The sequence below is a fragment of the Priestia sp. J2 genome (assembly GCF_020790095.1).
In the GTDB taxonomy this organism is placed as follows: Bacteria; Bacillota; Bacilli; order Bacillales; family Bacillaceae_H; genus Priestia; species Priestia zanthoxyli.
In genome coordinates this window covers 3323372-3784744 of sequence record NZ_CP086208.1, presented here as the reverse complement: position 1 = coordinate 3784744, position 461373 = coordinate 3323372, and the positions used below count along the sequence as shown (strand labels likewise).

The window sequence follows — 461373 nt, the reverse complement described above, 5'->3', positions numbered from 1 at the left end:
TTTTCTGTTAATTCCAACGGACCGCTTTTTTCGCGAAACGATTGGTAGGCTAAAAAGAGCAGGTACAGAACACCTACAACCTTTAGAATCGTAAAGGCAATAATTGATTTTTGAAAGATAATAGATAGCCCCACTGCGGCTAAAAGAGTATGTACAAATGTTCCCGTAATGGATCCCAGTACGGTTTTGATGCCTGCTTTGACGCCTGAAGCAATACTTTGTGTCATTACAAAAATCATGTCTTGTCCTGGTATTAAGACAATGATAAGTGACACGGCTATGTAAGGTATAAGCCAAGAAAATGTCATGATAATTCCCTCCCAACAGAATTTTAACCATTTCGACAAAAAGTTCTCAAGAGTGTGTGCTAATGAATTAATAGATTAATGGAGTAAAGCTAAGAGGATATAAGGGCGTAAAAAGAGGTTATTCTCCTTAATAAAAATCAATAAAAGGTGTAGGAAAAAAATAGGTGGTGTTGTATAATAATTCGATATACTTAATTTTTATAGAAAGAAGGTAAAATTTATGAACTACTGTTTAGCACAGCCGGAGGACGCTGCTACAGTTCACGATCTTATGCTGCAAGCCTTCTCCGTCTATCGCGATTCTGTCCCACCTTCCAGTGCTCTTGATGAAACAACGGAATCTATTATGCAATCGTTAAAGCATGGAAAAGAAGCTGTCATTTTATACGTCGAAAATAAGCCCGTAGCGATGGCGCGTTTTACGCTAGAAGAAACGAGCTTATATTTTTACCGTCTGTCTGTTATTCCTGCTTTTCAAGGAAAAGGACTGGCTAAACGGCTTATTCAATGGTTAGAAACATACGCCAAAGAGTGTGGTAAGGAAAGTTTATCATGCAAGGTGAGAATGAGTGTTTCTCGTAATATAGCTTTGTATGAATCAATCGGCTTTTACATAGAGAAAAAAGAAATCGTACATAGAGGGGGAGTGAATATTCCCGTAGTAAATATGAAAAAAGAGATTCTAAAAGGAGCAATGGCATGAATAAATCAACTCTTCCTTTACCGCCTCCTGTCTTTCTTTTAATCGGTGTATTAGCCGTTTCCTTTTCTTCTATTTTAATTAAATGGTCGGATGCGCCTGCTTCTATTTTAGGAATGTATAGACTGCTGTTTACCGTCCTTTTATTTTTACCGTTTTTACCATGGAGAAAAATGAAAATTCTTTTTAAAAACAGCACGGTAAAAGAATGGCTAATGCTAGCTGTATCAGGCGTGTTTTTAGGGCTTCACTTTCTGTTTTGGATGGAATCTTTTTCACATACAACAGTTGCTAGCGCTATGATTTTGACTGCGCTCGAGCCGGTCTTCGTAGTGATTGGAGCTTATTTTTTATTTAAAGAAAAAACAAGCAAAGTAGGAGTCATCAGTATTTTAATGGCTGTTAGCGGCTCGGTGATTATCGCATCGGGCGATATCGGAGTATCTAAAACGGCTCTTTACGGAGACTTACTTTCTGTTTTAGGTACAGTGGCCGTTTCTGTTCATATGCTGGCGGGGCAAGATCTATGCAGGAAAATGCCTCCAATCATCTATAGCTTCGCCGTTTTTTTAATCGGTGGACTGGTTCTATTTGTTTACAATATTTGTACAAACGTATCGCTGACTCAGTATGACACAAAGGATTGGTGGATCTTTTTGCTTTTAGCGCTTATTCCTAATATTTTTGGTCACGCCTTATTTAACTGGCTGTTAAAGTATGTAGGTGCTACAACGATTTCGATGGCTATTTTAGGCGAGCCAATTGGTGCCATCATTCTCGCCTATTTCTTGCTTGGAGAAATGACAACCATTTCTCAGCTAGCGGGAGGAATGATTGTGATGATTAGTGTGATGATCTTCTTAAAGTACAAAGCAGCAGAGCCCGAAAAAGTTATAGCTTTTCAAGAAAAGTCGAATATCAGCTAATGGGATAGGCAAGCAGCACCGAGTATGATACAGTTTATTTATCATTATTTACCATTTAGTAAAGAGGTTTTTATTAAACTACATAAAGCAGGTGTAAATATGCTGAAAAAACTAACGGACCACGTTTATTACTTTCCTCATTCTGAAGAAACGGATCGGCCGGTGCTCGGGCTTATATGCGGGGAGAAGTATAGTTTCCTCGTAGATGCTGGGAATTCTCCTGCGCATGCATCATCATTTTTAGAAGAAGTGGAAAAAATGGGAGCCCCTCCAATCAAAGGAGTAGCTATTACGCATTGGCACTGGGATCATACATTTGGCATTCATGCAATGAACAAATATACAATCAGCCATCATTTGACGAAGAAAAAGCTGGCCTATTTAAAGACACTGCGCTGGGACGATGATTCCTTGGATAAACGCGTCCAGGAAGGGGAGGAAATCGAATTTTGCCGGGATATGATAAAGAAAGAAATGCCGTGTCGAGAGACGTTAATTTTACGGGAGCCGGACGTAACGTTTCATCATCATATGGAAGTTGACCTAGGTGGAATCACTTGTTGCATTCAGCATATTGGAGGGGTACACGCGCAGGACTCGTCCGTTGTCTACGTCCCCAAAGAAAAAGTACTGTTTTTAGGTGATTGTCTATGTCCAGATTTTTATAGCGGTGACTGGAGTTATGATAAAGAAGACCTTGAGCGGATTCAGAGAGAACTTAAAAAATATGATGCGCAGTATTATCTTTCATCTCATTTTGACCCTGAAACTTCTGAGGAACTTTGGAGAGATTTAAACCAATTGAGTGCGATTGGAGAAATTGTAGGAAATGAAGTCGATTTAGAAAAAGCATGTTTTCAGTTTGAATGTGAAACGTATAAGAAGCCAACAAATGAGCAAAAAGAGAGAATACAGTATTTTGTTAATGGAAATGTCAAACGTAAAAGCAGAGAACTGTTTTAATAGTTTATGCATAGCATAATGGTAAATAAGCCCGCCTGTTCATACTATATTATGAGCAGGCGGGCTTATTTAATTGGTTATGCTGTGATATGAGTTTTAAGTTATGATACTAAAATAAATAACTTGACGAAACAAAGTTATAAAAATATAATAAGTTACATAAAGTAAGTTAATTAAAAAATGATCTATTTAAAAGGAGAAATAATCATGAACTTTCACCGTGCACCCCATGTATTTGTTGGGAAAGTAAATTTAAAAGTAGAAAATTTAGAGCGTTCACTTGCTTTTTATCAGCAAATAATCGGGTTTAAACTTTTAGGGAGAAAAGAGAACAAAGCCTTGTTAACAGCTGATGGACGCACGGCGCTTTTATCGATTGAACAGCCGGAAAACGTTACAGCAAAACAGCCTCGTACAACAGGCTTATATCATTTTGCTCTATTGTTGCCGACTCGTTCTGATTTAGGAAGTATTCTGCAGCATCTGTTAAATAGCGGTTATCCGCTTCAAGGGGCGTCTGATCATCTAGTGAGCGAAGCGCTGTACTTGGCAGATCCAGATGGAAACGGCATAGAGATTTATCGAGATCGTCCGTCAAGTACATGGGAATGGAATGACAGTGAAGTAGTAATGGCTACAAAACCTTTAGATGCAGAAGCGATATTAGCTGAAGGGAACGGTAAACCATGGACAGGATTACCTTCAGCTACCTTAATGGGACATATTCACCTTCACGTTTCTGAATTAAAGCAAACGGAAACCTTTTATCGAAATGGATTAGGTTTTGAGGTTGTGAGCAATTACCATAATCAAGCCTTGTTTATTTCAACTGGGCGCTATCATCATCACATCGGACTAAACGTTTGGAATGGAATTGGAGCGCCTAGTCCTCTTGAAAGCAGCGTTGGTTTGGACTCATTTACACTTGTTTTTCCAGCTGAAGAAGCAAGGGAACAGGCAATAAATCAGCTTCGTGAAATCGGAGCAGCTGTGTCTAAAGAAAACCAAGATTTCATCACAAAAGATCCATCAGGAAATATAATTAGATTAGTCCTTTAACATAAAAGCTGCCGCAGTTGGCAGCTTTTATTTATCGCAATGTTCGTCAAAATAGGCAAGAAATGTACACTTTTTTCTCAAATAGTAAGATGATAATGGCGAAAATAGTGTTATTTTCAGGGAAATAAACGAAGAGTCTTATGCTTAAAAAAGTTTGTAAACAAGCGTGCGTGGGAATAAAATACATATCAAGCATCGTTTCTTATCGTTATTGAATCTTTATATAAAGTCTTTTCATATAAAACCTTGAAGGAAGGGAGCGGAAACCTGTGAGATATAAAGTGAAACATTGGCTTAGATTAACTTCAGACGAGCGCTATCTTGTATTGTTTGCTACTGCTGCTTTGCAAAAAGAAAAGCGATAAAAGAGTTGTTAATAGTAAGGAAAGTAGCTTTATATGCTAACGAAAAGGTAATAAAAGGCCTGAAAATAATATATTTATTTTCAGGCCTTTTATTGTTTTCAAACCTTGTTCAAGTCAACTGTTGAGAGATAGCTTCGGCCGTTTGTTTGCCGTTTGTTATACACGCTGCAATGCCTACTCCATAGTAAGAACAGCCGGCTAATGTAATAGCGGGGTGCTTGTCATGCAATTTTCGAGTCAAGCTGCGTACGAGTTCACCGTGCTTAAGGTGATAGGTAGGCATCAATTTATCCCAATTTGTTACGTCGCTTTCAATGGGCTGCTCTTTGATCCCTAAGCTGTTTTTAATGTCCTTTTGTGCCACTGCTAGCAGCTCTTCTTTTGACATCGTCCGCAGGCTGTCAAAGTGGTGACTTGTGCTTTTATAGAACAGGCGAACTAACAAATTCCCTCGCTTAGAAGTGTGAGCCCATTTTTTGCTCGTCCACGTGCAGGCATTGGCAATTAAGTTGCTTGATTGAGAGGTAATAAACCCGGTGCCTTCAGCGGGAAGGTATTCGTCTGGAACGTCATAGCCGATGTACACGCTAATGAGAGAAGAATCTTTTAACTGCTCAAAGTCTTCGTTTAGTTCGGGATCGTTCAACAGATGCTGAGCAGCCGTGTGCGGTGTAGCTAACACCACGTAATCCGCTGAATAGGCTTGCCCCGGCGTAGTGATTTGATAGCGCTCATCGTACTGTTTTATGCTGGTGGTTGGCGTATCTTTTAAAATCGTTACATCAGAAAGCTCTTCTTCTAAGCGGTGAATAATCGTTGATAAACCTTGTTTAAACGAAATGAATTTTTTATTTCCTGCCGTTTTAAATTTTTTTTCATTGGCGCCCATTCCTTTGATGATGCTGCCGTACGTGTTTTTGTAGTCGAGCAGATACGGGAGAGTCGAAGAAATCGTGAGCTTGTCTAAATCGCCAGAGTAGACGCCCGATAAAATAGGTGCAATTTGCTTTTCTACTAGCTCTTCTCCTAAAAAATGTTTTAAAAAGAGTCCAATCGAGCTGTCTTTCGTAAACGTTGTATTTTTAGTAATTAAGTCTTTTAAAGCTGTAATTTTAGCTTTTGAAGAAATCAGCTCGCTTTTAAAAAGAGATTCCACGCTTGTTGGAATACCAAACATGGTATCTTCAGGAATTGGAAGCAGCTCATTAGCAGAGTAAATAAATGATTTGCCCGTTTCGTTATAGACTAAATCGTTTGTTAAGTACAGCTCTTCTAGCAGAGGCATAACGTTTTCTTTTCGAGCCACAATAGAATCCGCCCCTGTTTCCATAATAAATTCCCCAGCTTCACGCGTATTGATTTTCCCTCCTAGATGGGGATGTTTCTCTAGTAATAATAATTTAAGCGGAAGATTACGTTCTCGTTTTAGTTTCTGCAAATAGTACAGAGTGGTTAAGCCCGTAATTCCTCCTCCAATAACAGCGACCGTTTTCAAAATATTCACTCCTACATTTTCAACAATTAGTCTGTAATATACGAAAATCATACCACTATGACTAGGAAAAGTGTAATGAATTGATTGTGAACATAGTGTATGCAAACACGAAAAGAAATATTGAAACTATACGATTAGATATTTTGAAATTACATAAAATAAAAGCTCATACACGTAGAGAAAATGACTGAGACGCAGCAGTGAAGGAAGGAGGAAGCATCATGCTCGGCGGTTTTATGGAAACGCTGAAAAAAGACTGGCTCGCTTTAGTATTAATAAGTGTTCTTATATGCGGGATTACCTTAAATGTACGAGCTGAAGAGAAGAGCGGACGAAGCGGATACATCGAACCAAAGCTAGTTTTTCCTGTGATCAGTGATGTTCACATTAAGGAAACAGGAACGCTTGATTTGCGTACTTTTCAACATGCATTAACGCAATTAAATGAACAGGCACCGAAACAAGATGCATTCGTAGTCGTAGGAGATTTGGCCGACACAGGCGCGTTAAAAGAATACGATCGCTTTTTTTCTATTTATAATCAAAATAAACAGTCGCAGGCCGTGTCTCTTTTTACAATTGGCAACCATGAATACCGGGACAGTGTAACCAATCAGCAAGCGCAGCAGCGTTTTTTATCTAAAACCAAAATGAAGTCTCTTTACTTTCATCAAGTGATAAAAGGATATCATTTTATCATGCTTGGAACAGAAAGCCGTCTGACCGCCGGTGATTATTCAATCAAACAAATTAACTGGCTTGCTGAACAGTTGAAGATAGCAAAGCGAGACGATCCTAAAAAACCGATTTTTGTCTTTATTCATCAGCCTATTAACAATACATTGTACGGGAAAAACAGATGGGGGATAGAAGTGAATGAACAGCTTCTTTACAATACGTTAAAACCTTATCCGCAGGTCATTACGTTTTCTGGTCATACCCACCATCCGTTGGACGACCCTCGTACTATTTTTCAAAGAGATTTCACCTCTCTTGCAACGTCTTCTGTTCGGTATATATGGCCTGGTGCTGGATATTTACAAGGTGAACTTCCTCCTGGCTACCGAGATGTGAGTCAAGGTCTTCTTGTAGAGGTTTATAATCGAAAAGTAGTCGTTAAAAGGCGGGATTTTCACGCCAATAAGTGGACGGGAGAAGCGTGGGAAATTGACACACCTGCAGATACAAAAAAATTTCACTACACGAATGAGCGAGATTTAGTAAAACCGATTTTTCTTCCAAGCTCTACTATTTCTGTTATACAAGAAAAAGCTTCAGCAAATCAGCTTTATATCCAGTTTACGCAAGCGGTGGATAATCTGATGGTTCATTCTTATCGCATTACCGTCAAAAATAAAGAAACTGGAAAAGTGGTCAAAACATATAATGCATTTTCTCAATATTACAGCGATCCTGTTCCGGATGTTTTAAGTCTTCCGTTATCCGGTTTGCAGCCTCATACTGCGTATCAAATAGAAGTAGCGGCAGTGGATGCGTTTGATAATCAAAGCGATCAAAAATTAATGATTGAAGGCTCTACTAAATAGCTGAAAGAATCCTAATTTTTATTGATTCTTTTAGCTTTTTTTCATCTGTTTTTAATGTTATTTTCATTAGATTTTTAAGTGGAGTTGCTACACTGAAACTGTATTTAAAGTCATAATATGTAATTTTTATGAAAGTATCAAAATCAAAAGGAGTTTATATGAAAGGATCTTTTGTACGTTTTTTAGTAGTGGGACTGGTCAATACAGCAGTAGGTCTCTCCATTATGTATGTGCTGCTTCATATCTTTCATCATTACTGGATAGCGACGTTCGTCGGCAATGCAGCGGGGGCAGTCGTCAGCTACGTGTTAAATCGAATATTTACGTTTAAAAGCGGAGTTCATTTATCAAAAAGCATACTGCGTTTTATTTTAGTTATTGGCATTTGCTACGGCTTGTCTTACTATATTGGACTGCAGTTCTCCAGCTGGTTATTGCATCAACTTCCTGTTGCGGTGCGTCCGTTCAAAAAAGACGTCGGTATATTAATTGGAACAGGTCTGTATACGCTTTTAAATTATACGGGTCAAAAATACTTTGTATTTAATACAAAAAAAGAAGCAGTCGTCCAAGATTAGCTTTTAGTCATTATGAAATGGAAATAGGTGTTAACAGATGAAGAAAGAAACAGCTATGAATAAAGAAAAAACATTGCTTATTATCGCTTTCCTTTTGCTGCTTGCGTATGTATCTCCTATGTTTTTGCTTGGGGAAAATTCACATATACGCGTGCATGATAATTTAGACTCAAATATTACGTGGTATAAAGTTCTGCATCGAAGCGGAGAGCTGTTTGGCTCCAGTCATGCCGTATTACCTCAAATTATTAACGGATTGCCGAGGAATACGTTTGGAACAGAATTTAGCGGTATCCAGTGGCTATATGGTGTATTCCCGACCATGCTTGCATACAGCCTGAGTCAAACGATCACGCGCGTATTTGCTTTAATTGGAATGTATTTATTATTAAAAAAGCATTTTATTAAAAGCAAGGATGCGTATGCGATTCGAGTGCTTGTATCGCTTGCTTTTGCACTTACGCCATTTTGGCCTTCGGGCATGCTGAGTACATTAGGACAGCCGCTGGCGCTGTGGGCGTTTTTAACCATTCGAAACCGCGAAGGAACGTGGAAGGAATGGCTTACACTTTTACTGCTCCCGTTTTACGCGAGCTTTGTGCTCGGGTTTTTCTTCTTTTTAGCAGCGATGGGGCTGCTATGGCTAAGAGACGTAGTAAAAAAACGAGCGTGGAATATTCCTTTTTTAAGCAGTATTGCAGCGATGACTGCTGTCTTTCTGCTCATTGAATACCGACTTGTTGATTCGCTTTTATTTCCGGAGGCCCCGACGAGTCGAAATGAATTTTTAAGCTCTACTCTAAGCTTTGGACATTCCGTTCGCCTTGCTTTGAAGAACTATACGCTCGGGCATACGCATGTAATGACGCTTCATACTTTTGTCATTTTACCGCTTTCTTTTGTCGTATTGTGGTTTGTTGCTCGAAATCGCAAGGAAAAGCTTGAAAAAACGTTTTTGCAGTTATTTATTCTTAATCTACTACTGTCGATTTGGTATGCGTTTTGGTTTTATAAAGGTTGGGAGCCGCTAAAAGAAAAATATCAGCTTTTTAATACGTTCAACTTTGCTAGATTTCACTTTTTACGCCCGCTCATTATTTATTTGATGTTTGCCGTTGGCGGCTATGTTTTGTGGAAAAGGAGCAAGGCGTGGAAAAAGTTTGTGTGGGTATGTTTGATTTTACAGCTGCTTTTGTTATTTATAGCAAATCCTGAACTTTACTATCGCTACAATCACGAGCCTTCAGTCAAAGAATTTTATGCTGTGCATCAATTTGATGAAATAAGCAGATATATTGGAAAACCTAAATCATCTTATCGCGTAGCGAGCATAGGGCTTCATCCATCAATTGCTCAGTATAACGGCTTTTATACGCTAGATACGTATAACAACTTCTATCCGTTAACATATAAACATGAGTTTCGCAAAATTATTGCCAAAGAGCTTGATAAAAATAAAAAACTAGAAAGCTACTATGATCATTGGGGCAATCGCTGCTATTTGTTTGTTAGCGAGCTAGGGAAAAAATATGATTACCGAAAAGACTCAACGAAAAAAATCCGTCATTTGCAGCTTAATATCAGCCAATTTAAGAAAATGGGCGGTCGCTATATTTTTTCAGCTGTGCCAATTGAAAATGCTGAAAGCGACGGTTTGCACTTTTTAAAAGCATTTAACGATAAACAGTCCGCTTGGAAAGTGTATGTATATGAAGCAAAGTAAGGGGGCAATAACATGAACAGACCTATTTTAACGATCGTGGTTCCATGCTACAACGAAGAAGAAGTATTCACAGAGACGTCTTTTCAATTAACTACTGTAGTAAAAGAACTGATTAATGAACGACTTGTATCAAGTGAAAGCACTATTTTATTTGTAGACGATGGAAGTAAAGACAGCACGTGGTCGCTTATTGAAAAAGAAAGCTGCAGCAATTTGTTTGTAAAAGGGTTAAAGTTAGCGCGAAATGTAGGACATCAAAATGCTTTGCTTGCAGGATTAGAAGTAGCTCATAAGCAATCTGACTGCGTCATTTCCATTGACGCGGATTTGCAAGATGATATCAGCGTCATTCGTACTTTTGTAGAGAAATATTGGCTCGGGTATGAAGTTGTATATGGCGTTCGAGACAGCAGAGAAACCGATACATTTTTCAAACGAACCACGGCAGTAGGGTTTTATCGTTTTATGAACAAGCTAGGAATTCAGCTCATTCAAAATCACGCTGATTTTCGCCTTATGAGCAAACGTGCTCTTGGTGAACTCATGAAATATAAAGAAGGAAACGTCTTTTTGCGGGGCCTTGTACCATTAGTAGGATTTCGCTCCACGGAAGTCACATATGACCGCAAAGAACGGACGGCGGGTGAGTCAAAATATCCGCTAAAGAAAATGCTCGCTTTTGCATTTGACGGGATTACGTCTTTTAGCGTAGCACCTATACGCTTACTGACGCTGCTTGGAGGAGCTTCGTTTCTCTTTAGTATTTTGTTTGGCATTTATGCGCTGATTCAAAAATATTTAGATCATACGCAAATTGGCTGGACGTCTCTTATTTTATCAATTTGGCTTGTAGGCGGCCTGCAGCTAATGGGAATAGGTCTTGTCGGAGAATACATTGGCAAGATTTTCAACGAAGTGAAACAGCGTCCTAAATATGCGATTGAAAGAGATTTATATACAAAACACTCGTTAGACAAACAAAAAGATTTGCTGATGCATTAATTAAGAAGCTTCTCCTGAATGGAGAGGCTTTTTTGTTAAAGTGTTTATCATAATTTTTAAGGTAATAGGAGATGCTACTACTAAAATTTCTAAGGAGATCAAAATCTATGAAAAGACTACTTTATACAGTCAGCACTTTTTGTTTTGTTTGGCTTGCTTTTGCAACCATTCATGTCAGCGCTCTTTCGATTGAGAAACTTCCAATGAAGAAATCATCTGAACAATGGTCGGTCGAACTGACAAAAGCGAGCATGACGGGAGATAATCAGCTAAAGTGGAAAAATAACGTCTATCATACATATGGATTAACCGTTGAAAACATTGGAAAAGACGTAGAGCGTGTGCAGGTCCAAGCTTTTAGGCACGAAGGAAAAAATAAGGCGAAATACAGCTTGTTTTCTCCTATTGAAAGGTCTAACTTAAGCAAAAGCGGTCAGCGTTTTCGCTATGCCAATTTTGCTGTTCCTGGAAAAGCGGCAGGCTTAGACATCATGATTAACTGGACGGATGAACAAGGCAACCATCAAGAACATTTTGAATTTAAATAAAAGTCTTCGCTTAGGCGAAGACTTTTTTTTGCAGGAATTTATCTCTGTATGTGGAAAACGAACACGAAAGGAGAGATTGTGATGATTGCAAAAGCTACTGAAGAAGAAATACAGGAAATTCGGACGAAATCTGCTGATGCGCTGTTTGAAGGAACAACGCATCAGTTTCAACCGTCAACTGAACGCGTAAATGAACTAATTGATAATGCCCTTGAAAAAGGGTGTTATTATTTAGTATCTAGACAAGAAAATAAACTTGCAGGCTGGGTTTTTGTCGGTCCATCTGCCGACTTCTTTTCAAAAGCAGAAATTGGCTTTATCTACGAGTTATATGTTTTACCAGAATACCGCGGGCAAGGTCTAGCCAAGCCGTTAATGCAAAAAGCAATTGATGAATTGTCTATCAAAGGATACCCTGAAATCAGACTCAGCGTTCATGCTGGGAATTTTGCACAGCATGTGTACCGTGAACTTGGATTTGTAGATAAACAAATATCAATGAGCCTACAGGTGGCAAAACGTCCGTAATGTTGGTGAATGTCAGCGAGTCCATAAAACATAAGATGTTATACATGCGATGAGGTTCGGTAATGAAAGTAAAAGCAAATAAGTAGCCCAAACGGTGCTTTTATCCAGTGATTCAACAGCTCCGGCACCTGTATTACCTGAGGAGGGGGGATCTTCAAGCGCGTTCATAACTAAAGCCGCCGCTGCTAAAATAATCCCTCCAATGCTTCCGGTTGTTTTGACAATTGCAACGTGGAAAGTAGATGAAAAAGCAATGCTAAGAAGCAGCAGCAAGCTTCCCAAAAAAGCAGATAACATATATCGTTTCATGTGCTCACCATCCTTTATAAAATCATACCATATTTTACTTCTTTTTTCTTTTTATTGAAAAGCTATTGACGTAACCTATAAAACATATTAGAATAGTCAGAAATAATTTAAAAGCGAAATATTCTTATCTAGAGAGGTGGAGGGACTGGCCCTTTGAAGCCTCAGCAACCACAATCATTGAATGGTGCTAATTCCAGCATAGCCTAGCTCTGACAGATAAGAAGAGGAATCTTTTTCTATGATGAAATCCTCTTCTTAGGAAGAAACATTTCGTATAGAAAAGGTGATGACATTGAAAAATACACAACAGGCGCTAAGCGTTGATGATTATTTAGATCTATACTTGTTAGCAAAAGAACTAAAAGACGAAACGTGGCAGCAGGAAATTTTAGCCGCGCTAAAAACGAAGCAAAATCGTTCATTTGAAGACAAACAATCCGCACTCGTTCAAGAAATATGGGAAGATTTTAAACAGTTAAATGAAGATATTTCTTTTACGTATCGCTTAATTCAAGAAGAGCCAACTAATGAACAGTTTCAAGTTAAATTAAGGAACTTGAGAGAACGGCGGATCACGCTGAGTCGTGAATTATATTTAGCTAAAAAACAGTATGTTGAACACACGCAGTAAAAGGATCCGCTTGATAAACAAGCGGTTTTTTTGCATGTAAATGTTAGAAGCGTTCTATTTCGGGTAGTAAATAGATAAGACAAAAAAAGGAGGGATAACAGTGGCCCAAGGTGTATTATGTGAAGTGAATGAGTGCATGTATTGGAAATCGGGAAATAAATGCAGTGCAGAGTCCATTTACGTTGTGAGTCCTGAAAGTAGTCACCATGTTTCTGAAACGGAAGAACCTGGCTGTAAAACTTTTGAACCCGCGAGATAAATGCTAGTTTTATAAAAAAGCATAAAATGAACGATGCGCTGACGGAGTTGAGTCGGCGTTTTTCTATTTTTTGAAAAATACTATTACTTAGGTGCGATAATAAATACATAGTAAAAAAGCAGTGTCTACGTCTAATTGTGCGTTTAAACAAAATGATACGATAATTTTTTTGTTTTTCGACAAAAGAAAAGCGAGAGAAAGGTGATAGAATACAAATATACAGCCTAGCTGACTTTTAGCATAAATTTATATGAAAGCGCTAACAAAAAGCTGTATTCATCTCGTTTTGACAGATTGGAAAAAGGGGAGACGTTTATGCAGGGGAAAACTCAGGGGAAAGAATTGAAACGCGGGTTAGAAGAAAGACATGTGACGCTGATGTCCTTAGGAGCAGCCATAGGGGTAGGGCTGTTTCTTGGATCTGCATCTGCTATTAAATTAGCAGGGCCGGGAATATTATTGGCGTACGGATTTAGCGGAATGATTATGTTTTTTATTATGAGAGCACTTGGAGAAATGGCGATTCAAAAACCTGTTGCAGGTTCATTCAGCAAGTACGCGCGTGACTATTTAGGGCCCCTTGCTGGTTATCTAACAGGTTGGAACTACTGGTTTTTATGGGTTGTAACATGTATGGCTGAAATTACAGCCGTTGGTATTTATATGGGATATTGGTATCCGGATGTACCAAACTGGATTTGGGCGTTATCGGCGCTTGTCATCATGACAACAGTTAACTTCTTAGCTGTTAAGGCATATGGTGAACTGGAATTTTGGTTTGCACTTATTAAAATTTTAGCGATTGTGTTAATGATTGCCGTTGGATTATTAATGATTGTGTTTGGAATCGGGAACGGCGGCGTTGCGACGGGTATTAAAAACTTATGGGACAACGGCGGGCTGTTCCCGAACGGATTCAAAGGTATTTTACTGTCGCTGCAAATGGTTATGTTTGCATATTTAGGAATTGAAATGATCGGCGTTACCGCGGGAGAAGTGAAAAATCCAGAAAAATCTCTAGCAAGAGCGATTGATTCGGTCTTTTGGCGTATTCTTATTTTCTACGTTGGTGCATTATTTGTCATTATGTCGATTTATCCTTGGCAAGAAATTGGTTCACAGGGAAGCCCGTTTGTATTAACATTTGAAAAAATCGGGATTCCAGCAGCGGCAGGCATTATTAACTTTGTGGTGCTAACAGCAGCTCTTTCTTCTTGTAACAGCGGTATTTTTAGTACAGGCCGTATGCTGTTTAACTTAGCAGAGCACGGAGAAGCTCCAAAAGGATACGGTCAGCTGACAAAAGGCGGCGTACCTGGAAAAGCTGTTTTAGCATCAGCGGGTGCGTTATTAGTCGGAGTAGCGTTAAACTACATTGTGCCTGCCAAAGTATTTACGTGGGTAACAAGCATTGCAACATTCGGTGCGATTTGGACATGGGGAATTATTTTGCTTTCTCAAATTAAGTATCGCAAAACGCTAAAAAAAGGTGAAGAGGCAAAGTTAAAATACAAAATGCCTTTATTTCCGTTAACGTCTTATGTGTCACTTGCGTTCCTAGCGCTGGTGGTTGTTCTTATGGCGTACAATCCAGATACAAGAATTGCAGTTGTTATCTGACCACTATGGTTTATCGGTCTTATTATCGCGTACTACGCAAAAGGATTTCATAAACGAAGTCAAGGTTCAGCTGGGACTGAGCAAAAGCTAGTGAAATAAACGAAAAGACCTCTTTCTTGGAAAGAGGTCTTTTTTCATTAGTTTATGTGCGAATGATTAGTTTTTTTGAAGGGATTATTGATACGTATGAATAATGTAGAAAATATTCTATTTATTCTGTACTATTTAGTTAGAGAATTCATTAATGATTAAATGGTAATTGGAAGTGGATAAGTATGGTAGTTTTACGTTTTTTAACGCCACACAGTGCATCGAAAAGTTGGGAGGAAATAGGCAGAAATGATAGAAAGATTTAGTGAAAAAGACATAAAGGGTTTGCTAGTGCTATCTAAGTTGGAAAAATGGGATTATAGCGAAGCGGATTTACATACGATTTTTTCAACTGGAGACGTATTTGGACATAGAAATGAGAAAGGTGACATTGTATCAAGCGTAGCAGTAGTTTTATATGAAAATCAGTCAGCTTTTATAGGAATGGTAATTGTGAGAAAAGATTATCGAAAACAAGGGTTAGCCGGGCAGCTCATGAAGCACTGTTTGCAAATTCTTTCTCCTGAGGTGAATGCCTACTTAATTGCGACAAAAGAAGGTGAGCACTTATATAAAAAAGCAGGGTTCAAAACCGTGGACTATGTAAGTAAATATATAAGCAGTGAATACATACCAAGAGCATTTAAAGCTTCAGGGTTTTATACACGATTCTTAACGAGAAGGGACTTCAAAGGGGTTTTAAAGCTTGATGAAGCAGCATTTGGAGATAATAGAAAGCTATTTTTAAAAAGTAGAATTCAGCAAGCTGAAAAAGCAGTTGTCTTACAAAACAAACAAAATAAAATGATGGGTTATGGTTTAGCGGTTCGTACCCCGAGCAATATCGTGATTGGTCCCGTAGTTGCTCCACACGCTGAAGCAGCAATGCTAGTCATTGATGAATTAGCGAAGAGTTACAAAGAAAAGCTGAGAATTGACCTGTCTTCTCATGAGGAAACGTTAAAGAAACTTGTGAAAAATCACGGATTTCAGCTTCAAAATGAGCCTCCTGTTATGGCGTATGGCGTCAAGCCCCTATCTGCTAGACAGGGCAATCTTTTTGCTATAGCAGCTCAGGCGTTTGGATAAAAAGAAAGGAGAAGCTCCTTTCTTCGCGTCTATCGAATTCTCCCAATTTTAAACCCATTATCAATCTGATGAAAGCCGACTTTTGGATAGTAGTTCATAGCAGAAGGAGCGGAAAGTAAAATGAGCGCGGCTTCTTCACCGATTTCTGATTGAACGTGCTTGATGAGCTGTGTGCCGATTCCTTGATTTTGATAGTCTTTTACGACAGCTAAATCCGATAAATAGCAGCAGTAGCTAAAATCTGTTAACGCTCTGGCTATGCCAATGAGTTCGCTGTCTTTCCAAGCGGTAACAGTAAGGGAAGCATGATCAAGCATTCTTTGAATCCGATCAAGATCTTGTGCCGGACGTTTAATACCTGAATGTACAAACACTTCAGCAGCTTGTTCGGCACGGATTGAGACGTTGGTTTTGTAAGTAATGGTCATTGTGTCATCTCCTTGATTTATAAGATATAGTCCAGTATATGAAGAATCTGAACTGAGAATAAGTGTCAGAAACAGTAAATTTAATAGGGTCAGTTAGAAAGGAAAGAACATCATGTTAGAGTTAATGCCTTTGCTCGATAAAAGAAAAGCAGATCCCTTATACATGCAGCTTTATACTTACATAAAAAAACAAATTCAAAAAGGCACCATTCCGCCTCATGAAAAACTGCCTTCTAAACGAAAGTTAGCTCTTCATTTAAGCATTAGCCAAAATACGGTTGAAGCGGCTTATGTACAGTTAGAAGCTGAAGGCTATATCGAGATACTAGCCAGGAAAGGAGCATTTGTAAAAGAGATAAAAAATGAAGTCGTGCTTCAAAAACAGCCTCCCGCCTATGTCTCTTTACCGGAAGAAGAAGGGAAATCAACTGTCATTGACTTTAGCCATGGAAAGGTAGACGTAGAAAAATTTCCGTATAACACGTGGAAAAAGCTAACGGTTCAAACTATTTATCATGATGAAAGCCAGCTTTTTTATAGCGGACATCCACAGGGCGAACTGCTTCTTCGTCAAGAAATTGCAGCGTATCTTTATCATTCAAGAGGAGTGCGCTGCACAGCGGAGCAAATTGTGATAGGTGCAGGTACACAGTACCTCATGTGGCTGCTTTCTGTCATTCTAGGAAAAGAAAAGATAATTGGGTTCGAAAACCCAGGCTTTCACCGAACGAGGCACGTTTTTCAAGAACAAGGCATGTCGGTCGTCCCTATTTCTCTTGATAGTTCTGGCTTGAAAGTGAAGGAACTGAAAGAAGGCGGAGCGGATGCGGTGTACATTACGCCGTCTCATCAATTTCCTGTTGGGATGGTCATGCCGATAGCAAGAAGACTTGAACTATTAGAGTGGGCGGCAGAAACGAATGGCTATATCATAGAGGATGACTATGACGGAGAATTTCGCTATAAAGGAAAACCGATTCCGGCCCTTCAAGGATTAGATCAAGACGATCGCGTTATTTATACGGGTACGTTTTCAAAATCGTTGATGCCTTCTCTTCGAATAAGTTATGCCGTGCTGCCACACCGGCTTCTTACAAGTTATATGAAACACTGTGGACTTTTTAAACAGCCTGTTTCAAGGCTTCATCAGCATACGCTTTTTCTGTTTATGAAAGAAGGGCACTGGGAACGTCACTTGAATAAAATGAGAACAGCATACCGTAAAAAACAAGCGCTGCTGCTAGATTGTTTGACTACTATTATGGGAGAACGTGTAGATGTTATTGGAGAACATTCTGGCTTGCATATTCTTCTTAAGGTAAAAAACGGAATGAGTGAACAGAAACTAATTGAAGCAGCTGCCAAACAAGGGGTAACGATTTATCCAACATCTATTTATTATCATAGTGCGGGTGAAAACAACACGCCCTATGTATTGCTTGGATTTGCAGGACTGTCTGATGGAGAAATAAAAACAGGTGTAAACCTGCTGTTTAAAGCTTGGTTTGAACAGAAGGATTGAGAGGTATGCTGGGGGGATTTCTATGAAAGTAAAGCGGAAATTGTTTGGTTTATGGACAGGAGAGCTTACGGCAGCTTTACTGTTTGCTGCGCTGTGGATAGGGTACTTAAATGAGTTTTCTCATCTGGCTTTTTATTTAACAACGTTTTCAAGTGTGTATGCTTTTATTATACTTGAGTTTATCCTGTTTCAAGGAAGCTTGTACTGGTTTATGAAATGGAGGCGAGTGAGCCGAAAAGAAGATTCTCATTTGCCCTCCAGCTACATTCAGTTGTTTCTGCTTTTTAAAAAAATGAATAAAATTCTTCTTACGTTAGGTTTAGGTGTACTCATTTACCACTATATGCAGTTAGGGGTTAAGGGACTTGCTTTTTTTCTAGGCCTTTACGCGTTTGCTTGGATTGAATATATTAACTACTATGTGATTAGACTTTCTTATCAAAGTCCAAGTGAAATCAAAGAATTTTTTGGGCAAAAAGGCTTTAAACGATCTATTTTAGCGAGAGAAATAGATAAAAACCAGCGCGTTTGATTACACAGACTGCGCTGGTTTTTTTGTCTGGAAATCGAGAATTTTTGAAAATTAGTGGATCTGTAGGTAAAGGAAAGTTTGATAGGAAGAGGATGCTTCTTGTAAGGAAGATACGAATGTATAAAAAAGAGGTGTTACATTCATGCGGTTGTTTCTTGACCAGTCATGGTTTGCGAAAAATGATTTTCTTAGTTCGGCTGTGAGTTCAAGCTGCACGCCGGCTTTTAACAGGTTATCGTTCACAATATTTTGTTCGCTTGTTCCCGCTATGTTAGAAGGAGCGTCACGGACGGTAAAGCCGTTTTTGCGCAGTGATTGCTTCATCAGCTCTTTATAAAGCTGATTTTTTCCACCTATATACATGATAGGCTGACTGCCGCTGTAGCCGTGAATCGTCAAAACGGACATGCTTTGCTGAGCCATTCCTCTAGCAATCGGTTCGTCAAAGTTTTCTGAGGTTATGTGCAGAACTCCATTGTTAGTGGACTTGATGCCTTCGAATAAATAATAAGAAGCAGAAAAGCGATCAGCGAGTTCTTTGGCAACTTCTGATGTACCTGGTTCAATTCCGCCGCCGTGAATGGCCATAATGGATAAATAGCTAAAGCGCTGCTCGTAGCGAATGTCGTAGTCTTGGTGAAGAATTTCGTGCTGCTGCAGTTCTGCATAAGAGGAGTAATAGTCACCGCTTGCATAAGAGGGAGGGAAAATCAAAAAGCAGTACATCAGAGACAACAAAATGCTTGTACTCCATTTGAATACACGGTTCATTAATAATCACCTCTATTTATTCTATGACAAATAGAGGTGATTATTAATTTTTTCGCTTTTTGATAAAATGCCAGTTTACTTGAAACTCAATAGGCTCGCGTTCTAATCTCCCCCACTCACCAAATCTGCTGTAATAATCGATAACTTTATCCACTTTGATTAGCCTCCACTTTAAAAATTAGTTATAGTAAATTATAACAAAAATAGAAATAGTTAATAGGTACATTTGTGAAAAAGTGAAGAGAAAGGAGGAGAAAGAATGACCGCAGCTTTTATTAGTCGTCTAGCCCTATCAGGTTTGTTAGGAGCTTTGGTTGGTTTAGAAAGAGAGTTTAGAGCTAAAGAAGCAGGGTTTCGCACTCATTTTTTAGTTGCTGTCGGTAGCACGCTGATTATGCTAATTTCGAAATATGGCTTTTCAGATGTGCTTCATCAAGATCATACGGCTCTTGATCCGAGCCGGGTGGCCGCACAAGTAGTAAGCGGTATTGGTTTTTTAGGAGCAGGTATGATTATTATTCAAAAGCAGCATATTAGAGGGCTCACAACAGCCGCAGGCGTATGGGCAACGTCGGGAATTGGTTTAACCATTGGGGCGGGTATGTATACAGTCGGCATTAGCGCAACTATATTAGTGCTGATTGGCTTAGAAATATTGAACGTAATGTTTACATCTCTTTCTACTCATTCCCTTTTAATTAAGTTTGGTGCAGCAAATCAAGAGAATATTTATGAGCTGCTTGACAAGATTGAAAAAGAAAATATTATGATTTCATCCTATGAAATTCACCAAGATCATCATCAAGGAGAACTGCTTTATTTCGTTGAAATAAAAGGAAAGGCAAAAAAGAAACGAAATAAAATAGAATTGATTAAATCGATTCACTCTATGGCTCACGTGTTATTTATTGAAATTGAATAAGCACTTATTTATTTTTTCAAAAGAAACTGGAAGAAACGTATTTTAGTTGAAGGAAGAGCAGGGCCGAACGATGAATGGAGGACGTAGATTTCGTGTATGTAGGTGCTTCTAGCGGTTGATTGGAGGGTAAGGCGAAGACTCCTGCGGGAAAAGCGGAACAGGTGAGACCCCACAGGAGCATAAGCGACGAGGAGGCTCAGCAGCCGCCTGCGGAAAGCGAAGCCTTGCACGGAAATCAACCGCGGTGTTAAAAGTAATCCATACTAACTCATTTATCCAATTTGTTCTCTCTATCTTGCTTAAACCGTTTTGCTGTGTTTTATCATAGCAAAAAAAGGCTATTACCTAAATATAGAGAATTTTACTGGAGGTTATAAAATGAAAATTGGAGTTGTAGGTGCTACAGGAAAAGCAGGAAGTTTTATCGTGAAAGAAGCCTTAAATCGCGGGCATGACGTGACGGCAATTGTACGTGATGCGGGCAAAGTAGAAGAAAAGGATGTTCGTACACTGGAAAAGGACATCTTCGATATTACGGCAAACGATATTGAAGGTTTCGATGCGGTAGTGAATGCGTTTGGAGCTCCTGAAGGAAAGGAACATCTGCATGTAGAAGCGGGGCAATCGTTAATTCATGTATTTAAACAAGCTCCGGACGTTCGTCTTCTTGTTGTAGGAGGAGCAGGAAGTTTGTTTGTAGATGAAGAGAAAACGACGCGTCTAGCAGATACGCCTGATTTTCCAAAAGAGTACAAAGCGACAGCTGACAACCAAGCCCAAAATTTAAAAGACTTAGAAAGTACAAGCGATATTAATTGGACGTTCATTAGCCCAGCAGCATTTTTTAATCCTTCAGGAAAACGAACGGATGCTTATAAAACAGGGAAAGATCATGTTATTTTAAACTCAGAAGGAAACAGCCATGTCAGCTATGCGGATTACGCCATTGCAGTTATTGATGAAATTGAGCGAGGAGAGCATGTAAACGAACGCTTTACCGTTGTATCCGACGCTAGATAAAGGAAAAGCCGCTTTATGCGGCTTTTTTTGTGCATGTTATACTATGGAAAAAGAAAAGGAGTCCAGCAGAAAATGGAGAATAAAGAAAACGTAGCCTTAACGTTTTATAGTGAAGCCTACGAGTCATCTATACATAGCTATACGCTGCCTGAAGAGCAGCTCATTTACACGGCACTTCCCGCTGAAGCTATAGCTAAGTGTAAGCAGGAAAGAGATAGAACGCCCGTTTTGATTTTGGCAGAAAACAAACTAGCCGGCTTTTTCGTGCTCGACGCAGGGGAAGCCGTTAAAGAATATACCGAGGGATCCGGCGCGCTTTTAATACGGTCTTATTCCATTCATCCTGATTATCAAGGAAAGGGAGTTGGCAAAAAGTCATTGAAACTTCTTCCTTCTTTTATCAACCATCACTTTCGCACTAAAAATAAAGTGGTGCTAGGCGTGAACCATAAAAACACGGCGGCGCAGCACCTATACAAACGATGCGGCTTTGTCGATACAGACCGGCATGTTTTTGGAAGCCAAGGAAAGCAGTTTGTTTATCAGATGAACATAAAAAAAGCTTGAACAAGAGTTCAAGCTTTTTTCTTATATAACAAGGAGAAAGCTAGAGCAAATAGGCAGCGCTACAAGGGACGTTTTTAATACGGGAGCAGGTACACGATTTGTAAATTTTGCTCCAATATATGAACCGACCATTGTGCCGACAACTACTTGAATCAACAGCGGGATATCTAAAAAGCCCTGCTGATAATAGCCCATTCCTCCGCCAATTGCAATCGGAATAATAACGAGCATCGTCGTTCCGGCGGACTGGCGAATAGACAAGCCTAACACCATCATAAGGCCAAGCTGGATAAATGGAGTTGAGCCAATTCCAAACATTCCGGACAGAGCGCCCGTAATTAAGCCGATTAGTAAAGAGTAGACGACAAATTTAGCTCCTGTTGGAACAGTACGTTCTTTTTGCTGACGGGAAAATAAAAACATTCGCAGCCAAAGTAAAACACCAGATAATAAAAGCATGCCGGCTGTGAGCCATTTTAGCTCACCTTCTGGGATAAAGGATGAAAGGTTAGACCCAATCCAAGCGCCTAATGCACCGAGGATACCAACAGAGATACCAGATTTTAAAGATACGTTACCTTCGCGGTAATGACTGACGGCACCAGATAAAGAAGAGAAAATCATTGCGGTAAGAGCCGTTGCGAGTGCAACGTGTACAGATACGCCGTACAGCAGCGTTAAAATTGAAATAATAAAACCTGATCCGCCTGCTCCGACAAATCCTAAGATCAGTCCGACGGCTAACATTGTTAAAATAATTGAAACATCCATAAACGAATTCCTTCTTTCAACACTTATTCTATGCAGACACATAACATTTTCGGCAAGTGCTACGTTCTTCATTTAAACATGAATTTTTTATGACGTCCAATGTATAATTTATATGAAATCGATAGTATTATGTAATAAGTAAAGGATGTGAAAAAAATGGAATGGCAGCAGCTCGAATATTTTAATGTTGTAGCTCAAACGGAACATTTCACAAAGGCAGCGGAACAATTATCAATTGCGCAGCCTACGCTCAGCCGCTCAATTTCTAAATTAGAATCAGAGCTTGGCGTACCGCTATTTGAACGAAAAGGAAGGCAAGTTATTTTAAATCGATACGGAAGGCTTTTTTATGAACGAACGGCTAAAGTATTAAACGAAATGGAAGAAGCGAAACGTGAGCTTTCAGATTTGATTCATCCTCATCGCGGCAGCATTTCGTTTGCTTTTTTAAAATCATTAGGCGCTTCGTCCGTCCCGAAACTAGTTCATGCTTTTTTACAAGAGTATCCGAACGTTCAATTTCAAATTTTTGAGAACGCGACGAACATCATGCTCGATCAGCTTCAAACGGGAGAAATTGATTTTTGTATGTCTTCCGTAACGGAATCTAGGGCAGGAATTCAGTGGGAATATTTATGGAAAGACGAGCTGTACGCGTATGTCCCTGATACGCATTCTTTTACCTCAAGACAAGTGCTTTCGATTTCAGAGTTGGCTCATGAATCGTTTATCGCGTTAAAAAAAGGATACGGAAGCCGAACAATTTTTGATCAGCTGTTCGAAGAAGCTGAAATTGTCCCAAATATTACGTTTGAAGGAGAAGAATTTTTGACGGTGATTGGTTTTGTAGCGGCTCATTTAGGGGTTGCCTTGCTTCCTGAAATAAAGGGAGTGGACTTGCGAGGCATTAAAAAAATAAAGCTCAAAGAAGACACAGCTTCAAGGGTAATTGGGATTGCGTGGAACAAGGATAAATACTTAACTCCTGTTGCGAAAAAGTTCCAGGAATTTTTAATTCAGTATTTCAAAGACCATCATACAGGAGGAAAACGATGAAGAAAATTGCTTGCCTGCACGCTCATCATTCGAACATCTCTTATATAGAAAAAGCGCTGCCGTTTGCGAGCTGTATGCATTTCGTAGACCCTGGACTTGTACATCGGGTAAAAACCGATCCTAAATTTGCAGCGGAGTCAGCAGGTGCAAAAGTAGAGAAGCAGTTAAAGTGGATGGAAGAATGTTCAGCGGATGCCATTTTACTTACGTGTACGAATTACATTGCTCTTTTACCAGAAGCATTTACAAGTGATGTTCCAATTATTAAAATCGATGAGCCTTATTTTCGCCGAATATGTGAAATAGAAGAACCGCAGCTTATCGTGTTTACAAATCCGGAGACCGTAGAAGGAACGATGAAGCGTCTAGACGAATTTGCATTTTATCAAAATGTAAAGATAAAAGTTCACCCTGTTGTGATAGAAGGTGCTTTTGAACTAGTAATGACTGGAAACCTAGAGAAGTATAAACAGAAGGTGAAACATGTCTTAGATGAGCTAATAAAAGAGCATAACACTGTTGTTTCAGTGGCGCAGCTCTCGATGGTAGAAGCGGCGGAGGAGGTAAGCGACCGTATTATTACGCCTCTTCAACCGTTAGCGGAAGAAGTAAGAAAAACAATTATTAGGTCATAAGAAATGAAAATAAGGAAAAATAAATGGTAAAATATTCACTTTATTTTGACAAAAATTTCATTTACTTATATGATAAGTAGTGTTATAGAAACCACTTATTATATAGGGGAGGCATCGTTTTGTGAAGAAAGCAAATGCACGCGATAAGATTTTAGAAACAGCATCGCGGCTTTTTCAGCTGCAAGGCTATCATGCAACGGGATTAAATCAAATTATTAAAGAGAGCGGGTCGCCAAAAGGGTCTCTTTATTATTATTTTCCAAAAGGGAAAGAAGAACTGGCGATTCACGCTGTTCAATATACGAATAAATACGTCCAAGTTCAAATTAAAGAAAGTTTAAATAAATCTTCTGACGCGGCACAGGCTATTCAGTATTTTATTGAAGAATTGTCCAAGCAGTTTGAACACGAAGAAAGTATTGCTGGTATGCCTGTTGGACTGATGGCTGGAGAAACGGCGCTTATTAATGAACCGCTGCGCGAAGTCTGCTATGTGGCTTTTCAAGATTGGGAAAAACTTTTTAGAGAAAAAATGATAGAGAGCGGATTTCAAGAGAAGCAAGCAGGAGAGCTTGCAGTTGTAATCAACTGTCTGATAGAAGGCGGTATTTTGCGTTCGTTAACAGAAAAAACGAGCGCTCCTTTGCAGCAGATTCAGCAGCAGATTCCGGTTCTGATTCGCAAATAAAAAAAAGCTTTCCACTTTTAGAGTGGAAAGCTTTTTTTTATGGATTGACGGAATTTGGCATATATTGATAAAATTTAAAGGTATATTTTCTGAAAATTATATTTCTTTAAAAAGAAAGAAAGGAGTAGCTCATGATTTTTACTATTATTCAAGCTGATGATACGTGGGCACTATGGGGAATTCTAGCGATTTGGGCTTCTGTTAGTATTTTTCTCGAACAAAAGTATAAGTGGGCTTCTTTTCTGTCAGGAGCTATTATTGCGCTAGCAGGAGCGCTTATCCTATCAAATTTAAAAATTATTCCAACAGAGTCTCCAGTCTATGATGCGGTTTGGGCGTATCTAGTACCGCTTGCCATTCCATTATTGTTATTTCAAGTCAATATGAAAGAATTATTTCAAGAAAGCCGGAAACTGCTTTTTATTTTCTTAATCTGTGCAGTAGGAACGGTCATAGGGAGCACAGCAGGCTTCTTGTTGTTAAAAGATTATATTCCTGAACTAGCAAAAATTGCAGCTGCTATTGGCGCTTCTTATGTAGGTGGAGGGGTTAACTTTGCTACCGTTACGGCCAAATTTGAACCATCAAGTCAAATGGTTTCCGCGACGGTGGTTGCTGATAATATGGTCATGGCTTTACTGTTTGCCGTGTATATGTTTGTTCCTTCTATGAAGTTTTTTAGGAAACATTTTAAGACACCTCATATTCAAGAAGTAGAGGCCAGGCAATATGGAGAAAATGATCGTCATACGCTTGCAGAAAAATATTGGGCAAAAAAAGAAATTTCGTTAAAAGACGTGGCGGCTTCCATTGGTACATCATTTTTTCTAGTGGTTGTATCTTTTAAATTAGCCGAATGGTTTGGAACAATCATTCCAGCCGGTCCAAATGCTTCCGTAGTTCAAACGTTATTACATACTATTTTGAGCGAAAAATACTTATTGCTTTCCACACTTACGTTTCTTGTCATTTATCTGTTTCCTTCTTATTTTAAAAACATTAGCGGAAGCCAAGAAATCGGCACATACTTCATTTATATTTTCTTTGTTGTCATTGGAGTGCCGGCGTCCATTCCATTAATTGTTGAAAAAGCACCTCTTTTGATTCTATTTGTGCTCATTGTGGGGATGAGTAATTTAATAGTGGGGCTGCTTTTAGGAAAAGTATTTAAAATTGAGTTAGAACATATTTTACTGGCGAGCAATGCAACGGTAGGGGGACCTACGACAGCAAGCGCGATGGCGATTGCTAAAGGATGGGGAAGTTTGGTTGGTCCTATCTTGGTAGTAGGAACGCTTGGCTATATTATTGGTAACTATATCGGCTTTGCACTTGGCTATTGGTACTTAACATTTTAAATAAAAAAATGCCTCCTCTGATGACTCAAAGGAGGCGTTTTTTTATTTAGCGTGCTTGACTGCTGAAGATTGATAAAAACGACCTTTAAAGATATACGTAGCTGTAATAAATAAATAGATAGCTAATGTAATAGTCGTAATAACAACGGATGTTGTGCAGATAACACCAATTAAAATAGCGCTTAGTGCAATAAGGGCAGCCCACGTTGTATAAGGAAACCATTTAACAGAGTAGCTGCTCGATGCTTCTGGCTGAACTTTGCGGGACTTTAAGTGTGCAATCGCAATAATCAACCAAATAAACAATACCGTATACCCTAAAGATCCCATCAAATAATCAAATGTCTTACTTCCTGCAAATAAGGAAATCAACACGCCCACATAAAGGGATGATGTACACATTAAGATTGCATAGACAGGAACTTTGTTAACAGAAAGTTTCGAAAATATCTTCGGCACTCGACCGTCTACTGCTTGCGTATACAAAATACGTGATGAACCGTAAAGTCCTGAGTTCATAGAAGAAATAACGGCTAACAAGATCACGGCATTCATAATATGATCTGCTCCGGGAATGCCAATCATTTTAAATACCATTACAAAAGGACTTTGAGAAACGCCGTTCACTTCATTCCAAGGAATCAAGCTCACGATGATAAAAAACGGGAACAGATAAAAAGCAATGATACGCGTTAATGTACTGCGCACAGCCTTAGGTACTACTTTTTCAGGGTTTTTTGTTTCAGCTAGCGTTACTCCGATGATTTCAGTTCCACCGTATGAGTAGATGACAACTAACATCGCCGTAATTAGCCCGGTTGGTCCCTTTGGGAAAAAACCGCCGTGATCGCTTAAATTTGAAAAACCCGCTGCGGTATGATGACCGAATGATACAAACAATAATAAAAGTCCAGCGATAATAAAGATCACAATGACCGTGATTTTAATTAAAGCTAACCAGTATTCCGTTTCAGCAAATGCTTTAACTGAAAGCAAGTTAATGGCTGTAACAATAACGGATACGCCTAAAGCAAGCATCCAAATTGGGTAATCAGGAAGCCAGTACTGAATAAAAATAGCGGCTACAACGGCTTCAGCTGCAATGTTTAACACCCACATTTTCCAGTAAATCCAGTCCAAAAAGTAAGCGGGATAGCTTCCTAAAATCGACTGAACTAAATCACGAAACGTTCGTGCTTCACTATTTCGAACCGCCATTTCAGCAAGACCTTGCATGATGAATAGTAAAATAATTCCGCCAATTAAATAGGCAATAATAACTGATGGTCCTGCCATATCAATAGCCGAGCTGCTTCCTTTAAATAAACCAGCGCCAATTGCTCCACCTAGCGCCATCATCATAATGTGACGTGAAGTCATTGTTCGCTGCAAACCTTGGTTGTCCTTCTTCATGACTTTTCCCTCCACTTTTTTATAAAATAAAAAAAGCTTATCGTCTCCTACCTCATTATCAAATGAGAGAAGAGACGATAAGCTTTAGCTAACCGCGGTACCACTCTTGTTGGCTCTTAAAGAACCCTGCTTAAAACCTGATAACGAAGGTTAGACGTTAAAACTTAGAGAACACTTCTGCATTCTTTCTGAATTACCACTCCTGGGCGAGTTCAAAGTATTATTGGACTACGTCACACCAACCCGTAGCTCTCTTGACCGAATAATAAGCTTTTACTACTCCCAATCGCTGTGTTTTTGATTAAAATCTGAAAGTTCTTGATGAATAACCATTACTATACGTGCTTCTTTTTTCTTTGTCAACAGCTATTTTCGAAAAAGTAAAAATGATTCCATTCTACTTTTATAGAACTCAGGACTGGTTATTTTGGTAAAAAAATCAGTCGTTTCACCTAATTTTCACCAACTCTGCTTACATTAAGAAATATAAAAAAGGAGTTGTTTTGACAAATACATAGGTGAGGAGAATGAATAGAGTGAAAAAGATGATGTACGTCCGGTTTGGACTGGATCTTTTAATGGCCGTTACGTTTGTTTTGTTTTTTAACAAGCAAGTATTGGGAGGGTTAACATTTCATGAAATTGCGGGGTTGGCGATTGCCGTCGCCTTTTTTACCCACTTGCTGCTAAACTGGCAGTGGGTAAAGAAAGTTACGGTTAAATTATTTGACCGCAGGCTTCCGCGCAGAACAAAGTTCGGTTACTTTTTAAATATCATGCTGTTGATTACGATGTCATTTATTATGATTAGCGGTATTTTTATTTCAAGAGTAGTATTTCCAAATATTAATGTTGGGAACGAACAGTGGTTTAAGGTTTCGCATATTTCCGTATCATTTTTAGTGTTAATTTTAGTAGCCGCTCACATAGGTCTTCATTGGCAATGGGTTATAAATGTATGTAAAAATATGACGAAATTCAAAAAGTCAAAGAAAAGCTTGAGCATAGCAGCTAAGCTAACAACCGCTGCGCTGTTAGTCATTGGCATATACGAAATAAATGAAACGGGTTTTCTTGGAAAACTTGGAGGAGTAGCGAGAGTACTGAATGTAAGTTCCTCAGATATGCCGCAAAAAGGCGGTGGGAAGCCGAATTTTGATCGCCATTCATTTAGCGAGAACAAATCTTCTGCGACGGCATCTGCTGGTCACGAACGTCCAAACTTTGATCACGATGGCGGAGGTCCGGAAAGAGGAATGAAAGGAAAAGAAAGCGGCTTTGAAAGTCCAAATCCTTTTGTTGTAATCGGTACTTATTTTGCTATTATGTCAGTTTTTATTATTGTTATTTATTATATTGAAAAAATATTAGCAGGTGTGAAGAGACGTAAAAAAATAACGGGTCCTGCTGCGGAAATTTAAAATGAAAAAGCTTTCTATTTCACCGTTTTTTCATCGTATAGAAGTAAAATCATTTATGTAAAAGCGAATGCTTTGCAAAATTAAAATGAGAGAACCTTAGGTGGTGGAAATCGTGAAACAACATACACAGCCTGAAATGGAACATAAGAAAAATTGGTTTATTAATGCGCTATTGAATTTTGGTATTTATAAAAAAGGAAATCGGCATCTATACGAACTGACACTTCAAGAGTTAGAAGCTCAATATGTAAAAGTAAAATCATTTATGTATAATCAGGAACCTCTTTCGCAATGATAAAAAAGCACTCAGTATATGAGTGCTTTTTTGTGTTAGAAAGTCTTATTCTTTGACAGGCAAAACTGTACAGATTAAAATCACAGTATATTTTAAAGTTACAGTTTTAAATGACACATATTATAGGAAAGAAAACAGTCTCTACCTATAATATGCCACTATTTTTGACCGTATCATTTTTGGAGGGAAATAAAATGACAAATAAAAAGTATGAGCCGCTTTTACAGCCATTTACTTTTTCAAATGGCATCAAATTAGATAACCGCGTTATTCTTGCTCCTATGACAAATTTTTCATCAAATGAAGATGGGACAGTATCAAATGCAGAAGTAGACTACTACGTACGACGTTCAAAAGGTGTTAGCATGGTCATTACAGCATGTACATACGGAACGGCGAACGGAAAAGGATTTCACGGAGAGTTTGCTGCAGACAGCGATGAAATGATTCCTAGCCTGCGTCGATTAGCAACAGCCATTAAAGATCAAGGAGCAAAAGCAGTTCTTCAAATTTTTCACGGAGGCCGCATGTGTCCGCCTGAGCTTGTTCCAAATGGAGAGGTTGTTAGCGCAAGTGCTGTTGCTGCAGAACAAGAAGGAGCTCCGGTACCTCGAGAGTTAACAAATGAAGAAATTGAAGGCATTATTCACGATTTTGGTGAAATGACGCGCCGTGCCATTGAAGCAGGATTTGACGGAGTTGAAATTCACGGAGCAAATAACTATTTAATTCAGCAGTTCTTTTCTCCGCATTCTAATCGCCGCGAAGATAAATGGGGCGGCAGCGTAGAAAAACGCTTAACATTCCCGCTTGCAATCGTAGACAAAGTAAAGCAAGCCGTTTCTAAGCATGCAAAAGAATCATTTTTAGTAGGCTATCGCTTCTCGCCAGAAGAGCCTGAAACGCCAGGAATTACAATGGCTGATACGTTGAAGTTAGTCGATGCACTAGCAGAAAAAGACCTTGATTACCTTCACGTATCGCTAATGGAATTCTGGTCAAAACCGCGCCGAGGCGTGGAAGATACTCGTTCACGTATTGAAATTATTCAAGAGCGAGTAGGAAGCCGTGTACCTGTAATGGGCGTAGGTTCTATTCATACAGCAGCCGAAGCAGCAGCCGCTCTTGAAACGGGCATTCCACTGCTTGCGATTGGCCGCGAATTAATTATGGATCCAGACTGGGTTCAAAAAGTAAAAGAAGGCCGTGAAAATGAAATTGTGACAACATTAAGCAAAAAAGATCAGGAAAAGCTTGTGATTCCTGACCCGCTGTGGCAAGCCGTTATTAACACACCAGGCTGGTTCCCGGTTGAAGATTAAAAGAAAGACAGAAAAGCGCAAAGACGATGGGACTGATCCCGTGTCTTTGCGCTTTTTGCTTTTTCATGGAATAGCGCTTTTGAACCATTAATTTACAAATGGGCTTCTTTATGTTTGAATAGTAATAGTTTTCTGAAAGTGAGGTGAGAGAATGAAAGCAGAGCCAATGGTGAAAATGATGATTTCAATGAGTATTTTTGGTTCGATTGGCTTTTTCTCCACACAAACTGGACTGCCTTCTTTTGACTTAGTATTTGTTCGCTGTATTTGTGCAACACTTTTTCTCGGAATGTGCTGGTTCGTAACGGGTGAATATAAAAGGGAAAAATGGAATGCTAAAGAAATAAAGCAGATTTTACTGTGTGGGATATTTCTTGTGTTTAACTGGGTGTTTCTATTTAAAGCATTTGAAATGATGTCCGTTACGGTTGCTATTTCTATTTATCATCTTGCACCCGTTTTAGTATTGCTTCTGGGGAGCTTTATGTTTAAGGAGAAATTAACGGTTCTTGGCGTGATGTCTATCTTCATTTGTTTTGGAGGAACACTTCTAATTATTGGAGTGGAGCAACTTACGATTGACGGCTTCATGTCTTCAGGAATACTCTGGGCGCTTTTAGCCGCTTTGTTTTATGCATGCACGACGCTGCTTGGTAAAGGCATTATTCATACGAGTGCTTATGCTGTTACATTTCTTCAGACTTTTTTAGGAATTTTTCTATTATTGCCGTTTGTTCATTTTACTGATTTTCATTTCCTAACAACGGCCAACTGGACATCTATTTTAGTAACAGGCTTTGTACATACTGGTTTAGTGTATTATTTGTTTTTCGACAGCCTGCGCTATTTAAAAACTCAGGTGATTTCGGTTCTGGTGTTTTTAGATCCAGCCGTTGCCATTTTATTAGATACAGCATTCACGGGATTTCGCCCTACGCTTTTGCAGCTTGCAGGCATTGTTTTGATCTTTTTAGGAATGCTTTTTACTTTGAAGCCAAAACCTTCATCTGAAAAAAATATTTCCAATAGCAGGATAAAAAAGATCACATAGAATTTCTATTTCATCTGCAGGTGTTCATTTATTAGAAAAAGGGGAGCTAGTCATGAAAGTTAGTAAGCAAAACGCAGAACACTACGTGTGGGGAGGAAAATGCGATGGGTGGCACCTAGTGAAAAATAAAGACGTAAGTATTATTCATGAGCGCATGCCCCCTTATACGGAAGAGGTAAGGCATTATCACTTGAAAGCACATCAATTTTTCTTTGTACTAAAAGGAACAGCTGCTCTAGAAATAGACGGAGTTATTTACGATGTAAAAGCACACGAAGGAGTAGAAGTATTTCCTTCGATTCTTCATCAAATGATGAATCGTTCGAGTGAGGAGATTGAGTTTCTTGTGATTTCACAGCCTTTTGCACAAGGAGACCGCATAGCTGTTGATGAAGATAAAGACTAAGCATAGATAAGTCTATTTTTACTAGTCCTAACAGTAAGCGAAGAATACCGTCCAGTACAATAGTACCTTTTCATTCAGCAAGTGAAATATTATGCCTAATAAAATAAAAATACTTTTATTGCAGAGCAGAAATGTGGTAAATTAATATGTATGCAATATAGGGAGAACAAAATTTACAAATTAACAATTGTGTAATATTAACATCACGATAAAAAATAAGAGATTACAAGTTAAAATGTAAATTTTGTAGATGACTAAAAAAAGAGATGAAGATGATATTGTTTGACAAATTGAATCATTTTCAGGTAATCTTTTGCAGGACTTAACCGTTACGATTTAATGTAGGGGACTTTCCTGAGGTTAGCTGAACATGAAATCTCTACTTTTTAGTGAAAGGAATTTGAAAATGAAAAAACTATTTTCAAAGCCGTTGTTTTACTTTTTTATAGCGGTTTTATTCATGTGGATCAAGTCTTACATGTCTTACAAAGTGGAGTTCAACTTAGATATAAGTGACTCAATGCAAAAAACGTTATTGTTTATTAATCCAATTAGTTCAACTTTGATCTTTTTAGGGTTAGCATTGTTTGCAAAAGGAAAAAGAGCCATCGTTTGGACGCTTATCCTTAGTACAATCATGACGGTCATTTTGTACAGCAATATTTTATATTATCGATTCTTCAATGACTTTGTGACATTGCCTACTTTAACGCAAACAAGCAATGTGGGTCATTTAGGAGGCAGTATCGCTGATTTAGTAAAAGCTCACGATATTTTTTACTTTGTAGATATCATTTTACTGATTGCGCTATTGTTTGTTAGAAAAATCGAATGGCCAAAAGCACGTCTTAAATTCCGCTATACGTTCATGGTGTTAGCGGCAGGAGCTGTCGCATTTGCAATTAACTTGCACTATGCTGAAAAAGATCGCCCTGAATTATTAACAAGAACATTTGATCGCAACTACCTAGTGAAATATTTAGGAGCATACAACTACACGGTGTATGATGCAGTTCAAACGTTTCAAAACTCAAAGCAACGAGCATTCGCAAGCAGTGATGACTTAACAACAGTGAAAAACTTCAGTACAAGTCACTATGCAGCTCCGAATATTGAGTATGCGGGTAAAGCAAAAGGAAAAAATATTATTAAAATTCATCTAGAATCATTTCAGTCATTCCTAATTAATTACAAGTTAAATGGACAAGAAGTAACGCCGTTTTTAAATTCATTAGCAAATGGAAATGAATTTATGTATTTTGATAACTTCTTCCATCAAACAGGACAAGGTAAAACAGCTGATGCAGAGCTTATGATGGATACGTCATTATATGGCTTGCCTCAAGGATCAGCATTTAGCTTAAAAGGCCGCAACACGTACCAAGCAGCACCAGCAATCTTAGATCAAGAGGGCGGCTATACAAGTGCTGTGTTACACGGAGATTATAAAACGTTCTGGAACCGTAATGAAATTTACAAACAGTTCGGTGTGGATAAATTCTTTGATGCAAGTTATTACAATATGACTGGTGATAACAAAGTAAACTATGGATTAAAAGATAAGCCATTCTTCAAAGAATCTATGCCAATGCTACAGTCATTGAAGCAGCCGTTCTATGCGCATATGATTACATTAACAAACCATTTCCCATTCGTTCTTGATAAAGGTGATGCTAGCATTGAACCGGCGAACACAGGAGATGGAACGGTAGACCGTTATTTCCAAACGGCTCGTTATTTGGATGAATCACTGCAAGAATTCTTTACAGAGCTAAAAGCTTCAGGTTTATATGACAACTCAGTTATTATGATTTACGGTGACCACTACGGTATTTCTGAAAATCATAACAAAGCAATGGAAAAAGTTCTTGGCGAGAAAATCACGCCATATAAAAACGCTCAGCTTCAACGCGTACCGTTCTTCCTTCACGTACCAGGTGTAAAAGGTGGAGTAAACCATACGTACGGCGGTGAAATTGACGTAGTGCCTACGCTTCTTCACCTAGTGGGAATTGATAGTAAAGAGTATGTTCAATTCGGTACAGATTTATTATCAAAAGACCATGATCAGGTAGTAGCATTTAGAAACGGTGATTATGTTTCTCCGAAATACACGTCAATTGACGGCAAGTATTACGATACAAACACAGGAGAAAGAATCACAGCAACAGACGAAGCGAAAGCTTATAAAAAGAAAGTTGGAAGAGAGCTAGAACTTTCTGATAAAGTGTTATACGGTGATTTATTACGATTTAATAAATTAGATGACTTTAAACCGGTCGATCCATCAAAATACATGTATGGAAAAGACCAAGAAACAGAAAAATAATGTAAGCTTTCACACCATACAATCCAAACAAGCAAGTAGAGGAGCTTTTTAAAAGCTTAGCTACTTGCTTGTTTTATGAGAACTTCATTGAAAAAGAAAGCTGGTGACAGAAACGTGGAGCGAACAAGACGCAAAAGAAGAAGAAGAGTTCGATGGGGCAGAGTGTTCTTTGCTTTGTTGTTCCTTTTTATTATCGTTGGGGGCATATACAGCTATTTCCAATATAAGCAAGGGCTATCGATAGCAAGCGATGGTAAATTTGCGGATGACGGCACGACATTTGAACAGTTTCAAGGCAGTCTCCCGAATAACGGAGAAGTAAATATGCTGCTGTTAGGAAGTGACTCGCGCGGGGAAAAGCATTCTCGTACAGACTCTATTTTAATTGCTCACTACGATTCTAAAAGCAAACACCCGAAAATTGTTTCTCTTATGAGGGATATGTACGTGGATATTCCAGGACACGGCAAGCAAAAGCTGAATGCTGCTTACGCGTTCGGAGGTCCTGAGCTGCTGCGTCAAACGATCAAACAAAATTTTGATATTGATATTAACTATTATGCAGTTGTGGACTTCGAAGGATTTTCAAAAATTGTAGATACGATTGCGCCTGATGGCATTGAAGTAACCGTGCCTCACGATATGTCTTCGGGAATTGGTATGACGCTTCACAAAGGTACCCAAGTTTTACACGGTGAACAGTTGCTTGGCTACGTACGTTTTCGCCATGATAACATGAGTGATTTTGGACGCGTTCAGCGCCAGCAAGAAGTCGTTTTAAAGCTCAAAGATGAAGTAGCAAGCCTAAACAGCGTGTTTAAAATACCGAAGCTTCTCGGCGTAATGGATCCTTACATCGATACAAATTTAGATACAAAAAGCATGATGCTTCTAGCTAAAGATGTGGTAACAGGAAACATGAAAGACGTTCAAAGCCTACGACTGCCTTTAGACGGATCATTTGAAAACAAAACGTATAGCGGCGTTGGTATGGTGCTTGATATTGATTTAGATAAAAATAAAGAAGCGCTGCAAGAATTCTTAAATGACAAATAAAGAAAAGCCTCGAGACGCATGTCTCGAGGCTTTTTCCTTATACATAGACGATGATGCGTTTGAATGACGTAATTAAACTGGTCACTATACCAGAGCATACAACAATGAATAATGAATAAATAGCTGTATCGTTTTGAAGCAGTAAAATACCTGAAATAATAATAGATGCGTCAATCACTAAAATGATGATGCCGGGGTTTAAAGATAACCATTTTGCAAGTATCAGAGAAAATAAGTCGACCCCGCCTTGACTTGCGTGCTGCCGGAGCATGATGCCAGTTCCAATTCCGTTAAAAACGCCTCCAAGGCAAGCGCTTAAGATAATGGGAAGGTGAAAAATTCCGTGAAGCGGAAACAGCAAATCAATCATAACGGCTGAGAGAACCATGCCATAGATAGCATTTAAAAAATAAGAGCGGTTAAAACCTAGAGCGAGAAGGTAAATCGGCAAGTTTAAGCAAAAAATCATCACGCCTACTTTATAGCCAAGTAAATAATTAATGATTAAGCTAATTCCCGTAATGCCTCCTGTTACAAGCTGAAGCGGAAGAATAAAAACGTTAATTCCAATACTAACAAACACACTGCCAATTCCAATTGCAATTAATTTTTTGTACATGCTGTCTCATCCTTGTCTATGAATCTCTTTATATGTATATGAAGACAAGCAGAGTTTCAGCACAAAGACTGCTTTAGAAACCATAATGCACGGATTAAATATATGCAAAGGAAGCTGTTTCGCAATGCAAATGTGTTGCATAAACATTCTTCACCATAGACAATAAGAATTAACGAAGAAGGTAAATGGAGGAGAAAAAATTGATCGTTCGAAAAGCTAGAGAAGAAGAAACATCATCTATTGAAACAGTAACGCTTGCTGCTTATGAGCAATATGCAGCTGTAAAATCGGAAGCACACTGGAAAAGATATCGAAAGGGAATTTTACATACCCTGAGTGAAGAAAAAAAATTTGAATGCATGGTAGCTGAAATCGATGGAGAAATGGCAGGAAGCGTTTTGTTTTATCCGCCGAATACGGATGTATATGGAGGGTTATTAAAACCATTTCCATGGGCTGAAATTCGTCTGCTGGCAGTTGCTCCATCTCATCGCCGAAAAGGAGTCGCCAATGCGCTTCTTGAAGCGTGTGAAAAAAAATCTCGGGAGCTAGGATGTTCTTATTTAGGTTTACATACAGATCATTCAATGGAACATGCCATTAAGCTGTACACTAAAAGAGGTTACGTCCGCTTTCCTGATAACGATTTTTATCCGGTAAAAGATTTGCATGTCATGGCATTTAGAAAATCAGTTTAATAAAAAAGCCTTTGAAATCATTGATTTCAAAGGCTTTTTTGAGATTCTGAATTTAAAATGACAAAAGCGAGAAAAAGAATAGCAGAAGCTAGCCAAATTGCTTTTGTTCCGAGGGTGAAAGTAGAAATAGAGCCTAACAATGCACCACTTAAAAAAGAGAGGATAATGGCCGTAAAACGAAGGCACTGATAAGCAGCATTTTCGTCGCGTTTGAATATAGCATAGTATGCTGCTTGAGAAGCAGTACGAAGGTTTCCAGTTGTCATTGTTGTATTATATGACCATTTTATCAAAGTTCTAAATGAAGAAACTTGAAGAGCAGCAACAAATGAAATTGTTACTGTAACCAACATATTAGGAACACTAGGTGGTAAAAACCCAACAATAATGAGTACGACAATTTCTAAAAGCAATACAATACGAGAAGTATCAGGGAGTACAGATACAAATCGCGGCTGCTTAAATGTTTCGGTTACAGCAACGCCTAGGATAAAGGCTAAAATAGGCGGAATATGAAGAAAAGCTTCTGTCCATTGACCTTGTGCTGCCTTTACACCTAATAAAACGATATTTCCACTTTGTGCATTTGCAAATACTCCGTTTCTGCTTATATACGTATAAGCATCAAGAAAACCTCCCACAATAGCTAACAAAATTCCAAGGATAACTGAATTTGCCGTTGCAGCTTTTTTGAATCGTTTCGTTAATTGTAAAAAGTAAGATGATTTGTTTGTGAGCATGTCTTCCTTTTGCCTCCTGAAAATCTAAGGTGCATTATCTAGTATAAGCAAAAAATCGGCTTTTCTTCAATTGCTGTGACTCCATGTAAAAAAGATAGGGAAGATCCCTATCTTTTTTGTCATTTATATAACGTGACGATTCCAGTGGCGGTGAGCTGAAACAGCTTCAACAAATTCATCTGTAAAACGTGTAGAATCTCCAGTTACGACACCGGGACTACTATCTAAGCCAGCAGCTTTTAGCCACTTAACACCTTCATCTGTGGCGCCAATTGGTTTAAAATGCTCGAATGCTTCTTGAGCAAACGTCAGTGCTTCTTTACGAAACTTCTCATCAGCTGACGAACTTCCGACAACATAAACCGCATCGAATAAGACAGAATCACTTGTTAAGAACGTGTGCTGTACTTCAAGTTCTGACCCGTCTGTTCCTTTTACGTTTTGGAGGGTTGTGCTTACAATTTCAGGCTGAATGCCCTGTTGTTTTAAACTGTTTAACACTTGTGGTAGGTCACCGCTAAAGTCATTAGCTACAATGACAGCTACTTTACGCGTATTCGGCTTTTTAATCGTCTGTTCCTGACTAAGAGCCGGAGACGACTTGGTCACTGGCGCGTCTTCTCCTGATGGAGGCGTTGCACCAATCGCTTGTGCCACTTGTTTAGCTAGCACTGTACTGACGTTGGCAAACATATCAACAACCTGTTGCTGAACAGACTTGCTTTTCACTTTTCCAAGCTCAAAGCTGAAAGCACTGATAATATGCTCTTTTTCAGGGTCGCTCATGCTATTCCAAAATAGCGTTGCCTGTGAAAAGTGGTCTTTAAAACTTTCGCTTCGGCTTCGAACTTTTCTTCCTTCCACTTTTTCCTGATAGTGAGAATAACCGCCCTCTGACTCTGGTACAGGAGCCGGCGTATTGGCTGCAAGAGAGTTTCTGTGATAGCTGACAGGCCCTTTGTTAATCGTTTGACGTCCGTAACCGTCGCGTTGATTGTTATGAAACGGGCACACTGGACGGTTGATTGGAAGTTCGTGAAAATTCGGGCCGCCAAGACGAATAAGCTGGGTATCCGTGTATGAAAACAATCTTCCTTGTAAGAGAGGATCATTGGAAAAATCAATTCCCGGTACTACATGCCCCGGATGGAATGCGACTTGTTCCGTTTCGGCAAATACGTTGTCTACATTTCGATTTAAGGTCATTTTTCCAACCAATTTGACGGGAATGTCTTCTTCTGGCCAAAGCTTAGTTGGATCGAGAATGTCAAAGTCGAATTTAAATTCATCTTCCTCAGCTATGATTTGAAGCCCTAGCTCATATTCAGGATAGTCTCCGTTTTCAATTGACTCCCATAAATCGCGGCGATGAAAATCAGGGTCTTTCCCAGAAATGGTTTGAGCTTCGTCCCAAACAAGGGAATGCGTGCCGAGCACAGGCTTCCAGTGGAATTTGACAAAATGAGCTTTTCCTTCCGCATTAACTAAGCGAAAAGTATGTACGCCGAAGCCTTCCATCATACGCAAGCTGCGAGGAATTGCACGGTCTGACATTGTCCACATGACCATGTGGGCAGACTCTTGGTTATTAGCGACAAAATCCCAAAACGTATCATGTGCTGAAGCCGCCTGAGGCATTTCGTTGTGTGGCTCAGGCTTAACAGCGTGAATTAAATCCGGGAATTTAATCGCATCTTGGATAAAGAACACGGGAATGTTATTTCCAACTAAGTCATAGTTTCCTTCTTCTGTATAAAATTTTGTTGCAAAACCACGTGCGTCGCGAACCGTTTCAGCTGAACCTTTAGAACCTGCTACAGTAGAAAAACGGACAAATACAGGTGTTTTTACAGACGGATTCTGTAAAAATTTAGCTTTTGTATATTCACTGAGCGAGTCATACAGCTCAAATTCTCCGTGAGCAGCGAAGCCTCGTGCATGAACGATGCGTTCAGGAATGCGCTCGTGGTCAAAATGCGTCATTTTTTCACGGAAATGAAAGTCTTCCATAAGGGTTGGACCACGTTCGCCTGCTTTTAAAGAAAATTCATCTTCGGAAAGCTTTAACCCTTGATTGGTTGTGAGCGCTTGGTTTCGATCGTCTGTTTTAAACTGCTCGAGCTGTTCTTGCTTGCTTTTTTCATTTACAGGGTGCTTTTTTGTCATGCTTGTCTTCCTCCTTGATCTTCAGTTAATAATCATTACAAAATGTGTACCCTATCAAAAGTTGAAGCAAACAGAAATGTTGGAATTTTTTCGTAGGAAATCCGTTATTTTCTTGTTATGATTATGAATAAGTATTCATAAATACAAAAATAAAAGGAGAGGGGATACATAGATGAAAACACGGGTAACAGATTTATTAGGAATTCAATATCCAATTGTACAAGGAGGTCTTGCGTATCTAGCGTACGCAGAACTTGCGGCTGCTGTCTCAAATGCAGGCGGGCTTGGACAAATTACAGCTATGACGCTCCGAACACCTGAGAAACTTCGAGCTGAAATTAAGAAAGTACGTTCTTTAACTGAGCGTCCTTTTGGCGTTAATTTTGCTGTTGGAGGTCAAACAGAAGGTTCTTATAAAGAACTTCTCGACGCAGCAGTAGAAGAAGGTGTTCCGGTTATTTCCATAACAGGAGCAAATCCCACACCTATTTTTGAAAGATTAAAAGGAACGGGAATTAAAACGCTCGTGCTGGTAGCCAACGTACGTCAAGCTCAAAAAGCTGAGAAGCTAGGAGCAGATGCTGTCATGGCAGTAGGGCAAGAAGCCGGAGGACATATCGGACGTGAGGATCTAGGCACAATGGTATTAATTCCTCGAGTAGCTGCGGCTGTGTCAATTCCGGTCTTGGCAAGCGGAGGGATTGGAAACGGACAAGGATTATTGGCAGCGTTATCATTAGGCGCTGAAGGGATAGAAATGGGAACACGTTTTATCGCGACAAAAGAATGTGTAGATGCCCATGATGCGTATAAACAAGCTATTGTGGAAGCGAAAGAAACCGATACTGTGGTTATTAAACGTTCGTTCGGGGCACCTGGACGCGTATTGAAGTCCCACTACACTCTTGACATTATTGAGCGTGAACAGCAAGGAGAGAGATACGAAGAGTTAAAAGACGTCATTAGCGGAGGGGCAAACTGCCGGTATATTTATGAAAATAAAATCGATGAAGGCTATGGATGGGCAGGCCAAGTCGTTGGACTGATTGATAGTATTCCAACGGTGCAAGAGCTGTTTAACAGTATGATAGAAGAAGTGCACGCCGGTTCTAAACGACTGTTGAGTATAGTAGAAAAGAAGTAGAGATACAAGCCGTCATACTGTAGCAATTGTTCGCATATTTATAATCTATATCTCTAAATGAGGTGAGAGAATGAAAAGAATGCGAGCATTTGCTATCATGACGTTTTTAATAGTAGGTTCAGGATATGCAGTTTTTATTAAAAAAGAAGAAGTTTCCAAGACTCAGCAAGCACAAGTGTACGAAGAAGCAAAGCCTGTTATTAAACAAATGGACAAACTGGATATTTGGCATAAAATCAGCAGCGGTTTAACTGAAGCGGGCTATGAATCAAGGGGTGTGAATTCTTCCCTTTATTCAAAAGACAGAGTAGAGCTGGATGTGTATATGGAGCCTTCCGTTTCAGCTGATGCCAAAACGCAAGAAACGATTAAACAAATGGTATATAAAATACTGGAAGAAAATAAATTTCAGCAAAAGGCCTTTCATGTAACAATTAAATTCCTGCCCGAAAAACAAGCAAAATAGACTTGTCTCGGCCAGGAATTTTTTTTATTAAAATGCTTTTTCATTGGCTGCTGGAATACTCTCAGGGAGAGAAATTTCAGCATTTTTGGGCTGATACGTAATTTTTCCGTCCAGCACATCATTGGCTTTTTGTAGGTCTAATAAATTTTCCCATCGTGCGATAATAAAAGCGGCTACCGCATAACCAATAATATTAACTGTGGTTCGGTAATTACCCATAAAGCGATCAGGAGCAAGCATCAGAGCAACGGCAGCTACCGGAATGGATCCGGTTGCTGCTGCGGTAGCAGAAAGAGCAACAAAAGCTGATCCTGGAATGCCAGCCATTCCTTTAGACGTAAGAAGAAGAACACCAAGCATTAAAAGCTGATCAGTGAGGCTCAAGTCCACGCCCGTTGCTTGTGCTAAAAAGACGAGAGCAAGAGACAGGTAGATAGAAGCACCGTCTAGGTTAAACGAATAGCCCGTAGGCACAACAAGGCCAACGACTGCTTTGTTGCATCCTGCTTGTTCAAATTTATCCATGAGCTGCGGCATAACGGCTTCAGTAGAACCCGTAGCAAATGCCAGCATAATTTCTTCTCGTATATATAGAATAACTTTCCACAAGCTTAATTTTAAATAGGTTCGTAAAATAACAGCTAAAACAAGAACAAATGCTAGACAAGCAATTGTCATAGCGATAAATAGCTTTCCAAATGCAGCAAGTGTTCCAAGACCGTACTGACTAACCGCAAATGCCATGGCGCTAAACGTGGCAAGAGCCGTTAACTTCATGATGTATCCCATAATTTTAAATAACACATCATTTACTTTTTCTAATACGTGTAGAAGGGTCTCCGCTGTTTTTCCACCTATATGGACAAGAGCGATTCCGAACAAACACGAAATTAAAAGCACTTGAAGCATGGAGTTGTTTGAAAAAGCACCAACTGCACTGTCTGGAATCATATTAAGAAAAAAATCACCTTCGCTCGGAAGTTCGGAGCCGTTTGTCTTCGCGTCCACTTCAGTTGTGCTTAAGCTTGAAGGATCAACATTCATACCGGCGCCGGGGTTCATTACGTTTGCTACTAATAGACCGATAAGTAGAGCGAATGTTGTGACAATTTCGAAGTAAAGAATGGTTTTTCCACCAATACGCCCAACTGTTTTAATGTTTCCAACCTTGGCAATTCCGACAACGACTACCCCAAAGATAAGAGGAGCAATCAGCATTTTGATGAGCTTAATAAAACCGTCTCCAATCGGTTTCACAGCATTTCCAAAGCTTGGCCATAGATATCCTACGGCTACGCCAAGTACAATTGCCATCATAATTTGAAAGAAAAGACCTTTATAAAAAGGTTTTTGCTTACTTTTTGCCGCTGTTTGTGTCATGTGTTCTCCCTTCGTCGTACAATTTTTTTGATGTTACAATAGATGTTATGTTTTTTTACATTTTAACGTAAGGTTATTTGAGGTGTCATTGGTCTCTTTGACTAAAATTCAATAAAAATATTAGTTGAAGTGTATAAGAAGGGAAGAGAGTGGTTTAAAACATTATTATTTTTAATGTAGATCTTTAAAAAAACTAATAAAAAGCACATGCAAAGGCATGTGCTTTTTATTTATTAAATTAGTTTAATTCCGCTAATTAAAATGATGGTCGCCATAATGGCTTGAAGCGGTCTTGAAGGCACTTTCGTTGATAAACGGCTTCCGAGTAACACACCCGGAATAGATCCAGTTAATAGGTTAGCAGTCAACATATAATCAACGCTTCCAAAGCTTGCATTTAAAATACCAGCCACCGTAACGAGAAGAAACGCATGTGCAATATCAGTACCAACCAGCTCAGATGTTTTTAACTTAAATAAGTACAGCATTGCAATGGCAAATAATGAGCCAGAACCAATCGATGTTAGTCCGACAATGAACCCAAAGACTACGCCAATTCCGATTGTTAATCCTTTTTTCTGATTTAAGTCCATTTCCTGAAACCGATTTGGGCGAATTAATTTATCAAAAAAGACGCGAAAGATAATTGAGATGGCAACCAGCGTCATGACGTACCCGAGAGCGTGCTTAATAATCGTTTCTTGATGCTCGTGAAAAGATGGGAATGCATGAAGTGTGACAATAGCCAGCACAGCGCTCGGAATACTTCCGAAAGCTAAATATTTTGCTAATTTAAAGTTAATGGTTCGCTGTTTGTAGTGCTGAGCGACTCCGAATAATTTTGTGATAGAATTGTAGACAAGATCTGTTCCTACGGCAATGGAAGGGTTAATGCCGAGTACAATCAGTAAAGGTGTTAATAAAGCGGCACCTCCAACCCCCGTTAAGCCTACAAGGGTTCCAACGAATAATCCCATTAAGGTAATTGATAGTTCCATATTTTGTCCTCCTACTCTCAAAACCAAGTACATTGATCTGATTATAGAGCATTGTAACCCGTATGTAAATAAAATTCTGAATATTTTTAGTGAAGTTGAAAAGGTTTTCTTAGTCTTCACTATTTTAGGGAACGGACGATAAAGTCATAGGAAGTTATAAAAAAGTAAATAGAATACGTTTATTTATCTATGATTACGCTCTAATTTGTGTTACAAATGTAAATGCAATAAAAGAGTTTATTTTTATCTCATTTGAAAGACCGGTGAATGCATGAGTTTTGTTACGAAAGATTTGTTAATTAATTTTTTATTTATTTTATTGGCGCTGTTTTTAGTGCAGATGTTTTATTTGATCAAGTATGCTAAAAAAGTTCATTGGTGGAAAGATCACTATATCGCGGTATTTCCGATTTTAGCTATTACCTTTTGCCTTTTGTTTCCGGTTAACGGAGCTTATGTCCCGGATGACTATCGAATGGATTTACGAAGAATTCCTTATATTTTAGGAACGTTATATGGAGGCTGGCCGCTAGGAAGCTTGCTTTTTGTCTTTATTTTACTGCTGCGCTTGCTAATTGGCGGGTACGATGTAGGATTTTTATCAACATTAATTGCTCTTCCGATTTTATCCATTCCTTTATTTTTCATAACAAAATACTTTTTACATTTCTCATTAAAAAATAGAATTATCGTGAGCACCTGTCTTAGTGTAATTGGTTCTTTATTAGCTATGCTTGTATCTATTTTCGTCTTACACGTAACAAGCATTCCTATTAGCGTGTGGGTTCAGTTCGCTGTTTTAGATGTGGCAGGCATGTTTGTGATTACCATACTGTGGGAAGCGATACGGGCAAATTTATTAGTGCTGCAGCGCCTGATGAAAGCAGAAAAGCTAGAAATTGTCAGTCATTTAGCCGCCAGCATCTCTCATGAGGTGCGAAATCCTCTAACTGCAAGCAGAGGATTTATGCAAATGCTGCAAGAAGATGAAAAAGAACCTGCTAAAAAACGCTACATTTCGATTGCGATTAATGAACTAGACCGCGCAAAAGAAATCATTGATGATTACTTGCTATTTGCCAATTCCGCTCCAGAACGAAATGAAAAAATGAATATGTCAGAAGAAATTCATCACGTCACCCATATTATGACGCCTCTTGCCAATATGAACGGAGTCGCGATTGATTTTACATTCGATGAAGAAGTGAAGTTCTTCGTAATGGGAGAAAGAAGAAAGCTTCAGCAGTGTCTAATCAACTTATTTAAAAATAGTATTGAAGCCATGCAAAACGGAGGCACGTTAACTATTAAAGTAGGAAAAGAAGGCGGAGTTGTGATCGTTGATATTATGGATACAGGCTGCGGTATGACGCAAGAACAAGTCAACCGGTTAGGCGAACCGTATTTTACAACAAAAGAAAAAGGTACGGGGCTTGGAACGATGGTATCTTTCAGTATTATTCATTATATGAAGGGAAAAGTAAGTGTGTCTAGCGTAAAAGGAAAAGAAACGTGCTTTTCACTTCAATTTCCTCTTTGTGAGTAAAGAGCAGCTTTAGGGCTGCTTTTTTTATATGCAAAAATTTTAAAAATAGATAAAAGTAAACTGATTATTAAAAAAGTATTGAATTTAAGAAATGAAAGCGTTACAATCTATTTAAAGTTATCCGAAACGTTTTGGAGGAATTTTGATTGACAACGATTAAAGATATAGCGCGAGTTGCCGGCGTATCTGTAACAACGGTGTCTCGGGCTTTAAATGGTTATTCAGATGTAAATGAAAAAACAAGGCAAAAGATTGCAGCCGTAGCAAGAGAGCTGGACTATAGCCCCAATACGTTAGCTCGAGGATTGGTTATGCAAAAGTCAAAGACAATTGGACTACTAGTTTCAGGCATCAGCAGAGAGAGCGTAAAAGATAATTTCACGTTTGAAGTATTGTGCGGTGTAAATGAGCGTGCATCTACTTTGGGGTATGACTTGATTTTATTTAATACAAACACGATGATGCAGCGAGAAAAAACGTATACTCAGCTTTGTCGAGAGCGAAGAGTGGACGGGGCAATTATTCAGGGCATCAAAAAAGAAGATCCTTATTTAAAAGAAGTAGTAGAAAGCGATATTCCTTGTGTTTTAGTTGATATTCCCGTCCATTCTAGTTCAGTAGGCTATGTCACCACCGATAATGCCTTGGGAGCTAAAAAAGCGGTTGAACATTTAGCGAGTCTTGGCCATCAGCATATTGGGATGATTAACGGACATGAAGACGCATTTGTCAGCCAAGAACGTCTCAACGGATACAGACAAGCCCTCAAAGAATGCGGTTTGTCGTTTCGGTCTGAATGGGTTGTAAGCGGAAAGTTTGAAGAAAAGAAAGCAGAGAAAGCTGCCAGTGAGCTTTTAAATAAGTATGAAGAGCTCACCGCTATTTTTTGTGCAAGTGATTTAATGGCACTGGGAGCATTAAAAGCATGCAAAGAACTTGGCCTTGATGTACCAAAAGACGTTTCGATTGTCGGATATGATAATATTGTTCTTGCTTCTTACTCGTCTCCAAATTTGACGACTGTAGGGCAGGAAGTATATCAGATTGGCTATGAAGCTGCAGATTTACTAATTGAGATGCTAGAAGGAAAAGAAACAAATATGAAGCGTTATCTTGATACACAGCTGATTATTCGAGAATCAACAGCTAAAAACCACGGCTAGTGGTTTTTATATAATGTAAAAACCGAAACGTTTCGGTTTTGTGTTTCGTTTTTCCAAAACGTTTCGGTGAAATTTAGGGGGATGGAAATGGATTACCGTGTGATTAAAGAAAATGACTTATTTTTACTAACAGATCAAGCAGGAAATATCATTGAAAACCATCAGTATGGTTTAGGGCTATATATGAAAGATACGCGTTTTTTGAGCAAATTTCATTTGAAAATTAACGGTACAGATCCTGTGTTATTGTCCTCAAGTGCCGACGAAAACCTGTTAGCCACAATTCTTCTTACTAATCCGCATATGGAAAAAGAAGGAGAACTATCGCTGTGGCGAGAGTCTGTAGAAATAGAAAGAAAGCGCTTTATATATGAGGGTGTTTTCTATGAAAAAATAAAATTGAAAAGTTATTTTCCTAAAAAAATTGCTTTTACATTAAGTATCCAAGCAGATGTCGATTTTAACGATATGTTTATCGTAAGAGGTTTTCAAACTGGAAATGTCGGAAAACGAACAGGGCAAATAAAAGGGGAAAGCAGTTTAATATATACATACGAAGGATCAGATGATATCAAGCGTTCGACACGGATTTCTTGGGATAAAAAAGCCTCACACGTGTATGAACAAGGAGAGGTTATGTTTTCTTTCGAACTGAACCATCAGGAAGAAGAAGAAATTACATTAATGGTTCAGCCGCAAATAGGCGAAGACATCAATGAAAATATTTTATCAGCTGGTGAAGCATTTAGTTTACTAACGCAGTCATATAAAAAGTGGGAAAAATCTTCTACAAAAGTGACAACCGATCATCCGACAATGCAGCGCCTTATTACAAGAGGACTTAACGACCTGCGCGTACTGCTAACGGATGTAGGATTCGGTGCTTTTCCTGTAGCTGGATTGCCTTGGTTTGGTGTGCCATTTGGAAGGGATAGTCTAATTGCAGCGCTTCAAATGCTGGCTTTTAATCCGGAAGTAGCAAAAGGAACGCTACGTACTATGGCAGCATATCAAGGAACGGCAAATGATCCATGGCGTGATGAACAGCCGGGTAAAATTATGCATGAAATACGTTACGGAGAACTAGCCAACACAAATCAAATACCTTTTACTCCATATTACGGAACAGTTGACGCGACACCATTATTTTTAATTTTGTTAACGGAATATGTGAAGTGGACGGGAGACTTCGAGTTTGTAAAAGAAATGCAAATGACTGTCGATGGAGCTTTGACATGGATCAATGAATATGGAGATCGAGACGGTGATTTATTTCTTGAATACCATCAAGAATCAAGTAAAGGAATTGCTAACCAAGGATGGAAAGACTCAGGGGATTCTGTTGTCCATCGCAGCGGTGAATATGCAAAAACTCCTATTGCTTTAGTGGAAGTACAAGGCTACGTATATCAAGCGAAAATGGGTATTGCTTCTTTATATGATCAGTTAAACAAAACAAATGAAGCAAATAGTTTACGTGAAGAAGCTGAGCTGCTGCGTAAAAAGTTCAATGAAGCCTTTTGGATGGAAGACGTGTCATTCTATGCCATTGCACTTGATGAACATAAACATCAAGTAGGAACGATTACGTCAAATCCAGGTCATGTACTTTTAGCCGAGATGATGGATGAGGAGAAGCTGAACAAAGTAGCGGAAAGGCTAGTATCAGAATCTATGTTTTCGGGATATGGAATTCGTACAATGGCAGAAGGAGAAGCGGGTTATAATCCAATGAGTTATCATGACGGGAGCATTTGGCCGCACGATAATAGTTTAATTGTTCTCGGTTTGAGTAAAGCGAACAAGCAAACAGAAGTCAATAAAGTGATAAAAGGGCTGGTTGATGCAGCTGAGCATTTTGAATACGACCGTCTTCCAGAGCTATTCTGCGGCTATTCAAGTAACCTTGGCAAGCCTGTCAAATATCCCGTTGCCTGCTCACCTCAAGCTTGGGCAGCCGGCACGCCTTTAGCTTTCGTACAGGCGATGCTGAGACTGTTTCCTGATAGTACAGCAGGTACTATACAGATAAATCCTTTGCTCATAGACGATATGAATGAAATCTCTGTAGAAAACCTTGTGATTGGCAGTGGGAAACTTTCATTAACGGTTAAAAAAGAAGAAAGCGAAACTATTATTTACGTGAAAGAAAATACGACAAAATACGAGCTTCTATCTCAATGTAAGGTAAGAAATTATGTAGGTTAATGTTACTTCGACCGCGGTTTATTAAGCGTCAATTAATAAGCCGCAGGTCAATGAAATGAAAGGAGACAGCTAATGAAGAAGTGGATACTCGCTTTAAGTTTGGTTCTGGCAGTGGCTGGAGCAGCTTTAACTGGATGTTCAAATGTACAAGAAGTTTCCGGGGAAAATGGTCAAGTCGAAATTGTATTAGCCGGCTGGGGAGGCAACCCAACAGAGACGAAGCTGCTTAATCAAACTATTCAAGACTTTGAAAAACTCCATCCATCAATTCATGTGAAGCATGAAGTAATCACTGATCAATACATGGATATTTTAAAAACGCGTTTAATAGGTGGAAATGGTCCAGATGTTTTTTATCTTGATGCACTTGAAGCGCCGGGTCTTATTAATACAGGGGTTTTAGAACCTTTAAATTCTTATGTAAAATCTGATTTTGATGTTCAGGATTTTGAGAAACCATTATTGAAAGCGTTTCAAAAAAATGGAGAGACTTATGGTTTTCCGAAAGATTACTCCACATTAGGCTTATTTTACAACAAAAAGCTATTTAAAGAAGCAGGAGTAGAAGTACCAAAAACATGGGATGAGTTTAAAGAAGTTTCAAAAGTATTTAAAAAGAAAGGGATTCAAGCGTTTGGTGTCACGCCGGAATTAGCGCGTATCTTCTACATGGCGCAGGCAAACGGAGGAGACGTTGTAAAGAACAATAAGGCAAACTTTGCTACGAAAGAAGTCGTGGATTCTCTTCAGCCGCTCATCGATCAGCATTTAAAAGATAAAACGTCTGTACAGCCCTCTGATGTAGGCGCAAACTCAGGTACGGACATGTTTGCACAACAAAAAGTAGCTATGGTGATTGAAGGGAATTGGATGATTCCATTTTTACAGGAGTCCTTCCCAAAACTTGATTACGGTACAGCGGAAGTTCCGACAATAAACGGTCACAAAAATACGATGGCATTTACGGTCGCGTATGTAATGAATGCTGACTCAAAAAAGAAAAAAGCATCTTGGGAGCTCATTCAGTACTTAACCGGGAAAGAAGGAATGGAAACTTGGACAAGCAAGGGTTATGCATTGCCAACAAGAAAATCCGTAGCGGATAAGCTTGGTTTTGCTGAAGACGAAAAACGAGGTCCATTAGTAAAAGGAGCTGCTTATGCAACTGTCTGGCAAGATGGTCCGTATTTGCCTATTATCATGAATAACTTTAATAACCAGTTTTTAAGCGCCTTTTTGGGACAAAGTGATTTAGAAACAGCTTTGAAAAAAGCACAAAAGCAGGCAAATCAAGAGATTAGTATTTATGAATAAGGCTTGGCGGGGGAGTGGAGGAAATGAAAGACGGAAAAATACGAACGTACAAACCTCGTGATGTAGGGCAAGGATATGCTTTTATGACACCTACACTGTTTGTACTATTGCTGTTTGTTATTGCACCTATTTTTTATGCCATCTTTTTGTCTTTACATAAAGTTCAATTGCTGGGAGGAACTGAGTTTCATTTTCGAGGGCTTGAGAACTACATGAAGGTTCTTGAAGATGACAAAGCTAAAATTGCTCTTTGGAATACGGTGAAGTATGTAGTAATTGTTGTACCGGTACAAACCGCATTGGCACTTATACTGGCGGCCACATTAAATGCAGGGCTAAAAGCAGAAAAAGTTTTTCGCATTATTTATTTTTTACCTACACTTACATCATCGGCTGTATTAACGCTTATTTTTATGTGGATGTACAATCAAAATGGAATTGTGAACGAGTTTTTAAAGTTTGTTGGTCTTCCAACTTACAATTGGCTTGGAGATCCTCAGGTCGCTTTGATTGCCATTATGATTATGAACATCTGGGCAACAGCTCCATTTTTTATGGTTATTTATTTGGCAGCTTTGCAAGACGTACCAGATTCGCTTTATGAAGCAGCTCAGTTAGATGGGGCTAATGTGTTTCAACGGTTTTGGCATATTACAGTTCCGAATCTGCGACCGGTTACATCATTCGTAGTGATCATGGGACTGATTGGTACGTTTCAGTTATTTGATCAATCGTTTATTTTCTCAGGAGGTTCAGGAGGTCCTAATAACTCGACTCTGACTGTTGTTCTGCTTATTTATCAATATGCATTTAAAAATTTAGGTACTATGGGGTATGCTGCAGCACTAGCCTTTATGCTGGCGCTCGTGATTTTGGTGGCAACGGTTATTCAGAGAAAGTTTTCAAAAGAAGAAAGTATGTACTAAGGGGGGGAAGAAAAAGATGAAGAAAAAAACAGGAGTCCTCATTTTATATACGATTTTAAGCATATACGCGCTGATTACTCTGATTCCATTTATTTGGGCGCTGTCCGCTTCTTTTAAAACGCTAGAAGAAATTGTGTCAGGTACGGTGAACTTTATTCCGAAACACTTTACGCTAGACAATTATAAACAAATTTTTGTGGAACAAAAGCTGTTCCCTCGCTGGATGTTTAATAGCTTATTCATTGCCGTAGTAGGAACAGCTCTGAATTTGCTATTTAACTCAATGGCTGGTTATGCCCTTGCACGCCTCAGTTTCCCGGGAAAGAAAAGTTTATTTATTATTATTTTAGCGGTGCTTATGATTCCTGGACAAGTAACGATGATTCCTAATTTTTTAATTTTAAAAGAGTTAGGCTGGTTAAATACCTATCAGGGAATGATTGTACCGGGAATGGTAAATGCGACTTTTATATTTATGATGCGTCAATTTTTTATTAATTTCCCAAAAGAGCTTGAAGAAGCAGCGGAGTTGGATGGGTTATCGAAGTTTGGAACATTCTTCAAAATAGTCCTTCCACTTGCAAAACCTGCCTTAGCAGCACAAACGATTTTTGTATTTATGGGGTTTTGGAATGATTTTATGAAGCCTTTAATTGTGATGTCTGATGAAAATATGTTCACGTTGACTTTAGGCCTTAACACATTTAAAGGTCAGTATATCAGTTATTGGAACTATATTATGGCAGCTTCCATGGTTTTTACACTTCCAATTTTGCTCATTTATGCGTTTTTTAACAAATATTTCATTAAAGGAATTTCGTTTACTGGAGGAAAATAAAAAAGAGGCTGGGATAAAAGTATTTTAGTTGGAATTACAAACGAACGATTAATTAAAAAATCATAATCGTTCGTTTTTTGTTGTTATGGTGAGCGTGAATTTCATATGTTTAGTTGCTTCTAGCTGTTGATTGAAGTTCACTCACATACTGATCAATCATCGTTTGCAGTTCCTCTAGGTTCGTTTTACGGTTGTTAACAGGCAGCTGCTTTAATGAATGAAGGGCACTATCCACAACAAACTTGCGTGGATTCGATTGTTTAAACATCTCTTCTTCAATAAAACTAATAAGCTCTGTGCATTTTTGACGTTCGAATTCATCCGTAAATTGTTTGTGAGCTTGCTTTTTTAAATCGATAAGTGCTGCGGAAATGTCCTGTTCTATTTGATTTTTAGTATTTGGGCAAGATGGAAGCCATTCTTTGATCGTTTGCGGATCGAGCAAAATGTCTCCTGAACTTGCTACTTCGTCTACAAGAGGAAGCAGACGCTTAACGCTGTAAGTTATAATCTCATGGGGATCAGTATTTGTACCGTTGACCATAAAATTATAGTGAAAGTTGCGGTGAAGCATGCCAAGAAACATAATTGCACAATCTAGCAGATAAGGTTTCTTTTCTTGTCCAAATAAATCAATAAACCGTTTGTAGAACCAGTTTACTTCAATGAACTGGGTTTTTTTTATGTATGCTTTTAAATCAGGATCATTAGAAACAAATACTTCTTCAAGTAACGTAAAAAATTTATGTTTGTGATGGTTTTTCATCTGCGCATCGATCTGTTTAATAAATACATCTACATCGGTCAGACTTTTACCAACCAGCAGCTGATTGCGCTCTTGTTCAATGGTCGTATGAAGCCATGTAAAAACAGCGATTAATAATTCATTTTTTGAAGAAAAATAGTTGTAGAATGTTCCTTTTGAAATGCCGCTATAATCAATGATGTCTTGAATAGAAGTAGCTTGAAATCCTTTTTCAACGAAGAGATGGTGTGCATTTTTTACAACTTGCTGTTTTCGATTATTCATTATTATCACCTAAATGTAAAATTAGACTCATGGTCCAACTTTATGATACATGATTTAAAGCGTTTACACAAATGTTCTTTTCAGAAAACTGAACGATATCACGACAATATATTGGTATAAAAGGATTATAGGACTAAAAAAGTTGAGAAAATAAAGAACGTGAACGTAAGATTTTTCACTTGCATAAATTGAACTCACAGTATAATATACTCTATGTAGAACACGTGTCTAAAAAAATGAACCTAAAGTATAAGGAGGTACAATAATGAGTCGATCGATAAATCAAATGGAAAAGCCGCCTTATGGCATAATTGCTATTTTGTTAATTGGCGCTTTTATCTCATTATTGAATGAAACGTTATTAAATGTGGCGCTGCCGTCTATTATGAAAGACTTAGATGTGACAACGTCAACTGTCCAGTGGCTTTCTACTGGTTATATGTTAGTGAATGGTATTATGATTCCAACTACCGCTTTTTTAATTCAGCGCTATTCTGTCAGAGGCTTATTTTTAACGGCGATGACTTTATTTACAGCAGGAACAATACTTGCAGGTGCTTCGCCAGTATTTTCTGTGTTGTTAACCGCTCGTATTATTCAAGCGTCAGGCGCAGCTATTATGATGCCGCTTTTAATGAACGTATTGCTCACAAGTTTTCCATTAGAAAAACGCGGAGCTGCGATGGGGATTTTCGGTTTAGTTATGATTTTTGCTCCGGCAATTGGTCCTACATTATCAGGATGGCTAATTGAACACTATGAGTGGAGAATGCTGTTCCACCTTGTTACGCCAATCGCAGCCATTGTATTAATAGGCGCTTTCTTCCTATTAAAAGACAAAAAAGAAAAAGTGGAAATCAATTTGGATTTTTTATCCCTTTTGCTATCTACAATTGGATTTGGCGGACTTCTATACGGGTTTAGCTCAGCAGGGGATAAAGGCTGGGATTCTGTGGAAGTATACGGTACCATTATCGTAGGAGCTGTGGCTCTGATTTTATTTATTACGCGTCAGTTCAAGCTTAAAACACCGATGCTTGAATTCCGCATTTTTAAATATCCAATGTTTGCTTTATCATCAACGATTTCGATGGTAATTACAATGGCATTATTCTCAGCCATGCTGCTAATGCCAATTTATGTTCAAACGGTACGAGGCATCTCTCCGCTTCATTCAGGATTACTAATGCTTCCAGGTGCGCTGCTAATGGGTGTGATGTCACCGATTACCGGAAAATTATTTGATAAATTCGGAGCGCGTGCATTGGCTGTAACGGGTCTAACGATTACAGCCGTTACGACGTATTTCTTCAGTAACTTAGAGCTTGATACGACCTATACAACGCTCATTACGCTTTACACGCTTCGTATGTTCGGAATGTCTATGGTGATGATGCCGGTTATGACAAACGGATTAAATCAGCTTCCGCAGCGTTTTAATCCGCATGGTACTGCGATGAACAATACGCTTCAACAAGTATCGGGAGCTATTGGTTCGGCTCTTTTAGTAACGGTGATGTCAAACCGTACAGCTACTCATGCAAAAGAGCTCGCTCAAGATGCAATGAGCGGAGCAGGAGCAGCTAATGCAACCGCAGCCGGGGCAGCTCAAATGAAAGAACAGATTGGGATGCAGGCAATGGTACAAGGGATTAACGATGCGTTTGCTGTCTCAGTAGTCCTAGTGGTGGTTGCCTTAATTCTTTCATTCTTCATGAAACGCGCAACGCCGGCAAGTGAAGATGAAGTGATAAAGGAAAAAGCAGCACGCGAGCAGTTTGCTAAATAAAAAAAATCCCCGCTGAGACAGCGGGGATTTTTTTAGCTTGTATATCTAAAGCTTAAGCCCATTTTCTTTAATAATTTCCGGTAACCGATGGACGTTTGATCAGCCATAATATGCGCTTCCATCTGCAGGTCTAAAGGCAAGTCTTCAGGTTTTTGGTTTTCCACCATTTCACGGTCTTCGTCAAAGACGCGAAGGTTAAAGTCATACACACCTTCAACGGGAGAATCTTTGTCAAAGTTTCGAGCGATTGGCGCGAATAAACGTGTTTCGCGGGCTGAAATAGGAGAGACTGCATTCATAATCCACAGCTCTGCGCCTTCTGGGAAGTATACTTTTAGCGTAGCTGTAAACGGGGGATAAACATCAAAGACGCGAAGCCATTTAAAATCAGGTGGATTTAAATGCTGCTGTTCTTTGGAATAATTGCTCACGGTGCTCGTATATTCTACATGAAGCCCATAGTCTGTATCGCTTACTTTATATTTAGGCACAAAGGCGTTGTTTCGATCACCAAATGTGTCTGTGTGAACCCAAGCAAAATGAGCTACGTCTAAAAAGCCTTCCATTTGACGACCGGCTGAACCCATGATATCAAAGCTCGGACAAACAATTTGCTGAAAATCAGGGTCCTCCCACGCATCGAAATAAGGCAGGTTATCTTGTTCTCCTGTCAGGGACGTCCACACTAATCCATATCGTTCAATAACTGGATAGACGGCCATACAGAGACGGGGAGAAATGTTGGCGTCAGGGTGAGCTGGAATTGACGTGCATGCGCCGTCCGTTGCGTAGCGGAAGCCGTGGTAAGGACAGACAATTTCATCATCTTCCACCCAGCCCATGCTAAGCGGGGTGCCTCGGTGAACGCATAAATCACGTGCCGCTACAACTTTGTGTGTGGTGCGGTATAAAACTAGATTTACATCTAGTAATTTTACGGACGTTGGTTTTTCTGTTACATCACTGCAGCGTGCGACGGGGTACCAATACTTAGCAAGCGTCGTCCAATCTTCCAGGCTGAACGTGCAGTCTCTTGGGTAGGGAGTTGCCGTTTTTGATTTTGTCATGGTTGGTTGTTGTTCCATCTATTTTCTTCCCTTCTTTTGTAAGTTCTTTTACTAAGGGTAATATAAAAAAAGAAAATTCACACAATTTATGTAAGAAGTTCTAACATGAAATATGGAACTTTGTAGAAAGTGCGAATTTCAGAAGACGCAAATTAGAGAATATACCAATAAAAAAATTTAAAAAAGCGCTTCCTAAATAAATTTAAACGTGATATAATTTTCCAAGACGCTGGTGTAGCTCAGTAGGTAGAGCACTTGCATGGTAAGCAAGAGGTCGCAGGTTCGATCCCTGTCGCTAGCATACTCAAAAACCTTCTTTCTTGTTGAAAGAAGGTTTTTTTATTTGGATTGGCTTTAAATTTATTCTCCGAATTATTCTTCCCCGCCTTGTGAAAACTTTAACAGTTTGATAGCCTTATTAGGAGGCTGTTAGAAAACATGTGTATCTTTTCCACTATGTCTTATGAATCATATTTAGAAATATTCTTAAAAGAATGTTTATTGCCTCTAAGTATTGGGTACACGAAACTAGGGGTTAAATTTCAACAGGGAGTGTGAACGATAATTTGATTACGTTTAAGAATGTGTCAAAGCAATATCCAGACGGTACGACCGCCGTGAAAAATATTAATCTAGAAATAAAAGAAGGAGAGTTTTTCGTTTTAATTGGTCCGAGTGGATGTGGGAAAACAACCACCTTAAAAATGATTAACCGTCTTCATGATATTACCGAAGGAGAACTATACATAAAAGATAAGCTCGTATCGGACCACAACATACATGAGCTACGCTGGAACATTGGTTATGTGCTACAGCAGATTGCTCTTTTTCCTCATATGACCATTGCTGAGAATATAGCCATTGTACCGGAGATGAAGCATTGGAAGAAAAACAAAATCAAAACGCGTATTGATGAACTGCTTACCTTGGTAGGACTAGACCCAAAGCAATATCGAAACCGAAAGCCGTCTGAGCTCTCAGGTGGCCAGCAGCAACGTGTAGGTGTAGCACGTGCCCTCGCAGCTGATCCCCCCGTTATTTTAATGGACGAACCCTTTAGTGCCCTCGATCCGTTAAGCCGCGAACAGCTTCAACAAGATGTTATTAGCTTAAAAGAAAAAATCAAAAAAACATTTGTGTTTGTTACGCATGATATGAGCGAAGCCATGACGCTTGGAGATCGTATCTGCCTGATGAAAGATGGGGAAATTGTTCAAGTTGGCACCCCGGAGGAATTCATTCAAAAGCCTAAAAATGAGTTTGTAAAAACATTTATTGGAAATCAAGGAAATGCTTTATTTGAGACATTGGATATGTTTGTCAAAGAAAGTGAACAGCCAGACGTAGAACCTACTGAAGAGCTAGCTTCAACCGCCACTGTTCAGCAGGCAATGGACGCCCTTTACGACCATGAAGCAATAGCTGTGAAAAAAGGGAGCAAACGCATTGGCGTTGTAACGCGCAAAACTCTATTAGCGTTTCTTTCTGATAAAACGAAAGAAGGAGGAACGCTGTAATGAATGCACTAAGCGCATTATTAGATCAACGAGGAGATGCCCTGTTTCAAGCTCTTCTTGAACACATTCAAATTTCAGTACTGGCTCTTGTAATCGCCGTATTAATTTCAGTGCCGCTTGGACTGTACTTAACGAGGCATGACCGCATTGCTGAACCGATCATTGGCGTAACAGCCGTACTGCAAACCATTCCTTCACTCGCTTTATTAGGATTACTGATTCCTCTTGTCGGAATTGGAACCTTTCCCGCGGTTATTGCACTGTTTTTATATTCGCTTCTTCCTATTGTACGAAATACATATACCGGAATTAAAGAAGTGGACCCATCTTTAATTGAAGCATCCAAAGCCATGGGGATGAACTCGTGGAGACGATTAATCAAAGTAGAACTTCCTCTAGCGCTTCCTGTCATTATGGCCGGAATTCGCACAGCGATGGTACTCATTATTGGTACAGCGACAATCGTGGCTCTTATCGGAGCAGGCGGACTCGGAAGCTTAATTTTGCTTGGTATTGACCGAAGCGATAATAGTTTGATTTTATTAGGAGCCGTTCCAGCAGCATTATTAGCGCTTATTTTTGATGGAATTCTGCGAACGATTGAACACTCTGCTAAAAAAGGGTCCAAAAAACGCTCGTTCATCATGATCATCGTATTAGTACTTATTCTTGTTTCTCCGTTTGCAGCGATGAGCGCAACAAAACCAGACCTTGTTATCGGAGGGAAAATTGGCGCAGAACAAGATATTTTAATCAATATGTACAAAGAATTAATTGAAGATCAAACCGATATGAAAGTAAACCTTCGTTCGTCGCTTGGGAAAACGGTATTTGTATTTGAGGCTCTGCGTAACAAGGAAATTGATTTGTACCCTGAATATACGGGGACAGCCATTGTGACGCATCTAAAGGAACAGCCGGACAGCAAAGATGAAACACAGGTGTACAAGCAGGCAAAAGAAGGATTTAAAAAGAAATTCGGGCTTGTCTATTTAGATCCAATGAAGTTTAATAATACGTACACATTGACCGTGACAAAAGAATTTGCCAAAGAAAATAATCTAACGACCATTTCAGATTTGGCAAATGCAACAGATAAAGTAAAAGCAGGATTTACGCTTGAGTTTAAAGATCGTGAAGACGGCTACGTAGGCATTCAAAAAGAATATGGCCTTACTTTCCCGAATATTAAAACGATGGAGCCGAAGCTTCGCTATCGCGCTGTTGAAAAAGGCGATATTAACATGCTTGATGCTTACGCAACGGATCCTGAAATCAAACAGTTTGGTTTAAAAGTCTTAAAAGACGACCAGCAGTTCTTCCCTCCGTATCAAGGAGCGCCTGTACTTCGTGAAGATACGCTAAAAGAGCACCCTGAACTGAAAAAAATCTTAAATCAACTGGGTGGTAAAATCAGTGACGACGAAATGCGTGAAATGAACTATCAAGTAAATGCAAAAGGAAAAACGGCTGAAGAAGTCGCTCATCAATTCTTAGTAAAAAAAGGATTAATTAAAAAATAAAAATGAAGACAAAACGATCCGTACAAAAGTATTTTAGCTAAAAGAAGACCCGAACGATAAATCGTTCGGATCTTTTTATTGGCATGGTGGACGTAGCTTTCATATATGTAGGTGCTTCTAGCAATTGATTGGAGCGCAAGAGGCAATTCATACTCGATCATTTACCCCATTTGTTCTTCTTTATATTGGCGTGATTTCGTTATGTTTCAATCTCTTTTTGCTGTGAGAGAAGCATTAATGAAAATACGATTTTATGAACAAGCTAAAGGTACCAAATTTGTTTTTTGATGGAGAGGAGGCGCCGTTATGAATTCATTTTTTGCGTGTCATCCTGTACAACATTCTTTTCAGCTTTTTTCAGTTGAACACCTTGTAACTTTAGCCATTATCGTGATCATAGGAACAGTTATTATTTTGTGTCGAAAGCAGCTGCGAAAAAAGAGGTTTGTGTTCGTTTTGCTTTCACTCGTTCTAATTGCTTCAGAAACGGCCTACCAGGCTTGGGAAATCGGATGTCATCAGTGGTCCGTTGAAACTTCTTTGCCTCTTCAGCTGAGTGATATAGTCGTGCTGCTGGCTGCTGTTATGCTGATAACCAAAAGCAGATTTCTTTTTTATTTTGTGTACTTCGCAGGAATCAGCAGCTCTGTTCAAGCGATGATTACCCCAGACCTTGGCGGCTATGCGTATGCCCAGTTTCGCTATGTGCAGTTCTATGTATCGCATGGCGGTGTGGTACTTGCTTGCTGTATGCTAATTGCTGCCTGCAGATATGAGCCGACGTTTCGTTCTTTATGGGTAAGCGTAGTATTTGTTAATCTGTACGGAGGTTTTATCTATGTCATGAATCGTTTACTGGGTGCGAATTATTTATACATGATGAAAAAGCCAGAGCACGCTTCCTTGCTGGATGTTCTTGGACCTCATCCTTGGTATTTAGTATGGATTGAAGGAATCATGATTCTTAGTTTTCTTGTCCTTTATCTTCCGTTTTGGGTACATAAAAAAATTAAAGGTGATAAAAGCAAAGTCAATTTTATTGAAGCAGAATGATAATACTGGTAATTTATAAGTGTAAACGAACTCGGATTTCCTGAAGGAAAAGGAAAGAATGAGTGAACAAGCCGTGAGAGGCAAGCGTAAAAAATAGAAAAGAAAAAAGCAAGCACAGACATCAGAAGGAGAGTATCAAAATGAAAACACTGGTTATTTTAGCGCATCCAAATCTAGCATCTTCTCGTATTAATAAAGCGTGGGCAGAGCGAGTAAAAAAAGAGGAGGATGTGTACGTTCATGATTTATACGCAAACTATCCCGATTTCAAAATTGATGTAGAAAAAGAGCAGGAGTTAGCTGTTCAATTCGATCGTATTGTTTTTCAATTTCCATTTTACTGGTACAGCTCACCAGCACTCTTAAAAGAGTGGCAAGATGTTGTTTTAACATACGGATGGGCTTATGGAAGCAAAGGTACTAAACTTCAGGGAAAAGAGTTTGTCGTAGCTACTTCGACAGGAGGCCCTGCAGAAGCTTATCAAGAAGGGGGATACAACCGTTACCCAATGAATCATCTGCTTCTTCCTTTCCAAGCTATGGCAAATTTAACAGGTATGAAGTTCCAAACTCCATTTTTATTTCAAGGAGCAGGCGGTGACCTGAGTGACAAAGTTATTCAAGATAGCGCAGAAAACTACGCTCAATTACTAAGATAATAAAAAAAGCCGCGTCAAAGCGGCTTTTTAATTTGCGTTTGTTCGTGAGAAAGAAGTAAGCAGCTTTTGAGGAGCAATATCTAATCCTTCAATCAGTAGTCCTGTCATAGCCGTTAGACTCCCGACTTCAAAAGATTCCCCAGCTCTCCAAAATGCTGATTCACCTTGTTTGATATAAATTTTCAGTCCGTTATCGCCAGCTACCCAGCCTTCCCCGTGAACGACTAAAAGAAGCTGTGGAATCGTAGCTTCTTGACGGGGGGTATAATCATTTTCTTGAAAAGATAAAAAGCTGATTTTGACATCTCCAGTATGAGAAAGTAATGGGTTTACTTTATAGGTAGAATGAAGAAAGGAACGCTCTTCTTCAGATTGAAAACCATATAATTTCATCATTTCATCTCCTTGACTAAAAAATATAAAAAAGAAGTCCTTCTCTTTTCATATACGCATACAGGAGAAAAAATAGAACTCCAAAGAAACAGCTGTTTTCTAGAAAACAACTCCATTTTATCTCCATTTTTTGTCGAAGCTGAAAATTTTTTGAAGGATAGGGAGGAAAAACAGAAGTTTTTTTGAATAGTATAAAAAAAGGTGTCCTCTAATGGACACCTTTTCCTAATTTAAAAATGACTGTAACGCTTGTTTGTTTTCTTCAAGGTCGATGCTTAAAACAGCACCAATACCGGATATTCGTTCATTTGAATAGGAACCTTCAACCGGTAAACGAAGAGATTTTAAATCTGGCTGATTTCCAACTAAAAAATCTTTTCCTATCACAATAAATGTTTTTGGCGGAATATTTGTATCCACATATGGATCAATGACACCCCATAGCTTAGGAGCTTTCGCCAGTGTCTTTACTTGAAGAGCTTCATCCATTAATTTACCAATCACTTCTTGTTGACGCTTCACGCGCCCGAAATCACTTTGGCTATCATGGCGGAATCGCACGTATCCTAGTAATTTATCTCCGTGAAGAGTTTGTTTTCCAGGTTTTAGCGTCATGCCAATTCCTGACGACATTTCATGTGGCACGGTAACCGTAATTCCCTCAGGGGCAATCGTATCGGCAACTTTAGAAAAACCTTTAAAATCAACAACAGCATAATAGTTTACATCTACGCCGAAATTTTCTTTAATTGTCTTACGCATTAATTCGGGCCCGCCAAATGCATAGGCTGAATTTAATTTGTTTTTGCCATGTCCAGGAATATCCACATATGAATCACGCATCAAAGAAACAATTTTAGGCTGATTGCTGTCTTTGTCATAATGAGCAATCATGATTGTATCGGCACGCGAATGTTCTTCACCGCGAGAGTCAATTCCGAGAAGCAGCACATTCATGCTATCTAAATTGGCACTTGCACCATTAAAATCAAACTGTCCATCTTTCCCAAAAGCTCCGTCTGCTTCTGCTAATCCTTGTTGGTATTGATAATACACATATGCACCAGCGGCGATTACAAGAATGAGAAAGAAAAGAAGTAGCTTTCTAAAGCGTTTCTTTTTTCTTTGCTTTTTTCTTTTATGTTGTTTACGTTCTGTACGTTCTTCCAAATGTCTCACCATCGCATTCAAAAATATTAATACTTTTTTGTTTAAAACCAATTATGCAAAAAATTATAAAACGACATAATAAAATTAACACTAAGGAATTAGATTAGCAAGTACGTTCACTAGTAAATCTGCGAAGACAGCTAAAATAAGAGAAGTGTACAAATAGAAGAAAGAGGAAATAAAGGTTATTTTTTTCGAGGATATTTGTTATAATCTATCATAGTTAGGGAAAAAGTTCTGTCTTTTAAGAAGGGTATAAGAGAAAAGTCTCTGTTTGTTGAGAATTAAATATAGGTCTAAGTGTAGAAAAAAGGAGTGAAGCGAATGAGTATATATGTGTCATCTTCGAACCTTGTGCTGATTCCAGAAGCGGCGTTAAGTCATTGGAAACCTTATGGCGCGGGGGAATTGACCGGAGCTATTATTTCAGGTAAGGATAGTGCTGAAATAATTAGAGAGCTTAATCAATCGTCTATTCTGCCTTTTACAAGTTTTTTCTATCGAAAGCATTTTGTTATTCTATTTGATAAAGAACAAGTGAAAAATCATTTTGAACAGCTGCTTTTATTATATAAATCTCAGGGCTATATTTTTTATTCTTCTACTTTATACGATGATCATTGGTCCCAGGTCCTTGAAGGAACCAAGCAGCTGCTAACGGTAAATGGACAAGTGGTACCGGTGCTTGAGCTTGAACAAAACGGTGAATTTGACGTTGTGCGTGATGAAGGTGGTCTTCACATTGTGATAGATGATGACGAAGACGAAGAGAAGCAGCTAGAAAAAAAAGTTCATGAGCTCCCGCTTGAAGAAGGTAGCTATTTTATTGGCGATCCGGGATTTGTTGAAAACCGAGACATGCTGGTAAAAGAATATTTTCCTAAAGGTACGTACGAATTTATTTATAGATACGGAGAAAATGGCTGGCTGATGAAAGTAAGTATTCAGCGAAAAGCGATTAAAGAGCAGCTTACTACTCTTCACGCGGCTTTGTCTTAACCTCTATTCATTGTACAATATTGCTAAATAACTATGTTATAATAGTAATATTGCACAATGAAAGGGGTTTTTTTAATGGAAGCACGTTTGCAAAAAGTCGTATCATGGCTGAAGGAAAAGAATGTAGAAACGGCCTTTATTTCGTCAACTGAAAACGTATTTTATTTAACTGGATTTCACACGGATCCGCATGAGCGTCTGCTTGGTTTATTTTTATTTAATGAAGCGGAGCCGATGCTTGTTTGTCCATCAATGGAAGTGGGTCAAGCAAAAGAAGCCGGCTGGAAATTTGATGTGATCGGATATGAAGACCATCAAAATCCTTGGGAACTTATTAAAGAAGCTTTACATAAACGAAACGTAATGGATGTGAAAAAAGTTGCTGTAGAGAAAGAGCAGCTGCTGTATGCGAGAGCTGAAGAACTGCTTAAGTTATATCCAAATGCTGAGCTAGTCGGAGCAGAAGAGAAATTAAATCAGCTGCGTTTAATTAAAGATGAGCGTGAAGTTGAGATTCTGCAAAAGGCAGCTGCATTAGCTGATTTTGGCGTAGAAGTAGGCGTAGCTGCCTTAAAAGAAGGCGTTACGGAAATGGATGTTCTGGCTAAAATTGAATACGAGCTAAAGCGAAAAGGAATTCGTGAGATGTCGTTTTCAACGATGGTGTTATTTGGTGAAAAAACGGGAGAAGCGCACGGGAACCCAGGTCTTCGCACGTTAAAGCCAGGAGATATGGTTCTCTTCGATTTAGGTGTAGTGCTAGATGGATACTGTTCAGATATTACGCGTACAGTCGCGTACAAGTCGATTAATGATAAGCAAAAAGAAATCTATGAAACGGTACAGCGCGCCGAGCAGGCAGCTCTTGAAGCTTCCAAGCCTGGCACTCGCATTGGCGACTTGGATATGGTAGCACGCAATATTATTACAGAAGCAGGGTATGGAGAGTATTTCTTGCATCGTCTTGGTCATGGCCTTGGTATCAGCGTGCATGAGTTTCCTTCAATGAGCCGCAACAATGATGATGTGCTTCAAGAAGGCATGGTGTATACGATTGAACCGGGTATCTATATTCCAGGACTCGGAGGCGTGCGTATTGAAGATGATGTAATCATCACAAAAGATGGATACGAAACGTTAACGAAGTACCCAAAAGAATTACAAATTATTTCATAATAATGTCATAAAAAATAGAGGCTGCCATGGTGCAGGCTCTATTTTTTTATGGGAAAAGAAAAAATTGGTTAAGGTTTCTTGTTTGCTTCTTGAGACAATTTCATAGTATGTTACGAAACGATAACATTTCTATCACATTTTCTAAAAACTATATCGTAAGCGAGTGCGGTAGTATATGCTGTACAGTAGGGGACTTTTTAAGGTCGCAAGCAAGGAGGTTTTTTATGAGTAATTTTACAAAAGATGAAGAATTAATTATACATAAAGCAATAGATGTATTTGGTCAAAAGGACCGAATTGAAGATTATTCAGATGAACGAAAAAAGCATGGTATTCACGTTGTGGCATGTGAAAATCATCCGCGTCAAGACGTAACCGCGTATGCAACGCTCGGTGGACATCAATGTCCGACAGGTTATACAGTTGGAGGGATCCCGCTTCGAATTGAAATTGTTGGGGCTTGTCATGAGGAGTTCGGTATTTATTCTGCTATTTTAGCAAACTGTATTTTCCATATGATGAAATCTCATGTCTCCATTTTCCCAGGAGCTATTTATAAAGACGTTATTGCAGTCCTTGATGACAGCTTTCATATGCAGCACATTTTGCTGATTCCGCCGTTTTTATGGGATAATTTTTCAACGATTGAACTATCTGATAAAAAAGTAACGTTCCTGCAGGCCGTTCCGATTTCAGAAAATGAACGTGCTTTTGCACTTGAGTACGGAGTAGATTCGTTGCTAAGCCGCTTTGATGCTGAGCAGGTTAATGTCTTCAATTTAGAAAGAAGATCTGTTGTATAAACAAAAAGAGCGCCGACTGAGACGCTCTTTTTTGTTATTGATTAGTAGGTCAATTCTTTTTGAGGTATAGCTTTTTTATGACTCGTTTGGTAGCTGTGAAGCACCATGCCTGCTACGATAACTCCCATTCCAACCCAAGAAAGAATCGATGGCAAAGGACTTGATAGAAGGAAGACCTCTCCTAGCAGGGCAAATAAAACTTCCATCGATTGTGTAGCTTCAACTGCACCTAACTTGTGAGAATCTTTTTTCACAAGGTCAGTTGCCGCAAAAAATAAAATCGTTGCACACACTCCTGAAAGTAAAGCAACTAAACTGCTTTGATACATCTGAGTTGGTTTTGGTAGTCCATCGGTCAAGTAGGCATAGACAGAAAGAATAATCCAAAACGGCAGGCTTGAAAGCGTCATTCCAAGCACGCGCTGAAACGTATTAAGCGACGACAGCTCCATCATCTTACGGTTGCCAAGCGGATACGCAAAAGACGCAATTAAAATGGGAATCGTACAAAGCAAGGCAGTAGCCGCCGACAGTTCAGTCGCATGCTCAAGCTGCATGAGCACAACTCCTATTAAAATAATAAACGAAAAACCTAGCTGCTTGAAAGGAATGGCTCCTCGCTTTTTTCCTTCCTTGTAAAACAAAGGAGCTAGGAGAGACCCCGATAAAATCGTGATTTGCCAAGTTCCTGCAATAAGCCAGCCGGGACCGTAGGCGGAAGCAAAACAAAGAGGAGCGTAAAATAAGCCAAATCCGACCGTGCTCCATAGCAGCCATTTTTGCGGCTGGGCTTTTATTTCTGCCACCACAGGTTTGATGCCACCCCAAAAATAAACAAGCATAAGCAAAAGAGGTACCATAAAAAAATAGCGTAGAGATGCGCTCCACGCCCAGCTGCCTCCAGATAAATCCATCGCTCGATTTAAAACGAATGTAAAAGCAAAAAAGAATGATGCAGCAACGCCTAATAAAAGAGGCTTCACTTTGCTTCCTCCTCACTTGTCAGCGCTTCACCTAGCGTCAGCCAGTTTGTTTCGACAAGCTGTGATGTCAGTGCGGAATCTTTTTGACGGCAAGCATTTATGATTTCTTTGTGCTGATCAACGGAAGCAAGGCTAGCAAGAGAAGAAAAGCGAGCGATTTCCAGACGTTGAATTTTGGCGCTTGTTTGTTTTACAACACGTTCTAGCTCTAAATTATTCGCCCGGTTTAAAAAAACGGAATGAAATGCTTCATCCGCTTCGATCGCTTTCAGTACATTTCTTGTTTTGATTGCATGTTCTAGAGATTGATTATGTTTGATTAGTTCGCCCATATCTTCTTCTTGTAACGAAGTACAAGCCAGCTTAGCAGCAAGTGCATGAAGAGCTGCGACGACAATAAAGGATTGTTTTGCCTCCTCAAGGTTTAATGGAGCCACTTTTGTAGAAGAACCAGGTGTCGTTTGTACAAGGCCTTCATCTTCGAGCCTTTTTAATGCTTCTCGAACAGGAGTGCGGCTAACTCCAAATTGCTCAGCCAGTTCTTTATCCTGAAGCTTTTGTTCCGGCTGAAATTCAAGCATAACGATATTGTGTTTAAGTGTTTGATAGACTTCCTCCCGTAGGGAAAGTCGTTTGAGAGGTTGAATGTTATTTTTCATAAAACCAATATATCGCATATCACATTAAATAACAATGTGAAAATTAAAAAACTTCGTCTAAAAAGCAGACAGCTGCTTTTTAGATGAAGAGCTTAATTACTGCTGCGCAAAGATTTAGATAAGATGCGCGCAATTGCTTTGCTGTGCTCAACCTGCGTTTTTTTGGACTCTTTTCGTTCAAGAGCTACTTTTTGAAGGCTTTTTTCTTCTTCAGTTTGAGCAATAATTTGAGGAACGGGAGCAGGCTTCCCATTTTCTAATGCGACGAAGGTAAGAAAAGAAGTAGCAGCAATACGTTTAATGCCCGTTAACAAATTTTCGGCAATGACTTTAACAAAAATAATCATGGAACTTTTTCCTGTGACAACAACGAATGCCTCATATGAAATAAAATCTTCTTCTGTGACGGGCTCGATAAAGTCAACATGATCAATGGAAGCTGTAACACACGACTTTCTGGAATGTTTAGCTGCTGAAAGAGAAGCCGTCATGTCCATGTCAGCGACAATTTTGCCGCCAAAAAGGGTGTGGTGATTGTTTAGGTCATTTGGAAAAATGTGCTGTGATTTGACTACTCGTGAGACGCTGCAAAGTACTGCTTTTTCACTCATTGAAAACACTCCTTCAAACTGTTTATATGGTTTAATGTATGTTGACTACTTGTTCTTATGTATACAAGTTATAGAAAGCCCTTTCGTAAAAAGCTCTTCAAAAGCTTCTATATGGTAAAATAGAACAAATATGAAAGAGAGGATGAGAGCATGAACTTAACGCAATTTTTTAGAAGAAAATATACGGATTCCCCTACACCTTTAGAAAAGCTATCGGTTTTATCTCAGCAGTTAAACGGACCTTCAATTTATATGAAGCGCGATGATATGCTTGGACTGACAGGGGGCGGAAATAAGACGCGTAAGCTTGAATATCTAGTAGCTGATGCAAAAGCACAAGGGGCAGACGTGCTTGTAACGTGCGGTGCGATACAATCCAATCACTGTCGTTTGACGCTTGCTGCTGCCGTAAAAGAGCAAATGAAATGCGTGCTCGTATTAGAAGAAGGGGAAAATAAAGCAAGTGATCAGCCGACGGGAAACTATTTTCTTTATCATTTATTAGGGGCTCATGACATGCGGTTTGTCGCTGAAGGTTCGGATTTGACAGCGGAAATGGAAAAAGTAGCGCGCGAGCTAAGTGAAAAAGGTCATAAGCCGTACCTAATCCCCGTAGGAGGTTCAAATGTTATCGGTGCAACAGGCTACGCTGCCTGCGCACAGGAGCTGCTTATGCAAAGCTATGAGCAACAAATAAAGCTTAGCCACGTAGTTTGCACAAGCGGAAGCGGAGGCATGCACGCAGGGCTAGTGGCAGGCTTTCAAGGCCTTCAAAGCGGGGTGTCTGTTATTGGAATGAATGTGAGTCGTGCTAAAGAAGAGCAAGAAATGAAAGTTGCCAAGCTGACGAGTGAACTTTATGATCATTTACATAGCAAAACGCCTTTTAAAAAAGAAGATATTGTTTGTATGGATGAATATGTCGGTCCAGGCTATGCTGTTCCAACAGAAGAGATGGTGGAAGCAGTCAAACTTGTGGCCGGTACGGAAGGAATTTTATTGGATCCTGTGTATACGGGAAAAGCGATGGCCGGCCTGATTGATTTAATTCGAAAAGGTTATTTTAAAAAAGATGAGAATGTGGTGTTCATTCACTCCGGGGGTTCACCAGCTCTTTATGCATATACATCGGTTTTTTCATAAAAAAGCAAGGGAGTCGACTCCCTTGCCTTTTTAGTTTATATAGGAATAGTAAGTGAAAACGTCACTCCGGCGTCTGTGTTTTCAGCCGTAATGGCTGCATCGTGCATCGTAACAATACGCTTTACGATACTTAGGCCAATACCGAATTCACCGTTTGCTCCTTTTTTAAACGGTTCAAACAAGTGTTGAAGCACGCTTTGATCAATCGGCGGACCATCGTTGCTGATGGTACATTGAACGTTCGTTTGGTGTTTAGTAAGTGAAAGTGAAACCTTCGTATCAGCATAGCGCAGCTGATTGTCGAGTACATTTTCAAGGACTTTTGTCCACAGCTCTTTGTCTCCTTTAATCGTTGCATTTACGTCGTCAAATTCCCACTGTATTTCAGGGCGCCTCCACCGCAAGCGATCCACTACTTCATGAAGAAGTGCAGTAAAATCAAAGTCGTCTTGTGCAAGCTGGTGAGTGGACATATAGTCAAGCTTGGTTAAGTAAAGCAAATCGCGGATTTTTTTCTCAAGATTTTTGGATTCATCTTCAATGACTTTTACCGTTTGGGATAAATCACCTTTTGGATAAATGCCGTCTTGAATCGACTGAGCGTAGCTTTGAATAACCATTACCGGTGTTTTTAAATCATGTGAAATATTTTGAAGCAGCGTTTGCTGTGCTTCATCTTTAGATACGAGCCTTTTGCGCATTTGCTCGATGGACGCGCCTAGCTTGCCGATTTCATCGGAACGGTTGACTGTAACAGGTTCATGCCAATTTTGTTCGGCGATTTTTTTTACATCTTTTTCAAGCGATACAAGCGGCTTGCTTAAGTATCTTGATAGCCAAATAGATGGAAGCCAGCTGAATAGAAATACAATTGAAATGACAAGAAGCAGCTGTTTAAAAAGAGTAGAAGTGAGCGCGTTGCGATACGTATCCCACGAAAATGAAAGTAAAAAAGCAGCCTGTCCGTTTACGCTTACTTTTCGAATCACATAAAAAAGCGTCCGGTTGCCGAGATCTTTTTCATAGCGAGCGACGATTTTTCGCTGACTGATTGCATCTTCCTGTGCTTTTCTCAAAAAGTCTTGAGGCAACACCCGTGATGAAAAATAAGAGATATCCGCATGTTCAGGCAATAAAATATGATCCACGGTTCGATTGCCAAGCGTTGGTTCACTGTCTTCATTGCTAAAGTAGTATTCACCTGAGCGGCTTGGCAGGCCGTATTCTTTTAAAATATGCTGTTCATTTTCAATAGTGGTATAAATTTCATTCGTGAAGAACTGCCTGAGCGTCGTTGGGAATAAAATAGCGAGCAAAATTGAAATGAGCAGTAAAATACCCGAGATGACGAGCCAAATTTGAAATGCAAGCGACTTGTTTTTCATGCTTTCATCATCCGGTATCCGTATCCGTAAATCGTTTCAATTCGTGCTTGCGGCATTTTTTTACGCACGCGCCTCACTAAATCATCCACCACTCGGTCTGTGCCGAAATAATCTTCTCCCCAAATGAGATTCAACAGCTGCTCCCTTGAAAAAGCCTGTCCAAGGTCTTTTGAGATAGTGACAAGAAAATCAAATTCTTTAGACGTCAAATCAATCGGCTTTCCATTTTCACTGACTGTACGCGTACGTAAATCGATTTCATAAGGAGTCAGCGTAATGGTATCGGTTTTCTTTTGATTGGAACCATATACGAGGTTTAGCAGTTTGTTTGCTCGAATAACTAGTTCACGAGGCAAAAAAGGCTTTGATAAATAGTCGTCGCTGCCCATTTCAAGTCCAAGAACCCGGTCAATATCGGCATCGCGTGCTGAAATGAAAATAACAGGCACATGTGGCGTTTGCTGCTTGATTTCGCGAATGAGCTGATACCCGTCAATATCAGGCAGCATAATATCTAAAATCCACAGGTGCGGAGGAGTTGCAATCATTTCTTTTGCGTCCGTGCCGTTAAAAAATGAGCGAACGTCCCAGCCTTCTTTTTGAAGGTAAAGGGTTAAAACTTCGTTTAAATTTTGTTCATCCTCTACTAAATATAGTGTAAAGCTCAAATTTGACACCTTCCTCTGAATATATGAAAATTAAGGTAAATAAAGCATATTACGCCATCTATGCGCGTTTCTTTAAAGGTTTATGTACCCGCTATTATACTACGTGTTTGCTGTTATAAAGAAATTTTTCACAATTTCACATATTGTTTTGATACTTATCCCAAACTTTTATTTTATAGTATAGATAACATAAAATTTGCTACGTTAAAAGGAGTGATTTTCATGGATCCACGTGATTATGAAAGAGAGGAAGAACGAAAAGAAGAATATGAAAACCGCCAGCGGCGCTATGATCAGTATCAGCCTGCGTCATCATCACAGCCTCCAAAAAGACGCTTATTTCCAGTGATCGCATCTTCCATCGCGGGAGCAGTGCTAGGGGGAGGAATTGTGCTATACGGCGCTCCGCAGCTAGGGTTAATGGATTCAGCGGATACGCATACAGTGAATCAAACAACGCAGACTCAAACCGCAACAACAACGAGCACAACGCCTCGAACAGTAAGCACCACCGTGAATCAGTCAGATCTTGTTTCAGTTGTAAATAAAGTATCAGCCGCTGTTGTAGGCGTGAACAACATCCAGCAGCAAACAAATCCATTTTCTGGAGATACCCAAACGCAAGAAGCAGGAACGGGTTCCGGTGTTATTTTCAAAAAAGAAAATGGAAAAGCATACGTTGTAACAAATAACCACGTTATCGATGGCGCAAGCGAAGTAGAAGTGTCACTTTCAAACGGGCAAAAAGAAAAAGCTAAAATTGTGGGAGCTGATGCGCTAACGGATTTAGCGGTGCTTGAAATGTCCGACAAAAATGTTGAACAAGTGGCGAAGTTCGGAAAATCATCAGATTTAGTGGCGGGTGAAACGGTTCTTGCAATCGGAAACCCTCTTGGTGAACAATTTTCTCGTACGGTCACACAAGGTATCGTGAGCGCAGCAAAACGCTCTGTCCCTATTTCAGAGAATTGGAACGTAGATGCAATTCAAACGGATGCGGCGATTAATCCAGGAAACAGCGGCGGTGCCTTGATCAATTCTTCCGGTGAAGTAGTTGGTATCAACAGTATGAAAATTTCAGAAGACAATGTAGAAGGAATCGGCTTTGCTCTTCCAAGTGATGAAGTGCAGCCAACAATTGAACAGCTGATGAAAAACGGAAAAATAACGCGTCCATATATGGGGGTAGGTCTTCAAGATGTAGGTCAGCTTTCAGCTGCAACAAAACAAGATCAGCTAGGCCTAACAAGCGATACGTCTGAAGGAGTTGTCGTAACGACGGTTGAACCATTCTCTTCTGCTTCTGATGCTGGTTTACAATCAAAAGACGTGATTGTTGCCATCGATGGAAATGAAGTCAAAACATCCAGTGATTTACGTCAATATCTATACACAAAACGCAAAGTAGGAGACACGGTAAAATTAGACGTGTACCGAAATGGAAAAAAACAAACTATTTCTCTGAAGCTTTCAGAGCAGCAGGATAACAATGGATGAGTTCAGCACCGTTAAAGCTGCTGCTAGCAGTATTAACAGCGTTAGGATTTTTAACAGGCTGCGGAGGGAAGCATTCAAACACGATGTTTCCTTCTGTAGAAATTAGTCAGCTATCTTCTGCCAAAGAAGTGGCAGCGTATGAAGGAGGAAAGGTGACAGGAGCTGAATTCAATCGTTTTTTAGCCGTTGAAGGGTTCTTAAATCCCGATGCTCCGCTAAATGATACAAGCTACCGCAAAGAGTTGTTGCGGCAGCTTGTCATGCAAAAAATCTTAATTTCGCATCTAAAGACAAGTGACAGGGTACAGAAAAAAGTCGAGGATATGTGGAAACAAATCAAACGTTCATATGACGAAGATACAAGAAAACAAGGCTATGAAGTCTTGCACATTCGTTCTAGCGATGTAACTAAACAGCTAATAAATCAGTTTAAATTAGAAGAATATTTCCGTAAACAAATTACGTCTGATGAACTAGACGCTTACTATACACGTATTGAGAATGATGTAACGCGCGTATCTTTTTCGCAGCTAACTTTTACAACTTTACATGATGCCGAGACCGTTGCGGCTGAGCTGCAAAAAGGAACATCGCTTCAAGACGTTCAAAAAAAATATGCTGATGTCCAGACCATCAGCAAAATAGAGAATGATGATAATCTAAAGCTTTCGAATCTATCTCCCTCTTTTATAGATGTTTTAAAAAAACAGCACATCGGAGAGTGTAGTAAGCCCATTAAAATGGGTAAAGTCTATTATATTCTTATTTTAAAACAAAAAGATAAAAAAACGGAATCAGAAGTCAAAGAAGAAATGATGAAAGAACTTGTTTTGAATCATATCAACCGGTATATCCAGGATCAACTGCCAAGGTTTCACGTGACTTTCAACCTTAGGTAGTTCCCTTTTATATAGATTGATTGTTTTCAAAAAACAAGCAGGTAAAAGAGCTTTCTATTAATAGAGAGCTCTTTTACATTTTTAAGTAGACAGAAATGTCGGTACCTGATAGAATGAAGTTGTAAAACTTTCATTATTCGGAAAATTTATACCCTCCAGCTTTGGAGGGTTATTTTTTATGCTTTTGGACGAATAAAAGAGGCTAGGACAGAAGTAGTTTAGTGGAAAGAAGATCCGAACGATGAATCGTTCGGATCTTTTCGTTAGTACGGTGAACGTATGTTTCAATCACTTTTCATCTTTTAAATGACTCAATAATGCAGAAGACATCTCCACGTGAGAAAGGGCGATGTGTGAAATCGTTTTGGCATAAGGTGTAATTTCGTTAATAAATTGCTCGAGTACGTGCAGGTGAGGAAGCTGAAGCTTTGTAATGAAGCAAGCCTGTCCGGCGATGCGTTCACAGAATAAAGCATAGGGATACTGAGAAATAAATCTTTTAAAACGCTCGTGCTCTCCGTTTTTCATGGTTACTTCAATAAAACACGAGACGGGCAACTGCAGCTTTTCATAATCAATATCGATTGTATATCCTTTTATAATACCAAAGCTCTCTAGCTGTCTTACTCGCTCTGCCACTGAAGGAGGAGACAGGTTAATTTGTTTTCCTAGCTCTCTTAAGGAAAGACGGCTGTTTTGCTGCAGTGCCTGCAAAATCGATAAATCAATTTCATCAATTTTCAATTGAAAACCTTCTTTCATATTAATGTTTCATTTGATTAGTAATAGCAGATAATATGTTTTATTTGTTATCTGAAATCTCCATTTTTCTTACTATAATAATTAAAAAGGAGTGAGTAAAAAATGGCAAGAGTTTTGTTAACAAACGAAGAGGGAACAAATTTTGAAAAAGCACTGAATTTAATTCCAGATGTAAAAAGGTTGTATGATGAGCTATACGACAAGCTTTGGAACAGTGATATAGTAAAAAGAGAGACTAAGGAAAAAATCAGGCTTTATCTAGCAGGTGTTAACGGCTGTGAGACGTGTATGAGCATGTCATATGTAGGCGATAAGACGCTTAATCAAAAAGTGTTAAGAGAAAAAGAGCTGGAAGAAAAAGATCGACTGCTGTTTCGATTTATAGATGTATACCGAGTGCGTCCAAGGGATTTGACGGATGCTGATATGGATCAATTAAAGAAATTTTACAGTGATACGCAGCTATTAGAGCTTTTGGCTGTTATTAATTTGTTTGATCAATTTCACAAACTGATTGTCAGTTTAGATTTATATGATTTTTGCAGTTTGCAGCGCAAGTGATGTCTTCCCTAAAAATATCTTGACAGACAAAATCCACAGGAGTAAGATAGCTTTCGTGAAGTGAAACGTATCATGAATCGAATCGATTATTCTAAAAAATAGATCATAGACATTTGAATAAAAATCGCTTAATCCATTACGGAGCGGAGGACCCATTATTTACGCACATATTGTGCTCCGGGGTGAATCCTTAAAAAGGTAGGGTTACTCTTAAAACCCGAACCCGACAGCTAACTTCGCAAGCGTTTTGAGGGGGAAGAGTGTGAAAAAACACAGGAGCCTTCCTGTGTTTTTTTGCGCTTTTTTTAAGAAAAACATGTAATTTTTTAGAAAAAGTATAAGCTAAGAGAACACACAGCAGTTGAAGAAAGGAATAAATACATTATGAAAAAACAGTTTGCTGTATTGGGATTAGGTCGTTTTGGAGGCAGTTTGGTTGAAGAGTTTGCTAATTTGGATGTGGATGTGCTCGCTATTGACCGCAATCAGGAGGTAGTAAAGAAATATAGCAACTCAGCTACATATGTCGTGCAAGCGAACGCAATTGATGAAGCTAGCTTAAAAGGGCTAGGCATTCGTAACGTTGATCATGCTCTTATTTCGTTTGGAGACGATATCGAAGCAAGCGTGCTTGCAACGATGCTTTTAAAAGATATGGGCGTTAAGCAAGTATGGGTAAAAGCGGTGAATATGTATCATCAAAAAGTGCTGGAGAAAATAGGAGCGGACAAAGTCATTCATCCTGAGCGCGATATTGCGAAGCGGATTGCTCATCACGTGGTGTCAGAAAAAATTATTGACTATATTGAACTGTCTAAAGACTATAGTATTGTTGAAATTGTCGCTTCTAAGAAACTTCATAATAAAACGCTGTTTGATTTAAATATTCGTGCAAAGTACGGCTGTAATATTATCGGTTTTCAGCGAAAAGACGGGGAAATGGTGATTTCGCCTACGGCGCATGAAACAATTGAACAAGGAGATATGCTTATTGTTATCGGACATAATCGCGATTTAAACCGTTTTGAAGAAGAAGGAGTTTAACTTATGAAAAAAAAAATTGTTAGGCTTACGCCGCCGCAGCTGCTTGTCTCCATTTTTGGCGGAGGAATTATTATTGGTGCTCTTTTATTAATGATGCCTTTTTCTACTACTGAGCCAATCCGGTGGGTAGACGCCCTTTTTACATCTACTTCCGCTATGACAGTGACCGGCTTAGCCGTCGTAGATACAGGTACGCGTTTTACCGTCATCGGTCAAACGATTATTATGCTGTTAATTCAAATAGGCGGTCTTGGCATTATGTCATTTGCCGTGCTGATTTTTATGATGCTAGGTAAAAAAATTGGATTTAAAGAGCGTATGCTCGTTCAGCAGGCATTAAATCAAACGAGCGTCGGCGGAGTTGTCCTGCTAGTTAAAAGGCTGTTTATCTTTTCATTTTTAATTGAGTTTGTTGCACTTATCTTTTTAGCGATACGCTGGGTTCCGGAATTCGGATGGTCTAAGGGGCTATTCTTTAGCTTGTTTCATTCAATTTCAGCTTTTAATAACGCAGGGTTCGGACTATTATCTGACAGCTTAGTTCAGTATGTAGGAGATCCCGTTATTAACATAACGATTTCCTTTTTGTTTATTATTGGTGGGTTAGGATTTACCGTTCTTGCTGATATGTGGGTAAAAAAATCGTATAAAAAACTAACGCTGCATTCAAAAATTATGATTATCAGCACGTTTGCCATTAACGTGATTGCCATGCTTTTTATTTTTTTCTTAGAGTACGGCAATTCACATACACTTGGAAGTTTGTCATTAGGAGACAAAGTGTGGGCGTCTTATTTTCAAGCGGTAACAACACGCACAGCAGGTTTTAATAGTATCGATATAGGAAGTCTACATGATTCCACCATATTTTTAATGGTTATGTTAATGTTCATAGGTGCAGGGAGTGCGTCAACAGGAGGAGGTATTAAACTAACAACGTTTGTGGTGATTGTCTTTTCTGTATGGGCATTTTTACGAAGCAGGGAAGATATTGTGCTGTTAAAGAGACGGCTTCTTCCTCTTCATGTGTTTAAGGCACTAGCCATTACGATGATTTCGATTATGTTTGTGTTTGGGGCCATTTTTCTATTAAATATCTCAGAAAACCTGCCGTTTATAAAAATTATGTTTGAAGTGGTTTCTGCGTTTGGAACAGTGGGGTTATCGATGGGAGCAACTCCTGAGCTTTCATACTTTGGACGCGTGATTATTATCTTTATCATGTTTTTAGGAAAAGTGGGGCCATTAACCCTTGCGTTTTCATTATCTAAGCAAAAGCGTGAAGCCGTTCGCTATCCAAACGAAGATATAATGCTAGGATAGAAAAATCGCCTTCGATGAGGCGATTTTTTTATATTATTTATACGTTCAAGACATATAAGAGGTTACGCACAAAACAGTTGCGATGAATAAAAAGAAGGCAAAAACAAGAACAATGGGCAATTTGGAATGTCGGCGCATTAAAGCCCCTCCTTTTTTATAGTAAAAAAATCTCTTACTATATATAACGAAAGAAACAAAAATATGATTCACTTTTTTTGGCGAAATTTGAAGGTTTTTCTCATTGGAAAAATCCGCACCCCTGTCCTAAACATTTTGCCAAGCTGTTGCATACACTAAAAGCAGATAACAGGAAGTGAGGGATGGTACGTGGGAAAACAAAATTTTGCGTTAATCGTTGTGTTATTTGTTTTACTTGTTATTGTAGGTGCGTCTGGCTTTCGCTTTTAAACGTTAACTTTATTTGCGCATAGTCCCCTTCAAAAAAGGCATACTAGGCGGAAGTAAAAACCAAAAATTTCTTCAATATTGCCGAACAATGAGTTCCTCTACTCATTCATCTAATCGGTATGTAGCCATGCGAAAGCATGGTTTTTTTGAAATAGGAGAGGATGAATGATGTTCATCCTCTCTAGAAATTAGTAGTAGCAAGAACACCCTACGATTACTAATAGGATAAATAAAACAACGATAAATGAAAAACCAAAACCGCCTTTTGCGCCCATATGTGTAACCTCCTTTAATAAAAGTCTCTATATCCTATGTACTAATTGGGTTAAGTGATTGAGAAATTTGCCTATTTTTTAATGGTAACGTTTTTTGTGAAGAATGAAGAACACTTACTTTTTTCATTTGCGCAGAAATCCTTTATGATAAAGAGGAAAAGGAGGGCAAACAGGTGGGAATACATGCACAATACGTCATGAATCAGCTAGAAGAGGGAAAGTGGAAAGAGATCAAGCGCGAAATTCAACAAGAAATGAAGAAAAAACCTCAAGCATCTGATTTGTACTGTTACTTAGCCGTTTGTTTAGCAAAGCAAATCGAAGAATCAATTATCTTTGAAAAAATGGTATTGAACTTAGAAATGGACCGGGCTCTTCATCAGGCATTAACATTAAATCCATCTTCAAGCTTGGCGCACTTCGTTCGAGGAATAAAATATCGGGAAACTCCGCTTATGTTTGGAGGGAATTACGAAAAATCGCTGTTTTATTTGCAGAAGGCGCAAGATCTTGGTTTTGAAGGGATTATGCTGCCGCTCGAACTCGCCAAAACCTATATTCAATTAAAAGAAATGGAAAAAGCGAAAGAACAAATCGCCTATGCTCGGGAAATCAATCCTACGCACGCGGACATTAAAAAAGTCGAAAACATGCTCCAAACAGGACGATGAATCTAAAGTCCTGTTTTATTTTTGATTTTCAGAAAACGTATGCTGATTTTCATAAAGGATTGCTTTTTATATAACAATAAGAATATTTATAAAAAATTTAAGAAGTGCATGTAAGTCGAACGACTTCTTAACTGCTAGATTTTCTACATTATTAGAGCGTTCAGTCTACATAGTTCCAAAAATAGTAAGAAACTATCAGCCTATGGATAAATTGTTAGAAAATATAGATAATTGTAAATGAATAGAGAGAAAAGTTAAACATGCGATTAACTAAAAAAGCAAAGGTATGATTTACTTTGCTTTTTATTTATACGCATATGTAAAAAATATCATAATAAACCAATTTATTCTTCGTGAAATCCATCGTCTCAGGCGATGTGAAATAATGTATTTGAAGGAGGAGACCCAGATGAAGGTTATGAAGATGTTGGCTATTACGTTATTTAGTTTATGTTTAGTTGTCACACCAGCTGCTGCTGAAGTTCCGGGTGTCGACCATTCAATGAAACGGGGTGCTACACAAGGAATTGTAGCGGCATCTCACCCGCTGGCTGCTGAAGCGGGGAGGAAAGTGTTAGCTGAAGGCGGAAACGCTGTAGATGCGGCAGCGGCCATTCAACTATCTCTAAACGTTGTGGAACCGATGATGTCTGGTATCGGCGGCGGCGGTTTTATGATGATTTATGAAAAAAAGAAAGATAAAATTACGATGCTAGACAGCCGTGAAATGGCACCGGCTGATGTCACGCCTAAGCTGTTTTTAGATTCAAAAGGAAAAGTCATTCCTTTCAGTAAGCGTCACATAACAGGAAAAGCAGTTGGAGTTCCTGGTACGTTAAAAGGAGTAGAAACAGCCCTTGAAGATTATGGAACCATGGACTTATCAGATGTTATTAAACCTGCTATTACTCAAGCGGAACAAGGAATTAAAGTGAATTGGTCGATGGCTCAGTATATCGATGAAAATGCGGACAAGCTTGAAAGATACCAAACGGCCGGTAATGTATTTGTACCGAATGGCAAGCCGTTAAAAGAAGGAGATAAGCTTGTTCAGCCTGATCTTGCGAAAACATTAAAGCTTATTCAAAAAGAAGGGTCAGACGCTCTTTATAAAGGAGAAATTGGAAAAGCGCTTGTTAAAGAAGTTCAAAAACGCGATGGAAGCATGACCATGGATGATTTAAAAAATTATGTTGTAAAAGAACGCGAGCCGGTCAAAACAACTTATCGAGGCTACGATGTGGTTAGTGCGGCTCCTCCTAGCTCCGGCGGATTAACCGTGCAGCAAATTTTAAAGCTAATGGAAGGTTATGATGTAGAAAAAATGGGTTCCAATACGCCACAGTATTTTCAGCATTTAACGGAAGCGATGCACTTAGCTTTTGCGGACCGCGCGGCGTATATGGCAGATGAAGACTTTTACGAAGTGCCGAAAAAAGGCCTGTTAGATGAAGATTATATTAAAGAACGTCGTAAATTAATTAATCCAAATAAAGCAACGCCTAATGTTAAAGAAGGAGACCCTTGGAAATATGAAGGAAAAGAAAATCCAAATAAAGCAACGGTAACGGAAGAAAATCCAATCGGCCAAACGACTCATTTCTCTGTTGTAGACAAATGGGGAAACATGGTTTCTTACACGACTACCATTGAACAAGTTTTTGGTTCAGGAATTATGGTTCCTGACTACGGATTTATGCTCAACAATGAAATGACGGATTTTGATGCCACTCCGGGAGGCGTGAACCAGGTTGAGCCTAAAAAACGCCCTCGAAGCAGCATGTCTCCAACGATGCTGTTAAAAGACGGAAATCCGTTCATGGCAATTGGTTCACCGGGAGGCCCAACCATTATTGCGTCTGTAGCAGAAACGATTATGAATGTTATTGACCATAAGATGCCGATTCAAAAAGCGATTTTAACCCCTCGTATTTATTCAAGCGGCTATCCAACCGTAAGATGGGAACCTGGTTTTAGCCAAGATACACTCCTTGAAATGATGGCTAAAGGACATGCGTTTGAAGAAAAGCCAGAGCATATTGGAAATGTCCAAGCGGTTATCTATGACTATGAAACGGGGAAAATGTACGGAGGTGCTGATAATACGCGCCAAGGCACGGTATTAGGAGTAGACGCAATTAAATATGTATCCAAACAGCCAAAACCAATTAAAGAAGAGAAAAAAGGAGAGTTTACGGTCGAAGTCAACCGTGCCGTGTATCCATTTACTGATAAGCAAGTAAAACTGATTGATGGAAAGCCTTACGTTCAGTCCGACCGCCTGCTGCTAGGATTAGGCGTCATTGATTCGAGTGATTTAAAGCTGTATAAGCCAAATCACCACTCCTATTTATCGGTTATCAAAGTAGCCAAATCACTTGGCTACAAAGTGAAATGGGATGAAGAAAAGAAAGTAGTCTCATTAGAAAAAGATCCTGGTGAAAACGATACCGGCGATGATGAAGACGGAGACGTTATTACAAATTAAATGGGATAAAAGTAGCTTAGTTGAAGGAAGATCCGAACGCGTTTGATTCTTGATAGAGAATCTAAAGCGTTCGGATTTTTTATTGCGATGGTAAACGTAGGTTTCATTTATATATTGGCTCACTCCTTTTTAAGTAAGCAAATAAAATTGGCGATTTTAAACCAAACGACAAAAAAATTTGCGTAGTTTGCCAAAAAGTTGTAGAAATCGACAGTTTTTTTGGCACGTGTAAGAAAAACTGTGATAAAAAGACTGATAGAATGCTACAAACAAAGTTGGCATCATTTTTGCATAAGAAATAGATGAGGGGCTGTATCAATGAAAAAATACATAGTTAAATAAACGCCTATGTTTACTTCACACAGACTAACATGCAACGGAGGTATAGAAAATGAAAAAAGAAATTTCAATTATCGGTGTACCAATGGATTACGGGCAAACAAGAAGGGGCGTAGACATGGGGCCGAGCGCAATCCGCTATGCGGGCATGAATACACGCTTAGAAGCTCTTGGCTATACCGTACATGATGAAGGCGATATTAAAGTAGAGATTAAAGAACGGGCAGACGTGGATAAAAATACGAATTTGAAAAACTTAGCGGCTGTAGCCAGCGGAAATGAACAGCTTGCTGCAAGAGTTGAAGAAGTGAAAGAGCAAGACCGCTTTCCGTTAATATTAGGCGGAGATCACAGTATTGCAATTGGAACGCTTGCAGGAGTGGCGAAAGGTTCAGAAAATTTAGGCGTTATTTGGTATGATGCTCATGGTGATTTAAACACCGCTGAAACATCTCCATCAGGGAATATTCACGGCATGCCGTTAGCGGTGAGCCTGGGTATTGGACATCCGGTACTTTTAAATATTGGAGGGTATACACCAAAAATTAAACCTGAAAATCTAGTTATTGTCGGTGCACGCTCACTAGATGATGGTGAAAAAGAGTTAATTAAAGAAAAAGGAATTAAAGTGTATACGATGCATGAAATTGATCGTTTAGGTATGACGCAAGTGATGAAAGAAACGATTGATTATTTAAGCGGTACAGACGGTGTGCACCTGTCGCTGGACTTAGACGGCTTAGATCCAGATGATGCACCAGGCGTAGGTACACCTGTAAAAGGCGGCATCAGCTACCGAGAAAGTCATTTAGCAATGGAAATGCTAGCGGAAGCAGACATGGTGACATCTGCTGAATTTGTAGAAGTGAACCCCATTTTAGATCAGCATAACAAAACTGCAGAAGTAGCGGTTGCGTTAATGAGTTCATTGTTTGGCGATAAGCTTTTATAGGAAAAAGCTACTTACAGGTATCGTGTGGAGAAAATCTGTTGTGATCCAAGAAACGGTCATGCAGGACTAAGCGGCTGCCATCTTCGTTACGGGGGTGGCGCCATTTGAAAATCATCCGGCACCAATTGACTTCAGTCAGGAAGAGCTGCCTAATAAGCGGCTATAAAAACAAAATAAACCTAAAAAAATGAAAGCGATTTCATTTTTGTGCAGCAAAGGGAGGAAATGGGATGAATATTCCACAGGGACAGCCAGGAGAATTAAAAAGAACGATGAAAACAAGGCATCTTTTTATGATATCACTAGGAGGATGTATTGGTACCGGTTTTTTTCTTGGTTCAGGTTATACCATCAATGAAGCAGGTCCGATGGGAGCAATGATTTCCTACTTAGTAGGAGGGATCATTATGTATCTAACGATGCTGTGTCTTGGAGAATTATCCGTTGCTATGCCAGTTGCAGGATCGTTTCAAACGTACTCCACTAAATTTATCGGCCCTGCAACAGGTTTTGCGATTGGATGGCTGTACTGGCTAGGATGGGCAGTAACGGTGGCACTTGAGTTTTTAGCTGCCGGACAATTAATGCAAAGATGGTTCCCAGGCTCGCCCGTTTGGTTATGGTGCGCCATTTTTGGAGCGTTAATTTTTTCACTAAATGCACTTTCAGCCAAAGCATTTGGTGAAACAGAATTTTGGTTTTCAAGCGTTAAAATTTTCGCCATCATTATGTTTATTGTGGTAGGCGGAGCGGCAATGTTTGGACTTATTGATATGAAAAGCGGACAGGAAGCACCGCTTCTATCAAACTTCTTTGCCGAAGGGCTGTTTCCAAACGGTGTAACGGCTTTACTGATTACAATGATTACGGTGAACTTTTCGTTTCAAGGAACAGAATTGATTGGAATTGCGGCGGGAGAAAGTGAAAATCCGGAAAAAACAATTCCAAAAGCGATCAAGCAAACGGTTTGGCGTACGCTTTTCTTTTTCGTCTTATCCGTGTTTGTCTTAGCAAGCATGATTCCTCGTGAAAAAGCAGGCGTTGTAGAAAGCCCGTTTGTTGTTGTGTTAGATAGTGTAGGTGTACCTTACGCGGCGGATATTATGAACTTTATCATTTTAACAGCTCTTCTTTCAGTCGCAAACTCTGGGTTTTACGCGGCTACACGTATGCTTTATTCTCTTTCAAGAGAAGGAATGGCAAGTCCTGCGCTTGGAAAAGTCAACAAAAGAGGTGTACCGTTTAATGCACTATTAATTACGCTTGTGATTTCATGCTTTTCGCTGCTTTCAAGCGTAGTGGCAGCTAAAACCGTTTTCGTATGGCTGATTTCACTCGCTGGACTTGGCGCTCAAATTGGCTGGATTGCGATTACAGCTTCACTGCTTGCATTCCGTCGTGCTTACGTGGCTAAAGGTGGAAAAGTAGAAGATCTGAAATTTAGAACACCTCTTTATCCGGTTCTGCCTATCGTAGCGCTTATTACGAACTGTATTGTTATGATCAGTCTTGCGTTTGATCCTGAGCAGCGAATGGCGTTATACTGCGGAGGTATCTTCTTTATAGGCTGTTATGTTTATTATTATTTGAAAATTCGAAAACAAAATCAGTCAAAACAGGAGCAAGAAGTTCAGCTTGCGGAAAATAAACGAATGATTATTTAACATAAAAACCCGAAAAATCATGATTTTTCGGGTTTTTTATGTACTTGTCTTTAGCTATCTAGTGTTGTATCTTCATTTTTACGGCGGCGAAGTCTCCATAGCGTGATAAGGGCAAGCAGTGTAAGAACGATACCGCTGCCGAGCAGGATATGACTCACTGTTTTATCCTGCTTTTTTTGGCCTTGTTCAAAATATTTCTTGTACATCGCCACCGCAGCTTTATTTTGCTTGTATTTTTTCGGAACGCTCATTTCTTTTCCTAGTTTCCAGCCGTCTTTATAAGCTTTTTGCTGTAAAGATTTCACATCTTTATTCGAATAAAAACCTGCTTTGTACCATTTTTCTAGTTGAGGCTTGTCCTGAAGACTTTTAGGCGCTCTATAGGTCTGATAAGTGAAAGCTGAGTCGTATCCATCTGCTTTTACGTCTTTTTGTTTTTGTTTCTGTCCTTTTTCATATCCTTGTTCAAAGGCTGTTTGCAATTCGCCCTCTGCTTCTGCAGGTACTTCGAGTGGAAGGTCGTGATAGCCTTGTACGTAGCCTTGCTTTTCAAACTGCTTTTTTTGCTGATTCAGTACTTCGGCTTGAGCGGTTTCAAAGCCTTCTGTAAAAGCCTGACGTGTGACATCCTCATCATCATACATGCTGGGAACACTCATCGAATCATTTTCAAGACCTTGTTCATAGCCTTCTTTTTTTGCTTTAACAGATAGGTCCATTAAAGAAATAGCTTTTTTGTAGCCTTGAACATAACCTTTATTCCAGTCGGATGACTTAGAAGGGAAAGGGTCGATTTCCGATTGAATAGTAGCATGTTTGTAATCAAGGACGCCTTGCTGATAGCCTTCCTCTTCGCCGGCAGCCATTTCATTTTCTTGTTCAGTCTTGAGTTCTTCCTCTTTTTGCTGCTGTCCTTTTTTATATCCTACCGTATACCCCATCATAAACCACGTGAATTCTTCAGAAGATTTGTCCAGTCCTGTTGTTTGATCGAACTGCTCGAATTTTTTCTGTGCGTATCCATCTTCTTCTCCGAGCGAATAGCCTTCTTGATAGAGAGAGTCAAAAATAGCTTTTACATCTTCAGTTGTATCCACGTCCGTTGACTGGTCCAAAACATCGGAAGAGGAATCCGGGGAATCAGGAGTAGCATAAGAAGAGATGGGGTCACTTGCAAGAATAAGTAAGCAAGCTGTACTAATAACGGCTAATTTTTTTTTCATCATTTCTTCACCTTTTAGTTCAAAGTTAATATTTATTTTGTAGTTTAAGCGTACAGCTTTCCATGAAGAAAGGCGTGTAAAAGTTTCTCCAATTATGAAAATTATAACATTTAAATGGAAAGGAGAATAGGTGGTAAAAAGGAGAAATATGTGTTTTTTACGGAGTTTTATTTTTGCTGCTGTTTTGCTTTTTTTACTTTGAATGAGCGGTAAAATACTTCAACTACAAAACAGAACAAAAGGAAAAAAAGGACAAATAATTCAGCAAACTCCATAACACGAAACGGACTGTAGGCATTTTGCAAGGCCATGGAAAAACTAAATCCTTGCATCATATCCACACCGATAGAAAATCCCATTAAGCATCCTAACAGCAAAGCTGATATCCAAACGATTTTCATATGTCTCACTCTCCGTTTTTATTTTTTTCTTAAAAACATTCTACTGATAGTTTTTGTTATTTTTTTGGTCTTACGCTTTGATTGTTCTATTAAAAATTGCATACAAAGCATTTATTTGGAAAAAGCTAAAAAAAAGAAAAGAAAGGTGTTTTTAATCGTGCCTTCTTTATTTAAAAATAAAAAAAGCAAAGACAATAAAAAGGAAACAGAAGGTTCGCTACCAGAGGAACAAGAACTGCTGATGCAGTCGCTTGAAGGTAATATAGCTAACATAAAAAAGCGAACGGGGAACAGCTCGGATATGGTGATCCGCTATATAAAAATTGGGGAAAGGGCAGCCATTCAAGCCGCTGTTATCTATATAGACGGAATTGTAGACAATCAGTCTATCCAAGAGCTTTTAGTAGACACCATGATGAAAGATGACGTGTTTTCTGAACCAATAACACCTCAAAATGCTTTTACGTTATTAAAAGAAGATGTAGTAGGAATTGGAGACATTGCGATTTTACATACGTGGAGTGAAGTGTTTCCCGCCTTGATGTCAGGAGACACGCTTATCTTGATAGATGGAAACAACCATGCGATGAGTGCAGGTACGAAAGGCGGGGAGTGGCGTTCCATTCAAGAACCGACTACACAGCTTGTCGTTCGGGGTTCTAAGGAAGGGTTTACGGAATCGATTGCTAAAAACATGCCCATGGTCAGGCGAATTATCAAATCGCCTGACTTATGGGTAGAAACGATGAAGATTGGGAAAGTAACGCAGACAGACGTTTCAATGATGTACATTAATGGGATTGCCAATGACAAAATCGTAAAAGAAGTAAAGAAGCGTCTTAACCAAATTAATATCGATAGCATTTTAGAATCAGGCTATGTAGAGCAGCTTATTGAAGACCAAACGTACACTACTTTTCCTACAATGTATCACACGGAGCGTCCCGATATCGTTGCAGGAAATCTCTTAGAAGGGCGTATTGCGATTTTTGTAGACGGAACGCCATTCGTGCTGATTGCACCTGCTGTCTTCATTCAGTTTTTTCAGTCTCCTGAAGATTATTATTCGCGCTTTGATATTGCCACGTCGATTCGTTTTTTACGCATTCTTATTTTTTTTATTTCACTGATTGCACCGGCTACGTATGTAGCGATCACAACTTTTCATCAAGAAATGGTTCCGACGAAGCTGCTCATCGCCATTGCTGCACAGCGGGAAGATGTTCCGTTTCCTTCCTTGGTTGAAGCGCTCATTATGGAAGTCACATTTGAAATTTTGCGAGAAGCTGGTATTCGACTTCCAAGGGCGATCGGTTCTGCAGTTTCAATTGTAGGAGCGCTCGTGATTGGGCAAGCATCGGTTCAAGCAGGGATTGTATCTCCAGCGATGGTTATTGTTGTAGCGATGACGGCGATTGCAAGCTTTGCGACGCCTTCATTTGCCATTGCGATTTCTGCTCGGCTCATTCGCTTTGTTTTTATGATTGCAGCGGCTACTTTCGGGTTTTATGGCATTATCCTGTGCTTTTTAATGATGATTGTTCATCTCTGCAGTCTTCGTTCATTCGGTGTTCCATACATGACGCCTCTTGCTCCATTTATTCCGAGCAATTCAGGTGATACCATTGTTCGCATGCCATGGTGGACGCTTAGACAAAGACCAAGGCTCATCAGTAGTGGAAATATGGTGAGAGAAGGAGACAACCAGCGCCCAATGCCTCCTAAAAGCCGGGGAATGGCAAACACTACGGTGAAAGAAGGCGATCAAAGTGATGCGTAAAGGGCTTTTATGTACAGTTATGGCATTTTCGATTTGCATCCTTTCAAGCTGCTGGAGCAGTAAGGAATTAACCGATTTAGCGATTGTCGCAGCGATGGGAATTGATAAAACAAAAGATGGTCAGTATCAAATCACGCTACAAATTATTAATCCAGGTAACGTAGCCGGCGGTCTTCAAGGCGGCGGGGGTGGTACCCAAAGTCCGTCTGTTTCCGTATACGGAGCAAAAGGCGCAAACTTAGTAGAAGCAAGCAGAAGAGCATCGAGCACGGTATCAAGAAGACTGTACTACGCTCATACAAACTTAATTGTGATCGGAGAAAGCTTAGCGAGAACGGAGGGCATTGATGTTATTATTGATGGCATTGACCGAGATCCGGAATTTCGAATTACATCTGATATGGTCATTGCAAACGGCGTAAAAGCTTCCAGTTTTGTAAAATCTCTTACGCCAATTGATAAAATTCCAGCTAATAAAGTCCTTAAAACGCTGGAACTCACCGAACAAAAGTGGGGAGAACATATGAAAGTATCGGCTCAAGAAGTTATGAAAAACCTTGAATCCCCGGGAAGTCAAGCGCTGATGTCAGGGTTTGGAATAAGAGGTAGCGCTCAAAAAGCCCAAACGCTGCAAAATCTTCAGCAAACTGCTCCTGAATCGACTCTTCGTGCAGAAGGACTCGGCATGTTTAAAGATGGGAAGTTGATTACATTTTTATATGGAAAAAAAGCGCGAGGCGTGATGTGGCTGCGGGATAAAGTGCAGGGAACAGATGTGAATATTTCATGGAAAGATAAAAAGAAAGCCATTGCTTATCAAGTCGTCCGTCAGCGAACAAACGTGAGTGCAAATATGGTAAACGGCAAACCAAAGATGATTGTACGAACTAGAGTAGAAGGAGATATTGGTGAAATGGAAGTACCTATAGATATTAAAAATCCATTTGTGATTCTTGATATTGAAAAAAAAATAGAAGCAGCGATTGAAAACGAAATAAAAGAAGCGTTTGCTTTTGCTCAAAAAAAACAGACGGATGTTGTGGGATTTGGAGAAGTCGTGCACGAAAATTATCCGAGGCAGTGGAAAAGGCTTCAGCATGAGTGGAGCGATGTGTATTTTCCTGAAGTGGAGATGGATGTGAAAGTAGAAGCGTATGTAAGACGAGCAGGTTTGCGAAACAAGTCGTTTATGTCTGATGCGGTAAAACAACGCCAGTAAACAGGAGGGAGCAATGAGTGGAAAAAGTGAAAATTAGCTCTGTGCAGTTTTTTATTTTAATCGTCCTTTTTGAACATGGAAGCGCATTGCTCATTCCGCTTGCAATGGATGCAAAACAAGACGCCTGGCTTGCTATTTTACTCGGTATGTTTGGGAGCTTATTGCTTTACCTCATTTACTACCGGCTGTATAGGTACTATCCTAACATGCTGCCGACAGAATACATGCAAAAGCTGCTAGGGAAAGTCTTGGGATCTGCACTTGCTTTTTTATATTTGCTTCATTTTTCATATGCTGCCGCTCGCGTACTTCGTGATTTTGGAGAAATGCTGCTGACATTTGGCTACCCCGACAGCCCTTTGTTTGTCGTGAACGCGATGCTGATGCTGTTGATTATTTATACTGTGCACAAAGGACTTGAAGTAGTGGCTCGGGCAGGAGAGCTCATGTTTATTTTGATGTATATCTTGGCTGTAGCAGGATTTGTGCTTATTTTTGTTTCAGGATTAATTGATTTTACTTCTTTAAAACCGATACTTGGAGATGGGATTTGGCCGGTTTTAAAAACAGTCGCCACTCAGACTCTGTATATTCCGTATGGAGAAGCTGTTGTGTTTACGATGATTTTTCCATATGTAAAAGATCCTAAAAAAGTAAAGCTTGTAGGCCTTTGCGGCATTGTACTAAGCGGCATTAATTTAGCAATTACAATGGCGATCAACGTGAGTGTATTAGGGATAGGGTTGACTAACAGGTCGGTCTTTCCGCTTTTAAGTACGGTAGAGAGCATTAGAGTAGCTGATTTTTTAGAGCGGCTAGACGTGTTTTTTATGATTGCGTTAGTCATTGGAGGGTTTGTTAAAATCAGCGTCTTTTTTTACGCGGTAATTGTGGGGCTTTCCACGCTGTTTAAGGTAAAACGACCTTCTGCGCTGACATATCCTGTTGGCACGGTGATTTTATTTTTTTCTCTGACGATTGCAAGTAATTTTCAAGAGCATTTAAAAGAAGGCTTAACGATTATGCCGGTGCTACTTTTTATCCCTTTTCACGTAGTGATTCCGCTTACGCTGCTCTGTATAGCCTTTATTAAACATCGCATAAAAAAAACAAAAGCGCTGCAGCCATCCTAATGGCTGCAGCGCATTCGTCTGCGATCTTCTACTGCAAGTGCAGCTGTTCCCGCTCTTTTTTTACTTGTTCTAGCTGTGAAATCGTAACAAGCTGATATCCTTGTGCGTGAAGCTGCTTCATAATTTCAACCGCTGCTTCGGCACTTGTTTGATAAATATCATGCATTAAAATAACTTTTCCGTCTCCGACTTGGCTCATAACTGCTTGAACGGAGTGAGGAACGTTTCGATATTTCCAGTCTTCAGGATCGATATCCCATAGAGTCACGCCAACATTTCCGACATAACGTCTTACATTTGCATTCACAGCTCCATAAGGAGGACGTACATGCAGTGGTTCATAGCCGCTCACTTGTTTAATAAGGGCTTGGGTATCGCCTATTTGGTGTTTGACCTGCGCTTCATTTAAACGTGTGAGCTGAGGGTGGTCCCAAGAGTGATTTCCGACTTCGTTGCCTTCCTTCACCATACGTTCGATTGTTTCAGGATAATATTGAACGCGGCTTCCTAACACAAAAAAGGTAGCGTGTCCGTTCACTTCTTTTAATCCATCTAAAATCACATTGGTAGATGCAGGGTTAGGTCCATCATCAAAGGTCATCGCAACGACTTTTTTAGTTGGATCAATAGGCGCTCCTTGCTGCGGTATTTCGTTAACGATATGTTTTGGAGGCGTTTCTTTGACTTTATTTTTATTTGCTGCTTCGTCTTTGTAAGCATCGCTCAGCATGTCTTTAAATAAATCTTTTTGGATAGCGATTGTTTTGGTTTTCGTTTGTTCAGCACCTAGCTGATAAGGCTTAAAGTAGATCACAATACTGTTTTCAAGCAGCGCAAACTGACTGAAATTTTGATTGGCTGCCTGAGTTCCTTTTTGAAGGCCCGGGTCAAAATCAGCTTTTTTCATTTGTTTTTTTAATTCAGCATATGAAATAGCCGAAAGGCGATCTAAATAGTTTGCATTCTCGTTAAATAAATCCTTTAACGTCATTTGTTTTTGAGCAGGCAGGTCAAATGTAAAGGTTTTGAGAGAAGACGTTCCTTTCTCTCCATTTATAGATTCATATTCATCAAAGACAACACTTAGCGTTTGCTTGCTGTAATGGACGATTTTATATGTAATCGTTAATTCAGATTTTTTCTTTTTTGACTGCTTCTTCAGCTTTTTTTCATAGTGTGCCACTTGATCTATTACGTAAGCTTGAATGGATTGATCAATTTCTTTTTTACCAAAGGAAGGGTAGCTAATGGCATAGCCTCCGTCGGTAAGGTCCTTAACTAGCGTTTGAATTTCAACGTCTGGATAGGTTTGATCTGTTTGAATACTTGCCGTTTTTTTCTCTGTACTGTTTGCTTTGACGATATACCCTGCTGTACCAAGAAACAAAATACAGCATCCAAGCAGTGTCAAAATACGTTTGTAGCCCATGGTTTTCATGTAGTAATATTCCCCTTTTTGTATATATCTACCTAATAGACGCATGAGACCATCATTTAGTTTTACTTTTTTTAAAAAAAAACCAAACTATTTTTCTACTCATTCCGTCTACCTTATAGATGTACTTCAGCAAGAGAAAATAGAAGGGGTATGAAAGACAATGAAAAAACACGATGCACATCAGATGCTCGTAGCATGCATAACCGAGCACAAAGCAGATTTTTACCGGCTTGCTTTTAGCTATGTAAAAAATCAAGAAGATGCGCTTGATATTGTGCAAGAATCGATTAAAAAAGCACTCATTTCAATAGACAGTATCAAAGATATTCAATCGATTAAAAGCTGGCTTTATAAAATTGTTGTACGAACGGCAATCGATTTCCTGCGTAAGCATAAACGTTTAACGCTTATGGGCGATGAAGAGCTTGAGTATCTGAGCAGCGGACGTGAAGATCAGTATGAAGATATTGATTTAAAGCAAGCAATGGATCAGCTGCCGGTTAAATATAAGACCATTATTATTCTGCGGTTTTTCGAAGATTTAAAAATGGACGAAATTGCGGAAATCATTGAGGAAAATTTAAATACAGTAAAGACAAGGCTATACAGAGCGTTGAACCTGTTGCGGATTACGATGACGGAGGAGGACTTAGAACAATGAATGAAAAAATAGAAAAGTTAAAGAAGCAGTATCATGACATTCCTATTCCAGACGAATTAGATGGTGTTGTTGCACAGGCACTTTTTTCACACCCTCGTAAAAAGAAATTCTATATTTGGCCGAGCTCGATTGCGGCAGCAGCGATGATTTTTATCACAACGGTGAATGTAAGTCCAGATGCGGCAAATGCAATGGCAAAAATTCCTGTACTGGGAAAAGTAGTAGAAGTAATTACATTTGAGGAACTAAAACAAGAAGAAAAGCATTCTCGTATTGACGTGAAAACACCATCGATTTCAGGCTTGGAAAACAAAGGTCTTCAAACAAACTTAAATGAAAAGTATATAAAAGAAAATGAACAGCTGTATGAACAGTTTAAAAAAGAGATGAAAACATTACGAAAAGAAGAGAAAGGAAACGTGGCTGTCAGCAGCGGCTATGATATTATGACGGATACTGATGATTTGCTTGTGGTTCATCGATATGTGGAAGAATCGAGAGCTTCAACGTCGAGCGTTAATCAGTACGACACGATTGATAAAAAACACGAAGTGCTCGTTACGCTTCCAAGTTTGTTCAAAGATAAAAGCTATATAAAGGTCATTAGTGAAAATATTAAACAGCAAATGAAAGATCAAATGAAGCATGAAGAAGGCAAAATCTATTGGCTGACTGAAGAAGATATGGATCCTTTTAAAGAGATTGCTGAAAATCAAAGCTTCTACATTACAAAAGATCACAAGCTTAGAATTGTATTTGATAAATACAAAGTCGCTCCAGGATATATGGGAAACATTGAGTTTGAAATTCCAACGGACGTTATTTCAAACCTTCTAGTTGGTAAACGGTATATTCATTAAAAACCAGGCGTGAACACTGAACGTTCACGCCTGGTTTTTACATAAAGAAACGTTTAAATTTATTTTTATGCAAAATAAGTTGAAATATATAAGCAATCATGTATAATATTCTGTATATATTTTCATTCTTTTTATTTATAAAGTCTTAGGGACAAATGATGTGAACGGTTGCATTTCTAGAGAGGAAGTGAAGAGGTGAAACGCACGTTAAATCAAGATACGATTAAAGATGCCATGCTGTTTAATCAGCTTGTGATGCAAGTAAGCAAAGCTCTTTGGAAGTCTACTGAAAAGGATTGGGAACAGTGGGTTAAGCCGTACGATCTGAGCATTAATGAGCATCACATTTTAGGGATTGCTTATCAGCTGGAAATTGCGTCGATGACCGACATTTCAAAGCTAGGCGTCATGCATTTATCCACAGCTTTTAACTTTGCAAAAAAATTGCACCTGCGGGGCTATCTTACCCTTTCTAAAAATGAGAAAGATAAGCGGAATACATACGTGCAGCTCACAGAAGAAGGAAAAAAGATGTTTTTAAAAACGATCGAGGATTATAACCCTCTTGAAAATCCTTTGTTTCAAGGAGCGATGCCGCTGCGAGATGTTTATGGAGAGCTGCCTGACTTTGTTGAGCTGACGGCTCTGATTCGAAGCATATACGGAGATGATTTTGTCCAGTTCATCGAACGTTCTTCTCAAGAGCCCGCTAGCTTGAAAAAATAAAAAAGCCTTCTTGTGCAAGCTGAGAAGGCTTTTTTGCATATCAACTTTTTTCAGTTAACCGTTCAAGTTCTTCTGAGGAATGGGCCATCTTCTCAATCCGCAGAGATAGCTGCTTCATTGCGTCAGCGATTTTATCAAGCTCTTTTTTTGTTAGAACGGTTTGCTGTTTGTTCTCGGTTGTTATGCTAAGGACGTTCGTGAAAAAAGAAGTAATGTTGTTCATATTGTCAGCTGTATCTTTTGTTAATGTAGCGACTTCTCCACCTAACGCCGAAACGCTTTCGATTTGTTTTTGAATGTCTCCGATAAAAGTAGAAATATTAGAAATCGATTTCTTCGTTTCTTCTGCAAGCTTCCGTACTTCCTGTGCCACCACTGCAAATCCTTTTCCATGCTCACCTGCTCGAGCAGACTCAATCGAAGCGTTTAATGCCAATAAATTCGTTTGCTCCGCAATAGAAGTAACAATGGAAACAATTTGATGAATTTGCTGTGATGTATGTTCGAGCGTTTTCATTTTGTTTTGAATGAGCGACGTATTTTTTTGTATGCTTCCAAGCATGTTTTGTTCTTCTTTTAATTTTGCTTGACTCGTAACGGATTCCTTCTCAATGACTTCTGCTAGTTCAGAGCTTTTGTTTGCATAAGAAACGACGTCAGAAGACTGACTGTGCATTTGATTCATAAATTTCTTCGTTTCTTCAGATAACGAAGAAAGGATAGATGATGTACGAGAGATTTCTAGCTGAATTTTCTCTTTTTGAGTCTGAAGTCCAGCGCGCTGCTCGTCATATTCAAGCTCATAGGCTTTTAACACAATTTGCTGTTCTAGACTAATAAGTTTTGTCATACTTGCGATAAAAGCTAGACATTCTTCTTTTGATTCCATCGTACGTTCACATACTGAAAGAAGCGACGTAAATAAATTTTGGAATGCGCACAAATACCAGTTTGGCTCAAGTCCAATTTTAACGTGCATCTTGGAAATTTTTTGACGTTTTACCACAAAAGCGTCGTCTATTTGTCCATCAAACATTTCTAAGATGTGCTGTTTTAACGTTTGTTTTAATGCATGGACGCTGCTGTGCTTTTCGATAATCGCAACCAAATGAGCCTGTTCGCCAATAGCTTTATAAAAATCATTCACGATTTCTTCGATGGCGTTCAGCGCGTGAACTTGAAATCTGGCAATTCGTTCGAGATCCTCTGCTGTTAAGGAAATCATGTTAATCTGCTTTTTTATCATCGGATCCGATACATGAAGCTTTACAGTGATGGATTCGACAGCCGCGGCTTCGGCGTGCACGTTGTTTCGTTTAAACCAATTCATGTTTATCACCTTTATTTGCTAGAATAGTTGTTTTTCTCTTCTTCTTATATTTCGGCGTTTTACGTCCAAGAGTTGAGGCTGTTTAAAAAGATTGTTATCAAATTGTTATCTTCTATTAATTGAATTGTTATCCGCAGATGGTATGGTTGTACGGTGCTTAAAACATGATTCGGGGAGGAAACGAAATGAAAAAAATGCTATCGGCGCTTCTTGTAGGAGGAGCTTTATTTGCAAGTCCGGCAATGGGACATGCTGCGTTTGGCGACATGGTTTTAAAACAAGGGATGACAAATGATGATGTTGAACAAGTTAAAACGGTGTTAAAAGATAAAGGATTTTTAAAAGGCGAAGTATCGCGTTATTTTAATTATGAAACAAAAAAAGCGGTTATGGCTTTTCAAGAGAAACATAACCTAGAAGCAGATGGAATTGTTGGAGAGAATACATACAATGCATTAGGTAAAGGCGGCGTTGTAGAAGGCGAATCAGAAGTGAATACGGATAAAGTAATCAGCAAAGCAAAATCCTTAATGGGCACGCCGTACAAATGGGGCGGCACTACACCTTCAGGATTTGACTGCAGCGGATATCTTCAGTATGTATATAAAGAAAGCGTAGGCGTTGATATTCCAAGAACGGTTGAAGATATCTATAAAGCAGGTGAAAATGTAAGTGAACCGCAGGTAGGAGATCTTGTGTTCTTTGAAACGTACAAAGAAGGTCCTTCTCATGCAGGTATTTATCTTGGAGACGGAAAGTTTATTAACGCATCGTCTTCTAAAGGCGTTACAATTAGCGATAAAAATTCAAGCTATTGGAAAGAGCGCTATATAGGAGCAAAGCGTATTGCAGCCAACTGATTCTTCATTTAATAGATAAGAAAAGACAAAGCTTAGGAGCTTTGTCTTTTTTTGTTTGGGTTTCAATAGGTAGGAGGAAGTAGGGAATAATCCTATGCAAAACGGGCTGGTCATGTGCGTATTTGTATAACAATGTGATAAAAGTTCTGTCACCTTTATGATAAAGCTTGTATATATTGGTAAAGTAATCTCTTAAGTTACGTCAATGGTTGTAGGTAATTTGAAGGGAGAACCGTATAAAAAGGAGGAACAAAATTTATGTTTTTTTGTTGTTACCGTCGCTATGTAGAAAAGATAAAACACCTGTTGTTTTCAAATCGATTTGCTGAATTTATTCAGGAAAACACAAAGAAAGCGGTAGAAGAAGTCGTTTATTCTGACACGTTCAAAGAATACGTAATAAATATTATTAAAGAATCTCAAGAATCACCTTTTAAAGAAATTGCCGAGCAGTATATTGGAAAAGAAGTTGTGATTGAAACAACGGCTGGTCCACTAGAAGGTGTTGTGATATTTGTAGGAGATGATTATTTAGAATTAGTAGAGTCTCCAACATCAACAGTATTACTTCCATTTACAAGCATTGTTACTATTCAAAGCGCTTAAACGAAAGGAGAGAAAAGTATGTTTCAAGATGCATTAAGAGAAAATGTGGGTTCATTTGTGCAAATCATCACAGCTATCGACGTTATTAATGGAACACTGCTTGCTGTTACGGACGCAGCGGCTGTTGTGCGTACATCAAGCTCATATGGTGAGCCCACGGACGTAACCATCCCACTAGTAGCCATCACGTATGTTCGAATTTTCAGCGGAGTTGAGTGAGATTGAAAGTATCAGTCATTATTCCAGTCTGTAACGAAGAAGATTCATTATTACCTGTGCTTAAAGAAGCTCAAAAAATAAAGCCGTTAGAAATTATTGTCGTAGTAAATGGATCTAGTGATGCAACTAAGGCAATAGCCGAGGGTGCAGGGTGCCGCGTCATTTACTATGAAGAAGCTCTAGGTATTAATATTGGAAGAGCCATTGGGGCTAAAAAAGCAAAAGGAGATATTTTGCTTTTTTTGGACGGAGATATAGCGGTTTCTCATGAGGAGCTGATGAAATATACTCAAGCTATAGAAACCGGTCATGATATCGCTTTAAATAATCTAACATGGATTATGAAACGAAAGGTGCGTCCTCATCCTGTTTCTGTTGCCAAATATATGCTGAACTTGTGCTTACAGCGTGAAGATTTATCTGTTCAAGCCTTAACAGCTATTCCTCATGCCATCAAAAAAACATCAGCAGCTAAAATCGGATACGAAAACTTAGCTCATCCACCCCTCGCTCATACGATTGCTCTTTTAAAAGGAATGTCAATTGTTGCACCGTGTTCTTCAGACGTTATTTATACAAACAAGATTCGAAACACTCATAAAACCATTCCTACCAATTCCCCTTTTCCTATTTCCACTAACTATATCATTGGAGATCACATTAAAGCGTTAGCTCATCTTATTGAAGAAAAAGGAATAAGAGGCGGACTAACAGACGGCAATCGAAACCGAGAAGTTGTTTCCGCTTATACACCAAGCGTGAAGCGGAAAGCAGGCGTTAAGTACAGTGCCGTTATTCCAGTAGGTGAAGAAAAAGAAACGATTGCAAGCGTGATCCAAGAAGTGAAAAAAGCAGGAGTGGAAGAAATCATCGTGGTTGCTAACGGAGCCGATGAAGTGACGGTTAAGCGAGCAATTGAAGCGGGTGCTACTGTTCTTCATTACAAGCAGCGGCTTGGACATAATGTACCTCGAGCAATCGGTGCCATGTACAGCAGCGGTGAAGTTTGCTTGTTCGTAGATGGGGATATCGTCATTTCTGCAGAAAATTTACGTCCGTATCTAGAAGCAGCTGATCAAGGAATTGATGTAGCGCTTAATAATTTAGAGTGTCTGCTGGATGAAGTGCATCCTATTCACTCTGTAAGTGCGGCGAAATATTTTCTTAATATCATTTGCAAACGTCCCGATTTGACAATCAATACAACGACGGCGATTCCGCATGCAATTAAACGGGATGTAATGGAGAAAGTTGGCTACGAATCTCTTATTATTCCACCTTTATTTCAATTAAAAAGTATTATGTACGGCTTTATGGTTCAGCCCGTTCATTTTGTTGATGTGGCGCGAACGAACCGGATTCGAAAGGAGCACATGAAAGTCAAAGGTTTGGCGGCATCAACGCAGCGCATTCTAGGAGATTATGTTGAGGCCCTTGCATACTATATTAGCCAAACAAGTGAAAGAGGCGAGTTTCTTCCGGACATACGAAGACATGATATCTTGTTTGAGGTGTTGAAGAATGAATAAAAAAGTTGCTGTTATTGGTCTTGGCTATGTTGGATTGCCGCTTGCTCTTTTATTTGCAAAGAAAAACTATAGCGTCGTTGGTCTTGATATTGACGCACGAAAAATTGAGGCGCTAAAACAAGGGAAAAGCTATATTCCAGATGTGCATAGTGATGTGATTCAAAGCGAGAAAAATTTTGAAGCATATGAGTTACAAAAAGGTATCTCTGCATTTCAAGCATGCGATTATGTAGTTGTGACCGTGCCAACTCCTATTACAGAAAATCATAACCCCGATCTAGGACCAGTCATTAGCGCATCTGCATTCTTAAAAGAACAGATGGTAAAAGGGCAAACCGTTATTTATGAAAGCTCTACTTACCCAGGCACGCTTGAAGAAGTTGTGTTGCCTATTTTGAAAGATTCCAACTTACAGGCAGGTAAAGATTTTTATCTAGCTTATTCTCCAGAACGAGTTGATCCGGCAAACAAATCATACGATATTGAGCATATTCCAAAAGTAATTAGCGGCTACAGCAAAGACTGCCTTCATCACGTGCAGACGTTTTATGAAAGTATTTTTCAACAGGTGGTGCCTGTTTCTTCTCCAAAAGTAGCAGAAATGTGCAAACTGTTTGAAAACATTCAGCGCCTGGTCAATATTTCGTTGGTGAACGAAACAAACGAGCTGTGTGAGGAATTAGGAATAGACTTTTATGAGGTCTTACAAGCTGCATCTACTAAGCCATTTGGATTCACTCCTTATTATCCAGGTCCTGGAATTGGAGGACACTGCATACCCGTTGATCCGCTTTATTTCCTATGGAAACTAAAGCAAAATGGCTTAACGAGCGAACTTATTGAAGCCGCTCATCATATTAATGAAGAAATGCCAAATAAAGTGATTAGACGTGTTGAAAAGCAGCTGGCAGCAAATGAGAAACGAGTGTTTGTTGTAGGCATGGCGTATAAAAAAGATGTAAATGATATGCGTGAATCGCCGGCGCTGACGGTATGTGAAGGTCTTTTAGCAAAAGGATATGAGCTGACGTATCATGACCCTTATATTGACTCCGCTATATTAAATAAGCAAACGTATTTTTCTGTACCGCTGACAAAAGAAGAAGTTGAAAAAAGCGATATTGTACTTGTATTAACCGATCACAGTCAAATCGATTGGTCAATTGTAAAATACGCAAAAAAAGTTGTGGATACAAGAGGTATTTTAAATGAATGAAACCGCTGAATTGTTCAGTGGTTCTTTTTTTAGGGGGGATATCAATGAAAACTCTTTCTGTCGTTCTGCCCGTTTACAATGAAGAAGAAATGTTAAAAAACGTGCTTAAACAAATTAAAAAAGTGAACGTGCTTGAGATTATCGTAGTTGCAAACGGCTGTACCGATGCTTCAGTTAAAATAGCGAAAGAAGAGGGATGTACGGTAAAAGTAGTAGAAAAACGCCTTTCTCCACATGAAGCGAGAATGGAAGGGGCAAAGGCTGCTAAAGGAGATGCCGTCTTATTTGTAGACGGCGATATTATTCTTTCGGCTTCCGAGCTTGAGCGTTTTGTTCAGCCGCTGTTATTTGAACATAGCGATGTGGTGCTAAACAAGTGGGAAAAAACAAAGATGAATGCTTTTAACCGCAGCGAGCTGACGTGGAGTACGGTTCTGCATCATGCACTTGGAAAGCCTCATCGTGCCAACGCTTGTTTAAAAGCGCCTTACGGTGTGCTAGTAAGCGTATTAAAGAACCACTGGGAGTTGCCGCCTCTTTCTTTATTTGTGACGTTCTTAACACAGTATCGTGTAAGCTCGCATATTACGATCGAAACGCAGGGAAAGGGAAGCTTTCGTCCGTTTGATCGGCCGCTGCGTAGCAGAGAACGAATTCAATCCTACCAGCAGCTTCTTCAAACATACTATACGCTTGCGTCAAATCGTAAAAGGCGAGTGGATATGCTCGCACAGCCTCTTCCAGTTGTGGAGCACGGCTGGGGGAAATTATCTTCTTTTTATGGAGGCAAACAGCTGTCTGTTATTGTTCCGGTTTGCAACGAAGAAGGAACAATCAAACAAGTGATTGCAGAAGCAAGAAAACTTGAACCGTTAGAAATTATTGTTGTGATTAACGGCTCTACGGATCAGTCGGAGAAGTATGCCAAAGAACAGGGTGTTAAAACTATTGTTTACGATGAGCGGTTAGGGCATGATTGCGGAAGAGCTGCAGGAGCACTTGCAGCAACGGGAGATATTCTTCTCTTCATAGACGGGGACTTTGTTCTTTCAGCTCAGGAGTTGTATCCGTTTGCTGCAGCGGTAGCGAGCGGTGTCGATGTAGCTTTAAACATATGTGAAGATGAAGAAAAGCTCACGCATGTGGTCCAGGGGTGGAAGTACGTGTTGAACGAGACAATAGGAAGAAAAGATTTATTAATGAGCTCCATGACAGCTGTTCCTCATGCCATAAGCAGAGAGTGCCTCGAGAAAATTGAGCCCGAATCTCTTGCTGTACCGCCTTTTGCCCAAGTAAAAGCCATAGTAGGGGGTTTCCATGTGCAGGCCGTTCACCATGTTGATGTAAATAAATTTAACAGATTTCGATATTCTGAACACTTATCATTAAAGAGCCATTCTGCTACGGCAGAACTCATTATTCAGGATCATATTTTTGCATTTCTATCGTATCTTCAGCGTGACTGAGCAGGAAGCATGGTCTTATTTTCAAAAAAAATGTTTAAAATGAGGTAAAGAAATTTGCTGATATCTTGTTTTTCTGTTCTAACCTCTTGAATTTGTTCACAGTTGTAACTAAAATTGTTACATGTGCAGACAAAAGTAAAAAAGGAGGAAAAGAAATGAAAAGCTATCAGCTTGGAACGTTTTTACTTCGTCTTATGTTAGGACTAACGTTTTTTATTCATGGACTTGGCAAATTTCAAAGCGGTATTGATAATACGGTCGGTTTTTTCCACAGCATGGGGATTCCCGCGTTTTTCGCTTACGCAGTTGCTGTTATTGAATTCGTAGGAGGAGCTGCTATGATTCTTGGGTTTCAAACGCGCTTAATAGGTGTTCTGTTTGCGATCGTGATGATTGGCGCTATTTTTACAGCGAAAAGCGGTGCTGGTTTTACAGGCGGCTATGAGCTTGAGATTGCCCTTTTTGTCGTTTCGCTTCATGTGATTCTAGCAGGAAGCGGCGCGTACGCGTTAGACAACCGATTACAAAAGCCAGAAGAACATTATTCTTAAAAAGGGTAGGCGCTATGCGCCTACCCTTTTTTGTAAAATATATCCTTCTATCGATTCATTTTTACTAAAATATACAGCTATCATTTTTAAGGAAATTCGTATATATGGTACTATTTGGTCATAGATGACTACATAGTCAGTCTATTTGAACGATACGGGGAGGTTTTAACATGAAAACCGAAAGAGAAAACGGAATTGTCCGTCAAGTGAATACGATTCAATCAAAAGAAGAGCGCTTTAATCCTTTTTCATGGTATGAAGAGATGAGAAACAGCGCGCCTGTGCAATGGGACGAAGAAAGGCAGGTATGGGATGTTTTTCACTATGCTGGAGTCAAAGAAGTGCTAGAACAAAAGAATATTTTTTCTTCTGATCGAAGACCTCCACAAAACCAAAGACAAACTGCTCTAGGAACGAGCCTAATTAATATTGATCCGCCTAAGCATGCTGAAATGAGAGCGCTTGTTAATAAAGCTTTTACGCCTAAAGCAATGAAAGCATGGGAGCCTAAAATTGCGCGTATTACACACGAATTATTACAAGAAGTTGAGCATCTTGAAGATATTGATATAGTCGAGCATCTTTCCTATCCGCTTCCGGTTATGGTAATTGCCGATATTTTAGGCGTGCCGATAGAAGATCAGCGTCAGTTTAAAGATTGGTCGGATATTATCGTAGCGGGTCCGTCGAATAATGAACGCGAAACGCTCGAAAAATTGCAGCAAGATAAAATGAAAGCAAATGATGAGCTCGAAACTTATTTTTATAAAATCATTGAAGAAAAACGCACGCATCCAGGGGATGATATTATCTCCGTGCTTCTTCAGGCAAAAGAAGAAGGGAAGCAGCTAACGGATGAAGAAATCGTCGGGTTTTCCATTTTGCTGCTGATTGCAGGCAACGAAACAACCACGAACTTAATTTCAAATACGATTTATTGTTTAATGGAAGATAAAGCTTCTTTTGAACGACTCAAACGAGAAAAAGAACTTTTACCTTCTGCGATTGAAGAAGTTCTTCGCTATCGTTCACCCGTTCAGGCTCTTCACCGAATCGTAAAAAAAGATGTGGTTCTTGCAGGGAAGAAATTAAAAGCGGGCGAACACGTCGTTCCATGGATGGGATCCGCGCACCGAGATGCGCAGTATTTTGAAGACCCGGATGTATTTCAAATCGATCGAAAGCCAAATATCCATATGGCATTTGGAAGAGGGATTCATTTTTGCTTAGGAGCACCGCTTGCTCGAATAGAAGCAAAAGTTATGCTGGCTGAACTGATTGACCGCTATCCGCATATGGACTGGAGCCCGGCATTTGAGTTAAAGCCGATTGAAAGCACGTTTGTGTACGGGTTAGAAGAATTATTGATTCGTAAACATGTATAAAAAAAGCACGCTTTGCGTGCTTTTTACTCTTTCTCTGCCTGAATTCTCGCTTCAGCAATTTTATCCGTATGATCATATCCCCATTTAAACATCAGCTCGATAATAGGAATGAGAGTTTCTCCAAAAGGCGTTAAATAATATTCTACTTTAGGCGGAACTTGTTTGTAGACTTCGCGGTGGATAATTCCGTCGCGCTCAAGTTCGCGAAGCTGCAGCGTGAGCATTCGCTGCGTCACGCCTGGAATGAGTCTGCGCAGTTCATTAAAGCGCCGGCGTTCCTTCGATAATTGATATAAAATGACGCTTTTCCATTTGCCTCCGACTACATCAACGGCTGCTTCCACAGGGCAAGAATAGCCGTGAGGCTCCCATTTTGTTAAGTCGTATTTCATAGTGATTACTCCTTTTATCCGTGAGTCCAGCTGAATTTGTGCTGTCTATACTATAGCACGTCTTATTTGATAAAAACATGGAAATGATTCATGGAATTATTGACGGAAAATTAAAAAAGTAATGGAAATAATTATGAGTTTGTTGTATGATGAAACTATGAAAATAACTTTTCTATTAAAAAGCGAAATATTTTGAAAGCGCTTTATTTATAAAGGACGACAGGGGAAAGGGCGGAGGAACGATGAAAAGATTTATCAAAGTAGAAAAAAGAAATCACGTGGCGGTTGTACGAATGAATCAGTCGATGCTTAATCGTTTGAACAGTGAAGTTATGTATGAGCTGCAAGAAACGATGAATGAGCTGCAGCACGATGCGTCGGTTGGATCTATTGTATTTATGGGAGAGTACTATAAAATGAACGGCGATCATAGAACAACTTCTTTCCTGCGTGAAGAAACAGGAAGGCTTTATCAGCCGATTCATGCAGTAACAGCTCGAGCGATTTTTCAGCGCATTTCATGCAGCTCCAAACAAACGATTGCGCTTCTTACAAACTTTACGTTTGGCGGAGGGTATGAGTTAGCTTTAGCATGCGACGTACGAATTGCAGAAGAACCTGTGCAGCTGAAGTTAACAAACGGTATGACCGTTAGTGCGCAAGAAGCATGCAACATGGGTAAAGTGCAGCATATTGTGCAAAAAGGGAAAGGATTAGAATATTCACTTGCGCTCAATGCATTAGAAAAGGAAGCTTAAAAAGCGCTTTCACTTTATTTCCTATAAAGTGAAAGCGTTTTTATTTTATTTCATTGGCAAAATGGTATTGAAAATTCTGAAAAAAGGAGTAGAATGATAACAAATCTACTTATTTTAAATAAGCAAAGGAGCTGGTATCAATGCCATTCATTTTTAAAGAAGCGGTAGTCGGATTGTTTACAGCGGCAGCAGCAGGTTTACTGGCGTTTCAAGGAGTAGAAGTGGTGACAGCCATCATTCATATGCTAACTTTTTGGAAACAGTAATAGCTAATAAGTAGAGGAACAACTTATAAAGATAAGGGGCTTGAGACTTTCTCAGCCCTTTTTGTTGTGGAGCTCATTATTTTTCAGTATACTAACGGTGGAAATTAAGACATAATATGGTTACATAGCAGGGATTTACGAACTTAGTAGGGAAGTATGTAGACTCTGAAAAAATAAACAATGATCGCTTTTACCCGGTAACAAGTTTTGTTATCGGGTAACGTGTGTAAGGGGTGTGGATAAGTGAAAGATAAAAATTTAACAGAAGAACAGCAGCGAGTTGATTGGGTAGTCGAAGAAATCAGCCAAAAAGCTGAAAAAATAGGCAAAAGCGTAGGAAGCGTAAAAGGCGAAATTGTCGATTTGCGAAGCACGTTTTGGGACGATGTCACGGTTAATATGGATGAGCCGGATGACGTGATTGAGACATTTACGAGCATTAAGCAGCAGGCAGAACTTTTAGCTGAACGTGAAATTACCCATAGACAAGCGTATGATCAATTAAAAACATTAAAAAAGCTAACGCAATCCCCTTATTTTGGACGTTTTGATTTTATAGAGAATGGTGAAAAAGAAGCGGAAGCTATTTATGTGGGCGTGGGCTCTTTAATGGATCAAAAAGATGAAGAGTTTTTAATTTATGATTGGCGTGCGCCTATTTCGAGTCTTTATTATGATTATTCACCGGGAAAAGCGCAGTACGAAACGCCAGGTGAAGCGATAAAAGGCGAGATGAAGCTAAAGCGTCAGTTTATTATCGAAAATAGCGTAATTAAAAGCATGTTTGATACAGGAATTACCATTCGAGACGAGCTGCTTCAAGAAGTGCTCGGACACAACGCAAGCAGTCAAATGAAAAGTATTGTAGCGACCATTCAAAAAGAACAAAACCAAATTATTCGAAATGAAAAAAATAAAGTGCTGATCGTCCAAGGAGTAGCAGGGAGCGGTAAAACGTCTGCAGCTCTTCAGCGGGTGGCTTATCTTCTCTATCATCACCGAAAGCAGCTGACTGCAGAAAACATGATGCTGTTTTCGCCAAATCCGCTTTTTAACAGCTACGTCTCAACTGTTCTTCCGGAGCTTGGAGAAGACAATATGAAACAAACAACGTTTCAGCAATATGCCGACGGACGGTTAGGAAACGAGTTTGACGTGGAGGATTTGTTCGTTCAAATTGAATATTTATTAACGGAAAAAGATGCTGCGGTAAAAAAACAAAAAATGCAGGAAATCCGCTACAAAGCAAGCCGTGAATTTAAAAAGCAGGTAGATGCGTATATCGAAGAGCTGTCTACTAAAGACATCATTTTTAAAAATATTAAGTTTCGCGGCGAAATCGTGTTATCTGCTCGGCGTTTGTTATCTTATTTCTATTCGCTTGATACGGGAATTTCCATTCCTAACAGAATGCAGCTCGTAGCCGAGTGGGCGCTTAAGCTCATCAACCAGCTTGAAAAACTTGAACGTAAAAAAGATTGGGTTCAAGAAGAAATTCAGCTTTTAGAAAAAGAAGATTATGTCGAGGCCTATCAGCATCTGCAGAAAAAGGAAGGCTATACGGAAAGTTCATTTGATGACTTTGACCGTGAACAAGCGTATTTAGCTAAAGCCGTTGTAGCTAAGAAAATGAAATTTATTAAGCAGGCCATCAAACAGCTTAAATTTATCGATATTCGCCGTATCTATATGCAGCTGTTTGAAAGACATCACCTTTTTTCCCACGTAGAAGGGTGGGACGAAACAGCTAAAAACACGGTGGAAAGAGTTATGAACATGAAGCTGTCTTATGAAGATGTAACGCCTTACTTGTATATAAAAGATCAAATTGAAGGGCGAAAAGCCAATCCTGTCATTCGCTATTTGTTTATTGATGAAGCACAAGATTATTCACCGTTTCAGCTAGCGTTTTTAAAAGAGCTGTTTCCGCATGCTAGAATGACGCTGCTTGGAGACTTGAATCAAGCGATTTATGCGCACGCCTTGAACGCACCGACCATTCTTTCAAGCGAACTGTACGAAGAGAAAGAAGCAGAAACGCTGACTCTTACAAGAAGCTATCGATCAACGCGTCAAATTGTCGAGTTTTCAAGGGATATGGTGGCAAACGGCCATTTAATCGATCCGTTTAATCGAGACGGAGCGAAGCCGACTGTGACGGCTGCAGGTAACGTCAAAGATCTGCATGAGGCAATTATACACAAAATTAATGAATTGAAGCAGCAAAACTATAAAACAATTGCTGTGATTGCCAAAACTGCTGAAGAAAGCCGAGAAGCATTCCAAGCACTGCCTGATTCGATGTCTGCAAGGCTGCTGACAAAAGAAACAAGTTCATTTGAAAAAGGCATGCTTGTCCTGCCAGCCTACTTAGCAAAAGGAATTGAGTTTGATGCAGTCATCATTTACAATGCCTCGAGTGAATGTTATCAGGATAAATATGAGAGAAATTTATTTTATACAGCATGCACAAGAGCGATGCATGAGCTCCACCTGTTCTCACTTGGTGAAATTAGCCCGTTTATATCAAATAAAGAAACTTATGAATACAACGGTAAATAAACAGAGAACGGTCAGTGTCTTGAGTGTCTGAAATAGTAGTACGAAAAACCGAGGGTGAAATCGCAAAGGTTTTACCCTCGATTTTTTATTTATATGGATTCAGCTCCTGTTCATTGCCAAAATAAAAATTGTTTGATTAAGTTTCCACTACTATAAAACGAATTAGAAAGACAGTGAAAGGAGGATTTTTATATCCAATATTTACGAATAAATGTATTACTCACCTCTTTGATAAGTTTATTTTTCTCGGGTATTATTCTTTTTTCTTATAAGTTATTTGCTGCAGGAATGTTGCCCATCATAGGCTTGCTTTTTATCTACGCTTTAACCTCTAAATATCGTTCAACTGTTTCTCTGTTTCTATTCTTTTTAGTAGGGACATGTATGTTTCAAGTAGGAAGCAATTATTTCATTGAATGGGATCTATCTAAAGAGATGAAAATCATTGTAAACAGAGTTTTACTTTTGTTTATCATAGGTGGACTATTGCTTTCAATTTTATTGTCCAAGCAAAAGGTATTTCTTTTTGCATCATTACCAGACTGGCAGAAACGTATAGTGATGCCACATCATTCAATTAAGCTAACGTATTTTTTACTGTTTGGTCTAATTGGTTCGGCTACAATTTTTGTACCTTTACTATTCGCTGAAGATATAAGCTATACAAAATCATTCGTCATATACGGTATAGTATTCTCAATCATAAACGCTATTTTAGAAGAGGTGCTTTGGAGAGGGATCATGTTGTCTCAATTAAAAAGTAATCTATCGACTTTTTACGCTGTTTTTATTACGAGTATTGGATTTGGTCTCTTGCACATATCAATAGGAATTCCTGTGGTAACAAGTTTACTTTTTTCTTTTGGTGGACTTTTCTATGCATTTGTCGTTTTAAAGACGAAAAGCATATACCCAGCCGTAGTTTTTCATTTTATTATTAATTTAGGCATGGTCTTTAACGGATGGATATTTTAGTATCTTGCACCAAAAAGCTCAGAGCTATATATCGCTCTGAGCTTTTTATGAGTTATTAGTGTTGTATATTACCTGAACTGTCTACAGTAGGTCGTCTTTTTTTATTGACTTTCAAAATGCAGCAAATACTTCACTAAATAAAGGCCTGAGTTTGTTTTTTCTTGAAGAGGAATGGTCAGGCATGTAACGTAATAATATCCTTTTGGAATATCATAGCTTAAAGTTTCAGATAGGACGCTTTTGATTTCAATCCCATCGCTTTCGACGTGAAAAGGAAGGCGAGTGGTCTTTTCAGCCTTTGATGCGTCTGGAGTTTCGTTTACCCACACTTCGACAATGGCTTTTGTGTTCGACACGGCTTCAAATGAAATAGCTTTATCGTCTGCGACATATCCTTTTTGAATATCTTCATCACTCCAGTCGTGATGGGGCTTTGGCTGTCCTTTTTGAAACAGCGTAAACTGATGATATGACATTGTTAGCTCTTGTTCTTTCCATTTTGTTTTCATGATTTCACCTCTTCAAAGTAAAGCTTGTTCAGCTATTATTGCACGATAAATTGTACGCGCGTACCATCTGGGTACTGTTCTAACTGATTTCCAACCCATGAGCCGGCTCCGCGGTTATCAGAAGGTGAAATATAGCGAATATCAGCTCCTGCTCCGCCTTCTTCGCACATAGCCATTGGCCATTCATCACGGTCATAGCCTGTTTTTGTTGGGTATCCTTTCAGCGATTCTTCTCGGTTTGCTTCAGCACCATCGCGATCAATTGTGCAAACGGAAGAGTGACCAGCAGTAATTGCGTCGCGAATATGATCGCCGGTTTCAGGATATCGGTCCAGTGGAAAATAAAGCGTTGCATCATAGTTTGCTTCGGCTTCCGTTTTTTCAGGAGCTAAAAACGCCGCATGTCCTATAAACCCTAAAACGCATGCAATGATAATGAATAGACTTGCCATTAATTTTTTCCCGTATGTACTCATCTCAAACCTCCAGTGTAGTCGTTTTTACAGCTTAACTATACTCTCAGATTGCTAAGTTTAGATTACAGGACAATAAATACGGTGTAAACAAGTATTAACAATTATGTAAAAATGATCATTTTGTCTTATCTGTAAGATTCAAAAGGCCTCAGAATATTCTAGGAGTTATACTTTACGGTGTGTACCTTACTTACGATTCAGTTTAAATGGAGTGTGAAGTGTCTAATTGTATGTCTATGGGTCCTAGGTGAAAAAAAAGAGTCAACTTCCTTTACTTGACATCATACCCTAATAGGTATAAAGTTGTGTGTACATTTACTTCTTGTGTAAGCTTAAAAGCAACAAACGCAATCATGCATGAGCGGAGGTAGTAGTATGATGGAATATGATAAGCAAGTTAAAAATCGGTTGAAACGTATTGAAGGTCAGTTAAAAGGCGTCTTAAATATGATGGAACAAGGAAAAGACTGCCGTGACATTGTGACACAGCTCTCAGCAGCCAGAAGCGCAATTGATCGCACGATGGGTGTTATTGTCAGCACAAACCTTGAACAATGCGTAAGAGAAAGCATTGAAAAAGGCGAGAACACGGAAAACTTAGTAAAAGAAGCAGTAGAGTTGTTAGTAAAAAGCAGATGAGACATTCGTTTCATCTGCTTTTTGTTTTTTCTGTACGCTGCTTAAAAGGATAAAAAGCGCTGTTCCTAAACACAATACGGATAGGAACAGCGGTTTTTTAGGTTTATCTCGTTTTAAGAACAGGAAAGATATATGAAGAGAAAGGAGGAGGGCAAGGTGAATGATGACAAAAAGTCACCAACATATAATCATACGGAAATTCATCATAAAATTGAGGCTTCTCCAAAAGCGCCGGGAATCAAAGCTGCTTTTCGCTTTAACCACGCTTCTTCTCCGTGGGTAAGAGGAATCAGCTCGGGCTTGTCTTCAAGTTTGCCGATTTTAATAGGAATTTTGTTTGATCATTTGCAGTACGGACTCATTGCAAGTATTGGCGGCTTTACATATTTGTATACAAAAGATGAACCTTACGCGCAGCGTGCCGTTAAGTTATTTTTAGCTTTGCTTGGCGTTACGCTGTGCTTTACGCTAGGCTCGTTATTTGCTGACGTGGAGTGGATGAAAACTATTTTATTTGGTGTGATTGGAGCCGTATCGGTTTATATCTTCGGAGCTTTAAAAATTCCGGGACCTTCCGCGATGTTTTTTGTCCTTTCATTTGCAGTGAGTACAAGCATTCCAGCTCCGAATTTACAGGCAGTTTTTTTGCATGCAGGTCTCGTTTTTTTAGGAGGAGCACTATCTTGGTGTATTAGCATGAGCGGCTGGCTTATTAATCCGCGCGGGCCTGAAACGGCCGCTGTGGCGAAAGCTTATAGGCAGCTAGCTTCATTTGTTGGATCACTTGGCACGGAATCGTTTCACGCTGAGCAGCACAAAACGGTTGTAGAGCTTCGAGCAGCGGAAACAGCAATGAAACAAGCGAAAATTAATCGGAAAAAATCATCGTTTTCTCACCGCCTGTTTTTATTAAACCAAAAAGCTGAAGGGCTGTTTATTTTTGTGATGGCCGCTGCGAATGATTTTAATCCGGCTGTTTCGAAAAAAGCACAAGCGGTAATTGAAACGTTCGCATCCGAAATGGCCACGTTAAAAAAACATAAAAAAATTCGAGACGTGCGAGAAGAAATTGAAGAGCTGTCCATCAAAGAAGAGCTGCGCACATTATTACTAGATGTAAACGACGTTCTTCAAATGAAGGAATTAAAAGAAACGGAGTATATTCAATTTTCACAAGGCAGCGTAAAAGCACGGTTAAAAGCTGCTTTTCACAAACGTTCGTATGTACTTAAAAACGCTTTGCGCTACGGAATTATTATGATTATCGCCGCAGCTGTTGCCTACACGACAGACATTCCAAGGTCTTACTGGATTCCTCTCACGTGTGCAGGAGTGATGCTTGGGGCAACCGTTCGTGCAACGGTTCAGCGAGGTATTCAACGCTCTGTCGGAACCATTTTAGGTATTTTAATTGGAACCGGGATTCTCATGCTTGAACCAACGGGAATTGTCATTGCGCTCATTGTCTTTGTGCTTCAGTCAACGATTGAAATTGTGATTGTTAAAAACTACGCGCTCGGTACGCTTTTTATCACACCGAATGCTCTTTTAATTGCTGAAAGCGGTCATCCGGACAAAGCGATTAGCTATTTTACGTCCGCTCGGGTGATTGATATTGTTATTGGTTCTGTTATTGGAGTGGTCGGTACGGTATTAGTTTTTAAACGAGCTTCTTCGCTTCGTCTGCCGTATTTACTTGGAGATGTCATTCGAAAAGAAGGACAATTTTTAGAAATGCTAAGCACTGAACAAGATGAAGAAAGAATTAAACAAGAAAGAAATAAGCTTCAAGGGGAACTAGTTAATCTTCGGGCGCTTTATGATAATGTGATTGGAGAATATTCTCAAACGGCCGTCAAGCTTGAAGGACTGTGGCCGGCAGTTGTCGCTACGCAGCAGTTAGGTTATATGCTTCTTGCGTCGTATGAAGGATATGAGCTGTCAGAAACGGAAAAGCGAGAGCTTCAAGAAACGTTTGCTCAGCTAGCCGCAGCAGCAGAGCAAAAGCGAGCGCCAAAGCTTTCAAGTGTTCCGACCCTGAAACGCTACCCCATTATTCAAGGGGAAATCACTGCTTTATATGAAAGTCTGCAGGTAGAAATATAAAAAGCACGGAACCAATGGGCTCCGTGCTTTTGCTTTTACATATCCACAACTTCACTTACCGTTTTATTTACATCGTCACGCGTCATTTTTTCTTTTCCTTTCATTAAGGCGTTTAACGTTCCATCGGCAAGCGCTAACGGAATTTTACAGAAATGAAGAATCGGAAGCGATTTGACATCTTCTAAATATTTCTTTCCTAGTGACAGATTGCGGCGAGCATAGGCAAACATATCTTCTCTGCTCCAGTTGTTAGGGAAGAAGCTGACTCCACGCTCTGAATCTTCCGAGGTATTGCGCAGAATATTTACAGACTGCAAGCCGCGTCCAAATGCAATGGCTAATTCTTTGTCTGTATCCGTGCCGTCATACCATTTCCAAATGTCGTTAAGCATCACGCCTACTAGACCAGCTACATAGAACGTATAGTCATCTAAATCCGCTTCATTTTGAATATGCCAGTCTTTTTCTACCCAATCGGCCATTCCTTTGGCCATAATAGAAGTTGCATCTAATACTTGATCTGCAACTCCAGTCGGACAAAGCGCAATCCAGTTGCCGAGCTGAAGCGTTACGTCAGGTAAATCAGCTTGATAAGGACCTACTAATGCCATGTAGTCGTCTTCGTTAAAAGACTTTTTTAACAGGTCACTAATGGCGTAAAGCAAGCGGCTTTTTACACCGGCTTCTAGCTCAGGGTGATCTTCAATTTCATCAATTGCCCTCATACATAAGTAAGCAGATCCTACTGCATCTTGCAATTCTGCCGGCAAGTGGCTAATTGGAATAAAAAATGTTCGGCTTGTCTCTTTTAACATCACCATTGCGTTGTCGCGTAATTTGTTGGGTACACTCATTGATAACTAGCTCCTTTTTACATATCCACATGTCAAATTAGTTTAAGTTTTCATCTTATATACTATAGTAACAAAAAATGAGCATTTAATGGAGTTTAAAGATTACTTATTAACGATATTGTCATTATTTTGTAGTATTTAAACAGAGATACTTGTATCATGCACAAGTTTACACTACGATAATACTCGTTCATTCTTCATTTTACAGACATAAAAAGTTTATTTTTAAGAAAATTGCCGTCATGCTAATGGGTTAGATGAACTTTTAAGAAAACCCTCAACAGTCGGGTATACATAATACATAGGAGAATACAGAGGTGAAGGTATGAAAATTTTAATTGTAGAAGACGATAGCAAAATATATGAATTAGTGAAAGAAAAATTCGAACAGTGGTCATTTGAAGTGGCTGGAGTAGAAGATTTTCAAAAGGTAATGGAAGTATTTATTGCAGAAAGCCCAGAATTGGTCATTTTAGACGTGAATTTACCTGTATATGACGGGTTTTACTGGTGTCAGCAAATACGTACAGTTTCAAAAACTCCTATCGTATTTCTGTCGTCTCGTGAACATCCAATGGACATTGTTATGGCAATGAATGTTGGGGCGGATGACTATATCCAAAAGCCGTTTAACTTGGATGTTCTTATTGCTAAAGTGCAGGCACTTCTGCGCAGAACGTATTCGTATGGAGACACGATTTCAGACGTTATCGAGTGGAACGGCGCGGTGCTAGACTTAAAAAAAGGAAGTTTGCATTATAACGATCGAGAAGTTCATTTAACGAAAAATGAATTTTTTATTTTACGGCTTCTTTTGGAAGAGCGAGGCAAGATTGTATCGCGAGAAGAGCTTATGCGAAGATTATGGGAAGATGAGAAATTTGTAAGTGACAATACGCTTTCAGTAAACATCACACGCATTCGTACCAAGCTGGAAGAAATCGGGCTGAATGATCAAATCGTGACCAAAAAAGGTCAAGGATATCTGGTGAATTAAAATGTGGAAAAGTTTTTTAAGAGAAAGGCTAAGCTGGATTCTATTCGTTCTTCTATGGCTGAGTGTAATCGATGCTCTGCTGCTTCTCGAGTATGATATTAAGGTATCGTCTACTTCGTTTTGGTACTTGAATCTTTTAACGCTGTGTATGCTAATTCTGTTTCTTTTATGGAGAGGAGTAAAAGAAAGAAGATTTATAAAAAGATTAAGTTTAATGCTGCAGAATGACGCGTACGATTTACAAGAAATGCATTCATACGTGCGAACGAAAGCAGATGAAGACATGCTGAGTCTGCTGCAGCGTATAGATCGTGTCTATCGCAGACAAACTCACGCTCTTCACGTACAGCAGCGAGAACAGCAGGAATATATAACGACGTGGGTTCATGAAATCAAAACGCCGCTTACTGCTATGAAGCTGCTTATTAACGCTCGTCGTACAGAGCTTTATAAATGGCCTTGGCTTAAGGATATTGAAGATGAATGGATGAAAATTGATGGGTTAGTAGATCAGAATTTATATGCCGCACGTCTGCGTCACTTAGAAAAAGATTACCAGGTGCAGGCAGTGTCGCTAAGCGAACTTGTTTTTCCAAACGTTGCGTATTTCTCGAAATGGTGTATTGAGAAAAGACTGCATATTGATGAAAAGAATCTAGATACGTTAGTGCACACTGACCCAAAGTGGATGCAGTTTGTTGTGAGGCAAGTGTTATCCAATGCAATTAAATATAGCCCTCTAGAAGGAAAGCTTTCTTTTTTTAGTGAAGAAACGCCGAAGTATGTGAAGTTATTTATCGTTGACCAAGGGGAGGGCATTCCACCACAAGACCTTCCGCGCGTATTTGAAAAAGGATTTACAGGAAATGTCGGAAGAAAATCGAAAGGAGCTACGGGGCTAGGGCTGTATTTTTCAAAAAAAATTACAGATGCTCTTGGCCATCGAATAGAGGTACATTCACTTTTACACGAAGGAACCACGGTAATTTTGACCTTCTACAAACCGAATTCTTTTGATAACCTTTCAAAAATGTAAGGTTGAAAGCCGAGATTGTCATCTGCTTCAAACGAATCTTTCCTTGTTACGAAGTAAGATAGAGCTATACACAAGGAGGGAACGTACATGAAGCGAAAGTGGATTAGCCTTTTAGCCCTGATTTTTATTGTGGGAGCATGTATAGGAGGAATAAAGATTTATCAAAACGCCGCAACGGAGCATCAATACGGGATCATCCCAAAAGAAGCAAAAAAAGTGGACGACTATGGACGAGTTCAATATACCATTTCAGTAATAAACGAAAAAGGACAAACAACGTTTCAAACGTTTACGACGATTAAACAGTTAAAAGAAGGAACAGTTATTGACCTTTTTGTTCGAGGTAACGAAGTTCGGAAATATGACATTATAACAAAAAATGAGCTGCCGCAGCGGGTGAAAAGCGTGTGGCCTACAAAAGAACGAAAGGAGGAAGAAAAGTGAGTATTGTCCTTGAAGGGAAAAATGTAACCAAAACGTTTGGATCAAGAGGAAACGTATACGAAGCGCTAAAAGGAATTGATTTTACAATCGAAGAAGGAGAGTTTGTCGGTATTATGGGACCATCTGGAGCGGGAAAAACGACGCTGATGAACATTCTTTCAACGATTGACCGTCCCACCGACGGCGAGATATGGATTCAAGGAGAAAACGTGGCGCTCATGAAAGATAAGAAGCTGTCTGCTTTTAGACGCAATCATTTAGGATTTATTTTTCAAGATTATAACTTATTGGATACGTTAACGGTAAAAGAAAATATTCTTCTGCCGCTTACGGTTACAAAAATGTCTAAGAAAGAAATGGAAGCGAAGCTTAAAGACACCGCAACGCGACTTGGCATCTATGAGCTAGCGGATAAGTATCCGTATGAGATTTCTGGCGGACAAAAACAGCGCGTTGCAGCAGCGAGAGCAATGATTACGAATCCAGCCGTTATTTTCGCCGATGAACCTACTGGAGCTCTTGATTCAAAAGCTGCTTCAAGCCTGCTTGAAAAGCTGTCCCAGTTAAATCAAGAAGACCGTGCCACCATTATTATGGTGACGCATGATCCGCTGGCTTCAAGTTACTGCAGCCGCGTACTGTTTATTAAAGACGGACAAATTTACACGGAGCTGTTTAAAGGCGAACAAACGAGACAAGAATTTTTCAAACGAATTATGAACATTCAAGGCGCATTAGGCGGTGAAGGCTATGACCGTATTTGATCTTGTTAAAAAGAATATGCGCAAAAATATTAGTCGGTACAGCCTTTATTTCTTTTCAATGATTTTTAGTATTGTTGTGTACTATGTGTTTGCTACGCTTCAGTACGACCAATCGATTTCAAAAGTGATTGGAGAAGAGATGAGGCTGCAGGGCATTTTTAATGCTTCAAATTACGTTCTGCTTACTTTTATTGTTGTCTTTATTTGGTACACAAACTCATTTTTTATCAGACAGCGTAAGAGAGAGCTCGGACTGTATCATTTAGTCGGTATTGAAAAACGTACGATTGGGAAAATGATTTTCTACGAGAATATGCTGCTGGGGATTTTTTCTTTGGTGGTCGGTATTTTACTAGGTACCGTGTTTTCAAGGCTGTTTGTGCTGTTTTTACTAAAGCTTATGGGACTGTCGTTTTCTATTACGCTCACATTTTCTCTTCAAGCGGTTTTAAAAACAGCCGTAGTGTTTTTGATTGTTACCATTTTTATCTCGTTTCAAGGCTATTTTATTATGTACCGCTATACGCTATTAGATCTGTTTCAAGCAGAAAGCAAAAGTGAACGCGTAAATAAAATGAATTCGAAACGCTCAATTGCAGTGGGAGGACTGGGTATCTTACTCGTTGGCTATGGGTACTACCTTTCATCGGGAAACATTGTGACGCCTAATTTTTTTCTAATTGTAGCCGTTGTACTGTTCTCGGTCATTTTCGGTACATTTTTACTTTTTAAAGCCACAATTGAGTGGCTGATGGGACTTTACCGAGAGCATGCAAGCCGATATTATTCGTTTGCAAATATGCTAAGCGTTTCTACGATGATGTATCGCATTAAAGCAAATGCACGAGTGTTAACCTTAATTACGATTTTGTCGGCTACTACACTTGTAGCAGTTGGTGTGACGTATTCCTCGTACTATAACACAAAAGCCGATGCCAGAAGCATGCAGCCGTATGACTATACGCTGCACAGTAAAAACGCAGCGCAAGGCTTTATGGATGTACTGCGTGAGTTAGATATCCAATCAAATCAGTATGTCTATCATATCGTGAAGCATTCCGCTGATTTATCGGATTTTCGATTTATTACATCGGGCTACTATAAAGATAGGGAACAAATCAGCTTTTTAGATGAAGAAGAAGTGCGGAAAAATGGCGTTTCCGTTCCTGCGCTAAGCGCAAACGAAACCGTTATTTTTGATTCAATGGCAAAAGGAAAAGTGTTTAAGCCTAGTACAGGTAAAACCGCAGCTGTGCAGCTGAACAAATCAGAAGAGCTTGCTTTAAAAGTCGTTAAATCCGAGCCTTTGCTCATTCTTGATTCTGACAGTGCCGGCTATCAGTTTGTAGTCAATCACGACACGTTTATCAAACTTTCAAAGGCTGGAAAAAAGCAAGCGGTGTACGTATTTAATACCGATGATGGAAACAAACAAAATGAACTTACTAAGAACTATCATCAAATCGCAAAAGAAGCTGGAGAAAGCCGTACTTCATACTATGATGTGTTTCAGGCAGGCTTAATGAGTAAAGGATTGTTTATTTTTATTGGAGGATTTTTAGGGCTCGTCTTTTTGATGGCAACGGGCAGTATTATTTATTTTAAGCAAATCTCCGAAGCCGAACAAGAGCGCAAAAGATTTGAAGTACTGCGCAAGCTTGGGTTTTCAGTGTCTCAAATGATGAGCGCCGTTCGAAAGCAGCAGCTGTTTACGTTTGGTTTGCCTTTAGTAATTGGCATCTTGCACAGTCTATTTGCGCTGAAGGTCATTACGAATCTAACCGGTGAAAGTCTGATCGTTCCTGTTTTAATAGCGGATGCAGTATACGGGGTTATTTATTTCATTTTCTACTGGCTGACAATGAATTACTATCGAATGGTAATAAAGCGACTGTAAAGAAAAGACTGTTTCGATCAAAGAAACAGTCTTTTTTTGTTAAAAAAATAAAAGGTATGGAGTAGCGAAAAACTGAATATAAAAAAGGGTATATAAAAACTAGAGAGTTGTATAGGAGGGGAAAGATGTGAAAGCAGATGCTGTGTTTGAAGGGGGAGGAGTTCGAGGAATCGCATTCACCGGTGCGATTGAAGCGATGGAAGAAAGCAATGTAGAATGGCAGCGTCTAGCAGGTACGTCAGCCGGAGCGTTGATTGCGGCACTTTTGGCGAGCGGCTATAAAAGCGGGGAAATTCGCAAGGAGCTTCAAAACATGGACTATGCCAAGTTTCGCGGAAAAACGATCATTAACCGAATTCCTCTCATTGGCAACTTGATTGAACTGATGGTTCATTTAGGTTTTTATAAAAATGATTATTTGGAAAAATGGGTGTACGGTCTGCTGCGTGAAAAAGGAATCGAAACGTTTGCAGATTTGCCTGCAGATAAGCTGAAAATTATTGCCTCAGATATTTCGAACGGACAGATGCTTGTGCTCCCTGACGATTTGCCCCGATACGGAATGCAGCCAAGCGATATGAAGATTTCACAAGCCGTGATGATGAGTGCGTCCATTCCTTTTTTCTTTCGTCCCGTCATTTGGAAATCCAAAGGGTTCAAGAGGTCATACATTGTCGATGGAGCGCTTTTAAGCAATTTTCCGATTTGGCTGTTTGATACGGAGCATCCGCGTTTCCCGACGTTTGGTTTTCGATTTGTAAAAGAAGAAATTGATACAGCTGCTATTATTCCAACACCTGTCCATTTATTTAAAAGCATGTTTACAACGATGCTGCAAGCTCACGATTTGCGGTATTTGAACGCGGAGACAAAAGAACGAACCGTACAAATTCCAACGGGTGTGATTACGACAACGGATTTTGCATTAAAAGAAGAAGAAATCGAGTTTTTATATGAATCTGGTTATACATCCGCCAAGCGCTTTTTAGAAAAGTGGGATTTTGAACAGCATAAAATGAATCGGACCGAACGTCCGCTGACGCGAAGGAAGCTCCTGTAACAGGAGCTTTTCTACGGCTGTTTTAAAATGTTGACTTCCACAGCCTCGCCTTTTGCCGGAACGGAATATTGAACGCTTTTGTCTTTTTTGAGCCATGCTTTAACGAGCTGTCCTTTTTTGTATGTTTGATCATCCGCAACTTTTACATAGATAGGCTGTACATCGCTTGAACCAAGTATTTCTTTTGTTGTATAGTCAAGCGCGGTATCTCGCGGAATGACGTTTGCAATAAGAATTTCATTCTGTTTCACTTGTAAAATGCGCCCTTGAACTAAATAGCCGGCTGGCTTTTTTGACTGCTCGGCGTTATCCGAACAGCCGCTTAAACAAATAAAAAAGAGAAGAAAAAGTGCAGCTGATTGAACGGTAAACTTCATAAAATCTCCTTTCCGTTTTAACATGACTACCATTATAGCGCGTTTGACCATTTCTTTTCCAGTTTTCGGAGAAAGCAAGAGGTAATCATTGACGTTATTTCAGCGCGCGTGATATGTTTTAACTCATAAACGCTATATTACTAGAAGCTATGCTTAGTACGGGAGGTCCTTGTATGGATGTTACCTTTTTAACCAATGTTATTCGACATATATTAGAACGAGATAATTTTGTCATAGACTTTGAAGAATCAGACGAACAGAATATTCATTTTTGGCATCGAGACGAGCCGTTTCGCCTTTTTATTTCAGAGCAAACAGAGGATTATTTAGTATGGACCGTGTTTGAAAATGAAAAAGAACAGTGGAGCGGCAAGACATTTCTTCAAGAAGTGACGAATACGTGTAAAGACTGCAGTGAGCCAATCGCACACTGGATTTATAAAGATGGAGGCAAAGCAGGTTATTGCGATCGTTGTCTTCAAACGTTTGGAAATGCGTATTTTACCAATGCTGATGATATCAAGCAAAACCTTCATTTAATTGACGGTTCTATTTGTTTTATTACCGATGAAACCGGAAGCGACTGGTGGATTGCATATGAAGGATTCAAACGAGTAATTACAAGATTAGAAGAAAATCCCGACCAGAAAGTCGAAATGTACAAGCCTGAATATCCCGTCTTTAAATGGGAAATACATTTTCTAGAGGAAAACAATTCTGCTAGCTTTAAGTTCAAAGATGACTTTGCATCTGGAATTGTACCGAAGGGAAGAATACTCTAACATCCTTGTTATAAGGGTGTTTTTTCTTATAATGGGAAGTTTTTTTGAAAAAAATAATTAATTTAGGTTAAAAAGAAGGAATTAAAGGGTAAAGAGTAGAAGATATATCACTATAGGAAGAATGGGGGAAATAATTATGACAACTACAACAAATTTAACACTGGGGTACAAAATGTACACGATTGATTTTAGCCGTCCAACGCAGTCTAACGAGGCACTGCTTGATTTCTTTAAAGATGTGCAGCACAGACAGGGAAATAATGCAGAAAGCTTTTCTAAAACATTAATGGAAATTGAAGAAATCAAAACAAAATATGTAGATCATGAAATTGTCCTGCTGGCTAAATCGCTTGAACAGCAAATAAGCCGCTCAAATGCAGAAAAACTTGAGGTCTGATAATCACCAGAAATGGTCGATTTATCAGACCTTTTTTATTTTTATCGATGTAGCTCTGTCTCCGTGGCTAAAGAGCAGCCACGGAGACAGAGCTAGACCTAAGCGGAAGTTGTCCTCCCTTGCGGGCTGCCAACTTCCGCATAGGTGGACCTTTTTGGGGGAATTCAAGGGGTCAGGGAATCTGGTAGCGTAGGTTTTTGGTCGACGTTAAAATGCTGTACATTTCTCAGGACGTTTGATTTCATCAAAAGTTGTAGATGAATAGACTATTAAGTCGTTGGAGGCGTTATATGGTTGGAATTTGCAGCTGGAAGTGTGCAGTGAGTGGAATAAGTATTGCGAGTGTCTACAGTAAGCAGCCGTCGTGGCAGCGGGAGTGTTATTTGGTGACACCTGGTAAAGTTTATTATGAGTCGTGCTATCAAGGGTACGGAGAGTTTGCGGGAATGGATATTTTTTGTTTGATGAGAGAACGCGGAGCGGAGCAAGAAGACAGTGAAGGGATAGCGGTTTTGAAGCCTAAGATTGTGCTGGCGAAGTATTACAGCGGACAGCGTTATGAAGAACTGCCGGAATCAGAGCGGTGTCCATATGGAGGCTATTTTTTTGAAGGGTGGAAGGAAGGATAGCGAATATACATAAAAGCTGTAGAGATATCTCTACAGCTCGTTATTAACGTCTTGTTTCATCGACAGATTGTTCTAAGTCACTTACTTCTTGCGTAATTGTATTTAATTCTTCTTGCACCGCTTCAGCTTCAAGAACAGGATCTTGAACGATTTCTGTCGTTTCAAGCTCTTCTGCTGCAGCCGTTTCTGCAAGCGGCTGTTCTTTAGCAGTGCGTAGAGATTTCACTTTGTTGACAACTTGCGAAGATTGTTCGGAGACTTTTTGTGAAAGACGAGCCGTGCGCTGTTTGAAATCTTGGCCTTTTGCATATACCGTTTCTTTCACTTGACCTGTTTTAGCAAGTGCTTGATTCGCTCCGTCTTGAATAGAAGCACGCAGCTCTTTTCCTGACTTTGGCGCTACTAATAAAGCTGTTGTTACACCCACTACGCTACCTACTAACGTGCCGACTAATAACTCTTTGCTTCCACCTTTTGTTTCTTTACCCACTGTTTCTTTTACGTTTTCTTTTGTCATGACATTTCCTCCTTTTATAATATGTAATATGAAGGGTTTACCATTTTGTTGAATACTTCCTGCAAAACGCAAATGATTCGCTAAAAAAATCTGCAAGTGCCGTCGGACGCTCGTACAGGCTGGTGAAATTTGATTGTATATAGTATTCAACCACCTGACAGAAAAACCTTCTTTTCTGCTATAAAAACAGAAAAAAACTTATCTATAAAATCCGACACAAGAAAACGACAACATTCGTTCTTTGGTAGCATTTTCACTTGAAATTTTATATCATAGAGGGCAAGGGGAATACGTTCTCTTTTTTTAAATGCTGGAGGGATTGAAGAAATGGCTGAATCGAAGTACAGAACGATTTTAGAAGCAAAATCTGGAGAGTTAGAAGCATTAAAAGACAAAGCAATCAAAGACAGCTGGCAGCCGATTTATCATATTCATCCACAGTACGGGCTGATGAATGATCCAAACGGATTGATTCAATTAAACGGTGAATATCACGTGTTTTATCAGTGGTATCCGTACGGTGCGATGCATGGAATGAAGCACTGGGCTCATGTGAAATCTACGGATTTAGTAACGTGGGAACGCCTTCCGGTTGCCCTAACACCAACGGAAGAATATGAATCGCACGGCGCATACTCAGGCGGCGCTATCAAAAAAGATGGTCAAGGGCTGCTGTTTTATACAGGGAATGTAAAATACGAAGACGGCTCACGCTCAGCTAATCAATGTATCGCGATGCTAAAAAGGGATGGAAGTGTAGAAAAATACACGCATAATCCAGCGGTACGAGGCGTTCCTGATGGGTATACAGGACATGTGCGCGATCCGAAAGTATGGAAAGAAAATGATACATATTATATGCTGCTGGGCGCTCAGCGTGAAAACGAAACGGGCGCATTAATTGTGTATGAATCAAGCGATGCGCTTCAGTGGTCATTTAAAGGCGAAGTTCAAACATCGCTTCCTGACTTTGGCTATATGTGGGAGTGCCCGGATTACTTTAAACTGGACGGAAAAGATGTGTTTGTCTTTTCACCGCAGGGAATCAAAGCGGACAGCCACGATTTTCATAATATTTATAATGTGATTTACGCGGTGGGAACCTTTGATGTGGAAAGTTTAACGTTTGAAATGGAGTATTACCGTGAAATTGATAAAGGATTTGACTTTTATGCACCGCAAACGTTTCAAGATGAAAGCGGACGTCGCTTGCTATTTGCATGGATTGGAAACCCGGACGTGGACTATCCGTCAGACAAATACGGATGGGCCCATGCATTAACGCTTCCTCGTGAGCTTTCCCTTGAAGGTAATGAACTTGTTCAAAAGCCTGTAGAAGAGTTAAATAAGCTTCGAGATCAAGCGGTTCATTTTAGAGGAACGCTAAAAAATGAAGAAGTGATTATTGATGAAGCAACAAACAATGCCTATGAAATCAATATGACGTTCCGCGAGATAGGGGCCAAACAGTTTGGTTTAGAGCTGTTTAATAGTAAAGAAGAAGAGCTTCGCCTTGTGTTTGATACAGAAAAGCAAGAAGTGAGACTCGACCGCTCTTCATTCCACCATCAATATGCAACGGAATACGGTGTCGTTCGCTCTGAAAAATGGACGGCGTCAAATGAAGTCGATGTTCGCGTATTTGTCGACAAAAGCATTGTCGAAATTTATATAAACGGCGGTAAAATTGTCTTCACTTCCCGCGTATTCCCGAAAAAAGATTCTAAATCAGCTGTAAATGTATTTGCAGAGGGATCTGTGGACTACCGTATTGATTATTACGGTATGTCGCGCGGTATTTAATATAATAAATAAGAAAAGCCAATGAAGATCATTCATTGGCTTTTTGGTTTCTATAAAAATAAGATACAAATACAAGAAGCAACTAAATGAGGAACAGCTGCAATAATAAAACGTTTCATCCATTCTGTATCCTCTCGCTGCCGGACCGGGGTAAAGTAAGGTCCTCTCGTTTCAAATCGAAATGTATCCAGTAAGGTTACGAGTGCAATTGCCGTAAGTAATATGCCAAGAGGGCCTGAAATATAGTAAATATACTGCCAGTTGCCTGCTGTAATAGAAATGATAATCACAATAATTAAAGATATAATGCCAGATATTAATCCTGTTTTCAAACTCAAAATCTCCTTACATCCAGTTTTTGCTTATCTATTTTACCATAACCGAATGAAGGTTTGTATATACGGCTCGGGGCGGATATTTACTTCTTAATTAACCTTCTATGTAAGTATCTTCTCGTATAAAATGAGTTTCCTAGCAAAAGCAGTGTCCCTAGAATCCAGCCGGCTGCAGGGGAATAAGGAAAGATATTTTTTATGCGTCAATCTGAACGTTTCTTTCCTGTTTATCACGCAGCGACATCACCATACTCACAAATCCAACGCTTACGATGATGATTGCCGCCGTTAAAAAAGTCGTCTGAGCACCTGCAAGCTTTACGACCATGCCTCCAAGAAGAGGAGCAGTAAGTAAAACGGCACTCGTTAAGGTGTTAATGAATCCGTACACTTTTCCGAGGTGTTCCTTGTCGCTATATGCTTGAACGATATAGTTAAACAGCAGTAAATTAAGCCCAACTCCGGCCCCTCCAATAGGTGCAGCAATCAAAATAAAATAGCGTGACATAACGGCTGGGTTAAAGCAGCTAATGAAAAATAAAGCCCCTCCAAATAGAAGCAGTCCAAGTGATAAAAGCCTAAATGGATGATGAACGTGTTTTTTTCGATTAAGATACACTCCTGTTGCTAGCGCTCCTATCCCGATTCCAGAAAGCAGCCAGCCGAGCATTTCCGGGTTATGAGGGAGCACATCTCGAAGAAAGATGCTAATTTGAGCGTCAACAAGCATGACGACAAAGTATGAAACGTGAAACAAAACAACGACACGTAAAAGAATTGGGTGCTGAAAAACGAGTTTCCAGCCGTTTGAGTACGTTTCTTTCGGTTGATGGGAAGAACGAGCAGCTTGCCCTTGAATATTTTTACCTGCTTTTTTAAGTGAAAACAGTACGCCGATAGAAATCATACAAGCTGCGGCGTTAACTAAAATACATGCTTTAGGTGTTGTAAACGTCAGCGCGGCGGCTCCGAGAAACGGTCCCACAACTTTGGCAATTTGAAACATAATGTTTTGTAAAGTAGAGGCCTGCAGCAGCTGGTCTTCTTTGACCACTTCTCGAACGCAAGCGAGCTGTGCGGGCACTTTCATAACAGAACTCATAGAGCGCAGCGTCAGCACCCCTAGTGCCAAAAGCGGTTCATTTGTGAAAAATAACAGACATGTAAACAGAAGACGGACTAGTTCAGACAGAAACATCAGCTGTACTTTATTGTAGCGGTCTGCTAAATTTCCAGCTGCTTGACTTAGCAGGATGCTAGGCAAAGCGTACGCGACAGGAATAAGCGTAATCCAGAGGGAATTTGCGTGCCACACGTATGTAAAAAGCGTCATCACCGCAAACATATCAAATAAATCTCCGAAGCTTGCCGCAGTACTTGAAATAAATAATTTTTTATAAGAAGAATTAGCAAACAGCTTTTCTTTTTTCAATACTTTCATTCCTTTATGTGTTGTTCGTAAAAAATAATCGCATCTTCAATAAATTGAAGGACTTCGCTGTCAATAGGATAGAGATTAAGTGAACTGGATGCCTCAGGAGATTTGCGAATATCCCAAAAGGCTTTCTCTAAATCGGTATGAGGGCCAAATAGCTCACTTGATAAAAGCAGTATATCCGCCGCAATCAGCTGGCCATCTTCAGACTGTGGTGAACGCTGATGCTTTAAACACAGCTGAATTCGTTTAATGATGCTGATCCATTTATCAGCACTCTCATTCTCCAGTTTAGGCATATCACGCTGCAGAATCTCACTTTCTTCTATTGAAAGCAGATCAGTCCAGCTGCTTTGTGTAGTAGGCTGATTGTGAACTAAAGGAAGGAGCTGCTTCCAGTTTAGTTCACCTTCTATTTTTATACTGTTGCGAAGAGTGTGGGTGTGTTCTAAAGCTCGCTGAATTTCTGAAGCTTTTTGCTGAAGTTTTTGCTGATGAATCGCTAAAAGTTCATCAATACTTACTTGATGAAGAATAAGTTCAATATCTCGCAAAGGAACGGCTAAGTTTTTTAACAGGGTAATTTTCTCTAGTGTGACTAAGTCCGTTTCTGAGTAGGAGCGTTTTCCATTTTCGGCTTTTGACGATGGATGAAGCAATCCGATTTGATCGTAGTAACGAAGCGTACGCACCGTGAGTCCTAATTTTTTAGCGGCTTGCCCCGTAGAAAAATAAATCATGTTTAATCCCTCCAAAAAAATGCTTGCAGGTAACGTTACGTCACCTTTTACACTGAATATAGGTAAAAGGGAGGCGAAGTAAATTGAAACAACAAAATCAAGGATTATGGACAATAAAATCATTTGTAATTATGCTAGTCGTTACGTTTATTGGTGTTCCTGTTTTCATTGAAGGAGCATTGCAGCACGTTTTCCAGTCGCTATTTAAAAGTGAGCTCTATGCTGGAACAGCTACTGGATTTGTTATGGCAACTGTGTTTTTATCAGCTCTGTATTGGCTGATGGTGCAGGCTGGTGATAGAAAAATTGGTTTTCAATCGTTTTCAAAACGTCACTGGCCGCTCATTCTTTTTTGGCTTTTTGTGCTGATCTTAGGAAGTGTGGCAATTGTTGTACTCATGGAATGGTTTGGTATGACGTATGAAAATAAAAAAACAGCCAGTTTACAGCATGACCTGTCGCTGTTTTCATTTATACTTGCTTTTGTTTCAGCCGCTGTGATCTCACCTTTTTATGAAGAGATTATTTACCGAGGTTTTTTTTATACGTGGCTGAAACGTAAAGGAGGGATTGTATTTGGATTGGCGGGAAGTTCGTTTATCTTTATGCTGGTGCATATTCCAACGTACAATACCTTGCCCGTTAACTTTTTTTCAGGTCTCGTATTCGCTTGGGTGTACGAAAAAACAAAGTCGTTGCTTCCTAGTATGATCATCCACGCTTGTTTTAATGGAATTGCCGTGATTTTAACGGCGGCAGCTTAATGTAGTTTCGATAATGGGTAAGCTATGATTTATCTTACCATATTATGTCTACTGAAGAAGCTAATTACAAAAAATAAGCAGAAAGTGAACCAAAAAACTGCTAGAAGCACTGCCTGTTCCTAGCAGTTTTTTGTATATGCACGCACACTTGAGGCTTGTCTTAAAGTGGACGTTAAGGTGTATGATAATAGTGATTATAAACAGCAATAAAAAGGAGAGGGTATCGATGCAATATCGAAAGCTTGGAACAACAGGTCTGGAAGTATCAAATTTATGTCTAGGTACTATGGCGTTTGGACGATGGGTTGACGAAAAAGCGTCGGCAGCTATTTTACATAGCGCCATTGACAACGGAATTAACTTCATTGACACAGCCAACTATTACGGAAAAGGGCAGGATGAAGAGTTTAGATATGGCACAGGGGAATCTGAAGAAATTATTGGACGCGCGTTAAAAGGAAAACGAGATGATGTTGTGCTTGCGACAAAAGTCGGCATTGCCGTAGGAAAAGGCAAAAATGATAAAGGTCTTTCACGCACACATATTATGAGAGAAGTTGATAATCAGCTGCGACGACTGCAGACGGACTACATCGATCTTTATCAAGTTCATCTTTTTGATCACCATACACCTATGGAAGAAACGCTTCGCACGCTAGATGATTTAGTTCGTCAAGGCAAAGTTCGTTATATTGGCTGCTCCAATTATGCCGCGTGGCAAATCGCAAAGTCTCATCATATTAGTGACAACATGAATCTTGAAAAATTTATTTCCGTTCAGCCTCAGTACAATCTTCTCTCTCGTGAAATTGAACAAGAGCTGCTGCCGTTTAGTCAATCCGAAGGTGTAGGCGTTATGGTATACAGTCCGTTAGCGCGCGGCATGCTTTCAGGCAAATATAAAACACCAAATGACGTGCCGCCAGAAAGCCGTGCTGCACATGGTGAAAAGCTGCTGCGAAACTACTTTACTGACCGAAACTTTCAGCTGGTGGAGCAGTATCGCAAGTTAGCAGAACAAAATGAAGTAAGCTTGTCTCAGTTTGCTCTTGCGTGGGTGCTAAATCAGCCCGCTGTAACATCAAGCATTATCGGAGCTAGTAAATTGCATCACGTAACAGATGCGGTTGAAATCAGCGATTGGACATGGTCAGAAGAACTGCTAAACACCGTAAATTCACTGTATTAATAAAAAGTCCGCAGGTGCACCTGCGGACTTTTGTGTTTATATTTTGATTTCTTTTTGCTCTAACCTTGCTTCTAGTGAGTCGTACAAAGCCAGCTTGTAGTTAATTTGCTCGAGGTATTTAAAAGTTTTGGCCATTTCTTCTTCTACCGCTTCTTTATGATGAAGCATCATGTTTTTTCGTTCTTTAATCGTGCTTTCCCCTTGTTTATAGAGCTCTACATAGCGCTTTATTTCTGCAAGCGGCATGCCAGTTGAGCGCAGAGCTAAGATAAAACGGATCCACTCAATATTCGTATCGTTATAGAGGCGCTTTCCATTTTCATCACGTTCTACAAAAGGAAGGATTCCTTCTTTTTCATAATAGCGCAAAGTCGGTGCGGAAAGCCCGGTTTTTTCATTCATTTCTTTCATGCTATAAGACAAGATTGTTCACTCCCACTTATGAATCGTAAAGCTTACTTTAAGGTATATGATAATCGATAGTTGAACGTTTTATCAAATTCTTTTTCAGTTATTTTTAAAAAAATGGAACTTTTATACATTTTGACCGTAATAACAAGTAGACAATAAGAAACTTACTGTAAAAGGTTAAGTAAAGGGGATAGAGTAATGAAAAAAATAAAATGGATTAGTTTTATCCTGCTGCTGATTTCAAGCGGAGTGTTTTTTATCAATCATCAGTACGCCATTTTACTAGCGGCTTGGACCGCTTACGGAATGGCTTTATCAATCCTGGTTTATTTCTTTTCATACGGCATGAGTGATTCAAATCAGGAATAAAAACTGTATACACGTTTCTTATTGTCTTCAAAATAAAAGCAGAAAATGAAAGGATGGAAGAAATGGGAGAACTTTTTTGGATGATTTTGTTCGGAGCGTGTATTTGGGTGCCACTAATTTGGAATAAAATTGCGATTGGCAAGCGCATCGCACACGAAGAAAAGAAAGCAGGACGTGATTTAACAGGAGAAATCAATCCGTTTACGGGAGGAAGAATGTAAATAGGCGTAAAAAAGAGGCTGTGATAAAAGTATTTTCGTTGAATGAAGATCCGAATGATGAATTGAGATTCTTAATGCAGAATCAACGAGGAGGCTCACCGGCCGCCCGCGGAAAGCGAAGTCTTGCACGGAAATCAACAGCGGTGTAACAAGCAGTCCAGCTTATTTATCTCATTTGTTCATCTTTAGGTTAAAGTAATTTTGTTATGTTTCAGCCTCTTTAATTAATAAAGAAAACAATAGTTTAATTTTGTAATCAATAGTATAATTAACCATATTTATTTTGAATAGAAAGGCTGATGAAAAGGTGTCAACATTCTTTTTGGCCGGCATGATACTTGTGCTGGTGATGATTATTTTTTCGCGTACGCTGTGGGTTCCCAGCGGAGTGGTAGAACGTCTCGGCAAGAAAAAGTGGTTTCAAAACCACTGGCTGAGCGGAGGCTATTTATTTGGCATTAATGCTTTATATTTTGGCACTACGATATTTTTACTCTATCTTCTTATGTTTACAGATATCCCTTATTTACATCTTGTTCTTATGTTTTTAGCGACGATTGTAAGTATTCTCACGTGGAGCGCTTTTAGTACAGCGTGGACAGGGTCATTTAAAAACCGTCTTAAAATGGCTTTAACAGGAAGCAGCTTTTACTTGATCGTAGCATTGATCATGGTAATTCAGTGGCTAGGCGTTAAACCTCTGTATCCCAATGAAGATACGTTTATGCGAGCTTTAGTATGGATGCTTGGCTTTTTCGTTTCAGCCGTTGCTTTTAGTATATGTTTTATCTTCACTGCGTTTCTTGGAAAACGTTCACCGCGTGTGTCATGATATCATCCGCTTTTTAACGTTTTTTTCTAGTTAACTACTATTGACGAAAGCAGGGGTAAACGTGATTCGAGAAATTTTAGCTTCCGATGCATCCGCTTTTTTAGCGTTAAATAAAGAGCTTGATAAAGAAACCGCCTATATGCTGTACGAGGAAAATGAGCGTGCGACCACGCTTGAACAGCAGAAAAAAATGATTACAACTTTTTTAAAGATGCCGAACTCAACCATTTTAGTGGCGGAACAAGAAGGACAGCTCGTTGGTCATTTATCTGTGATTGGCGGAAGCGTTAACCGAAAAAAACACAGTGCATACTTAGCTGTTGGGGTGCTTCAATCTTACGGAAACCGAGGCATCGGCACTTCGTTGTTTAAAGAAATGGAGAAATGGGCAGCGCAGAGCGGCATTAAACGAGTAGAGCTAACGGTGATGACCCACAATGAACCGGCCATTTCGCTGTATAAAAAGATGGGTTTTGAAATAGAAGGGAAAAAAGTATGTTCACTCGTTGTAGATGAAAAATCAGTCGATGAATATTATATGGGGAAGGTTTTTGAAAAAACGTGCTTAAAGGAGAAATGAACATGGAAACGACGATTGTTCAGTTAAACGAATGGGTGGTAAAGCTTCCTAAAAAGCTTGAAGTACTCTCTGAAGCAGAGGCGTCAAACCGTCCTGCTCCTAAGAAATGGTCACCAAAAGAAATTGTCGGCCACTTATGTGACTCAGCCATTCACAATTTACAGCGCTTTATCAACGTGCAGCATGAAAAAAATCCTTGTGTACTGACGCCTTACAAACAAGATGAATGGGTAGAACTGCAGCACTATCAAGATACGTCCATGAAAGAAGTAGTTGCCCTATGGAGCAGCTTAAATAAGCAAATTGCTTCCGTTCTTTTGCATATACCAATAGAAAAGCATACGTATCAATTCGAACTAGGAGATGGAAAGTTCGTTTCGCTTGAATGGTTGGCTAAAGATTATATCGCTCATTTGGAGCATCATATCAAGCAAATCGACGCTCAAATGCCGCTAGGAGGCAAAGAGGATGAAAAAAGAACATAAAAAAGAAGAATCTCAGGTGAAAGTCGATTTGAGAGCAGGCCGCGCCTATGGTGACCACGAATACATAGGAGCTTCGAAAAAGGGCGTGCTTCTTGCTTTGTTACCCGTTCTGATCATTGCTGGAGGTATATTTTTTTTGATGGTAAAATGATAAAAGCCGCATTATAGCGGCTTTTTTTCATAAAGGTGCTGGGTTTTGCTTCCTTCGGGATTGTTGAGGCTTTCTAGGGTGGAAAAGCCTGCGTGTTCTGCGACTATTTTAGCTGCAGAAGGAAGCGTTTCGACTCTTTCCCAAGATTCTGGGTTCCACAGTTTTGATCGCTTGAACGCTTTGCTGCAGTGGAGAAAGCACTCTTGTACTTCGACGCCGATAGCGAGCAGCGGAGGTTTATTTTGAACCGCCATTGTTTCAAGCAGCGCTTTTTCTTTTACAATGCAAGCTTTGCCGTTAATACGCAGCGTTTCTTCTATGCCTGGAATTAAAAAAAGTAGCCCTATTTGAGGATTAGATAAAATATTTTCCAATGAATCTACTTTTTGATTGCCGCGCCTCTCTGGAATCAACAGCCTTTTCTCATCGACGACTTGTACAAAACCAGGGTGATCACCCCGCGGAGAGCTGTCGCAAATTCCTTTATAATCAGCCGTAGCAATGATAACAAAAGGGGAATGTTTAATAAATTCCCGGCAGTGTCGATCTAAATAAGGAATTATTTTTTGATGCGCCAATTTGTTAGGCGTGCCGACTATACGGCGAAGCTCTTCTTTCGTTTTTACTTGTTCTTTAAAGTGACTGTTTTTCATTCCTCTTTTCACTCCTACTGTATGCGTATACTGAAAATACCATTTTTATATATGAAATACTATATTTTTATATTAAAAAACAGAAAAATCAGTATATTTAAATGAAGTAGAAGTGTTATAACGCTAGCTTCGGTCTTTTTTTAAATTTTTGATTGCGTTATCAAATATGTCATTAACCGTTCTCATATGTTCGCTGACAAGATGATTCGAGTCTTTTTCTCGCTGGCGCATGTCTTTTAACAAATCATCCATATCATCTAGCAAACTTTGAAAATACTCATCTTTTTGTTCTTCTTTCATTGTGGAATCGTCCATTTCATCGAGCTTATCGAGCTTATCTTCAATTTTTTTGAAGTATTCATCTCTCAAGAGTCTCACCTCATTTATAAAGTAGCTTTCTGCTTATTGTATGCAAAATGTTTGTTTGCATGAGTAAGAAGTAGAAAGGGTATAAAGAAAAAAGAGTATAAAGAAAAAAGAGTCTAAAAAGCTCATTTGCATCTTAGTAGGTTACTTTTTAGTTCCCATATTACTTTAAAGTGCGTACTTTTTTTTCGTGTTTCCATGCTTCATAATAAATTTTGTCAGGGAATAATAAGACATTTAATAAATTGATTATACGAATCAAATTCTAAAATAGAGGTATAAAAATTTCAGGAGGTTTTATTCATATGAGAGAGATACTGCAAGGAAAACTAGGTTTTGGAACAGCACCACTAGGCAATATGTATCGCAATATTCCAGAAGAAGAGGCCATCGCAACGGTTGATGCTGCTTGGGAAAGCGGCATCCGCTACTTTGACGCAGCCCCTCTTTACGGAGCTGGCTTAGCAGAAATGCGCCTTGGTGAAGCACTATCAAAAAGAAACCGCGATGAGTATGTGCTAAGTACAAAGGTAGGTCGCGTCATTTCAGATGAATTGGAAGATACATCTTCACGTGATATGGGAGAAAAAGGCGGGCTTTTTGAATTCGGCCGTAAAAATAAAATTATTAATGACTATAGCGCTGATGCAACTCTTCGTTCAATTGAACAAAGCTTAAACCGTTTAAAAACAGATCGCTTAGACTTTGTGTATATTCATGATGTTGCGCAAGATTTTTATGGAGATGAGTGGGTAGGACAATTTGAATCTGCTCGAACGGGCGCATTTCGTGTGCTTACACGTTTGCGCGAAGAAGGAGTTATAAAAGGATGGGGACTTGGAGTAAACCGAGTGGAACCAATCGAAATTATGCTGGAGCTAGAAGAAGCAAAGCCTGATGTATCGCTGCTCGCTGGCCGATACACGCTGTTAGATCATGAACGTGCGCTGCAGCGAGTGATGCCCGAAGCTGTAAAGCATAATATGGACATCGTTGTCGGCGGACCATACAGCTCAGGCGTTCTTGCTGGAGGTACACACTTTGAATATCAAAAAGCGTCTTCAGACATTATGGCAAAAGTAGAAAAAATCAAAGCTATTGCAGATCGTCATCAGATCAGCATTAAGGCTGCTGCTGTACAGTTCTCGCTTGCTAATCCAGCGGTTGCTGCCGTTATTCCTGGCGCCAGTCGTCCAGAGCGTATTGCAGAAGACAAAGCGGCATTAAACACGGTAATTCCGGCAGCCTTCTGGGAAGAAATGCGTGAACAGCAGCTTGTAGCGTCTCATGCACCGCTGCCAATAAACGTTAAATGAAGGTAGAACGGTAAATAGTAAGTAGAAAAAGAGGCTGGAACAAAAGTATTTTAGACGAAGTGAAAAACGAACCATTGATCAAAATTTTTGATTAGTGGTTCGTTTTTTTATTAGGGTGAACGTAGGTTTCACCTGTTTAGATCTTTCTAGCAGGTGATTGGAGGGCAAGACGAAGACTCCTGCGGGAAAAGCGTAACAGGTGAGACCCCGCAGGAACGCAAGTGACGAGGATTCTCATCGACCGCCCGCGGAAAGCGAAGTCTTGCACGGAAATAAACTGCGGTGTCACAAGCGGTTCAGCTCATGTATGCCATTTGTGCGTCTTTAAATTGGATTCATCTCGTTATGTCTCAGCCTCTTTTTTTGTTTTGAGATAAGGGTTTGTCATATATTTAGTAAGAAATGGTTAAATACGAACGATTTATATGAATAATATTAAAATATTCGCTTTTTATATTGAATAACCATTTTGTATTTGATACATTTAGAAAGTGAAAAATATTGCTCGTATATGCTTGGAAATATGGTCTAAGTGTCTCTACCTGGTTCCCATTCAAAGAACTGGACTACGAGTTAAAGTATAAAAATGTTCGGTTTACCCAGACAGAAGCTGTATTCCGTACTTAATTTCTTATACTTTGACTCTAAAAAACGTAGACCATGAAACATGCTCTAGGTTTTTTTCTTTTGTCCAATCATCGAGTGTATGAAACAGCAAAACGAAATGGAGTGAAAGTAACGATCTATGAAAAACAAGATGTTAAAAACAGGGGCTTTATTTACTATTGGTATGGTTTTACTGCTATCTATACTTGCCGGGTGTAATTCAGCTTCAAAAAAAGAAGACGGAGATAAACAGAAGCAGAAGCCTATTATTGTGCAAGGGCCGATGCCGATAGAAGCGCAGAAATTCGCTAAAAAATTAGAAAATGTAAAAGAAGAAAAGTCAGGGAATTTTGTTTTTTACAAAGGAACTGTCGACAATTATCCGGTCATTGTGGTTAAAACGGGAAAAGGAATGGAAAACACGGCAGCTGCTACAGCGATAGCTATAGAAAAATACCATCCTAAAGCAATTATCAACCAAGGAACATCGGGCGGGCATGATGAAAACCTGAACGTGTTTGATATTGTATTAGGAAAGCGAACAACGAATATAGGCTCTTTAAAAACAGAAGATAAAAAAGAAGGCGAAGGAATGGATCCTACTGCTTGGAAGCCGATGGATTTAATGGCTTCTGAAGGAAGCGCTGGAGAAGATCCTGATGCTGAAAAAGCTCGCTATTATGAAGGAGATAAGAAGTTACTTGCGGCTGCAAATGCAGTAAAAGATACATATAAAAAAGGTAAAGTGGTTGAAGGAACGATAGGATCAGCAGACACGTGGAATAACGAAGTGGATCGAATTAAGTGGTTCCATACTAAATATGGGACGTCTGTAGAAGAAATGGAAGGCGCAGCGGCAGCACAAATTGCGGGAAGCTATGACGTTCCATTCTTAGGTATCAGAGTGTTATCTAACAACAAAGTAAACAATGGAAAATATAATCCAAATACAGCAGCCGCTTGCCAAGACTATGTTTATGAAGTAATTAAACATTATATCAGCACAAACGCTAAGTAAATCTTTATTTAAAAAAGCATCAAAGCTTTTGTTTCTCTAACAAAAGGCTTTGATGCTTTTTTCGTCATGTCTATAGGGGTTTACTGTATTTACGCTATCAAAATTTTATAAAATAAATGGATTGGTAAATTTAAAGTTTATACAACTCTTCATACTTTTTCGTCAAATAATTAATTAACGGCTGAGCATCAATTCTATCTATAGAAAGACCAGTTAATATCTCTTTTGGCGTCTTTAGTTTTCCATACTGGTGAATATGCTGTTTTTGCCAGTCTGCTATAAGCGATAGATTTTGACTCGAAATGATTTCATCAAAGTCAGGGTGGTCTTTGATCACGGCTTCTCTTAGCTGAGCTGCATAAATGAAGCCTATATTGTAGGAAGGAAAGTAGCCAAACGCTCCTCCGTACCAGTGGCCATCCTGCAATACTCCGTCAATGTCCGTTTCTGGTTTGATTCCTAAGTACGCTTCATATTTTGTATTCCATGCGGAAGGAAGATCCGAGACGCGAAGCTTGTCAGCGAATAAATCTCTTTCTAGCTCGTAGCGAATGATAATATGCAGCAGATACGTAAGGTCATCTGCTTGCAAACGAATAAGAGAAGGTGTGACTTCATTTAAGGCAAAGTAAAGAGTTTCAAATGAAATATTACCGTAGATCGCAGGTTCTAACTCTTTGAATAAGTGAGCGTGATTTCTCCAAAACCCTTCATGTTTTCCGATGATGCGTTCCCAAAAAAGAGATTGAGATTCATGCAGTCCCATAGACGTGTATGCGCCTAACCCTGTGTCAAGCAACTCAGAGCTAATTTGCTGATTATAAATAGAATGTCCGCCTTCATGTAAAAACATAAAAGCTGCCAGTTTTACATTGTGTTCGTTGTATCTTACTGCAAGCCTTGCGTCGTGAGGGTGAATGCCTGCACTAAACGGGTGGGTAGTGGTGCCTATTTGTCCCGACTTAAAGTTATAGCCAATCGCAGTTAGCAGGTGTTTTCCGAGCTTTTGCTGATTTTCGACCGAAAACGATTCGTGGAGAAACGATGTATCATGTGTAACCGAGGAGCGTTTGATTTTTGTCAGCAAAGGAAGAATAGCATCTTTAATTTGTTGAAAAAGCGAATCGATGGTTTCACTAGAAATTTCAGGCTCATATTCTTCTAAAAGCTGTTCGTAAGGAGCGAGGTGAGGATTACGGTACTCCGCAAATCTTTTATGCATATGAATCAGCTGCTGCAGGTTGTCTTCAACGAGCTTAAAGTTATTTTGCTCTCTAGCCTGTGACCAAAGAGCATGAGTAGAAGCTTTTAAAACAGAAAATTGATGATAGTCTTCCAGTGGTACAGCGGAAAGTTTTTGATAGATATTCCAATAGTGCTGTACTTGTTTTTGCTGTAGTTGACTTAGATTTTGTTCTTGAAGATGCTGCAATTCTTTTGCAAAGGCTGGATCTGTTTGCAGCAAATAAAGCTCTTTGGAAAGCGTGCCTTGAATGGTTGCATGCTGCTTTTGACTGTTAAGAGGAGCGGATGTTTTTGCGTCCCATGATAGAAGAGATAAAGCTTGTTTGTAGTGTTCAATCGTTGCAATATGTTCTTTAGTATGAAGACGGATGGCAGAGTTCATAATATCCTCCTTTAGATAAAATACTTTACTTATAAACATACTAAGAATTGAGAATTGAAACAAGACAAATTGAATCAGTAATTGCAAAGAAACAGTTTAATTTTGCTAATTTCACAAACAAATGGAAAGGTGGTAGGATGGTTTATATTCCTACTAACCTTACAAAAATAGTAGGTTTTAAAAAGTGATTTTAATTATTGGGGGAATGACGTTGAAACAGGTTAAGGTGAAATGGTTATTATTTATTGTGATTGCTTTATTTGTTGCCGGGTGCAGCAATAATCAAGCAAGCTCAGGCGATAAAAGCACCAGTGCCGCTCAAAAAGACGGAGGTACGCTAAACATTGCGTTTCAAAGCGAGCCAACAACTTTAGATTCTCAGATTACTGGAAATTCTTCAGTTAAAGATGCGGCGCGAAATATTTACGAAGGACTTGTTATTTTTGATAGTAAAGGCAATGTAGAGCCTGATTTAGCAGAAAAAATTGATATAAGCGATGATAAAAAAGTCTACACGTTTCAGCTGCGAAAAGGCGTAAAGTTTCATAACGGAAAGGAAATGACAGCGGACGATGTAGAAGCTTCGATTAACCGCTGGATTAAGCTGTCTTCACTTGGCAAAACAAACTTTGTTGGTGCACAAGTTAAAAGAACAGGAGACTATACGGTTGAGCTTCATTTGAAAACACCGAACGTGAATACGCTGGCACTGCTAGCAGATCCAATTCCGGCAGCCGCTATTTTTCCAAAAGAAATTATCGAAAAAGCACCTGCTGAAGGAGCTACTGAGTTCGTTGGCACAGGGCCATTTAAAGTGAAGGAATGGAAAAAGAATCAATATATCACGCTAGAGAGATTTAAAGATTATTCTTCAAAAGGACGAAAAATTAAAAAGACTCCTCACGTAGATGAAATTAAAATTAGTTTTTTAAGCGATGAATCTACTAGAATTTCAGGCATTACAGCTGGACAGTTTGATATTGCCTTAGGTGTTTCAAGCGACAATGCGGCACAAATTGAAAGTACGCAAAACGTTAAGAACAAGCTGGCTCCAGGAGGATTTATTGGTTTATTTTATAACACGCAAGAAGGGTTCTTTAGAGATTTAAATGCTAGAAAAGCTGTAAATGCCACGATTAATGCAAAAGATATTTTATCAAGTTCATACGGCGATTCCGATTATTATGAACTGACTTCATCGATTGTGAATAAAAAATTTCCTAACTATTACAGTGAAGCAGGAAAAGAAGAGTACAATCAGCATGATGAAAAGAAAGCAAAAAGCTATTTGAAAAGAGCTGGATACCGCGGGCAGGAACTGCGTCTTTTAACTTCACGCGATTATCAAGATCAGTACAATACGGCTGTTATCGTCCAGCAAGAGCTTGAAAAAATCGGTGTAAAAGTAAAGCTAGAAGTGTATGACTGGGCAACGTTTACAGATAAAGTAAATGATCCTAAAGCATGGGATATTTACCCGGTAGACTGGGCGGCGCGTTCAACCATTTTCCAAGGATTTTGGACGTCAGGGGGCGCTCCTGTTGAGAAATCAACAAAGTACTTAGATAAAATTAAAGCGGCTGCTTCTGTAAAAGATGCGAGACCAGCTATTGATGCTACGCAGAAGTACGTTTGGGATGAGCTTCCATTTACGTTAATTGGTCATAAAGTTAATATTAACGCCGTGTCTACACATGTAAAAGGCTATGATTTTAATTTAGGCCCTGTATTTTATAACGTGAGCGTGAATAAATAACATATATTAAAGAAAGTTACGAAGACCCTTTGCCGGAAAGCAAAGGGTCTTTCGTTTATCTATTTTTCACACCGCTCATTAGTAAAAACAAAGGAATACGCATTCGACGCTCGTAAGTTTCAGCGCTGTCGAAATGTTCTTTTTGAGGACATGCTTCTGTTAAATTTGTAATGGTGAATCCACTTTGCTGCATCAAAGAAAAGTACTCTTCAAGCGTGCGATGATACTTTTGAACGTATCCACCCATCCAGTGCTGCTGACGGAATCCCATGAAGAAATAGTTGTCCACGGTCCAGTTTGTGCGGAGAGCGGAAGGCTGAAGAGTAGACGTAATAACTGGATGTTCAACGGAAAAAATAAACCTTCCTTCAGGTTTGAGTGCTTGATTTACTTTAGTGAAAATGGAAGCTAAGTCTTCTATATAGTGAAGAGACAGTCTTGCGGTAACTAAATCATATTTGTCACGGGGCGGAGTATAGTGCTCCATCGGTTCATGGATCACTTCTGCATTTGGATAGTTTGAAAGCTGTTGCTGAGCTGCATTTATCATATTGATAGAGCCGTCTACTCCGGTATAAGAGAAACAGCCTTGTGCAAGAAGCTCCGCACCAAATCCAGCGTTTCCGCACCCTAAGTCTAAAACGTTTGCATTTGCAACATCACCTAGAAGCTGTAAAATGGCCGGTTTTTCAATCGTATCGTTGGCATTTTCTTTTTGCTGCCGGCGTTTTGTATAGGCCAAAAACGTCTCGTCATTATCATAAAATTCAGCTCCTGTTGAGATTTTCAACTAAATCAGCCTCCTTTGTCCAAAGTACCTTATTATAGTCATATATTCAAATTAGTTACAATGATTTTGATGGATATGGAAATGGTGTATTATTTTGGAGATAGTGCTATCATGTGGAGTAACCGGCTTGTACACGTTTATGGAAGATAAGTCTAAAAGCTAAGAGTTGAGTATAGAAAGGGTCAGTCTATGCGTAACTCTTAGCTTTTGCTTTGAATCCATAGGAAACCATTTGTTTTTGGCGTCGTTCTTATTTCGGTAATTTTTCAACAATTGCTGCGTCTATTTGCTGAGATAATACGCTGCTAATCTCTTTTTCATTTTCCACTTTTTCTAAAATTAGCTGCTTATTGCCCTTCTTTATTTTTAACATTGTACCTGAGTGAATAGAGAAATCATCTCGCAGCTTTTTAGGAATAGTAAGTCGAAAACGGTCATCAATTTTTCGAGATTGAGCCGTAAATGTTAAAGACGTTTTCTGACCAAAACTCATTTCATATTTTCGAATCACAATGTTATTTTCTTGGTTAATAAAAAATTGAACCTCCATGTTTGCACCCAATTCGACTGACGTTAACAGTTCAGAAGTGAGCTGAATCTGCCGTCCGGTTAATGATGCATAATAAGGAGGAGACGCCGCAGGTTTTTGTGAAAGCGCTATCGATTTTTCGTCTCTTTTTTTCACAACAATTTGCTGTTCTACTACGTATAGTTCTACATAATCAAAGGGCTTAAGTTCATAGTCGTCTCGTAGGGATCTGGGAATGACTATTCTACCCATATGGTCAATTGTTCGAATGAAGATATGAGAAGGAACGGGGACATTTTCATCATGATGATCAATAATAATCCAATCATCACAGCTCCGTAAAAGAACTTTGTCGTTCGTCTCGAGTTTCGTTATTTGCATAAACAAAGAAGGAAGGGATACTCTTCCCATTTCATCAATTATACACTCTTCTTTTTTTGTACGCATCTTGCTACTTAATCCTTTCTAAAAACAGTTTAGATGGGGTATGTTACTTAAATTACACAGCATTTATTTCTTTGTCAAATGAAGCAAATGAGTATTTATTCATCCTACAGATTGAGAAATACAGGAAGTTTGACCTCATTCAGTAGATGCACAGCTTTCCCGTGTAAATGGTAATCATCTGAAGAAAACAAGTTAATCTATAATTGAAAAAGCATAGAATAAAAGCGTTCTTCTTTCTTTTGGTTTTATTGCAAGAAGAGAAAGAAAAAAAGGCTTAAAAAGGGCCAATACCCTATTTCTAAAGAGTAGATGTAGGTTTTTAATCAAAAAATGCCGCGGAACTCAGTCTGAATGATGAATAGATTTATGCATATTAAGCCTAGAAAAAAATTTCAAGCAGTGCTTTTTTTACTTGTTTTGGAGAGCAGTTATAGTTGAAGAATAAAGAAAAAAGCTCAATGTAATGAGCTTTGAGCTAATTTTATCGTTTTTCAACCAGCAGTAAGATGAAGGTAGCAAGCGGTCCTAAAGCAAGAGATAATAAGAACCAGTTCAGACCGGTTCGATTTTTACCTTGCGCTAATCCGGCATTAATTAGAGCCAGCGTTCCCCATCCTACCACGTATTGATTATCCATATGACACCCCGCTAATATTATTTCTTTATATGATTAACAAATTTTATATTAGCATAAATATCCATATTTTTGATTGGAATTCCTGAATTAGGTGGAAAAGCAGTGAATTTCTTCATGAAACAAAATTCCTGTTTTCCTCCACTCAGTGAAGGTAGTAGTGAATAAGAGAAGGGTGCACGTAGTACACGTGAACGTACTGAGGGCGATGATAGTGAAGCTGATGCATATATTGATTCATAAGCCTTTGAATGGCATCGTACACATTGGGCGGATAGCCGTAATAGCCGTGATGAATCCCAACTCGAAGCAAGGAAACGGGAGGCGTGTTATTGTTTCTGTACATTGTTCGGTGCTCTTCTGCGCGTTTAACCTTGCGCAGCTGCTCCGCCCGCCGCCGGCGCAGCTTTTCGCTGTCCTAGTTCTTGATCGAGTATAAAAATAGCTGCAGGGTTATTTTGAGCAATTTTTAAGCGGTCTACAATTGTCTGAGCCTGAGCCTGAGCTTCTTCATCGACTTGTTCTCTCAAAAAGTCCTGCACGATGACTAGGGTTTGAGGATCGTTCGCTTGGCTGATAAATTGAAACGCTTGACGATAAGAATTTGTGACGAACTTTTCATGCTCCAATACTTTTTGAAACGTTTCTAACGGTGTCCCAAACTCACTTGGCTGAGCAGGTAAAGAACTTAATTCAACCGTTCCGCCGCGGTCAACTAAGTAGTCAATAAGTTTTAGCATATGAGTGCGTTCTTCTTCAGACTGCAGGCGTAGCCAGCTGCCCATTCCTTTATAGTTTAATCGATTCATATAGTTAGACATAGCTAGGTACAAAGTTGAAGAGACGTGTTCAAGTTGAATTAAGTTATTGAGCAGTTTTTGAATTTGTTCGTTCATATTTGTTATTCCTCCTTAGGGAAAGAATTTCTTTCATATACTAGCTGCAACCCTCACGTTTTTTATGGTGAAAGAAATCTATAGTGATACTATATGTCACTTCTTTAAGTAGGTAACTTGCCCATCCTTTATTGGTGCTTCTTACTTACATAAAGGGGTTGTATAATATAGGAATAAACGTAGTTTAAAAGACTCTTTTTTTAGATGGTTAAAATTACTATGTTCTATTTAACCAATTTAATGATAAAATTGTCACTCTGTGCAATTTTAATTGGTATGAAGGAGTCAGAAAAATGAATATGCAACACGTATTAATACCTGGATTTGAAAAGCTCGCGAGCTTTGTTTTCTGGTATCCATTTATTATGTCTTTATTTTGGATTGCGGGCACGCTTATTTACATACGCTATCGCGACCGAGATCCTAAAGTTGATTTTTCAACAGTTGATTGGCCGTTAGTGAGCTTTTTAGTGCCTTGCTATAATGAAGAAGAAACGATTGAAGAAACGCTTAAGCACCTTTTGGCGTTAGATTATCCGTCTAAAGAAATCATCCTTATTAACGATGGAAGCACCGATGGAACAGCTGATATTTTAAAGGAAATCAGCAGGAATCACCCTGAAGTTCGTGTGATTCAGCTTTATGAAAATAAAGGAAAAGCCAACGCGTTGCATTTAGGTGCGCACGCATCTAAAGCTGAGTTTTTAATCTGCTTAGATTCAGACGCTATTTTAGATCAAGACGCTCCGTATTATCTAATCCATCATTTTCTTCATAAAGGGGAACGGCTGGGAGCCGTTACCGGAAATCCGCGCATTCGAAACCGTAATACGCTGCTGAGTCGCATTCAGCTAGTTGAGTATTCTTCTATTATCGGTTCTATTAAACGAACACAGCGAATTTTAGGAAAAGTAATGACGGTCTCAGGCGTAGTAGTGGCTTTTCGAAAGAAAGCACTTGTGGACGTCGGGCTGTGGGATCGTGACATGATTACGGAAGATATCGCCGTAAGCTGGAAGCTGCAGCAGCGCTTTTGGGATATCCGCTATGAACCGCGGGCATTGTGCTGGATGCTTGTGCCCGAAACCTTAAAAGGAATTTGGAAGCAGCGAGTACGTTGGGCTCAAGGTGGGCAAGAGGTAATGCTTCGCCACTGGAAAGTGTTATTAAAATGGAAGCAGCGCAGAATTTGGATTGTATACCTAGAGCAGTGGGTCAGTACTCTTTGGTCATTCGCATGGCTGTTTGTGACGATCATGCTGCTTGTTACCGCGAACAGTCCTCAAGACATACTGTTTTGGTTTACGTTTACGTCATTTTCCCTTGTATTTATGAGCTTAATTCAGCTGTTTATTGCGCTGAAAATTGATTCGAAATACGACAACGTGAAGCGGTATTACGTCTGGGCTGCATGGTACCCAGCGCTTTACTGGATTGTCAATACGATTGTGGTAGTGGGCGCATTTCCTCGTGCTATCAGATCTAGAGTGAAAGGAGGCTATGCCACATGGAGCAGTCCAGACCGCGGCTTAACGAAGAGCAAATCATGATTCAAGCTAAGCAGCCTCTTGCTCGATTCGTGATAAGCATCATTGTTTCATCTGTTTTTTGGATGTATTGTGCCATTGTTCTTTGGTTTTTCCTTTCAGCTGTTATCGGCGTAAATGACCGTTACAGCGGGGTATTAAAAATTGCGTTCAAAACGACGAACGGCGAAATTCGAACGTTTTTAGTAATTGGACTCGCTATTTTTTGCTTCTTTTTCCTGGCTCTGTTTTTATGGGGATTCTACAACAAAAAGAGATTTGGAAGCTTAAACCGACGAAAAGAGCCGGCGTATACGAGTATTAAAGATTTAGAGCGTCTTGAGCTTTTATCGAAGGATCAAATTCAAGAGCTTCAGCGTGCACAGTACATCGAGTTTGATGTTAATCCGTTAAAACATACTGAGGAGAGGAAGCACGCATGAAGAGATATGTATTCTTTCTTTTGATTGCGGCAGCGGTAGTTGGCTTTATTTTCTTTAAAGTAGTGAACTGGGAAGATAAGGCGAAAGCAACAACGACCGTGGAGCCAGCGCTTGAGACGAACGGATGCTTAGGCTTAAATTATCATCGCGTGCGCAAGCATAATTGGTTTAATCGAATTGTCAGCTCAGTTACAAAGTCTGACGAACTGACAGAGTACAGCGTCTACAGCAATGATTTTGAACAACAGTTAAAAAAGCTGAAGGAACTTGACGCTACGTTTGTTACGCCAAAAGATATTGAAACGTATCAGCAAAAAGGCACGTTTCCAAAACGCTGCGTATGGATTTCATTTGACGATATTGACCGTACCGTGTATCAAAACGCTTTTCCAATTTTGAAAAAGGAAAACATTCCGTTTACGCTATATGTAATCGCAGGACAAGTGGGAGCAGAGGACTTTCAAAATTTAAATATGGCTTCATGGAGTCAGCTAAAAGAAATGAAAGACAGCGGCCTTGCAACAATCGGTTCGCATACGTATGATATGCACCGTTTAGAAGAAGACAAGCCTTTATTTCTGACGCCTGCTAAATACAGCGCGTTTGCTCGTGATTTACGAAAAAGCAAAGAAACGATTAAGAACCATTTAGGAATAGACTCCGTTTACTTTGCCTATCCATACGGCAATACGAATGATGACGTAGCTAAGATTGTGAAAGATGCTGGTTTTCACCAAGCAGCTATTTTAGCTCCTCATGTTATTACAAAAGACAACGATCCGTATTATCTTAACCGGATTGTTGTGTACAACAAAACCTTTCAATATCTTATTCTTCCGTGGCTGACGCGTACGAGCTCATGAGAAGAAAGTGAAAAAAGCCTCTGTCTAAAGCAGAGGCTTTTTTCTGTTTACCATCAAAAGGTATGTCAATTACGTGAAGAAAGTACACTTTCATTTCTATAAAAATCATTTTAATGTTACCATAGAAAAGTTGTGATAACAGATATGGATAAACGAAACTATCTATCAATCCTTTTACAAACTGCGTGTAAGAAGTTTGTAAAGGTGTAAAGAGGAAAAGCGGCAATTGTACGCTTACTATTTTACGAATGTAAGGCAATCGGACAAACTAATTCGCTGTCCATTGCTAATTAAATTGTATTCATTATTCACGATTCCTCTCTATCATTTCGTCATGGGTTTTGTTTTATCGTTAAAATTTTGATAAAGGTGTATAGGATATGGAAAACAGGCATTTTGAATATAAATTTAAAGAAGCGCTGAAAAAACTAAATGATATTGAACTTGCGTTAAATGAATCATCGATTGTAGCGATTACAGATAGTCGCGGATTCATCAATCACGTGAACGATAAATTCTGTGAAATTTCTAAATATGAAAGACATGAGCTTCTCGGTCAAGATCATCGTATTATTAATTCGAAACATCACTCAAAACGGTTTTTTAAAGAGTTATGGAGTACAATCAGCTCAGGTAAGGTCTGGCACGGAGAAATAAAAAACAAGGCAAAAGACGGTTCGTATTACTGGGTGGATACAACCATTGTTCCATTTTTAGATGAACGAGGAAAACCGTATCAGTACGTATCAATTCGCAATGATATTACAAAGCGAAAAGCATATGAAGAAAAAATTAAGCAAATGGCTTATTATGATCCGTTAACTAATTTACCTAACCGCTACTGGTTAAACAAACAGCTAAAAAAACTGTTTTTAGATGAAGAATCTCCAGAACTGCTGGCTATTTTATTTTTAGATTTAGACCGCTTCAAATCAATAAATGATACGCTTGGCCATCATCACGGCGATGTGCTGCTGAGGCGCGTAGCAGAAAGATTAAAAAAATGTATTCCGTCCTCTGATTTTATCTCGCGGCACGGGGGCGATGAGTTTATTTTAGTGCTTCATACACTAAAAACTGTTGAGGAAATTGAAGAAATGACCGAGCAGATTGTAAAAGAAATGTCGCTTCCTTTTTATATAGACGGAGATAAAGTGCTAACCTCTACAAGCGTTGGCATCAGCCTATTTTCAAAGGAATGTCAGCAGCATATTATTCCAAAAGACGCAGATGAACTAATTGACAGGTTAATTAAGCAAGCAGATATTGCGATGTATGTAGCAAAACGAAATGGGCGAAACACATATGAAATGAGTTCTTCTTCATCAAATGAAAAAATCATTAAAACGATTAGCATGGAGAATGAGTTAAAGTATGCGTTAGAAAGAAATGAGTTTCAGCTCGTTTATCAGCCGTTAATCGATTTGAAAACGTCTGATGTCATAGGGGCAGAAGCGCTTATCCGCTGGAATAGCGCAAAATTTGGTACTGTCTATCCAAATGAATTTTTGCCCATTTTAGAAGAAGTTGGTTTGATTGTACCGGTTGGCAAATGGGTATTAGAAGAAGCATGTCAGCAAATGAAAGCATGGACGGAGATAAATTTAAAAGCGAGTAAAATAGGGGTGAACGTGTCACCTATTCAGCTGAAGTCCTCACGATTTGTAACGGACATGGAACAAATTTTGAAGAAAACGGGCCTTGATCCGCACTTTCTAGAACTTGAAATCACCGAAAGCGTTATTCAAAACAGTCAAGAATCGAAAAAAGTGCTAAACCGCCTGCGGAGTCTAGGGATAAAAGTGGCGATGGATGATTTCGGAACGTGCTACTCTTCTCTCAGCTATCTTAAACACTTGCCAATCAATACGTTAAAAATTGATAAATCATTTATTGATGACTTAGATGAAGTTGGAAAAGTGCTGGTGGAAACGATTATTCAAATGGGGAAAAAACTTAATTTTGCCCTAACCGCAGAAGGAATCGAAAACGAAGAACAGCTGCAGTTTGTGACGGAACAAGGCTGTCATATCGGTCAAGGCTATCTATTTGATAAGCCGCTTTCTCCTGAGGAAATGAGCCGTTTGTTGAAATGAAGGAAAATCCTATGTACGGAAAGAAGCTCTTTAATAGAGCTTTTTTTATGGTTTTTAATCGTATGTAAGGAGTGAGAAAGTCGTGAAAGAGTACGTTGGAATCTGCACGATATGTCAAAAGAACGTGTACTGTTTAGAGGGATTTTTGAACGGTGTGGTTGTTGAAGGGAAGCTTGTCTGCTTTGCGTGTGAAGAAAAGGAGAAGCGTGACTCTCATAAAAACAAAAACTAGCTACCTGGGGTAGCTAGTTTTTGTTTACTGCGCATTCACTTTTTCAGCTTGCCAGTAATACTCGCTGAACACATCAGAAAAGGCTTTGACGGTATTTGTGAGTTCTTCCATATTGTTATCGACGCCGCCTACTTCAATTAAAATGGAGCGGTCGGATAAGTCTTGATTATACAGGCCGTTATTGCCGCTTGTTTTCTTTTTGCTTAATACTCCGCGGCTAAGGCCTGGATATTTTTCCTCTAGCTTTTCATGAATCGCTTTAGCCATTTTTACATTTTCATCAAATTTCGGATTCGCTTCACCTAATACAATCATTATTTTAGCGTACGATTTGCCGTTGATAGTAGCCGTTGTTTTTTCTTGACGTAGTGAATCACGATGAATATCAATTAAATAATCGACGTCTTGGTTTTGCTGAAGAGCTGTTTCCACCACGCTTCGAGACATCGCATAGGCTCGTCCTGTACCCCAGCCTTTTTCATTCAGCTTTTGCGTCATGTTGGTTGTATCTACTTCCGATCCGATTCCGTCTGCTTTTAATTCCATTCCTAGCATTTGACCAACGAGCGTGATGTTGGTTTTGTTATCTACTGCTTTATTTTCGTTCGCTTCACCTGGCATACCAAGTAAAGGGAAATAAGATTCCCAGCTGTGCGTGTGGTAGATGTACACAACTTTTCTGTCTCCCGTGCTTTGCTTAGCTTGTGTTTGAGACTGTTTTTTGCTTTCTTCGTACGTTTTGCTTTCAGCAGGATCCAAATCACGCTCTCCAGAAATGCTTTCGAGAGGAGGAGCCGATTCATGAGGAATCGTGGTATAATCCGTTCCTTCACCGGCTAACAGAATATGAGAATCAAAAATAGAAAAGCCGGGCAGTTCTGATCCAAATAGACTTCTTGTATCCGCCACGCGAATATTCGTCGCAAGCTGAAGGGCGACAGAAGAAAGAGGAGGCGGGGAGAAGTCTTCTTCAAAGGCATGAGAGAAATGATGGTTTTCCGTATGCATGAAGTAGAACAAGCTTTGAGCTTTATAATTTGATAGCGCTTGATAGACAACGTTCGAGCGCAGCGTATGCTGAAGAGTTGAATACGTGACGGTAAAAATAGCGGCAGATGTTAACAGAACAAATAGTATAGCGATAATTAATGATTTATAAGAAAGAATCCAAAAAAGCTTTTTAGGCTTTTCAGTGAACTTTTTTTTCATAGAGTAAACCTCCTCTAATAAAATTTTGAAATCAGCGACTAAGAACTCTAAGAGGAGAATGTTATGTATCTACTATTTACTCTATTAAAAAGAAAAAGAAATATGATAGAAACCATGATATTTAACACAATATAAAAAAGTTTATATTAGGGCATACTGTAAAAAAACGGTGCGTATTGGAGCTGGTTAGATGAACGACTCATGGGTTTATCATCATTTTATTAATACACTTTTATTTCCTTTAGCAATGTTTGGCGTGGCATTTTGTTTGCTGGGGCTGTTGCTATACATGCTGTGGAAAGAAAAGCAAAAAGAAGGACCAAAAGAAAACAAGAGCTCTTAAATAAGAGCTCTTGTTTTGTCGAACATTCAGTTAGAAAAAGGGAGATTCACTTTCTCTAAAAACTCTATTCGGTTGTCAAAAGGATCAGCCACGTAAATTCTTTCGACGCCGGGAATGTTTTGGTCTTCTATAAAAGAAATACCGAAGCTAGTCAGATGATCTTTGAACGCAGGTAGATTTTTAACGTGAAAGCCTGGATGCGCTTTTTTTGCAGGTGAAAAGGCAGTTTCCACACCAATATGCAGCTGATAAGAACCAAATTCAAACCAAACGCCGCCGCGCTTTTTTAGACTTTCCGGCTTTTTGACTTCTGTTAATCCAAGAACAGTTCCGAAAAAGTGTCGTGCTTCGCTTTCTGAGTTCGGTGGTGCTGCTAGCTGAATATGATCAATATGCGTCAGTGTAAAAGTCATAAACATTCCTCCTTAAATAGTAAAGTACTAGTTAAGTTTACGTGATGTATATGTGTAAATAAATGATAAAAAGTTGATGTGTTTCATAAGAAAAACTCATTATTTTATATACATATAAAACCAAATGAGGTATATTTTATTTTGTTGTTATTTAAGAGAATTGGAGATTAATATGGAATATCACTATACGTTAACCAAAGATGATTACGTAGCTTTTAACATGCATCACGCTCAACATTCGGAAAGAGTACAAAAAGTGCTGAAAGTTCAGCGATGGATGTCGCTTATTTTTCTTTTTATTCCTTTGCTTGTTTCGTGGATTAAAGGAGAGTTTTTACTTGGCATGTTCGCAGCGTTTGCGCTGCTTGCGGTGCTTTGGTTTTTATTTTATCCGAAGTATTTTTACGGCAGTATTAAAAAGAACATTATAAAGGTGATGAATGAAGAAGGTAACAGCAGTCTGACGGGTGAGCATACTATAATGGTTACGGAAGATGGCTTGGTAGAGAAAAGCTCAAAAGGAGAAGTGAAGACTCCTTGGTCAAGCATCACTCAAATTAGAGAAACCGATGAACATATCTTTATTCTTGTTAGCGCAATGAGCGGATATGTTATTCCTACAAACACATTTTCAGATGTGAAAGCGCTACAGCAGTTTAAAGAAACGCTGAATGCTGCAAGAAAAACAGGCTGAGTAGTAAAAGTAATGTAAAAAACGCTCTCTTAGAAAAGTATCTAAGAGGGCGTTTTTTTAACAGCAGTCCCAGTTATACAAAACATCTTTAAAGTTACGGTTGCGAAGGTCTTTTTCTTTAATAAAGAAATTGGCCACTCCTGCATCGCCAAACATAATTTCCGCTTCGTCGTCCATGGCAAATTGAAGAAGCAAAACATTGTATGCTCGCAGCGCTTCATCGTAGTCCCTTGGATCAGTTTGAGTGAAAAAAGCGTATCCGCCCATTTTATGATACTCGCCCGTCACTTCATCCCAGTAGATTTCTTCCGTTTCTTCATCGTCAAAAAAACCTGGTTCTACAGCGTTATAGCGATAGTCAGTAGGGGAAACGGGTTCGCTTCTTATTTCAAACTGTAAGCCCACTTCTTGAGGAATAGGAAACATATCTCGGTCAATGTCTTCAAGATACGAAAAATCGGTTGTTAACTTTTTTTCGTCAGTTATTACGTCTTCATAAAAAACGACGCGAAAGTCTTTTTGAGATGTAGGATGGTCAAATTCAAGTCCGTACACATCGCCGGCGTTTTCATTATCAGCTCCACAAATAAAAAATTGAAGCATGCCTTGAGAGGGCATATTTTCATAGGAAGGCACGTCAGAAAAATTGATTTGTGCCATCAGGAGCATCGGCTTGCCCTGAGAATCAAGAGGATGATTTGCTTCTAGAGGAAGGTAAGGGTTGCCGCCAAACTTGCTTTCATATAATTTTGGACTGTTCATAACCGTATGGATGTGGATGTAAGGCTTACATGTTTTTTCGATTTCTGTTCGGTAAGGTTCTAGCTTAGGAGGCAGTTCTAATTTTGATAGAGGATTCATGTGTATTCTCCTTTTTGTTTGGAATTAAAAAGAACGTTTGTTCGTATTTTGATTTTACCTTAATACATACTGAAAGGGAAGAGAAATCGTATAAAAAAATCCCTTTGCAGATGCTTCTGCAAAGGGTACAAAGAAATGATAGCGTTTTCATTATGATACTTACTGAATAGATTGCTTATTTAGAAAAGAATCCTTTTAAAGCAAATGCGACGTTTTGCGGTCTTTCGGCTAAGCGGCGCATAAAGTAGCCAAACCAGTCGTTGCCAAATGGAACGTATACGCGCATTGTATAGCCTTCTTTTGCAAGGCTAAGCTGCATATCTGTTCGGAATCCGTACAGCATTTGAAACTCAAACTGCGTGCGCGGGATGTTGTTTTTGTGAGCGAACTCTTTTACTTTTGCAATAATATTGTGGTCGTGAGATGCAATAGCCGTGTATGTTCCGCTAAGCAGATGCTCTTCAATAATTCGCATATAGTTCTCATCAATTTGGGCTTTGTCTTGAAACGCCACGGTTGGTGATTCTTGATACGCGCCTTTTACCAATCGAAGAGGAACTCCTTTTAGCTCTTTTACGTCTTGTTCAGCGCGGAACAGGTAAGCTTGAATAACTGTTCCGACATTATCATAGGTCTCGCGAAGCTCTCGTAAAATATCTAGCGTCATTTGACAGTGAGCGTAGTCTTCCATGTCGATTCGGACAAAGTTATCGTATTTTTTCGCCGTTTCAACAATACGGCGCATGTTCTCAACGCAAAAACTGCGGTCAATATCTAAACCAAGCTGCGTCATTTTTACGGATAAGTTACATGTTACACCGGCTTGGCCCATAGCTTCCAGCGTTCTGACGTTATATTGAGTTGCTTCGATAGCTTCTTCTCTGCTTGAAACAAATTCCCCTAAATGATCAAGCGTACAGACAAGTCCTTTTTCATTCAGTTCTTGCACTTTTTTAATCGCATGTTCAATTGTGTCGCCAGCTACCACTTGAGCTGCACCAAAGCGAAGACCCCATTTTTTCGCCGCTTTGTTTAGCGCTTTATTTTGGGAAGCGTGAAGAAACACATTTTTAGATACCTCTGCTAACATAAATATCTCCCCCTATAGAAAAAATCCCTTGTTGTTTTAAGATAGAGCAGCCTAGGGCTGCTCTACTGAGTATTAAAGCGTTGTGCTTGTTGTTTTTGCTTGCAGGTGCAGAATCAAGTAATCAGGACCGCCAGCTTTTGAATCTGTTCCTGACATATTAAATCCGCCAAACGGCTGGTACCCAACGATGGCACCTGTACAACCGCGGTTGAAATAAAGGTTTCCAACGTGGAACTCTTCTTTCGCACGCTCAATGTGTTCAGGCGTATTTGAAAGAAGGGCACCTGTTAAACCGTAGTCAGTGTTGTTCGCAATTTCCATCATATGATCGAAGTCGCGCGCTTTGCAGAATGCTACGACTGGGCCGAAGATTTCTTCTTGCATTAAACGTGCTTTTTCATCTACATCTGCAATGATCGTAGGCTGGATGAAGTAGCCTTTTGAATCATCTGCTTCTCCGCCCGTCATTAAACGGCCTTCTTCTTTACCGATTTCAATGTACTTTGTAATTTTGTTGAAAGAAGCCTGATCAATAACAGGTCCCATATACGTATTTACATCTTCAGGGCTGCCCATTGTTAATGTTTTTGTGAGCGCAACTGCTTTTTCAAGAACGATATCGTATACGTCTTGGTGAACAACCGCACGAGAACCTGCTGAACACTTTTGTCCAGAGAAGCCAAATGCTGAATACACAATAGAAGAAGCAGCTAAATCTAAATCAGCATCTTTATCTACAACGACCGTGTCTTTACCACCCATTTCAGCAATAACGCGCTTTAGCCAAATTTGACCAGGCTGTACTTTTGCTGCGCGTTCATAGATGCGGCAGCCTACTTCACGCGAGCCTGTAAATGAAACAAAGCGTGTTTTTGGATGATCTACTAAATAGTCGCCAATTTCGCTTCCGCTTCCCGGCACGTAGTTCAGTACGCCGTCTGGAAGGCCGGCTTCTTTCATTACTTCTACAAATTTTGCTGCGATAACCGGCGTGTTGTTTGCTGGTTTTAATAGAACTGTATTTCCTGCTACGATCGCTGCAGCAGCTGTTCCAGCCATGATCGCTAGCGGGAAGTTAAACGGTGAAATAATAACGCCGACACCAAGCGGAATGTAATTAAATTTATTTTCTTCACCTTCGCGGCTCTCAACAGGCGCGCCGTCTTTTAGCTGCACCATTTGGCGAGCGTAGTATTCAAGGAAGTCAATTGCTTCTGCTGTATCAGCATCTGCTTCATTCCACGGCTTTCCTGCTTCTTTTACAAGGTAAGCTGAAAATTCATGTTTGCGGCGGCGAATGATGTCCGCTGCGCGGAAAAGAATGTCAGCGCGAGCTTCCGGCGCTTCTTTTTTCCATGTATTAAATGTAGAAAGTGCTGCTTGCATTGCTTTTTCAGCCAGGTCTTGATCTGCTTTTGACACGCGTCCGATAACTTCTGCTTTATTTGCTGGGTTAATGGACTGAATTTGATCTTCTGTTGTAATGAATTCTCCGCCAATTACAAGAGGATAGTCCTTTCCAAGCTCTGATTGTACAAGTTCTAATGCAGATTCAAACGCATCTTTGTTTTCAGCAACCGTAAAGTCCGTGAAAGGCTCGTGTTTGTATTGTTTGATTTCGTTAATATTCATTGTGTTCATTTTCATTACCCCTTTTTTAGAAAATTTACAACATAATTAATATTCCAACACCCTATACCTGTATTATAATCACCTTATTCTCGTTTTGTACATAGTTTTTTAACAAAAATGTTCAAAAATTTTTAAAATAAACACTTTTGTTTAAAAAGCCAATAAAACGATGTTTTTTATAGTGATTTTGAACAAAAAGAAAAGAAAGGGATATGAGTAAGTAGATGAAAAGATGTTTTGAAGTGAAGAATTACGATAAAAGAAAGAGTTTATCGATAGTAAGGTAAAATACTTTTTCGATCAAAAAACAATAGACAAAGTTGTTCAAAATAAATTATCATATAATTCGAAAAGTGATTTTGTCGAATGAAGCTGACTTTTGCGTTAAGTGAAAGCTTCATTTGCATGCACAGATAGAAGGAGGGTAGGAAAACGGCAGTTATTTGTCCATGATTTTGTAAGGGCTTACATATTTAACGCGCGATGCGAAGAACGTGTAATTCTTTAAATGACGGTTTCTATGAGGAGGATTTTAATATGAGTCATCAACCGCCTGAGTTAAAAAAAGAATTAAAAATTCGACACATAACCATGATTTCTTTAGGAGGAATCATTGGTGCCGGTTTGTTCATTGGAAGCGGATCGCTTATTAACGCAGCAGGTCCTGGTTCCATTTTTTCGTACGCGTTTGCCGGTTTGCTGGTGATTTTAGTGATGCGAATGCTGGGGGAAATGTCTACGGCTAATCCTTCAAGCGGTTCGTTCGCGACATATGCCAGAGAAGCGCTTGGACCGTGGGCTGGCTACACAATCGGCTGGCTATACTGGTTTTTCTGGGTAATTGTTATTGCTGTTGAAGCGATTGCTGGTTCAACGATTATTCAATACTGGTTTCCATCTCTACCGTCTTGGGGTGTGAGTCTGCTCCTGACATTTTTATTAACGTTAACGAACTTATACTCTGTTAAATCATTTGGTGAATTTGAATACTGGTTTTCGCTTATTAAAGTAGTTAGTTTAGTGCTGTTTTTACTTTTAGGGGGAGCGATCATCCTCGGTTTAATGCCGGGAGTAGAGTCTCCGGGAGCGTCGAACCTTCTTCATAGAGGAGGATTTCTTCCAAATGGAATCAGCTCCGTCTTTTTAGGAGTGGCGATTGTGATGTTTTCTTTTATGGGAACAGAAATTGTCGCAACAGCGGCTGGAGAATCGGCTCAGCCTGAGCGAGCGATCACCATCGCAACAAATACCGTTATTTATCGTATTTTAATTTTTTATCTTGGGTCCATTTTAATCTTAGTAACAATCCTTCCGTGGGATTCTTCAAGCTTGATGAAAAGTCCGTTTGTTTCGATATTAGAGCTGGTAAACGTTCCGGCAGCTGCTCAAATTATGAACTTTATCGTACTGACTGCTGTTCTTTCTTGCTTAAATTCAGGTCTATATACGAGTTCTCGTATGCTTTACTCAATGGCGCAAAAAGGAGACGCGCCGCGCATGTTTTTGAAAGTGAATAAAAAAGGCATTCCGTTTAATGCCATTGTAGGATGTACCGTGATTTCTTACATCAGCGTTGGTTTTAACTATCTTTCACCTGATAAAATCTTTTTATTTTTAGTAAATGCATCTGGAGGCGTAGCGCTTCTTGTGTACCTTGTTATTGCTTTTTCACAGCTTCGCATGAGAAAGAAATACGAAAAAGAAAAGCCAGAAGCTTTAAAAATCAGAATGTGGCTGTTTCCTTATTTAACGTATGGAACGATTGCGGCAATCACAAGTATCTTTATTGCGATGGCATTTATTGATTCACTTCGCACTCAGTTTTATCTCACGCTGCTGATTGCTGTATTTGTGGTATGTTCGTACTTCTTTATGAAAAAGAAAAAAGATGATCATTCCCTATCAGGACAGGGGAATAAAAGAATCTCTTAAATAGAAGAGAAAATCATCACGAGGGGCTAGGAGGAAGTAAATTGGCAAACAAAGAGTTAAAAAGAGGGCTTGAATCTCGTCATATTCAAATGATTGCTCTTGGAGGAACGATCGGGGTAGGGTTATTTATGGGTTCAGCAAGCACCATTAAATGGACGGGGCCATCCGTCCTGCTTGCGTATGCTATTTGCGGCGTCTTTATTTTCTTTATTATGCGTGCAATGGGTGAAATGCTTTACTTAGAGCCAAGTACGGGTTCATTTGCGACATTTGGTCATAAATATATTCACCCGTTAGCTGGCTACATTACGGCTTGGAGCAACTGGTTTCAGTGGGTCATTGTCGGCATGGCAGAAATTATTGCCGTCGGAGCTTATATGCAGTACTGGTTCCCGCATTTGCCGGCGTGGGTTCCGGGAATTATCGCCATGATCATTCTCGGTGCGGCAAATTTAATCTCAGTAAAATCGTTTGGAGAGTTTGAATTTTGGTTTGCAATGATTAAAATCGTGACGATTGTTCTCATGATTATTGCCGGTCTTGGCCTTGTTTTCTTCGGTCTTGGAAACGGGGGAGAAGCGCTTGGACTATCGAATTTGTGGGCAAACGGCGGTTTCTTTACAGGCGGATGGTCCGGCTTTTTCTTTGCGCTGTCGCTTGTGATTGCTGCCTATCAAGGAGTAGAGCTTATTGGAATTACAGCAGGAGAAGCCAAAGATCCTAAAAAAACGTTAACAAGCGCGATTCAAAGCTTGATTTGGCGTATATTAATCTTTTATATCGGTGCCATCTTTATCATTGTAACGGTATATCCGTGGAACGAGCTGGACTCACTCGGCAGTCCGTTTGTTTCTACATTTGCGAAAGTAGGGATTACGGCAGCTGCGGGAATCATTAACTTTGTGGTCATTACAGCGGCAATGTCTGGATGTAACAGCGGAATTTTCAGCGCAGGACGCATGCTTTATACGTTAGGCGTAAACGGACAGGCTCCAGCGTTTTTTACAAAGGTTTCTCGAAACGGTGTACCTATTTATAGTACCGTTGCGGTAATGATTGGGTTAGCTGCGGGCGTTGTCTTAAATTATATTGCTCCGCCAAATGTTTTTGTGTACGTGTACAGCGCGAGCGTGCTTCCAGGTATGATTCCATGGTTTGTCATTCTTATTAGTCAAATTCGTTTTCGAAAAGCAAAAGGAGCGGCGATGGATCAGCATCCATTTAAAATGCCTTTTGCTCCTGTGACGAACTACGTAACCATCGCGTTTTTACTTATGGTGCTTGTAGGCATGTGGTTTAATGATGAAACGCGCATATCGCTGATTGTCGGGCTTATCTTTTTAGCTATTGTCGTGCTGAGCTACTATGTACTAGGTATCGGAAAGCGCACGGAAGTACGGTCTTCTGAAAGACGTAAGCTAGTGAAATAAATGATTTTGTAAGAGGGGCTGAAAAGCATTTTCTTTTTTTACTAATGAGGTGCATGGCAAGAAGGAAAAAGAAAAAAGAAAAAACCAGAGTCAAATCGGCGTGTTCAGGCATAAGATAATCCAACTCAAGCGAAATGCAAGCGGCGTTTTTCTTGAGGAAAGAGTAACTAAAGAAAAGGAAGTGTTCGTATGTCTGGAAACGCTGGATATGGTCATGGATCTGGTTTTGCTTTATTAGTTGTATTATTTATTTTATTAGTAATCATCGGCTGCAGCTGCTACGGCGGAGGCCTTGGCTGGTAATTCACTCATTTAAAAAGCCCTATAAGGGCTTTTTTCAATGCTTATAAATAACGCTTTTTCCCGTTTTGATAAATGTTTACGTGAAAGCCGTTCATTTCTCCGATATAGAGTTTAGAGGGTAAATCAGCTACTTTGACAGATGAAGTAATTTCTACAGTTTGATACCCCTTTGATTCTAACGTAATGGTATGAAGTTTAGGCTTATTCATCATTTGTAAAAAAGGCTGTTCATCTTCAAAAAAAGCGCGCTTATCAATTGCCAATTCAAACGTAACAGGCTTTGAGCGGTTATTTTCAAAGGAAAGCTTGCAGTTTCCCGTTAATATGGTTTCTCTTTTATTAGTCTCGAATGTACAACTGCTGTTTTCAGCATCGTAAGAAACAGCATACATTCCTGACAACACGGTCTTTTGCATGACTTCAATCATAAACCCAGGGCCGGAAGTAACGATGAATGCAGCTAAAATCGTTAGTTTTAAACGATGACGGTTTAAACTTTTATAAAGTAAAAAAAGACTTATTAAAAGTATGATTGCCCAAGCATTGTTAGCATAATAGAATCCCGTCATTGTTTCTTCATTTCCATAAATGGGAAGGCCTAAAAAAGAAAAGACAGAATTAATAAGCGGCGCTGAGTTAGGGAAAGGGATATTTAAGATAAAAACAGCTAGTAAAAAGATGAGTCCTTTTATCAAAAGTGATCGTTCACGAATCATGTTGTTCCTCCTTAGCTATAAATCACGTATCATTATATACTATTATTATCTTTTTTTGTAATTAATGGTTATTTTATTGCATGGGAGAAGAGAGAGTGGAAAATAAATTGATAAAAAATGTGCATGTCCATTTATAAGCGTCGTAGTTTCTTAGAAAACAGGATATGAAATATTTATTTTTGTGCAAATGATACATATTGCAGAATGAAAAAACTTTATGGCGCATCACAATCCAGAAATGTCGGTAGCCTCAAAGCTTACACAGAGGGTTTTAACAGATACATAATTAGGATAAAGCCTGTCTTAGAACAGAAACTTGCTATTTCTAAATTGATATGTTACACTAAGGTTAATTATTTTTGTTCGGTATGAAATTGAAAGAAGAGAAATATTCTTCAATAGAAATTTTTATCTGGAAATAGTACGATTGAGCAAGGGTAGTAATATATGTGTGGAGTAATTCCACCACTGGAGGAAATAGTATGACTGAAGGTACAGTAAAATGGTTTAATGCAGAAAAAGGTTTCGGTTTCATCGAAATTGAAGGCGGAGAAGATGTATTCGTACATTTCAGCGCAATTCAAGGCGACGGATTCAAATCTTTAGACGAAGGTCAAAAAGTGACTTTCGACATCGAGCAAGGTCAACGCGGTGCACAAGCTGCTAACGTTGTAAAAGCATAATTTTATGCAATCCAAAAAAGACTCCGACTTTGGACGGGGTCTTTTTTTATTGTAGCAAACACGCAGGTAACGGAGGAATACGTATGAGTAAAGCAAAAGGTAAAGGTGGCACGGGGCGAGGCACCGGCAAAAAAGGGTGGAACCGCTGGCAGGCGAGTGCAAAAAAGAAGAAAAATGCAAAGCCTTATAAAAGCAAGGGAACAAAAAATGCTGATAAGCCGGAAGGCAACTAATCCTATATGCGCAGTATCATCTGCAACTTCGACTTACTCTGCTTGAGTAAGTTTATTTCATATGGAATTATTTTTTTATTGCTTTTTTGACAGATTGCTGTCACTATATGAAATAATAAAGTGATTTGTGTGAATTTTCTATAAAAATTGATTTTTTTTGCAAACACTTTCATATTTCGACAACCTTTTTGATTTTTATCGGTTATACTTCTTTATAATAGATTATAGAAAGATGCAGGGGAGCATAAAGTGAGAGAGGAAAGCGACAGTTTACTCTGTACGCTTTTTACGTTTCTGGACCGTATTGCAGTAGCGTCGTAGTAAGTAGATCATGCATCAGTTTAGAACACATCAAAACTCAACTAAGTGTAACGGGGGGATATGAGTGAGCGCAGGCATCGTAATTGAAAAAGTTCAAAATTATGCTATGTTAGAAGATCATGTTTTGGTTGAAATGGTTCACAGCGGAGACGAAAAATCATTGGAGTATTTAATCAATAAGTATCAAAATCTTGTAAGGGGAAAAGCAAGAAAATACTTTTTGATTGGTGCTGAAAAAGAAGACATCGTCCAAGAAGGAATGATTGGACTGTACAAAGCAATTCGAGACTTTAACGAAGACAAGCTAACATCTTTTAAAGGGTTTGCGGAGTTATGTATCACAAGACAAATTATTACGGCGATTAAAACGGCTACTCGTCAAAAGCACGGTCCGTTAAATTCGTACATTTCATTGGACAAGCCTCTGTATGATGAAGAATCAAACTATACGCTGATGGATATGATTCCTGGCGATCAAATTGCTAATCCGGAAGCGGTGCTGATTCATCAAGAAAAAGTGGAAGACCGCGAGTTAAAAATTGCGGAAACACTTAGTGAATTGGAAAGAAAAGCATTGACGCTGTATATGGACGGCCATTCATACGCTGAAATTTCGAAAGAATTAAACACGCACGTCAAGTCAATTGACAACGCGCTGCAGCGTATCAAAAGAAAGTTAGGTCGAGACGTAGAAAGCAGACAAGCTATTTCATAATAGGTAAAGAGGACCTTATTGGATAATAAGGTTCTTTTTTTATTGAATAGGTGTCTATTCTGCACTGAAATATTTAGCAAATTTAGGTTTTTACCATAATTTCCTTTATGTGTTAAACTAATAGCACGTTAATTTCGAAGGAGGATTTTATGTTTTTCTTTCTAGACAAGCATTATGACAAGCTAACGTGGATGATTGTAGGAATCGGACTTATTCTTTTTTTCGTAAGGCGAGATATGCTTACATTTGTATTGACCCTCTACATATGCTTACAGGGAATTCAACATCGCAGGCTTATTAAAAAGAAAATAAAAGCTACCTCTTGGGGTAAGCGTATTTTATACGTACTGTGTTTTTTACTATTAATTGTTGTATTGGCTTATTCTACGACTCATATGCTTGCTTGGGCACATACGCATCATGTGTTCATTGTTTTTCAATTCATTATGATTTACCTGCTGATTCTTTTAGGTAGGTTTTTACTGTCTCACGTCATTCCAAAAGTGATGAATAAGCTACATGAATAGAAAAGGGCCGGACCTCAAAGGGGTTTCGGCTCTTTTTCACGATCTTTTAAAATGTCTTGAATAATTTCAATATGAACAGAAGCCCACGATTGTTCACGGAAATGAAGAAACACGCTTGGAATGAGAATAAAAACATACAGCACGACAAAAATAATCCAAAGCCAGCTGCCGTCTTTAAATAAAAATTGCTGCAGCCGCTGCGAAAATAAAAAAAAGAGCCAGGGCAAGGCAGAAACAAGGATAGGGATGACGCCGGAGCCGTTTTTTTCTTTGGTCATTCGGTAATACACTTTTCGTAAAATAGCGCTGTCGAGCGTAAGGTAAAGCTGCCGAATTTCTTCCATTTCCGCTAATTCATCAATATCTTCTGCGTTTTGGTTTTGATGAGCCGCTTTTTTCAGTTTAAGGTAGACTTTATGAGCATCGCCGCGCAGTGAAAACATATACCAGCCTCCCGCATATTGTTTCGTCTTCTTTAACAGAGTTTGCAGGTGCATGTAAATCTATACAAAAAGTTTCGTGATACGAAATAATAAGAAAACAGAAGTGTAAGCGTAAATCATTAGTAGAAAATGAGAGAAAACAGCTGATTTTTACTCTTTTTGGCCGCCTTTACACATCAACTAGCAGCACATATACTAATAAAAGAGCAATTAGTTACCTAGGTAAATAAAATGAAAAGGTGAGGTGGGAAAAGTGAATAACTTGGTGTTTCATGAACTTCATCAAAAGTCGAGATTGTCTATTAAAGAAGTAAATGAAGTGTTAAAGGCGTACGGGCTATACAGCTCACAGTATTCAATTTTATTTTGTTTAAAGCGATTCGGTTCGATGACGCAAACAGAGATTTGGCAGTATTTAAATGTCGAAGCGCCAACGGTTACCCGCACGTTAACAAGACTTGAAAAAAGCGGATGGATTGTGCGAAAAGCAGGCAGTGATAAACGAGAGCGCATCGTTTATTTATCTCCTCAAGCGAAGAAAAAGCTTCCAGAAATTCAGCAAGAAATTGAACGTTTGGAAGAAAATTTGCTGATTGCTTTATCCGACAGCGAACAGGATCAGCTTATTTCGTTATTAAAGAAAATTTGTAAATCTACAGAAAAGGGTGAAATGAATGACGAACCAGCAGGAGCCAATCTGGACTAAAAGCTTTATCAGCATTGCGATTACCAACTTTTTTATTTTTGTCGTGTTTTATGCATTGCTGACGCTGCTGCCGATTTATGTATTAGACGCCTTGGACGGCACGAGTACGCAGGCAGGGCTTGTTGTTACCATCTTTTTATTATCTGCGATTATTGTTAGACCGTTTTCAGGGAAAGTCATTGAAAACATTGGAAAGAAAAAAACGCTTGTATTTAGTACCCTCATTTTTGCGCTTTCTTCCTTCTTATATATGTTTATCCACCATTTTAACGTGCTTTTATTACTGCGCTTCTTTCAAGGAATTTCATTCAGCTTAGCGACAACCGTCACCGGAGCGATTGCAGCGGATTTAGTTCCCGCTAAACGACGAGGAGAAGGGCTTGGCTACTTCGGAATGTCAATGAACTTAGCTGTAGTTGCAGGGCCGTTTTTAGCATTAACGCTTCATCAATACATGGCATACAACATTATTTTCCTTGTATTTGGCGTGATTATGCTCGTTGGCTGGCTGTGTGGAATGATGGTCAAAAATCTTCAAGAAAACGCTGCTTCGCCAGTGAAGAAATCATTTTCACTGAGCGACTTGTTTGAAAAGAAATCCATGCCGATTTCATCTGTAGGTATTCTCGTTTCTTTTTCGTATGCAAGTATTATTTCGTTTATTTCTGTGTACGCACAGTCGCTTGGATTAATTAAAACAGCAAGCTTTTTCTTTGTCGTATTCGCAGCTGCGATGCTGATTTCACGACCGTTTACAGGAAGATTATTTGATAAATCTGGCCCAAACATTGTGATTATTCCATCGTGTATTGTCTTTGCGATTGGTCTATTTAGCTTAAGCTTTACACATTCTTCTTGGATGCTGCTGTTTTCAGGTGCGTTAGTAGGACTAGGGTATGGAACGCTGCTTCCTAGCTTCCAAACGCTTGCGATTCAAGCGGCGCCTGCTCACCGAAGCGCATATGCAACTGCTACATTCTTTACGTTTTATGATAGCGGGATTGCAGTTGGTTCGTTTGTATTAGGAATTGCAGCAGGCGCTTTAGGCTATTCGAAACTGTACTTTGCGCTAGGAATTTTTGTTCTGTTAATTACGCTTTACTATAAGTGGATTGCAAATTTACGTCAAAAACAAAAAGCAGCAAATATCCAGGTGGGCATGAAATAAAAAAGCTCGGCGTAATATGCGCCGAGTTTTTTTATGGATTTTTTACAGGACTTTGGAAGGGAAGCATATTTAAGTCAAAAGGTACTAGCCAATTCCTATCCATCTGCACCATACTTTAACAGGGGAACCATTTACATATAAAACTTCTTGGATGAAATAAAAAACAAAGGAGAACAAACATGAAAGTAATGAAACCTCTTATGGTCACAGCGTTAGGGCTTAGTCTTGCCACTTTTTATGAAGGCGCTTTTCCTGCAGAAAAAGCTGTGCAAGTACAGGCTGCTACAGATGAAAACGTGATTGCTGGTAAAGCAAAAACGTATGAAGGAGCCGATTATACATCTGGAGGAGAGACGCTAAGCGAAGGGTTTGACAGCTCTGGCTTCGTTCAATATGTGTTTAAGCAAGCGCTGGATACAACGCTGCCTCGTTCCGTGAAAGAACAGTCAGAGCTTGGGACAGACGTTGATAAAAACGAGCTGCAAGCGGGTGATGTATTGTTTTTTGACACTAATGAAAACGGTGAAGTGAACGTAGCCGCTATTTATATCGGAGACGATGAGATGATTTATGCATCTTCTTCAGACGGAAAAGTCGTGGTGAAAAACATTTCAAGCAGTGATTATTGGTCATCACATTTCGCCAAAGCAAAGCGCATTACAGGAGCACCGGAAATTGCAAAAGATAATGAAGTCATTGCAGAAGCATTAAAACATCTCGGCACGCCATATGTATTTGGAGGCGAGTCGCCAACAGACGGTTTTGACTGTTCCGCATTTGTTGCCTATATATTTCAACATGCATCGGACGTCTACCTTCCGCGATCAACCGATCAGCAGTGGCAAGTTGGAGAAGAAGTTGCACGGGCAGATTTAAAGCCAGGAGACGTTATCTTTTTTAAAGACACGTATCGTGAAGGGATTTCACACGTAGGCATTTACGCAGGCGGCAATCAGTTTATTCACGCCAAGCGCAGCGAAAATGTGACGGTTGATTACCTAACAAGCAGCTACTGGACGTCTAAGTACGCCGGAGCAAGGCGCTACGATGACTTATCGCTGTCAAAAGACAATCCATTTGTGACGGAATCTCTTAAATATGTAGGAGAAGTACCTTACGCACAAGGTGGGACAAGTCCTTCTACAGGCTTTGATACAGCAGGTTTTGTTCAATACATTTATAAAGAAGCAGCTGGAAAAGACATTCCGCGCTATGCAAGTCAGCAGTGGGAAGCAGGAGAAACCATTTCACAATCTGACTTGAAGCCGGGAGATCTCGTCTTTTTTGAAGGAAGTTCACTTATTCCATCTATCTATATTGGAAATGACTATGTCGTTCACGTATCCACATCTGAGGGCGTGAAAATTACAAACTATAAAGTAGACAGCTACTGGGCGCCTAAATACTACGGAGCAAAGCGCATGCCATAAAGGTAAAAAACTAAGACAGTCTGGGGCTGTCTTGGTTTTTTAATAGGTAGCCAATTGTTTTTGTATATCTTTGATTCGCTCTAGAGTTATCCCTTCCCGCTGCTCGATGGCTAAAGGATGATCGGTTGGTTCTAATTCAATGAGAGGTCTCGTTCCAACAGGTCTTGTATGCACATTTGTTTTTAAATTTAACGTTTCAGGATAGCCTGGAATTGAAACTGAAAACCAGCCGAAATAAGGCGGTTCATGTTCTCTTTCGTCACTTTCCCATAAATTTATCATTCGATGAAAATTTTCTTCGCTTAAAGAAACCCAAATGTTCCAAATGAAAGGGTCTTCTTCATTAAGAACGGGAATTTCAACGCAGCCTCTGACGAAAAAATGTTCTTGATTCATGATACAAATCTCTGAATATAGTTCAAAGTCGTTTTGTTTTTCGTCTTCTGACGCCTCATAATAGTAAAAAGGAGCTTCACTTGTATAACTCATAGGCAAAGCGGGCAGAGGGTGTTCACAAGTTAAGTCTTTATAGTGAAGTTTGTTCGTTTTCTTTTTGCCGTATAATCGTCTTCTTCGCATATCATTTTAGACTCCTTAGATAAAAGTATCTTCATTATAATACAAAAAAATGGCTGCTTAAGCGTATAATGTATAAAAAAGTTTGATTCCCCGTATCTTTTGAATTTCCTTTAATCGTTTAGTAAATAGAGAGTGCAAAAGGAGTGAAAACCATGTCACATTCAAAAAAAATTGAAAAACAAACAGAAAGCTTTGATGAGGCTTGCTGGAACGAGCATTACCCAAAACTGCAGCAGTACTGCCGCTTTTTAGCACAAAATGTGTGGGACGGAGATGATATCGCGCAAGAAACGTTTTTAAAAGCTCAGCGATATAAAGGCGAAGAGCACAATTTGTCTTCTGCGCTGTTAAATAAAATTGCGTACCACCACTGGATTGACCTGCTGCGAAAACGAAAGCGTGAAGGAATAGTCGAAGAAAAAGCTTTGGAACAACAAGCCGATAAGCATGCGTTTGATAGTAAGGGACACTCGGTCGAACTGCTGCTTAGTCAATTTACGCCGAAGCAAGCGGTTATCTTTTTCTTAAAAGAAGGCTTTCGCTATCAGCTGAAAGAGATCGCTTCGATTTTACAAACGTCAGAAACAGCGGTGAAAAGCAATTTACATCGTGCTAAGCAGCGATTAGAAAAAGACAGTGAGCCGTTTTCTACAGATTCTTTTTGGGATGAAAGAGAGCGTAAAAAGCTGTCAGAACTGTTTTATAAAACGTTAGAAGCGCAGGACCCAGCACTTTTGATTCGGGAGTTGCCTTCCTTAAAAAGCGTCATTCAAAAACCAACGTATACTCCGACATGCACTCTCTGCATGGCTGCATAGCCATATTACGCGTGACAAGGAGGATATATATGAGTACCATTCCATATGTAATTGAACAAAGCAACCGCGGTGAACGTTCGTATGATATTTATTCGAGGCTGTTAAAAGACCGGATTATTTTAATTGGTGATGAAATCAATGATCATATTGCTAACAGCGTGGTCGCGCAGCTCTTATTTCTTGCGGCAGATGATCCTAAAAAAGATATTTCACTGTATATTAACAGCCCCGGAGGTTCGACTTCCGCAGGGTTTGCGATTTATGATACGATGCAGTACATTGAGCCGGACGTTCAAACAATTTGCACGGGCATGGCCGCTTCTTTTGGCGCACTGCTTCTCCTAGCAGGAGCAAAAGGAAAGCGCTATGCACTTCCAAATAGTGAAGTTATGATTCATCAGCCGCTAGGAGGAGCTAGAGGGCAGGCGACTGAAATTGAAATTAGCGCTCGGCGGATTTTAAAATTGAAGCAGCATATTAATGAAATCATATCAACACGAACGGGACAGCCGGTTGAAAAAGTGGCAAACGATACGGAACGAGATTATTTCATGAGTGCTGAAGAAGCAAGGGAGTACGGAATTATCGATGGTATTCTGTTGCCGAAATAAAGAGGTGACAAGAAAGCATAGACGGCAGCGTCTATGCTTTCTTGTCTATAGAAATAAGAAAAAAGACCTTAGTATTATCTTTATTTTTCTTGAAAAGGTAGGTATTATATAAAATATAACAGATTTTAGAAAGAAGGTTTTACACATGCAAGAAGTGATTGGAGTAGAGCAGCGGTCTCTGTTTCAAAAAGTATTAGTCACATTTATTTTTTCGTTATTTATTTCAACAGTTGGCTTATACGTAGGTCAATATGTGCCGCCGGCTTATTTCCTTCCGTTAGCGATTGCTGAAATTGTGATGCTGGTTGCCGCATTTATGTTACGAAAGAAAAAAAGCGTAGGATATGGCTTTACATATGCTTTTTCATTTATATCAGGCATCACGCTGTTTCCGATTGTCAGCTACTATGCATCAGTAGCGGGAGCGCAAGTCGTTCTTTATGCGTTTGGAAGCACGTTCGTTATTTTTACGGTGATGGGTGTAATTGGCGCAAAAACAAAAAAAGATTTAGGGTTTTTAGGCAGCTTTTTATTAGTGGCGCTGTTAGCATTAGTGTGCATCAGCATTTTCTCGCTGTTTAGTCCATTAACAACGCCTGGACTTATGGCATTCTCAGTGATTGGTACCATCGTTTTCTCACTTTACGTACTATATGATTTTAACAAAATGAAGCATGGTGAAATTACAGAAGAGCTTGTTCCACTGCTGGCACTATCTCTTTATTTAGACTTTATTAATCTATTCATCAACTTGCTTCGCTTTTTTGGTATTTTAGGCAGCGATGATTAATAAGAAATAGGCTGGGACAAAAGTGTTCTAACTGAAGGGCGATCCGAACGATGAAGATTCTTGATGGAGAATCAACTTCGTTCGGATTTTTTATTGGTAGGATGAGCGTAGGTGTCATCCATTTAGATGCTTCTAGCTGTTGATTGGAGGGCAAGGCGGAGACTCCTGCGGGAGAAGCGGAATAGGTGAGACCCCGCAGGAGCGGAAGCGACGAGGAGGCTCAGCGGCCGCCCGCGGAAAGCGAAGCCTTGCACGGAAATCAACAGCGGTATAATAAGCAGTCCACCTCATGTATCCAATCTGTTGATCTTTAGATGGGATTGATGTAGTTATATCACAATCTCTTTTTTTTGTTTTAGTTATTCTCCGCCATCCCCATCTTCATCCTCGCTAACGTCATCCTCTGTTTTTTCATAGTTTGGTCCGGTAGCGTAAGGTTCTTTCAAAAACTTTTCAAGCCACGTAAAGCCTGTAGCGACCGCGCCGTTTTTAGCATGAATAAATTCACTGATTGTATATATTTCAACGACTTGCTTTCGATATTTACGAAATAAAAATGCGCTGGCAGCAACGCCAATACTGATGATTATATACGTATTCATGGAATCCTCCTTATAAAAGGGTTAGTGTTACGTATGCCGCATAGTAAAAGAATATGCATAAGGGGTTGTAACCAAACAGATTGATGTAAATCATAATTGTGACGATTTTTCATGGTTTCTCTTATGGATATTTTTGGTATTATATATTTGTGATGAAAAATAAGATGAGGAGAAGAGCGAGTCTTAAGAGGAGGGAAAGTATGAATAAAGTAGTTCTTACATCGTTATTCTTTTTCTTACTAGTTGGTTGCAACCAAGAAAAGGTCAATGTATCTACACCTAATGATGAACAAGTTCCAGTGTCAGGAAGCATTGTGGTTAATGACAAAGAGTATGAAATGCGAGTAGGAGAATATGAATGGAACGGTGACGATGGTGCGCACATAACCAAAACGGATTCTTACTCACCAAAAGAGGTTGCTAAAGAATTTGATGACCTCACGCTAGAGAAAGATACCAAAGTTACAATTCTACTAAAAAACAATCCAAAACTTACAATTTATCAACTAAACAAAAATAATCAAAAAGAAAAAATTAAAATAACGGATAATCATATTGAAGTGTCTTCAAAGAGCGGTTACTATCTTTACGAAGTATCGGGTAAATGGCCTCATGGAAAGGCAACTTATTTATTTGATGTGAATGTGAAATAGCGAACTGATCGGATATTTGGGAGTTATAGTGAACTGCTATACATGCATGAATTTAAAAGAAGTTCGTTTAGTGGTGCGAGCCTTTGAAAAAATGGTAGTATAGAGCAGGTACATAGAGAACGCAAATTTTTTGGAAGGATGCATGCTAGTGGTGAATTTTAACGAGTTTTTTACCATTTCTTCGTATGAAGTAATGGAGCATTCGAGTCGAAAAGAAAACGGAAAGAATATAGATGAATATGAAGTGATGTTGTATAACGAAAACGTTAGTCAAACAGAAAATGTGATGATCAAATTTAAAAAGGTGAGCGATGAAATAGCAGTGGAAAAGGTACAAACTCTCTCTTACTTTGATCAACAGCGTCCTAAACACCCCTGTAAGATTTGCGGCAGTGAAGTGATGGTAAAAGAGAACAGCACTGAAGAACTGAATGTTTACGCACATAATTGTTCATTTAACGACGAAGAAATAGAGGATTGTTTAAGAGCACTAGTACAAAATGAACTTTTGCAGGATGGGTTTACTCAAGAAGAATTTGAACGGAACTATGGAGTTAACTACCGTGATGACAGTAATAAAGAATATGGCTTTTACGACGCGCAGCAACGAAATACTTTTTATACCATCTTTAACGATAGTGTTTATCACACCTCATACGCAGGACCACAAGAGCTCCGCTGCAAGTTTTGCGGGATGGACGAAGAGCTGCTTGTTGTAGACGGAGCCTTCTATCAAAAATGTACAGCATTAACTCCACATACTAATCGAATTATTCATATGATTGAAGCAAGGAAACAAAACGAACCAGACGTAACAAAACGTTGATGAGAGAAAAGGGCCGGAGCTTGAGAAGAACATAAAAAAGAAGCTTCCTTTTGAGCGAAAGGAAGCTTATCAAATTTGTACCTATAGGGTTGAGTGGTGCATAATTAAATAGCTATCGGAATAACCGATGAATCATTAAAGTAAGCAACTTCTGAAAGAATACTGCAGCCTTTCAGCTTTTTGAGCTGAGAAAGCGCTTCTTCTTTACTATCAAACTCGTACATTTTCATTTCACCTTTTCTGACATAACACGTAATCACATACATTTTAGAAGTACCTCCACCTATCATGTAGAATTTATTAATAAAAAGCTATAGCAGCTTTTATTCCCTATTAAAATAGCGTAAGTGCGCCTGTGACAATAGCAAGGACAATGAGAACAAGAGACGTTAAAACGGCCCATTTAAATGCAAAGCGCTGATGTTCACCAAGATCAACACCTACCATACCTACAAGTAAGAAAGTAGAGGCAACGAGTGGACTTAATAGATGAACAGGTTGTCCGAGTACTGAAGCTCGCGCAATTTCCATTGGATCAATTCCGTAAGAAGCAGCAGTTTCAGCGAAGATTGGTAAAACACCAAAGTAATAGGCGTCGTTACTCATCACAAATGTAAACGGCATGCTTGTTAAAGCAACGATTGTTGGTAAAAACGAACCGAGTGAATCAGGAACTAAATGAATTAACAGGCTTGCCATTTCGTCCACCATTTTAGTGCCGGAGAGTATTCCTGTAAAAATACCAGCTGCAAAGACAAGGGCTGCAACGGTTAACGCGTTGCCTGCATGAGCCATTAAACGTTCTTTTTGATCCTCAAGTTTTGGATAGTTAATCATAAGAGCAAGCGCAAAACCAATCATAAATAAAACAGAAACGGACCAAATACCAGAAACTAATACGACCATAAGTGCAATGGTTAAGGCTAAGTTAATCCAGATTTTTTTAGGCTGCGTAATATCTTCTTGAGAAGTTAAAGACGCGTCTTCAGCAAAAGCAAGCGAGCTTTTTAATTCAAACTGCTCGATGTCAATAGCACCAAGTCGTCTGCGCTCTTTTTTTCCAAGAATATAGCCTGTAAAAATCACCCACAAAGCTCCGCCAATTAACGTTGGAAGAAGTGGAATAAAGAACTCTGATGCATCGAGGTTAAGAGCAACAATCGCGCGAGTAGCCGGGCCTCCCCAAGGCGTCATGCTGCTCATAATACTAAGAGAAAGCATCGCAACCGTCGTTAACACTAACGGGCTCATATTCAAACGTTTATACAGTGGAAGAAGAGCAGAAACCGTAATCATATAAGTAGTTGTACCGTCTCCGTCTAGTGCAACTAAAAGCGATAGAAGAGCGGTTCCAATCACGATTTTGAGCGGATCGCCTTTTACGATTTTTAACAGCTGCTTAATTAATGGATCAAACAGGCCGGCATCAATCATAACGCCGAAGTATAAAATGGCAAACAGCAGCATCGCAGCTGACGGAGCTACTTGTTTTAACCCTTCTAGCATCATGTCTCCGACGCCTTTGCCAAACCCTCCAATCACCGCAAAAAGAAGTGGAATAACCATTAAAGCTACGATAGGAGACATCCTTTTTGACATAATGAGATACGTAAAGACAATAATCATTGTAAAACCTAGTAGTGCTAGCATTCAAACAACCTCCTTTATTTTCCCTCTTTTCTTTGAAAGCGTTTACTTTTAGAGTAAAAAAACGTGACTAACATCTCTCATCCCCATGTATGAGCCGTAGTTTGATTATTAAGAATTTTTAAAGCCGCTCTTTACCCCCGCTGATGTTTCTTGTTTTCATGTTAGTACATTTTGAAAAATAAAGGAAATATAGGTTTTTTTAGAAAGTTCATAAAAATTTTTTATAATGGCAGTCCAGAAAAAAGCTTGGTCTAAAAGAAAGTTTCTTCCAAGACCCAAACTTTTTAGCTTTTGCTTTATTTTTCACTTAGCTTTAAAAAGTCAATAAATGCTTTTACGACCGCTAGATTCAAATAAGAAGGATCATACATGAGCCACGTGTTTCGAAGCAAAGGTGATTCATCTCGGTATGAAAGTCCGTATGTATATAAATTGTCGCTGGAGTGAAGGCAAATTTCTGGTAAAATCGCAAAGCCTAAATCATTTTTAACCATTTCTTTGGCCGTTTCTTGCCGGTCAACTTCCATCGCTACAAACGGAGGCTCTGAAAACTTGTCATGCCACCAGTCTTGAATGAGATCTTTTAGCGACGTATCCGTTTTATAATTAATATAAGGCAGGCTTGGCAAGTCATCAATCGCAATTTCTTTTTTTGAAATTAAGCAAAGCCGCTCTTTCGTCAGCAGTGATTTTTCTCCGTTCCACGGGTAATTGCCTCGCAAAATACCAACGTGCACACGCGAAGAGTCTAATAGATTCATAACTTGCGTACTCCAGCCTGTATTGACACTGAACTGTACGTTTGGATAGTGAAGAGAAAACTGTTTTAAAATCTTTGGAAGCTTATGCTGTGCGAAGTTACTCGATACCCCTAAGCGAAGCGTGCCTGTAACGGTTTCGCTCATATTACGCATGCTGTCTTTTGTTTCTTGCAGCTGCTTCCACATGTTTTCTGCATAGCGAACAAGATGCTCACCTTCAGATGTAAACTCAATTCCTTTTTTCGTTTTAAAAAACAGCGTCACGCCAAATTCTTCTTCAAGATTTTTAAGCCGGTAGCTTAAAGAAGGCTGCGATACGTAGAGCCTTTCAGCCGTTCGCGTAATGTTCTTTTCTTCGTGAAGCGTTTTAATTAATATCCAATCTTTTTGATCCATCCCAATTCCCCCTTGTATTTAGATTATAAAATTTTTTTTAAAAAGACAATAAATTTTATGTATTTTACTTATGACCACCTCTATTATACGATAAATGGCAAATGAACCGGTTCTAAATAGTAAAAAAATAAAATGGTTTGATGAACGCCTGGGCGTTTGTTAGTAGGGGAGAAAGGTGATTAAGATGACGCGTATTCCTGTAACGGTTATGAGAGGTGGAACGAGTAAAGGGGTCTTTATCAATCATGAAGAAATGCCTGTGAACAAATCGGATTGGGAACCGTTTTTGCTAGATATAATGGGAAGTCCGGATCAACGTCAAATTGACGGGTTGGGCGGAGCTAATTCGCTGACAAGTAAAATTGCGATTATTAAAAAATCAGATTTAGAGAAAGCTGACGTAGATTACACGTTTGCGCAGGTCAGCATCAGCGAATCTCTCGTTGATTTTAAAGGAAACTGCGGCAATATCTCCTCAGCAGTGGGGCCTTACGCAATTGAACAAGGACTTGTACAAGCTGTGGAACCGGTGACCAAAGTGCGGATTTATAATACGAATACTAAAAAAGTAATCGTAGCGGAAGTAGAAGTAGAAAACGGGAAAGTGAAAACAGAAGGGGAATGTATGATTCCTGGAGTGCCAGGTACGGGTTCACCTATTTATCTTTCGTTTGAAAACGGAGAAGGAGCCGTTACCGGAAAACTGCTTCCGACCGGGAACGCTATTGATCTTCTGCAAACATCCATCGGAACAGTAAAAGCATCAATTGTTGATGTAGGAAATCCGCTTGTATTTGTTAAAGCAGCGGATATTGGCCTAAAAGGAACAGAACTTCCGCATGAATACACGGACAAACAGCTGAAGCTATTTGAAGAAATTCGCTCCATTGCAGCGGAAAAAGCGGGGCTCGCACCTCAAGGCAAAGCAACTAAACTATCACCAGCGGTTCCAAAAATGACGATTATTGCTCCTCCGATGGACCACCACGACGGGACTGGCAGAGAAAAAGCTGCTTCTCAAATGGACGTATTAATTCGCATGATGTCGATGCAAAAACCGCATCAAACGCTTGCGATTACAGGAGCAATTTGTACAACGGCGGCTATCTATACAAAAGGCACGCTTCTGTCAGAAATGGTTCAACTAAAAGGCGATACGGTTCGACTTGCTCATCCAATGGGAATTATGGAAACCAGTGTAGATCTAAAAGAAGGACAGGTTAATGGAATCAAAGTAGTGCGTACGGCCCGTCTTATTTTTGAAGGATTTGTTTATACAAAGCACGCGTACGATGTATGTTTATCAAGTTGATAACGTTCTCAAAAAAACTCTTTCTAGGAAACTAGGAAGAGCTTTTTTATGTTAGACTATTTTTACTGAATATTGAAAAAAGTAGGTGGTAGTATGAAAAAAAGAACGTATATTGATTTAAGCCACGTCATTGAAGACGGAGTTATCACGCATAAAGGCTTGCCGGCACCGATTATTTGCGACTATTTAAGCCGAGAAGAGTCTAAAAAGCTGTATGAACCAGGGACTGAATTTCAAATCGGTAAAATTGAAATGGTCACGAATACCGGTACGTATATTGACGTGCCGTTTCACAGATATAAAAACGGAGCGGATTTAGCTCAAACGGCTATTGATAAAACAGCCGGACTGGAAGGAATAGTAGTTTCAATCGACCCGACTTTAACGGCTATTGATGAATCTCATTTTCACCATATAGACGTAAAAGGCAAAGCGGTATTAATTCACACGGGATGGGATCGCTACTGGAATACAGACGATTATTTAGAAAACCATCCATACTTAACAGAAAGCGCGGCAGCTTATTTAGTGTCTCAACAGCCCGCTCTTGTAGGAATTGATTCGATGAATATTGACGACACAAAAGGAAAAGCAAGACCAGCTCATACGCTGCTGTTAGGAGCGGACATTGTAATTGCTGAACACTTATGTCACTTAAATCAACTAACGCAGTCCTTTTTATTTTACGCCGTGCCTCCTAAAATAAAAGGAGCCGGAACGTTTCCCGTAAGAGCATTTGCGGAGGTAGAAAGAAAATGATCCAGTTACATAGATATAGAGAAGTGCAGGAATTTAAAAACCAAGTAGAACCGCTTTTATCGAAGAATGAAGTTCTTCATAACTTAGCGCTTGGCATTTTACACAGCTTAAATGAAAGCAGCAAACCAAATTTCATGGGTGTTATTTTAAAAGACAGTCGTGCTGCGCTTGTGTTACTGCAAACGCATCCTAAGCAAATCATCCTGTCTCAAATACAGAAGCTAACGGAGGGTGAACTAAGCGAAGCGGCAGAGCTATTACAAGAAATCGACGTACCGGGCTTAGTTGGAGAAAGGCAAACGGCTTTATATCTTTCTCAAAAACTAGCAGCGCTAAAAAATCAAGAAGCTTCTTTGAAAATGGATCAGCGCATTTATCAGTTAGACAAAGTAAAAAAAGCTGTGGACGCGAACGGAGTGCTGGTAAAAGCAAGGTTGGAGCACCTTCCGCTCGTGACAGAATGGATTTGGGAGTTTATGGGGACTATTGGAGAGCCTGTGTCAAAAGAACAAGCTGTCAAAACAGGCGAAGCTTTTATTAAAGCAGAACGGTTATTTTTATGGGAAGTGAACGGGAAGTATGTGTCGATTGCCAATGCTACGCGTCCAACGACTCATAACATTACAATTAACTTTGTATACACGCCGCGGGAAGAACGTAAAAAAGGCTATGCCTCAAGCTGTGTGTCCACGCTTTCTCAGCTTATGCTAGACAGCGGTTTTCAAACAACAAGTCTATACACGGACATGACAAACCCTACGCCTAACAAGATTTATATGGAGATTGGGTATGAACACGTAGCTGATTCAGCACTAGTTTTATTTCATGAAAAAAAGTAGCAGGCTGTCTGCTACTTTTTCTATTACTTAAGGTTTTTTAACTAAATTAACGTGATTTAACGTTTTGCTATCATCAAAAATAAATTCAAGATCATAGGCGCCGGCGTGATACGTGTATCTCGTTTGAGTCGTACCATCACCTTTTACTTTACCTGTAAAGTTTGGCTGACCTAATTCTTTCTTTAAGTTAGCTTGCGTGATGGACCCTAAATTTGTTTGACGCTCTACATTCGTACCAAAATAGCGAATTTCATTGATGACGTTATTTTGGTCATAGCCGAATGCATACCCAGGATGGCCCATTTCCGCGTGGTAGTAGTCAAAGCTATTTGATGAACCTTCAGGCGGCGGACCGAACTGATCGCGAACGTCTTGACGCAGGGTTTTGCCAATTTTAAAGTCTGCTGTTAATCGTGGTACTTCACCTTTTACTGCGGCGTTATAAATTTCGTTAATGTTCTTTACAGCTGTTTGACTTTGACTGCTTGTTTCTTGAGATGTAGCTGCATGTGCTGGTGTATCAAGCTGAGCGACAGGAGCAAATCCAAACGCAGCAATTCCTGTAATCGTCGCAGCAGCAGCCGCTTTTGATAGTCGTTGTTTCATTTTCATGATTTTTTCCTCCTATATATAACGATTTAGCAACCTCAGTCTACCTAAAAGAGAAGGTAGGCCAGAATAGTCAAGGAGTCTTAGTTGAGTTGGTAACTGATATATATATAATGTAACACGTCTTTTAGAATGTAAACGTCAGGTAAAGCAAAAAGCAAAAAACGATTCATTTATCATAGGTGAAAAGAGTGGTTTATATTCCTTTATTAGGTAAAAAAACGCAATATGAAGAAGGTTCTAATGCTTTATAAAAAACTGGATAATAATTGTAATTATGATACAATAAATCAAGTATTTGTTAAAAATATAATATTTATTGCTGGAGTTTTGATGTATGGAAAAAAATTTGATGAGAGGTACGCTTTTATTAACAGCGTCTTCTTTGTTAACAAAGATTTTAGGCTTTATTTATATTATTCCTTTCACAGCCTTAGTGGGAACGTCAGGTTATGCACTTTATAAGTATGCATACGGTCCATATACATTGATGCTAAGCTTTTCGACAATGGGTCTTCCGCTTGCTGTTTCTAAGTATGTATCGAAATATAACGGTCTTGGAAACTACCGTGCGGGACAAGATCTGTTAAAAGCAGGACTTCTATTAATGACGATAACGGGCATAATAGGTTTCTTAGTCCTCTATACGATGGCACCGTGGCTCGCTGAACTAGTTATTAACGGAAAAGATTCCTCAGGAAATAGTCAAAAAGACGTAGTGTACGTCATCCGAATGGTAAGCTTTGCTTTAATTATTATCCCGCCTATGAGTCTATTACGAGGCTACTTTCAAGGTAACCAGTCTATGGGACCGTCCGCGCTAAGTACAATTATTGAACAAATAGTGCGAGTGTTGTTCATTTTAGTAGGAGCATACGCTGTTATTCACCTTTTTCATAGCACAATGACAAAAGCTGTTGGAATCGGTACGTTTGGAGCGTTTATTGGAGGCGTAGGGGGAATTGGGATTCTTGGAGCGGTTTATTTGAAGCGCAAGCGGTTGATTATAAAAGAAGTGAACAGCGGAAAGAATAATAAATCCGTTCCGTTCTCTTTAATGTTCAAAGAGCTTGTGACGTACGCTGTTCCGTTTGTATTAGTTGGTTTAGCTATTCCTATCTATCAAAATATTGATACGTTTACGATTAACATGCTTTTTCAATCAATAGGATATGGACAAGCTAAGGCTGAAACGATTAACTCCGTCATTGGATTAGCGCAAATTTTGGTGATGGTGCCGGTATCGTTAGCGACTGCCTTCAGCATGTCGCTAATTCCGGGCATTACATCTTCTTTTGTGCAAAGAAATTTACGAGAAGTAAAAGGAAAGATTACAAAAACGCTGCAGCTGCTGTTGTTTTTTACTCTTCCTGCTGCGGTAGGGCTTTGTTTATTGGGTAAGCCGGTATATATGATGATTTTTGGAGCGAAAAACAGTCCTGAAATCGGTGGAGTTGTTTTACAATGGTATGCGCCTGCTGCGATTCTTTTTGCTCTTTTTACCGTAACAGCCGCAATTCTCCAAGGAATTAATCAACAAAAGAAGCTAATTTTAGGCTTGGGCTTAGGAATTGTTGTGAAGATAGTATTAAACGTACTGTTGGTTTCAAGCTTAAAAGAAATTGGACCGGTTGTCGCGACTTACGGAGGGTATGGTGTATCGGTTATATATAACTTCTATTTAATTGAAAAATCTATTTCTTACCGAGTTCAATCACTGGGACAAGCTGCGTTGACACCTGTTTTATTAGTAAGTGTGATGTCAGCCGCTGTGATTATCGGCAATTATACTTCTCACTATTTTTTAGAAAATAAGCTGTCTGCATCTTCACTTGCGATTAGCACATCTTGTATTTCAATTGCTTTAGGTGCTGCTGTGTATCTAGGGCTTGGCGTAAAAACAAGTTTAGGGCAATCTGTTGTATTAAATAGAAGAAAAAGAATGTAAATGTAAAGGAGAGAAAGGTGTGTCAAAACGATTTTTACTAACCGTAGCGGCTGGAGGATGTATCATAATTTTCGGCGCGCTGCTGCTATTAAATTGGGAAAGAGTGTTTGGAGACTACCGTCCCATTCAAACGGCAAAAGCTGTTTTCAAATTAGAAGTGGGAAGTCAAGGTGTAGCAGAGACTACGGATTCAGATGATGCTCTTTACTATATGGTGAAAAAAGGACATTTAGATGAATATATTCAACTGATGAATGAAAAAGGCTATGTGTTAAAAGAGAAAGATATTGATCATAACCGACTTGTTTTTAACGATGGGCAAGAGGATGAGCAAATTTACTACAAGCGCTTTGCAAGGAAGTATACGATGATTGATGGAGAAGGGTAAAGGCCTTCACTTAGAATTACTACATACTAAAATCATTAAAAGAAAACACCACCTTGCGAATAAAAGGTGGTGTTTTTTTGTTAGATTATCTCATCTTAGTTTTGCTCTTGCTACCCCTGTTACGACCATACTCGTAATAAAAATAACTACGATTCCAATGTTGGTCGGGGTATCAAAAAATATTTTTGAAACGGCTAAAGCGATAATAAGCCCAATGGCTATGCCAGATAATTCTTTCATTAATTTCAACATTAACACCTCTTAACAATATCGCTAAGGAAAAGTCTAACATTATTGGTAAAGTGGTTTCAATTAATAACACATTAACCGAAGAAGCATAATAGAATTTATTTGCTACCACTAAATCCTTTCGACAGTCAACAAATTCAGTATAAGCGCTTTGTGAAGAAGTATAGAATGATTCAAGAAATGAGGTAAAGGCTTTAACTTCTATTTTAGTAGACTAAAACCATATAATCCTATCTGTTTTTAAAGTTTTTTTGTATGAAAAAGAAAAATAATATTGACAATTATTAAAAAACTATTAATATTGACTATATTACATAAAACAAATAGCTATTGTTTTCCTTATCAAGAGAGGTGGAGGGACTGGCCCTGTGAAACCCGGCAACCGCTGTCTATGACAGAATGGTGCCAAATCCTTAAGAACAGTATGTTCTTGAAGATGAGGAAGAGACGTTTGGTTAACGAGCTCTTCCTTTATATAAAGGAAGAGCTTTTTTTATATTATAGGGGGAGTAAGTTAAATGAAGAGATTTCTTATTTTAGCAGTTGCGCTTGTACTACTCGTAACTGGCTGTCAGTCAAAAAGCACAAAAAGCAGTGGAAGTGAAGAGAAAGGAAAGAAGCGAATTGCTCTTGTTTTGCCTGAAAAGATTGGGGTTAACCCGTTTTTTCAGCAAATGGATGAGGGAGCAAAACGAGCTGGGAAGAAGTATAACATTGATGTAAAGACAATTGAATCTACAGATCAAGCAGCCATTGAAAGTAATTTGCGTGCTGCCGTAGCAGAAAATTATGACTTGATTATTACATCTTCTTTTGAATCCGAAGATGCGTTGAAAAAAGTAGCTCAAGAAAATCCGCAGCGTCAATTTGCGATTATTGATACAGTGGTTGATTTACCAAATGTAAGAAGCGTTGTATTCCGTGAACAAGAAGCTTCATATTTATTAGGAGCAGCCGCAGGATTGATTACGAAAACGAATAAAGTAGGAATGGTTGCAGCTGATGATATTCCATTATTAAAAAAATGGACGGTAAGCTTTAAAGAAGGACTAGAATCAACAAATCCAAAAGCAGAGTTTTTAGTAAACTATGTTGGAAGCTTCTCTGATCCAGCTAAAGCAAAAGAACTTGCTATTTTACAGGCTTCAAAAGGCGCTGATTTTATCGCTGGAGCATCAGCTGTAGGCGACTTGGGTGTATTTGAAGCAGCAAAAGAAAAAGGTTTTTATACGGCAGGCCAAGATATTGACCGTACGGAAGTAGATCCTGAGCATATCATTTTATCGCAGTTAAAAGGATCTGATGCGGCTGCTTATGAAACGGTAGAAGCACTAGCAAATGACAAATTTAAATCGGGCGTAGTGACATACGGCTTAAAAGAAAAAGGTGTTGGGTTAACGTATGTGACTCAAGACAGCAAGACACCTCTTAATGACTTTGTAGGACAAGATGTAATTGATCAATTAAAAGAAATTAAAGATTCGATTATTGATGGAAAAACAGTGGTAAAAGATCCGTTAGCAAAGTGAGTTGAGAAGAGAAGTCGAGTAAGGCTGGCTTCTCTTTCTTATTTTTGAAAAAAACCTAAAGGGAAAGGAGCAATGAATGGAATGAGTGAGCTGTTGCAGTTAACGAATTTGACGAAGAAATACGGTTCATTTTTAGCAAACGATAACGTGTCTTTTACGCTGAAAAAAGGGGAGGTTCACGCGCTGGTCGGAGAAAACGGTGCTGGTAAAACAACGTTGATGAGGATGCTTTACGGAATGGAAAAGCCGAGTTCAGGAAGTGTTCAGCTGCACGGGAAACCTGTTTCGTTTTCATCTCCTGCGGATGCGATTAAAAACGGAATAGGCATGGTGCATCAGCATTTTATGGTTTTTCCTCATTTTTCAGTGGCTGAAAATATTGTCTTGGGGCATGAGCCAAAGAAAGGTCTCTTTTTCAACAGAAAGCAGGCGAAAGCAGATGTACAGCAATTAACCCAAACTTATCAAATTTCAGTGGATGTTCATAAAAAAGTAAAGCATTGCTCAATTGGGGAACAGCAAAAGATTGAAATTTTAAAAGTGCTGTATCAAGGAGCAGAAATTATTATTTTAGACGAGCCTACCGCCGTTCTTACTCCTCATGAAGTAAAGGAACTATTAAAAACAATCCGGTTTTTGGCTTCTCAAGGAAAAAGCATCATTATTATTACACATAAGCTGCAAGAAGTGATGGAAGTAGCGGACCGAATTACAGTTCTTCGAAATGGTAAAGTAGCCGGCGTCACAAGTAAAGAAGATACCAATGCTCACCATTTAGCGAGACTAATGGTAGGGAGAGAATTAAAAGAGCGTCCTGCAAGAGTGCCATCACAAAGCACTTCTCATTTAAGCGTACAAAATCTCTTTTTAAAAGGAAAAGGACAAAAAAACGTATTGCAAAATGTGTCTCTTCACGTTTCTGCAGGCGAAATTGTCGGTATTGCAGGGGTTTCAGGAAATGGGCAGTCAGAGCTGCTTCAAGCAATTGCTGGATTAGTAGAAACAGACACCGGAAGTATCAAACTTGGAGATGAAGATCTTACAGGGCGATCTGTGCGTGAAAGAAGAGAGGCAGGAATTGCTCATATTCCAGAAGACCGCTATATGTGGGGAGCCTCTAAAGACGATACGATCGAGGAAAATGCGCTGATGGGCTATCAGTATAAAGCTTCTTACTCGAAGATGGGCTGGCTGAAAAGAAAGATATTCAAGTCGAGCGTGGAGGAATGGATAAATGAATTTTCGATTAAAGCCACTTCATCTAAGCAAAAAGCAGGAGAACTGTCTGGGGGAAATCTGCAAAAATTAATTGTTGCAAGAGAGCTTGGCCAAAACACCTCTTTTCTACTTGCTGCCGAACCAACGCGAGGAGTGGATATTGGGGCAATGGAACGTATTCATGATGCCTTGATTCAAAAAAGGAATAATGGCTCTGCTATTTTACTTGTATCGTCTGAGCTGTCGGAGATTATCTCACTATCAGATCGAATTTTAGTGATGTACGAAGGCAGTATTGTCGGAGAGCTTACAAGAGAAGAAGCGACGGAAGAGAAACTAAGCATATTAATGGCAGGAGGAACGGTAGAAGGTGATACAGTTGCAGAAACTTCTTAAATCATTAATCCAACCGATTATTGCGGTCATTTTTGGCTTAGCGATAGGAGGCATTATTATCTCCTTAACAGGTGGTTCGGTTTTCCAAACATATACAGAGCTCTGGAATGGAGCGTTTGGTAATTTTTATTTCTTCACCACTACGCTGGCTCGCGCTACGCCTATTCTGTTAATTGCGTTAGGTGTGGGATTTGCTTTTAGAGCAGGTGTGTTTAATTTAGGGGGAGAAGGACAAATGGTCGTTGGAGCGATTAGTGCAGCGATTGTTGCTTATTACCTGCCGGCTCCAGGGATAGTCAAGCTGATAGCAGCCATTGCCGCTGCTGTTGTGGCAGGGGGATTGCTTTCCGTTTTAGCAGGATGGATGGAAGCCGCGTTTAAAATTCAGCTTGTCATTTCGACCCTTTTATTAAATTATATCGCTGTTTTATTTGCAAGTTATTTAGCAGGTCACCCTTTTCAAGATAAAACAGGCTCAGCTGCTCTCGCTCAGACGCCTATGATTGAGCAATCAGCATGGCTTGGAAAAGTGTTTCAAGGAATACCTCTTCATGTCGGATTTATCATTGCTCTAGTGGGTGCGCTGCTGCTATGGACGGTGCTTCGCTACTCTGTGTTTGGCTATGAAGTAAACGCATCCGGGAAAAATCCGTTGTTCGGAGCGTATGGAGGCATTCATCAGGTAAAAGTCATGCTGTTTAGCATGTTTATTAGCGGAAGCTTGGCTGGATTAGCAGGAGGATTTGAAGTGCTTGGTTCACAGTACCGATTTGTAGACGGTGCGCTCACCGTTCCTGGATATGCATGGACTGGAGTGATGGCTGCTCTGTTAGCAAATTCAAATCCAATCGGCATTGTTTTTACGTCTCTTTTACTTGCCGCTTTGCAAACAGGAGCGATGGGGCTAGAGCGTAATACAGAAATTCCGTTAGAAATTGCGAGTATTATGCAAGCTGTTCTTATTCTATTTATCTCAGCGAAATTTACAAAGCAGTGGTGGAAAGCCAAAAAGAAAGGAGCTGATATTCGTGGAGCTGCTTGATTGGTCACTGTTAAATGCAACGCTGCGAATGGTTGCACCGATTTTATTAGCGGCGCTGGGCGGAATGCTTTGTGCGCGCGTAGGCATATTTAATGTAGGGTTAGAAGGTCTGATATTGATTGGGGCTTTTAGCGGAATTGCCGGTAACTATTATACTCACAATGTCTTTTTTGCGATCGTGATTGCGGCTGGAGCAAGCTTACTTTTTGCGTTGCTGTTTGGGGTGATGGTCGTGATATTTAAAGCGAATGAAATTGTTGTTGGGGTGTCTATTAATTTTTTAGCACTGGGCTTAACGACATTTTTACTCCGGACTATTTTTCATACAAAAGGTGCCTATTACGATAAAAACATGCACGGGATAGGTACATGGGATATTCCTTTAATTAAAGACATACCTATAATCGGCGACATTGTTTCCGGGCAGTCACCGCTTGTCTATTTTGCATTTTTAGCAGCTATTGCTTTTTATATCTTTTTTTATCGAACGATTTTTGGTTTTCGTCTTCTAGCAGTAGGCTACAATCAAGTAGCAGCAAGTACGCTTGGGTTAAAAGCAATAAGATATCAGCTGTTTGCGATTGCAGCATGCGGAATTCTGTGTGGGATTGCGGGAGCACAGCTTTCATTAGGTCAAGTCACGATGTTCTCAGAAGGCATGACTTCAGGGCGTGGATTTATTGCACTTGTTGCGATGATGCTCGGTCAGTCTCATCCGCTCGGTATTTTAGCGTCAAGTATCCTTTTCGGCTTAATGGATGCCGTGAGCACACGACTGCAAGGTTTTTCAATACCGACTGAGTTTACGATGATGGTCCCTTACGTACTTACATTAGCCGCGATGTTTTTCTTACGAGATAAAGGTGTCGAAACGAATCAAACAAGTCAGCAAAGTGCACGCTGATAAAAAAATAAAGAGGTGGTACCTATGAACAAAGCAGACCGTATTAAACGAATGAAAACACCAGAAATTGATCCAAAGTATGAAGGACGAGTGCCTCCGGGGCAAGTAGTGACAGAGCGCTTTCCTATTTTACATGAAGGGGACGTGCCGGAGTATAACTTAGAGGAGTGGACGCTTCGTGTGTTTGGATTGGTAGACAAAGAAGTAACCCTTTCATATCAAGATATAATGGATATGCCGCAAACGACGGTGAAGTGCGATATTCACTGCGTAACGAGATGGACAAGGCTTGATAATGAATTTACGGGCGTATTGTTTACAGACTTTTTAAAAGCAATTGGCGTGGAGTTAAAAAGTAAATATATCATGCTGCACGGAGACAATGACTATACTTCAAACATTGAAGTAGAAGATTTGCTGAGAGACGATATTCTTCTTGCTCATTCCTTTAACGGAGAGCCGCTTACACCTAAGCATGGATATCCGCTGCGATTGGTTGTTCCGCACTTGTACTTTTGGAAAAGTGTTAAATGGCTTCGAGGCTTTGAAGTCATTGATGAAAATCATCCTGGCTTTTGGGAGCAAAACGGCTTTCATCTTAGAGGAGATCCATTTAAAGAAGAGCGTTTTTCTGGAGAAGATTTAGGTATTCCAGAAGATGAGTGGGTACATAAAGACTATGATTAATAAAAATGCCTATGCGTATGCATAGGCATTTTGTCAGCGCTGGCGGTTTAGTTCCCACACAACGTGGCGAAGTTCAGGCAAAATCAGCTTGATCATAGCTAGACGAACAGCACCGCTTGATCCTGGTGTAGAAAAAACGGCTTTTTCGTTAATCGTCCCGGCAATTGCCCGGCTCATAATCGCTGCGCTGCCAATGTCTTCCGTGTAGCTCAGCATGCGAAACAGCTCGCCAAACCCGACAATTTCTTTATGAATCAGCGCTTGAACAGCTTCAATCGTGACGTCTCGTTTTGTAATGCCGGTTCCGCCGTTTGTAAGGACAACGTCAATGTCATCAGCACTGCAGCCGGCAAGTATCGCTTGTTGAATCGACGTTTGGTCGTCTTTTACAATTTCATAGGAAGCGACCTGCATCTCGTGTTCTTTTAGAAGTTGGATCATCAGCGCGCCGCTTTTATCGGTTTCTTTTGTACGTGTATCGGATACCGTAATGACTTTGCAGCGAACGGGCTGAGTTGCTTTGGATTTATGTTCATGTACGCTCATTATGTACCTCCTTTACGCTTCCGTACGCTTGTAGTCACCGTTTTTGCCGCCTGATTTTTCAAGCAGATATGTTTCGCCGATAATCATGCCTTTATCAATGGCTTTGCACATATCATAAACGGTTAATGCGCAGGCAGAAGCGGCAGTTAAAGCTTCCATTTCAACGCCCGTTGAGCCTTCCGTTTTAACAGTTGCTTCTATTAATAAACGGTACTCGTTATTGCTTGTATCCCAGTCAAATGAAAGGTTTACGCCTTTTAATAAAAGAGGGTGACACATCGGAATAATGTCAGACGTGCGTTTTGCTGCCATAATCCCTGCTACTTGTGCGACAGCAAGCACATCGCCTTTTCCGATTTTATGTTCTACAATGGCTTCGTGAATTTCTTTGTTAACGAGTATGCTTGAACGAGCTGTTGCAACGCGGCGAGTGATAGATTTTTCGCTAATATCGACCATATTGGCACGGCCTTGGTCATTAAAATGTGTAAAAGAAGACATCGGTGTTTTCATCCTTTTTCAGTAAATTTTGTTGTATGATAGAAATAGTGAGATATGCTATGATTTTACACCATAGCGTAAAAAGTGAACAGACATAAAGGAAGTGAAGAATGTATGTTAGAAAGCAGAACACCTATTTCAATTCCTGAAGCAATTGAAAAAGTTATGACATATAAAAGAAAAGGCAGCATCGAACGCGTATCGATCACCGAAAGCTACGGGCGCTATTTAGGAGAAGATATTATTGCCGACCAAAACGTGCCTCATTTTAATAAATCGCTTTATGACGGCTTTGCGGTTCGAGCACAAGACTGCGTAGAAGTATCAAATGAACATTCTGTAGAGTTCGAAGTTGTAGGTGAAATCGGCGCCGGCTCTGTTTTTGAAGAAGAAGTAAAGCCGTTTCAAGCAGTGCGCATTATGACAGGAGCGCAAGTGCCTCATTCATGTGATGCGGTTGTGATGCTTGAAGTGACGAAGTCGTATGAAAAAGAAGGCAAAACGTATATGGCGTTAAGCAGGCCTGCTTCAAAGTGGGAACACATTGCGTTAAAAGGAGAAGAAACAAAAAAAGGAGACGTGCTCGTTTCAAAAGGAACGCGCATCAATCCGGGCGTCACCGCTTTTTTAGCTACGTTTGGCTATGCGGATGTAGCCGTGGTGAAGCAGCCGATTGTTGGCGTGTTAACAACAGGAAGCGAACTGCTTGATGTGAACGAGCCGCTAGAACCAGGGAAAATCCGCAACAGCAACTCTTATATGGCACTTGCACAAATCGTAAGAAGCGGGGGAATTCCGAAATATTTAGGGAAGCTTGAAGATGATTTTGACCGCTGCTATGAAGCGGTAGAAAAAGCGCTTGAAGAAGTGGATATTTTACTGACAACCGGCGGAGTATCCGTTGGCGACTATGATTATTTACCGGCTATTTATGAAAAGCTTGGCGCCAATGTGCTGTTTAACAAAATTGCGATGCGACCGGGAAGCGTCACAACAGTCGCAGAACGAAACGGACAGCTGCTGTTTGGATTATCAGGAAACCCATCTGCTTGCTATGTCGGGTTTGAACTGTTTGTACGTCCGATTGTTCGCAGCTTTTTACATTCACCGGCGCCTCATTTACATAAAACAAAAGCGGTGTTAAACGGCCGTTTTAAAGAGCCTAACGCATTCACAAGAATGGTGCGAGGAGAAATTACAGACGAAGGGGGAAGGCTCTTAGTAACGCCTGTTGGCATGGACAAGTCGGGTGCTATTTCATCTTTAGCTGCGGCGAACGGCTTGATTGTTCTTCCGGGTGGAGAGCATGGATACGATAGGGGAATAGAAGTGGATGTGCTGCATCTTGAAAAAGAAGGTACAAGTTCGCTTTGGGTATAAAAGCAGAAGTCTGCTTATTGCTTGTCCTTTTTTTCAATAAGAATTTGAAGCAGTTCTGTAATTCGATCTAATTTGCTTTCAATGCGCACGAGTAAGTAAAAAGATAGCGCAACTGGAAAGCCTAATTCTTTAATATAACTAACCAAGTTTTCTATAATTGCATACCTCCTTCAATTAGAAGATACACTATAATATGTGATTTCTAAGTATTTGTTCACAGGACATACATCCATTTTTAAGACAAAAGTCCTTAAGAAATAAGAAAAAGCAGCCTCGGCATTGGCAAGCGAGGCTGCTTTTTATAAGGGTTCATTCACACGTATTCAAGTATGAACGATTATTGGAATTAAACTATAACATATTTTAAAATATAAATAATACTTTTGATGTGTTCTAACATATGAATAAGAGGTGCACTTTTAATTCATCGATTTAATTGGTCCTCCTAATGAAAAACCAACTAAATGAAGGATGTATAAAAAGCTGCATATTCTATAAAAGTGACTTTTTCAGAACTCTTACTTCCCTAAGGGTTCTCTTTTTTGCTGTGTGCCTAAGAGAATGGTTGTGTACACAGTTTATATTTTAATCCTGAGATAAATAAATCCAGTTGATTTCATCAAATTCTTCAATACTATAATTTGAACCTATATTCTTTAACATTTTATTGAAGAATTTTAGATTAACTTCATGATCATACAAATCTTCTTGAATGTATTCCTTAATAATAAAGTTTGTTAAATTTGTATTATTAACAAAGTCTGAAAAGAACGATGTTATAAGGTCTGAATCTTCTTCGTTTAATTTTTCATCATTAATGATCGAAATCCTAAAAACGTTTAAAATCGCGTCAATATCTTCTGCATCCATATAACATAATGGATCTAGTTTTTTATCTTCTTCTGTAAATGGATTTCGAGTGTCTTCAATAACTACATAAGAAATAATTCTTCCATTTCTTGATACATGGAAGATTTCTAAATCACGCAATTTTAAAATTCTATGAAGCGATATCATAAGTTCCTCCTGCTAACATGTTGATGTACGATATTTTTATAAATTAGATATTGTTAAATCTGTAGTATTCAGTTTACAGTAAAATAGTCTTGTGTGGTATTAATTAACACATATATAAACATATACTTTGTTAAGGAGGAGTAGATAAAATGTATTATTTAGAACCAAAAGATTATGATAAGATACATAACATTTTAAAAGCATCATTTAAGACTCCTACATTTGCTTTTTCTGTCGTTAATCATGTTATTGAAGGATCTGTGTATGTAAATGATCGTATGAGGCCAACGTCAGGATTTCTTAGAATACCTGCAGGTGACTATTATGTATTTGGTAAAGGAAATGATGGGGTGTTTAATAAATCTCTCTATCGTTACTTCGTTGAGAATGTTTATGGTAAGGAAAAACGTTTTACTGTTTTTACTCCATCGACCGACTGGGAGGCTTTTTTTGACGAGACTTTCGAACCGTACGTAAAGAAAATGATGCGTTCTAAGTATAGATTTGTTGCTTCAAAAGTTCCTTCTAAGTATAATCTTCCCGATCTTTATGAGTTAAAAGATTTTAACTCCGACGCTTTAAGAAAAAGTAAGAATTTGAATGAATCATATATAGTGGATTACTGGGGATCAGAAAGTCATTTTCTGAAAAATGGATTAGGCGTTTGTGTTATCCATAAAGAAAATATTGTCGCTGAATGTGTGTCGATCTTTCATAGTGGAACAATAGCTGAAATCGATATTGTGACTAATCCTAGCTATAGAGGACGGGGACTGGGAAAGATAGTAGGTCAAGAGTTTATAAAAAAGTGTTTAGAAAAGAACGTTATGCCTGCTTGGGATTGCGATAATAATAATGAAGCGTCAAAAGTATTAGCTAGTAAACTTGGATTTTCTAATGAAGAGAGTTACGCTCTATATGTATTAAAATGAAAAGCCCTAGAAATATGGTTTTTTTCTTTGTACCAACAACATATTTTAAGTTAACTAAGTCTAATTATGATAGGTATGTTACAATGTAATTATAAGGAAGAAGAGGTGGATATAGGGATGTTGACGGCAGTAGTTGTAACTGTTTCAATTTTATCTTTAGCTTGGATTGTAGGGAAAAAAGAGCAGCCGAGGAAACAATGATTAGAAGAAAAAGCATCTGAGGTGGTATATATGCAAAGACAGCAAGGCATTACTGTCCTTTTATTAATGTTAGGAATGGCAGCTATTTCTTTAGGGATGGCTTTGAAAAATGTATTTGAGTACTCTCCTACGGTGGGATGGCTTTTAGGAACCGCAATATTAATAGGTAATTCTATTTATACAGGTGTACAAATTAAAAAGAAAAGTCATACATAATTAATTTCAAAAGTGCTTGGATAAACATTATCCAAGCACTTTTTTAGCTTATTACATTACAGTAACTACTCGTGTATAGGCTATATCTAAAGTACACGAATCTATTAATAAATATAATTTATATTTAAATTTCTTCTTTTTTCATTGCTCTCGCATTAATAATTCTGTTCTTATGCGTTTCTCCCCAGTCTTTCATAAGTAAAATGATTGGTTCGAGAGATCTTCCGAATTCGGTTAGGGAGTACTCTACTTTTGGGGGGATTTCTTTATAGATTTCACGGTGAACAATCCCGTCTTTTTCTAACTCTTTTAATTGAAGGTTTTGAGAGGACATAAGTGAATATAGAAGAAACGTTGGAGCTTCTCTTTTAAGTTTAATTCCATAATTACTTCTTGTTAGGTTTTAATCGTATTTGAAAAGGGTATAGTATCCTTTAGTCAAGCTGCTAGAATAATTGTCGCAAACGTTTGCAATCAATATAGATACACTGTTCTAAAAACAGCTGTCCACCCCAAAACAAAGGGAAGAACATCCAATTTTGACATGCAGGAACGCAAAGCGTAGAATCTTTCTAACAGATAAACAAATTACTATTTCAAGAGGCTTAAAATTTAGGTTGATTTTATATAAGGGAGCGTACATATTTGAAAAATCAGTTTGCTCAATTAATACAGAATAATGAAAGCGTTCATATTTACTACAACATTGACGATATGAAAAGTTACTTAGACAATCTTGTGTCTTATATTGTTTCGGGTATTGAACAGAAGAGACATACTTTAGTTATAGAAAGTGAAAGATTAATTCCATTAATTTTTGAAAAATTAGAGGGAATTCTAACTAAAGATCAATTAACCTATATACATACTATTAATAATTTTGATTATTACTGTTCAAGTGGAAGTTTTCAGCCTGCCATAATCTTTGAACACCTTTCTAGACACTTAGATCCTTTCTATAAAAACAATACATCTTTTCAAATATGGGCTCATGTAGAATGGGGACAGCAAGAAGGAATTATACCTATTCTAGAAGAGTTTGAAAATGAAGCCGATAAATTAGTAAATAAAGGCGGATTGTATTTAGTATGCGCTTATGATGAAGAGAGAGTACCAGAAGTTCTTAAGCTCGCTTTAATGAAATGCCATCCATACGTAATTTTAGAAAATAAAATTGCGCCATCCCATTTATATGTAATGACAGATGCAGTGTAATTGCTATTTTGGTTGGGATTTGCTCATAAAAACACAGGTGAATAGAGAACCAATAAAGAGCCTTATACTTTAAGGCTCTTTATTGGTTGTTTTCGAAAGTTATTATGTTAACTAAAATTGCATTTTGAATAGCTTGTTTAAGTTTGTGAAAACTTATGAACAGAAGAAAAAAGCCTGCATAACTGTGCATGAAATGTCGGATAGGTCTATTCAAATCCTGCTATTCTGATAATAAGGGAGGTCATATAAATGGATTTGCTTAGAAATATGAATAGAGCTTTAGACTATATTGAGGAGAATTTAACCAATGATATCGATTTTAGAGAAGTAGCAAGACTGGCTCTTTGCTCTGAGTATCACTTTAAAAGAATGTTTTCTTTTCTTGCAGGTATTACTTTATCAGAATATATTCGCCGAAGACGACTTACACTTGCAGCATTTGAACTTAAAGATAGTAACATCAAAGTCATTGATGTTGCGATCAAGTACAATTACAGCTCACCAGATTCGTTTACAAGAGCTTTTCAAAATTTGCATGGTATAACTCCTTCCGAAGCTAAAAAGAGCGGCAGTTCACTTAAAGCATTTCCAAAAATGACCTTTCAGTTATCAATTAAAGGGGGAAATGAGATGAATTATCGCATTGAGGGAAAAGAGGCCTTTCATATAGTCGGTATTAAAGAAAGAGTTCCAATAATCTTTCATGGAGTCAATCCAAAGATTGCTGCTATGTGGGAAAGCTTGAACGATGAAACAATACGTGAATTAAAAGAACTTTCTAATGTTACACCATTAGGTTTGCTTAGTGCATCTGTGAACTTTTCTGAAGGGAGAATGGAGGAAAAAGGGCAGCTGGACCATTATATCGGTGTAGCCACAACTAAGGATTGTCCCGATCATTTAGTACAACTTGAAGTGCCAGCTGGAACATGGGCTGTATTCGAAGCAGTCGGACCATTTCCTGACACATTACAAGGTGTATGGGGACGAATTTATTCAGAATGGTTTCCGGCCTCAACTTATGAACAAGTAGAAGGACCGGAAATCTTATGGAATGAACATAAAAATGTAACGTCGCCAACCTTTAAAAGTGAAATATGGATACCCGTGTTAAAAAAGTAATGATGACTCCGTAATGGAGAGCAAAGGTAGATCGCAAATGTGATCTACCTTTGCTACTTTATAGCTTTCTATCAACTACATTACGTTGACTAAATAAATATGTACCGTCCTTACATAAAAAGCAGAAAAAGCTCCCTATTTCCGTAGGGAGCTTTTCTGCTAGGAGAATTATTTCTCACATAGTCGATACGTTGCGGTATCTTGAGTAGTTTAAGCAAACACTGGAATATTATTCGCTTTTTAACTTACAGCTTTTAATTTTAATCTTGCTTTAGAGTTCAAGCTCCATAAACTAAGTAATACGGTCATTAACCCAAGTATGACACTCTGTATGATGTCATACTTAAACTATATGTTTGGAAGTAACGTGTGTTGAGTATTCATCAACGCCTGTTGAGATTTTTTCAACTTTTCATGTAGGAACAAGCACTTCTGTTGATGAGTTCTCATAAGATGTTTCAAAATCAAGTATAAGAAAGAGAGTGAAAACAAATGTACTATTGTGTTAATTGCTGCAGATTGCAAAATGAACATCTTATTAAGAGTAAGTTATTTGAAAATGGAGTCTATATAGATCCATTTGTAGGAGAGAAAATCCCTTTAGGTATGTGTGCACATAGATGCAACCATGAGTCATGCGAGCCATGTAAAAAAGAAAAAATTATTAAAAAGATTGTGCCAAAGGAATTATCTAAATTAAAGAAGGCAATAGAGTATTTACCTGCTCATCGTCATGGTTCAGAAAAAGTTCCATTTTCACAATAAATAGCGGAATGCCGCGTTCAGTTCCCTTAATAAAACTCAGTTTTTATTCCGTAAGTTGATTCATCACTAGTTGTACAGCTATTGCATCGTCTAAATAACCGATTGGAAAGACGTAGTCTGGAATAATATCGGTAGGCAAAATAAAATACAATAGCGCACTTCCCAATATAGAGCGCTTGGCGGCTGAGGTTTCTTCGCTACAATATTCAAGATACATTTGCTTTAATTGGTCGATGAAAGTACCAACGCTTCCTACTTGCTCTATTTTGGATTGAAAGTTATTTATGATCATGCTGTGTCCTTCGTCTGTCTGTGCATATTGCTTATATTTTGTTAGTTCTTGTTTTACACGTTCAATCGTAAAGTTGGTATCTGCTATATTAAAAGATTTAAGTATTTCTTGAATTTTATCGATGGAGTAATGAATGCCTGTTTCTAGTTCATTTTCTGTATGGTTTGAAGCAGCTTCAGCAGGATCAATCAATGCTTCAAGAGGCGTATTTAAATAGTGTGCAAATTGCTTTAAATGATGTAGATTTGCTTGCTGCTTTCCATTTATAATCCGTGAAATAGTTGCCGTATCAATCCCCGTAAGTGAGCTTAGTTTCCGCATAGATAAAGCATTTTCCTTTAATAAAGACCGTAATAACAGACCAAGGCTTTGTTCATTTTGGATGTTAGACATTGCGATTCACCTCTTTATATTTTTCAACGCGCAGTAATCATTTTATTGAAGGTTTATCAACAATATATGCAACAAGTAAGCAAATTTCCTCAATATTATCATCAAAAGGAGAATACAAAATGGAATGGTTATTCATTTTAGGTTTTGCCCTATCATCAAGTATAGATAACTTTGGTGTAGGAATATCTTATGGAGTACGAAAAATCAGGATCAAATGGCTTTCGAATTTACTAATAGCAGCTATTTGTTTCCTCTTTAGCATGGTGGGAATTATGTTTGGCAGGTGGATTTCAACAATCTTACCGGGAGTGTTCCATGTTATTGTAGCCGTCGTATTATTAACGCTAATTGGAATTCGAATTATTTTATTAGTTGGTTCCCAAAAAAATAATGGAATTGATGAACTAGATAGTAGTGGTCAAGAAAACGTACGATATATTGGCTGGGTTGAAAGCAGTGTGCTAGGTGTTGCACTTTCAGCCAATGCACTTACAAACGGTCTAGGAGCGGGTTTACTTGGTTTATCACCTTTAGCTATTTCGCTTACATCAGCATTTGGTAGTTTTATAACGGTATGGCTAGGAGTAATGGTGGGGCAAAAAGCAGCAAATGTTCAAATCGGCAGCTTTACATTAGGTCAATGCGGAACGTTGATAAGCGGGATTACGATTTTAATTGTAGCTTTTACTCAAATATTTTAAAAGAAGACACGCCATTTAAAGCAAGTGGCGTCTCTTCCTTATGTTTTAAGTTAGTACATTATGTTGATCAAGTTCGTATATCGTATACATCTTGTCTTTATATTTAATATGAATTTTTAATTAAAATCTCTATTCCTTAAAATGAAGTTTTTACGTATCAGGTCTGTTTCATCCTCTGTAACTTCCGGATAGTACCTAGATAAGACATTAGCTAGACTTTCTTTTTTAGGTACGTGTAAAAAACGTGAATATACTTCCGTACCATTTGGTAACTCCTCTTCTTCACATAAGAGGAAGGCATCTAAACTCTCAATAAATTGGAACTTTACAGTCTGATCATAAACGTTGGTATAGCTGTCTTCACATTCTTTTGCTTTTTTTTCTGCAATTTCATAGGCTTGATCAAATGATGGAGCGTTAATTAATAAAATGCTTTCTTCAAATATCTGATGTTCTTCGTAGTTTTCATCAATGTTTTCTGGATTAGGTTTATCCACCATGAAGTACTGATAAAGAACCTTTACTCCATACCAGTGGCTATCTAATTTTCCGGTTTTATTCGTTTTCATACCAACTCTCCATTCTTAACTAAAGGAACCATAATTATTAATTTTATCATCGTATTCCTTATTGTCCTTCTTGCTTATATAACTGAGTTTGTATATCGTGTTCATCCACTAAACTATGATAAAATGGAAATATAATCAAGGTATTTCTATATATTAGGGGGATGTAAAGTGGAATATATTGATCAAATAACAAATGCTGCAGTGAATGGGAAAAGCGAAGAGATAAGAGTTTTATTAAATAAAGAGCCATCTTTACTTAACGCTTTTAATTCAGATGGATGGACGCCTTTACATTTAGCTTGTTATTTTGGACAAGTGGATAGCACTAAGTTATTGTTGTCGCTAGGGGCGGATATTCATATTAAGGCTAAAAATTCGAATGAAAACCTGCCTCTTCATGCAGCAGTAGCAAATCAGCAAATTCAAGCTGTAGACTTGTTGCTTACAAAAGGCGCAGATGTAAATGCAAAACAAAGCGGTGGATGGACTAGCCTTCATGAGGCCTCGTTGCTAGGAGATGAAAATATGATTAAACTTCTCATCGAAAAAGGTGCAGATATCGATATACAAAAAGATGATGGTAAAACACCTTTAGAGGTTGCAGTAGAGAAAAAACAAGACGGCGCAGTTCATTTACTTACTCAGTATTTAAATCATAAAGCTTAATATAGAGTAGGAGATTTTATGTTAATGAAATTAGCGGAAGTTTACATGAAGGAGAGGGAACGCCTATTATCATTTGGTTTCGTCACTTGCCACAAATAAGCATGGACTTTTCTGAATGGACACCTTTTATCCAGAATACGTGGTATCGAAAACACTATATGAAGTTTGTATATTTGCTTCAGATTATTATTCTATCAATACCTTATTTCTTTGGAGCAGGCTTTACTCACATCAATCTCTTTTATCTTATTATAATGGGTATGATTGTCTTTGCTATTCATGAATGTCTGCACGTTTTAGTCGTATATAAAAAAGGTGATGTGAGCTTGACATTTAGCGGAATATTTTTCTGGCTCAATACAAATGCAACTCTATCTAAAACGAGATATTGGATCTTTATGAGCTTGCCTTTTCTTGTATTATCGATAGTTCCTGCTATTACGTCGTTCTATGTATCAGGAAACATTAGATCCATCCTATTATTTGTATGTTGGATAAATACATTCATTTCTGGCTCAGATATCTATAACTCATTTTTAATTGCTATTAAACCGAAGAACTCGTTTTTTTGCAGAGGTTATTACCAAGTAAAGTAGTAGGACAGGGGTCTAGTTGTACTAATACCTAAAAAAGGAGCACTTATAGTAATTAGATGCTCTTTTTGTGCTGGTAATCCGTTTTATACTAGTCAGTTTCGGATAATCTCCGTTCCAACAGTATTCTAAAACTATGTTAAAATGTAATTATAAGGAATAAGAGGTGGATATAGTTATGGTGACTGCACTAGTAGTAACGATTTCTATATTAGCGTTAGCTTGGAGTGCTGGACAAAGAGAACAGAGGGAGTAACTATATGTATTATTTGTATATAGAATCGAGATGATTGGGTAAATGAGCAAAAGAAATGTTTTAGTCAAGTTGATGTTCTTTTTAGGATCATTTTCTATTATAATCTTTGGGTTTATTTTAAAACAGGGATTAACAGGGGTGCTTTTATCTGCTGCCTGTATTATATCCGCAGGGTTTTTAATGAAAACTGGAGTTACAAAAAGAAGGGGAAACTAACATAGCTTAGCTTCTCCTTCTTTTTGATAAGTGAAATAATTATAATTATGTTAAAATATAACTATATTTATTTTTTTGGTGGTGAAATAGATGGATAATCGAAGCTTGGGATTATTTTTAGTTGGTATAGGAACAGTCTTTTTGATTTTAGCTTTAACATTACATATAGCTGGATTATTATATGGTGTTATTTTAGGAAGCAGCATATTATTAAATGTTTCAGGGGCAGGTATACTTATGAAGTTTATAGCTGATGAAAAACTGGCTAATTTGTAGAGATCTTATAAAGTAAGATCTCTTTGTTATGAATCTTACGCTAGAATGTATTTATTAGAAATGTTTGGGGGGTATCCTGTTTTGGAAATGAACTTTTTTTGGTTAGCGTTAGGATTAGCTGCCCTTGGTTATTTTATAGGCGATGGTTTAAAAAATTTTAGTAAACCTCAAAGGAAATCAAAATATCCTTATTTGATTAAAGAAAAAGATCTACACTATCACTTTCATTTGAGTAAGGGTGAAATTGAAGAACTGTTAACTAAATATCCTGGAGCTCCAAAAATAGAGCTGAAAGGGACTACATATTATCCGTATCATCAATTCGTTGACTGGCTGTCGTCTAATGAAATCTATAAGGTGTAAAGGAGGAGAAGCATTTAGTCTTTAAAGACTAGATGCTTCTTTTTTTGAGGATTGGATTTTAATGCCATCGTCACTAGAAATAAACGTATGTCATCGTTAGCTAGGTTATCTTTGTCTGGAATCGTTGTGGTATATTACATAAACTTTCAATTTTAGGTAATAATATTTACGAAAATACAGTTTGAGGAGACAATTCATGCGTAAGTATAAAAGAAAATTGATCATTTCTTTAAGCGTGCTAATCTTTCCATGGTTAACTGCGCCTTTTATAGGAACAAAATCATTTGTCCGCTTTTTGCCTGTAGCTACTTTCGCTAACTTATTCATCATTGTGTTTACCGTCATTGCTAATCAGAAAAAATGGTTTAGAAACAACAATCCTTTATTTCCTAAAGCACCTATAGATTTTACTTATATTTTAGGTCCGCACTTAATAGGAACGCTTTGGATATTTAAGCTAACGTACGGCTCTTTTCTAAAATACATACTTGCCAATACGGTGTTAGACTGGTTTAATATTTTCCCTTTTGGCGGTGCTTTGAAAAAAGTGGGCATCTTTAAAATGAAAAAGATGTCGCCAAGCATGTACTGGGGGATGACTACGGTTTTAGCCGTTGTTTTATATGGATATCAGTACATTGTGGAAAAAGTAATTAGGCAAACCAATGATTCTCAGTCAAGATTACAAGTGCTTAAAGCAACTATCCAAAAAGGATCTTCCAATAGCTGAAGATCTTTTTTTATTTATTTTTAACACTTTATCCGTCTGTTGTTTATTCTGAATATTCAAGTTTATTTTCATATAGAGTGCTATACTAGATATTAACAAAATTAGAAAGGGAGGAAGAAGTATGTTTAATCAATATCCTATTGGAAAATTTACCGTGAAGGAAAATATTCAGAAAGAAGATATTCAAGGTTGGATTCATGACATTGGAGATGCACCAAAGCAATTAGCTTATGCTGTAGAAGGGCTGACAAACGAGCAGTTAGCTACGCCTTATCGAGAAGGCGGTTGGAAATTAAGTCAAGTTGTCCATCATTTAGCTGACTCACATATGAATGCTTATACTCGTTTTAAATTAGGCTTAACAGAGCAAGCACCTACTATTAAGGCCTATGATGAAGTAGCTTGGTCCACTCTGCCTGATAATGATTTACCGATAGAAGTTTCTCTTCAACTTTTTTCAGCTTTACATAAGCGTCTTCATAAAGTTTTAAACTCACTTGATGAAAAAGATTTGAAGAAAATGATCCACCATCCTGAAAATGGGGAAGTGACGATTGAGCAATTAATAGCCACTTACGCTTGGCATGGAAAGCATCATATTGCTCATATTACCACATTAAGAAATCAAAGAGGATGGTAGAATGGCATTTAACATATGTTAGAACCAAAAAAGCTCTTTTTAAGAGCTTTTTTGGTTCTAATAAATGAAATTATGCTAATTGAAGAGTATACAGCTTAAAAACAGGAAAACTCCCTCAATCCCTCAAACCGTTAAGGAAGTTATCTCTAATCCTGAATAGTGATTCATTCATCCTGCATCTCGCTATTGTATTGTACGATGGTGACTTATTTTTATAAGCCATCAGATCTAACTTTTGAAACACCTAAGGCAAGGTTTTTCCACAAAGTTTGTTCAACCATTTCGGCATCCACCGTACGACAATCCACAATGAGTATGACTTCTGAATGTTTGCCACGCAGAAGTCGTTGATTTTTCCTGATTACTTTAAATATAAATAGTTTAATTCCCAATCCTAAGCTAAATCCGATAAAAGCACTAATAATTCCCCAATAAATAGGGCCCCAGCTTAGTTTAAAGCCAATGCTTGCACCAATGACGGAAAAGGCTGTGGCTAAAGCCATTCCTAAATCAATAAGAGAAACTCCATCTGCTCGATGAAGGCTATCAAAAATCCGGCGATTTTCTGTTCGATTATTAAGAGGAACAATAAATATATCCCTTTTCTTTATCCCTTTTCTCTCTAGCTCCGAAACAGCTAACTCTATGTAACTGGAGTATTCAAATGTAGAAAAGATCTGCATGTTTTCACTCCACCTTTTTTCCTTTCACAATACAAAAGCTTGGATGTTGATACGTTTTCTCGAAGAAGTTTTTTTGCTCTCTTTCCACAAGTTTATTGTTCTCAACAGTATTCATGTAGGAATCAAAAGTAGCAAAACCATATAGGGAAGGGAAAAATAACAGCCATTCTTTATTTAAAGCGGAAGTAGCCTGTTTTATTTCTCCTAAAAATAGCAGAGAAATCCCTTCAAGTAGATGGGAATAATAAAAGAAAATGACTGCCCAAATGATAACAAAGAAAGCACCAATGATCCGATGAATATAAAGTTGTCCTAGACCTGGCATCAAAAAGGACCAGGCAACGGACAAGATGGGATTCCGTTTATCTAAATAGTTTATTTCCATGGCTCCTATACTAAAGGAGTTGAACCGATGATTTTCTCTTTCAGCTAACACATATATTTTATTTAAATCAACGGTTGTTCGGTAACTATCCCATATAGCAAAAATATAAACGGGAATATAAATAAGAAGCCATCTTGTATTAAGCACGTCTTTGGCCATATCAATGTTTCCTTGAAAAGAATAAATCATTGCTAAATTTACATGAGATTTAAGGTTTATGACGACCTCCCATATAAATAACACAAAGCCGCGAAGGTATTTAGACAGTAGCAAGTGTCCAAACCCAGGAAAAGCTGCTGACCACCAAGCAACAATATAGGGGTTTCTTAAATGAATTTGAGTCGTTCCAAATATACTGACATGAGCAATATAGCGTCTTGCAGTATTGTCATTTTTATAATTATTCATATACGATCTCCTATGATTGGAAGAAAATACACTTTTATACCTATCATTCATATTTAATATGGTCTTGTTTACTTATTTTATGCAATATCCATTGATATACACTTAATCTTTGTCAAAATGGAGAACTCGTTGATAAGAAAAAGCTCTTTATTTTTCGATAGAGAGCTTTTTTACATGTTGTTTCTAACAATTGGTATCATGTTAATAAAGAGATGGTTAGATGCTTCACGGCGTCTTGATTCGTTTGTTCAAGATATAGAAATATATTCAACTTTATGGCATTGGACATATTGGGTTGCTTTCAAATAGTCAGGTTAACGCGTACATAAAAGAAGGGCTGAATGGCGAGGGACAAAATACAAACTAATTATTTTTCAGGTGGACAAGGCAGGCTCGCCTTTTATATATTGGGGATTAGACCGTTTGCCTTTGTGTTTCACCAGTATGGACCTGATGAAACACACCCGAAGTCACAGTATCTCCCCCGTCGAAATAGAGTAGACTGCTAAAAGTACCTCGGTTAATTGAGGTACTTTTATAGGTTCTTATACAAAGAGTCCGTGATTAAAAACTGCTTAAAGTGTTTTTTTAATCGCGCATTGCGCCTGCTTCTCGAGAAGTCATTGCACCTTGCCCTTCATTTATGTCTCTTTGGATTTCTTGTTTTACTTTTTGAGCATTTGTTGCAGAAGCTGCTGATTTTTCAGTAAAGCCCGCATTTTCTTTAGCCGGTTGATTTTGCTGCATATAATCTCTCCTTCTTTTTTTATTCGTACAAAAAGGAAGAATGGAGATCCATTCTTCCTTCAGCCATCAGTTATAAAGTTGTCTTAGAAGCGTCCGCCGCCAAGTTGTTGCTGAGCTAATTGCACAAGACGTTTTGTGATTTCGCCGCCTACTGATCCGTTTGCACGTGCAGTTGTATCAGCACCAAGGTTTACACCAAATTCGCTAGCGATTTCATATTTCATTTGATCGATTGCTTGTTCAGCACCGTATACTAATAATTCGTTGTTGTTGCTGCTTTTGTTGTTTGCCATGTTGTGTCACCTCCTTGTTTTCCTTAAGTTTCCTAGAGGCCAAGAAGTATATACATGGTAATTTGTGGATGTTTAGACCTTATCATTTAATGATACTAAAGAGTAGAAACAAGTTACGCTGTGAAAAATGGAATTACATGTTTCATTTCCTTGTGAAGAAAACTATACGCTTGCCATGTGTAGGAGAAAGAATGACAGTTCATTTGTCATTCTTTTTTCATGTTCATGAGTATACTAATTGAATGACAAAGGACTAACTCTTTAAAGAATTAGTCTTTGGATTAATAAAAATGATTGCTTTTTATAGCTATTTTAAGAAGTGTGTTTAGTTATTCTTCCTCTGTAAATTCAGTTATGACGTTTTAGTTTCCCCATTTCGTAAAACAATTAAGCATGTTGTACATATCTCTTAGCAACAAGTATCTAATTAATTCTGGGGAAATAAAAATATAACTTAACCTTCCACTTATTTTATCTTCAAATTTTCAAACAATAGGGCTAGGAGGTGTTTTTATGCCAAAGAAAGACTTTAAAGACGTTGATAATTCAGGAATTGCAGAAAGAGTTGATTATAACAACTATAAAAATAAAGATAGCAATAATGACCCTACGCTTAACCGTATTGTCGAAGAAGACGGACGTGCTCTTGACCCAAGGGAATCCTTAGAAAATTTCTTTACTGACCTTGAAGGCGAAGAGCCACAAGAAATTACAACGTAATAAAAAAAGTAGAAAACGGCGGATCTTTTTTTAGCGAAAAGACCTATGAAACGTAGCTATTTTTATTAGAGGATCTGCTGTAAACGAGTTAACATGATTTAAAAAAATGAGGGCTATTAATAGAGGTGAAGTTAATGTCGCATACGGAAACTGAACGAACAACGTATATGTATGATCCTTTCACTATACAAGGTCTTGAAATGAATATACCTAAAGAAAACGAAGGCAGCCAACCGCTAATAAATCGTTCAGGACTGAGTACCTCTACGTTCAAAACAAATATGAATAGAGAACATTTTGAACGTTATATTTATTAGCAGGAATATTCTGCAGCGTTTTATTTTATAAAAAAGATCCTTCTATTTTATATGTTAGAAGGATCTTTCCACTAAATATTCTCATTTCAGTATAGTAATCAATTGCTCGTGCCTAAGGTATTGAAAAATTCACCTTGGTTTTAGGTGTGGATAGGTAATAAAAGCGGTTAGTGTTTTTTTATATATACTGTCTGTACATCCATTGTAGAAAGGATTTCACGAAATGCAGAAGCAAACCTTACTTTTTAATTTAGACGATACGCTTGTTCACTGTAATAAATATTTTAGAGACACAATAAATGCTTTTGTGGCTCAATTGCAGGAATGGTTTGAGAAGCTGACTAAGGAAGAAATAAAACAAAAGCAGTTAGAGATAGATTTAAAAAGTATCGAAAAGTATGGCCTTCACTCTTCCCGTTTTCCAGAATCATTAGTAGCTACTTATTTATTTTTTAGTGAACAAAATCATCAAGATATTCATGAAGATAGAGTCGAAAGAGTCAAAAAAATTGGCCAAAGTGTATTTGAAGTACCGATAGAGCCTCTGCCAAATATGTATGAAGTATTAGATAAGCTTAAAGAACAAGGACATAATCTCTACTTACACACAGGTGGAGACGAGGAAAACCAAGGTAGAAAAATTGTTCAGCTAGAGCTAGCTAAATACTTTGAAAAAAGGGTATTTATTTCTGAACAAAAAGATACACCTGCATTAAAAGAAATACTAAACCAAATTAAGTACGATCCAAAAAAAACTTGGATGATTGGCAATTCATTAAAAACCGATATAAGACCGGCAGTAGAGGTTGGAATACATGCGATTCACGTACCTTCTGAACTGGAGTGGAGCTATAACCAAGTTGAAATTGATATTGCGCCAAAAGGTAAATTAATAACCGTTCATTCACTGCTGGAAGTTCCAGAAATCATCCAAAAGCACGCTCAAGAAATGGTTGTGTCCACCTAAGGTCATATGTAAACACAATATACAGAAACAGCTAACCGTTGATTAAACCTTACTCAACAGTGGGCAGATAAAGTTATTATGTTTTTTCTAATCAACTCACATACTATACAGAGGAGGTGACTGATATGGGAGGTCAATCCAAAGAATCAGAAAAAATGATATGTGAAGATCATAATTCTCCAGTTGATGAAAGAAGCTACGATTTATACGAAGCGACGCGTAATTCACTTTTACGTAATGAATTAGACGATAAAAACAAAACCATTTTAAATAATATTGATAACGGAGCGATGGATGTTAATCTTGAGGAATAATGGGCATTAAAAAACCTTTTATTTCTTAGTATCATAGCTATGTTACTAAGGATACACATTTTTTCTCTTAGTAAAAAAGACCCTAACTATTTAGGGTCTTTTTTAGGTATTTGTCCAAACATTCTATGGTTGTTTCACATACAGTAATAGGAGTCTACTAACAGAAAGGAGAAGATTTTTAATATGAGAAACAACTATCCTTATCAGCACTCTAATTACGGTGGTTATCACGGCGCTATGTATCCTCAGCAAGGTAACTGTGGTTATCCTCAAGCTAAACCTTGTGGTCAATTGCCTCCTCAAACCATGCCTGCTCAGTATGACCCAGTTAAACAAAATACATCTTTTACTGGTCAAGATGTGTTTGTGCCAGTGGTGCATCCGAGTCATACTACAAATGTTTATCAAAAAAATTATAAATATATGCACTCATTCCCGCATACAGAATCCGTTGTATGTCAGGAAACGCACCAACATTTTTGTGCTCCAAGCTGTCCTCCTAGACCTCGTCTTTGGTGCTGATAGCCAAAAAAGCTCCTTCATTTTAACAATGAAGGGTTTTTACTATGTGAAACTTAGGATGTTATTTAGCTATCGTTAAACAAAATAGCCCATTTTAGACCAAAATCCAATCGATATGAGCTATGTCTACATATAATACCTTAACCCATGTAAGTTTAAAGTTTTTTCCTTTAGTTAAATATCACGAAAGGAAGTGTTTGTATGTCTAGTTATGGTGGAGCTGGTTCTGGTTTTGCTTTATTAGTTGTTCTGTTTATTCTTCTTGTCATTATTGGATGCAGCTGTTACGGCCGCGGATTTGGCTGTTAATAACAATAAAAAAGTCTTTCTCTAATTTGAGAAAGACTTTTTTATTCGAGGTTGTGAGGGAGTGCTTTTATACGCAATAGAACTGATTGGGCGGAATTCAAACACTCTATTGCAGAGGGCGTAAAACTCGTATATGGGATCTGAGGATGCTTCATTGTATGTAAAAGAAACTAAAAGGTTATTGTTTTTTTATAGTGATATAAAACGTAGTTTATCCACTTCGTGGAGCACATTTCGTTTTTTATCATATGCTAAATGTATGAAGAAGAAGGAGGTGAAGTTTATGTTCTTTGGCGGTTATGGCGGAGGTTGTGGCTATGGTTATGGCGGCGGCTGCGGTTACGGCGGTGGCAGTGGTTTTGCTTTAATTATCGTGCTGTTTATCTTATTAATCATTATTGGCTGTGCTTGTTGGGGAGGATTTGGCGGTTGCTAATTATTAGCCTGCCTTTATCTCTAACTTAAAAAAGTTAGCTTTATGCTAGCTTTTTTTCTGTGTTGAATTTGTACATGTCAAGTGATTACGCTTTATATTTGCCGCGTTAACCAATGGTTTACAGCTTGTTACTAAGCGTTTATGGAATTTTTTACATATTTATTGTAAGCTAAGCCTTAGAGGTGATGAGAGTGAATTTAGGGGAACAGCTGCAGAAGTTAAGGGAAGAAAAAAAGATGTCCAGGGAAGACTTAGCTGGGGAAATGAATGTATCTAGACAAGCCGTCTATAAGTGGGAAAATAATAAAGGGTATCCGGATATTGAGAACCTTATTAAGTTAAGTGAGGTTTATAATGTGACGCTGGATGAATTAATTAAGGGAGATCAATCATTTCAAAGCAAAATAGCAATTGATCGAAAAAAAAGTGAGGATTTTTCAGATCCTGGTTTTGTGGTTGGAATCATTCTTGTATTCGTAGGATTATTTTTAGATTTAGGTAAATTTTCAGCGGGGGTTACCATACTAGGTTTTCTAACGATGTTTTTTTATGAGGATTTAATGAAAACGTTTTGGAATATAAAAAAAGATTTTAAGGAAGAAAGGTAAGTGGACAGGCTTTAAGGAACCTTAAAGCCTGTTTTTGTACTTGTAGTCATAAAAACATTAACATTGGTTATTATTTTCTTTTAGAGGGTTTATTAAAAATGTTAGTAGTAAGGAAATGAACGGTTTTCCACAAAATTTCTTAGCCTAATTCACAGTTTCGTCTGTAAACGAATGGTTTACGGGCGATTACCATACGTTTTCAATTCTATGATTTTTTGTAGGATTTAGGTTTTTATGTTAAGTTATGGGTATCCTTCAATTGTTTTAGAAAGGAGTGAATTTATATCTTAAAAACAGCAGTTGCTTCAATCAGTGCGGGTGTTTTATTTAGCTTATGTGCAAAAATAATGATGCATACAAGATGGTCAAAGTATTTTCTAAAAGCAAATGAAGCTACTCATAGGCCAATAAACTTTGTCCTTCAGGGAGCTTTGTTTGCGATTATCATGTTTATTATGCTTTTAATTGTAAAACCTTTTACATAAGAAAATAGTGTTATAGCTAAAGGGATCAATTCTTAAACATTCCTATTGGTTACCAAAATATTTGCCCGGGAAATGGAGCGATGTTGTTTTCTCTACTGAACCAGCTATATACGGATATTAACAGTTTTTAGAAAGGAGTATTGGATGTTAGTTAAAGCACTAATTACAGCAATCATTGGAGGCATTCTGTTTCCATTGTTCTTCAAGCTATTTACCCGAAAATCCTTAGATAAAAAGACTATTAGACCTGTCAGTCAAGGATTTTTCTTCGCGGTTATCTTCTTTATAATCCTTATGGTTACAAAAACCTTCAGTTAAAGTTATATTACAGATAATCTCTGTTCTATTATGGATTGCTCCAGAAGGAAATTAAGTGAATTAAAGGAACTCAAACCCAAGGAATACGTATATTCTTTGGGTTTTTTATAAGATTTCAAGAGTAAAGCCTCCTTTTACTTAGAAATATTAAAGCGATGATAATGAGTATGTAAGCAAAGTGTCACGAGATTCGAAGGTCTTTAAATATTTAAAAAATAATTTGTGCAAACGATTGCATTAAATTATTAGTTTAGTATATAATGTTCAAATAAAAGTATTCTAATGTTTTTAATAATTAGATTTTATGAAACTTTCAAGAAGGTATAAGCGATAGTCAGCAGCTTACGGATGAGCAGATAGTGAAAATTCTTACATACTCAAACAGCATTTTTAGACAGGACTATTAGTTATGCCGTATTCCTGAGGTAATCTAGCAAAATAGAAAACAGCCAGCCAAAGACACTAGCATTTACAGTATTCATCGTTGTTTTGAAAACGTTCACAACACATGTTGTAGCACTTTACATCAGAACATCTATCTTTTGCGGCTGTTAATTGAATCATAGGAGGCAGTTATGTTAGAAGAAAGAATCGTTGAAACCAGTGAAAAAAGCGTTCAGCCAAACTTACCTTATCTACCGATCAGTACCATATGGTTAATTAGTTTTGGATTTTTAGGTGTACAAATGGCATTCTCATTACAGAGTTCAAATATGGGACGTATATTTCAAACAATCGGTGCTGATCCAACTACATTAGGCTTTTTCTTTATTTTACCGCCGTTGGCCGGTTTAGTGGTTCAGCCCTTAGTTGGTTATTTTTCAGATCGTACCTGGATGCCAAGGCTTGGCCGTCGTATACCCTATCTACTGATTGGCGCAATTGTAGCCGTAATTGTTATGTGTTTGCTGCCAAACGCCGGCAGTTTTGGTTTTAGTGCGGTGGCTGCTATGACTTTTGGCGCCATCACTATTTTGTTTATGGACGTATCATCAAATGTAGCCATGCAGCCATTTAAGATGATGGTTGGAGACATGGTCAATGAAGAGCAAAAAGGTTTTGCCTATTCTATTCAAAGTTTTCTATCAAACAGCGGTGCTGTGCTAGCCTGTATTTTCCCTTTTGTTTTAACGGTATTAGGCGTATCAAATAGTGCACCAAAAGGAGTAGTACCACAATCAGTTGTTATTTCATTTTATGTTGGAGCCGTTGTGTTAATTATTTGTAGTTTATTTACAATACTTAAAGTAAAAGAATATTCACCTGCAGAATTTGCAGCATACCATGGTATTCCAGATGAAGCTACAAAAGAAAATGTAAACGTTTTTAAACTGCTTCGCAACGCTCCAAAGGTTTTTTGGACGGTCACACTTGTTCAATTTTTCTGCTGGATGGGCTTTCAATATTTATGGACATACGGTACAGGTGCAGTCGCTGAAAACGTTTGGTATACGAATCAGCCGTCTAGCTCCGGCTATCAAGCAGCTGGCAACTGGTTCGGCATTTTATCAGCTGTACAGTCGATTGCCGCAGTCATTTGGTCACTAGTTTTGTCACGCGTAGCCAACAACAAACGTAAGCCAGCGTATGCTTTTAGTTTACTGCTAGGCGGTATTGGTTTTGGATCTGTCTTTTTTATTCACAATCAATGGATGCTGATTGCTTCATTTATTTTAATTGGCATCGCTTGGGCTGCTATGATGACGTTTCCGTTCACGATGCTTACCAACGCCCTGTCAGGAAAGAATATGGGAACATATCTAGGGTTATTTAATGGAAGTATTTGTTTGCCGCAAATTATAGCTTCTTGCTTGAGTTTTGCTTTGTTCCCAATAATCGGATCTTCTATGCCGGGCATGATTTTAATCTCAGGTATTTTACTTGCTACGGGAGCAGCGTCTGTTTCGATTATTAAGGAAACATATACAAAGTAATTAGTAGCTGTCCATGGTACAAAAGCAGCGTGGTTTCTTAGTTTTTTTGTGTTCGAGCTATTGACCGGAATCTATAAACATCTTATTTTTGTATTGACTATCATGATAAAATGTAAACGAATTCAATCTAGTGGGAAATTTGATAACAAGAATGGAGAATGAATCAATGAAAACTGAAAAAGAAAAAATGGTGGATGGCGAGCTGTATTTTCCAGCAGACCAAGAATTAGTAAAGGACCGGGAAGATGCAAGAAGGCTTGTTCGTTCGTTTAACGGTACAGATGAGACGAATTATGAAAAGCGTACCGAGTTACTAAAGGAACTATTTGGTTCAACAGGAGAACGCATTTACCTTGAATCTAACTTTCGATGCGACTACGGATACAATATCCACGTAGGAGAAAATTTTTATGCGAACTTTGACTGCACACTTTTAGATGGGGGACGAATTACAATAGGTAAGAACTGCATGATGGCACCGGGCGTACATATTTATACGAATACTCATCCTGTGAATGCAGAACAGCGAATTACAGAAGTTGAATATACCAAGCCCGTCACGATTGGAGATAATGTATGGATTGGGGGACGAGCTGTCATCAATCCAGGCGTTACAATTGGACATAATGCTGTAATCGCTTCCGGAGCTGTTGTGATAAAAGATGTTCCAGATCATGTAGTAGTGGGAGGGAACCCCGCAAAAATTATAAAAAAGTTGGATTAATTTTTACTAGCTAAACATTGTTTATAAATTAACTAAAAAATAAAGAGTTATTCCCGATAGAAATGAATCTTTCTGTAAAAATCAATATCTGTTTTTAAAAAAACAAAATGTTCGAGCAGCACTAAACCTATGGATACTCAGCAGGTTTAGTGCTGTTCTTTTATGTTGAGATGATCTCTTTATCTGACTGCAAGTCATATCATCTCTAACTCAGCTTATTAACATAATCTTCTAATAAGAAAGTTTCTGCCACTTTTACACTTTGGGGGAATTTTCATTTATGTGTACGTGTAAAACGGATGAAATTATTCCAAATTCCGATCTAACAATATGCCGGTTTGCTCGGCTATTACATCGGTTGGAACGTGCATCCCGTTTTTAAACCACCATTCTACTGTCCCTACAACGGCCGAGGCAAAGAACTGAATAACAACCTCTTTACGCAACCCTTTGTTTTCTCCTTCAGTTGTATCAACTTCAGGACCATACTCTTGGATGACTAACTCGAGAAAACGGCTGCGGAAATAATGAGCGCCTTTACTTTCTAACATGGTTGAAAAGAAGAGATGGTGACGCTCAAAATATTCAAACCAAACATAATTTCCTTCTTGGAACGTCATATCAGCAGCCGAATGACATAGTTCTTCGAGGTTGTTCATATGTTCTTCAATCATCTTATCTAATAAATCATATTTATCCATATAGTGAAGATAAATCGTGCCTCGGTTAACGTTTGCTTTGTCAGCAATATCCTGAATGGTAATGTCATCAAATCGTTTTTGGGTCATTAATTCAGTCACTGCGTTTTTTATAGCCTCTTGGCTCTTTAGTATTCTTCTATCCACTTTCGCCATTTTAAAAACCTCACTTTTTTTAAAAGATATTCAACAATACCTCTTCATTTGTTGAGTAATCAACGAATCGCCTTCAATTAACGATTGAAAGGATTTTATTTGCTTTTATAATTATAGACAGATGTTGATTAATCAATCAATATTGATTATTTTTTCAACAGAAAGATAGAGAGTTTTAAAAGTATAAAAAAATGAAATTCAAGAGGAGGGATGTGTATGAACCGTATTGATAAGAGTGCAGAAAAATATAAACAGCTGTTTGGCGATGGTGTTCCGGCTACACATGTTACCGATCCGGATTTTCAAGACATTCTGAGCCATTTCATTTTTGGAGAAGTTTTTTATCAAGGTGACCTAGACGATAAGCAACGTGAACTAATTACACTGGTCGTTCTGGTTACTAACCAGACGTTATCTCAGTTAAAAGCACATGTTAGCGCAGCGCTGAATGTTGGGCTAACGCCTGTAGAAATTAAAGAGGCTGTTTATCAGTGTGCGCCATATATTGGCTTTCCAAAAACGTTAAATGCCGTCAATGAAGTGAATGAGGTTTTTAAAGCAAACCATATCGCGTTACCGCTTGAAAGCCAAAAGGCGATAGATGAACAGAATCGTTTGCAAAAAGGGCTGGCTACTCAAGTAGAGATTTTCGGAGATGTTATTAAAAAAATGCAGAAGAATGCTCCATTGAATCAAACGCATATACAGGAATATCTTTCTGCTTTTTGCTTCGGAGATTTCTACACCCGCAGCGGACTTGATTTGAAAACAAGAGAGCTATTAACTCTCTGTATTGTAAGTGCGTTAGGCGGTGCTGAAGGTCAAGTGAAGGCACATGTACAAGGTAACCTGAATGTTGGAAATGACAAGGGACGATTGATTGATGCAATTACTCACTGTCTTCCATATATGGGGTTTCCAAGAACACTAAATGCATTAGCTTGTATTAATGAAATTAGCCCTGAAAACTAAGAGAAGAGAGTGAAAAATTTCTGTTTTATGTGAAGAACTTCCTGATAAGAAATGGGAAACCAAAGCATATAAGACAAGCTACTACAAAAAATAAACAATTCAAAGGAGATAAAAAACATGTTTAACGAAACGTATAAATTATCAAACGGTGTAGAAATTCCGCTATTAGGCCTGGGTACTTGGCTGCTTGATGATGAACAGGCAGCGCAGGCAGTGCGTGATGCGGTATCTAGCGAGTATCGTCATATTGATACGGCACAAGCTTATATGAATGAAGCTGGTATAGGCGAAGGAATCCGTTCATGCGGTGTTGCAAGAGAAGAACTTTTTATTACAACAAAGGTTGCAGCAGAAGCAAAAACTTATGAGGAAGTTACGAATTCCATTGATGAGTCTTTAACAAAGTTGGGGCTGGATTACATTGATCTTCTAATTACCCACAGTCCACAGCCTTGGACGGAGTTTAGAGAAGAGAAACGTTACTTCGAAGAAAACAAAGAGGCATGGAAAGCAATGGAGGATGCTTATAAGGCAGGGAAGGTAAAGGCAATCGGCCTTTCTAACTTCCTTCAGGATGATATAGAGAATATTCTTTCTAGCTGTGAAATCAAGCCTATGGTCAATCAAATATTGGCACATGTGAGCAATACGCCTTTGGAGTTAATTGAGTTCTGCCAGAAGAATGGTATCTTGGTAGAAGCATATTCACCAATTGCGCACGGTGCGGTTCTTGATAATAAAGAAGTGAAGGTAATAGCTGATAAATACGGAGTGTCTGTTGCTCAGCTTTGCCTGCGCTATGATATTCAGCTTGGTCTTGCAGTCATTCCTAAGACGGCAAACCCAGATCATATGAGAATCAATGCAAAGCTTGACTTTGTGATCAGCGATGCAGATATGGAGACTTTGAAAAATGTAGAACCTATTCAAGATTATGGTGAGCATAGCTACTTCCCGGTATTTGGCGGGAAATTAAAATAAACGGCTAACGAATGAGGACTTTTTATAGCAATGAATGATAGTATTGGAGGAATCAAAATGGCAAAACATGAAGAAGTAAAAAATGGCGTTATTTTTCCAGTAGGTGAAAAGAATGAAGCGTATGCACAATTTTTTGTTGGACAAAGTTATCTCCAAACCTTAATCGCAGATCCTAAAGTGAACGTTGGAGTTGGAAATGTAACCTTTGAACCTGGATGCCGCAATAACTGGCATATTCATCGTGATGGATTTCAGCTTCTATTAGTAACAGGGGGCGAAGGTTGGTACCAAGAAGAAGAAAAACCTGCACAATTCTTAAAAGCTGGAGATGTTATTGTGACGCATGATGGTGTCAAACATTGGCATGGTGCTGCAAAAGACAGCTGGTTTGAACACATTGCCATCACTGCCGGTACGCCGGAGTGGTTAGAACCAGTAACGGATGAGGAATATAATAGCATAAAATAATAGATCGTATGTATCTTAGAAGCAAAAACCCTACGGATTATTACTAATAATTCGTAGGGTTTTTATTATAAATTCAAGATGTCATAGGAAATAGCCTTAACGCTATAAAAGTTCACCAATCGATTTGTTTTCCGTCTTTAAAAAAGAATCCGGAAGGTCCTTCGGGTCCAATCGTTGCTAACCAAAGAATAGAACGAGCAGCTTGCTGCGGCGTTCTTGGAGCTGATGGTCCACCCATATCTGAGCTTACCCATCCTGGATCGACCGCGTTAATTTTGATATCTTTGGTGCTTTCCACAGCTATTAATTGCGTTAAGCCATTTAGAATAAGCTTGGATAACTTATAAGCGCCCACTCCTGAAGAAGACATTTCACTCATTGCTCCATATTCGGAGGAAACATTAATAATTCTTCCGTAGGCTTGCTGTTCCATAAGAGGCATAAAGGAACGGATTACGTGGTAGGCACCGAAGAAATTCGTTTCTAGCGTTTTTTCTAGAACAGAAGGGTCCAAGTTCACTAATTTTTGATTTTTATCTAAATATATGCCCGCGTTATTAATTAACACATCTAATCTTCCATATTGCTCACTTACTTTAGCCGCAGCTTGACCGATACTTGTTTGATTGTTTATATCCATTGTCAAAAATGAAACATCAAGATGAGAGTCTTTCAGTTTTTGCACGGCTTTATGTCCGGTTTCTGAATTTCGGCTCGTCAAAATGACCTTAAAACCTTTCATCGCCAATTGTCTCACTAGTTCATAGCCAATACCGCGATTTCCTCCGGTGACGAGTGCAACTTTAGTATGTTTTTCCATTTCAAGTCCTCCATTTTTTATATATGAATGCTGTAAGCATTGATTAGAACAGATTTCAGCTTTTCATAGATGTAATAAAAGAAAACAAAGGGATCCTACTAGGGATCCCGAAAGAAAGTTGCGTTGATGTCTTATTTTGAAAGTTGACTTACAGGACGTTTCATATAACTTCTTGGTAAAATAAATAGTGCGCTTAATACTAATGACAAGATGCCTACTAGTACAACGTATTGTATACCCATTCCTGATATAAATAGTCCACCTACGGCTGTACCAATGGTTGTTCCTAAGTTAACGGATGCTAAAAATAATCCATTCGCGAAATCAGGAGCTTCTGGAGCTGCTGATGAAATCCAGTATTGGTTAATATTCGTTCCTATACCAGCAAATATTCCCCAAACTAAAGTCATGATAGCCATCGGCCAAGTAAACTGTCCGATAAAGAATAAAATGATGTAAACGACTCCCAATGCGAAAGGAAAAACGACTACAGTTTTAATGGCATTTTTCGTAAGTAATTTCCCTGCGATAATGTTTCCGATAATATTTGCCACACCGTACAGCACCAGCATGAAACTAATTAATTGTCCAGAAAGGTTCGTAACGCTTTTAAGATACTCAGCAAGATAGCTATATACCCCAAATACTGCTGAATTGAGTAAAAGGACAGCAATGATCGAAAGCCAAGTAACGGGTTTTTTTAATACGCTGAGCTGTGCTCCGTATGAAAGTCTTTCTTTAACAGGCATTGAAGGGAAGAATGCCCACGTAGCAATAAATACTATCGCGTTAATAACAGCAAAAAACGTCATTGATAGTTGAAACGAGACTGTACTTGCAAGAAAACTTGCGATCGGCACACCAAGTACCATACCTGCAGATACGCCAATAAAGACTTTGGAAACAGCTTTTGGAGCCTCTTCCTTGCTAACTGAGTTCGCTGCCATTGTAAAAGCTGCTGAAAAATAAATTGGATGAAAAATAGCTGGAATCACACGCGCAATGATGGCAATAGCAAAATTAGAAGTAAAGATAGAGATAATGTTACCGAAAATGAAAATACCAAGTACAAGCAGCATTGCCTTCTTGCGATTGACTCCCGAAAATAATAACGGCATCGTTGGACCGGATATTGACACAGTAAGCGCAAAGAGACTCACCAGCCATCCTGCCTTTGATACACTGATATGAAAGTGATCCGCAATGTAGGATAATATCCCTATAACGCCCATTTCGGTATTGATAATACCGAAAGCTCCTAAAGTTAAGACAAATATAAGTAGCTTAGTTTGTTTAGACATAAAATAAAGATCCTTCTTTCTGAAAAATGTTGTGTTCTAGTTGCTGTAAAGCGGGTTGTTTAAAGGTGTATTGTCATGTTTTTACTTAGTCACTTTTTCAATTCTACCTGTAAAATCACCATCAACATTTTCAAAATTTTCCTTTCCTGATTCAATTTGACCTAGTATGATAAGGTCGTTTGTAGCATCCTCAAAATCTTTGTAAAAAATAGCTACATTTCCCCAAGGAGCGTAATAAGCAAAGTCTCCTTTTTTGGATAGGTCTCCGGCTTGTACATCATCTATAGATAATCTTTTTTGTAAAATACTAACTTTCTCTTTACCTATATAATCTTCAAACGTTACGGTTAAAGGCAGTTGAGCTAGAAAATCCTTACTTGCTGGATTATCGTACATCCTAACAAACACTTCTTTGTTGTTGAACGTTAACTTTATTCTTGTATTTGAAATACTAACTTCTTCTGTTTGTTCTGGTACTCGGTTTAAATGCTTACTGGCATTATGGTCGGTTGCAGATGAATTATTGTTGCCACAAGCGGCAAGGACAACGCTTGTTACTAAGATAGAAGCTAGGCACAACAGCTTTTTCATCTTAAGCTCCTTTCCACATTGAATTATTAAAGATGTTGATGGTGTGATATAAACTTCTGTGTTGTTTATTCTAACGGCTTCTTCCAAATATAAAAAATACTTATATCTTATATCATGATATGTTTGATAAGCATTTCTGGAGTGTATATACTAAAGCTTATGAAAGGAGGAGAGGGATATAGAAATTCGAGTTTTGCGGTATTTTCTTACGGTTGCAAGAGAAGGAAACATCACGAAGGCCGCTGATGTTTTGCATGTGACTCAGCCAACACTGTCTAGACAATTAAAAGATCTTGAACAAGAGTTGGGCAAAAAATTATTTATTCGCAGCAGTCACAGTATCATTTTGACAGATGAAGGAATGCTTCTGCGAAACAGGGCAGAGGAAATTGTTAATATGGTCGATAAATTGGAGGCGGAGTTTAGTTCCATGGAAGAAACAATAGGTGGTGATATTTATATAGGGGGCGGGGAGACAGAAGCAATGAAACATATTGCACGAGTCGCAAAAGATGTGCAGGTACGTTATCCCAATATACGATATCACCTCTACAGCGGAAACGAAGAAGATATAACGGAACGGCTTGACAAGGGGCTGCTTGACTTTGGCATTTTAATTCAACCGGCTGATATTTCAAAATACAATTATCTTAATATCCCTGCCAAAGATGTTTGGGGCGTTGTGATGAGAAGAGACAGTCCTCTTGCCCTCAAAGAAAGCATTCAAGCTGCGGATTTATTAAACGCTCCACTAATCTGTTCACGACAGGCCATGAAGCAGACATTTTCAAAAAATGAATTTTCGGATTGGTTTGGCGAAGACTTTCATAAATTAAACATCGTTACTACATACAATCTTGCATATAATGCTGCCATTATGGTTGAAGAAGGCATTGGGTATGCCATAACACTTGATAAAATAGTCAATACGTCTACTAATAGCAACCTTTGTTTCAGGCCGTTACAGCCAAGACTTGAATCGGGTTTAAATATTGTGTGGAAAAAGCATCATGTTCTTTCAGCTGCAGCTGATGCGTTTTTAAAAGAACTGCAGGGGGAATTTTCACAAACTCTAAACTGACAGCGCATCGGTCTAGTTCAAACAAATGGAGTAAAAAGACTTATCTATACGGTATGGTAGATAAGTCTTTTTACTGCGGGTATGGAGGTGATGTTAAGAGCCTTAGGATGTTTTATTATGATGTATTAACTCCCATTCGCCAGGGTTAGTGTCATCTGGCGATAAACCGTTAATAATATCAAGATAATGATTAGCTTTTTCGTCCATATATTTTACAGTTCTTTTAGCTTCCTTTACAGAGAGCGATTGAAGATAAAAGAGACGTACCTAAAAATAGCAGGCTTGAACGAGTAAGCGCTGATTAGAGACCGGTTAACTTTCATAGATCTTAATGGAATATAGATGTATAAAAGCGTAGCCTGTCACGAGTTCACGCTTTTATAGTGAGAGCTTAAAACGTAGACTTCATTTTGCAAAGAAGAAATTTTTAAAAAGATAAGTGAGACGAACATTTCACCAATTTTTCACTATTAGATGCTAGTATAAATATCAGTAATGCAATACAACATTTTCTATAGAACTCCCCTATTTAGGCTGACCTTTTAAGGTGAGCTTTTTTTGTGTCTGTAATTAATATGCTCCATAGAACATGGAAAAAAGTAAATATAGGCACTCCAATAAAAGCGATAAAAGCTGAAGCAATAAGAGAAGCAATCCAATAAATCTTCCATGTGCTAAAGAATTGGTAAACTAATGTAAGTATAACCGGGATAACTGCAAAATCAACGGAATTAAAACGATGAGTAAAGACCAATAATTGATGAGGGTAGCTCCATACGCCAAAGAACTTTCCGAGTTCATCCACAGTACCAACTAAAACAAAGCTAATGAAAAAAATACTAAGAGAATAAATATTATTCGTTGTCGGTCAATGAGGAGATAAAAAACGAATAGAAAAGCGCACTTAAAATGATAATTAGCCACCATTGAGCACTAAATAAATCATGATGAAGCCAGTAATCGTATTGTTTATCATTAACACGCTGGGTAAGAACTTCTAACTGATTAACCATAAACACCACCTCCTTACGAGTATGTGCGAAAAAGAGGTGGTTCATGCAATTAGTCACTTCGTTAGATTTTTTCTTTTTATGGGTTTTGTAATGTATTAAATAAAAAAGGAAATCTACAGCGCTTGTTCTGAGCTTACGTTATTTTGTTTAAATGTCGTATGAATCATAAAGGCAATAAGAATGGAGGCTAGGACTAGAGAAGAGCCTGCCGTACCTAAGTCTAAACCGCCTTTTTCATGTGGCTTTGTCAAAAGATCTCCAAATGTTGCTCCGAAAGGGCGAGTCAAAACGAATGCTACCCAAAATAAAAACACACGAGAAATCTTTGTATAGAAGGTACATATAACAATGAATGCTAGTAAGCTGCCAATTAAAATAGCTCCACCTATATATCCAAGGCCAGACGTATCAGACAAAAAATCTCCTAAAGCTGTACCTAATGTGTTTGAGAAAAGGATGGCAATCCAATAAAGTATTTCAGCCTTGCGGTTTCTAATATAGTTGATATTTAATGAACGCTCGCTAAAATACCAGTATGCAAATATCGACAACAATATAGTGATTAATATCATCGAGCCTTTTGCGTAACCTAATGCCAGTGTACGATCCATAAAATCAGACATAGTTGTGCCAGCTACGCTAGTTGACAGAATAACAGTCCAATAAAGGGCCGGAATATACCTCTTAGAGCTTAGTTGAGCTACAAGTGTAATTAAAAATATGCTAAAAAAGATCAGCGTACTAACTGCATATCCAACTCCTAATGTTTGTGCTAACAAGTCACCTGCGGTTTCACCCAGTGTCGTAGCAGAAATCTTCATAATCCAAAAAACAAGGGTAATTTGTGCAATTTTATTCATTGGCGAAGATGCTTGCATTTTTAATTTTTCTCTCCTTCTTGTGCTAACTGTTTATTCTCTTAAATAAACGGCACACTTGCCTAACGTTTTTCTTAAAGAAATTTTTTAAAAGCTTCATCGCTGCAATTCAAACTGTACAGTCTTTTTCTAAAATCAAAATGAAAAATAAATAAGAATTTAATGAGATTTTTATAAAAAACTTTTTATTAATGTTTTATCAACTCTGTTGCACCATGATGTTTTTATAAAAATAAAATATTTATTTTTTATCGAATTCTCATTTTAATTTCATTTTAATTTCATTTTAATTTCATTACACAGTATTAAATTTAAATTATGTGAGCCAAGTTTTTTAAACATAACGTTATGCCTTCAGCTTTTGAAACTAGAAAATAAGTACAATTCATTAAAAGAAGGAGAACGTTGAACAGTTGTTAAGAGGTCAAAGATGATGATACTTAAGAAATTTTTAAGAAACAGCTAGTAAGATTATAAATAGCATGACTATTGGTAGGAAGGTGCCATTTTGATACGTTTTCAAAAAAAGAAGAAAAGACATACATATATTTTGATAGGAGGGATTCTTACTGTAGGAGGACTTATTTTTGTTGGAACCTTGTACAAAGGTAGCTTACTTTCTTTAGACAAGCTTTCTTGGAGTGAACCTCAACAAGTGAGTCAATTATTTTCCACTTACAAAGAAAACTCTATCTTAAAGAATAAGCTAGCCACTGAAAATCAGGAGGAAGCAAATGCTTATAAGTTGGAATATGAAAACAAAGTCTTAAAAAAAATTTTAAAAGCAGAAGATCAGGTGAAAACCTATAATCCTGTAACAGCTACCGTAATTGGCCGCTCAACGAACAACTGGAACAATGAATTAACAATTGATAAAGGAAAGAAGCAGGGGTTAAAAATAGATATGAATGTGCTAGGTACAAATGGAGTCGTTGGGAAGGTATCCAAAGTTTTTTCGTCAACCTCTATCGTAGAACTAATTAGCTCAAACCTTAGGACAAATCGTATGGCGGTAATGTTAAAGGATAGGAAAAGCGTGAATGGAACATTAGAAGGCTACGATGATAAAAGAGGTAATTTAATTATTAGAAAAATCCCTAGTGAGGCTGAGGTTAATGTAGGAGATAAAGTTCAAACCTCTCCTATCAGTTCAATCTTTCAAAGGAAGTTAGCCTTAGGAAAAGTCATCAAAGTAAAGCCTGATGAATATGGATTAACGCAATTGGCCGTTGTAAAACCCTCATCCAACTTTAATGATATTAGTGAAGTAATTGTTATTAAAGCAAAGAACAATGGGTAGGGAATTTAATATCACATTCTAATAGAAGTCTTTTATCTTATGTTTTTATGTTCAGCACTTAAAATTTCTTATTGTCTACTGAGATGTTGGTTTGTGATAGCTATACACTTCTCTTTATTATTGGAAAGAGCGATCGATATGCAAAGCAAAAATATAGAGATTGAAAAGAGGGGTTAGTTAGATGAAAGAAAGTATTTTAATTGTGGAAGATGAAGTAGAAATAGGCAATATATTAAAAATGGAACTTGAACATGAAGGTTACCAAGTGAAAATTAAAAACAATGGAAGAGATGGTCTCGAAATGGCCTTATCAAATATGTTTGATTTAATTTTACTTGACATTATGCTACCGGAAATGAGTGGTATAGAGGTCTTGCGTAAAGTAAGAAAGAGAGAAAATTACGTGCCTATTATTCTTTTGACAGCTCGCAACTCAACTCTAGACAAAATACTGGGGTTAGATCATGGCGCAAACGACTATATAACTAAGCCATTTAAAACTGAAGAATTGCTGGCTCGGATACGTTCTTTACTACGTTATAAGCACCTTGTTATTAGGAATAAGGTAGAAAAAGACTCGTTATTATTAATTGAAGATATGGTTATAAATACTGAATCAAGAGAAGTAACTAGAGCTGGGCAAAAAATCAGCTTAACCCCTAAAGAGTATGATTTATTAATTTACTTAGTCATCCATAAAAATAAGACGGTTACTCGTGAAGGAATCTTACTAAATGTATGGGGATATGAATACGAAGGAGATACAAATATACTTGATGTTTATATAAGTTATTTGAGAAAGAAAATTGAAGAAGGATTTAGTCCCTCACTCATTGAGACTGTTCGAGGTATAGGATACACCATTAAAGAAAGTTAAAGAAACAAGGAAAGCAACTTTATATGATTCATTAAAGAAGATTAAGAAATAAATTCATTTATTCTTAATCTCTTTTTTATTCAAATCTAATTTTTATTTGATAAATTGAAGAAAAGCCTATAAAGAAGAAAGTCATAGAAAACTTATTTCATATTTCTTCTTATTATCTTTCAAAATGGAGGGATATAGTACTAGTACTCATATTCATTTGTAGAAGCAGTTTTTACGTTTTTAATTTTTAGACAAAGGAGAGTACTTTATATGCAAAAGGTACTAATTGTAGAGGATGAAGAAGGATTAGTAGAATTTTTAGAATTAGAACTAAAATATGAAGGATATTTAGTTGACGTAGCTTACGATGGTCGTACTGGTTTAGATAAAGCAACCAAGCAGAAGTACGATATTATATTATTGGATTTAATGATGCCTGGATTAAATGGAATTGAGGTATGCAGAAGACTAAGAACAACTAAGGATACTCCTGTTATTATGCTCACAGCTAAGGATAGTGTCATGGATAGGGTAATGGGGCTTGATAATGGAGCTGACGATTATTTGTCCAAACCATTTGCAATTGAAGAATTATTTGCAAGAATGCGAGTCATTTTTAGACGTCAAGAAAACAACAAGATGCTGGATCAGAAGCTACTATTAACATTTAAAGATATTGAACTTGATTTGGAATCAAGAACAGTGATAAAAGAAAAAAAACTAATTGAACTCACGAATAAAGAATTTGAACTCCTAGCCATTTTTATGCGTAACATTAACAAAGTATTAACGAGAGACATACTTTTAGAGCAAGTGTGGGGGTACGATTCAGTTGTTGAAACGAATGTTGTCGATGTATATGTTAGATATTTAAGAAATAAATTAAGTGCGCAGGACAAAGAGTTATATATTCAAACCATCAGAGGGGTTGGGTACGTGATGCGTGATGTTTAAATGAGAAAGTGGATAAAGTGTATAAAAGATTTGCCTATAAGATGGAAGATAACGTTATGGTCTTCCATGTTTTTATTTTTTCTTTTTCTCTCTTATAACCTCTTTCAATACATTGTGATTGATAACGGTATTTTAAATTATGAGAAGCAAAATGGTATTCATCAATTAAACGAGGTTCTCGCTTTTATTCAATCTGATGATGAACCTTTATCCTTAAAACAAATTGAAAGCAGTGAAGGATACTTATCGAAAATTAATGAAAAGAATCAGTTGATTCGTGTTCTTGATAGGAAAGGGAACATTATAACCAGTACCTCAAACAATGTTTCACCAAATTGGCAGCAACCGAAGGCGGTGAAGCACCAAGAGTATAAAGTGATTCGAAACCACGATGAACGTCTACTCGTTCTTCGTTCTCCAATTGTCACCGACAACTTCACTGGAACGGTTGAAATTGTTAGAAATATGGAGATGTCTGATGCTTTTATGGACAAGATTTTTTTATTAATGCTTGCTGCAGGGATAGGCTCACTAATCTTTAGTATTCTAGGTGGAACCATTCTAGCAAAGAAAATACTATCTAACGTTCAAGCGTTAACATTGACGATGAAAAAAATAAAAACAAATGGCCTTGAAGAACGTGTTCCAGTTAATGAGAAAAACGATGAATTTGCTCAATTAGGCAGTTTATTTAATGAGTTGATGGATAGCCTCGAAGACTCTTTTTTACAGCAAAAACAGTTTGTAGAGGATGCTTCACATGAATTAAGAACTCCGTTAGCCATTATCCAAGGACATTTGACATTGTTAAATCGCTGGGGGAAAAATGAAGCAGCAGTATTAGATAAATCCTTGAAATCCAGTCTGAAAGAAGTAGAGCGTTTAACGAATCTTGTGCAAGAATTATTGGAGCTATCCCGAGCTGAAAATAGTCTGATAAATCCTGTAGATGTTGAACCTATTAACGTATTGGCCACTGTTCAACATGTTGTAAGGAATTTTGAAGTACTGTATAACAACTATGAGTTTAAAATAAGACACTCACATGAAAATCTGTACGTGAATATTTCTTCTCGCCATCTAGAACAAATATTAATCATTTTGTTAGATAATGCAGTCAAATATTCTAAGAAGGAAGAGAAAGAGGTAGTTATAGACTGTTCTCTCATCAATGAAAAGGTATCCCTTAAAATAATGGATAAAGGAATTGGAATTCCAGAAGAGGATATACCTTATATTTTAAATAGATTTTACCGAGTGGATAAGGCAAGGAGCAGAAAACAAGGAGGACTTGGCTTAGGACTGGCTATAGCCAAACGATGGATTGAAAAGTACCACGGTACGATTAACATCGAGAGTAAAGAGGGCGAAGGAACAAATGTAACGGCTGTATGGCCTCTGTTTACTAACTCTCTATAAATGTGCATATAAAACAAGCTCTTTATTTTTAATACTCCTAACTTCAAAAGCAAAGAAGCATCAAAATCTAAAAGGAAAAAGACCTTATCACATTTCATCAAAAGTAGCTTGATAAAGCACAGAAAGTAGAGGTGTCTAGTATGAAGTTGAAGTTTCAATTTACACTTGCTTTTATATTAAGCTTGTTGTCCCTTATTTGTTTTAGTGGGATGGCTCTTTTAATTAATGGATCAAAAATTGTCGCATTTGATCGGTCTATTATATCGCTAATTCAAGGGTTCGAAACTCCTGGGCTAACGACTATTATGAAATGCTTTACTTTTATTGGCTCTACGCCATCTGTTGCAGTGATTTCTCTCTTTAGTTTGTTTTTTCTCTATAAGGTATTAAAACATCGAGCGGAGCTTATTTTATTTATCGCGATTATTGTAGGTTCTCCAATCCTCAATGAGCTGCTAAAACTACTTTTTCATCGTGCACGTCCTGACTTCCATCGATTAATCGAAATCAATGGTTATAGCTTTCCAAGTGGGCATGCTATGAGTGCTTTTGCTGTTTACGGCGTCCTTTCATTTTTGCTCTGGCGTCATATTTCTACTCGCTGGGGACGTACACTTTTAATCGTTATTACCACTACAATGATTCTAGCAATAGGTATTAGTCGTATTTACTTAGGCGTGCATTATCCTAGCGACGTTATTGGAGGCTATTTTGCTAGCGGCTGCTGGCTAGCTATTGCTATTTGGTTCTATCAACGCTATCAGGAGAAGAAGGTTGAGCAAAGAAGATCTACTCAAAGTAAAGAATGAATACGATGATATATCAACACGGAAATAATCATATAGGCTAAGGATGCAAGTGACTGGCTTCATAATTAAGTGTGGATTATCAAAAGTACTGATATGAACAGCCAGCATTGATTTATGGACGTTTTTTCAGTAGGGGGAATAAAAAACGAATCTATAAGAACTGCATTTTTTATAAAGATGATACACCACCTAGGAAATGAAATTTTTGATAGCATTCTACTTAAAACAGTCATAAAATTGACTGTTTTTATTATTAGAAAATGTAAAATAACGGTTACTTTTTTCTTGAACTTATTACAAAAAAATCAAATGAAATTGATCCATTTCTATCGATTGTGGCAGAAACTGTTAAATTTTATCTTAAAAAGTGATATTCTTACAGTAATTCAATCAATATACTTTCAAAGCTATTTGTGGATTGAATTTTTACAGTATAAAAAATATTGAGAGTCATGATTACTGTATTACTCTGAGACTAAGGATGAGCAATGTATGAACAAACTTATAATACCAGCCATACTCGTTATATTCGCTTTGTGGATCTTATTACAATTAGCTTTAGACGGGAATATCTTTAAAAACCCGCTAAATTATTTTATCTTAATTACGGTTTTTTTTTTATTTATCAAGCAAGCAAAAGAAAAATAGCCTGACATCGCTGCTGTGTAGTCTATAGTTATAGGCTGCTTTTTCTTTTGGCCGCGTTAAAAATAATTCCATCTATAAGCTAATTAGAAAAAGAAGGTTGAACCTTGCTTTATAAAAAATACCTTACGAACGTAAAATGATTAAAATTTTAAAAATATTAAACAGTACCTTGCAATAAACAATAGCTGGTGATATATTGTAATTATTAGGAAGTTATTATAAATCAGTACTATACAATAAACAGTAGTGGACTGTGAAAAGAAAAGGGTGAAGAACAGTGAACGTGCAATTTAAAAAAGGAGTTTTAGAGCTTTGTGTCCTTGTATTACTGGATAAGAAAGACCGCTATGGATATGAATTAGTTCAAAAAATCTCCGATCAAATTGAAATATCAGAAGGGTCGGTATATCCTCTTCTGCGCCGATTAACAAAAGAAGAATATTTTACAACGTATTTAAAGGAATCTACAGAAGGTCCTTCAAGGAAATATTATCAGCTTACAGCTAAAGGAAGGGAGTATTTATACGAACTTATCGATGAATGGAACGAATTTTCAAGAGGTGTTAATCAATTAATTAAAGAAGGTGTGAACAATGTCGAAGAGTAAATTTTTACAGCAATTAAATGAATCCTTAAAACCATTGTCCTCAAAAGAACGAGCGGATATTTTACAAGATTATGAAGAACATTTTTCCATTGGGTTAGAAGAAGGAAAAACAGAAGAAGAAATTGTAGCGTCGCTAGGATCCCCGAATCAAATAGCCAAAGAATTACTGGCAGATTATCACGTTGAGCAAGCAACAGCTAAGGCAACAACTCAAAATATTTTGAGAGCCACTTGGGCCGTAATTGGTTTAGCTTTTTTTAATGTAGTAATTGTTCTTGGTCCGGCCGTTGCATTAGCTGGCTTTATTTTATCAGCTTGGGCCATAGGTCTATGTTTCTTGCTATCTCCTATTCTAGTTCTCGGTGAAGCTATTGTACATTGGAGCGGCTTTTTTCTCTTTAATTTATTTATGTCGTTAGCATTTTGCGGAATTGGATATTTTATTATGCTAGGTATGTTTGTTGTAACGAAGCTAGCTATAAAAGGATTTGTACGTTATCTGAAATACAATGTATCACTGGTGAAAGGCGGTTTAAAACGTGTTGAATAAAAAGAAACTCTCCGTTCTTGCGGGTATTCTCATCCTTGTTGGGATTATAGGAAGTCTCCTTACGTATCGTGCTATTAACCCTGAACCTATTTCAAAAGAAAAAGTTATTAACAGCAATCAAGTATCAAAGGTAAACATTAATACGGATAATACTCGTGTTCATGTGTACCCTATCAAAGGCAGTGATATCAAAGTAACGTTAAAAGGCGAAACATCTTCTAACATAAAAAGAGACTTCACTACTAATGTTAAAAATTCAACCCTTTTTATCTCCTATAATGAACAGCAGCGCAGCTGGGTCAATTTTGACATTGTTAGTGTATTAAAACCGCTATCCATCAACGTTTATCTGCCTGAAAAACAATATAATTCATTGGGGATTTCCAGCAACAACGGGTACGTGTCTGTTAAAAAATTACGTGCAGCAGATGTTTCTGTTCGTGCGAACAATGGACGTGTGGAATTAGAAGACATTGATTCACAAAACCTAAATACGAACGTACACAATGGACTTACAAGTGTAAAAAATGCTGCAGCAAAAACGATTCAAACGAAAGCAAATAACGGGAAAATAACGCTGAGTAACGTGGAAGGCAATTTAAAAGGTGAAACACATAACGGAAGTATTGTTCTTGAAACAGCAGAACTTAATCGAAATATAGACTTTAAAACGCACAATGGAAAAATTAAGATCACCACAGAAAAAGAACCAAGTAACGTTCAATTTAACGTTTCTGTCGACAACGGAAAAGTAGATATCTTGAACAAATATGATAGGGACGTTGTTATTGGCAAAGGAAAGAATATCATTAAACTAGCTACTCACAACGGCAGTATTTCAGTAATAAAGTAACTGTTTGAATAAGCTTGCCTACAAAAAAGCAGAGACACAGCTAGCCTGAGATAATCAAAAAAGGGTTTCACTCATTAAACGTTGATGAGTGGAACCTTTTTTCTATGCAAGATTAATAAGCTAAAAGCTTGTTACTACACAAAAAAATAGATAGTAATATTATATTCTTTTGAATTTTTATTCATTTTAATTTATAATTTGGTAAGTAAATGCAGAATAAGGTTCTAATAGAACAATTATTCCAAAACTTGCGTGCTAGAAAAATAAGCTGTATTCATTTTAATCTGAATATTATTAATAGTTTGATTAACTTTGATATCACGCAGGAATGAGAGGGAGAAGCATTCAAAAAAAAACGACTTTAGGGGGAACAACATGATATTTGGTGTATTGAAAGATAATAAAGTGGGAGAGTATCGAGTAATTATGACGCCTGTGGAGGCTGCTGCTATTAAAGATGACGGCCATACGGTTCTTGTTCAAAAAGATGCGGGCGTACTAGCGGGATTTGCGAATGAACAGTATGAAAAAGAAGGGGCGGAAATAGTAGAAACAACAGAAGAGATGTATGAAAGATGTGACTTTATCGCAAAAGTTAAAGAGATTGAAGAAAGTGAATATAAGCTGCTTAAGGAAAACCAAATTATCTATACGTGTATACATCCAGCTGCACATAAAGAGCAGGTACAGGCTATACTCGATAGCAAATGTATTGCGTTCACAGCAGAGGATTCTCATAGATTTGGTTCAGTTAACTGTGAAGCAGCGGGAAAACAAGGTGCATTAATGGGTCTGCAGGCAATGCTAACGATTAACGGAGGGAAAGGAAAATTTGTTAGTGGCTTAGCCGGAGCCCCTGGTATGAAGGTGCTTATCCTTGGAGGAGGACTAGTAGGAAGGTCGGCGCTGCAGGTGCTACATTCTTTAGGCGCGTGGTGTACTGTAATGGATATCAATTACGGAACATTAAGAGATATTGGCAAAACGTATAATGAAAAAGTAAATACGCAGCTATCAACTAAGCAAAATATTAAAAAATTGCTTCCTGAAATTGATATGGTGATTAACTGTGTTAAATGGCCAAAGGAACGCGAAGATTATTTAATAGATCGTGATATGCTCAATTTAATGGAAAAAGGATCAGTTATTGTAGATATTAGCAATGATACTGACGGTGCGATTGAGTCCTTCCGTGAAACAACTCATGAAAATCCTACATATATCGAAAATGGTGTCGTTCATTATTGTGTCAGCAATATTCCTGGAGCTATTGCTAATTCTACTTCTGTAGCTTATGCGGCATCTGTATTGCCACATATCCAATCTATCCTAAATTCAGGTGTAAAATCAGCCTGTATGAAAGACGGATTTTTAAGACGAAGCTTAACCGCTTATAAAGGATACCTTACACATGAAGAAACAAGTGCTATCCAAAATAGACCTTGGATCAAACCAGAAGACGTATTACATATAAAAGAAGAAAAACTAGACCCAGCACCACCGGCTACATCAACAAGATCAACTAATTTTTTAAGCATGTAACGTTACGAAAGGAGGATATGAATGACTGTATATACGATACTAGTAGATTTTGCTTGTGCCAGCGTCCTGATTCTAATAGGCATGCTGCTTCGCGCAAAATTTAAATTTATTCAAAGAAGTTTTATTCCGGCAAGCTTATTGGCAGGTTTTTTAGGTTTAGCACTAGGACCTAGCTTTCTAAATGTTCTACCTTTTTCTGAAGATATTAGCTCCTATGCAGGAATCATCACCATCTTTGTGTTTGCGGCAGTTGGGATAAACGGGTTTTCTTTTTCACCAGGCAACATGAAAAAGGATATTAATAGAATGGGCGCATATGCCACTTATAAAATTCTTTGTATAGGTCTTCAAATGTCTATTCCAATTGTTTTTTCAATTTTAGTGATTTCAAAGTTTGCCCCGGAGATTAATAACGGATTTGGTTTACTTTTAGCAGCTGGATTTTATGGAGGTCATGGAACGGCGGCAGCGGTAGGCACAACCTTCGAAAATTTAGGCTGGGAAAATGCAACTGACTTGGGAATGACAGCTGCTACTGGCGGTATTTTAGCAGGTATTTTTGGCGGATTGATTTTTATAAAATGGGCAACTCGAAAAGGTTATACTCATTATGTAAAAGATTTTTCGGAAATTTCGGAGGATCTAAAAACAGGATTAGTTCAGCCTAAAAATAGAACGGCAATGGGGAATGACACGATTTCACCAATTGCCATGGATCCATTAGCCTTTCATTTAGCATTATTAGTTGTGCCGTCAGGTTTGGGCTATCTATTAAATAACTATATTGCTACTGCTTGGGGACTGGAATTTCCAACGTTTACAATAGCGTTTTTAATAGCGTTGCTTATGTACATATTGCTAGGCAAAGGAGAAAAAGGGGTTTACAAATACGTTGATAGTAAGATAGTCGATCGTTTAGGCAGTGCAGCAACTGATTTTCTTGTATTTTTCGGTGTAGCATCAATTAAATTACCGATTGTTGTTGAATATGCACTTCCGCTTGGTTTGTTAATGCTTTCAGGTATAGTAGTAGTGGTGGTGATGCTAGTCGTAATTGGGCCCGCTATGAACTATGAAAGCTGGTTTGAACGTTCTATATTTGTGTATGGCTACTCAACAGGTGTATTCGCTATCGGACTTACATTACTAAGAATTATTGATCCTAACAATAAATCAAAAACACTTACAGACACAGCGGTAGTTGGACCGCTTAATACGCCGTTAGAATTATTTGCATGGTCAGCGGGGCCTGTTATGCTGCTAAGCGGACAGCACTGGACGTTTGTTGGGATTTTTGCAGGCATATCAATTCTATGTTTCGTCATCGCTCGAATCTTCAAATGGTGGCACTGGAAGGTTCCTTTAGGCGAGCGTCCTCCTGTTCCATTAGATAGAAATGAAGGCTTTATTCGGATATCGGGAGAACATATTGAAAAATAACGTAGGTTAAATAAAATATGTATACTTGACTACTTATATTTATATCTTATGAACGAGAAACAAGAGCCCGTAAACATATGTTTACGGGCTCTTACAATCCGATGAGAAGTTTGTGATAGAGAACGATAAATTCGTCCGTTTTCTACCATGATTTATCTCTTGTTTTTCTTAATTAATGGATTGTTAGTGCTTGACCTATATTAAGCAGATTGTCTAGATATTTATAGTCTCCGTAAGTAGAAATCTTTAAAAATATACCTTCTTTTACTCGGAAACCGGAATATTTTTCAGAGTTGTACGATACTATTTTCTGATACAACCTATTCTTACAACAGGTATTTTCTTTGTTTTACCTATAAAACCCTATTGAAAGGAGCAAAAGTAAATGAAACGAAATGTTGTGTATGGCTTATTACTAACAGTGTCTTTAATATTTGCGCTTTTTTTAATTGTTGATTGGCGTCAGTACGAAAATGGGTTAGAACACGCTATTAAACCTGCTGATCAAAACTATGAAAACAGCGAAAACTATATTTCTGATAAACGTATGATAGATGTAATTGTAAAGCTAACGGAAGAAAGTCCTGCAACATTTGGAACGAGATTAAAAAGTGCGCAAAGAATAGATGAGAACCGTGTCCATTTGAATACCAATAAGTTAGAAGGTATTATTGAGTTAAAAGATATAGAAGGTAAGACCTTGGTATGGCGTGTCCTAGATAACACATCCAATCATTTAATTATAGAAAGCAAGAACTGGGGAAATGAATAAGGGACCTGCTGATGCTTTTTCTTATGAAAACAGGCCGAGACAAAAGTATGCTAGTGGTGTCTCGGCCTGTTTATACTTTTGTTACCGATTGTTCTTAAAGCACCAAAATAGAGGAGGAAAGATATTTTTGATTAATACTCATTAAAATATTCTTGAATCTTTTTAGGGTCCTTTGTTTTCGTTAAAGCAAGCATTAAAAGAATACGGGCTTTTTGTGGATTTAATGAATCAGATGTAACAAACGTATCTTTATCATCTGATTCTTCATGTGTCACAACCCCGCTTCCTACGCGGCTAGATCTAACAATAACTATGCCTTTTTTTACCGCATCTCTAGCACCTGTTAGGGCAACATCGGATAGCAGCCCATTTCCTGCTCCTGCGACGACTATTCCTTTAGCTCCAGCTTTTACGGCCGTGTCATAAAAGTTCCTAGAGTCGTTTTGATACCCATATATGATGTCTACTCGAGGAAGCTTATCTAATTTTGATACATCGAATATTGATTGCGTTGTATGCTTACGAGTTGCTTTATTATAAAATAATACCTGATCTCCAGCTATTTCTCCTACATATCCCTGTTCAGGAGATTTAAACGTATCCACTGCCGTTGTATGTGTTTTCGTTATATAACGAGCTGCGCCAATTCGATCATTAAGCGCTACTAAAACACCGGTATTTCGTGCTTCTTTTTTAGAAGCAATTTTCACCGCATTATACAAGTTTAGCGGTCCATCTGCACTTATAGCGGTAGCGGGTCTCATTGAACCAACCACAACTACAGGTTTTTCACTTTTTACTACTAAGTTTAGAAAATAAGCTGTTTCCTCCATCGTATCAGATCCGTGTGTCACGACAATCCCGTCAACATCCTTAGACGCTAATAGCGTATTAATTCGTTTGGCTAACTTTAACAAAATGCTGTTATCTATATTTTGACTTCCGATATTTACAACTTGTTCTCCGCTTACATTCGCTAGTTTTTTTAACTCAGGAACAGCTTTAATGATGGTTTTAATATCAAGGGCTCCTGATTCATATCCAGTTGTGTCTGTGCTGCTCTCAGAAGAACCTGCAATCGTACCTCCAGTGGCCAAAATCTTTATATTGGGCAATTTTTCTTTCACTGAATTTTTCACAGTCATTTTAGAATCATTTACTGATGCATTGACCAATGATAAAGGTCCCGAAAATAAGATAACGCTTGATAAAAAGGTGATAATTACTATTCTTTTCAGTTTCATCGTTACTTAGCTCCTTTTACGCAAAAGACATATAACGGTATTATTGGTAAGCTGAATTTAAAATATCCAATCATTTGTCCGCACGAAGAATAAAAAGATAAACGCATTATTTTTATGAGATCCTTTTTGCTTTTTCTCTTAACAATTTTCTCATCTTCTCACATAAGTGAACTTGAGAATCTAAAAGCTTTATTTCTTTTATATCTTCTATTTGTTTAGACATGAGTTCGGCTCCTTTATAACCTTTTAAGGAACTAGTCTATTTTAAAAGATGGAAATCCTTTCGCTTTTTTACCCATTTAACATAATGTAGTCTCTATATAGGGATGAAAATAATGATTTTAATAGGAACGTTTATAAAAAAAATCCTTACTGCAGCAGGGAAGGAGTCATTATTGATATAAGACATGCTTGATATTTATACGGTGAGAGTTGTCTTATTTACTAAAATTCAGGCATATGATGTTTGTTCAAAGTCACATATTACTATAGCTTTTGAAATTAAATTTTAACATTTTAAAATAATTGTTGAAATTTAATTTCAAAGGCGTTATTCTGTACTTGAGAACGATTTCAAACAAAAACAAAGATAGGATGATAAGTAATGCTTGAACATTTAACTACTGAGACTCGTAATGAAAAAACAATGAATCTGGATGAAATGTCCATTTTTGATTTTCTTACAACCATGAATGAAGAAGATGAAAAAGTTGCGAGTGCGATAAAAAAAGAACTTCCTTCTATTGCAAAAGCTGTAGAAGCTATTATAGAAGCTAAGAAACAAGGGGGGCGCCTTATTTATATAGGTGCAGGAACTAGTGGCCGCATCGGCTTGCTTGATGCTGTTGAGTGTCCGCCTACATTTGGTACAAACCCAGATGAAGTAATAGGCTTAATTGCCGGCGGAGAAAAAGCTTTTATCAAAGCAGTAGAAGGAGCAGAAGATAGTAAAGAGTTGGGCATGGAAGACTTACAAAACATTCGACTTACTAAGGTAGACATTGTTGTGGGGATTGCAGCAAGCGGTCGTACACCTTATGTCATTGGAGCATTAGAATATGCTAACTCAATTGAGGCTCAAACAATAGCAGTTAGCTGTAATAAGGGCTCTGATATTGGAAAAGTAGCAAACATTGCAATTGAAGTAGTAAATGGTCCTGAAGTATTAACAGGTTCTACTCGCTTGAAAGCCGGAACAGCACAAAAATTGGTTTGTAACATGCTTTCGACAGCTTCTATGGTAGGTATCGGAAAAGTGTATGGAAATCTAATGGTAGACGTTCAGCTGACGAATGAAAAGCTCGTAGAACGCGCAAAACGAATTGTGATGGAAGCAACTTCATGCACGTATGATACGGCAGAAGAGTACTTAGCAAAAGCAAATTGTAATTCTAAGCTTGCTATAGTCATGATTTTGACAGGCCTTTCATATGAGGAATCTTTACATCGCTTAGAACAAACACAAGGATTTATCCGTCAAGCAATCGTGAATTAAGTAGCGAAACTATAAGGGAGATGAGAACAACTATGAGCAAACATCATCAAACAGCTAAAGAACTGCTTCAAGCTCTTGGAGGCAGTTCTAATATAGCGAATTATACACACTGTATGACAAGACTCCGAGTCACCCCAGTGAATCATAATAGAATTGATGAAGCGAGTATAAAACAAGTGAAAGGAGTGGTAGGAGTTGTCGATGATGATACGTATCAAATTATTCTAGGACCAGGAGTAGTTACGAAAGTTGCTGAACAATTTGGTGTTGTACTTCAAGAAGATTCTGCAGCTTCTTCACAAGAAAAAGCTTCATCTGAAGATTTGACGTCAAAAGGTGCAGATATGAAGTCTGAGCTAAAAAAGAAAAACAATACGCCATTCAAAAATTTTTTACGAAAAGTTGGAAGCATTTTCATACCTTTAATCCCAGCATTCGTAGGTGCAGGTTTAATAGCTGGTATTGCCTCTATTTTAGCAAATAGCATAACTGCAGGAGATCTTGATAAAGATACTTGGCAACAATACGTTACGATTCTTAATGTGATTAAAAATGCAATCTTCAGCTATTTAGTTATTTATGTAGGGATTAACGCAGCAAAAGAGTTTGGCGCTACTCCGGCCCTAGGTGGAGTTATCGGAGGTATTACCCTTTTAACGGGAGTTACAGAAGAGTTTCCTATTATGAATATCTTTACTGATCAGCCTCTAACTCCTGGGCAAGGCGGGGTTATCGGGGTTTTGATTGCTGTATGGTTACTCTCATTTTTAGAAAAATTCTTACGTAGATTTATTCCTGATGCAATCGATATTATTGTAACACCTACAGTTGTTCTTCTAATTGTTGGATTACTAACGATTTTCTTTATTATGCCTTTTGCAGGTCTAATTTCTAGTAATTTAATTGGTGGAATAGATTGGACACTTGAACGTGGAGGGGTTTTTGCAGGTTTTGTACTAGGAGTGGCATTTTTACCATTGGTGATGCTAGGTCTGCATCAAGTATTAATCCCTATTCATATTGAAATGATTAACACAGCTGGTATGACCATCTTGCTTCCGATTCTTGCCATGTCTGGTGCTGGACAAGTAGGTGCAACTTTAGCACTTTGGATTCGTTGTCGTAAAAATAAATCACTTGTTACCATTATTAAAGGGGCTCTTCCTGTCGGAATATTAGGTATTGGAGAACCACTTATTTACGGAGTTATTCTTCCATTAGGACGCCCGTTCATTACGGCTTGTATCGGTGGAGGAATTGGAGGAGCCGTAATTGGAATGTTCGAAAACGTTGGTTCCATCGCTATCGGTCCATCTGGTCTAGCTTTAATTCCATTAATTGCTCATGGTTTATGGCTAAAATATATCATTGGCTTACTTGCAGGATATGCTGGAGGATTCATCTGCACATATTTATTTGGCATACCAAAAGAGGCAATTACAGAAGACTCTAATAACAAAGAAGTATCTGAAACAAAAGCAAAAGCTGAAGTTGCTGCAACAGGTGAGAAAAAAGAAATGAACGATACAACTTTAGAAAGCGCATTCAAACTTCCGTTTGATGGATATATTGTGCCTCTAGAAGGAGTCCCTGATGCCGTTTTTTCTTCAAAGATGATGGGAGACGGTTTTGCCATCGAACCAACTAATAATACTCTTGTTTCTCCTATCAACGGGGAGGTTGTTAGCATCTTTCCTACAAAACATGCCATAGGTCTAAAAACAGATCATGATCTAGAGTTATTAATTCACGTAGGGTTAGAAACAGTGAACTTGAATGGGAAAGGGTTTACATGTCTAATTAAAGAGGGAGAAAAGGTTACACAAGGAACCCCGCTGTTAAAAATAGACCTAAACTACATTAAAGAAAATGCTAAATCACTTGTTACACCAATCATTTTTACAAATTTATCTGAACATAATCAAATACAGTTATTAAAAACAGGGTACAATGAGCAAGGTATAACAAATATTATTGAGCTAGTTTCTAAAAAACAGTAAGTTAATTAAATCTAATTGATTATTTAAGGGTACTTTTCTACATAGAAGAGTACCCTTTTTTACTGGCAGCAATTCATCACTTCTAGAGAGCAACCAGGGCTGGATTGGCTATTGGTTCGTTTTTGTAATATTAAACATTAAGCAATGATAGGTTACTTTTACGCCATTTTCGTCACGATGATTATTTTCATATAAATTGATTAACTCACGAAAAAAGGAAGGGCGCTGACAGTAGCTTTCCTCGTTACTGTTACTTGCTCCAATCTTTTTTATTGATGTAAAAAATGCCTTAACCGTCGGAAAGTATTGAACCTCTAGCTCCGCCGTTTTTGATAGTTTAAATGGATGCTCTCTCAATGGAACTAATGCTTGTTCACAAATTTGAGACAACTCTTCAAGAGAAAAAAACGATTGGCCAGGTGAACTGTTACTGAAAAGACCAAGCTTTTGTTTCACATGGCTGTAGCATGAATGAAGCTCTTGAAACGTACGGTTACCAAAGGTTGAAAATAGCAGGCTGCCTGTAGGCTTAAGTTGTTTATACAATTTTTTAATTGTCGTATGAAGACTATTAAACCACTGAAATGTTGCATTAGAAATAATAAGGTCATAATGTCTTTCTATACTTAGTTCCTCGATATCTCCGCATATGAAAGAAATTCGATCTTCCCTTACTTTTTCCTTTGCTAACTCAATCATTCCTGATGACAAATCAACTGCTGTAATAGCAGCCTTAGGAAATTTTTCGCATAATAACTGTGTTAAATAACCCGTGCCGCAGCCAATTTCAAGAATAGCTATTTCCTGGTTAAAGAAATTGGTGGAAAGCTGATCTATTAATTGGTTTGCCATGCTTTTTTGTACATCGGCATAAGCATCATAAGTTTTAGCATGATTATTAAATCTTTTCTTTAAAAGTTGCTTATTAATCATAAATGAGCTCCTTTTCGAGAAATTTTTCTATAAGTTGCGTACAGTGCTGAGGCTTTGTAAAAAAAGGAATATGGCCAGCTTTTTCTAAAATACACAGCTGCGCTTTTCCACCAATTCTTTCAGCTATGAAAGAAGAAGACTCAGGCAAACATATTTGATCATCTCTTCCATGGATCAACAAACAAGGAGTTTGAATTTGATTGAGTTGCATTCTAACATCTTTTTGGAGTAAATAATCTAGCCCTGTAAGGAGGGAGTACGTACTGTCTCCTTGATAATCACGCTGAACAACTTCAATAAATTGATGATGAAATTCTTCTTCTTTTTCAGATTTAGTGAACATAGCGTTATAAAATGAAGTAAGGGTTTTTTCTTTATTACGCTGTAGTTGTTTTTTCATACGTTCAACGATGCGTTGCTCCCATCCAAATGTATTATGCACGTCGTTTGTAAAGCGACTAGTTCCGCTAATTAATATGAGTCCTTCTATCTTGTTAGGGTATAAATTTGCAAGTTCAAGCGTTACAAGAGAACCTAATGACCAACCCATTAAATAAACAGTACCTTGAGTAGAAATAAGCAATTGGATTGCTCGTTCTCTAAAGTCACTTAGTTCTTTTACACCTCTCCAGTCTGTACACAAAACGTTACATATAGTAGACAATGATTTTATGATTGGTTGAAACGCTGCTTTTTCCATTCCCCATCCGGGAAATATTATAATAGTGGATGGTTTCATTGAATCACACTCATTTCTTTTCCAATTAGAGAAATTCTCTTTATGGCCCAATCTAAATCTTCTCGCGTATGATCGGCTGTTACAGTAAAACGAATTCTTGCTTTATTTTCAGGAACAGTAGGAGGCCTAACTGCAATAGCAGCAATTCCTTCTTTCTGTAAACGCTCTGCAAACTGCATTGTTCTTTTGTTTTCTCCCGTTAAAATTGGAATGATTTGAGATTGACTATTGCATGTGTTAAATCCTTCGTATGTAAGGGCCTTCCTGAAAAATAGTGCATGTTGTTGAAGAAGTGCGCGGCGCTCTGTGTCTTGTTGCACCTTTTCAATTGCAGCCGTTATTGCACCGAGTATAGCAGGGGGAAGAGCAGTTGAATAAATGAGTCCTCGCATTCTATTTTTCAAATAATCTATGAGCCACTGTTTTCCCGTAACATAAGCTCCAAATGACCCTAGCGCTTTACTAAACGTTCCCATTTGAATATCAATTTTATCTTGCAGATTAAGAAAATGTGCATATCCTTCACCATTTTTCCCGTATACACCGCTTGCATGAGCCTCATCAACCATTAGTAGGGCGTTATATTGCTCTTTTAATTTAACAAGCTCCTTGAGCTTGGCGAAATCACCATCCATGCTGAAAACAGTATCTGTTACAACTAACTTCCGTGACTCTAAGGGAACTTTTTTTAATAAATTTTCTAGGTGGTTCATATCGTTATGGCGATAGCGTTGAAGTTTTGCACGGCTCAGTAGGGCCCCATCAATGATACTTGCATGATTTAACTTATCGCTGAAGATGAAGCCATTACGCGGAACCAAGGCTGAGATGATTCCTAGGTTTGCATTATAACCACTATTGATAATAAGTCCTGCCTCAGCTTTCTTCCAATTAACAAGGGCTCTTTCTGTTTTCTCGTAAAGGAAGTGATTTCCTACTATTAAGCGTGAAGCTGTTGCTCCTACTCCATACGTCATCACAGCATCACTCATTGTTTTCTTCAGTCCACTATCTCCTGCATAGCCTAAATAGTTATTAGAGGCAAGGTTTAACATTTTACGTCCATTGACTGTAAGCCATGGTTGTTCAGCAAATTCTGTAGTAACAAGGTGCCGTTTTTGAAAAATTTTATCTAAATAGGCAAGTTCTCTCTTAATATCTTCTTCCCAATACAATACACTCTCACCACCGACAATGAAATTAGTTAACTTTAATTTTTAAATAGTTAACATATATATCTAATCACTCCTTTAGAAGAGTGTCAAGATGAGAGAGGTTATAAAAACTCTTGAATAAAAGAAGCAAACTCCTAACGGTAGGGAGTTTGCTTTTTTTGTTCTTTAAATATTCCTGTTTAATAACAAACATCTTTTCCAACATGTTTTGGATTTATTTACACACATCATATTAATCTAGCAATTTTATTTACTTTACTTAAACACTTCATATTGATTATCCTCATTTTCTTAGTTATAATGTAATTGTTACATTTGTAATAATAATGTAATATAATTGTAACTTATATACATTTTTGCGGTGTTAGATAGAATGGTAGCTAATTTTAAAAAATGAAAATCTGTTTATGGGTAAGCCCTTAGCGATTGTGGAAGCAGCCGCGAGGGGAAAACTTTAGATAAAAAGGTGAGGACGATGTTGAAAAAAATATTTATTTTAGTTGTTCTAGGATATATATTCTTGAGTAGCAAGTATTTTCTTCAAAATTATGTGTATGCGGGCACGTATGAGCAGGATATAAAGGTTAACGATGACTTAGTGTCGAGTCTTCTTTTAGAAGAAGCTGTTTTTTGACGGCTTTTAAGGCGCTAAATTTTATATAAAGAGGTAATGGGTAGAGTTGTAATTTCTTAATGTTGTCGGTCTCTTCCCTTATCTTCACAGGTAAAAAGCAGGCGGTAGTTAACATAATTGCAGGACTTCAGGTCCTAATAGATTTTTACATTGCCTAGACAACAACGAAGTAGAGAAGAACGATGTAGTTGAGAAGAGAAGGCTGAGGGAGTAAGAATAAAATGAAAAACTATTTAAATGTGGAAGAAGGAAAAAATAGCTGGAAGCGTTATGTAAGTACAACAATCCTTGCTTCTGTGTTTATGCTGTTAGGATCCATTATTTATATTATTGCTGAAATGATAATGGTTGCAGCTGATGAAAGTGGAAAATCATATGTTGATTTTGATAGCGGATTAGCTGTAGGAATCAATGCTAATCTTGATTTTCTGTTGTCTCATATTATGTACATATGCTGGATTTTTGGTTTATGGATCGGGATTCGTTTTATTCACAAACGAAAAATGAAATCACTAATCACTGCTAACAAACGTGTGAACTGGAAGAAAGTAATATGGTCTTTTGGAGCTTTTAGTCTGTTACTAATCGTTTCACAGTTAATTGATGTCGTGTTTAACCACTCGGATTATTCATGGAATCATGTAAGTTTAAAAGAGTATGCCCTGTTAGTACTGATCACGCTTTTATTAGTACCTATTCAAACAACAACCGAGGAGCTGTTTTTTAGAGGTCTTCTTCTTCAATGGGTGGGTAAGAAAGTGAAGCGTCCAATTTTACTTGCGATTATTGTGGGACTAATGTTTTCAATAGGTCATTTTGCTAATCCCGAAATGAATAAATCCATTATATTGGTGGGACTAGATTATATTGTAGCTGGTTTTGCTCTTACATATATCGCGGTTAAAACAAAAAGCTTAGAAATTACCATTGGCGCACACGCAGCCAACAACATGTTTCTCGCTCTGTTCCTTACAACGGACGATTCTGTTTTCGGGTCTATACCGAGTTTGTTTAAGGTAGCTAACACTGAGCCAGGAGCTAACCTTATTTGGTCGATTGTTATGTTCAGTGTTTTCTATATCTTATGTAGAGGGAAGATAAAAAAGGAAGAAGCAGCTGACAAAGATCAGCTTATTGCTTAAATTGGCAGAACCAATACCTAAACAGGATAGGAGATGTAACAGAGTGAGTGGAAATCACGATGAAAATAAACCATTGACTCGTGCAGAAATGAAGCGGGGCCACTTAGCTACTCAACATCGTATTTTAAATGTGCTTATCGTTCTTGCATCGATTGCTGCAGTATATCTAGTAATAAAAACCATACTTTAAAAGAGCAGCCTTAAAGGCTGCTCTTTTTATTTTGTAAAAACACGCGCACGCAACTACCAATTGAAAAAAGCTTTTAACGAAATCATTGTAGCCGCGTAGACAAGAGATGAGATTAAAAAGGTTGGCAAATGCGCATGTTTTTCAAAAGGGAGCTCTTTACTGATGACGTTAAATAACATTGCACCTGAACTAAAAGCAATCATCGACTCAATAAGCAGGCCTGATGAGGGGCCAAAGACGCCCAAAATTGACCCAAGAAAAGTTGCTCCGGCAAGCATATAGCGACCTCTAGTTTTGTGTAAGCGCGGATGTTTTTTTCCTAGATGGTAAGACCACCCGATAAAATGAAGGCTGATAGCCAGTCCGTAGAATACTGATTCAACTCGCTTAACATCGGTTGAAAACACGACATAAGAAATGATAAAAGAATAAATCATAAAAAAACTAGCCTGTACCATATAAACGGTCAGTTCCGTTAGGTGAGTGGCTGCTTTTGTCTGAGCAAATGAATACACTGAAAAATAGACGAGTAAGCCGAGAAGACCAAGAAAATATAGTTCAGTATCAAGGGCTAGCGATCCTCCAAACTCTTCTTGTTTCTTATGAAGCGTCGGTAAGATATAAATAAATACATAAGCAATAGCTACACCGCCTGATAATGAGAGCAGCTTTTGCTCCCCGATTGGAGAACGTTCGACAATCGTTAATGCGTATAATTGAATGAGGATAAAAACAATACCTATTATAATTGATTCAATTGTAACCATGGTGGTCTCCTTTTAAGGTTCACTTTTAGGGTTTAATTCCCTTTAATAGAAGAAGAGAAACCATGATTTAGATAGAAACATTGCTCAATTATAGGTAGATGTTCGTAACCATCATACTTTTAAGAATGGTGTTAGTTTATAGTATATACATATTTTACTTACTTATTATTAGCTAGAGAAAGGGTATTTATTATAAAGGAAAGCTGTTGAGTTCGTGGATGAAGGCAAATTCATTCTGTATTTTGGTATAGCTAGAACGTTCAAATGGCGGCCCTGAAGGTTTTCTTTAAGAGAACACTTTCCTATTCCTTTTATTTATTATGTTAACTAAGAAACAACATTATGATATAAAATATAGAAAAAATGTTATTATATAGATATTGTTCTGAAAATAAAATGATGTATGGGGGATATCAGCTAATATGTTTTTTGTCATTATAGGATTTATAGCCGTCTTTATCACTTTATGTTCGTTAGAAGCTAAGCTAAGAACGATAGTGAAACAAAATGATAGATTAATTAAATTACTTGAAAAAAAGAACAGATACTAACAAAAAATCACCTAATAGGATAGTTGGGTGCTTTTTTATCGTGTAGGAGGATTTAAATTGAAAAGGAAGTTTTTGTTTTTAGGACTTATATCTATTTTTTTATTAGTATTGGGTAGCTGTGGCAGCAAAGAAGAAAGTGTGCGTTTCGAAGGTGAAGGAGATCATTGGAAAGCTTTATATCTTTTAAATAAAGGAGAGAATACTGAAAATGGGCAAGGCAGTATCATCTATAAAGGAAAAGACAAGGAGAAAGTAGGAAAAGTTTCTTATGTTGTTGAAGGGGAAACAAGCAAATTATCAGGTACGGATGACGAGACAGAAGGGAAAATTAATTTAAATGGAAGCTGCAGCGGGTGTTCGACTCAAAGCAGCAACGCTCCTTATCACGTGACAATAAAATGGAATGGGAAAGAAGATAAATTTGATTTAACATCAAAGTAGAACGATAAAACGTTGTATGTATATGAAACTAAAAATCTGGCCACGTTAATAACATATTTTTCCTATTCTAATCAAGTTAAAAATCCTTTGCCTACATCAGGGAAGGATTTTTTTAAAAAATTTTGCATTTATTGGTTGTTAATCTGAATAAAGGGGAATTACATCTAGTAAGAGCATACAAAGGGGATAAATAGTAGTGACAAATTATAGGTACTATACGGGATCCCTGTTCGTCAGGGAATTAGAACGTTTAAAAGAAGAATATATTCAACTTGATCTCGATGATATGAAAAGAATGGTTGAAGAAGATATTTTACTGTTGGAAAAAGCGGTTAATATGCTGTCTACGAATACCATTTCTTAAGTTAAGCAACTTACTCAAGAAGCAATAAAGCATTATTTAATGACTGCTGTTCATTCAATTTTTAAAAAAAGCTACCTCTTTTGACTGGGAAGAGGTGGTCTTTTTCAATTTCTAGACTGGATAGGGCATATGAAACAAAAAAAGCGTTTGAAAGAAGTTTTATAACATTTCCTAGTTTCTAACAAATGTTGCCCAAACAAAAAAAGGACATTTCTTCTATGCCCTGTTCCCTCATATCAGCCCCGCCTACGCTAAATACTATGACAGCCACTCATGCCATCCAACCTATACTTAGTATAAACGAAAACGTTTACAAAGTAAAGATATTAATGAAATATTCTGTCTATTTTTTAGATTAAACGTATCTATTTGGAATAATATCAAATATAATAGATGAAATTTTTAATGTCTAGAGATTAACTCACTCATTAATCTGTTTAAAGCAATGTGTAATATATCATGTTCTGTATACTCTTGTTCAAAGGCTAGACTTCTTTTTTCTTTTTTCCTCAACAACTTTCTAATTTCCTCACATAAGTAAATTTGAGAATCCAAAAGCTTTATTTCTTTTCTATCTTTTGTTTGTTTAGACATGAAATCAACTCCTTTATGATTCTTTAAGGAACTATTCTATCTTAAAAAGTAAAAATCCTTCTTCTATTACATCGGATTAACGTAATGGGGTTTATTAGAAGGACCAACCTTAGATTAGAGAAAATTGATTTAATAGCTCAAACCGATGAATTAACCCTAATTAAAGACAAAGATTAACTATACGTAAAATGTAAGAGAGGGTTTTTTTATTGATTCCAGAATTATATACAAAAGTGTTCTATTTAAACAGATTAATGGCTTCATTCAATTATGCACCTACTTATTTTAATTTGGCTGTTGTATATCGTAAGTAGAAATACACATTTACCTTTGTCAGCGATATTTATGGAATCAAGTATGGAATGAATTGTAATTTGTGGTTGCATTTCTTTAGAAGGAGAAGATAAATCAATGAGTACAAAAAGAATACATCTTACGCCATTTGAAACTACTCACATTCAATACTTACATAAATGGTTAAATGATGAACGGGCAATACGAATGATAGGCAGAACACCTTTAACTTATGAAGAGGTGGTACAAGAAGTAGAAAACAAAAGAATGAACAAAGATTTAATTTTAGGAATTGAAAGCGATGAAAAAGAATTAGTCGGATGGGTATTTCTGAAGGATATAGACTATGCACATGGAAGAGCTAGTATAGGAATTCTCCTATCTTCAGAATCTAGAGGTCACGGATATGGTCGAATGGCTATGGAGCAAATGATTGATTTAGGGTTTAAACAGCTCCGTCTAAATAAAATCTATTTAACCACAAGAGGAATAAACGAACAAGCAATTGCACTATATGAAAAGATTGGTTTTATTACTGAAGGAAAATTAAGAAACCATGCCTATGTGGATGGGAAGTACGTAGATACATATTTTATGGGTATATTAGCTTCAGAATGGAATAAGTAAGCGTACCGGCCACGATGAAATTTTAAAAAATAGTGCTTCTTAAGATATGTATTTGATTTTAGACAACGGGAGGGGTATAAATGAAATCTTATAACTATTTTTGTTCTACTCAAATTGAGGTAGGAATGGGGAAAGCTAGAGAATTACCAGAAATGCTGACATCTTTAAATATTGGTTCATCAATTTTAGTCGTGAGTGACCCTGGTGTGGTTCGTGCGGGATTAGTTTCACCAATTGTAACTGCCTTGGAGGCTTCTGGTTACCGAGTGCTGGTATTTGATTCAATTGAACAAAACCCTCGAGATACGAACTGCTTGGAAGGTGCTAAGTTATTTCGTGACTTTAGTGCGGAGGCAGTTGTGGCCATTGGTGGCGGGAGTGCGATGGACACGGGAAAAGCTATTGCGCTGTGCGGCCCAAACGGCGGAGAACCATCTGACTATGCAGACGGCCGACTCCTGTATTCAAACATCGCACCAGTTATTTGTATTCCAACTACTTCAGGTACGGGCTCAGAGGTTACTCGTTCTGCCGTTATTACCGAGGCATCTACACATCGGAAAATGACGCTCAAACATAGTACATTAAGACCTGTCTTGGCGATTCTTGATGCTGAACTAACATTAAGTCTTCCGCCTTCTGTTACGGCTGCGACTGGCATTGATGCCCTCGTTCATGCGATTGAAGGTTATACGTGTAAAGTAACAAATCCTATTTCACAAGCGCTTGGGGCTCAAGCAATGAGAACGATTGTTTCGGCATTGCCTATCGTTTTCCGCGATGGTAAAAATGAAGCGGCTCGTCAAGATATGCTGGAAGGAAGTCTCTTAGCTGGCTTGTGTTTTGGATCTGCAGATGTTGCTTCGGTACACTGCTTAGCAGAAGCGCTTGGAGGGCTTTATGATACCCCGCATGGAGTTGCTAACGCAGTGTTTTTACCATACGTATTACGTTTTAATTCTATGGAGAATAAGCAGCTGCATGCTACATTAGCAAGGTATATGAGTTTTGCCAAAGATTTAGATTCAGATGAAATAGCTGTTGAAAAATTAATTCAAGGAATTATAGAATTAACAGAATCATTAAATATTCCTAAATTAAAAGAGCTAGAGGGTGTAAAGAAAGAAGACTTTCCGAGCATTGTAAAGTTGGCTATGCAAAACAACTCAACGCCAAGTAACGTCCGCTTAATTACCGAGGCTGATTATATGCAAATTCTTGAACAAGCTTACTTTGACCGTGTAGATAAAAAACGGCATTCTGAAGTAGAGAGCTTGAAGTAAAGAATGAAAATTAAAAACTAGCCCTAATTGTCAGACAGTGTCTAACGATTTGGGGCTAGTTTTTAAGTAGTATCTATTTTTAATAAGAAGATACATAATACCAGTTCTTATGTACTTTTTCTATCTGTTTAAAATCTCCGTCAAAATCGCTTTTTGAAGGTTTATGATCATTTGGGTCATAAACAAATCCTGAGAAATTGTCTAGCATCCCGCGGTACGTAAAGAAAAGAATTGATGTCGACTTTCCTTTTGTCTCTACTTCAATGTCGCCTCCGCCTTTAGACAATTGAGTATACTCTTTTGGCAATTGAATAAGTGATGGACTATCGGGTACGTTAGGTTTAATCATGCCATTTTCTATTTTAGCCGCAGCTTCTTCTCTCTTCTCTTGATGGATTTTAAAGTTCAAATCCAAGTTGACTTGAGTAAAGGGAAAGAAGAACCATAATATAATAGTAATGAGCTGAATAACAAGCGGCTGCCACTTTCTATTTTTAAAAAGATGAATCAATGCCCATACAGTTATGATGATAAAGAAGGCATATACAAATAACCAAACAGGCAACATTAAAAATTCCGTTATCATATCAACCAGATCCCACTGGAACAACGATACTGAAATAATTAACAAACTACTCATTAACGATAAAAGCAACAAACGACTACGTTTCACACATTTTCCTCTTCCTGAAATCATTCTTTTTTAGTGTTCATTATATATCAAAATCCTTATAAAGACGTATGTATTATAATGTAATTTGTCGATAGAAACAAAAGCAGATCTTTAATTAAAGATCTGCTTCTTTTCTTTGGCAAAAACTAAATATGTTCCCACTATAAGCATAATGCCCAAGCCAATAAAACCTAACCAATATACCCAAGGGTAACTATACGAAACTGTCACTGCTCCCGTATTGTTATTCACTGTTGTAGTTGTATAAGGAGTATAAATCATATTAATAGTTAAGTACGTTAATAAAGCTTGAGCAATAAGAAATATTCCTATTGCACGTTTCATTACCTTGCCTCCAGACTCATCGATATTTCTATGTACAGTTTAACATAGGACTAGTGAATATTTTTACTATAACAATTCTTTACGAAATAAAAATCAGAGAGACTCCAACAACAGAAATGCTCATCGTTGCTACAGGTTCTTTCATTAAATTTTCTGCTTATTAAAAACCTTATTTATAAGTAGCAAAACATGATAAAAAGTATTAGATGCAAAAATACCCAGGGCAAAAAAATAAAATAACAATTGATAATCTAACTGAATTCCTTCAAACAGAAAGTAAAATGCTAAACCAGGAACTATTCCTGCTAACGAGTACATTAAGAGTTTAGACAAGTACATTTTTCTTGTCTGCCTGTTATGTGCTAGCATATCAATTAGATAGGAACAAATAATTCCAACAACTATATAAACGGGTAAAGTATACATAAATGTAAATACGAATGTATCTGTAAAGCTGAAGTAATAAATATTAGGTTCTTTTTCACTTTCAGGTGTTAAGCTGATTATCCCGTAGACAGCACCAAAAATAGCAGTAGATAAAAGGGATGTAACAACTAGTTTTATAAAGCGACTCAAGGCAGTTCTCCTTTAATAGTATATTCAGTTGAGTTTTTTATTTTTCGGGTCTTCTTGTTTCCTTAAATTGAACTATGTTATCAGCGACTAATCTTTTGGGTAAACCCATGTCTCTAAAAAGGATTATATGATCGTTCTAATGGAAAGGTTTCTTTATGAGTCCCTTTAGAATCCTTCCATTAAAGTGTCTTTAGAAATGAAAGATAAAGGCAGATACAATTAAGTAAGCTAATGAGAATAAACTCAACAGAAAAACAAAAGATGCAAAAAGTAAAACCTTTGACTTTTTATTGATGGTTGTACCGTTTTTTAATAAGGTAGAGAACCCTAATAACAAACCTCCTAAAATCGATACTAACCCAAAAAATTGGTGAACCGTACTTGCCGTCCACATCCCTACAACAAGGACTATTAAAGCAAAAAGTGGATTAAAAATCATATTTACAGCCATATGAATCTATCCCTTTCCAATAAGCTTTTTTTATCTTTTACAACTCAAATAACTCCTCTGGATTATTTCACAATAAAAACGATCCGAAAGTAAATTGCTAATGTTAAATAAATCGGTGGATTAGCTTTACCCAGCCCAAGTAAGAGATTCCTAAAATAAAAGCCCAAAGAAATGCTACACGAATATTTCTAGGTATAGAAATCCACAGCTTTAACATGTTCCAAAGTAAATGATCTTTATTCGATTTTTTCATTATTCGTAGATCCTTCCTCAGTTAAGTAGTTCTAAACCATTCTTGCTTACTTAATAGACTAAGTTTCTTTTTAGCAGCAATTGTTTTCTTGGAAGGCAAAAACGGTAGTGTTCCTCCAAATAAATCTTCTATCAACAAAATCACCTATTATACAATTAAAGGTAATTATATCATTAGTTCCCATAAGTAGAGTTCTTTTTTAATTAACTATCATATGAATTCCTTAAAATGTAGTATGTACAGCAACGACATAATAAAATTCTTGTTTTTTCACACAATGTTTACGTATATACCTTACTAGAAGGGGATTCTTTCTATCTAAAATTGTATGACAACCTTTCAATTAATATGCTATAATTATTTATAGACCTAATCTTTCTTAAACTTTTGCAATGCTTAAAATTCGAAAAAGCCATCTCACTTTTTAATATCAAAAGAATGAGGTGGCTTTTTATTTTATTTTATGATGTAGTTTATTCCTCTTCAGGAATCTTAATTAAAATAGTGATAGCAACTGTTGTCAGAAATATAACCCCTAAAATGATCAATAGATTTGTACTCATATGTCCCATCTGCCCTTCTGCTATAATCCCTATAATTTCATTCTAACAAAGGAAATGAGTTAATAGAATAAAAAAATGAAAGCGTTTTATTTTTTGTTTTTATCCATGAACTCTTTTGAAAAGATATATACTTTAGTTCCATATATTATTAATAGAAGAAACTCATCAAAAAGAAGCCCTTGCTAAAATTAGCAAGGGCTTTCAAAATTATGAGAATCACAGTTAATAAATATTTTTCCTTGTTCTAAGCAGTAAGCTTTGAATCATTATTATCTTTAGATGCTTGATTGTTGTTTCTTAAAAGAAATGCACCAAATAGAGTAAAGACAGTCACGATAACCCCCATGATTAAGTATGTGTGACGAAAGCCAATGGAATCGTATAGGTTTCCTACAATAGGGGAGAGTATAACCGCTCCTAGTTGCATTGCGAATTGGTATCCAACTAAATATAAGATGGAAGAGAATTTCGTATCAAAATGTGTAGCCAGATATTTAAATACAGAAACGATGATAATGGCAAACTCTGGTGCGTTAAGAAGCTTGATAAAGGAAATGCTGTATGGATCGGATACTAGCCCTGAACCTACTACGCGTAAAATCATAATGATTCCCGCTAAAATTAAACCGCCTTTAGGACCTACTTTGCGCACAATGAATGGAGCAACTAATAACATCCCGGATTCTAAAAAGACTTGACCTGCATTCAAGTAACCAAAGATTTGATTTCCTAATTGTTCTGTTGGGAACAGGGAGGCATAATATACAGGAAATTGCTGGTCAAAAACATTATAAATGCAGCCAGTCCCGAGCATAAAAATCATAAAAATCCAGAAGTCTTTTCGTTTAAATAAGCTACCTAAATCTTGAATAGAAAGGGACTTTGCTTTCTTTTCTTCAATAGTGGATACTTCTACTTTTGTAAGGAAAATAACAAGTAATAAGATAACGCCTGATCCCGATGCAATCCAAAAGTTGATATCAGGGTTAATATTAAGCATTCGTCCTCCAATAGCAGCAGCAACGGCAGCTCCTATTGATCCCCAAAGTCTTGCACGACCGAATTCAAACGCATACTTTCTGCCAACTTTTTCGATATATGACTCGATGACTGAGATTCCAGCTAAAAAGGTGATGGCAAGATAAGCTCCGCCTGTCAGAGCTCCTACCCAAAAATTCCAGTTTAAAAGAGGTTGATAGATGAAAATTAGAAACGATCCAGATAAAATAACTAAAATTGAAATGAAGTATAATAAATTCTTTCGTAACCCCAATTTATCAGAGATATATCCATAAAGAGGTTGAAAAAGCATAGTAAAGACAGCGTTTACAGAAAAAACAATACCTGTTTGTGCTCCGGAAAGGTTAAGGCTTTGTCCCAACCAGATAGCAAAAAAAGTAAAAATAGAGGCAATAGATAAGAAGAATAAGAAAAAGAAACTGCTTAGTTTCCAATAAAGTTTATTGTTTTCCATATTTAAATCCCCTTTGCTGTTTATGTATCTAAATATTATTTAGAAAGCGTTTTCGATTGATTGTATTATATATGGTACCGATTTCATATGTCAACAAGAAAATAATTAACAAAAATACCTTCCAGAAAAGGTTTGTTTAAGTGTAATGTGTTTTTTTAATATGGTACTGATTTCTTACATATAAAATAAACAATTTGATATGTACTGATTTATTAATCATGAAACATTTTATATAAAAAGGGCTGTTTCAAAGACCTATAGGGATTCTACTGTATTCTTATTGAACAGATGGTATAGAGTTGCAAACGAATTCATTCATTGCATTTTGTCTCTTTTTTAACGTAAAATAAGTATGAAACTGATTTCAGTTAGTGATGGAGTGATAAACACATGCCTACAATATACGACGTAGCCAAATTATCGGGGTTATCAAAAACAACGGTTTCCCGTGTTATAAACAATCATTCGTATGTTTCAGAAGAGAAAAAAAATCGTGTGCTAAAAGCAATGAAAGAGCTTAATTATACGCCAAATCCTTCGGCAAGAAAGTTAAGAGGACAGGTAACGACTACAATTGGTGTTATTGTACCAAGGATTATAAATCCATTTTTCTCTTATTTAGTCGATTCAATTGAACAAGTTGCTTATAAAAAGGGCTATCATGTATTAATCTTTCAAAGTAATGAAGATAAAGAGAAAGAATTAGCATTTTTAAATTTACTGAAAACAAAGCAAGTTGACGGAATTATTATGACGTCCATTGAAAATGACTGGAGTCTCATAGAGCCGTTTACTGAGTATGGTCCTATTTTGTTGTGCAACGAATATGTAAACAACGCAAATGTTCCAATCGTTCGATTAAATCAATATAAGGGTGCGTATATAGGCGTAAAGCATTTACTTGAAAAGGGACACCGGAAAATCGGGTACTGTACAGGTGGATTGTTCGCTGAGGAAGGTAAGGACAAGGACCGTAACCAAGGTTATCAAAAAGCACTTCAAGAGGCAGGAATTCAGCCGGATCCAAAATGGATTTTTGTTAATCAACATAGTATTGAAGACGGAAAACAAGTAGTTAAAAAAATCCTGTCAATGGAGGATCGCCCAACGGCTATATTTACAGGAAGTGATGAAATTGCTGGAGGAATGATGATCGAAGCCAAAGAGTCTGGTCTAAGTATACCTAATGATTTGGCGATTATTGGCTTTGATGACCAACCTCTTGCACAAATGTTAGATCCAAAGCTAACAACTATACGACAACCGATTGATCAAATGGGGATTAAAGCAATGGAAATCCTGATCGATATGCTGAATGATTCTGAATCGACAGTAGAAACGTTTGAACTCCCAATCGAGCTAGTTGTTCGAAGCTCAACGTGATAGGAGATAACAGATGAAGGTGAGAGCTAAATCTATTAGTTCTCACCTTTTTTGAAAAATTTTCAGAAAAGTAATTGAAACCGTTCCCATAATATAATACAATAAATTTACCTTAAAGCAGAAGACAGTTCCTCTACATTCAGCTATTTATCGCATACTAGAACAAAGAGTTTGAGGTAAGTATAGAAGCGTGAGGTAAAAAGGGTTATATCAGATTTTTTAATAACATGAATTTTTTTAACCACATATGGTATCGATACCATAAAAACAGAAGAATATATACATCATTTTAATATAAATACATAGGAGCTGATAAGAAATGGTTCAACTAAGCGAAAGAAAGAATCCAGAAAGCGCTGTAACGATGAATAAACAGTGGTGGAAAGAAGCAGTTGTATATCAAATTTATCCGAAAAGTTTTTACGATTCGAATGGTGACGGAATTGGCGACTTAAAAGGAGTTATTCAAAAATTAGATTACTTAAAAGAGTTAGGTATCGACGTTATTTGGCTAAGTCCAGTTTATCAATCTCCAATGGATGATAACGGATATGACATCTCTGATTATCAAGCCATTGCAGAAGAATTTGGCTCTATGGAAGATATGGATCTACTGATTGATGAAGCCAAAAAAAGAAATATAAAGATTATTATGGACCTAGTCGTTAACCATACTTCGGATGAACATGAGTGGTTCCTAGAATCAAAAAGTGATGTAAATCATCCGAAAAGAGATTGGTATATTTGGAAAGATGGAAAAGATGACGGAAACCCTCCTAATAATTGGGAATCTATTTTTGGCGGTTCATGTTGGGAGTATGATGAACAAACAGAACAGTATTATCTTCATGCATTTTCTAAAAAGCAGCCTGATCTTAATTGGGAAAACCCTGATCTTCGAAATGCCGTCTATAAAATGGTCACATGGTGGTTAGAAAAAGGAATTAGCGGCTTTCGAGTAGATGCCATTACATTTATAAAAAAACGACAGGACTTTGCTAATTCGGATGGTGAAATGAATGTAATTGAAACAAATCAAGAAGGCATTCATGAATTTTTAAGTGAACTAAGTAAAGAAGCTTTTGCTTCACATGATATCTTAACTGTGGCGGAAGCTCCTGGAGTATCACACAAAGAACTGCCTATTTACGCGGGAGAAGAAGGACATTTTAGTATGCTTTTTGAATTCGATCATGTTGATTTAGACGTAGGAAAAAAAGGAAAATGGTATGAACCGCATAAGTGGAATCTGCTTGATTTCAAAAGAGCCATTTCTGATAGTCAAACATTCTATAACAATACGGGGTGGGGAGCACTTTATTTAGAAAACCATGACCAGCCTCGTTCTTTAAACAAATTTATTAAACCCGAAGATATAGGACCTACGTCAGCAAAAATGTTAGCTACGGTCTATTTTTTACTAAAAGGCACACCATTCATCTATCAAGGACAAGAAATCGGAATGACAAATGTAGAGTATCCGTCGATTGAGCATTACAATGACTTAGCTTCAATTGATCAATATCACTCTGCGCTGAAAGAAGGATTCTCAAAAGAAGAAGCATTAGCAGCAATTTGGAGACGCAGCCGTGATAATTCCCGAACACCTATGCAGTGGAATCATTCTCAATATGCAGGGTTTAGCCAAGGCACACCGTGGCTAGAGATAAATGCTAATTACTCTTCTATTAACGTTGAGAATGCTTTAAAAGATGATAATTCTTTATTTTATTTCTATAAAAATTTAATTAAATTAAGAAAAAGCAGTCCATATTCAGAGGTTATTGCTTTTGGTAAATACGAAGATTTGTTTGAAGATAGTCTACAAATCATGGCTTACGCAAGGGAGTTTAATAATAAAAAAATAGCGGTAATCGCTAACTTTGGTCATAAAGAAGTAGCTTTAAACTTAGATTTTACTATGAAAGAAGTTATTTTATCGAACTACGATCATTTGGAATTACACCCAAATCAACTAAAATTGCGACCTTACGAATCCATTGTTTGTGAGATTGATTCATCGTTTTAATCTCTTTTTATCACACGTAACTCATTCACGTAGAGAAAGGCAGGGAGAAATCGGTTGAAAACATTAAAAAATCAACATCAAGAAAAAATCTCAAAGGCAATGAAGAGTGTGTTAAACGAGCAGGAGGCTGTTAATCAGAATTATTGGCGATTACAATACCATGTGTCTACACCGGCATATTGGATGAATGACCCAAACGGATTTTGCTTTTACAAAGGTGAGTATCATTTATTCTATCAGCATCATCCATACTCTCCCGAGTGGGGGCCAATGTTTTGGGGGCATATAAAAAGTAGAGATCTCACTCATTGGGAACATCTCCCTATTGCTCTTGCTCCGAGTGAAGAATATGACCAAGATGGATGCTTTTCAGGAAGTGCAGTTGAAAAAGATGGAAAGCTTTATGCCATGTATACAGGGAATGTGTGGACGGGAGCTAACTATGATACGGATTTACGACAAGTTCAGTGTCTTGCTGTAAGCGAAGACGGCGTTCATTTTAATAAAGCAGCTCAAAACCCAGTTATTGATTCAGTGCCTGAAGGGAATATTCACCCTGATCATTTTAGAGATCCAAAAGTATGGAAGAAAGATGACTATTATTATTGTGTTCTTGGGTCACGCACGAAGGATCATGAGGGCCAAGTTCTTTTGTATCGTTCAAGAGATCTAATGGATTGGGAGTTTATAAATATAATGGCCAAAAGCCAAGGGAATCTTGGTTTTATGTGGGAATGTCCAGATTTTTTTAGTCTCGGCGGACAGGACGTGCTTGTCATGTCGCCTCAAGGAGTAAAACCAGAAGGGGATCTCTATCATAACTTACATCAAGCTGGATATGTAAAAGGGAAATTAGACTATCAAACGGGGCTGCTTCAACATGAAGATTTTCAACTTTTAGACTACGGGTTTGACTTTTATGCTCCTCAAACAACAGAAGATGAACATGGCAGACGAATTATGATAGCGTGGATGGCTATGTGGGAAAGCTGCATGTCTGAACAAAAATACAATTGGGCAGGAGCAATGACTATTCCGCGTGAGCTTTCTATTAAACAAGGGAACATAATTAGTAAACCAATTCCAGAGCTTAAGCAGCTTCGTCAACATCACGTGCAGTATAAAAATATTATCGTTAGTGGAGAACAAGAACTTGCAGGTATTTCAGGTGATTGTTACGAACTTGAAGTGAAAATTAACGCAAAAGCCGCTTCAAAATTCGGAGTGAAATTGCGAACAGATAACGAAACTCACCAAGAAACGCTTTTAACCTATGATAGATTAGAAAGTTTGTTTATCTTTAATCGCGATAACTCAGGTGAAGGTGATGGAGGAGTAAGAAAAGCACCTGTTGGATTAAATGATAACCACCTGCATCTTCATCTCTTTGTCGATAAATCGTCCATTGAAGTTTTTATTAATGAAGGCGAGAAAGTGATGACGAGCAGAATCTATCCTGTAGAAAATGCAAAAGGTATTTGTTTCTTTGCTGATCAAGAAATTGAATTGATTACCTTAAGCAAATGGAACTTAAGTAAGGGCGTTTCCCCGCTGATGTTTAAAGGATAATTAGATTCACTTGAAGAACAGGCTTCCTAGAGAGGTGCTGTTCTTTTTTATAGAGTCAAAACTCCCATTCGTTTTCAGAGTTTATTAAATGTTTATACTCATTAAGAACAGGTAAATCAGTAGTAAAAGACGTTTTCAAGGAGGAATACTATATGCCTTACAATTCATTAAAAGAATTGCCTGATGGAGTAAAAGATAACCTTCCTCATCATGCTCAGGAAATTTATAAAGAAGCATTTAACTCAGCGAGTGACGAATACAAAGAAGAAGCTACGGCGCATAAAGTTGCGTGGAATGCAGTGAAAACAAAGTACAAAAAAAATAGTAATGATAACTGGGTGAAAAAATAGCGAGAAAAGAGCTTAAAAGTAGTTTAGTGGAAGGAAGATCCGAACGATAAACTGTTCGGATTTTTTTATTATGAGGGTGAATGTAGGTGCTTGTAGCCGTTAATTGGATAGCAAGGCGAAAGACTCCTGCAGACTCACTTGCCGCCTGCGAAAAGCGAAGCCTTGCATGGAAATTAACAGCGGTGTAACAAGCCATTCATGCTCGATCATTTATCCCTTTTATATCATTACTTATTCTTTTTCAGCTACGGTAAAGTATTGAACGCTGCTTTTAACGAGTACCAAGTCATTTGCTAAGTCCAATACTTTACTTTTATCTTCAAATCTATATTGTATGTAGTTCTTTGCACGAATAAGTGATTTAGTTTCAACTATATGACTGATTTCACCATTGATTAAATGAAACGTTACTTCAAACTTTTTCATAAGAAAACACCTCCATAATATCAATTTTTACTATTCCTTCATTTCTAATACCATTTCTTTTGAACGTTTTTACAAAAGATTACACTCTTGAGTTCACTCAATCCATGTCTAACGAATGTTTTAACGCTACCCAATTTTTGATATTGACAGATTGGCAATACTTTGTGAGACTTAATATACATGATGTTCATTAGTTTACATTATGTATAAAATGTATGTTGACGATACAGGATAGTTTAAATAGTCCATCGTATGTCTTAATAAAAGTGATACAAGGAGATCAACTATGACTAAAAAAAAAGTAGATCCTAGGATAAAAAGAACAAATAAATACTTAAGAGACGCTTTAGTCGAACTTCTTAAGGAGAAAGATGTCACGTCCATTACGATTCAAGAAATTACGGAAAAAGCGGAATTAACGCGAGGAACATTTTATTTACATTATCAAGATAAGCAAGACTTTCTTGTTCAGATTATGAATGAAGTTCTAGAAGAGCTAATAGAGCAAGTAAAGCCTAAACAAAATAACGAGGTTTCCTCAGAAGTGGAAGAAAAAGATGAGTCTGTTTCTTTTTTAAAGCTTTTTGAATTCATCTACGAACACGCGGATTATTTTAAAGTCATGCTAAGCGACCGAGGATTGCCTCAATTCAGAAGTCATATGACGGAAATTGTAAAGAAAAGAGTGTACGGAGAGCTAATCTCTTCGATTGGAGAAGAAGAGGATGGACTGGATATTCCTAAAGATATCCTGATTAGCTATATTACATCAGCTCATATAGGTGTCATTTGTTCTTGGTTAGAAAGCGATATGAAATTTAGCCCTGCATTTATGGCTGATAAATTAACCCGTTTAACTCTTCTAGGGCCAATTCGAGTGGCAGGTTTAGAAAATAAAATAAAGCTTCCTTACTGAAGCTTTATTTTTTAGTTTGTTCAAATAAAGATATTTTACAATCATGAAAGGCAGAAAGGAATTGTGGTATGAAAATAGAAAAACACTGGGGGATTTCCTTACTGGCAGTTTTAGCTATTGGTCCTGGTTTAATGTTAAACACGTCATTAAATTCTATACGTGACATTCTCCAACAAACGTTTCACAATCAATCTTATATTTCGATAACACCGGTTTTAATAGGGGTTATAAGCTTTGCATTTTGTATTCCGTTTGGACCTATCCTTCGACACAAGTTAGGGGAGAGAAGGAATTATGTTCTTTCGATGTGTTTGTTTCTTATAGGAGCTATCGTAAGTATTGCTTCTAACAGCTTCTTAGGAATGGGAATTGGTCGTTTTTTACAAGGGACAGGAACGGGTTTAGCACTTATGATGATGATTCCAATGCTGGTTCTTTCTTTTCCGATTCAGAAACGGAACTTGGCATTACTGATTCTTATTGGCGGATTTTATGGCTCTAGCGTTGTGGGTATTTTTCTCGGAATGTTAGTGAAAAGCTACGGACACTGGAGATGGTTATTTTATATAGCGGCCGTACTTTCCTTACTGGGAATAGGTTTTAGCTACAAATTTTTAACAAATGATCATGCCAAGCAACAGCAAAAACATCATGAACCATTTGACATCATCGGTGCAGCGTTAATGTTTATGGTTACTGCATTTATTACGTTTACATTACTTAATCTCCAAAAATCAGGATGGGCATCTACTTATGTATGGATAGGCATAGTAGGAAGCATCATTTTTTTATGTTTTTTATTTATAGCAGAATGGCATATTAAAAATCCTTTAATTCCCTTTCGATTAGTGGCTTCTCGAAAACCAGCTCTCGCTATCTTAATCGCTGTTATAGGAAATATTAGTATGAGTCTCACTCTTTTATCCCTACAAGGATTGCTTAAAAGTGAATCTGGTTTTGATAAAGGAGAGATGTCACTGATCTATATCGGGCTTTTTGCCGGGATAGTAATTGCAGCCATATTAAGTGCCGTATTATATGATAAAGTCGGGCCGGGCGTATTAGGTATTATAGGAGCCGTCATTATTATGGGAGTAAACATACAGTGGATGTATGTGGACGGTCATGCTTCAGCTTTTCTCTTTATTATCAGCTTTGCCGCTTTAATCGCAGGAGTAGGATTCACAGTCGCTGCAGGTCTGATGGGTGCTGCTTTAGGCGGACCACTACCAAGCTTAGTCCCTCGGATGGTCACGGTTCAATTTATACGAGTGACAGTATCTGCGGTCATTCCTGTAATCAGCAGTATTGTTTTTGCAAAGGTGTATAAAGATCACCTTGCAACGGTAAGTGCAGAGAGCCAGGTGGCTAGTAAAGAAAATTTCACGCAATCTCTACATGTAAAATCTGAAATCATTACGTATCATACCTTTTCTACGTTTTCGTGTGTATTGAGCATTGTGGTATTCATTCTCTCGTTTTTGATGTTTTTAACAGGTAAGGGACACAAGCTGGCTCATAAGTCGCATGATAAAGAAAAAAATAAAGAAAAGCCGAGTACCGAAAAGGTTCACAGTAAAAAAGCTACTCCCGTTTTTGAGCGTTCGCCTAAAGAGATTGTTTCGAATGGAGTCATTGGTGACAGCGAGTATAGAGAAGCTTTGAAAAAGTTTGGCCAGCCTAAACCTTCTCCTGATAAAATGCTGCATATGAGAGATCAAGAATATAGAAAAGCTCTTAAAAGGATGAAGGATATAGGACAATAAGTTAAACTTAAGAAATTTGAATGAAGAAGAGAAAGAGCAAACTCACGTGTAAGAGAGTTTGCTCTTTTAATTCTTGCATATACTTCTTTTCTACTACCACAGATATGTTATAATGGTAAAATTTAATAGGTTGAAAGGGAGGGAGTTTATTGCTGTATCATCCAAAATGGAGCAAAGCAAAGAAACGTTTACTGAGTTTTGTATGCGAATCTTTGCATTCAAGAGTAGATTTTCAAGTGATTAATTATCGAAAAGCACATGACCAGTTAGGGAGGGCTGTCATAACTGTTGATAAAGTAGAAATGTTAAATATGTGTACGATTACTGCTGAAAAAGAAGAATATTATAGAGAAAGAGATATTCGTATTCAGTTAGACGATTTTACTTATGATAATGTTTTTAATAATCGAGCAATCCAAGAACAAGCTCAAGAACAATTAAAAACGGAAGGCATTTATGCACAATATGATTTCTTTTCTGCTTTGGAGGAATATTTTAATTCACCAATTGAATTATCTTTAAAGTCGAATGATATGTTAATAAAAATATTGTGTATGCTTGACCGTCGTGTAGGAAAAAGAACTTTACGTAAAATGAAAGAATCCATTTTAGAAGAAAACACATTCGTTCAGGATTTTTATAAATTACGTTGTGAAGCAGAGAATATACATAGTAGCCAATGAACATAAACAGAACTTCTATTACATTCAAAAATGACTATATACGTCATTGCTAATGAAATAACAGAAACAAATTTTAATTGTCACAGGGCACTAAGTTAGGTATATAGATATCATTATTTAGTATATTTTAGATAGAAACAGTACTTATAGATGTGTTACAATATTCCTGGTATACAAAGTGGAAATTCATTTTTCCTTTGTGCAGGGGAATGGTATAAATATGTGCCTTTCCTCTTTTCATTTTTTAGTTCTATCTTGCTTATTGAAAAAGCATATACATAAATGGGAAACAGTTTACATACGTAATTTAGAAATGAAATGGAGAGAGAGGTATCTGTGGAAAGAAACGAATTTAGAAGACAAAAAGCAATCCGGTCAAAAGAGAAGAGAAGGAAAAAGCTTAATCAGCACAATGTCTTAAACTTATTACTAATCTTTATATCGGTATGTATCGTTTGTCTGCTAATCAACTTATCATTGAGATAGAAAAAAATTTATCAAAAAGAGTACGTAAAAGAGAGGAAGACAATTTAATATGAGTAATCAACAAACAGCAGCCGAAGGCTCTAACATCAAAGTGCTGCCGATTATTACGTCGTTTCTTATTGCCGGGTTTATCGGTTTATTTAGTGAAACAGCGCTAAATATGGCGTTAAAAGAGCTAATTTCAGGCTTTGGTATTCACGAAACAACGGCACAATGGCTAACAACAGGATATCTATTAACGTTAGGAATTCTGGTACCTATTTCAGGTTTTATTCTTCAGCGGTTTACGACGAGACAGCTTTTTATAGCATCGCTAATCTGCTCGATTATCGGAACATTTATTGCCGCTATCGCACCAACGTTTGGGGTACTAATGATTGCCCGTGTCGTGCAAGCCGTGGGAACAGCTTTGCTTTTACCGCTTATGTTCAACACGATTCTTGTTATTATCCCGCCGCATAAGCGTGGAAAGTCAATGGGGATCATTGGCCTTGTTATTATGTTTGCTCCAGCTGTTGGACCAACTGTATCAGGCTTAATCTTAAAAACATTAACGTGGCACTGGATTTTCTGGATTTCACTTCCATTATTAGTGGTTGCCTTGGTGTTTGGAGCTTTCTTTATGCAGAACGTTACCACACCAACAAAGCCAAAAATCGATATGATTTCTGTTGTTCTTTCAACAATAGGTTTTGGAGGAATTGTATTTGGATTTAGCAGCGCTGGAGAAGGCGGGGGCTGGGGAAGTCTACAGGTTATTCTAACTCTTGTGATTGGAACTGTTGCACTAGTTGCATTCTCTATTCGTCAAACGAAGATGAAAGAGCCAATGTTAGACCTTAAAGCCTTTAAGTATCCAATGTTTACAATTGGTCTTTTATTAATTCTAGTCTGCATGATGGTACTACTGTCTGCCATGATGATTTTACCCCTGTACTTACAAACATCATTAGCTTTATCAACCTTTGCCGCTGGCCTAATGCTTCTTCCAGGAGGAGTGATTAACGGAATTCTTTCACCGGTTATGGGCGGATTATTTGACCGTTTTGGTCCCAAATGGCTAGTTATTCCTGGTCTTTTGATTGTAGTCGGCACCATGTATGGTTTTTCAACCGTAACGCTGGAAACGTCAACAGGGTTTATCATTGGGTTACACATTGCGCTTATGATTGCCATTTCGATGATTATGATGCCAGCTCAAACAAATGGTTTAAACCAGCTTCCACCAGAGCTGTACCCGCATGGAACAGCGATTATGAACACCTTGCAGCAGGTTTCTGGAGCAATCGGAACAGCTGTTGGAATCTCGATTCTGTCATCAGGTTCAAGAAGCTTCCTTGAGACGGTGTCAGATAAAATGGATCCATTAAACCAAGTTCTTGCCTTTACCAACGGTGTTCAACATGCATTCGTCTTTGCGATTATTGTTTCCATTGTTGGATTAGTGATCTCGTTCTTTATCAAGAGAGTTAATGTTGAACAAAAAGCGCATTAATAAAAAACACAGACCATTGTATGGTCTGTGTTTTTTTAGGTTTGGGGAAGGTTTTAAGGTACTCTTTTTTGTATAGCTGTATGTGTCTTTTTAAACCTCAAGCATCTAATTCAGCAAATATTTATTAGTTTTCATTGTGCGTAATTTAAAATATTTTATTGATTTTTTTAAAGTGTAAATTATTATATTTAATTTTTTATTTAAAATTATTTAATTTTATTGTTTTTAATATTAAATAATTGTTATATAATCAAATTAACTAAAAGAAGGAGATTTGATTATGGCTTATAAAGTACTTACAAATTGTCCTGTCTGCAGTGAAACGTTAAAAATTACAAAGCTACAGTGCAGCCATTGTCACACGACGATTGAAAATGAGTTTGAATTATCTAAGCTGGCATCTTTATCGGGTGATCAGCTTCATTTTGTAGAAGTGTTTTTAACATGCAGAGGAAATATCAAAGAAGTTGAGAAAGAACTGGGCGTTTCGTACCCAACTGTTCGCGGAAAGCTGACTGACATCATTTCATCTCTTGGATATGTAGAAAAGAAGAAAAACGAAGTAGACGAGAAAAAAGTTGTGTCTATGTTAGAAAATGGTGAAATTACAGCAGAAGAAGCCATCAAGCTCTTAAAAGAAGAATAGGGGGATTGTCTATGAAAGAGGAAATTACAAAAGTGTTAACAATGGTTCAAGAAGGAAAAATTGATGCAGAAAAGGGATCAGAACTGATTCAAGTATTAAAAGAAAAAGAAGAAACAGGCAATAAGCTTTTGAAGAAACCGAATGCGTATTTAGATAAAACGTTGAAAATTCGAGTTGTTTCAACTGAAAATGATAATGTGAAGGTTAATTTGCCAATAAAGCTTGTCAAGCTGGTATTAATGGCTGGACACAGCATCGCAGCAAGTATTCCTCAATCAGAAAAATATGTAAAAGATATAGACATAAACCTGATTGTTGAAGCAATTGAAAACGAGTTAGATGGCCAGATTGTTGATATTAAATCGGCGAACGGAGATACCGTTTCAGTCATCATTGAATAACGGTGCGCTTATGATTCATGTAAAAGTGAAAACCAAAGAAGTTCGGTTTAGTATCCCAATTCCATATGCTCTTTTAAACGTTGCTATTAGCGTTGCTTTTTCGAAATTTATCCAGAAGCATATAGATAAATGGACAAAAGAACATTTTAAAAGAAAAGAGCTGAACTTTACTTTTCCGCTAATAGATAAAAGTGTGCTAAAGCCTATCGTCAAGGAACTAAAGAAACATAAGGGGATGGTGCTAGTAGATGTCAAAGCTACAGATGGTACGGAAGTAAGAGTTAGACTATGATGTAGCTTTGTAAAGTGAAAATCGCTTTAGGTGTCTACCTTCGTGTAAAAATAAAACCTTATTAGTCTATATAAAAGCGAAAAGGCAGAAAAAAGACACTACACAGCGTGCTATCTTGCTGTATAATCTCTTTTTTTTTCTGCTTCTTTACTTTTTCTATTTAATCTATACCCGGAGTATGTGCCCTGAAATGTGGAAACAAACGTAACGATCTAGATTCCTATTCATACCGAAATCGTATTAAAGCCCCCCTTTGCTACATGATTTTATTAAGGATTTCTTTTTATCAAGCAGCTCCTTAATTGATTTTAGCTTTTTCTGTTAAATCTAAAACTCACTATATAAGCTATTACTAACAAAATAACAGAATTGAATTGAATCGTTTCATTTCACCCTAAAGTCTGAAACATTTTACCTCGATGAGTTAACATGTACTACGACTGCCATCGTAGAACAAACTGTCGAAAGCTACATTACTTATTATAACCATATCTGTATTCAAACAAAACTAAACAACCAGTCACCGGTACAATACCGAAAACTGGCTGTTTAAAAGGTGTTTGGATCCTTGTCTCGAAATCAGGGGTCAGTCCCATATAACTAAGTGCTTTTTGGTGAATGAGGAGCAAGTTTCTTTTTCAACGGTAGAACAATCATAAAAACACCTATGATACTCAATATGCTCTCTAAAACGTAGAATTGATGTTCTTTTATATATCCCATAACGCATTGGCTACCAAAGATGAGAAATAAAACAGCTCCCAAATAAAACGAAGGATTTTTAATACACCAACTCATTCTTGATTCCATCTAATTCCTCCTTGTAAGCTTTCTATCGCGTATTTATTGTATGTTGACTAAGAAAGGAGTAAGGGTGTTCCTTATGGATATACGAGTGGGTGTAAGAAAAGTTTCAAACATAACATCAGCTTTCTTTTAGTATAGGCTTTTATTTTACATTCAAAAATGAAACTAATTTTTTTAGTGTTGTTCCTTGAATAAGAAGAGAAAAGACTACATTACTAAATGTCATTGCTAATAACAGATTTTTTCCTTCAAATTCGGGTGTAATGCCTAAAACAAGCGCAATTGAAAGAGATCCCTTTAATCCTCCCCATGAAATAATAGGTTTCCATGAAGTTGGAATGGATTTATCAAAAGCTAAGCTTATATAGACAGCGAGAAAACGTGCTAAAAGAACAATAAGAATACTTCCAACGATAAGCCATCCTTTATCTAAAAAATCAATACGACTCACTTCTAATCCTACTAGTAAGAAAATAAGCGCATTGGAGAGAAAGGCGATTGTTTCCCAAAAGGAATTCACTTTTTCATGTGTTAGATCTGACATGCCTACGTTTCGTCCATAAGTTCCTAAGATTACGCCACCTACTACTACAGATATTACCCCAGAAACGTCAAAGTGTTCAGCAAGCTGAAACGTACCATAAAATAGAACCATCGATAATCCAGTCTCCACTAAATAATGATCAATCTTAGATGTAATACGAGAAGCTAATAAACCAAACACTCCACCAATCAATATGCCTCCACTTACAACTTTCAGAAATTCAAGCAGCGCATTCAATGTACCTGTTAAGCTCAAGGCAGTAGTTACCACAGCAATTTGAAATAGTACAACAGCAACTCCGTCATTTGCTAAACTTTCTCCTTCGACCACAATGGAGAGGCGCTTGTTTAGGCCCATTGACTTAAAAATGCTTAGAACGGATACAGGGTCAGTAGCTGCCATAAGTGCACCGAAAATTAAGGATTCTTGCAAAGAAAGGTGCAAGAAAAAATAAGTAGAAGCAGCAACTAGTAAGAAGGTAAGAAATGTACCTAAAAAAGCTAATAAAGAAATCGATTTCTTATTACGTTTTAATTCATCAAAGGGAAGTTTAAGTGCTGCATCCCCTAACAAAGCTGATAAGAAGATGAAAATAACGGTCGTTTGAAACACGGTATCATTGGCTGCATAACTTTTTATTTCTCCCAACGCAGGAATGGGTACCAAACCAATAATTAATCCTATTACTACAAGGAAAGTGGGATAAGGTTGTTTCAGTTTTTCCGCGATAAACACTACCCCTACAGCGATAGCTAATAAAATAATCCAATATGTAACCATTTTTATGCTCCTTTGTCTCTTTAAAACTGAAATTATGCTTCATGTGCCAAGTATTGTTAAGAGTACATTCTCTTTATGGATAGGTTTCTGTCACCTTGAGAGATATACGGCTTTTCTTATAACTTTGTTTATTATAGATAATATTTTCCTAAGGTATCATTAGCAATAAATTACTTATATAATGCTAAATAATATAAATTTGAATACAACTTCAATCAAAAAAATAAGTTGGTACTTACAAACATGCAAGAAGAGAAAGGTTGTTTCCTCACTAAAAGGAAACAACCTTTAACAAAGCTTACATACATGATGTTTACTATAAAGTTTCCCTCAAACAAAAGATATAAATATCAGTTTAAAAATAAATCATACACCTTTTAAAGCTGCTTCATATTGAAATAAGTTAAGCAGTTTTTTTATTTTGCTTTTTATCTTCAGAAACTTCTTGTCGGAAGGACTTAATTAATGCATAGGACATGAATAGAAGAACAATCCCTAATGGTAATGCACTGACAATAATAGCTGCTTGCATGCCTTGCAGGCCACCTGTACCTAATAAAATTGCTGAAATAGCAGCTAAAATGATTCCCCAAATAAATGTAACAAAGAAAGGTGGATTTAAATTCCCATTTGTAGTTTGCATCCCCAGAACAAAAGTGGCCGAATCTGCAGAAGTCACAAAGAACGTCAAAATAAGGACTACAGAGATGGTAGAAAGAAAACTTCCAAACGGCATTTGATCATACACAAAGAATAGAGAGGTTTCTAAGCTTTGTTTTGCCACATCTAATCCTTTCACAAAATCAAAATAAATACCGGTACCTCCAAATATGCCAAACCATATTGAGCATACAAGTGTTGGAACGATTAATACAGCCATAATAAATTCACGAACCGTTCTTCCTTTAGATACGCGTGCAATGAAAGTTCCCACAAATGGAGTCCATGATATCCACCAAGCCCAGTAAAAAATGGTCCAATCTTTTACCCATTGGTTATTGTCAGAATTAAATGGAGCAAATCGCAGCCCCATACTTGGTAATTGTTGAACGTAGGAACCAAAGGTTGTAGAGAAAAGCTCTATTAAGTATTGTGTAGGCCCAAGAAAAAGAAAGGAAACAAATAGAATGACAGCTAAAACCATATTAGTGTTGCTCAAATATTTGATGCCTTTTGAAACACCAGTTCCTGCAGATGTAATAAATAAAATGGTTGTAATAGCTATAATAACGAGTTGAACTTTATAGCTAATAGGCATACCTGTTAGGTAGTGGAATCCACTATTTATTTGTGAAGCTCCTAATCCTAAAGATGCCGCCACCCCAAATATAGTAGCAAACACAGCTATAATATCTACTGCGTAGCCAATTGGCCCTTTACTCTTATTTCCAATAAGAGGGGTCAGGGTTGCGCTCATTAGTCCAGGCATGTTTTTTCGGAATTTATAATAGGCTAAGGCAAGTGCTACTACAGCATAAATCGCCCAAGCATGAAATCCCCAGTGTAAATATGTATATTCTAGGCTCAGTTTTGCAGATTCAGTAGTTTGAGGTTTCCCAAAAGGGGGTGTAGCATAGTGAGAGATTGGCTCAGAAATTCCGTAAAAAAGTAAACCAATTCCCATCCCAGCGCTAAATAACATAGCGAACCAAGTAGGGGTACTAAACTCAGGTTTTTCAAGGGGTTTGCCAAGTTTTATTTTTCCAAATCGACTAAAAGCTAATACTAAGGAAAATATTAAAAAGAATGTAGCAGAAAATTGATAAAACCAGCCAAAACGATTAAGCAAATAACTTTCGGCGGTGGTCATGACATGAAGTAGATTAGTTGGTTTTAATATACCCCAGCCTACAAATAAAACGCTAATGATTAAAGAGATCCAAAAAATAGGTGTTGTTTTCTTCATCATCTTCCTCCTTCATATTTTTAATTAACATTAATGACTTCCAGAAAGACTTAAATTTACTATTTTGCCATTTTAGCTCCTTTTTCTTAAATTTCTATCTTAATTCCCTTAATACGGAATGAAAAAACGTCTTTTATACCAGCTATTTGGTAAGGAGAGAGCTTTTGCAACCTTTTAATCATTTCAGTAGATTAAGTCCGGAATAGACTTCTTTTAAAATAGAAATGAGTTTTTCTTTTAATGACGATGAAAAGGAGACATGAGAATATAAAGACTCTGATTCAACATTTTATCCAGTATAAGTTGGCTATAGCAATCAAACTAAAAACTATAAATCTTGCAATTTTTAAAGGATGAGTAATTTTATATTCAACAAAGGGATTAATCTGCCTTATTACCTTTGCAAAGAGTAAATTATCTGTGAATGCAAGAACTATCGCAAACCATAAAACATTATCATTTAACTTAACGAAATCAAAAATTAAATAAATAAGAAAAATTCATACATAAGCTAAAATATAGTTGTAGCAAAACAAAAAAGTTAAGTCATTATTTATTATGGGGGTGGAAATTATGAAAGTGACAATTTTAACGTTAGGCAGTAGAGGAGATGTACAGCCTTATATTGCACTTGCTCGAGAAATGATTAAGATTGGACATGAAGTAGTCATTTGTACAGGTGGGACGTTTCAACATTTTATTGAAGAAAATAAGGTTTCCTTTCATCCCGCTGCTACTGATTTGATGGCGATAATGGAGAGCGAGGAAGGAAGAGATATACTTAATGGTAAGAAGTTTTCACCTTTTAAAATAATGAAATTTTCAAAAGAAAAAATTGCTCCATCCTACAGAAGAAGTATGGATGATTTTTATCTGGCTTCCCAAGGAGCCGATCTAATCATTTATCATCCTAAAGCTCTTGGTGCCGTTGATATTGCGCTGTACTATCATATTCCTTGCATTTGCTTACCGCCCGTTCCAATTATGTATCCAATTACAGAGTTCCCAAATTTCTCTTTATCGTCAAAACAAAGCTTTGGTCCTACATTAAATAGATTATCCTACAAGATAGTAAAGTTCAGTGAGTACCCTTTTATGAAAGAAATTAACGATTTTAGAGAAAAAACGTTAAAATTCCCGAAGAGAAAAGCCGGACTTTACACATATGACGTAAACGGTGCACCTATTCCTATAATTTATCCTATTAGTCCTTTTCTTTTCAAAGAAGTAGAGAGTTGGAAAGGTTCTGTATGTCTACCAGGTTTTTTCTTTTTAGAAGTAGAGGAAGAGGTGCTACCCAATGAAATAGAAAACTTTCTAGAAAAAGGAAAGAAGCCTATTGTAGTATCATTTAGTTCTATGCCTTTAAAGAGTCCATCAATTTTTAAACAAAAGTTAATTCAGGCATTAAAGGAGACGGACAATCGCGCAATAGTGCTAACAGGAACAAGCGGTATGAAGTTTAATCAACAAGAGAATATACTCGCCGTTAAAGGTGCATCCCATAGACTTTTATTTAAACGTGCTAAAGGCATTATTCATCATGGAGGTGTTGGAACAATGTCTGAAGCTTTACTGAGTGGCGTACCACAAATTATCATTCCGTTTACAGTGGATCAACCGTTTTGGGCAAATCTTCTCTATAAAAAAGGGTATTCACTAAAGCCGTTACAAGAAAAAAATCTCCAAGTATTCGAATTGGTCCACGCGTTAGAACAAGTAGAAAATAAAGAGTATATTGAAAATGCTCAACAAATAAAAAGCATCATTCAATCGGAAAATGGTGTATACCAAGCGGTGAAGCATATAGAAAGCGTAGTACACAAATTGCGGGATAAATAGATGGATTGAAGGATAGCTAAACAGCTAGTATGTGTTTTAAGAGAAGAGTTTTATCCAATCAACTCTTATATATGAAAACAGCTTTGTTTGTAATAAAGTTACGTTCTCCAGTTAATAGTAAGTAACGACAGGAAGTGACTGTAAGTCGACTTACATACATAGGTGTTTAAATAAAGGAGTTTTTATGGATATAAATAAGGGAAAGCAAAAGCTCGAACTAATGAAAGGATTACTACTTATAGCCAAAATATCTATAGCTTCTGGTGTATCGTGGGAACTGGCAAAAATGTTAGGCTCTAAGCATCCTTATTTGGCGCCTTTAACTGTGATTCTTTCTATTCAAGAAACCATCCAGCATTCTGCTGTGTATGCTTTTTATCGAATTATCGGCACTCTTTTTGGAATTGCTGCTACGATTTTTATCATTAAACATGTAGAAGTGAACGGATGGACGATAGGGTTATTATTAACAATGGGAATGGTGCTTCCTGTTGTATTAAGGCTACATAAGACGATCATTCATCAAATTGCGCTTACTATTTTATTAGTTTTTGTATTTGTTCATAAAACAAATTATTATGTCTCTGATCGAATAAGAGACACGATCATAGGAGCTCTTGTCGCTATTATTGTTCATATCATAATTGTTCCACCAAATTACGTAAAAGAAGCTCGTAGAACTTTAACTCAATTTGGAATAGACCTTGGACAATTATTTGAAAAGGTGGCTTACTGGGTAAATAATAACTGTACATTTGTTGAAGGAGAAAATTTAATAGATGATACAACCAACTTGCTTCAGGAACTTCACCAGGTCGAAAAGGAATTAAGGAAAGCAGAAAAGAGTTTAAGGTTGAACCCATTTGGCAGAAATAAAAAGCAGCAGTTAAAACAAAATGAACAATTCCTTTTTCAACTGAAGCATGGGTATACCTATATTTCGAGTGTACTCACTACATTTAACGACTGGTCCAAAACGAATTCTCTACCCACAGTTGATGGACAAAAATGGGCTGTTCAACTACAGGTATTAGGAGAATACATAACAGAACAAGCTAATAAAAACGTAGAAAATTACTCTATAAAGAAATCATCTTTGGATGTACTCGATCTTTCTTCGATACCTTTACAAATCCGTATCCCACCTGAACTAGAGTCCCAGAGATATCAATTAAGTCTATATAATGATACGCTTAAATTAATTGATAAATTAAAAGCAAAATGATACTAATTCAAGTGATCCAGATATCCCTTTTATAAGTGGGGTGATAACTTCAGTATCCAGTTATTGAACTATACATGCACAGTAGAAGAGGGAAAGAAGTTACCAAGGGGTGACTTCTTTTTTTTATTGAATAAATAATACAATTTAGCTTTTATATTTTCCGCTCCAGTGCTCATATCCACATAAAATCTAGAATATGTTTTTAATACGTCGCTAAGTGTTTCAACTAGCTACAAAAAAATATAAAAATTTATGTTGACAGTAGGAGCATATGATTTTATAATTATCCTTAATTCAAGATATTTTAATTCAAGATTTTAAAGTGATGAAAAACAGGAGGAATAAAAAATGGTGAGCATTGGTTTATTGTTAATACGTTTAGTCATTGGATTATCTTTTATGGCTCATGGAACTCAGAAGTTATTTGGATGGTTTGGCGGTCACGGCTTAAAAGGAACGGGCGGCTGGTTTGAATCCATCGGAATGAAGCCGGGTGTTAGAATGGCTTTAATGGCTGGTTTATCAGAGCTAGTAGGTGGAGCTTTATTTGCTGCAGGACTTCTTACACCGCTTGGAGCACTTTTGATTGCCGGAACAATGATCATGGCGATTGTGAAAGTACACGGTCCAAATGGATACTGGGCAACACAAAATGGGTATGAATATAACCTTACGCTTTTAGTTGTAGCGATCGGTGTAGCAATTGCAGGACCAGGTTATTACGCACTCGATACGTTTATTTTTTAAAAGAGAGAATGGGTTGGAATAAGAAAGGTGCTTTTATTTTTTGACTAATATCTCGAATTCGAGATATTTACGATAAATAGTTGTAATTTTAAGAGGGATAACGAAACATATGACGAAAAATGTATCGAAGGAGATGGTAGTAATGAGTAAAAAAACAGCGGGTATTCATCATATCACGGCGATTGTAGGTCATCCTCAGGAAAATGTTGATTTCTATGCGGGCGTGTTAGGATTACGTTTGGTCAAACAAACAGTAAACTTTGATGATCCAGGAACGTATCACCTTTACTTTGGGAATGAAGGCGGAAAACCTGGAACGATTATCACATTCTTTCCGTGGGCAAATGCACGACAAGGAAAAATAGGTGACGGGCAAGTTGGGGTAACTTCCTATGTGGTTCCAAAAGGTGCGATGAGCTTTTGGGAACAGCGATTAGCTAAGTTTGGAGTTCCAGCTGCAAAGATGGAGCGATTTGGAGAGCAGTATTTAGAGTTTGACGATCCTCATGGTTTGCATCTAGAGATTGTGGAAAGAGAAGAAGGTGAAAAGAATACGTGGCAAGCTGGTGAAATTAATTCGGATGTTGCTATTAAAGGATTCGGAGGCGCTACGCTATTATCGGTTCGACCTGATGAAACAGCTCAATTATTAGAAGACGTAATGGGTCTACAAAAAGTAGGGCAAGAAGGAGATTTTATACGGTTTCAATCATCAGCTGACATTGGAAATATGATCGATTTAAAATTAACAACTATTGGACGCGGGCAAATGGGCGTTGGAACGGTTCACCATATTGCATGGCGAGCAAAAGATGATGAAGATCAATTAGAATGGCAGAAATACGTAGCCGATAGCGGATACGGAGTGACGGCTGTCCGAGATCGAAATTACTTTAATGCGATTTACTTTAAAGAACACGGAGACATTCTATTTGAAATTGCAACAGACCCTCCAGGCTTTGCACATGATGAGTCACTTGAAACAATGGGAGAAAAGCTCATGCTTCCTGAACAGTACGAAACCCATCGAGATCAAATTGAAAGAGCTTTGATTCCTTTTGAAGTGAGAGAATTAGACTGAATTTTACTAAAATAATTCCTTTAGTAATGGTAAAACGCTAGTTTAACCCTAAATTAGGTACAAAGAAGGAATTAATTTATCTATATATAAAACTAATATCTATATTTGAAACACCATGGTAATATGAAATTAATTCCAAGTGAGGAGGTGAATAGATGACAAAAACCATTGGTCTTATTTGTGGAAGTTTACGAAAGAATTCGTATAACCGAATGATTGCTGAGTCATTGACTACATTAGATGACTCAGCTCAATATCGCTGGATCGAAATAAGCAGCCTGCCTTTTTTTAATGAAGACTTAGAAGCTGACGGATCACCAGAATCTGTCGCATCCTTTAGAGCTGCGATTCAAGATGTTGACGGTGTTATCATTGTAAGTCCAGAGTACAATTCCGGAATTACAGGGGTATTAAAAAATGCTTTGGACTGGGCATCAAGACCTCGGACTTCTTCTGTTTTAAACAGAAAACCAGTTGGTCTCATTGGAGCAACTCCAGGAGGCTTCGGTACCGCTTTTGCTCAAAAACAAACGAGAGAAGTACTGGAAGCTATGCAAGTTCATGTTTTACCATTTCAAAAAATGCTGATTTCGCAAGTTCATGAAAAAGTTGATGCTCAACAAAAGGTACTAACTGATGAGTCAACGAAACGCTATCTTCAGCGCTACTTACAGCAGTTCATTCATTGGATTGATCAAGCGCCTGTTCCTGTTCTAGATTAAGAAAGAGAACACACCTCACGAACCTTCACCTCAGAAATAGCTTTTCTTTCTATAGATGTTTTACTCAACAGATCATAAATGAAATCCAAAAAACCGTTCAAATGATAGACCGCTTGTAAGGAACGGAAAAGGTACGTGTCCTTACTTGCCTTAATTTAAGGAGGATGATAAAATGTCTGATCTTTACTCTCGCCTTTCAAAAGATGATGCTGCCGTGCTTTTAGTTGACCACCAAACGGGTCTTATTTCCGGCCTTGTACGTGATTATGGTGTTGATGAATTTAAAAACAACGTATTGGCTCTTGGTGATACGGCTAAATTCTTTGATTTACCGGTTATTTTAACAACTAGCTTTGAAAATGGACCCAACGGCCCGCTAATGGGGGAACTCGTTGATTTGTTTCCTGACGCGCCAAAAATAGCTCGTCCTGGACAAATTAACGCGTGGGACAATGAAGACTTTGTTAAAGCCATTAAAGCGACAGGCAAAAAACAGCTGATTATCGCGGGTGTAGTGACAGACGTCTGCGTTGCTTTTCCTGCGCTTTCTGCCATTAAAGCAGGCTACGAAGTGTTTGTTGTGACAGATGCTTCCGGCACGTTCAACAAGCAAGTCGCAGATGCAGCATTAACGCGTATGGCTCACGGCGGCGCGCAGCTTATGAACTGGTTTAGCGTAGCGTGCGAGCTGCAGCGTGACTGGCGCAACGACGTTGAAGGTTTTGGCAATTTAATTTCTAGTCATCTTCCTGGTTATCAAAACTTGATGGGCAGCTATAGAGGAGCTCAGCGCGATTTCAGCAAGCAGAGTGTCTAACGTAGCGGAGCTTAAGTTTGGCATCGGTCGTTCTCTTTACATATAAGACACGAAAGTAGAATGGCATCTATGGATCATTTATGTGACGGAGAAAATGTAACAACATAAAAGTAATTGTTAGATAGGTGAGCCGACTAATGAACCGTTGGCTCACCTATCTTTTACTAAGCTGCCTTTCATGAAGTATGCGTCTCTTATATATAAAATAAAGTACATTCACGACAGCCTGGTAAATGATAGGAAGGGATGCGGAGTAGTGGAAGAAAAAAAAGTTACGTGGCTGGAGCTTTTTTATGATTTGTTATTTGTGGCAGCCGTTGCTACTGCTACGCATGTTTTGCTTCACGTTGAACAAGGGTATATTCATGGAGAGTATTTGTTAAAGTTTGTACTAATCTTTATTCCTATATGGTGGGCGTGGACCGGACAAACGATGTTTATCAATCGGTTTGGACAAGATTTTTTGCATCAGCGCATCTTTATGATTCTTCAAATGCTGTTTGTTCTTATCATGATCTCAAGCCTGTCCGTAGATTTTGATCAATATTACGTATCTTTTTTGATTGGCTATATTGGACTAAGAGCGTTAACCGCTCTTCAGTATCTTATTGTTCAAAAATTTGAACGAGATGAACGAAAAAAAGTTGCTGTGTTTTTAGGCACATGCTTTGGAATTGGGATTTTCATCTCACTTCTTTCGCTTCTTTTTGATTCGTGGATTCGCTACGCCGTGTTGTATACGGGAATTGCAGTTGATATGATTTTACCTGTTTTAGGGCATAATAGACTGGCAAAATTACCGACCAACACCGCTCATTTATTAGAGCGTTTTGCTTTGTTAACATTAATCCTGTTCGGAGAATCCGTTGTCAGCATTCTTGCTGTGATACAGCCACAAAAAGGGGACTGGAATGCCATTTTATTTTCGGTTATTTCATTTGTCCTGATTATTGCCATGTGGTGGCAGTACTTTGAGAATGTAGAAAAGAAAGTAAACAAGTCTATTCAAAGAGCCGGACAAACGATTATTTACGGACACTTACTTATCCTCATGTCTCTAAGCATGATTGCAGCATCGATTAAGCTCATGTTTTTACATGAAGTTCAGTACACATTCAGCTTATATTTTGTATTCGGATCCGTGCTGCTTTATTTCATGGCAACCACTCTTGTTTTTCACCAATATAGATTTGAACAACATCGTTTGAAAGTGTATCACTTGGGAATGTTTTTAGGAATTTTAGCGGTATTTTTTATTGTTAACTTAATACTTATTGTTCCCAGCACTGTCGTCATAGGAGAATTAGCGATCTTTTTTATAATCTACGCTAGGTTTACGACCACTTAACCAAATAAAGAATGACTATATAATGGAGGTAGCGAAATGGCAAAAATTACGGTAGGAACAGAAAATGAAGCACCTATTGAACTATACTACGAGGATCACGGGACAGGAAAGCCGGTCGTCTTAATCCATGGCTGGCCACTAAGCGGACGGTCTTGGGAATATCAAGTTCCGGCTCTTATTGAGGCTGGACACAGAGTCATCACGTATGACCGCCGAGGATTCGGCAAGTCTTCTCAGCCATGGGACGGATACGATTATGATACATTTGCTGCTGATCTACATCAGCTGCTAGAACATTTGGATTTAAAAAATGTGACACTAGTTGGGTTTTCAATGGGTGGCGGAGAAGTAGCCCGTTATGTAGGAACATACGGCACAGATAGAGTAGAAAAAGCCGTATTTGCAGGAGCCGTACCACCATTTCTTTACAAGTCAGAGGATCATCCTGAAGGAGCATTGGATGATGCAGGAATCCAAGAATTTGAAAACGGCGTAAAAAATGATCGTTTAGCTTTTCTTGATGATTTTACAAAAACATTTTTTGGAGCTAAAGACGGAAAGGGCTTAGTCAGCGAACCATTTCGACTGTACAACCGGGATATTGCAGCTGCTGCATCGCCTAAAGGAACATTAGACTGTATAGCTGCTTTCAGCAAAACGGATTTCAGAGACGATTTAGCTAAGTTTACAATACCGACTCTTATTATTCACGGTGATGCAGACGAGATCGTTCCATTTGAATATAGCGGAAAGCGAACGCATGAAGCCATTTCTGATTCGAAATTAGCTTTAATAAAAGGCGGTCCTCACGGCTTAAATGCAACGCATGCACACGAATTTAACGAAGCGCTGCTTTCGTTTTTAAGAGACTGAATATAAGTGAATGTTTGATAAGTAAAAACAGCTCGGAAAATAGTTAATGAACAGAAGAAGTGACCAAAGGGTCACTTCTTTTTTGTTTTTTTACGCCGGTAGAAAAGCTTTATAGTAAGGGAGGACATTTAAATTGCTTTACTATAGCTTTAAAAGATAAAAATCAAATAATAAACGTTTGCCATTCTGTGGTGCGAGAGCTTATGTTAAACTTTTAAATGGGAAATATAACCTTCAGTCCAACAGCTATTCTAAAATGACAACAAAGATTGGATTGAACAGTTATGTAATCGCTAACACTTCTATTTTATAATAAACATGAGGAGGATAATAAGATGTTTGATCATAAATCATTGCAGCTGCTTGAGCAGATGATTAATTACCCGAAGTTATCAATTCCGGAGTTGAGACTTCAAATAAATTTATCACCTCGACAATTTGCCTATACGCTTGATAAGTTGAACAATGCATTAAGCAATTTAGATTTACCGAAAATTCAAGTGATTGATATAGAATTTAAGGTTGATGAAAGAATTAAAAATTATTGGAAACTAGAAGGAACATCGCTTAACCGTCAGCAGTCAGTTTTTCAAGAGACTGAGCGGATATACTTAATTTATTTATACACGTATATAAGAAAAGAGCCGATAGCAAATATACATTATCAGTCTTTTCTGCAGGTAAGCAGGAATACAGCACTAGCGGATATTAAAAAGCTTCGTTCGTATTGTGAGAAAGAAGGCATTCAGTTATCTTATAACCGGACAGATGGCTTTCATCTAGAGGGAGAAGAGAGGCTTAAGCGTCGATTTGCAACTATTTGTATTGGAACACTTTTGCAATTGCCAATGGGCATTTCAGGGATGAAGCAGGTTCTTAATAGTTGGAATTATGAAAATACGGGTTCAGTAATTAGAGAGAACGTAAATGATTTAGCTAAAAAATATCGGATTGATTTTGTTAGTAACCGGCTAGATCAGCTAGTTTATGAACTCTTATTTCTACAGTGCAGGTCTGGGCATCATAAACTGATTCTACCAATCAAGCAAATTAAATTAATGAAAGAACAGCCCTTACTAAAAATGGGGGAAGAGCTATCAGCTTATTTATTTGATGAAGTGGCTGAAGCAGAGGTTATCTATCTAACGGTTCAATTGTTATCTGCTATGCAGAATATAGACGAGCTCCATATTGATGAAAAGCTTGACCTTGTATCGAGTACTATTATTTCAGAAGTAGAGCGCTTAATATTAGTACCATTTAAGGAAAGGCATATTTTAAAATCGCTCTTATATAAACATTTGGTACCAGCCTATTTTAGAATCATCTGTGAAGTGCCATTATCAAATCCGTTGATTGACACAATTAAAACAGAGCACGGTGTACTCTTTGAATTTGTTAAACAGGCGTTGAAGCCGCTTTCTGAATATACGGGAAAATGTATTTCAGATGAAGAGATAGGGTATTTTACGATTTTATTCGGTGGGCATGTTCGAAAACTGGAGGCTAAACCTAAAGTGTATAAAGCCACAATCGTTTGCCCAAACGGGATTAGTTCCTCTATGATGCTACGAACGCAATTACGACAACTGTTTCCAAAATTGCATTTTACAGAATCATATTCGGCTGCAGAAATCGAAAAACTGTCACCAGACAGTTACGATATGATTTTTTCAACTATTTATTTGGAATCATCCAAGCCTGTTTATTTAACACGTCCACTATTAACAGCGCTAGAGGAAAACTATTTGCAGCAGGCCGTGGCAGCTGATTTCAATTTGCCGGTTCAATCGACTATCCCAATGGATAAGTTAATGGCGACCATACGAAAATATGCAACTATTAAAAATGAAAAAGCGCTTTATGAAGATTTAACGAAACATTTAAGACAAAGCCATACACGTGAAAGGAGTTACGCCCCTATGCTTTCTGAACTTTTAACAGAGGATAAGATTCAATTCTCTGACGATTCTCTAGAGTGGGAAGAAGCAATCCAATTGGCAGCAAAACCTTTGGAGGAACAGCATTATATTACCTCAGCCTATACTCAAGCAATGATTGATAGAGTTTTAGAAATGGGAGCTTTTATTCATATAGGGAAAGGAATTGCTATTCCTCATGCCCGGCCAGAACAAGGTGTACAAGAGCTTGGTATGTCCCTTCTACGAATGAAGAAACCAGTTTTGTTACTGAACCAAGAAGAACATGCAATTGACTTGTTTATTTGTCTAGCAGCCATTGATAACAAATTACATTTAAAAGCGCTGGCAGAATTGACCTCATTTTTAGTAAATGAAGACTCATTAAAACGTTTAAAAGAAGCTGAAACCTCAGCTGAAATTATAGCTATGATGCGAAAAAAAGGAGAAGATGAATAATGAAAATTTTAACAGTATGTGGATCAGGATTAGGAACAAGTTTTATGGTGGAAATGAATATTCAACAGTTGTTGAATGAGATGGGAGTAAGCGGCGTAGAAGTAAATCATTCTGATTTAGGTTCTGCAACACCAGAGGATGCAGACGTGTTCTTTCTTGCAAAAGATATTGCAGAGGGCGGGGCAAGCTTAGGAAACGTCGTAATTTTGGATAATATTATTGATTTAGAAGAATTACGCGCTAAATTAACAGGGGTTCTGCAAGAAAAAAATCTACTGTAAAGAAATTGAGAGGTGATAGCGATGAATCAGGTGTTAAATGTATTAGTTAACGTTCTGAGTGAACCCTCAGTTTTAGTAGCCATAATTGCTCTAGTAGGTCTACTTGCACAAAAGAAAAATCTTTCAGATACACTAAAAGGAACAACAAAAACGTTTGTTGGGTTCCTGGTTATTACAGCAGGTGCAGGGATTCTTCAGCAAGCCCTTGCTCCATTTGGAGAAATGTTCAAAGCAGCATTTAACGTAAACGGTGTCGTTCCAAATAATGAAGCCATCGTTGCGATTGCACTGAGTAAATATGGTTCTTCGACCGCATTAATTATGTTTTTTGGTATGATTGTAAACCTGCTGATTGCTCGTTTTACACGATTTAAATATATTTTTCTGACAGGACATATCACTTTGTACATGTCATGTATGATTGCCATCATTTTATCCGTAAGTGGTTTTACATCGTTTTCATTAATTCTCTTTGGTGCTTTAACGGTGGGAATTTTCATGACGCTTTCTCCAGCCCTCGTTCAGCCTTTTATCCGTAAACTAACAGGTAATGATAATGTGGCATTAGGACATTCTGGAGCAGTTGGTTTTGCAGTTGGTGGTCTCGTGGGGATGGCTGTAAAGGGAAAGAAAGAGATTGTATCAACAGAAAAAATTAACTTTCCAAAAGGTCTCGGCTTCTTACGAGACAGTACGGTTAGTATTGCATTAACTATGGCGATTTTCTACGTTATTGTCGCTCTTTTTGCGGGGCCTGGTTATGTCGAAGGTAAATTAAGTGACGGAAAAAACTATATTTTATTTGCGGTACTTCAAGCAGGAATGTTTTCTGCCGGCGTTTTCGTCATTTTAGCTGGTGTACGATTGGTATTAGCTGAAATTGTACCAGCATTTAAAGGAATATCTTCTAAAATTGTGCCAAATTCAAAGCCAGCATTAGATGTTCCAATTATATATACTTATGCACCAAATGCTGTATTAATTGGTTTCTTTTCAAGTTTTTTAGGCGGCATTGTTAGTATGTTAATACTAGTTTTATCAGGAGGAATCATTATTTTACCAGGTGTAGTACCTCACTTCTTTACGGGTGCAGCTGCAGGGGTGTTTGGAAATGCAATGGGTGGTGTACGCGGTGCGATTTTAGGCTCATTTGTGAACGGCCTTTTAATCAGTTTCATGCCAATTCTATTAATACCCGTGTTGGGAGATTTGGGTCTATCAAATGCTACATTTTCAGATTCAGACTTCGGTATAGTGGGACTATTCTTGAGTGGGCTAGCTCATTTCGGTGGAAAAACTACCATTATGGTTGGTATTGGTTTAGTGTTACTGATAATGATCTTGGCCAGTATACGCAAGCAAGAAAGTCATGCAGTGCCTTACAAAAAAGTTGAGAAATAAAAAATGATAGACAAGAGCTTGAAGTAGTATCGTCAATCCATTCATTATCAGTTCATGCAATTAACAAAGGCATTCTGACCGCTTCAAGGATTCTTTAGGGTGACGCATCTGATTCGTAAGCATAAGGTTACAAATAAAATCCCTTAGAAGCTCATCAGTTTCTAAGGGATTTTAACTGCTCTTTTCTAGATATAATTGCTTCAAAAGAAAAGGTGGTACAAGTGACTAATCTATTAAAAAGAATGTAATAAAAAGTCCAATATAGTGTTTTGCAGGTCCTCATGAAACTCTTTGCGATTAAAGCCTTCCGGATCCTGAGAAGGGAGGAAGGTAGGAGATTTCATAAAGTCCGGAAATGGACTGAGAAATGAAAAATGTCCTCCATTTTCTACAACGATATGCTGAACTTTTTCCTCATCAGAAACCCCATTTAACACAAATTCCCCGTGAAAAGAAGGAGTAATCGTATCCTTTTCTCCTGTAATCATTAAAATAGGTATATTCACGTCTTCAAGAGCTCCTCTTTCTCTGAACCATCCGGCGGCTGGCGCTAAAAGAATAAGTGATTGAACCCGCTTATCATGATCAACAGATAAACAATAAGGCTTTTGATCAGGAGATTCAGAAGGAAAAGAAGTGGGAACTCCACCTGCTACGGCAAGAGCCGTATATCCTCCCATTGAATGGCCAATAAGAGAAATATTATTTGAATGAATGGATGGAGAAAAGGAATTTTCTTTTAAAAACCAATCGATTACAGTACGTATATGAGTAGGTCGATTTTTTAGGTTATCTATTGTTCCAGATAGCGTATTATTCTCTCGATTATTAAATGGATGCTGAGGTACCCCTACAATAAAACCATTACGTGCTAAAAATTGAGCAATGGTTCGATAAGCAAGAGGCGTGCTTCCATCTCCATGGGAAAGAATGACTAAAGGAAATAATCCGTCTGAAAGTGGAGCATCTTGCGCAGCACTTATCGTGTAAGGTCCCATCTTTTCAACTTGTTCTTCTTTATATGTAGGATACATGATAAGTAAAGGAAAGCCGTGTTCATTTCCTTGATCTTCTATATCTACGAATTGACATCCGGCATAAAATGACTGTCTTTCATCTTTTTTTATTTGCACGTATATCCTCCTCCTTGTTTTTAAAGATCCCTATTATAACAGGCTCATATATGAAATTTGATTGATTTAGCTCTCTTGGAAAATCAATTTGGATACTGTTAACTAACAAATATATAAACATGCTTTTTTAAAGTTATCCACTGCTAGTATCTTGAGATAATTTAAGTTCCATATTCGTATGTGATGATAAAACGATGTTTGTTGAAGGTGTACCAAACTCCATAGCTTTATCAATAAATTCTTCTAAAGTATGTACGGACTCTGTACATATTTTTGCTATGTAACTTATTTTTCCTGCCACACGATAACATTCCATTACATCAGGATGAACGCTACAAAACGCGGCAAGATCCTTACATTTTGTCGTTTCAAATAAAACAAACGCAGTTATGTTTCTATTCAATTTTTCTGCATCAACAATTGTTTTATAGCCTTTTATAATCCCGTTTTCCTCTAACCTTCTCACTCGTTCAATGGTAGAAGGAGAAGATAAGTAAACTTTTTGAGCTAATTCTTTCATTGAAATCTTATCATTTGGCTGCAGTTCATGAAGTATTTTTCTATCTATTACGTCCATTTTATCGTCAACCTTTTTTTATTAATTATTATCAAGTAATTACCTAATTTAGTAAAGATATCTTTAGAAATAACCTAATTATTTGTATATAACATTGCATGAATATTTCATAAAATTTACTGAAAGGAGATGATTCTATGAAGAAAATATTATTACTTTTAGCAAATGGATTTGAAGCTGTAGAAGCAAGCGTTTTTACAGATGTGTTTGGATGGAATAAATTTGAGGGAGACGGCACGACTGAACTAATAACAGCGGGCTTACATCCAAAACTAACATGTGCATGGAACTTTACTGTAATTCCAGAAATGCTAGTATCAGATATTAATGTAAAAGAATTTGATGCGCTTGCTATACCAGGTGGCTTTGAAGAAGCAAATTTTTACGAAGATGCTTACGATGAGAGATTCTTGCAGGTTATTCGAGAATTTCACTCAGCAGGAAAACCTATAGCCAGTGTCTGTGTTGCCGCTCTTTCACTTGGAAAAAGTGGAATTCTTGAAGGGAAAAAAGCTACTACCTATAATCACCCTAAAAGTATAAGAAGGGCACAGTTAAAAGAATTTGGTGTACTTGTTCAAGATGATTATATTGTCGTAGACCACAATATAATTACTTCCTCAAACCCCAGCACCGGGTTTGATGTGGCCTTTTTACTATTAGAGAAATTAACTTCTTTAGAGAATGTTCAACAGGTGAAAAACTTAATGGGATTTAACTAATCAACAAATATTGTTTTTAGCGAAGAAACGAAAATGAACCGTTTTTAAACAGTAAAAGGAAATGAGTACTTTATTTTTTGATGTTGAAATAGAAAAAGAGTTAGACTCCTCGCTAAGAGTCTAACTCTTTTTATTTCCCTAATTTGTATAATAATATTTATCTTTTGTATAAGTTTACTTTACCTTTATCAAAGTTTGTTGTATTATATAGTTGTAGTCAAAAAAAGGAAGGTGATTACATTGAAAGAAAAAAATGGTGACTACGTTGAAAATAAAGTGTATGAGCACCGAGTTTTAAACAGGATGTCTCAAAAAGAATTGGCTGACGCAGTTGGAGTATCTAAACAAACTATATATGTGATGGAGAAGAATAATTATTCGCCTTCTCTTGTTTTAGCTTTTCGAATAGCTGATTTCTTTAACGTAGATGTTAACGATATTTTTAGTTATGTGAAAGGAAGGGATTAAAATGATAACTGACAAAATAGAAAATGCCATTTTTACTCCTTTGAGAACTTGGACAGAACAATCAAATAGTAACTGGAATATGCTTATTTGTATTGGATTTATATCGCTTATAGTAGGAGCAGTTTTAATATATGTTTTTCAAAAGAAAATGGGCATGAGTGTGTCTGACGAAAGAACAAGTCAAATCGGTTTAAAAAGTGCCCTCGTTGTACTGTATGGAGTCATTTTGTGCGACTTGATTTTTCCAAAAGAATATATGTGGCAAATTTTCTTCTTATTTAAGTATTCCATTGCATTCATTGCTTCAGGTATATATCTTGCTGTTCGATATAAAAGGGATTTTTTAAACTAGAGAATGACGCAGATTTGCCAGCAGTAAAAAAGCCATAGAAGGCTATACATTTCTTTGGCTTTAGTGTTTTAACTATAATTTTCTTACAACAACCTTATTAACTTCATGACAATCCTACTCTTATTTTTATGGTCGTCTTTAAACGAATAAGATTGATACATTTCTATAGACCAACCATCATTCATTCTCTTTCTTTAGTGCTCAACATTTCAGACATTCAATTATAGTAGACCATCGGTTACGCTTTATAAAATGAAATAGATGATGATCAATAACTAAATCATATTTATCATTAAATTTATAGTTAACTATATTCTCTACCTAGACGAGTGTGTCTCTACAGGAAAATATAGTGTTTACCGGAAAAGTATACTATAATTCATAGTAAAACAGATTCTATATTAAATTTCTCGTGAAAGCTGCCTTATCTGACAAACCGAGGCGGCTTTTACGTTTTTTATTTAAAAGGAGTATGACTATGAACAAGTATGATGAAATAGATTTTGAAAAGATCGCGCTTCACATGCAGAAGCAAGTGGAAGCAGACCCAAACAACGTACAGCTAAGAAATGAGCTAGCGATCGTTTTTATGGAAATAAATCAGTATGAAGATGCTTTTTTTCAACTGCAAGCTGCTGCTGAACTAAAACCTTCCATCCAAACTCTTTATAATTTAGGCTATTTTTATTTTGCAGAAGGCAAACCAATTGTAGAAGACATGGAATCAAGAAGTGTTGAAGAAGATGTGGAAGAGGAAGAAATGTCTTATATATGGGAAATCGCGGATAAAGAAGCATTTACTATAGTAGAAGATATATTGAAGCACAAACCAAGGCATCATTTTCCCTATAACGTAATGGGTGAAATATATATTAAAAAAGAAAAGTATGAAGAAGCAATTGGTATATTAGAAGAAGCCATCACTTTAACTCCTTCACTAGAAAATCTAAATAATCTTGGGTTATGCTACTACAAAAAAGGAAGGTTATCTGAAGCAGCGGAATGTTTTCGTAAAGCGCACTTACTGCGATCTTCTAACAACGATAGTTTATTTCCATTCCTTAGCTATGGAATTTGTCTAGCGCATTTGGGAAGGGAATCAGAAGCAAAAGAAGCTGTAAAAGAGCTGCTGCTGCTGAGTAAAAAAGAAGGAGAAGATTTAGAAGCTGATATAGCAGAGATCTATTATATTCTGGAGGATTATGAAGAGGTTGTTAATATCTACTGCAAGTTAGATTGGGAATTTTATTCAGAAGAGTTCTTTCCGACTTATTTTCATTCGTTATGGAAGCTTTCAAAAACAAAACAAATTGAAGAATTTGCTTCTAAGACTATCCAAAGAAAAGAAAAAGAAATGCAAGAAGTTCTTCAAGATCCAGATGAGGAAGAAGAGTTTAAAGTAGAATACAAAGAAGTGACAAAAGAAGAGATTGCTTTCATTAAAAATACGGTTAAAGAAGTGTATTGGGGAAAAGCGCCTATTGTAAAGTATGAACCTACATTGGAAACTCGCTGTTATTTATATGGCTGCTTTAGACATACAGATGTAAATCCTAGCTATTTTTCTATATAGGATGCTACAACTCTTTTAGGATGAATACACAAAATTTGTTGCAAACTTTGTAGAATGTTAGATAATCGTTTCAAAAGGGAAATGAGTTTTTTAAAAAACGGGATAGTAAGATGAAGGATGGAAGGAGGAGGGGGTATAATGAAACAAAGCACTGTTACATCTATCATTTGTACGCTGTGCGTGCTAAGTACAGTTATTATATATTTTATTACATACATGGGTATTGATAATTCATTTTCATTTGGATTTATAGTAGTATACGTTATATTTATTATCATGATATTGTTTTATTGGACGATTCTGTTAATTAGGAACATCAAAAAAGTAAAATGGTTTGAACTAAGAAAGCGACTATTGAAGTTTGTTGGGCTGTTCATTTCCTTTAGTGCTGCTATCTATATCTTTAACTATATGTTTCGATCATCCCAAATCGATATGTATGATCTTAGTATACCTTTTGCTATGGCTCTTAGCTTAACTTTTTTTGATTTATTCTCCTTTAAAGAAAGCTGACAGATGGTTGTAAATGCTTCGTATCGGAAATCTAATAGTATTATGTTTATCTTTATCCTACTAATCAAGAACTTACTACTTCTTTTAGAGGACTAGATTAAACCCAGTATAGCAACAGAAAGGATGGGGTGATGGAAATAAGAGCATAAAAAAGCTATTTCAATCGTATTGGCAACACTGAACAAATGCCTTTTCATCTGCAGCTGGCAAAAAAGAATGGAATGACTGAAAAAGAAATTATTGCACTAATAACTCATATGGCTTTTTACGTGGGGTGGCCAAAAGCAGCTGCAGTACTGAATATAGTAGCGGAGAAATAATAAAGGTAAAGCACATAAATATCGTTATTTTTTAGTTTGTATTTAATAGAAAAAGCTCCCTTTAATAAGGGAGCTTTTAAAGACTTTATTTAATCCATTGAAATTCTTTTAAAGGCCAATAAGCTAATTTTGCTTTTCCTACGATTTTGTCTACGGAGATTGTTCCTACTTGAGGTGATCTGCTATCTAAGCTATACATTCTATTATCTCCCATGACAAACAATTGACCTTCTGGAACTGTTTTGCTGCCTGTAAAATCCTCAAGTTTAAAATCCTCAGTTAACGGGCCTGTTACTATTTCTTTTTTGTATTGATCCAAATAAGGCTCTTCATATTTTTTTCCGTTTATATATAGCGTGTCATTGCGATATTCTATATGATCACCCGGTAAACCAATTACTCTTTTAATATAGTCTTTTTCCTTTGTAGCGTGAAAAACGATAATATCAAATCTTTTTATATTATCTGGGTTATTTTTACCCATTTCATTAAGAATAATATGTTCACTATCTTTTAAAGTAGGCATCATCGATTCGCCGTCTACTACTATAGGCGTAAATATGTACTCTCTCACCACAAAAGCCAGGATACAAGCAATAATGATGGATTTGATCCACGAAAAAATCTCTTTCTGTTTCAATTTAAAACTCCTCTACAACCGTAATACATGTTTAAGAGTATAACACAATATATAGAAATAAACCTTTAATTTAACAATTAAAGGTTTACTTAGATGATTTTTTAACAAGTTCAATAAACTTCATTGCATGATTTTGATCCTGCTTTATTATCTTTACTTTTTGGGGATCTAAAAGAATCTTTTTTATTTTATTATCTTTCCAAATGATAGTGTTATAAGATGGAACCTTATATAAATCTCTAAACCACTCCTCGAAGGAAGAAACACGTACAGCAAAGATGCTCGCAAAGGCTATTAAAGTTGTACTAGAGGAAACAGCTGATTAATACTTAATTAGATAAAAAGAAAGCCTTGTTTTATTTTGCAAAAGGCTTTCTTTTTGCAATACAAAGCCTTTTAATCTGCTAAATGCGTTTGCGCAGCAACAGATACAAAAGGGGACCGAACGAGCCAATTATTAGCGTGACTAGTGCCCATGGCCAAAAAGAACGGTTTGTCTTTTTGGCATCATGCCACATCCATACAAGCACTAGAATTAGTGCTATCAATAAATCAAAGAATATTTGCATAGAAGCATAGTTGTTAAATGCCTGAGAAAAAATACCAAGAAAGCCATAATGATATACGGCCAAACCTGTTAAAACAGAAAAAGATACTAATACTAAAATAAGTAATGCTTTTGGTATTCGATCATTTCTAGAAAGTGTGTTGCTGTCCATTGCTTTGTGGTTTTTACTTATCAATTCAATCATCCCCCTTTCTTAAAATGTAGCACTCATTACATTTTTTATCAACAAAAAAATGAATGGGAATAATGCAAAGCAGCTAAGTTTCCTTCATAATTGTATCTATACGACAGAAAAAGACAGTAAGGAGCTTTATATGAAAAAAGGTGAAAAGAAAAAACAAGAAATTATAGAAAAAACGGCTGACTATATTTTATTAAATGGTCTGCAGGCCTCCAGTTTGCGAAATCTTGCGAAAGCAGCGGAAACCAGCGATAGAATGCTACTTCATTATTTTAATGACAAAGAGGAATTATTTACGGTTGTGCTATCCTTTATTTCTCAAAAGCTTATTTACATGCTTCACAATACAGAAATGGAGAAGCATTCATTTCAGACGCTAGTTCCCCATTTGTATAACATGATGAGAGATCCTGAAGTTCGTCCATACATTAAGCTGTGGCTTGAATTAGTTGCGGTTGCATCAAAAGAAGGGGACCCATTTCATTCTGTAGCAAAGGAAATCTGCGACAGCTTTTATCAGTTCTACCTAGATATCATTAAGGTAGACGAAGGAGAGGATAAAGAACAAGTAGCAGCACTAGCTCTTGTTACAATTGAAGGAATAGCTCTCTTAGATGCAGTAGGTGACGATGCTCGTATTACAAAAGCGATTGCGGCAATTAATAAGTGTTGATCTGCAATAAGCGGAAAATAGAACCCTCTCTATTTTTTGAGTGATAGGTTAGGAACATCAAACTCTAAAAGCAAGCGAGTAAGATAGATGTAACTACTTCTCCTAGAGAACTGTACAGAAGGCCATAGCAGTAGAAATGGTGGGGGTTCTCAAAATAAGAGCATAAAAAAAGCTATTTCAATCGTATTGGCATCGGAGTGAAATAGCTTTTTCTACTTTACATTCAAGAGTTTGTTAGTTCATGTGAACATCCTTACATGTGAAGTATATCACAAACTATTTTTGTTGTGAAGATGAAAAACGAAATTTGTATGACAAATTTTATTGCGTTGAGAGATTTTGAATGGGTTATTTAGCGTGGCCCTTACGCAGAGGCTATTTTAGAACAGCTGAGCATCTTAATAAAAATTGACGTCACCTCTCAATACCTCAAAAAAACCTGCTTCTTTTAAAGGAACCTTTCAACTTCTACAGATAAACAAACACTAGTTTATCAGGTATATTGTTAAGAGAAGTTTTAAGTGGTAAGTTTGTGTTCACTATATTTGGTATAATAAACATTTTTGGATGGCTACTCATGTACAGGAAATATAGATAACAGTAGCTCTGCCGATAAACAACCTTTTTAAAGAAAGCCATCTTATCGATAAAAATGATAAAAAGGAGGGACTCCAATGAAATTTGACGTACCTGAATTAGTTGAAGCAAAACGTCAAATTGATTCAACTTTACATAAACTCAGACAGACAGTAAAAACGTTTGAAGCTAAAGAAAATGCCGATAGATATAAATCTCAAATAACCTTAGCTAAAAGAAGGATACAAGCATTCGAACTTTCAGTAGCTCTTATTGAAAGGGAGATAAACGAACTTTCTAAAAGCTAGATGCCAGCTTTTAGAATATGAATTACAAAACGTTGGAAAACGTTATATTGCAGTAAAAGCATTTTAATTTATCTTCAATTGTCGTTTAGAGTGGAATATCAGAAAGAAAGAAACCTTAAAAATACTAGGGTTTCTTTTTTTGTAATTAGTACTCTGCGTAAGCCAGTATATCTTTTGGATTTTGGCTAAACCTGTTTCCAAAGCAGGCAGCCTTCGCACTTCTCAAAACGTATCTACGCTCTCTTTATTGCACTAAAAATAATTCATTCATTCATTTAAAAATAAGGGTTGAAGGTGACGCGACGTAATCTAATATAGTTGAACTATGACATATCAAGAAGGAGAGTAACGAAAATAAACAATCCTTTTTAGAAATGTATTCGGAACGTTATTAGAATGAAAGTAAAGGATGGGGGCATGGGAAGTGGAGAATAAAAAACGAATTCGCTCTTTAGATATATTAAGAGGACTAGCGATTCTGGGAACATTAGGAACAAATATTTGGCTGTTTGCCTATCTGGGAGATATAAATTATATATTTACTTTTAACCATAATCAATGGTGGTTATCAGGAGATGACTTTTTAAGAATCCTTTTTCTGTCCTTAATTAACGGAAAATTACTTGGCCTCTTAGCCATTATGTTTGGTGTTGGTTTAGAACTGAAATATCAGCAATCAAAACGATTAAATCAGACTTGGCCGGGAAGGTACATATGGCTGTCTTTACTTTTATTAATGGAAGGGCTTTTGCACTTTATTTTTGTCTTAGAGTACGACATTTTAATGTCTTATGCAGTAACTGCCATTGTCGTATCACTTATCGTAAAAATGCGAAAGAGAATGATACGAATAGCAATGATTAGTGCAGCAGCGATTCATCTTTTCTTTATAGTACTTGTGTTCTTAGGTGTGCTAACTAACTCAATAGGAGATGAGCTAGTTGCTGTGCCAAAAGAAGTGATGAACCTTTATCAACATGGATCATGGATGAATCAAATTCAGTATCGACTTTTTCATTTTTGGGAGCTGCGCACAGAAGCAATTTTCGTCATTCCATTTAATATATGTATGTTTTTAATTGGTGTTTTACTAGTGAGAATAGGGGCTTTTGACAATAACTCCAATGGTATTAATATCAGAAAGAGGATGATGAAGACAGGACTTTTAGTTGGGCTACCTCTAAACCTATTATTATTTGTTCCTGGAGGATACTTTGATTTTCCAGTAAGGTATGCGTTTGCCCCTATTTTATCGATTGGATACATGGGAGCTATTAGTTTCCTAATTGAAAAATTTCAGGCCTTTTCATTATGGAGAGTTTTAGAAAAAGTAGGTAAGATGTCTTTAAGTTGCTACGTGTTACAGAATGTTTTAAGCTCAATTTTATTTTATGGATGGGGCCTTGGATTGGGTGGACACCCTCGTTCATTCTTCGTCATTTTTGTTTGGGTATTAATCTGTTTGTTTCAAATGTTATTTGCTACTTTGTGGCTTCGTTATTTTAAAATGGGTCCTATGGAATCAGCGCGTAAACGCTTAGCCAATTTAACTATAAGGAAAAATATAAAGAAAGATTTTAAAATGTAAGTCAGCTTCTTTTGGATGAATATCAAACATGTTATAAGAAGCAAAACTTTTACATAGAATTTTATGTTAAATTGATATTAGATATTAGAAATTTTAACCAATTAATAGTCCGTAGAGGAGAATTAAAGAAAATGGCTAACTTCTTCTTAATACTTATCGGCTTCTTTATTATCATTGCAAATATCGTTGGATTTATCTCCTACCAAAAAAAGAAAAGTTTATACGCTGCTGCTTTCACAATATTGATACTGGCGGCTTTATTTGGGGCAATAGGCGGTATATTAGCACTGTTGATCATTAGAGACGCTTTTGCCATATTTTATGGTTTACAAGTTGGATACTATTTACTTATCAATAGTGCGGTTGTTCTGTTAATGGCAGTTATAGTCACAGTTATAAAACAATATAACAATAAATAAAAAATTTGCTTAATAAGACTTATACTTCATAAATTTGTAGTTACCATAATCACCCTATAAGTAGTTAAACAACAAAAAGCTCTTTCATAAGAGCTTTTTGTTGTTTAAGAGTAGAATTTAATTATCTACATCATTAGCATTAAACGTATCTTTTGTAACGTTCAATATATGACCACTAATGTTAACTGTTTTGTTATTTACCTACTTAACTTTGGCTGTTTCCTGAGGGTAATTCCAATAGATGTTTTTCTTTTTATTAAAAACTTTATTTGTATAAGTCACTTCTCCTCTAATAGCAAAAGGTGTAGTCGCTCCACCACTTGAACGATAAATCTTTACTATGTAATCACCGTTAGGAGATGTACTTTGAGAAATATATTCTCCCTTTGGAGCAAATCGTAGATAACTAGGCGCAAAAAGAAACCACCAAACAAATCCTATAACTAGAAGAGAGCTTAATGCAGTCAAACACACTATATATCGTTTTTTCAATTTCTAACCTCTATTCAGATGGACTCAATTATAATTTTGTTCCTATCTGATTATATATCAGAATTGAGTTAAAAAATCATGAGTATTATATACAAAATCAGTTTACATAATACCTGTTTCAACAATCAAAACAGCCTTTAGATTGGCAAATCTAAAGGCTATTAGTATATCTAGATATTTAATATTCCTTGTATGTAACAGTTACATTCTTATAATCATTAGGGCTTATTGGGTCGAATAGATAGTGGATTTTTAATTTGTTATGATTCATCCATTCTAATTTGTAGTTATTCTCGTAAAACATTCTGTAACCATCATCACCACGAATATCCACAAGTTTTTTTGATAATAATTTAAATTTCAACAGTTGATAGACCTCACTATGACGCGTTTCTTTAACCACAAAAGCTTCATTCCTGCTAGGAGAATAAAAAGTAGTGTATGCAGTATCACTATCTATAAGCAGCCACCAGCAAAAATTACTTACTATGAGAAAGGTCGAACATATAACAGTAAGGGTTTTTAACGTTTTCTCTTTTAGTTTATACATAATAATCCTGGTAACGGATAATAAGATTAGGGTATTTATAGTGAGGTTAATAGTGTCTTGAGAAAAGTTGGTGCCTTGCACGTAAATGCCATTCAAATTTAGAACAAGCATTATAATTTTCAGTAGAATACTTAATACACAAATGAATAACGTTATAACAAAATTTCTTCCCAAATTGATTTAACCTCTTTTAATTTTTAAATTCCTTTTAACCCCATTTTATCATAATTATTCTTTGGAAAGTTCTTTATATCATGTATAAAACTAGTGCACATAACCATTCTTTCCGACACACAACCCAAAAAGAATCCTTATTCCTCCAGGGACATCTATAGATTTATTGCTATTATTATTCAGCCTTTTGTAAATAAAATAAAAAAAACACTTGATAATTTGTATGCGTTTTCATATTATAAATAAAAAGGTAATAACTTTTTTAAAAACGTTGTGATGTTATGAAGAGGGAGGTGATTTTAGTATCGGCCTAGAGGAGATTACAATTTTGAAGTCTATCAAAATTGTAATCTCCTATGTGATGCATCTTTAATGTGAAGTCTTAAAAAGTGTTAATCAAAGGGGGAGAACTTATGGAACAGCCATTGGTTCAAAATGTAGAACATTCAATTAATACGCCTAAGAAACTAAGACTTAAAGAGAAGGTTGCTTATGGATTGGGAGATGTAGGAAATAACTTTATGTTAGACTTGGGTCAAATTTATTTGCTGAAGTTTTATACCGACGCGTTAGGCTTGCCTTCTGCAACAGCAGGTTTAGTATTTTTAATTACGAAAATATGGGATGCGTTCGCTGATATTACAGTAGGTACTTGGATTGATAATCGAAAGAAGATAGGTCCTAAAGGGAAATTTAGACCATTCTTTCTTTATGCTGCAATACCGCTTGCTTTGATAACGATAGTCAGCTTTACTAATCCCGATTTTTCAATAACCGGAAAGATTATATGGGCATATGTAACGTATATGGCATTTGGAACAATTTATAGCATTTCAAATATTCCTTATGGATCAATGGTACCTGCGATGACAAAAGATCCCGTTGAACGAGCAGAAATGGCATCATTTAGACAAGCAGGCTCAAATTTAGGTCTTCTTATTACAACTGTAGGGTTTATGCCGATTGTCTTAATGTTTAACAATCAATCTACTGGTTATTTAGTGGCTGTATCTATTTTTGCATTTTTGGGCGTTTTATTACAAGTCTATTGTTATGCCAATGTAAAAGAAAGATATGTGTATGAAAAACCCCAAAACACAAATGTAAAGCTGACTGACAGCTATAAAGGTCTTTTTAAGAATACGCCTTTACTCATTCTTTGTTTAGTTAATTTGTTTACCTTTTCAGCTTTTAACGTCAAGCTTGCTGTACAAGTCTATTTTTGTCAGTACGTTTTAAAAAATGTAGCAATCGTTCCTTATATGGGCTTTTTTAGTATCGGCTGTGTATTTATCGGCGTAGCAATGGTTCCTTTCATGGTTAAAAAAATTGGAAAGAAATCTACGTACATATTAGGGTGCGCGATTTGGGCTGTAGGAGATATTTTAGCTTATGTTTTTGCAGATAACGCAGTGATTTTTATTACATTAGCTTGCTTTGCTTTCTTCGGAAGCTCATTTGTAAACAGTTTGAACTGGGCATTAGTTTCTGATGCTGTAGAGTATGGCGAATGGAAGACTGGAAATCGATCTGAAGGTGTTGTGTATTCTTTCTTTACGTTCTTCCGTAAACTTTCTCAAGCGCTTGCAGGCTTTATTCCTGGCGTTGTGTTAGGAGTTGTGGGTTACGTTCCAAACGCGGTGCAAAGTGCAAATGTACTGGAGGGAATCAGAGGGTTAATGTTTATTTATCCAAGTGCATTAGCCATTGCAACGATTATTGTCATGTTTTTCTTTTATAAACTTTCAGATGAAAAATACAATAAAATCGTAGCCGATCTTGCTAAAAGTAAAAATAGAATACCAATGTAAGATGATAGGTAAAATGGACGAAATACAAAATTAATTTAATAATCTAGCAAAAAGTACTTGAAATATTGGTGGCGTTTTCATATTATAAATACAAAGGTTATTACAAATTATATAAAGGTCATTATCTTTTAGGGGTAATAGTCACTTAACTGGAGGTATAAAGATGAAGTATTTTTTAGATAGTGCAATTTTAGAGGAAATTCGTTACGCGTATGAAAACTGGGCAATTGATGGAGTTACAACAAACCCTCGCCACATTATGAACAGCGGTAAACCATTTTTAACGGTTCTAGATGAATTTGCAAGTGAATTTAAAGGAGTCGAAAACTTCCCAATTTCAGTGGAAATTAATCCTCATTTGGATAATGCTAAAGATATGGTAGAAGAAGGGACAAAGATTGCTAAGCTGTCGTCAAACTTTGTTATTAAAATTCCATGCACAGAGCCTGGCTTAATTGCAGCAAAGGAATTTGAAAAACAAGGTATTTCTACTAACGTCACTCTTGTCTTCTCGCCATCACAAGCACTTCAGCCTGCAAGAATCGGTGCTAAATTTGTATCTCCATTTGTCGGCTGGAAAGAAAATAGCGGGGACGATACAACTCAATACATTCAGGATATTGTGAATATCTATAAAAACTACGATTACAATACAGAAATCATTGTTGCTGCTTTACGTAATGGTAAACAAATTGTAGATGCGGCAAAAGCTGGTGCGCATATTGTGACTTGCGGATTTGATGTATATAAAGAAAGCTTCCAGCATGCGTTTACAGACTATGGTTTAAACAAATTTCGCAACGCTTGGGATAATACAGTCACAGAAGCTCCTGTCTTAAAATAAACATATGTATTTTATAAAAGGCGCCTCTTAGAATCTTATTATCTTCTTGGAGGGGCTTTTTACATAGAAAAGGAGAGAAGAAAACGTTGAGCAGCTTTCAATACATGAAAGACTTAAATAAACATGTACCTTTTTATCATATAGAGGACAGCAAATTTAAGCCTTATGGAAAGGTAATTAATGAATACGATTTCAGTGAACTAGAAACATATATGGATAGTTTAACTATTCCTCAAGATCAGAATGTATACGTAGCATCCGTTACTGAGATGGAAAACACCATTATTAAGAATCAGCTTCAAGAAGCTTTTTATGGTGAGATGCCTATTCAAATTGGATATTGTAATGGTCCTAATTCAACCTTAAATGGTCTTGAGTATCATAAAAGCAGTGAAATTAATATCGCTATAACGGATATGGTTCTTTTATTAGGTAAGGTACAGGAAGTTGAAAATAACTTTTTTAATTCAAGTGATGTAATCGCTTTCTTTGTACCTGAAGGAACAGCAGTTGAATTGTATGGTACGACATTACATTTTGCTCCTTGTAAGGTCAATAACGAAGGGTTTAAAACAGTCGTCATTTTACCTAAAGGAACAAATGATCCGTTATCAACTAATATTCAAAAAAGAACAAAAGAAGATGAGTTATTGTTTATGAAAAATAAATGGTTAATTGCTCATCCTGAAAGAGAGCAATTAATTAATAAAGGCGCACATCCCGGTATAAAAGGAGAAAATATTAAAGTTTATCAATAGAGCGCATGAATGTTAGACAAAAGACTAGGCTCTATTAATTGATGGGAGAGAGAAAAATGTCAGGTACCTTAAACGTAACTAAAGGGGTAAATGTGGAGATCTTACAAGATGGATTTGAAGTTGCTCTTAACGGTGTAGTTCTGCTTCAGCATACAGTACAAAAGCCAATGTTGTTTGTTGGTTATGGAGAAGAAACGATTGAAATGTATAGAGGGAACTTTGATATTAAAGATTACGTGACTGAACGTACAGCTCTTCGCTACGCAACTGTTGAAGAAGTAAAAGGGGCATATAAAATAGATTTCTCCAACTATAAAAATGGAGATCATATCCTGTCTCTTATAGTTAAGGAAGAAGACAACCGCTTAAAAGTAGAATACCAAAAACACGATGCGAACATTAACCGCTTTTGGTTACGAGTAGCTGCAGATGAACAGGAAAAAGTCTATGGATGCGGAGAACAACTTTCTCATTTTAATATGAGAGGGAAAAACTTTCCTTTATGGACATCTGAGCCGGGCGTAGGAAGAAACAAACAAACATATGTAACATGGCAAGCTGATGTAGTTGATAGAGCTGGAGGAGATTACTATAATACCAACTTTCCTCAGCCTACATATGTATCTAGTAAAAAGTACTATTGTCACGTAGAAACAACGGCATACGCGGACTTTGATTTTCGTAATGAGACGTTCCATGAACTGCAGGTTTGGGAAGTACCTGAATATATGCTGTTTGAAACGGCGGATACGTACCTTGAATTAGTTGAAAAAATTACAGGTTTATTCGGAAGACAGCCCGAGCTACCAGACTGGGTATATAACGGCGTGGTTTTAGGTATTCAAGGTGGTACAGATGTTGTTGAACAAAAATTAGAAAAAGTTTTAGCAAAAGGCATGAAAGTATCTGGAGTATGGTGTCAAGATTGGCAGGGCAAACGTATTACTTCTTTCGGCAAACGTTTAATGTGGAATTGGAAATGGAACGAGAATGAATACCCGGAGCTAGATAAAAAAATTGCAGAGTGGAAAGAAAATGATATTCGTTTTCTAGGTTACATTAATCCATATGTAGCAATAGAAGGTGATTTATATAGGGAAGCTGAAGATAAAGGGTACTTAGCATTAAATACGGAAGGAAATACGTATTTAGTGGATTTCGGTGAATTTTATTGCGGAGTTGTTGATTTTACCAACGAAGAGGCTACCCAATGGTATAAACAAGTTATTAAAGAGAACATGATTGATTTTGGATTAGACGGATGGATGGCCGACTTTGGCGAATACTTGCCTACTGACGTTGTGCTCAAAAATGGAGTTGACGCTAAGATTATGCACAATGCTTGGCCGACAATGTGGGCAAAAGCGAACTATGAAGCAGTATCAGAAGCAGGAAAACTTGGTGAAATCGTATACTTTATGCGTGCTGGATATACGGGCATACAAAAATACTGTACACTTCTTTGGGGCGGAGATCAAAGCGTAGATTGGTCGCTGGATGATGGTTTAGCTTCCGTTATTCCTGCAGCTTTATCATCAGGAATGAGTGGTTGCGGCTTACACCATAGCGATATTGGAGGGTACACAAGTCTACATGGTAATAAACGTTCAAAAGAGCTGCTGATGAGATGGGCAGAAATGGGAGCCTTCACGCCTATGATGAGAACACATGAAGGAAATCGTCCCGATGATTGTTTTCAGTTTGACGGTGATGAAGAAGCACTAGAGCATTTAGCAAGAATGTCTAATGTTTATGTAACGATTGCACCTTATATTAGATCACTTGTAGAAGAAAATGCGCGACGCGGAATTCCTGTTCAGCGACCTTTGTTTATGCACTATGAAGAAGACGAAAAAACATATGATATTCAATACCAATATTTATTTGGTGAAGATGTACTTGTTGCGCCGGTTCATCAAGAAAACCAAACAGAGTGGGAAGTATATTTACCAGAAGATCAGTGGGTCCATGTATGGAGCGGTGAAGAGCACACAGGAGGATCGGTTACTGTTCAAGCGCCATTAGGTTATCCACCTGTATTTTACCGTAAAAAATCTATATGGAGTGAGTTGTTTTCTAAACTACTTCACATCTAATTTAAGAGCTATTTATATAAGAAATGTAGTCAAACGGAAAAATCCAAACGGAAAATAGTGTTGATAAAGGTAATGATGTATTTTAGAATGGTTATAATAAATAGTTTTACGACAAGGGGAACTCTATATGCAAAATACAACAGTTTTATATGTGCCTATAGGTAGAAAAACATTTGATATTGAAGCAGCTGAAATGTATCGTCAAAAAAGTATGGAGTGGCTGAACGGCAACTGTAGTACTCTTATCGCGCCGGAGCAAATTATAACATCAGTTGAAGAATTACAGGGATTTCTTGATTCAATTAAAGGGAATAAGATTGATACCGTCTTATATCAAAGCGTTACGTTTGCTGACGGTGAATTTATGGTTAAGATATTGGAGTATTTTAAACAGCCTGTAATTGTTTGGTCCGTACGTGAGCCAAGTGTAGGGGGACGTTTACGTTTAAACTCTCTAACAGGCGGAAATAGCACCAGTAATGTGCTGCGTAATCATCAGCATCCGTTTGCATTTGTATTTGGAAATCCAGATGAGAAAGCCTTGCAGGATCGTCTATTAAGACAAATTAACGTTATGCGCGTGTTAAAAGCATTAAATGAATTAAAAATTGGGGTAGTGGGAGATTATCCGCCGGGATTCTTCTTTTCACAAGCTAACGAAGATGAATTAAAAAACGCACTTGGCGTAACTCTTCATAAGATGGATTTACAAGAAGCGTTTAAAGAGTGCGTAAAGCTTCCAGAACACGAATGGATAGGGGAAGTTGAGCGGGCAGAAAAGCAGGTGATTGGTCTGAATCGAAACGATGAAACCGTTACTAAATTCGCTCAATTTTCCACATATATTAAAAAGCACATTCAACGTGAAAAGTTAGATGCATTAGCTATGCGATGTTGGCCAGATTTCTTTAATGATTTAGGAGCTGCTCCGTGTTCAACTCTGTCTCAGTTTACGGAAGACGGAATGGTGACATCCTGTGAGTCGGATATTCATGGATCAATCTCCATGTTCATCTTGCGTGAGTTAGCAGGAGGAAATGCACCTTACCTGGGAGATTTAGTTCACATAGACGAAGAAAAAAACTCAGTTGTTTTTTGGCATTGCGGTGCAGGAGCATATTCGCTCGCGAATCCTTCTACTGGAGCAACAGCAGGGGTGCATCCTAACAGAAAAATTGGTTTTGCAATGGATTTCGGATTAAAAGCAGGAGAAGTAACGATCTTCAGGGTAAGTCATACGCCTGATGGGTATCGCCTTCTAGTGATGAAAGGAGATGCCTTAGATGTAGAGCAGCCTTTTACAGGCACATCTGTAGAAGTTGAGTTAGCGACAAATGCATCAGACACCCTTTATGAACTTATGCATGCGGGGTATGAACCTCACTTTGCACTAGTTTATGGTGATGTGACAGAACATCTAATTGAACTAGGACGTATGCTTAATCTAGAAACAAAGGTCTATGTCTAAGAAAATCGTACTTCTCTGCTACAGTAAAAGTTAGCCAATACTATATAATAATACCAAACGCTAACTTAAAAGGAGTTTGAGAACATGAAAGATACAATTGGTTCTAATAAAAATATCGCGCTTTATCTTCAAGTGAAAGATGTCTTAATTAAACGTATACAAGAGAAAGTTTGGAAGCCCAATACGTTAATTCCAACAGAACAAGAATTAATGCAAGAATTCGATGTAAGCCGTACTACCTTAAGACAAGCTATTTCCATGTTAGTACAGGACGGGCTGCTGGAAAAAAAACAAGGCAGAGGAACAATTGTAAAACCTCAGCCTCTTATCGGCGGCAGCTTAGGCAAGCTTAAAGGACTAGCAGAAGAAGTAGCAGAAAAAGGATTAACACCAAATTCAAAACTCATTCGTACTGATTTTAAAAAAGATTTATATTATGAAACTTCCATGCTGGAATTGGATGCTGGAGAAGAAGTTTTAGTTATTGAACGAATTCGTTTTGCCGATGAGGTGCCTATCGCTATTGAACGTTCTTGTTGGCCTACGCATATTGGAAAAACACTAGTTGAACAAGATTTAAATCGTGCAAAATTTTACGAAGTGCTAGAAGAGAATGAAATCTTCTTGAAACGAGCTAAAGAGAAGATATCTGCGATTAATGCAACGATTTATGAAGCCGATCTGTTAGGCATACGAGGCGGAGAAGCTTTACTTGAAATGACAAGAGTAAGTTACGGTTTTGATGATAAGCCACTCGAATTTACGGTAACAAAATATCGCAGTGATAAATATCATTACAATATTGAGCTTACAAGATAAAACGCTAATACAATTGGGGATGTGGAGATAATGACAAGTTTAACTCAAGTCAAACAATATGGTTTATATGTAAATGGGGAATGGGAAACAACAGCAGAAAAAATGGAAGTCTTAAATAAATATACGCAGCAGCCTGCAGCTGAAATCTCAGTAGCTACAAAAGACGATGTAAATAAAGCTGTGGCCAGCGCGAAAGAGGCGTTAAAAAACACTTTTTCACCGTACGAACGCTACGAGGTATTAATGAAGGCAGCTGAGTTATTACTAAGCCGTCAAGAAGAATTTGCTGAAATTTTGGCTACTGAAGTTGGAAAGTCTATTCGTGAATCTCGCGGAGAAGTTGAGCGCGCGGCTACAACTTTACAAATTTCAGCGGAAGAGGCAAAGCGTATTCATGGAGAAGGTGTGCCTGTTGAATCAGCTCAAGGCTCAGAAAATCGCATGGCTTTTACAGTAAAAGTCCCGGTTGGAGTTGTTGCAGCTATCACACCGTTTAATGTACCTATCAATCTAGTTTGTCATAAACTTGGACCGGCAATTGCAGCTGGGAATAGCGTAGTATTAAAGCCTGCTGAAGTCACTCCAATTTGTGCGCTCAAGCTAGCTGAGTTAATGGAAGAAGCAGGGCTGCCAAAAGGGCGCCTTCAAGTATTGACTGGAGATGGGGCAGAAATTGGTGAATGGTTATTAGAAAACCAGGATGTTAATATGTTTACGTTCACAGGAAGCCCAAGAGTAGGAGAACTTATCCGATCTAAGGCGGGTTTACGTAAAGTTTCACTTGAACTAGGAAATAATTCGGCTACTGTCGTACATAAAGACGCTGATTTAGAAAAAGCTGCATCTTTAATTTCTCAAAAAAGCTTTAATAACGCAGGACAAGTTTGCATTTCGGTTCAACGAATTTATGTTCATACGAATATTTATACTGCTTTTGTTAATAAGCTAAAAGAAAAAACAGAAAAGTTAGTAGTCGGTAATCCAATGGATGAGCAAACTGATATTGGACCTATGATTCGTCTTAAAGAAGCAGAGCGAGTGGAAGAATGGGTAAAAGAAGCGGTGGAAGAAGGGGCAAAAATTGAACTAGGAGGAAAGCGTGACGGTGCTTTCTATCTTCCTACAATTTTGACCAATGTAAATGATGAGATGAAAGTTTGTCGTCAAGAAGTATTCGGGCCAGTAGTAGCCATTGCTCAATATGATGAGATTGATGAAGTGATTTCAAAAGTAAATGATTCTGACTATGGGTTACAGGCAGGCCTTTTTACGAACGACTTACAGTTTGCTATGAAGGCAGCTCGTGAAATTGAAGTAGGCGGATTAATTGTAAATGATGCTTCAGCGTATCGTGTTGACCATATGCCGTATGGCGGTGTGAAAAAGAGCGGTAACGGAAAAGAAGGGCCGAAATATGCAATTGAAGAAATGACGGAAGAACGTATCATTGTTCTAAATTTATAATTTATTAGTTTAAATGAAAGACCTAGATTTTTAATTTTCTAGGTCTTTCATTTGGAAAATAACAAAGAAAAAATGACGAAGGTGAACAAATATGGAGTTCCTAACAATCCTTCTTCCTATTTTCGGGATTTTTGCACTTGGATTTATTGGACAAAAGAAAATAGGATTTGATACAAAAACGATTTCAACAATGGCACTTTATTTGATGTCTCCAGTTCTAGTGTTCAAAACATTTTACACAACCAAATTTACGATTGATTACTTATATCTTACGTTATACACATTTGCACTTTGCTTTGCATTAATTGCTGTCGTCTATATTATTGCTTATTTTCAGCGATATTCTACTTCAGAAACCTGTGGAATGATATTAGCGTCTTCATTTATGAATAATGGAAACTACGGTACACCTGTTGTTTTATTACTTTTTGGCGTTACCGGCTTAGACTCTGCCATTATTCTCATGGTCATACAGCAACTGGTCATGTGTACAGTTGGAGTTTACTATGCTGCGAAAGGAAGTCCAAATGGAAATGGTATAAAATCAGCCATTGACGCAGTCCGACGGATACCCATTGTGTATGGGGGACTTTTAGGAGCTATATTTCAGTTTCTTCATATTCCGTTAAGCAACTCTGTAAAAGAAGCGGTTGATTTAGTAGCGGGTGCAGCTATTCCTACCATCATGATCGTACTTGGAATGCAGCTTGCTAAAATATCAATTAGAAATTTAGCCAAAGCCAAAGTTTCATGGTCATTAGCTATCAAGCTTGTAATCTCGCCATTTATTGCTTATATACTAACGCTTCTGCTACCTGTGGATGAGATGGTTAAACAAATTATGATTATTATGGCTGCTATGCCCACAGCTGCTAATACAACTATGTATGCGCTGCAATTTAATACAGAGCCGGAGTTTGTATCAAGCGCAACGTTAATTAGTACCTCTCTAAGCCTTGCTACATTGCCTATCATTTTTCTAATTGTTTTGTAAAATAACACAGAAAAATGGTTCAATATAGGTTAAAAAAATAATTTTATTATATGACTTTAAAAGGAGTAGTCAACGTGAATTCTCCTCATAACGCAGTTTTAAAAAGATATTTAAAGTTTATTTTCTATTTTAGTTTTGTGTTCTTCTTATACTTCTACTTCACATACAGTTTTCAACACTATCTGACTAAATATTTGTTTCTTAATTGTTTACTGACGGGGATCTCTTTTTTAATTCGAAATTTAAGAGGTTATACGGAAAAACTGTAAAGGTATCTGTAACGGAAAAAACTTATTAAAAGAACTTATGGATTCTTTTAATAAGTTTTTTTGGTTCTTAGTATTATCCCTGAATATATCTACATTTGAAAATATTTTAAAAAATAGTTGAAATGCCCGGTACTAAGTATTACAATCTACATATACTAAGTATTACTTAATAGCTTAATTTTAAAAGTTATTAAGTAAAAATTGGCTTGGTACTAAGTAATACAGAATATAAGTCAGACAATATAGAGGAGGTTCTGAAGATCGAAAATTTAACTGAACTGCTGAAGGGTTCGCTGGAAGGCTGTGTGTTAGAAATTATCAGCCGCCATGAAACCTATGGCTATGAGATTACACGCCGTCTGAACGAGCTTGGATTTATCGAGGTCGTGGAAGGAACGGTCTACACTATTCTCGTACGATTAGAAAAGAAAAAACTTGTGAATATAGAAAAAAAACCATCAGATATGGGCCCACCCCGCAAATTTTATTCGCTTAATGAGGCGGGCTACAAGGAGCTTGAGTTGTTTTGGAAAAGGTGGGATTTTGTATCATCAAAAATCAACGTCTTGAAGTCAAACTAGCTTCATAGGATAGACCGTCGGATAGTTTTAAAGCATCTTATGAAGCTTTATAAAAAGGAGGAAAAATGACATGTTGGAAATATTCAAAAAAATGATTGGTGATAAAAAAGAGTATAAAATGATGATGGCACGGGTTGAAGCCTTGCCAGAGGACTATCAGTTTGTATTTAAAAAAATTCAAAACTACATGTGGAATTTCTCATCGGGCAACGGAATGGATATGCTACACATGCAGTATGAATTAATTGATTTATTCGAAGCAGGTGCTGCAGAAGGTAGACAGGTGCTCGAAATTACTGGAGACGATGTGGCTTCCTTTGCTGACGAATTAGTGGCAAATGCTAAAACTTATATGGTTAAGTATCGTGAAGATTTGAACCAGAGTATTAAGGAACGATTAGGAAAAAATAAATTTAATCAATAACATCGACTGAATAGCTAGTTGCTTTTGCTATTCAGTCATTTTTCAAACTCAGTACTAAGTGATACAGAATATCAGTCAGACTGAATAGTAAGGTATCAAAAACCTAGCTCTACGAGACGCTCAGCTTAGTTACATCATGACAGTTCTAACAAGCAAGCTTGTGGAGCTTTTTAAAAGGAGGAAAAACGTATGAGAAATACAGCGATTTTTGTAAAAGAATTAAAAAAGTCCTTTAAAGACAAAGAAGTTTTAAAAGGGGTGAATGTTGAGGTGCAGCGCGGTGAAATTTTTGCACTGCTGGGCTCAAATGGAGCAGGGAAGACGACGACAGTTAACATTCTTTCAACACTGATGAAGGCTGATAGCGGCGAAGTAAGTATTTGCGGATTTGACGTCCAACGTCAACCGGCTGACGTCCGCCAAAACATCAGCCTAACGGGGCAGTTCGCAGCGTTAGACGGCATGCTTACTGGGAAGGAAAACCTGATAATGATCGCCAAATTGCGAGGGGTATTTAATCCTAATGAAGTAGCTGACAATCTCCTTGCAAGATTCAGCTTGACCGATGCAGCCAATCGCCGGGCGGATCAATATTCCGGTGGAATGAAGCGCCGACTTGATATAGCTATGAGTCTGATTGGGGCGCCAGCTGTTATTTTTCTCGACGAACCGACGACCGGACTTGATCCGGAAGCCCGGATTGAAGTCTGGAACACTATCAAAGAGCTTGCTGGCGGTGGTACGACCATCTTGCTCACGACTCAGTATCTGGAAGAAGCTGAACAACTGGCAGATCGTATAGCCATCCTACATGGCGGAAAAATCATCAAAACCGGTACCCTTACCGAACTTAAAGAGATGTTCCCCCCAGCAAAAGTGGAATACATTGAGAAACAGCCAACATTAGAGGAAATCTTCCTCGCAATCATCGGCAAAAAGGAGGAAATGTAAATGAAAAACAATACAGTTGTATTACTAGGACGTTTGATGCGCACGATTATGCGCAGCCCGGATACGATTATTACGGTGGCGATTACGCCAATTATGATGATGCTACTGTTTGTCTACGTATTTGGTGGCGCTATAAATACAGGAACAGCCAATTACGTCAATTATCTATTACCGGGAATCCTGCTGATGGCTATCGCATCCGGCGTCGCTTACACTTCCGTTCGGCTATTTAATGATGTAAAAAGTGGACTGATGGCCCGTTTCATCACCATGCCCATTAAACGTTCTTCGGTATTATGGGCTCACGTGTTGACATCTTTTGTTTCCAATGCCCTTACTATCGTGATAGTTATCTTCGTCGCGCTCTTGATGGGTTTCCGTTCCAGCGCTGATATCCTAGATTGGTTCGCGGTAGCCGGGATACTCGGGCTGTTTACGCTAGCCCTGACATGGTTGGCCATTATTCCAGGACTGACAGCGAAATCTATGGAAGGAGCCACAGGCTACTCGTACCCACTGATTTTCCTACCTTTTATTAGTTCCGCCTTTGTTCCCACTGAAACGATGCCTAAAGCTGTTCGGGCATTCGCCGAGAACCAGCCCGTGACTTCAATCGTGAATACGATTCGTGCACTCTTGTATGAAGGATCTGTTGGCAACGATATCTGGAGTGCCCTTGCCTGGTGCCTAGGTATCATGGTCATCGCTTACTTGTTCGCTAGTAAAGAATTCAAACGCAAATTAGGGTGAATTTTATAAACTGAGCAAGCTACCAAACGTATATGGAATCATCGGAATTTTAATGTAAAGTATTGATAGCATAAAACAGGGATTACTTCTAGTTGTCGTAATGCCTCTTTCCGGAACTCATGCAAAAAACAAACCCTTGGTACTCAAGGGCTTGTTCATCTTTTGAGTTTATCGTTTATACAGCTAACTGAACAAAATCAAAAATTAAATAAAGGAGAAAGACCCATAGATAAGCTAAAAATACATTAAAAAAAATCGATAATAAAAAATCTCTATTTTTCATAACTAACTTCCATTACAATTTTTTCTAGTTTCTATGATTTCATCATAGAAGCTTTTTTATATTGGTATTTATTAATCATTTTTCAGTTTCTGTCATAAGTATTTTTGTTTTATTTGTAAAAATATTTTGAATTAATGATCTGTCTATGATAATATTTAAATCAGTAAATCATATATAAAATTTAAAATCACATATGTGATTTAGAGAGGGTTTATTCATGTCAGTAAAATCAGCAGAACGTGTATTAAGGGTATTTGAATTAATTGCTCAACATCCCGAGGGGTTAACAGTAAAAGAAGTTAGCGATTTACTTTCGCTTCCGCAAAGCAGTACGTTTAATCTTGTGGGAACACTTCATAATGAAGGGTATTTGAATCAGGACTCATTAAAGAAGTACAAGCTAGGGCCAAAGCTAATTCAAATTGGAACAGCGGCTATGGAATCATTGGATATTTCTTCAGAGGGAAAAACGTATTTAAAGAAGCTGATGGAGGATGTTCAAGAAACTGTGTTTATGGCTTTGCTGTCAGATGGAGAATTGGTCTATGTTGTTAAAATTGATAATAACCGTTCTATTAGAACAACTGCTCAGCCTGGTAACCGTAAGCCACTTTATTGTACAGGATTAGGAAAAACCTTTTTAGCTTTTCTTCCTAAAGATCAGCGAGAGCAGCTGCTTGAACATACGGAGCTGCTGCCTATTACGGATTATACAATTACAGATAAAAAAGTTCTTAATGACAATCTAGATTCTTTTGTTCAAATGGGCTATGCGATTGATGATGAAGAAAATGAAGAAGGATTATTTTGCCTTGCTGCACCTGTATTTGGAGCGAAGGGAAGCATTCAAGCTGCTATTAGTGTAGCTGGTCCTAAGGAAAGAATGCTGAAGCATAAAGACTTTATTGTAGAAAGGCTGCTTCAAACAGCGACTAATATATCTTTTATTGCTGGATATGAAGAGGCAAAGAGATAAATGAAAAGAGGGGTAAAATGGATGTGATAAGCATGGGGGAAACAATGATTCTGTTTACCCCACACTCGAATGGAAAAATGAGATACGCTAAAGACTTTTCTTCGAAAATTGCTGGAGCAGAAAGTAATACGTTAATCGCTCTGTCAAAACTAGGTTATCAAACGGGATGGGTTAGCCGATTAGGAAAAGACGAGCTAGGAGAGCGTATTCTTTCAAGTATAAAAGGAGAAGGAATAGATGTAAGACATGTGATATTTGATGATAATGCTCCTACAGGTCTTTTTTTAAAGCAAAAGACAAATGAAATGAACAGTAAAGTCTTTTATTACAGACAAGGGTCGGCAGCAAGTTTTATGAATCCGCATGATATGAATGAAGAGTATATCTCTTCTGCCAAATACTTATACGTGACAGGAATAACACCTGCGCTGAGCGACTCCTGCCACGAAGCTGTTTTTCAAGCGATAAAAGCTGCTAAAAAAAATGGCGTAAAAATAGTGTTTGATCCAAATTTACGCAAGACACTTTGGGATGAAGAAACTGCGCGTCAAACACTCATTAAAATGGCTACATATGCAGATATTATTTTACCAGGAGTGAATGAAGGTCAGTTTTTATTTGAGAAGGATAACCCTGAAGACATTGCATCAGCGTTTCATCAATTAGGTGTAGAGCTAGTTGTTATTAAGCTAGGTGAGGAAGGAGCTTATTATTCAACTAAAAATGAATCCGCTTACGTAGAAGGTTTTAAAGTTGCTAGAGTGATAGATCCAGTAGGAGCTGGTGATGGGTTCGCCGCTGGGATACTATCGGGATTAATAGATAAATCCTCTTTAAAAGAAACAGTTAGAAGAGGGTGTGCTATAGGAGCTATGGTTGTAACCGTAGAGGGTGATATTGAAGGCTTGCCTGATAAGAAAGAGCTTTACGAATTTATGAATGCGATTACAAAAGAAGACGTTATACGATAAAAGAAAGGGGCTTACCCATGACGGATAGTTTATCACATTTATTAGAGCATAAAATCGTTGCGATTATTAGAGGAGCCAAACCGCAGGATGTAGTGAAAATTGCTTCTGCGCTTAATGACGGCGGTGTAAAAAATATCGAAATTACTCTAAATTCGCCGGACGCACTTTCAGCCATTAAAGAGGTTTCTACAGAGCTGGGTGATCAAGTGTTAGTAGGAGCAGGTACAGTGCTTGATCCTGAAACAGCACGTTCAGCTATTTTAGCAGGAGCAAAGTTTATCCTTTCTCCAACGGTTAATATCGAAACTATTAAACTAACGAAAAGATACGGTGCGGTGAGTATTCCAGGTGCTTTTTCACCTACTGAAATTTTAACGGCATATGAAAATGGCGGAGATATTATAAAAGTATTTCCTGCTAGGCTGGGGGCTAGCTATATTAAAGATATTCGAGGACCGCTTCCCCATATTCCGCTTCTACCAACAGGAGGAGTGAGCTTAGATAATATTCAAGAATTTGAAGAAGCAGGTGCTGTAGGGTTTGGTATTGGAAGTTCTTTAGTAGATACAAAACGTGAAATTACCCATGCATATCTGCAGGAGCTAACACAAAAGGCTAAAGCATACGTAGCCGCAGTGAATCGTATAACGAAAGGGGAAAAAGTACATGAAAATTACTAATTATGAATTGTTTCAAGTGCCGCCACGCTGGTTATTTTTAAAAATAGAAACAGACGAAGGAATTGTTGGATGGGGAGAACCTGTTATTGAAGGAAGAGCCTCTACCGTTAAAGCTGCAGTAGACGAGCTGATGGAGTATCTTATTGGCAAAGACCCATTAAATATTGAAGATCATTGGAACGTTATGTACCGAGGCGGTTTCTACCGAGGCGGACCTATTTTAATGAGTGCCATCTCAGGGATTGACCAAGCTCTGTGGGACATAAAAGGAAAATATTACGATGCTCCTGTACATCAACTATTAGGCGGAAAAGCAAGAGAATCCATTAAAGTGTATTCGTGGATCGGAGGAGACCGGCCTTCAGATGTAGGCGAAGCAGCAAGAGAAGTTGTCTCAAAAGGATTTACAGCAGTAAAAATGAATGGAACAGAAGAGTTTCAGTATGTAGATTCGTATGAAAAAATTGATCAAGTAGTAGAACGTATTGCTGCTGTCAGAGAAGCAGTGGGGCCTTATGTAGGAATAGGTATTGATTTTCACGGACGAGTACATAAGCCAATGGCAAAAATTTTAGCTAAAGAATTAGAGGTCTATCGTCCAATGTTTATCGAGGAGCCGGTTTTGCCGGAAAACAATGAGGCATTAAGAGAAATCGCCAATCACGTATCCATTCCTATTGCGACAGGGGAAAGAATGTTTTCAAAATGGGAGTTTAAAAAGCTCTTAACGGACGGATACGTGGATATCATTCAGCCGGATTTATCACATGCAGGGGGAATTACAGAATGTAAGAAAATTATTTCAATGGCTGAAGCCTTTGATGTAGCAGCTGCGCCTCATTGCCCGTTAGGACCAATTGCATTAGCGGCGTGTCTTCAAGTAGATGCAACGTGCCACAACGCATTTATTCAAGAGCAAAGCTTAGGCATTCACTATAACCAAGGCAGTGATTTGCTAGATTATATTGTTGATAACCACGTATTTAAATATGAAGAAGGCTTTGTGAAAATTCCTGATGGACCTGGTTTAGGTATTGAGATTAATGAAGACCATGTTAGAAGAATGGCTGATATCGGTCATAATTGGCGTAATCCAGTATGGCGTCATAAAGATGGTTCTGTAGCGGAATGGTAAAGGGGAAACCATTTTAGTACAAAAGATCTGATTGACAAATGACCGTCAGTCAGATCTTCTTTTCAAATTGGTCATGTACAGGGGGATAAGGGAATGAAGGGGTATAGCGAAAAGCCGACTCGCATTAGATTTCGTGTTTTAGCATTTATTTTCATAAGCGTTGTCATTAACTATATGGATCGAAGTAATATTTCTGTAGCTGCCACAGCCATGTCCAAAGATTTAAAGCTATCATCAGTAGAACTGGGTCTCATATTTTCAGCCTTTGGATGGGCTTATGCCGCTTTACAAATACCAGGAGGGGTAATGGCTGACCGTTTTGGTGCTCGTGCTACGTATGCCTTTAGCTTAATTACCTGGTCTATTGTTACGCTTTTACAAGGGTTTACTAAGGGATTTGTGAGTCTATTTGGTCTGCGTTTAGCGACAGGAGCATTTGAAGCACCGGCTTTTCCTACTAACAATAAAGTAGTCACCAGCTGGTTTCCAAATCAGGAAAGAGCATCAGCTATTGCTTTTTATACTTCAGGACAGTTTGCAGGGCTAGCATTTTTAACACCTACACTAGTTACCATTCAGCACTTTTTAGGGTGGAGAGGTCTGTTTATTACTACAGGGATTATTGGTATAGCATGGGGCATTATGTGGTACATTTTTTATCGTGATCCTTCCCAGCATAACAAAGTAAATAAAGCAGAGTTACAGCATATCGAAGAAGGTGGAGGCTTAGTTAAAGCTGCTGATACGAAAGGAGAAAGAGCAAAGTTCGAATGGGGAAATCTTAAAGAAGCCTTTTCTCACAGAAAGCTATGGGGCATCTACTTAGGACAGTTTGCCGTCAACTCTACTTTATGGTTCTTCCTTACCTGGTTTCCAACGTACCTTGTGGAATACAGAGGGTTAGATTTCTTAAAATCAGGATTCTTAGCATCAGCTCCGTTTTTAGCAGCGTTTGTAGGAGTATTACTATCTGGTTTTGTATCGGACGCCTTAGTGAAAAAAGGAGTATCACTAGGTATTGCAAGAAAAACACCAATTATCGTAGGTCTGCTTTTATCAACTTCAATTATCGGAGCCAATTATGTAAATAGCACATCTCTCATTATCATGTTTATGGCTATTGCGTTTTTTGGAAATGGTCTGGCTTCTATTACGTGGGTGTTTGTCTCGACGCTAGCACCTAAACATTTAGTGGGTTTGACAGGGGGAGTTTTTAACTTTATCGGAGGTTTAGCTTCTATCATCGTTCCAATTGTTATTGGTTTCTTAGCTAAAGGAGGCAACTTTGCTCCAGCGCTAGTATTCATAGCGGCATTGGCCCTTTTAGGAGCACTTTCGTATATCTTCCTTGTAGGAAAAGTGGAAAGAATTAAAGTGGTTAAAGATGAAAAATTGAATCGAGATATTGTGTAAGGCTGTTTATAATCTTATAGTTTTTTAGGAATCATACATCTGGAATTATTTGTGGCGGGATTAAAAGAGAATTCGTAAAAGATTTATTAAAGAAGAAGCATAAATTTTGTTGGAGACCAACGGGTTTATGCTTTTTTGTTACCTATAAAGAAGAACTTCAGTCCGTACAAAAATAAGATTATTAGGTTAGGTAGTAGTGATGTTCATGAATACAAAAAACATGATAAAATATACAAAGTTTCTACCTTTTATTAACAATAAATAATAGGTGGAGAATGGTTATTAGAGAGTTGAAGGTGCATGTATGAAAAAGGTTTTAGCAACTTCTGCTGTATTATTGCTAGCATTAGCAGCTTGCAGTAGTAATTAAACTAAGTAAATAAGAGCGGACCTTCATTTACAGGGGCTCTTATTTTTGGGGCTGTCAAAGTCAACAATATAAGTAGGTTTTATTTATAGATGATTGTTATAATACGAATAGTGCAGGGGCGATTACAAGCCTAATACAGAGATAAAATCGGAGGTAGCAAAATGGGGAAAAGTGGAATGTTTAAAGATTTTAATTTTAAATTAGTGGTTATTGAAGCTTTATTAGATCAAGAGCCATTATTTCTAAAAGAATTAACCGATTTAAAAGATAAGTATACGAATAATTTCGAATGGTATTTTGGAGCTGGACCCATTGTTGAAATCAAAGATTATTTAGAAGAGTTAACTCTGGAAAAGAGTGATTTGGAAAAGGTTGAATCCCTTTGCTTTGATGGAGGTAATGAAATTTATCATATTCTAAAGCCAGATTGGGACGGTGAAGACAGTTTATTTGACGTACTATCTGTTGAAGGGTTTCAGAACTTAAAGAATCTAAAAGCAGTGGACTATATTTCCATGTGCGATCTAGAAGTATTAGAACCATTCAAGGAAGCTGGAATTGAGGTTGAGGATTAATGAGAAAGACGTGATTGCGCTAAAAGAAGCAATTCGTCGTAATGAAGAGTCAAGTTTCCTCATTATTTCCATTTAGAAAAAAGCAATAAGCAATTCTCCTATACTCCGTTTACAAAAACAGAAAACCCAACCTTTAGAGCTCATAGGTTGGTTTTTCTATTTTTAGCCTGTATACGCCACATATGTTTAGTAAATATAGTACCTCTTTGCAATACAAACTAAAAAACGTTATTGGCTTTGAATTTGAAGTTGAATTCTTGTAATTGAATTCTCTATTCCATCCGCCATTACCTCATCAATCATGTATTCCTCATATGCATACTCCGCTATTTTTAACCCTTTTTCTCTAACGAATTGAATAATTCGATCGTAAGCATGTTCGGTTTCGGCACCTTTTTGATACCCAACAACATATAGTCCCTGGGGGCGTGTATGACAATGAATTTTTTCTATCTCTTCTGGGATTTTGATATACAAATGTTCGTAATTGTAAAACTCTTTTTTTTGGATTTGGTCTCTCGCAAGCATTGCTCCAATTGGATATCCTCGGTCTAATTTATGAAGTTGAGTATAATGAATGAGCTCCGGAATAACTGTAGTATATTTTTGTTCGGCTTCTTCTAAAATATTTTCACTAATCATAAAGGTTTCTTCATCTAAATATTGCAATGAAATAGAAGAAAAATCAGTTTTTAAAGCATGTTCTGCTAACTGTAAACGCGTTTGAATAATTGCTTGTAAATGATTAAGGCTCTTAATTTTTTCTTCAATTTCAAGAGATTTTTCCTTTAAAAGAGTAATCATATTTATTGGTTTTTTATCTTTTAAAAGAACTTTTATCTCTTTTAATGGAACACCGAATTCTTTAAATAAGGCAATCACTTGAAAGACTTCAAATTGTTCATACGAATAGTACCTATATCCATTCTCTCTTTTTATTTGAGGTGAAAGTAACCCTATCTCGTCATAATGAAACAGAGTTTGCTTTTTTACACGACAGAGATTCGCGAATTCACCAGTAGTAAAGTACTTTTCCAACTCTTCACTCATAAAATCCTCCTTGACTATACGGTAACCATATACTTTATGATGTTCATTGTACTGGAAAGGAGATATAAACAGCAATGACGAGTCCTTTATTTCATTAAAGTAAGTGAAAAGGCAAATTGATGATGAATTTGAAGATAAAGCAATGAATAGAATTAAAGTTTGTCTAATTAGAGAAAAGAAAGAGTAGATAAGATGCAAATGATAAAAAAGAAAAAATCCTCCGTAGGTCAACTCCTTCAAGGTATATGGTCAAAAAATCGTAAAGGAATTAGCCTTACCTATATGCTCACTCTTGTTGAAAATGTTTGCGATCTTCTTTACGCTGCAACAATTGGTTTTGCAATCGATGGGTTGCTTAAAGGGAATCCAGCTAGCCTTATACCACTTGCTCTACTATGGATCCTTCACCTAGGGGTTGGCTTGTTCAGGCACGTTTACGATACCAAAGTATTCGTTGGAATTTATTCTAATGTTGCTGCAGAAATGGTGGAGCGCCAGCGTGCTGATGGAGTAAAAGGAACTCGAATTGTAGGACGTGTCTCATTGTCTCGAGAGGTAGTAGATTTCTTTCAGATGGAGCTGCCGGCAGTTGTAACAACGGTTATTCGATTTTTGGGCGCTATTATCATGTTATTTCTTTATGACCGGTTTATTGGGTTCTTAAGTTTATTGGCAATAATTCCAATACTAATCATAAATCATTGGTTCGGTCGACGTTCTTATCGTTTGAACCACGCACTTAACAACCGAATTGAAGAAGAGGCAGATATAGTCGTTCATCGTCCACTTACCATTGTTCAAAAACATTTTGCACGGTTACGTTTGTGGCGTGTTGCTATTTCTAACGCTGAGGCTAAAACATGGGGGATGATGGAGATTGTCGTCATTCTCTTAACCCTAGCTACACTACTTAGACTTACAGGTGTTCAGGGTACTACGCCTGGTGCTATTTATGCAGTTCTAGCTTATATTTGGATGTTTCAAGAGGCAGTAGTTGGTCTTCCTGAAATTGTGCAAAATATTTCGCGTGTACTTGATATTGGTGAACGTGTTGCTGAAGACGTTAACAGCTAAAGCCACAAAAGCTTAGCTAACCATTATTGCTATTTTATCCCCTAAATTATTGTTGTTGTCTTTTCAGAGAAATAAGCTCATAACTATAGACTAGGAGGATTTTTAATGAAAAAGATTGAAACTGATCGATTACTATTGAGAAACTTTTCTAAAGCAGACTCTCAAGCTCTTTTGGAATACTTGGCTAATCCAAGGGTAAACTGCTTTCTTGAAGACAAAGTTCACACAATAGAGGAAGCTACTTTAAAAGCTCAAAAAAGAAAAAAAGATGACTCTTTTGTTGCAGTCTGCTTAAAAGGCAGTGATTATCTAATAGGAGAAATATTCTACTTAAAGGAAGATCCAGATACTTATTCCATTGGTTGGCACTTTAATGCTCAATATGAGGGGAAAGGGTACGCAAGCGAGAGTGTGAAGGAGTTCTTTAGGTATCTGTTTACTCAAAAGGGCGCAAGAAGAGTCTATGCATACGTTGAGGAGGATAACTACAAATCACAAAAACTATGTGAAAAATTAGGAATGCGTAAAGAAGGACGTTTTGTTGAGTTTATTTCGTTTACTAAATACGAAGATGGAACACCTAAGTATGAAAATACTCTTCAGTATGCATTATTAAAAAAAGAGTGGATGAAAAATATTTCTTTTAATGAACCTGAGGAAAAAGTATCTCCTTAATTCATCTAGATAAACAGAATTAGTATTAAATCCATTAATATTTAGTAATCTAAGATATAGGCAATTTGTAGAAAAGCTATGTATTTGTCGTTATCTAATGTAAATATTAAAACCTTTATAATAAAAAACCCCAGATATTTTGATTATCTGGGGTTTAAGGAAGGTAGACAAAATCTGTTTTTAATCATTTTTTTTATCTATTTTTACGTACATAAAGGCAAATAATAAAAGTAACACAATACTAATAGGGAAAATAACGTAGGAATCTGTCGCTTCACTCACACTAGATTTTAATGTGTAGTTGTAAACAACAAGTCCAATCGAAACAATTGCTATTAATATTTGATAGGTTCTTTTTTTACTAAACATAAAAAACAATCCCCTTTACCTGAATAAGCTACTCCAAAGGTGTAGTGAAACTTACTTTAGAAAACCATTAATAAACGTATCTATTCCTAGAGGTGCTTATAATGCGTCAAAAGCACCTGGTGTAGCTCTAGCTGTCTTTTTCAACGCTAATTTCATAGCTTTTGTTTTGGAGTATTTAGCAACTCTGCTACCAGGCTTTTTAATTCTTGAATAGTAATCATAAGATTTAGCAAGTTTGTTAGCAAATTTAGTTGCACCACCTGTAACTTTAACAGTTTTTTTAATTTTTAATACTTTAGAAATCGAACAGCATTTGATGTTATGGCAGCAGCTATTTCTTTCTAGTTAACATAAAACTATTTATGAGAAGCAAAGAGAGACAGAAATGTTTAAACATGGGCTTTTTTTAACTTGAATAACAAAATCATTTTAATCTCATACTAGCCTTATAACCATAAGGGGTTGACTATATCTTGAATCCAAAACTCTTTGCATTTCTTACTTTAATTATATCTTGGATAAGTCTAATATTTATTCCTAAAAAGGAAGTGAAAAAATATACTCCTGTATCTATTTTTACTTCTCTTATTGTTTCACTAATATTTGTTATTGCTACTGATTTTGGTTGGTGGAAGTTAAAAAAACCTATTATACCAGGACTTAAATCCATCAACATGTTCTATGTATTTGGTCCTTTTTTTATAGGGACAATCTGGATATTTAAATTGGTCTATAAAATTGGATTCCTTCCGTATCTACTTACGAATGCTCTTATTGATTCATTTTTCACATATGTATTCGTACCTTTTGCAGAGAAAATCGGAGTTGGAAAGAGTCATATTTCAAGAACATCTATTCTAAGTCTAATGCTTTCCACCTCATTAGTTATTTACGGGTTTCAAAAATGGTATGAGAACCCTTCAAAAACAGAAAAACCTGTTTCATAATATTAGTTTTTTCTCTACATACAAATAAAACATAATATTATGAGCAAACTACTCAAGATGAATTGAATCATCAAAAAAATATGATTGCGTTACAGAAAAAAACTATCTAGCCACCTTTCTAACCGGACAACAGATAGTTTTTTCTGTTTTCAAGATGTATAATCTATACATTATTAGTTAACATAATGTCTCTTTCCAGAAGACACGAAAAAAGAGAACCCTTATGGGAGTAAGGGTTCTACAAGGGTCACTTTTATAGAATATTCAGATTTTTATACATCCTTGATATGACGAATTTCTCCTTACAAGTAGTTGAAGAGATGATGCATAAAAAGCGCACCTTTTATTCATATGCATAGACATATTAAAAATATCCTTTAATTACATAAAATGGTAATATTCTTATATTTCAATACTTCGGATACGTATGAACAAACCCTTATAAAAAAGCAACTTCGTTCATTGGCCAATGCCGAGGTTGCTTTTTTATAACGTTATTCAAGTTCTAATCTTCACTCAAAGCTTTCGACCATGTCATTTTCTGATGCTCTTAACCACTTTTAAGGGTGAGTTAGATTTCCTAATACTGTATAACCCTTAGTACCACTTAATTTAATATGTACAAAATTACCTTCTAACGGTATTGCTTCCTATATACCAGTTCTTAATTGATTACCAAGATTTAGAGTATTTTACGATAGGCAAATATTTTTGTCAAAGCTCTCCAATCAGAAACCTTCTCCATGTTCTTTCCCCCATGTATGCATCAGGTCTAAGATGGGCATTAACGTTTTTCCCTTGCTGGTTAAGGAATAGTCCACTTTAGGTGGTACGGTATTGTACTGAGTCCTATTAATTAAGTCATCTTGCTCAAGTTCTTTTAATTGTTTCGTCATTACTTTATGGCTCACACCAGGTAACAAATGACGTAATTCACTATACCTTAATGTCCCGTCTACGCCTAAATGCCATAGGATCACAGTTTTCCATTTGTTACCTATCTTTCCTAGTGTATATTCAATAGAACATTTTAATTTTCCTGTATCATCTATCGGAGTGTTCATTTCATTCTTCAGTCCTTTCTTACCTTTAGGTTAGTTTCTCACAAAAAAGTGCGTTCTTCCATAATTCAAAATTGTGAAATACAATATTCATGTGTTCGACAGCAAACACTAAAATTATTAAAAATATTGGAGGAATATAAATTATGTTCACATATCCTAAAACATTTTCTCATATCGGTCTTTCAGTACCTAACCTAGATGAGGCAATTAAATTCTATACTGATGTGTTCGGTTGGTACGTTATTATGGAACCTTCAGATGTAGAAAATGATGATACACCTATCGGTCAAATGTGTCGAGATGTATTTGGAAATGACTGGGATAAATTCAGAATTGCACATTTAGCTACGGGAGATAAAATTGGCGTAGAAATGTTTGAGTTCCCTGAAAATGAAAAACCTGAAAATAACTTTGAGTATTGGAAAACAGGAATTTTCCATTTCTGCATTCAGGATCCAGATATTGAAGGTCTTGTAGAGAAAATTAAGCAACATGGTGGTAAACAACGTATGCCTATCAGAGAATATTACCCAGGAGAAAAACCATATAAAATGGTTTATGTAGAAGATCCATTTGGAAATATTTTTGAAATTTATACGCATAGCTATGAGTTAACTTATTCACAAGGCGCTTACTAATAAATAATCTCTTTCCACCAGCAAAATCTTTTGCTGGTGTTTTTTATTATATGGTAGCGCCATGTTACAAAACAATAAAAAAGAGAGTTTATTAATATTTCTAAATTTAATGATCCAGTGGTTTTTGACACTGCGAAACAGAATTAAAAAGAAAAGGCCGTAAAAGTATACTGACTCCCAACTTGATGATAATAGAGAGAAGAGTGCATAATGAAATATGCATGTTTTTTTCTAAACTATAAGCAGCCGTATGAAATATATTAAAAACTATATTCGTAAAAAAGAAGGGGACTGTTCTATGAAAGCTGTACAAGTAACAGGGTATGGAGACGTAAGTAAATTAAGCCTAGTAGAAATTCCTATACCTGAACCAAAAGAAAATGAAGTTCTTATAAAAGTGAAGGCCTGTGCTATTAACAATACAGAAATTTGGATGAGAGAGGGTGCTTACGGTACTGACTCAAAATCTGGATGGCGACCGGAAGGAGTCCAGTTTCCACGTACACCAGGATCTGATATCACGGGAAAAGTAGTAAAAGCAGGAAAGTTAGTAGAGGAGTCTATAGTGGGAAAAGACGTTGTGTTATTCCCTTTTACATCTAGCGGAGAAGAAGGGTACGAACATATTGCTGATGATATGTCCTTTATAGGTTCAGAATACGATGGTGGTTATGCTGAATATGTGGTTTGGCCTGCTGAACTTTGCTTTGACATGCCCCTATCAAGCTATTCAGAAAGTGCTGTTTTTTCGGTAAGTGGGTTAACTGCTTGGCACATGGTCAACCAAATTCAAGCTCAACCAGGTGAGACAGTTATAGTAACTGGAGCAAATGGTGGTGTGGGATCATTAAATGTACAGATTGCCTCTAAAGTCTTTGGTGCTAAAGTTATTGCAATCACGGGGGACTTAGAGAATCAAGAAAGAATTAAGGAATTGGGAGCCACACACGTATTATCATATAAATCTGATACTCTTTCAGAAGACATTTTAGAACTGAACGGAGGTCCGGTCGATTCCGTTCTAGATGTTGTAGGAGATGCTTTGTTTTCCATATCTCTTCAAGTTTTAAAAAACGGAGGGAAATTTTGCATTTCAGGTTCTGCTGGTGGTCAGCATACAAACTTTGATTTTAGAACATTGTATCTAAAACATATTACAATGTATGGATCTGTGTTGGGAACGAGAGCAGAGTTCAAAGATATGCTTAAGGCAATTTCTGAGGGAAAAATTAAACCAGTTATCGATAAAATTTTCCCTTTAGACAAAGCAAAAGAAGCCCAAGTGTATTTTAAAAATAAAGGGAAGTTAGGGAAAATTCTATTACTTCCCGAAGAATAACCTTGTATCACAAAGGGTTCTTTCAACGAGCATGAAAGAACCCTTTTAACATTATTTTTGGTTTTTGTTTGCTTGAGCGTTTTGACGTTTAACGTGTTGTACGTCAGTCTCGCTAGCAAATTCCGTACCGTATTTGCCAGAAGATGCTTGAGCATTCTTTTGCTTCACGTGTTGTACATCTGTTCCTGAAGCTGTCTTGTTAGAGTGTTTGTTTTCCATTACTATCACCTCCACAAGAATTAATATATCCAAGTGGACAGACAGTATTCTTCGAAGTACCTGGTAAGAAAAAATTGAAAATTTCAGGAAGTATTGTGCATACAACTATGAGGCAACATGTACAAGAAAACATCGTCAATAGTTTGTTCGAATTTTTACCGATTATATATTATAATCCTTAGGCAGCATGCTCTTAAGATAATTCGTTGTGTAATTTTAGAATAGATGTACACCTTAAAATAGAGAGGTGTATAAAATCATGAAAAAGAATAGACTATTTTTAATACTGTTAGTTATCACTTGTTGGTCCAGCTTTTCATTTATGAAAGGCAAAGATTTTAAACGGTTTCTTCCAGCGTCCATTGCTATTTGTATGGTAACTAAATACCTTAATTCTTATGCTAAGAGAAAGAATTTTTGGTCTTTTAAACAAAGTGTACATCCGAAAATTCCTGGTGAAGATGTGTGGACATGGGGGCCCTTTTTTACTGTATCTATGTGGGTGCTTAAATCCACATACCGTAAATTGCCTCTGTATATAGCTGTAAACTTTATGATTCATACTACATTTACATTTGTAGTTGTACCTAAATTAAAAAAGGGCAGCATCTTTAAGCTTAAGAAAATTAATCCTTTTCAGTACGTAACCATTTTGACTGTTAGACAACTCCTGTTATATGGTTTTCAACATATGAGTGAGTTTATAATGTCGAAGAAACTAGAGGTAAAGCCGGATAATGGGGAGCATTCCTTTATTAGGTTATTGGATGAGTGATAAAAGTATCTGGCTACAAGACACGACAAACACCTTCTAAATAGCTGATTGTTTCTTCAGCTGTCTCTACTTGAAAGTAGAGACAGCTTTTTTAAACCTCTCATCTCTTTTTTCTCGGCTACGTATATGAAAGACGAAGAAGACATTGATTTTGTTCCCAAAGATGTTGAATTTTCAGGTGGAGAAGATTTAAGTGCAGTATTAGTCCACGGATATGCTAATGGTAAAGAGAAGAAAAAAGAGGTGTCTGTCACAGTAGATTACGGTGATGATTACCGAGTAACAGGGTACGGATACAATTAAAGAAAACCTATGCAGAGAACTCTGTACACCTTAATTGAAGACTTACATGCAAATAAACAAGTATACCTTAGATAGTATGTATAACAAAAACGAGATGCAAACGATTATGCATCCCGTCATGTGAAGAAGGAAAAATCAGCTTTTAATGCAGCATATGATCTTTAAGGAACACCTCATTTACGTAATTCCATTGCCTAATGAAACAGTAACTTGAAAAAGTATATTCTCTTTAACAAACACCTCATTTAAGCATTGAACTAAAAAAATATACAATGTGAACGAAATCGTTCTTGGTCTGGGACAAACACCTCATTTGTACAGTGATAAATGAATATTATTGTCTACCCATTATATATATTCTTACTACGTTCATGACTACCATCCCCTTATGAATCAAACATACATCGATTTACAATAAGGTTTTCTGAAATAGGCCTGCTGTAGACACCTCATCCCAAATGTAAGAAGCTTTGTAATGATTAGTTGTAATCAATAACTTGTTTTCCTTCTTCCCTAATTAGAATATCCCAATAGCCTCTTTATAATTCAGTAAAGTTAACAGGTGTTTTTTGGATTACATATATCCTTTATTTATAAGAAAGGTTAAATAGTGAATTATCATGAATAGCTATAATAAATGGAGATATATACATATTCAATATGCTCGAGCATTTATAAGCTATGCTACATATGCCTATCATAAGTCTTGGTAGGGGAAAGATGAATAGGTAGAACTTGTTGAAGGGGATATTTTTCTTGTTTGCTATCAATCCTACTATGTGTTACACTACAGATAACTTATTTTTGTTCGGTATATTGAGAAAAGAAAAAACCCTAAGTAGAAGTTTTTATCTTGAAATAGTATGTTTGGGCAAGATTAGTAATACATTTGTGGAGTATTCCACAGCAGGAGGCAACATTATGACACAAGGTACAGTAAAATGGTTTAATGCAGACAAAGGTTTCGGTTTCATCGAAGTTGAAGGCGGAGAAGATGTATTCGTTCATTTCAGTGCTATTCAAGGTGAAGGTTTCAAATCATTAGAAGAAGGTCAAAAAGTTACTTTTGATATCGAGCAAGGTCAACGCGGAGCACAAGCTGCTAACGTTCACAAAGCATAATTAAAAGTGATAAAAAAAGACTCCTATGAAGGGGTCTTTTTTTATGGTGTCATAATTAGCATACTATTGGTTCAATAGAAAACCCAGGCTTTAAAAAAGCCTGGGTTTTAGACAAGACGATCGGTACAAGGTTAACTAGTTATAACATACAATAGAAATAGAAAGCAAATAGGAACCAAGACTTCTTTATGGATAAATAGTGTTTAATCTTTTAGAAAGCATAGGTTTATATTATTTTTTATGCGGATTACGGGGGATTTTATCAATAAGCCGTTTTTTAGCTTCCATCTGACTTTTACACAAAGGACATTTCTGATGCCTATCGTAAGAGAAGTCTTTCCTCATCCAGCCTTTACACTCTTCTACTGTACATTCCCAAATTTCTGTTTCCTCTTGAATCGGAGGTTCTTGATTTCTTTTACTATAATGCATATTAATCACTACTCCTCTCCTTAGAAGTATACCTTATAAAGAGAACATACATACTTTATACCTTTTGATTAAAGCTTTACATACATTATATATTTTTTCATTGAGTTAAAATTATAAATATTTATTTCTGTATTTTTTGCTATGAATATCACTATTTTTAGATGATGCTCGGACACATCATGAATAGCTTACTCATTTATTAATTTAGCGTGACTTTTTATTTTAGAGATGAGGCATCCTGTGTGTTATTTACTAATCTGCTGAGTAGAAGGAACACTTTTCTTAATAACAGCTGTATAAATTATACCCATACCAACAACAATAATGCTGAGAATGATATAAATGTTTGTGTAGCCTGAAACGCCGTTATGATCATTTAATGATGTCCCCATTAGCGTAGTGGCTATAGAACTCCCCACAAAGTTTGTTAACATAAATAATCCCATGCCTACCCCTGTTTGGGCAGAAGGAAGAACTTGTGAAACAGTGTTTGCCAGTGACATTTGGCAAAAAGACTGTGCAATATAACCAAAGATGATTGCAACCATAATAAGGTAAGGAGAATGGCCAACGATAATAGATAAACTAATAAAACAGATAAAGTAAAAGGTTAACGCAATATAAGCTAGTACGACATTGCCTTTTTTATCAGCTAATTCTCCGCCTTTTTTTGCTAAAAGAGCTGTAATTGCGGCACCAGGAAACATAAATAAGCTACTTGTAAAGGCACTTAAATGGTTTATATCTGCAAGCAATAAAGGTGTCAGGTAAGGAAGCCCAAAGCCAATGCCTGAACTACACGCAAATAAAAGTAAAATAACAGAGTAACGTTTGTTTTTTAATAACTCTGCCTTAATAAATGGCTCTTGTGCCTTACTAATTCTCCAACTAAATAATCCTAGTAGTAGAATGCTGATGATAAAATAATATAGGTGCTGCATAGAAATGCCTAATAAAACAAACGTTACCATTCCAGCTAATAAAGTAGCGCCCAAGTAATCTAGTTTTGTAGCATTACCTTTCGTATCATCCAAATAAGTACGGAAAAAAGGAATAGCCACAACAGGTATAATAGATACTGCAAACAAATAGTGCCAATGTAAAGATGTCGTAATGACCCCAGCAATAATGGGTCCCACTGCTACTCCTAATGACAGTCCTGTTGATGTAATGCCGAGTGCTTTTCCTCTTACTTCAGGCGGAAAGTAACGAGAGGGGATTAGCATTGCAGAAGCTGGGAAAACAGATGCTCCAATAGCTTGCAGAACTCGTGCTGAAATAATAAAAGCAAAGTTTGTTGAAAAAAAGCCAATGACGGAACCAACTGCAAAAAAGAGAAGGCCGGCCGTTAATAAATTTTTCAGTTTGTATTGATCAGCCAATCGTCCATAAGCAACAGACCCAATCGCATAGATAATCATATAACTTGTAATAATCCAGGCTGCTTGAGAAGGCGTTAGCGACAATTCATGTGTAATAGAAGGCAAAGCCACATTAAACATGGTCGCACTCATCGACGAAAAGACCAGTGTGCATGCTAATACAATAATTAACTTCTGTTTTTTAGATTCGGAAATTAAATTGTACGTATTCATCATTTATAGATCTCTCCCTAATGTAGTAAAAAGAAATACTGTTTCCTCCATATCATCATTTCAGAAACAGTACTATATAGTGTTTATCTATCTTACTGGCGTACTTTATTGAATTTTCGTGCTTTCTTTTCATTTGATGACATCTCGAAAATTGGATAGTCATGAGCTCTCATGGCTTCTTCATATTGAGAAATTCCACTATATACGTCGGTTTGTTTCTTGTGAATAGCTATAATTTGTTCAGCTAAAATGCGCGCATCTCGCAGCGCTAAATTTGAACCAGCGCCAAAGCTTGGTGGCATTGCATGAATAGCATCACCAATTAACGTAACGCGACTTGTTTCCCAAGGTTCTATAGGTTCTATTGCGCGAACAGGCAGCACGGATACCGTTTGAGGATCAATACGCTCAACAAGACCTCGTAAAATAGGGTGCCAATCTTTTGTTAAATCAAGCATTAACTGGTGGTGTTCTTCTGGGTTTATACGACGAAGCTCTTCATCTGATACATTTAACTGTTCAGAGACATTCAGAGTAATCATGACATAATCCTCTACAGGTTCTATTGCAGATTCAGGTGCTAGTTCTTTAGCAGCTTCAGCTACTGGACGTCTTGGCTCATATGGACCAATGGCCATATACGTACCAATAGAATCCATTGCACTTGTAAATCCATCAAATAAGATCTCTGGTAACTGTTGTCTAATCTCTTTTGTAAGAGGGGATTTAGAATAAATCGCCCGAGCTTTTGTATCTACAGGTTGAACGTCTGGCATCAATTGATGACGAATTGCTGAATTGATACCGTCTGCGGCTACTAATAAATCACCTTTAGCAACTGTTCCATCAGCTAAAAACAGTGAAACTCCCTTTTCATCTTGCTCAAACCCTGTAACGACTGAATTAAAGTGAACGTGTTCTTCAATACCACTCAGTAGAATTTGACATAATGTTCGGCGGTTCACGGCTGTATGTGGAAATTCTTCATCGTTTGGAGCACCAATATGAGGGCGAACACCCACTTCATTCAATTGCTCATCAATTAATACAGCCATTTCACGACGTGGATTTTTTCTTGACGTTTGTACATATAGTTCGTATAGATTTTCTGGAAGAGCAGCACGAAGCGATTCGCCGCCGTCCATATTCATATGTAACCGATATCCATTTTTTGATACTTCATCTTCACGCTCATATATAGAAAAGCTAATTCCTGCTTTTTTTAAATGTTGTCCTAGGCTTAACCCTCCAATGCCTCCGCCTGCAATCAATACATGTAAATCTGACATTTATTATTCCTCCTAAAAAAAATATAAAGCAACACTATGTATGTTAAAATTCAAAGTGTTACTTTATATTTTACAATTCAGTTTGAAATCAACAACCATTAATCTTTCAGAAAATGTAGTTTAAGCAACACTTATATAGAGGGTGTTGTTTTAAATCTAAAAAATAATTCAAAAGTAGGAGGTCAATTGGAGATGAAAAAGGTTGATCGACGCATTCGGAAAACAAGAAAGGCCATTATTACCGCATATCTTTCCTTGTTAGAAGAAAAGAATATGCACGCTGTGTCTGTGAGTGATATTACAGAAAGAGCAGATATTAACCGTGCTACGTTTTATGCCCATTATGAGGATAAACAACAATTACAAGAACAAAGTATTAAAGAAATATTAGATGATTTAGAAGAAGCGATCGAAATTGACGAGTCGGGAGAGAGGTCAGCTGAATTTAGTTTAACGATGCTTCATGAAATTTTTCAGCGAATGTTTGAGAATATCTATATCCATAGAGAGTTTTATGCCGTTATGCTTGGGGAACATGGGCCCTCCATATTTGCAGAAAAACTCCAAAATATTATTCAAACATACACACAAAAAGGATTGGAAGTTGTTCATTTAGAAAACATTAATTTAATTGTGTCTCCAGATATTTATTTAAGTTATGTAACGTCTGCACAATTGGGCGTTATTCATTATTGGAGAAAGCATCAATTTAAACAGTCACCTGCTTTTATGGCGGAACAACTCCTTATGTTGTATAAGTTGGGGGGAGCAACAGTAGCTGAATATAAAGAATAAAGAATCAATAATAGCACGAGAACTGAGAACTTTAACTTTTCTTGTGCTTTACTAATTTCCAAAAGAGAAAAGGTATAGGAAAATAAGTTGTAGATTACTTAATAGTATCGTAGAAAATGAACCTAAACATGATCACGATTCGGTTAACTGGTGTTGTATATGGTATATATAGTGCTTCACTGGCTTAACCCAAAACTTTAGGACAATCAACTCCCATTGTTCTTAAACACTGTAATATTTTCCATTTTCGTACAGATTCATAATAACCTATACGTAATAACATATCACTTAAGGAACGAATATAGCTTACATCTGAACAGTCTATTTGAATACATGTTAAATCCTCATATGAAAAGGTACTTATCATTTCTAAAAATTGTTGATGGTATGTTTCTGCACATTCTAATTCACTTGTTACAGAAATTAATGGTTTTTTTTCAAAAGGAGAGTCAAATACTTTTAAGCTACACTTATTTTTAATAGCTAGATGATAATAATATTCTGATTCTAAGAAGTGTCGAACGATCTCCAAGCATGTCATAGCTTCTGTATCTGGCTTCCAATCCAATTTATTTTGAGGAATTGCTTCCCATATCTTTACGCTTCTTCTGCTACTTTAATTTTATTCTTAGATAAAATATCCACCGCTTTTTCTAAAAGTATAATCTCCTCTTTCGCAATTACTTTTAAACTGTCTGAATTAAGGTATACATACTCTTCTAGATTTGAGTTAATAACTTGGACACAAAAAAACTGTCTCAAATAAGACAGTCTAAAAACGAACCTCTATTAGAAAATAGGTAAATTATCTTCAGTCGATGATTGATAGCCATCACCTAAAATCCAAATTTGCTGATTATCTGGTGCAGAGTTCTTAGTGTACAAGACACTCTTTGGAGAAAGCACAGTGCTAGCTGTACCTGCTTTGATAATGTTAGAACTTGAACCTAAAGTTGGAGAGTATTGATAGTTTACAGTATCTGTATCGATTTCAAAATGTAAGTGTGCTCCTGTAGAATACTTTCCTGTGTTTCCGTAAATACCTAAAGACGTATCTTTTGTGACGCTTTGACCTTTTGCTACTTTTATTGATGCAAGGTGATTATAACGAATTACAATGTCTTTGGTCGCTTTTGTACTATGAATGTATGCTTGAGGATATTTTACTATAATCGTATTACCTAGAACCCCATCATATCCAGTGGCTAAAACTTTCCCTTTACCACTTGCCCAAACTGTACGATTACTTGTTGCTGAGACTAAATCCCAACCATAATGTTTGAAGCCAAACTTTTGTTGGTATTTAGTGTTGAGGTATCCGGCTGTAATTCGTGCATTATTAATTGGTTGAATTAACTTTTGCGAAGCCGCCTCTGCAAACGTTGGTAAAGCTATTCCCATAGAAAAAACAAATAATGTAACTAAACTAAGTATTTTTTTCATATTACCCTCCTTTTTTGTCTATATTATCATATAAATGTAATAAAAAATCCAAATTTACCAAAAAATAATATTTTACATTAAAGATACAATCTATATACAGCTATGTATTCATGTAGTGACCTTGGTTTAACTATGATTAAAGAAAATCAATAATCTGAAAGGAAGCTATATATTTTTTCTACAATTATATAATGTTTATTAATAATGCCTGTAGAACGATGTCCAACAATTGAAATATTCTTTATTATAGATTCGACGTTATTCATAGAAATAATATGGAAAACTTTAGAGTTTTCATTGAAAAAAGAACGTTTGTTCCTATATAATATAGAGAACTAATGTTCTTTTTTTGTAGGTTCTTTGAATCTAGTATGAGTAGCTATCAAACAGAGTCATTATATGTACCGACATGAAGGCATTCCTTGCTTTGTTTTGTTTTGTTTCTCTATATTAAATGTAAATGTTGAAGAAGAGGAGAAAATGAGATTGTTGGAGGATATTATAATCAGCGCGAAAGAAGCCTATGCGCTTGCCAAAACGATTAATTAAATTTGGCTTTCTCTTTAAGAACATCCAATTATACTATCATCTTAAAGGGAAAAGATAACCAAGATAAAAATTATATAAAATTAGTTTCTAAGGAGAAATAACATTGAACTCTACACTCAATAATTCAGAAGATATAAAAAGGGAAGAAGGACAAAAGCAGCTGCTTGAAAAAAGTCTTCAAGCTCATAGAAATAGAAAATGGGTAATCAACTTTACTTGTACTATATCCTTTCTTTTAGCAGTATTATGTTTTTGCTTTCAAGTGCCAGACGCTATAATTATTGCTATTATCTTACTGTTCATATGTGTAACTTTCCAAACCGCACATAAAATGTTAGATAGAAAAATAGAGCTGCGCTTGAAACGTATAAAGCAGGATCATAGAAAGACCATATTCAAGATAAAATAAATCCTAACTTCCTGCTTGAAATGTTTATAATTTTAATAACTATCAAGTCAATTGAAGAAGGGCATTTCCTACATTTGAAGAATAGTAACACCATTAAATGAATTGAAGGTTGACTATATCATTGCGAGAGCGACAGGTTAAAAAATTAAAGAGGAGTGTTCCTTGATGACAAATAGCAAAATGAATCCTAAGGTTGATGAATTTTTAACTAAAGCTAAAAAGTGGAAAGAAGAATATGAGACGTTGAGAAAGATTGTTCTTGACTGTGAGTTGACCGAAGATTTTAAGTGGATGAATCCTTGTTATACGTTTGAGAAAAAAAACATTGTTTTAATACATGGTTTTAAAGAATACTGTGCGTTGCTGTTTCCTAAAGGTTCTCTGTTACAAGATTCTCATGGTATTCTAATTCAACAAACGGAGAATGTACAAGGGGCGCGACAAATTCGGTTTACCAATGTGCAAGAAATAGTTGAAAAGGAAGCTATCTTAAAGGCTTATATCTATGAGGCTATTGAGGTGGAAAAAGCGGGATTGAAAGTCAAAGTTAAAAAGCCTGAAGAACTCATTATTCCTGAAGAGCTACAGCATAAATTTGATGAAATACCTGCTTTAAAAGATGCTTTTACTACATTGACTCCAGGACGGCAAAGAGCATATATTCTTCATTTTTCTGCGGCCAAACAATCTAAGACTCGAGCATCAAGAGTTGAAAAATGCATTCCAGACATTCTTAATGGAAAAGGATTAAATGATTAGTACATTTTATTTAAAACATGGCTAATATAAATTGTTAATGTATTTGAGTTAAAAATGAAATAAGGCTAAGTGAACTGACTGATGTTCGCTTTGTGTAAAAGTAGAGTAGATTAAAAAAAATTTTACTTTAGGAGAAGATGCTATGGAAGTTTTTGCAGAATATTTAGCGCGTATAGATAGCCCTGACCACCGTGACCGAACAGAGGAGATTTTGGCTCTGGTTGCTAATACTTTCCCGAATTTGGAACCACAAATTAAATGGAATACGCCAATGTTTACTGATCATGGAACATTTATCATCGGTTTTTCCTCAGCGAAACATCATTTGAGCGTTTCACCTGAAGAAACAGGCATTGCGCACTTTAAGCATGACATCGCCCAGGCTGGATACAGCGCTACCAAAGGCTTGTTTCGCATTCTATGGACTGAGCGGGTAAACTATGAATTACTAAAAAAAATAGTCGAGTTTAATATTTTAGATAAGGAAGACTGTTCAACTTTTTGGCGGAAATAAAGAGCAGATTATGAACGGAGAAGAAGGAGGGTACAGAAAGATGGATTTTGAAATGGTTATGAAAGAACTTGAAGCGCTTGGCACAGAACGAATTAAAAAGACTTACATAAACAATGGTGCACACGATCCACTTTTTGGAGTGGCAACAGGAAAAATGAAGCCGATTGCAAAGAAAATCAAGAAAAATCAGGCTTTAGCCGAGCAGCTTTATGCGTCTGGAAATTACGATGCTATGTATTTTGCTGGTATCATTGCAGACCCAACAGAGATGACTGCGGAGGATTTTGAGCGTTGGATCGATAAAGCGTATTTTTACATGCTATCTGATTATGTAGTTGCGGTAACTTTGTCAGAAACCGATTTTGCGCAAGTTGTTGCTGATAGATGGGTGGCAAGCGGTGAAGAATTGAAAATGTCAGCAGGTTGGAGTTGTTACTGCTGGCTTTTGGGTAATCGTCCTGACGATGAATTTAGCACAAGCAAGGTTGCCGATATGCTTAATCAAGTGAAAAATACGATTCACGATTCTCCAGATCGAACGAAATCGGCTATGAATAATTTTATCTATACAGTCGGTGTTTCATATTTGCCACTTCATGAAAAGGCCCTTGAAACTGCAAAGACAGTAGGTCCAGTCGAAGTTAAGAAGGATAAGAAAAAAAGTAGTATTCTTCTTGCTTCCGAAAACATTCAAAAGGATATAGATAGAGGACGGATTGGTTTCAAACGTAAACATGTAAGGTGTTAGCATAATTTGTAATGGAACTACGCTATCTGAAGCGAGACTAATAATTAGCTTACTATACGCATGATGTTTTGTTCCTTCATAAACCATCCATCCATTGAAGAAGTGGCAGGGGATAAAAGCTAAAAAAATTCTTGAGAAAAGGAGAGATTAAAAATGAAAACCCAAAAAGGAAATCTAAGAATCTGTCATAAAGGACACAAATATTATAAAAGCAGTAGCTGTCCGACCTGCCCAACCTGCGAGCAAGAAAACAAACCTGACAATGGATTTCTTTCAGTGCTATCAGCACCAGCAAGACGAGCATTGGAAAACAACGGGATAACTTCTTTGCAGCAGCTATCAACATTTAGTGAAAAAGAGATATTACAATTTCATGGTATGGGTCCGGCTTCTTTACCTAAACTTAAAGCAGCTTTGCAGGCCAATGGGTTAGCCTTTAAAAATTAAATATTAAGGATAGTTAAAACAAGAAATAGATTGGGATAAAGTGTACGAATACCCTGAATTTCTGGATGTGCAAGGATGTTAATAGATAAATAGTGGGAAAAAGAAGGGCTGGAGATTTAGATAATGAATAACAAACTAGATAAAGCATTAGCGTTACGAAAGAATGGAAATCACAAAGAATCTAACGAATTGCTAAGTGAATTAGTCAAGGAATGTCCAGACGACGCTTTATATAACTATCAATGTGCTTGGAGCTTCGACCTATTAGGGGAAGAAGAAAAGGCAGTACCCTTTTACGAAAATGCCATAAAGATAGGATTACCTTCTAAGGATATGGAAGGGGCAGTATTGGGATTGGGCAGCACGTATAGAGCCTTGGGGGAATATGAAAAATCAAAAGATATATTTTTAAAAGGAATAGAATTATTCCCAGATAATCATGTAATTAAAGTGTTTTATTCCATGACCTTGTACAATTTAAAAGAGCATAGCAAAGCGATGGAACTGATACTGAAGTGCTTACTAAATACGACAAGTGACAATGAAATACTAAGTTATAAAAAAGCCTTAAATTTCTATTCAGATAAACTGGATCAGACTTGGAAGTAGCTTGTAAAATTCACTGAATATAAGTTCTTTTCCTGAAACGAGGAGAGGACTTTTTTGTAACAATATTGGCAGGCTTCCTTTGATAAAATGACTTTTAAAATGATAGACTGTGAAGAAATACATTTAAACTATAGGAGGCTTTGTTGAACAAGAAAGCCCTTACATATTATATATGTCTAATATGTAAGGAGCCCTATACGAATTACATTTGAAATAGGAGATTCCTGCTTTGGATCTTGCGCTTCTTTCTTTGTTGAAGCACTTATGTTTGTACCACTCTATCCTTACTAAACTCTTCTTCAATTAGCTTATCCATGAGAAAATGATAAAAAACGTGATAATTCGTTTTAGTTAGTTTGTCCAGTTCCTGGTGAGTGATGATATTATGTTGGATGAGTAAACCTATAGCAGCTGATATACAATTTACTTTTAAATCTTCTTCCCCTAACATATAAATCACCTTCCCTTATTTACTAAGTAACCCATTCTATATAATAGGCATACTTAAGACACGGACTGATATAAGCTTTTTCTCAAATTATGGATCTCGTGCTGATAGAAAATGATCATAAAATATTCTCAACACTTTTTGATGCATACTGTTATCTTTATATACTTTGCTTTTTTTTCCTGCAAAAAAAACAAAATGATTTCAAATTTCCCTTATTATGGAATGTTTCGTTTGTTTTTGATAGTTAGGAAAGCTTCTGAACGCTCAGTATGTATCTCAATGTCAACACCAAGAGCTTATGAACGCCGTCCAAGGAAAGTGAATAATGGACTTTATTTTAATTGGTTCTTATTATTTATCTTATGTAAATGCGGTTTTCCTGTAAGTGAAAAAGGCAACTTTAACTATGTCATAAACTACCCTGTAGGTAATTATTAAATTATATAGGGGAATTTACAGCTCAATAAAACACTGTTATTACAAGTTAGTGAGGTAGAAGTATGAAAGAAACCAATAGTAAGAATTTAAAATCAGAAATTATAAAAAAGCACGAGGTATTATTTGCAAAGAGATTGGAACTTGAGAGTGAAGCAAGCCGTTTGATGTTAGAAATTAATTTATTGGATGCACAGAATACTCTTGATAAAGTAAGTCAGTTAAACCAACAGATAGATGATATAACCTCTGAAATGGATTATTTGAAACAAGCTCTTGAAGCCATTAATTGAGCCATATATCAGAGTGTAACTAATTCTATAAGTATAAGCACGAGCAAATTTTAAAAAAGTGATCAACATGGAAGAGAAAGAAGGTATTTCTATGAAATCTATCTTATTAATTGGACAATCAAATATGGCAGGCAGAGGATTTATTGAGGATGTACCGCCGATTTATAATGAGCATATACATATGTTACGAAACGGTAGGTGGCAAACGATGGCAGAACCACTTAATTTTGATCGTCACATATCTGGTGTTGGGCCGGCAGCCTCTTTTGCTCAAGCTTGGACAGAGGATCATCTGGGCGAGTCCATTGGGCTAATACCATGTGCCGAGGGAGGAAGCTCAATTGATGAGTGGACAAGTGACGGACTATTAACAAGACACGCGATTTCTGAAGCGAAATTCGCAATGGAAACAAGTGAGTTAGTGGGAATTCTTTGGCATCAAGGAGAAAGCGACAGTTACGGAGAACGTTATAAGACGTATGAAGATAAATTGCTTTCATTATTTAAACACTTGAGAGAAGAATTGAATGCACCAGATATCCCTATTATTATCGGTGAGTTGGGACATTACCTTGGAGAAGTCGGATTTGGAAAAAGCGCCGTAGAATATAAACAAATAAATCAGTTATTATCTAAAGTTGCCCATGCTGAAAAAAATTGTTATTTTGTAACATCAAAAGGCTTAACAGCAAATCCAGATGGCATTCATATTGATGCCGTTTCCCAAAGAAAGTTTGGATTAAGATACTATGAGGCTTTTTCAAAACAAAAGCATGTGTTAGATGTTTTAGACGTTGAGCATGAATGGATTGAAAAGGAAGCAAAGCGTGAACTAACTAAAAATGAACGTATATTTGTTGAAAGTATGAAGTTTGCCTTGGGACAGTTAAGTTTTGAGGAGTTTTCTATTAATGTCTCTACTATTAATGAAAGTAAGTAAAGCAGAATTAAAAGGTTGGAGGCAGATTACAGCATGAATCCAACAGAAAGCTTGCAGTATTGCTGAAGAAGGAGAAAAGCAATGAAAAAAGCTCTCATTTTTTGTTCAGTTCTTATACTCCTAGTCGTAGGCGCAGGAATGTACATGAACCATTCTAAAGAAAAACAAATGGAGCAAAAACAAAATGATCAAATGTTCCATAAGGCAGAGCAGGCAGCCATTACATACTTTAAAGAAAAAAGACATAAAGACTTAGTGGTGGAAAAAGCAGATTTTGCGGACCGTGGTTTTGAGTATATAGAGGTAACGGGAAAGGTGAAAGAAGGCGAATCGAAGCAATACGTAGTAAACGTCAGCTATAATGATAACTACCGCGTTACTTCTATTGTTGATATGAATTAAAAACAGATAGAAAAGCTAAAAAAGCACTCACCACAAGTGAGTGCTTTTTCATTAAATAAACAATCCAACCATAATACCTGTTAAAATCGATCCCATTGTAGCGACTAACAGCATTTTCAAACCAAACTTTGCAACGCGTGAAGCTTGTTCGCCGTTGATTGCTTGGATCGTACCAAGAACGATACCGATTGAGCTGAAGTTTGCAAATGAGATTAAGTAAGCTGATACGATACCAATCGTTTTTTCAGAAAGGTTTGGCATCATTTTTTGGAAGTCAAGCATGGCAACGAATTCGTTTGCTACTACTTTTGTTCCCATTACGCCGCCCGCTCTCATCAGTTCGTCTGCCGGGATACCCATGATAAAGGCAATTGGGTAGAAGATATAACCTAAAATATCTTGAACAGTTAATCCGATTACGCCGTTTAATACGTAGTTCACTAATGCTAAAAGACCAACGTATGTCACAAGCATAGCTGCTACGATTAACGCAACGCGTCCGCCGTCTAGTGCTCCGTCACCGATTGCTTCAAACAGCGTGCCTTGTTTAGCAGGCGCTTTAATATCGACTTCGTTTTCATCTTCCACTTTTACAGGTGCAACGATAGAAGAAACAATTAAACCAGAGAATACGTTTAGCGGAAGAGCAATTAATACGTATTCAGCAGGAATCATCTGCATGTATGCGCCTAGAATCGAACAAGAAACGGATACTAAAGACGTTGTTGTAACGATAAATAAACGGTTTGGCGTTAAACCTCCAATGTGGTTTTTCACCGCAATTAATGCCGTTGTATCACCAAAAATCATCGCGTTCACGGCTGTGAAGCTTTCGATTTGGGGAAGTCCGGTAATTTTTGAAACAAGTCCTCCGATATATTTGATCCCAAAGGGTAAAATACGAGAGTAGTTTAAAATACTTAATAACGCTGAAACGAATACAATCATAACTAACGTTTGGATAAAGAAAATGCCTTTTCCTGCAAGATCTCCAAACACGAACGAAATTCCGTCGTTACCAAATGATAAGATCTTTGTAAATACACTTGTGATAAAGTCAAGCACCTTGCGACCAATCGATGTATTCATCATAAAAGCAGAGATAGCAAGCTGGATGACAAGCATAACTGCGATGCCTTTATAGTTGATAAGTTTCCTGTCGTTTGACATGAGGAATGCAACTGCTAAGATAATTACAATCCCGATAATTCCCATTAAAATTGACATTTACTTTTCTCCTTACATGTATCCTATATTTATAAAAGAGGGACGTGCATAGAAATGACTATGTAAATCGGCCTCTATTTTATACAAAAACGGAACTTCTACGCCAATTTTGTTAAAAATGGGCAAAATTTTTTAGGCCATTATAAAAAATGACGTAATTGTAAAATAATATTTACTATGTGCTAATATGTAAAAAAACATGCAAAACTGACATAATAACTTATATTTCGACAGCCTCTACTATCTTAAATCATTTTGAACAAAAGAAAAAGGGGAAATGAAGATATTTTTAATATAATTGTGAAATATTTTTAAAAATTTATGATACTTCCGGTTCTTGGAATTCTAATATGAGAAGTAAAAAAGAGACAAAATGACCTATAATACGTCGTTTGAGAGAAATGTTTCCTTTTTAATGGTAGAATATTCATGAGGAATGACAAAGTAGTTGTATAAAGGCGTTAGCAATGAATAGTATTCAAACATTTTTTTCAAAGCATCCCAAATGGTCGTATACCGGAAATTTTGTGGTAACACTGGTGTGCGTAGCGATGTTTCCATCTTTGTTTATGCCGACCGTTCCAGGAGTGCTGCTTGGATTTGTCGCAGCTACCGCTATTAATTATGCATTAGGACTTAAGTGGAAGCCGCTGAGAGAGCTAACAAGTAAATAAAATGCTCTATAAGTGTGGTAAACTAGTAAAAATGATAAAAGAGGTGTAAACATAATGACAACACCCGAGAGAAAGCTGATTCATTTAGCAACCGGCATGCCTGAACAAATGGCATACGGCTCTGACAAAGAAATGCGGACAGGTATATGCAAAAAGCAAGTAGACGAGACCTTTTTAGCAAAAGAAGGGTTTCAAGGCGACGGCGTAGCGAACTTAAAGTATCACGGCGGACCGGATCGTGCGGTGTGCGTGTATCCGTATGAGCACTATAAAAAATGGAACGAAGAATTTGATACGGAGCTGCCGATGTCTGCGTTTGGAGAAAATCTTGTCTTAGCGGGCATGGTTGAAAAAGACGTATGCATTGGAGACATTTATCAAGTGGGGGACGCTGTTATTCAAGTGACGCAAGGTCGAAATCCATGCGACACGATTACGAAGAGAACGGGCGTTAAAGGTCTTTTAAAACGAATGATTGAGACAAGCTATACCGGCTACCTTTGCCGCGTGCTGAAAGAAGGCACAATTACGAAAGACGCGGAAGTGAAATTAATTCAAGCTCATCCAGATCAAGTATCCGTTTGGTTCACGCTTGATTTATATTTCCATCATTCAAAAGATGTAGAAGGGATGAAGCGGGCGTTAGAAGTTTCTGAACTTGCGGAAGACTGGAAAAATAAATTTCAAACGCGTATTGAAAAGGCTCTTTCTGTCGCGCAGCGATAAAAAGTAAATGCCCTCCAATCGTTAGAACGTATCTAACGATTGGAGGGCATTTTTTTCTTAGAAGCGTCCGTATCCTAAGAAATGATCTTGATAGTAAGAAACATCTAGGTCAGCTACTGCTACACCGTGTGAACCAGCATGAATCATTTGGCCGTTTCCGATGTAGATTCCCATGTGAGATGGGCCGCTTGTGTATGTGTTTTGGAAGAATACTAGATCGCCTGGTTGTGGAGACGAAATTTTTGTCGCCATGTTCCAGTAGTTGGCTACGCTTGTACGTGAAATGCTGTGACCGCTATGGTTGAACACGTATGCGATAAAGCCTGAGCAGTCAAATCCGCTTGGTGTGTTTCCTGCCCATTGGTAAGGTGATCCTACTAAACTACGTGCAACATTTACTGTGCTTCCAGAAGCCGTGCTTGTTGTTGGAGCAGGTGCTGGTGTGCTAGTTTCTTTTGCTGCAGATGTAGATGCAGATGCTGTAGAAGTAGAAGGAGTTGATGTGCTTACACCTTTTACTTGGCTTGCGCTTGGTTTACCTGATGCAATTGTTACGTAGCTTGAGCTTTTTGAAATCCATTTGTTTGGTGCAATTTCAACTAAGCCGTTTGCTTCTTTTAAAATAGCAAACTCTTGGCCTTGTGTTGCCGTTCCAACAACTGGAGATGAAAAGCTAGCTCCTTGACGAATATTTAACGCACTCACGTTTACGATGACTTTTTGATTAGTAGTAGTTGCTTGTTGTTGAGGTACGCTTGGCGTTACCTTTTCTTGTACGGGTGCTGGTGCAGCGCCTCCGTCATTTGCACTTGCTGAAGTTGTGCTAAATGTTAGGGCAGCGGGAACAAGTAATGCTGCTAACCCCATATTCATAACTGTACGATTTGCTTTCTTTAGCATGTTCTTTCTCCCTTTCCATAACTTGTTTTATTCACAACTGTGAGTCTATCAATCCTGACAGGAAAAGTAAACATCTAATTCCAAATTACGACATTTTGTAACATAGTTTTAATATTAAAGGGCGATATAAGTAGAATTGTCACCTTCTCTGTAATAATTCTGACAATTAATCTAGGTAGAAATGTTTAGGAGATTCATAGATTTATTAGAAAATATGTCAGCTAAATGAAAAAGGGGAGCAGAAACCCAGCAGCTGAATGGCTTCAAGGCTTTTAGGATGTATAAAAGCTATAGGTAAAAAGTGATATCGCCACTAGCGATACACTTTATTTTTTTCTAAATGAGCACATAGAGAAGAAAGATACGCTGTCATAAAAGAAACTCAGTTACTATAACTGCTATACATAAATTACATCAAAAGCATCCAGTTGAAGCGAGTGAAAAAGAAGCGTAGTATACAAGGAGGAATGAACGCGTGAATCATTTACATTCATATATGTAGGAGTGGTTGTTGTATGAAACAGTCATCATCTTTTATTAATGGGATTCTTTTAGCTGCTCTTGTACTGATTTGGGGATTAACATGGCCGATGTCGAAGCTTGCGCTTGGCTATTCATCGCCTATTTTGTTATCTGGACTGCGGTCATTAAGTGCGGGAATCATCTTATTAGCAGTCGCACTGCCAAGAGCTAAACAGCTTCACTGGAAGCAGAACTGGCGTAAATATATGGTGTCAGGTCTATTTAATTCAATCTTATTCTACGGTCTGCAAACGATTGGACTTATGTTTATGCCAGCAGGGGTCTTCAGCGTGATTGTCTATTTGCAGCCGGTGCTCATCGGCATCATTGCATGGATGTGGATTGGAGAAAGCATGAACGCTGTGAAGATAGGTGGCTTGCTTCTTGGTTTTGTAGGTGTAGCTACCATCAGCATGGGAGAATTATCTGCTAATGCTTCAGCCGTTGGAATTATTCTTGCTGTGCTTACGGCACTGAGCTGGGCGATTGGAACTGTCTATATCAAACGTATTAGTGACAGTGTAGATGGCATTTGGCTTATTACCATTCAAAGTCTTGTCGGCGGAGTCGTTATGACAGCGACCGGCAGCGGAGTGGAAGGATGGTCTCATATAGTGTGGAATTCATCATCTATACTGCTGCTTTTATTTTTAGCACTGTTTTCTGTTGCCGTTGCGTGGCTCATTTATTTTTATTTGATCAGTAAAGGAGAGGCCAGCAAAGTGGCGTCGTTTAATTTTCTTGTTCCGATTATTTCAATTGTCATTGGAACACTCTTTTTAGACGAACCGTTTACATCATCACTTCTTGTAGGGCTAGTGCTTATTATTATCAGTATTTATTTAGTGAATAAAAAAGCAAAGAATCAAAAGTTAAAGCCCTCTGATGGAGGAGATCAGGCAGCGTAAAGCTATCCATAAAAAAAACCGTATTCGCAACTCGAATACGGTTTTTCTTCTATTCAGCAACTTCTGTTTCATTTGCTTTTAGCTTTTCATAAAATACGCCAAGCGAAGTCGTTACGTACGGAACGAGCCATAATAACCCGATGCCAAGCGTGATCATACTTAAAATGCCCCAGCCGATAAAGCTTAAAAGGAGTAAAAAGTAGGTCCACTTGTAGCCGTTCATTAACCGTCTGCTTTCAGTAATAGACTGGTTCACCGAATAATCTGGGTTATCGCGGAATACGTAGTAAGCCTGTGAATAGGCAAGGCTTTTGATGATGCCGGGAATGATTAGTAAAATACTCCACAGCACGGTATAAATAATCGTTAGCAAGTAAAGTCCGAGTGTTCTAAAGTATAATCCCGCAGATGAAAATGAATCAAACACGTTTCCTACACGTACACTTTCTCCTCGCACCAGACGCAATAGTACCCAGTAGTAAGAAAAAAAGAGCGGTACGAGCAGCAGGGATACAATATTAGCTAAGGTAGACTGTGAGTATTCGGTTTCAGACCCACTTGGAAATCCGTTAACAAGAAAGTCAATAAGTCCTGGAATACCGGCAGCAATTAGATACGTAACGAACGTAAGCAGTACGGCGAATCCCCAGCGGTTTTTCAGCGCTGTGAGTGCACCTTGCTTCACTTCTTTTATTCTCATAACTTGATGTCCCCCTCTAGGTGAGTTTATACAGAGAATTTAACCTGTACATTAGTCAATATATTAGCGATTTTTAAATATATGAATGCTTGCACTAATAAGTTGGATAAAGTTTTTAAAGGCTTGAAATTTATGGAAAGTTCTTTAAAATGGAAGTATAAGGATATTTTAATTTGGAAGGAGGGACGGAAATGACGCTTGTGTATTTGCTGATTCTGGCAGTCGTTTATATCTTTCTGGATCTTGCCATGCGAAAGAAGCTGAATACAAAGATGAAAAAAAGCTATTGGAGAAGCTTTAAAGGAAGGCGTCCGCTGTTTATCACACTTGAAATGGTGATGCTTGCTGCGTTTTTAGTGCTGATCTTTGTTATACCTCCAGCCTATACCTCCGTTTTTATGTTTCTTTTCTTTTTTCTCCTGTACGTAATTCGAGGATTTGAAGAATGGAAGTTTGAAAGAAAGAAAAAAGAGCACTATCATTCGTGGTTTGGTGCAACTTTTTTCTTATTTGGGACGTTTGTATTACTGATGACAGATATGTAAAACAAAATTGTGAAACGACGAAATGAACCGCGGTTGATTTCCGTGCAAGACTGCGCTTTCCGCGGGCGGCCGGTGAGCCTCCTCGTCGCGAACGCTCCTGCGGGGTCTCACTTGTTCCGTTTTTCCCGCAGGAGTCTTCGTCTTGCCCTCCAATCAACCATTAGAAGCACCTACATATATGAAACAAACCTACGTGCACCATACCCATAAAAAAATCCGAAAGAATTGGATTCTCCATCAGGAATCAAGTTCGTTCGAATTTTTCTTCAATTAAATAAACTACTTATATACAAGCCTCTTTTTTTACGTAAAGTATTGAACAACTGTGCCTTTATTCTTCTCTACGTTAACACGCGCATACGCGCCGTTAATAAGCGTGAGCTGAGGAGGGAGGTGGCCGCAGTCGATGTCATAGACAACGGGAATATGTAAGTCGGAGGCAAGATCATGATACACATCTTCAGCAGTGTAGAAATCAACGGGCTCATTAGCGCTGCTTCTGCCGAATAAAATGCCCGAGCAGTTATCAAACCAGCCCGCTAGCTTAAGCTGAAGAAGCGAACGGCGAAGGTCTACAGTCGTCAGTTCACAGTTGTCAAAATACCAAATCACCGGTTCTAAAGGAATATATTTTTCTCGAAAAGCTTTGACATCTCCAAAAGGAGTTCCCGCTAAGTGCCTGATTACGTCAATACATCCTCCGAGCAGGCGTCCTTGGATATGAACTTCACGTGACTCTGTATGTTTCCAAGCCGTTTGTTCCGTTAAATGAAACACGCATGGTGACGGGTTATCGTGCTGCCATTCTGTTTGATAGGAATCAGAAGAAACTTGAACCACGCTTTCTCCTTTTTTGGTCGTTAATACCTGCTGCCACATCGCAGTCGTTGGATCCCAGTATTCTCCTCGCAAGTCCACAAAGTTGGTTCCGTGAGCCGTTGCGATCCCGGTATTAAGTGTAATTGCCAGCAAAAGAACGCTGGTGTCAGAGTAACCAAGCACCCATTTTGTTTTCCATTTTGTAAAGTCAAGATGTTCAAGAATTTCAATGAGTAGCTCGCCTCCCCAAGGCGGGATAAGGATATCAATGTTTTCATCAGTAATCATGGCTTGAAGCTCATTTGCACGTTTTTTAGGAGAAGCAGATTTTGCTTTGTGCTGCGTCCACACGGTTTCTCCGGGTATAACAGAAAAGCCTTTTTCTTTCATTCGTTCACACGATAAAGAAAACATGGAGTGAAGAGCTTGAGGTACACCAGAAGACGGTGCGGTTACGCCGATAGTTGGGTTGGATGTCAGAAAAGGATAGGTAATCATAGCGGCCTCCTTCAAAGGTTTTAGCTTATTTTACCAGCGAGAGAAATACTGAACAAGCTTATTTTTAATTTAATTTAAGAAGATTGATAGGTTTTGTAAAAAGAATCCGTATTAATAGATGTAAAAGCAAGGAGAAAGGAGCAATGTCATGGAAGATGACTGGATTGTTGTGTGTATAACACGGAAAAAAGAAAAAGGATTAGAGCTGTTAATCGATCAGTACGGAGGGTTAATTACCGCCATTGTACGTAAGCATCTAGGCACGCTGAAAGGTTATGAAGAAGAGTGTGTAAACGACGTATTGTTAGCCGTGTGGCATCATATTCACCGCTTTGATTCGGAGAAAAATACGTTTAAAAACTGGGTTGCGGCTGTTGCGAAGTATAAAGCCATTGACTATCAGCGCAAATACATAAAAACGCAGCACGAAGCGCTTGGTGAAGCGGAGTTTGGTGAAACACCAGGAGTTCATAACGTTCAAAGGGACGACTTGGAAGAACTTTTAGGTCACTTAAGTGAAGGAGACCGCGAGCTGTTTAAAGCGTATTACTTACAAGAAGTCGAGCTGAAGCAAATTGCGAAAAAACAAGAGACCACCATCAGCAATTTATATAACCGGCTGTCGCGCGGACGAAAAAAGTTAAAAGCGATTTTTAAATAAGAAATAAGGAGGGGCAGATATGAAAAATCAATATGACTTATTAAACGGATCTTCTGTAGACTTTGATGAATATGAAGAAATCGACCTAACGGCAAGCGAGAAAAAACGAATGAAAAAGCGCTTAAAACGTGAAATAAAGCCCGCGCGGAAAAAAGCGCGTCCGTTGATTGCCGCTGCGGTGCTGTTGCTTGCTGTGACGCCTGTAATGATGCAAAACGAAACGGTATGGGCATCGGCTGTGCGAATCAGTCAGCAGCTCGGTCAGCAAATTGAGCTGCTTATGAACAAGCCTGAAGGCAGTTTGAGCAGCTATAAAAAAGCGGTAAATGAAACGGCAACGGACCAAGGCATTCAAGTAAAAGTAAATGAAATGATGCTTGATGACGGACAGGTGCTGCTTGGGTTAACCATTAGCGCAGATGAATTTAGAAGAACGGCACTAGGTCTTAACCGAAACACCCCAATTCGACCGGGAGAGCTGCACGTGAAAATTGGTAATATGTCGTTTTTTGATTCTGCTTCAAGTATTAGAGAGGAACCAATCAAAAACAAAGACGGAAGCTGGGACTATCTGTACGCTTTAAAACTAACGCAAGCGGACACGAACGGAGACGGGAAAATCGATGTGGAAGGCTACAGCGTGCTAGATCATATTGATCCAAACAAAAACTATCAAATCAGCGCGCAGTTCACAAGCCTCGAATTTGAAAAGAATCCTGGTCAGACGAAAAGCGGGAACTACCGGGATTCGTACGGAGAAATTAAAGGGAATTGGACCGTACACACCAGCGTAAACGGCTCAAAAATTATTGCTGATACTAAAGTGTATCCGTTAAACAAGGAAATTCCGATTAGCGAAAAGGGAATAGAAGGCGTATTGTCTATTAAAGAAGTTCGCGTATCGCCTGTTTCGATTAAAATGCACTATACGTTTACATCATCAAACGGAAGCATCCGAGGCGGAACGGATGTTGGTGTAGACATAAAAGATCAAAATGGAAGAAATCTTTCTGAAAGCGGCAGTGGAGGAGGAACAGACACAGTGATAGAGATGGACGGAGAGTACCGAAATGATAAGGACGTCACTATGCTTCGATTTATTCCGTATGTAAGTGAACACGAAAAAGACTGGTCAAAAGACTTAACTTCAGACGCCTTTAATTTGAAGGTAAATGACAACTAACACAAATAAAAACCAGAGGCCTGCTTAGCGGGCATCTGGTTTTTTATTAAATATCCATTTTATTTAACAAGCGAAGAAACGTCTGTAATTCTTCATCCGTAAAATGGCTAAGCTTTTCACCGTATTCTTTGGTGAGCACTTTTTCCATTTCTTCTGCAAACGCTTTTCCTTTACCCGTAATCGATAAGTAGACAACGCGGCGGTCTTTTTGACTGCGTACGCGCGTGACAAATTCTCTTTCCATGAGACGGTCGCTGACGCACGTCATGCTGCTGTTTGAGATATGCATATGCTCGGCAATCTCAGAAACGATATGATTGCCTTCTTTATACAGCAGGCGAAGCGCTAAAAATTCATTTAAAGGAATATATGATTTTAAAGTGGGGATAACCGACAGCTGCATTTTTTTCGTTTGGTTTCGCATCGTGGAAACCACATTTTGGATAAGTTGATCTCGTGTATTCATAGAGGTTGTATGCTCCTTTTTCCGTTCAAACAATTCTTTTTCTTTTCTATTGTACCATATTGTACATAAAGAGAAGCGGCAGGTTTTTTAGAGGGAAAAAGAGAAGTAGTAGGTATCTGTTGCGATAGAAAGGGGCTTGAGTGATGGGAAAGGTAATTGAATTTAAAACGACGCTGCTTCCTTTTGATGGAGCAAAAAAGCTTGTGAACGCAAATAATTCGGAAAGTGACTTACTATACAAAGAATATTATGACCTTGGAGACGGCAAGCAGCTGTGCACGCTTGTGTTTGAACGCTATTTTTTCCGCACCGGCGGCAGAGGATCACTAACCATTATTCTAGAAAATGTGTCGGGTCCAAACAAAGTTAAGTGTATTCCTTCAGGAAGCGCAGAAGGGGTATTAAATATTGACTGGGGAGCAAGCAAAGATTTTTTACGATGGGTCGAAAACGCACTGTCTGCTTATACGCTAGAAGAACCGCAGAGATAAAGGTAAAGCTGGAGAAGGCAATACGCTTCTTCAGCTTTTTTGTGAAGGAAATGACGATTAGAGAAATGAAAAGATGTAAAAGCTACTGTAGAAATAAGAACTTTATGTGGACAATAAGCAATTTTTCTCTTTTTACCGGATAAATGAGTATAATATGAAATTGCAGGAAGACTTCACATTTACATAACAAAGGAGAACAACATAATGAAAAAACTCAGCATCGTATTATTCGTTTTAATGATAGCTATAGTAGGCTGTTCAAAGGCAAATGATTCACGTTCAAAAGAAGTAAAAGGAACGATTGAAGTACCGGAATCAATTCAAGCAAATGAACAAGTCAAGCTTAAAGTCCTTGTGACGCAAGGAGATAAAAAAGTAGAAAACGCAGATGACGTACAGTTCCAAGTTGAAAAAGAAGGCTACATCAATCAAGAAATGACAAAAGCACCGCACGAAGGAAAAGGTGTATACAGTACGGACTATACGTTTAAAGAAGACGGCGAATATATGATTACCGCTCACGTGACGGTAGATGATGACATGAAAATGTTTACGAAAAAAGTAGAGGTAGGCAAGTCTAAAGAGTAGTACCTTATATAGCCATTTAAAAAGAGAATGCCTTGTGCATTCTCTTTTTTTAATAAGTTCCTTTTTCAACGTCTTTTACCGTTGACACAAAATGGTTTAATTTTTTAATCATTTCGTTTCTTCCTAGACAGTAAACCAAACGTTAGGAAACCTATGTTAAAATTAGGATAATAACAGTAATCTTATTCAACTAACGGGACAGTCAAATTGAACAAACCCTTTTTTCTAAAAAAGAATATTCTCTTTCCTTAGGGAATTAACAATTGGGGATGAAAAGAATGAACCATTTTCTGAATCAAATTGCCAAGGACTTAACTAATACGAACGTAGAAAGGTATTGGCCAAATTTTGAACTTGTTGCCTATGCATTGTACGACCAAAACAGTGTATTCCTGTTCAATCATCCTAGGTATAATGACATTCCTCCTAAATCATATGAAATTTTAAAACGGGACGAGCAGTTTGTGGGAAATACGCTTATTCTATTTGATGGCTATCCTACGGCTATTGCTGATATGGAACTGTACGATGACTATGAAGGATTTTTTTCGATATTGGTTCACGAATTATTCCACGGAAATCAATATGTAAAAGGGGAAAAACGCTTTCCTGATGAAACGCTGGGAATAACCTATCCCTTAACAAAAGAGAATGTAGAAATTCGAAATCGCGAAAGGAAAAGTCTTTATAATGCATTGTTAGAAACTGATATCAGTAAAAAGAAGCAGTATTTGAACGAATTTATCAGCCTAAGGGAAAAAAGGACAGAAGGAATAAAAGAGCATTTAACATATGAAAACTTAATTGAATCTGTTGAAGGACCTGCCTGGTATGTTGAAATAAAGGCTTTTTCAGAAAAATCCCCGCTTGCTAATGATTTGATTTTAAAAAAATATGGGGAAAATCTAATAGACGTAGTTGAATCCACTTCCAATATAAGGCGGAGCTGTTATAGTTCAGGCTTATTTATGTGTTTGCTGCTGGATGAATTGTCACCTGATTGGAAGGAAAGTTTTTTTGATATTAATGTAACACTATTTGATTTAATTAAACGTCTTAATATTGTCCCTCGAAAACAGGCAATTGAAGATGTTCAAATAAGCCATGAAACAGAAGAAGCAGTAAATTTTGCTGTTGAATCAAGGAAGAAAGAACTTGATGAATTCGAAGCACAGATAGGAACCCATCTTTTCATTGAAGGAGAAATCATTGCTTTATCCTTTGATCCGATGAATATTGTTCCTTTGGAAGGCAGGTTATTACATAAAAATTATATAAAAGTAAGGATAATTAACCAAGAATACCTTATTCAACAACCATCCCTTGCCTATTGTGCGGTTGGATTGAAAAATATAAATAAATTACTTATCGTATTACAGGATAAACCATTGGAAACGGGTGATTCACTTTTTATCACTGGTATTGGAGAAATAAAGGGTCAGTATGAAATACAAAAAGATACGATCAATTTGGTTGTTAAATAGATTGTAAGGACGCAGTTTATAAGAAGCGGGGTCCCTTATATAATAAAGAAAACTCGCAAATTTCTACTGCGAGTTTTCTTTTGAGCCTCTATAACATAGCAATAATATTTATGAAAACAGCCTTTTTTAAGAAGGTCGCCTTAATCTACGTAGTTCGACAGCTCAATCAAATTGTAATCAGGATCTCTAATATAAACAGAAACAATAGGCCCTACAGCACCTGTACGTCTGACCGGTCCTTCTTCAATTTCTACATTATGTTTTTGTAAATGATGGATTATGCTTTCGATCTTTTCTTCTGTAATAAAACATAAATCAGCGGAACCCGGAAGAGGGTGATTTGCTTTAGGCTCAAATTCATGCCCTGTTTGATGTAGGTTTATTTTTTGATCACCAAAACGAAGCGCTACTCTTCCTTCTCCGAACGTCTCTTTCTGCATACGTAAAATAACCGTATAAAAGTGAATGGTTCTTTCAACGTCTTTTACTGTTAACACAAAATGGTCTAGTTTTTTAATCATTTCGTTTCCTCCTAACAAGGTACACTTTTTTCTTCTGACGGTAGGGTAAGTACTGGGTGAGATCTGAGAGGTTTTTCTATAAATAAGTATATCATTTGTAAAGTGGAGAATAGCCAGAGACAGCTTTATGTTCATTTCCAGTTCAAAAGAGCGTTTTATAAATAGCTTATTTTCTAAAATGCTGCGGTTTTTACATCACACATTAAAAAATATGGAATTTTATGTTAATATTAAGTAGAGAGTAGCATTTATTTTAGTAACTTATTCCGGAAAGTTTGTTGATTAGATGTGTTGAAAATTTAAATACATATATGAATGGAGATGCTCGTATGCCTATGGGGATACTTTCTTTAATCACTTTTGTTATCTGGTTTGTAGCCATTCAAGAGTTTTTAAAACCTGAAAAGAATCAGAGTAACCGAAAAATAATGATGTTAACATCCGCAGGCTCCTTGCTGACGTTAGTTCTGACCATTTCACTTTTTCAAACGCTATAAAAATACCTTGAAAAGCGGTTTTTCGTCTGCTACAAGAAGCGTAATGCATGCGGCCCTGAGTTCTTTCGTGGTTGTATTGTATGATTTGGTTTTCGGAAAATGATGGGGAAGGGGAGAGTAGAGATTGTGAAGAGGAATTACACATTACTGTTTTATTTTCTGTTTGTATTGTCAATGATAGGCGGCCTAGCGTTAAGAGATACGTTTTCCTATTCAATGATGGTTGGAGGCGGAATAGGGCTCACTTTTCTTTTTTGCTCCGCTTATTCTGCAGAAAAAAAGAAAAAGAAGCATGTGAACTGATGGTTCGCATGCTTCTTTTTTTATGTTTTTTTTGTACGACGATCTTATTTATAAACGCTGGACGGAATTTTAAACGTATGAATGCCGTTAGAATACGGGCCGTACTCATACTCACCAAATATAATGGCAATGCCGCTACTTGTATAGTAAAACTGATCGTCTTTTAAATTTACAGACTTAAATTCATTAACCCAGAACTGAGCACCTTTTTTATTACGCGCAATCATTTCATTCCGGATATAGTTATTAACTTTATTCAACTTCGTATTATTGTTAATAATATCTTTTAAGTTGATTTGTCGAGCTTTTAACAAATCGTAATTGTAAGTATCAATCCAAGCGTTGCCGTGAACGCCACCAGCGTACGCATCATTCGTAACAGCAACACTTAAAATATTATCTTGATTGTAAGGTACAGAGTATGTCATATTACGAGAATAAGGACCTGGCGCCCAGCCGTTTTTGCGGTCTTCCTTCTCTTGTTCTTTTAGCTCGTTATGTTCTTTTTGTGCTTCTTTCGCAATATTTAAGAACTTTCGATTATAGCTAGCCTCAAATGGTTTATTGATAAGACCAGATACCTGAGGGTAACTAATGTTGCTTGCTAAAGATTTCTTCGTAACTGTTACCCCTAAGGCTTGAATTTTGTCACTAGGGGCTTTTTCATACTTAATACTTGATGACTTTTGAGCATAGGTACCCTTTGATACGCCGTAAAGACCACCAAATTTGCTAGATTCAGAATACACGCGGAATACTTGCCCTTTTGTCACTTTTCTAGCCGCTGCTAACTTGTTGTTTTTAATGTTGTAAAGATTCGTGTTCTTTAAAACGGTAACGCGTCCTATTTGCCCTTTAACCAGTTCCTGATTCCCCCACACGACTTTTGCTTCTGCAACTGTTTGCGGAGCAAGCGGTGAAAATAACAAAGCAAAACCTAAAACAACTGCGCTAACCCTTTTGAACCTTTTCATAAAAGCCCCCTAAAGTGATTTTTGTAGGTTTTAAAACTAATACATACTTTATTTTCCAAAAAAGCTCATTCACTAGTATAGCACAACTTTACATTTTTTTACTTTTGTTAATTCCTTTTTACGTAATTATTTTTCGACTTACTTTTATTAGAAAAAATAGACCAGCACTTACCACTTTATGCCTTCAGTAAAAAGAAGAAAAAAGTCAGTTATTTACCCTGGACTAAAAAAGTTTCCTGTGGTAAACTTTCGGTATTATTATAAGTGAAAACTAAAATTTTTAAATAATTGATGCAGACAGGTTCACTTTTCTGCTTAAGCAGAATAGCCTATTACAAATCAACGAGTATATTTTTTTACCTTAAAAGTTGGTCTGATGAAAAAAATATAACCTTGTATAAAAAATAAGAAGGGGTGAAAAATAGATGGCTAGTGTAAAAAATTATCCGCTGTCTACATTTACGACAGGTGAAACGGTACAGCTAGAGCGAATTGAAATTGAAGGTGCCTTAAAGCGCCGCTTGTTAGATTTAGGGTTTATTCCAGGAGCCATCATCAAAGTGCTTCAAAAAAGCCCGTTAGGAGATCCTGTTGCTTATCAAGTCAGTCATACAACGATTGGTCTCAGAAAAGAAGAAAGCTCAAAAATTTATGTGAAAAAAGTAGGTGACGACGTTGAGTGAGTATCGCATTGCATTAGCAGGAAATCCGAACACGGGAAAGAGTACGTTATTTAACGGATTAACCGGTCTTAAGCAGCACACGGGAAACTGGACGGGAAAAACTGTAGCCAAAGCAGAAGGGACGTTTGAACATCACCAGCAGCTCTACACAATCGTCGATCTGCCTGGAACGTATTCACTTTATTCAAATTCGGCAGACGAAGAAGTAGCGCGCGATTATATTTTATTTGAAAGACCTGACGTGACGGTTGTTGTGGTCGATGCAACGGCGATGGAACGAAATCTTAATCTAGCTCTGCAGGTAATGGAAATGACGGAAAACGTCGTGATTTGCGTGAACTTAATGGATGAAGCAAAGAAAAAAGGAATTGTGATTAACGAAAAAAAGCTGGCTGAATCGTTAGGGGTACCGGTTGTGCCTATATCAGCTCGCAATAAAAAAGGCATTACGAATTTGCTGGATGCGATTGAAGGAGTCGTGCGCGGGGAAGTAAAGCTTACTCCTTACCAGGTGCAGTATACAAAAGAAATTGAAGCGTCACTAAAGGAGCTAGAACCTCAAGTTGCTTCTATTGTAGGAAATCAATTTCCTCTTCGCTGGATTGCTTTACGGGTTCTTGATGGAGACACGTCGTTTTTAGAAACGATTCAGCAGCATCAGCAGCAAGATATCAGCCACACAGAAAGGAGGAACAGCGCATATGGGAAATCCGTTAACTCCTGAAAACTCATTAGCGATGGAACAGCTAACGCGCTATGCGCAGCAGGCAAAAGAAAAAGATCATCGTTCAAATATGGTCGCAAGCATTTATCAGTCGTCACAGCAAATATGTAAAAAAGCCGTTGTATACGAAGACCGCTCAAAGCTTCAGCGTACGGAGAAATTGGATAAAGTCTTCACTTCGCCAATTTGGGGCTTTCCGATTATGCTTGGTATTTTATCGGTCATCTTTTATATCACTATAGCAGGGGCAAACGTTCCTTCTGGATTAATTGCAGAAGGGTTCGGCTGGGCGGAAGGATATTTAACAGCTTTCTTTCAAGCGATGCATGCACCAGAATGGCTGCACGGAATTCTTGTACTAGGACTGTTTCGCGGCACGGGATGGGTCATTAGCGTCATGCTGCCTCCGATGGCTATCTTTTTTCCGGTGTTTGCCCTTTTAGAAAACTACGGCTATTTGCCTCGCGTCGCGTTTAATATGGATCGTTTGTTCAAACGAGCAGGCGCACACGGTAAGCAGTCGCTGACGATGGCGATGGGATTTGGATGTAACGCCGCAGCGATTATGTCAACGCGTATTATTGAATCGCCGCGTGAACGCATGATGGCGATTTTAACAAATAACTTTGTTCCGTGTAACGGCAGATGGCCTACGCTGATTTTGTTAGCTTCTTTATTTATGGCAACAGGCTTTACAGGGAGTGCTAAAACTTTTGTAACGGCGCTTGTTGTAGTCGGAACGGTGTTATTTGGAATTGTTGTGACGCTGTTCGTATCATGGGCACTGTCTAAAACGGCGCTGCGCGGAGTTCCAACACACTATACGCTGGAGCTTCCGCCTTACCGCAAGCCAAAATTTGTAGATACAATTGTGCGTGCGACGCTGGATAAATCGCTGTTTGTGTTAAAACGCGCGATTATTGTTGCAGCACCCGCAGCGGTATTAACGTGGGTATTGGCTAATATCTATATTGGCGATACGAGTATTTTAATGCACTTCGTTCAGTTTCTTGATCCGTTTGCCAAGACGCTAGGACTAGACGGGTATATATTAGCTGCTTTTATTATTGGCTTGCCGGCTAATGAAATTGTTGTACCAGTTTTACTGATGGCGTATTTATCAACGGGTTCATTAATTGAAATCGAAGATGCGACTCGACTCAAGCAAATTTTCCTTGATCACCACTGGACGTGGCTAACGGCTCTTAACATGATGCTGTTTTCGCTTCTGCATTTTCCGTGCGGAACAACGCTTGTGAACATTTATAAAGAAACCAAAAATGTTAAGTGGACGTTTCTTGCTTTTGCGATTCCAACAGTGATTGCGATTGGGGTTACGTTTGCGGTTGCTCAAGTGGTAAAAGCGTTTAACCTTATTTAAATATGAAATAAACGTGCAGGGCTTTGCGAAAAGTCCTGTATTTTTTATGAGTAGTCAATGAGATAAAGAGTATGATAGGGTGAACTTGATTGCTATTTGTTAGGTTAAATGGTAATTTGTATGATATAGATTTGCTTAATGCGCAAAAGAGATTAATAGAAAAAAGCGCCAATGAAATGCTAAAAGGAGGCTGACGGTGGGGATATTTTTTAATAAAATAGATTCAAACAAGAGGAGTAAGTATCAAACAAGGCTGTATTCTTGCTTCACTGTTCTCATCATAATCAATGTGATTAACAGCTGGTTTCTCGAGTGGCTGTGGCTTTATATCACCACAAGTAGCGTTCTTGTTATACTAGTGGTATTCCTGCTCAAAACACCTAAACGTGATTTAGAGAAAGAGTGGAAGCAGCTAGAAATAGAGAAAGACGAGGCTTTTGAAAACAGAGTCAATTTGATGATGATGAATGGCCGAAGTGACGTTCAGGCTATTAAATACATACGAAAAGAAAAAAATCTCGGTTTGCTTCATGCGAAGCAGTATCTTGACCGTATTAAAGAATCCAAGGAATAATAAAAACGACCTCTGCTTGTCAGAGGTCGTTTTTTAATAGGCAGTTTACTTTTTCTCGCCAACCGTCACTTTTTTTGTAAACATCTTCATGTCGCCTTTTATCGTAACGTGAGCGGTAATCGTATATTCGCCGTCGTCTTTAAACGTATAGTCGGTGCTGTATGCGCCGTTATCCTGATGTTTGGCGTCAATCATTTCCTGATTAATATAACCTTCTTTTTCAACTTGAATTTGTACGGCATCTGCGTTTTCTATCTTTTTATCCCCATGTGTAACGAGCACGTTAATAGATGTTTGTTCATTTGCTTTAATGGTTTGAGGGACTTCAATTGTTCCTTTTACTTCCTGTGATTTTTGCTCGTTTCCTTTTGAACAGCCGACTACGGCAATGATTAAAATGAGCAGCAGCATACTAAGCTTTTTCATAAATATCTCCTTTTTATCTTACTTTCTACTAGTAAATAAATTTCTCCATAAAACTTTATCACTTAAGTTATAAAATAAAATCATCCCAATGAGTGATTTTTTATGAGTGTGACGGCAAGAAAATTGAACATTTTGTTACAAAAAATAGGTTACTATCGCAACGCGGCTTTACAGCATTGTGTCTTGACCTTAGGATTAAACATAATAAGCTAGGAAAGGGAGAGAAGGATATGCTTATACTTTATGATGAGCTGTACGGAAATTTTGAAGCAGAAGGCGTTCTTTTAGAACTGATTCAAAGTGACCCCGTACAGCGTTTAAAAGGAATTTACCAAGGCGGAGCGAGCCGGTTTGTAAATGAAAAATGGAATACTACTCGATATGATCATTCCGTTGGTGCGATGATGCTTGTACATAGGCTAGGAGGCTCTTTGGAAGAGCAAATAGCGGCTTTATTACATGACGTTTCACATACGGCATTTTCTCATGTAATTGACTATGTTTTGGAACAAAAAGAAGAAAATTATCATGAAATGATTTACGAACAAATTGTGACCCAGTCGTCTATTCCTCATATTTTAACGAGCGCCGGTTTAAACTGGCGAGATATCTTACTTGATGAAAGCCAGTGGACGCTGCTCGAACAGAGCGCTCCGCACTTATGCGCCGACCGCGTGGATTATACGCTGCGGGATTTGTACGTATGCGGGGAGATTACTTTAGAAGAAGTGCATGCGTTTTTAGATCACCTTGTCGTATTTAATGGACAAATGGCATGTAGCAATTTATCAGCGGCAGAGTGGTTTGTGGATGCTTACTACAAAGAAGTCATTGGCTTTTTTATGAATCCGCTTAATATGTTTGGAAATTATCAGCTGACGGATATTATCAAGCTTGCTTTGCAAAAAGATATTTTATCTATAGAAGATTTTTTAAAGCAGGATGACGATGTGGTTCGGTTGCTGAAAAACGCTGGAGATAGCAGCATTGAAGGGATGCTATCTGCTCTTTTTAACAGCAAAGCAGAAACAGGAACGGCGTCTTGTCATGATGTTCACCAAACGACAAAAATGCGCTGGGTTGATCCTCTTGTTATTGGTTCAGAGGGGGCGGCTCCTGTATCTCAGTTATCATTTACCGCTAAAAGAGCAATAGAGCAAGCGAAACAAAGGATAGAAAAAGGAGTATATATCATCGTTCAGGCTCCGTTATAAAATGAATCGTTACATAAAAAAGGGGATGCAATAATGTGCATCCCCTTATCTTATAAGAAGTTTTATAGACCTCTAAAGAAGCCTTCTCTTAACGAACTTCATCACGCTTTGCAGTTAGTTCTTTAATCGTTTCGCCTTCAACTAACACCGGCTGATAGTAAGTTTCGTTTGGTAACTCTTTTTTGCCCTGCAGCTTTTTAATGATCCAATCAGCCGCGTCGTGTCCCATTTGTTCCTGCGGATGGGTTAACGTTGTTAAATTAATCGTTGCATTTTTAGCAATGTACGAATTATCTTGACCAATAATTGACAACTTGTCCGGAATGGAAATGCCAAGCTGTCTGCATACATTTACAACTTCTAATCCGACTTCATCGTTATAGCAGACAAGAGCGGTCATTTCGTCTTGATTTTCAGTGAGAAACTCTTTTAAATTAGCGTACAAATCGAGCTTTGTTTCGGTGTTAAAAGACAAAATATGCTCAGGCTGAAAGCGTAGTTTTGCATCACCGAGCGCTTTTATGTAGCCTTTCATTCGGTATTTTCCTTGCAGGTCATCCATTTTGGCAATAAGTCCAATTTGTGTATGTCCTTTTGAAATTAATTCATTTGTGGCAAGGTAGCTTGACTGAACGTCATCTAAACAAAAAAACGGAACCTCTAATTCTTCGTAGTAGGCGTTAATCATCGTAAACGGAACGTCTTGTTCTTTGAATGATAAATAATAAGAGATGTTTGGATTGTACAAATTACTTTTTGTAGGTTCAACAATTAAGCCGTCTACTCCGTAGGAAAGCATCATTTCCAGGGCTTTTTTTTCTTGTTCTACATCATTATTCGTGCTCGCCAGCAGCAGGGAATAATTATCTTTATTTAACCTGCTTTCAATTCCGCGAATGATCGAAGGGAAAATATAGTCGGAAATATAGGTAGTAATTACGCCGATCGTTTTGTTGGCAGAAGCCCCGCTCGCTTTGGATTGATACTGGTTGCTTACATAGGTGCCAGACCCTTTTTCGCTTCTTAAAAATCCTTCATTCGACAGCTCTAAAATCGCTTTTCGAACCGTATGTCTGCTGACACCATACGTTTCTTGCATGACCGATTCAGTCGGGATTTGCTCGCCAATGCTGTAATCGCCTGAAAGAATTTTGCTTTTTATATCTTCAATAATCACCTGATATTTTGGCTTCATGTTTTCACTTCTTTCGTAGTTGTATACATTCAACTTTTTTATGTATAAAATTTGTATGGACATATTTTATCATGAACGTGAATAAATGAAAAGATTTCCGTAATTTTTAATCAAAAGGAAAATGATTTAAGGGTTGAATACCGATTTTTTAAAAGTTTAAGAAGAGAATAGTAGGGTGTTTTGAGTATTTGTGTGCATATATAATTTTATTATTGACAAATGTACGTACAAATAAATATACTTAAGTTGTTAACAAATTCAAACAGCGTTACATAAAACGGAAAGCGCTTCCTTACTGCTATAGGTATCTTTATAGCTATCAGAAAGGAGATTAAACGTGAAAACAACTCAAGAAACCATAAAACAAGCAATTGCTAAAGGAAAAACGTCCCTTGGAATTGAACTTGGATCTACTCGTATTAAAGCGGTGCTGATTGACGAAAATTTTGAAACGATCGCATCAGGCAGTTATGAATGGGAAAATCTCTTGGAAGACGGTTTTTGGACGTACAACTTACTTGATATTATTACAGGTTTGCAAAGTGCTTACCGTGAAATGAAGCAAGAAGTGGAACGAAGCTACGGAATCACCATTCGAACAGTTGGCTCTATCGGCGTTTCAGCTATGATGCACGGATATATGGCGTTTGATAAAACGGGTGAGCTGCTTGTTCCGTTTCGAACGTGGCGTAATGCAACAACAAGCGAAGCAGCAAAAGAATTAACTGAACATTTTAACTTTAATATTCCTGAACGATGGAGCATTGCGCATCTGTATCAGGCAATCATCAATCAAGAAAAACATCTGCCGCGTATCCATTACATGACAACACTAGCCGGCTATATTCACTGGCTGCTAACAGGCAGTAAGGCGCTTGGCATTGGAGATGCTTCAGGAGTGTTTCCAATTGATGAACGCACGCAAAATTACAGCGAAGCGATGATGAAGCAGTTTGACGAGCTCATTTCTTACAAAGGATATTCGTGGCAACTATCAGATATTCTGCCTGCAGTTCATACTTCAGGCGAGCAAGCAGGCACGTTAACAGCGATAGGAGCTAGCATTTTAGATCAATCAAAAAATTTGCAGCCGGGCATTCCGTTTTGTCCTCCAGAAGGAGATGCAGGAACGGGAATGGTGGCGACAAATAGCGTAAGAAAACGCACGGGAAATGTTTCAGTAGGAACGTCCGTTTTTGCGATGATTGTACTAGATAAAAAGCTTTCAAAAGTCTATCCGGAAATTGATTTGGTTACCACGCCCAACGGCAGTCCAGTTGCCATGGTTCATGCGAATAACTGTTCAAGCGACTTGAACGCTTGGCTCGGATTGTTTCGTGAATTTTCGGAGGCGATGGGGCAAAAAGTAGAGTCGGATAAATTGTTTGAAGTGATGTTAAATAAAGCGTTAGAAGCTGATCCAGATGCAGGGGGCTTGCTTAGCTACGGCTATTTCTCAGGTGAAAATATTACCGGAGTAGAAAGTGGACGTCCGCTATTTGTCCGGTCAGCAAAAAGCAATTTTAATCTAGCAAACTTTATGCGAACGCATCTTTTTACAGCTTTTGGCGCTTTAAAAATAGGAATGGATCTTTTAGTAAAAGAAGAAAACGTAAAGATTCACAGCATTTTAGCGCACGGAGGATTATTTAAAACGCCGGTAGTGGGTCAAAAAATGATGGCAGCGGCAATTAATACCCCGGTTTCCGTCATGGACACAGCAGGAGAAGGCGGCGCGTGGGGCATGGCTATTCTTTCTTCTTATATGCTCAATAAAAGTGAGAATGAAAGTTTAGAAGATTTCTTGGATGATAAAGTTTTTAAAGAAGTGACCGCACAGGAAATCTACCCTGACGAACTCGATGTAAAAGGGTTTGAAGCATTTATTAAAAGATATAAAAAAGGGCTAGTAATTGAAAAAGCAGCTGCCGAGCATCACAGCGAAGAACGGGAGGAGTTACTGTGCTAGATAAATTAAAAGAAGAAGTATTTCAAGCAAACCTCGATTTGCCAAAACACGGACTGGTCAAGTACACGTGGGGAAATGTAAGTGCAGTTGATCGAGACAGCGGTTTGTTTGTGATTAAACCAAGCGGCGTGACGTATGAAAAAATGACGGCACAAGACATGGTCGTCGTCGATTTAGATGGCCGCGTGGTAGAAGGTGAGCTTAACCCGTCATCTGATACGCTGACACATGCCGTACTATATAAACACTATCCCGAAATTGGCGGTATTGCTCATACGCATTCAACGTGGGCGACCATTTGGGCTCAAGCAGGGCTCGATGTGCAGGCAATGGGAACGACTCATGCCGATACCTTTTATGGTTCCGTACCGTGCGCGCGCTTTTTGACAGAAAAAGAAGTAAATGACGGATATGAAGTGGAAACGGGCAAGGTGATTATTGAAACGTTTGAAAAGCGCGGTTTAGATGTGCTGGCAGTTCCTGGAATTTTACTTCAAGGACACGGGCCGTTTACGTGGGGAAAAGACGCCAAAACGGCGGTAATGAACAGCGTCGTATTAGACGAAGTATCCAAAATGAATTTCTTTACCCAAAAATTAAACGGGCTGGCTGAAGAGCTGCCGCAGCGTATATTAGACAAACATTATTTACGAAAACACGGACAAAATGCGTATTACGGGCAAGGGAATTAAAAGACTTACATACAGAAAAGGGGATTATCATGTTAAAAACGACTCAAAAAGAATTTTGGTTTATTGTTGGTTCACAGCATCTTTACGGAAAAGAAGCGCTAGCAGAAGTAAAAGCACACGCGCAAAGTATGACTGATACTTTAAATGAAAGCGGTATCTTACCTTATCCGCTTGTGCTGCAAGATTTAGCTGTGAGTGCTGATACGATTACAAGCATGATGAAAGAAGTGAATTACCGAGATGAAGTTGCCGGTGTAATCACGTGGATGCATACGTTCTCGCCTGCAAAAATGTGGATTCGCGGTACCAAGTTACTGCAAAAACCGCTGCTTCATTTGGCAACACAATTTAACGAAAGTATTCCTTGGGAAACAATTGATATGGATTTTATGAACTTGAATCAGTCCGCTCACGGTGATCGTGAATACGGCTTTATCAACGCGCGTTTGAACAAGCAAAATAAAATTGTAGTAGGCTACTGGGAGCGCCCCGACGTACAGCAGCAAATTGCACAGTGGATGGACGTAGCCGCTGCTTATAACGAAAGCTTCAACATTAAAGTCGCGCGTTTCGGTGACAATATGCGCAACGTGGGGGTAACAGAAGGAGATAAAATCGAAGCGCAAATTCAATTTGGATGGACGGTTGACTACTTTGGAATCGGTGACCTTGTTCAATATGTAGATGCCGTTACGGAAGAAGAAATCAATGATTTATTTGCTGAATATGCCGACGCGTATGAATTTGTTTACGGCGATTATTCTGCAGAAGACTGGGAATCTAGCGTAAAAGTACAGGCAAGCTATGAAATTGCGATTAAACGTTTTCTAGACGAAGGCGGCTACAGCGCTTTTACGACTAACTTTGAAGATCTATACGGCATGAAGCAGCTTCCTGGTCTAGCGGTACAGCGCTTGATGGCACAGGGATACGGCTTTGCTGGTGAAGGAGACTGGAAAACAGCGGCGCTTGACCGCTTGCTCAAAGTGATGAGCCATAATCAGTCAACGGGCTTTATGGAAGACTACACGTATGAATTGGCTCCCGGACGTGAGTCAGTGCTTCAATCACACATGCTTGAAGTAGACCCGACGCTAGCAGTAAACAAGCCAAAACTAATCGTTTCTCCGCTAGGTATCGGTAACCGCGAAGATCCGGCCCGCTTAGTGTTTGACGGTAAACAAGGAGAAGGCGTAGTCGTTTCTATGGCTGACTTCGGCACGCATTACAAGCTGTTAATTAACGAAGTATCGGCATTTGAGCCGGAAGTTCCAGCCCCAAACCTTCCGGTAGCACGCGTGCTTTGGAACATTAAGCCGAACTTTCAAGACGGCGTTAAAGCGTGGATTGAAAACGGAGGAGGCCATCATACGGTTCTTTCATTAAATTTAACTACGGATCAAATTGTGAGCTATGCAAAGCTTGTGAATTTAGAGTACGTCATTATTAAGTAAGCATCATTACTTCCAAGGGAGCGCTGCTTCCTTGGAAGTGAAAATATAGCGTCAGTAAAAGAACGCCGTATTTAGAAATAAATGAAAGCGTTTTAAATAAGTGTGGCAGGAAGAAAAACTAAGACAATACAAAGGGGATATAATCATGAGTAAAGTATCAAGTAAGTTTATCTTCTTCTTCGGCTCATTTGCCGGTATTTTATTCGGTTATGATATTGGGATTATTGCTGGTGCAGAAGGTCATATCCGTGAAGCGTTTCATTTAAGTCCGCTGTGGCTGGGGGTTGTAGTTTCATCGCTAATGGGTGGAGCCATTATCGGTTCTATTTTAAGCGGATTATTAGGTGATAAGTTTGGACGAAGAAAGTTAATTTTAATTTCCTCTATCATTTTTCTGTTAGGCTCCATAGGTTCAGCGATTGCACCAGAGGAAATTACGTTAACGATTGCGCGCGTCTTTTTAGGTACAGCAGTGGGAACGGCTTCTTCGCTAGTTCCTGCCTATATGTCAGAAATTGCACCTGCTCATATTCGCGGGAAGCTTTCAGGTTTAAATCAGCTAATGATTGTAATTGGATTATTATTAAGCTATATAATAGCCTTTATTTTTGAGCCGGTTCCAAACAGCTGGCGATTAATGCTTGGCAGCGCCGGTATTTTTGCAATCGTCTTATGCATCGGTATGATCAAGCTTCCAGAGTCACCTCGCTACTTAATTAAAAACGGAATGGCAGATAAAGCGCGTGAAGTACTGCGCACGCTTCGTTCCTCAGCAGCGGAAGTCGAAGCTGAAGTATCTGAAATTCAAAGCGTAGCTGTGCATGAACAATCAGGCATTAAACAGCTGTTTCAGAAAAAGTTTCGTTTAGCTTTAATTATCGGTGTCGGAATGGCAACTTTTCAGCAGATTCAAGGCTCCAACTCAATTGTTTATTATGCAACAAGCATTGCCCGTCAAGTTGGTTTAGCGCCGCAGGTAGCTGCTGGTTTTACGGTTATTGTTGGGGTAATCTTCGTTGTGACAACACTTATTTTTCTGCAGTTTGTTGATAAATTCAACCGCCGTACCATTCTTACGGTTGGCGGAGCGGGAATGGCTCTTTCCTTTTTTACACCGGCTATTCTTGGAGCAGTAGGCGTTAATGAATCCGTTGTTAACTGGGTTACGTTAATTGCACTTTGCTGCTTTATCCTTTGCTATGCGTTTTCTTGGGCGCCGCTTACGTGGATCATTGTAGGAGAAATTTTCCCGCTTTCTGTACGCGGAATCGGTGCTGGTATTTCATCTGCCTTTAACTGGACAGGATCGCTGGCAGTAGGGCTTGTGTTTCCAATTTTAGCCGATCAGTTTAGCTTAGGCGTGATCTTTTCAACATTTGGGATCATTTGTGTTCTCGGATTATTCTTCATACGCTTTGTTGTTGTCGAAACCAAAGGGCGCAGCCTAGAGCAAATTGAAACAGACATGGCAGCTCGTTCTGAAAGAAATTCTTTAAGTCCCGTTGAGCGTAATAAATATGTTTAATTGTCGTAAATGTTTTAAATGTAAGGTGCTGAGATAAAAATATGTTAGCTGAAGTGAAAAACTAACCACTAATCAAACACTTTGATTAGTGGTTCGTTTTTTATGGTGAACGCAGGTTTCAGCTGTTTCATTTCTTCTAGCAGTTGATTGGAGAGCAAGGCGAAGACTCCTGCGGGAAAAGCGGAACAGGTGAGACCCCGCAGGCGCACAAGCGACGAGGAGGCTCATCGGCCGCCCGCGGAAAGCGAAGCCTTGCACGGAAATCAACTGCGGGGCAACAAGCGGTTCAGCTCATGTCGGCCTTTGCTCGTCTTTGGATTATGCTCCAGCTCTTATTAATAGATACTGAGATTCTAGCTTTTATGTTGTCCTATCCGTGCTTAACAAAATGAAAGAATAGATAGGCTATGGAAACTAATTTAAATGTGCGTTCTTCTTACAAGAAGATAGTGACCTTCATCAGCAAATTTCCATATAAATAAGTAAGCTTGTTTACTTTTAACTAAATTTATTTAGTAATAAGGGGATTAACTAGTTGATGAATTTGACGCTTCATGAACGTTCTGAAAAGTTATTAAAGCAAAGAATTAAACAATTAAATCCGAGAGATCCATTCAACTTTGTTTTTATGGGCGACAGCAGAGGTGACGGACCAAACGATAATTGTTACACGATGAGCGGTGAATTTGAGCTTGTGTTAAAAAAGGCGGTGGAATTGAATCCGCTGTTCATTATTCATGGGGGAGACACCGTGTATACAGGAGAAAAGAGGTATTTGGAGCACTTTGTTAAAGTTGTCGAAAAAATAGCACCAAACATTCCCGTGTTTGTATGCGTAGGGAATCATGATGAATTAAACCTTGAAGAAAGCAACCTCGAAAACTTCAGAGCCACTATCGGAAAAGTGCACTGGGTCATTGATATTCCTGTCTTTAACTTCCGGTGCATCGCATTAAATAATATCATCAGTCCCAAGAATAAAATATATGGATTTACAGATAGAGAGCTGAATTATTTAGAGCAGCAGCTAGAGGATGCTCCTCGTAATACCGTTGTAGCCATGCATGCGCAGCCAAATATTGGCCGGTGGTCAGACCTGGGAGGTTTTCCTGTAACGACTCCTCAAAGTCAAGAATTTTTTGATTTAATTCAAGAACATCGCGTGAAAAAAGTGTTAGTCAGCCACGTGCATGCGTATGACGAGCAGTTTATTAGAAAAAACAGAAACGGGTCGTTTACGCTTGGAAGAGGTACTGATTTTGTATTATCAGGAGGCGCGGGTGCTCCCCTTGACTTTGAACCGCCTTTAATTTTAAATAATTATAATTTTACGGAGTTTTTTGTTAGCCGGTACGACATTTTAGGACCTCTTCTTTGGAAGGATTTTGGACGACCTCGAAGAAGTTGTTTGTAAAAACAAGAAAGTAGAAAGCTAGGTTCAAAAAAAAGAGGCTGGGAAAAAAGGGTTTTAGGCGAAATGAAAAATGAACCACTAATCAAGCATCTTGATTAGTGGTTCATTTTTTTATTAGGGTAAACGTAGATTTCATGTGTATAGGTCTTTCTAGCAGGTGATTGGAGCACAAGACGAAGACTCCTGCGGGAAAAGCGGAACACGTGAGACCCCACAGGAGCTTATGCGACGAGGAGGCTCAGCGACCGCCCGCGGAAAGCGAAGTCTTGTACGGAAATCAACTGCTGTGTCACAAGCGATTCAGCTCATGTATCCCATTTGCCTTTAGATTGGATTCACTTGGTTATGTCTCAACCTCTTTTGGAAAACCGTACGAAACCTTGTAGCAGAAGGCCCAGTCAAGCGTTATAATAGATAGTGAATGATGATATATTCTCTATATTTGTCATATATTTGTATTACATATGTAATTGAAGAAAAATATTCACTTGATATACTGTTTAATGACTTAACTTTATCTTAACATTCACAGTGAAATGCGTGTTTATAGAGGCTTAAAACATACACAGCAAATGGAGGAGCTATCATGGCAAACGAAAAGATGCAAGAAGGACTCAATCGTTTTATTAAGGAAGATTTAAATGACCTTTTAGGTAGACTGTTCCCTTTAATGGACCGAGAATGTGCGGAAGAAAAGAGAATGCTTATCGAAACGGCGGTAGAGTACATCTATTCTTCAGGGTATCATCAAGGAGCAAAAGACTTGATCGAAACACATCGAAAAGATGATTACAAATTATTAAGGCAAAAATTAGCGTCAACGCCTCCTGAAAACTAATTTTTTTGAAATTTCTTTTGACAACATAAATGTAAGGTGTTAAGATGACTCTACATTCAAAATATTATAAACAATTAAAACTCTTATTGAGAGAGGCGGAGGGACTGGCCCTGTGAAGCCCGGCAACCATTTAACAATCTTGTTAAAAAGGTGCTACATCCTGCAAAGCGTACAGCTTTGAAAAATAAGAGAGGATTTCATAGATACTATGCCTCTCTATTCATGATAGAGAGGCTTTTTATTTTATGTGAATATGTTTTGAATGAACAATTTCATAGAAATGCATCAGGTGCTGTGTAACGAATGTACGCAGCTTAAAAGGGAAGACCGGTGAAAAGCCGGCGCGGTCCCGCCACTGTAATGGGGAGCAACTTATTAACCACTGTTTCATGTTGAAATGGGAAGGGATAGGAAGCGATGAACCTAAGTCAGGAGACCTGCCTGTTGTATGCACTTAAGCTCTACGGGATATAGAGAGGAGTGAGGAATACGTGTTGAGAAAAACAGGCTATCTCAACTTTAGTTAAGTATGCGTATCATCTCTCTTTTCATTTCGAAAAGGGAGATTTTTTAGTTTAGCGATAAAAAAATATATAGGGAGTGGAAAAAATGAGCAGTGTAAAAAGTTCAAATGTAGGTTATCCAAGAATTGGTGAAAAACGAGAATGGAAAAAAGCGCTTGAGCAGTTTTGGGCAGGAAAGATAGAGAAAGATATCTTTCTTCAGGAAATTGAAGCTCTTCGTCTTGGGCATCTGAAAAAACAGCGTGACGCAGGAATTGAATTAATTCCAGTCGGCGATTTTAGCTTATACGATCACGTGTTAGATACAGCCGCTATGTTTGGTTTGGTGCCAAAGCGCTTTGAATATAACGGAGGCCCGGTATCCCTTGAAACGTATTTTGACATCGCCCGAGGAACAAAAGGTGCGGTAGCCTCTACGATGACAAAATGGTTTAACACAAATTATCACTATATCGTACCAGAGCTTGACGAATGTACGCCTGCCCTTGTAGAAAATCGTCCGCTTCAATTTTACAAAGAAGCAAAACAAAAGCTGAATATCAAAGGCAAACCCGTTATTTTAGGTCCAGTAACATTTGTGAAGCTGTCAAAAGGATATAAAAAAAGTGAGTTTAAAAAAGTAGTTGAACAGTTTGTTCCTCTTTATGCAACAATCTTAGCGGAGCTGGAGGCAGAAGGGGTCGAGTGGGTACAAATAGATGAGCCGATTTTAGCTACAACGCTATCAAAAGAAGACCTGGCACTGTATAAAGAAGTCTATGAAGCTTTGAAAAAAGCAGCACCGAATGTAAAAGTCATTTTGCAGACGTACTTTGACAGCGTAGATTACTATAAAGAAGTAGTTGCTCTTCCTGTTCACGGAATTGGATTGGATTTTGTACATGACCGAGGCGAAAATCTCACGGCGCTTAATAAATATGGTTTTCCAACTGATAAAGTGCTGGCAGCAGGAGTGATTGACGGACGAAACATTTGGCGTGAAAACTTGGACGAACAGCTTTTAACAATCAGTGAAATTGAAGAAGCTGTATCAAAAGACCGTTTGATTCTGCAGCCTTCATCAAGTTTATTACATGTTCCTGTCACGGTGAAAAGCGAAAAAACCATTGAGCCAATTCTAAAAAACGCGCTGTCTTTTGCAGATGAAAAGCTGAAGGAAATCACGCTTTTAACAAAAGCGGTGCAGCAAGGAAAAGAAGCAATTGAAAAAGAAATAAGTGTAAGCAAACAAGCGATTCAAGCATTAAATGGATCATCTTTTCGAAACCATCAAGACGTTCAAAAAGAGCTGAAGCAGCTGCACAGCTATAAAGCGGAGCGCCAAGCGCCGTTTGACGTACGTCAACGCGTTCAGCAAGAAGCATTTCAACTGCCGCTTCTTCCAACGACAACAATTGGAAGCTTTCCGCAAACAAAAGAAGTGCGAAAAGAGCGTCTGAAGTGGCGTAAAGGAGAGTTAAGCGATGAAGCATATGAAGCGTACATTAACGCTGAAATCAAAAAATGGATTGAAATTCAAGAAAACATCGGCTTAGATGTCCTTGTGCACGGAGAGTTTGAGCGCACGGACATGGTTGAATACTTCGGTGAAAAATTAGGAGGTTTTCAGTTTACGAAGTTTGGCTGGGTGCAATCATACGGTTCTCGCTGCGTGAAGCCGCCGCTTATTTACGGAGATGTCTCGTACGAGCAGGCGATGACAATCAAAGAAACGGTCTACGCACAGTCTCTAACCAATAAGCCTGTTAAAGGAATGCTGACGGGGCCAATTACAATTTTAAACTGGTCGTTTGTACGTGATGATATCTCACGCTACGACGTGGCCAATCAAATTGCGCTTGCTCTTAGAAAAGAAGTGGAAGCACTTGAAAGTCAGGGCATCTCAATGATTCAAGTAGATGAACCGGCGCTGCGTGAAGGACTGCCGTTAAAACGAGAAAACTGGGAAAGCTACTTGAACGCGGCGGTGTATGCGTTCAAACTAGCCACGGTATCGGTGCAAAACGAGACGCAAATTCACACGCATATGTGCTATTCAGAGTTCGAAGAGATTATTGATGCGATCAAAGCGCTTGATGCCGACGTGATTTCCATTGAAACGTCCAAAAGCCACGGTGAATTAATTTATGCGTTTGAAAAACATACGTATAACCAGGGAATTGGACTTGGCGTATATGATATCCACAGTCCGCGCGTACCGAAGCTTGAAGAGCTGACACGAAACATTGACCGAGCTCTGAAGGTGCTTGACCCTGCACTGTTTTGGATTAATCCCGACTGCGGCCTTAAAACAAGAGGAATCAGCGAGACGGTTGAAGCTTTAAAAGTGATGGTTGAGTCTGCAAAACAAACAAGACAAAATTTATTACAAAACGTTTAATAACAAGAAAGTAAAGACCAAGCACTGTAAACGCTACACTGCTTGGTCTTATAGGTTTTTTAAAGGCCAAAAATATCCATTGACACTTCCCGTAGATTTTTGTATCTTTTTAAAGGTGTTTTTAAAATCAGGGAGGTACAACATGAGTAACAACAGCACGCAGCACGTTAAAATTGTAACAGCGGATCCATCAGCGCTAGGCCTATTCGGACTTGCCATGGTGACACTTGTTGCATCGTTTCAAAAGCTTGGGGTAACCGATGGTGTTTCATTGGTATTGCCATGGGCAATTTTTTTAGGCGGGATAGGACAGCTAATTGCGTCTATGCAAGATTTCAAACATAATAATACCTTCGGCGCAACTGCTTTTGGTGCCTTCGGTTTATTTTGGCTAGGTGTAGCTATGACATGGCTTATTCAGCTTGGCGCATTTGGGGAAGCGCTCGCAAAAGAAGCGGATCCGAAGCAACTAGCATTTGCTTTTGTCGGCTATTTGATTTTCAGCGTTTTTATGACAGTTGGAGCAATGGGCACTCATAAAGTATTATTTATTATTTTTGTGTTAATTGATTTCTTATTTATTGGATTATCGCTAAGTACATTTGGTGTGGCATATGAATACACGCATTTACTAGCAGCAGTGTCAGAGCTATTAATCGCTTTGTTTTCATTCTATGGATCTGCAGCGGCTGTATTAAATACTCACTATGGTCGAGTTGTGCTTCCGGTGGGCAAGCCATTTGGTGCATTTATTAAATAATCAAGACGTTCATTAAACAGCGAAGTAGGGTTGAATTCTGTATGATGCAGAGGTCAATCCTTTTTTGTTTGTGCGTTTTTATATATAGTAGAAAGAGAGAAAGAGAATAGTAGCTTTTAATGAAAGGAATCGTTTCAATGATTATAAGACAAGTGGATGAAAAAGATTTAAACCAATTAATTACGTTAGAAAACAAAGGCTTTACACCTGAAGAAGCTGCCTCAAAAGATGCATTTATCACACGGATCAAAACCATTACTGATACGTTTATCATCGCTGAAGAAAATGAAGAAATAATTGGATATGTGAACGGACCCGTCATTTCAGCTCCGTTTATTACGGATGATTTGTTTAAAAAAACGATTTCGAACCCTGAGACAGGTGGTCATCAAAGTATTTTAGGTATCGTTGTAAACCCCAAGCATCATCATAAAGGAATTGCCAGTATGCTGCTAAAAGAGTTTGAAAAACAAGCACGGAATAAACAGCGCGTAACGGTGACTTTAACGTGTAAAGAAGAATTGATTCCGTTTTACGAAAAAAACGGATATGTGAATCAAGGATTGGCTGATTCTCAGCATGCAGGCGTGCAGTGGTTTAATATGAGTAAGGAGCTTTAATTTTAAGAAAGAAATAAGGAAATGGAAAAGCACAAGCTTCTTTTAAAGGATTTGTGCTTTTTTACTAGTTTCAGCAAATATATAGAAATAAGGGAAAAGTGGACAGGACAAAAGTATTTTAGTTGAAGGAAGATCCGAACGATGAATTGAGATTCTTAATGAAGAATCAAATTCGTTCGGTTTTTTTATTGTGATGATGAACATGTGCTTAATCTATTTCGTTGCTTCTAGCGGTTGGTTGGAGGTCAAGGCTCACCTAGTCCGCGGAAAGCGAAGTCTTGCACGGAAAGCAACAGCGGGATTCATCCTCAATCATTTATCCCGTTTGCTCGTCTTTAGATTGAATTAATTTTGTTATATCTCAATCTCTTTTTTAGGTAGGTAAGAGACATTAATTTGTCAAACATATTTGACAGTAACAAGGAAGATAATATAAGATATGGGTGTAAAAAGTTTTTTACATTTTAGAGATGAGTGATGAATGGTGGAAAACCGAATTAAAGAACTGCGTAAAGTTAAGCGGATGTCTCAAGATGAACTGGCGAAAGTATGCGGCGTATCGAGACAAACGATTAATGCAATTGAAAACAATAAGTATGATCCAAGCTTAGCGCTGGCTTTCCAGCTGGCCCAAGAACTGGGAGCAACAGTAGATGAGCTGTTTTTATTTCATAAATCATGAGTTAGTTAAAAAAAGGTAATGTGAAGCAACGATCTTCCTAGTAGGCGTGTTGACGATTCTGACCTATAAGCGAACAATACATAAGTAGGTAGAAGATTAATACTATTTCTATTGCTTCATATAAAAAATTCACCAAGAGATGGCGGTGAAATGAATGGAAAATCGAGCTGCAGGAGTAGCTCTTACAAGTACGGGCATGTTACTGTTGATGATAACGTTAATACTTCCTGTTCCGGGATTAATCTATAGTTTACTTGTAGGAAGCAGCATTGTACTAAAAGGATGCGGAACAGGAGGAATAAAAAGGTGTATCACCTGAATGCAGCGTGATGTAGAAAAGGAGGTTCCTTTTGAAAAAAAGAACGATTATTATAGCTGCACTTTTATTTATCGTCGTATTTTATTTTACATATACCGGGAAAGCCTATCAGTTAAAAGACGTCATAAAAGTAGAGGAAGCAAACGTTACGCGTATTGAAATAGATACGGACGAAGGAAAACGTGTAGTAGATGACAAAAAAGAGATAAAGCAAATCGTACATTCTTTAGCAAAAATAGAAGTGAAAAAAAGCAAGGAGCTGGACCCAAAGTTTGACCAGGCGTACTGGGTAAAAATCGTCGAAAGCGGAAAAGATGCGTACGGATTAACGATTTACGATGACGATTACATAAAAGCGTTTAACTTTGAAGATAAAAAACAGGCGACGTATACGATTGTTAAAGATCAAAAAGTAGATGTTAAAAAGCTGTTTTCAACTAAATAAAAAACCTACTAAAAAAGACAGCCTGCGCTGTCTTTTTTTATAAAAATAATAGATTGAAAATTTTGACTATTTTAAGTGGAATTAATCCTTGCCTATATAATTAATAAATGATTGAATTAGGTCAATATCGGGGTTAACTAACAGTGCTGGAAGAAGGCCAAATGTTAATAATACAAGGACGTTTGATCCAATAAAGATGCGAAGTGCTTTTTTGATTTTCATGATATTTCCTCCCTTTTTTATATTTTCGTATAAAAAGAGAAAAAAATCAATAGAAATGTGACGAAATTGTGAACTTTTTGTCTGATAGTCCCTGATAGATTATAAAAATTCCCTCTCTGTACTAGATAAAGAGGGGATATAGTAAATCATAAAATATGTAGAAACATTAAAAGTACATGCGCAGATTCCCGATAAATCGGTAGAGAAAATAGCATGAAAAGCCAATTAAGATACATCCAGCTGCAATAGAAACCCATTTGATATAAAGCTGATTCAGCACTTTTCTAGTTCCAGAGACAATTGTCATTAAGCCCAGATCATGAATTAAAATTCCCGTTAATATTCCGGCAGCAATTACTAGGAAATGAAAAGAGTGAGAGGATTGAAGCGAATTTGTCAGCACCGTTCCAAACACGCTCAGCCAAAAAATGAGATTGCTCGGAGAAATCGCAACAAAGATTCCGTTCACATAAGAAGAGGCAAACGACTTTTTTACGTGTTCTCCAGGAGCCGTTATATCATGATCCGCGTGTCTAATGCTGTCATAGCCAATATAAAGTAAAAAAAGTGCCCCTACAAGCCACATAACAAGCTGGATAAAAGGAGCAGACAAAAAAGAAGCCAGTCCAGAGTAAAGAAGCACAATTAGCAACAAATCAACCGTCATGCCTCCAAGTCCCACAACCCATCCGTGAAGAAACCCGTTTTTTAAACCTTGTTTTGTCATTTCAATCGTCACCGTGCCAACCGGAAGGGCAATCGAAAGACCGAGCAGCACATTTGTTAAAAATAACGTCACCAAAAACAAAACCTCTTTCAATCTCGTATCTACTATCGTTTTCCGTTTAAGTGGTCTTTCATTATATAAAAATATGTAATAAAATTCAATATTATGAATAAAAAAACATACAGTGAAGATAAGAGGAGGAAAAAAGTAAATGAAGTTAATTTGTGAATCGTTACAAAAAGAAGACTATATACAAGAACTTTCTGAAGTGAATTTTACACATCCTTTAATTCAACAAAAGGTACGTGAACTCAAAAGCGGCTCGCCTTATTCTCCAATAGCGTACATAAAAAAAGCGTACGAGTTTGTGAGAGATGAAGTTTCTCATTCATGGGATATTCAAAGCAGAATCATCACGAAAACGGCTTCAGAGGCTTTAAAAGAAAAGGAAGGAATTTGTTACAGCAAATCTAATCTACTAGCCGCTTTGCTGCGTGCAGAAGGGATTCCGACAGGCTTTTGTTATCAAAGATTAATCCTTGGGGATACGATAGACACAGGCTACTGTATTCATGCGTTAAATGCTGTCTACATCAAAAGTGAAGAGAAATGGATTCGATTAGACGCGAGAGGAAATAAAGAAGGAGTGCAAGCCGACTTTTCGCTAAAAAAAGAAAAACTGGCTTTTCCAGTAAATCCTACACAGGGTGAAGTAGACTATGCGACTATTTATACAAAACCTCGCAAAGAAACAATGGACGTGTTGTCTCAGCACGAAGACTGCTTGGATATGTATTTGCACTACTTGCCTACCGAGCTATAAAAAGCGGCTGGGATAAACGTATTTTAGTTGAAGGAAGATCCGAACGATGAATGGAGAACCTTAATAGAGAATGAAATTCGTTCGGATTTTTTATTGATAGTTTCATGTATGTGGCTGCTTCTAGCTGGTGATTGGAGGGCAAGACGAAGACTCCTGCGGGGAAAGCGGAACAGGTGAGACCCCACAGGAGCGTAAGCTACGAGGAGGCTCACCGGCCGCCCGCGGAAAGCGAAGTCTTGCACGGAAATCAACAGCGGTGTAACAAGCGGTTCAGCTCATCTCTCCATTTTATTCGTCTTTAACTGAAAAATTAGTATGCCATCTCTTCACCATTTTAAACGCTTTCCTGCACGGTGGTTGACGGTCTTTTAAACGCAGCAACTAACCACACAATATTCGTAATCAGTAAGCCTAAGCAAGAAATCATTACACCTATGATGGAAGCTAAGTTTCCTGAGAAATCTTCCAGTCCAAATAAAAACAGAGCCGGCATTAGTAATAGAGTACTAGCAGCGATTAAAAGTCCAATGCTGCAAAAAGCAGCCATCACAAATTTTAAGAAATGCATTCCTAGCAGATAAAATGCTAAAGGCAACAGATATAAAAATAGAATCATGCCAAGAGATAACCACATCCCAACTGAACCGAACGTGTTAACATTTGGACCTGAATCTGCTAGAGGTGAAAGCGAAGCAAGAACCAAGATAAAGCAGAAAAATAGGGCAGAAAGCAAAGTGGTGATCGCTACACTATTTTTTGTTGTCGAATTACGCACTGTTTGTTAACCTCCTTTCTCAATAAAAAAAGTATATGGATTAATTTTACAATATAAAAGTCCGGAAATCACCAATTTTTTACAAAAATATTCGATAGGCTGGATAATAATGAAGAGAAGATGGGTTGAGATAATACACGTGAACATATTTTTTGTGTGGGCCTGGATAGTGGGTTTCGTGCCAGTATTGCGTCAGTATTGTTTGAATAGGATGCGAATGAGGGGCCTCTCCGTAATGTCCGTAGTAGATACCGCTGCCTGAATAAGGAGAATACATAAAATCACCTGCCTGCTTAAATGAATGTGTTACACGGTATGTTTTTACGTTGGTTAACGTTCTTCTACAATGCAAAAAGGGCACAATTAGGTCATTGGCTATATGAATGCTCCATTACAGTAAAAAAGACCTCTAAAAGCACGAGGTCATAAGCTAAGCATCTGTATGTTCTTCACTGAGATTTCTTTGAAAATCCAAAAAACGAGTTCCTTGAAACGTCAGTATTCCTTCGTCTCCTTCTGCAAGCTTGCCGTACTGGCTGCCTGAAACAGTAAATTCAGAGCGGTCGGTGCTTTCAAATTGAAAGGTTACGTAGTAAGTTGTAGACGTATGAGAGTGGTGATGTTCGTGAGCATGGCTGTTATGGTGCTGGACGTTTGTCCGTTTGCCCGTAATTTTTGCTTTTACAGATAGACGGGGAGACTGCTCATTTTTGCTCCACGTGCTGATTCCTTTAAAAATAGAAAATAAGAAAATACCAATAACAATAACAAAAAATAGCATAACAAACGTAGGCATTCCGTTAAATAACGCATCGTCTGGAAAAAAAGCGCCTCCGCTTAGGTCAGCATCACCTTCAAAAACAATGTCATCTCCGGACGGGTTATCTTCAAATATCATTTCATCTTCAAACATTCGTATTCCCCCTTACTATAAATACGGTTCCTGAATGGAAAAAGTTTCATCTTTATAGTAGTCTTATGATAGGATAGCTAGTTACTATTCATACATATGAGTGAACAAGGAAAAGGAGAGATCAACATGGGGAAATACAAAGTTGTTATGTCTGGAAAGACGTGGCCAAACGCTTACGAAAAGCTAGCGGAACACTGCGATATTCAAATGTGGGAAGGAGAAGGGAAGATTCCACAAGAAACGCTGCGCGACTGGCTTCGTGATGCTGACGGCTTTTTTAATATCGGCCACATTACAGTAGATGAAGAACTGTTAGAAGCAGCACCGAATCTGCGCGTTATTTCTCAATCGGGCGTCGGGTATGACAGTGTAGATGTCGAAGCGTGTACCAAAAAAGGCGTGCCGTTTAGCAATACGCCGGGCGTGTTAGTAGAAGCGACGGCTGATTTAACGTTTGGTCTCTTATTGTCAGCAGCTCGCCGCATTCATGAAGGCTATGAAAAAGTGAAACAAGGAAACTGGGAAACGGTATTTGGCGTTGATTTATTTGGAAAAACGCTTGGTATTGTTGGAATGGGCGATATCGGAAGCGCCGTTGCCAGACGAGCAAAGGCATCGGGGATGAACATCGTTTACCACAACCGAAGCCGCAAGCATGAAGCCGAAAAAGAGCTTGATGCCGTATACCTCTCATTTGAAGAGCTGCTTCACACAGCTGACTGTATCGTATGCTTAGTGCCGCTTTCAAATGAAAGCAAAGGCATGTTTGGAGAAGCGGAATTTAAAGCTATGAAAAACAGCGCGTATTTTGTGAACGCAGCGCGCGGGGGATTAGTGGATACGGAAGCACTGTACGAAGCGCTGAAACATGAAGAAATTGCGTATGCCGCACTGGACGTAACAGACCCAGAGCCGCTTCCGGCAGATCACAAGCTGCTGCAGCTTTCAAATGTGCTAGTAACGCCGCATATTGGAAGCGCTACGTACGAAACGCGCAATCGCATGGCAGATCTAGCCGTACAGAACCTGCTTTTAGGTCTTGAGAAAAAGCCTTTAGTGACGTGCGTGAATGAAGAAGTGAACTACAAGTAAGAAGAGATTTTTTGTTAAAAGCATTACAGCTTATTTTTTCAATTATTACCGTTGGACTGGCTCTTTATATGATGCTCACTCACAATGACCAGTTCCTTTCGCTTTTAAATATACTCCTAGGCTTAACGATGCTAGTTTTAGGAGCAATTGAGTGGCAAAAAAGAAAGAAAACCAGCGCGTGGCTGCTGTTTTTCGTTGCGCTATTCAGCTGGTTTGCCGGTCTTTATCGCATGACGATTTAAAAACGCTTGGCATTTGCCAAGCGTTTTTTTAATGTGCTTTTAGCTGCGTTTCTAACACGTTTTCAATAACGGAAGCTACTCCGTTTTCATCGTTTGTTAATGTAACGTCATCAGCTAGTGCTTTAATTTCTGCATGCGCATTTGCCATAGCGATTCCTTTTCCAGCTCTTTGCAGCATCGATACGTCGTTAAAGCTGTCTCCAATGGCAATGGTATCGTGAAGAGAAGCGCCAACCTCTTTTACAACGTAGTTTAATGCGTTTCCTTTTGACGCATCTTTGTGTTCGAGTTCAAAGTTATGATCAGCGGAAGAGACAAGGGTCATGTCGTGCTGCTTGCTAAAGTGATCCCAGCCTTTTTTTCGTTTTTCATCATCAAATGAAAAAGCCAATACGTTATAAAGCTCAGCGTTTGTATTTAAAATATCTTCATACGATGCAACAAAGGCAAATCCCGTTTGGCTGTACTGCTTAGCCGCCGCGTGATGAAGTCTTTCTTCGTCCACGTTTTTATTGGCGCTTTTTACTCGGTCAATTTCAATGGCCAGCAGCTCACGGCCTGAGTTTGGCGTATAAATGGCATGTTCAGCAAACACTTCATAATAAAATTCGTTTGCATCCAGCCACTGAAGCGCTTCTTTTACGTGATGGGCATCAATTGGAACAGAATGTCTGAGCTGTCCGTCCGGGTCATGAATAGTCGCTCCGTTTGCGGCAATCACCCAAAGGTTGGAAAGCTCAGCTTTTTTTAAAATTTCCTGCACGTCGAAATAAGCGCGCCCCGTAGCAACCACGACTTCAACTCCGTGTTTTTGCGCTTTTTTAATTGCTTCTGCATTAATTGTGCTAATTTCACTGCTGCTATTTAAAAGAGTTCCATCTAAGTCTGTAAAAATCATCTTCATAAACTATCTCTCCCTTTGACTATTATTACTTGTTTTTGCATGTTTTATCTTGTTTATCCTACAATAAACGAAAAAACACTGATAATCAAGCGTTTTTACATTGTTTTTACAAAAGAAACAAGTATAATAAAGTAAAAAGCAGAAAGAAAACAGGTGAACAAGCAATGTTAAAACAAGAAAGACGCAAACAAATTATGAATTTGCTTGAAAAAGAAGGGCGCATTGTAGCTACGACGCTTAGCCAAACGCTGAACGTTTCAGAAGATACAATCCGCAGAGATCTGCGGGAAATGGACGCGCTTGGTCTGTTGCAGCGCGTACACGGAGGAGCGCTTCCGCGTTCCACGTCTGCGGTTGATTACAAAGAGCGTAAACGTGAATTGATGGATGTTAAGCATTCACTTGCCGTTGCGGCGCTTCCGTTAATTAAAGACGGGCAGGTGCTCTTGATGGACGGAAGTACAACAAATATTCAGCTCGTCAAAGCTTTTCCAAAGAATTTAAACGTTACGGTTATTACAAACAGTCCGTTAATTACCGTTGCACTAGCGGAACATGACTTTGTAGAAGTTGTTTCTCTTGGAGGAACGTTTCGAAAAGAATCGATGGTCACAGTAGGACAAAGCGTGGTTGATACGCTTAAGCAAATTCGAGCGGATCTTTGTTTTTTAGGCGTATACGCAATCGATCCTAAAATCGGTATGAGCATTCCTTTGCTTGAAGAAATGCACATCAAAAGTCAAATGATAAAAAGCGCGAGTGAAGTAGCGGCTATTGTAACAGCTAAAAAACTCAATACGTCTTCAACGTACACGTTCAGCTCAGCCAACTCACTAGATTGGCTCATTACAGAAGAACATGTGAACGAAACCGTGTTAAATGCTTATCGCGAAATCGGCATTGAAGTGATCACAAATAAATAGTAGTTTTGGTAAGGAAGTATATGGTAATGTAGAGTAAAAAAGGAGCTTGAGCGATGAGCGAACAAATAGATGTTACGCAGGAATTAGCGAAGCTTCAGCAAAGAGTCGAACACCTAGAGGAAAGAGTGGAAAAAGCAGAGTCCAGGCAAGGCCCTTTATGGTTTCTATGGGAAGCTATACGATCAATTTTAATTGGACTATTTATTGTAGGACCTGTGGTCGCCATTATTTTTGGCGTGTTAGGGGCACTATCCGGAAAATAAAAGACCCGTTTCTTTATTGAAACGGGTTTTTTATTATTATTTGTTTTCTGAATCAGAACGAAACTTCGTGCTGACAAAAATGATAATGGCTAATAGAATCACAATTGGCAGCCAAATAATTTCAAATTTATAAGCTGGCTCTGCAAGTGCGGCGATAACAGCGCCAAAGCAGTAAAGCACAAGAGACAGCGCGCGAAGAATCGCATCGGTGTTAAACGTTTTGCGGTAGCGAGGGCTGCGAAAACGTGCCGTTACGTCTTCAAAGAAGTTAGCAAGCGTCCCTGTTAATACAGTTGTAGAAATTCCGGCTACGCCAAGCTTTCGAGCGGCCGTTGTTTGAAGACCCATTGCTGAGCTTAATAAGAAAATAAATAAGTAAGTTAAGTGTAAAGAAGGAGAAAACGAAGATAAAAGTGCAAAAACAAGTAAAATCAATCCTTCTATTCCAAGGGCAATCGTTACGGCTTTAGGCCAAAACGTTTTTTCTTTGTTTCCAACTAGGATTGCAGCTCCTACAACTCCTACAATAAAACCTCCTAAAGCTGTGAGGGAATGAAAAACAGTTGTTTCAAGCGAGTTTCCGATTGCTAACCCAAGCAGCACGATGTTTCCCGTCATATTTGCAGTAAAGATATGGCCAAGGCTTAAGTAGCCAATTACATCCACAATACCTGCTGTTACGCAAAGAACGAGCAAAATAATGTTTCGATAAGTAGAATTCGTCACGGTAAGTCATCCTTTCTTTTTATACCAACTAAACAGTTTACCGTGAAGAAAAAAATCTGTCCAGAGAGTTGTCCTACAAATTTTCAAGTGTGTCCCACCCAAAAGCCACTTCAGATAGAGATGTACCATCAATGATAACGTCGGCGCGATCGATTCTTTTTCCGCCAAGCGCTTCATAAAATTGACAGGCGCCGTTTTGTTCAAAAGCCCATGTGAGCATCGTATGTATATCACGGTCTACAAGCTCTTGCGCTATTTTATGCATAAGCGCTTTGCCAATTCCTTTTCGCTGATGCTCTGTGAGTAAATACATGGCATACAGTTCTCCGGTATAGGAAGGATGCTTGTTGGTTCTTTCTTTACCATAAGAAGCAAAGCCTACGATTTGACCGTTTTCTTCTGCAACGAAAACAGAATTTGATTCCAGCTGCTTTTTCCAGATGGCTTTTCGTTTTTCAGCGTTCAACGAATGTAAAAAAGAATCCGGAACAAGTCCTTTATAAGTCGATTTCCAGCTTTCTACATGTACGTGGGCAATGCCCGCTTCATCACCAATTCTCCCTTGACGTATCATCTGCTCACCTCGTTTTTTTCTATATTTTAACATAAATTTAAAGGTGGTATCCCCGTTTTTCCGTTTTCTTTGTATATATATAGTAGCTATTTTACATAACAAAGGAGATGACGTAATGAGTAAATTATTATTAAAAGATCAGCCGTTACTTGTACTGCCGGCGCTTGCAGTCAAAGTAGGAGTGAACGGAGCGCTGTTTCTTCAGCAGCTTCACTACTGGCTTGAAAAAAGCGTAAACGTGCAGGACGGATATACGTGGGTATACAATACCAATCAGCAGTGGCTGCAGCAGTTTCCGTTTTGGTCGCTTTCAACAATTCAACGCATCATTTCAAAGCTTGAAAAAGAAGGGTTGATTATAAAAGGAAAATACAACCGCTCTAAATTTAACAACACGGTTTGGTACCGAATTGATTATGAGCAATTAGAAAAGCTTATGCCAAGCGATGAATTTGAAGAGCTCGAAGATGTCAATTTGACAGAAAGGGCTAGTCAAATTGAAGCAGCGGAGCCGGTCACAGTGACGGCGTCATTAACAGAGACTACAGCAGAAAATACAAATCAAATAAAAAGAGAAGAAGATGCGGATGACGCTTACGTCCAAAGGTTGGAAGCTGCTTTTATTGCTAGAAGAAACCGAGGGATGTATCCTTCAGCCAGTGATTTAAAGCATATGTACGAAGTCGCAAAAAGCGAAATACCACTAGAAACGGCGCTATCAGGACTGCATGAAGCATTCGATCGCTACGTGCCTAAATACAGTGGTGATACGATTCGAGCGTTTGCTTATATCAAACAGCATCTTTTTCATAAGCATTATGTAACATCACAGCGAGCGCTAGCGAGTCAACAGACTGACAAGCCGATTTCCTACCTCAATAAAAAGCGTGTCGTTCGCAGAGAATTGACGCCGGATTGGCTAAGAGAAAATGAAGAGGCAGCGCCTTTAGCTTCAGCTTTTAAAGACGATGCTCACTTTGAAGAAGAAAAGAAAAAGCTGGAAGAAAGTCTTCGCGAGCTGGAGCAAGAATTAAAAAATAATTGAAAATAACACTGGACTTTTATAAGATAAAAGATAGTAAACCTTTTGAAGACGAAAGGTTTACTTGGTAAATGAAAAGCGGCTTTTAAAGAAGGTGCGCCATAAACGTGATAAAATTTTTGTTTTTGCTGTTCATGCCTACAATCTTTGTTTTTTTCGGTTTGTGGCTTATCCAAAATGTGTTGGTAACATTTGTTTGCTTTTACGGCTGGATGTTTATGATTTTATATGCGAATAATAAAATTAACTTTAAGGTAGCGCTTACAAAGAAATCTCTTTATGTGGGAACTCTCAGCGGAATTCTATGTGCCGCTGCGATAATTGGAAGCAGCCTGCTTTTTTCTGGTAAAATCTTTCATGTGAAAGATATGCAAGCGGTTTTGCAAATATGGGGATTTAGCGGGTGGAAAGTTGCCGTTTTAGCCGTCGTTTTAATTTTTATTAATCCTGTTTTAGAAGAAATGTATTGGCGGGTGTATATACAAAATAAAGTGAAAAAGCATGTTTCTGTACTTGCTTCAAGCGCTGTCACATCAAGCTTTTATACGCTTTATCACGTATTCATTATCCTTCCTGTTTTTGTATTTCCGTTTAATGTGATCTCGGTAATAGGTGTCTTTTCAGCAGGTATGATGTGGGCGTATATAAGAGAGCAATATGGTATCAAAGGGGCCATCATCAGCCATGCGCTAGCGGATGCGGCGATTATGATTGTATACGGATTATATGTAAGATAGTGGTATTATATCAAAAAACCATGAATCGTTATTCATTTATAACTTGTTTTCATGGTATAATAACAATAATAGTAAAATTTTATCAACACATTTGAATTGAAATAATGTATACTTGTAATACAAAGATTGAAGCGTTTACATAAATCGGAATACACATAGTTAATCTGGGTCCGATGAAAACTAAAAAAAGAGAGAGAGATAATTACTTGGAGGAGGAATAGAAGTATGTTTGTACCTATTGAGCGTAAAAAAGTATCTAGTCAAGTGCTTGATCAATTAAAGAAAATGATTAAAGAGAAAACGTTCCCGCCAGAGTCTCGTTTACCGTCGGAACATGAACTGTCAAAAATGTTTGGAGTGAGCCGCGCACCAATTCGTGAAGCGCTAAGCGTTCTTTCTGCCAGTGGATTGATTGAATCAAGACAAGGCGGAGGAAGCTACGTAAAGCGTGTAAACTTAGTGGGCATGCTTGATCCAATGACGTTTGAAATGGTTGAAGCAGATCAGGTTCTTGAATTAATTGAAATGCGTATTATCATCGAGTCGCAGGCAGCAAGCTTAGCCGCGCTGCGCCGCACAGATGAAGAACTGATTGAAATTAAAGAATCGTTAGAAGCATTTAAAAAGACGGTTCATAACAGTGAAGAAATTGGACATGAAGCAGACTATCGTTTTCACCATGATATCGTGAAAGCAGCTCATAATTCATTCCTTCTTCATGCTGTAGAAGATTTAGGTCATTTGTATCGAAAAGCGCTTGCTTATTCGTTAAATAAAAGCCAAAAAGAAAATCGTAAGCAAACGGATGCCGACCATGAGCGTTTTTTTATTGCTCTATAGACTAATATTACGTGTACAGTGGGACTTCATTTTCATGAGCCGTCACGATATTTTTAGAAGAAGCAGATTCATCATAAATATGTCTCTTCTGTAAACCAATATCTGTTCCATAAAGGTGAATGGTAATAGCCGGTTCAGCAAATGGATTACGGACACTGTGTATATCTCTATTCGGAGGGTATACATACGAAATATCCTGAGCTTTAGCTGTTACTACCTCCACTTTCTTTAAGGCGTAGCTGTCTTGTTCGCTTTTAACTCTTTGGTACCTTGTTTCCTCAATTGCTCCCTCATATATCCCGACCAATCCCCATACTAAATGATCGTGTATAGGAGCGGTTTGTCCAGGTCCCCATACGAAACCAACGATTGAAAAAGCTTCATCCTCTGGTTTATATAACAAGAACTGGCTATATTTATTTTTCTTAGGCTGTCTATATGTAGCGGGCAATAAATCTTTTGTTTTTAAAAATAAGTCGAAGTGAGGTTTGAGTTGTTCCACAACTTCTTTTTCTAAGCTTGTTTGCTGTAAGACGTTGCGAATGGCAACTTCTAATTTTTTAATGTGTGTTGAAATAGTCATTGATTTTCCTCCAGGTCAAGGTGGTTTTTATAATTTTGCAGCGTCCAGGTGCCAAGGCGCTGAATTTCATAATTGATAGGGGCGTGCAGGGATAGGGTTCTAATATTCCTCCAGAAGCGATCGTAGCGGTACGTGTTAGACGTTGCTCTGCTACCCATGACGTCAAAGATTCTTGAGGTAATATCTAATCCTGCTGTAGTAATAAATGCTTTAGCTACCCCTATAGAATTTTGAATGCTGGTTTTTTCTTTTTCTGTAAGGTTCCAACCTTTCTCCCAAGCCTCTTGAAATGCAGCAGTAGTTTGGGAAATTAACGATTCAGCTGCTTCGTATTGAATGTGGAATTTTCCAAGATGTCTTTGAATGTAAGGGTCATCTATGGCAGATGAATGTTGGGCAAAACGAGCTCTCGTCTTCGTTGAAACGTATTGTAGGGCTTCGTTGATGGCGCTTTTTGTAACCCCTAACATAATGTGTGAAATAAGAAAATTAGCAATGCTTGATCGGATGCTTAAAAATTCATCGTTCGGTGGAACAGCTGCTAGAATATCTTCTTTGTAAACAGGCACATTTTTAAATGTAATGGACCCACTGTCTGTTTGCCTCTGTCCAAAATGATCCCAGTCACCGTTAACTTCAATGCCTTGACGGTTAGTTGGTATGACTGCAATTAATGGAATCTCGGTCTCTTCAAAAATACTAGATACAATTAAATAATCAGAGTCTGCACTTCCAGAACAAAAGGTTTTTTTTCCGTTTAACAAAATGCTTGAATTCTTTTTTGTAGCAAAAAGATTTAAATCAATAGGATTGAAGGCATTGCCCCAAAAGAGATTTTGTTGAATTGTTTGTTGGTAGTAAAAATCTGATTGCTCCGATGTTCCATAAAAGTAAGGAGTTGTAAGGTTAAGGAAATGATAGCCGTACACATGCGCTAGCGAGCTGTCTGCTTGAGCAAAAATCTGTACAACTTCACACACATCTCCCCAAGTTTTACCCATTCCACCCAGCCTTTCGGGAGTTAAAAGGTTCAGCAATCCACTTTCTCGAATAAGGTCTCGCTCCCATTTCGGATTTCCACCTTCCCTGTCGCGCTGAATGGCCGTTTTCTGAAATTCAGCTGCTAATAGATAAGCTTGTTCTTGTATTGATCTTTTCATAGGGGAATGAATTGGCATATGTTATTCCTCCTTAAGCTTTAATTGAGTAGAGATATGTCATATAAAACCAAAAACTTAGTTAACATGATAAAGGGAAAAGAACCTTTTGTATAATTGAAAAAAAAGAATTGATTATTCAATAAAAATGAATTGTTTTATTTTAATACCTAATTCAAACGTGATTTTTGTAGACATCAAAGGGGTTTGACTTATAAAGTAAATAGCTAAAGAAGTGATAAAACTTACTTACTAGATAACTAATAACGAAGTAGTTGCTGTAGGTTTTTGAGCTATCTATAAAGGAGGAGGTAGCAAGTAAATGGATTTACGAACGATTAAAACATTCCAAACTATTGCGCGCTTAGGAAGTTTTCAAAAAGCAGCAGAAGAGCTAAAGTACGTACAATCAACGGTTACGATGCAAATACAAAAACTCGAATCAGATTTGGGCGTAAAGCTCATTGAACGAGGGAAAAAAATACATTTAACAGAAGCAGGGAGGCTTTTTCATGAGAAAGCAGACCTTTTATTAAGAGATTTGGAGTACGTACAAGATACTATGCAGCAATGGCTTCATGGAGAAGCTGGTAAAGTACGGGTAGGAGCCATTGAGCCCATGGCGATTTTTCGCTTGCCGAGCATCTTACTGCCGTTTAATGAAAGATACCCTAATGTTCAATTAAGTATCCAAATTGATAATACACAGAACTTAACAAAGATGATTAAAGAAGGAGAGCTTGATTTGGCTATCTGCAATACGCCTAATTTGGATCATACAACATTATTTGAGCCGCTTTTTATTGAAGAAGTATCCCTGTTAGTACCTAAAAACCATCCGTTAGCTGTGAAAAATCAAGTAGAACTTGCTGATTTCAAAGGAGAACGCCTTCTTTTGAGCGGGTTTGTGTGCAATTACCGAATCAGTTTGGAGAAGTCGTTGGTGGAAGCTGGTGTTAGTCCTGACATTCGACTTGAAGTGAACAGCATGTCCGCATTAAAAGAATATGTGCAAGTGGGATTTGGAATCGCTGTAGTACCTGATGTTATGGTAAGGAACCCGCCACCCGGAACGGAAATAAAAAAGATTTACGACCTCAAAATTGGCGTAACAACAGGTATTTTAAGAAAAATTAATGCTGTAACCAATGGAACGGCCGTTGAGAATTTAATTCGGCTCATAAAGACCCACTTTTAATGACTCTATTTTTTGAAGTTCATTTTTTTTGAATCAACTATTCGGATTTATCAATTATACAAATCTAGGAAAGTGAGATATACTTTGTGAAAACATAGTAAGTTGATTGATTAAGTTTAATTAAAAATGAGTTAAATTACGAAAAGAAAGGAAAAGTGAAATGAATTTACCTAGTAACCAACCGCTATCTGGTATACGCGTTCTTGAATTCGGTCAAATTGCAGCCGGTCCATATACTGGAATGCTGTTAGCTGATTTAGGAGCCGATGTTGTCAAAGTCGAAAATCCAAATGGTGGGGACGGCATGAGGCTTTGGCCGCCATTTGTAAGAAATGAAGAGGAAGAAGAGTACAGTGCTAACTTTTCATCTCTAAATCGGAATAAGAGAAGTATATGTATCGATTTTAAAGATGAAGATCAATTAGCAACTTTAAGGGAGTTGTGTTTACAAGCTGATGTAATTGTAGAGAATTTTCGTCCAGGAGTATTAAAGAAGTTTCGACTAGATCACGAGAGTTTATCTAGTATTCATCCCAAGCTAATCTATTGCTCTATTTCAGGGTATGGACAGGAAGGGCCTTATGCTCATAAAGGAGCTTTTGATGTAACAGTTCAAGCAATAAGCGGATTAATGAGCGTCACAGGTGAAGAAAATGGAGAAGCAGTTAAATGCGGTGTGCCGGTAGCCGATTTTGCTGTTGGACTGTACGCCGCCTATACAATCACAGCAGCTGTTTTAAATGTTCAAAAAGGAGGAGAAGGCACTCATATTGATTGCTCCATGTTAGGAAGTGTACTAGGTATTTCAGCTTTGCAAACGAGTGAATATTTCGGGAACAAGCAGCCGCCGAAACGGTTAGGAACTGCGCATCCCCGCAATGCTCCTTATCAAGGATTCTACGGAAGTGACAAACCATTTGTCATTGCAGCTGGTAATAATAAACTTTGGAAAGAAGTATGCGAAGCAACCAAATTAGAAGAGTTGTTTACAGATCCTAGATTCGTGGACCAAACCGCACGTGCTAAAAATCAAAAAGAGCTTGCAGCTCTTTTACAAAAGGTATTCAGCACAAAGCCAGCTGAAGTGTGGATTGCTGAATTTGATCAAAGAGGCGTTCCATCAGCTCCGGTAAATGATTTCTCTGAAGCATTAGCTAGTCCGATGGCACAGTCATTGGATATCGTTAGAGATGTGCCTTTACCAAATGGTTCATCTATACCGACAGTAGGGTTCCCTGTAAAGGTTAAAGGGTATGAATTTCACGTGTATCGAAAGCCACCCTTACTAGGCGAGCACACAAATGAAGTCCTTCAAGAATGGAAGAAAGTATCCGTAAAGGCCTAAATTTGTTTTAAAACATACTATTTTTATAGAAAAAATATGATATTGGAGGAATAAGAATGGTTGAAATCCTTACAATGTCTCCTACATCAGGAGACGGAAAATATGTTGGAGTGCCCTGGGACATTGAGCCTTCTTTTGAATATAATCATCAAATTGCTCAAATGGCCGAGCAGACAGGTTTTTCAGCGCTGCTTCTCCCGGTAGGCGCAGAATGCCTAGATGCATCAATTGTAGCTTCATCTTTGATACAATCGACTGAAAATTTAAAATTCTTATATGCAGCTAGACCAGGCTTTATTAGCCCAACAGTCTTTGCAAAGCAATTTGCTACGCTCGATTATTTATCAAATGGAAGAGCTGTTATTAATGTGGTTACAGGTGGTTCGCAGTCTGATTTAGAAAGAGATGGTGATAGTCTTCCCCATCATTTACGCTACAAAAGAACCGAAGAATTTGTTCATATTTTAAAACGTTTATTTACCGAAGACGTGGTAAACCATCAAGGAGACTATTACTCTATAAAAAATGCATCTCTTTTCCCAAAACCAGTGCAACGCCCAAGACCTGAGATTTTTATGGGAGGAGCATCTGAAGCTGGTAAACAAGTGGCTGCTAAATTAGCAGATGTCTACATGATGTGGGGAGAAACATTGGAAAATACAAAGCATCGAATCGAAGAAATGAAACACCTAGCAGCCAAAGAAGGAAGATCGCTGAAGTACTCAGTTTCCCTTCAAGTTATTACAGCAGATACAGAAGAGAAGGCATGGGAGAAAGCTCACAATCTAATTAGCAAAGTAACTCAAAGTAGCTTAGAAAGTAAAAAGAAATTTAGATTAAAAGATGAATCTGTCGGTCATCAAAGGTTGGAAGATTTAATGCAAGAATCAAAAGAAAAGGATTTTATTATCGGACCTAACCTTTGGGCAGGCTTAACTCAAGTTTTAAGCGGTAACTCTATTGCATTAGTTGGAACACCAGATCAAATAGCTGATCGCGTGGTAGAGTATGTAGATTTGGGGTTCGAAAAAGTATTGCTAAGAGGGTTTCCTCATTTAGAAGTAATTGAAGCTATTGGGAAAAAAATCATTCCAAAAGTTAAAGACCGATTAAAAGAAAATCAAACAAGTGTTCGCTTGTGAGATAGTAAAGAAAAGGAGGTCTAATTGTGAATAGCAAGCAAGCAAACATTTATAGCAAACGAGTAGCACCTTGGGTTTTACCAATTCTATTAGTTGCACTCTGGGAACTATTTTCGGTTACAGGTATTGTATCAAAAGAAACACTTCCTTCTCCATTAGATATTTTATATAGTGCAATTCATCTAGTTCAAACTGGTGAGCTGTTCAATCATATTAAAGTAAGCTTTAGCCGTGCGTTTATTGGTTTTGCCATTGGAGGAAGTATCGGTCTTATTTTAGGAATTGTAAACGGAGTATATCCTGTTGCCGAAAAACATTTGGATACTACTATCCAAATGTTTCGGAATATTCCGCATTTAGCTCTTATTCCACTAGTGATTTTATGGTTAGGAATCGGAGAAGAAGCGAAGATTTTTTTAGTAGCGATCGGCGTATTCTTCCCTATCTATGTAAATACGTATCATGGAATCATTTCAGTTGATAAATCGTTAATTGAAATGGGGAAAGTATATGGTTTAAGCAAAAATAAACTTTTAGTACGAGTGATTTTTAAAGGAGCCCTTCCATCCGTTTTAGTTGGTATTCGCTATTCGTTAGGGATTATGTGGCTGACTTTAATTGTAGCAGAAACTGTAGCAGCTGATTCTGGCATTGGTTACATGGCGATGAATGCACGTGAATTCATGCAAATTGATATTGTTATTGTTGCTATCTTGCTATATGCCATCTTAGGAAAAGTTGCTGATTCTTTAGCAAAGCTATTAGAAGTAAAGCTATTGAAATGGAATCCAAACTATCAAAAATCGTAAAGTAAGGAGTGAGAGAATATGAAATATAAAGGTGGAGGAATTCAATTACAAATACAGCATTTAAAAAAAATCTTTGGAGATGTCGAAGTCTTGAAAGGGATTGATTTAGATATAGCGCCCGGTGAATTCGTCGCTATCGTTGGGCAAAGCGGTTGTGGAAAAAGCACGTTATTAAGACATATTGCAGGGTTAGAAAAAGAAACAAGTGGGCAAATCATGCAAAACGGGGAAAGATTACATTCAATCAATCCCTACGCTCGATTTATGTTCCAAGATTCAAGGCTGCTACCATGGGAAAAAATCGTGGCCAATGTAGGTGTTAGTCTAGGGTTAAAAGGCGAGTGGAAAGAGCAGGCGTTAATTTCTCTTAAGCAAGTAGGACTAGAAAGCAGAGCAAATGAGTGGCCGTCTGTTTTATCCGGTGGGCAGCGTCAGCGAGTAGCACTCGCTCGAGCGTTAGCCACTCAGCCGAAGCTGCTGCTATTGGATGAGCCGCTAGGTGCATTAGATGCATTAACGCGGATCGAAATGCAGGAATTGATCGAAGGAATTTGGCAAGAGCAACGCTTCACAGCTCTTTTGGTGACTCATGACGTTTCAGAAGCTATTACGCTAGCGGATCGAGTTATTTTAATTGAACAAGGAAAGATTGCGATGGATTTACGTATACCTCTTCCAAGACCTCGTGAAAGGGGAAGTCATTCGTTTGGAAAACTAGAAAGCAAAGTACTAGCAAGAGTCATGAAAAAAGAAACGTCGTCGCTTTTAGAAGATGCTACGACCGTATAAAAGGAGAAGAGTATGATGCGAGTGGCAGTTGTATTAAATAGCAAGACAGAAAAAATTGTGCCCATTGTGGAAGGAGACATTATCCGGTTATACGATACGGAAACAGAAGAAACAGAAGACGTTACAAATCCCTCTATTCATTTAAGTGAAGGAAAGAGAGGCGCGGTTGTTAAATGGGCTGAAAGTCGAGGCATAAAGGTTCTAGCGGCACCGCCTAGTATGCTGTGTGAGTTATCTTATGGCAGCGCCAAGTCGAAAGGTTTTCATTATTACCGTGTAAGTTCTGACACAGGCTTTGCAGAGTTTCAGCAGCGTTTAAAAAACAAGAATATCGAATTAGTCACAGACTTGCCATCATTTGAAATTGAACCTAGTGCAGCTGTGCTGCCTAACGAGTAAAGATTGGGAAGGAGAAGCTATGAAGTATGTAAATATAACAGTTAATCGTCAGCTGTCATCTAAAAAAATCGTTACTCTATCCTTGCACGCACCTCATAATCTTAATGCTATTAATCAAGAATTATACGAAGAGCTCAAGCAATCCTTGGAGGAGATTTCACAGGACAAAGCAATAGGCGCATTGATTTTAAACAGTGACGTATCTAATGCTTTCAGTGCAGGCGTGGATTTACAATTTATTCAAAATTTAAGTAATGAAGAAGCGAGTGATTTTTTCACTAATCTATCGAAGCTGCTAGATACGCTTATTCACTTTCCAGTTCCCACGATTTCTTTCGTCAATAGATATGCCTTCGGAGCAGGAGCTGATCTGGCTATTTCATGCGATGTACGCATTGCCAGTGAATCAGCATACTTTCGATTTCCCGGTCCGCAGTTTGGCTTGGTTTTAGGGACACAGCGGTTGGTTAATGAAATCGGTTCTTCCAAAGCTCGTTTTTTAGCATTGTCAGGTAAGAAGATAAATGGACAAACTGCTTTGGAGTACGGCTTAGTTCATGAACTAAGTGCAAATGAAGAAGCTGGCCAAAAGACTGCTTTGAAATGGGCAAGCACCTTAGCAAACGTTCCATCATACACGACTCAAACAATAAAAGAAGTTTGCCATTCAGGAGAGTCTTTTCATGAACTGACGCGTGCTTCAGTGCTAGAAGGAGATTTCATGAAGCGATTCAGTCAGTATGTGCAAGGTAATAAGAAAAAAGTACGTCAGTAGGCAAAATAAATGCTGAAAAAGCTAGAGGAGATTTGAGATGATTCAAAAAAAAAGATTTTATGCAACAACCATTATTTTGCTGTTGCTCCTAGCTTTAAGCGGATGTGGAGGAAGTAAAGAGACAGCAGCGGGCAATCAGTCAGTAGAAGAAAAAGGTGTCGTAAAAGTAGGATATCAAAAGTCTGCACCTATGCTGCTATTAAAGAAAAAGCAGCTGTTGGAAAAGAACTTAGGGAAATTAGGATATGAAGTGAAGTGGTATGAGTTCAATACAGGAATTGCAGTAGCAGAGGCGTTGAATGCAGGGAGCATCGATATTGGGGGTTTAGGTGATTCTCCTTCTTTATTTGGAAAAGCAAGAGGGCTTGATTTTGTATATATTGCAAGCGAACCTTCTGTGCCTGAATCTGAAGGTATTTTGGTAAAGAAAGATTCTTCTATTAAAACTATTAAGGATCTTAAAGGTAAGAAAATTGCTTTTAATAAAGCGTCAATCTCCCAATACTTGCTGTTAAAAACGCTGAAGTCGGAAGGGTTGACAGAGAATGATATAAACCCAGTGTATCTTAATCCGCCAGAAGCCAGTGTTGCTTTTTCACAAGGGCAAGTAGATGCATGGGTTATATGGGAGCCATACTTTACAACAACTGCAAATAAGGGTAATCGCGTGTTATCAGATGCTACTGGTCTTGTTTCCTTTCGTTCTTTCTATGTAGCTGGTGAAAAATTTGTGAAAGATAATCCGAAAGCAACAAAACAAATTGTATTAGAGCTTCAAAAGGTTGGAAAAGAAATTAATAAAAATCCTCAGGAAGCAGCTGAATTAGTATCAGATGCTACCAAGATTCCAGTTGACACTTGGAAAGAGATCTTGAAGAAAAAGCCAGCCGATGTTCAATTTATGAATCAAAAAGCTGCAGATGACCTTCAAGAGCAGGCGAATGACCTCTTAGAAATGAAATTAATTACAAAACAAATTGACGTTGAAAACTCGTACTGGTCTCCTTAAAAATGAGAAGAAAATATGAAAGGAGCGTGTAAAAAGATATGAAGGTTAAAGGGGCGGCCAGTGTTCAAATGAAAAAGCGAGCTTTTCATCTTCAATTTCTGCTTCTCTTACTAACTATAGTTATAGGATGCTTGATGACCGCTTGTTATCAAAAAAGCTCCGCTAGTGAACCGGAAAAAAATAAGCTATCTGATGTAACGCTACGAGTAGCGCAAACAGGATGGAGCAGTATTGAAGAAGAGTTAAAAGCAGCGGGGCTAGAAAATACACCATATAAGATTGATTATAGTGTATTTCAAGGTGGAAACCTTCAGCTTGAAGCGATGGCAGGAGGTCATATAGATTTTTCGCTATCGAGCGAAATTCCTCCTATCTTTGCTAATTTATCTGAAGGCAATGGGAATTTCAAAGTAGTTGCGGTGCAAGAAGGTAATACATTAAATCAAGAAGTGGTTGTTCCCAAAAATTCTTTAATAAAAACCGTAGCCGACTTAAAAGGGAAAAAGGTTGCTTATGTAAAAAATACAACCGCTCATTATTTTTTACTCAAACTGCTAAAAGAAGCAGGATTAGAGTGGAAAGACATTAAGCCAGTGGAACTTTCTACATCTGATGGGCTCACAGCGCTTTTAGGAGGAAATGTGGATGCATTTGCAAGCTATGGTGTCTCTATTATATCTGCTCATGAAAAGGGGGCAAAAACGATAGCAAGTGGTAAAGACATTTTATCAGGAAACTTCCTCATTACCGTGCCGCCTAAGCTCCTTGAGGATAAAAACAAAAAAGCGGCATTGGTTGATTTGCTGGATCGATTGCAAAAAGCCCATAAATGGACACGAGAAAATCAAGAGCAGTGGGCGAAGGTTGTCGCAACAAATACACATCAGCCAGTCAGTCAGGCACTAACAACACTAAAAGAAGGTGAAGAACAGCGTCCAAGCATTATTACTCCTATTACCACTCAGCAAATTAAATCAGAGCAAGATGTGGCGGATACGTTTTATTCAGAATCACTTTTGAAAGAAAAAATAGATGTTAAAAAGTTTTGGACAAAGGTATTAAATAGTGACGTAGAAAAAATAGGACTAAACTAAAAAAACGGAATATTCGGAAAGGTTAATGAGATATGTCAACAAAAGCAGCGTCTATTTATAATGAGCCAACATTTCACAATGTAGAGGAAGAACGTCAACATCGTAAGGAAAGGCTAGCAGGTGCTTTTCGGATTTTTAATCAATTTGGATTTAATGAAGGGGTGGCGGGACATATAACAGTTCGAGATCCTGAAAAAGAAGATCATTACTGGGTGAATCCGTTAGGTGTACATTTTGGACAAATGAAAGTAAGTGATTTGCATCTTGTTAATCACAGCGGAGATGTCGTCGTAGGGAATCGTCCAATTAATAAAGCGGCGATTGCGATTCACTCGCAAATTCATCAAGCAAGACCAGATGTAATCGCTGCTGCCCACTCTCACTCTCTTTATGGTAAAGCATGGTCGTCTTTAGGAAGGTTACTTGATCCGCTTACGCAAGACTCATGTGTATTTTATCAAGATCACGGCTTATTTGATGATTTTACGGGAGTAGTTTTAGAAAAAAGTGAAGGTGAACGCATTGCTGATGCACTTCAGCAATATAAGGGTGTTATTTTGAGGAATCACGGACTTCTCACGGTTGGAAATAGCGTAGATGAAGCGGCTTATTGGTTTATTGCTATGGACCGAGCTTGTCATGCTCAGCTTCTTGCTGAAGCAGCAGGAAGACCTATTCCAATTGATCATGAAACGGCTGTTTTGACGCACTCACAAGTAAGTAGTCCATCGGGAGGCTGGTTCAACTTTCAACAGCTATGGTACAAGCTGCTTGATGAGGAGCCCGATGTTTTAAACTAAATAAAAAAAGGGGCTTAGGCATTGATACAAACGTTTCAATGCCTAAGTAAGTACGATGAAAAGGGGAACATATACATATGAAAATCTTGCAAAAAGCTTCAGGTTTTATGAAGAGGAACCTATGTAAGCGAATTTTAGTAGTAAGCATTCTTACTATAGGAAGTGCATCTATTTTATCTGGCTGCAGTGAGGCAAATGAAACAGCAGGAAAAGAGAAAATAGATTTGTCAAAAGTAACAATTGTATTGGGAGATCAAGCTGGAATGACTAAGGCCAAAGTAGAGGCTTCTAAAGTACTTGAAGGTACACCTTACAAAGTAAAATGGGCAAGCTTTCAAGGAGCAGCCCCTTTATTTGAAGCAGTAAAAGCAGGATCAGTAGATACAGCTCCTGCCGGAGATACGCCTGTGTTAGCCGCCGCTGCATCTGACGTACCAATAAAGATTATCGCCACGAGCGTTTCTTCTCCGAAAGCCGTCGGGATATTAGTCAAAAAAAATTCATCAATCAAAACAATAAAGGATTTAAAAGGAAAAACGGTCGTCGTTTCTTCAGCAAAAGGCAGTATTGCACAATATTTATTAATTGAAGCGTTAAAAGAAGAAGGGCTGTCTACGAAAGATGTTAACGTTAAGTTTGTTCTTCCTACTGATGCAGCAGCAGCTTTCAAGGCCGGGCAGCTAGAAGCATGGGCTACTTTTGACCCGTATTTAGCGATTTCTGAGAAGAACGGTGGAAGAGTATTGCGTACAGGCGAAGGAATTAATACGGGGCTAGGGTTTATCACAGCCTCAGAAAAAGCACTGCAGGATCCCGGGAAAAAAGCAGCGCTTCAAGACGTAATTAAACGAATTTCTAAAGCATGGGAATGGGAAAACCAAAATAAAGAAAAGTATGTTAAAGTGTATTCTGATATCACCAGATTACCTAATGATGTATCGAAAACAATTAATGGACGAGTAAATGCTGAAGTAAGACCTGTTAAAGAAGAAGATATACGTGCTGTACAGAAAGTAGCCGATGTATTTAAAGAAGAAGATGTATTGCCAAAAGAAGTGGACGTGAATAAATTAGTGGATAAAGAAATTTTTACTGCTAAATAAGATGAAGAAGCCTTTATTCTCTAAAGGCTTTTTGTTATTTTCCTCTCCAACTTACACACCCACCGGTAATACTGCACCACCATCCAAAACAGCAGCGGATTTAGTAGAAGCGAATACCACCACGTCCACCATCCGTAGTGAAAATACCCCCATGGAGCAGGGAGAAGGGCCACTACTTCATAAAGTAAAACAGCAACCGACCAAAGTAAAATATAGGCGGCTTTTTTTGTGAGCTTCCCGGCAAAAGGATAGTAGGTAAGAAAAAGCATGTTTACAGGCGGAATGAGAACAGTATAGGCAAAAATACCTTGCCAGTCTGTCTCTTGTGTAAAATACCAGTAGCCGTGAAATTTGAAATTAATGAAGACGTCAAAGATATGCTGAGCAGCAATGGTGAACATCCAAATGTGTACAATTTGATTTACTGTGAAGCGCTTGTTTGTTTTAAAAGCAAGAACGTTAAATATTAAAATAGAAAGAATTAATCCAATCATATTGGTTCTCCTTTTGGCTTCTTGACTATATTGTATAATTTTAGGAGATTAAATCCAATAGAGAAATGGACATACTATGAATTTTCTGCGGTATTTTTCACAGGGACGGACTGTGTTTTTTTTCGATTTCTTAAAAATGCGATCACGAGTAAAAAAGCAGGAATGACAATTTGAAACGGAAGGTGTAAAGTGAACGGAATGATTTTTAACCCTTCATATACGTGTTCGAAATAGTTTTGAGCAAGGGACAATGAATAAAACAAAACGACTAAGCCAATTGGAAATACAAGCGGTGACGGGTTTTTAAGCTGAAACACGTGGGAAAGGCCCAGCACAGTGGCGTAGAAAAACAGACCTATTTTAAAGAAGCCGCCAGTGATTAAAGCCAGCATAAAAAACACATCAAGCCGTTCTAAAAACCCTGCGAATTGAATGCTTTGAACAGTGCTTAAAAGCGGAAAAGCAGACCTCGATGTTAAGGTAACGCCCAGCACACCTATATTCACAATCATTGTAATCATAAGATTAATACCGTTTAACGTAATTGCGCTGAATACAATCAAAGCGGTCTTTTTCACATTTTTTGTATATGGGAAAATCATGGCAAATACAATGACTTCGCCAAAAGGAAAATACAGCGTCTGGCTGTAGGCAACCCTCAGCACTAAAGAAATACCGTTTTCAAGCATTGGCTTTAGACTTGAAAAATCAAGAAGGCCAGAAACGAAGATAAGAATAAAGCCAGCGACGGCGAGTACATAAATGAAGAAAAACAGCAGTTCCGCCGAACGTGCCATCACTTCAATTCCTTGGCGAACCGTATAGATAATTCCCAGCATCAGTAAAGCGTTCACTATAAACAGCGGCGTGTCAGGATAGACAAAAGTAAGAAGCATCGCGCCGAAATCGCGCAGCACCCGCGCGGCTCCATTCGCAAAATATAATACGTAAAGAAAAGCCAGTATGCGTCCGGGCACTTTTCCAATAATTTTTTCGATATACTCCGTCAGCGCTAAATCGGGATAATAGCGGTGCAAGCGATAATACATAAAAATAAGTGCATAGCTGCTGATCATACCAACTAAAATGGCAATCCAAGCATCTTGCTTAGCGTCCATTGCTAAGCCGACTAAAAAGGCGCTGCCAATCTCAAAGAGCGTAATTAACACAAACAGCTGCCATCCGCTAATTCGAGCTTTTTCCACTGCCTATCCGCCTCCTTTTCTACAGCTAGTATGCGCTTTTTAACGTCAAGCATATGCATCATGTAAGTAAAGAGTTGGAAAGGAAATAGGGATATTTTGTTAAAAACTAAGTGCGCTAGCCGAAGATATAAGAGAGAAGTACGTAAAAGGAGAGAGCGTATTGGATTTATTTGAAGTCCGCTTATTTACATAGTGGGAAGACGCTATAGAAAAACTCCTTCCGTTTCTAAAAAAATATCATACTAACGAAAAAAGCCTTTTCTCTGCAAAAGGCTTTTTTCTATGGCGAACATTTGTGCTATGATAGAGAAGCAAGGAGGATACAGCATGAAAGAAAATCATCAGTTTACCATACACACAGATAAAGAAAAGCTTGATATAGATGTCATCTACTCGTACCTTCATCATGAATCGTACTGGGCAAAAGGAATTCCGCTTCACCTTGTTCAAACGTCTATCGAACATTCCGTTTGTTTTGGCGTATATGATGAGTGTGATAAACAAGTAGGATTTGGGCGAATTATTTCAGATTTTGCGACGTTTGCTTATTTGGCGGATGTGTTTATTCTTCCGCACGCGCGAGGCAACGGCCTTGGAAAAGCGCTGGTACAAGAAATGATTCGCTATCAGCCGATTCAAGACGTACGAAAAATTTTATTGGCAACAAAAGATGCCCATGGTTTGTACAGTCAGTACGGATTTAAAGAAGTTAAAAATAAGCAGCTGTTTATGCAAATTTTTAAAAAAGGCATGTATGAGCGGGTGCTTTATTCAAAAGAAAATAAAATACTGCCTGGAAAAGAGGGATAGATATGGCTGAAGAGTTACGTAAAAGCGTATTTAATGAAGAATTGATTACCCACTTGAGTGACGCTTTTTCACGTGAAATGAGTTCATTTGATCAAAAAGCATTTCATGAGCTGGTTTTTCAACAGGACTGGGAAGGCTTAGCGCTGAAAGAGCGCATGAGAAGAATTACGCTTTCCATGCATGAAGTGCTGCCGGCGGATTATGAAGAAGCACTTCATATTTTATATAAAGCGGCTCCAACGGTAGGAGGACTTCAAGGCACGATTTTTCCAGATTACGTTGAACTATACGGATTAAACGCTTGGGAAGCTTCCATAAAAGCACTCGCGTTTTTTACACCGTTTTCCACATCAGAATTTGGGGTGCGTCCGTTTTTGATTCAAGATACAAATCGAATGCTCCAGCAAATGATTGAATGGGCAGGAGATGAAAACCATCATATTCGCAGATTAGCAAGCGAAGGGAGCCGACCTAGACTTCCGTGGGGACAATCAGTACCTGCGTTAAAGCAGGATCCAAAACAAACGCTCCCGATTTTAGAGCAGTTAAAACGAGATGAATCGCTCTATGTCCGCAAAAGCGTAGCCAATCATTTAAACGATATTTCGTACATAGAAAAAGATTGGATGCTTGACGTGATGAAAAGATGGTACGGAAAAGACGTTAAAACCGATTGGATCGTCAAGCATGCGTGCCGTTCACTGCTGAAAAAAGGAGATCCTGAAGCTCTGTCTCTTTTTGGCTATGGAGATGATCCGGGCGTGAGTGTCACAGGGCTTAGCTTACAGCCGCATGTCATTACGATTGGTGATAGCATTGACTTTTCCTTTGAGTTATCGGTGGAAAAAAACATGCCGCTTCGCATAGAGTATGGAATTCATTACGTAAAAGCAAAAGGAAACCGCACTCAAAAAGTGTTTATGCTAAAAAATGTTCAAGCAAAAGCAGGCCAAGCGCTGACAGTCACAAAAAAGCATGGGTTTAAAGATTTAAGTACACGAAAACATTATAATGGTAAGCATACGCTTTCTGTTATTGTAAACGGAGTGGTAAAAGCAGAAGCGGATTTTGTGATTGAGTAACTCTTTCCTGATGGAGAGAGTTTTTTTATGTTTCTATAGAGCTGATGAGGAAACGTAAGTCAATAGGTTGCTGCCTCTTTACTTATTTACAAAATCGACTGAAAAACATCCATTTAAATTCCTTTTATGGTATATTAATCCTTAGGGAGTGATAAAGTGAAGAAATTTATGGTGGGCACATTGAGTGCTTTTTTGGCAATGTCATTGGTAGCGTGCTCAAACTCTGCTAGCAAAGAAGAGAGCGGCTATAGCATTCAAAAAGTGAAAGTCAAGATAACAGATGATGCCAATTTAATTGGAAAAGTTGGTATACAAGATAGCAAAGGAAAAATGGTCGATGTAAAACCAAAAGCGCTGTATTACGAGTTTAAAATGAAGCAGCAAGGCAAGCGTAAATTCTATCAAAATGATAAAGACGAAATAGAAGCTAAAATTATACCGAATGAAGATTTAAAGAAAGCATCTATCAATACAGTAGGCGTTAATGTATTTGATGAAGGGCATGAGCAGTTCGGTACAGGTATGGGAATTGAAGAGTTTAACTATATGAAAAAAGGAAAGGTCGATGTGCACTACGATCTGGGCGCGACTGTTAAAAACAAAGAAATGCCTCTCGCTCCTTCCGATCAGAAATTAAAAAACCTCCAAAAAGTCGCGAGGCATGGAAAGCTCATCATTACAAGAAATAACAAAGAAATTGGTCGATATGATTTAGAGACGTTAGAATCTGTAAAGAAATGATCAATAGCTGCATGGAGTATGTGCAGCTAAATTACGGACAGTGCGGGTTCAATGAAGGGCTAAAGTTTATAGCAGTTCATACATAAAAGAGAGGCTGGACCAAATGTATTTTAGCCGAAGGGAAAAATGAACCATTGATCAACATGTTTGATTAGGGGTTCGTTGTTTTGTTAGGTTGAACGTATATTTCATGTGTTTCATTCTTTCTAGCAGTTGATTGGAGGGTAAGGCGAAGACTCCTGCGGGAAAAGCGGGACAGGTGAGACCCCGCAGGAGCGCAAGCGACGAGGAGGCTCATCGGCCGCCCGCGGAAAGCGAAGCCTTGCACGGAAATCAACTGCGGTTGAACAAGAAGTCCGAATTGTTAATCCAGATTATTTGTCTTCAGATTGAATTGATTCTGCTATGTCTCAATCCTTTTTTATATAAATGCACTCATTTGATACATTAAAAATAGTCAAAAAGGTTCAGCTCCCTTATCTTGAAGTTATTTCCTTAAACGGTATAATTATTTATGTAACATTTTAAATATTTTAAAAATTTAAAATGTCTAATCAAAGGGATGGGGAGGAGTAAATGAATGAAAAAAACTGTAAAACGAACGGCCGTGCCGGCGATTTTGTCAATTGGATTATTGCTGTCGCCGCTTGCGGTACAAGCTGAGATGCCTTACTACGGAAAAGACTACAGTCAGCCGGAAAAAATTAAAGCGCTTTATCCGGAAATAAAGGTGGATGAAGCAACGCCGGCATTTCTGAAAGGGCAAGACGCATTTACGACTCAAGAAGAAATGATGAGCTATGTTCAAACGCTTGCTCATAAAAGTCCGTACGTAAAGCTGAAGATTATCGGTAAATCACAGCAAGGGCGAGACATTCCGGCTCTATATTTTTCGAAGGAAAAGAAGTTTGCTGATGGAAAGACATCTAAAAAGCCAACGATTTGGCTTCAAAGTCAAATTCATGGTAATGAACCGGCAAGCGGTGAATCCGTACTCGCCGTTGCAACGCGTTTGACACAAGACTTTGGAAAAGATGTGTTAAATAAAGTCAACATTGTCATTGTGCCGCGCATTAATCCTGACGGATCTTATGCATTTAAACGTCAGCTAGCAAATAATTTAGACGGAAACCGCGACTACATAAAGCTTGAAAGCCCGGAAGTACAGAGCATACGAGCTGAATTTAACCGTTTTTCACCAGAAGTCGTCATCGACGCTCATGAATATACGCCTTACAGCAGCGGATTTAAAAATATCGGTAAAGAAGGCGTGTGGAAGTATCACGATATTTTACTGCAGTCCGGCCGAAACTTAAATATTCCGCAGAACATTCGCGACGTGTCGGATGAGCTGTTTGTGAACAGTACGCTTACAGCCATTGAAAAGCAGGGATATTCAGGAGAAGTATACTATACGTCTCAAGTGAATAAACAAGGGCAGCTGGAAGTAGAAGAAGGCTCAGTTGAACCGCGAATCGGGCGAAACTCACTAGGCTTGTATCCATCGTTTTCATTTTTAGTCGAAAGCAGAGGAATCGGCATTGGCCGAGAAGATTTTCCGCGGCGAGTGAGTGCGCAAATTGCTACACAAGAAAAGCTGATTACACAAACAGCCAATCACGCCAAACAAATTAAAGCGCTGATTGCCAAAGAAAAAGCGGCGCTTGTCAAAAAAGGAAAAAATGCAAATGATCATGATCCAATTGTGGTGAACAGTGAAAATAAAAAAATACCAAACTCTACGTTAGAAATGGTCGATGTAGAAAGCGCGTCTGTTAAAGAAATTCCTGTGACGTACTACAGTGCAAAGAAAGCAACACCGACGCTTGTCCGCGAACGTCCGACTGCTTACCTTTTAAAACCGGGACATGAAGAGTTAGCAGAAAAACTGCAGGGACAAGGCGTAAAAAGTTTCAAGTTAACGAAAGAAACGGCTCTTTCAGTAGAAGCGTATAATGTCAGCAGCCGCATTGAAAATGAAGTCTACGAAAATAAACCAAATGTGGACGTGCAAACAATCGTCAAGTCAAAAACGGTGACGTTCCCAAAAGGAAGCTACGTCTTTTTAACGTCTCAGCCGCAAAACAATTTATTGTCTCTATCGCTTGAGCCAGAATCTGTGGACAGCTTCACAACGTTTGGTTATTTGCCTTCAGAAGTAGGACAAGAACTTGATGTTTACCGGTTTACGCGTTCCATTGAAAAATCGCCTTTGCAAAAAGAATCCCGTAAATAATGAAAAAGCGTGGAGCTTGGCTTCACGCTTTTTCATTATGATCACGTGACTGCTGTCGGTTTTTTCTTCTTCTAGAAAAGAAATAAATAAAAAAGCCGGCTAATAGAAGAAGTGTAATAAGAAGAATACTAGTAGGAAAGTAAAGAGAGCCTATCTGAATGCCCAAGTAGTTTAACATTATCATAACGTCCTTTCTTGATAAAAAATGGTTTATTTTACTAAATACCCTTATAAGCTAATAGAAAACGTTTCAGCTGTTTTAGTAGGGAATGGATTGACTCTGTGCGCCAACAACCACGACATGACCTTGTCTCATCTCTTCTATATACCGGTTTGCCTCCCTGTTAGATAAGCCGAGTGAAGCCATCTTTGAAAGAAGCTCATCTTCTCTTGAAAGAAGCATATTGACCGCCGTTTCAAAAATACCTTGCTCTGCCATTCTGTACTTTTTTGTATGTGTTGCCTCCGTTAAATGCTGAGCCCATTCTTTATCGTAGGCCAGCAGATAAATCTCTTTGCTTGTAAATCCTCTCTTTAAAAAAGAACGGATGACGCAGACTGCCTCCTCTTGGTTTTCTGCTACTTGAATGTGTTTCATACACGAACCAAACCTCCTGATAAAAGATATTTCCGAAATACATCTTCTACTCAACATGTAGCCTTTGTTTCCAACTTTAAACTTGTTTTCTATGAATTTTCTCAGATAGTAAAAGAGAATAGAAACATCATAAATTTTCAAAAAAAGATGTTTGAACTTCAAAACAGAAGGCTAAACGTAGACTATACTAAAAAGTTCCATCAAAAATAGGAGGAGATTAAAATGAATTTACAAGATCAACAAACACAAGGTCAGCCCCAGCAAACGCAAGACCGCCAGCCGGGTATTGAAAGCGAGATGAATCCTCTCCCTATTTATGAGGATGATAATTATATTGGTACAGGAAAATTAAAAGGAAAAGTAGCGCTAGTTACCGGAGGAGACAGCGGAATTGGACGAGCAGTATCCATTGCTTATGCGAAAGAAGGAGCGGACGTAGCCATCGTTTACTTAAACGAACATAGCGACGCCGAGGAAACAAAAGCCCGCATTGAAGAAGAAGGTGTAAGATGCTTGCTGATTGCAGGAGACGTAGGAGACGAATCATTCTGTAACGAAGCGGTAGAAAAAACGGTGAGTGAGCTTGGAAAGCTTGATATCCTTGTGAACAATGCAGGAGAGCAGCATCCAAAAGAAAGCATTAAAGAAATTACGAGTGAACAGCTTGAACGAACGTTCAAAACGAACTTTTATTCATACTTTTATTTTACGAAAAAAGCGCTTGATTATTTAGGAAAAGGCAGTGCCATCATTAATACAACGTCCATTAATCCTTACCGCGGGAATCCTCAGCTGATCGATTATACGGCGACAAAAGGTGCAATTAACGGCTTTACGCGCAGTATGGCGCAAGCGCTTGTCAAAGACGGTATTCGTGTGAACGGCGTAGCGCCGGGACCAATCTGGACACCGCTTATTCCGTCTACTTTCTCAGGGGATAAAGTAGGAGAATTCGGTACAGATACACCGATGGGCAGACCTGGACACCCTGTAGAACACGTGGGCTGCTATGTGCTGCTAGCTTCAAATGATTCATCTTATATGACGGGTCAAACGCTTCATGTCAACGGCGGAGATTTCATGAACACATAATTGCTTCACCTATTATAAAGGAGGAGAAAACGATGGGAGAGCGCCAGAAAAGATCTATTTCAAATACACCAAAAAAACGAGATGAAACGGAGCAGCGTGTAACAGATCAAGACGAAACGTTGTTTGAACGTTTTAAAGAAGAAGAAACGGTGGATCCTATGCCAATGGAAGATATAAGACTTGAACAAAAAGAAGAGAAAAATAAAACAAAAACAAAAGATGAATCGGGTTCTGAAAACATCCATCATCGAAAATAAAAAACAGCCTTCTCGGGCTGTTTTTTTATCTGTGTTTCTATATTAATGAGCATTAGAAGCAATGACAATTTTTGAATCATCTTCTAATGCCTGAGCAAGATTCGATTTAATTCGTATATGGTCAAAACTTAAACCAAGCTGCATCGCAGTAGTGGCTAATTCAGGACGAATGCCCGATAAAATCGATTTAACGCCAATTAAATCAAGCGCATTTATCAGCTGAAACAGCTCATGCGCGACCATTGTATCGATCATCACCACTCCTGACAAATCAATATACAAATGAGAGATTTGCTTCTCGGCACACTGTTTTAACGTGCTTTCTAGGATCATTCTGGCCCTTGCCGTATCAATATCTCCGACTAACGGTAAAAGAGCCACGTCTTTTTTAATCACAATAACAGGTGAACTTAATTCATGAATCATTTCCTGCTGAGAGCGAAGGCGGTTTGAGGCATATTCCTGCGCTTCTGTGATGAATTTCAAAATAATAATATCAAATACCCGTACTACTTTTTCATTCCACATATCGATATGCTGCTGAGTGATGTCATCATGAAGTTCTGCAAATCGGCGAATATACTCACAGTATTGTTTGCGGACGTTCATAAATTCTTTAATAATACTTTGAATGGGGGTTCTGAGATGCTGTTGGTCTTTGGCAACTTTATTTAGCCACGTGTTAAAAGAGTCAAAAAAGCTTTTTTCATCTTCTATAAAGACGTTGCTAATATATAAATGAAATTCATAGTTTTGCGCTTTTAAGCGTTGAATGACGTCAGGATCATTAGAGGTATATACGCCTTCAGAAGATGTTTTATCCAAAGATTCATACCATTCTTCCGTCATAGTTGGTGCGCTTTCTAGCAGATAAGAACGTAAAGCGATATCTTTCTTCACTGTTATTCTCCTCTCAAACTGATAAAACATGCGCAGGTGCGCAACGTATTTATTATAGCATCTTTTTTATAAAGATGGATATGAAATGTATGTTTATTTTGCGTGTGAGGTTTTAAGTGATTGTATATAGGGAAAAATTTTAATAAAAGGGGAAAGAGGGAAAGTATGAATACCGTGACGAGCGATCAGTGGAAATGGTATCAGTTTGATTTAGAAGAAGCCGATGGAATAGCTGATATAATCAAAGACTATCAGTATCCAAGAGATGAATGGTTTTGCCAGCAGCTTCAAAAGAAAAATTCTAATCATATTCAAGTAGATGTAATAGGAGAAAGTGAGCTCATTTATGGTTCACTGATTTATCATAAGAAGTCGTTTGATCAAAAAAATTACGATTCGTTTCATTTTTATATTACTGAGGAATTTATTATAACGGCAGGAATCGATTTGAAAATCCTTGAGAACACCAATCACGAACGAATGATTGAACGCATGAAGCAGGCTGCTAACACGGCGGAAAGTTTTTTTATTCTTTTAGGCGAAATTATGAAAAAACACTTAAATGGATTTGATCAGTTTGAAAGTCATTTCAGAGAGCTTCTGTGGGAAGTGCGCCATAATAATAACATCGACGTGTTAGATGAAATTCATAAAGCGCGCTATGACCTGCTTATATGGACAAATTTAATCAGTTCTGTTCGAGAAGTCACAATGGGAATCGAAGAAGCGTTTCATAAAAAAATTAACCAAACGATTCAATATCAGCGAATGTGTAAAAAAATAGAAATTGGCCTCACGCTGATTGAACAATATCAAAAAGAATTTGACGCGTTAATTAAATTAGAAGAAGTTGTGTCTACTCACAGAGGAAATGAGATTATGAAAGCTTTAACGCTTTTAACAGCAATTAGTACGCCTTTAACCGCTTTTGGAGCCCTTTGGGGAATGAACTTTAAAGGGATGCCGGAGCTTGATTGGAAGTTTGGCTATATCTATGCACTCATTTTAATCGTTCTTTCGACCATTGCCATTTATCTCTATTTACGAATGAAAGGGTGGACGGGCGATCTGTTAAAAGGAAGAAAAAAGAACTCATTTTTTAAATAAGCTTTAATAAAAGAGGTTGAGACATAACGAAATGAATCCAATCTAAAGGCGAACAAAGGAGATACATGAGCTGGACTGCTTATGACACCGCAGTTGATTTCCGTGCAAAGCTTCGCTTTCCGCGGGCGGCCGCTGAGCCTCCTCGTCGCTTGCGCTCCTGCGGGGTCCATCTGTTCCGCTTTTCCCGCAGGAGTCTTCGCCTTGCCCTCCAATCAACTGCTAGAAGGAACAAAATAGATTAAACTATATTCACCATCACAAAAAACGAACCACTCATCAAACATGTTGATTAATGGTTCGTTTTTCACTTTGGCTAAACTATTTTTGTTCCAGCCTCTTTGTTGTTTGTTATCCTCGCCTCCACGTCGTCGGCTCACCTGAACGAAGGCATCTTGGAAATAAATCATTTTCTTTTAGCTTTACTTGATTGCCGTTTTCATCGGTATAGCGACCGGTTTGTGGAACCAATTCGCCGGTTGAAAAGGCGTCATCTACGGGCTTCCACGTCGTTGATTCACGTGTGTGGGGGCAAGGTGTAAAAAGATCATCTTTTTGAAAAAGTTTAATTTCACCTTCCGCACAAATGTAAGCGCCCGATTCTGGTACAGCTTCACTCGTTCGATAAATGTTCTGTACAGTCTTCACACGCATCCAACCTTTCTTTTTGATTAGTTGTATTTTAATGTTCCTGTCGTGGCGTCCATGTACGTGCGGTCTTCTATAATATCCGAGTCATCTAGCTTTCTAAAAGGAGCGCAGTAGCAGACAACACCCGTCTCGATTTCAATTTCTTGAAATCCGTATGCACGGCAAAGGTATTCGCCGACCTCGCTTGGAGCTGGATGCGTATCCAGCTCATCTAACGCTTCATTAAACATCTCTAAAAATTCTTTTTTTGAAAATTTTTTCTCATGATGCAGTGTTACTGGGTCTCCAGAATCTGTTCCTTGTGCTAACGCGTAAAAATACATCGTCCTCACTCCTTGCATATATATAGTCGTGCTTTTGCTGAAATGTAGAAACATTGATTGTTAGTTAGTAAATTCCCTTAAATAAACAAAATAAACGCATCTGGAAGAAAACGGTTTCTTTATGGTTATGATCTTAGAGAGAATTCAGCGCTATCAGCGTTTGATAGCAAGCTGCCACAGGGTGATAATCGGCTTTAGGAGCCGGGCTTTTTTTCGAGCTGTAGCGTTCGTTTTGCTGATTTAACAGCTGATACCAGCCTCCATATGTGTGATCGATAAAGTGTTTCTGAGAGTAGGAGAACAGGGCGTCGTATGCTTTCCAATATCCGCTGTCTCCGGTTTTTACCCCGAGCAGTGAAGCCGCAGAAATGGCTTCGGCCATCACCCAGTAGTTTTTATCCGGGTCAATGACCTCTTCTTGAGGAGACAGCGCAAAGTAAAGACCTCCGTACTTAGCATCCCAGCCTCGGTTCCAGCCCTTATCAAACAAATACTTTGCACGTTCTGTCATCCAGTTTTCCGAACGGTGCCGATCAAGCCATAAAAGCAGCTTGCTCCATTCAAACTGATGTCCTGGTATAAAGCCGTACGGACGAAATTCATCTTTTGTGTTGTTTTTATTGTAGTCCCAATCTGGCTGCCAGTCTGTATCATAATGCTCCCAAATCATACCGCCAGATCGTTCAGCAAGCTGCTGAGTAACGCCTTTTGCAAGCGTGTATGCCCGGTCTACGTATTTTTTATCTCTTGTTGCTTCAAAGGCAGAAAGCATCGCTTCACACATATGCATGTTTGCATTTTGGCCCCGATAGAAAGAAGAAGCTGACCACGATGCGTCCCATTCGTCTCGGTAAAAGCCGTGCGCATCTTCCCAAAAGTACTTTTCCATCACGTCATATACCTGTTCAATTGTTTCTTTTGCTTCTTGAATACCGGCTTGATACGCGATGGAAGAAGCTAAAAGAGCAAAAGCGTGGCCATATGCTTGTTTAGAATCATCTTTTACTTCTCCGTCATCGGTTATTTCAAAAAAATACCCGCCGTTCTCTCTATCATAATGGTTGTTTTGTAGAAAACGAATGCCGTGCTGAGCTGCTTCTTTGCACCAATCCGGTCCGTCTAAAAGAGCCCCTACACTGAAGATATAAATAAAGCGCGCCGTACTTACTAAGTGCTTTGAATGCGTGTTGTTGACGGTGCCGTCGTCGTAGTATTCATGGATATACCCGCCGTTTTTTTGGTCAATACAAGCTGGGTAGTAGAAATGAAGCGTATCAAAAATATGCTGTTTTAATGTGTGAGGTTTTCGAAACGCAGTTGAGGAAAAATCCGTTGCCGTGTTCATTTTATCACCATCTCAATCTTTGTTTTTAATTGTTTTTTACCCTAAGCCATTAGGAGTAAACGTAAGGGTTTTTTTGCTTTTTTTGCTCTATTATTCTATTTTTGTTGAAAATGTATCAGTTTGGAAACAAGTTTGAAATATTTTGATATACTTTTGACACGATTATCCGGTATTCTAAAAGTACGTGCTAGCTGGAACGAACAAATGTACAGAGCCTCTAGACGTCAAATGATTTTATTTAGTGTGGCTAGTTTAAGATTGAGCTTAAACATCGGATCCTGTTTTCACTTAATCTATTAAACTGGCAACATGTATTTCTATTATATTTTGCAAATGAGGTATAAAAAATGACAGAAGTGAACAAACAAAGATTTTACAAAAAATTAGCGGTAACAGGTCTTGCTTTTACACTTGTAGGGGCAGGAACTCTAGGTCTTCATTCTTTACATTTTACGGGTGAGCCAACTGTCGCAAGCGCAGCGGCGGAAACATATACAACCACGGCGAATTTAAACATTCGAAGCGGCCCATCGACGTCCAACGCAATTATTGCAACGGTTAAACAAGGCACGCAGCTAATGGTAATTGGACAAGCAGCAAGCGGCTGGCTGAAAGTAAGCTATCAAGGCAAAACGGGCTACGTAAGCAGTGAGTATGTTAAAAAGTCAGCGAGTTCAACGACCAAAACCTATGTAACAACGGCAAATTTAAATATTCGAAGCGGTCCATCTACGTCAAGCGCGATTGTTGTAACGGTCAAACAAGGCACGCAGCTAACGTCGACAGCACAAGCAGCGAACGGCTGGCTAAAAGTAAGCTATCAAGGCAAAACGGGTTACGTGAGCACGCAGTACGTAAAAGAATCAACGGGTTCTTCTGAACCAGCTCCAGCTCCGGAGGCTTCTGTCTATGTGGCAACGGCGAATTTAAATGTTCGAACAACTGCTTCAACTTCTGGTGCGGTTACGGCAACACTGAAAGCCGGCACACAGCTCGACGTAACGGCTAAAGCAGCAAACGGCTGGCTAAAAATTACGTATCAAGGGAAGGTTGGCTATGTAAGCGGTCAATACGTACGAGCATTAGCTGGGATGAAAGTGGTTTCGAACCCTGAAAGTATACAAGTTGTTGTGAATAAACAAAACAAGCTTCCGGAAAACTACGTTCCGAAAGATTTAGTATATACAACGATTCCGTTTACATTCAAAGAACAAACGGAAAAGAAAAAAATGCGCAGTGAAGCAGCCGCTGCTATTGCACAGTTATTTGCAGGTGCGAAAAAACAAGGCGTTACGCTTCTTGGCGTATCAGCTTACCGTTCACATGCAACGCAAAGCGCGCTTTTTAGTTCGTATGTTCAACGAGACGGTTATGATAAAGCGGCAACTTATAGCGCCTTGCCAGGCACGAGTGAACATGAAACGGGTCTTGGAATTGATGTAACAAAAGGAGACGGCACATGTGCTGCTCAAGACTGCTTTGGCGGAACAAAAGAAGCAGCTTGGCTCGATGCCCACGCAGCCGAATATGGATTTATTATTCGTTATCCAAAAGGGAAAGACGCGGTAACCGGCTATAAATATGAGCCGTGGCATTTACGCTATGTAGGCAAACCAGTGGCGCAGGCGATTAAGAGTAAAGGCATTACGCTTGAAGAATATTACGGAATTAAGTAGGTTTAAAAAAGAGGCTGGAATAAAAGTAGCTTAGTTGACGGAAGATCCGAACGCGTTTGATTTAGAATCAAACGCGTTCGGATCTTTTTATTGTTGTGGTAAAGATAGCTTTCATGTATGTAGGTGCTTCTAGTGGTTTGTTATGCCTCAATCTCTTTTATTTTTGTTCATCATGTTTACCTTTCTTGTGAAGGAGGGTAGGTAATGATACAAAAGAACTACTGTTTGTACATTTAAAGTTGAGTTTGTGTGTGAAAAGATCTAGTGTATATTTCATACAGAAGTGTAAAGTACAGGGGGCGTTCATCTGTGAAAAAACGAAGGAGATGCATCCTATCATGTTGAAAGATCATATGTTTGAATTTTATTTTGATCAAATGAATGAGCTGGTTTTTTTGGCGGAAGTAAAGAACCAGCATCTTTATTATAAAAAAATGAATAAAGCGGCTGCTAAGCTTGTACGGTACCAAGGAGAAGCGGGCATGCGGCTAGAAAGCGTACTCCCTGAGCGGGCGTATCACTCCCTTTACCCTTACTATATAAAAGCGATGGAAACAAAAAAGCCAGTTACCTACCATGACATAAATACCTTCTCAGATGCAGCTGAAGCGTTTGAAACAACGCTTACCCCCATTTTTGATGATACCGACAATAGTACGCACTTATTAGTGATGAGTAAAAATATCCAAAAGTTAAAAAAAGATTTAGCCCAAAGTATGGAGCGGTATAAGTCGCTTTTTATGAACCATGAAAACGCCATATGTATGATGGATTTAAGCGGTAAAATTGTTCAAGCAAATCCTGCCTGTGAGCAAATGTTCGGCTACGATACGCAAGAGATCATCAATAGTTCTTACATGCAGCTTCTAAAAGAGCTGAAGATTGATGTCCGTGCTTTGCCTTTGCATCACATCATATACGACCAAAGCTACAGCAAAGAAATCCAAGCGTGGCACAAAGAAAAAGGAATGATTTATTTATATGTTACAAACGTGCCCATCATCGTGGAAAATGAATGGATGGGTATTTACTTGATTGCTCAGGACGTTACGAAAGAAAAGGTAGCTGAAATAAAGCTGGAAAACACGGTGAAAGATTTAGCAAACATGAAGTATGCCCTTGATGAGTCCGCAATCGTAAGCGTCCTGGATCCATATGGAACGATTAGGTATGTCAATGATATGTTCTGTACAATATTTGGCTATGAAAAAGAAGAGCTAATCGGACAATCATACAAGTTATTTGATGTAAGCTATGACCTTCGGGTTCTTGAAAGTATTGGCCAAGGAAAGGTTTGGAGAGGGCAAGTCAAAAGCATAACAAAAGAAGGCGTCATCGTGTGGAGCCATAAGACCATCGTTCCGCTGACCGATATTCATCACCGAATCTCAAGCTACGTGCTGATTCAAACTGATATTACTGCGCAAAAAAACCTAGAAAATCAGCTGAAGTTTAAGGCGTTTCATGACAGTTTGACGGGGGTGCCGAATCGAATGATGCTGCAAAAACAAGTGCAGGCTGCGATCGAGCAAAAGGAAAGATTTGGCCTGCTGTTTTTAGACTGTGATAATTTTAAAGAAGTGAACGATCAATTTGGTCATGATATCGGCGATGCATTTTTAATCCAGTACGCACATCGCTTAACGTCTTGCATTCGCACATGTGACGAAGCTTATCGCCTCGGAGGGGATGAATTTGTTATCTTGCTTCGGCACATTGAAAGGCGCGAGGAAATCCAGCAGATCATGGAACGAATTCACCGAGAGCTTCAAAAAGAATGGAGTATTGAATCCTGCATTTTTACAGCTACATCGACCATTGGAGCCGCTTATTATCCAGAAAACGGAGAGTCGTTTCAAGAACTGCTAAAACAGGCGGATCAAGCGCTGTACGAAGGAAAACGACAGGGGAAAAATAACGTGAATTTCTATAAAAAAAACCAATCTGTAGCCGATTCTATAGATAAAGAAAGTATTGTTTAATATAGAAAGGATAAATATGAATAAACATAAATTAATGGTTGTTTTATCAAGCGGAGCAGTGATACTTTCTCTGCTCATACATATCATTCATCGTATTTGGCCGATGGAGATGTCCGGCATGTCGATGGAACATAATTCAGCGCCAGGCGAAGTGTCATTGATCTTTTTGATGCTTCCTATTGTTTTTCTTGGTGTGCTGCTTGTACTGTATGTTAAAAAGCATGAGCTAGTACCTGCGTTTGTGACGCTAACGCTCACGTTTTCAAGCATCAGCACGGTTATAGGCGGAGGAGGAATGGTTGAGTATCACTTTTCAATTTTTATGGTGATAGCCATTCTTTCCTACTATGAAAATGTAAAGCTATTATTGTTAATGACGGGTATTTTTGTCGTCGAGCATCTAGTGGGATTTTTCGTGCCATTTTTTACACCGATTATTTTCGGAACGTCTTCTTATTCCTTTTCGATGCTTTGCCTTCACGCCGCTTATCTGATTTTTACATCAGGGGCAACCGCTTGGCAAATTACTTCAAAGAAAAAATACACAGAACAGCTTCAGCAGCAAAATAAACAAAAGCAGCACATCATTTATGACATGATGAAAAAGCTGCATGAAACGAATGGTCAGGTAAGACAAACGGTTGCTGACTTAAAGGAAAGCTTAGAAGAATCGCAAGCAGCGAGTCATCATACGACGGCTTCAATGCAAGAACTAGCCGCAGGAGCGGACCAGCAGGTAATAATGGCTCAAAAAAGCAGTGAGTTTCTAGAAGAGATGACGCAAGGCGTAACCAAAATAGCCGAGGCTTCAGCGGCAGTCAGCGAAGCTTCTGATCAAACAGCAAATGAAGCCGTGCAGGGAAAAGAAAAAATTCAAGAAGCCATTCAACAAATTCATACAATCGATTCTTCTGTTCAGCATGCAGCTAGCGTTATTCATCAGTTAAAAGAACGTTCTGCAGAAATCAACGATATTATGAGTGTGATTTCAGGCATTGCTGCACAAACAAATCTACTGGCGCTAAATGCTGCAATTGAAGCAGCGCGCGCAGGCGAACATGGTAAAGGGTTTGCGGTCGTAGCAGCGGAAGTTCGCAAACTTGCAGAACAATCCAATCAGTCAGCCGAACAAGTAGCAAGACTCATTCAGCATATTCAGCAAGAAACGTTTCAAGCCGTAGCATTCATTCAATCAGGAACTGCTGATGTAAAAAACGGTATTTTACTAGCCAACGAAGCGGAAAATGTTTTTAATCGAATCGCCGACGCATCTACGTACGTTCACGAACAAATTCAGCAAACGGCTGCTTCCGCACAGCAAATAGCAGCCGGATCTACGCAGGTGCTCCATGCCGTCAGCGAGATGACCGCTTTTGCGAACCAATCAGCGGCAAGTAGCAGCAGCATTTCTTCTGCTTCCGTGCGTCAGCTGGAATCGCTGCAGACTATCGACCAAACGGCGGAATTTTTAAGTGAGTTAGTTGAAGAGCTTGGCAGCGTAACGGAAAAGTTAGCGAAGCAAGCGTGAGTGAGGTAGAGCAGATGACGTAGACGTACATAATTTTTAGCCTCTTCATTAGAAATACGATTCGCTTATTTTCCAGTTATATGTGATAAAATGGAAGGATAAGTAATTCATCTTTTATATGGGGGAATGGCATATGGATAGAATGGAAGAACTTACACAGGCCGCAATGAGTGGAAATAATGAAGAAATAAAAGTTTTGATTGGTGAAAACCCTGCACTTATTAATGAATTTAATTTAGACGGATGGACACCGCTTCACTTAGCCTCGTATTTTGGGAAAGAAGAAACTGTAAAACTATTGCTATCATTAGGAGCGAACATGAAAGCTCGGGCGAAAAATAGCAATGAAAATATGCCGCTTCACGCAGCTGTTGCCAATAAACAGACAAAAGTGGTAGAGATTTTATTACAGGGCGGTGCAGACAGCAACGCCAAGCAAAGCGGCGGATGGACAAGCCTTCACGAAGCTGCCCTACTCGGCGCAGAAGACATCGTCAAACTTTTAGTTGAAAACGGAGCTCAGATTCAGGTGAAAAAAGATGATGATCAAACGCCGCTTGATGTAGCGATAGAGAATGGACAAGAAAATGTAATAAATCTATTAAAAAATTATGTAAATACCAACGCTTAAAAAATTTTCTGCCTTTAGATCACTGAATTTAGTACAAATCCCCTTTTTTGAGATATGAAGCTATCTGCAAAAGGGGATTCATACTTTTCTCTAAAAGCTAATGTTCCATTTGTTTAGTTGTTTGTTGGAGAAGGAAATCTTGCTGCTTCAAAATGTGAGCCATCTTCGGATGTGACGATTGTACCGGCTATGCTGCTTTGAACAAAAACTTCAACGCGGTCTCCAGCTTCTAAATTATAAATAGTAGAAACGGATACCGCATTAACAAACGGTGTGTTCCCGCCAAAGAAATCGTTATCGATAGCAATAGCGGTTGTCCCATTTACACGTATTTCAATGCGAGTTCTATAATCTAGCATCTGGTCGTTAGGAGAGAATCCAATTGTAGCAATGATGGAATATACGCCATCTTTTTTGGGGCGGAAGGTAGAAGTAATCGGGTTATATTCATTTGCTAAATCAAATTGTTCAGTTGGGAAAACGGCTTTTACAAACGTATTTGCAGGAACATTTTGAGGCATCGTTAAATTGAGCGCTCTAAATGCTGACTCCCGTGTACTTCCTTTTTTGTCTTTATCTTCTTTACATTTAGAAGCCCAATCATGTGACTCCTCATACAAATCCTCTGCGCGTCCATAAGTCCAAACTTGTGATTCTTCAGAGCTATCTTCTTCGTGACCATAAGCCCAGCCGCGTGCCTCCTCAGGAGCATCTTCTTGATGCTGCTCTTTCTTATTGTTAAGGGAAGCTTTCTTCCTGTGAGGATAAGATTTTTCTACATAATATTTATCATCTTTATCATTGTAATGGAAATAATACTTTTTTATAATAATCACCCTTTCTTTGCAGTACTCTATACTGTATTCACTCATAGAGGAAATGTTTGGATACTTGTCCGACAACTTTAGAACTGTGTTTTTTAATAGCCACTAGTAACTAATTTTGAATGTAGAAGTATTTGCATCATAAAAGACACCTCGTTCGAACGAAAGTCGAAGAGGTGTTTTTATTCGAAGAGTATTCGATTCGAGAGTCTACTCATAACCTGTATGTAAATGTCACTCTATTAGTCAACAGGGTGTACTTTTATAGCGCTGGGTCCTTTAGCTCCTTCTTGGATTTCAAACTCTACTTTTTGTCCTTCTGACAGGTTTTTATATTCCTCACGGTCGATCGCATTAGAGTGAACGAACACTTCTTTTGATCCGTCCTCGGGTGTGATAAATCCAGATCCTTTTGGTTCATTGAACGATTTAACGGTTCCTTTATGTTTGCTCATTGATAAATCCCCCTCATAAGTATAGAAATAATTTCTTAATAGGTTTTTACCCAAACGCTGAAATCTCAATCATTTTTATGATCGTTATACCGATTAGAAGAGTCGGGAAAAGCAAATAGGGAGGGCTTAACAATTTTTTCATTTCAGTTATATTTTTATATTGTCTGTGATATAACTATTGTTATAAAATGTAATCGTTAATTCTGCTAACTAAAGGAGATAAAGAAAAAAATGAGGGATGAGTTGTTATATATAGGGAAGAAAATTATCGATAATAAACAGGAATTAGCGATACAATTTTCTGATCTGATGGACTCTGAATATAAGCGGAAGCTTGTTTACCATGAAGAAAGCGAAGTTTTAAAATGGAGAGCAGAACTCATTGAGTATTTAGGCGAGTCGTTATTCGAAGAGCACTCGGTCGTTTTAAAGAAAATCATTCAGTGGGGTACAGATATAGGAAAAGTGGCTGTGGAAAACGGACTTTCGTTGAGTCAAACGTTAAAATCACTCGCGCTGTTTCGAACAGTGATATGGGGCGTTTTTACAGAAGAGCTGCAGCAGAAGCAGTTTGCTCCTATTACGATGCTTGATGTAAGTAAAAAAATTGATCCGATGCTTGATGAGCTTAATCATATATTTGTCGAAATCTATGAAGAACATAATACCGAAACCATAAAACGAGCTTATGCAGCGCTAGAAGAATTATCAGTTCCCATCGTTCCTCTTTCTGAAGGAATCGCTGTGATGCCAATCGTTGGACAAATTGATACGCATCGTTCGCAGCTTATTATGGAAACGGCTTTAGAAAAAAGCGCTCAGCTGCAGCTGAGTTATTTAATATTTGATATTTCAGGTGTTTTGATCGTCGATACGATGGTAGCGGACAATATTTTTCAAATTGTAAAAGCCTTACAGCTTATCGGCACTAAAACGATGATTACTGGAATACGTCCGGAAATCGCGCAAACCGTTGTTGATTTAGGCGTCGATTTTGGAACAATCAAAACAAGAGCAACGCTAGAAAAAGGTCTTGAAGAAATAGGCTTCAGTAAACTGCCAGAAAATCCGCAAAGAAAACCAAACAAATGGCCTTTTCAATAAATAAAAAAAGTAAGAGGCTTAGACAAAGTATGTTAGTTGAAGTCAAACCCGAACCATTAATTTGATTGATGGTTCGGGTTTTTTTGTTGTTATGGTTGTTGTTATGGTGAGCGTAGGTTTCATGTATGTAACTGCTTCTAGCTGGTGATTGGAGAGCAAGACGAAGACTCCTGCGGGAAAAGCGGAACAGGTGAGACCCCGCAGGAGCATAAGCGACGAGGAGGCTCACCGGCCGCCCGCGGAAAGCGAAGTCCTGCACGGAAATCATCAGCGGTGTAAAAAGCAGTCCAACTCATTTATCTCATTTGTTCGTCTTTCGATTGGGTTGATTCAGTTATGTTTCCATCTCTTCGTTTTCTCGTGTCTCTAAAAAATAAAAGAAAGGCTTATATTACGAAAAATTTAAGAGGAAGTCACGGCGTCACATGTTACATTCTTTGTAAAAAGGGGTACTGGTAAAAAGAAGCATTTCAAGCGCTTTTCAATTACATTAGCCGTCTAAAATTAATTAATTGTCAATTTCGAATAACATAAATTATTTAAATACTTAGACAAACAAATGAGGAAAATATATACTTATTAGTGTTGTCACGAAAAGATAAAGGGGAGAAACAAGGATGGATATCAAACGTCAAAACGTTGATTTTGGTAACTCAATTTTTCAAACGCTAGTGGATGGTTATTACTATGAAATTCCTACAAACGTAGTAGAAATCACAAAAGATCAGGCAGAGGGGCATTTTCCTTCAAGTGTAAATGAACCGGAATTACTTCTTCAAAATTTACTGATTTCTACCACAATTGAAGGGGTTGAAAAGTATTATTTAGTAGGAGACGCCGCAGAGAAACACGTGCTAGGCAATATCCATATTAATAAGTTACATAATAAAACTGAATCTGATATTCCTTATGTGATGTTTTTAGCTTCAGTTGCTTATTACAACATACTTAAAGGAAAAGACAAAGAGGATAATCATGTGACGATTAATTTTTTCTCGACTATGCTTCCGATTTGGCTGCTTAAGAAAACAAATAAATTCAGTGAAATGCAGCAGAAGATGGCCGAACGTTTTCAAGGAGAGCATACAGTAACGGTATTGACTCCTGGGTTAGAAAAAACGGTCACTGTGAACATTGAAACGAGCAAATGCCGTATTGAAAGCGAAGTGGCTCGCTGGGCGATCAAAAAAGATTTTGAATTACAAGATAGAGAAGAAGCAAATGCATTCAAACATTTTGAAACATTGATTGTAGATTTGGGCGGAGGTACGGTTGACCTGGCACTGCTTCCTGCAGGACTTCAAGCTCCTAAAAGCAGAAATTCGTTGAAGTGTCTTACGGATATTTCATATTTGAAGCATATTGAAAAGCTAAGAAATGAAAAGCTGCTTGAGTATTTTGATGATGTTCGTTCATTAGAAGAATTTATTATTGCCAATATCCATAAAGCAAAAATGGAGCAAAGAGACGGCAACAGCGGGAAAAAAGTCGATCTCACGGAGCCTATTCACGCTTCGCTTAGAGAATACACGCAAATTTTATTAACAAAAGTTGAAAATCTATTTCCATCGCCAAAAGATAAAGTCTATAAATATATTTATATTGGAGGACTGGCTCCTATCCTTCAACAGTTTATTGCAGAGCAGATTGATAACATGTATGGGGAAGAAATCAGAGAAGAAAACCATCTTTTCTTGCCGGAGACACGAAAGTTAAATTTATACGGTCTTGAAATTTTAAGCAGACATGAAACAAACGCAGCGGTTCACGCTTAAAAAGGGGGAGCCATACATGAGTCATCAACACATTCGCCTTAAGGAAGCACTAGACGATTGGTACGGTCAGCTAAGCTCCCAGGTGGCTGCACCATTTTACTTATTATCAAATGCGTTTCTAACAGCTGGGAATCTATCAGCAGATATGATGGGAGCAAGGGGAAAGACCGTAAGTAATAGAGATGAACATGCAAGTTTTACAATTGAAACTGCTGACATTCCGTCAGAAGTGTCTTCATTTCTAAAAGAAAAACAGCAGGCAAACGAGCTGCAGGACTATATAGTGAGACTCATACAGCAAGACTTGCAAAAAATGAATAAAAAAGATGAAGTCGAGTCGCTCGTTCATTCACTTCGAAAAGAGCTGTTGGGCGAAATTGACTTGCTAAAACAAGAAATGAATTCACGTTTTGCTGCAAATCGTGAGGAATATGAGTCCTCGCAGGCAAATGAACTTCAGGATTATGTAGCGAAGCTTGTGGAACAAAACGGGCAGAAAGACAGCCGCGAAGAAGATTTTCAATCGTTAGTTCATTCATTGAGAAGCGAGCTGTTAGGAGAAATTCACTTGCTTAAAAAAGAGCTTGGCTCTGCGTCAGTTCCTTCTTATAAGCAGCTGAAGCCCGTTACAGATGAGGAAGAAACGTTTAAAGAAGGTCAATTAATTAAAAGTGAAAAAGTGACCGGAACCATTCAAGAAGATATCGATGTAGATTTCTAAACAGAAAGTAGAGGCGTGATATGCCTCTACTTTTATTATTTTTCTATTAAAAATGGAGCTGGGGCAAAAGTATTTTTGCTAAAGGAAGATCCGAACGAGTTTGATTCTTGATTGTGAATCCAACTTGTTCGGTTTTTTATTGGTATGCTGAATGTAGGTTTCATGTGTTTAAATGCTTCTAGCTGTTGATTGGAGGGCAAGGCGAAGACTCCTGCGGGAAAAGCGGAACAGGTGAGAGCCCGCAGGAGCGCAAGCGACGAGGAGGCTCATCGACCGCCCGCGGAAAGCGAAGCCTTGCACGGAAATTAACAGCGGTCCAATATAAAAGCTTTAGCGTATAAATCATAAAGCTCTTTTGTTTCTTTTTAGCTTTTTTCGAAAGTATAAGCACATATCGAATGTAGCGATGGTACAAATACTGCATTTTATCATAAACCAAAATAGAGCTTCGTTTATGCCAAATCCGCCAATCGAAGCTTTTAGTTCATTTAGCTGCCTGAGAATTAAATTTATGTCGTTTTCATAGGCCACAGTAAAAGATTTAATCACAAGCATGGTCATAATGACTGCTTCTACCGATATATATAGAACTTTTCTTGCTAGTTTAAGGGAAGGATTTACGTTTGATTTAGGAATTTTATAAAATAATTTCATCGCCCGTTTGCCTTTCAGTTATTTTAAGCTGTTTAAAAAGGTTCGTTTATTCTATAATTCTTTCTTTGGCTATAAAATCCTTTATGTATAGCAAGTTAAAAAAAGCTCGCTAGAAAAGGTCGTACACCGATTTTCTAGCGAGCTTATGTTAGTTAATGTTCTTCAGCTAAGGCATTTGCTTTTGTCACATGAACTGTGCCAAACGGATGGTTTGGAGGAGCGTAGATGGAGTAAAGCTTTAGCGGAGTGGTACCCGTATTAGTGAGATCATGCCACGTTCCGGCAGGGATAAATATCGCATCATCATCGTAGACTTTTCGTTTAAAGGTTAGGTTGTTTTTACTTTTGCCCATTTGAACAACGCCTTGCCCTTGTTCAATGCGCAGGAATTGATCAACGTTAGGGTGGATTTCTAAGCCGATATCTTCACCGGGCTTGAGACTCATTAGCGTCACTTGTAAATGTGTTCCCGTCCATAAAGCAGTGCGGTACGTATTGTTTTGCTTTGACGCTTCATTAATGTTAATAACAAATGGCCTTGGTCCGTAGTCCTTTAATTTACCGTTTCTTTGTTGAAACTGTTCGCTGGTGTGATAGTGATTCGGCACATAATAACTATATGGCTGCCAGCCATAGTACACTGGGGTCTGCCACTGATGATAATAAGGTGCATAGTGCATACTCATTCTCCTTTTCTCGTTTCATTTTTCTTTTCATCCTATGCTTTTGTCAAAACGGTTGATACCATTTGCCTTTTTGTCCGCGGTCTTTATCCACTTATTTTTTGCCCAAATCATGTAATTAATGATTTCTCTGAGCTCTTTGATTGTTTTTCGGTGGTTAAAAAATACTTTCATCACTTTAATACGATAATTCAGTAAAAAATATATCGTATGAAAACGTTTTATTTGATATAATTTTAGAAGATGAAAATTATTTTAAAGGGTGACGTTCATTGAAAGAAAAAAAACTTCAAGAATTAACTGAACATCTTAATAATTTATTCAACAATTTAATTCATGGATCTATCACAGAAGGTGAATTTAATGAGCTGTCCGAAGAGCTTTACAGGAAGCAAACGAGGCTGCGCTATGAGATAGAGTGTGAGAAAGGTTCGTATTACCGAGAATATTTTAAAGGCTAAGGCTTTGTATTAGACTGCTTTATAAGAAATAAGAAAAGACCTCCATTTAGGGGGCCTTTTCTTCACTTCTAGTAGTAAGTGGAGTGATACTTTCTATTTCAATAAGTATATTAGTATATTTACTTCATAAAAAATACAGCTGTTGAAGGTCTAAAACTCGCTATTCACCCCCAAAAACCTGTATGATAGGTTTAAGATTGCCGCATATGAGATATATGTATAGTAAAAAGGGGTGATGAGCTGTGAAGTGGTATAAAGGAGTTGTCATGCAAGTCTTAATGACAGAAATCGAAACAGCAAGAGAGCACATGGTTATGTTGGGACTTACAGAAGGTCTTACAAGTCGTAATACAGTTCGAATCAGTCAAACCCTGGATTATTTATTAAATGAACTAAGTAAAGTGATGGCCGCAGATTAATCGTATTTTATATATAAATGAAAAGAGCTGCTGATTTCACGGCAGCTCTTTATAAGTTGCCTTCACGTTTGCTTTAATGTTTATGATACTATTTATACAGTTATCTCATAGCAAAGAAAATAGGGGATTTGATTATATATATCGTATAGTAGAAACCTAGAAGATGAGTTGAAAGCACCCTTGAAAAGGGAAGCTTAGATACATAAAGCAAACGCCGTACTAAGAATGGCGATGGAGGGTATAGTGGAATGGAATATCATATTAAAGAGGCCGCTGCAAAGGTAGGGCTGCCTACGCATACGCTTCGATACTACGAGCAGCAAGGGCTTTTGCCTTTTATAAAAAGAGACGAAAACGGAAATCGTATTTTTAGCGAGTCGGATATCGAGTGGCTGGAATTTATTATTTGCTTACGAAAAACAGACATCTCTCTTTTAGAGTTACGTAAAATTGTTGAATTAACACAAGAAGGTGATGATACAATCGGTTTGCGCAAGCAGATATTTGAAAAGCATAGAGAGAAAATGATGGAAAAACAAAGAGAGCTGGACGCAGCTTTTAGAAAGGTGGAAACGAAAATTGACTACTATGATAAATTAGAGCAAAAGTACCGGGAAGAGCTTTCATCTAAAGCCTAATTTACCGTTTGTTTTTTATTTTATAAAGAAATAAAAAGCGGGCAGCTAATCCAATTAGCTGCCCGCTTTTTTCTAAACTTACAGTGTAGAAATGTCAATAACAAATCGATAGCGAACGTCGCTGCGAAGAACGCGCTCATACGCTTCGTCTACTTGATTTGCATCGATAACTTCGATCATAGGAGCAACGCCGTGTTCAGCCGCAAAATCAAGCATTTCTTGTGTTTCACGAATGCCGCCTACAAGTGAACCCGCAATGCTGCGACGTCCCATGATAAGGGAGAATACGCTGTATTGATCTGGGTTAGCAGGTGCGCCCACGTTAACAAGCGTTCCATCTACGCGAAGTAAAGATAAATATTGATCCACGTTTAAGTTAGCAGATACCGTGTTTAAGATAAGATCAAAACGACCAGCTAATTCAGTAAATGTCGCTTCATCACTTGTTGCAAAATAATGATCTGCACCAAAGCTTAGTGCTTCTTCTTTTTTATTGTTAGAACGGCTCAATACCGTCACTTCAGCACCCATTGCATGTGCAAATTGAATCGCTACATGTCCAAGGCCGCCCATTCCCACGATCGCCACTTTTTTGCCAGGGCCAGCATTCCAGTGCTTTAATGGAGAAAATGTTGTAATCCCTGCGCATAGAAGCGGACTTGCTGCATCCATACTTAAGTTATCAGGAATACGAACAACGAATCCTTCTTTTACGACGATTTTTTGGCTGTAGCCGCCGTATGTACGGTTTCCATCGTAATCCAATGAATTGTACGTTTGAACAACGCCTTTTGTACAGTATTGCTCGTCACCGTTCACACAGTACTCGCACTCTCCGCAAGAGTCAACGAAACATCCAACGCCTACGCGATCGCCAACCTTGTATTTTGTTACGTTTTCGCCAACTGCTTCAACTACTCCTGCGATTTCGTGACCAGGAACCATCGGGAACATCCCGCCGCCCCACTCATCAAATGCACTATGAATATCAGAGTGACAGATACCGCTAAACTTAATATCAATTAAAACGTCGTCTGCTCGCAGTTCTCTGCGTTCAATTGTCGTATTTTCAAATTTTGCCTTTGCGTGCGGCGCACTTAAAACACGTGATGTTGTTGTATGTTGATGATTATTACACATAAGTAAAAACACAATCCTTTCGTATTAAACATAACCAGTTGCTACTAAACGTGCATTCACTGACTACGCTTGATGTATTTAAAAACTACAATACTAGCTTAAACGTTAAAGTCGACTTTAAAGCAAGAGTTTTTTGAAAAAAATTTCGTTCTATGACTTTATGAAAAAAGGAAAGGAAGGAATAGCATGGCAGCTTTCTATCTATGTTTAGTTAAAAGAAATTCTTCAAGGGTGCGAGCGGCAGCTTGTTCATCAACTCCATTTGTCAGCAGTGTTATTTCATCTCCTTTCTTAACAGCCAAAGCCATTACCTTCATGATGCTTTTTCCACTTACACATTTTCCATCTTTCGCAAGAAAAATATCACTTTGAAACGAACACGCTTCGCGTACAAACAAAGCTGTATGTCTAGCTAGAAGTCCACCGGAAAGTTGCACCGTTATTCTTTTAATTAGCATAGTGTTTCCCCTTTTTTGTATTTTAAAAACTATAAAACTAGCTTAAACGTTAAAGTTAACTTTAAGGCAAGGGGGAATTTGGATAAAAGAGTCATTTAAATGACGGTAACTAAAAGTAAATACAGTAGACATGTTCAGAAAGGTTAAATAAGAACTTATTGTTAAAGGAATTTCCACGTTCTAACCAGAAAAACAATATATATCATTTTCTGGAGGAATACGATGAAAGAGCTAAAAAGGTTAGAACCGCTGCAAGCAGCTACACAATTTATTTCTAAGCATTATCCTAATTGTCAAGGCGCATTACTCGCCGGAAGCGTAGTAAGAGGAGAGGCTACACACACGTCTGACCTTGATCTTGTTATTTTTGATGATGATTTTCCTTCTTCTTTTAGAGAGTCACTCATTGAATTTAGATGGGCCATTGAAGTTTTTGCTCATAATTTGACTTCATACCAAGCCTTTTTTAAAAGCGACTGTAAGAGGGCTAGACCTTCACTGCCAAGAATGATTTCCGAGGGAATTATTTTAGTGGATAAAGGAGTAATCCAGTCTATAAAAAAAGAAGCAAAACACTTACTTGAAAAAGGACCGGAAAAATGGTCGGAAGAGACGATTGAACTAAAAAGATATTTTATAAGCGATGCGTTGGATGATTTAATCGGTTCTTCAAATACAGGTGAAGCCCTTTTTATTGCCAACACGCTCGCTTATATAACGCATGAATTTGTGTTAAGAACAAACGGTCATTGGATCGGGGATTCTAAATGGATTGTCCGGTCTTTGAATCACTATAATGAACGCTTTAGTAAAGAGTTTGTGGAGGCATTCGAAATCTTTTATAAAACAGGGAGTAAAGATAAAGTGATTCAACTGGTTGATAAAGTGTTAGAACCATACGGAGGCAGGCTGTTTGAAGGATTTTCACTGGGGAAAGAGAGGTTGAATCAGTAGCCTTGTTAGAACCCCACTATTAGTTTTTGCTAGTAGTGGGGTTTATTTTTAGGGATATTCACGTATGCTTAAAGAGTTTGCCCGTTATCAATCGTAAACACTTGGCCCGTCACGGACTCTTGCTTTAACTGAAAAAGAATAGCATCTGCGATATCTTCAGAAGAAGAAATGCGCTGAAGAGGTAGATTTCCTGCCAGCTGATACATTTTATCTTCGTTGCCAGCCCACCACCTTGTGTCGACTGCACCAGGAGAGATGCAGTTGACTCGAATATGGGGTGCCAGTGCAATCGCTAACGACTTCGTCATCGTATGAATCGCTGCTTTTGTTGCTGCATAGGGAATGGAAGAGCCAATTCCAGTTTTGCCGGCAACACTTCCTACATTAACAATCGCCCCTGACTTTTGCTTTTTCATATGTGGAACGGCTGCTTTTACACAGTGAAACATGCCTTTTACGTTTACATCATATAAAGAGTCCCATACGTCATCCGTTGCAGACTCTAAGTCATGCATCGGGATTTGAGCAGTAATACTAGCGTTATTCACTAATCCATCTAACCGTCCGAATTGTGTAATCGTTTGATGAATCATTTCATTCACTTCATTCTCGTTGGCTACATTCGCTTTAAAAGCAAAAGCCATACTTCCTTTTTCTAAAATTTCTTCCACAGCTTTTTTAGCTTCCTTTTCTGAGTTGCTGTAGTTTATCACAAGTTTTGCGCCTTTATCGGCTAGCTTTAAAGCCGTTGCTTTGCCTACACCAGTGCCTCCGCCTGTGATAATAAATACTTTGTTTTTAAAATCGTTCATTTCTCTTAACCTTCCTTTCTCTCAACATCTTTTATTATATCTTCGATAAAAAAAAGGATATAATAGGTAATACTAAGAGAGGTATCATTTAAAATGATATCAGCGGAGGAATTGAAATTGGAAAGCCAAGACTTACGAATTTTTAAATGTGTGGCAGAAACAAAATCACTATCAAAAGCCGCCGAGGTATTAGGATATGTTCAACCGCATATCAGTCAGCGCATAAAAAAATTAGAGGAAGAGTTAGATACTAAATTACTGACACGCACAAATAGAGGAGTCACGTTAACGGATGAAGGGGAAGCTTTGTTTAATTATGCACAGCGTATTTTACTGTTAATGGAGGAAGCTAAAGCAGAAGTTAATCCGAATAAGTTTAGAACATCTTTAATCATTGGTGCGTCGCAGACGGTTTCTGCTAGTAAAGTTCCAGCTTTATTTTCGTCTTTTTTGAAAGAACATCGGGATATTGAAGTTAAAATCAAAACAGATAGAAAACAAGTCTTGCAAGAAATGCTTTCGTACGGGGAAATTGATGGACTTTTTCTTAGCGGTACCTATAACGGGGCTCAGTTTGAAAGAGTTTATCACTACGCAGAAAAGGTGGTACTCATCTCACCTACGTCTGAAGATATAGAAGAAAAAACCCCACCAATGCTGCTCATCAATAGTGATGTAAACTGCATCTATAGAAACAGACTAGTAGCGTTTTCAAAAGAACATCATACACATAAAGCCAACATGATGGAATTTGATTCATTAGAAGCGATTTTACAAGGTGTCCGCGATGGACTGGGGATGAGTGTAGTCCCGGCTAGCGTAGTAAATTCTCGTGGTGATATGAAAAGAATTGAATACGAAGAGCTTGCAGAAGACGTTCAAATTGATTTTATAGTAAAGAAAGGGAAGCAGCGCTCGCAAAGTCTTAAAAAGTTTATTCGTTTTTTAGAAAGCCTATAGATTCTCTCTTGCCTTATCACTAAAAAGAACCCTTAATGCCTGAAATGCGCTTCAAGGGTTCTAGCTTTCTTATATTCCAAAGATTATGCAGCTAATTTTCTACATTCATCCGCGCATTTCAAGCAAGCCTCTGCACATTTTTGACAGTGGTCATGATCGTGTTTCTTACACTCGTTACCGCATTTTTCGCAAATTTCAGCGCAAACTCCCGCTAGTTCAGCAACGAAAGGCGTTCCTCTTTCTAAAGCTTGTTCCAAATATCCGCACATATCTGCACATTCTCGGTCAAAACGGATACAGTCCACCATCATCCCTACATTTTCTTCCTTTAGACAAGCATCAAAACATTGGTTGCAGGCACTCATACAGTCATGCAGCGTTTGAATAACAGTTTGATAATTTTCGTTAGACATTGTAAAATTCCTCCTTATTTTTCTTCTCTTTATTACATTAGACTATCGTTTAGTTTATTAAACCTAATAAAAGATAACAGCATTGTAAAAGTTATTAAGTAATGAGCAGTTTCTCTTTTTTACGTTTAGATATAGGGGTAGAGGGTATGTGATTGATACATAAATCTTAAAGGAGTGTAGCACATGAGCTGGCTAGAAATACTTTCTTATATAGCTATTACAATCGGAATTATTCAATTTTTAGTTATTACAATCGACGTGATCAGGCATCCGCAGATGATGTTTGTGATGAATATTGTGTGGCCTATTACGGGCCTATATTTTCCTGTGGCCGGGATATGGTTTTACTTTAAATTAGGCCGTAAAGATCGAAAGAAACACGATCACGCTCATGATTCCTCTGAACATATGCATCATAGCCATGAAGATCATCATGAACACCATCATAGTAAGAAGCCTTTTTGGCAAAGTGTTTTTGTATCTACGACCCACTGCAGCAGCGGGTGCTCGGTCGGAGATTTAATTGGCGCACCAATCGTATTTTTAACGGGATGGACGATTGCCGGAAGCGTACTTTTTGCAGATTACGTAGTGGAATTTATTCTTGCTTATATAGCGGGAATTGCTTTTCAATACTATGGTATGAGTATGAAAGATAACGGCTCAAAAGATGAGCTGAAAAATGCAGTAAAAGCAGATACGTGGTCGCTTATTGCGTTTGAAATAGGGATGTTCGGCTGGATGGCTTTATCACATTATGTCTTTTTTGCACAGGCACCCAAACCAGACAGCGTGGTCTTTTGGTTTATGATGCAAATCGCCATGATCATTGGCTTTTGTACAAGCTATCCAGCGAACTGGGTACTTGTTAAAAAAGGGGTAAAGCATGCGATGTAGATTTTATTTGGAGCTGCTGCCGTTGATATTCTATAGATTTAAACTTTAAGGATGGGGCAGAATAACATGAACTTCAAGTTTCGTAGAAGAAAGGAATTCATTCTAACTTAACAGGAGGAGATTGGATGTTTGATTACACGGTAAAAACCTCGAAAAGCCTAGAAGAAGCGATTAGTTCTCTAGAAGAAAACTTAAAAAGCGAAGGGTTCGGTGTTTTGTGGAATTTCGATTTAACTGCAAAGCTACAGGAAAAAGGGCAGGACTTTCATACACCGTTTACAGTATTAGAAGTGTGTAATCCGAAAGAAGCTCAGCGTGTTCTTTCGCAAAATCTTTTAGTAGGATATTTTCTCCCTTGTAAAATGGTTGTATATCAAGATGAAAGTGAAACAAAGATTGGCATGCCTAGGCCTACGGCTATGATTAATATGCTTCATAATGAAGAGCTCCAAACACTAGCAGAAGACATCGAAACAAGATTAATACGCTGCATTGATCAATCTGTATAAGTCCTGTGATTTCGAGAAAGAAAATAACAAAACAAAAAGATACCTTTACGTAAGGTATCTTTTTGTTTTCTAACTTTATTAGGGTATGAGGAGTGGAAACGAAATTTTTGATACATGAATAATTTGCTTTCAGATGCCTAATCTAAAAGCAGACTGTAATAAAAAGGATGATATTATGAATTTTATCTGGCAATCTGTAATCTTGATTTTAACGGGAATCTTATTGTTGAGAATAGCGGGAAGAAAATCGATTGCTCAAATGACGCTCGCTCAAACGGTCGTTATGATTTCCTTAGGTACCATCATTGTACAACCTATTGTTGAGAAAAGTATGCTAAAAGCCATTGGCGGGGCAGCAATTTTTGTTCTTGCTATTTTAGTTTTAGAGTACTTACAATTAAAGTTTAATGGATTTGAAAAATTTCTGACAGGTAAATCTAAAATCGTTATAAATAACGGTCAATTAGATACTAAGCAGCTTAAAAAATTACGTTTAACCGCCGATCAATTAGAAATGAGATTACGAAATGCAGGTATATCAAACATAAAAGATGTTAAAATCGCCACAATCGAACCAAATGGACAGTTAGGATACGAACTTCGAGAAGATGCAAAACCTTTGACTGTAGGGGACTTTAAACAGTTGATGGAATTATATATGTCATCTTTTTCTCAAACCAGCGTGCCTGCGCAAGATTTACATAACAAAGTGTCGTCTAAACCTTCTTCAAATATATTTGAAGAAATTAACCACCATTCTAAACCGAATCCTAAATACCTTCAGTGATATAGTCACTAAAAAAAGACGGCCTTTTTACCGAATAAAAGGACGTCTTTTTTACATGTGCTTTAGTTATCTAAGTAACGGTACAAAGTCGTCTTGCTTATACCTGTAGCTTCTGTAATTTGAGCAATCGTATAGTTTTTACTCCAGTACATGTCAAGTGCTCGGTGGACGTTATAGTCAGGTTTTTTTGGCCGGCCGCCGCTTTTTCCTTTTGATTTTGCTTCTTGAAGACCGGCTTTTGTGCGTTCACTGATCACGTCATGTTGAAATTCACCAATACGTTTAATGGTACTGAAAAAGGTTTTTCCTTGTTCGGTGGATGTATCAACGTCATCCAAAATCGATACAAAGTGAACATGATTATCTGAAAGATATTCAATTAATTCAATAAGGTGCCGAGTAGAGTCTGCAATGCAGTAAAATTTATACACAACGACTGTATCGCCTGGCTGAAATGAAGCTACCATCTCATCGAATTCTACTCTTTTTTTTATGGAATTTGTTTTTTCATGATAAATTTTATCGCAATTAAAAGGCTGCAACGCCTGTAACTGTTTGTCCAAGTTTTCATCTTCGCTATATGGACGGGTATAACCAATAATCACTACACCATCTCCTGCATGGATTGTTTATTTATATTTACCTATTGTACCAAATTCCTTCCGCTCATAACATTTCTTTTCAGTATAGAAAGAAGTATAGTTCCAAAAAAGATCGTTTTTGGAACAAAAAGTGATAGACATTTTGGTTTAGGTCTGCTAGAGTTTTAGTTGTTAACAACGTCTCGGCTTCTATGAGAGTTGGAAGCCACTTATATAAAAAAAGCGAGGTGACAATATGGATAAAGACACCATCAAATTGATTCGGAAAAGCTACAATTTGAATCAGCGGAATTTCGCTGAAAGAGTAAACTGCAGTTTTTCACTCATTGCATTAGTGGAAGTTGGGAAGAGGAGGATTACAGAGGACTTAGAAAATAAAGTGAAAGAAGCGTTTGGATTAAATGAGGAAAAAATAAAGAAGCTGACTTCATCGTTTTAATAAACGTGTTTCATGTACGTAAATATAATACTTGAGGAAGATGGGATATGTTGGGCTGTTTTCACTCATTTTTTTATATATTAAAAGTACCATAAACGTTCCATTTAGGTGCTGTTTATTTTCTATTTTACTACTTTTATTGTCCAAAATCTAGAAAAGCGTACAGTAAACGTTTATGACTATAGAGAGAAAGGTGTTTTTGGTTATCATGTTCAATAAATTAAAAGTGGAGTGGTTTGGCAACGTGAAAGGAGATATTCTTTCAGGTATTGTCGTAGCACTTGCGCTCATCCCTGAAGCTATTGCTTTTTCCATTATTGCCGGAGTAGATCCGATGGTGGGCTTACACGCATCTTTTTGTATCGCCGTTGTGATGGCCTTTGTAGGAGGGCGTCCTGCGATGATTTCTGCAGCTACCGGCGCGATGGCCCTGCTGATGGTGACACTCGTAAAAGAGCATGGAATGGAGTATTTATGGGCAACGACTATTTTAACAGGTGTGATTCAACTTCTGTTTGGCATCTTTAGAATTGCTCGCTTTATGAAATTCATTCCGAGGTCCGTAATGGTAGGATTTGTGAATGCATTAGCGATTTTAATTTTTATGGCACAAGTTCCGCATTTTGTAGGAATCTCAACGATGACGTATGTGTTTGTTGCGTTAACTCTTGTTATTATTTACGTTTTACCGCGCTTTACAAAAGCAGTGCCTTCGCCATTAGTAGCGATTGTCGTCATGACAATTGTAGCTATTTTTGGAGGATTTAATTTGCGTACAGTAGGAGACTTAGGAGAAATTACAAAATCACTGCCGGTGTTTTCTATTCCTAACGTTCCTTGGAATATGGAAACACTGTCTATCATTTTTCCAACAGCGCTAGGATTATCTATTGTCGGATTAACGGAATCGCTGCTGACGGCATCGATTGTGGACGATATGACAGATACGTCTAGTAATAAAAACCAAGAAAGCAGAGGGCAAGGAATTGCGAATATCGTCGTTGGTTTCTTTGGCGGCATGGCCGGCTGTGCGATGATCGGTCAAACCGTTATCAATGTAAAATCAGGCGGACGCGGTCGTTTATCAACGTTTGTAGCGGGGATATTTCTCATGTTTCTCATCTTGGTGCTAGGGGACTGGGTTGTTAAAATCCCAATGGCTGCACTAGCCGGGGTCATGATTATGGTATCCATCGGAACATTCGACTGGTCTTCGCTTCGTACATTAACGAAAGTTCCTTTAACAGATACCGTTGTGATGCTTGTGACGGTGATCACGGTTGTAGCAACACATGATTTATCAAAAGGAGTTATTGCAGGTGTTATTTTAAGTGCAGTTTTCTTTGCGGCTAAAATTTCAAAGCTAGACGTATCAGCAAAGAAATCGGAAAATCGAACAGTTTACGAAGTAAAAGGTCAGCTGTTCTTTGCCTCTGTAGAAGACTTTGTTAACTCGTTTTCGTTTACAGAAAAACAAGATTTAATTTTAATTGATTTTTCAGAAGCGCATATTTGGGATGACTCAGCCGTAGCGGCTATCGATAAAATTGTACTGAAGCTAAAAGAACAAACGTCTGCTGAGGTGAAGCTGACAGGTTTAAATGATGTAAGTGAAGAATTACTTCAAAGATTAGCGACTTACAACAAGCCAAATGCAAGAGCATCAGTTCATTAAGAGAGTGATAATTCCTAGGTTCAAATTCTATAGAATTTGAACCTTTTCTTTTGCGGTTAAATATGTCACCTTGTTTTCTTTACCAGTCTATATAGTTTTGGAAGACTAGAAAACCAAGCAGTATAAAGAAGGCAAAAACAAATAAGGCTTCGGCAGAATGTTGTCGTTCCGCTTTTTTTACGTTTATTTTTTCTCTATATTTCGATTGAATGTTTCTTCTTTTCGAATCCAGTTTCATATATAGACTCCTTAAACGATTTTATATAAATGATTTTACCATATTATTGAATATATGGTTTTTTAATCTGAGAAATCAAGATTATTGGAACAATGAATGAAGTTTGTAATTTGTATATTTCAATTTAGTACTATATGGTATTATTTTTTTTAGTTAGGAGGGTATTTGAAATGAGTGTTTCAAAAGAAAATAAGCCAATTGTATTAACAATTATTTTGCTGGCAGCTGCGTTTGTAGTGTTTTTTGCGAATCGGATATTCCCATCAAATTCAATTTTTCCAAGTAGAAGCGGTGATTTGACTATTCCGCTGTGGCTGTTTTTTGCGATAGATGTTGGCTTTATTGTGGCGTTAGTTTTAGGAGTTCGAACAAAGAAGCCAAGCGTCGTGTGGTTTAGCATTATCACAAACAGCATCTTTTTTGTGTTGCTTTCTGCTTTGATGTTTTTATTAGCGATTGCAAATGGAATTTCTGAGCCGTAAGCTGATTATCTCTATTTTAAGTGAATGAAAAGGATTTAGAGAGGTTGATAGATATGATGATAGGCGGTCCTTTACTGATTGCACTGCTGCCAGGTGTACTTATACTCATGTTAACTTGGCTGTTCAGAAAAATGAAATGGAACAAGGTCATTAGAATGCTTCCTTCAATGCTTACCGTTATGGCTGCCGCTGTGTTTTTTTATATTGGCTATGTAGAAGTAAGAGGGTTTGAAGGCGCTGGCTATTTGTTTTTATGCGTATGTTTACTTGTGTTTGCGACTGTTGCATTTATCATTGCCAAAAAACCTGTAGGATAATTTTTATAAACTTTATAAATTCTTTATAAATCCCTCCTATACTACGTGTAGGGGGGATTTAAGATGAAAAATATTATTTTAGAGGTAAAGAGCGTTTCGAAAAAAGTGAGACGTCGTCACTTAGTAAAAGAAGTATCGTTTCAAATTGGGGAAGGGGAAATATGCGGACTGCTAGGGCCAAACGGAGCTGGTAAAACAACGTTAATTCGTTTATTGACGGGGTTGATTAAACCAACTGGGGGAGAAGTTTTTATTACTAATAAACCTATTGTTTCACAAAGAAAAGAAGCACTGCAAAGCGTTGGTGCGATTGTAGAGTCACCCATCTTTTTTCCTTATATGACGGGAAAAGAAAACCTGGCAAACTTAGCTCGACTGCATCCATTTTCAACAAAGCAAGAAAGGCAGCAAAGAGTAAAAGAAGTGCTTGATATTGTGGGATTAACCGGCAGAGAAAATGATAAAGTTCGAACGTATTCTCTTGGGATGAAGCAAAGACTCGGTATTGCTCAAGCGCTCCTAGGCGACCCGGACTTATTAATACTAGATGAACCAGCCAACGGCTTAGATCCAATGGGCGTACGTGAACTGCGCGAGCTGCTTTTTACCTTAAAACGTGACTATAACAAAACGATTTTAATCTCTAGTCATTTACTGGATGAATTACAGCGAGTATGTGATCAAATTGTGGTGATGAGAGAAGGAGAGCTAATGTGGGACGGCGCTTTAGATCAGTTAGCATCCGGTAAAAATCTTGAAGATGCGTTTGTAGAGCTGGTGTCGCAATGAAGGAGCTGTTAGTAGCGGAGTGGGAAAGACTTTGGAAACGAAAAGTGGCCTGGCTGACCTTTTTGTTAGTGCCGGTGGTGCTGTTAGTTGCTTCTTCTTATCTCCAAAAACAAAATGGAGCACTCACAGTCGATTTACCACAGTATACGTTTGCGGGAAACTTTCCTGTGCTGAGCTTAGCCGAAATGTTATTTACAGTTTTTAATGCCATGTTCTTAGTTTTTATTACGCTCGTGGTTACTGAAGAGTACCGGTCAGGACAGCTGCGAATGGTCATGATGCGATCGTATTCGTTTAAAGAAATCATCCTCGCAAAAGCCATAGCGCTTCTGCTGTTTAATTTACTGTTTTTTATCACGTATTTCTGTGTGAGCTATGCGATAGGCTTTCTAATGTTTGAACACCCGCAAAGCTACTTTGTATTTTATCACAGCCATGTCTTCAACATAAAAGAAGCGCTAGTATATAATCTTGCATTCTATGGATATGCCTATTTAACGACGATTGCAATATGCTGTGTGCTGTTTTTTATCTCTGTTATCAGCAAAACGACTACTACGGCTGTTGGAATTGGGGTTGCTTTTATACTAATATCATTTTCGTATCCTACTTTATTAAGAGGGTTTAGGCAGTGGATGAGTGAAGAGCTCTTTGGACAGCTTTTCTTTACTTCCGTACCGATGATTCAATGGCAGGGCATTACAGTCATGATGGCAGAAAACCCGCAGTTTGTAGGGTGGAATGTCGGCGTTTTAGGTTTTTATATTTTATTTTTTGGCGGTTTAACGTATGTAGCTATTCGAAAAAAAGAATCGTTTCTATAAAAGGAGAGAAGACATGATGACAGGACTTTTTGTCAGTGAATTAGAGCGAACGTTTAAACGGAAAAAGACAGCAGTGGTACTAGGTGTGTACATAGGATTACTTGCTTTTAGTTGGTTCTTTTTCTTTCAAAGGGGAGGCATTTCATTTTTTGATGCGGCTCATGACGTAAAAATTGATTCTTTAAATTCAGCACCACTGCTTCTTCGAGACCTATCGTTTGTGATTACGTTTATTGTTATTCCTATGTTTGTGGCAGATAGTTTTAACGGCGAGTATACGTCGGGAGCGCTGCGCATGGTACTAATTCGACCGCACCATCGCGTGAAGCTGTTTTTTGTAAAGTGGGCAGTTCAATGTTTACTAGTTTTTATTATTCTTTGTATTACGTGGGTAGTGGGGACATGTCTTGGAAGAATGGTTATGCCTCATGTAAATGAAACCACATTTTTAGGCGGACATACGCTAGGGACTTTAGGGGCGTTACTATATTCGTTGAAATTTTATGGCATTTGTTTTTGCATCTTTATAGCGGTTATTAGTATCGGGAGTATCCTGAGTGTTCTTATGCCTAATTCCATTTTATCTTACGTCGCAACCATTGGTGCTTTAATTGGAAGTGTGTATGTGTCAGATAAACTAAGCTTCTTTTTCTCCGTAACTGATTCTGTTTTTCATGAATTAAGCAGGCCAAACTCTGAATTTTTAGTGAACCTATTATTTCCAATTTTGCTTATTAGCCTTATAATAAACCTATTCGTATGGAAAAAGAAGGAATGGGTAGGGTGAGATGGAGATGAAGCAAACAATTTTACTAGTGGACGACGAAAAAGACATTATTTCCTTTATGAAAGATGCGCTAAGTGATGAAGGATATGAGGTGGTGTTTGCTTACGAAGGGCAAGAAGCGTTAACAAAGTTAAAAATAAATCCAGACTTAATTGTGCTGGATGTGATGATGCCAGGCATGGACGGCTTTGCACTTTGTGAAATGATCCGAAAAAGCATATCATGCCCCATTATCTTTCTAAGCGCTAAACAAACGGAGCAGGACCGAGTAAAAGGACTATTAGTGGGTGGAGATGATTACTTAGTTAAGCCTTTTAGCATGAAAGAACTAAAAGCCCGCATTTACGCCCATCTGCGCCGAGAGCAGAGAATTAACAGTAACTCCTATAACAGGCTTCACTTTGGAGAGTTAACCATTGATTTAAATGGCTATCAAATTTTACATAGCAATGAAGTAATTCCGTTTACTTCAAGAGAATTTGAGATTATTCATTTTTTAGCTCTTCATCCAGGTCAGGTTTTTACACGCGAGCAGCTGTATGAAAAAGTGTGGGGCTACGACGCGGAAGGAGATTCGTCTACGATTACGGAACACGTAAAGAAAATTAGAGCAAAACTATTAAAATATGACGAAACACCTTATATCTCGACCGTTTGGGGAATTGGTTACAAATGGATAAAATAAAAAAATGGATGAACCGGGCGACGTTAAAAGCGCAGTTTGTGTTATCCTTTCATTTGATCTTGGTGTACAGCCTGCTTGCGACGCTTTTAACGTGGGGCATTGTGATTGCAGTAAACTGGTTTCTTATGCCCGGAGCACTGAATCCCGCAAATTATTATGAAAAACAAATTCCTGATATTCTTCAGTTCGTAAAAGAAAAAGAAGATGCGCTCCTTTCAAGAGATGCTAAAAACCAAGTAGAAGCGGTGATTCCGCTAGAAGGAATGGATTATCAAATTATAAATAAAAAAGGGCAAATTGTGTATGGGTCCATGTCCACTTCATACATAAAAAATAAACGGGATTTTTACTCTCAGGTCAATACCAATATCCGCTCAGGTAAATATATTATAAAAGTTTATCCGCTTTTTAATTCAAAAGACGAAGTAAACGGGGCGATTGCGCTAAGATATCAATTAAATATGGCTTCTGCTAATCCGAATATTAAATGGATCGTTGCGCTTGTCACATTTGTATCGCTAGCCAGCCCGTTTCTTTACTTTTATTTGTTTGCTTATTTGTTTGGAAGACGATTTAGCAAAAAAATTGAACGGCCTTTTAATGAGCTGATGACCGCAGCTAAAAATATTCAGCATAATAATTTAGATTTTTCGCTGTCGGTCACTCAAGACGCCAAAGAATTAAGTCAGCTGCTTCACGCCTTTGAAGAAATGCGAAAAGAATTAAAGCAATCGTTAGCTAAACAGTGGCAGCTAGAAGAAGACCGCAAAGATATGACGGCTGCGATTGCGCATGATTTACGAACGCCTCTTACGATTATTCATGGACATACGGAAATTTTAGTAGAAGGAAGCAAAAGAGACCCGGAGAGGCTTAATCGATATTTACATACGATTTACACAAATACACAGCGTTCGATTCAGCTATTAAATCAGCTGCAAGAAGTATCTGTGATCGAAAATCCGGGCTTTACCGTAAAGAGAGAGCCAATCGATATAATCTCATTTGTTCATGAGAAAGCAGACGAGTTTCAGCTTTTATGTCAAAAAAAAGAGATTGCTTTTTTACCTTCGGTTAGTGAAGCAGAAGCATCAAGTCAATTTTACGGAGATCCTCAGCGCATTTCTCAAGTATTAGATAATATTATTACAAACTGTATTCGCTACACGCCTGAACGAGGGGAAATAGGGTGGAATACCGTCATTCATCACGGCGAAGTGATTTTTGAAATACATGATACGGGTCCCGGCTTTGCGTTATCGAACAAAGAGCAGGTGTTTAAAAAGTTTTACAGAGAAGATGCGTCAAGAACAAGCGGCCACGGAAACTTAGGGTTAGGTCTTTATATTGCTCATTCCATTGTGAAAAACCACGGAGGAAGCATCACGGTCGATAATAAAGAGACGGGAGGGGCATTATTTAAGATTGTTCTTCCGATAAGGAAAGAGTAAATGCGTAAAAAAAGAACCCTCAAAAAAGAGAGTTCCAAAAAGGGTAAGTAAGAAAGAAATGTACATGTTCCTTTGGGGGGACTGCATCTGTACAGTAAAATTTATACCCGGTATGCACTTGTTAAAACGTTGAAAAATAAACCAATCATGTAAAAAATAGATGAAATTAGCTTTTAGCATTTAAAAAAAGACTGCAAAACGGCGGTATACCGTATTCTGCAGTCTTTCTCTCGTTTATTTGCTTAAAAACTCTCTCATAAATTCATTCACCTTTTCTGGCTGCTCATGTTGAGGAGCATGTCCTACACCATCTAAGCGGTGAATCGTTACGTTTGGAACGTACTCTTCAATTCCATCTAAATTACTATTTTCAAACGCTTCGTCCGCATTTCCCCATACAATTAAAGTTGGAGATTCGAATACTTTATGCGGCAGTGCTACAGGTTTATGAACGCGCTCTTCAAACGGATAAAGGGAAGACGCACGGTAGTAGTTAAGCATGGATTTCATTGCATTCGGCTGGTTCCACGCCTCTACGTATTTAGCTTCTTCTTCTTTTGTTAAATAGCCTTTTTTGATGCCAGGCTCCGTCAGCATGTTTCTTAATTTTTCACTATGATTCGCGAGTAGCTCATCCTGAGAGTTTGGCTTTTGGAAAAAGCTCATATAGCTGCTTGCTTCTCGTTGAGCAGGATTTTCAGCAAGCTCTCTTATAAATGTGTAAGGGTGCGGTGCATCAAACATCACTAACTTTTTGACATACTGCGGATATGTATAAGCAAATGCCCATGCTACAGCGCCGCCCCAATCATGCGCCACTAGCACGCACTCTTTTTCACCAAATGCTTCAATTAGTTGCTTTACATCTTCCATTAGAATGGGCATGCTGTAAGAAGAAATTTCTTCTGGCTTATCTGATAAGTTATAGCCTCGCATATCTACAGCTACCACGCGATAATCTTTCGAAAACTCTTCTAACTGATGGTGCCATGTATACCAAAAGTAAGGGAATCCGTGTAGAAACAGCATAAGCTCGCCTTCACCTTTTGTTACATAATGAAGATTTACATCATTTACTTTTACATAACCGTCTTTAAACATCTTACTCATCCTTTCGCTTTTAACCTTTATTATAGAAAAACTTTACTCTTTATTAGTTGATGTATCAAACAATAAGGTTTCCTGACGCGGTAAATGAGCTATAAAGCTCTCTTAAAACCCTTATTTTGGTTATTATTTGTGAAATATAACCTTGATATAACTAGGATGTACGCGATGCTTTATCTGGCTCATGAGAAGAAAATATTTATAGAACGCTAGAAATAAAGAAATCGCGTTTGTAATGAATACAGCAAAAAGGCTCTCTAAAAGTACTTTATAGAGAGCCTTTTTTTAAAAATCACCGGCCTTGGCAATTCCTAAATTAGATTCAAAGTCAGTAATGTATACACAGGCATTTGTATATTTATCATAGGAATTATAGCGAAAGTTTCTGCTTATATTATAATCTCCACTTATAGGTTTATAGGATTGAATCGATTTAATTTGATCGTTAAGAGACAAATCAAAATTATGAGTGGCTTTTTTTAATTGTTCGAGCTGGAGCTTTGTATAACTGTCGCGATGCTTTTGGATTTCGTCTTGCATGAGCTCTATTTTATATTTAGATGCGGTGTTGATATGACTAATCGCAGGCCCCATATCTTTTTTTATTTGTGCTTCGGAAGAATGAAAGTGTTTATCATCAAATGAGTCTAACACGTTAATGCTTTCTTCCGAAGTTTTTGTTGCATCTATAACGTCATGCATATTGTTCATGAGCGTAACTTCATAGATCGTCTTGCTTGAATTGAATTTTTTATAGGATGTTACATACTCTTTTTCTGTTAAAGTATCTACGTCTTTTGCTAAGTGGGCTATGCTTTTTTTTAGCTCGCTATCACTTTGTGTTTCTACTTTTGACGTACTATTAATAGACGCAGACAGCAGGTTAAAATCATTTTTGTAGCTTTGAAACGTTTTATCTTCTATCTTTCCGTCATTATTAATTAAGCGTTCGGACTCGTTTTGCAGAAATTTCAGCTCTATGGCCAGCTCTTTTTTTGCCTCGCTTCCATCTATGCTCTCATTGTTTGAAGTTGTGTGACTGCACTCCATTAATCCAAGCGCCAAAGCGATTGTAATGGTACCTGTTGTTATCTTGCTTATGTTCCTCATGTTGAAACTCCATTTCTATTTGTTTATTACTTACTTATAAAGACTATATCATATAAATGGAATATTTATCTTTATATACTATTAAATGTTACATTTTGTATAGGTAAACTTAAAAAGGTATTATAATGGAATTTATAAAAATAGTGCTAAAAGAAGATAAAGGTAATAAAAAAACTAATTATGTACTTATACTTTTTTACTATTAATATGATGTCTAAAGGAGGAAATCAATATGAGTGGAATTGCTAAAACCCCCGAACCGCCTTATTATGCCGTTATTTTTGCTTCTGAAAGAACGGAAGGTGAGAAGGGTTATGGACTAATGGCAGATAAAATGGTGGAGCTTGCATCTAAACAAAAAGGCTTTTTAGGAATAGAAAGTGCCAGAGATCAAGATTTAGGCATTACCGTTTCATACTGGGATTCCTTAGAATCAATCAAAATGTGGAAAGAACATTCAGCTCACCGCGTAGCCCAGCACAAAGGAAAAACAGAATGGTATCAAACGTTTTCGCTTAGAGTGTGTAAAGTGGAAAGACATAGCTTTTTTGAGATGTAGGACGTATATGGCTGATTATTTTGCAACAAGGGAGAAGCCGTTATGTTTTATGGCGTTATAGGATTTATAGCCGTTTTTATCACTTTGTGTTCGATAGAAGCAAAGCTAAGAACGATTGTTAAACAAAATGATCGAGTGATTGAATTACTTGAGAAACAGAATAGAGAGTAAGAAAACGCTAATGAACTCACCGTTTATAATATCATCTCCTGAGTTTAGTTAAGGGAGATGTTTTATTTTAAGAGTGCATAAAAAAAACCTCAGTAGGAGGTCTAGTTATTACTTTTAAAAGCACTTATAACAAGCTCATTTACTGTCGGATGTCATCTAGAGGCTAATTATAAAGTGAGGTTATATTTATCGTTTCACCAGAAAATATGAGCTCAATTTCTTTATTTCTTACTTGTGAGCTTTCATTTAATCACCGTATTTTTTTCTGTAGGTAAGAAACGTTATCAAATATATAACTGAAATCATCGTTAGAAATATTAGCGGCGAAATGCCAATGCCATCATAAGAACTTTTCCCTTGAAAAGTCCGGTAAATGGACTCTATAACTTCTAAAATCAGCATACCTATAACTACCACAAATGCGTATGATTGAGCCTTCGTACTGATAAACTTCTTTCTTTCATCACCTTTTCGAGAAGATGATGAAACAAAAATCAAAATTCCGCAAACTAACAGGATGAATGAATACACAATTTTAACCCAATCCATTCTTACTCCTCCTTACAATAAATGTAAAACTCTTTTTACATTGTAAATTATTTGTATAGAAGAATTGGTAAATAAAAAATGATTTTATAACACAATGTCACGCTACAAAGTGACTTAAATCAACTCCATTGGTAAAATGGAAGTAACAGGAATTTTTGTGTTTCACCAACTAAAAGTGAGGTGGGTTATTTGGTTCTTCATAAAAAAACGGTGTCTCTGGTCGCTCTTTTTTTACTGCTGTTAGTAATAAGTTCAAATTACGTGTTATATCATTCTTCTTTTGGACTTCAGTCGTTGCCTGGTAATTTCAACGGAGTAGTAGTAGGTTCTATTTTAGACTTAAGCCTTGTGGCTCCGCTCTTATTTCTAGCTTGGCAGCGTAAGTTCAGTCTCAAATACTTTATTGTATTAATGGCTACAGGCCTTATTGCTGCGCGTTTTATCATTCCGAGTGAATACTTGGCTTCTTTTCAGTCGGTTATGTGGCTAGGAGTTGGCATAGAAGGACTACTTATTTTGTTTGAACTTTCACTGCTATTTATGCTAGTCAAAAACGTACCGCCTATTTTAAGAAGGATCAAATCAAGCTCTTTACCGCTTTTATTTTCCTTTTCGCGGGCTGTAAACGAAAAGTTCTCCAAACAACCGTTTATACACGTACTGTGTTCAGAAATGCTGATGTTTTACTATGCGTTTGGAACGTGGAAGAAGCAGCCGAGTACTGAAGAGAATACGTTTACTCTGTATAAACGCTCAAGTTTTGTCACGTTTCAAATTATGATTATTCACGCGATTGTTATTGAAACATTAGGACTTCACTGGCTGCTGCACAACACGTCTATAATTCTTTCAATCGTTTTACTGATCCTTAATATTTATAGCATTATTTTCTTTATAGGAGATATTCAAGCATTAAGGCTTAACCCTTTACGAGTGGAAGAGGATCGCATATACATTTCGTTTGGTTTAGCTAAGCGTATGGAAATCTCTTTTAAAGATATTGAAGAAATAATAGAAGACACTCACATCCTGAAACGAAAAATACCCAGCACCACGATTGAATTTATCGCACGCGATTTTGAAACCGTTCATCCTGATCTTTTACTAACACTAAAGTCTCCAGTAGAGGCGACGCTTTTTATGGGAATTAAAAAGAAGTATCAGCAGGTCGCCATTCGTGTAGATGATCCACATGCGTTTAAGAAAATAGTCAAAGAACGTTTGGAGAAAGCTAAGCGGGATGAGCTGATCTAGAATTCTAGAAAGATAAGGCTTTATAGAGATATCTATAAGGTCTTTTTGCTGCTGATCAGCTATTGGACATAAATAGTGAAGTGTTAGCTGTATTTTAGTAAAATGGAAGTAATAGGTAAAGAGATGAAAGGGGATAGAATATGGGGATTTTTTCAAAAGGAAAAGAGAAGTATTTAAACTCTATAGAATGGCTATCTGAAAACTCAATCCATTTAAGCAAACCAGTTGAATGTACGCTGCAAGAGTTTGAATTTCTCCGTCATATCGTAAAAGATAAGAGAATTGTGTGGTTAGGGGAAAACGGTCATAACATAAGAGAACATAATATGATGAAGTCAAAAATAATAGAATTTCTACATAAAGAAATGAATTTTACCGTACTGGCATTTGAAAGCGGCTTGGCGGAATGCCATAGTGCTAATGAGTTAAAGGAAGAGTTTACAGATGAAGACTTTTTAAAAAACGCGATTTATTCTTTATGGGCAACAAAAGAAAATCTGTCTTTGTTTCAGCTGATGAAAAAATCAGATTTAAGTTTAATAGGAATCGATATTAATCCTTCTTCTAATCCTGATCTTTTCGTAAAATTTGTTCAGCAGCTGAGTCCCGTAGTGTCTAAAGACGTGATAGAAAAGATCGAATACATTGAGGCAGGCGTATATAAATGGTACTACCAGCTAGGGCAATATAAAGCGAGAAGAAAAAAAGTCCCAGCAGAAATGCTACATGAGTTTGAAGAGTTTAAAGAAAAAGCAAGCGCAGTGATAGGAGATTTAGAAGCTTATCTACATGAAGAATACGTTTTGCATCTTAAAAATCAAGAGCTTGTATGTAAGTTTAAAATGATTATTCGATGTCTGCAAAATCGCTTATATTTTATTAACCATATTCACCATAACCACCGAACCTATAAAAAAGTAAGAGAAAAAAGAATGAAAGAAAATCTAGAATGGATTTGCCAGGAGCTGTACCCTGACGAGAAAATTATTATTTGGGCCCATAACCTTCATATCTTTAAGCAATACAAAACGTTTACGGGATTTGAACCTCTAGGAGCAATTGTCTCTAGTAAAATAAAGGAACAGTCTTATTACTTAGGCTTATTTATGTATGAAGGTGAAATACATACGGATACAGGGCAGCCATATAAAATAGAGAAGCCGCCTAAAAAAAGTCTAGAAGATTACATGCATCAAGTGCGGTCACCGGCGTTATTTACGGATTTCTCACAGCTTGAAAAAAACTCAGACAACAAATGGATATTCACTAAAACGATCTTTTTAGAAAGCGGTACTATGCCGACTTTATTTGTACCGCGTGATCAGCTAGACGGTGCTTTATTTGTTGAATCTGTTTCTCCGCCCGAGTATCTTAAACGGAGTAAAAATAAATAAAAAATCGTAATGAACAAAGAAGAGGTGCACATTAAAAATCTATACATGCAGTAAAGAACAGGGCAAAAAAGTAGATATCTATGAATTAGGGGAAATGTTCAAATTTGAAGACAAACAATTTGTAGTGGTGGTGAAATGAGTGGGTTAGCCTGTAACCTTTAGATAAGAGTTATAGGCTAACCAGTTTAGGCAGACTAATATTTATAAAAAAGGCTTAATATACGGAAGACTCAAACCAAAATAAATAACAAACGACATAAGCAAGTAACAGCCAATAACACTTCTTCTAAAGGGTGTAGAAGCTTTCTTCAACCAGCCCCAGTGCTTATCTTCATAGTCAAAAATAAAGTAATCTAAAATGATGGATAGCGTGATAATAACCGCAATTAGTAACAGGCCCATATGTATCCTCGCTTTCGGTTTATGAAATTATTACCATTTATAACAATATACCTTATTATTCCATTCATTACAAAGTAATTTTCTATAAACGGTTTATTGACACTACTAGATTATGGTAAAATTCACAGAGTATAGTAGGATCATTTTTAAAAGAAAGATGGGAAGAAGTTGGATGTCGTAAAAGAAGTGAAGCTATTAAAATATCAAATGAGTCTCATGAAGCACATGATTAACGCAGAGGAACATCTTTTTTTATGTTTGTGATTGATCATGAATTTGAAGAAAACCAAGTAAAGGCATTTTTAAACATGCTAGGTGTGTTTAGCTGTCGAATCAAAGGTGAAGACATTTCTACCTTTTATCAAAATGATCAGCTGTTCTCTCAATTTAATCTTCCGTTGGATAAATTATATGCGTCAGAACAACCAACTTTAGAGGAATTAAAATCGGTTGTTGCTAAAATCTTTTATCAGGAATTTGAACTAGAATATTTATTGTGCAGTTTAAAGAAGCAGTGTATTCAAATGGAAGTGTGTGACTTTTTATTGCAGCGTTTAAAAATAGATTTGAAATAAATAATCTAAGAGTGTGTTTAAACGTGGAAATTTTAAAAGTAGAGGAGGATAGGTGAGATGGCGCGAATTATTAATTTCTGGTCATTTATCTTTACGCTACTGTGCGTTGGTTTCTTTTTCATCGCTTTTTATTATCCAGCGTTATTGAATATCAATCTTTGTTTAGCAATTATTCTATTTTGTATTGGTATCGCAGGGTTCTTTGGAATAATCAATTGGGTATCGGCTCTGAGAAGTATTTTGACAGTAATAATTAGCGGTGGATTAATCCTAGTAACAGGGTTTATTATCTTTACCGGCTATCTTTTTTCATAGCTCGTACATAAGAAGTACAACGATGAAATTATGAATCGTTGTGGATAAGAACTTTTGTGGTGTTTACTTTGTCATTGACTTCATACAGCTTTTTAACGTATAAAAGAGGGCTACATCGTTATCCCTCTTTTAAGTAAGCTTGTTAAGTGACCAGTTGTTTTTTTAAACCTATTTATTTACATTCAAAAGAATAATCATTGGTAATTGAATTATGTATTTCTACTATGGCTTCTCCGCCGTTATCATAACATTTTGAGGTCAAAGTTTTTATTTCTGTACTATTAAAATAGCTAGAACAGTTAATCAACACAGAGATGACTACCAGTAAAGTAAGTAGAACAATTATGATTTCTTTTATTCTGGATTCAACGATAGATTTAATTTTTCATTCTCCTTTGCAATTTATATTAAGAGCTATAGGCGTAGTAACAATGAGTCAAAAGTGGACGTTTAAATTTCAAGAGCTTGATTTTCGGATAGTCGAAAATCAAGCTTTTATTCTTTCATATAGAAAATTCAATGATCCTATCTAAATCTCGATTTTCTTACATTTTTAATTGACCTGTTTTATTCATAGTCAACCGTTGTTCCTCCAAACATAAACGTAATAATCCCTAATACAAAGAACAGCTGAGAAATCACGCCCACTATACTGCAAATCAGACCGGCAATCGCGAGTCCTTTACCGCTTTGATTCGTAGCAGCTATTTGATTAGATGCTTTTTTGTAGAAGATAATTCCAATAATCCCTGTAATAAACCCAATGATTGGAATGAAAATAGATACGATACCTAGAGTTAGAGAAACAATAGAGTTGGTGTTTACTTGAGGTTTTGTATTAGTTTCCAATGAATTCACTCCCTATGAATTATATTTTTTGATTATACCATAAAAAGGAATAATATCCTTTTTACTAATAAAAGTAGAAATTTTTAGAATTATATGTGTCTCTGTATATTTTCTATGCGTCGTTTTATTAAAGGTAAGATGATATGTACAAAAAGAAACTTATTCTTTGACGTTCCTATAAGGAAATCGACTCTGTAGAGTATATTTACTGAGATAGCAGATTCTGCGTTATAAAACATTTAACCCAAATTAAGGAAAATATGATACAATAATCCATAAGGGTGTGAATAAATGGAATTGTTTATACCGGATGCTTTTCTGTATGTGTCATTTGCGATTATGACGGCCTTTTTTGTACATGCGGCTATTAAACTAGCTACCTTTCAAACGCTACATAAGCATGTTTGCCTGCAGCAAAAAGACATGTATCTCATACAAAACGTAAATCTGTTACGCGCTCAGAATCTCATATACTGTGTGTATCATAAATTTAAATTTATACATTCTGTTCACAGACAAGAAGCAATAGGTGAACAAGATGATGAAGGTCCACATTCGCCAGTATTTTTTTCGTTTAACGAAAAAAATACTGGAGGAATATAAATGTTAAAACATAAAAAGAAGCTTTTCTTTATCTTTGTTTCCATTTTTCTACTTGCCGGATGTGATTCAGCAAACGTGATTCAAAGTTCGCACACTCACTTTTTTGATCACTATTTTATTTATCCTTTTTCACTGCTCATTTTGTTTGTAGGAAATACGTGGCTTCATCAAAGCGTTGGCTTTTCAATTATGCTTGTGACGGTGGGCGTACGTATGCTGCTGGCTCCTTTAAACATTCTTCAATATAAAAATCAGCTGAGCAATAAACGTATACAGCCTCAGCTTCAACAGCTAAAAGAGAAGTACAAAAATAAAGATCCTGAGAGTCAGCAGCAATATCAGCGTGAAATGATGGAACTGCTTAAAGAAAATGGAGCCAATCCTCTTATGGGCTGCCTTCCTTTACTTGTCCAGCTTCCCGTCTTTTCAATTGTGTACTACGCGATTAGACGAATAGATGAGATTAGCGCATCATCTTTTTTGTGGCTTGACTTAGGACATGCAGATCCGTACTTTATTCTTCCAATAGTGGCGGCAGTGGCTACGTATTTGCAGACAAGAGTCATGCAAACAGGGGCAGAAGGAATGAATTCATCCCACGCACTGCTAGCCCAAATTCTTTCGCCTGTCATGGTCCTTTCTTTTGGGATATTTTCACCGTCAGGTCTCGTCTTGTATTGGATGACGGGCAGTTTGTTTATGATCTTTCAATCTCTTGTATTAAAGAAGATTTTTCGAGAGAAGGCAGTGCTTGAAGCAAAATAAAGAAATTAAAAGGTTGCTTTGCTTGAAGCAACCTTTTAGTGAAAGGAGGGGTACGGTGAAAAAATATATTCTTTCATTCGGCGTAACGCTCGGCACGATAGCACTTTTATTTTTTATTGGCAATACCTTTCATATTTCGTTACTTTCCGTTCAGTGGCTTTATGTAAATGAACCGGAAAATTTTCAAATGGAAGCAAAAGGCGGTTTGATACCGGTAGCCGTTGGGCTTATTCTTGGTTTTATAACAGACTACGTATTAAGTGAAAAAGAAAAAAAGCAGAGTCATCAATTATAGTGAAGACAAAAGGATCTTTTATAGGAGATCCTTTTTTTATTTGTGATTTGGGTAAAAAGGTAAGGCAAGAATAGTACAGGCAGATGTTGTCATACATATTACGGTCATAAAAAATGAACGAGTTAGAAACAAAGCTTTATGTCGTCATCGACTTTTTATAGTTTACTAGCTATAATTGGTAGTGAATCGTCATTTTTGTAAAAAAAAGGTGATATTACGAATCATCATAGCGATTAGATTACACTAACTACTAATAGAGAAAGTGAAGTGAGCACATGACAAATCTTTTAGAAGTTAGAAACATGGCAAAATCGTTTGGTCGAAATGAGGTTTTAAAAGATGTTTCTTTTCATGTACCTCCTGGATCAATTGTAGGGTTTATTGGTGATAACGGAGCGGGGAAATCGACGACGTTTAAAGCAGTACTAGGATTAATTTCGAGAGATAGCGGTACGGTCGAAATATTTGGTGAAGACAATTTGAATAAAGATGCGACGATTAAAGAAGATATTGGCGTCGTGTTTGATGCGATTAATCTGCCGGTTTCTTTAACAATAAAACAGCTAAACAACGTTTTTAAGAAGCTATTTCATTCTTGGGAAGAAGCTGATTTTTACCGACTGATTCATTCTTTTTCACTGCCGGAAGATAAAAAAATACATACGTTTTCACGAGGCATGTCGATGAAATTATCTCTAGCGGTAGCGCTGTCTCACGGTGCTAAACTATTGCTGTTAGATGAAGCGACAGGAGGACTTGATCCTTCGTCTAGAGAGGAAATATTAGATGAGTTAAAAGCTTTTGTCAGCGACGGCAACAGCGGAATACTGCTTTCATCTCACATTATGAGCGACGTTGAAAAAATAGCTAGTCACCTTGTTGTGATTAAAAACGGTGAAATTTTATTAAATGAAGAAAAAGAGAAAGTGTTTGAGGAGTACGCAATTGCCGTTATGAACGAAGAGCAGCTAAACGTACTTAACGAAGAGATAGTAGTAGCAAAAAGAACGTATGATACGAACGTCCGCGTACTCGTATCAGATAAGCATCAACTGCCAGAAGGAACTGTAACTGAACCGATGTCGATGGAAGAACTAAGCGTGCTTTTAACAAGGAGTGAAACGTAAATGAAAGGTCTATTGTTAACGAATTACTACCTCATTCACCGAAGCTTTTTGATGTACACAGCGCTTGCCATAGTTATTTCTGCGGTCATCTTTTATTTTGCGGATCCTTCATTTTACCGTGTTATAGCGATGTTAATTATTTTGTTAATGGCAATGCCCGCGCTTGAAGTGATCAAATTAGAAAGTAAGACCGGCTATGACAAATACGTGCTCACTCTTCCAATTAGCCGAAAAAATGTGGTGCAAAGCCACTATGTTTTTTACTTTTTAATTGTCGTCATCGGAACCATCCTGTCCTATGGTGTTTTCTCAATGTATTCGCTTATTTCTAAGAGTGCAGTAGAGAATATAGTAAATATCGTTTCATTTGGTACATTTATCGTCCTTTTTGCCGGTGCACTTGCTTATCCGCTTCTTTATGTATTCGGAGCAGAGAAATCTGACGGAATAGTACTTGGAGGGGGAATGGGAGGTCTTTTCGTTGCGATTGCTTTACAAGGAGTTGTTGGGTATATAGTTGAAATATTAGCAGCATCCAGCTTACCGATCGCTTCTTCTTTGCATGTTCCTATCTTATATACTCTCTTTGGAGTGGGGATGTATATTGCTTCTTACTTTATTGCGCTGTCTATCTACCAAAAGAGAGAATTTTAGTGTGAATTGATTTTGAAGTAAAGACTACAAAGCGTTCTTTAAGACTATTTATCAACCAATAGTTCAAATAAAAAAACAGCCACAACGTTTGATAAACCAAGCAAAGAAGATCTCAAAAATATAACCGATATTATTGGTGATAAAGCTTAAGTGATGGGCACTTTAAAAAAAGTTAATTGTGTCCTCTAAGCACATGTATTATAGTAAAAGATGCAGTTTTAAAATGTGAAAGGAGACTATATGGGGAATTTGTTTAAACGGGCTTCAAACGTATCAAAAACCGCTTTTATTGCTACACTGATTTTGTACATAATTATTGTAGCGTGTTTTATTCCGTCAATTGTATTTGCAGGAGCTTTCTTTGCTATAGTAATTAAAATAGCAGCAGCACTTTTAATCTTAGTAACAATCCTAGGAATGATTTATTCGTTCTTCATTAAAGGCGGCCAAAAATTTCTTTTTTTACTGTTACATGCCGCTTCTTTATTGATTGTTTTGTTTAGTATCTCTGCTTTTATGCTCGCTAAAAGCGCTGAGTTGACATAGTAAAGAGGAATTACATACGCAAAAAGGCAGGAGAAATCCTGCCTTTTTTATTTTTGTATGATTTCAAGAGGACTTGTATGTTCTAGGGAGGCGCCGCTGACTATTTGGCTAAACTTGTTTAACAAGAAGAAAAGAAGGAAAAGGAAGAAAAAGGAGATGTGATAATTTGGAAATGATTATAGCTGTGACAGCGGGTATGGGTTTTCTTTTATCTTTTTACCTTTTTTATTTTTACCCTGTTATGAGTGAAAGAAAGGGGAAACCTTTGAGTGAAAGCCAAACCTATATGATAAGAGGGCTAGCCGTAATCGTTCTTTTAGCCAGCGCTATAACGGGAAGTCATTTTACCTAAACAGGATTGTACTATTAATCGGTGCATCTCTTAATTGCTGACAAATAAATCGTATGCTGCGACTATCAAGCTAGGCGGGGTGAAAAAGAGGGGAGGCTAATACAATGAAATGGTACAAGCACGCGCTTATTCCTTTAGCTATAGGCTTTTTAAGCTTTGTGTGTTTTATCATTTATAGTAAGGCAGCGGCAAATCCGAGTCTTCAGATGAACCAGTCGCTGTTTATTTCGATTGGTATAGGTATTGGAGCAGTTCCAGTATCCTTTTTTGTAGAGTATCAAAAGAACAAAGAAAATAAAAAGTTTCATAGCTGAGTTGTTTGCCGAATGTCTCTTAGATCTTGAGTTTGTTGAAATGGATGTGATAATCTGTTTATTCTTGTGAAGATTGGTTTGTTTGCCTTCGTTATTTTACTTCACATTGCCTTTCGAAAACTGGTTTTGTATGCCCATAAAAAGCAAAAGACATCTCCAAAAGAAGGACGAAGGATATTAATAGGGGGAGTTTTGGTTATTTTGATTATCCTGTTATCCATTTTAAACTTTTTAAAGTATTATTATGGTGGTTAAAAAGGGCGGGCATATGTATTTTATATCTGTCTGGTCCTCGTCAATTAACCCATTGGTACGTCAACACTAGACTAGAAAAGTTTTTTAGGTGATCAATTCTGTAATCCATGGGATTCATGTAACCAAGCGTCCCACGGATTCAAATGTAATTAAGTCAATGGGCATCGTTATGTAGTTGACTCGTTCATTCTTCTAAACTGTCAAATTGTGTTGGTGAAATTTTACACATCTCTCGGCTGGACCCGATTAAAGAAATAAAAAGCCACTAATTACGATCAGTGGCTTAGAGAAATCTTCATTGTTGATGATTGTTATTGCTGTTCCGATTTAACCAGAATTTTAACTTGGTTTTTTTCTTTAATCAGGCTTTCAAACCCTTCTTCAATTACATCGTCTAGAGCTATCTTTTTCGTTACTAACTTTTCGGCTGAGAAGTAGCCTTTTTGCATAAGAGACAATACTGCTGGGAACACGTTACGATAGCCAATGATTCCTTTAACAGTTCGTTCTTTAATTACAATATCATTCGGTAGAATTTCTGCTCCTTTTTCCCATATGCTAACGATAATCGTTTCTCCGCCAATTCCCGTAGATTGGGTGGCTTGACGTAATACAAGAGGTACGCCTGTTACTTCAAATGATACATCTACGCCACCGTCAGTTAATCTAGCAATTTCGGCTACCGTATCTTCAACTTCAGCAGGATTAATGATGATGGCTCCTAATTCTTCTGCTTTCGCTTGTCTTTCTGGAGATAATTCAACTGCATAAATATCAGTTGCACCTGCTGCTTTCAACGCTTCAATGACAAGAAGTCCAATTGGTCCACATCCAAATACAGCAACTTTGTCTCCGGCTTTCACTTTACTTGAACGTACTGCATAAAGAGCTACTGCCGCTGGTTCTACTAGAGCACCTTGTTCATAAGATAAATCATCTGGAAGTTTGAATAAAAGTTCTTCGTCTACTGCGACATATTCACTAAGACCGCCACCGCCTCCGGCTAAACCTAAGAATCCCATTTGTTCATCTAGGTTATAAGCGCCTTGGTGTCCATGTGTAGCAAAGATTGGCTCAACAACCACACGATCACCAACTTTATAATGGGTTACACCTTCTCCAACCTCTACTACTTCACCTGAGAATTCATGTCCAAGCGTCACTGGAGCAACCTCATTAGTGAGAGGGTGCGGTTTATCAACTGGAATAAAGATGGGACCACCTAAGTATTCATGCAAATCACTACCGCAAATTCCACACCATTTAACTTTCATTTTTACCTGACCAGCCTGTACAACTGGTTCATTTATTTCTTCAAGACGAATATCTTTTTGATTATGCCATCTTAGCGCCTTCATATACTCCATCTCCTTGTGTCATTTCTTTTACTATATCTATCAGTATACAACCAGATATACTTATGGTAAATTTAGTTAATATTAACGATTGTTAAGTAATACTTAACTAAAAGAAAAAGAGGGCATTATGAATATTGAACAATTAAAACATATAGTGGAAATAGATAAAACGGGTTCACTAAAAGAAGCAGCTGGTAACCTGCATATTACGTTACCTGCATTAAGCCAATCTATAAAAAATTTAGAGAAAGAACTAAATATAATGATTTTTCATCGTTCCAGAAGAGGATCTATTCCAACTGAAGAAGGTCATAGGTTAATTGAAAAGGCCAGCGCTGCTTTATTGAAAATTCAAGAATTTATGGATGAAGCAGAAGCGTATACAAATACAATGAATGGTGAAATAAAGATTGCAACCTACCCAGGACCAATGGAGATTCTCGTTCGCTTAATAACAGAAATTAAAAGAGAATATCCGAACATAAAGGCTTCTGTCTATGAAAATAGCACCGAGTATATTATAGATAAAGTTCTAGATGGGGAAGTAGATGTAGGTTTCATTACTTATACAGAAAAAGAAGAAAAAAAGTATCGGAACTTGGTATTTAAAAAGTTATTGGATGGTCATATGGTAGCTGCAGTAAATAAGAAGTCGCCATTAGCCAAACAAACACTCATTACTGAAGAGATGTTAATTAACCAGCCAATTGTTTTATATAACGACAAGTATATTCAGGAATTTATGAAAGGTTTTAGTTCACTGCCATGTGATATCTTGTTTACTACCAATAATGTAGATACAATTCGTCATACATTGGAAAATAATACGGCAATAAATATAGGATTTGACTACGCATTTAAAACAGATGCTGGTTTATCTAGAAGTGATCAATATGTAGTCGTTAACTTTGCTCCTCCGCACTATAAAACTTATTCTTTTGGGTATTTTTATAACGCCAATAATGGGCTTTCTAGAATAATAAGAGAATTCTTAAAACGGATTCACAGAACTATAGTAAATAATGAATGATAAAGAGTGAAGGTTAAAAAGAATTATTTCAGAGAGAGGGAAATATGTGAAACGTCATTTAACTTTGCTTTTATCGTTATGTAGCAGTTTGTTCATTTTTTTATTGTCCCTGTTTCAATGGGATTTAGATGATCGTATAGGGAAATACGTAAGTCCATATATATGGTTATTCTTTGTCCTTCCTTTCTTTTTATTACTAACGCTGTGGACATTGATTTATCTCTTTAGTAGTAGAAAGTGGCTACCACTGGTTATTCAAGTGATAACCGTTGTGCTGTGGTTCTTCATTCCGTTTGAGCAGCTTAATTTAGACATAAACTTTAAACTCCATCAGCAGAAAAGAGAAGAAGTGGCAGCTCACATACAAAGTGGCGTCTTGAAAGCCGATGGAGTCGACTACCCATCGCTCATTCCTTTCTCCAATGAACCCGACAACTCATCGCTAATTGATCTACCGAAAGAGTATGCGAGTGTGTCCAGAGGTCGAGATGATGTTGCAGTAGAAACCAAAGGAAAGGCAATCTCCGTACTTTTCTTTACAAGCAGTGGACTATTCGGGCATTTCTCGGGTTTTGTGTATGACCCAAAAAACCGTAAACCTTCATCGGGCGATTTTGGTATGAAGTTTGATGAAATAGAAAAGATACAAAGAAATTGGTATTATATATCTTATTAGTAAAAATAGGGGCTTTGAATTATGATTCAAAGCTCCTGTCTTTTAGTGTTCACGTTTGTAATTAATTGGCCTTATGTAACCGAGCTTCCTATGAATTCGAATATAGTTAAACGAATGGAGGTAGGCGTGTCGTCTACTTAAACTTAAAGATTTTTAAACACAGCCTGTCCACATCCATTCATTCTATCGTTACTATAGGGTCTAGTTATCTTGCTTTATTTACAACAAAGAACCGCAGTTTATCTAAAAAATAACTAAAAGAATAAAAAGTAAGAATTTTTAAGAAAATTTTAATAACTGTCTAAGAAACTTCTAATTTCCTCTTTATTTTTTTGTAAGTTGTCTCCTTTAAGATAGAAGTAATCGAGTAGCCCACCTTATTTTGAGAAAGCTCAATAAGGTTGTATGACGAAAATACGAATGGGTAACCTCACTACTTAAAATGGAGGCTGATGTACACTTATGAATCTAGAGGTTTTTCGAAATTACTCCTTGCAGCACTTGAAGAAAGATATACTATCGGGTATTGTTGTTGGCATCATAGCTATACCTTTAGGGTTAGGATTTGCGATAGCTTCTGGAATATCGCCTGTTACAGGACTTTATACGACGATTGTAGCGGGATTGTTAATTGCTATTTTAGGTGGATGTAGGTTTCAAATCGCTGGACCTACGGGTGCGTTTGTTCCTGTTTTATTAGGAATTGTGTTGCAATATGGCTATGAAAACTTATTAATTGCCGGCTTTATGTCAGGGATTCTCCTCATTATCTTTGCGCTATGCAAAGTAGGAGCTTTAATCAAGTATTTTCCATCATCTATTATTGTAGGATTTCAGTCAGGAATTGCGCTGATTATCTTTATCGGGCAGATACCAAACTTCCTTGGGCTGCACGCGATTGACAAATTTCAATTTTTTCATTTGAATATAAAAGAGATTTTTGGTAATTTACCCTTCATCAACATCTATAGTATCGCTACAGCAGGATTGTGCTTAGCTACGATTTTAATTGTTCTTTATTTTTCACCAAAGTCGCTTGGGATGTCCTATTTACTTGGAATCATTGTATCAACGGGCTTGGCATCTTTTTTCTTTTCCAATCAGTTTGAAACGATTGGTTCGATTTACGGAGAGATACCTCGTCATTTTCCGGCGCCAGCGTTTCCAGATATAACAGTGGAGAGGGTGGTCACTCTTTTACCTTCTGCATTTGTCATTGCTATACTTGTAGGGCTACAGTCTTTACTGACAGCTCGCGTTGCGGATGAAATGACAAAATCAAAGCACAGCAGCAAAAAAGAACTGATTGGCCAGGGAATCGTAAACATGGTAACACCGATGTTTTCAGGTATTCCTGCGGCAGGAGAGATTGCAAGAACCGTTACCAATATTAAAAACGGCGCTTCATCTCCAATTGCAGGAATCACGCACGCTATCTTTGTGTTGATTGTGCTGCTAGTGCTTGCTCCGTATGCTTCATACGTAGCGCTTGCCAGTCTCGCCCCAGTTTTGATGGTCGTAGCGTGGAATATCAGTAAAAAAGAGCAGTTTGCAAAGGTGATAAAAGAAAAATCGTTTCATTCAGTGGTTTTACTTACGACATTTTCGCTAACGGTGTTTACAAACTTGACGATAGGAATCGCCGTTGGATTATGCCTGTCGGGTGCCCACTTTATGATAAAAAAGAGCAAAGAAAAGCAGAAATTATTAAGAAAAACAGGTTAACGTAAAGTAGAATAATACGCGGAAAACCCCCACTGTAAGCTTGCACAGTGGGGGTTTTTTATAATATTTTAATTACTTTCCTTCAAACCAGCAGCGGGCGTTATCAAAAAGCATATGCTGAATCTGCTGTTCCGTTACGCCTTTTCTTTTTAACTCAGGCACGACTTCTTCTAATACAAAGCTCATCGACCATTTTGGAAAACGTTCTTCAATCACGCCTTCTGGAAACCAGTCCATTGTACAGCAGTAGTCTTGTGAGAGAAACATGCGGTTTGAATAGCCTTGTTTAGCCAATTCAATGACCGTTTCATTTCTATTTTCAGTTGAACATTCTCTTGTCAGGCCGTAGCGGTCCATACCGATAAAGGCACCTTGACTTAATATGTTTGAAATATACTCAAGGTTATCCGTATCTCCCGTATGTCCAATCAGAATTTGATTTGGATTAGCGCCTTCATCGAGTAAGATGTCCAGCTGCTTTAAGCCTGTGCCGCTTGCAGGATGTGAATGAGTCATAATTGGCACGCCCGTTTTTTTATGAGCTCGTGCGACAGCGCGCATTACTTTTTCTACATCAGCCGTTACGCCAGGTGCATCCGTAGCGCATTTTAAAAAGCCTGCTTTAATCGATGTGTTTTGAATGCCGACTTCAATGTCTCGAACAAACAGGTCTGCCATATAGTCAATGCTACGAGTTTGAAAGTGAGTAGGGATGTAGTTATACGTATAAATTCCTGTGGCTGCGATGATTTGAGTATCCGTTTCACGGGCAATTCGCTCAATAAAACGAATATCGCGTCCTTGTTCCATCACCGTAGGATCACAGATTGTTTTGACTCCGAGCGCCTTCGCACGATTTACTTGTTCGACTGCTTTTGCCACTTCTTGTTTCTCATCATATAACTGAGGAAACTGTGCGTGAACAGATTCAGAACGAACGCGCATATGCTCATGGATTAGTGTTAGCCCTAGTTCTGACGCATCGACTTGGCCTGTTACAGAATTGATAAATGTCATGTGACGATTCCTTTCATTATATACCTGTAAATCAAACAGCTGGTGATTAGGTACAGTTTTCCTATAATCTGTTTTTATAGATAGACTTCTGTTATAAAAAACACATATTGCATTATACAATATATAGGTTGTCTTACACAACACGCGAGACTTTTACTCACTATGACAAAAAATCCTTCTTTCCAAACAGGAAGAAGGATTAGTTATATTGATGATTACCCAGCATTTACACTGTAATTATCACCATTTAATTTACGGAATTTTAAATAGCTGCCAACTCTCCAAATGACAATATATATAAAAGCTAGTGTCATCGTCAAGACCGCGAAGTCTATGGAATCTAAGCCTTTGAAGTACTGGCTCAAAGCCATTCTTATAAAGATAATGGCGATAATTACATATTTAAAATTCTTGTTTGGCTTTGAATAAATAAAGCCATCTTCTCTTACTTCATAGTCTGTTTGGCTAAGCATAATGAGTCCAAATATAATACCTAATACACCAGCAATCATCATTTCCCAGTAGGGTGGTAAGTGAAATGATTGGCCCGGTATGTGCATCATCTGACTTAGACTAAGAGAAAATGCAATGACTATAAAGAAAATAGGTGCTAATATACCAAGTCCATTCTTTTTAATGGGCTTATTTTTCTTTTTCATTTTTCTCCAAATAATGAATCCAATAAGAGCGATAACAAATAGATAAATAAGCAGCATTTCCATCGTCAGTTTGCCTCCTTTTTCAGTTCTACGTTCTTACAATCCACTATTTAGTATAAACAATAAAAGGATGAAGATAAAAGTGCATTCTTTCATTTTTTACACATGAGAATTCTCACTATTTTTTAGGGGTATCGTTTTATGGTTTATACGTCTCATTACTGTTTCTTTCTTTTTTACCACAATATGTTAGAATTGTAGAAAACGAGAAAACGTAGTGCAAACAAATTTTGTTTACAAGCTGCCACAGTTATAGAGGTGAATGAGTTGAGGCTAGGAAATCAATTAAAAAAATTAAGAGAAGAACAAAAAATGTCAGAAGAAGAGGTTGCTGAACAGCTGAGTGTATCGGTACAGCACATACATAAATGGGAAGGTAATCAGAGCTACCCTGATATCCAACAACTTTTAAACTTAAGCGACATCTATGGAACAACTATTAATGAGTTTATTAAAAATGATGCTGCGTTACAAAACAGAATAAACATTCAGGAAGAAGAAAAAGAAGACGACGATAAGCTGCTTCACCCAGGCTTTTATATCGGAATTGGCCTCATGTTTTTTGGGAATTTTCTGAGTCTCATCATCGGCAATCTTATGATTATGATGGTGACAAACATCGCTGGAATGTTAATTATCTGTTTTTATAAAGAAATCTTAAAGCTTTTGAAAGGTGTCAAAAAAGATTTTTATGAACAGAAATAAAAAGCAATGTTATGTAATAACACAAAAACGATGAGGTGTACAAGGTGAAAGAGTTAAATTTTATGACCATCTCTTTTTTATGTTTAATCAGCTATTACTTATTTCGAGTGGGTGCATACGCTTTAGCGAGAAAATATGTAGATAAAACGTCTGAGGGAAGTGTTTTAAATTGGGCTGTAAATGTACTCGTGAGAGGCGATAAAAAAATGGAGTTCAGTGATTACGTCACATGGGCAGGGTTTTGTGCATTTTTGTATCTTGTGTAATCACAGTAAAAAAGGAGGAACGATCTTCTTATTTTAAAAGGAAAAAGCGTTGCCTCACATGGTCTTTGAGCTTGAATGATAAAAAGGTGAAAACATATAAAATCCTTAAAACGAATATAGGTTATCAATGAAGCCTAAAGTAGAAAGGTAGTGTAGTGATGATCAAGTCAAAGCTTTTATGGAAAGTTATTGGCCTAGAAATCTTAGTTATCTTTTGGTTTGTGGTAAACGGTGCATACGTGAGCATGACGCATCCTACTGCACATTATCTTCAGTTTTTAGGAGTTGTCCCTTTAGCAATAGGAATAGCTTTTTATCTAACAAAAACAAAAAAGTGGCAGCATTTTTTCTCCTTTCAACAAAACATGTCCTTTAGAACAAGAATCCTCGTTCTTTCTCCGCTTCTTTTGTATTTGCTTATTATCCTCATCGGGAACAAAGGTGTACACGGAAGTTCTACTGCAGATATTGTTCTTATTTTGCTTACCCAAACTCTAGTCATAGCATTTGTAGAGGAGATGGTATTTAGAGGATTTATGCTGAATTTGCTGTTATCAAAAAGCTATAAAGTGGCGGTTCTTCTTTCATCGTTCCTATTTGCCTTTACGCACAGTTTGAATATGCTAAGCGGTCAATCGGTAGCAAATACAATTTTTCAAATTCTATTTGCATTTGTTATTGGGTTGGTCTTGGCTTTACTGATCGTTAACGGTCAATCGATTGGAGTGACGATCGTATTTCACGGCTTAAATAATTTTCTCCAGTTTACAAGCCCTGTCAACGCAAATGATTCTTTATTTGTTAATTACGCGCTGCTTCTATTTTTAAGCGGATATGCCTTTTATTTATGGAATCGAAAATCTACTTTATCTGTTTCTCATCATCAAGTTAGTGGCTAATTAAAAGAGGTTGTGACAAAAGTAGTCTAGTTGAAGGTGAATCCGAACAAGGAATGGAGATTCTTGATGGAGAATCAAACTCGTTCGGATTTTTTGTTATTGGGATGAACGTAGATTTCGTTTATGTGGGTACGTGCGTCTAGCAGTTGATTGGAGGGCAAGGCGAAGACTCCTGCGGGAAAAGCGGAATAGGTGAGACCCCGCAGGAGCGTAAGCGACGAGGAGACTCAGCGGCCGCCCGCGGAAAGCGAAGCCTTGCACGGAAATCAACAGCGGTGTAGCGAGTGACCCAAACTAGCTCATGTATCCGATTTGCTCGCCTTTAGATTGAAATGCTTTAGTTGTGTCTCACTCTCTTTTTAGTGTTTCGAAGCAGGTATTAATCTACCCAAAGCTGAATAACTTCTATGGCTAATGTTACTAAATTTAATTTTTTGGGATCTTATTGAACACAAAAGGGGAGAACTATATGTTTGAAGAAAAAGTAGGGATTATTACGGGTGGAACGTCGGGGATTGGCTTAGCAACAGCGGAATTACTCGCAAAAGAGGGCATGCATGTTGTGATTGCTTCTAGAAATAGTGAAAAAGGAGAAGAAGCTCTTTCTGTATTAAGAAAATGGTCTCCTCACTCTCTTTTTATTAAAACGGATGTAACGAATAGTCAAGATGTCAAAAACCTTGTGAGCCACACATACTCTACTTTTGGAAAAATTGATGTGGGCTTTAATAATGCGGCTAACACGGAGGCAGCTTCTAATGCTACCCATGAATTCAAAGAAGAAGACTTTGACCATTTAATAAACGTTACGTTAAAAAGCGTATGGCTTTGTATGAAATATCAGCTGCAGGTCATGACCAAACAAAACAGCGGTGTCATCGTGAATACGTCGTCAATGGACGCTATTTTATGTTCAGCAGGGACAGGCGTATATGCGGCTGGGAAAAGCGGTGTGATTGCTTTAACAAAGTCAGTTGCTCAGGAATATGGCCATCAAAACATAAGAATTAACTCTCTGTGTCCAGGTGCATTTCGGACGTCTATGCTAGAAGAAAAGTTTTTAGCTCTATCTTCAGAGGAAAAAGAAAAGCTCAATGAATCCTATCAAAAATTAAACGCGCTAGGCAGAATTGGTGATCCGCTTGAAGCCGCAAAAGCAGTAAAATGGCTCCTTTCGGATGACGCATCGTTTGTTACGGGTCAAAACATTATTGTAGACGGCGGGATTGGGTTTAGGTTTGAGTCACAATAATGGAATGAAAAGAGATTTGAGGGGATGCGTATGTCTTTCATTCTTACTAATTGTATGGCCATTAGTATCATATTTGTGGTAATCCTTTTTGTAAGTATTGTATTTAACAATAGAATAGCCGCGCTGGTTATTTCCTTCGTTACAGTGTTATTCGGTTTATTTCTACTTTTTTACGCTTTTGCGAAAATAAGCGGGCTTGATGCTCTAGACATTCAAATAAAAGGTTTAATCATTATCGGAGAAGGTTTACTCTTACTTGTTGTTACAAGCGTATTCATTTCCGTACAAGAGGCAAAAAAGAAAACGCTGTAAAGGTGGGGATAAAATGGCAATTGGAGTGGCATTACTTGTTTTAGTAGTAGGTCTGATGTTTGCAAGCGGACTAAGCCAAGGAAAAACAGCTAAAAGAAAATATATAGTGTGGGGAACAACGATTATATTAATCATAGCCCCATTTTTTTCATGGGTCGTTTCGGTTCTGTATGCAATCAGTCAGGAAGAAGGTTTTGCAGGGGTTGCCTTAATGATGCTATTATTTCCTTTTTTCTTTTTAGTAGGACTTGTTACGCTTTTAATAGGAGTCTTTAAGAAAGAGAGTGTGAATAAATCTATTTAAGAAAAAAGAAAGAACAATCAAGAGTTTGATTGATAGTAATATTACTCCAAAATTAAAATCTTTAATTAATAAAAAACGCCAATTCAAGTTAAATTTGGATTGGTGTCTTCAATTTTTAGAACGACTTTTATATAAATAAACCTTAGGTACTCTAATAATCTAAATATCAAGAAGAGATAAAAGAGATTCTTCTTTTTAATGGAATAAAAGGTAAAAATTATGTTTTAATAAATATTGAAAGTATCTATTAAAATGAACGGAGATTGTTAGAATGAAGGAAATAAAATTTAATTATTTAACTGAATTATGCTCAAGGTATCAGCAAGACAAATTTTACATTGAAGAAATTCCTGCCTCTATTTTGTCCAAAGCAAATAAAAGATTTGAAATTGGAGAGAATGAGGAATTTATTGCTTTTCTTGACTGTACGATATTAGGATCAGGAAAGGTTGGAGTTTATTTTACTGATAAAGGATTAAGATGGAGAAGTTTAGGTAATGGATTAGGTAATATAGAATGGACTGAATTCCGTAAAGTAAATCGGATTACAATTCAAAATAAAGTTGAAGTTCACTTTGATGAAGTAAAAGCATTTTTAATAGGTGGAGGAAGCAATTACCCATCCCTGTTATTTATAGATCTTTTGACAAACATAAGAGATTTCTTAAAAGAATATTCGTATGAATTACTTTTAAAGCATCAGAACGTATCTTGTTCTGTAACTTATCATGAGCTAAATAGTATAAGTGCGCTATTTGAAAAATATGAGGAAGCATTTGAACCGAATAATGGTCTGTTAGTAGATGAACATATTTCTTTAGACTTAAAAAAGAAAATAATACGGTATTTTAATTTACAAGCTAATAAAAAGATTGTTGCTTTTTTATGTACGTTCCCGTTAAAGAAAACGGACGGAATTATTGTTTGTGAAAATGGAATTTACTTTAGAGAAACCTTTGTTTCTCTCTATTATCCTTGGTATGTGTTCCGAACTTTACCTCTATATGTATTGGAAGACGAGCTGATTATCGGGAAAGATAATATTTTTCATCTTACTCATGCGAAAATGGAAAGTACGGAGATTGTACTTTTTCTAAAAAAACTGCAGGAGTACGCTAATTCTGTGTATGAAAGTGTTCCTAGTATAGTTGATTTCTACCCAGCTAAGCCGCAAAGTTAAAAACGAGCCGTTGAATCCAATCTTTAATGGTAATTCGCTCAGAATGGTCTTTTTTGTCTCCCTAGAATCGAACTAGCAACCTTGCTAAAAAAACGAAATTTGTTTATCATAAAAGTGATATAAACAGGAGATGAGCAGATGAATATACATAATAAACAATCGTTTTCAAAAGTACCGCGTCGAAAGCTAGTGGATGAGGTGCTAGAGCAGCTTCAAACGAAAATTTTTTCAGGTCAATATCAGGTAGGAGATCAGCTTCCAACGGAGCCTCAGCTAATGGAAGAGCTGGGCGTAGGGCGATCTACTTTGCGAGAAGCGGTTAAAATTCTTGTTCATGCAAATGTATTAGAAGTGAAACAAGGAAAAGGAACGCGAATTAAGTCTCTTAGCTTTACACAGGATTCGTTTGAAACAAGACTTCAAACGGCAGATATTGATCATATTTATGAAGCACGTGAAATGCTCGATTTGCAAGTGGCGATGTTAGCGGCGCAGCGTCGAACGGATGAAGACTTGTTAAAGATGAAAGGGCATTTAGATAAACGAAAAAAAGAGCTTGAAAAAGGCAATTACGCTGAATATATAGAAGCGGATATTCAGTTTCATCTTTCGATTGCAGAAGCTAGTAAAAATAATGTTTTAATGGATTTATATCAATCGTTTGTGCCTGTACTGCGACATACGCTGAGTCAGCTGATTTTAAAAACGGTTGATTATAAAGATAATTCCACCATTCATGAAAACTTATTTACCGCTATTTTGAATGGAGATACAGAACAAGCAAAAAAATATGCCGGTCAAAATTTGGAGCTTATCTAAGTTCCTTTTTTAAAAAGTTAAACATCAGATGATATACTGAATCAACGAGAGAGGAATAACAACATGAAGTCAAAAGAGAGAATATATGTGTACGTGATTGCTTTATTTTTAGTTTCAATTAATTTACGAATCGGTATTACATCCGTATCGCCTGTGCTTGAAACCATACGTAATCAGCTGGGATTGAGCAATGTTACAGTTAGTTTTTTAACAGCTATTCCTGTGTTATGTATGGGGTTGTTTGCATTGTTTACAGGAAAACTTGAAGGGCTGTGGGAAGCTGAAAAAGTGATTTCTTTTTGCTTAGTGGTGATTGGAATCGCGACGTGTATGAGAGTGGCCGCACACTCAATATCTGTTCTTTTAAGCAGTGCTTTTCTTTTAGGTGTAGGTATTGCCATCGCTGGACCGCTGTTATCGGGATTTATCAAAAAGAAATTTCCGAATAGAATAGGCCTCATGATCGGAATTTACTCCGTGGGCATGGGAACGGGCGCTTCGTTAAGCGCGGGGCTGACGGTACCTTTGCAGCATGTACTACACGATTCGTGGAATGTAGCTCTTGCTAGCTGGAGCGTGCTGGCCGTGATTGCTCTCATTGTTTGGTCTCCGATTGCGCGTAAATCTCAGCAAGCGTTTGGCTCCAGAAAAAACAAGTTGCCGTTAAAAAATAAAAAAGCCTGGGTGTTTACGCTTTTCTTTGGGCTGCAGGCCGGCATTTTTTACTCTGTGACCACATGGCTAGCGCCAGCCGCACACGATTTGGGCATGAGCAATCAAGAAGCGGGTACGCTTATTACCGTTTTTACGTTCGTTCAAATGGCGTTTAGCTTTTTAATTCCAACGCTAGCCGATTATTATAAAAACCAAACCTTTTGGCTTGTAAGCAGTACATTATTTGCATCAGCGGGTTTAGTTTTCATTCTCTATCCTTTAACCAGTCTTTGGTTTTCTTCGATACTATTAGGAATAGGGCTTGGAGGACTTTTTCCTTTAGCACTTATGCTGCCGTTAAACGAGACAAGTTCGTCTCAAGAAGCGAGCTCATGGACAGCTATGATGCAATCAGGGGGATATATTGTAGGAGGGTGCGCTCCGGTTTTATCTGGTTTTGTGCGCGATATCTTTCATACAAATACGCCGTTATTTTTTGTTTTACTTGTTTTAACAATTTGTTTGCTAGTGCTTACTGCATTCATGCACAAGCGCTCAGAGGTGAAAGAATTATCACATGATGAAAAAATCTATTGATTTAAAAAAGGAGAGAGCATATGGCAGATCACTATCAAGTTCAGTCGCTTAACTACGGAAAAATTGAAACACTTACGTATGGAAAACGAACGTTTCAATCAGCTATTAGAAAAATAGCAGCAGATGCCCCCGTCTTTTTAAGTAAGTTGGGGCTAGAAGGTGACGAGCAGGCGTATAAAGATCATGGAGGAGTGGATAAAGCGCTATGTCTGTATCCTTATGATTATTATGAATACTGGAATAACATCATCCAAAACCCTGTTAAAACCGCGTTGTTTGGAGAAAACATCACAACCGTTGGATTAACAGAAAGAAACGCGCACGTCGGGGATATATTTGCATTTGGTGAGGCTATTATTCAAGTATCTGAACCTAGAAATCCTTGTTACAAGCTTGCTGCAAAATATGAAGTGCCGGATATCGTCGTTAAAATGAGAGAAACAGGCTATACAGGGTTTTTATTTCGCGTTTTAAAAGAAGGCATCGTCTCAGTGAGAGATGAGTTGATCTTGCTTGAAAAAGATCCGAACGAAGTGTCTATAGCAACAGTTAACGACGTAAAATTCAAAGACCGGTTTAATAAAGAGAAGCTGGATAGAGTTCTGCAAGCAGAGGCCTTGTCTACTAGTTTAAGAGAGGTCTTATTGAAGCAGTTTCGTTCTGAATAATAGTGAAGGTGGAGTTTTATATAAGTGTACATTCTATTATTACGTTTGTTCAGCATCGAAAGTGCACTCACTGCCCTTCGTTACCTCCTTCAAGTCGCTTTTTAACACACTAAAATAATTATTCCTATATTTAAAGTGTGAAGTGCGTTTCTTTTTCGCATTTTTATTTAAATTTACTGAGGTTAATTCTAAAAAAGTAATATAAACAACGTAGGAAAAAGCATAAAATCTTAATTTAATAGTATTTTATGCTTTTTAAAATATTCAATAAAATGATGGGTAAATCATACCTTACAATTCTGATAAAAATAATATAAATTATAATGTATATAGGGTAGTATGTTTACAGAATTTAAAGGAGTGTGTATGATGCCGTTTAGTTATGTTTCTCACTTATATTGTCCTAAATGCAAAAAAGAATATAGTCCAAAAGAAAAACATCAATTATGTGAATGTGGCTCACCGCTATTGGTAGCGTATGATTTAGAGAGATTGAAAGCTAACTTGACTCCAGAAGCTGTTCAAAGCAGAGAACCAAATTTATGGAGATATCATGAGCTGCTTCCAGTAGAAGATCCAAAAAACGTCGTGTCCTTAGGTGAAGGGATGACTCCGCTTATAAAAATGCCTAAGCTAGGGAAAGAAATGAACATTCCAAACTTATATATGAAAGATGAAGGCATTATTCCAACGGGATCATTTAAAGCTAGAGGCGCCGCTGTAGGGGTGTCAAAAGCAAAAGAACTTGGCGTTGAACAGTTAGCGATGCCTACAAATGGCAACGCAGGAGCTGCTTGGTCACTGTATTCGTCACGCGCTGACATAAAAGCAACCGTTGTCATGCCAAAAGATGCGCCTGTTATTACACGAAATGAGTGTGCTGTTGCTGGAGCTGAACTTTACTTAGTCGATGGACTCATCAGCGATGCGGGTAAAATTGTCGGCGAGGCTATTAAAGCATGGGGTCTTTATGACGCTTCTACGCTTAAAGAACCGTACCGAATCGAAGGTAAAAAAACAATGGGCTTAGAAATTGCTGAACAGTTTTCTTGGAATCTTCCTGATGTGATTTTATATCCAACAGGAGGAGGCGTTGGCTTAATTGGAATCTATAAAGCGTTAAATGAATTAAAAGAGCTTGGCTGGATTAAAGGTGATCTTCCTCGTTTAGTTGCGGTACAAGCTGAAAACTGCGCGCCTATTGTAAAAGCATGGAATGAACGAAAACAAGAATCTGAATTTTGGCCGGATTCTTCAACCATTGCCTTTGGTATCAACGTACCAAAAGCAATCGGGGACTTTCTTGTTTTAGAAGCAGTCTACAATACAAATGGATGTGCGATTGCGGTCGATGAAGATAAGATTGTGGAAGAACAAAAAAAGGTTGCGCAGCTTGAAGGATTGTTTATTTGTCCGGAAGGTGCGGCTACATTTTTAGCTGCACGCCGTTTGCGAGAAGAAGGCTGGATTAAAGAAAACGAAACGGTTGTTGCTTTAAATACAGGGCTTGGAGTTAAATATCCAAATACGGTAGATATTGAAGTACCAATTTTAGAGCGAAATGGCAGCCTTACTAAAAAATAAAGCAAGTGAAAAAATAGATCTCCGCCTAAGTGGAGGTCTATTTTTTATGTCATCGCACACTCACACTTATTTAATGTAAATAATTGTAATAAGTGTGAATCTTTATGTTCAAAACTATATGAGTGAATGTAGGTTTAAAGTTTGTCTTAGAGGGTATCTAAGAGAAGAAAGAGGATATCTTTCAATTTGGAAAAACAGCTTGGTGAGGAGGTTGAGCGAGCATATTACAAAGCTTGAAGAATATGACAAAAGCAGCGCTGTAAACCAGTTTGCTTTTACGGTAGAAAACTTCCATGAAGCCACGAACCACGATAGGGAGAAAGGAGCTGAATTTTTATCCCCCGAACCCAGCCAACTCTTGAAATTTTGTTCTAAGGGCAGAATCATACACTGTTACAATTATTAGAACGAGCTTTATAATTTATTACTAAGTTTACATAATTTTCGTAATGAAAACCGTGTATTCATTGCAAAAATGAAGCTTGTATCTAATGGGTTGTGACAATAATTGTCAGGTGATCTGAGTGGAAATTATGATCCGTGAATTGTACGTTGAAATAAAAAAATTATTTTATTTTTAATTAATTTCTTTATCAACGATTATTCTTTAGCATTTTTTTGCTCTAACCCCTTTAGCAGCAACCTTTTTTATATTTACCGCCAGATGAATATTTTTTGTTTTTTACTTAAAAATAAGTAGTGTTCCAAGACAGTTACGTGTGAATTACAGTAAGTCAAATTTGACTTTACTACTCAGTCTTGTATAATCGTATACCGCGGAGGTGACGTGATGAAATGAAGTTTAACAAGAAAAAAATTAACGTCGTAGATATTGATAAAGCTAAAAAAAGCGTCTTTGCTACAGGAGTAGGAAACGCGATGGAATGGTTTGACTTTGGCTTGTACTCATATTTAGCCGTAATTATTAGTCAAAACTTTTTTAGTGCAGTTGAAAATGATCAGCTCAAATTAGTGTTCACATTTGCCACATTTGCGATTGCCTTTTTAATGCGTCCATTAGGCGGTGTTATATTCGGTAAAATTGGAGACAAGTTAGGAAGGAAAGTCGTTTTAACCACCACCATTATTTTAATGGCCTTTTCCACATTACTCATTGGGTTGTTACCTACATATGATCAAATCGGTATATGGGCACCCATCCTTTTATTAATTGCACGAATCATTCAAGGTTTTTCAACGGGTGGTGAATATGCTGGTGCGATGGTGTATATTGCAGAATCGTCTCCAGACAATAAGCGAAATGTGCTTGGAAGTGGACTAGAAATCGGTACACTTGTTGGCTATATTCTTGCTTCACTGCTAGCCAGCTTACTGTTTTTTGTTCTCTCGGATAAACAGATGGCCTCATGGGGCTGGAGAATTCCCTTCTTATTAGGATTGCCTTTAGGACTTATTGGTTTTTATTTACGAAGAAGTTTAGGGGAAACACCTATTTTTGAAAATGAACTTTCCAACGAAGACGAAGTTGAAGAAGAAAGCTTCCTCTCTATTTTAAAAAATCACAAAAAAGATGTGTTTGTTTGTTTCGTAGCCGTGGCTTTCTTTAACATTACAAACTATATGCTATTATCGTACATGCCTTCTTATTTGAATGAAATTATTGGTTTATCAAACACAGTTGGTACGGTATTAATTACGGCAGTTATGATTTTAATGGTGCCGCTTGCTCTTATGTTTGGAAAATTGAGCGATAAAATCGGAAACAAGAAAGTTTTCTTAATCGGTTTAGGCGGATTGAGCTTACTGTCAGCCTTTTCGTTCTATTTAATCAACTTAAATGGTTTGGTTTTTATTTCAATCGGTATTCTTATTCTAGGTGTTTTACTTGCTACGTATGAAGGAACAATGCCAGGAACGCTGCCAACGATGTTCTACACAGATATTCGCTACCGAACATTAGCGATTACGTTTAATGTTTCAGTTTCTATCTTTGGTGGAACGACGCCATTAGTTGCGACATGGTTAGTTCACGCAACGGGCAATCACTTAGCTCCAGCGTTCTATTTAACGATTGTGAGCATCATCGGATTTTTCGTAATCTTGTTCCTGTTTGCGAACACGGCAGGAAAATCACTCAAAGGTTCATACCCTACAGTTGCTTCTAAGTCTGAGTACAATGAAGCGGTTGAAAATCCAAAAGATTCATTATGGTGGAACACAGAGCAAACAGAAAAATAAAGTAAGTAATAAGCAGCTGCTACATTCACTGCTGCGTAAAATAGGAACACTCAAAAAGAGCCTTCTCTTTGTATAGAGCTACAAAGAGAAGGCTCTTTTTATCGTTCGATGATTTATTCCATTTCCTGTATTTGCTATCTGCGGTTCCGTATGTTACGATTAAATTAATTATTTTTGTTCGGTATAGGATTGAGAGAAGAGAAATCTCTTCAATAGAATTTTTTATCTTAAGATAGTATGGTTGGACAAGGGTAGTAATACAACCGTGGAGTATTCCACACCAGGAGGCACTATTATGGAACAAGGTACAGTGAAATGGTTTAATGCAGACAAAGGCTTCGGCTTTATCGAAATTGAAGGCGGAGACGATGTATTCGTACATTTCAGCTCTATTCAAGGTGAAGGCTTTAAATCGTTAGAAGAAGGTCAAAAAGTAACGTTTGACATTGAACAAGGTCAACGCGGAGCACAAGCTGCTAACGTTCATAAAGTAGCATAATTAATCCAACGTAAAAAGACTCCACATAGGGGTCTTTTTGCTTTGGATTTTAATAATTAAAAAAGAAATCTTCGCTGGACTAGCCGTTGGAAAAGATTGCCGACTATCAGAATGCTGATAACGTCTCAAATATAAGATGCACATTATATTTCCCGATAAATAAAGTTAAAAATTTGCTTGTTTTTGATATGAGAGAGGATGAAGGATATGAGTATAAGCTTATTTGCTAATGGAGAAACAGTAAGTATAAAAGCATCTAATGAAATAGTGATCATCTTAAAAAGTCATTATGTGAAAAATATGAAAAGATATTCTTATACAGTTGATAAATATCCCAGTACATTTTTCTTTGAAGAAGAGTTAATGAAGCACGAATCATAATTATTCATGAAGAAATATTGATTTATAGTTTGGATTCCGCCAATACTATGCTATACTGAGTTTACCATTTGTATTACCGATTACTATTTTTGTATTAATAAGCCCTATTCCTCAGTGGATAGGGTTTTATTATTACATTTTCAAAGTAATGAAAAAGACAGACTCCATGGAGTCTGTCTTTTTCTATTTATGACGGATTACGCTTTTTGAACGTTAGTAGCTTGAGGGCCGCGTTGACCTTGTTCTACTTCAAATGTAACTGCTTGACCTTCGTCTAAAGATTTGAAGCCTTCGCTTTGGATTGCTGAGAAATGTACAAATACATCGTCTCCGTTTTCGCGTTCGATGAATCCAAAACCTTTTTCTGCGTTAAACCATTTTACTTTACCTTGTTCCATAATTGTTGCCTCCTAGTGTGACACGCACACATTGTGTTACTATCCTTGCTCAAATCTATAGACGAAAGTTATGTAACTTATCAATCTTTACCGAACAAAAATAATTCTCCTTAAACTTAACAGAAATGATGACGTATTGCAAGGATAGAGTCTGTACAGCTAGAAGTTATCCTTTGTCTATTTTGCACTATGTGAGCTAAAAACCGATACGTAAGCCTCCTCAGTTCAAATAAAGAGAATGTTTGTGGTACACTTAAATAGTAAAAAACATTTAAAAGCGAGGAATTATATGAACACAACTAAAAAACACCACAGGCCTAAGCGGCTAAAAATTGCTTTCCGAGCACTAATGGTCATTATCGGAGGGATTATTGCAGCTTACGGCTTAGAAACTGTCTTAATTCCAAACCACGTCTCAGATGGAGGAGTAACAGGCATTAGTATCGTTGCGTCAAACCTATTTGGCTTACCACTAGGAGTTCTCATTGCCGTTATTAATATTCCTTTTGTATGGTTAGGATATCAACAAATCGGGAAAAGTTTTGCTATATTTTCCATCCTCGGAATCGTCTCACTAGCTGTCGGTACAAGCCTCATGCATCATACTCCAGCGATTATTGAAGGAGATACACTACTCGTAACCGTTGTCGGCGGTATTATCCTTGGTTTTGGAATGGGAATTGCACTGCGTAATGGCGGCGCGCTAGATGGCATCGATATGCTAGCTGTACTGCTTTCTCGAAAATTGCCGTTTGGAACAAGTGATCTTATTTTGTTCTTAAATGCGTTTGTCTTTATTTTTGTTTCACTAGTATTTGGTCTGCAAGGCGCGATTCTTTCTGCAATTGCATACTTTATTGCATCCAAAGTTATTCACATCGTAGAAGTAGGTCTAAGCGGATCGAAAACCTTCCAAATTATCACTTCTCAGCCTGCGTTAATGGTAGAGACAATACGTGATCGTTTAGGTCGAAGCGCTACATATAAAGAAGCTTACGGCGGATACTCCCATGAGAAATTCAAGGAAATCACATGTGTAATCAACCGCTTGGAAGAAAGCAAAATGAAAGAAATTATTAATGAAATTGACCCGACGGCTTTTGTTACGGTATATGACGTAGCCGAAGTTAAAGGCGGTAATTTCCGAAAGAATAATATTCACTAACATCATCAATACATTGTAAGAACACTCTACCACATCCTTTTTTACTTAGGCGTGTAGAGATAAGAAAAAGCAGCGTGATGTTTTACATCCGCTGCTTTTTTATATCGTAAAATCCACATGCTGAGCGGAGGGTTTTAAAATCGGATATGCTCAAAAAATGAGACGGTCAGAGTTAAAGTAGATAGGGTACCTGCAGACATTCACGTAATGATTTTTCCTTTGTATTTCTTCTTTGGAAATTTGACAACAGCGTTCCATATTATAATAGAAGCAATTGTTACTCGGAAAAGCCACATGCAACTTCTTCCGCCGTCAAACAGCAGACTCAGATAGCCTACGTGTACCATATGTATTTGTATTCACTTTCCTCTCGTGCTGTACTTAACAAAGCCAACAGAAAAAATCTCTGAACGTAGAAGAACAGAGATTCAACAGAATGATGATTCTTATATCATACAAAGGATGACTTTTCCTGTCTCAGAAAGGTCATCTTTATCGTACCACCACCAAGGACTTGGCGCTGTGCGTTTTCTCACAGCGAGGGAAGAAAAACTCTGCTATTGTATAGAGGTCGGAGTAAACTTTCTTAATTATGTGCGCTTCTTTCATATGTATCGAACCTGTTGACTAAGATCAGCAGGTTTTTTTTGTTAGCAGCTAGCTATCATCTTCAAGGGGGCAAGACCGGTTAATCTTTATAGACAAATAGACTTTATACCATTTTACCCATACGTAAAATAGGTTAAAATAAAGGGGTGAGGCGTGGAGAGAAAAGAGAAGAGTTAAATAAAAGGTATTTAACATCATAATCACAAGCTTGATGAGTGATTGTACTAAATGGTGAACGTTGAAAGGGGATACATAGTTTTGAACACAAAATATCTAGATTTACTTGCACAAAAGTATGATACGGAAGAAAAAGTGGTAACCGAAATTATTAACCTTGAAGCTATTCTTCATCTGCCAAAGGGGACTGAACATTTTGTCAGTGATTTACACGGCGAGTATCAAGCTTTTCAGCACGTGCTGCGAAATGGTTCAGGAAATGTAAAAGAGAAAATCAAAGACCTTTTTAAAAATGTATTATCTGACAAAGAAATCAATGAATTTGCGACATTAGTGTATTATCCTGAAGAAAAATTACCGTTGATTAAAGCGCAGTTTCGAAACAAACGAGAACTATATGAGTGGTATAAAGAAATCATCGATCGTATGCTTAATCTCATCTCGTACGCTTCTTCTAAATACACGCGCTCTAAACTGCGTAAAGCATTGCCGGATCAATTTGTGTACATTATTGAAGAGCTGCTATATAAAACCGATGAATTTACAAATAAAGAACAGTACTATACAAAGATTGTTCAGCAGATTATTTCTTTAGGGCAAGCCGATAAGCTTATTATAGGGCTAGCTTATACGACGCAAAGATTGGTTG

Annotated in this window: 507 protein-coding genes, 1 tRNA gene, 8 pseudogenes, 6 riboswitches and 1 other annotated feature (2 of these 523 only partly in view); of the genes and pseudogenes, 366 read left to right on the top strand and 150 right to left on the bottom strand. The window is 37.9% G+C overall.

The features are described from left to right. A protein-coding gene (locus LJY09_RS19635) for a LysE family translocator (RefSeq protein WP_028415080.1) crosses the window boundary here: on the bottom strand, positions 1-308 show its start. It extends 313 nt beyond the left edge of the window; the window shows 308 of its 621 coding nt (coding positions 1-308); it begins with the start codon at positions 306-308; the stop codon falls past the left edge of the window. Between the two features lie 220 nt (positions 309-528). On the opposite strand from LJY09_RS19635, the gene LJY09_RS19630 reads away from it, so the two are divergent. From LJY09_RS19630 to LJY09_RS19615, 4 genes are all read left to right on the top strand, one after another. After that, positions 529-1011 (top strand): GNAT family N-acetyltransferase, encoded by a 483-nt coding sequence (locus LJY09_RS19630; protein ID WP_154973186.1) that lies wholly within the window; start codon positions 529-531, stop codon positions 1009-1011. Then, positions 1008-1934 (top strand): DMT family transporter, encoded by a 927-nt coding sequence (locus tag LJY09_RS19625; protein WP_033579879.1) that lies wholly within the window; start codon positions 1008-1010, stop codon positions 1932-1934. The genes LJY09_RS19630 and LJY09_RS19625 overlap by 4 nt, the downstream gene beginning before the upstream one ends. Positions 1935-1958: 24 nt before the next feature. Next, entirely contained in the window at positions 1959-2897 is a 939-nt protein-coding gene (locus tag LJY09_RS19620) for an MBL fold metallo-hydrolase (protein ID WP_028415077.1), read from the top strand. Between the two features lie 207 nt (positions 2898-3104). After that, a complete protein-coding gene (locus LJY09_RS19615) occupies positions 3105-3956 on the top strand; it encodes a VOC family protein (protein WP_154989807.1) in 852 nt (283 codons plus the stop codon). A gap of 474 nt (positions 3957-4430) precedes the next feature. On the opposite strand, the gene LJY09_RS19610 is transcribed toward LJY09_RS19615, so the two are convergent. Then, positions 4431-5816 carry a protoporphyrinogen oxidase gene (locus LJY09_RS19610; RefSeq protein WP_028415075.1) on the bottom strand — a complete coding sequence of 462 codons (1386 nt, stop codon included), beginning with the start codon at positions 5814-5816 and terminating at the stop codon, positions 4431-4433. A gap of 221 nt (positions 5817-6037) precedes the next feature. Here LJY09_RS19610 and LJY09_RS19605 point away from each other — a divergent pair, with 221 nt between their 5' ends. From LJY09_RS19605 to LJY09_RS19580, 6 genes are all read left to right on the top strand, one after another. Further along, a complete protein-coding gene (locus tag LJY09_RS19605; protein ID WP_034328197.1) occupies positions 6038-7363 on the top strand; it encodes a metallophosphoesterase in 1326 nt (441 codons plus the stop codon). A gap of 158 nt (positions 7364-7521) precedes the next feature. Then, on the top strand, positions 7522-7941 hold the full coding sequence (locus LJY09_RS19600; protein WP_228307408.1) for a GtrA family protein: 420 nt from the start codon (positions 7522-7524) through the stop codon (positions 7939-7941). A 37-nt stretch (positions 7942-7978) separates the two neighbouring features. Then, on the top strand, positions 7979-9664 hold the full coding sequence (locus tag LJY09_RS19595) for a DUF6044 family protein (protein ID WP_228307407.1): 1686 nt from the start codon (positions 7979-7981) through the stop codon (positions 9662-9664). 12 nt (positions 9665-9676) lie between these two features. Next, positions 9677-10666, top strand: coding sequence for a glycosyltransferase family 2 protein (locus LJY09_RS19590; protein WP_028415072.1), 990 nt, complete (start codon positions 9677-9679; stop codon positions 10664-10666). A 107-nt stretch (positions 10667-10773) separates the two neighbouring features. Further along, a complete protein-coding gene (locus LJY09_RS19585; RefSeq protein WP_028415071.1) occupies positions 10774-11214 on the top strand; it encodes a hypothetical protein in 441 nt (146 codons plus the stop codon). Positions 11215-11295: 81 nt separating this feature from the next. Further along, positions 11296-11742, top strand: a complete 447-nt coding sequence (locus LJY09_RS19580) for a GNAT family N-acetyltransferase (protein ID WP_028415070.1) — start codon at positions 11296-11298, stop codon at positions 11740-11742. A gap of 12 nt (positions 11743-11754) precedes the next feature. Here LJY09_RS19580 and LJY09_RS19575 read toward each other — a convergent pair whose 3' ends face one another. Continuing rightward, positions 11755-12051 (bottom strand): hypothetical protein, encoded by a 297-nt coding sequence (locus LJY09_RS19575; protein ID WP_014458607.1) that lies wholly within the window; start codon positions 12049-12051, stop codon positions 11755-11757. Between the two features lie 121 nt (positions 12052-12172). Next, positions 12173-12274: riboswitch (SAM riboswitch) on the top strand. Positions 12275-12343: 69 nt separating this feature from the next. Between LJY09_RS19575 and LJY09_RS19570 the strand changes: the two genes are divergently transcribed. The 4 genes and pseudogenes from LJY09_RS19570 (at position 12344) to LJY09_RS19555 (ending at position 15740) form a co-directional block, all read left to right on the top strand. Beyond that, the gene (locus tag LJY09_RS19570; RefSeq protein WP_028415069.1) at positions 12344-12682 is read left to right on the top strand and encodes a hypothetical protein; all 339 of its coding nucleotides are present in this window, start codon (positions 12344-12346) and stop codon (positions 12680-12682) included. 100 nt (positions 12683-12782) lie between these two features. Then, positions 12783-12941, top strand: a complete 159-nt coding sequence (locus tag LJY09_RS19565) for a DUF1540 domain-containing protein (protein ID WP_016765258.1) — start codon at positions 12783-12785, stop codon at positions 12939-12941. 315 nt (positions 12942-13256) lie between these two features. Beyond that, a pseudogene (alaP, locus tag LJY09_RS19560) lies at positions 13257-14660 on the top strand (alanine permease AlaP). 240 nt (positions 14661-14900) lie between these two features. Next, entirely contained in the window at positions 14901-15740 is an 840-nt protein-coding gene (locus LJY09_RS19555; protein ID WP_228307406.1) for a GNAT family N-acetyltransferase, read from the top strand. A gap of 29 nt (positions 15741-15769) precedes the next feature. Here LJY09_RS19555 and LJY09_RS19550 read toward each other — a convergent pair whose 3' ends face one another. Further along, positions 15770-16168: a GNAT family N-acetyltransferase gene (locus tag LJY09_RS19550; RefSeq protein ID WP_028415066.1), complete on the bottom strand. Its 399-nt coding sequence runs from the start codon at positions 16166-16168 to the stop codon at positions 15770-15772. A 112-nt stretch (positions 16169-16280) separates the two neighbouring features. Between LJY09_RS19550 and LJY09_RS19545 the strand changes: the two genes are divergently transcribed. Both LJY09_RS19545 and LJY09_RS19540 read left to right on the top strand, forming a co-directional pair. Beyond that, positions 16281-17690, top strand: a complete 1410-nt coding sequence (locus LJY09_RS19545; RefSeq protein WP_228307405.1) for a MocR-like pyridoxine biosynthesis transcription factor PdxR — start codon at positions 16281-16283, stop codon at positions 17688-17690. A gap of 22 nt (positions 17691-17712) precedes the next feature. Then, positions 17713-18222: a hypothetical protein gene (locus LJY09_RS19540; RefSeq protein WP_228307404.1), complete on the top strand. Its 510-nt coding sequence runs from the start codon at positions 17713-17715 to the stop codon at positions 18220-18222. Positions 18223-18273: 51 nt separating this feature from the next. Here the strand turns inward: LJY09_RS19540 and LJY09_RS19535 are convergent, their stop codons facing one another. Continuing rightward, complete coding sequence (locus tag LJY09_RS19535) at positions 18274-18993, bottom strand: poly-gamma-glutamate hydrolase family protein (RefSeq protein ID WP_228307403.1); 720 nt, start codon at positions 18991-18993, stop codon at positions 18274-18276. 259 nt (positions 18994-19252) lie between these two features. Here LJY09_RS19535 and LJY09_RS19525 point away from each other — a divergent pair, with 259 nt between their 5' ends. The 4 genes and pseudogenes from LJY09_RS19525 to LJY09_RS19510 all read left to right on the top strand — a co-directional run bounded on the left by LJY09_RS19525 (position 19253) and on the right by LJY09_RS19510 (position 21502). After that, positions 19253-19915 carry an MgtC/SapB family protein gene (locus tag LJY09_RS19525; RefSeq protein WP_228307402.1) on the top strand — a complete coding sequence of 221 codons (663 nt, stop codon included), beginning with the start codon at positions 19253-19255 and terminating at the stop codon, positions 19913-19915. A gap of 130 nt (positions 19916-20045) precedes the next feature. Then, a pseudogene (locus LJY09_RS19520) lies at positions 20046-20243 on the top strand (hypothetical protein); the annotation flags it as partial. A 50-nt stretch (positions 20244-20293) separates the two neighbouring features. Beyond that, the gene (locus tag LJY09_RS19515; RefSeq protein WP_028415060.1) at positions 20294-20935 is read left to right on the top strand and encodes an NAD(P)-dependent oxidoreductase; all 642 of its coding nucleotides are present in this window, start codon (positions 20294-20296) and stop codon (positions 20933-20935) included. Positions 20936-21007: 72 nt separating this feature from the next. Next, entirely contained in the window at positions 21008-21502 is a 495-nt protein-coding gene (locus LJY09_RS19510; RefSeq protein ID WP_048019991.1) for a GNAT family N-acetyltransferase, read from the top strand. 21 nt (positions 21503-21523) lie between these two features. Here the strand turns inward: LJY09_RS19510 and LJY09_RS19505 are convergent, their stop codons facing one another. Then, a complete protein-coding gene (locus LJY09_RS19505; protein ID WP_028415058.1) occupies positions 21524-22273 on the bottom strand; it encodes a sulfite exporter TauE/SafE family protein in 750 nt (249 codons plus the stop codon). A gap of 156 nt (positions 22274-22429) precedes the next feature. Here LJY09_RS19505 and LJY09_RS19500 point away from each other — a divergent pair, with 156 nt between their 5' ends. The 4 genes from LJY09_RS19500 to LJY09_RS19485 all read left to right on the top strand — a co-directional run bounded on the left by LJY09_RS19500 (position 22430) and on the right by LJY09_RS19485 (position 26010). Next, positions 22430-23329: a LysR family transcriptional regulator gene (locus LJY09_RS19500; protein WP_228307401.1), complete on the top strand. Its 900-nt coding sequence runs from the start codon at positions 22430-22432 to the stop codon at positions 23327-23329. Further along, positions 23326-23964 carry a hypothetical protein gene (locus LJY09_RS19495; RefSeq protein ID WP_028415056.1) on the top strand — a complete coding sequence of 213 codons (639 nt, stop codon included), beginning with the start codon at positions 23326-23328 and terminating at the stop codon, positions 23962-23964. The genes LJY09_RS19500 and LJY09_RS19495 overlap by 4 nt, the downstream gene beginning before the upstream one ends. A 121-nt stretch (positions 23965-24085) precedes the next feature. After that, positions 24086-24652: a TetR/AcrR family transcriptional regulator gene (locus LJY09_RS19490; RefSeq protein ID WP_028415055.1), complete on the top strand. Its 567-nt coding sequence runs from the start codon at positions 24086-24088 to the stop codon at positions 24650-24652. Between the two features lie 131 nt (positions 24653-24783). After that, a complete protein-coding gene (locus tag LJY09_RS19485) occupies positions 24784-26010 on the top strand; it encodes a DUF819 family protein (RefSeq protein ID WP_028415054.1) in 1227 nt (408 codons plus the stop codon). A 42-nt stretch (positions 26011-26052) separates the two neighbouring features. On the opposite strand, the gene LJY09_RS19480 is transcribed toward LJY09_RS19485, so the two are convergent. Then, positions 26053-27423, bottom strand: a complete 1371-nt coding sequence (locus tag LJY09_RS19480) for an amino acid permease (protein ID WP_028415053.1) — start codon at positions 27421-27423, stop codon at positions 26053-26055. Positions 27424-27490: 67 nt separating this feature from the next. Then, positions 27491-27722 (bottom strand) — a binding site (T-box leader). A gap of 228 nt (positions 27723-27950) precedes the next feature. Between LJY09_RS19480 and LJY09_RS19475 the strand changes: the two genes are divergently transcribed. From LJY09_RS19475 to LJY09_RS19445, 7 genes are all read left to right on the top strand, one after another. Continuing rightward, positions 27951-28844 (top strand): DUF4405 domain-containing protein, encoded by an 894-nt coding sequence (locus tag LJY09_RS19475; RefSeq protein ID WP_228307400.1) that lies wholly within the window; start codon positions 27951-27953, stop codon positions 28842-28844. A gap of 136 nt (positions 28845-28980) precedes the next feature. Further along, positions 28981-29139, top strand: a complete 159-nt coding sequence (locus LJY09_RS19470) for a Fur-regulated basic protein FbpA (protein ID WP_228307793.1) — start codon at positions 28981-28983, stop codon at positions 29137-29139. Between the two features lie 194 nt (positions 29140-29333). Next, positions 29334-30461 carry an NADH-dependent flavin oxidoreductase gene (locus tag LJY09_RS19465; protein ID WP_028415051.1) on the top strand — a complete coding sequence of 376 codons (1128 nt, stop codon included), beginning with the start codon at positions 29334-29336 and terminating at the stop codon, positions 30459-30461. Positions 30462-30612: 151 nt separating this feature from the next. Continuing rightward, complete coding sequence (locus LJY09_RS19460) at positions 30613-31512, top strand: DMT family transporter (protein WP_028415050.1); 900 nt, start codon at positions 30613-30615, stop codon at positions 31510-31512. Positions 31513-31564: 52 nt separating this feature from the next. Next, on the top strand, positions 31565-31918 hold the full coding sequence (locus LJY09_RS19455) for a cupin domain-containing protein (protein WP_028415049.1): 354 nt from the start codon (positions 31565-31567) through the stop codon (positions 31916-31918). Positions 31919-32324: 406 nt separating this feature from the next. Then, positions 32325-34247, top strand: coding sequence for a lipoteichoic acid synthase (locus LJY09_RS19450; RefSeq protein ID WP_028415048.1), 1923 nt, complete (start codon positions 32325-32327; stop codon positions 34245-34247). 87 nt (positions 34248-34334) lie between these two features. After that, on the top strand, positions 34335-35303 hold the full coding sequence (locus tag LJY09_RS19445) for an LCP family protein (RefSeq protein ID WP_028415047.1): 969 nt from the start codon (positions 34335-34337) through the stop codon (positions 35301-35303). A 37-nt stretch (positions 35304-35340) separates the two neighbouring features. Here the strand turns inward: LJY09_RS19445 and LJY09_RS19440 are convergent, their stop codons facing one another. Continuing rightward, on the bottom strand, positions 35341-35922 hold the full coding sequence (locus tag LJY09_RS19440; RefSeq protein WP_013058630.1) for a YitT family protein: 582 nt from the start codon (positions 35920-35922) through the stop codon (positions 35341-35343). A gap of 200 nt (positions 35923-36122) precedes the next feature. Here LJY09_RS19440 and LJY09_RS19435 point away from each other — a divergent pair, with 200 nt between their 5' ends. Beyond that, positions 36123-36620: a GNAT family N-acetyltransferase gene (locus LJY09_RS19435; protein WP_028415046.1), complete on the top strand. Its 498-nt coding sequence runs from the start codon at positions 36123-36125 to the stop codon at positions 36618-36620. A gap of 26 nt (positions 36621-36646) precedes the next feature. Here the strand turns inward: LJY09_RS19435 and LJY09_RS19430 are convergent, their stop codons facing one another. Together LJY09_RS19430 and LJY09_RS19425 are read right to left on the bottom strand one after the other, a co-directional pair. Continuing rightward, positions 36647-37360, bottom strand: a complete 714-nt coding sequence (locus LJY09_RS19430) for a YoaK family protein (protein WP_063248327.1) — start codon at positions 37358-37360, stop codon at positions 36647-36649. A gap of 123 nt (positions 37361-37483) precedes the next feature. After that, entirely contained in the window at positions 37484-39526 is a 2043-nt protein-coding gene (locus LJY09_RS19425) for a catalase (RefSeq protein WP_028415044.1), read from the bottom strand. 172 nt (positions 39527-39698) lie between these two features. Here LJY09_RS19425 and LJY09_RS19420 point away from each other — a divergent pair, with 172 nt between their 5' ends. Both LJY09_RS19420 and LJY09_RS19415 read left to right on the top strand, forming a co-directional pair. After that, positions 39699-40670: an NAD(P)H-dependent flavin oxidoreductase gene (locus tag LJY09_RS19420; protein WP_028415043.1), complete on the top strand. Its 972-nt coding sequence runs from the start codon at positions 39699-39701 to the stop codon at positions 40668-40670. A 70-nt stretch (positions 40671-40740) separates the two neighbouring features. Further along, complete coding sequence (locus LJY09_RS19415) at positions 40741-41136, top strand: hypothetical protein (protein ID WP_028415042.1); 396 nt, start codon at positions 40741-40743, stop codon at positions 41134-41136. A 27-nt stretch (positions 41137-41163) separates the two neighbouring features. Here LJY09_RS19415 and LJY09_RS19410 read toward each other — a convergent pair whose 3' ends face one another. Together LJY09_RS19410 and LJY09_RS19405 are read right to left on the bottom strand one after the other, a co-directional pair. Further along, positions 41164-42516, bottom strand: a complete 1353-nt coding sequence (locus tag LJY09_RS19410; protein WP_028415041.1) for a cation:dicarboxylate symporter family transporter — start codon at positions 42514-42516, stop codon at positions 41164-41166. 233 nt (positions 42517-42749) lie between these two features. Next, on the bottom strand, positions 42750-43514 hold the full coding sequence (locus LJY09_RS19405; RefSeq protein WP_028415040.1) for a sulfite exporter TauE/SafE family protein: 765 nt from the start codon (positions 43512-43514) through the stop codon (positions 42750-42752). Between the two features lie 271 nt (positions 43515-43785). On the opposite strand from LJY09_RS19405, the gene LJY09_RS19400 reads away from it, so the two are divergent. The 6 genes from LJY09_RS19400 to LJY09_RS19375 all read left to right on the top strand — a co-directional run bounded on the left by LJY09_RS19400 (position 43786) and on the right by LJY09_RS19375 (position 51509). Continuing rightward, positions 43786-45060, top strand: a complete 1275-nt coding sequence (locus tag LJY09_RS19400; RefSeq protein WP_028415039.1) for an ATP-binding protein — start codon at positions 43786-43788, stop codon at positions 45058-45060. Between the two features lie 146 nt (positions 45061-45206). Continuing rightward, positions 45207-46223, top strand: a complete 1017-nt coding sequence (locus LJY09_RS19395; RefSeq protein WP_028415038.1) for a LacI family DNA-binding transcriptional regulator — start codon at positions 45207-45209, stop codon at positions 46221-46223. 87 nt (positions 46224-46310) lie between these two features. After that, on the top strand, positions 46311-48431 hold the full coding sequence (locus tag LJY09_RS19390; protein WP_228307399.1) for an amylo-alpha-1,6-glucosidase: 2121 nt from the start codon (positions 46311-46313) through the stop codon (positions 48429-48431). Positions 48432-48503: 72 nt separating this feature from the next. Further along, entirely contained in the window at positions 48504-49745 is a 1242-nt protein-coding gene (locus tag LJY09_RS19385; protein WP_028415036.1) for an ABC transporter substrate-binding protein, read from the top strand. A 23-nt stretch (positions 49746-49768) separates the two neighbouring features. Next, a complete protein-coding gene (locus LJY09_RS19380) occupies positions 49769-50671 on the top strand; it encodes a carbohydrate ABC transporter permease (RefSeq protein ID WP_098113586.1) in 903 nt (300 codons plus the stop codon). Positions 50672-50687: 16 nt separating this feature from the next. Next, positions 50688-51509: a carbohydrate ABC transporter permease gene (locus LJY09_RS19375; RefSeq protein ID WP_014458643.1), complete on the top strand. Its 822-nt coding sequence runs from the start codon at positions 50688-50690 to the stop codon at positions 51507-51509. Positions 51510-51618: 109 nt separating this feature from the next. Here LJY09_RS19375 and LJY09_RS19370 read toward each other — a convergent pair whose 3' ends face one another. Beyond that, positions 51619-52539 (bottom strand): TetR/AcrR family transcriptional regulator, encoded by a 921-nt coding sequence (locus tag LJY09_RS19370; RefSeq protein WP_028415034.1) that lies wholly within the window; start codon positions 52537-52539, stop codon positions 51619-51621. Between the two features lie 265 nt (positions 52540-52804). Here LJY09_RS19370 and LJY09_RS19365 point away from each other — a divergent pair, with 265 nt between their 5' ends. Further along, positions 52805-54328 carry a DHA2 family efflux MFS transporter permease subunit gene (locus tag LJY09_RS19365; RefSeq protein ID WP_028415033.1) on the top strand — a complete coding sequence of 508 codons (1524 nt, stop codon included), beginning with the start codon at positions 52805-52807 and terminating at the stop codon, positions 54326-54328. A gap of 32 nt (positions 54329-54360) precedes the next feature. On the opposite strand, the gene LJY09_RS19360 is transcribed toward LJY09_RS19365, so the two are convergent. Further along, the gene (locus tag LJY09_RS19360; protein ID WP_028415032.1) at positions 54361-55413 is read right to left on the bottom strand and encodes an aromatic ring-hydroxylating dioxygenase subunit alpha; all 1053 of its coding nucleotides are present in this window, start codon (positions 55411-55413) and stop codon (positions 54361-54363) included. A gap of 210 nt (positions 55414-55623) precedes the next feature. On the opposite strand from LJY09_RS19360, the gene LJY09_RS19355 reads away from it, so the two are divergent. From LJY09_RS19355 to LJY09_RS19335, 5 genes are all read left to right on the top strand, one after another. Further along, positions 55624-55696: transfer RNA gene (locus tag LJY09_RS19355), tRNA-Thr, on the top strand. 265 nt (positions 55697-55961) lie between these two features. Further along, positions 55962-56912 (top strand): ABC transporter ATP-binding protein, encoded by a 951-nt coding sequence (locus tag LJY09_RS19350; RefSeq protein WP_014458647.1) that lies wholly within the window; start codon positions 55962-55964, stop codon positions 56910-56912. Continuing rightward, a complete protein-coding gene (locus LJY09_RS19345) occupies positions 56912-58435 on the top strand; it encodes an ABC transporter permease/substrate-binding protein (RefSeq protein ID WP_154973198.1) in 1524 nt (507 codons plus the stop codon). The genes LJY09_RS19350 and LJY09_RS19345 overlap by 1 nt, the downstream gene beginning before the upstream one ends. Positions 58436-58741: 306 nt before the next feature. After that, positions 58742-59488 (top strand): YwaF family protein, encoded by a 747-nt coding sequence (locus LJY09_RS19340; protein WP_228307398.1) that lies wholly within the window; start codon positions 58742-58744, stop codon positions 59486-59488. Positions 59489-59628: 140 nt separating this feature from the next. Next, complete coding sequence (locus LJY09_RS19335) at positions 59629-60147, top strand: NAD(P)H-dependent oxidoreductase (protein WP_028415029.1); 519 nt, start codon at positions 59629-59631, stop codon at positions 60145-60147. A 27-nt stretch (positions 60148-60174) separates the two neighbouring features. On the opposite strand, the gene LJY09_RS19330 is transcribed toward LJY09_RS19335, so the two are convergent. After that, positions 60175-60540: a hypothetical protein gene (locus tag LJY09_RS19330; RefSeq protein ID WP_028415028.1), complete on the bottom strand. Its 366-nt coding sequence runs from the start codon at positions 60538-60540 to the stop codon at positions 60175-60177. A gap of 225 nt (positions 60541-60765) precedes the next feature. Continuing rightward, a complete protein-coding gene (locus LJY09_RS19325) occupies positions 60766-61497 on the bottom strand; it encodes an LCP family protein (protein WP_371129326.1) in 732 nt (243 codons plus the stop codon). 537 nt (positions 61498-62034) lie between these two features. Here LJY09_RS19325 and LJY09_RS19320 point away from each other — a divergent pair. The 3 genes from LJY09_RS19320 (at position 62035) to LJY09_RS19310 (ending at position 64688) form a co-directional block, all read left to right on the top strand. Continuing rightward, on the top strand, positions 62035-62709 hold the full coding sequence (locus LJY09_RS19320; RefSeq protein WP_028415026.1) for a hypothetical protein: 675 nt from the start codon (positions 62035-62037) through the stop codon (positions 62707-62709). Between the two features lie 75 nt (positions 62710-62784). Continuing rightward, entirely contained in the window at positions 62785-63885 is a 1101-nt protein-coding gene (locus tag LJY09_RS19315) for a M24 family metallopeptidase (RefSeq protein WP_028415025.1), read from the top strand. A gap of 224 nt (positions 63886-64109) precedes the next feature. Then, complete coding sequence (locus LJY09_RS19310) at positions 64110-64688, top strand: suppressor of fused domain protein (RefSeq protein WP_013084584.1); 579 nt, start codon at positions 64110-64112, stop codon at positions 64686-64688. Positions 64689-64729: 41 nt separating this feature from the next. On the opposite strand, the gene LJY09_RS19305 is transcribed toward LJY09_RS19310, so the two are convergent. The 3 genes from LJY09_RS19305 to LJY09_RS19295 form a co-directional block, all read right to left on the bottom strand. Continuing rightward, positions 64730-65671 (bottom strand): DMT family transporter, encoded by a 942-nt coding sequence (locus tag LJY09_RS19305; RefSeq protein ID WP_028415024.1) that lies wholly within the window; start codon positions 65669-65671, stop codon positions 64730-64732. Continuing rightward, positions 65668-66348, bottom strand: a complete 681-nt coding sequence (locus LJY09_RS19300; RefSeq protein ID WP_028415023.1) for a GntR family transcriptional regulator — start codon at positions 66346-66348, stop codon at positions 65668-65670. Before LJY09_RS19300 ends, LJY09_RS19305 begins: the two co-directional genes overlap by 4 nt. Before the next feature lie 74 nt (positions 66349-66422). Beyond that, entirely contained in the window at positions 66423-66941 is a 519-nt protein-coding gene (locus tag LJY09_RS19295; protein WP_154973201.1) for an acyl-CoA thioesterase, read from the bottom strand. Between the two features lie 150 nt (positions 66942-67091). Here LJY09_RS19295 and LJY09_RS19290 point away from each other — a divergent pair, with 150 nt between their 5' ends. Continuing rightward, positions 67092-68084 carry a D-cysteate sulfo-lyase gene (locus tag LJY09_RS19290; RefSeq protein ID WP_108674286.1) on the top strand — a complete coding sequence of 331 codons (993 nt, stop codon included), beginning with the start codon at positions 67092-67094 and terminating at the stop codon, positions 68082-68084. A 35-nt stretch (positions 68085-68119) separates the two neighbouring features. Here LJY09_RS19290 and LJY09_RS19285 read toward each other — a convergent pair whose 3' ends face one another. Next, positions 68120-69469: a sensor histidine kinase gene (locus LJY09_RS19285; protein WP_228307397.1), complete on the bottom strand. Its 1350-nt coding sequence runs from the start codon at positions 69467-69469 to the stop codon at positions 68120-68122. Next, the gene (locus LJY09_RS19280; RefSeq protein ID WP_228307396.1) at positions 69466-70137 is read right to left on the bottom strand and encodes a response regulator transcription factor; all 672 of its coding nucleotides are present in this window, start codon (positions 70135-70137) and stop codon (positions 69466-69468) included. Before LJY09_RS19280 ends, LJY09_RS19285 begins: the two co-directional genes overlap by 4 nt. Before the next feature lie 222 nt (positions 70138-70359). Here LJY09_RS19280 and LJY09_RS19275 point away from each other — a divergent pair, with 222 nt between their 5' ends. Continuing rightward, positions 70360-71634: a S1C family serine protease gene (locus LJY09_RS19275; RefSeq protein WP_028415018.1), complete on the top strand. Its 1275-nt coding sequence runs from the start codon at positions 70360-70362 to the stop codon at positions 71632-71634. After that, complete coding sequence (locus tag LJY09_RS19270) at positions 71631-72533, top strand: peptidyl-prolyl cis-trans isomerase (RefSeq protein WP_028415017.1); 903 nt, start codon at positions 71631-71633, stop codon at positions 72531-72533. Before LJY09_RS19275 ends, LJY09_RS19270 begins: the two co-directional genes overlap by 4 nt. Positions 72534-72821: 288 nt before the next feature. Here LJY09_RS19270 and LJY09_RS19265 read toward each other — a convergent pair whose 3' ends face one another. Continuing rightward, positions 72822-73277 carry an Lrp/AsnC family transcriptional regulator gene (locus tag LJY09_RS19265; protein ID WP_028415016.1) on the bottom strand — a complete coding sequence of 152 codons (456 nt, stop codon included), beginning with the start codon at positions 73275-73277 and terminating at the stop codon, positions 72822-72824. A 120-nt stretch (positions 73278-73397) separates the two neighbouring features. Here LJY09_RS19265 and LJY09_RS19260 point away from each other — a divergent pair, with 120 nt between their 5' ends. The 4 genes from LJY09_RS19260 to LJY09_RS19245 all read left to right on the top strand — a co-directional run bounded on the left by LJY09_RS19260 (position 73398) and on the right by LJY09_RS19245 (position 76631). Then, the gene (locus tag LJY09_RS19260; protein ID WP_028415015.1) at positions 73398-73856 is read left to right on the top strand and encodes a carboxymuconolactone decarboxylase family protein; all 459 of its coding nucleotides are present in this window, start codon (positions 73398-73400) and stop codon (positions 73854-73856) included. Positions 73857-73971: 115 nt separating this feature from the next. Continuing rightward, positions 73972-74116, top strand: a riboswitch (cyclic di-AMP (ydaO/yuaA leader). 124 nt (positions 74117-74240) lie between these two features. Further along, positions 74241-74900, top strand: coding sequence for a potassium channel family protein (locus LJY09_RS19255; RefSeq protein ID WP_098999628.1), 660 nt, complete (start codon positions 74241-74243; stop codon positions 74898-74900). Positions 74901-74903: 3 nt separating this feature from the next. Continuing rightward, complete coding sequence (locus tag LJY09_RS19250; protein WP_028415013.1) at positions 74904-76223, top strand: TrkH family potassium uptake protein; 1320 nt, start codon at positions 74904-74906, stop codon at positions 76221-76223. 327 nt (positions 76224-76550) lie between these two features. Then, complete coding sequence (locus LJY09_RS19245) at positions 76551-76631, top strand: YjcZ family sporulation protein (protein WP_016765202.1); 81 nt, start codon at positions 76551-76553, stop codon at positions 76629-76631. 188 nt (positions 76632-76819) lie between these two features. Here LJY09_RS19245 and LJY09_RS19240 read toward each other — a convergent pair whose 3' ends face one another. Next, positions 76820-76906, bottom strand: a complete 87-nt coding sequence (locus LJY09_RS19240) for a YjcZ family sporulation protein (protein ID WP_016765201.1) — start codon at positions 76904-76906, stop codon at positions 76820-76822. Between the two features lie 173 nt (positions 76907-77079). On the opposite strand from LJY09_RS19240, the gene LJY09_RS19235 reads away from it, so the two are divergent. From LJY09_RS19235 to LJY09_RS19220, 4 genes are all read left to right on the top strand, one after another. Beyond that, complete coding sequence (locus LJY09_RS19235; RefSeq protein ID WP_028415012.1) at positions 77080-77577, top strand: tetratricopeptide repeat protein; 498 nt, start codon at positions 77080-77082, stop codon at positions 77575-77577. Between the two features lie 409 nt (positions 77578-77986). Then, positions 77987-80065 carry a gamma-glutamyltransferase gene (gene ggt / locus LJY09_RS19230; RefSeq protein WP_228307395.1) on the top strand — a complete coding sequence of 693 codons (2079 nt, stop codon included), beginning with the start codon at positions 77987-77989 and terminating at the stop codon, positions 80063-80065. Between the two features lie 391 nt (positions 80066-80456). After that, complete coding sequence (gene rocF / locus LJY09_RS19225; protein ID WP_228307394.1) at positions 80457-81356, top strand: arginase; 900 nt, start codon at positions 80457-80459, stop codon at positions 81354-81356. Between the two features lie 230 nt (positions 81357-81586). After that, on the top strand, positions 81587-83020 hold the full coding sequence (locus LJY09_RS19220) for an amino acid permease (protein ID WP_028415010.1): 1434 nt from the start codon (positions 81587-81589) through the stop codon (positions 83018-83020). Between the two features lie 50 nt (positions 83021-83070). On the opposite strand, the gene LJY09_RS19215 is transcribed toward LJY09_RS19220, so the two are convergent. Then, the gene (locus LJY09_RS19215) at positions 83071-84243 is read right to left on the bottom strand and encodes a hypothetical protein (RefSeq protein ID WP_223546227.1); all 1173 of its coding nucleotides are present in this window, start codon (positions 84241-84243) and stop codon (positions 83071-83073) included. A gap of 167 nt (positions 84244-84410) precedes the next feature. Continuing rightward, on the bottom strand, positions 84411-84644 hold the full coding sequence (locus LJY09_RS19210) for a YczF family membrane protein (protein ID WP_028415008.1): 234 nt from the start codon (positions 84642-84644) through the stop codon (positions 84411-84413). Between the two features lie 157 nt (positions 84645-84801). Here LJY09_RS19210 and LJY09_RS19205 point away from each other — a divergent pair, with 157 nt between their 5' ends. From LJY09_RS19205 to LJY09_RS19195, 3 genes are read left to right on the top strand one after another with little or no spacing between them, the layout of a single operon-like run. Next, entirely contained in the window at positions 84802-86424 is a 1623-nt protein-coding gene (locus tag LJY09_RS19205) for a spore germination protein (RefSeq protein WP_028415007.1), read from the top strand. Continuing rightward, positions 86414-87643 (top strand): Ger(x)C family spore germination protein, encoded by a 1230-nt coding sequence (locus tag LJY09_RS19200; RefSeq protein ID WP_028415006.1) that lies wholly within the window; start codon positions 86414-86416, stop codon positions 87641-87643. Before LJY09_RS19205 ends, LJY09_RS19200 begins: the two co-directional genes overlap by 11 nt. Positions 87644-87660: 17 nt before the next feature. Continuing rightward, complete coding sequence (locus tag LJY09_RS19195; protein WP_028415005.1) at positions 87661-88776, top strand: GerAB/ArcD/ProY family transporter; 1116 nt, start codon at positions 87661-87663, stop codon at positions 88774-88776. 28 nt (positions 88777-88804) lie between these two features. On the opposite strand, the gene LJY09_RS19190 is transcribed toward LJY09_RS19195, so the two are convergent. Then, positions 88805-90214 carry a polysaccharide deacetylase family protein gene (locus LJY09_RS19190; protein WP_098999631.1) on the bottom strand — a complete coding sequence of 470 codons (1410 nt, stop codon included), beginning with the start codon at positions 90212-90214 and terminating at the stop codon, positions 88805-88807. A 160-nt stretch (positions 90215-90374) separates the two neighbouring features. Between LJY09_RS19190 and LJY09_RS19185 the strand changes: the two genes are divergently transcribed. The 3 genes from LJY09_RS19185 to LJY09_RS19175 all read left to right on the top strand — a co-directional run bounded on the left by LJY09_RS19185 (position 90375) and on the right by LJY09_RS19175 (position 92461). Continuing rightward, the gene (locus tag LJY09_RS19185) at positions 90375-90875 is read left to right on the top strand and encodes an RNA polymerase sigma factor SigV (protein WP_228307393.1); all 501 of its coding nucleotides are present in this window, start codon (positions 90375-90377) and stop codon (positions 90873-90875) included. Then, positions 90872-91735 (top strand): anti-sigma-V factor RsiV, encoded by an 864-nt coding sequence (locus tag LJY09_RS19180; protein WP_098999632.1) that lies wholly within the window; start codon positions 90872-90874, stop codon positions 91733-91735. Before LJY09_RS19185 ends, LJY09_RS19180 begins: the two co-directional genes overlap by 4 nt. Before the next feature lie 195 nt (positions 91736-91930). After that, positions 91931-92461 carry an HTH-type transcriptional regulator Hpr gene (locus tag LJY09_RS19175; RefSeq protein ID WP_028415001.1) on the top strand — a complete coding sequence of 177 codons (531 nt, stop codon included), beginning with the start codon at positions 91931-91933 and terminating at the stop codon, positions 92459-92461. 40 nt (positions 92462-92501) lie between these two features. On the opposite strand, the gene LJY09_RS19170 is transcribed toward LJY09_RS19175, so the two are convergent. Then, the gene (locus LJY09_RS19170; RefSeq protein WP_028415000.1) at positions 92502-93791 is read right to left on the bottom strand and encodes a globin-coupled sensor protein; all 1290 of its coding nucleotides are present in this window, start codon (positions 93789-93791) and stop codon (positions 92502-92504) included. 185 nt (positions 93792-93976) lie between these two features. Between LJY09_RS19170 and LJY09_RS19165 the strand changes: the two genes are divergently transcribed. From LJY09_RS19165 to LJY09_RS19130, 8 genes are all read left to right on the top strand, one after another. Next, positions 93977-94651, top strand: coding sequence for a C40 family peptidase (locus LJY09_RS19165; protein WP_099331234.1), 675 nt, complete (start codon positions 93977-93979; stop codon positions 94649-94651). A gap of 258 nt (positions 94652-94909) precedes the next feature. Next, complete coding sequence (locus LJY09_RS19160) at positions 94910-95257, top strand: DUF2642 domain-containing protein (RefSeq protein ID WP_028414998.1); 348 nt, start codon at positions 94910-94912, stop codon at positions 95255-95257. Positions 95258-95275: 18 nt separating this feature from the next. Continuing rightward, positions 95276-95476, top strand: coding sequence for a hypothetical protein (locus LJY09_RS19155; RefSeq protein ID WP_014458685.1), 201 nt, complete (start codon positions 95276-95278; stop codon positions 95474-95476). A 2-nt stretch (positions 95477-95478) separates the two neighbouring features. After that, entirely contained in the window at positions 95479-97005 is a 1527-nt protein-coding gene (locus LJY09_RS19150; protein WP_099331233.1) for a glycosyltransferase family 2 protein, read from the top strand. Beyond that, positions 96998-98221 (top strand): nucleotide sugar dehydrogenase, encoded by a 1224-nt coding sequence (locus tag LJY09_RS19145; RefSeq protein ID WP_042991958.1) that lies wholly within the window; start codon positions 96998-97000, stop codon positions 98219-98221. The genes LJY09_RS19150 and LJY09_RS19145 overlap by 8 nt, the downstream gene beginning before the upstream one ends. 44 nt (positions 98222-98265) lie before the next feature. Continuing rightward, positions 98266-99687, top strand: a complete 1422-nt coding sequence (locus tag LJY09_RS19140) for a glycosyltransferase family 2 protein (protein WP_228307392.1) — start codon at positions 98266-98268, stop codon at positions 99685-99687. A gap of 155 nt (positions 99688-99842) precedes the next feature. Further along, the gene (locus tag LJY09_RS19135) at positions 99843-100238 is read left to right on the top strand and encodes a DoxX family protein (protein ID WP_028414994.1); all 396 of its coding nucleotides are present in this window, start codon (positions 99843-99845) and stop codon (positions 100236-100238) included. Between the two features lie 170 nt (positions 100239-100408). Continuing rightward, positions 100409-101623 carry a cytochrome P450 gene (locus LJY09_RS19130; RefSeq protein ID WP_028414993.1) on the top strand — a complete coding sequence of 405 codons (1215 nt, stop codon included), beginning with the start codon at positions 100409-100411 and terminating at the stop codon, positions 101621-101623. 23 nt (positions 101624-101646) lie between these two features. Here LJY09_RS19130 and LJY09_RS19125 read toward each other — a convergent pair whose 3' ends face one another. Beyond that, positions 101647-102015: a winged helix-turn-helix transcriptional regulator gene (locus LJY09_RS19125; RefSeq protein WP_013084552.1), complete on the bottom strand. Its 369-nt coding sequence runs from the start codon at positions 102013-102015 to the stop codon at positions 101647-101649. A gap of 242 nt (positions 102016-102257) precedes the next feature. Between LJY09_RS19125 and LJY09_RS19120 the strand changes: the two genes are divergently transcribed. From LJY09_RS19120 to LJY09_RS19110, 4 genes are all read left to right on the top strand, one after another. Then, on the top strand, positions 102258-102773 hold the full coding sequence (locus LJY09_RS19120; RefSeq protein ID WP_108674280.1) for an enoyl-CoA hydratase/isomerase family protein: 516 nt from the start codon (positions 102258-102260) through the stop codon (positions 102771-102773). Between the two features lie 140 nt (positions 102774-102913). After that, positions 102914-103039: a hypothetical protein gene (locus LJY09_RS27735; protein WP_014458690.1), complete on the top strand. Its 126-nt coding sequence runs from the start codon at positions 102914-102916 to the stop codon at positions 103037-103039. A gap of 243 nt (positions 103040-103282) precedes the next feature. Then, positions 103283-105601, top strand: a complete 2319-nt coding sequence (helD, locus tag LJY09_RS19115; RefSeq protein ID WP_228307391.1) for an RNA polymerase recycling motor HelD — start codon at positions 103283-103285, stop codon at positions 105599-105601. A 384-nt stretch (positions 105602-105985) separates the two neighbouring features. Further along, positions 105986-106576, top strand: a complete 591-nt coding sequence (locus LJY09_RS19110; RefSeq protein WP_028414990.1) for a CPBP family intramembrane glutamic endopeptidase — start codon at positions 105986-105988, stop codon at positions 106574-106576. 101 nt (positions 106577-106677) lie between these two features. On the opposite strand, the gene comJ is transcribed toward LJY09_RS19110, so the two are convergent. Beyond that, positions 106678-107085, bottom strand: coding sequence for a competence protein ComJ (comJ, locus tag LJY09_RS19105; RefSeq protein ID WP_098113593.1), 408 nt, complete (start codon positions 107083-107085; stop codon positions 106678-106680). Positions 107086-107120: 35 nt separating this feature from the next. Then, positions 107121-107561, bottom strand: a complete 441-nt coding sequence (locus tag LJY09_RS19100) for a NucA/NucB deoxyribonuclease domain-containing protein (RefSeq protein WP_028414988.1) — start codon at positions 107559-107561, stop codon at positions 107121-107123. Positions 107562-107939: 378 nt separating this feature from the next. On the opposite strand from LJY09_RS19100, the gene LJY09_RS19095 reads away from it, so the two are divergent. Further along, positions 107940-108200: a metal-sensitive transcriptional regulator gene (locus LJY09_RS19095; RefSeq protein WP_013058561.1), complete on the top strand. Its 261-nt coding sequence runs from the start codon at positions 107940-107942 to the stop codon at positions 108198-108200. A gap of 156 nt (positions 108201-108356) precedes the next feature. Further along, positions 108357-110306: an FUSC family protein gene (locus LJY09_RS19090; protein ID WP_155010492.1), complete on the top strand. Its 1950-nt coding sequence runs from the start codon at positions 108357-108359 to the stop codon at positions 110304-110306. A 35-nt stretch (positions 110307-110341) separates the two neighbouring features. Here LJY09_RS19090 and LJY09_RS19085 read toward each other — a convergent pair whose 3' ends face one another. Further along, positions 110342-111160 carry a squalene/phytoene synthase family protein gene (locus tag LJY09_RS19085; RefSeq protein WP_028414986.1) on the bottom strand — a complete coding sequence of 273 codons (819 nt, stop codon included), beginning with the start codon at positions 111158-111160 and terminating at the stop codon, positions 110342-110344. 325 nt (positions 111161-111485) lie between these two features. Here LJY09_RS19085 and LJY09_RS19080 point away from each other — a divergent pair, with 325 nt between their 5' ends. From LJY09_RS19080 to LJY09_RS19055, 6 genes are all read left to right on the top strand, one after another. Further along, positions 111486-112157 (top strand): response regulator transcription factor, encoded by a 672-nt coding sequence (locus LJY09_RS19080; protein WP_028414985.1) that lies wholly within the window; start codon positions 111486-111488, stop codon positions 112155-112157. Between the two features lies 1 nt (position 112158). Then, a complete protein-coding gene (locus tag LJY09_RS19075) occupies positions 112159-113193 on the top strand; it encodes a sensor histidine kinase (RefSeq protein ID WP_154989849.1) in 1035 nt (344 codons plus the stop codon). A gap of 87 nt (positions 113194-113280) precedes the next feature. Beyond that, complete coding sequence (locus tag LJY09_RS19070) at positions 113281-113637, top strand: YxeA family protein (protein ID WP_228307390.1); 357 nt, start codon at positions 113281-113283, stop codon at positions 113635-113637. Further along, positions 113634-114401 (top strand): ABC transporter ATP-binding protein, encoded by a 768-nt coding sequence (locus tag LJY09_RS19065; protein ID WP_049166016.1) that lies wholly within the window; start codon positions 113634-113636, stop codon positions 114399-114401. The genes LJY09_RS19070 and LJY09_RS19065 overlap by 4 nt, the downstream gene beginning before the upstream one ends. Then, a complete protein-coding gene (locus tag LJY09_RS19060) occupies positions 114388-116298 on the top strand; it encodes an ABC transporter permease (protein WP_049166015.1) in 1911 nt (636 codons plus the stop codon). Before LJY09_RS19065 ends, LJY09_RS19060 begins: the two co-directional genes overlap by 14 nt. 127 nt (positions 116299-116425) lie before the next feature. Continuing rightward, positions 116426-117358 (top strand): patatin-like phospholipase family protein, encoded by a 933-nt coding sequence (locus LJY09_RS19055; protein ID WP_228307389.1) that lies wholly within the window; start codon positions 116426-116428, stop codon positions 117356-117358. 11 nt (positions 117359-117369) lie between these two features. Here LJY09_RS19055 and LJY09_RS19050 read toward each other — a convergent pair whose 3' ends face one another. Then, positions 117370-117735, bottom strand: coding sequence for a DUF3221 domain-containing protein (locus tag LJY09_RS19050; protein WP_028414979.1), 366 nt, complete (start codon positions 117733-117735; stop codon positions 117370-117372). A 173-nt stretch (positions 117736-117908) separates the two neighbouring features. Between LJY09_RS19050 and LJY09_RS19045 the strand changes: the two genes are divergently transcribed. The 3 genes from LJY09_RS19045 (at position 117909) to LJY09_RS19035 (ending at position 119543) form a co-directional block, all read left to right on the top strand. Next, positions 117909-118517: a hypothetical protein gene (locus tag LJY09_RS19045; protein WP_049166013.1), complete on the top strand. Its 609-nt coding sequence runs from the start codon at positions 117909-117911 to the stop codon at positions 118515-118517. Positions 118518-118653: 136 nt separating this feature from the next. Then, on the top strand, positions 118654-118914 hold the full coding sequence (locus LJY09_RS19040; protein WP_016765166.1) for a hypothetical protein: 261 nt from the start codon (positions 118654-118656) through the stop codon (positions 118912-118914). A gap of 290 nt (positions 118915-119204) precedes the next feature. Then, on the top strand, positions 119205-119543 hold the full coding sequence (locus LJY09_RS19035; RefSeq protein ID WP_228307388.1) for a hypothetical protein: 339 nt from the start codon (positions 119205-119207) through the stop codon (positions 119541-119543). 43 nt (positions 119544-119586) lie between these two features. On the opposite strand, the gene LJY09_RS19030 is transcribed toward LJY09_RS19035, so the two are convergent. Continuing rightward, the gene (locus LJY09_RS19030) at positions 119587-120060 is read right to left on the bottom strand and encodes a YtxH domain-containing protein (protein ID WP_047750012.1); all 474 of its coding nucleotides are present in this window, start codon (positions 120058-120060) and stop codon (positions 119587-119589) included. A gap of 327 nt (positions 120061-120387) precedes the next feature. Here LJY09_RS19030 and LJY09_RS19025 point away from each other — a divergent pair, with 327 nt between their 5' ends. After that, positions 120388-121863 carry a glycoside hydrolase family 32 protein gene (locus tag LJY09_RS19025; protein ID WP_228307387.1) on the top strand — a complete coding sequence of 492 codons (1476 nt, stop codon included), beginning with the start codon at positions 120388-120390 and terminating at the stop codon, positions 121861-121863. Positions 121864-121913: 50 nt separating this feature from the next. Here the strand turns inward: LJY09_RS19025 and LJY09_RS19020 are convergent, their stop codons facing one another. The 3 genes from LJY09_RS19020 to LJY09_RS19010 form a co-directional block, all read right to left on the bottom strand. Next, positions 121914-122195 carry a hypothetical protein gene (locus LJY09_RS19020; protein WP_028414975.1) on the bottom strand — a complete coding sequence of 94 codons (282 nt, stop codon included), beginning with the start codon at positions 122193-122195 and terminating at the stop codon, positions 121914-121916. Positions 122196-122394: 199 nt separating this feature from the next. Then, the gene (locus LJY09_RS19015) at positions 122395-123639 is read right to left on the bottom strand and encodes an MFS transporter (protein ID WP_228307386.1); all 1245 of its coding nucleotides are present in this window, start codon (positions 123637-123639) and stop codon (positions 122395-122397) included. Then, a complete protein-coding gene (locus tag LJY09_RS19010) occupies positions 123636-124373 on the bottom strand; it encodes a MerR family transcriptional regulator (protein ID WP_049166009.1) in 738 nt (245 codons plus the stop codon). Before LJY09_RS19010 ends, LJY09_RS19015 begins: the two co-directional genes overlap by 4 nt. Before the next feature lie 83 nt (positions 124374-124456). On the opposite strand from LJY09_RS19010, the gene LJY09_RS19005 reads away from it, so the two are divergent. Continuing rightward, complete coding sequence (locus tag LJY09_RS19005) at positions 124457-125137, top strand: CPBP family intramembrane glutamic endopeptidase (RefSeq protein ID WP_154973223.1); 681 nt, start codon at positions 124457-124459, stop codon at positions 125135-125137. Positions 125138-125363: 226 nt separating this feature from the next. Beyond that, the gene (locus LJY09_RS19000; RefSeq protein WP_154973225.1) at positions 125364-126326 is read left to right on the top strand and encodes an aldo/keto reductase; all 963 of its coding nucleotides are present in this window, start codon (positions 125364-125366) and stop codon (positions 126324-126326) included. A gap of 36 nt (positions 126327-126362) precedes the next feature. On the opposite strand, the gene LJY09_RS18995 is transcribed toward LJY09_RS19000, so the two are convergent. After that, a complete protein-coding gene (locus LJY09_RS18995; RefSeq protein WP_228307385.1) occupies positions 126363-126749 on the bottom strand; it encodes a MerR family transcriptional regulator in 387 nt (128 codons plus the stop codon). A 186-nt stretch (positions 126750-126935) separates the two neighbouring features. Here LJY09_RS18995 and LJY09_RS18990 point away from each other — a divergent pair, with 186 nt between their 5' ends. The 7 genes from LJY09_RS18990 (at position 126936) to LJY09_RS18965 (ending at position 129375) form a co-directional block, all read left to right on the top strand. After that, on the top strand, positions 126936-127106 hold the full coding sequence (locus tag LJY09_RS18990) for a hypothetical protein (RefSeq protein WP_186806718.1): 171 nt from the start codon (positions 126936-126938) through the stop codon (positions 127104-127106). A 62-nt stretch (positions 127107-127168) separates the two neighbouring features. Continuing rightward, positions 127169-127327 carry a hypothetical protein gene (locus LJY09_RS18985; protein WP_162213596.1) on the top strand — a complete coding sequence of 53 codons (159 nt, stop codon included), beginning with the start codon at positions 127169-127171 and terminating at the stop codon, positions 127325-127327. Positions 127328-127347: 20 nt separating this feature from the next. After that, positions 127348-127476, top strand: coding sequence for a hypothetical protein (locus LJY09_RS27730; protein ID WP_255256921.1), 129 nt, complete (start codon positions 127348-127350; stop codon positions 127474-127476). Between the two features lie 182 nt (positions 127477-127658). After that, a complete protein-coding gene (locus LJY09_RS18980) occupies positions 127659-128159 on the top strand; it encodes a hypothetical protein (protein WP_228307792.1) in 501 nt (166 codons plus the stop codon). 61 nt (positions 128160-128220) lie between these two features. After that, positions 128221-128739: a GNAT family N-acetyltransferase gene (locus LJY09_RS18975; protein WP_165636165.1), complete on the top strand. Its 519-nt coding sequence runs from the start codon at positions 128221-128223 to the stop codon at positions 128737-128739. Between the two features lie 2 nt (positions 128740-128741). Further along, positions 128742-129224: a DinB family protein gene (locus LJY09_RS18970; RefSeq protein ID WP_028414968.1), complete on the top strand. Its 483-nt coding sequence runs from the start codon at positions 128742-128744 to the stop codon at positions 129222-129224. Then, positions 129208-129375 carry a hypothetical protein gene (locus LJY09_RS18965; protein ID WP_167387332.1) on the top strand — a complete coding sequence of 56 codons (168 nt, stop codon included), beginning with the start codon at positions 129208-129210 and terminating at the stop codon, positions 129373-129375. The genes LJY09_RS18970 and LJY09_RS18965 overlap by 17 nt, the downstream gene beginning before the upstream one ends. 11 nt (positions 129376-129386) lie before the next feature. On the opposite strand, the gene LJY09_RS18960 is transcribed toward LJY09_RS18965, so the two are convergent. Continuing rightward, positions 129387-130028, bottom strand: coding sequence for a pyridoxamine 5'-phosphate oxidase family protein (locus tag LJY09_RS18960; protein ID WP_028414967.1), 642 nt, complete (start codon positions 130026-130028; stop codon positions 129387-129389). 123 nt (positions 130029-130151) lie between these two features. Continuing rightward, a complete protein-coding gene (locus LJY09_RS18955) occupies positions 130152-130406 on the bottom strand; it encodes a hypothetical protein (protein ID WP_223546214.1) in 255 nt (84 codons plus the stop codon). Positions 130407-130699: 293 nt separating this feature from the next. On the opposite strand from LJY09_RS18955, the gene LJY09_RS18950 reads away from it, so the two are divergent. Both LJY09_RS18950 and LJY09_RS18945 read left to right on the top strand, forming a co-directional pair. After that, positions 130700-131710, top strand: coding sequence for an aldo/keto reductase (locus LJY09_RS18950; protein ID WP_028414966.1), 1011 nt, complete (start codon positions 130700-130702; stop codon positions 131708-131710). Positions 131711-132195: 485 nt separating this feature from the next. Beyond that, a riboswitch (purine riboswitch) is annotated at positions 132196-132299 on the top strand. A 156-nt stretch (positions 132300-132455) separates the two neighbouring features. After that, on the top strand, positions 132456-133334 hold the full coding sequence (locus LJY09_RS18945; RefSeq protein WP_228307384.1) for a 5'-methylthioadenosine/S-adenosylhomocysteine nucleosidase: 879 nt from the start codon (positions 132456-132458) through the stop codon (positions 133332-133334). Positions 133335-133464: 130 nt separating this feature from the next. On the opposite strand, the gene LJY09_RS18940 is transcribed toward LJY09_RS18945, so the two are convergent. After that, entirely contained in the window at positions 133465-134961 is a 1497-nt protein-coding gene (locus tag LJY09_RS18940; protein ID WP_228307383.1) for a gluzincin family metallopeptidase, read from the bottom strand. A 205-nt stretch (positions 134962-135166) separates the two neighbouring features. On the opposite strand from LJY09_RS18940, the gene LJY09_RS18935 reads away from it, so the two are divergent. Continuing rightward, positions 135167-136717 carry an ABC transporter substrate-binding protein gene (locus LJY09_RS18935; RefSeq protein ID WP_154973260.1) on the top strand — a complete coding sequence of 517 codons (1551 nt, stop codon included), beginning with the start codon at positions 135167-135169 and terminating at the stop codon, positions 136715-136717. Positions 136718-136772: 55 nt separating this feature from the next. Here LJY09_RS18935 and LJY09_RS18930 read toward each other — a convergent pair whose 3' ends face one another. The 5 genes from LJY09_RS18930 to LJY09_RS18910 form a co-directional block, all read right to left on the bottom strand. Continuing rightward, complete coding sequence (locus LJY09_RS18930) at positions 136773-137507, bottom strand: class I SAM-dependent DNA methyltransferase (RefSeq protein ID WP_154973236.1); 735 nt, start codon at positions 137505-137507, stop codon at positions 136773-136775. A 250-nt stretch (positions 137508-137757) separates the two neighbouring features. Beyond that, positions 137758-138483, bottom strand: coding sequence for an AbrB/MazE/SpoVT family DNA-binding domain-containing protein (locus LJY09_RS18925; RefSeq protein WP_154973237.1), 726 nt, complete (start codon positions 138481-138483; stop codon positions 137758-137760). Positions 138484-138964: 481 nt separating this feature from the next. Then, positions 138965-139120, bottom strand: coding sequence for a hypothetical protein (locus LJY09_RS18920; RefSeq protein ID WP_014458731.1), 156 nt, complete (start codon positions 139118-139120; stop codon positions 138965-138967). A gap of 142 nt (positions 139121-139262) precedes the next feature. Continuing rightward, positions 139263-139463, bottom strand: a complete 201-nt coding sequence (locus tag LJY09_RS18915; RefSeq protein WP_154973238.1) for a hypothetical protein — start codon at positions 139461-139463, stop codon at positions 139263-139265. A gap of 22 nt (positions 139464-139485) precedes the next feature. Continuing rightward, on the bottom strand, positions 139486-140013 hold the full coding sequence (locus LJY09_RS18910) for a ferritin (RefSeq protein WP_228307382.1): 528 nt from the start codon (positions 140011-140013) through the stop codon (positions 139486-139488). Between the two features lie 293 nt (positions 140014-140306). Between LJY09_RS18910 and pgaC the strand changes: the two genes are divergently transcribed. From pgaC to LJY09_RS18890, 4 genes are all read left to right on the top strand, one after another. Continuing rightward, entirely contained in the window at positions 140307-141563 is a 1257-nt protein-coding gene (gene pgaC, locus LJY09_RS18905; RefSeq protein WP_154973240.1) for a poly-beta-1,6-N-acetyl-D-glucosamine synthase, read from the top strand. Next, positions 141521-141982 (top strand): poly-beta-1,6-N-acetyl-D-glucosamine biosynthesis protein PgaD, encoded by a 462-nt coding sequence (gene pgaD / locus LJY09_RS18900; RefSeq protein WP_154973242.1) that lies wholly within the window; start codon positions 141521-141523, stop codon positions 141980-141982. The genes pgaC and pgaD overlap by 43 nt, the downstream gene beginning before the upstream one ends. Continuing rightward, positions 141979-142845 carry an intercellular adhesin biosynthesis polysaccharide N-deacetylase gene (gene icaB, locus LJY09_RS18895; protein WP_228307381.1) on the top strand — a complete coding sequence of 289 codons (867 nt, stop codon included), beginning with the start codon at positions 141979-141981 and terminating at the stop codon, positions 142843-142845. The genes pgaD and icaB overlap by 4 nt, the downstream gene beginning before the upstream one ends. A 380-nt stretch (positions 142846-143225) precedes the next feature. Next, complete coding sequence (locus tag LJY09_RS18890) at positions 143226-144941, top strand: putative bifunctional diguanylate cyclase/phosphodiesterase (protein WP_028414956.1); 1716 nt, start codon at positions 143226-143228, stop codon at positions 144939-144941. 256 nt (positions 144942-145197) lie between these two features. On the opposite strand, the gene spoIIP is transcribed toward LJY09_RS18890, so the two are convergent. Further along, entirely contained in the window at positions 145198-146382 is a 1185-nt protein-coding gene (gene spoIIP, locus LJY09_RS18885) for a stage II sporulation protein P (RefSeq protein WP_034271278.1), read from the bottom strand. A gap of 190 nt (positions 146383-146572) precedes the next feature. Here spoIIP and LJY09_RS18880 point away from each other — a divergent pair, with 190 nt between their 5' ends. Then, a complete protein-coding gene (locus tag LJY09_RS18880) occupies positions 146573-146725 on the top strand; it encodes a hypothetical protein (protein ID WP_014458740.1) in 153 nt (50 codons plus the stop codon). Between the two features lie 26 nt (positions 146726-146751). Here LJY09_RS18880 and LJY09_RS18875 read toward each other — a convergent pair whose 3' ends face one another. Further along, positions 146752-147138 carry a VOC family protein gene (locus LJY09_RS18875; protein WP_098999645.1) on the bottom strand — a complete coding sequence of 129 codons (387 nt, stop codon included), beginning with the start codon at positions 147136-147138 and terminating at the stop codon, positions 146752-146754. A gap of 172 nt (positions 147139-147310) precedes the next feature. On the opposite strand from LJY09_RS18875, the gene LJY09_RS18870 reads away from it, so the two are divergent. Continuing rightward, positions 147311-147832, top strand: a complete 522-nt coding sequence (locus LJY09_RS18870) for a YcxB family protein (protein ID WP_098999646.1) — start codon at positions 147311-147313, stop codon at positions 147830-147832. Between the two features lie 57 nt (positions 147833-147889). Here LJY09_RS18870 and LJY09_RS18865 read toward each other — a convergent pair whose 3' ends face one another. The 3 genes from LJY09_RS18865 to pruA form a co-directional block, all read right to left on the bottom strand. Continuing rightward, on the bottom strand, positions 147890-148693 hold the full coding sequence (locus LJY09_RS18865; protein WP_028414952.1) for a YwqG family protein: 804 nt from the start codon (positions 148691-148693) through the stop codon (positions 147890-147892). A 175-nt stretch (positions 148694-148868) separates the two neighbouring features. After that, positions 148869-149783 (bottom strand): proline dehydrogenase family protein, encoded by a 915-nt coding sequence (locus tag LJY09_RS18860; protein ID WP_014458744.1) that lies wholly within the window; start codon positions 149781-149783, stop codon positions 148869-148871. 72 nt (positions 149784-149855) lie between these two features. Then, positions 149856-151424: an L-glutamate gamma-semialdehyde dehydrogenase gene (gene pruA / locus LJY09_RS18855; protein ID WP_028414951.1), complete on the bottom strand. Its 1569-nt coding sequence runs from the start codon at positions 151422-151424 to the stop codon at positions 149856-149858. Between the two features lie 528 nt (positions 151425-151952). Here pruA and LJY09_RS18850 point away from each other — a divergent pair. The 3 genes from LJY09_RS18850 (at position 151953) to LJY09_RS18840 (ending at position 155080) form a co-directional block, all read left to right on the top strand. Further along, positions 151953-153347, top strand: a complete 1395-nt coding sequence (locus LJY09_RS18850) for an amino acid permease (RefSeq protein WP_099331228.1) — start codon at positions 151953-151955, stop codon at positions 153345-153347. 41 nt (positions 153348-153388) lie between these two features. After that, the gene (locus LJY09_RS18845) at positions 153389-154777 is read left to right on the top strand and encodes an amino acid permease (protein WP_033579977.1); all 1389 of its coding nucleotides are present in this window, start codon (positions 153389-153391) and stop codon (positions 154775-154777) included. A gap of 189 nt (positions 154778-154966) precedes the next feature. Beyond that, positions 154967-155080 (top strand): YjcZ family sporulation protein, encoded by a 114-nt coding sequence (locus tag LJY09_RS18840; protein WP_098999647.1) that lies wholly within the window; start codon positions 154967-154969, stop codon positions 155078-155080. 41 nt (positions 155081-155121) lie between these two features. Here the strand turns inward: LJY09_RS18840 and LJY09_RS18835 are convergent, their stop codons facing one another. Beyond that, positions 155122-155796, bottom strand: a complete 675-nt coding sequence (locus LJY09_RS18835; protein WP_098999648.1) for a hypothetical protein — start codon at positions 155794-155796, stop codon at positions 155122-155124. Between the two features lie 482 nt (positions 155797-156278). On the opposite strand from LJY09_RS18835, the gene LJY09_RS18830 reads away from it, so the two are divergent. From LJY09_RS18830 to LJY09_RS18815, 4 genes are all read left to right on the top strand, one after another. Beyond that, the gene (locus tag LJY09_RS18830; RefSeq protein WP_013058502.1) at positions 156279-156479 is read left to right on the top strand and encodes a cold-shock protein; all 201 of its coding nucleotides are present in this window, start codon (positions 156279-156281) and stop codon (positions 156477-156479) included. 77 nt (positions 156480-156556) lie between these two features. Continuing rightward, positions 156557-156712: a DUF3934 family protein gene (locus tag LJY09_RS18825; protein ID WP_162837669.1), complete on the top strand. Its 156-nt coding sequence runs from the start codon at positions 156557-156559 to the stop codon at positions 156710-156712. Positions 156713-157097: 385 nt separating this feature from the next. After that, positions 157098-157748, top strand: coding sequence for an RNA polymerase sporulation sigma factor SigH (gene sigH / locus LJY09_RS18820; RefSeq protein ID WP_049165990.1), 651 nt, complete (start codon positions 157098-157100; stop codon positions 157746-157748). 149 nt (positions 157749-157897) lie between these two features. Beyond that, the gene (locus LJY09_RS18815; RefSeq protein ID WP_098999649.1) at positions 157898-158275 is read left to right on the top strand and encodes a hypothetical protein; all 378 of its coding nucleotides are present in this window, start codon (positions 157898-157900) and stop codon (positions 158273-158275) included. A gap of 14 nt (positions 158276-158289) precedes the next feature. On the opposite strand, the gene LJY09_RS18810 is transcribed toward LJY09_RS18815, so the two are convergent. Continuing rightward, positions 158290-158718, bottom strand: a complete 429-nt coding sequence (locus LJY09_RS18810) for a hypothetical protein (protein ID WP_028414946.1) — start codon at positions 158716-158718, stop codon at positions 158290-158292. Positions 158719-158971: 253 nt separating this feature from the next. On the opposite strand from LJY09_RS18810, the gene LJY09_RS18805 reads away from it, so the two are divergent. From LJY09_RS18805 to LJY09_RS18795, 3 genes are all read left to right on the top strand, one after another. Next, positions 158972-159424, top strand: coding sequence for a MarR family winged helix-turn-helix transcriptional regulator (locus LJY09_RS18805; protein ID WP_013058498.1), 453 nt, complete (start codon positions 158972-158974; stop codon positions 159422-159424). Further along, positions 159393-160592, top strand: coding sequence for an MFS transporter (locus tag LJY09_RS18800; RefSeq protein ID WP_028414945.1), 1200 nt, complete (start codon positions 159393-159395; stop codon positions 160590-160592). Before LJY09_RS18805 ends, LJY09_RS18800 begins: the two co-directional genes overlap by 32 nt. Positions 160593-160771: 179 nt before the next feature. After that, a complete protein-coding gene (locus tag LJY09_RS18795) occupies positions 160772-162022 on the top strand; it encodes a C40 family peptidase (RefSeq protein ID WP_099331227.1) in 1251 nt (416 codons plus the stop codon). A 39-nt stretch (positions 162023-162061) separates the two neighbouring features. Here the strand turns inward: LJY09_RS18795 and LJY09_RS18790 are convergent, their stop codons facing one another. Next, positions 162062-162601: a DUF2199 domain-containing protein gene (locus tag LJY09_RS18790; protein WP_028414943.1), complete on the bottom strand. Its 540-nt coding sequence runs from the start codon at positions 162599-162601 to the stop codon at positions 162062-162064. 152 nt (positions 162602-162753) lie between these two features. Between LJY09_RS18790 and LJY09_RS18785 the strand changes: the two genes are divergently transcribed. The 4 genes from LJY09_RS18785 (at position 162754) to LJY09_RS27725 (ending at position 165094) form a co-directional block, all read left to right on the top strand. After that, entirely contained in the window at positions 162754-163419 is a 666-nt protein-coding gene (locus LJY09_RS18785; protein ID WP_028414942.1) for a sigma-70 family RNA polymerase sigma factor, read from the top strand. A 29-nt stretch (positions 163420-163448) separates the two neighbouring features. Then, on the top strand, positions 163449-164030 hold the full coding sequence (gene clpP, locus LJY09_RS18780) for an ATP-dependent Clp endopeptidase proteolytic subunit ClpP (RefSeq protein ID WP_028414941.1): 582 nt from the start codon (positions 163449-163451) through the stop codon (positions 164028-164030). Positions 164031-164175: 145 nt separating this feature from the next. Beyond that, complete coding sequence (locus LJY09_RS18775) at positions 164176-164820, top strand: Bax inhibitor-1/YccA family protein (RefSeq protein ID WP_014458757.1); 645 nt, start codon at positions 164176-164178, stop codon at positions 164818-164820. Between the two features lie 139 nt (positions 164821-164959). Beyond that, positions 164960-165094, top strand: a complete 135-nt coding sequence (locus LJY09_RS27725; RefSeq protein ID WP_255256922.1) for a hypothetical protein — start codon at positions 164960-164962, stop codon at positions 165092-165094. An 85-nt stretch (positions 165095-165179) separates the two neighbouring features. On the opposite strand, the gene LJY09_RS18770 is transcribed toward LJY09_RS27725, so the two are convergent. Further along, positions 165180-165422, bottom strand: a complete 243-nt coding sequence (locus LJY09_RS18770) for a hypothetical protein (RefSeq protein ID WP_028414940.1) — start codon at positions 165420-165422, stop codon at positions 165180-165182. A 200-nt stretch (positions 165423-165622) separates the two neighbouring features. Here LJY09_RS18770 and LJY09_RS18765 point away from each other — a divergent pair, with 200 nt between their 5' ends. Together LJY09_RS18765 and LJY09_RS18760 are read left to right on the top strand one after the other, a co-directional pair. Further along, a complete protein-coding gene (locus tag LJY09_RS18765; protein WP_028414939.1) occupies positions 165623-166075 on the top strand; it encodes a hypothetical protein in 453 nt (150 codons plus the stop codon). Between the two features lie 142 nt (positions 166076-166217). Beyond that, positions 166218-166901, top strand: coding sequence for a hypothetical protein (locus LJY09_RS18760; protein WP_223546210.1), 684 nt, complete (start codon positions 166218-166220; stop codon positions 166899-166901). A gap of 333 nt (positions 166902-167234) precedes the next feature. Here LJY09_RS18760 and LJY09_RS18755 read toward each other — a convergent pair whose 3' ends face one another. Together LJY09_RS18755 and LJY09_RS18750 are read right to left on the bottom strand one after the other, a co-directional pair. Next, positions 167235-168551 (bottom strand): CitMHS family transporter, encoded by a 1317-nt coding sequence (locus tag LJY09_RS18755; protein WP_028414937.1) that lies wholly within the window; start codon positions 168549-168551, stop codon positions 167235-167237. A 296-nt stretch (positions 168552-168847) separates the two neighbouring features. Next, positions 168848-169708 (bottom strand): LysR family transcriptional regulator, encoded by an 861-nt coding sequence (locus tag LJY09_RS18750; protein WP_028414936.1) that lies wholly within the window; start codon positions 169706-169708, stop codon positions 168848-168850. Between the two features lie 184 nt (positions 169709-169892). Here LJY09_RS18750 and LJY09_RS18745 point away from each other — a divergent pair, with 184 nt between their 5' ends. The 3 genes from LJY09_RS18745 to LJY09_RS18735 all read left to right on the top strand — a co-directional run bounded on the left by LJY09_RS18745 (position 169893) and on the right by LJY09_RS18735 (position 172618). Next, positions 169893-171020, top strand: a complete 1128-nt coding sequence (locus LJY09_RS18745) for a 2-methylaconitate cis-trans isomerase PrpF family protein (protein ID WP_228307791.1) — start codon at positions 169893-169895, stop codon at positions 171018-171020. A gap of 93 nt (positions 171021-171113) precedes the next feature. Next, positions 171114-171779 carry a cyclase family protein gene (locus tag LJY09_RS18740; RefSeq protein WP_098113616.1) on the top strand — a complete coding sequence of 222 codons (666 nt, stop codon included), beginning with the start codon at positions 171114-171116 and terminating at the stop codon, positions 171777-171779. Beyond that, a complete protein-coding gene (locus LJY09_RS18735; protein ID WP_028414933.1) occupies positions 171776-172618 on the top strand; it encodes a GNAT family N-acetyltransferase in 843 nt (280 codons plus the stop codon). The genes LJY09_RS18740 and LJY09_RS18735 overlap by 4 nt, the downstream gene beginning before the upstream one ends. Before the next feature lie 27 nt (positions 172619-172645). Here the strand turns inward: LJY09_RS18735 and LJY09_RS18730 are convergent, their stop codons facing one another. Next, a complete protein-coding gene (locus LJY09_RS18730) occupies positions 172646-173230 on the bottom strand; it encodes a YjgB family protein (RefSeq protein WP_108674274.1) in 585 nt (194 codons plus the stop codon). A gap of 334 nt (positions 173231-173564) precedes the next feature. On the opposite strand from LJY09_RS18730, the gene LJY09_RS18725 reads away from it, so the two are divergent. Both LJY09_RS18725 and LJY09_RS18720 read left to right on the top strand, forming a co-directional pair. Continuing rightward, positions 173565-175175: a putative polysaccharide biosynthesis protein gene (locus LJY09_RS18725; protein ID WP_108674273.1), complete on the top strand. Its 1611-nt coding sequence runs from the start codon at positions 173565-173567 to the stop codon at positions 175173-175175. A 19-nt stretch (positions 175176-175194) separates the two neighbouring features. Continuing rightward, positions 175195-175563: a hypothetical protein gene (locus LJY09_RS18720; protein ID WP_028414930.1), complete on the top strand. Its 369-nt coding sequence runs from the start codon at positions 175195-175197 to the stop codon at positions 175561-175563. 90 nt (positions 175564-175653) lie between these two features. Here LJY09_RS18720 and LJY09_RS18715 read toward each other — a convergent pair whose 3' ends face one another. Beyond that, positions 175654-175815, bottom strand: a complete 162-nt coding sequence (locus LJY09_RS18715) for a hypothetical protein (RefSeq protein WP_155017469.1) — start codon at positions 175813-175815, stop codon at positions 175654-175656. A gap of 333 nt (positions 175816-176148) precedes the next feature. Then, a riboswitch (SAM riboswitch) is annotated at positions 176149-176255 on the top strand. Between the two features lie 75 nt (positions 176256-176330). On the opposite strand from LJY09_RS18715, the gene LJY09_RS18710 reads away from it, so the two are divergent. The 5 genes from LJY09_RS18710 to LJY09_RS18690 all read left to right on the top strand — a co-directional run bounded on the left by LJY09_RS18710 (position 176331) and on the right by LJY09_RS18690 (position 181588). Further along, on the top strand, positions 176331-177341 hold the full coding sequence (locus LJY09_RS18710; protein WP_098113621.1) for a BMP family lipoprotein: 1011 nt from the start codon (positions 176331-176333) through the stop codon (positions 177339-177341). Between the two features lie 81 nt (positions 177342-177422). Continuing rightward, positions 177423-178955: an ABC transporter ATP-binding protein gene (locus tag LJY09_RS18705; RefSeq protein ID WP_028414928.1), complete on the top strand. Its 1533-nt coding sequence runs from the start codon at positions 177423-177425 to the stop codon at positions 178953-178955. Beyond that, positions 178930-179997: an ABC transporter permease gene (locus LJY09_RS18700; protein WP_221816645.1), complete on the top strand. Its 1068-nt coding sequence runs from the start codon at positions 178930-178932 to the stop codon at positions 179995-179997. Before LJY09_RS18705 ends, LJY09_RS18700 begins: the two co-directional genes overlap by 26 nt. Next, complete coding sequence (locus LJY09_RS18695; protein ID WP_221816646.1) at positions 179984-180901, top strand: ABC transporter permease; 918 nt, start codon at positions 179984-179986, stop codon at positions 180899-180901. The genes LJY09_RS18700 and LJY09_RS18695 overlap by 14 nt, the downstream gene beginning before the upstream one ends. A gap of 24 nt (positions 180902-180925) precedes the next feature. Continuing rightward, the gene (locus LJY09_RS18690; RefSeq protein ID WP_221781157.1) at positions 180926-181588 is read left to right on the top strand and encodes a sulfite oxidase-like oxidoreductase; all 663 of its coding nucleotides are present in this window, start codon (positions 180926-180928) and stop codon (positions 181586-181588) included. A gap of 33 nt (positions 181589-181621) precedes the next feature. Here LJY09_RS18690 and LJY09_RS18685 read toward each other — a convergent pair whose 3' ends face one another. After that, complete coding sequence (locus tag LJY09_RS18685; RefSeq protein WP_221816647.1) at positions 181622-182134, bottom strand: MogA/MoaB family molybdenum cofactor biosynthesis protein; 513 nt, start codon at positions 182132-182134, stop codon at positions 181622-181624. Between the two features lie 12 nt (positions 182135-182146). Then, on the bottom strand, positions 182147-182635 hold the full coding sequence (gene moaC, locus LJY09_RS18680) for a cyclic pyranopterin monophosphate synthase MoaC (protein WP_028414923.1): 489 nt from the start codon (positions 182633-182635) through the stop codon (positions 182147-182149). Between the two features lie 114 nt (positions 182636-182749). Between moaC and glp the strand changes: the two genes are divergently transcribed. Beyond that, a complete protein-coding gene (glp, locus tag LJY09_RS18675; protein WP_098999656.1) occupies positions 182750-184015 on the top strand; it encodes a molybdopterin molybdotransferase MoeA in 1266 nt (421 codons plus the stop codon). A gap of 14 nt (positions 184016-184029) precedes the next feature. On the opposite strand, the gene LJY09_RS18670 is transcribed toward glp, so the two are convergent. Together LJY09_RS18670 and LJY09_RS18665 are read right to left on the bottom strand one after the other, a co-directional pair. Beyond that, a complete protein-coding gene (locus LJY09_RS18670) occupies positions 184030-184161 on the bottom strand; it encodes a YvrJ family protein (protein WP_014458777.1) in 132 nt (43 codons plus the stop codon). 439 nt (positions 184162-184600) lie between these two features. After that, positions 184601-185032 carry a hypothetical protein gene (locus LJY09_RS18665; protein ID WP_028414921.1) on the bottom strand — a complete coding sequence of 144 codons (432 nt, stop codon included), beginning with the start codon at positions 185030-185032 and terminating at the stop codon, positions 184601-184603. 149 nt (positions 185033-185181) lie between these two features. On the opposite strand from LJY09_RS18665, the gene LJY09_RS18660 reads away from it, so the two are divergent. Together LJY09_RS18660 and LJY09_RS18655 are read left to right on the top strand one after the other, a co-directional pair. After that, a complete protein-coding gene (locus LJY09_RS18660) occupies positions 185182-185964 on the top strand; it encodes a GNAT family N-acetyltransferase (protein WP_098113624.1) in 783 nt (260 codons plus the stop codon). Between the two features lie 231 nt (positions 185965-186195). Beyond that, complete coding sequence (locus LJY09_RS18655) at positions 186196-186381, top strand: hypothetical protein (protein ID WP_028414919.1); 186 nt, start codon at positions 186196-186198, stop codon at positions 186379-186381. Positions 186382-186505: 124 nt separating this feature from the next. Here LJY09_RS18655 and LJY09_RS18650 read toward each other — a convergent pair. After that, positions 186506-186700, bottom strand: a pseudogene (locus LJY09_RS18650) (winged helix-turn-helix transcriptional regulator); the annotation flags it as partial. Between the two features lie 326 nt (positions 186701-187026). On the opposite strand from LJY09_RS18650, the gene LJY09_RS18645 reads away from it, so the two are divergent. From LJY09_RS18645 to LJY09_RS27850, 3 genes are all read left to right on the top strand, one after another. After that, positions 187027-187596, top strand: a complete 570-nt coding sequence (locus LJY09_RS18645; RefSeq protein WP_028414918.1) for an MEDS domain-containing protein — start codon at positions 187027-187029, stop codon at positions 187594-187596. Between the two features lie 249 nt (positions 187597-187845). Then, a complete protein-coding gene (locus LJY09_RS18640; RefSeq protein WP_099331226.1) occupies positions 187846-188718 on the top strand; it encodes an AraC family transcriptional regulator in 873 nt (290 codons plus the stop codon). Between the two features lie 492 nt (positions 188719-189210). Beyond that, positions 189211-189483: a DUF3973 domain-containing protein gene (locus LJY09_RS27850; RefSeq protein WP_049165968.1), complete on the top strand. Its 273-nt coding sequence runs from the start codon at positions 189211-189213 to the stop codon at positions 189481-189483. 43 nt (positions 189484-189526) lie between these two features. Here LJY09_RS27850 and LJY09_RS18635 read toward each other — a convergent pair whose 3' ends face one another. Further along, complete coding sequence (locus tag LJY09_RS18635; RefSeq protein WP_028414916.1) at positions 189527-190168, bottom strand: DUF1232 domain-containing protein; 642 nt, start codon at positions 190166-190168, stop codon at positions 189527-189529. A gap of 119 nt (positions 190169-190287) precedes the next feature. Here LJY09_RS18635 and LJY09_RS18630 point away from each other — a divergent pair, with 119 nt between their 5' ends. Continuing rightward, a complete protein-coding gene (locus tag LJY09_RS18630; RefSeq protein ID WP_028414915.1) occupies positions 190288-190869 on the top strand; it encodes a manganese efflux pump in 582 nt (193 codons plus the stop codon). A 116-nt stretch (positions 190870-190985) separates the two neighbouring features. On the opposite strand, the gene LJY09_RS18625 is transcribed toward LJY09_RS18630, so the two are convergent. After that, entirely contained in the window at positions 190986-191438 is a 453-nt protein-coding gene (locus tag LJY09_RS18625) for a DUF4288 domain-containing protein (RefSeq protein WP_098112445.1), read from the bottom strand. A 168-nt stretch (positions 191439-191606) separates the two neighbouring features. On the opposite strand from LJY09_RS18625, the gene LJY09_RS18620 reads away from it, so the two are divergent. The 6 genes from LJY09_RS18620 (at position 191607) to LJY09_RS18595 (ending at position 195178) form a co-directional block, all read left to right on the top strand. Beyond that, positions 191607-192104: an ankyrin repeat domain-containing protein gene (locus tag LJY09_RS18620; RefSeq protein WP_098999658.1), complete on the top strand. Its 498-nt coding sequence runs from the start codon at positions 191607-191609 to the stop codon at positions 192102-192104. 101 nt (positions 192105-192205) lie between these two features. Beyond that, complete coding sequence (locus tag LJY09_RS18615; RefSeq protein ID WP_098112507.1) at positions 192206-192700, top strand: DUF3267 domain-containing protein; 495 nt, start codon at positions 192206-192208, stop codon at positions 192698-192700. 559 nt (positions 192701-193259) lie between these two features. Next, positions 193260-193445 (top strand): hypothetical protein, encoded by a 186-nt coding sequence (locus LJY09_RS18610; RefSeq protein WP_028414911.1) that lies wholly within the window; start codon positions 193260-193262, stop codon positions 193443-193445. An 81-nt stretch (positions 193446-193526) separates the two neighbouring features. Then, entirely contained in the window at positions 193527-193808 is a 282-nt protein-coding gene (locus LJY09_RS18605; RefSeq protein ID WP_025749994.1) for a hypothetical protein, read from the top strand. A 196-nt stretch (positions 193809-194004) separates the two neighbouring features. Beyond that, on the top strand, positions 194005-194538 hold the full coding sequence (locus tag LJY09_RS18600) for a hypothetical protein (protein WP_051418594.1): 534 nt from the start codon (positions 194005-194007) through the stop codon (positions 194536-194538). A 121-nt stretch (positions 194539-194659) separates the two neighbouring features. Further along, positions 194660-195178, top strand: coding sequence for a YfiT family bacillithiol transferase (locus LJY09_RS18595; RefSeq protein ID WP_014458796.1), 519 nt, complete (start codon positions 194660-194662; stop codon positions 195176-195178). 212 nt (positions 195179-195390) lie between these two features. On the opposite strand, the gene LJY09_RS18590 is transcribed toward LJY09_RS18595, so the two are convergent. Next, complete coding sequence (locus tag LJY09_RS18590) at positions 195391-195861, bottom strand: hypothetical protein (protein ID WP_028414910.1); 471 nt, start codon at positions 195859-195861, stop codon at positions 195391-195393. 4 nt (positions 195862-195865) lie between these two features. Further along, positions 195866-196654, bottom strand: a complete 789-nt coding sequence (locus tag LJY09_RS18585) for a hypothetical protein (protein WP_028414909.1) — start codon at positions 196652-196654, stop codon at positions 195866-195868. Positions 196655-196919: 265 nt separating this feature from the next. Here LJY09_RS18585 and LJY09_RS18580 point away from each other — a divergent pair. Further along, positions 196920-197021 (top strand): annotated as a pseudogene (locus LJY09_RS18580) (esterase); the annotation flags it as partial. Between the two features lie 221 nt (positions 197022-197242). Here LJY09_RS18580 and LJY09_RS18575 read toward each other — a convergent pair. Both LJY09_RS18575 and LJY09_RS18570 read right to left on the bottom strand, forming a co-directional pair. Continuing rightward, positions 197243-197401, bottom strand: coding sequence for a hypothetical protein (locus LJY09_RS18575; protein WP_165636196.1), 159 nt, complete (start codon positions 197399-197401; stop codon positions 197243-197245). Positions 197402-197484: 83 nt separating this feature from the next. After that, positions 197485-197694 carry an alpha/beta-type small acid-soluble spore protein gene (locus LJY09_RS18570; RefSeq protein WP_047750082.1) on the bottom strand — a complete coding sequence of 70 codons (210 nt, stop codon included), beginning with the start codon at positions 197692-197694 and terminating at the stop codon, positions 197485-197487. Between the two features lie 513 nt (positions 197695-198207). Between LJY09_RS18570 and LJY09_RS18565 the strand changes: the two genes are divergently transcribed. The 10 genes from LJY09_RS18565 to LJY09_RS18520 all read left to right on the top strand — a co-directional run bounded on the left by LJY09_RS18565 (position 198208) and on the right by LJY09_RS18520 (position 205348). Next, the gene (locus LJY09_RS18565) at positions 198208-198414 is read left to right on the top strand and encodes a hypothetical protein (protein ID WP_028414907.1); all 207 of its coding nucleotides are present in this window, start codon (positions 198208-198210) and stop codon (positions 198412-198414) included. Positions 198415-198548: 134 nt separating this feature from the next. Then, positions 198549-198731: a hypothetical protein gene (locus LJY09_RS18560; protein ID WP_028414906.1), complete on the top strand. Its 183-nt coding sequence runs from the start codon at positions 198549-198551 to the stop codon at positions 198729-198731. A gap of 223 nt (positions 198732-198954) precedes the next feature. Next, positions 198955-199698, top strand: a complete 744-nt coding sequence (locus LJY09_RS18555; RefSeq protein WP_098999660.1) for an HAD family hydrolase — start codon at positions 198955-198957, stop codon at positions 199696-199698. Positions 199699-199823: 125 nt separating this feature from the next. Continuing rightward, positions 199824-200012 carry a hypothetical protein gene (locus LJY09_RS18550; protein ID WP_028414904.1) on the top strand — a complete coding sequence of 63 codons (189 nt, stop codon included), beginning with the start codon at positions 199824-199826 and terminating at the stop codon, positions 200010-200012. Between the two features lie 183 nt (positions 200013-200195). Then, the gene (locus tag LJY09_RS18545; protein WP_098999661.1) at positions 200196-200534 is read left to right on the top strand and encodes a CotD family spore coat protein; all 339 of its coding nucleotides are present in this window, start codon (positions 200196-200198) and stop codon (positions 200532-200534) included. 201 nt (positions 200535-200735) lie between these two features. Next, entirely contained in the window at positions 200736-200843 is a 108-nt protein-coding gene (locus LJY09_RS18540; protein ID WP_081213975.1) for a YjcZ family sporulation protein, read from the top strand. Positions 200844-201126: 283 nt separating this feature from the next. After that, on the top strand, positions 201127-201279 hold the full coding sequence (locus LJY09_RS18535) for a YjcZ family sporulation protein (RefSeq protein WP_013058439.1): 153 nt from the start codon (positions 201127-201129) through the stop codon (positions 201277-201279). A 191-nt stretch (positions 201280-201470) separates the two neighbouring features. Continuing rightward, positions 201471-201887, top strand: a complete 417-nt coding sequence (locus LJY09_RS18530) for a helix-turn-helix domain-containing protein (protein ID WP_098112454.1) — start codon at positions 201471-201473, stop codon at positions 201885-201887. A gap of 1378 nt (positions 201888-203265) precedes the next feature. Further along, a complete protein-coding gene (locus LJY09_RS18525; RefSeq protein ID WP_028414902.1) occupies positions 203266-204624 on the top strand; it encodes an SLC45 family MFS transporter in 1359 nt (452 codons plus the stop codon). 166 nt (positions 204625-204790) lie between these two features. Beyond that, positions 204791-205348 (top strand): sugar O-acetyltransferase, encoded by a 558-nt coding sequence (locus LJY09_RS18520; RefSeq protein WP_098112455.1) that lies wholly within the window; start codon positions 204791-204793, stop codon positions 205346-205348. A gap of 305 nt (positions 205349-205653) precedes the next feature. Here LJY09_RS18520 and LJY09_RS18515 read toward each other — a convergent pair whose 3' ends face one another. After that, on the bottom strand, positions 205654-206202 hold the full coding sequence (locus tag LJY09_RS18515; RefSeq protein WP_028414900.1) for a TetR/AcrR family transcriptional regulator: 549 nt from the start codon (positions 206200-206202) through the stop codon (positions 205654-205656). Between the two features lie 216 nt (positions 206203-206418). Between LJY09_RS18515 and LJY09_RS18510 the strand changes: the two genes are divergently transcribed. The 3 genes from LJY09_RS18510 to LJY09_RS18500 all read left to right on the top strand — a co-directional run bounded on the left by LJY09_RS18510 (position 206419) and on the right by LJY09_RS18500 (position 208623). Then, positions 206419-207174, top strand: coding sequence for a carboxymuconolactone decarboxylase family protein (locus LJY09_RS18510; protein WP_098999663.1), 756 nt, complete (start codon positions 206419-206421; stop codon positions 207172-207174). A 117-nt stretch (positions 207175-207291) separates the two neighbouring features. Next, on the top strand, positions 207292-208155 hold the full coding sequence (locus tag LJY09_RS18505) for an aldo/keto reductase (RefSeq protein ID WP_098999664.1): 864 nt from the start codon (positions 207292-207294) through the stop codon (positions 208153-208155). Between the two features lie 57 nt (positions 208156-208212). Next, positions 208213-208623, top strand: a complete 411-nt coding sequence (locus tag LJY09_RS18500) for a cupin domain-containing protein (protein ID WP_098999665.1) — start codon at positions 208213-208215, stop codon at positions 208621-208623. A gap of 112 nt (positions 208624-208735) precedes the next feature. On the opposite strand, the gene LJY09_RS18495 is transcribed toward LJY09_RS18500, so the two are convergent. From LJY09_RS18495 to LJY09_RS18485, 3 genes are all read right to left on the bottom strand, one after another. Further along, positions 208736-209443, bottom strand: a complete 708-nt coding sequence (locus LJY09_RS18495) for an SDR family oxidoreductase (protein ID WP_098999666.1) — start codon at positions 209441-209443, stop codon at positions 208736-208738. Positions 209444-209574: 131 nt separating this feature from the next. Next, the gene (locus LJY09_RS18490; protein WP_098999667.1) at positions 209575-210744 is read right to left on the bottom strand and encodes an MFS transporter; all 1170 of its coding nucleotides are present in this window, start codon (positions 210742-210744) and stop codon (positions 209575-209577) included. An 81-nt stretch (positions 210745-210825) separates the two neighbouring features. Beyond that, on the bottom strand, positions 210826-211335 hold the full coding sequence (locus tag LJY09_RS18485) for a cyclophilin-like fold protein (RefSeq protein ID WP_028414895.1): 510 nt from the start codon (positions 211333-211335) through the stop codon (positions 210826-210828). A 178-nt stretch (positions 211336-211513) separates the two neighbouring features. On the opposite strand from LJY09_RS18485, the gene LJY09_RS18480 reads away from it, so the two are divergent. Continuing rightward, positions 211514-212416 carry a LysR family transcriptional regulator gene (locus LJY09_RS18480; protein ID WP_028414894.1) on the top strand — a complete coding sequence of 301 codons (903 nt, stop codon included), beginning with the start codon at positions 211514-211516 and terminating at the stop codon, positions 212414-212416. 854 nt (positions 212417-213270) lie between these two features. On the opposite strand, the gene LJY09_RS18475 is transcribed toward LJY09_RS18480, so the two are convergent. Both LJY09_RS18475 and LJY09_RS18470 read right to left on the bottom strand, forming a co-directional pair. Beyond that, a complete protein-coding gene (locus tag LJY09_RS18475) occupies positions 213271-213429 on the bottom strand; it encodes a hypothetical protein (RefSeq protein WP_155017460.1) in 159 nt (52 codons plus the stop codon). A 113-nt stretch (positions 213430-213542) separates the two neighbouring features. Continuing rightward, complete coding sequence (locus LJY09_RS18470; protein ID WP_228123018.1) at positions 213543-214307, bottom strand: COG4705 family protein; 765 nt, start codon at positions 214305-214307, stop codon at positions 213543-213545. 508 nt (positions 214308-214815) lie between these two features. On the opposite strand from LJY09_RS18470, the gene mreC reads away from it, so the two are divergent. The 12 genes from mreC (at position 214816) to LJY09_RS18410 (ending at position 226069) form a co-directional block, all read left to right on the top strand. After that, positions 214816-215607: a rod shape-determining protein MreC gene (mreC, locus tag LJY09_RS18465; protein WP_228307380.1), complete on the top strand. Its 792-nt coding sequence runs from the start codon at positions 214816-214818 to the stop codon at positions 215605-215607. Between the two features lie 181 nt (positions 215608-215788). Then, the gene (locus tag LJY09_RS18460) at positions 215789-216484 is read left to right on the top strand and encodes a response regulator transcription factor (protein ID WP_028414892.1); all 696 of its coding nucleotides are present in this window, start codon (positions 215789-215791) and stop codon (positions 216482-216484) included. A gap of 261 nt (positions 216485-216745) precedes the next feature. After that, positions 216746-217429: a response regulator transcription factor gene (locus LJY09_RS18455; protein WP_028414891.1), complete on the top strand. Its 684-nt coding sequence runs from the start codon at positions 216746-216748 to the stop codon at positions 217427-217429. After that, positions 217430-218848 (top strand): HAMP domain-containing sensor histidine kinase, encoded by a 1419-nt coding sequence (locus LJY09_RS18450; protein ID WP_028414890.1) that lies wholly within the window; start codon positions 217430-217432, stop codon positions 218846-218848. It abuts the gene before it with no gap. Between the two features lie 140 nt (positions 218849-218988). Next, the gene (locus tag LJY09_RS18445; protein WP_049165959.1) at positions 218989-219657 is read left to right on the top strand and encodes a phosphatase PAP2 family protein; all 669 of its coding nucleotides are present in this window, start codon (positions 218989-218991) and stop codon (positions 219655-219657) included. 492 nt (positions 219658-220149) lie between these two features. Further along, positions 220150-220305, top strand: coding sequence for a hypothetical protein (locus LJY09_RS18440; protein WP_028414887.1), 156 nt, complete (start codon positions 220150-220152; stop codon positions 220303-220305). A gap of 277 nt (positions 220306-220582) precedes the next feature. Then, on the top strand, positions 220583-220912 hold the full coding sequence (locus tag LJY09_RS18435; protein ID WP_034267458.1) for a PadR family transcriptional regulator: 330 nt from the start codon (positions 220583-220585) through the stop codon (positions 220910-220912). Continuing rightward, complete coding sequence (locus LJY09_RS18430; protein WP_098626362.1) at positions 220899-221462, top strand: HAAS signaling domain-containing protein; 564 nt, start codon at positions 220899-220901, stop codon at positions 221460-221462. Before LJY09_RS18435 ends, LJY09_RS18430 begins: the two co-directional genes overlap by 14 nt. Further along, complete coding sequence (locus LJY09_RS18425; protein WP_028414884.1) at positions 221452-222315, top strand: DUF4097 family beta strand repeat-containing protein; 864 nt, start codon at positions 221452-221454, stop codon at positions 222313-222315. The genes LJY09_RS18430 and LJY09_RS18425 overlap by 11 nt, the downstream gene beginning before the upstream one ends. A 375-nt stretch (positions 222316-222690) precedes the next feature. Then, positions 222691-223857 carry an alanine dehydrogenase gene (locus LJY09_RS18420; protein ID WP_228307379.1) on the top strand — a complete coding sequence of 389 codons (1167 nt, stop codon included), beginning with the start codon at positions 222691-222693 and terminating at the stop codon, positions 223855-223857. Between the two features lie 21 nt (positions 223858-223878). Then, complete coding sequence (locus LJY09_RS18415) at positions 223879-225297, top strand: sodium/glutamate symporter (RefSeq protein WP_033580029.1); 1419 nt, start codon at positions 223879-223881, stop codon at positions 225295-225297. 385 nt (positions 225298-225682) lie between these two features. Then, entirely contained in the window at positions 225683-226069 is a 387-nt protein-coding gene (locus LJY09_RS18410; RefSeq protein WP_154974186.1) for a hypothetical protein, read from the top strand. A gap of 131 nt (positions 226070-226200) precedes the next feature. Here LJY09_RS18410 and LJY09_RS18405 read toward each other — a convergent pair whose 3' ends face one another. Beyond that, complete coding sequence (locus LJY09_RS18405) at positions 226201-227313, bottom strand: type II asparaginase (protein WP_028414880.1); 1113 nt, start codon at positions 227311-227313, stop codon at positions 226201-226203. A 604-nt stretch (positions 227314-227917) separates the two neighbouring features. Between LJY09_RS18405 and murQ the strand changes: the two genes are divergently transcribed. The 3 genes and pseudogenes from murQ (at position 227918) to LJY09_RS27720 (ending at position 230808) form a co-directional block, all read left to right on the top strand. Beyond that, positions 227918-228808 (top strand): N-acetylmuramic acid 6-phosphate etherase, encoded by an 891-nt coding sequence (murQ, locus tag LJY09_RS18400; RefSeq protein WP_028414879.1) that lies wholly within the window; start codon positions 227918-227920, stop codon positions 228806-228808. Between the two features lie 32 nt (positions 228809-228840). Further along, a pseudogene (locus LJY09_RS18395) lies at positions 228841-230247 on the top strand (PTS transporter subunit EIIC); the annotation flags it as partial. A gap of 78 nt (positions 230248-230325) precedes the next feature. Continuing rightward, positions 230326-230808, top strand: coding sequence for a PTS sugar transporter subunit IIA (locus LJY09_RS27720; RefSeq protein WP_243550272.1), 483 nt, complete (start codon positions 230326-230328; stop codon positions 230806-230808). A 108-nt stretch (positions 230809-230916) separates the two neighbouring features. Here the strand turns inward: LJY09_RS27720 and bioC are convergent, their stop codons facing one another. The 3 genes from bioC to bioF are packed head-to-tail and all read right to left on the bottom strand — an operon-like array spanning position 230917 to position 233655. After that, a complete protein-coding gene (gene bioC / locus LJY09_RS18390; protein WP_154974183.1) occupies positions 230917-231741 on the bottom strand; it encodes a malonyl-ACP O-methyltransferase BioC in 825 nt (274 codons plus the stop codon). After that, positions 231734-232480, bottom strand: coding sequence for an alpha/beta fold hydrolase (locus tag LJY09_RS18385; protein WP_154974181.1), 747 nt, complete (start codon positions 232478-232480; stop codon positions 231734-231736). Before LJY09_RS18385 ends, bioC begins: the two co-directional genes overlap by 8 nt. Then, positions 232477-233655 (bottom strand): 8-amino-7-oxononanoate synthase, encoded by a 1179-nt coding sequence (bioF, locus tag LJY09_RS18380; RefSeq protein ID WP_154974179.1) that lies wholly within the window; start codon positions 233653-233655, stop codon positions 232477-232479. Before bioF ends, LJY09_RS18385 begins: the two co-directional genes overlap by 4 nt. An 855-nt stretch (positions 233656-234510) precedes the next feature. Here bioF and LJY09_RS18375 point away from each other — a divergent pair. Further along, entirely contained in the window at positions 234511-235431 is a 921-nt protein-coding gene (locus LJY09_RS18375; protein WP_034267433.1) for a CPBP family intramembrane glutamic endopeptidase, read from the top strand. A gap of 43 nt (positions 235432-235474) precedes the next feature. Then, positions 235475-235621, top strand: a complete 147-nt coding sequence (locus LJY09_RS18370; RefSeq protein WP_014458831.1) for a hypothetical protein — start codon at positions 235475-235477, stop codon at positions 235619-235621. A gap of 53 nt (positions 235622-235674) precedes the next feature. Here LJY09_RS18370 and LJY09_RS18365 read toward each other — a convergent pair whose 3' ends face one another. After that, positions 235675-236388 (bottom strand): hypothetical protein, encoded by a 714-nt coding sequence (locus tag LJY09_RS18365; RefSeq protein WP_014458832.1) that lies wholly within the window; start codon positions 236386-236388, stop codon positions 235675-235677. 608 nt (positions 236389-236996) lie between these two features. Here LJY09_RS18365 and LJY09_RS18360 point away from each other — a divergent pair. Further along, on the top strand, positions 236997-237380 hold the full coding sequence (locus LJY09_RS18360) for a hypothetical protein (RefSeq protein ID WP_028414874.1): 384 nt from the start codon (positions 236997-236999) through the stop codon (positions 237378-237380). Between the two features lie 196 nt (positions 237381-237576). After that, positions 237577-237744 carry a hypothetical protein gene (locus LJY09_RS18355; protein ID WP_165573610.1) on the top strand — a complete coding sequence of 56 codons (168 nt, stop codon included), beginning with the start codon at positions 237577-237579 and terminating at the stop codon, positions 237742-237744. A 402-nt stretch (positions 237745-238146) separates the two neighbouring features. Here the strand turns inward: LJY09_RS18355 and LJY09_RS18350 are convergent, their stop codons facing one another. Beyond that, a complete protein-coding gene (locus LJY09_RS18350) occupies positions 238147-238338 on the bottom strand; it encodes a hypothetical protein (RefSeq protein WP_034267423.1) in 192 nt (63 codons plus the stop codon). A 411-nt stretch (positions 238339-238749) separates the two neighbouring features. On the opposite strand from LJY09_RS18350, the gene LJY09_RS18345 reads away from it, so the two are divergent. After that, the gene (locus tag LJY09_RS18345; RefSeq protein WP_228307378.1) at positions 238750-239259 is read left to right on the top strand and encodes a GNAT family N-acetyltransferase; all 510 of its coding nucleotides are present in this window, start codon (positions 238750-238752) and stop codon (positions 239257-239259) included. Positions 239260-239339: 80 nt separating this feature from the next. Next, positions 239340-240542 carry an iron-containing alcohol dehydrogenase gene (locus LJY09_RS18340; RefSeq protein WP_154974176.1) on the top strand — a complete coding sequence of 401 codons (1203 nt, stop codon included), beginning with the start codon at positions 239340-239342 and terminating at the stop codon, positions 240540-240542. Between the two features lie 79 nt (positions 240543-240621). Here LJY09_RS18340 and LJY09_RS18335 read toward each other — a convergent pair whose 3' ends face one another. The 6 genes from LJY09_RS18335 to LJY09_RS18310 all read right to left on the bottom strand — a co-directional run bounded on the left by LJY09_RS18335 (position 240622) and on the right by LJY09_RS18310 (position 244877). Continuing rightward, a complete protein-coding gene (locus LJY09_RS18335) occupies positions 240622-241215 on the bottom strand; it encodes a hypothetical protein (RefSeq protein ID WP_028414870.1) in 594 nt (197 codons plus the stop codon). 111 nt (positions 241216-241326) lie between these two features. Then, positions 241327-241560, bottom strand: coding sequence for a hypothetical protein (locus LJY09_RS18330; RefSeq protein WP_028414869.1), 234 nt, complete (start codon positions 241558-241560; stop codon positions 241327-241329). 144 nt (positions 241561-241704) lie between these two features. Beyond that, positions 241705-242136, bottom strand: a complete 432-nt coding sequence (locus LJY09_RS18325) for a hypothetical protein (RefSeq protein WP_028414868.1) — start codon at positions 242134-242136, stop codon at positions 241705-241707. 190 nt (positions 242137-242326) lie between these two features. Then, positions 242327-242587, bottom strand: coding sequence for a hypothetical protein (locus LJY09_RS18320; RefSeq protein ID WP_047750117.1), 261 nt, complete (start codon positions 242585-242587; stop codon positions 242327-242329). A 103-nt stretch (positions 242588-242690) separates the two neighbouring features. Next, complete coding sequence (locus LJY09_RS18315) at positions 242691-242840, bottom strand: hypothetical protein (protein ID WP_167387331.1); 150 nt, start codon at positions 242838-242840, stop codon at positions 242691-242693. Positions 242841-243647: 807 nt separating this feature from the next. After that, entirely contained in the window at positions 243648-244877 is a 1230-nt protein-coding gene (locus LJY09_RS18310) for an MFS transporter (RefSeq protein WP_228307377.1), read from the bottom strand. Positions 244878-245267: 390 nt separating this feature from the next. Here LJY09_RS18310 and LJY09_RS18305 point away from each other — a divergent pair, with 390 nt between their 5' ends. From LJY09_RS18305 to LJY09_RS18290, 4 genes are all read left to right on the top strand, one after another. Next, entirely contained in the window at positions 245268-246260 is a 993-nt protein-coding gene (locus tag LJY09_RS18305; RefSeq protein ID WP_028414867.1) for a LacI family DNA-binding transcriptional regulator, read from the top strand. 319 nt (positions 246261-246579) lie between these two features. Beyond that, positions 246580-248289, top strand: coding sequence for a glycoside hydrolase family 13 protein (locus tag LJY09_RS18300; protein ID WP_323134962.1), 1710 nt, complete (start codon positions 246580-246582; stop codon positions 248287-248289). Between the two features lie 54 nt (positions 248290-248343). Then, positions 248344-249858, top strand: coding sequence for a glycoside hydrolase family 32 protein (locus LJY09_RS18295; protein ID WP_228307376.1), 1515 nt, complete (start codon positions 248344-248346; stop codon positions 249856-249858). Between the two features lie 152 nt (positions 249859-250010). Then, positions 250011-250208: a ChaB family protein gene (locus LJY09_RS18290; protein WP_098999678.1), complete on the top strand. Its 198-nt coding sequence runs from the start codon at positions 250011-250013 to the stop codon at positions 250206-250208. 231 nt (positions 250209-250439) lie between these two features. Here LJY09_RS18290 and LJY09_RS18285 read toward each other — a convergent pair whose 3' ends face one another. After that, positions 250440-250634, bottom strand: a complete 195-nt coding sequence (locus LJY09_RS18285; protein ID WP_028414863.1) for a hypothetical protein — start codon at positions 250632-250634, stop codon at positions 250440-250442. A 286-nt stretch (positions 250635-250920) separates the two neighbouring features. Between LJY09_RS18285 and LJY09_RS18280 the strand changes: the two genes are divergently transcribed. From LJY09_RS18280 to LJY09_RS18245, 8 genes and pseudogenes are all read left to right on the top strand, one after another. Further along, positions 250921-251550, top strand: a complete 630-nt coding sequence (locus LJY09_RS18280; protein WP_028414862.1) for a TetR/AcrR family transcriptional regulator — start codon at positions 250921-250923, stop codon at positions 251548-251550. Between the two features lie 68 nt (positions 251551-251618). After that, complete coding sequence (locus tag LJY09_RS18275; protein ID WP_155010465.1) at positions 251619-253316, top strand: MFS transporter; 1698 nt, start codon at positions 251619-251621, stop codon at positions 253314-253316. Between the two features lie 149 nt (positions 253317-253465). Continuing rightward, the gene (locus LJY09_RS18270; protein WP_155010464.1) at positions 253466-253999 is read left to right on the top strand and encodes an SF0329 family protein; all 534 of its coding nucleotides are present in this window, start codon (positions 253466-253468) and stop codon (positions 253997-253999) included. Between the two features lie 535 nt (positions 254000-254534). Further along, positions 254535-255980, top strand: coding sequence for a DHA2 family efflux MFS transporter permease subunit (locus LJY09_RS18265; protein ID WP_028414859.1), 1446 nt, complete (start codon positions 254535-254537; stop codon positions 255978-255980). Positions 255981-256260: 280 nt separating this feature from the next. Beyond that, on the top strand, positions 256261-256626 hold the full coding sequence (locus LJY09_RS18260) for a DUF2089 domain-containing protein (RefSeq protein ID WP_228307375.1): 366 nt from the start codon (positions 256261-256263) through the stop codon (positions 256624-256626). A gap of 11 nt (positions 256627-256637) precedes the next feature. Further along, the gene (locus LJY09_RS18255) at positions 256638-257027 is read left to right on the top strand and encodes an SHOCT-like domain-containing protein (protein WP_016766321.1); all 390 of its coding nucleotides are present in this window, start codon (positions 256638-256640) and stop codon (positions 257025-257027) included. A gap of 10 nt (positions 257028-257037) precedes the next feature. Continuing rightward, positions 257038-257319 (top strand): hypothetical protein, encoded by a 282-nt coding sequence (locus tag LJY09_RS18250; protein WP_108674859.1) that lies wholly within the window; start codon positions 257038-257040, stop codon positions 257317-257319. A 373-nt stretch (positions 257320-257692) separates the two neighbouring features. Next, positions 257693-257872: pseudogene (locus LJY09_RS18245) on the top strand (IS3 family transposase); the annotation flags it as partial. A 47-nt stretch (positions 257873-257919) separates the two neighbouring features. Here the strand turns inward: LJY09_RS18245 and LJY09_RS18240 are convergent. From LJY09_RS18240 to LJY09_RS18230, 3 genes are all read right to left on the bottom strand, one after another. After that, positions 257920-258129: a hypothetical protein gene (locus LJY09_RS18240; protein ID WP_028414856.1), complete on the bottom strand. Its 210-nt coding sequence runs from the start codon at positions 258127-258129 to the stop codon at positions 257920-257922. 139 nt (positions 258130-258268) lie between these two features. Then, on the bottom strand, positions 258269-259450 hold the full coding sequence (locus LJY09_RS18235) for a cation:proton antiporter (protein WP_098999680.1): 1182 nt from the start codon (positions 259448-259450) through the stop codon (positions 258269-258271). A 403-nt stretch (positions 259451-259853) separates the two neighbouring features. Then, positions 259854-261356 (bottom strand): BCCT family transporter, encoded by a 1503-nt coding sequence (locus LJY09_RS18230; protein WP_308012702.1) that lies wholly within the window; start codon positions 261354-261356, stop codon positions 259854-259856. A gap of 573 nt (positions 261357-261929) precedes the next feature. On the opposite strand from LJY09_RS18230, the gene LJY09_RS18225 reads away from it, so the two are divergent. From LJY09_RS18225 to LJY09_RS18175, 11 genes are all read left to right on the top strand, one after another. After that, positions 261930-263198, top strand: a complete 1269-nt coding sequence (locus LJY09_RS18225) for a glycosyltransferase (protein ID WP_228307374.1) — start codon at positions 261930-261932, stop codon at positions 263196-263198. A gap of 184 nt (positions 263199-263382) precedes the next feature. Continuing rightward, positions 263383-264423, top strand: a complete 1041-nt coding sequence (locus tag LJY09_RS18220) for an FUSC family protein (protein ID WP_098999683.1) — start codon at positions 263383-263385, stop codon at positions 264421-264423. A gap of 348 nt (positions 264424-264771) precedes the next feature. Beyond that, the gene (locus LJY09_RS18215) at positions 264772-265170 is read left to right on the top strand and encodes a DoxX family protein (protein ID WP_028414851.1); all 399 of its coding nucleotides are present in this window, start codon (positions 264772-264774) and stop codon (positions 265168-265170) included. A 142-nt stretch (positions 265171-265312) separates the two neighbouring features. Then, a complete protein-coding gene (locus tag LJY09_RS18210) occupies positions 265313-266251 on the top strand; it encodes a ring-cleaving dioxygenase (RefSeq protein WP_098112473.1) in 939 nt (312 codons plus the stop codon). A gap of 155 nt (positions 266252-266406) precedes the next feature. After that, positions 266407-266973, top strand: coding sequence for an NADPH-dependent FMN reductase (locus LJY09_RS18205; RefSeq protein ID WP_028414849.1), 567 nt, complete (start codon positions 266407-266409; stop codon positions 266971-266973). Positions 266974-267145: 172 nt separating this feature from the next. Next, positions 267146-267790 carry an isochorismate family cysteine hydrolase YcaC gene (gene ycaC, locus LJY09_RS18200; protein WP_098999684.1) on the top strand — a complete coding sequence of 215 codons (645 nt, stop codon included), beginning with the start codon at positions 267146-267148 and terminating at the stop codon, positions 267788-267790. A 256-nt stretch (positions 267791-268046) separates the two neighbouring features. After that, entirely contained in the window at positions 268047-269138 is a 1092-nt protein-coding gene (locus LJY09_RS18195; RefSeq protein WP_228307373.1) for a low temperature requirement protein A, read from the top strand. A 36-nt stretch (positions 269139-269174) separates the two neighbouring features. Next, entirely contained in the window at positions 269175-270011 is an 837-nt protein-coding gene (locus tag LJY09_RS18190; protein WP_098999685.1) for an alpha/beta fold hydrolase, read from the top strand. Between the two features lie 335 nt (positions 270012-270346). Then, positions 270347-272389, top strand: coding sequence for a BglG family transcription antiterminator (locus LJY09_RS18185; protein WP_155010461.1), 2043 nt, complete (start codon positions 270347-270349; stop codon positions 272387-272389). Further along, a complete protein-coding gene (locus LJY09_RS18180) occupies positions 272389-272670 on the top strand; it encodes a PTS sugar transporter subunit IIB (protein ID WP_028414844.1) in 282 nt (93 codons plus the stop codon). Before LJY09_RS18185 ends, LJY09_RS18180 begins: the two co-directional genes overlap by 1 nt. A gap of 21 nt (positions 272671-272691) precedes the next feature. Further along, on the top strand, positions 272692-274071 hold the full coding sequence (locus LJY09_RS18175; RefSeq protein ID WP_028414843.1) for a PTS ascorbate transporter subunit IIC: 1380 nt from the start codon (positions 272692-272694) through the stop codon (positions 274069-274071). 233 nt (positions 274072-274304) lie between these two features. Here the strand turns inward: LJY09_RS18175 and LJY09_RS18170 are convergent, their stop codons facing one another. Further along, on the bottom strand, positions 274305-275204 hold the full coding sequence (locus LJY09_RS18170; protein WP_028414842.1) for an alpha/beta hydrolase family protein: 900 nt from the start codon (positions 275202-275204) through the stop codon (positions 274305-274307). Between the two features lie 133 nt (positions 275205-275337). Next, on the bottom strand, positions 275338-275781 hold the full coding sequence (locus LJY09_RS18165) for an Lrp/AsnC family transcriptional regulator (RefSeq protein ID WP_028414841.1): 444 nt from the start codon (positions 275779-275781) through the stop codon (positions 275338-275340). A 137-nt stretch (positions 275782-275918) separates the two neighbouring features. On the opposite strand from LJY09_RS18165, the gene LJY09_RS18160 reads away from it, so the two are divergent. The 6 genes and pseudogenes from LJY09_RS18160 to LJY09_RS18135 all read left to right on the top strand — a co-directional run. Further along, entirely contained in the window at positions 275919-276503 is a 585-nt protein-coding gene (locus tag LJY09_RS18160; RefSeq protein ID WP_028414840.1) for a DJ-1/PfpI family protein, read from the top strand. Between the two features lie 240 nt (positions 276504-276743). Next, positions 276744-276971: a helix-turn-helix transcriptional regulator gene (locus tag LJY09_RS18155; RefSeq protein ID WP_028414839.1), complete on the top strand. Its 228-nt coding sequence runs from the start codon at positions 276744-276746 to the stop codon at positions 276969-276971. A 1-nt stretch (position 276972) separates the two neighbouring features. Further along, positions 276973-277323 carry a DUF2178 domain-containing protein gene (locus LJY09_RS18150; protein WP_014458864.1) on the top strand — a complete coding sequence of 117 codons (351 nt, stop codon included), beginning with the start codon at positions 276973-276975 and terminating at the stop codon, positions 277321-277323. Between the two features lie 478 nt (positions 277324-277801). Further along, complete coding sequence (locus LJY09_RS18145; protein WP_186819754.1) at positions 277802-278896, top strand: tetratricopeptide repeat protein; 1095 nt, start codon at positions 277802-277804, stop codon at positions 278894-278896. A 138-nt stretch (positions 278897-279034) separates the two neighbouring features. Further along, a complete protein-coding gene (locus LJY09_RS18140) occupies positions 279035-279409 on the top strand; it encodes a hypothetical protein (protein ID WP_155010458.1) in 375 nt (124 codons plus the stop codon). A gap of 167 nt (positions 279410-279576) precedes the next feature. Next, positions 279577-279729 (top strand): annotated as a pseudogene (locus LJY09_RS18135) (carboxymuconolactone decarboxylase family protein); the annotation flags it as partial. Positions 279730-279814: 85 nt separating this feature from the next. On the opposite strand, the gene lepB reads toward LJY09_RS18135, so the two are convergent. Together lepB and LJY09_RS18125 are read right to left on the bottom strand one after the other, a co-directional pair. Beyond that, complete coding sequence (gene lepB / locus LJY09_RS18130) at positions 279815-280369, bottom strand: signal peptidase I (protein WP_028414835.1); 555 nt, start codon at positions 280367-280369, stop codon at positions 279815-279817. 404 nt (positions 280370-280773) lie between these two features. After that, the gene (locus LJY09_RS18125; RefSeq protein ID WP_051418592.1) at positions 280774-281112 is read right to left on the bottom strand and encodes a DUF2834 domain-containing protein; all 339 of its coding nucleotides are present in this window, start codon (positions 281110-281112) and stop codon (positions 280774-280776) included. Between the two features lie 139 nt (positions 281113-281251). On the opposite strand from LJY09_RS18125, the gene LJY09_RS18120 reads away from it, so the two are divergent. From LJY09_RS18120 to LJY09_RS18105, 4 genes are all read left to right on the top strand, one after another. Further along, positions 281252-281791, top strand: coding sequence for a TetR/AcrR family transcriptional regulator (locus LJY09_RS18120; protein ID WP_186819753.1), 540 nt, complete (start codon positions 281252-281254; stop codon positions 281789-281791). 674 nt (positions 281792-282465) lie between these two features. Further along, complete coding sequence (locus LJY09_RS18115) at positions 282466-282675, top strand: hypothetical protein (RefSeq protein WP_028414832.1); 210 nt, start codon at positions 282466-282468, stop codon at positions 282673-282675. Positions 282676-283084: 409 nt separating this feature from the next. Continuing rightward, complete coding sequence (locus LJY09_RS18110) at positions 283085-284263, top strand: DUF418 domain-containing protein (protein WP_228307372.1); 1179 nt, start codon at positions 283085-283087, stop codon at positions 284261-284263. 131 nt (positions 284264-284394) lie between these two features. Then, positions 284395-284682 carry a 3-isopropylmalate dehydrogenase gene (locus tag LJY09_RS18105; RefSeq protein WP_155010455.1) on the top strand — a complete coding sequence of 96 codons (288 nt, stop codon included), beginning with the start codon at positions 284395-284397 and terminating at the stop codon, positions 284680-284682. A 201-nt stretch (positions 284683-284883) separates the two neighbouring features. On the opposite strand, the gene LJY09_RS18100 is transcribed toward LJY09_RS18105, so the two are convergent. Beyond that, positions 284884-285174: a DUF5412 family protein gene (locus LJY09_RS18100; RefSeq protein WP_228307371.1), complete on the bottom strand. Its 291-nt coding sequence runs from the start codon at positions 285172-285174 to the stop codon at positions 284884-284886. Positions 285175-286311: 1137 nt separating this feature from the next. Here LJY09_RS18100 and LJY09_RS18095 point away from each other — a divergent pair. From LJY09_RS18095 to LJY09_RS18010, 18 genes are all read left to right on the top strand, one after another. Continuing rightward, the gene (locus LJY09_RS18095) at positions 286312-287709 is read left to right on the top strand and encodes a glycoside-pentoside-hexuronide (GPH):cation symporter (protein ID WP_028414827.1); all 1398 of its coding nucleotides are present in this window, start codon (positions 286312-286314) and stop codon (positions 287707-287709) included. A gap of 163 nt (positions 287710-287872) precedes the next feature. Continuing rightward, on the top strand, positions 287873-288553 hold the full coding sequence (locus tag LJY09_RS18090) for a transaldolase family protein (RefSeq protein WP_014458886.1): 681 nt from the start codon (positions 287873-287875) through the stop codon (positions 288551-288553). A gap of 86 nt (positions 288554-288639) precedes the next feature. Beyond that, entirely contained in the window at positions 288640-289311 is a 672-nt protein-coding gene (locus LJY09_RS18085; protein ID WP_098112483.1) for a DUF4867 family protein, read from the top strand. 56 nt (positions 289312-289367) lie between these two features. Next, entirely contained in the window at positions 289368-291407 is a 2040-nt protein-coding gene (locus tag LJY09_RS18080) for an alpha-glucosidase (protein WP_154974153.1), read from the top strand. A 127-nt stretch (positions 291408-291534) separates the two neighbouring features. Then, a complete protein-coding gene (gene sftI, locus LJY09_RS18075) occupies positions 291535-292875 on the top strand; it encodes a sulfoquinovose isomerase (RefSeq protein ID WP_154974150.1) in 1341 nt (446 codons plus the stop codon). An 84-nt stretch (positions 292876-292959) separates the two neighbouring features. Further along, positions 292960-293694 (top strand): GntR family transcriptional regulator, encoded by a 735-nt coding sequence (locus LJY09_RS18070; protein WP_049165930.1) that lies wholly within the window; start codon positions 292960-292962, stop codon positions 293692-293694. A gap of 30 nt (positions 293695-293724) precedes the next feature. Further along, positions 293725-295158 carry an aldehyde dehydrogenase family protein gene (locus LJY09_RS18065; protein WP_028414822.1) on the top strand — a complete coding sequence of 478 codons (1434 nt, stop codon included), beginning with the start codon at positions 293725-293727 and terminating at the stop codon, positions 295156-295158. Positions 295159-295249: 91 nt separating this feature from the next. After that, positions 295250-296152: an AEC family transporter gene (locus LJY09_RS18060; protein ID WP_028414821.1), complete on the top strand. Its 903-nt coding sequence runs from the start codon at positions 295250-295252 to the stop codon at positions 296150-296152. A gap of 529 nt (positions 296153-296681) precedes the next feature. Then, positions 296682-297002 (top strand): PadR family transcriptional regulator, encoded by a 321-nt coding sequence (locus tag LJY09_RS18055; RefSeq protein ID WP_228307789.1) that lies wholly within the window; start codon positions 296682-296684, stop codon positions 297000-297002. A gap of 70 nt (positions 297003-297072) precedes the next feature. Beyond that, positions 297073-297426, top strand: a complete 354-nt coding sequence (locus LJY09_RS18050; protein WP_013058327.1) for a DUF1048 domain-containing protein — start codon at positions 297073-297075, stop codon at positions 297424-297426. A gap of 189 nt (positions 297427-297615) precedes the next feature. Next, the gene (locus LJY09_RS18045; protein ID WP_028414816.1) at positions 297616-298377 is read left to right on the top strand and encodes an ABC transporter ATP-binding protein; all 762 of its coding nucleotides are present in this window, start codon (positions 297616-297618) and stop codon (positions 298375-298377) included. Then, positions 298378-299127 carry an ABC transporter permease gene (locus LJY09_RS18040; protein WP_098112488.1) on the top strand — a complete coding sequence of 250 codons (750 nt, stop codon included), beginning with the start codon at positions 298378-298380 and terminating at the stop codon, positions 299125-299127. Positions 299128-299627: 500 nt separating this feature from the next. Continuing rightward, entirely contained in the window at positions 299628-300386 is a 759-nt protein-coding gene (locus LJY09_RS18035) for an IclR family transcriptional regulator (RefSeq protein ID WP_098112489.1), read from the top strand. Positions 300387-300403: 17 nt separating this feature from the next. Next, positions 300404-301357 (top strand): sugar kinase, encoded by a 954-nt coding sequence (locus LJY09_RS18030; protein WP_228307370.1) that lies wholly within the window; start codon positions 300404-300406, stop codon positions 301355-301357. Positions 301358-301374: 17 nt separating this feature from the next. Next, a complete protein-coding gene (locus LJY09_RS18025) occupies positions 301375-302037 on the top strand; it encodes a bifunctional 4-hydroxy-2-oxoglutarate aldolase/2-dehydro-3-deoxy-phosphogluconate aldolase (RefSeq protein WP_098112491.1) in 663 nt (220 codons plus the stop codon). After that, the gene (gene dgoD, locus LJY09_RS18020) at positions 302024-303172 is read left to right on the top strand and encodes a galactonate dehydratase (protein WP_098112492.1); all 1149 of its coding nucleotides are present in this window, start codon (positions 302024-302026) and stop codon (positions 303170-303172) included. The genes LJY09_RS18025 and dgoD overlap by 14 nt, the downstream gene beginning before the upstream one ends. A 93-nt stretch (positions 303173-303265) precedes the next feature. Further along, positions 303266-304585 (top strand): MFS transporter, encoded by a 1320-nt coding sequence (locus LJY09_RS18015; protein ID WP_098112493.1) that lies wholly within the window; start codon positions 303266-303268, stop codon positions 304583-304585. 531 nt (positions 304586-305116) lie between these two features. Then, positions 305117-305530 carry a DUF6892 domain-containing protein gene (locus LJY09_RS18010; protein WP_098112494.1) on the top strand — a complete coding sequence of 138 codons (414 nt, stop codon included), beginning with the start codon at positions 305117-305119 and terminating at the stop codon, positions 305528-305530. A 228-nt stretch (positions 305531-305758) separates the two neighbouring features. On the opposite strand, the gene LJY09_RS18005 is transcribed toward LJY09_RS18010, so the two are convergent. Further along, complete coding sequence (locus LJY09_RS18005; protein ID WP_098112495.1) at positions 305759-306580, bottom strand: MerR family transcriptional regulator; 822 nt, start codon at positions 306578-306580, stop codon at positions 305759-305761. Positions 306581-306772: 192 nt separating this feature from the next. On the opposite strand from LJY09_RS18005, the gene LJY09_RS18000 reads away from it, so the two are divergent. Beyond that, a complete protein-coding gene (locus LJY09_RS18000; protein ID WP_098112496.1) occupies positions 306773-307654 on the top strand; it encodes an ABC transporter six-transmembrane domain-containing protein in 882 nt (293 codons plus the stop codon). A gap of 105 nt (positions 307655-307759) precedes the next feature. After that, entirely contained in the window at positions 307760-308329 is a 570-nt protein-coding gene (locus tag LJY09_RS17995; protein ID WP_098112497.1) for a GNAT family N-acetyltransferase, read from the top strand. Between the two features lie 180 nt (positions 308330-308509). Here LJY09_RS17995 and LJY09_RS17990 read toward each other — a convergent pair whose 3' ends face one another. Next, positions 308510-308698 carry a hypothetical protein gene (locus LJY09_RS17990; RefSeq protein ID WP_098112498.1) on the bottom strand — a complete coding sequence of 63 codons (189 nt, stop codon included), beginning with the start codon at positions 308696-308698 and terminating at the stop codon, positions 308510-308512. A gap of 473 nt (positions 308699-309171) precedes the next feature. On the opposite strand from LJY09_RS17990, the gene LJY09_RS17985 reads away from it, so the two are divergent. Continuing rightward, complete coding sequence (locus LJY09_RS17985) at positions 309172-309645, top strand: hypothetical protein (RefSeq protein ID WP_098112499.1); 474 nt, start codon at positions 309172-309174, stop codon at positions 309643-309645. Between the two features lie 728 nt (positions 309646-310373). On the opposite strand, the gene LJY09_RS17980 is transcribed toward LJY09_RS17985, so the two are convergent. Continuing rightward, positions 310374-310709 carry a winged helix-turn-helix transcriptional regulator gene (locus tag LJY09_RS17980; RefSeq protein ID WP_014458923.1) on the bottom strand — a complete coding sequence of 112 codons (336 nt, stop codon included), beginning with the start codon at positions 310707-310709 and terminating at the stop codon, positions 310374-310376. Between the two features lie 143 nt (positions 310710-310852). Between LJY09_RS17980 and LJY09_RS17975 the strand changes: the two genes are divergently transcribed. Beyond that, a complete protein-coding gene (locus tag LJY09_RS17975; RefSeq protein WP_047750190.1) occupies positions 310853-311347 on the top strand; it encodes a lactoylglutathione lyase family protein in 495 nt (164 codons plus the stop codon). A gap of 298 nt (positions 311348-311645) precedes the next feature. Beyond that, positions 311646-312686 carry a zinc-binding dehydrogenase gene (locus LJY09_RS17970; RefSeq protein ID WP_228307369.1) on the top strand — a complete coding sequence of 347 codons (1041 nt, stop codon included), beginning with the start codon at positions 311646-311648 and terminating at the stop codon, positions 312684-312686. A 51-nt stretch (positions 312687-312737) separates the two neighbouring features. On the opposite strand, the gene LJY09_RS17965 is transcribed toward LJY09_RS17970, so the two are convergent. Continuing rightward, positions 312738-312905, bottom strand: coding sequence for a gamma-type small acid-soluble spore protein (locus tag LJY09_RS17965; RefSeq protein ID WP_098112501.1), 168 nt, complete (start codon positions 312903-312905; stop codon positions 312738-312740). Positions 312906-313164: 259 nt separating this feature from the next. Between LJY09_RS17965 and LJY09_RS17960 the strand changes: the two genes are divergently transcribed. The 3 genes from LJY09_RS17960 (at position 313165) to LJY09_RS17950 (ending at position 315105) form a co-directional block, all read left to right on the top strand. Then, entirely contained in the window at positions 313165-313680 is a 516-nt protein-coding gene (locus LJY09_RS17960; protein ID WP_108674835.1) for a hypothetical protein, read from the top strand. Between the two features lie 126 nt (positions 313681-313806). Then, complete coding sequence (locus tag LJY09_RS17955) at positions 313807-313983, top strand: hypothetical protein (protein WP_165573594.1); 177 nt, start codon at positions 313807-313809, stop codon at positions 313981-313983. A 921-nt stretch (positions 313984-314904) separates the two neighbouring features. Beyond that, a complete protein-coding gene (locus LJY09_RS17950) occupies positions 314905-315105 on the top strand; it encodes a cold-shock protein (protein WP_033580115.1) in 201 nt (66 codons plus the stop codon). A gap of 231 nt (positions 315106-315336) precedes the next feature. Here the strand turns inward: LJY09_RS17950 and LJY09_RS17945 are convergent, their stop codons facing one another. From LJY09_RS17945 to LJY09_RS17935, 3 genes are all read right to left on the bottom strand, one after another. After that, positions 315337-315537 (bottom strand): cold-inducible protein YdjO-related protein, encoded by a 201-nt coding sequence (locus LJY09_RS17945; RefSeq protein WP_155010758.1) that lies wholly within the window; start codon positions 315535-315537, stop codon positions 315337-315339. A gap of 245 nt (positions 315538-315782) precedes the next feature. After that, positions 315783-317135: an MFS transporter gene (locus LJY09_RS17940; protein WP_228307368.1), complete on the bottom strand. Its 1353-nt coding sequence runs from the start codon at positions 317133-317135 to the stop codon at positions 315783-315785. Positions 317136-317224: 89 nt separating this feature from the next. Next, entirely contained in the window at positions 317225-318421 is a 1197-nt protein-coding gene (locus LJY09_RS17935; protein ID WP_154973974.1) for an FAD-dependent oxidoreductase, read from the bottom strand. A 192-nt stretch (positions 318422-318613) separates the two neighbouring features. On the opposite strand from LJY09_RS17935, the gene LJY09_RS17930 reads away from it, so the two are divergent. Then, positions 318614-319216: a TetR/AcrR family transcriptional regulator gene (locus LJY09_RS17930; RefSeq protein WP_154973973.1), complete on the top strand. Its 603-nt coding sequence runs from the start codon at positions 318614-318616 to the stop codon at positions 319214-319216. Between the two features lie 184 nt (positions 319217-319400). Here LJY09_RS17930 and LJY09_RS17925 read toward each other — a convergent pair whose 3' ends face one another. Beyond that, positions 319401-319811, bottom strand: coding sequence for a DinB family protein (locus LJY09_RS17925; RefSeq protein WP_228307788.1), 411 nt, complete (start codon positions 319809-319811; stop codon positions 319401-319403). Positions 319812-320005: 194 nt separating this feature from the next. Continuing rightward, entirely contained in the window at positions 320006-320659 is a 654-nt protein-coding gene (locus LJY09_RS17920; RefSeq protein WP_014458934.1) for a M23 family metallopeptidase, read from the bottom strand. A 652-nt stretch (positions 320660-321311) separates the two neighbouring features. Between LJY09_RS17920 and LJY09_RS17915 the strand changes: the two genes are divergently transcribed. The 6 genes from LJY09_RS17915 (at position 321312) to LJY09_RS17890 (ending at position 324694) form a co-directional block, all read left to right on the top strand. Beyond that, on the top strand, positions 321312-321617 hold the full coding sequence (locus tag LJY09_RS17915; protein WP_098113272.1) for a hypothetical protein: 306 nt from the start codon (positions 321312-321314) through the stop codon (positions 321615-321617). A gap of 165 nt (positions 321618-321782) precedes the next feature. Then, on the top strand, positions 321783-322376 hold the full coding sequence (locus tag LJY09_RS17910) for a YdeI/OmpD-associated family protein (RefSeq protein ID WP_098113271.1): 594 nt from the start codon (positions 321783-321785) through the stop codon (positions 322374-322376). A 142-nt stretch (positions 322377-322518) separates the two neighbouring features. Then, on the top strand, positions 322519-322890 hold the full coding sequence (locus LJY09_RS17905) for an iron chaperone (protein WP_098113270.1): 372 nt from the start codon (positions 322519-322521) through the stop codon (positions 322888-322890). A gap of 40 nt (positions 322891-322930) precedes the next feature. Then, on the top strand, positions 322931-323638 hold the full coding sequence (locus tag LJY09_RS17900; protein WP_154990023.1) for a DNA alkylation repair protein: 708 nt from the start codon (positions 322931-322933) through the stop codon (positions 323636-323638). Between the two features lie 153 nt (positions 323639-323791). Then, the gene (locus LJY09_RS17895; RefSeq protein ID WP_228307367.1) at positions 323792-324085 is read left to right on the top strand and encodes an RNA polymerase alpha subunit C-terminal domain-containing protein; all 294 of its coding nucleotides are present in this window, start codon (positions 323792-323794) and stop codon (positions 324083-324085) included. A gap of 123 nt (positions 324086-324208) precedes the next feature. Next, complete coding sequence (locus LJY09_RS17890) at positions 324209-324694, top strand: tetratricopeptide repeat protein (protein WP_098113267.1); 486 nt, start codon at positions 324209-324211, stop codon at positions 324692-324694. 262 nt (positions 324695-324956) lie between these two features. On the opposite strand, the gene LJY09_RS17885 is transcribed toward LJY09_RS17890, so the two are convergent. Further along, positions 324957-325145 (bottom strand): hypothetical protein, encoded by a 189-nt coding sequence (locus LJY09_RS17885; protein WP_014458940.1) that lies wholly within the window; start codon positions 325143-325145, stop codon positions 324957-324959. A gap of 500 nt (positions 325146-325645) precedes the next feature. Here LJY09_RS17885 and LJY09_RS17880 point away from each other — a divergent pair, with 500 nt between their 5' ends. From LJY09_RS17880 to LJY09_RS17870, 3 genes are all read left to right on the top strand, one after another. Beyond that, positions 325646-325873 (top strand): hypothetical protein, encoded by a 228-nt coding sequence (locus LJY09_RS17880; protein ID WP_016765065.1) that lies wholly within the window; start codon positions 325646-325648, stop codon positions 325871-325873. A 91-nt stretch (positions 325874-325964) separates the two neighbouring features. Next, positions 325965-326813, top strand: coding sequence for a sialate O-acetylesterase (locus tag LJY09_RS17875; RefSeq protein ID WP_228307787.1), 849 nt, complete (start codon positions 325965-325967; stop codon positions 326811-326813). Between the two features lie 81 nt (positions 326814-326894). Next, the gene (locus tag LJY09_RS17870; RefSeq protein ID WP_155010755.1) at positions 326895-327215 is read left to right on the top strand and encodes a hypothetical protein; all 321 of its coding nucleotides are present in this window, start codon (positions 326895-326897) and stop codon (positions 327213-327215) included. Positions 327216-327266: 51 nt separating this feature from the next. Here LJY09_RS17870 and LJY09_RS17865 read toward each other — a convergent pair whose 3' ends face one another. Next, positions 327267-328442, bottom strand: coding sequence for a NupC/NupG family nucleoside CNT transporter (locus tag LJY09_RS17865; RefSeq protein ID WP_154973957.1), 1176 nt, complete (start codon positions 328440-328442; stop codon positions 327267-327269). Between the two features lie 467 nt (positions 328443-328909). Between LJY09_RS17865 and LJY09_RS17860 the strand changes: the two genes are divergently transcribed. Both LJY09_RS17860 and LJY09_RS17855 read left to right on the top strand, forming a co-directional pair. Further along, entirely contained in the window at positions 328910-329116 is a 207-nt protein-coding gene (locus LJY09_RS17860) for a hypothetical protein (RefSeq protein WP_155010754.1), read from the top strand. 54 nt (positions 329117-329170) lie between these two features. Beyond that, positions 329171-329842 (top strand): MOSC domain-containing protein, encoded by a 672-nt coding sequence (locus tag LJY09_RS17855; RefSeq protein WP_154973952.1) that lies wholly within the window; start codon positions 329171-329173, stop codon positions 329840-329842. A 57-nt stretch (positions 329843-329899) separates the two neighbouring features. Here LJY09_RS17855 and LJY09_RS17850 read toward each other — a convergent pair whose 3' ends face one another. Next, the gene (locus tag LJY09_RS17850; RefSeq protein ID WP_034267107.1) at positions 329900-330742 is read right to left on the bottom strand and encodes a C40 family peptidase; all 843 of its coding nucleotides are present in this window, start codon (positions 330740-330742) and stop codon (positions 329900-329902) included. Positions 330743-331257: 515 nt separating this feature from the next. Between LJY09_RS17850 and LJY09_RS17845 the strand changes: the two genes are divergently transcribed. Then, positions 331258-332172 (top strand): DMT family transporter, encoded by a 915-nt coding sequence (locus tag LJY09_RS17845; RefSeq protein WP_098113252.1) that lies wholly within the window; start codon positions 331258-331260, stop codon positions 332170-332172. Between the two features lie 49 nt (positions 332173-332221). On the opposite strand, the gene LJY09_RS17840 is transcribed toward LJY09_RS17845, so the two are convergent. Continuing rightward, the gene (locus LJY09_RS17840) at positions 332222-332872 is read right to left on the bottom strand and encodes a DUF975 family protein (RefSeq protein WP_221815583.1); all 651 of its coding nucleotides are present in this window, start codon (positions 332870-332872) and stop codon (positions 332222-332224) included. A 191-nt stretch (positions 332873-333063) separates the two neighbouring features. Between LJY09_RS17840 and LJY09_RS17835 the strand changes: the two genes are divergently transcribed. Further along, on the top strand, positions 333064-333417 hold the full coding sequence (locus tag LJY09_RS17835) for a DUF4181 domain-containing protein (RefSeq protein ID WP_155010753.1): 354 nt from the start codon (positions 333064-333066) through the stop codon (positions 333415-333417). A 303-nt stretch (positions 333418-333720) separates the two neighbouring features. Here LJY09_RS17835 and LJY09_RS17830 read toward each other — a convergent pair whose 3' ends face one another. After that, positions 333721-334734, bottom strand: coding sequence for a S66 family peptidase (locus LJY09_RS17830; RefSeq protein ID WP_155010752.1), 1014 nt, complete (start codon positions 334732-334734; stop codon positions 333721-333723). Positions 334735-334882: 148 nt separating this feature from the next. On the opposite strand from LJY09_RS17830, the gene LJY09_RS17825 reads away from it, so the two are divergent. Together LJY09_RS17825 and LJY09_RS17820 are read left to right on the top strand one after the other, a co-directional pair. After that, a complete protein-coding gene (locus tag LJY09_RS17825; protein ID WP_108674811.1) occupies positions 334883-335395 on the top strand; it encodes a sigma-70 family RNA polymerase sigma factor in 513 nt (170 codons plus the stop codon). A 19-nt stretch (positions 335396-335414) separates the two neighbouring features. Beyond that, positions 335415-336578: a DUF4179 domain-containing protein gene (locus tag LJY09_RS17820; RefSeq protein WP_228307366.1), complete on the top strand. Its 1164-nt coding sequence runs from the start codon at positions 335415-335417 to the stop codon at positions 336576-336578. A gap of 46 nt (positions 336579-336624) precedes the next feature. Here the strand turns inward: LJY09_RS17820 and LJY09_RS17815 are convergent, their stop codons facing one another. Further along, a complete protein-coding gene (locus LJY09_RS17815) occupies positions 336625-337044 on the bottom strand; it encodes a MarR family winged helix-turn-helix transcriptional regulator (RefSeq protein ID WP_108674809.1) in 420 nt (139 codons plus the stop codon). Between the two features lie 143 nt (positions 337045-337187). On the opposite strand from LJY09_RS17815, the gene LJY09_RS17810 reads away from it, so the two are divergent. The 3 genes from LJY09_RS17810 to LJY09_RS17800 all read left to right on the top strand — a co-directional run bounded on the left by LJY09_RS17810 (position 337188) and on the right by LJY09_RS17800 (position 339607). Beyond that, entirely contained in the window at positions 337188-337535 is a 348-nt protein-coding gene (locus LJY09_RS17810) for a DUF6054 family protein (protein WP_228307365.1), read from the top strand. 204 nt (positions 337536-337739) lie between these two features. Beyond that, positions 337740-338123 (top strand): FixH family protein, encoded by a 384-nt coding sequence (locus LJY09_RS17805; protein WP_108674808.1) that lies wholly within the window; start codon positions 337740-337742, stop codon positions 338121-338123. A gap of 278 nt (positions 338124-338401) precedes the next feature. Continuing rightward, positions 338402-339607: a hypothetical protein gene (locus LJY09_RS17800; protein WP_028414739.1), complete on the top strand. Its 1206-nt coding sequence runs from the start codon at positions 338402-338404 to the stop codon at positions 339605-339607. 140 nt (positions 339608-339747) lie between these two features. Here LJY09_RS17800 and LJY09_RS17795 read toward each other — a convergent pair whose 3' ends face one another. After that, positions 339748-340128 (bottom strand): VOC family protein, encoded by a 381-nt coding sequence (locus tag LJY09_RS17795; protein ID WP_028414738.1) that lies wholly within the window; start codon positions 340126-340128, stop codon positions 339748-339750. A 329-nt stretch (positions 340129-340457) separates the two neighbouring features. Here LJY09_RS17795 and LJY09_RS17790 point away from each other — a divergent pair, with 329 nt between their 5' ends. After that, a complete protein-coding gene (locus tag LJY09_RS17790; protein WP_098999719.1) occupies positions 340458-340625 on the top strand; it encodes a hypothetical protein in 168 nt (55 codons plus the stop codon). Positions 340626-340972: 347 nt separating this feature from the next. On the opposite strand, the gene LJY09_RS17785 is transcribed toward LJY09_RS17790, so the two are convergent. After that, positions 340973-341902 carry a DUF3298 and DUF4163 domain-containing protein gene (locus LJY09_RS17785; protein WP_228307364.1) on the bottom strand — a complete coding sequence of 310 codons (930 nt, stop codon included), beginning with the start codon at positions 341900-341902 and terminating at the stop codon, positions 340973-340975. Between the two features lie 425 nt (positions 341903-342327). Between LJY09_RS17785 and LJY09_RS17780 the strand changes: the two genes are divergently transcribed. From LJY09_RS17780 to LJY09_RS17765, 4 genes are all read left to right on the top strand, one after another. Further along, on the top strand, positions 342328-342585 hold the full coding sequence (locus tag LJY09_RS17780; protein ID WP_028414735.1) for a FeoA family protein: 258 nt from the start codon (positions 342328-342330) through the stop codon (positions 342583-342585). After that, entirely contained in the window at positions 342578-343309 is a 732-nt protein-coding gene (locus tag LJY09_RS17775; protein WP_028414734.1) for a FeoB small GTPase domain-containing protein, read from the top strand. Before LJY09_RS17780 ends, LJY09_RS17775 begins: the two co-directional genes overlap by 8 nt. A 13-nt stretch (positions 343310-343322) precedes the next feature. Further along, positions 343323-344690, top strand: a complete 1368-nt coding sequence (locus tag LJY09_RS17770) for a nucleoside recognition domain-containing protein (RefSeq protein ID WP_372491975.1) — start codon at positions 343323-343325, stop codon at positions 344688-344690. Between the two features lie 196 nt (positions 344691-344886). After that, positions 344887-345264: a hypothetical protein gene (locus LJY09_RS17765; protein WP_048019402.1), complete on the top strand. Its 378-nt coding sequence runs from the start codon at positions 344887-344889 to the stop codon at positions 345262-345264. 45 nt (positions 345265-345309) lie between these two features. Here LJY09_RS17765 and LJY09_RS17760 read toward each other — a convergent pair whose 3' ends face one another. Beyond that, positions 345310-345690, bottom strand: a complete 381-nt coding sequence (locus LJY09_RS17760) for a FixH family protein (protein WP_155009922.1) — start codon at positions 345688-345690, stop codon at positions 345310-345312. A gap of 230 nt (positions 345691-345920) precedes the next feature. On the opposite strand from LJY09_RS17760, the gene LJY09_RS17755 reads away from it, so the two are divergent. Then, complete coding sequence (locus tag LJY09_RS17755) at positions 345921-346904, top strand: HD domain-containing protein (protein WP_155009923.1); 984 nt, start codon at positions 345921-345923, stop codon at positions 346902-346904. An 88-nt stretch (positions 346905-346992) separates the two neighbouring features. Here LJY09_RS17755 and LJY09_RS17750 read toward each other — a convergent pair whose 3' ends face one another. After that, positions 346993-348099 (bottom strand): GntR family transcriptional regulator, encoded by a 1107-nt coding sequence (locus LJY09_RS17750; protein ID WP_034267057.1) that lies wholly within the window; start codon positions 348097-348099, stop codon positions 346993-346995. A 337-nt stretch (positions 348100-348436) separates the two neighbouring features. Here LJY09_RS17750 and LJY09_RS17745 point away from each other — a divergent pair, with 337 nt between their 5' ends. From LJY09_RS17745 to LJY09_RS17680, 14 genes are all read left to right on the top strand, one after another. Then, positions 348437-350068 (top strand): xylulokinase, encoded by a 1632-nt coding sequence (locus LJY09_RS17745; RefSeq protein WP_098999158.1) that lies wholly within the window; start codon positions 348437-348439, stop codon positions 350066-350068. Further along, positions 350062-350760, top strand: coding sequence for an L-ribulose-5-phosphate 4-epimerase (locus tag LJY09_RS17740; RefSeq protein WP_098999159.1), 699 nt, complete (start codon positions 350062-350064; stop codon positions 350758-350760). The genes LJY09_RS17745 and LJY09_RS17740 overlap by 7 nt, the downstream gene beginning before the upstream one ends. A 29-nt stretch (positions 350761-350789) precedes the next feature. Continuing rightward, entirely contained in the window at positions 350790-352214 is a 1425-nt protein-coding gene (araA, locus tag LJY09_RS17735; RefSeq protein ID WP_098999160.1) for an L-arabinose isomerase, read from the top strand. Between the two features lie 145 nt (positions 352215-352359). Further along, a complete protein-coding gene (locus tag LJY09_RS17730) occupies positions 352360-353739 on the top strand; it encodes a sugar porter family MFS transporter (RefSeq protein ID WP_228307362.1) in 1380 nt (459 codons plus the stop codon). 143 nt (positions 353740-353882) lie between these two features. Then, complete coding sequence (locus tag LJY09_RS17725) at positions 353883-354131, top strand: hypothetical protein (RefSeq protein ID WP_099331208.1); 249 nt, start codon at positions 353883-353885, stop codon at positions 354129-354131. A 146-nt stretch (positions 354132-354277) separates the two neighbouring features. Beyond that, a complete protein-coding gene (locus LJY09_RS17720; protein WP_223546690.1) occupies positions 354278-355153 on the top strand; it encodes a metallophosphoesterase family protein in 876 nt (291 codons plus the stop codon). Positions 355154-355310: 157 nt separating this feature from the next. Further along, positions 355311-355481: a hypothetical protein gene (locus tag LJY09_RS17715; RefSeq protein ID WP_167387328.1), complete on the top strand. Its 171-nt coding sequence runs from the start codon at positions 355311-355313 to the stop codon at positions 355479-355481. 258 nt (positions 355482-355739) lie between these two features. Then, entirely contained in the window at positions 355740-355991 is a 252-nt protein-coding gene (locus tag LJY09_RS17710) for a hypothetical protein (RefSeq protein WP_028414722.1), read from the top strand. Between the two features lie 80 nt (positions 355992-356071). Beyond that, positions 356072-356182: riboswitch (SAM riboswitch) on the top strand. A gap of 79 nt (positions 356183-356261) precedes the next feature. Then, a riboswitch (cobalamin riboswitch) is annotated at positions 356262-356451 on the top strand. A 149-nt stretch (positions 356452-356600) separates the two neighbouring features. Beyond that, entirely contained in the window at positions 356601-358895 is a 2295-nt protein-coding gene (metE, locus tag LJY09_RS17705) for a 5-methyltetrahydropteroyltriglutamate--homocysteine S-methyltransferase (RefSeq protein WP_098113632.1), read from the top strand. Between the two features lie 142 nt (positions 358896-359037). Further along, positions 359038-359655 (top strand): acetate uptake transporter, encoded by a 618-nt coding sequence (locus LJY09_RS17700; RefSeq protein WP_013058231.1) that lies wholly within the window; start codon positions 359038-359040, stop codon positions 359653-359655. Between the two features lie 119 nt (positions 359656-359774). Then, complete coding sequence (locus LJY09_RS17695; protein ID WP_228307361.1) at positions 359775-360275, top strand: GNAT family N-acetyltransferase; 501 nt, start codon at positions 359775-359777, stop codon at positions 360273-360275. 481 nt (positions 360276-360756) lie between these two features. Continuing rightward, the gene (locus tag LJY09_RS17690; RefSeq protein ID WP_063247495.1) at positions 360757-360957 is read left to right on the top strand and encodes a helix-turn-helix transcriptional regulator; all 201 of its coding nucleotides are present in this window, start codon (positions 360757-360759) and stop codon (positions 360955-360957) included. A gap of 154 nt (positions 360958-361111) precedes the next feature. Beyond that, positions 361112-361276 carry a hypothetical protein gene (locus LJY09_RS17685; protein WP_168761083.1) on the top strand — a complete coding sequence of 55 codons (165 nt, stop codon included), beginning with the start codon at positions 361112-361114 and terminating at the stop codon, positions 361274-361276. Positions 361277-361307: 31 nt separating this feature from the next. Continuing rightward, positions 361308-361721 carry a DUF5301 domain-containing protein gene (locus LJY09_RS17680; RefSeq protein ID WP_228307360.1) on the top strand — a complete coding sequence of 138 codons (414 nt, stop codon included), beginning with the start codon at positions 361308-361310 and terminating at the stop codon, positions 361719-361721. Between the two features lie 81 nt (positions 361722-361802). On the opposite strand, the gene LJY09_RS17675 is transcribed toward LJY09_RS17680, so the two are convergent. Beyond that, positions 361803-361943, bottom strand: a complete 141-nt coding sequence (locus tag LJY09_RS17675; RefSeq protein ID WP_013058226.1) for a hypothetical protein — start codon at positions 361941-361943, stop codon at positions 361803-361805. Positions 361944-362109: 166 nt separating this feature from the next. Next, complete coding sequence (locus LJY09_RS17670; protein ID WP_048019640.1) at positions 362110-362742, bottom strand: LysE family translocator; 633 nt, start codon at positions 362740-362742, stop codon at positions 362110-362112. A gap of 139 nt (positions 362743-362881) precedes the next feature. Between LJY09_RS17670 and LJY09_RS17665 the strand changes: the two genes are divergently transcribed. Further along, entirely contained in the window at positions 362882-363493 is a 612-nt protein-coding gene (locus LJY09_RS17665; protein ID WP_154973918.1) for a transglutaminase-like domain-containing protein, read from the top strand. 127 nt (positions 363494-363620) lie between these two features. Next, the gene (locus LJY09_RS27715) at positions 363621-363755 is read left to right on the top strand and encodes a hypothetical protein (RefSeq protein WP_255293408.1); all 135 of its coding nucleotides are present in this window, start codon (positions 363621-363623) and stop codon (positions 363753-363755) included. Positions 363756-363827: 72 nt separating this feature from the next. Here the strand turns inward: LJY09_RS27715 and LJY09_RS17660 are convergent, their stop codons facing one another. Next, a complete protein-coding gene (locus tag LJY09_RS17660) occupies positions 363828-364268 on the bottom strand; it encodes a DUF5391 family protein (protein ID WP_028414713.1) in 441 nt (146 codons plus the stop codon). 430 nt (positions 364269-364698) lie between these two features. Continuing rightward, entirely contained in the window at positions 364699-365181 is a 483-nt protein-coding gene (locus tag LJY09_RS17655; protein ID WP_028414712.1) for a DUF2500 domain-containing protein, read from the bottom strand. 126 nt (positions 365182-365307) lie between these two features. Here LJY09_RS17655 and LJY09_RS17650 point away from each other — a divergent pair, with 126 nt between their 5' ends. Both LJY09_RS17650 and LJY09_RS17645 read left to right on the top strand, forming a co-directional pair. Next, complete coding sequence (locus LJY09_RS17650) at positions 365308-366273, top strand: 2-hydroxyacid dehydrogenase (protein WP_028414711.1); 966 nt, start codon at positions 365308-365310, stop codon at positions 366271-366273. 11 nt (positions 366274-366284) lie between these two features. Beyond that, positions 366285-366515 (top strand): DUF3953 domain-containing protein, encoded by a 231-nt coding sequence (locus tag LJY09_RS17645; protein ID WP_028414710.1) that lies wholly within the window; start codon positions 366285-366287, stop codon positions 366513-366515. A gap of 28 nt (positions 366516-366543) precedes the next feature. On the opposite strand, the gene LJY09_RS17640 is transcribed toward LJY09_RS17645, so the two are convergent. After that, entirely contained in the window at positions 366544-367419 is an 876-nt protein-coding gene (locus LJY09_RS17640) for a Cof-type HAD-IIB family hydrolase (protein ID WP_028414709.1), read from the bottom strand. A gap of 164 nt (positions 367420-367583) precedes the next feature. Between LJY09_RS17640 and LJY09_RS17635 the strand changes: the two genes are divergently transcribed. Further along, positions 367584-368342 (top strand): DeoR/GlpR family DNA-binding transcription regulator, encoded by a 759-nt coding sequence (locus LJY09_RS17635; RefSeq protein ID WP_014458988.1) that lies wholly within the window; start codon positions 367584-367586, stop codon positions 368340-368342. A 53-nt stretch (positions 368343-368395) separates the two neighbouring features. Continuing rightward, entirely contained in the window at positions 368396-368605 is a 210-nt protein-coding gene (locus LJY09_RS17630) for a hypothetical protein (RefSeq protein WP_028414708.1), read from the top strand. Between the two features lie 36 nt (positions 368606-368641). Here LJY09_RS17630 and LJY09_RS17625 read toward each other — a convergent pair whose 3' ends face one another. Beyond that, entirely contained in the window at positions 368642-369331 is a 690-nt protein-coding gene (locus tag LJY09_RS17625) for a YoaK family protein (RefSeq protein WP_028414707.1), read from the bottom strand. A 73-nt stretch (positions 369332-369404) separates the two neighbouring features. Further along, a complete protein-coding gene (locus LJY09_RS17620) occupies positions 369405-369905 on the bottom strand; it encodes a GNAT family N-acetyltransferase (RefSeq protein WP_033580165.1) in 501 nt (166 codons plus the stop codon). A 115-nt stretch (positions 369906-370020) separates the two neighbouring features. Here LJY09_RS17620 and LJY09_RS17615 point away from each other — a divergent pair, with 115 nt between their 5' ends. From LJY09_RS17615 to LJY09_RS17605, 3 genes are all read left to right on the top strand, one after another. Next, a complete protein-coding gene (locus tag LJY09_RS17615) occupies positions 370021-370950 on the top strand; it encodes a hypothetical protein (RefSeq protein ID WP_099331207.1) in 930 nt (309 codons plus the stop codon). Between the two features lie 104 nt (positions 370951-371054). Beyond that, complete coding sequence (locus LJY09_RS17610; RefSeq protein WP_099331206.1) at positions 371055-371684, top strand: CPBP family intramembrane glutamic endopeptidase; 630 nt, start codon at positions 371055-371057, stop codon at positions 371682-371684. A 225-nt stretch (positions 371685-371909) separates the two neighbouring features. Then, entirely contained in the window at positions 371910-372524 is a 615-nt protein-coding gene (locus LJY09_RS17605; RefSeq protein WP_228307359.1) for a FadR/GntR family transcriptional regulator, read from the top strand. 7 nt (positions 372525-372531) lie between these two features. On the opposite strand, the gene LJY09_RS17600 is transcribed toward LJY09_RS17605, so the two are convergent. Together LJY09_RS17600 and LJY09_RS17595 are read right to left on the bottom strand one after the other, a co-directional pair. After that, positions 372532-373107 carry a cysteine dioxygenase family protein gene (locus LJY09_RS17600; RefSeq protein WP_053074042.1) on the bottom strand — a complete coding sequence of 192 codons (576 nt, stop codon included), beginning with the start codon at positions 373105-373107 and terminating at the stop codon, positions 372532-372534. Further along, positions 373104-374285 carry an acyl-CoA dehydrogenase family protein gene (locus tag LJY09_RS17595; protein WP_155017431.1) on the bottom strand — a complete coding sequence of 394 codons (1182 nt, stop codon included), beginning with the start codon at positions 374283-374285 and terminating at the stop codon, positions 373104-373106. Before LJY09_RS17595 ends, LJY09_RS17600 begins: the two co-directional genes overlap by 4 nt. 301 nt (positions 374286-374586) lie before the next feature. Here LJY09_RS17595 and LJY09_RS17590 point away from each other — a divergent pair, with 301 nt between their 5' ends. The 11 genes from LJY09_RS17590 (at position 374587) to LJY09_RS17540 (ending at position 384727) form a co-directional block, all read left to right on the top strand. Further along, a complete protein-coding gene (locus tag LJY09_RS17590; RefSeq protein ID WP_014458996.1) occupies positions 374587-375462 on the top strand; it encodes a LysR family transcriptional regulator in 876 nt (291 codons plus the stop codon). A 160-nt stretch (positions 375463-375622) separates the two neighbouring features. Next, positions 375623-376807, top strand: coding sequence for a CaiB/BaiF CoA transferase family protein (locus tag LJY09_RS17585; protein WP_115654529.1), 1185 nt, complete (start codon positions 375623-375625; stop codon positions 376805-376807). Between the two features lie 56 nt (positions 376808-376863). Further along, complete coding sequence (locus LJY09_RS17580) at positions 376864-377949, top strand: LLM class flavin-dependent oxidoreductase (protein ID WP_155009930.1); 1086 nt, start codon at positions 376864-376866, stop codon at positions 377947-377949. A 26-nt stretch (positions 377950-377975) separates the two neighbouring features. Next, positions 377976-378758: an ABC transporter permease subunit gene (locus tag LJY09_RS17575; protein WP_014458999.1), complete on the top strand. Its 783-nt coding sequence runs from the start codon at positions 377976-377978 to the stop codon at positions 378756-378758. Positions 378759-378776: 18 nt separating this feature from the next. Beyond that, a complete protein-coding gene (locus tag LJY09_RS17570; RefSeq protein ID WP_014459000.1) occupies positions 378777-379547 on the top strand; it encodes an ATP-binding cassette domain-containing protein in 771 nt (256 codons plus the stop codon). A gap of 12 nt (positions 379548-379559) precedes the next feature. Then, positions 379560-379946 (top strand): hypothetical protein, encoded by a 387-nt coding sequence (locus LJY09_RS17565; protein ID WP_148262917.1) that lies wholly within the window; start codon positions 379560-379562, stop codon positions 379944-379946. 19 nt (positions 379947-379965) lie between these two features. Continuing rightward, positions 379966-380721, top strand: a complete 756-nt coding sequence (locus tag LJY09_RS17560) for an enoyl-CoA hydratase/isomerase family protein (protein ID WP_014459002.1) — start codon at positions 379966-379968, stop codon at positions 380719-380721. Positions 380722-380758: 37 nt separating this feature from the next. Beyond that, positions 380759-381730: an aliphatic sulfonate ABC transporter substrate-binding protein gene (locus LJY09_RS17555; RefSeq protein WP_014459003.1), complete on the top strand. Its 972-nt coding sequence runs from the start codon at positions 380759-380761 to the stop codon at positions 381728-381730. A 38-nt stretch (positions 381731-381768) separates the two neighbouring features. Continuing rightward, positions 381769-382824, top strand: coding sequence for an ABC transporter substrate-binding protein (locus LJY09_RS17550; RefSeq protein ID WP_228307358.1), 1056 nt, complete (start codon positions 381769-381771; stop codon positions 382822-382824). 32 nt (positions 382825-382856) lie between these two features. Next, on the top strand, positions 382857-383624 hold the full coding sequence (locus tag LJY09_RS17545; protein WP_014459005.1) for a class II aldolase/adducin family protein: 768 nt from the start codon (positions 382857-382859) through the stop codon (positions 383622-383624). A 77-nt stretch (positions 383625-383701) separates the two neighbouring features. Then, a complete protein-coding gene (locus LJY09_RS17540; protein ID WP_155009931.1) occupies positions 383702-384727 on the top strand; it encodes an ABC transporter substrate-binding protein in 1026 nt (341 codons plus the stop codon). Between the two features lie 20 nt (positions 384728-384747). On the opposite strand, the gene LJY09_RS17535 is transcribed toward LJY09_RS17540, so the two are convergent. Together LJY09_RS17535 and LJY09_RS17530 are read right to left on the bottom strand one after the other, a co-directional pair. Then, positions 384748-385221, bottom strand: coding sequence for a hypothetical protein (locus LJY09_RS17535; protein WP_155009932.1), 474 nt, complete (start codon positions 385219-385221; stop codon positions 384748-384750). Positions 385222-385295: 74 nt separating this feature from the next. Next, positions 385296-386426, bottom strand: coding sequence for a GerAB/ArcD/ProY family transporter (locus LJY09_RS17530; RefSeq protein WP_099331203.1), 1131 nt, complete (start codon positions 386424-386426; stop codon positions 385296-385298). A 327-nt stretch (positions 386427-386753) separates the two neighbouring features. Between LJY09_RS17530 and LJY09_RS17525 the strand changes: the two genes are divergently transcribed. The 4 genes from LJY09_RS17525 (at position 386754) to LJY09_RS17505 (ending at position 391295) form a co-directional block, all read left to right on the top strand. Next, positions 386754-387236, top strand: a complete 483-nt coding sequence (locus tag LJY09_RS17525; RefSeq protein ID WP_228307357.1) for a GNAT family N-acetyltransferase — start codon at positions 386754-386756, stop codon at positions 387234-387236. A 2-nt stretch (positions 387237-387238) separates the two neighbouring features. Then, positions 387239-388318, top strand: a complete 1080-nt coding sequence (locus LJY09_RS17520; RefSeq protein WP_155009933.1) for a DNA alkylation repair protein — start codon at positions 387239-387241, stop codon at positions 388316-388318. 156 nt (positions 388319-388474) lie between these two features. Then, positions 388475-389059, top strand: coding sequence for a hypothetical protein (locus tag LJY09_RS17515; RefSeq protein WP_228307356.1), 585 nt, complete (start codon positions 388475-388477; stop codon positions 389057-389059). A gap of 580 nt (positions 389060-389639) precedes the next feature. After that, the gene (locus LJY09_RS17505; RefSeq protein WP_155009935.1) at positions 389640-391295 is read left to right on the top strand and encodes a M14 family metallopeptidase; all 1656 of its coding nucleotides are present in this window, start codon (positions 389640-389642) and stop codon (positions 391293-391295) included. Positions 391296-391554: 259 nt separating this feature from the next. Here LJY09_RS17505 and LJY09_RS17500 read toward each other — a convergent pair whose 3' ends face one another. Continuing rightward, the gene (locus LJY09_RS17500) at positions 391555-391893 is read right to left on the bottom strand and encodes a YflT domain-containing protein (protein WP_034264441.1); all 339 of its coding nucleotides are present in this window, start codon (positions 391891-391893) and stop codon (positions 391555-391557) included. Between the two features lie 222 nt (positions 391894-392115). Between LJY09_RS17500 and LJY09_RS17495 the strand changes: the two genes are divergently transcribed. Next, positions 392116-392985: an SDR family oxidoreductase gene (locus LJY09_RS17495; RefSeq protein WP_155009936.1), complete on the top strand. Its 870-nt coding sequence runs from the start codon at positions 392116-392118 to the stop codon at positions 392983-392985. 32 nt (positions 392986-393017) lie between these two features. Beyond that, positions 393018-393242, top strand: coding sequence for a hypothetical protein (locus LJY09_RS17490; protein WP_028414694.1), 225 nt, complete (start codon positions 393018-393020; stop codon positions 393240-393242). A gap of 42 nt (positions 393243-393284) precedes the next feature. On the opposite strand, the gene LJY09_RS17485 is transcribed toward LJY09_RS17490, so the two are convergent. After that, entirely contained in the window at positions 393285-394142 is an 858-nt protein-coding gene (locus LJY09_RS17485; RefSeq protein WP_154973911.1) for an STAS domain-containing protein, read from the bottom strand. Positions 394143-394307: 165 nt separating this feature from the next. On the opposite strand from LJY09_RS17485, the gene LJY09_RS17480 reads away from it, so the two are divergent. Then, a complete protein-coding gene (locus tag LJY09_RS17480) occupies positions 394308-395249 on the top strand; it encodes a magnesium transporter CorA family protein (protein WP_099331197.1) in 942 nt (313 codons plus the stop codon). Here LJY09_RS17480 and LJY09_RS27790 read toward each other — a convergent pair. From LJY09_RS27790 to LJY09_RS17465, 4 genes and pseudogenes are all read right to left on the bottom strand, one after another. After that, positions 395242-395465 (bottom strand): annotated as a pseudogene (locus LJY09_RS27790) (hypothetical protein). The gene LJY09_RS17480 and the pseudogene LJY09_RS27790 overlap by 8 nt on opposite strands. 132 nt (positions 395466-395597) lie before the next feature. Beyond that, the gene (locus LJY09_RS17475) at positions 395598-395900 is read right to left on the bottom strand and encodes a hypothetical protein (protein ID WP_016764991.1); all 303 of its coding nucleotides are present in this window, start codon (positions 395898-395900) and stop codon (positions 395598-395600) included. 17 nt (positions 395901-395917) lie between these two features. Next, a complete protein-coding gene (locus LJY09_RS17470) occupies positions 395918-396220 on the bottom strand; it encodes a hypothetical protein (RefSeq protein ID WP_048019436.1) in 303 nt (100 codons plus the stop codon). A gap of 133 nt (positions 396221-396353) precedes the next feature. Continuing rightward, entirely contained in the window at positions 396354-397565 is a 1212-nt protein-coding gene (locus LJY09_RS17465) for an AGE family epimerase/isomerase (protein ID WP_098999167.1), read from the bottom strand. A gap of 347 nt (positions 397566-397912) precedes the next feature. On the opposite strand from LJY09_RS17465, the gene LJY09_RS17460 reads away from it, so the two are divergent. The 4 genes from LJY09_RS17460 (at position 397913) to LJY09_RS17445 (ending at position 403382) form a co-directional block, all read left to right on the top strand. Continuing rightward, complete coding sequence (locus tag LJY09_RS17460; RefSeq protein WP_228307355.1) at positions 397913-399241, top strand: SH3 domain-containing protein; 1329 nt, start codon at positions 397913-397915, stop codon at positions 399239-399241. Between the two features lie 338 nt (positions 399242-399579). Further along, complete coding sequence (locus LJY09_RS17455; RefSeq protein ID WP_034328140.1) at positions 399580-401223, top strand: sensor domain-containing diguanylate cyclase; 1644 nt, start codon at positions 399580-399582, stop codon at positions 401221-401223. A 16-nt stretch (positions 401224-401239) separates the two neighbouring features. Next, positions 401240-402751, top strand: a complete 1512-nt coding sequence (locus LJY09_RS17450; RefSeq protein ID WP_081732906.1) for a methyl-accepting chemotaxis protein — start codon at positions 401240-401242, stop codon at positions 402749-402751. 133 nt (positions 402752-402884) lie between these two features. After that, positions 402885-403382, top strand: coding sequence for an ankyrin repeat domain-containing protein (locus LJY09_RS17445; RefSeq protein ID WP_028414688.1), 498 nt, complete (start codon positions 402885-402887; stop codon positions 403380-403382). A gap of 113 nt (positions 403383-403495) precedes the next feature. Here LJY09_RS17445 and LJY09_RS17440 read toward each other — a convergent pair whose 3' ends face one another. Both LJY09_RS17440 and LJY09_RS17435 read right to left on the bottom strand, forming a co-directional pair. Beyond that, positions 403496-404002 (bottom strand): hypothetical protein, encoded by a 507-nt coding sequence (locus tag LJY09_RS17440; protein WP_028414687.1) that lies wholly within the window; start codon positions 404000-404002, stop codon positions 403496-403498. A 446-nt stretch (positions 404003-404448) separates the two neighbouring features. Further along, positions 404449-404661 carry a cold-shock protein gene (locus LJY09_RS17435; RefSeq protein WP_049165754.1) on the bottom strand — a complete coding sequence of 71 codons (213 nt, stop codon included), beginning with the start codon at positions 404659-404661 and terminating at the stop codon, positions 404449-404451. 231 nt (positions 404662-404892) lie between these two features. On the opposite strand from LJY09_RS17435, the gene LJY09_RS17430 reads away from it, so the two are divergent. The 5 genes from LJY09_RS17430 (at position 404893) to LJY09_RS17415 (ending at position 408602) form a co-directional block, all read left to right on the top strand. Beyond that, positions 404893-405765: an STAS domain-containing protein gene (locus LJY09_RS17430; protein ID WP_228307354.1), complete on the top strand. Its 873-nt coding sequence runs from the start codon at positions 404893-404895 to the stop codon at positions 405763-405765. Positions 405766-405909: 144 nt separating this feature from the next. Next, on the top strand, positions 405910-406044 hold the full coding sequence (locus tag LJY09_RS27710; RefSeq protein WP_255906673.1) for a hypothetical protein: 135 nt from the start codon (positions 405910-405912) through the stop codon (positions 406042-406044). Positions 406045-406382: 338 nt separating this feature from the next. Further along, positions 406383-407540: a ParM/StbA family protein gene (locus tag LJY09_RS17425; RefSeq protein ID WP_034268326.1), complete on the top strand. Its 1158-nt coding sequence runs from the start codon at positions 406383-406385 to the stop codon at positions 407538-407540. A 16-nt stretch (positions 407541-407556) separates the two neighbouring features. Beyond that, positions 407557-408261: a hypothetical protein gene (locus LJY09_RS17420; protein WP_154973903.1), complete on the top strand. Its 705-nt coding sequence runs from the start codon at positions 407557-407559 to the stop codon at positions 408259-408261. A 185-nt stretch (positions 408262-408446) separates the two neighbouring features. Further along, positions 408447-408602, top strand: a complete 156-nt coding sequence (locus LJY09_RS17415; RefSeq protein ID WP_228307353.1) for a hypothetical protein — start codon at positions 408447-408449, stop codon at positions 408600-408602. A 1-nt stretch (position 408603) separates the two neighbouring features. Here the strand turns inward: LJY09_RS17415 and LJY09_RS17410 are convergent, their stop codons facing one another. Next, positions 408604-408915 carry a hypothetical protein gene (locus LJY09_RS17410; RefSeq protein WP_228307352.1) on the bottom strand — a complete coding sequence of 104 codons (312 nt, stop codon included), beginning with the start codon at positions 408913-408915 and terminating at the stop codon, positions 408604-408606. Between the two features lie 152 nt (positions 408916-409067). Further along, positions 409068-409595, bottom strand: a complete 528-nt coding sequence (locus tag LJY09_RS17405; protein WP_049165744.1) for a cupin domain-containing protein — start codon at positions 409593-409595, stop codon at positions 409068-409070. A 275-nt stretch (positions 409596-409870) separates the two neighbouring features. Here LJY09_RS17405 and LJY09_RS17400 point away from each other — a divergent pair, with 275 nt between their 5' ends. The 3 genes from LJY09_RS17400 (at position 409871) to LJY09_RS17390 (ending at position 411116) form a co-directional block, all read left to right on the top strand. Next, the gene (locus LJY09_RS17400; RefSeq protein WP_028414680.1) at positions 409871-410059 is read left to right on the top strand and encodes a hypothetical protein; all 189 of its coding nucleotides are present in this window, start codon (positions 409871-409873) and stop codon (positions 410057-410059) included. 242 nt (positions 410060-410301) lie between these two features. Then, positions 410302-410478, top strand: a complete 177-nt coding sequence (locus LJY09_RS17395; protein WP_223260221.1) for an aspartyl-phosphate phosphatase Spo0E family protein — start codon at positions 410302-410304, stop codon at positions 410476-410478. A gap of 248 nt (positions 410479-410726) precedes the next feature. Further along, positions 410727-411116, top strand: a complete 390-nt coding sequence (locus LJY09_RS17390) for a MerR family transcriptional regulator (RefSeq protein WP_028414679.1) — start codon at positions 410727-410729, stop codon at positions 411114-411116. Between the two features lie 78 nt (positions 411117-411194). On the opposite strand, the gene LJY09_RS17385 is transcribed toward LJY09_RS17390, so the two are convergent. After that, positions 411195-412256: an NAD(P)-dependent alcohol dehydrogenase gene (locus LJY09_RS17385; RefSeq protein ID WP_028414678.1), complete on the bottom strand. Its 1062-nt coding sequence runs from the start codon at positions 412254-412256 to the stop codon at positions 411195-411197. Positions 412257-412453: 197 nt separating this feature from the next. Then, positions 412454-412714 (bottom strand): HPr family phosphocarrier protein, encoded by a 261-nt coding sequence (locus tag LJY09_RS17380; RefSeq protein WP_028414677.1) that lies wholly within the window; start codon positions 412712-412714, stop codon positions 412454-412456. Positions 412715-412936: 222 nt separating this feature from the next. Here LJY09_RS17380 and LJY09_RS17375 point away from each other — a divergent pair, with 222 nt between their 5' ends. After that, complete coding sequence (locus tag LJY09_RS17375; RefSeq protein ID WP_154973900.1) at positions 412937-413668, top strand: nucleotidyltransferase domain-containing protein; 732 nt, start codon at positions 412937-412939, stop codon at positions 413666-413668. A gap of 68 nt (positions 413669-413736) precedes the next feature. Here LJY09_RS17375 and LJY09_RS17370 read toward each other — a convergent pair whose 3' ends face one another. Next, positions 413737-414480 carry an SDR family NAD(P)-dependent oxidoreductase gene (locus LJY09_RS17370; RefSeq protein WP_154973898.1) on the bottom strand — a complete coding sequence of 248 codons (744 nt, stop codon included), beginning with the start codon at positions 414478-414480 and terminating at the stop codon, positions 413737-413739. A gap of 117 nt (positions 414481-414597) precedes the next feature. Here LJY09_RS17370 and LJY09_RS17365 point away from each other — a divergent pair, with 117 nt between their 5' ends. Further along, entirely contained in the window at positions 414598-415440 is an 843-nt protein-coding gene (locus LJY09_RS17365) for a LysR family transcriptional regulator (RefSeq protein ID WP_098113659.1), read from the top strand. A gap of 83 nt (positions 415441-415523) precedes the next feature. On the opposite strand, the gene LJY09_RS17360 is transcribed toward LJY09_RS17365, so the two are convergent. Further along, on the bottom strand, positions 415524-415853 hold the full coding sequence (locus LJY09_RS17360) for a four-helix bundle copper-binding protein (protein ID WP_098113660.1): 330 nt from the start codon (positions 415851-415853) through the stop codon (positions 415524-415526). A gap of 183 nt (positions 415854-416036) precedes the next feature. Between LJY09_RS17360 and LJY09_RS17355 the strand changes: the two genes are divergently transcribed. The 3 genes from LJY09_RS17355 (at position 416037) to LJY09_RS17345 (ending at position 418046) form a co-directional block, all read left to right on the top strand. After that, entirely contained in the window at positions 416037-416750 is a 714-nt protein-coding gene (locus LJY09_RS17355; protein ID WP_098113661.1) for a DUF4396 domain-containing protein, read from the top strand. 125 nt (positions 416751-416875) lie between these two features. Then, positions 416876-417259, top strand: coding sequence for a DUF302 domain-containing protein (locus LJY09_RS17350; RefSeq protein WP_028414671.1), 384 nt, complete (start codon positions 416876-416878; stop codon positions 417257-417259). 175 nt (positions 417260-417434) lie between these two features. Then, positions 417435-418046: a DUF421 domain-containing protein gene (locus tag LJY09_RS17345; RefSeq protein ID WP_028414670.1), complete on the top strand. Its 612-nt coding sequence runs from the start codon at positions 417435-417437 to the stop codon at positions 418044-418046. A gap of 62 nt (positions 418047-418108) precedes the next feature. Here LJY09_RS17345 and LJY09_RS17340 read toward each other — a convergent pair whose 3' ends face one another. Then, entirely contained in the window at positions 418109-418651 is a 543-nt protein-coding gene (locus tag LJY09_RS17340) for a recombinase family protein (protein ID WP_028414669.1), read from the bottom strand. A gap of 232 nt (positions 418652-418883) precedes the next feature. On the opposite strand from LJY09_RS17340, the gene LJY09_RS17335 reads away from it, so the two are divergent. The 9 genes from LJY09_RS17335 (at position 418884) to LJY09_RS17295 (ending at position 426335) form a co-directional block, all read left to right on the top strand. Then, positions 418884-419087, top strand: a complete 204-nt coding sequence (locus LJY09_RS17335; RefSeq protein ID WP_028414668.1) for a helix-turn-helix domain-containing protein — start codon at positions 418884-418886, stop codon at positions 419085-419087. A 208-nt stretch (positions 419088-419295) separates the two neighbouring features. Beyond that, positions 419296-420762: a SulP family inorganic anion transporter gene (locus LJY09_RS17330; protein WP_028414667.1), complete on the top strand. Its 1467-nt coding sequence runs from the start codon at positions 419296-419298 to the stop codon at positions 420760-420762. A gap of 408 nt (positions 420763-421170) precedes the next feature. Next, the gene (locus LJY09_RS17325; protein ID WP_098113664.1) at positions 421171-421482 is read left to right on the top strand and encodes a hypothetical protein; all 312 of its coding nucleotides are present in this window, start codon (positions 421171-421173) and stop codon (positions 421480-421482) included. Between the two features lie 53 nt (positions 421483-421535). Further along, complete coding sequence (locus LJY09_RS17320; RefSeq protein WP_098113665.1) at positions 421536-421799, top strand: YesK family protein; 264 nt, start codon at positions 421536-421538, stop codon at positions 421797-421799. Positions 421800-421862: 63 nt separating this feature from the next. Further along, on the top strand, positions 421863-422588 hold the full coding sequence (locus tag LJY09_RS17315; RefSeq protein ID WP_028414664.1) for an ABC transporter ATP-binding protein: 726 nt from the start codon (positions 421863-421865) through the stop codon (positions 422586-422588). Next, positions 422585-423412, top strand: a complete 828-nt coding sequence (locus tag LJY09_RS17310) for an ABC transporter permease (protein ID WP_028414663.1) — start codon at positions 422585-422587, stop codon at positions 423410-423412. The genes LJY09_RS17315 and LJY09_RS17310 overlap by 4 nt, the downstream gene beginning before the upstream one ends. A 13-nt stretch (positions 423413-423425) precedes the next feature. After that, a complete protein-coding gene (locus LJY09_RS17305) occupies positions 423426-424199 on the top strand; it encodes an ABC transporter permease (protein ID WP_155009945.1) in 774 nt (257 codons plus the stop codon). A 7-nt stretch (positions 424200-424206) separates the two neighbouring features. Further along, complete coding sequence (locus LJY09_RS17300) at positions 424207-424884, top strand: response regulator transcription factor (protein ID WP_154973894.1); 678 nt, start codon at positions 424207-424209, stop codon at positions 424882-424884. Next, on the top strand, positions 424872-426335 hold the full coding sequence (locus LJY09_RS17295; RefSeq protein ID WP_154973892.1) for a sensor histidine kinase: 1464 nt from the start codon (positions 424872-424874) through the stop codon (positions 426333-426335). Before LJY09_RS17300 ends, LJY09_RS17295 begins: the two co-directional genes overlap by 13 nt. 234 nt (positions 426336-426569) lie before the next feature. Here the strand turns inward: LJY09_RS17295 and LJY09_RS17290 are convergent, their stop codons facing one another. Next, complete coding sequence (locus LJY09_RS17290) at positions 426570-427436, bottom strand: alpha/beta fold hydrolase (protein ID WP_223546198.1); 867 nt, start codon at positions 427434-427436, stop codon at positions 426570-426572. Positions 427437-427727: 291 nt separating this feature from the next. Continuing rightward, complete coding sequence (locus LJY09_RS17285) at positions 427728-428552, bottom strand: hypothetical protein (protein WP_154973890.1); 825 nt, start codon at positions 428550-428552, stop codon at positions 427728-427730. 232 nt (positions 428553-428784) lie between these two features. On the opposite strand from LJY09_RS17285, the gene LJY09_RS17280 reads away from it, so the two are divergent. Further along, positions 428785-429111 (top strand): antibiotic biosynthesis monooxygenase family protein, encoded by a 327-nt coding sequence (locus LJY09_RS17280; RefSeq protein ID WP_028414657.1) that lies wholly within the window; start codon positions 428785-428787, stop codon positions 429109-429111. 417 nt (positions 429112-429528) lie between these two features. Here the strand turns inward: LJY09_RS17280 and LJY09_RS17275 are convergent, their stop codons facing one another. Then, entirely contained in the window at positions 429529-429831 is a 303-nt protein-coding gene (locus tag LJY09_RS17275; protein WP_028414656.1) for a hypothetical protein, read from the bottom strand. Between the two features lie 189 nt (positions 429832-430020). Here LJY09_RS17275 and LJY09_RS17270 point away from each other — a divergent pair, with 189 nt between their 5' ends. Next, on the top strand, positions 430021-431085 hold the full coding sequence (locus tag LJY09_RS17270; protein ID WP_154973888.1) for a beta-carotene 15,15'-monooxygenase: 1065 nt from the start codon (positions 430021-430023) through the stop codon (positions 431083-431085). Between the two features lie 140 nt (positions 431086-431225). Further along, positions 431226-432479 carry an erythromycin esterase family protein gene (locus LJY09_RS17265; RefSeq protein ID WP_154973887.1) on the top strand — a complete coding sequence of 418 codons (1254 nt, stop codon included), beginning with the start codon at positions 431226-431228 and terminating at the stop codon, positions 432477-432479. Between the two features lie 201 nt (positions 432480-432680). Here the strand turns inward: LJY09_RS17265 and LJY09_RS17260 are convergent, their stop codons facing one another. Then, on the bottom strand, positions 432681-432881 hold the full coding sequence (locus LJY09_RS17260) for a hypothetical protein (RefSeq protein WP_099331191.1): 201 nt from the start codon (positions 432879-432881) through the stop codon (positions 432681-432683). Between the two features lie 254 nt (positions 432882-433135). On the opposite strand from LJY09_RS17260, the gene LJY09_RS17255 reads away from it, so the two are divergent. Together LJY09_RS17255 and LJY09_RS17250 are read left to right on the top strand one after the other, a co-directional pair. Further along, the gene (locus LJY09_RS17255; RefSeq protein ID WP_391540480.1) at positions 433136-433456 is read left to right on the top strand and encodes a DUF1878 domain-containing protein; all 321 of its coding nucleotides are present in this window, start codon (positions 433136-433138) and stop codon (positions 433454-433456) included. 57 nt (positions 433457-433513) lie between these two features. Continuing rightward, positions 433514-433771: a hypothetical protein gene (locus LJY09_RS17250; RefSeq protein ID WP_033580206.1), complete on the top strand. Its 258-nt coding sequence runs from the start codon at positions 433514-433516 to the stop codon at positions 433769-433771. A gap of 567 nt (positions 433772-434338) precedes the next feature. Here the strand turns inward: LJY09_RS17250 and LJY09_RS17245 are convergent. After that, the gene (locus LJY09_RS17245; protein ID WP_144644335.1) at positions 434339-434620 is read right to left on the bottom strand and encodes a DUF4190 domain-containing protein; all 282 of its coding nucleotides are present in this window, start codon (positions 434618-434620) and stop codon (positions 434339-434341) included. Positions 434621-434911: 291 nt separating this feature from the next. Here LJY09_RS17245 and LJY09_RS17240 point away from each other — a divergent pair, with 291 nt between their 5' ends. The 7 genes from LJY09_RS17240 (at position 434912) to LJY09_RS17210 (ending at position 439276) form a co-directional block, all read left to right on the top strand. Continuing rightward, positions 434912-435223 (top strand): hypothetical protein, encoded by a 312-nt coding sequence (locus LJY09_RS17240; RefSeq protein WP_228307351.1) that lies wholly within the window; start codon positions 434912-434914, stop codon positions 435221-435223. Continuing rightward, positions 435224-435988: a membrane protein insertase YidC gene (gene yidC, locus LJY09_RS17235; RefSeq protein WP_228307350.1), complete on the top strand. Its 765-nt coding sequence runs from the start codon at positions 435224-435226 to the stop codon at positions 435986-435988. It begins immediately after the preceding gene. A 55-nt stretch (positions 435989-436043) separates the two neighbouring features. Then, complete coding sequence (locus LJY09_RS17230; RefSeq protein WP_028414642.1) at positions 436044-436283, top strand: hypothetical protein; 240 nt, start codon at positions 436044-436046, stop codon at positions 436281-436283. Between the two features lie 275 nt (positions 436284-436558). Beyond that, positions 436559-437410 (top strand): ABC transporter ATP-binding protein, encoded by an 852-nt coding sequence (locus LJY09_RS17225; protein ID WP_154973879.1) that lies wholly within the window; start codon positions 436559-436561, stop codon positions 437408-437410. Beyond that, the gene (locus tag LJY09_RS17220; protein ID WP_028414640.1) at positions 437411-438064 is read left to right on the top strand and encodes an ABC-2 transporter permease; all 654 of its coding nucleotides are present in this window, start codon (positions 437411-437413) and stop codon (positions 438062-438064) included. Positions 438065-438304: 240 nt separating this feature from the next. Further along, positions 438305-438610, top strand: a complete 306-nt coding sequence (locus tag LJY09_RS17215) for a hypothetical protein (RefSeq protein ID WP_028414639.1) — start codon at positions 438305-438307, stop codon at positions 438608-438610. Between the two features lie 456 nt (positions 438611-439066). After that, positions 439067-439276 carry a hypothetical protein gene (locus LJY09_RS17210; RefSeq protein ID WP_028414637.1) on the top strand — a complete coding sequence of 70 codons (210 nt, stop codon included), beginning with the start codon at positions 439067-439069 and terminating at the stop codon, positions 439274-439276. A gap of 566 nt (positions 439277-439842) precedes the next feature. Here LJY09_RS17210 and LJY09_RS17205 read toward each other — a convergent pair. After that, positions 439843-440889 carry a 2,3-butanediol dehydrogenase gene (locus tag LJY09_RS17205; RefSeq protein WP_028414636.1) on the bottom strand — a complete coding sequence of 349 codons (1047 nt, stop codon included), beginning with the start codon at positions 440887-440889 and terminating at the stop codon, positions 439843-439845. A 127-nt stretch (positions 440890-441016) separates the two neighbouring features. On the opposite strand from LJY09_RS17205, the gene LJY09_RS17200 reads away from it, so the two are divergent. From LJY09_RS17200 to LJY09_RS17190, 3 genes are all read left to right on the top strand, one after another. Beyond that, the gene (locus LJY09_RS17200) at positions 441017-441919 is read left to right on the top strand and encodes a LysR family transcriptional regulator (protein WP_028414635.1); all 903 of its coding nucleotides are present in this window, start codon (positions 441017-441019) and stop codon (positions 441917-441919) included. A 46-nt stretch (positions 441920-441965) separates the two neighbouring features. Continuing rightward, positions 441966-442595 (top strand): hypothetical protein, encoded by a 630-nt coding sequence (locus LJY09_RS17195; RefSeq protein ID WP_028414634.1) that lies wholly within the window; start codon positions 441966-441968, stop codon positions 442593-442595. A 462-nt stretch (positions 442596-443057) separates the two neighbouring features. Beyond that, complete coding sequence (locus LJY09_RS17190) at positions 443058-444320, top strand: SulP family inorganic anion transporter (RefSeq protein WP_154973874.1); 1263 nt, start codon at positions 443058-443060, stop codon at positions 444318-444320. A gap of 72 nt (positions 444321-444392) precedes the next feature. On the opposite strand, the gene LJY09_RS17185 is transcribed toward LJY09_RS17190, so the two are convergent. Further along, complete coding sequence (locus LJY09_RS17185) at positions 444393-445337, bottom strand: phosphotriesterase family protein (RefSeq protein WP_154973872.1); 945 nt, start codon at positions 445335-445337, stop codon at positions 444393-444395. Positions 445338-445552: 215 nt separating this feature from the next. Further along, positions 445553-446059 (bottom strand): CcdC protein domain-containing protein, encoded by a 507-nt coding sequence (locus tag LJY09_RS17180; protein ID WP_176521448.1) that lies wholly within the window; start codon positions 446057-446059, stop codon positions 445553-445555. 255 nt (positions 446060-446314) lie between these two features. On the opposite strand from LJY09_RS17180, the gene LJY09_RS17175 reads away from it, so the two are divergent. The 15 genes from LJY09_RS17175 (at position 446315) to LJY09_RS17110 (ending at position 458375) form a co-directional block, all read left to right on the top strand. Continuing rightward, positions 446315-446761: a helix-turn-helix domain-containing protein gene (locus LJY09_RS17175; RefSeq protein WP_224980337.1), complete on the top strand. Its 447-nt coding sequence runs from the start codon at positions 446315-446317 to the stop codon at positions 446759-446761. 44 nt (positions 446762-446805) lie between these two features. Further along, positions 446806-447027, top strand: a complete 222-nt coding sequence (locus tag LJY09_RS17170) for a hypothetical protein (protein ID WP_228307349.1) — start codon at positions 446806-446808, stop codon at positions 447025-447027. Between the two features lie 158 nt (positions 447028-447185). Beyond that, positions 447186-447926 carry a CPBP family intramembrane glutamic endopeptidase gene (locus LJY09_RS17165; RefSeq protein ID WP_154973871.1) on the top strand — a complete coding sequence of 247 codons (741 nt, stop codon included), beginning with the start codon at positions 447186-447188 and terminating at the stop codon, positions 447924-447926. Between the two features lie 146 nt (positions 447927-448072). Further along, the gene (locus LJY09_RS27705) at positions 448073-448207 is read left to right on the top strand and encodes a hypothetical protein (RefSeq protein ID WP_266105041.1); all 135 of its coding nucleotides are present in this window, start codon (positions 448073-448075) and stop codon (positions 448205-448207) included. A gap of 188 nt (positions 448208-448395) precedes the next feature. Continuing rightward, positions 448396-449178: an SDR family NAD(P)-dependent oxidoreductase gene (locus LJY09_RS17160; RefSeq protein ID WP_098999202.1), complete on the top strand. Its 783-nt coding sequence runs from the start codon at positions 448396-448398 to the stop codon at positions 449176-449178. A gap of 30 nt (positions 449179-449208) precedes the next feature. Further along, a complete protein-coding gene (locus LJY09_RS17155) occupies positions 449209-449490 on the top strand; it encodes a hypothetical protein (protein WP_098999203.1) in 282 nt (93 codons plus the stop codon). Between the two features lie 13 nt (positions 449491-449503). Further along, positions 449504-449794: a hypothetical protein gene (locus LJY09_RS17150; RefSeq protein WP_098999204.1), complete on the top strand. Its 291-nt coding sequence runs from the start codon at positions 449504-449506 to the stop codon at positions 449792-449794. Between the two features lie 271 nt (positions 449795-450065). Further along, complete coding sequence (locus tag LJY09_RS17145) at positions 450066-450974, top strand: hypothetical protein (protein ID WP_228307348.1); 909 nt, start codon at positions 450066-450068, stop codon at positions 450972-450974. 138 nt (positions 450975-451112) lie between these two features. Then, positions 451113-451793: a FadR/GntR family transcriptional regulator gene (locus LJY09_RS17140; RefSeq protein ID WP_154990141.1), complete on the top strand. Its 681-nt coding sequence runs from the start codon at positions 451113-451115 to the stop codon at positions 451791-451793. 63 nt (positions 451794-451856) lie between these two features. Next, the gene (locus LJY09_RS17135; RefSeq protein ID WP_154990143.1) at positions 451857-453044 is read left to right on the top strand and encodes an MFS transporter; all 1188 of its coding nucleotides are present in this window, start codon (positions 451857-451859) and stop codon (positions 453042-453044) included. 20 nt (positions 453045-453064) lie between these two features. Continuing rightward, positions 453065-453712 (top strand): MOSC domain-containing protein, encoded by a 648-nt coding sequence (locus tag LJY09_RS17130; RefSeq protein ID WP_154990145.1) that lies wholly within the window; start codon positions 453065-453067, stop codon positions 453710-453712. Positions 453713-454081: 369 nt separating this feature from the next. Further along, positions 454082-455296, top strand: coding sequence for a threonine synthase (locus LJY09_RS17125; protein ID WP_224980331.1), 1215 nt, complete (start codon positions 454082-454084; stop codon positions 455294-455296). Positions 455297-456091: 795 nt separating this feature from the next. After that, positions 456092-457495 carry an MFS transporter gene (locus LJY09_RS17120; protein ID WP_028414619.1) on the top strand — a complete coding sequence of 468 codons (1404 nt, stop codon included), beginning with the start codon at positions 456092-456094 and terminating at the stop codon, positions 457493-457495. A 295-nt stretch (positions 457496-457790) separates the two neighbouring features. Further along, positions 457791-457994 (top strand): cold-shock protein, encoded by a 204-nt coding sequence (locus tag LJY09_RS17115; protein WP_013056405.1) that lies wholly within the window; start codon positions 457791-457793, stop codon positions 457992-457994. Between the two features lie 207 nt (positions 457995-458201). After that, a complete protein-coding gene (locus tag LJY09_RS17110; RefSeq protein ID WP_014459100.1) occupies positions 458202-458375 on the top strand; it encodes a hypothetical protein in 174 nt (57 codons plus the stop codon). Between the two features lie 197 nt (positions 458376-458572). On the opposite strand, the gene LJY09_RS17105 is transcribed toward LJY09_RS17110, so the two are convergent. Continuing rightward, a complete protein-coding gene (locus tag LJY09_RS17105; protein WP_025908891.1) occupies positions 458573-458773 on the bottom strand; it encodes a cold-shock protein in 201 nt (66 codons plus the stop codon). A gap of 289 nt (positions 458774-459062) precedes the next feature. Here LJY09_RS17105 and LJY09_RS17100 point away from each other — a divergent pair, with 289 nt between their 5' ends. Together LJY09_RS17100 and fbp are read left to right on the top strand one after the other, a co-directional pair. Beyond that, entirely contained in the window at positions 459063-459938 is an 876-nt protein-coding gene (locus LJY09_RS17100; RefSeq protein ID WP_013058095.1) for a YitT family protein, read from the top strand. A gap of 867 nt (positions 459939-460805) precedes the next feature. After that, positions 460806-461373: the 5' end (the start) of a fructose-1,6-bisphosphatase gene (gene fbp / locus LJY09_RS17095; protein ID WP_028414618.1), read on the top strand. It continues 1361 nt past the right edge of the window; 568 of the gene's 1929 nt are visible here — the first part of the coding sequence; its start codon is at positions 460806-460808; its stop codon lies off the right edge, out of view.

Bases quoted from the DNA above. Each gene is read 5' to 3' on its own strand.
- LJY09_RS18070 (WP_049165930.1), top strand. From the start codon at position 292,960: ATGAAAGATACAATTGGTTCTAATAAAAATATCGCGCTTTATCTTCAA.
- LJY09_RS17190 (WP_154973874.1), top strand. From the start codon at position 443,058: ATGAATCTAGAGGTTTTTCGAAATTACTCCTTGCAGCACTTGAAGAAA.
- LJY09_RS18240 (WP_028414856.1), bottom strand. From the start codon at position 258,129: ATGGAATCAAGAATGAGTTGGTGTATTAAAAATCCTTCGTTTTATTTG.
- LJY09_RS17640 (WP_028414709.1), bottom strand. From the start codon at position 367,419: ATGAAGATGATTTTTACAGACTTAGATGGAACTCTTTTAAATAGCAGC.
- LJY09_RS18180 (WP_028414844.1), top strand. From the start codon at position 272,389: ATGAAAATTTTAACAGTATGTGGATCAGGATTAGGAACAAGTTTTATG.
- LJY09_RS17840 (WP_221815583.1), bottom strand. From the start codon at position 332,872: ATGAGAATAAAAGAAGTGAAGCAAGGTGCACTCACAGCGCTGAAAAAC.
- LJY09_RS19510 (WP_048019991.1), top strand. From the start codon at position 21,008: ATGGAGAATAAAGAAAACGTAGCCTTAACGTTTTATAGTGAAGCCTAC.
- LJY09_RS17470 (WP_048019436.1), bottom strand. From the start codon at position 396,220: ATGTATTTTTACGCGTTAGCACAAGGAACAGATTCTGGAGACCCAGTA.
- LJY09_RS18520 (WP_098112455.1), top strand. From the start codon at position 204,791: ATGAAAACTGAAAAAGAAAAAATGGTGGATGGCGAGCTGTATTTTCCA.
- LJY09_RS17755 (WP_155009923.1), top strand. From the start codon at position 345,921: ATGCTTATACTTTATGATGAGCTGTACGGAAATTTTGAAGCAGAAGGC.
- LJY09_RS19380 (WP_098113586.1), top strand. From the start codon at position 49,769: ATGAAAGACGGAAAAATACGAACGTACAAACCTCGTGATGTAGGGCAA.
- LJY09_RS17580 (WP_155009930.1), top strand. From the start codon at position 376,864: ATGGTTGAAATCCTTACAATGTCTCCTACATCAGGAGACGGAAAATAT.
- LJY09_RS18510 (WP_098999663.1), top strand. From the start codon at position 206,419: ATGAACCGTATTGATAAGAGTGCAGAAAAATATAAACAGCTGTTTGGC.
- LJY09_RS19035 (WP_228307388.1), top strand. From the start codon at position 119,205: ATGGTTGGAATTTGCAGCTGGAAGTGTGCAGTGAGTGGAATAAGTATT.
- LJY09_RS18585 (WP_028414909.1), bottom strand. From the start codon at position 196,654: ATGAATAATTATAAAAATGACAATACTGCAAGACGCTATATTGCTCAT.
- LJY09_RS17250 (WP_033580206.1), top strand. From the start codon at position 433,514: ATGGCGCGAATTATTAATTTCTGGTCATTTATCTTTACGCTACTGTGC.
- LJY09_RS17675 (WP_013058226.1), bottom strand. From the start codon at position 361,943: ATGAAAATCAAAAAAGCACTTCGCATCTTTATTGGATCAAACGTCCTT.
- LJY09_RS19525 (WP_228307402.1), top strand. From the start codon at position 19,253: ATGACCGCAGCTTTTATTAGTCGTCTAGCCCTATCAGGTTTGTTAGGA.
- LJY09_RS17910 (WP_098113271.1), top strand. From the start codon at position 321,783: ATGACAAATAGCAAAATGAATCCTAAGGTTGATGAATTTTTAACTAAA.
- LJY09_RS17425 (WP_034268326.1), top strand. From the start codon at position 406,383: ATGGATATCAAACGTCAAAACGTTGATTTTGGTAACTCAATTTTTCAA.
- LJY09_RS18715 (WP_155017469.1), bottom strand. From the start codon at position 175,815: ATGTTGAAATTAATGAAAGAATTATCTGGCATAGCCATTGGGCTTATT.
- LJY09_RS18150 (WP_014458864.1), top strand. From the start codon at position 276,973: ATGATAACTGACAAAATAGAAAATGCCATTTTTACTCCTTTGAGAACT.
- LJY09_RS18280 (WP_028414862.1), top strand. From the start codon at position 250,921: ATGACTAAAAAAAAAGTAGATCCTAGGATAAAAAGAACAAATAAATAC.
- LJY09_RS17720 (WP_223546690.1), top strand. From the start codon at position 354,278: ATGAATTTGACGCTTCATGAACGTTCTGAAAAGTTATTAAAGCAAAGA.
- LJY09_RS17290 (WP_223546198.1), bottom strand. From the start codon at position 427,436: ATGTTTAAAGACGGTTATGTAAAAGTAAATGATGTAAATCTTCATTAT.
- clpP (WP_028414941.1), top strand. From the start codon at position 163,449: ATGAGTACCATTCCATATGTAATTGAACAAAGCAACCGCGGTGAACGT.
- LJY09_RS17220 (WP_028414640.1), top strand. From the start codon at position 437,411: ATGAAAGGTCTATTGTTAACGAATTACTACCTCATTCACCGAAGCTTT.
- LJY09_RS17750 (WP_034267057.1), bottom strand. From the start codon at position 348,099: ATGAAGCCAAAATATCAGGTGATTATTGAAGATATAAAAAGCAAAATT.
- LJY09_RS18345 (WP_228307378.1), top strand. From the start codon at position 238,750: ATGAGTACAAAAAGAATACATCTTACGCCATTTGAAACTACTCACATT.
- LJY09_RS19555 (WP_228307406.1), top strand. From the start codon at position 14,901: ATGATAGAAAGATTTAGTGAAAAAGACATAAAGGGTTTGCTAGTGCTA.
- LJY09_RS19425 (WP_028415044.1), bottom strand. From the start codon at position 39,526: ATGACAAAAAAGCACCCTGTAAATGAAAAAAGCAAGCAAGAACAGCTC.
- LJY09_RS17380 (WP_028414677.1), bottom strand. From the start codon at position 412,714: ATGCTAATTAAAAGAATAACGGTGCAACTTTCCGGTGGACTTCTAGCT.
- LJY09_RS18110 (WP_228307372.1), top strand. From the start codon at position 283,085: ATGGGGGCATGGGAAGTGGAGAATAAAAAACGAATTCGCTCTTTAGAT.
- LJY09_RS17240 (WP_228307351.1), top strand. From the start codon at position 434,912: ATGGAATTGTTTATACCGGATGCTTTTCTGTATGTGTCATTTGCGATT.
- LJY09_RS18760 (WP_223546210.1), top strand. From the start codon at position 166,218: ATGCTAGTGGTGAATTTTAACGAGTTTTTTACCATTTCTTCGTATGAA.
- LJY09_RS19320 (WP_028415026.1), top strand. From the start codon at position 62,035: ATGAGTATATATGTGTCATCTTCGAACCTTGTGCTGATTCCAGAAGCG.
- yidC (WP_228307350.1), top strand. From the start codon at position 435,224: ATGTTAAAACATAAAAAGAAGCTTTTCTTTATCTTTGTTTCCATTTTT.
- LJY09_RS17370 (WP_154973898.1), bottom strand. From the start codon at position 414,480: ATGAACGATTTTAAAAACAAAGTATTTATTATCACAGGCGGAGGCACT.
- LJY09_RS18320 (WP_047750117.1), bottom strand. From the start codon at position 242,587: ATGGCTGTAAATATGATTTTTAATCCACTTTTTGCTTTAATAGTCCTT.
- LJY09_RS17305 (WP_155009945.1), top strand. From the start codon at position 423,426: ATGATGACAGGACTTTTTGTCAGTGAATTAGAGCGAACGTTTAAACGG.
- LJY09_RS17405 (WP_049165744.1), bottom strand. From the start codon at position 409,595: ATGCACTATGCACCTTATTATCATCAGTGGCAGACCCCAGTGTACTAT.
- LJY09_RS19310 (WP_013084584.1), top strand. From the start codon at position 64,110: ATGAGTAATTTTACAAAAGATGAAGAATTAATTATACATAAAGCAATA.
- LJY09_RS17770 (WP_372491975.1), top strand. From the start codon at position 343,323: ATGGAACAGCTAACGCGCTATGCGCAGCAGGCAAAAGAAAAAGATCAT.
- LJY09_RS19430 (WP_063248327.1), bottom strand. From the start codon at position 37,360: ATGCTCACAAACAAATCATCTTACTTTTTACAATTAACGAAACGATTC.
- LJY09_RS18965 (WP_167387332.1), top strand. From the start codon at position 129,208: ATGAAAAAAGAACATAAAAAAGAAGAATCTCAGGTGAAAGTCGATTTG.
- LJY09_RS17655 (WP_028414712.1), bottom strand. From the start codon at position 365,181: ATGTTTGAAGATGAAATGATATTTGAAGATAACCCGTCCGGAGATGAC.
- LJY09_RS17350 (WP_028414671.1), top strand. From the start codon at position 416,876: ATGTTTGATTACACGGTAAAAACCTCGAAAAGCCTAGAAGAAGCGATT.
- LJY09_RS19070 (WP_228307390.1), top strand. From the start codon at position 113,281: ATGAAGCGAAAGTGGATTAGCCTTTTAGCCCTGATTTTTATTGTGGGA.
- LJY09_RS18925 (WP_154973237.1), bottom strand. From the start codon at position 138,483: ATGCGTACAAAAAAAGAAGAGTGTATAATTGATGAAATGGGAAGAGTA.
- LJY09_RS17940 (WP_228307368.1), bottom strand. From the start codon at position 317,135: ATGATGAATACGTACAATTTAATTTCCGAATCTAAAAAACAGAAGTTA.
- LJY09_RS19300 (WP_028415023.1), bottom strand. From the start codon at position 66,348: ATGCGATATATTGGTTTTATGAAAAATAACATTCAACCTCTCAAACGA.
- LJY09_RS17540 (WP_155009931.1), top strand. From the start codon at position 383,702: ATGAAAATCTTGCAAAAAGCTTCAGGTTTTATGAAGAGGAACCTATGT.
- LJY09_RS17875 (WP_228307787.1), top strand. From the start codon at position 325,965: ATGAAATCTATCTTATTAATTGGACAATCAAATATGGCAGGCAGAGGA.
- LJY09_RS17100 (WP_013058095.1), top strand. From the start codon at position 459,063: ATGAACACAACTAAAAAACACCACAGGCCTAAGCGGCTAAAAATTGCT.
- LJY09_RS18015 (WP_098112493.1), top strand. From the start codon at position 303,266: ATGAAGGGGTATAGCGAAAAGCCGACTCGCATTAGATTTCGTGTTTTA.
- LJY09_RS18160 (WP_028414840.1), top strand. From the start codon at position 275,919: ATGAAGAAAATATTATTACTTTTAGCAAATGGATTTGAAGCTGTAGAA.
- LJY09_RS17385 (WP_028414678.1), bottom strand. From the start codon at position 412,256: ATGTGTAATAATCATCAACATACAACAACATCACGTGTTTTAAGTGCG.
- LJY09_RS19630 (WP_154973186.1), top strand. From the start codon at position 529: ATGAACTACTGTTTAGCACAGCCGGAGGACGCTGCTACAGTTCACGAT.
- LJY09_RS17820 (WP_228307366.1), top strand. From the start codon at position 335,415: ATGAAAAATCAATATGACTTATTAAACGGATCTTCTGTAGACTTTGAT.
- LJY09_RS17930 (WP_154973973.1), top strand. From the start codon at position 318,614: ATGAAAAAGGTTGATCGACGCATTCGGAAAACAAGAAAGGCCATTATT.
- LJY09_RS17140 (WP_154990141.1), top strand. From the start codon at position 451,113: ATGAATATACATAATAAACAATCGTTTTCAAAAGTACCGCGTCGAAAG.
- LJY09_RS18555 (WP_098999660.1), top strand. From the start codon at position 198,955: ATGCAGAAGCAAACCTTACTTTTTAATTTAGACGATACGCTTGTTCAC.
- LJY09_RS17825 (WP_108674811.1), top strand. From the start codon at position 334,883: ATGGAAGATGACTGGATTGTTGTGTGTATAACACGGAAAAAAGAAAAA.
- LJY09_RS17330 (WP_028414667.1), top strand. From the start codon at position 419,296: ATGTTCAATAAATTAAAAGTGGAGTGGTTTGGCAACGTGAAAGGAGAT.
- LJY09_RS18935 (WP_154973260.1), top strand. From the start codon at position 135,167: ATGACGTTGAAACAGGTTAAGGTGAAATGGTTATTATTTATTGTGATT.
- LJY09_RS19400 (WP_028415039.1), top strand. From the start codon at position 43,786: ATGAGTTTTGTTACGAAAGATTTGTTAATTAATTTTTTATTTATTTTA.
- LJY09_RS17620 (WP_033580165.1), bottom strand. From the start codon at position 369,905: ATGATACGTCAAGGGAGAATTGGTGATGAAGCGGGCATTGCCCACGTA.
- LJY09_RS19540 (WP_228307404.1), top strand. From the start codon at position 17,713: ATGAAAGTAAAGCGGAAATTGTTTGGTTTATGGACAGGAGAGCTTACG.
- LJY09_RS18545 (WP_098999661.1), top strand. From the start codon at position 200,196: ATGAGAAACAACTATCCTTATCAGCACTCTAATTACGGTGGTTATCAC.
- LJY09_RS17520 (WP_155009933.1), top strand. From the start codon at position 387,239: ATGGCTGAAGAGTTACGTAAAAGCGTATTTAATGAAGAATTGATTACC.
- LJY09_RS17555 (WP_014459003.1), top strand. From the start codon at position 380,759: ATGATTCAAAAAAAAAGATTTTATGCAACAACCATTATTTTGCTGTTG.
- LJY09_RS19125 (WP_013084552.1), bottom strand. From the start codon at position 102,015: ATGAAATACGACTTAACAAAATGGGAGCCTCACGGCTATTCTTGCCCT.
- LJY09_RS19180 (WP_098999632.1), top strand. From the start codon at position 90,872: ATGAATGAAAAAATAGAAAAGTTAAAGAAGCAGTATCATGACATTCCT.
- LJY09_RS17410 (WP_228307352.1), bottom strand. From the start codon at position 408,915: ATGAAATTATTTTATAAAATTCCTAAATCAAACGTAAATCCTTCCCTT.
- pruA (WP_028414951.1), bottom strand. From the start codon at position 151,424: ATGAACACAATGAATATTAACGAAATCAAACAATACAAACACGAGCCT.
- LJY09_RS19615 (WP_154989807.1), top strand. From the start codon at position 3,105: ATGAACTTTCACCGTGCACCCCATGTATTTGTTGGGAAAGTAAATTTA.
- LJY09_RS17895 (WP_228307367.1), top strand. From the start codon at position 323,792: ATGAAAACCCAAAAAGGAAATCTAAGAATCTGTCATAAAGGACACAAA.
- LJY09_RS19030 (WP_047750012.1), bottom strand. From the start codon at position 120,060: ATGACAAAAGAAAACGTAAAAGAAACAGTGGGTAAAGAAACAAAAGGT.
- LJY09_RS17790 (WP_098999719.1), top strand. From the start codon at position 340,458: ATGCCTATGGGGATACTTTCTTTAATCACTTTTGTTATCTGGTTTGTA.
- LJY09_RS18290 (WP_098999678.1), top strand. From the start codon at position 250,011: ATGCCTTACAATTCATTAAAAGAATTGCCTGATGGAGTAAAAGATAAC.
- LJY09_RS17690 (WP_063247495.1), top strand. From the start codon at position 360,757: ATGGTGGAAAACCGAATTAAAGAACTGCGTAAAGTTAAGCGGATGTCT.
- LJY09_RS18860 (WP_014458744.1), bottom strand. From the start codon at position 149,783: ATGTTAGCAGAGGTATCTAAAAATGTGTTTCTTCACGCTTCCCAAAAT.
- LJY09_RS18350 (WP_034267423.1), bottom strand. From the start codon at position 238,338: ATGTCTAAACAAACAAAAGATAGAAAAGAAATAAAGCTTTTGGATTCT.
- LJY09_RS17970 (WP_228307369.1), top strand. From the start codon at position 311,646: ATGAAAGCTGTACAAGTAACAGGGTATGGAGACGTAAGTAAATTAAGC.
- LJY09_RS17570 (WP_014459000.1), top strand. From the start codon at position 378,777: ATGAAATATAAAGGTGGAGGAATTCAATTACAAATACAGCATTTAAAA.
- LJY09_RS18005 (WP_098112495.1), bottom strand. From the start codon at position 306,580: ATGAGTGAAGAGTTGGAAAAGTACTTTACTACTGGTGAATTCGCGAAT.
- LJY09_RS18815 (WP_098999649.1), top strand. From the start codon at position 157,898: ATGTTTTTCTTTCTAGACAAGCATTATGACAAGCTAACGTGGATGATT.
- LJY09_RS18065 (WP_028414822.1), top strand. From the start codon at position 293,725: ATGACAAGTTTAACTCAAGTCAAACAATATGGTTTATATGTAAATGGG.
- LJY09_RS17975 (WP_047750190.1), top strand. From the start codon at position 310,853: ATGTTCACATATCCTAAAACATTTTCTCATATCGGTCTTTCAGTACCT.
- LJY09_RS18315 (WP_167387331.1), bottom strand. From the start codon at position 242,840: ATGAAAAAATCGAATAAAGATCATTTACTTTGGAACATGTTAAAGCTG.
- LJY09_RS18035 (WP_098112489.1), top strand. From the start codon at position 299,628: ATGTCAGTAAAATCAGCAGAACGTGTATTAAGGGTATTTGAATTAATT.
- LJY09_RS19260 (WP_028415015.1), top strand. From the start codon at position 73,398: ATGGCAAGAGTTTTGTTAACAAACGAAGAGGGAACAAATTTTGAAAAA.
- LJY09_RS18915 (WP_154973238.1), bottom strand. From the start codon at position 139,463: ATGTACAGAAACAATAACACGCCTCCCGTTTCCTTGCTTCGAGTTGGG.
- LJY09_RS19345 (WP_154973198.1), top strand. From the start codon at position 56,912: ATGAATGCACTAAGCGCATTATTAGATCAACGAGGAGATGCCCTGTTT.
- LJY09_RS18225 (WP_228307374.1), top strand. From the start codon at position 261,930: ATGAAAGTGACAATTTTAACGTTAGGCAGTAGAGGAGATGTACAGCCT.
- LJY09_RS19590 (WP_028415072.1), top strand. From the start codon at position 9,677: ATGAACAGACCTATTTTAACGATCGTGGTTCCATGCTACAACGAAGAA.
- LJY09_RS18515 (WP_028414900.1), bottom strand. From the start codon at position 206,202: ATGGCGAAAGTGGATAGAAGAATACTAAAGAGCCAAGAGGCTATAAAA.
- LJY09_RS17115 (WP_013056405.1), top strand. From the start codon at position 457,791: ATGGAACAAGGTACAGTGAAATGGTTTAATGCAGACAAAGGCTTCGGC.
- LJY09_RS19600 (WP_228307408.1), top strand. From the start codon at position 7,522: ATGAAAGGATCTTTTGTACGTTTTTTAGTAGTGGGACTGGTCAATACA.
- LJY09_RS19100 (WP_028414988.1), bottom strand. From the start codon at position 107,561: ATGAGTACATACGGGAAAAAATTAATGGCAAGTCTATTCATTATCATT.
- LJY09_RS17905 (WP_098113270.1), top strand. From the start codon at position 322,519: ATGGAAGTTTTTGCAGAATATTTAGCGCGTATAGATAGCCCTGACCAC.
- LJY09_RS19140 (WP_228307392.1), top strand. From the start codon at position 98,266: ATGAAAACTCTTTCTGTCGTTCTGCCCGTTTACAATGAAGAAGAAATG.
- LJY09_RS18800 (WP_028414945.1), top strand. From the start codon at position 159,393: ATGACGAACCAGCAGGAGCCAATCTGGACTAAAAGCTTTATCAGCATT.
- LJY09_RS18575 (WP_165636196.1), bottom strand. From the start codon at position 197,401: ATGCAGCAAAATCAACCGGCTAAAGAAAATGCGGGCTTTACTGAAAAA.
- LJY09_RS18770 (WP_028414940.1), bottom strand. From the start codon at position 165,422: ATGAATACGTATATAATCATCAGTATTGGCGTTGCTGCCAGCGCATTT.
- LJY09_RS17180 (WP_176521448.1), bottom strand. From the start codon at position 446,059: ATGGAAATGCTGCTTATTTATCTATTTGTTATCGCTCTTATTGGATTC.
- LJY09_RS18415 (WP_033580029.1), top strand. From the start codon at position 223,879: ATGACTGTATATACGATACTAGTAGATTTTGCTTGTGCCAGCGTCCTG.
- LJY09_RS18115 (WP_028414832.1), top strand. From the start codon at position 282,466: ATGAAATTTGACGTACCTGAATTAGTTGAAGCAAAACGTCAAATTGAT.
- LJY09_RS19605 (WP_034328197.1), top strand. From the start codon at position 6,038: ATGCTCGGCGGTTTTATGGAAACGCTGAAAAAAGACTGGCTCGCTTTA.
- LJY09_RS17320 (WP_098113665.1), top strand. From the start codon at position 421,536: ATGATGATAGGCGGTCCTTTACTGATTGCACTGCTGCCAGGTGTACTT.
- LJY09_RS18785 (WP_028414942.1), top strand. From the start codon at position 162,754: ATGTCACATTCAAAAAAAATTGAAAAACAAACAGAAAGCTTTGATGAG.
- LJY09_RS17885 (WP_014458940.1), bottom strand. From the start codon at position 325,145: ATGTTAGGGGAAGAAGATTTAAAAGTAAATTGTATATCAGCTGCTATA.
- LJY09_RS19485 (WP_028415054.1), top strand. From the start codon at position 24,784: ATGATTTTTACTATTATTCAAGCTGATGATACGTGGGCACTATGGGGA.
- LJY09_RS17835 (WP_155010753.1), top strand. From the start codon at position 333,064: ATGACGCTTGTGTATTTGCTGATTCTGGCAGTCGTTTATATCTTTCTG.
- icaB (WP_228307381.1), top strand. From the start codon at position 141,979: ATGAAGAGATATGTATTCTTTCTTTTGATTGCGGCAGCGGTAGTTGGC.
- LJY09_RS17880 (WP_016765065.1), top strand. From the start codon at position 325,646: ATGAAAGAAACCAATAGTAAGAATTTAAAATCAGAAATTATAAAAAAG.
- LJY09_RS19040 (WP_016765166.1), top strand. From the start codon at position 118,654: ATGACAACTACAACAAATTTAACACTGGGGTACAAAATGTACACGATT.
- LJY09_RS18060 (WP_028414821.1), top strand. From the start codon at position 295,250: ATGGAGTTCCTAACAATCCTTCTTCCTATTTTCGGGATTTTTGCACTT.
- LJY09_RS18590 (WP_028414910.1), bottom strand. From the start codon at position 195,861: ATGCAGATCTTTTCTACATTTGAATACTCCAGTTACATAGAGTTAGCT.
- pgaD (WP_154973242.1), top strand. From the start codon at position 141,521: ATGGAGCAGTCCAGACCGCGGCTTAACGAAGAGCAAATCATGATTCAA.
- LJY09_RS19000 (WP_154973225.1), top strand. From the start codon at position 125,364: ATGCAATATCGAAAGCTTGGAACAACAGGTCTGGAAGTATCAAATTTA.
- LJY09_RS18455 (WP_028414891.1), top strand. From the start codon at position 216,746: ATGCAAAAGGTACTAATTGTAGAGGATGAAGAAGGATTAGTAGAATTT.
- LJY09_RS17505 (WP_155009935.1), top strand. From the start codon at position 389,640: ATGAAAAAAACTGTAAAACGAACGGCCGTGCCGGCGATTTTGTCAATT.
- LJY09_RS18190 (WP_098999685.1), top strand. From the start codon at position 269,175: ATGGCAAAAATTACGGTAGGAACAGAAAATGAAGCACCTATTGAACTA.
- LJY09_RS19330 (WP_028415028.1), bottom strand. From the start codon at position 60,540: ATGAAATTATATGGTTTTCAATCTGAAGAAGAGCGTTCCTTTCTTCAT.
- LJY09_RS18460 (WP_028414892.1), top strand. From the start codon at position 215,789: ATGAAAGAAAGTATTTTAATTGTGGAAGATGAAGTAGAAATAGGCAAT.
- LJY09_RS19025 (WP_228307387.1), top strand. From the start codon at position 120,388: ATGGCTGAATCGAAGTACAGAACGATTTTAGAAGCAAAATCTGGAGAG.
- LJY09_RS19455 (WP_028415049.1), top strand. From the start codon at position 31,565: ATGAAAGTTAGTAAGCAAAACGCAGAACACTACGTGTGGGGAGGAAAA.
- LJY09_RS17795 (WP_028414738.1), bottom strand. From the start codon at position 340,128: ATGATTAAAAAACTAGACCATTTTGTGTTAACAGTAAAAGACGTTGAA.
- LJY09_RS18265 (WP_028414859.1), top strand. From the start codon at position 254,535: ATGAGTAATCAACAAACAGCAGCCGAAGGCTCTAACATCAAAGTGCTG.
- LJY09_RS18485 (WP_028414895.1), bottom strand. From the start codon at position 211,335: ATGAAAAAGCTGTTGTGCCTAGCTTCTATCTTAGTAACAAGCGTTGTC.
- LJY09_RS17300 (WP_154973894.1), top strand. From the start codon at position 424,207: ATGAAGCAAACAATTTTACTAGTGGACGACGAAAAAGACATTATTTCC.
- LJY09_RS19170 (WP_028415000.1), bottom strand. From the start codon at position 93,791: ATGAATTGGTTTAAACGAAACAACGTGCACGCCGAAGCCGCGGCTGTC.
- LJY09_RS17890 (WP_098113267.1), top strand. From the start codon at position 324,209: ATGAATAACAAACTAGATAAAGCATTAGCGTTACGAAAGAATGGAAAT.
- LJY09_RS19515 (WP_028415060.1), top strand. From the start codon at position 20,294: ATGAAAATTGGAGTTGTAGGTGCTACAGGAAAAGCAGGAAGTTTTATC.
- LJY09_RS19155 (WP_014458685.1), top strand. From the start codon at position 95,276: ATGTTTCAAGATGCATTAAGAGAAAATGTGGGTTCATTTGTGCAAATC.
- LJY09_RS18595 (WP_014458796.1), top strand. From the start codon at position 194,660: ATGTTTAATCAATATCCTATTGGAAAATTTACCGTGAAGGAAAATATT.
- LJY09_RS18550 (WP_028414904.1), top strand. From the start codon at position 199,824: ATGGGAGGTCAATCCAAAGAATCAGAAAAAATGATATGTGAAGATCAT.
- LJY09_RS17955 (WP_165573594.1), top strand. From the start codon at position 313,807: ATGAAAGACGAAGAAGACATTGATTTTGTTCCCAAAGATGTTGAATTT.
- LJY09_RS17850 (WP_034267107.1), bottom strand. From the start codon at position 330,742: ATGCTAAAGAAAGCAAATCGTACAGTTATGAATATGGGGTTAGCAGCA.
- LJY09_RS27850 (WP_049165968.1), top strand. From the start codon at position 189,211: ATGTACTATTGTGTTAATTGCTGCAGATTGCAAAATGAACATCTTATT.
- LJY09_RS19295 (WP_154973201.1), bottom strand. From the start codon at position 66,941: ATGAGTGAAAAAGCAGTACTTTGCAGCGTCTCACGAGTAGTCAAATCA.
- LJY09_RS18985 (WP_162213596.1), top strand. From the start codon at position 127,169: ATGGGAGAACTTTTTTGGATGATTTTGTTCGGAGCGTGTATTTGGGTG.
- LJY09_RS18655 (WP_028414919.1), top strand. From the start codon at position 186,196: ATGCAAAGACAGCAAGGCATTACTGTCCTTTTATTAATGTTAGGAATG.
- LJY09_RS19470 (WP_228307793.1), top strand. From the start codon at position 28,981: ATGGAACATAAGAAAAATTGGTTTATTAATGCGCTATTGAATTTTGGT.
- LJY09_RS19475 (WP_228307400.1), top strand. From the start codon at position 27,951: ATGAATAGAGTGAAAAAGATGATGTACGTCCGGTTTGGACTGGATCTT.
- LJY09_RS18635 (WP_028414916.1), bottom strand. From the start codon at position 190,168: ATGTCTAACATCCAAAATGAACAAAGCCTTGGTCTGTTATTACGGTCT.
- metE (WP_098113632.1), top strand. From the start codon at position 356,601: ATGAGCAGTGTAAAAAGTTCAAATGTAGGTTATCCAAGAATTGGTGAA.
- LJY09_RS17935 (WP_154973974.1), bottom strand. From the start codon at position 318,421: ATGTCAGATTTACATGTATTGATTGCAGGCGGAGGCATTGGAGGGTTA.
- LJY09_RS17665 (WP_154973918.1), top strand. From the start codon at position 362,882: ATGAAGTTAATTTGTGAATCGTTACAAAAAGAAGACTATATACAAGAA.
- LJY09_RS17280 (WP_028414657.1), top strand. From the start codon at position 428,785: ATGAGTGGAATTGCTAAAACCCCCGAACCGCCTTATTATGCCGTTATT.
- LJY09_RS27720 (WP_243550272.1), top strand. From the start codon at position 230,326: ATGAACGATACAACTTTAGAAAGCGCATTCAAACTTCCGTTTGATGGA.
- LJY09_RS18850 (WP_099331228.1), top strand. From the start codon at position 151,953: ATGAGTCATCAACCGCCTGAGTTAAAAAAAGAATTAAAAATTCGACAC.
- LJY09_RS17360 (WP_098113660.1), bottom strand. From the start codon at position 415,853: ATGTCTAACGAAAATTATCAAACTGTTATTCAAACGCTGCATGACTGT.
- LJY09_RS18475 (WP_155017460.1), bottom strand. From the start codon at position 213,429: ATGGTTAATCAGTTAGAAGTTCTTACCCAGCGTGTTAATGATAAACAA.
- LJY09_RS18450 (WP_028414890.1), top strand. From the start codon at position 217,430: ATGAGAAAGTGGATAAAGTGTATAAAAGATTTGCCTATAAGATGGAAG.
- LJY09_RS18875 (WP_098999645.1), bottom strand. From the start codon at position 147,138: ATGACTTTTACACTGACGCATATTGATCATATTCAGCTAGCAGCACCA.
- LJY09_RS18275 (WP_155010465.1), top strand. From the start codon at position 251,619: ATGAAAATAGAAAAACACTGGGGGATTTCCTTACTGGCAGTTTTAGCT.
- LJY09_RS18920 (WP_014458731.1), bottom strand. From the start codon at position 139,120: ATGGATAATCAATACGTGGTAGGATGGGGAACGCTGGCTCTAATTAAT.
- LJY09_RS19060 (WP_049166015.1), top strand. From the start codon at position 114,388: ATGACCGTATTTGATCTTGTTAAAAAGAATATGCGCAAAAATATTAGT.
- LJY09_RS17780 (WP_028414735.1), top strand. From the start codon at position 342,328: ATGGCTAGTGTAAAAAATTATCCGCTGTCTACATTTACGACAGGTGAA.
- LJY09_RS17870 (WP_155010755.1), top strand. From the start codon at position 326,895: ATGAAAAAAGCTCTCATTTTTTGTTCAGTTCTTATACTCCTAGTCGTA.
- LJY09_RS19420 (WP_028415043.1), top strand. From the start codon at position 39,699: ATGAAAACACGGGTAACAGATTTATTAGGAATTCAATATCCAATTGTA.
- LJY09_RS17430 (WP_228307354.1), top strand. From the start codon at position 404,893: ATGAGGGATGAGTTGTTATATATAGGGAAGAAAATTATCGATAATAAA.
- LJY09_RS17830 (WP_155010752.1), bottom strand. From the start codon at position 334,734: ATGATTACCTATCCTTTTCTGACATCCAACCCAACTATCGGCGTAACC.
- LJY09_RS19285 (WP_228307397.1), bottom strand. From the start codon at position 69,469: ATGAAAAACAAGTCGCTTGCATTTCAAATTTGGCTCGTCATCTCGGGT.
- LJY09_RS18230 (WP_308012702.1), bottom strand. From the start codon at position 261,356: ATGAAGAAAACAACACCTATTTTTTGGATCTCTTTAATCATTAGCGTT.
- LJY09_RS18945 (WP_228307384.1), top strand. From the start codon at position 132,456: ATGAAAAACAAGATGTTAAAAACAGGGGCTTTATTTACTATTGGTATG.
- LJY09_RS19220 (WP_028415010.1), top strand. From the start codon at position 81,587: ATGAATATTCCACAGGGACAGCCAGGAGAATTAAAAAGAACGATGAAA.
- LJY09_RS19365 (WP_028415033.1), top strand. From the start codon at position 52,805: ATGAGTCGATCGATAAATCAAATGGAAAAGCCGCCTTATGGCATAATT.
- LJY09_RS17255 (WP_391540480.1), top strand. From the start codon at position 433,136: ATGTTTGTGATTGATCATGAATTTGAAGAAAACCAAGTAAAGGCATTT.
- LJY09_RS19625 (WP_033579879.1), top strand. From the start codon at position 1,008: ATGAATAAATCAACTCTTCCTTTACCGCCTCCTGTCTTTCTTTTAATC.
- LJY09_RS17455 (WP_034328140.1), top strand. From the start codon at position 399,580: ATGTTGAAAGATCATATGTTTGAATTTTATTTTGATCAAATGAATGAG.
- LJY09_RS18940 (WP_228307383.1), bottom strand. From the start codon at position 134,961: ATGAACTCTGCCATCCGTCTTCATACTAAAGAACATATTGCAACGATT.
- LJY09_RS19585 (WP_028415071.1), top strand. From the start codon at position 10,774: ATGAAAAGACTACTTTATACAGTCAGCACTTTTTGTTTTGTTTGGCTT.
- LJY09_RS17920 (WP_014458934.1), bottom strand. From the start codon at position 320,659: ATGAAAAAAATACTTAGTTTAGTTACATTATTTGTTTTTTCTATGGGA.
- LJY09_RS19335 (WP_028415029.1), top strand. From the start codon at position 59,629: ATGAAAACACTGGTTATTTTAGCGCATCCAAATCTAGCATCTTCTCGT.
- LJY09_RS17120 (WP_028414619.1), top strand. From the start codon at position 456,092: ATGAAGTTTAACAAGAAAAAAATTAACGTCGTAGATATTGATAAAGCT.
- LJY09_RS17990 (WP_098112498.1), bottom strand. From the start codon at position 308,698: ATGTTTAGTAAAAAAAGAACCTATCAAATATTAATAGCAATTGTTTCG.
- LJY09_RS19045 (WP_049166013.1), top strand. From the start codon at position 117,909: ATGGATGTTACCTTTTTAACCAATGTTATTCGACATATATTAGAACGA.
- LJY09_RS17435 (WP_049165754.1), bottom strand. From the start codon at position 404,661: ATGAGCAAACATAAAGGAACCGTTAAATCGTTCAATGAACCAAAAGGA.
- LJY09_RS18000 (WP_098112496.1), top strand. From the start codon at position 306,773: ATGCAAATGATAAAAAAGAAAAAATCCTCCGTAGGTCAACTCCTTCAA.
- LJY09_RS18535 (WP_013058439.1), top strand. From the start codon at position 201,127: ATGTTCTTTGGCGGTTATGGCGGAGGTTGTGGCTATGGTTATGGCGGC.
- LJY09_RS18835 (WP_098999648.1), bottom strand. From the start codon at position 155,796: ATGATTCGTGAACGATCACTTTTGATAAAAGGACTCATCTTTTTACTA.
- bioC (WP_154974183.1), bottom strand. From the start codon at position 231,741: ATGATTAATAAGCAACTTTTAAAGAAAAGATTTAATAATCATGCTAAA.
- LJY09_RS19085 (WP_028414986.1), bottom strand. From the start codon at position 111,160: ATGAGTGTACCCAACAAATTACGCGACAACGCAATGGTGATGTTAAAA.
- glp (WP_098999656.1), top strand. From the start codon at position 182,750: ATGTTAGAAAGCAGAACACCTATTTCAATTCCTGAAGCAATTGAAAAA.
- LJY09_RS18410 (WP_154974186.1), top strand. From the start codon at position 225,683: ATGAAACGAAATGTTGTGTATGGCTTATTACTAACAGTGTCTTTAATA.
- LJY09_RS17760 (WP_155009922.1), bottom strand. From the start codon at position 345,690: ATGAAAAAGCTTAGTATGCTGCTGCTCATTTTAATCATTGCCGTAGTC.
- LJY09_RS19440 (WP_013058630.1), bottom strand. From the start codon at position 35,922: ATGTACAAAAAATTAATTGCAATTGGAATTGGCAGTGTGTTTGTTAGT.
- murQ (WP_028414879.1), top strand. From the start codon at position 227,918: ATGCTTGAACATTTAACTACTGAGACTCGTAATGAAAAAACAATGAAT.
- comJ (WP_098113593.1), bottom strand. From the start codon at position 107,085: ATGAAAACAAAATGGAAAGAACAAGAGCTAACAATGTCATATCATCAG.
- LJY09_RS19390 (WP_228307399.1), top strand. From the start codon at position 46,311: ATGGATTACCGTGTGATTAAAGAAAATGACTTATTTTTACTAACAGAT.
- LJY09_RS19495 (WP_028415056.1), top strand. From the start codon at position 23,326: ATGAAGAAAATTGCTTGCCTGCACGCTCATCATTCGAACATCTCTTAT.
- LJY09_RS19010 (WP_049166009.1), bottom strand. From the start codon at position 124,373: ATGATTTATTTTTCTACGGGGCAAGCCGCTAAAAAATTAGGACTCACG.
- LJY09_RS18830 (WP_013058502.1), top strand. From the start codon at position 156,279: ATGACTGAAGGTACAGTAAAATGGTTTAATGCAGAAAAAGGTTTCGGT.
- LJY09_RS17185 (WP_154973872.1), bottom strand. From the start codon at position 445,337: ATGACATTTATCAATTCTGTAACAGGCCAAGTCGATGCGTCAGAACTA.
- LJY09_RS17900 (WP_154990023.1), top strand. From the start codon at position 322,931: ATGGATTTTGAAATGGTTATGAAAGAACTTGAAGCGCTTGGCACAGAA.
- LJY09_RS17155 (WP_098999203.1), top strand. From the start codon at position 449,209: ATGTCTTTCATTCTTACTAATTGTATGGCCATTAGTATCATATTTGTG.
- LJY09_RS18960 (WP_028414967.1), bottom strand. From the start codon at position 130,028: ATGAAAAACAGTCACTTTAAAGAACAAGTAAAAACGAAAGAAGAGCTT.
- LJY09_RS17965 (WP_098112501.1), bottom strand. From the start codon at position 312,905: ATGGAAAACAAACACTCTAACAAGACAGCTTCAGGAACAGATGTACAA.
- LJY09_RS19145 (WP_042991958.1), top strand. From the start codon at position 96,998: ATGAATAAAAAAGTTGCTGTTATTGGTCTTGGCTATGTTGGATTGCCG.
- LJY09_RS18300 (WP_323134962.1), top strand. From the start codon at position 246,580: ATGGTTCAACTAAGCGAAAGAAAGAATCCAGAAAGCGCTGTAACGATG.
- LJY09_RS19095 (WP_013058561.1), top strand. From the start codon at position 107,940: ATGGAATATGATAAGCAAGTTAAAAATCGGTTGAAACGTATTGAAGGT.
- LJY09_RS17710 (WP_028414722.1), top strand. From the start codon at position 355,740: ATGGCAAACGAAAAGATGCAAGAAGGACTCAATCGTTTTATTAAGGAA.
- rocF (WP_228307394.1), top strand. From the start codon at position 80,457: ATGAAAAAAGAAATTTCAATTATCGGTGTACCAATGGATTACGGGCAA.
- LJY09_RS18090 (WP_014458886.1), top strand. From the start codon at position 287,873: ATGAAGTATTTTTTAGATAGTGCAATTTTAGAGGAAATTCGTTACGCG.
- LJY09_RS18165 (WP_028414841.1), bottom strand. From the start codon at position 275,781: ATGGACGTAATAGATAGAAAAATACTTCATGAACTGCAGCCAAATGAT.
- LJY09_RS17845 (WP_098113252.1), top strand. From the start codon at position 331,258: ATGAAACAGTCATCATCTTTTATTAATGGGATTCTTTTAGCTGCTCTT.
- LJY09_RS18255 (WP_016766321.1), top strand. From the start codon at position 256,638: ATGAAAGAGGAAATTACAAAAGTGTTAACAATGGTTCAAGAAGGAAAA.
- LJY09_RS18025 (WP_098112491.1), top strand. From the start codon at position 301,375: ATGACGGATAGTTTATCACATTTATTAGAGCATAAAATCGTTGCGATT.
- LJY09_RS17805 (WP_108674808.1), top strand. From the start codon at position 337,740: ATGAAAAAACTCAGCATCGTATTATTCGTTTTAATGATAGCTATAGTA.
- LJY09_RS17700 (WP_013058231.1), top strand. From the start codon at position 359,038: ATGAGTAACAACAGCACGCAGCACGTTAAAATTGTAACAGCGGATCCA.
- LJY09_RS18615 (WP_098112507.1), top strand. From the start codon at position 192,206: ATGGACTTTTCTGAATGGACACCTTTTATCCAGAATACGTGGTATCGA.
- LJY09_RS18285 (WP_028414863.1), bottom strand. From the start codon at position 250,634: ATGAAAAAGTTTGAAGTAACGTTTCATTTAATCAATGGTGAAATCAGT.
- LJY09_RS19370 (WP_028415034.1), bottom strand. From the start codon at position 52,539: ATGAATAATCGAAAACAGCAAGTTGTAAAAAATGCACACCATCTCTTC.
- LJY09_RS18865 (WP_028414952.1), bottom strand. From the start codon at position 148,693: ATGAATCCTCTATCAAAATTAGAACTGCCTCCTAAGCTAGAACCTTAC.
- LJY09_RS19160 (WP_028414998.1), top strand. From the start codon at position 94,910: ATGTTTTTTTGTTGTTACCGTCGCTATGTAGAAAAGATAAAACACCTG.
- LJY09_RS18625 (WP_098112445.1), bottom strand. From the start codon at position 191,438: ATGAAAACGAATAAAACCGGAAAATTAGATAGCCACTGGTATGGAGTA.
- LJY09_RS18950 (WP_028414966.1), top strand. From the start codon at position 130,700: ATGAGAGAGATACTGCAAGGAAAACTAGGTTTTGGAACAGCACCACTA.
- LJY09_RS17810 (WP_228307365.1), top strand. From the start codon at position 337,188: ATGGGAAAGGTAATTGAATTTAAAACGACGCTGCTTCCTTTTGATGGA.
- LJY09_RS19450 (WP_028415048.1), top strand. From the start codon at position 32,325: ATGAAAAAACTATTTTCAAAGCCGTTGTTTTACTTTTTTATAGCGGTT.
- LJY09_RS17335 (WP_028414668.1), top strand. From the start codon at position 418,884: ATGGATAAAGACACCATCAAATTGATTCGGAAAAGCTACAATTTGAAT.
- LJY09_RS19110 (WP_028414990.1), top strand. From the start codon at position 105,986: ATGTTTCAAGTAGGAAGCAATTATTTCATTGAATGGGATCTATCTAAA.
- LJY09_RS17445 (WP_028414688.1), top strand. From the start codon at position 402,885: ATGGATAGAATGGAAGAACTTACACAGGCCGCAATGAGTGGAAATAAT.
- LJY09_RS17210 (WP_028414637.1), top strand. From the start codon at position 439,067: ATGAAATGGTACAAGCACGCGCTTATTCCTTTAGCTATAGGCTTTTTA.
- LJY09_RS18500 (WP_098999665.1), top strand. From the start codon at position 208,213: ATGGCAAAACATGAAGAAGTAAAAAATGGCGTTATTTTTCCAGTAGGT.
- LJY09_RS17420 (WP_154973903.1), top strand. From the start codon at position 407,557: ATGAGTCATCAACACATTCGCCTTAAGGAAGCACTAGACGATTGGTAC.
- LJY09_RS19465 (WP_028415051.1), top strand. From the start codon at position 29,334: ATGACAAATAAAAAGTATGAGCCGCTTTTACAGCCATTTACTTTTTCA.
- LJY09_RS17145 (WP_228307348.1), top strand. From the start codon at position 450,066: ATGAAGGAAATAAAATTTAATTATTTAACTGAATTATGCTCAAGGTAT.
- LJY09_RS18600 (WP_051418594.1), top strand. From the start codon at position 194,005: ATGCGTAAGTATAAAAGAAAATTGATCATTTCTTTAAGCGTGCTAATC.
- LJY09_RS18045 (WP_028414816.1), top strand. From the start codon at position 297,616: ATGAGAAATACAGCGATTTTTGTAAAAGAATTAAAAAAGTCCTTTAAA.
- LJY09_RS19210 (WP_028415008.1), bottom strand. From the start codon at position 84,644: ATGAAAATCGTTTGGATATCAGCTTTGCTGTTAGGATGCTTAATGGGA.
- LJY09_RS18505 (WP_098999664.1), top strand. From the start codon at position 207,292: ATGTTTAACGAAACGTATAAATTATCAAACGGTGTAGAAATTCCGCTA.
- LJY09_RS18710 (WP_098113621.1), top strand. From the start codon at position 176,331: ATGAAGAGATTTCTTATTTTAGCAGTTGCGCTTGTACTACTCGTAACT.
- LJY09_RS17565 (WP_148262917.1), top strand. From the start codon at position 379,560: ATGATGCGAGTGGCAGTTGTATTAAATAGCAAGACAGAAAAAATTGTG.
- LJY09_RS19325 (WP_371129326.1), bottom strand. From the start codon at position 61,497: ATGAATGTGCTGCTTCTCGGAATTGACTCTCGCGGTGAAGAACATTCG.
- LJY09_RS19480 (WP_028415053.1), bottom strand. From the start codon at position 27,423: ATGAAGAAGGACAACCAAGGTTTGCAGCGAACAATGACTTCACGTCAC.
- LJY09_RS17550 (WP_228307358.1), top strand. From the start codon at position 381,769: ATGAAGGTTAAAGGGGCGGCCAGTGTTCAAATGAAAAAGCGAGCTTTT.
- LJY09_RS18420 (WP_228307379.1), top strand. From the start codon at position 222,691: ATGATATTTGGTGTATTGAAAGATAATAAAGTGGGAGAGTATCGAGTA.
- LJY09_RS19505 (WP_028415058.1), bottom strand. From the start codon at position 22,273: ATGGATGTTTCAATTATTTTAACAATGTTAGCCGTCGGACTGATCTTA.
- LJY09_RS19185 (WP_228307393.1), top strand. From the start codon at position 90,375: ATGAAAAAACACGATGCACATCAGATGCTCGTAGCATGCATAACCGAG.
- LJY09_RS17730 (WP_228307362.1), top strand. From the start codon at position 352,360: ATGAGTAAAGTATCAAGTAAGTTTATCTTCTTCTTCGGCTCATTTGCC.
- LJY09_RS18540 (WP_081213975.1), top strand. From the start codon at position 200,736: ATGTCTAGTTATGGTGGAGCTGGTTCTGGTTTTGCTTTATTAGTTGTT.
- LJY09_RS18565 (WP_028414907.1), top strand. From the start codon at position 198,208: ATGCCAAAGAAAGACTTTAAAGACGTTGATAATTCAGGAATTGCAGAA.
- LJY09_RS19580 (WP_028415070.1), top strand. From the start codon at position 11,296: ATGATTGCAAAAGCTACTGAAGAAGAAATACAGGAAATTCGGACGAAA.
- moaC (WP_028414923.1), bottom strand. From the start codon at position 182,635: ATGTCTTCTTTTACACATTTTAATGACCAAGGCCGTGCCAATATGGTC.
- LJY09_RS18990 (WP_186806718.1), top strand. From the start codon at position 126,936: ATGAAAAAAATAAAATGGATTAGTTTTATCCTGCTGCTGATTTCAAGC.
- LJY09_RS18205 (WP_028414849.1), top strand. From the start codon at position 266,407: ATGACAAAAACCATTGGTCTTATTTGTGGAAGTTTACGAAAGAATTCG.
- LJY09_RS17205 (WP_028414636.1), bottom strand. From the start codon at position 440,889: ATGAAGGCGCTAAGATGGCATAATCAAAAAGATATTCGTCTTGAAGAA.
- LJY09_RS18040 (WP_098112488.1), top strand. From the start codon at position 298,378: ATGAAAAACAATACAGTTGTATTACTAGGACGTTTGATGCGCACGATT.
- LJY09_RS18690 (WP_221781157.1), top strand. From the start codon at position 180,926: ATGAACAAAGCAGACCGTATTAAACGAATGAAAACACCAGAAATTGAT.
- LJY09_RS17490 (WP_028414694.1), top strand. From the start codon at position 393,018: ATGGGAGAGCGCCAGAAAAGATCTATTTCAAATACACCAAAAAAACGA.
- LJY09_RS19535 (WP_228307403.1), bottom strand. From the start codon at position 18,993: ATGAACCGTGTATTCAAATGGAGTACAAGCATTTTGTTGTCTCTGATG.
- LJY09_RS18665 (WP_028414921.1), bottom strand. From the start codon at position 185,032: ATGATATCGCTTCATAGAATTTTAAAATTGCGTGATTTAGAAATCTTC.
- LJY09_RS17980 (WP_014458923.1), bottom strand. From the start codon at position 310,709: ATGAACACTCCGATAGATGATACAGGAAAATTAAAATGTTCTATTGAA.
- LJY09_RS19255 (WP_098999628.1), top strand. From the start codon at position 74,241: ATGAAAAAACAGTTTGCTGTATTGGGATTAGGTCGTTTTGGAGGCAGT.
- LJY09_RS17165 (WP_154973871.1), top strand. From the start codon at position 447,186: ATGATCAAGTCAAAGCTTTTATGGAAAGTTATTGGCCTAGAAATCTTA.
- LJY09_RS18810 (WP_028414946.1), bottom strand. From the start codon at position 158,718: ATGTTTTCACTGCGCGGCGATGCTCATAAAGTCTACCTTAAACTGAAA.
- LJY09_RS17860 (WP_155010754.1), top strand. From the start codon at position 328,910: ATGAATAGTATTCAAACATTTTTTTCAAAGCATCCCAAATGGTCGTAT.
- LJY09_RS17605 (WP_228307359.1), top strand. From the start codon at position 371,910: ATGTTTGTACCTATTGAGCGTAAAAAAGTATCTAGTCAAGTGCTTGAT.
- LJY09_RS18185 (WP_155010461.1), top strand. From the start codon at position 270,347: ATGTTTGATCATAAATCATTGCAGCTGCTTGAGCAGATGATTAATTAC.
- LJY09_RS18385 (WP_154974181.1), bottom strand. From the start codon at position 232,480: ATGAAACCATCCACTATTATAATATTTCCCGGATGGGGAATGGAAAAA.
- LJY09_RS17950 (WP_033580115.1), top strand. From the start codon at position 314,905: ATGACACAAGGTACAGTAAAATGGTTTAATGCAGACAAAGGTTTCGGT.
- pgaC (WP_154973240.1), top strand. From the start codon at position 140,307: ATGAATATGCAACACGTATTAATACCTGGATTTGAAAAGCTCGCGAGC.
- LJY09_RS17500 (WP_034264441.1), bottom strand. From the start codon at position 391,893: ATGAAACACATTCAAGTAGCAGAAAACCAAGAGGAGGCAGTCTGCGTC.
- LJY09_RS19620 (WP_028415077.1), top strand. From the start codon at position 1,959: ATGATACAGTTTATTTATCATTATTTACCATTTAGTAAAGAGGTTTTT.
- LJY09_RS19240 (WP_016765201.1), bottom strand. From the start codon at position 76,906: ATGGGCGCAAAAGGCGGTTTTGGTTTTTCATTTATCGTTGTTTTATTT.
- LJY09_RS17475 (WP_016764991.1), bottom strand. From the start codon at position 395,900: ATGCGTGTGAAGACTGTACAGAACATTTATCGAACGAGTGAAGCTGTA.
- LJY09_RS18610 (WP_028414911.1), top strand. From the start codon at position 193,260: ATGGATAATCGAAGCTTGGGATTATTTTTAGTTGGTATAGGAACAGTC.
- LJY09_RS17375 (WP_154973900.1), top strand. From the start codon at position 412,937: ATGAAAGAGCTAAAAAGGTTAGAACCGCTGCAAGCAGCTACACAATTT.
- LJY09_RS17450 (WP_081732906.1), top strand. From the start codon at position 401,240: ATGAATAAACATAAATTAATGGTTGTTTTATCAAGCGGAGCAGTGATA.
- LJY09_RS18525 (WP_028414902.1), top strand. From the start codon at position 203,266: ATGTTAGAAGAAAGAATCGTTGAAACCAGTGAAAAAAGCGTTCAGCCA.
- LJY09_RS18470 (WP_228123018.1), bottom strand. From the start codon at position 214,307: ATGCAAGCATCTTCGCCAATGAATAAAATTGCACAAATTACCCTTGTT.
- LJY09_RS18840 (WP_098999647.1), top strand. From the start codon at position 154,967: ATGTCTGGAAACGCTGGATATGGTCATGGATCTGGTTTTGCTTTATTA.
- LJY09_RS18910 (WP_228307382.1), bottom strand. From the start codon at position 140,013: ATGAACGAACAAATTCAAAAACTGCTCAATAACTTAATTCAACTTGAA.
- LJY09_RS17285 (WP_154973890.1), bottom strand. From the start codon at position 428,552: ATGAGGAACATAAGCAAGATAACAACAGGTACCATTACAATCGCTTTG.
- LJY09_RS19410 (WP_028415041.1), bottom strand. From the start codon at position 42,516: ATGACACAAACAGCGGCAAAAAGTAAGCAAAAACCTTTTTATAAAGGT.
- LJY09_RS17615 (WP_099331207.1), top strand. From the start codon at position 370,021: ATGAGTAAATTATTATTAAAAGATCAGCCGTTACTTGTACTGCCGGCG.
- LJY09_RS18340 (WP_154974176.1), top strand. From the start codon at position 239,340: ATGAAATCTTATAACTATTTTTGTTCTACTCAAATTGAGGTAGGAATG.
- LJY09_RS18490 (WP_098999667.1), bottom strand. From the start codon at position 210,744: ATGTCTAAACAAACTAAGCTACTTATATTTGTCTTAACTTTAGGAGCT.
- LJY09_RS17355 (WP_098113661.1), top strand. From the start codon at position 416,037: ATGAGCTGGCTAGAAATACTTTCTTATATAGCTATTACAATCGGAATT.
- LJY09_RS19360 (WP_028415032.1), bottom strand. From the start codon at position 55,413: ATGGAACAACAACCAACCATGACAAAATCAAAAACGGCAACTCCCTAC.
- LJY09_RS18725 (WP_108674273.1), top strand. From the start codon at position 173,565: ATGGAAAAAAATTTGATGAGAGGTACGCTTTTATTAACAGCGTCTTCT.
- araA (WP_098999160.1), top strand. From the start codon at position 350,790: ATGTTAAAAACGACTCAAAAAGAATTTTGGTTTATTGTTGGTTCACAG.
- LJY09_RS17685 (WP_168761083.1), top strand. From the start codon at position 361,112: ATGGAAAATCGAGCTGCAGGAGTAGCTCTTACAAGTACGGGCATGTTA.
- LJY09_RS18630 (WP_028414915.1), top strand. From the start codon at position 190,288: ATGGAATGGTTATTCATTTTAGGTTTTGCCCTATCATCAAGTATAGAT.
- LJY09_RS18640 (WP_099331226.1), top strand. From the start codon at position 187,846: ATGGATTTGCTTAGAAATATGAATAGAGCTTTAGACTATATTGAGGAG.
- LJY09_RS17945 (WP_155010758.1), bottom strand. From the start codon at position 315,537: ATGCATTATAGTAAAAGAAATCAAGAACCTCCGATTCAAGAGGAAACA.
- LJY09_RS17600 (WP_053074042.1), bottom strand. From the start codon at position 373,107: ATGACTATTTCAACACACATTAAAAAATTAGAAGTTGCCATTCGCAAC.
- ggt (WP_228307395.1), top strand. From the start codon at position 77,987: ATGAAGGTTATGAAGATGTTGGCTATTACGTTATTTAGTTTATGTTTA.
- dgoD (WP_098112492.1), top strand. From the start codon at position 302,024: ATGAAAATTACTAATTATGAATTGTTTCAAGTGCCGCCACGCTGGTTA.
- LJY09_RS18140 (WP_155010458.1), top strand. From the start codon at position 279,035: ATGAAACAAAGCACTGTTACATCTATCATTTGTACGCTGTGCGTGCTA.
- LJY09_RS17260 (WP_099331191.1), bottom strand. From the start codon at position 432,881: ATGGGCCTGTTACTAATTGCGGTTATTATCACGCTATCCATCATTTTA.
- LJY09_RS19190 (WP_098999631.1), bottom strand. From the start codon at position 90,214: ATGAAAACCATGGGCTACAAACGTATTTTGACACTGCTTGGATGCTGT.
- LJY09_RS19275 (WP_028415018.1), top strand. From the start codon at position 70,360: ATGGATCCACGTGATTATGAAAGAGAGGAAGAACGAAAAGAAGAATAT.
- LJY09_RS17345 (WP_028414670.1), top strand. From the start codon at position 417,435: ATGAATTTTATCTGGCAATCTGTAATCTTGATTTTAACGGGAATCTTA.
- LJY09_RS18775 (WP_014458757.1), top strand. From the start codon at position 164,176: ATGCAAGAAGTGATTGGAGTAGAGCAGCGGTCTCTGTTTCAAAAAGTA.
- LJY09_RS19080 (WP_028414985.1), top strand. From the start codon at position 111,486: ATGAAAATTTTAATTGTAGAAGACGATAGCAAAATATATGAATTAGTG.
- LJY09_RS18745 (WP_228307791.1), top strand. From the start codon at position 169,893: ATGACGCGTATTCCTGTAACGGTTATGAGAGGTGGAACGAGTAAAGGG.
- LJY09_RS18375 (WP_034267433.1), top strand. From the start codon at position 234,511: ATGAAAAACTATTTAAATGTGGAAGAAGGAAAAAATAGCTGGAAGCGT.
- LJY09_RS18215 (WP_028414851.1), top strand. From the start codon at position 264,772: ATGGTGAGCATTGGTTTATTGTTAATACGTTTAGTCATTGGATTATCT.
- LJY09_RS19575 (WP_014458607.1), bottom strand. From the start codon at position 12,051: ATGAAACGATATATGTTATCTGCTTTTTTGGGAAGCTTGCTGCTGCTT.
- LJY09_RS17695 (WP_228307361.1), top strand. From the start codon at position 359,775: ATGAAAGGAATCGTTTCAATGATTATAAGACAAGTGGATGAAAAAGAT.
- LJY09_RS17545 (WP_014459005.1), top strand. From the start codon at position 382,857: ATGTCAACAAAAGCAGCGTCTATTTATAATGAGCCAACATTTCACAAT.
- LJY09_RS18260 (WP_228307375.1), top strand. From the start codon at position 256,261: ATGGCTTATAAAGTACTTACAAATTGTCCTGTCTGCAGTGAAACGTTA.
- LJY09_RS17460 (WP_228307355.1), top strand. From the start codon at position 397,913: ATGACAGAAGTGAACAAACAAAGATTTTACAAAAAATTAGCGGTAACA.
- LJY09_RS17465 (WP_098999167.1), bottom strand. From the start codon at position 397,565: ATGAACACGGCAACGGATTTTTCCTCAACTGCGTTTCGAAAACCTCAC.
- LJY09_RS18050 (WP_013058327.1), top strand. From the start codon at position 297,073: ATGTTGGAAATATTCAAAAAAATGATTGGTGATAAAAAAGAGTATAAA.
- LJY09_RS17650 (WP_028414711.1), top strand. From the start codon at position 365,308: ATGGGGAAATACAAAGTTGTTATGTCTGGAAAGACGTGGCCAAACGCT.
- LJY09_RS19375 (WP_014458643.1), top strand. From the start codon at position 50,688: ATGAAGAAAAAAACAGGAGTCCTCATTTTATATACGATTTTAAGCATA.
- LJY09_RS17635 (WP_014458988.1), top strand. From the start codon at position 367,584: ATGTTAAAACAAGAAAGACGCAAACAAATTATGAATTTGCTTGAAAAA.
- LJY09_RS17535 (WP_155009932.1), bottom strand. From the start codon at position 385,221: ATGATTGGATTAATTCTTTCTATTTTAATATTTAACGTTCTTGCTTTT.
- LJY09_RS17315 (WP_028414664.1), top strand. From the start codon at position 421,863: ATGAAAAATATTATTTTAGAGGTAAAGAGCGTTTCGAAAAAAGTGAGA.
- LJY09_RS17215 (WP_028414639.1), top strand. From the start codon at position 438,305: ATGGGGAATTTGTTTAAACGGGCTTCAAACGTATCAAAAACCGCTTTT.
- LJY09_RS18120 (WP_186819753.1), top strand. From the start codon at position 281,252: ATGAAAAAAGGTGAAAAGAAAAAACAAGAAATTATAGAAAAAACGGCT.
- LJY09_RS18730 (WP_108674274.1), bottom strand. From the start codon at position 173,230: ATGAAAATGAAACAACGACTATCAAAAGCGGCTGCTGCTGCGACGATT.
- LJY09_RS18765 (WP_028414939.1), top strand. From the start codon at position 165,623: ATGAATAAAGTAGTTCTTACATCGTTATTCTTTTTCTTACTAGTTGGT.
- LJY09_RS18880 (WP_014458740.1), top strand. From the start codon at position 146,573: ATGAACGACTCATGGGTTTATCATCATTTTATTAATACACTTTTATTT.
- LJY09_RS18890 (WP_028414956.1), top strand. From the start codon at position 143,226: ATGGAAAACAGGCATTTTGAATATAAATTTAAAGAAGCGCTGAAAAAA.
- LJY09_RS17130 (WP_154990145.1), top strand. From the start codon at position 453,065: ATGGCAGATCACTATCAAGTTCAGTCGCTTAACTACGGAAAAATTGAA.
- LJY09_RS19250 (WP_028415013.1), top strand. From the start codon at position 74,904: ATGAAAAAAAAAATTGTTAGGCTTACGCCGCCGCAGCTGCTTGTCTCC.
- LJY09_RS17800 (WP_028414739.1), top strand. From the start codon at position 338,402: ATGAACCATTTTCTGAATCAAATTGCCAAGGACTTAACTAATACGAAC.
- LJY09_RS18250 (WP_108674859.1), top strand. From the start codon at position 257,038: ATGATTCATGTAAAAGTGAAAACCAAAGAAGTTCGGTTTAGTATCCCA.
- LJY09_RS18145 (WP_186819754.1), top strand. From the start codon at position 277,802: ATGAACAAGTATGATGAAATAGATTTTGAAAAGATCGCGCTTCACATG.
- LJY09_RS18795 (WP_099331227.1), top strand. From the start codon at position 160,772: ATGAAAGTAATGAAACCTCTTATGGTCACAGCGTTAGGGCTTAGTCTT.
- LJY09_RS18405 (WP_028414880.1), bottom strand. From the start codon at position 227,313: ATGAAACTGAAAAGAATAGTAATTATCACCTTTTTATCAAGCGTTATC.
- LJY09_RS18440 (WP_028414887.1), top strand. From the start codon at position 220,150: ATGAACAAACTTATAATACCAGCCATACTCGTTATATTCGCTTTGTGG.
- LJY09_RS17150 (WP_098999204.1), top strand. From the start codon at position 449,504: ATGGCAATTGGAGTGGCATTACTTGTTTTAGTAGTAGGTCTGATGTTT.
- LJY09_RS17630 (WP_028414708.1), top strand. From the start codon at position 368,396: ATGAGCGAACAAATAGATGTTACGCAGGAATTAGCGAAGCTTCAGCAA.
- LJY09_RS17325 (WP_098113664.1), top strand. From the start codon at position 421,171: ATGAGTGTTTCAAAAGAAAATAAGCCAATTGTATTAACAATTATTTTG.
- LJY09_RS17275 (WP_028414656.1), bottom strand. From the start codon at position 429,831: ATGGATTGGGTTAAAATTGTGTATTCATTCATCCTGTTAGTTTGCGGA.
- LJY09_RS19550 (WP_028415066.1), bottom strand. From the start codon at position 16,168: ATGACCATTACTTACAAAACCAACGTCTCAATCCGTGCCGAACAAGCT.
- LJY09_RS19460 (WP_028415050.1), top strand. From the start codon at position 30,613: ATGAAAGCAGAGCCAATGGTGAAAATGATGATTTCAATGAGTATTTTT.
- spoIIP (WP_034271278.1), bottom strand. From the start codon at position 146,382: ATGAAAAAAAAGTTCACTGAAAAGCCTAAAAAGCTTTTTTGGATTCTT.
- LJY09_RS19595 (WP_228307407.1), top strand. From the start codon at position 7,979: ATGAAGAAAGAAACAGCTATGAATAAAGAAAAAACATTGCTTATTATC.
- LJY09_RS17200 (WP_028414635.1), top strand. From the start codon at position 441,017: ATGAATATTGAACAATTAAAACATATAGTGGAAATAGATAAAACGGGT.
- LJY09_RS18445 (WP_049165959.1), top strand. From the start codon at position 218,989: ATGAAGTTGAAGTTTCAATTTACACTTGCTTTTATATTAAGCTTGTTG.
- LJY09_RS18095 (WP_028414827.1), top strand. From the start codon at position 286,312: ATGGAACAGCCATTGGTTCAAAATGTAGAACATTCAATTAATACGCCT.
- LJY09_RS18030 (WP_228307370.1), top strand. From the start codon at position 300,404: ATGGATGTGATAAGCATGGGGGAAACAATGATTCTGTTTACCCCACAC.
- LJY09_RS17585 (WP_115654529.1), top strand. From the start codon at position 375,623: ATGAATTTACCTAGTAACCAACCGCTATCTGGTATACGCGTTCTTGAA.
- LJY09_RS19120 (WP_108674280.1), top strand. From the start codon at position 102,258: ATGAAAAGATTTATCAAAGTAGAAAAAAGAAATCACGTGGCGGTTGTA.
- LJY09_RS18430 (WP_098626362.1), top strand. From the start codon at position 220,899: ATGTCGAAGAGTAAATTTTTACAGCAATTAAATGAATCCTTAAAACCA.
- LJY09_RS18560 (WP_028414906.1), top strand. From the start codon at position 198,549: ATGTCGCATACGGAAACTGAACGAACAACGTATATGTATGATCCTTTC.
- LJY09_RS17495 (WP_155009936.1), top strand. From the start codon at position 392,116: ATGAATTTACAAGATCAACAAACACAAGGTCAGCCCCAGCAAACGCAA.
- sftI (WP_154974150.1), top strand. From the start codon at position 291,535: ATGCAAAATACAACAGTTTTATATGTGCCTATAGGTAGAAAAACATTT.
- LJY09_RS27735 (WP_014458690.1), top strand. From the start codon at position 102,914: ATGCCATTCATTTTTAAAGAAGCGGTAGTCGGATTGTTTACAGCGGCA.
- LJY09_RS17855 (WP_154973952.1), top strand. From the start codon at position 329,171: ATGACAACACCCGAGAGAAAGCTGATTCATTTAGCAACCGGCATGCCT.
- LJY09_RS17785 (WP_228307364.1), bottom strand. From the start codon at position 341,902: ATGAAAAGGTTCAAAAGGGTTAGCGCAGTTGTTTTAGGTTTTGCTTTG.
- LJY09_RS18750 (WP_028414936.1), bottom strand. From the start codon at position 169,708: ATGGATCAAAAAGATTGGATATTAATTAAAACGCTTCACGAAGAAAAG.
- LJY09_RS19015 (WP_228307386.1), bottom strand. From the start codon at position 123,639: ATGAAAGTATTGAAAAAAGAAAAGCTGTTTGCTAATTCTTCTTATAAA.
- LJY09_RS18735 (WP_028414933.1), top strand. From the start codon at position 171,776: ATGATCCAGTTACATAGATATAGAGAAGTGCAGGAATTTAAAAACCAA.
- LJY09_RS17390 (WP_028414679.1), top strand. From the start codon at position 410,727: ATGGAATATCATATTAAAGAGGCCGCTGCAAAGGTAGGGCTGCCTACG.
- LJY09_RS18660 (WP_098113624.1), top strand. From the start codon at position 185,182: ATGTATTATTTAGAACCAAAAGATTATGATAAGATACATAACATTTTA.
- LJY09_RS18365 (WP_014458832.1), bottom strand. From the start codon at position 236,388: ATGGTTACAATTGAATCAATTATAATAGGTATTGTTTTTATCCTCATT.
- LJY09_RS19340 (WP_228307398.1), top strand. From the start codon at position 58,742: ATGAATTCATTTTTTGCGTGTCATCCTGTACAACATTCTTTTCAGCTT.
- LJY09_RS17310 (WP_028414663.1), top strand. From the start codon at position 422,585: ATGAAGGAGCTGTTAGTAGCGGAGTGGGAAAGACTTTGGAAACGAAAA.
- LJY09_RS18305 (WP_028414867.1), top strand. From the start codon at position 245,268: ATGCCTACAATATACGACGTAGCCAAATTATCGGGGTTATCAAAAACA.
- LJY09_RS18220 (WP_098999683.1), top strand. From the start codon at position 263,383: ATGGATATAAATAAGGGAAAGCAAAAGCTCGAACTAATGAAAGGATTA.
- LJY09_RS17480 (WP_099331197.1), top strand. From the start codon at position 394,308: ATGAATACCGTGACGAGCGATCAGTGGAAATGGTATCAGTTTGATTTA.
- LJY09_RS18175 (WP_028414843.1), top strand. From the start codon at position 272,692: ATGAATCAGGTGTTAAATGTATTAGTTAACGTTCTGAGTGAACCCTCA.
- LJY09_RS18755 (WP_028414937.1), bottom strand. From the start codon at position 168,551: ATGCTAGCACTACTAGGTTTTACAATGATTATTGTCTTTACGTATCTC.
- LJY09_RS18010 (WP_098112494.1), top strand. From the start codon at position 305,117: ATGGGGAAAAGTGGAATGTTTAAAGATTTTAATTTTAAATTAGTGGTT.
- LJY09_RS19385 (WP_028415036.1), top strand. From the start codon at position 48,504: ATGAAGAAGTGGATACTCGCTTTAAGTTTGGTTCTGGCAGTGGCTGGA.
- LJY09_RS17865 (WP_154973957.1), bottom strand. From the start codon at position 328,442: ATGTCAATTTTAATGGGAATTATCGGGATTGTAATTATCTTAGCAGTT.
- LJY09_RS19130 (WP_028414993.1), top strand. From the start codon at position 100,409: ATGAAAACCGAAAGAGAAAACGGAATTGTCCGTCAAGTGAATACGATT.
- LJY09_RS17815 (WP_108674809.1), bottom strand. From the start codon at position 337,044: ATGAATACACGAGATCAACTTATCCAAAATGTGGTTTCCACGATGCGA.
- LJY09_RS17960 (WP_108674835.1), top strand. From the start codon at position 313,165: ATGAAAAAGAATAGACTATTTTTAATACTGTTAGTTATCACTTGTTGG.
- LJY09_RS18980 (WP_228307792.1), top strand. From the start codon at position 127,659: ATGATACTTGTGCTGGTGATGATTATTTTTTCGCGTACGCTGTGGGTT.
- LJY09_RS19165 (WP_099331234.1), top strand. From the start codon at position 93,977: ATGAAAAAAATGCTATCGGCGCTTCTTGTAGGAGGAGCTTTATTTGCA.
- LJY09_RS17995 (WP_098112497.1), top strand. From the start codon at position 307,760: ATGAAAAAGATTGAAACTGATCGATTACTATTGAGAAACTTTTCTAAA.
- LJY09_RS17595 (WP_155017431.1), bottom strand. From the start codon at position 374,285: ATGCCAATTCATTCCCCTATGAAAAGATCAATACAAGAACAAGCTTAT.
- LJY09_RS19415 (WP_028415042.1), top strand. From the start codon at position 40,741: ATGAAAAGAATGCGAGCATTTGCTATCATGACGTTTTTAATAGTAGGT.
- LJY09_RS19405 (WP_028415040.1), bottom strand. From the start codon at position 43,514: ATGGAACTATCAATTACCTTAATGGGATTATTCGTTGGAACCCTTGTA.
- LJY09_RS17125 (WP_224980331.1), top strand. From the start codon at position 454,082: ATGCCGTTTAGTTATGTTTCTCACTTATATTGTCCTAAATGCAAAAAA.
- LJY09_RS18740 (WP_098113616.1), top strand. From the start codon at position 171,114: ATGAAAAAAAGAACGTATATTGATTTAAGCCACGTCATTGAAGACGGA.
- LJY09_RS18495 (WP_098999666.1), bottom strand. From the start codon at position 209,443: ATGGAAAAACATACTAAAGTTGCACTCGTCACCGGAGGAAATCGCGGT.
- ycaC (WP_098999684.1), top strand. From the start codon at position 267,146: ATGTCTGATCTTTACTCTCGCCTTTCAAAAGATGATGCTGCCGTGCTT.
- LJY09_RS19050 (WP_028414979.1), bottom strand. From the start codon at position 117,735: ATGAAGTTTACCGTTCAATCAGCTGCACTTTTTCTTCTCTTTTTTATT.
- LJY09_RS18970 (WP_028414968.1), top strand. From the start codon at position 128,742: ATGGAAACGACGATTGTTCAGTTAAACGAATGGGTGGTAAAGCTTCCT.
- LJY09_RS17560 (WP_014459002.1), top strand. From the start codon at position 379,966: ATGAAGTATGTAAATATAACAGTTAATCGTCAGCTGTCATCTAAAAAA.
- LJY09_RS18870 (WP_098999646.1), top strand. From the start codon at position 147,311: ATGGAATATCACTATACGTTAACCAAAGATGATTACGTAGCTTTTAAC.
- LJY09_RS17525 (WP_228307357.1), top strand. From the start codon at position 386,754: ATGAAAGAAAATCATCAGTTTACCATACACACAGATAAAGAAAAGCTT.
- LJY09_RS19315 (WP_028415025.1), top strand. From the start codon at position 62,785: ATGGAAGCACGTTTGCAAAAAGTCGTATCATGGCTGAAGGAAAAGAAT.
- LJY09_RS19075 (WP_154989849.1), top strand. From the start codon at position 112,159: ATGTGGAAAAGTTTTTTAAGAGAAAGGCTAAGCTGGATTCTATTCGTT.
- LJY09_RS18570 (WP_047750082.1), bottom strand. From the start codon at position 197,694: ATGGCAAACAACAAAAGCAGCAACAACAACGAATTATTAGTATACGGT.
- LJY09_RS18310 (WP_228307377.1), bottom strand. From the start codon at position 244,877: ATGGAAAACAATAAACTTTATTGGAAACTAAGCAGTTTCTTTTTCTTA.
- LJY09_RS18080 (WP_154974153.1), top strand. From the start codon at position 289,368: ATGTCAGGTACCTTAAACGTAACTAAAGGGGTAAATGTGGAGATCTTA.
- LJY09_RS17110 (WP_014459100.1), top strand. From the start codon at position 458,202: ATGAGTATAAGCTTATTTGCTAATGGAGAAACAGTAAGTATAAAAGCA.
- LJY09_RS19215 (WP_223546227.1), bottom strand. From the start codon at position 84,243: ATGAAAAAAAAATTAGCCGTTATTAGTACAGCTTGCTTACTTATTCTT.
- LJY09_RS17135 (WP_154990143.1), top strand. From the start codon at position 451,857: ATGAAGTCAAAAGAGAGAATATATGTGTACGTGATTGCTTTATTTTTA.
- LJY09_RS19270 (WP_028415017.1), top strand. From the start codon at position 71,631: ATGAGTTCAGCACCGTTAAAGCTGCTGCTAGCAGTATTAACAGCGTTA.
- LJY09_RS18235 (WP_098999680.1), bottom strand. From the start codon at position 259,450: ATGGTTACATATTGGATTATTTTATTAGCTATCGCTGTAGGGGTAGTG.
- LJY09_RS19500 (WP_228307401.1), top strand. From the start codon at position 22,430: ATGGAATGGCAGCAGCTCGAATATTTTAATGTTGTAGCTCAAACGGAA.
- LJY09_RS19135 (WP_028414994.1), top strand. From the start codon at position 99,843: ATGAAAAGCTATCAGCTTGGAACGTTTTTACTTCGTCTTATGTTAGGA.
- LJY09_RS17265 (WP_154973887.1), top strand. From the start codon at position 431,226: ATGGGGATTTTTTCAAAAGGAAAAGAGAAGTATTTAAACTCTATAGAA.
- LJY09_RS18210 (WP_098112473.1), top strand. From the start codon at position 265,313: ATGAGTAAAAAAACAGCGGGTATTCATCATATCACGGCGATTGTAGGT.
- LJY09_RS19545 (WP_228307405.1), top strand. From the start codon at position 16,281: ATGTTAGAGTTAATGCCTTTGCTCGATAAAAGAAAAGCAGATCCCTTA.
- LJY09_RS17105 (WP_025908891.1), bottom strand. From the start codon at position 458,773: ATGGAACAAGGTAAAGTAAAATGGTTTAACGCAGAAAAAGGTTTTGGA.
- LJY09_RS18705 (WP_028414928.1), top strand. From the start codon at position 177,423: ATGAGTGAGCTGTTGCAGTTAACGAATTTGACGAAGAAATACGGTTCA.
- LJY09_RS17160 (WP_098999202.1), top strand. From the start codon at position 448,396: ATGTTTGAAGAAAAAGTAGGGATTATTACGGGTGGAACGTCGGGGATT.
- LJY09_RS19290 (WP_108674286.1), top strand. From the start codon at position 67,092: ATGAACTTAACGCAATTTTTTAGAAGAAAATATACGGATTCCCCTACA.
- LJY09_RS18330 (WP_028414869.1), bottom strand. From the start codon at position 241,560: ATGAAACGTGCAATAGGAATATTTCTTATTGCTCAAGCTTTATTAACG.
- LJY09_RS17295 (WP_154973892.1), top strand. From the start codon at position 424,872: ATGGATAAAATAAAAAAATGGATGAACCGGGCGACGTTAAAAGCGCAG.
- LJY09_RS18790 (WP_028414943.1), bottom strand. From the start codon at position 162,601: ATGCGAAGAAGACGATTATACGGCAAAAAGAAAACGAACAAACTTCAC.
- LJY09_RS18105 (WP_155010455.1), top strand. From the start codon at position 284,395: ATGGCTAACTTCTTCTTAATACTTATCGGCTTCTTTATTATCATTGCA.
- LJY09_RS18685 (WP_221816647.1), bottom strand. From the start codon at position 182,134: ATGAGCGTACATGAACATAAATCCAAAGCAACTCAGCCCGTTCGCTGC.
- LJY09_RS17225 (WP_154973879.1), top strand. From the start codon at position 436,559: ATGACAAATCTTTTAGAAGTTAGAAACATGGCAAAATCGTTTGGTCGA.
- LJY09_RS17590 (WP_014458996.1), top strand. From the start codon at position 374,587: ATGGATTTACGAACGATTAAAACATTCCAAACTATTGCGCGCTTAGGA.